This window comes from Phycisphaerae bacterium (assembly GCA_019636475.1).
Classification (GTDB): Bacteria; Planctomycetota; Phycisphaerae; order UBA1845; family UTPLA1; genus JADJRI01.
Map to the genome: position 1 here is coordinate 173,015 of JAHBXN010000003.1, position 331,964 is coordinate 504,978.

General features: G+C 58.9%; 265 protein-coding genes and 3 tRNA genes (1 of these 268 cut by a window edge). 130 read left to right on the forward strand and 138 right to left on the reverse strand.

Features of this window, described 5'->3' with window-relative positions; all coding sequences use genetic code 11:
* On the reverse strand, window positions 1–321 hold the start of the coding sequence (locus tag KF841_06260; GenBank protein MBX3394953.1) for a PQQ-binding-like beta-propeller repeat protein. The gene continues 894 nt to the left of window position 1, outside the view; only the first 321 of its 1,215 coding nucleotides appear in the window; the start codon lies at window positions 319–321; the stop codon falls past the left edge of the window.
* A 290-nt stretch (window positions 322–611) separates the two neighbouring features.
* Here KF841_06260 and KF841_06265 point away from each other — a divergent pair, with 290 nt between their 5' ends.
* From KF841_06265 to KF841_06285, 5 genes are all read left to right on the forward strand, one after another.
* The gene (locus KF841_06265; GenBank protein MBX3394954.1) at window positions 612–1,334 is read left to right on the forward strand and encodes a class II aldolase/adducin family protein; all 723 of its coding nucleotides are present in this window, start codon (window positions 612–614) and stop codon (window positions 1,332–1,334) included.
* Between the two features lie 538 nt (window positions 1,335–1,872).
* Complete coding sequence (locus KF841_06270) at window positions 1,873–2,301, forward strand: hypothetical protein (GenBank protein MBX3394955.1); 429 nt, start codon at window positions 1,873–1,875, stop codon at window positions 2,299–2,301.
* Entirely contained in the window at window positions 2,298–3,155 is an 858-nt protein-coding gene (locus KF841_06275) for a site-specific DNA-methyltransferase (protein MBX3394956.1), read from the forward strand. Before KF841_06270 ends, KF841_06275 begins: the two co-directional genes overlap by 4 nt.
* 107 nt (window positions 3,156–3,262) lie before the next feature.
* Window positions 3,263–4,762, forward strand: a complete 1,500-nt coding sequence (locus KF841_06280) for a carboxypeptidase M32 (GenBank protein ID MBX3394957.1) — start codon at window positions 3,263–3,265, stop codon at window positions 4,760–4,762.
* Window positions 4,759–5,649 carry a deoxyribonuclease IV gene (locus KF841_06285; protein MBX3394958.1) on the forward strand — a complete coding sequence of 297 codons (891 nt, stop codon included), beginning with the start codon at window positions 4,759–4,761 and terminating at the stop codon, window positions 5,647–5,649. The genes KF841_06280 and KF841_06285 overlap by 4 nt, the downstream gene beginning before the upstream one ends.
* 38 nt (window positions 5,650–5,687) lie before the next feature.
* Here KF841_06285 and KF841_06290 read toward each other — a convergent pair whose 3' ends face one another.
* The 3 genes from KF841_06290 to KF841_06300 all read right to left on the reverse strand — a co-directional run bounded on the left by KF841_06290 (window position 5,688) and on the right by KF841_06300 (window position 8,993).
* On the reverse strand, window positions 5,688–6,518 hold the full coding sequence (locus KF841_06290) for a methyltransferase domain-containing protein (protein MBX3394959.1): 831 nt from the start codon (window positions 6,516–6,518) through the stop codon (window positions 5,688–5,690).
* Window positions 6,519–6,522: 4 nt separating this feature from the next.
* On the reverse strand, window positions 6,523–8,025 hold the full coding sequence (locus KF841_06295; protein MBX3394960.1) for an AMP-binding protein: 1,503 nt from the start codon (window positions 8,023–8,025) through the stop codon (window positions 6,523–6,525).
* 107 nt (window positions 8,026–8,132) lie between these two features.
* Complete coding sequence (locus tag KF841_06300) at window positions 8,133–8,993, reverse strand: class D beta-lactamase (protein ID MBX3394961.1); 861 nt, start codon at window positions 8,991–8,993, stop codon at window positions 8,133–8,135.
* A gap of 186 nt (window positions 8,994–9,179) precedes the next feature.
* Here KF841_06300 and KF841_06305 point away from each other — a divergent pair, with 186 nt between their 5' ends.
* Entirely contained in the window at window positions 9,180–9,518 is a 339-nt protein-coding gene (locus tag KF841_06305) for a hypothetical protein (protein MBX3394962.1), read from the forward strand.
* Window positions 9,519–9,638: 120 nt separating this feature from the next.
* Here KF841_06305 and KF841_06310 read toward each other — a convergent pair whose 3' ends face one another.
* The 5 genes from KF841_06310 to KF841_06330 form a co-directional block, all read right to left on the reverse strand.
* Entirely contained in the window at window positions 9,639–10,952 is a 1,314-nt protein-coding gene (locus tag KF841_06310; GenBank protein MBX3394963.1) for a hypothetical protein, read from the reverse strand.
* Window positions 10,953–11,255: 303 nt separating this feature from the next.
* Complete coding sequence (locus KF841_06315) at window positions 11,256–12,911, reverse strand: NAD+ synthase (protein ID MBX3394964.1); 1,656 nt, start codon at window positions 12,909–12,911, stop codon at window positions 11,256–11,258.
* Window positions 12,912–13,012: 101 nt separating this feature from the next.
* Entirely contained in the window at window positions 13,013–13,888 is an 876-nt protein-coding gene (locus KF841_06320) for an ABC transporter permease (GenBank protein ID MBX3394965.1), read from the reverse strand.
* A 90-nt stretch (window positions 13,889–13,978) separates the two neighbouring features.
* Window positions 13,979–14,791 carry a TatD family hydrolase gene (locus KF841_06325; protein ID MBX3394966.1) on the reverse strand — a complete coding sequence of 271 codons (813 nt, stop codon included), beginning with the start codon at window positions 14,789–14,791 and terminating at the stop codon, window positions 13,979–13,981.
* Between the two features lie 52 nt (window positions 14,792–14,843).
* Window positions 14,844–15,101: a hypothetical protein gene (locus tag KF841_06330; GenBank protein MBX3394967.1), complete on the reverse strand. Its 258-nt coding sequence runs from the start codon at window positions 15,099–15,101 to the stop codon at window positions 14,844–14,846.
* 263 nt (window positions 15,102–15,364) lie between these two features.
* Here KF841_06330 and KF841_06335 point away from each other — a divergent pair, with 263 nt between their 5' ends.
* From KF841_06335 to KF841_06345, 3 genes are all read left to right on the forward strand, one after another.
* On the forward strand, window positions 15,365–16,732 hold the full coding sequence (locus tag KF841_06335; GenBank protein ID MBX3394968.1) for a cystathionine beta-synthase: 1,368 nt from the start codon (window positions 15,365–15,367) through the stop codon (window positions 16,730–16,732).
* Window positions 16,733–17,320: 588 nt separating this feature from the next.
* Entirely contained in the window at window positions 17,321–18,334 is a 1,014-nt protein-coding gene (locus tag KF841_06340; GenBank protein ID MBX3394969.1) for a glycosyltransferase family 2 protein, read from the forward strand.
* A gap of 247 nt (window positions 18,335–18,581) precedes the next feature.
* Window positions 18,582–18,902, forward strand: a complete 321-nt coding sequence (locus KF841_06345; protein ID MBX3394970.1) for an RNA-binding protein — start codon at window positions 18,582–18,584, stop codon at window positions 18,900–18,902.
* A 183-nt stretch (window positions 18,903–19,085) separates the two neighbouring features.
* On the opposite strand, the gene KF841_06350 is transcribed toward KF841_06345, so the two are convergent.
* Together KF841_06350 and KF841_06355 are read right to left on the reverse strand one after the other, a co-directional pair.
* Window positions 19,086–19,568, reverse strand: coding sequence for a hypothetical protein (locus tag KF841_06350; protein ID MBX3394971.1), 483 nt, complete (start codon window positions 19,566–19,568; stop codon window positions 19,086–19,088).
* Window positions 19,569–19,585: 17 nt separating this feature from the next.
* A complete protein-coding gene (locus KF841_06355; GenBank protein MBX3394972.1) occupies window positions 19,586–20,182 on the reverse strand; it encodes an RNA polymerase sigma factor in 597 nt (198 codons plus the stop codon).
* Between the two features lie 346 nt (window positions 20,183–20,528).
* On the opposite strand from KF841_06355, the gene KF841_06360 reads away from it, so the two are divergent.
* The 6 genes from KF841_06360 (at window position 20,529) to KF841_06385 (ending at window position 29,579) form a co-directional block, all read left to right on the forward strand.
* On the forward strand, window positions 20,529–21,665 hold the full coding sequence (locus KF841_06360; protein ID MBX3394973.1) for a Re/Si-specific NAD(P)(+) transhydrogenase subunit alpha: 1,137 nt from the start codon (window positions 20,529–20,531) through the stop codon (window positions 21,663–21,665).
* Between the two features lie 110 nt (window positions 21,666–21,775).
* Window positions 21,776–22,051, forward strand: coding sequence for an NAD(P) transhydrogenase subunit alpha (locus tag KF841_06365; protein ID MBX3394974.1), 276 nt, complete (start codon window positions 21,776–21,778; stop codon window positions 22,049–22,051).
* Window positions 22,052–22,054: 3 nt separating this feature from the next.
* Window positions 22,055–23,476 (forward strand): NAD(P)(+) transhydrogenase (Re/Si-specific) subunit beta, encoded by a 1,422-nt coding sequence (locus KF841_06370; protein ID MBX3394975.1) that lies wholly within the window; start codon window positions 22,055–22,057, stop codon window positions 23,474–23,476.
* 261 nt (window positions 23,477–23,737) lie between these two features.
* Window positions 23,738–23,929: a hypothetical protein gene (locus KF841_06375; GenBank protein MBX3394976.1), complete on the forward strand. Its 192-nt coding sequence runs from the start codon at window positions 23,738–23,740 to the stop codon at window positions 23,927–23,929.
* A 267-nt stretch (window positions 23,930–24,196) separates the two neighbouring features.
* Complete coding sequence (gene aspS / locus KF841_06380; protein MBX3394977.1) at window positions 24,197–26,011, forward strand: aspartate--tRNA ligase; 1,815 nt, start codon at window positions 24,197–24,199, stop codon at window positions 26,009–26,011.
* Between the two features lie 229 nt (window positions 26,012–26,240).
* Window positions 26,241–29,579, forward strand: a complete 3,339-nt coding sequence (locus KF841_06385; GenBank protein MBX3394978.1) for a hypothetical protein — start codon at window positions 26,241–26,243, stop codon at window positions 29,577–29,579.
* Window positions 29,580–29,657: 78 nt separating this feature from the next.
* Here the strand turns inward: KF841_06385 and KF841_06390 are convergent, their stop codons facing one another.
* The 5 genes from KF841_06390 to KF841_06410 form a co-directional block, all read right to left on the reverse strand.
* Window positions 29,658–30,731: a PAS domain S-box protein gene (locus tag KF841_06390; GenBank protein ID MBX3394979.1), complete on the reverse strand. Its 1,074-nt coding sequence runs from the start codon at window positions 30,729–30,731 to the stop codon at window positions 29,658–29,660.
* A gap of 29 nt (window positions 30,732–30,760) precedes the next feature.
* The gene (locus tag KF841_06395) at window positions 30,761–31,648 is read right to left on the reverse strand and encodes a hypothetical protein (GenBank protein MBX3394980.1); all 888 of its coding nucleotides are present in this window, start codon (window positions 31,646–31,648) and stop codon (window positions 30,761–30,763) included.
* Window positions 31,649–31,834: 186 nt separating this feature from the next.
* The gene (locus tag KF841_06400; protein ID MBX3394981.1) at window positions 31,835–32,965 is read right to left on the reverse strand and encodes an aminotransferase class I/II-fold pyridoxal phosphate-dependent enzyme; all 1,131 of its coding nucleotides are present in this window, start codon (window positions 32,963–32,965) and stop codon (window positions 31,835–31,837) included.
* 63 nt (window positions 32,966–33,028) lie between these two features.
* Entirely contained in the window at window positions 33,029–33,253 is a 225-nt protein-coding gene (locus KF841_06405; GenBank protein ID MBX3394982.1) for a small basic protein, read from the reverse strand.
* Between the two features lie 5 nt (window positions 33,254–33,258).
* Window positions 33,259–34,398: a hypothetical protein gene (locus KF841_06410; GenBank protein ID MBX3394983.1), complete on the reverse strand. Its 1,140-nt coding sequence runs from the start codon at window positions 34,396–34,398 to the stop codon at window positions 33,259–33,261.
* Window positions 34,399–34,798: 400 nt separating this feature from the next.
* Between KF841_06410 and KF841_06415 the strand changes: the two genes are divergently transcribed.
* Window positions 34,799–35,035, forward strand: a complete 237-nt coding sequence (locus KF841_06415; protein ID MBX3394984.1) for a hypothetical protein — start codon at window positions 34,799–34,801, stop codon at window positions 35,033–35,035.
* A 104-nt stretch (window positions 35,036–35,139) separates the two neighbouring features.
* On the opposite strand, the gene KF841_06420 is transcribed toward KF841_06415, so the two are convergent.
* The 6 genes from KF841_06420 to KF841_06445 all read right to left on the reverse strand — a co-directional run bounded on the left by KF841_06420 (window position 35,140) and on the right by KF841_06445 (window position 40,335).
* The gene (locus KF841_06420; protein ID MBX3394985.1) at window positions 35,140–35,481 is read right to left on the reverse strand and encodes a redoxin domain-containing protein; all 342 of its coding nucleotides are present in this window, start codon (window positions 35,479–35,481) and stop codon (window positions 35,140–35,142) included.
* A 9-nt stretch (window positions 35,482–35,490) separates the two neighbouring features.
* Window positions 35,491–35,640, reverse strand: a complete 150-nt coding sequence (locus tag KF841_06425; protein ID MBX3394986.1) for a redoxin domain-containing protein — start codon at window positions 35,638–35,640, stop codon at window positions 35,491–35,493.
* 316 nt (window positions 35,641–35,956) lie between these two features.
* On the reverse strand, window positions 35,957–37,804 hold the full coding sequence (locus KF841_06430; GenBank protein MBX3394987.1) for a hypothetical protein: 1,848 nt from the start codon (window positions 37,802–37,804) through the stop codon (window positions 35,957–35,959).
* A 61-nt stretch (window positions 37,805–37,865) separates the two neighbouring features.
* On the reverse strand, window positions 37,866–38,027 hold the full coding sequence (locus KF841_06435) for a hypothetical protein (protein MBX3394988.1): 162 nt from the start codon (window positions 38,025–38,027) through the stop codon (window positions 37,866–37,868).
* A gap of 67 nt (window positions 38,028–38,094) precedes the next feature.
* Complete coding sequence (locus KF841_06440; GenBank protein ID MBX3394989.1) at window positions 38,095–38,688, reverse strand: hypothetical protein; 594 nt, start codon at window positions 38,686–38,688, stop codon at window positions 38,095–38,097.
* Window positions 38,689–38,787: 99 nt separating this feature from the next.
* Complete coding sequence (locus KF841_06445; GenBank protein MBX3394990.1) at window positions 38,788–40,335, reverse strand: hypothetical protein; 1,548 nt, start codon at window positions 40,333–40,335, stop codon at window positions 38,788–38,790.
* Between the two features lie 342 nt (window positions 40,336–40,677).
* Here KF841_06445 and KF841_06450 point away from each other — a divergent pair, with 342 nt between their 5' ends.
* Together KF841_06450 and KF841_06455 are read left to right on the forward strand one after the other, a co-directional pair.
* Window positions 40,678–41,223, forward strand: a complete 546-nt coding sequence (locus KF841_06450; GenBank protein ID MBX3394991.1) for a hypothetical protein — start codon at window positions 40,678–40,680, stop codon at window positions 41,221–41,223.
* A gap of 43 nt (window positions 41,224–41,266) precedes the next feature.
* Window positions 41,267–44,635, forward strand: a complete 3,369-nt coding sequence (locus KF841_06455) for a VCBS repeat-containing protein (GenBank protein MBX3394992.1) — start codon at window positions 41,267–41,269, stop codon at window positions 44,633–44,635.
* Window positions 44,636–44,677: 42 nt separating this feature from the next.
* Here KF841_06455 and KF841_06460 read toward each other — a convergent pair whose 3' ends face one another.
* The 4 genes from KF841_06460 to KF841_06475 all read right to left on the reverse strand — a co-directional run bounded on the left by KF841_06460 (window position 44,678) and on the right by KF841_06475 (window position 50,829).
* Window positions 44,678–45,607 carry a sigma-70 family RNA polymerase sigma factor gene (locus KF841_06460; GenBank protein MBX3394993.1) on the reverse strand — a complete coding sequence of 310 codons (930 nt, stop codon included), beginning with the start codon at window positions 45,605–45,607 and terminating at the stop codon, window positions 44,678–44,680.
* A gap of 86 nt (window positions 45,608–45,693) precedes the next feature.
* Window positions 45,694–46,137, reverse strand: a complete 444-nt coding sequence (locus KF841_06465) for a hypothetical protein (GenBank protein ID MBX3394994.1) — start codon at window positions 46,135–46,137, stop codon at window positions 45,694–45,696.
* Between the two features lie 119 nt (window positions 46,138–46,256).
* Window positions 46,257–49,043: a serine/threonine protein kinase gene (locus tag KF841_06470; protein MBX3394995.1), complete on the reverse strand. Its 2,787-nt coding sequence runs from the start codon at window positions 49,041–49,043 to the stop codon at window positions 46,257–46,259.
* 97 nt (window positions 49,044–49,140) lie between these two features.
* Window positions 49,141–50,829: a hypothetical protein gene (locus KF841_06475; GenBank protein ID MBX3394996.1), complete on the reverse strand. Its 1,689-nt coding sequence runs from the start codon at window positions 50,827–50,829 to the stop codon at window positions 49,141–49,143.
* Window positions 50,830–51,316: 487 nt separating this feature from the next.
* Here KF841_06475 and KF841_06480 point away from each other — a divergent pair, with 487 nt between their 5' ends.
* Together KF841_06480 and KF841_06485 are read left to right on the forward strand one after the other, a co-directional pair.
* On the forward strand, window positions 51,317–51,739 hold the full coding sequence (locus tag KF841_06480) for a hypothetical protein (protein ID MBX3394997.1): 423 nt from the start codon (window positions 51,317–51,319) through the stop codon (window positions 51,737–51,739).
* A 438-nt stretch (window positions 51,740–52,177) separates the two neighbouring features.
* Window positions 52,178–53,602 carry an amidophosphoribosyltransferase gene (locus KF841_06485; protein MBX3394998.1) on the forward strand — a complete coding sequence of 475 codons (1,425 nt, stop codon included), beginning with the start codon at window positions 52,178–52,180 and terminating at the stop codon, window positions 53,600–53,602.
* Between the two features lie 28 nt (window positions 53,603–53,630).
* Here the strand turns inward: KF841_06485 and rnr are convergent, their stop codons facing one another.
* The gene (rnr, locus tag KF841_06490) at window positions 53,631–55,985 is read right to left on the reverse strand and encodes a ribonuclease R (protein ID MBX3394999.1); all 2,355 of its coding nucleotides are present in this window, start codon (window positions 55,983–55,985) and stop codon (window positions 53,631–53,633) included.
* 147 nt (window positions 55,986–56,132) lie between these two features.
* On the opposite strand from rnr, the gene KF841_06495 reads away from it, so the two are divergent.
* On the forward strand, window positions 56,133–56,501 hold the full coding sequence (locus KF841_06495; protein ID MBX3395000.1) for a YlbF family regulator: 369 nt from the start codon (window positions 56,133–56,135) through the stop codon (window positions 56,499–56,501).
* Here the strand turns inward: KF841_06495 and KF841_06500 are convergent.
* Window positions 56,405–57,640 carry a glycosyltransferase gene (locus tag KF841_06500; GenBank protein ID MBX3395001.1) on the reverse strand — a complete coding sequence of 412 codons (1,236 nt, stop codon included), beginning with the start codon at window positions 57,638–57,640 and terminating at the stop codon, window positions 56,405–56,407. The genes KF841_06495 and KF841_06500 overlap by 97 nt on opposite strands.
* Window positions 57,633–59,105 (reverse strand): glycosyltransferase, encoded by a 1,473-nt coding sequence (locus KF841_06505; protein MBX3395002.1) that lies wholly within the window; start codon window positions 59,103–59,105, stop codon window positions 57,633–57,635. Before KF841_06505 ends, KF841_06500 begins: the two co-directional genes overlap by 8 nt.
* 203 nt (window positions 59,106–59,308) lie before the next feature.
* Between KF841_06505 and KF841_06510 the strand changes: the two genes are divergently transcribed.
* The gene (locus KF841_06510) at window positions 59,309–60,091 is read left to right on the forward strand and encodes a lipoate--protein ligase family protein (protein MBX3395003.1); all 783 of its coding nucleotides are present in this window, start codon (window positions 59,309–59,311) and stop codon (window positions 60,089–60,091) included.
* A gap of 49 nt (window positions 60,092–60,140) precedes the next feature.
* Here the strand turns inward: KF841_06510 and KF841_06515 are convergent, their stop codons facing one another.
* From KF841_06515 to KF841_06535, 5 genes are all read right to left on the reverse strand, one after another.
* On the reverse strand, window positions 60,141–60,581 hold the full coding sequence (locus tag KF841_06515; GenBank protein MBX3395004.1) for a hypothetical protein: 441 nt from the start codon (window positions 60,579–60,581) through the stop codon (window positions 60,141–60,143).
* A gap of 46 nt (window positions 60,582–60,627) precedes the next feature.
* Window positions 60,628–61,710 (reverse strand): complex I NDUFA9 subunit family protein, encoded by a 1,083-nt coding sequence (locus tag KF841_06520; GenBank protein MBX3395005.1) that lies wholly within the window; start codon window positions 61,708–61,710, stop codon window positions 60,628–60,630.
* A 223-nt stretch (window positions 61,711–61,933) separates the two neighbouring features.
* Complete coding sequence (locus KF841_06525; protein ID MBX3395006.1) at window positions 61,934–63,256, reverse strand: hypothetical protein; 1,323 nt, start codon at window positions 63,254–63,256, stop codon at window positions 61,934–61,936.
* Window positions 63,256–64,143 (reverse strand): ATP-binding cassette domain-containing protein, encoded by an 888-nt coding sequence (locus tag KF841_06530; protein ID MBX3395007.1) that lies wholly within the window; start codon window positions 64,141–64,143, stop codon window positions 63,256–63,258. Before KF841_06530 ends, KF841_06525 begins: the two co-directional genes overlap by 1 nt.
* 342 nt (window positions 64,144–64,485) lie before the next feature.
* Window positions 64,486–66,177: a hypothetical protein gene (locus tag KF841_06535; protein ID MBX3395008.1), complete on the reverse strand. Its 1,692-nt coding sequence runs from the start codon at window positions 66,175–66,177 to the stop codon at window positions 64,486–64,488.
* Between the two features lie 374 nt (window positions 66,178–66,551).
* On the opposite strand from KF841_06535, the gene polA reads away from it, so the two are divergent.
* Window positions 66,552–69,491: a DNA polymerase I gene (gene polA / locus KF841_06540; protein ID MBX3395009.1), complete on the forward strand. Its 2,940-nt coding sequence runs from the start codon at window positions 66,552–66,554 to the stop codon at window positions 69,489–69,491.
* A 49-nt stretch (window positions 69,492–69,540) separates the two neighbouring features.
* Here the strand turns inward: polA and KF841_06545 are convergent, their stop codons facing one another.
* From KF841_06545 to rsmA, 6 genes are all read right to left on the reverse strand, one after another.
* Entirely contained in the window at window positions 69,541–70,596 is a 1,056-nt protein-coding gene (locus tag KF841_06545; protein ID MBX3395010.1) for a hypothetical protein, read from the reverse strand.
* Between the two features lie 169 nt (window positions 70,597–70,765).
* Window positions 70,766–71,557 carry a tetratricopeptide repeat protein gene (locus KF841_06550; protein ID MBX3395011.1) on the reverse strand — a complete coding sequence of 264 codons (792 nt, stop codon included), beginning with the start codon at window positions 71,555–71,557 and terminating at the stop codon, window positions 70,766–70,768.
* Between the two features lie 2 nt (window positions 71,558–71,559).
* Window positions 71,560–72,099 carry a hypothetical protein gene (locus KF841_06555; protein MBX3395012.1) on the reverse strand — a complete coding sequence of 180 codons (540 nt, stop codon included), beginning with the start codon at window positions 72,097–72,099 and terminating at the stop codon, window positions 71,560–71,562.
* A gap of 237 nt (window positions 72,100–72,336) precedes the next feature.
* Window positions 72,337–73,770, reverse strand: a complete 1,434-nt coding sequence (locus tag KF841_06560; protein MBX3395013.1) for a tRNA modification GTPase — start codon at window positions 73,768–73,770, stop codon at window positions 72,337–72,339.
* 26 nt (window positions 73,771–73,796) lie between these two features.
* Window positions 73,797–74,267: an acyl-CoA thioesterase gene (locus KF841_06565; GenBank protein ID MBX3395014.1), complete on the reverse strand. Its 471-nt coding sequence runs from the start codon at window positions 74,265–74,267 to the stop codon at window positions 73,797–73,799.
* Window positions 74,268–74,423: 156 nt separating this feature from the next.
* The gene (gene rsmA, locus KF841_06570) at window positions 74,424–75,311 is read right to left on the reverse strand and encodes a ribosomal RNA small subunit methyltransferase A (GenBank protein MBX3395015.1); all 888 of its coding nucleotides are present in this window, start codon (window positions 75,309–75,311) and stop codon (window positions 74,424–74,426) included.
* Window positions 75,312–75,427: 116 nt separating this feature from the next.
* Here rsmA and KF841_06575 point away from each other — a divergent pair, with 116 nt between their 5' ends.
* The 4 genes from KF841_06575 to KF841_06590 all read left to right on the forward strand — a co-directional run bounded on the left by KF841_06575 (window position 75,428) and on the right by KF841_06590 (window position 77,702).
* Window positions 75,428–75,904 (forward strand): hypothetical protein, encoded by a 477-nt coding sequence (locus KF841_06575; protein MBX3395016.1) that lies wholly within the window; start codon window positions 75,428–75,430, stop codon window positions 75,902–75,904.
* On the forward strand, window positions 75,901–76,320 hold the full coding sequence (locus KF841_06580) for a hypothetical protein (protein ID MBX3395017.1): 420 nt from the start codon (window positions 75,901–75,903) through the stop codon (window positions 76,318–76,320). Before KF841_06575 ends, KF841_06580 begins: the two co-directional genes overlap by 4 nt.
* Before the next feature lie 68 nt (window positions 76,321–76,388).
* Complete coding sequence (locus tag KF841_06585) at window positions 76,389–76,721, forward strand: STAS domain-containing protein (GenBank protein ID MBX3395018.1); 333 nt, start codon at window positions 76,389–76,391, stop codon at window positions 76,719–76,721.
* 72 nt (window positions 76,722–76,793) lie between these two features.
* Window positions 76,794–77,702, forward strand: coding sequence for an alpha/beta hydrolase (locus KF841_06590; GenBank protein MBX3395019.1), 909 nt, complete (start codon window positions 76,794–76,796; stop codon window positions 77,700–77,702).
* Between the two features lie 33 nt (window positions 77,703–77,735).
* Here KF841_06590 and KF841_06595 read toward each other — a convergent pair whose 3' ends face one another.
* A complete protein-coding gene (locus tag KF841_06595) occupies window positions 77,736–78,206 on the reverse strand; it encodes a universal stress protein (GenBank protein ID MBX3395020.1) in 471 nt (156 codons plus the stop codon).
* A 184-nt stretch (window positions 78,207–78,390) separates the two neighbouring features.
* On the opposite strand from KF841_06595, the gene lipA reads away from it, so the two are divergent.
* From lipA to KF841_06615, 4 genes are all read left to right on the forward strand, one after another.
* A complete protein-coding gene (gene lipA, locus KF841_06600; GenBank protein MBX3395021.1) occupies window positions 78,391–79,296 on the forward strand; it encodes a lipoyl synthase in 906 nt (301 codons plus the stop codon).
* A 1-nt stretch (window position 79,297) separates the two neighbouring features.
* Window positions 79,298–79,999 carry a dTMP kinase gene (gene tmk / locus KF841_06605; GenBank protein ID MBX3395022.1) on the forward strand — a complete coding sequence of 234 codons (702 nt, stop codon included), beginning with the start codon at window positions 79,298–79,300 and terminating at the stop codon, window positions 79,997–79,999.
* Window positions 79,947–81,140, forward strand: a complete 1,194-nt coding sequence (locus KF841_06610) for a DNA polymerase III subunit (protein ID MBX3395023.1) — start codon at window positions 79,947–79,949, stop codon at window positions 81,138–81,140. The genes tmk and KF841_06610 overlap by 53 nt, the downstream gene beginning before the upstream one ends.
* A 386-nt stretch (window positions 81,141–81,526) precedes the next feature.
* Complete coding sequence (locus KF841_06615) at window positions 81,527–82,144, forward strand: DUF3179 domain-containing protein (protein MBX3395024.1); 618 nt, start codon at window positions 81,527–81,529, stop codon at window positions 82,142–82,144.
* Window positions 82,145–82,256: 112 nt separating this feature from the next.
* Here KF841_06615 and KF841_06620 read toward each other — a convergent pair whose 3' ends face one another.
* Entirely contained in the window at window positions 82,257–82,706 is a 450-nt protein-coding gene (locus KF841_06620; GenBank protein MBX3395025.1) for a DUF4215 domain-containing protein, read from the reverse strand.
* A gap of 3,784 nt (window positions 82,707–86,490) precedes the next feature.
* On the opposite strand from KF841_06620, the gene KF841_06625 reads away from it, so the two are divergent.
* The 5 genes from KF841_06625 to KF841_06645 all read left to right on the forward strand — a co-directional run bounded on the left by KF841_06625 (window position 86,491) and on the right by KF841_06645 (window position 91,522).
* Window positions 86,491–87,405, forward strand: coding sequence for an amidohydrolase (locus tag KF841_06625; GenBank protein MBX3395026.1), 915 nt, complete (start codon window positions 86,491–86,493; stop codon window positions 87,403–87,405).
* A 102-nt stretch (window positions 87,406–87,507) separates the two neighbouring features.
* Complete coding sequence (locus KF841_06630; GenBank protein MBX3395027.1) at window positions 87,508–88,179, forward strand: hypothetical protein; 672 nt, start codon at window positions 87,508–87,510, stop codon at window positions 88,177–88,179.
* A gap of 35 nt (window positions 88,180–88,214) precedes the next feature.
* A complete protein-coding gene (locus tag KF841_06635; protein MBX3395028.1) occupies window positions 88,215–88,712 on the forward strand; it encodes an HIT domain-containing protein in 498 nt (165 codons plus the stop codon).
* Between the two features lie 14 nt (window positions 88,713–88,726).
* The gene (locus tag KF841_06640; protein MBX3395029.1) at window positions 88,727–89,893 is read left to right on the forward strand and encodes a deoxyguanosinetriphosphate triphosphohydrolase; all 1,167 of its coding nucleotides are present in this window, start codon (window positions 88,727–88,729) and stop codon (window positions 89,891–89,893) included.
* A gap of 132 nt (window positions 89,894–90,025) precedes the next feature.
* The gene (locus KF841_06645) at window positions 90,026–91,522 is read left to right on the forward strand and encodes an excinuclease ABC subunit UvrC (GenBank protein MBX3395030.1); all 1,497 of its coding nucleotides are present in this window, start codon (window positions 90,026–90,028) and stop codon (window positions 91,520–91,522) included.
* Between the two features lie 99 nt (window positions 91,523–91,621).
* Here KF841_06645 and KF841_06650 read toward each other — a convergent pair whose 3' ends face one another.
* The 5 genes from KF841_06650 to KF841_06670 all read right to left on the reverse strand — a co-directional run bounded on the left by KF841_06650 (window position 91,622) and on the right by KF841_06670 (window position 98,631).
* Entirely contained in the window at window positions 91,622–92,572 is a 951-nt protein-coding gene (locus tag KF841_06650; GenBank protein ID MBX3395031.1) for a ribose-phosphate diphosphokinase, read from the reverse strand.
* A 134-nt stretch (window positions 92,573–92,706) separates the two neighbouring features.
* The gene (locus KF841_06655; GenBank protein ID MBX3395032.1) at window positions 92,707–93,894 is read right to left on the reverse strand and encodes an aminotransferase class I/II-fold pyridoxal phosphate-dependent enzyme; all 1,188 of its coding nucleotides are present in this window, start codon (window positions 93,892–93,894) and stop codon (window positions 92,707–92,709) included.
* Between the two features lie 91 nt (window positions 93,895–93,985).
* Window positions 93,986–95,008: an NAD-dependent epimerase/dehydratase family protein gene (locus KF841_06660; protein MBX3395033.1), complete on the reverse strand. Its 1,023-nt coding sequence runs from the start codon at window positions 95,006–95,008 to the stop codon at window positions 93,986–93,988.
* 44 nt (window positions 95,009–95,052) lie between these two features.
* Window positions 95,053–96,153, reverse strand: a complete 1,101-nt coding sequence (locus KF841_06665) for a hypothetical protein (protein ID MBX3395034.1) — start codon at window positions 96,151–96,153, stop codon at window positions 95,053–95,055.
* Window positions 96,154–96,966: 813 nt separating this feature from the next.
* Window positions 96,967–98,631 carry a Zn-dependent hydrolase gene (locus KF841_06670; GenBank protein MBX3395035.1) on the reverse strand — a complete coding sequence of 555 codons (1,665 nt, stop codon included), beginning with the start codon at window positions 98,629–98,631 and terminating at the stop codon, window positions 96,967–96,969.
* Between the two features lie 246 nt (window positions 98,632–98,877).
* Between KF841_06670 and KF841_06675 the strand changes: the two genes are divergently transcribed.
* From KF841_06675 to KF841_06720, 10 genes are all read left to right on the forward strand, one after another.
* Window positions 98,878–100,239, forward strand: coding sequence for a PQQ-binding-like beta-propeller repeat protein (locus KF841_06675; GenBank protein MBX3395036.1), 1,362 nt, complete (start codon window positions 98,878–98,880; stop codon window positions 100,237–100,239).
* Between the two features lie 292 nt (window positions 100,240–100,531).
* Entirely contained in the window at window positions 100,532–101,332 is an 801-nt protein-coding gene (gene tpiA / locus KF841_06680) for a triose-phosphate isomerase (protein ID MBX3395037.1), read from the forward strand.
* A 96-nt stretch (window positions 101,333–101,428) separates the two neighbouring features.
* Window positions 101,429–101,857: a preprotein translocase subunit SecG gene (gene secG / locus KF841_06685; GenBank protein ID MBX3395038.1), complete on the forward strand. Its 429-nt coding sequence runs from the start codon at window positions 101,429–101,431 to the stop codon at window positions 101,855–101,857.
* 38 nt (window positions 101,858–101,895) lie between these two features.
* Window positions 101,896–102,786 (forward strand): YicC family protein, encoded by an 891-nt coding sequence (locus tag KF841_06690; protein MBX3395039.1) that lies wholly within the window; start codon window positions 101,896–101,898, stop codon window positions 102,784–102,786.
* 59 nt (window positions 102,787–102,845) lie between these two features.
* Window positions 102,846–103,430 carry a guanylate kinase gene (gene gmk, locus KF841_06695; GenBank protein ID MBX3395040.1) on the forward strand — a complete coding sequence of 195 codons (585 nt, stop codon included), beginning with the start codon at window positions 102,846–102,848 and terminating at the stop codon, window positions 103,428–103,430.
* A gap of 62 nt (window positions 103,431–103,492) precedes the next feature.
* Window positions 103,493–103,711, forward strand: coding sequence for a DNA-directed RNA polymerase subunit omega (rpoZ, locus tag KF841_06700; GenBank protein MBX3395041.1), 219 nt, complete (start codon window positions 103,493–103,495; stop codon window positions 103,709–103,711).
* Window positions 103,704–104,315, forward strand: a complete 612-nt coding sequence (locus KF841_06705) for a phosphopantothenoylcysteine decarboxylase (GenBank protein ID MBX3395042.1) — start codon at window positions 103,704–103,706, stop codon at window positions 104,313–104,315. The genes rpoZ and KF841_06705 overlap by 8 nt, the downstream gene beginning before the upstream one ends.
* 2 nt (window positions 104,316–104,317) lie before the next feature.
* A complete protein-coding gene (locus tag KF841_06710; protein MBX3395043.1) occupies window positions 104,318–104,983 on the forward strand; it encodes a phosphopantothenoylcysteine decarboxylase in 666 nt (221 codons plus the stop codon).
* Window positions 104,984–105,272: 289 nt separating this feature from the next.
* Complete coding sequence (locus KF841_06715; protein MBX3395044.1) at window positions 105,273–106,064, forward strand: PEP-CTERM sorting domain-containing protein; 792 nt, start codon at window positions 105,273–105,275, stop codon at window positions 106,062–106,064.
* Between the two features lie 206 nt (window positions 106,065–106,270).
* Window positions 106,271–108,445: a tetratricopeptide repeat protein gene (locus tag KF841_06720; GenBank protein MBX3395045.1), complete on the forward strand. Its 2,175-nt coding sequence runs from the start codon at window positions 106,271–106,273 to the stop codon at window positions 108,443–108,445.
* Here KF841_06720 and KF841_06725 read toward each other — a convergent pair.
* The 3 genes from KF841_06725 to KF841_06735 all read right to left on the reverse strand — a co-directional run bounded on the left by KF841_06725 (window position 108,432) and on the right by KF841_06735 (window position 110,776).
* Window positions 108,432–109,016 carry an O-acetyl-ADP-ribose deacetylase gene (locus KF841_06725; GenBank protein MBX3395046.1) on the reverse strand — a complete coding sequence of 195 codons (585 nt, stop codon included), beginning with the start codon at window positions 109,014–109,016 and terminating at the stop codon, window positions 108,432–108,434. The genes KF841_06720 and KF841_06725 overlap by 14 nt on opposite strands.
* An 18-nt stretch (window positions 109,017–109,034) precedes the next feature.
* Window positions 109,035–110,054 (reverse strand): hypothetical protein, encoded by a 1,020-nt coding sequence (locus tag KF841_06730; protein ID MBX3395047.1) that lies wholly within the window; start codon window positions 110,052–110,054, stop codon window positions 109,035–109,037.
* Window positions 110,055–110,128: 74 nt separating this feature from the next.
* Window positions 110,129–110,776, reverse strand: a complete 648-nt coding sequence (locus KF841_06735; GenBank protein MBX3395048.1) for a sigma-70 family RNA polymerase sigma factor — start codon at window positions 110,774–110,776, stop codon at window positions 110,129–110,131.
* Window positions 110,777–111,074: 298 nt separating this feature from the next.
* Here KF841_06735 and KF841_06740 point away from each other — a divergent pair, with 298 nt between their 5' ends.
* A complete protein-coding gene (locus KF841_06740; GenBank protein ID MBX3395049.1) occupies window positions 111,075–112,577 on the forward strand; it encodes a sigma 54-interacting transcriptional regulator in 1,503 nt (500 codons plus the stop codon).
* 33 nt (window positions 112,578–112,610) lie between these two features.
* Here KF841_06740 and KF841_06745 read toward each other — a convergent pair whose 3' ends face one another.
* From KF841_06745 to KF841_06755, 3 genes are read right to left on the reverse strand one after another with little or no spacing between them, the layout of a single operon-like run.
* Window positions 112,611–114,350 (reverse strand): hypothetical protein, encoded by a 1,740-nt coding sequence (locus KF841_06745; GenBank protein MBX3395050.1) that lies wholly within the window; start codon window positions 114,348–114,350, stop codon window positions 112,611–112,613.
* On the reverse strand, window positions 114,350–115,108 hold the full coding sequence (locus KF841_06750) for an ABC transporter ATP-binding protein (protein MBX3395051.1): 759 nt from the start codon (window positions 115,106–115,108) through the stop codon (window positions 114,350–114,352). Before KF841_06750 ends, KF841_06745 begins: the two co-directional genes overlap by 1 nt.
* 21 nt (window positions 115,109–115,129) lie before the next feature.
* A complete protein-coding gene (locus KF841_06755; GenBank protein MBX3395052.1) occupies window positions 115,130–115,975 on the reverse strand; it encodes a hypothetical protein in 846 nt (281 codons plus the stop codon).
* Between the two features lie 198 nt (window positions 115,976–116,173).
* Here KF841_06755 and KF841_06760 point away from each other — a divergent pair, with 198 nt between their 5' ends.
* Complete coding sequence (locus tag KF841_06760) at window positions 116,174–116,902, forward strand: hypothetical protein (protein MBX3395053.1); 729 nt, start codon at window positions 116,174–116,176, stop codon at window positions 116,900–116,902.
* On the opposite strand, the gene KF841_06765 is transcribed toward KF841_06760, so the two are convergent.
* A complete protein-coding gene (locus KF841_06765; protein ID MBX3395054.1) occupies window positions 116,899–117,369 on the reverse strand; it encodes a hypothetical protein in 471 nt (156 codons plus the stop codon). The genes KF841_06760 and KF841_06765 overlap by 4 nt on opposite strands.
* A 271-nt stretch (window positions 117,370–117,640) precedes the next feature.
* Here KF841_06765 and KF841_06770 point away from each other — a divergent pair, with 271 nt between their 5' ends.
* Both KF841_06770 and amrA read left to right on the forward strand, forming a co-directional pair.
* Complete coding sequence (locus KF841_06770; protein MBX3395055.1) at window positions 117,641–118,342, forward strand: tetratricopeptide repeat protein; 702 nt, start codon at window positions 117,641–117,643, stop codon at window positions 118,340–118,342.
* Between the two features lie 29 nt (window positions 118,343–118,371).
* Complete coding sequence (gene amrA, locus KF841_06775) at window positions 118,372–118,977, forward strand: AmmeMemoRadiSam system protein A (protein MBX3395056.1); 606 nt, start codon at window positions 118,372–118,374, stop codon at window positions 118,975–118,977.
* A gap of 43 nt (window positions 118,978–119,020) precedes the next feature.
* Here the strand turns inward: amrA and KF841_06780 are convergent, their stop codons facing one another.
* From KF841_06780 to KF841_06840, 13 genes are all read right to left on the reverse strand, one after another.
* Window positions 119,021–120,172 carry a trypsin-like peptidase domain-containing protein gene (locus KF841_06780; protein ID MBX3395057.1) on the reverse strand — a complete coding sequence of 384 codons (1,152 nt, stop codon included), beginning with the start codon at window positions 120,170–120,172 and terminating at the stop codon, window positions 119,021–119,023.
* On the reverse strand, window positions 120,169–121,230 hold the full coding sequence (locus tag KF841_06785; protein ID MBX3395058.1) for a serine protease: 1,062 nt from the start codon (window positions 121,228–121,230) through the stop codon (window positions 120,169–120,171). The genes KF841_06780 and KF841_06785 overlap by 4 nt, the downstream gene beginning before the upstream one ends.
* Window positions 121,227–122,933 (reverse strand): trypsin-like peptidase domain-containing protein, encoded by a 1,707-nt coding sequence (locus tag KF841_06790; GenBank protein MBX3395059.1) that lies wholly within the window; start codon window positions 122,931–122,933, stop codon window positions 121,227–121,229. Before KF841_06790 ends, KF841_06785 begins: the two co-directional genes overlap by 4 nt.
* Before the next feature lie 59 nt (window positions 122,934–122,992).
* Window positions 122,993–124,351: an NPCBM/NEW2 domain-containing protein gene (locus tag KF841_06795; GenBank protein ID MBX3395060.1), complete on the reverse strand. Its 1,359-nt coding sequence runs from the start codon at window positions 124,349–124,351 to the stop codon at window positions 122,993–122,995.
* On the reverse strand, window positions 124,348–125,442 hold the full coding sequence (locus KF841_06800) for a hypothetical protein (protein MBX3395061.1): 1,095 nt from the start codon (window positions 125,440–125,442) through the stop codon (window positions 124,348–124,350). The genes KF841_06795 and KF841_06800 overlap by 4 nt, the downstream gene beginning before the upstream one ends.
* Before the next feature lie 24 nt (window positions 125,443–125,466).
* A complete protein-coding gene (locus KF841_06805) occupies window positions 125,467–127,437 on the reverse strand; it encodes a hypothetical protein (protein MBX3395062.1) in 1,971 nt (656 codons plus the stop codon).
* An 86-nt stretch (window positions 127,438–127,523) separates the two neighbouring features.
* On the reverse strand, window positions 127,524–129,788 hold the full coding sequence (locus KF841_06810) for a hypothetical protein (GenBank protein MBX3395063.1): 2,265 nt from the start codon (window positions 129,786–129,788) through the stop codon (window positions 127,524–127,526).
* Between the two features lie 87 nt (window positions 129,789–129,875).
* The gene (locus KF841_06815; protein MBX3395064.1) at window positions 129,876–132,410 is read right to left on the reverse strand and encodes a hypothetical protein; all 2,535 of its coding nucleotides are present in this window, start codon (window positions 132,408–132,410) and stop codon (window positions 129,876–129,878) included.
* A gap of 62 nt (window positions 132,411–132,472) precedes the next feature.
* Window positions 132,473–134,839 carry a BatA domain-containing protein gene (locus tag KF841_06820; protein MBX3395065.1) on the reverse strand — a complete coding sequence of 789 codons (2,367 nt, stop codon included), beginning with the start codon at window positions 134,837–134,839 and terminating at the stop codon, window positions 132,473–132,475.
* A 103-nt stretch (window positions 134,840–134,942) separates the two neighbouring features.
* The gene (locus tag KF841_06825) at window positions 134,943–135,872 is read right to left on the reverse strand and encodes a DUF58 domain-containing protein (GenBank protein ID MBX3395066.1); all 930 of its coding nucleotides are present in this window, start codon (window positions 135,870–135,872) and stop codon (window positions 134,943–134,945) included.
* A 102-nt stretch (window positions 135,873–135,974) separates the two neighbouring features.
* On the reverse strand, window positions 135,975–137,036 hold the full coding sequence (locus KF841_06830; GenBank protein MBX3395067.1) for a MoxR family ATPase: 1,062 nt from the start codon (window positions 137,034–137,036) through the stop codon (window positions 135,975–135,977).
* Window positions 137,037–137,184: 148 nt separating this feature from the next.
* Window positions 137,185–138,261, reverse strand: coding sequence for a terpene cyclase/mutase family protein (locus KF841_06835; GenBank protein ID MBX3395068.1), 1,077 nt, complete (start codon window positions 138,259–138,261; stop codon window positions 137,185–137,187).
* A complete protein-coding gene (locus tag KF841_06840) occupies window positions 138,258–142,955 on the reverse strand; it encodes a PQQ-binding-like beta-propeller repeat protein (protein ID MBX3395069.1) in 4,698 nt (1,565 codons plus the stop codon). Before KF841_06840 ends, KF841_06835 begins: the two co-directional genes overlap by 4 nt.
* Window positions 142,956–143,372: 417 nt before the next feature.
* Here KF841_06840 and KF841_06845 point away from each other — a divergent pair, with 417 nt between their 5' ends.
* Together KF841_06845 and KF841_06850 are read left to right on the forward strand one after the other, a co-directional pair.
* Entirely contained in the window at window positions 143,373–144,239 is an 867-nt protein-coding gene (locus tag KF841_06845) for a hypothetical protein (protein ID MBX3395070.1), read from the forward strand.
* Between the two features lie 143 nt (window positions 144,240–144,382).
* The gene (locus KF841_06850; protein MBX3395071.1) at window positions 144,383–146,959 is read left to right on the forward strand and encodes a ComEC/Rec2 family competence protein; all 2,577 of its coding nucleotides are present in this window, start codon (window positions 144,383–144,385) and stop codon (window positions 146,957–146,959) included.
* 6 nt (window positions 146,960–146,965) lie between these two features.
* Here KF841_06850 and KF841_06855 read toward each other — a convergent pair whose 3' ends face one another.
* Window positions 146,966–148,426 (reverse strand): MFS transporter, encoded by a 1,461-nt coding sequence (locus tag KF841_06855; GenBank protein MBX3395072.1) that lies wholly within the window; start codon window positions 148,424–148,426, stop codon window positions 146,966–146,968.
* Between the two features lie 319 nt (window positions 148,427–148,745).
* On the opposite strand from KF841_06855, the gene sucD reads away from it, so the two are divergent.
* From sucD to KF841_06870, 3 genes are all read left to right on the forward strand, one after another.
* Window positions 148,746–149,639: a succinate--CoA ligase subunit alpha gene (sucD, locus tag KF841_06860; protein MBX3395073.1), complete on the forward strand. Its 894-nt coding sequence runs from the start codon at window positions 148,746–148,748 to the stop codon at window positions 149,637–149,639.
* 126 nt (window positions 149,640–149,765) lie between these two features.
* Window positions 149,766–151,916 carry a cation-translocating P-type ATPase gene (locus KF841_06865; protein ID MBX3395074.1) on the forward strand — a complete coding sequence of 717 codons (2,151 nt, stop codon included), beginning with the start codon at window positions 149,766–149,768 and terminating at the stop codon, window positions 151,914–151,916.
* Window positions 151,913–152,635, forward strand: a complete 723-nt coding sequence (locus tag KF841_06870; protein ID MBX3395075.1) for a sulfite exporter TauE/SafE family protein — start codon at window positions 151,913–151,915, stop codon at window positions 152,633–152,635. The genes KF841_06865 and KF841_06870 overlap by 4 nt, the downstream gene beginning before the upstream one ends.
* 90 nt (window positions 152,636–152,725) lie before the next feature.
* Here the strand turns inward: KF841_06870 and KF841_06875 are convergent, their stop codons facing one another.
* The 7 genes from KF841_06875 to alr all read right to left on the reverse strand — a co-directional run bounded on the left by KF841_06875 (window position 152,726) and on the right by alr (window position 160,252).
* Window positions 152,726–153,811 (reverse strand): TlpA family protein disulfide reductase, encoded by a 1,086-nt coding sequence (locus tag KF841_06875; protein ID MBX3395076.1) that lies wholly within the window; start codon window positions 153,809–153,811, stop codon window positions 152,726–152,728.
* Window positions 153,812–153,934: 123 nt separating this feature from the next.
* Entirely contained in the window at window positions 153,935–156,973 is a 3,039-nt protein-coding gene (locus tag KF841_06880; protein MBX3395077.1) for a protein kinase, read from the reverse strand.
* 6 nt (window positions 156,974–156,979) lie between these two features.
* Window positions 156,980–157,564, reverse strand: a complete 585-nt coding sequence (locus KF841_06885) for a sigma-70 family RNA polymerase sigma factor (protein ID MBX3395078.1) — start codon at window positions 157,562–157,564, stop codon at window positions 156,980–156,982.
* 279 nt (window positions 157,565–157,843) lie between these two features.
* A complete protein-coding gene (locus KF841_06890) occupies window positions 157,844–158,071 on the reverse strand; it encodes a hypothetical protein (GenBank protein MBX3395079.1) in 228 nt (75 codons plus the stop codon).
* Between the two features lie 12 nt (window positions 158,072–158,083).
* Window positions 158,084–158,275 (reverse strand): hypothetical protein, encoded by a 192-nt coding sequence (locus KF841_06895; protein ID MBX3395080.1) that lies wholly within the window; start codon window positions 158,273–158,275, stop codon window positions 158,084–158,086.
* Between the two features lie 195 nt (window positions 158,276–158,470).
* Complete coding sequence (locus KF841_06900) at window positions 158,471–158,731, reverse strand: hypothetical protein (GenBank protein MBX3395081.1); 261 nt, start codon at window positions 158,729–158,731, stop codon at window positions 158,471–158,473.
* 300 nt (window positions 158,732–159,031) lie between these two features.
* The gene (gene alr / locus KF841_06905; GenBank protein MBX3395082.1) at window positions 159,032–160,252 is read right to left on the reverse strand and encodes an alanine racemase; all 1,221 of its coding nucleotides are present in this window, start codon (window positions 160,250–160,252) and stop codon (window positions 159,032–159,034) included.
* A gap of 276 nt (window positions 160,253–160,528) precedes the next feature.
* Here alr and KF841_06910 point away from each other — a divergent pair, with 276 nt between their 5' ends.
* On the forward strand, window positions 160,529–162,820 hold the full coding sequence (locus KF841_06910) for a DPP IV N-terminal domain-containing protein (protein ID MBX3395083.1): 2,292 nt from the start codon (window positions 160,529–160,531) through the stop codon (window positions 162,818–162,820).
* A gap of 15 nt (window positions 162,821–162,835) precedes the next feature.
* Here KF841_06910 and KF841_06915 read toward each other — a convergent pair whose 3' ends face one another.
* Complete coding sequence (locus KF841_06915; protein MBX3395084.1) at window positions 162,836–163,891, reverse strand: NAD-binding protein; 1,056 nt, start codon at window positions 163,889–163,891, stop codon at window positions 162,836–162,838.
* A 193-nt stretch (window positions 163,892–164,084) separates the two neighbouring features.
* Here KF841_06915 and KF841_06920 point away from each other — a divergent pair, with 193 nt between their 5' ends.
* The 3 genes from KF841_06920 to KF841_06930 all read left to right on the forward strand — a co-directional run bounded on the left by KF841_06920 (window position 164,085) and on the right by KF841_06930 (window position 167,290).
* Window positions 164,085–164,819 (forward strand): RluA family pseudouridine synthase, encoded by a 735-nt coding sequence (locus tag KF841_06920; GenBank protein ID MBX3395085.1) that lies wholly within the window; start codon window positions 164,085–164,087, stop codon window positions 164,817–164,819.
* Window positions 164,820–165,264: 445 nt separating this feature from the next.
* Entirely contained in the window at window positions 165,265–165,858 is a 594-nt protein-coding gene (locus tag KF841_06925; protein ID MBX3395086.1) for a hypothetical protein, read from the forward strand.
* A gap of 172 nt (window positions 165,859–166,030) precedes the next feature.
* Window positions 166,031–167,290, forward strand: coding sequence for a hypothetical protein (locus KF841_06930; GenBank protein ID MBX3395087.1), 1,260 nt, complete (start codon window positions 166,031–166,033; stop codon window positions 167,288–167,290).
* A gap of 117 nt (window positions 167,291–167,407) precedes the next feature.
* Here the strand turns inward: KF841_06930 and KF841_06935 are convergent, their stop codons facing one another.
* From KF841_06935 to KF841_06950, 4 genes are all read right to left on the reverse strand, one after another.
* A complete protein-coding gene (locus tag KF841_06935) occupies window positions 167,408–167,815 on the reverse strand; it encodes a PilZ domain-containing protein (protein MBX3395088.1) in 408 nt (135 codons plus the stop codon).
* Window positions 167,816–168,010: 195 nt separating this feature from the next.
* Complete coding sequence (ccsA, locus tag KF841_06940) at window positions 168,011–170,164, reverse strand: cytochrome c biogenesis protein CcsA (GenBank protein ID MBX3395089.1); 2,154 nt, start codon at window positions 170,162–170,164, stop codon at window positions 168,011–168,013.
* A gap of 58 nt (window positions 170,165–170,222) precedes the next feature.
* A complete protein-coding gene (locus KF841_06945; GenBank protein ID MBX3395090.1) occupies window positions 170,223–172,505 on the reverse strand; it encodes a hypothetical protein in 2,283 nt (760 codons plus the stop codon).
* A 302-nt stretch (window positions 172,506–172,807) separates the two neighbouring features.
* The gene (locus tag KF841_06950) at window positions 172,808–173,527 is read right to left on the reverse strand and encodes a redox-sensing transcriptional repressor Rex (protein ID MBX3395091.1); all 720 of its coding nucleotides are present in this window, start codon (window positions 173,525–173,527) and stop codon (window positions 172,808–172,810) included.
* Between the two features lie 262 nt (window positions 173,528–173,789).
* Between KF841_06950 and KF841_06955 the strand changes: the two genes are divergently transcribed.
* From KF841_06955 to KF841_06970, 4 genes are all read left to right on the forward strand, one after another.
* Window positions 173,790–174,821, forward strand: coding sequence for a hypothetical protein (locus KF841_06955; protein MBX3395092.1), 1,032 nt, complete (start codon window positions 173,790–173,792; stop codon window positions 174,819–174,821).
* Between the two features lie 443 nt (window positions 174,822–175,264).
* Window positions 175,265–177,031, forward strand: a complete 1,767-nt coding sequence (locus KF841_06960; GenBank protein MBX3395093.1) for a hypothetical protein — start codon at window positions 175,265–175,267, stop codon at window positions 177,029–177,031.
* A gap of 302 nt (window positions 177,032–177,333) precedes the next feature.
* The gene (locus KF841_06965) at window positions 177,334–177,900 is read left to right on the forward strand and encodes a DUF2617 family protein (GenBank protein MBX3395094.1); all 567 of its coding nucleotides are present in this window, start codon (window positions 177,334–177,336) and stop codon (window positions 177,898–177,900) included.
* 166 nt (window positions 177,901–178,066) lie between these two features.
* Entirely contained in the window at window positions 178,067–178,936 is an 870-nt protein-coding gene (locus KF841_06970; GenBank protein MBX3395095.1) for a hypothetical protein, read from the forward strand.
* Between the two features lie 469 nt (window positions 178,937–179,405).
* On the opposite strand, the gene KF841_06975 is transcribed toward KF841_06970, so the two are convergent.
* Window positions 179,406–179,936: a phosphatidylglycerophosphatase A gene (locus tag KF841_06975; protein MBX3395096.1), complete on the reverse strand. Its 531-nt coding sequence runs from the start codon at window positions 179,934–179,936 to the stop codon at window positions 179,406–179,408.
* A gap of 90 nt (window positions 179,937–180,026) precedes the next feature.
* Window positions 180,027–180,956 (reverse strand): S-methyl-5'-thioadenosine phosphorylase, encoded by a 930-nt coding sequence (gene mtnP, locus KF841_06980; GenBank protein MBX3395097.1) that lies wholly within the window; start codon window positions 180,954–180,956, stop codon window positions 180,027–180,029.
* 91 nt (window positions 180,957–181,047) lie between these two features.
* On the opposite strand from mtnP, the gene KF841_06985 reads away from it, so the two are divergent.
* Genes KF841_06985 through nth form a run of 5 tightly spaced genes read left to right on the forward strand, consistent with a single transcriptional unit; the run spans window position 181,048 to window position 184,100 of the window.
* Window positions 181,048–182,094, forward strand: coding sequence for a phosphotransferase (locus tag KF841_06985; GenBank protein ID MBX3395098.1), 1,047 nt, complete (start codon window positions 181,048–181,050; stop codon window positions 182,092–182,094).
* Window positions 182,091–182,360 carry a MoaD/ThiS family protein gene (locus KF841_06990; protein MBX3395099.1) on the forward strand — a complete coding sequence of 90 codons (270 nt, stop codon included), beginning with the start codon at window positions 182,091–182,093 and terminating at the stop codon, window positions 182,358–182,360. Before KF841_06985 ends, KF841_06990 begins: the two co-directional genes overlap by 4 nt.
* Window positions 182,361–182,362: 2 nt before the next feature.
* Window positions 182,363–182,782: a molybdenum cofactor biosynthesis protein MoaE gene (locus tag KF841_06995; GenBank protein ID MBX3395100.1), complete on the forward strand. Its 420-nt coding sequence runs from the start codon at window positions 182,363–182,365 to the stop codon at window positions 182,780–182,782.
* The gene (locus KF841_07000; GenBank protein MBX3395101.1) at window positions 182,764–183,288 is read left to right on the forward strand and encodes a DUF4149 domain-containing protein; all 525 of its coding nucleotides are present in this window, start codon (window positions 182,764–182,766) and stop codon (window positions 183,286–183,288) included. Before KF841_06995 ends, KF841_07000 begins: the two co-directional genes overlap by 19 nt.
* A gap of 20 nt (window positions 183,289–183,308) precedes the next feature.
* Window positions 183,309–184,100 carry an endonuclease III gene (gene nth, locus KF841_07005; protein ID MBX3395102.1) on the forward strand — a complete coding sequence of 264 codons (792 nt, stop codon included), beginning with the start codon at window positions 183,309–183,311 and terminating at the stop codon, window positions 184,098–184,100.
* A gap of 6 nt (window positions 184,101–184,106) precedes the next feature.
* Here nth and KF841_07010 read toward each other — a convergent pair whose 3' ends face one another.
* Window positions 184,107–184,991: a prepilin-type N-terminal cleavage/methylation domain-containing protein gene (locus tag KF841_07010; protein MBX3395103.1), complete on the reverse strand. Its 885-nt coding sequence runs from the start codon at window positions 184,989–184,991 to the stop codon at window positions 184,107–184,109.
* 142 nt (window positions 184,992–185,133) lie between these two features.
* Complete coding sequence (locus KF841_07015; GenBank protein ID MBX3395104.1) at window positions 185,134–187,572, reverse strand: S8 family serine peptidase; 2,439 nt, start codon at window positions 187,570–187,572, stop codon at window positions 185,134–185,136.
* Between the two features lie 370 nt (window positions 187,573–187,942).
* Here KF841_07015 and KF841_07020 point away from each other — a divergent pair, with 370 nt between their 5' ends.
* Window positions 187,943–188,329: a hypothetical protein gene (locus KF841_07020; protein ID MBX3395105.1), complete on the forward strand. Its 387-nt coding sequence runs from the start codon at window positions 187,943–187,945 to the stop codon at window positions 188,327–188,329.
* A gap of 54 nt (window positions 188,330–188,383) precedes the next feature.
* Here KF841_07020 and KF841_07025 read toward each other — a convergent pair whose 3' ends face one another.
* Window positions 188,384–190,108: a hypothetical protein gene (locus KF841_07025; protein MBX3395106.1), complete on the reverse strand. Its 1,725-nt coding sequence runs from the start codon at window positions 190,106–190,108 to the stop codon at window positions 188,384–188,386.
* Window positions 190,109–190,212: 104 nt separating this feature from the next.
* The gene (locus KF841_07030; protein MBX3395107.1) at window positions 190,213–191,343 is read right to left on the reverse strand and encodes a N(4)-(beta-N-acetylglucosaminyl)-L-asparaginase; all 1,131 of its coding nucleotides are present in this window, start codon (window positions 191,341–191,343) and stop codon (window positions 190,213–190,215) included.
* A gap of 332 nt (window positions 191,344–191,675) precedes the next feature.
* On the opposite strand from KF841_07030, the gene KF841_07035 reads away from it, so the two are divergent.
* The 3 genes from KF841_07035 to KF841_07045 all read left to right on the forward strand — a co-directional run bounded on the left by KF841_07035 (window position 191,676) and on the right by KF841_07045 (window position 194,377).
* A complete protein-coding gene (locus tag KF841_07035; protein MBX3395108.1) occupies window positions 191,676–192,293 on the forward strand; it encodes a sigma-70 family RNA polymerase sigma factor in 618 nt (205 codons plus the stop codon).
* A complete protein-coding gene (locus KF841_07040; GenBank protein ID MBX3395109.1) occupies window positions 192,290–192,958 on the forward strand; it encodes a hypothetical protein in 669 nt (222 codons plus the stop codon). The genes KF841_07035 and KF841_07040 overlap by 4 nt, the downstream gene beginning before the upstream one ends.
* Window positions 192,959–193,237: 279 nt before the next feature.
* Window positions 193,238–194,377, forward strand: a complete 1,140-nt coding sequence (locus KF841_07045; protein ID MBX3395110.1) for a hypothetical protein — start codon at window positions 193,238–193,240, stop codon at window positions 194,375–194,377.
* 11 nt (window positions 194,378–194,388) lie between these two features.
* Here the strand turns inward: KF841_07045 and KF841_07050 are convergent, their stop codons facing one another.
* Both KF841_07050 and KF841_07055 read right to left on the reverse strand, forming a co-directional pair.
* The gene (locus KF841_07050) at window positions 194,389–194,667 is read right to left on the reverse strand and encodes a hypothetical protein (protein MBX3395111.1); all 279 of its coding nucleotides are present in this window, start codon (window positions 194,665–194,667) and stop codon (window positions 194,389–194,391) included.
* Between the two features lie 146 nt (window positions 194,668–194,813).
* Complete coding sequence (locus KF841_07055; GenBank protein MBX3395112.1) at window positions 194,814–194,969, reverse strand: hypothetical protein; 156 nt, start codon at window positions 194,967–194,969, stop codon at window positions 194,814–194,816.
* A 567-nt stretch (window positions 194,970–195,536) separates the two neighbouring features.
* Here KF841_07055 and KF841_07060 point away from each other — a divergent pair.
* From KF841_07060 to KF841_07120, 13 genes are all read left to right on the forward strand, one after another.
* A complete protein-coding gene (locus tag KF841_07060) occupies window positions 195,537–196,466 on the forward strand; it encodes a glycosyltransferase (GenBank protein ID MBX3395113.1) in 930 nt (309 codons plus the stop codon).
* Window positions 196,467–196,679: 213 nt separating this feature from the next.
* Complete coding sequence (locus KF841_07065; protein ID MBX3395114.1) at window positions 196,680–197,744, forward strand: VWA domain-containing protein; 1,065 nt, start codon at window positions 196,680–196,682, stop codon at window positions 197,742–197,744.
* A complete protein-coding gene (locus KF841_07070; GenBank protein MBX3395115.1) occupies window positions 197,741–198,925 on the forward strand; it encodes a tetratricopeptide repeat protein in 1,185 nt (394 codons plus the stop codon). The genes KF841_07065 and KF841_07070 overlap by 4 nt, the downstream gene beginning before the upstream one ends.
* A gap of 96 nt (window positions 198,926–199,021) precedes the next feature.
* Window positions 199,022–200,800, forward strand: a complete 1,779-nt coding sequence (locus tag KF841_07075; GenBank protein MBX3395116.1) for a BatD family protein — start codon at window positions 199,022–199,024, stop codon at window positions 200,798–200,800.
* Window positions 200,797–201,648, forward strand: coding sequence for a tetratricopeptide repeat protein (locus tag KF841_07080; GenBank protein MBX3395117.1), 852 nt, complete (start codon window positions 200,797–200,799; stop codon window positions 201,646–201,648). The genes KF841_07075 and KF841_07080 overlap by 4 nt, the downstream gene beginning before the upstream one ends.
* A gap of 141 nt (window positions 201,649–201,789) precedes the next feature.
* The gene (locus KF841_07085) at window positions 201,790–202,437 is read left to right on the forward strand and encodes a chromophore lyase CpcT/CpeT (protein MBX3395118.1); all 648 of its coding nucleotides are present in this window, start codon (window positions 201,790–201,792) and stop codon (window positions 202,435–202,437) included.
* A 255-nt stretch (window positions 202,438–202,692) separates the two neighbouring features.
* Window positions 202,693–204,180 (forward strand): catalase, encoded by a 1,488-nt coding sequence (locus tag KF841_07090; GenBank protein MBX3395119.1) that lies wholly within the window; start codon window positions 202,693–202,695, stop codon window positions 204,178–204,180.
* Window positions 204,181–204,457: 277 nt separating this feature from the next.
* Window positions 204,458–205,030 carry a hypothetical protein gene (locus KF841_07095; GenBank protein ID MBX3395120.1) on the forward strand — a complete coding sequence of 191 codons (573 nt, stop codon included), beginning with the start codon at window positions 204,458–204,460 and terminating at the stop codon, window positions 205,028–205,030.
* 306 nt (window positions 205,031–205,336) lie between these two features.
* Window positions 205,337–206,305 (forward strand): ATP-binding cassette domain-containing protein, encoded by a 969-nt coding sequence (locus tag KF841_07100; GenBank protein ID MBX3395121.1) that lies wholly within the window; start codon window positions 205,337–205,339, stop codon window positions 206,303–206,305.
* Window positions 206,302–207,021 (forward strand): ABC transporter permease subunit, encoded by a 720-nt coding sequence (locus KF841_07105; protein ID MBX3395122.1) that lies wholly within the window; start codon window positions 206,302–206,304, stop codon window positions 207,019–207,021. Before KF841_07100 ends, KF841_07105 begins: the two co-directional genes overlap by 4 nt.
* Window positions 207,012–209,705, forward strand: a complete 2,694-nt coding sequence (locus tag KF841_07110; GenBank protein MBX3395123.1) for a hypothetical protein — start codon at window positions 207,012–207,014, stop codon at window positions 209,703–209,705. Before KF841_07105 ends, KF841_07110 begins: the two co-directional genes overlap by 10 nt.
* A 180-nt stretch (window positions 209,706–209,885) precedes the next feature.
* On the forward strand, window positions 209,886–212,150 hold the full coding sequence (locus tag KF841_07115) for a DUF4340 domain-containing protein (GenBank protein MBX3395124.1): 2,265 nt from the start codon (window positions 209,886–209,888) through the stop codon (window positions 212,148–212,150).
* Window positions 212,151–212,182: 32 nt separating this feature from the next.
* Window positions 212,183–212,962 (forward strand): hypothetical protein, encoded by a 780-nt coding sequence (locus KF841_07120; protein MBX3395125.1) that lies wholly within the window; start codon window positions 212,183–212,185, stop codon window positions 212,960–212,962.
* 29 nt (window positions 212,963–212,991) lie between these two features.
* Here the strand turns inward: KF841_07120 and KF841_07125 are convergent, their stop codons facing one another.
* Window positions 212,992–213,552, reverse strand: a complete 561-nt coding sequence (locus tag KF841_07125) for a polymer-forming cytoskeletal protein (protein ID MBX3395126.1) — start codon at window positions 213,550–213,552, stop codon at window positions 212,992–212,994.
* 498 nt (window positions 213,553–214,050) lie between these two features.
* On the opposite strand from KF841_07125, the gene KF841_07130 reads away from it, so the two are divergent.
* Window positions 214,051–215,649, forward strand: coding sequence for a bifunctional folylpolyglutamate synthase/dihydrofolate synthase (locus KF841_07130; GenBank protein MBX3395127.1), 1,599 nt, complete (start codon window positions 214,051–214,053; stop codon window positions 215,647–215,649).
* On the opposite strand, the gene KF841_07135 is transcribed toward KF841_07130, so the two are convergent.
* Window positions 215,558–216,196, reverse strand: a complete 639-nt coding sequence (locus KF841_07135) for a hypothetical protein (protein ID MBX3395128.1) — start codon at window positions 216,194–216,196, stop codon at window positions 215,558–215,560. The genes KF841_07130 and KF841_07135 overlap by 92 nt on opposite strands.
* Window positions 216,197–216,319: 123 nt before the next feature.
* Complete coding sequence (locus KF841_07140) at window positions 216,320–217,429, reverse strand: PilT/PilU family type 4a pilus ATPase (protein ID MBX3395129.1); 1,110 nt, start codon at window positions 217,427–217,429, stop codon at window positions 216,320–216,322.
* Between the two features lie 285 nt (window positions 217,430–217,714).
* Between KF841_07140 and KF841_07145 the strand changes: the two genes are divergently transcribed.
* The 3 genes from KF841_07145 (at window position 217,715) to KF841_07155 (ending at window position 220,642) form a co-directional block, all read left to right on the forward strand.
* Window positions 217,715–218,659: a histone deacetylase gene (locus tag KF841_07145; GenBank protein MBX3395130.1), complete on the forward strand. Its 945-nt coding sequence runs from the start codon at window positions 217,715–217,717 to the stop codon at window positions 218,657–218,659.
* Between the two features lie 108 nt (window positions 218,660–218,767).
* The gene (locus KF841_07150; protein ID MBX3395131.1) at window positions 218,768–219,985 is read left to right on the forward strand and encodes a hypothetical protein; all 1,218 of its coding nucleotides are present in this window, start codon (window positions 218,768–218,770) and stop codon (window positions 219,983–219,985) included.
* Window positions 219,986–220,300: 315 nt separating this feature from the next.
* Window positions 220,301–220,642, forward strand: coding sequence for a hypothetical protein (locus KF841_07155; GenBank protein MBX3395132.1), 342 nt, complete (start codon window positions 220,301–220,303; stop codon window positions 220,640–220,642).
* A 56-nt stretch (window positions 220,643–220,698) separates the two neighbouring features.
* Here the strand turns inward: KF841_07155 and argF are convergent, their stop codons facing one another.
* The 3 genes from argF to rocD all read right to left on the reverse strand — a co-directional run bounded on the left by argF (window position 220,699) and on the right by rocD (window position 224,731).
* A complete protein-coding gene (argF, locus tag KF841_07160; GenBank protein ID MBX3395133.1) occupies window positions 220,699–221,634 on the reverse strand; it encodes an ornithine carbamoyltransferase in 936 nt (311 codons plus the stop codon).
* 165 nt (window positions 221,635–221,799) lie between these two features.
* Window positions 221,800–223,131, reverse strand: coding sequence for a GTPase (locus KF841_07165; protein ID MBX3395134.1), 1,332 nt, complete (start codon window positions 223,129–223,131; stop codon window positions 221,800–221,802).
* Between the two features lie 361 nt (window positions 223,132–223,492).
* On the reverse strand, window positions 223,493–224,731 hold the full coding sequence (gene rocD / locus KF841_07170; protein ID MBX3395135.1) for an ornithine--oxo-acid transaminase: 1,239 nt from the start codon (window positions 224,729–224,731) through the stop codon (window positions 223,493–223,495).
* Between the two features lie 189 nt (window positions 224,732–224,920).
* On the opposite strand from rocD, the gene KF841_07175 reads away from it, so the two are divergent.
* The 4 genes from KF841_07175 to KF841_07190 all read left to right on the forward strand — a co-directional run bounded on the left by KF841_07175 (window position 224,921) and on the right by KF841_07190 (window position 228,194).
* Window positions 224,921–224,994: transfer RNA gene (locus KF841_07175), tRNA-Arg, on the forward strand.
* A gap of 61 nt (window positions 224,995–225,055) precedes the next feature.
* Window positions 225,056–225,418: an STAS domain-containing protein gene (locus tag KF841_07180; GenBank protein ID MBX3395136.1), complete on the forward strand. Its 363-nt coding sequence runs from the start codon at window positions 225,056–225,058 to the stop codon at window positions 225,416–225,418.
* A 326-nt stretch (window positions 225,419–225,744) separates the two neighbouring features.
* A complete protein-coding gene (locus KF841_07185; GenBank protein ID MBX3395137.1) occupies window positions 225,745–225,888 on the forward strand; it encodes a hypothetical protein in 144 nt (47 codons plus the stop codon).
* Between the two features lie 326 nt (window positions 225,889–226,214).
* The gene (locus KF841_07190; GenBank protein ID MBX3395138.1) at window positions 226,215–228,194 is read left to right on the forward strand and encodes a thrombospondin type 3 repeat-containing protein; all 1,980 of its coding nucleotides are present in this window, start codon (window positions 226,215–226,217) and stop codon (window positions 228,192–228,194) included.
* A gap of 55 nt (window positions 228,195–228,249) precedes the next feature.
* Here KF841_07190 and KF841_07195 read toward each other — a convergent pair whose 3' ends face one another.
* The 4 genes from KF841_07195 to KF841_07210 all read right to left on the reverse strand — a co-directional run bounded on the left by KF841_07195 (window position 228,250) and on the right by KF841_07210 (window position 233,380).
* Complete coding sequence (locus tag KF841_07195; GenBank protein MBX3395139.1) at window positions 228,250–229,608, reverse strand: aminotransferase class V-fold PLP-dependent enzyme; 1,359 nt, start codon at window positions 229,606–229,608, stop codon at window positions 228,250–228,252.
* Window positions 229,609–229,681: 73 nt separating this feature from the next.
* Window positions 229,682–231,124, reverse strand: a complete 1,443-nt coding sequence (locus KF841_07200; GenBank protein ID MBX3395140.1) for a glycosyltransferase — start codon at window positions 231,122–231,124, stop codon at window positions 229,682–229,684.
* Between the two features lies 1 nt (window position 231,125).
* A complete protein-coding gene (locus KF841_07205) occupies window positions 231,126–232,661 on the reverse strand; it encodes an oligosaccharide flippase family protein (protein ID MBX3395141.1) in 1,536 nt (511 codons plus the stop codon).
* Window positions 232,662–232,900: 239 nt separating this feature from the next.
* Window positions 232,901–233,380, reverse strand: coding sequence for an N-acetylmuramoyl-L-alanine amidase (locus KF841_07210; GenBank protein ID MBX3395142.1), 480 nt, complete (start codon window positions 233,378–233,380; stop codon window positions 232,901–232,903).
* Between the two features lie 609 nt (window positions 233,381–233,989).
* Between KF841_07210 and KF841_07215 the strand changes: the two genes are divergently transcribed.
* On the forward strand, window positions 233,990–234,520 hold the full coding sequence (locus KF841_07215; protein ID MBX3395143.1) for a hypothetical protein: 531 nt from the start codon (window positions 233,990–233,992) through the stop codon (window positions 234,518–234,520).
* A 16-nt stretch (window positions 234,521–234,536) separates the two neighbouring features.
* Window positions 234,537–235,859 (forward strand): DUF1573 domain-containing protein, encoded by a 1,323-nt coding sequence (locus KF841_07220; GenBank protein ID MBX3395144.1) that lies wholly within the window; start codon window positions 234,537–234,539, stop codon window positions 235,857–235,859.
* 75 nt (window positions 235,860–235,934) lie between these two features.
* Here KF841_07220 and KF841_07225 read toward each other — a convergent pair whose 3' ends face one another.
* From KF841_07225 to KF841_07255, 7 genes are all read right to left on the reverse strand, one after another.
* Window positions 235,935–238,820 (reverse strand): SUMF1/EgtB/PvdO family nonheme iron enzyme, encoded by a 2,886-nt coding sequence (locus KF841_07225; GenBank protein MBX3395145.1) that lies wholly within the window; start codon window positions 238,818–238,820, stop codon window positions 235,935–235,937.
* A 62-nt stretch (window positions 238,821–238,882) separates the two neighbouring features.
* The gene (locus KF841_07230; protein MBX3395146.1) at window positions 238,883–239,518 is read right to left on the reverse strand and encodes a sigma-70 family RNA polymerase sigma factor; all 636 of its coding nucleotides are present in this window, start codon (window positions 239,516–239,518) and stop codon (window positions 238,883–238,885) included.
* A 252-nt stretch (window positions 239,519–239,770) separates the two neighbouring features.
* Window positions 239,771–241,450, reverse strand: coding sequence for a peptidylprolyl isomerase (locus tag KF841_07235; GenBank protein MBX3395147.1), 1,680 nt, complete (start codon window positions 241,448–241,450; stop codon window positions 239,771–239,773).
* A gap of 538 nt (window positions 241,451–241,988) precedes the next feature.
* Window positions 241,989–242,741 carry a PilZ domain-containing protein gene (locus KF841_07240; protein MBX3395148.1) on the reverse strand — a complete coding sequence of 251 codons (753 nt, stop codon included), beginning with the start codon at window positions 242,739–242,741 and terminating at the stop codon, window positions 241,989–241,991.
* Window positions 242,742–242,743: 2 nt separating this feature from the next.
* Entirely contained in the window at window positions 242,744–243,448 is a 705-nt protein-coding gene (locus KF841_07245; protein MBX3395149.1) for a PilZ domain-containing protein, read from the reverse strand.
* A gap of 128 nt (window positions 243,449–243,576) precedes the next feature.
* Window positions 243,577–244,896 (reverse strand): GTPase HflX, encoded by a 1,320-nt coding sequence (hflX, locus tag KF841_07250; GenBank protein ID MBX3395150.1) that lies wholly within the window; start codon window positions 244,894–244,896, stop codon window positions 243,577–243,579.
* 692 nt (window positions 244,897–245,588) lie between these two features.
* Window positions 245,589–246,566, reverse strand: a complete 978-nt coding sequence (locus KF841_07255; GenBank protein MBX3395151.1) for a 23S rRNA (adenine(2503)-C(2))-methyltransferase RlmN — start codon at window positions 246,564–246,566, stop codon at window positions 245,589–245,591.
* Between the two features lie 496 nt (window positions 246,567–247,062).
* Between KF841_07255 and KF841_07260 the strand changes: the two genes are divergently transcribed.
* The 4 genes from KF841_07260 (at window position 247,063) to KF841_07275 (ending at window position 249,664) form a co-directional block, all read left to right on the forward strand.
* Window positions 247,063–247,136, forward strand: a tRNA-Cys gene (locus KF841_07260).
* Between the two features lie 209 nt (window positions 247,137–247,345).
* Window positions 247,346–247,786: a BlaI/MecI/CopY family transcriptional regulator gene (locus KF841_07265; GenBank protein ID MBX3395152.1), complete on the forward strand. Its 441-nt coding sequence runs from the start codon at window positions 247,346–247,348 to the stop codon at window positions 247,784–247,786.
* A 112-nt stretch (window positions 247,787–247,898) separates the two neighbouring features.
* On the forward strand, window positions 247,899–248,606 hold the full coding sequence (locus KF841_07270) for a class I SAM-dependent methyltransferase (GenBank protein MBX3395153.1): 708 nt from the start codon (window positions 247,899–247,901) through the stop codon (window positions 248,604–248,606).
* Window positions 248,607–248,773: 167 nt separating this feature from the next.
* Entirely contained in the window at window positions 248,774–249,664 is an 891-nt protein-coding gene (locus tag KF841_07275; GenBank protein ID MBX3395154.1) for a hypothetical protein, read from the forward strand.
* 4 nt (window positions 249,665–249,668) lie between these two features.
* Here the strand turns inward: KF841_07275 and KF841_07280 are convergent, their stop codons facing one another.
* Together KF841_07280 and KF841_07285 are read right to left on the reverse strand one after the other, a co-directional pair.
* Window positions 249,669–252,218 carry a serine/threonine protein kinase gene (locus KF841_07280; protein ID MBX3395155.1) on the reverse strand — a complete coding sequence of 850 codons (2,550 nt, stop codon included), beginning with the start codon at window positions 252,216–252,218 and terminating at the stop codon, window positions 249,669–249,671.
* Window positions 252,219–252,322: 104 nt separating this feature from the next.
* Complete coding sequence (locus KF841_07285) at window positions 252,323–252,889, reverse strand: sigma-70 family RNA polymerase sigma factor (GenBank protein MBX3395156.1); 567 nt, start codon at window positions 252,887–252,889, stop codon at window positions 252,323–252,325.
* 297 nt (window positions 252,890–253,186) lie between these two features.
* Between KF841_07285 and KF841_07290 the strand changes: the two genes are divergently transcribed.
* Together KF841_07290 and KF841_07295 are read left to right on the forward strand one after the other, a co-directional pair.
* A complete protein-coding gene (locus KF841_07290) occupies window positions 253,187–253,804 on the forward strand; it encodes a hypothetical protein (protein MBX3395157.1) in 618 nt (205 codons plus the stop codon).
* Between the two features lie 174 nt (window positions 253,805–253,978).
* The gene (locus KF841_07295; protein MBX3395158.1) at window positions 253,979–256,513 is read left to right on the forward strand and encodes a choice-of-anchor D domain-containing protein; all 2,535 of its coding nucleotides are present in this window, start codon (window positions 253,979–253,981) and stop codon (window positions 256,511–256,513) included.
* 218 nt (window positions 256,514–256,731) lie between these two features.
* Here the strand turns inward: KF841_07295 and rpsD are convergent, their stop codons facing one another.
* From rpsD to KF841_07320, 5 genes are all read right to left on the reverse strand, one after another.
* Window positions 256,732–257,343, reverse strand: coding sequence for a 30S ribosomal protein S4 (rpsD, locus tag KF841_07300; protein MBX3395159.1), 612 nt, complete (start codon window positions 257,341–257,343; stop codon window positions 256,732–256,734).
* A 295-nt stretch (window positions 257,344–257,638) separates the two neighbouring features.
* Window positions 257,639–259,204: a tRNA (N6-isopentenyl adenosine(37)-C2)-methylthiotransferase MiaB gene (miaB, locus tag KF841_07305; GenBank protein MBX3395160.1), complete on the reverse strand. Its 1,566-nt coding sequence runs from the start codon at window positions 259,202–259,204 to the stop codon at window positions 257,639–257,641.
* On the reverse strand, window positions 259,201–259,728 hold the full coding sequence (locus KF841_07310; protein MBX3395161.1) for a hypothetical protein: 528 nt from the start codon (window positions 259,726–259,728) through the stop codon (window positions 259,201–259,203). The genes miaB and KF841_07310 overlap by 4 nt, the downstream gene beginning before the upstream one ends.
* Before the next feature lie 174 nt (window positions 259,729–259,902).
* Window positions 259,903–260,124 (reverse strand): NifU family protein, encoded by a 222-nt coding sequence (locus tag KF841_07315; protein ID MBX3395162.1) that lies wholly within the window; start codon window positions 260,122–260,124, stop codon window positions 259,903–259,905.
* Window positions 260,125–260,245: 121 nt separating this feature from the next.
* Window positions 260,246–260,653 carry a protease complex subunit PrcB family protein gene (locus KF841_07320; protein MBX3395163.1) on the reverse strand — a complete coding sequence of 136 codons (408 nt, stop codon included), beginning with the start codon at window positions 260,651–260,653 and terminating at the stop codon, window positions 260,246–260,248.
* A 467-nt stretch (window positions 260,654–261,120) separates the two neighbouring features.
* Here KF841_07320 and KF841_07325 point away from each other — a divergent pair, with 467 nt between their 5' ends.
* The 6 genes from KF841_07325 to purN all read left to right on the forward strand — a co-directional run bounded on the left by KF841_07325 (window position 261,121) and on the right by purN (window position 269,383).
* Window positions 261,121–262,629 carry an MATE family efflux transporter gene (locus KF841_07325; protein ID MBX3395164.1) on the forward strand — a complete coding sequence of 503 codons (1,509 nt, stop codon included), beginning with the start codon at window positions 261,121–261,123 and terminating at the stop codon, window positions 262,627–262,629.
* Window positions 262,626–263,177, forward strand: a complete 552-nt coding sequence (locus KF841_07330; protein MBX3395165.1) for a GNAT family N-acetyltransferase — start codon at window positions 262,626–262,628, stop codon at window positions 263,175–263,177. Before KF841_07325 ends, KF841_07330 begins: the two co-directional genes overlap by 4 nt.
* 54 nt (window positions 263,178–263,231) lie before the next feature.
* Window positions 263,232–266,774, forward strand: a complete 3,543-nt coding sequence (locus KF841_07335) for an isoleucine--tRNA ligase (GenBank protein MBX3395166.1) — start codon at window positions 263,232–263,234, stop codon at window positions 266,772–266,774.
* Window positions 266,775–266,904: 130 nt separating this feature from the next.
* Complete coding sequence (locus tag KF841_07340; protein MBX3395167.1) at window positions 266,905–267,726, forward strand: class I SAM-dependent methyltransferase; 822 nt, start codon at window positions 266,905–266,907, stop codon at window positions 267,724–267,726.
* A gap of 116 nt (window positions 267,727–267,842) precedes the next feature.
* On the forward strand, window positions 267,843–268,733 hold the full coding sequence (locus KF841_07345; protein ID MBX3395168.1) for an alpha/beta hydrolase: 891 nt from the start codon (window positions 267,843–267,845) through the stop codon (window positions 268,731–268,733).
* Window positions 268,730–269,383: a phosphoribosylglycinamide formyltransferase gene (gene purN / locus KF841_07350; GenBank protein ID MBX3395169.1), complete on the forward strand. Its 654-nt coding sequence runs from the start codon at window positions 268,730–268,732 to the stop codon at window positions 269,381–269,383. The genes KF841_07345 and purN overlap by 4 nt, the downstream gene beginning before the upstream one ends.
* Window positions 269,384–269,394: 11 nt before the next feature.
* Here the strand turns inward: purN and KF841_07355 are convergent, their stop codons facing one another.
* From KF841_07355 to KF841_07370, 4 genes are all read right to left on the reverse strand, one after another.
* Window positions 269,395–270,192: an alpha/beta hydrolase gene (locus tag KF841_07355; GenBank protein MBX3395170.1), complete on the reverse strand. Its 798-nt coding sequence runs from the start codon at window positions 270,190–270,192 to the stop codon at window positions 269,395–269,397.
* A 103-nt stretch (window positions 270,193–270,295) separates the two neighbouring features.
* On the reverse strand, window positions 270,296–270,688 hold the full coding sequence (gene rpsI, locus KF841_07360) for a 30S ribosomal protein S9 (protein ID MBX3395171.1): 393 nt from the start codon (window positions 270,686–270,688) through the stop codon (window positions 270,296–270,298).
* Window positions 270,689–270,869: 181 nt separating this feature from the next.
* Window positions 270,870–271,322 (reverse strand): 50S ribosomal protein L13, encoded by a 453-nt coding sequence (rplM, locus tag KF841_07365; GenBank protein MBX3395172.1) that lies wholly within the window; start codon window positions 271,320–271,322, stop codon window positions 270,870–270,872.
* 302 nt (window positions 271,323–271,624) lie between these two features.
* Window positions 271,625–272,140 (reverse strand): SRPBCC family protein, encoded by a 516-nt coding sequence (locus KF841_07370; protein ID MBX3395173.1) that lies wholly within the window; start codon window positions 272,138–272,140, stop codon window positions 271,625–271,627.
* Window positions 272,141–272,481: 341 nt separating this feature from the next.
* On the opposite strand from KF841_07370, the gene KF841_07375 reads away from it, so the two are divergent.
* The gene (locus KF841_07375) at window positions 272,482–273,903 is read left to right on the forward strand and encodes a deoxyribodipyrimidine photo-lyase (protein MBX3395174.1); all 1,422 of its coding nucleotides are present in this window, start codon (window positions 272,482–272,484) and stop codon (window positions 273,901–273,903) included.
* Between the two features lie 153 nt (window positions 273,904–274,056).
* Here the strand turns inward: KF841_07375 and KF841_07380 are convergent, their stop codons facing one another.
* The 5 genes from KF841_07380 to KF841_07400 all read right to left on the reverse strand — a co-directional run bounded on the left by KF841_07380 (window position 274,057) and on the right by KF841_07400 (window position 283,215).
* A complete protein-coding gene (locus tag KF841_07380) occupies window positions 274,057–274,719 on the reverse strand; it encodes a PEP-CTERM sorting domain-containing protein (GenBank protein MBX3395175.1) in 663 nt (220 codons plus the stop codon).
* Between the two features lie 312 nt (window positions 274,720–275,031).
* Window positions 275,032–278,787 carry an efflux RND transporter permease subunit gene (locus tag KF841_07385; protein MBX3395176.1) on the reverse strand — a complete coding sequence of 1,252 codons (3,756 nt, stop codon included), beginning with the start codon at window positions 278,785–278,787 and terminating at the stop codon, window positions 275,032–275,034.
* A gap of 17 nt (window positions 278,788–278,804) precedes the next feature.
* Complete coding sequence (locus tag KF841_07390; GenBank protein ID MBX3395177.1) at window positions 278,805–280,907, reverse strand: efflux RND transporter periplasmic adaptor subunit; 2,103 nt, start codon at window positions 280,905–280,907, stop codon at window positions 278,805–278,807.
* On the reverse strand, window positions 280,894–282,501 hold the full coding sequence (locus KF841_07395; protein ID MBX3395178.1) for a TolC family protein: 1,608 nt from the start codon (window positions 282,499–282,501) through the stop codon (window positions 280,894–280,896). Before KF841_07395 ends, KF841_07390 begins: the two co-directional genes overlap by 14 nt.
* A gap of 300 nt (window positions 282,502–282,801) precedes the next feature.
* A complete protein-coding gene (locus KF841_07400; protein ID MBX3395179.1) occupies window positions 282,802–283,215 on the reverse strand; it encodes a hypothetical protein in 414 nt (137 codons plus the stop codon).
* 202 nt (window positions 283,216–283,417) lie between these two features.
* Here KF841_07400 and KF841_07405 point away from each other — a divergent pair.
* From KF841_07405 to KF841_07420, 4 genes are all read left to right on the forward strand, one after another.
* Window positions 283,418–283,500, forward strand: a tRNA-Tyr gene (locus tag KF841_07405).
* Between the two features lie 64 nt (window positions 283,501–283,564).
* Window positions 283,565–284,176: a CDP-diacylglycerol--glycerol-3-phosphate 3-phosphatidyltransferase gene (pgsA, locus tag KF841_07410; GenBank protein ID MBX3395180.1), complete on the forward strand. Its 612-nt coding sequence runs from the start codon at window positions 283,565–283,567 to the stop codon at window positions 284,174–284,176.
* Complete coding sequence (locus KF841_07415) at window positions 284,169–284,975, forward strand: undecaprenyl-diphosphate phosphatase (GenBank protein MBX3395181.1); 807 nt, start codon at window positions 284,169–284,171, stop codon at window positions 284,973–284,975. The genes pgsA and KF841_07415 overlap by 8 nt, the downstream gene beginning before the upstream one ends.
* A gap of 265 nt (window positions 284,976–285,240) precedes the next feature.
* Entirely contained in the window at window positions 285,241–285,573 is a 333-nt protein-coding gene (locus KF841_07420) for a hypothetical protein (GenBank protein MBX3395182.1), read from the forward strand.
* 569 nt (window positions 285,574–286,142) lie between these two features.
* Here KF841_07420 and KF841_07425 read toward each other — a convergent pair.
* Entirely contained in the window at window positions 286,143–287,741 is a 1,599-nt protein-coding gene (locus KF841_07425) for a hypothetical protein (GenBank protein ID MBX3395183.1), read from the reverse strand.
* A gap of 202 nt (window positions 287,742–287,943) precedes the next feature.
* On the opposite strand from KF841_07425, the gene KF841_07430 reads away from it, so the two are divergent.
* The 3 genes from KF841_07430 to KF841_07440 all read left to right on the forward strand — a co-directional run bounded on the left by KF841_07430 (window position 287,944) and on the right by KF841_07440 (window position 293,253).
* Complete coding sequence (locus KF841_07430; protein MBX3395184.1) at window positions 287,944–289,353, forward strand: magnesium chelatase; 1,410 nt, start codon at window positions 287,944–287,946, stop codon at window positions 289,351–289,353.
* A 386-nt stretch (window positions 289,354–289,739) separates the two neighbouring features.
* The gene (locus KF841_07435; GenBank protein ID MBX3395185.1) at window positions 289,740–292,925 is read left to right on the forward strand and encodes a hypothetical protein; all 3,186 of its coding nucleotides are present in this window, start codon (window positions 289,740–289,742) and stop codon (window positions 292,923–292,925) included.
* 163 nt (window positions 292,926–293,088) lie between these two features.
* Window positions 293,089–293,253 (forward strand): hypothetical protein, encoded by a 165-nt coding sequence (locus tag KF841_07440; protein ID MBX3395186.1) that lies wholly within the window; start codon window positions 293,089–293,091, stop codon window positions 293,251–293,253.
* 59 nt (window positions 293,254–293,312) lie between these two features.
* Here KF841_07440 and KF841_07445 read toward each other — a convergent pair whose 3' ends face one another.
* Complete coding sequence (locus tag KF841_07445) at window positions 293,313–293,777, reverse strand: prepilin-type N-terminal cleavage/methylation domain-containing protein (protein MBX3395187.1); 465 nt, start codon at window positions 293,775–293,777, stop codon at window positions 293,313–293,315.
* The gene (locus KF841_07450; GenBank protein MBX3395188.1) at window positions 293,774–294,487 is read right to left on the reverse strand and encodes a hypothetical protein; all 714 of its coding nucleotides are present in this window, start codon (window positions 294,485–294,487) and stop codon (window positions 293,774–293,776) included. Before KF841_07450 ends, KF841_07445 begins: the two co-directional genes overlap by 4 nt.
* Before the next feature lie 382 nt (window positions 294,488–294,869).
* On the opposite strand from KF841_07450, the gene KF841_07455 reads away from it, so the two are divergent.
* On the forward strand, window positions 294,870–296,285 hold the full coding sequence (locus KF841_07455; protein MBX3395189.1) for a class II fumarate hydratase: 1,416 nt from the start codon (window positions 294,870–294,872) through the stop codon (window positions 296,283–296,285).
* Between the two features lie 91 nt (window positions 296,286–296,376).
* On the opposite strand, the gene fliM is transcribed toward KF841_07455, so the two are convergent.
* Window positions 296,377–297,387: a flagellar motor switch protein FliM gene (fliM, locus tag KF841_07460; protein MBX3395190.1), complete on the reverse strand. Its 1,011-nt coding sequence runs from the start codon at window positions 297,385–297,387 to the stop codon at window positions 296,377–296,379.
* A 281-nt stretch (window positions 297,388–297,668) separates the two neighbouring features.
* On the opposite strand from fliM, the gene KF841_07465 reads away from it, so the two are divergent.
* The 3 genes from KF841_07465 to KF841_07475 all read left to right on the forward strand — a co-directional run bounded on the left by KF841_07465 (window position 297,669) and on the right by KF841_07475 (window position 299,761).
* Window positions 297,669–298,304 (forward strand): hypothetical protein, encoded by a 636-nt coding sequence (locus KF841_07465; protein MBX3395191.1) that lies wholly within the window; start codon window positions 297,669–297,671, stop codon window positions 298,302–298,304.
* Window positions 298,305–298,426: 122 nt separating this feature from the next.
* On the forward strand, window positions 298,427–299,023 hold the full coding sequence (locus KF841_07470) for a hypothetical protein (protein ID MBX3395192.1): 597 nt from the start codon (window positions 298,427–298,429) through the stop codon (window positions 299,021–299,023).
* Window positions 299,024–299,122: 99 nt separating this feature from the next.
* Window positions 299,123–299,761 carry a hypothetical protein gene (locus tag KF841_07475; GenBank protein ID MBX3395193.1) on the forward strand — a complete coding sequence of 213 codons (639 nt, stop codon included), beginning with the start codon at window positions 299,123–299,125 and terminating at the stop codon, window positions 299,759–299,761.
* A 38-nt stretch (window positions 299,762–299,799) separates the two neighbouring features.
* Here the strand turns inward: KF841_07475 and KF841_07480 are convergent, their stop codons facing one another.
* The 4 genes from KF841_07480 to KF841_07495 form a co-directional block, all read right to left on the reverse strand.
* Complete coding sequence (locus KF841_07480; GenBank protein MBX3395194.1) at window positions 299,800–300,726, reverse strand: choice-of-anchor M domain-containing protein; 927 nt, start codon at window positions 300,724–300,726, stop codon at window positions 299,800–299,802.
* 255 nt (window positions 300,727–300,981) lie between these two features.
* Entirely contained in the window at window positions 300,982–301,716 is a 735-nt protein-coding gene (locus KF841_07485; GenBank protein MBX3395195.1) for a choice-of-anchor M domain-containing protein, read from the reverse strand.
* Between the two features lie 179 nt (window positions 301,717–301,895).
* Complete coding sequence (locus KF841_07490; GenBank protein MBX3395196.1) at window positions 301,896–302,603, reverse strand: type II secretion system protein; 708 nt, start codon at window positions 302,601–302,603, stop codon at window positions 301,896–301,898.
* Window positions 302,604–302,833: 230 nt separating this feature from the next.
* Window positions 302,834–303,124 (reverse strand): hypothetical protein, encoded by a 291-nt coding sequence (locus KF841_07495; protein MBX3395197.1) that lies wholly within the window; start codon window positions 303,122–303,124, stop codon window positions 302,834–302,836.
* A gap of 127 nt (window positions 303,125–303,251) precedes the next feature.
* Between KF841_07495 and KF841_07500 the strand changes: the two genes are divergently transcribed.
* The 6 genes from KF841_07500 to KF841_07525 all read left to right on the forward strand — a co-directional run bounded on the left by KF841_07500 (window position 303,252) and on the right by KF841_07525 (window position 313,496).
* A complete protein-coding gene (locus KF841_07500; GenBank protein ID MBX3395198.1) occupies window positions 303,252–304,145 on the forward strand; it encodes a hypothetical protein in 894 nt (297 codons plus the stop codon).
* Between the two features lie 224 nt (window positions 304,146–304,369).
* Window positions 304,370–306,523, forward strand: coding sequence for an alginate lyase family protein (locus KF841_07505; protein MBX3395199.1), 2,154 nt, complete (start codon window positions 304,370–304,372; stop codon window positions 306,521–306,523).
* A 57-nt stretch (window positions 306,524–306,580) separates the two neighbouring features.
* The gene (locus KF841_07510; protein ID MBX3395200.1) at window positions 306,581–307,612 is read left to right on the forward strand and encodes an NDP-sugar synthase; all 1,032 of its coding nucleotides are present in this window, start codon (window positions 306,581–306,583) and stop codon (window positions 307,610–307,612) included.
* Between the two features lie 81 nt (window positions 307,613–307,693).
* Window positions 307,694–309,985, forward strand: a complete 2,292-nt coding sequence (locus KF841_07515; GenBank protein ID MBX3395201.1) for an AAA family ATPase — start codon at window positions 307,694–307,696, stop codon at window positions 309,983–309,985.
* 117 nt (window positions 309,986–310,102) lie between these two features.
* A complete protein-coding gene (locus KF841_07520; GenBank protein MBX3395202.1) occupies window positions 310,103–312,022 on the forward strand; it encodes a sugar transferase in 1,920 nt (639 codons plus the stop codon).
* Between the two features lie 211 nt (window positions 312,023–312,233).
* Window positions 312,234–313,496 (forward strand): MFS transporter, encoded by a 1,263-nt coding sequence (locus KF841_07525; protein ID MBX3395203.1) that lies wholly within the window; start codon window positions 312,234–312,236, stop codon window positions 313,494–313,496.
* Between the two features lie 88 nt (window positions 313,497–313,584).
* Here the strand turns inward: KF841_07525 and KF841_07530 are convergent, their stop codons facing one another.
* From KF841_07530 to KF841_07565, 8 genes are all read right to left on the reverse strand, one after another.
* Window positions 313,585–314,607, reverse strand: a complete 1,023-nt coding sequence (locus KF841_07530; protein MBX3395204.1) for a chemotaxis response regulator protein-glutamate methylesterase — start codon at window positions 314,605–314,607, stop codon at window positions 313,585–313,587.
* Window positions 314,608–314,763: 156 nt separating this feature from the next.
* Window positions 314,764–315,129 carry a response regulator gene (locus tag KF841_07535; protein ID MBX3395205.1) on the reverse strand — a complete coding sequence of 122 codons (366 nt, stop codon included), beginning with the start codon at window positions 315,127–315,129 and terminating at the stop codon, window positions 314,764–314,766.
* 26 nt (window positions 315,130–315,155) lie between these two features.
* Entirely contained in the window at window positions 315,156–315,632 is a 477-nt protein-coding gene (locus KF841_07540; protein ID MBX3395206.1) for a chemotaxis protein CheD, read from the reverse strand.
* Between the two features lie 28 nt (window positions 315,633–315,660).
* Window positions 315,661–316,857: a chemotaxis protein CheC gene (locus KF841_07545; GenBank protein MBX3395207.1), complete on the reverse strand. Its 1,197-nt coding sequence runs from the start codon at window positions 316,855–316,857 to the stop codon at window positions 315,661–315,663.
* A complete protein-coding gene (locus KF841_07550) occupies window positions 316,841–320,071 on the reverse strand; it encodes a chemotaxis protein CheA (GenBank protein ID MBX3395208.1) in 3,231 nt (1,076 codons plus the stop codon). Before KF841_07550 ends, KF841_07545 begins: the two co-directional genes overlap by 17 nt.
* On the reverse strand, window positions 320,068–320,940 hold the full coding sequence (locus KF841_07555; GenBank protein MBX3395209.1) for a protein-glutamate O-methyltransferase CheR: 873 nt from the start codon (window positions 320,938–320,940) through the stop codon (window positions 320,068–320,070). Before KF841_07555 ends, KF841_07550 begins: the two co-directional genes overlap by 4 nt.
* A 136-nt stretch (window positions 320,941–321,076) precedes the next feature.
* Window positions 321,077–323,314, reverse strand: coding sequence for a PAS domain-containing protein (locus KF841_07560; GenBank protein MBX3395210.1), 2,238 nt, complete (start codon window positions 323,312–323,314; stop codon window positions 321,077–321,079).
* Between the two features lie 83 nt (window positions 323,315–323,397).
* Window positions 323,398–323,979 (reverse strand): chemotaxis protein CheW, encoded by a 582-nt coding sequence (locus tag KF841_07565; protein MBX3395211.1) that lies wholly within the window; start codon window positions 323,977–323,979, stop codon window positions 323,398–323,400.
* A 576-nt stretch (window positions 323,980–324,555) separates the two neighbouring features.
* Between KF841_07565 and KF841_07570 the strand changes: the two genes are divergently transcribed.
* From KF841_07570 to KF841_07590, 5 genes are all read left to right on the forward strand, one after another.
* Window positions 324,556–325,218, forward strand: coding sequence for an OmpH family outer membrane protein (locus tag KF841_07570; protein ID MBX3395212.1), 663 nt, complete (start codon window positions 324,556–324,558; stop codon window positions 325,216–325,218).
* 19 nt (window positions 325,219–325,237) lie between these two features.
* On the forward strand, window positions 325,238–326,293 hold the full coding sequence (lpxD, locus tag KF841_07575) for a UDP-3-O-(3-hydroxymyristoyl)glucosamine N-acyltransferase (protein ID MBX3395213.1): 1,056 nt from the start codon (window positions 325,238–325,240) through the stop codon (window positions 326,291–326,293).
* The gene (gene lpxC / locus KF841_07580; GenBank protein ID MBX3395214.1) at window positions 326,271–327,584 is read left to right on the forward strand and encodes a UDP-3-O-[3-hydroxymyristoyl] N-acetylglucosamine deacetylase; all 1,314 of its coding nucleotides are present in this window, start codon (window positions 326,271–326,273) and stop codon (window positions 327,582–327,584) included. Before lpxD ends, lpxC begins: the two co-directional genes overlap by 23 nt.
* 89 nt (window positions 327,585–327,673) lie before the next feature.
* Window positions 327,674–328,657 carry an acyl-ACP--UDP-N-acetylglucosamine O-acyltransferase gene (gene lpxA / locus KF841_07585; protein MBX3395215.1) on the forward strand — a complete coding sequence of 328 codons (984 nt, stop codon included), beginning with the start codon at window positions 327,674–327,676 and terminating at the stop codon, window positions 328,655–328,657.
* Window positions 328,654–329,664, forward strand: a complete 1,011-nt coding sequence (locus KF841_07590) for a Gfo/Idh/MocA family oxidoreductase (GenBank protein MBX3395216.1) — start codon at window positions 328,654–328,656, stop codon at window positions 329,662–329,664. The genes lpxA and KF841_07590 overlap by 4 nt, the downstream gene beginning before the upstream one ends.
* A gap of 107 nt (window positions 329,665–329,771) precedes the next feature.
* Here KF841_07590 and KF841_07595 read toward each other — a convergent pair whose 3' ends face one another.
* Complete coding sequence (locus KF841_07595) at window positions 329,772–331,232, reverse strand: hypothetical protein (GenBank protein ID MBX3395217.1); 1,461 nt, start codon at window positions 331,230–331,232, stop codon at window positions 329,772–329,774.
* Window positions 331,233–331,964: the final 732 nt, after the last annotated feature.

Below are 331,964 nucleotides of genomic sequence, written 5' to 3' on the forward strand. Positions count from 1 at the left end.
CGCGCCGTCGCCCCACTCATTTCGGAAGATGTCCTCAATGACCGATTTCCATGCGACTTCGCCATCCGCTGTTCGCAGGCAGTAGAGCACCTGCATGGGTTCCGGCTTGCCGCGCTCACTGGTTTCCATGGCGACACCGCAGGTGAACAATCGGTCACCGACGACGGTCAGACCACTGTAGGCCGATCCCAGATTTCGTTCCCATCGTTGAGGTCGTTCGCCCGTCCAGCTTCGAGCAAACTTCGTCTCTGCGCTCGATCCGTCATATCGGGGGCCGCGCCAGTTCGGCCAATCCTCCGCGTGCAGAGTTGAAGTCGACATCACCACCAATCCGGTGGCATACCAAGAAACCAGCGTAAGGGCTGCCACGGACACCCTCGACCCACGAAGCGGTTTTCTGTTCATGAAATTCACTCCAGCTATCGTTGCCCCGGACTTGAATTCAACGCGGACGAATGCCTGCCAACACGCAATGCTAGCTCTGCCGGCGCAGCTCGGCAAACGCATCGCCGAATGGGTGGGCGGCGGAGCGAATCTCGATCAATGGTCCGCCCGGCAGAGTCACCTTTCGACGACGAACGAGATCCGATATCCTCTATCCTGTGGGTACCATGAACGCAGGAGAATGGCAGATTAGGCGCGACATCTGTGATGTCGGGCGTCGAATGCACCAGGCCGGACTTGTCGCGGGCACGGACGGCAACATCTCCGCGCGGCTCGGACTCGAACGCATTCTGATTACGCCGAGCGGCTCGTGCCTGGGTCGCCTTGAGCCCGATCAGATTGCCTCGATCAATCTCCGTGGAGATCCCCTTCCCGGCTCAACTGCACCATCAAGTGAACGCTGGATGCATCTCTGCGCGTACGAGCGACGCCCGGAAATCCACGCCGCGATTCACGCCCATCCTCCCACAGCCATCGCACTCACGCTCGCCGGCATGACCATCGACCCCTGCGCGCTGCCCGAAATTATCATCGCTTTCGGCCGTGTTCCGACCACGGCCTATGCGACGCCCGCCACGCGCGACGGCGCGCTTGTCGTCGCCGAATGGGTCGATCGGTTCGACGCTCTGATCCTCGATCGCCACGGATCGTTCACAATCGGCAAGTCGCTCTTTGATGCTTTATATAAACTGGAGAAGCTCGAACATGGTGCACATGTCCTTTACATGGCGCATCAGATGGGTGGCGTGCGCGGACTACCCCCGGATGAAGTGGCAAAGCTCGCCTCGCTTCGGGAGCAATTCGGATTCGCCCGCTCCGATGTCGTGACTCAATGCCGCGAACCCGACACCATCGTACCGCGAGTCACGCGGGGCCCTGACAATTATTGACCGGCTTGCGTGTCAGGATCGCGACATTTAGACGATTGGGCCCAGTTGCCCCCGAGTTTCCGTTTGAAGCGCTTTACTAAGTATTGACCCGCGCGGCCCAAATTTCCAATCATTCGACAGACTTAATTTCTACCCCCGACGCGATTGTCCTGCTAGAATCTTGTTGTCAATGCATGCGGTCGATCGGATTGCGAACGGCCAGGACCGACTCTTATACGATCTACCGGGTATCGGGCCACCAACATTGACAAAGGAGCGCCCCATGATGAATCATCAGGCTGAAGTAGTGCGTTCGCTCGAACAACTGGCGGCCGATGCCTGCGACGGAGTTTTTCTGGTCGATCAGCGCGGCGTTTATGCCTACTTCAATCAGGCCTGTGAACGCATTACTGGATATTCCAGCGAAGACATTGTCGGTAGCAAGTGTCAATGCGGCGAACTCACCGAATGCCGCGATCGGCACGGACGCTCTTTGTCTGGTGTTCTCTGTCCCACTCGCCTGATCTTTGATGGACAACGGCATTCGATGCAGCAGAAAATGTCGCTGACGCGCAAGGACTCGCGAATTATCTGGGTGGAGACTATTTACACGGCCGTGAAAAACCACGCCAACCAGACCCAGCTGGTCATTGGCGTCGTCCGTCAATTGACCGGAGCGGAGTCAATCGCCGCGGCCAGCGGAGTGGATTGGCCACCGGCTCAACAACACGAGGGCGCTCCAGGAGATCCATCCCCCATCCCCGGCAATGAATTGATTGAGTTTACGGCCGACGATTCAACCGCAGCGTCAGCGCGCTCACTCCGTCTCGACCAGCAGTTGGAGCGATTTGAGCGAAACGTGATCGTTCGCGCACTCGCATCCGCGGGCGGACAGCGAAATCGAGCGGCGGAATTGATGGGCATTTCCAGAAGCCGCCTGTACCGACGCATGGAGGCGCTGGGCATCAAGCCCGATGAACTGCCTTGAGCGCTTCCGCAAAGCAACCGGCATTCAACGGTGTTTATTGCGCAGAGGCCACGGCCTTCGCCGGCCTGCTGCCGAACGCATCCGTCGATTTGATTTATCTCGATCCTCCGTTCGCCACACAGACGACGCGCACATCCCGAAAATCAGGGGAACGATACGACGACCGCTGGACAGGCGGAGTCAAACAGTTTCTCGCATTCATGTTGCCATGTCTGGATGAGTGCCGACGCATTCTGTCGCCGAAGGGCACCCTCTACCTGCATCTCGATTACCGCGCCGCATCATATGCCCGCGTGCTGCTCGATACGCTCTTCGGAGAACGCTGCTTTCTCAACGAAGTCATCTGGCAGTACCGAACAGGAGGCGTTTCGCGAAGCTGGTTCGGCCGAAAGCATGATACCATCCTGGTGTACGCCAAGCGGATCGGCCATCACACTTTCAATGTCCTTCGCGAAGGTGTCTATCGCACTGATGGCCTGAATCACGACGAGAACGGCAAGCCCTACAAGAATACGAAACGCGGCCGATTGTACTTTAATGTCAATGGACCGGCACTGACGGACGTCTGGGACATTCCATTCCTGTCGACGGTCGCGTCAGAGCGTGTCGGCTGGCCGACGCAAAAGCCGCTGGCTCTGCTCGATCGGATTATCCGCGCGAGTTCAAACCCCGGCGATGTAATCGCGGATTTCTTCTGCGGCAGCGGAACGACCCTGGTCGCTGCAAAACAGCTCGGACGTCGTTGGATAGGATGCGATGCAGAGTCCCGCGCGGTCCGGCTCGCAAAGCAACGACTATCAAGAACGCGCAGCCCGGACGATCTCGCCATTTCCGCACCGAAGCCTTCCCGCTAGGATGTCCAATACGTGCTGAATAAGGCGTCGCTCGATCTGCCCTGCTACGTTCCGGGCCGGATCTGAACGGAACGCTTCAATTACGCCGGAATTCTGAGGGCATGGACATGTCAACGCCATACCACGAGTTTGCCGACTATATCCGCGAAATAGGAATGCTCGAATCCACAACCTCAGTGCTGGACTGGGATGCCGAAGTCAACATGCCTGAAGGCGGGCTTACTCAAAGGGCCGATCAACTTTCACTCCTTGCGGCGATCGCACACGAACGCCGAATCAGTCCGCGCGTCGGGGACTGGCTCACCCGCTTGGAGGGCGTGGCCGCCGACGAAGCGCAGGAAACCAATGTCCGCGAAGTTCGCCGCATGTACGATCGCGCAGTCAAGATTCCCACCGAATTGGTTCAGCGCATCGCCCGTGTCTCCGCTCTGGCCAAGGAATCATGGGCCTCTGCTCGCAAGGAATCCGCATTTGCAAAGTTTATCCCCCATCTGACCGAACTACTCGACCTCAAGCGGCAGGTCGCCGATTGCGTCGGCTACAATGGCGAACGATACGACGCGCTGCTTGACGAATTTGAGCCGGGCGCGACTGCTGCAGAAATCAGCCGACTCTTCGAGAGCTTGCGAGGACCGCTTTCGGAGTTCGTCAGGCAATTGGCCGATGCGCCGAGAAAGCCGGACGCGAGCATCCTTTCGCGTGATTATCCGGTCGAACGACAGAGGCTCTGGACGCGTCAGTGCGCCATGACGGTCGGCTTCGACTTTAAGCGCGGGCGTATCGACGAATCGACTCATCCCTTCTGTTCCGGCTTCAACCCCGGCGATGTCCGGCTCACGACGCGCTACTACAAAGACTTCCTTCCCGCCTCGATGTTCGGAACCCTGCACGAGGCGGGGCACGGCCTATACGAACAGGGGCTGCCGATCGAGCATGTTTTCACTCCGCGAGGGCAGGCAGCCAGCCTCGGAATTCACGAATCGCAATCAAGGATGTGGGAGAACATGGTTGGCCGGAGCCGCGCGTTCTGGGAGAGATTTTACGAACAATGTCGTTCGGTGTTTCACGAAGCCCTCGCCGAAGTGACGCTCGACATGTTCCACGCCGCAATCAATACGGTGTCTCCCTCACTTATCCGCGTCGAAGCCGATGAGGTGACATACAATCTTCACATCATTCTGAGGTTCGAAATCGAACGCGACCTGCTGCAAAAACGCCTCGACGTCGCGGACTTGCCGGACGCATGGAACGCAAAAATTGAGCAAATGCTCGGTGTAAGGCCCTCCAGCGATGCCGAAGGCTGCCTTCAGGACATTCATTGGTCGATGGCCGCGTTCGGATACTTCCCGACCTATGCACTGGGAAATCTCTATGCCGCACAGTTCTACGCGGCGGCCCTGCGAGAGATGCCCGATCTTGAGAACCAGTTCCGTCGCGGCGAATTTGCGGGCCTCCTCGGATGGCTGCGGAAGAACATTCACGAACACGGAATGCGGTTTCGCCCGGCGCAGCTGGTTGAACGGGTCACAGGCTCGCCATTGTCCATCGCACCATTCCTGAAATACATCCGCGAGAAATTCTCGCCAATATACGGATTGTCTTCGTGACGCAGAAATTTGGTTCACACGTCTCGGCCGCAGGCGGACTGCAGAACGCATTCACGGAAGCGGTGCGTGTCGGCTGTGACTGCCTCCAGATCTTTGTCAAGAATCAGCGTCAGTGGGCCGCCCCACCGCTGAACGAGGAGCAGATTGCAAACTATCGTCGCGCCGAGCGCGATTCGCGACTCGGACCGGTATTCGCCCATGCCACCTACCTTCTGAATCTGGCGACCCCCGATGAAACGCTTCGGACAAAAAGCGTCGCGGCGCTCGTTGACGAACTTCAACGGTGCGAATCGCTCGGCCTGCAAGGACTTGTCGTGCATCCGGGCGCGCATGTCGGCACCGGAGAAGTCGCGGGCATCGCCGCCATCGCCCGATCGCTGAACGAGGTTCATAAGCGTACCAGCGGTTTCAAATGCCCCGTCCTGCTGGAGACGACGGCGGGACAAGGCACGACGCTCGGAAATACGATCGAGCAGATCGCCGCAATGCTTGGTGGCGTCGACGCGACGGATCGATTGGGAGTGTGCCTCGACACCTGCCATCTCTTCGCCGCGGGATATGATCTGACTGATCCGCATGCGTGTGCGGCCCTCGTAGACAGGATCGATTCGTTAATCGGTGTCGATCGCGTCCTGTGCATTCACACGAACGATTCGAAAGGCAAACTGGGCAGCCGGCTCGATCGTCACGAGCACATCGGAAAAGGCCTGATTGGAAAACGCGGATTTGCGAATCTGCTGAATGATGCGAGATTAACGCATGTACCGCGAATCCTGGAAACACCCAAAGGCGAGGACGAACGAGGACGTGATTGGGATCGCGTGAATCTCGGGGTGCTGCGACGGATCACGGGAACGACGCGAGGTGCAGCCGGCACAAGTCAATAGCCGCCCCTCCGCGGCAATCGTCAACCACCTGTGGCCGGTCATGTCGCCGTCAGTTCTAGCCCGCAAACCGCTATCTGATAAAACGGCGTCCGCGGCATGCGAGATCTCCGAATCGCCCCAAGAAACATTCGCCACGTCATATGCCAGGGAAGCAATTTCGGGAATTCTCGCTGAAGAAACTCGGTCGTCAGCAGTCCGGGCGCTTGCAGCTTTTCCGCAAGCGGCAGGAGTTCGCCGACGGGCACCCCTCGAAAATTATCCGAGAGCGCTCGAAGAAGGCCTTCAGCCCTGGTCGGCTCAATATCTGTTCGGCCGTCCGGCGAAATATCGAAAGTGACAATGCATCGCCCGCCTGGCCGCAGGACACGTCTGAATTCTCGCACGATCTCTGGATAATCGGCGGTATGCTCAAGCACTGACATGCAGAACACCGCATCAAATCGTTGATCTTCATACGGCAGTCGCCGCAAATCCGCGGATGTGAAGGCAACCTTCGGCATTTGGCAGAATTGATTGATCCGATCGAATACAGCCGGCAGATTCGGATCGGCGTCGCAGGCTTCGACGGCGAAAGAGGGATTCATTCGCGCCGCAAAAAACGGAATACATGTCATCCCGCTTCCGGCGTCAAGCAAACGAACCGGTCGATCGCCTTCAAGCGCGGTCAGCCGCTCGATGAGGAATGGATACTCCCATCGCCGCATTCCATGATCAAGCGGATCGTATCGAAAATAGGTCGCGCTCGAGCCGAGCCGCCGGCCGTGCAGCGAGCTGAATTCTGCGGAGAATGCTCGCAATTTGCCGAGCAATTCACTGCAAGCCGTGGCCCGCCATTGTTCGATTGTCGCCAGACCCGGCCGCGTCAGCATGTGTTCATGTTCCGGAGGGAATGAGTTCAGCGAGTTTTCGCTTCAGTATCTTGCCTGTCGGTCCGCGCGGCAGGTCCCTGGCGATGATCACCTTCCGCGGAATCTTGAACCCGGCGATCTTGTCGCGACAGAATTCCCGCAATTCGATCTCATTCGCCGAAGCTGTTTCATGCAGAATCACAAACGCGACAACAACTTCACCACGGGACGCATCCTTCTGTCCAACCACTGCCGCCTCGCTTACGGAGGAATGCTGCTCGAGCGCGGATTCGATCTCGCGCGGGTACACATTCTCCCCCCCCACGATGATCATCTCCTTCTTGCGACCCGTAATGCGGATGAATCCGTCAGCGTCCACCGTACCCATGTCGCCTGATTTATACCATCCGTCACTTGTCAGCACCGCCGCCGTCTCCGCAGGGTTTTTGTAGTACCCCCGCATGATATTCGGGCCCTTCACCCACAGCTCGCCGATCTCACCTGGAGCGACTTGTCTGCACTCTTCATCAAATGCCGCGACCGTGACCCCGGGAATTGACTGCCCAACGGTGCCGACCTTGTGCGCCCAGGGAACATTGAGGCTCACGACCGGCGAAGCTTCACTCATGCCGTAGCCCTGGAGTATCTCCAACCCGAATCGAGACCTGAACGCGTGATACACCGCATCAGGAAGCGCCTCGCCGCCGGCGATTGCGAACTGAATCGATTTGAAATCGGCAGGCCCCCCCGTCTTGCTGCGCAAGAGCGCCGCGTACATGCTGGCAACCAGCATCGTCACGCTGATCTCCCGTTCACGGATTGTATCGATCACGGAATTCGGCTGGAAACGCGGCAGATAATGAACCGAAGCACCAAGCCTGATCGGGACCAGGAGCATGGCAGTTAACCCAAAGCTGTGAAACAACGGCACCAATCCGAGAAAACGATGCTCTGACTTCAGGCGTGCCCGCTCGATGCACGAATCGATGTTTGATCGCAGGTTGGCATACGTCTGGCAAACGCCCTTCGGCTTGCCCGATGTGCCCGAAGTGTACAACAGTACTGCGGTATCGTCCGGATTGACGTCCGGCGGTTGTGGAAGCGCCGCGGCCGAACCTGAAGCCTGCGCGGTGGCCAGCGCAGAAACTTCCTCCTTCAAGGGCAGATCTTCGACATAAATGACTTTGCAGGACAACGATCCGGCAAGTTCGCGGAAGAACTTCGTGCTGAACACGACATCCAGCTCAGCGTCGGCCACGATGGCTTTCACCTCGGCCGGCTGAAGCATGAAATTCAGCGGTACGACGGTCTTTCCGGCCCATAAGGCGCCATACACGGTCGCCGCACAAACCGTCGTCGATGGCAGCATGATGCCAACGTTCGGCCTTTCAGTGGATTCCGCAACATGCCGGCGCATCACGAGCGAAAGGCCCAGCAACTCGCGATAGGTCAGCGATTGGGATGGATCGGCTACGGCCGGACGGTCACCGCGAAGGGCAACAGATTCGAGCAGTGTTTCAACAAGCATGGCGCACCTCCGACCCCATCGCGTCACATCGTACGGAGTTCGCCGACATCCTATCTAACAAGGCAATAACCGTCCATGTCAGGACCGTGCGCAGATCCTCCGGTGCGTCATTCGAATGAACCGCTGAACTCAATGAGACCCAGGTCGCGCAGAATGTCCGCGGTAATGCCTCTCGCTTTTAGCCCCATGGCATCGTCGCCCGAGATATTTGTCGCAAACACATAGTTGCGGTCGCCCCGCCGAACGTGCCCAACGTACCAGCCGAGAATTGTCTTGTCCGACTTGCCTGCACCTCCTCCGGTTCCGGTCTTCCCACTCAGAATCCAGTCGTCGCTTTGGCGATATTCAAAGAGCCGCTTGACTGTCTGCACTGTCTTCGTCCCGAACGACAACTCGTTCCTGTAAAGCCGCTCCAGAAAGCGAAGCTGCTCATTTGCCGATATTTCGAGGGAAGACTGAATCCAGAATTTCGTCAGGCCGCCGCTCTGGTCGCGATTGCCGTACTCACATTCATCGAGGTACTTCTGCATTCTTTCCTCACCGATCGCTTCAACCACCCGTTGGAAGTACCACACCACTGAATCGCGAATCGCAGTGGCGAGCGTCTGATCCGCCTCACAGACCTTGCGGCTCTGGGGCGTGCCGTCCCATTTCATCGCGTGCTCAGGCCCCGTCAGCACGCCGGTCTCCAACCCTATGAGAGAAGTCATGATCTTGAACGTCGAGCAGGGTGCGAAACGCCTGGCACACCGATCGTCGTTGTATCGGAGCGTCCACTCGTCATCGAGGCTCTTCAGAACAAAGCATCCCTCAAAGCGCCCGAAATGCGACTTGAAGTCGATCCGCCGCAGTCCGGCCACCGCCGCACGCTCCACAGACGGGTCGGGAGTAACCGTCGGCGGCTTCGAATCCATGGCCAGAACACAAACAGATGAAGTAATTGCGGAAAATACGAACCAGATCTTCATAACAAGGACTCCTTTCGAGATTCTCACCGGCGCATCCGGTCGCCGGGGTCCTTCTCAATACGACACGCGATTCACGAGGTTCGATCAAAGTTAGGCGCAAAGCCCGACCGATGCTAACATGCGCCTGGTCAGTCGTCGCAATTCGAGTTGCGGACACCCGCGACGACGACAACAGGAGAACCAATTATGCTGATTCAACACCCACCAATGATTCGGCCGATTGCATTGATCTGCTTGACGGCCACCCTGCTGATCGGATGCGATTCGAAAAAAAGCGAACCCGTGCCCGCTTCCCCGGAATCCGCGTCCGCCGTTGCGGTGGTATTGGCAAAAGCCGATGCCGTGGACGGAAAAACGGACAAAATCATCACGCGCTGCGCCGGATGCGCGCTCGGCATGGACGGTAAGCAGGATCACGAGCTGGTCGTCGGTGAATACAGGATGCACTTCTGCAACGCCGGCTGCAAGGATCGATTCGCCCGCAATCCGGACAAGGAAATACTTGCCCTTAAGATCCCTGACTGACCCACTCGCAACGGTTTCCGTCTTTCCGGCATAAACAAACGCGCGAGCGGAGTAATCCGCTCGCGCGCCAGGGTCTTCGGTTTTTCAACCGATCTGAACGGTATCCAGTGCTTCAACGGCTCACGGAGGCGGCAGTTCGGCGTATCCGACCGTCACGGCGCTGATCACGGCGTCCGGATCCACCGGTATCAGAAATGCGACAAGGTTGTTGCTGCACGAGACACCCGCTGCCCGAATCACGTTGAACGGATCCGACGAATCCGCCACGGGAATAAAGTCTCCGCCATCTTCGCTCAGGTACAGACGCTCCTGGGTATTCACATCCACGATCGTCTCGCCCGCCACAAAGATCCACCGGCCATTCGGAGAGATGTCGGCCGTCGCGCCGAAGCCCCATCGCCCGTCGCTGGCATTTTCGCCGTTGACGAACAAACCGGTGGGATCAATCAGCGAAGAAATGTCACTGGTGTCACCGGCAAGGCATCGGTTGAGCACCGAAATGTTGCTGCCGTCATCCGCGGTCTGCTTCGCAAAATAGGCAAACCGGCTCTCCTCGAAAAAGAGGCCCCGGCCGGCGCGGCCCGGGTTGCGGGTCGGCTGGCTGAACGTGCCGCCGACGAGGTCCAGAAGGGTGAAGCTCTCGTTGTCGTCGAAGAAGGCAACTGTGGCCCCTTCGATCTGAACATCGTTGTCCCCGGTGCCTCCGTTGAGCGACGATCTTGTGAACTCATCAGGCGCGTTGCCCGGGTTATCCATGTCGTAGACATAGAAAGTGTCGTTCGTCCGAACGACGATCCGCCGTCCCGCCGCATCAACGTCGATCGCACTGGGGTTGCTCGTTCCCGGATTGTTGGAGAATGGAGTAATGACGAAGTTATTAATGTCAGAGATGTCCACCATCTTCACTCGCAATCCGGCACCATTCTGTGTCGTCACGGTTGAATTTACGGTCGCGACCACGTTTCCTTCCGCTGCCCACAGATTCGGCCCGCCGGAGCCTCCCATGTTAATCGACGCGGCAGGCATCGCGGCCACCTGCTCGGTCTCAGTGTCAAAAACATAGAGCGAGCCGCTGGTACGATCACGGACAACCAGCTTCTTTCCAGCGAATTCGAATGCCGAAGTATCATTGTCCATCCCGGAAGGTGCCGGCACATCCATCGGCTGAGTCTCCCCGGCGCGCAGCCATGCAAGCGTCGCATTTCCGTTGGCATTGAACGCCAGAACGCCGTCACCCACCGCCGGCCCGCGCTGCGTGGTCGAGGGTGTTGTGAGCTTGACGATATTGAGTATTACACGCGAATCATTGTTGTTGTTATTATTGTTGTTGTTATTGGAGTTGCCGTTGTTGTTATTATTGTTGTTGTTCGGGCACTCTGCGCCGACACAACTGATTAGGATAACGCTCGTCAGCAATGCGATTTGACGCTTCATGGTTGAATTCCTCCTCTGAGTCCAGGTGAACTGAGACCATTGGTAATGGCAAACTTGCCACCACTCTCCAGTTCGGTAGGTTAGACAATCTATGACAGATGGGCAACACTCGGGCTATCGCTACCCTCCGTGTCGCAAAAGACGGTCCCACAATTTTATTCATGTGAGTGCCTGCAACAGGAATCGGAACCGGTCATCCAAACGCCACCGGCACGACACGCGTGTCGCCTGCGCGCAAAATGCGCACGATGCCCTCGGCCACGGCAGCCCCAATTTTGCCCTGGAAACGATTTATCCAAGTTGCTATATGAGCTTTGCTGCAATCGGCATGCGACGTCCCGCCCCAAACGCCCGACTCGTAACCTTCAACCCGGTCGCAAGTTGTTGGCGCTTGTATTCATTTCGCGCAACCAATCGTAGTACATAAGTCACAACAGACTCGTCAATGCCCGAAGCGACAATTTCCGCTCCAGATCGATCCAACTCCACATGGGCATGCAGAATTGAATCGAGCAGATCATAGGGCGGCAGAGAGTCCTGATCGGTCTGATCCGGCCGCAATTCCGCGGATGGCGGCTTCGTAATCGACGAGCGAGGAATGATGTCGCGCCCCGCCCGCGTGTTCGCATGGTTCGCGAGTTGGTACACCATCGTCTTCGGCACATCAGAGAGTGCGGCCAGTCCCCCACACATATCGCCATAGAGCGTGCAGTAGCCCACCGCGATCTCACTCTTGTTGCCGGTCGTAAGCAGCAGCCACTCAAATTTATTCGACAGTGCCATGAGAATCGCGCCACGAATTCTCGCCTGCACATTTTCTTCTGCGGTGTCAGGCTTCCGCCCCACGAACAATCGCACAAGCTGCTCATCAAACATGTCGTGGATTCGCCCGATCGGAACGATGCGAAAATCGATAGCCAGATTCGCAGCAAGGTCTTCCGAGTCCTTCACGCTGTGTTCGCTGCTGTAACGCGACGGCATGGCAACGCCATGCACGCAACCAGAGCCCAGCGCCTCCGTCGCAATCGCCGCCGTGACCGCCGAATCGATGCCGCCTGAAAGCCCGATCACCACCTCGCGAAATCCGCATTTCCTGACGTAGTCACGGGTTCCCAATACCAGTGCATCCCAAACCGACGCGATCGGATCGGGATAGGGCTCGATTCGATTCAACTCCGGACGGGCGATATCAACAAACAACAGATCCTCGGCGAAAGCCCTGGCTCGCGCGATCAGTTTCCCCGTGCCGTCAAATGCCATGCTCGCACCGTCGAACACCAGTTCGTCGTTGCCACCCACCTGCGCCGCCAGCAGCAGTGGCAATCCCTTGGCACGCGCATGCCCGGCCATCAAGTGTTCACGAAACTTCTGCTTATTCACCACATAAGGCGATGCAGATGCGTTCAGGATCAGGTCAATCCCGCGCCCAGCAAATTCATCCACCGGAGCGCGCCGGTACAGTGACCGACCGAAAAGATCAGATCCCGTCCAGAGATCTTCGCATATCGTAATGCCCGCCAGCACCGCACCATCCCTGCCGCGCAGCTCGGCGATACCAGCATGGTCTGATGGCTCGAAATAGCGGTGTTCGTCAAACACGTCGTACGTCGGCAGAAGCGACTTATGAAACCGTCCGATCACCGCGCCGTCGCGCAGTTGCCACAGGGAGTTACAGATCGGCCGGCCGATGCGAGATTCACTCCGATCGACACACCCCACAAAAACGTCGATACACGCTCCGATCTCTGAGGCAATCGCGTGCACTGCCGCGATGCCGGCATCGATGAAACTCTCCTTCAATAGGAGGTCCTTCGGCGGATAGCCGCAGATCGACAACTCAGGAAACAGGACAGCCGTGGCGCCGCCCGACTGCGCCTGGCGCACGAAATCGAGAATCTTGCGGGAGTTGCCGGCGAGGTCGCCAACCAGCGGATTGATCTGTGCAAGCGCGACGATCATGCGTCGGCATTATAGGGTCGGCGACGATTACGAGAAATCCGCGTCAGCACAGGTCCACACTTCGCGGGTCAATCTTCCCGGGAAGAGCGGCGCCCGAAGCGTCAGATCCCGAATGCGTAGAACAGCGCGGTGAATATCACATCGGCCGTGATCAACGCGACGATCGACTTGACAACCGTGTTCGTCGTCGCCTGCCCGACACCTGCCGCGCCGCCTCGCACGTTCAATCCCTCATGACAGGCGATCAGCGCGATCATCGCGCCAAATACGCCCGCCTTGAAGATCCCGCCCAGAAAATCCCTCGGCAGCACCGCGGCCCGGGTGTAGCTGATGTACTGGTCCGCGGACAAATCAAGGATGAAAACCGACGTCAGGAATCCGCCCAGCACGCCGATGACATCCGCCAATACCGTGAGCAGCGTCAGCATGATGACCGTCGCCAGAAATCTTGGCACGACAAGAAACCGAATTGGATTCAACGCCGTCGCACGCAGCGCCTTGATTTCCTCGCCTTCAACCATCGTCCCCAACTCAGCCGCGATGCTTGCACCGGCAAACCCTGAAAGCACGATGCCCGCGAGCAGCGGGCCCAATTCTCGGAACATCGCCACCGCGACGATATCCGCGACGCGCTCCAACTGACCATACCATTTCAATGTCGGCGCCATCTGAAGACACAGGATGATCCCGATGAATATCTCAACCAGAAAAATAATTGGGATGCTCTTGATGCCGACCCGCACCATTTGAGTGTAGATATGGTCCAGTCCGATCCGCGCGTCACGGCGGAACACCATGCGGTGGATCCACGCCAGCGTGCTGCCGCAAAGCGCAGTCGCTCCCCCGATAAATGCAACGACATCGATTGTCTTTTTGATCTGACTGTCGGTCAATCCACCGACATACTCCACCGCGCGCACGATCGGTCCGGGTTCAGTCGAGTTTTCCGCGGTCGGATTGGAAGGCCGATCACTCATTGGAAAACGCGGATTGTCGATCCGGACTCCGCGAATGTCCAGCATCCTCGCCTGTCGGAAAACCACCCGGCCAAGAGGATGAACCGTCGATCACCGCCGGGGTGCCCATGAGAATCTTCGACATTGCCGAAAGAATTTCAGCGGATTCTCGTAAACCACACGGGCAATCTCGGCTTCGGCGTGCCCGCGAAGACGCATCTCCAGCATGAACGCAGGCACCGCCATCGGATTGGACGGTCCCCAGTCGCCGGCCGAATTGACCATGACTCGCTCGGTGCCATACCGCTCAACCATGTCGGCCGCGCGCTGCGGCGTACACTTCGTCACCGGATACAGCGTCATGCCGCACCAGAACCCTGCGTCCAGAATATGTTTGATCGTGTGCTCCTCGGCATGATCAACCAGCACGCGCTCCGGACGCAGCCGCGACTCATTTCTGAGCATGTCGAGGATCATCCGAGTCCCCTTGTACTTGTCTTCTAGATGCGGCGTATGAATCAGAACCAGCTCATCGCGAACAGCGGCCAGTTCGAGATGCTCGGCGAAGATTGTTGCCTCATTCCGCGTGTTCTTGTTCAGTCCGATTTCGCCGATGCCCAGTACGTTGGGCCGCTCCAGGTAGTCCGGAATCATCGCGATCACTTCTCGCGAGAGTGACACGTTCTCCGCTTCCTTCGCGTTGATGCACAACCAGCAGAAATGCTGAATACCATATTGTGCGGCCCGCTTCGGTTCATGCTCCGTCAGTTGCCGAAAGTAATCCCGGAAAGCCAGGGAACTTCCCCGATCGAATCCAGCCCAGAATGCGGGTTCGCTCACTGCAACGCACCCGGCATGCGCAAGCCGTTCGTAATCATCGGTGAGCCGGGAAATCATGTGAATGTGCGGATCGATGTAGTTCATTTGAAATCGTCGGCTTGGGATTCGAGCGACACGATCGAGATCAGCAGGTCGCCTATTTCTCCTGCCAGGACGGATCGTAAGCCTGCGAGAACAACTGCTGCACCTGCTCCGCCCGGTCACGGTCGGTCGGCCCCGAATCGACCAGCAAACTCAGGGCCTCGCGAATTCGGCGGTATCGAGGATCCGAAACCGCCGCTGCGGCATTTTCCCCTCTTGCGATTCGGTCCAGATTGGCCGCAATTTCGAGCAGCTTGCACCGGGTCTCCAGGAAGGTTCGATCCAGTGCCGTGGATGCAGTGAGTGGTTTCAAGGCCGGAGCCTCCTTCGGAGCATTCATTCGATGACCAGCGTCCATTATTCCGATTCGCGCCTCCCGTTGCAAACATGCCTGCCCGGCTGCTGCATACAGATCGCCATGCCGCTTGACATCACCCGCCGCACGCCGCTAGTTTCAGATATCGCACAGCGCGAAAAAACGCCCTTCGCGAGAAGGATTTCGCGCTGGTTCGCCGAACCCCTCATCTCGGCGATCAAAACCGGACCATTCTCCGCAAATTCCAAGGTCGCCCCATCATGGACATCCGCAACAGCATTCTCGAGTGCATCGGGAAGACCCCGCTCATCAGGCTGAATCGAGTTTCCAATGGCCTCAGGTGCACACTCGCAGCCAAGGTCGAGTACTTCAACCCGGGGGGATCCGTAAAGGATCGGCCGGCCATGCGCATGATCGAAGAGGCCGAAAAGGCCGGTTTGCTCAAACCCGGAGGAACGATTATCGAGCCGACGAGCGGGAATACCGGCACGGGCCTCGCCATGGCGGCCGCCGTCAAGGGCTATCGGTGCATACTGGTCATGCCTGATAAGATGGCTCCCGAAAAGTTTGCACTCCTGCGTGCCTATGGTGCCGAAACCGTGACAGTGCCGACGGTCGGAGCGAACAATCCGGAAAGCTACTATAACGTCGCGAACCGGCTCACCGCCGAAATCCCAGGTGCGTTTCAGCCGAATCAGTTCGAAAATCCCAATAATCCGGCCGCACATTATTACTCGACCGGCCCCGAAATCTGGGAGCAGACCGACGGCCGGCTCGATTACTTCGTCGCCGGCATCGGAACCGGCGGCACCATCAGCGGAACCGCGAAGTACCTCAAGGAGAAAAACCCGAATATCAAGATCATCGGCGCTGACCCGGAGGGATCCATCTACACGCCGGGTGCCATGCCCAAGTCATACAAGGTCGAGGGAATCGGCGAGGATTTCGTCCCGCGTACCGTCGACCTTAAGATCGTCGATCAGGTGATCCCAGTCAGCGACAGGGATTCATTCACCATGGCGCGGAGACTCGCAAGGGAGGAAGGAATCCTGGTCGGCGGCTCGTGCGGAACGGCGGTTTGCGCCGCCTTGAGAGTCGCCGAGGATCTGCCCGCCGACAAGCTCGTCGTCGTGCTCTTGCCCGATACCGGTCGCGCCTACTTGAGCAAGATTTACAACGACGAATGGATGCAGCAGTTCGGATTTCTTGATGTGCCGGGCCGTGGAATGAGCATCGGCGATGTGCTCGATTCCAAAGGGGAAACCGACGCCATTCTCACGGTCGATCGCCGGGACACCGTCCGCAAGGCGATTGACCTCATGCGTCGGAACGGAATCTCGCAGGTGCCTGTGTCCGATCGCGATGGGAACATCGTGGGCTCGATGCAGGAAGTGACCGCCATGCAGCTTGTCTTCGACCACGTCGATATCGCGCACAAGCAGGTCGGCGACGTCATGGGATCCCCGTTCCCCAAAATGGAACGATTCGCCGAAGTCGACAGGGGATTCAAGGCGCTTTCGCTCGGCGCCTCGGCGATCATCGTGACCGACCATGGCAAGCCCGTAGGCGTGCTGACCAAATCGGACTTCATTACTTACCTCAGTGCAATGCTCCCGTCGGGAGAGTAGCAAACGTTGAGCTTTGGTAAATTCCGAAATCGATCCTGCCAAAGTGGCTGATTCATCGCGCATTTTGGCGTCGTTCGTCCCGAGCCGAGTCAATCGCCGCGATCGAAGGGATGGCGACCACCCTGTGAATTCCATCGCCCGCCGATTTTTCTTCTCAGTCGCTGCGCGCGCCGGATCGCTCGCTACCTGTCGTGAAGAAACACCTTAGAAAAATCCAGAAGCGCATAAGTGATACATGCGGGTTGTGAATTGCTTCCGCAGCTGATTTTTTGTTGAACTCGCGCGATTTCTTATTATCTTGCAGGTCTTCCGGCGCAGAAGCACGGCCCGGTTGCGGCGAATTCAACTCGACTCGAGAGATTTGTGGTTCACCACAACTGCGGAACCGTGGCAACAGATTGAGTTTGCGACCCGCTCGATTGAAGATGGATCTTCAAGAGAGCGGGTCGCAACGTTTTGGGTCCTCCGCCGCCGGTCCAAAGTACTTCTGGATTCCATTGCACACCCCCTTCAAAACTCCAGCCTCGCAACGTGGAATGCCGATGCATCCCGTAACAACGGCGCATCCATGTGACACCCAGTGAATCCATGAGTCACCACACCGCGATAGCACAGGTTACGCCCGGCGATTGCGATGCCGGCGCCGAACGACCGACAGTCTCCGTCATCATCCCGACCTACAACTCCGCCGCGACGCTGCCGGATGCAATCGAATCGGTCCTGAACCAGACCTATGCCCCGGATGAAATCATCATTGTGGATGACGGCAGCACTGACGACACACAGGGCGTCTGCCGACGCTTCCCTGAATCCGTTCGCTGCATTCGGCAGGAGAACGCCGGCGCTTCGGTCGCCCGAAATAGCGGCGCTGCGGCTTCGTGTGGCGATCTGCTTGCGTTTCTCGATGCCGACGATGTCTGGGAGCCTCAAAAGCTGGAACTGCAAGTAACGGCGATGCTCCAGAATCCGGAAGCGACATTCGTCCTGTCCGCCGTGCTGTCGTGGTCGCGGAGAGAGAACCAATACTACAAATACGAATGGACCGGAAGCCTCGACCCCCGAACGCTTCGACGCGAACTCCTCGTCCGTAACATCTTCACCGGTCTGTGCTCTTCAATCCTCATTAGACGCGACGCCTTCGAGGCCATCGCCGGATTTGCTCCGGGAAAGCTCTCGGAGGATCGGCGGCTCGCAATCGACCTGCTGGCTCGTTTTCAGGGTTTGATTCTGCCGCACGCACTCGTGCGCCAGCGCCCCGGTCCTGCCAGTTTTGGCAATCCCGAGACCATGCGGCAGGCGATGATCGAGTTCATAAACGACTATCTGGCGCTATTTCACGAACTCGATCGTTCCGGCCGCCTGCTTCGACGGGCCCGCGCTCGCGTCCATGAACGGGCCGGTATGCATTATCTTGAGAAAGGCAATCGGCTGGCTGCCGCCGCCGATTTGGCCCGGGCAGCCGCAATTTGGCCTTTCATGGCGAATCCATGGCGTTTCTTCGCGAATGCGTGCATGGGCAGATTGAATCGCTTCGATCGTGCAGCGAAGCCACCGTCCACCCCGATCGCTGCCGGCATACCGACAGGCGTTTCGGGGGCGTAAACGGCACCTCATTTGCGCGGCCCCCATTTATAGCTCCGATTCACACTTGTATTCAGGGCCGGATGTGCTACGATTACTCCGTTGGTTGGATCTGACGATGCGGTATCTAGGCCTGCGGTTTGATTTTTCTGCCTGCCCTTCTTGCCTTTCTCGCCTGCTCCTTCCGCCGGGCCAATGTCGGCCCCTTTCGATGACTCGGGAAAGCGAAGTCCGCGTCAAAGCATCCTTTTGAAGGAGCAGTATGAACATGTCCAAGAAACTTTACGTCGGCAATCTGCCCTATTCGGTCACCGGATCGGATATCGAGCGCCTTTTCTCCGAGCATGGCAGCGTCGCCTCGGCCACGGTCATTACCGACCGTGACACCGGCCGCAGCAAGGGCTTCGGCTTTGTCGAGATGAATTCCGACGCCGAAGCAGATGCCGCCATTGCGGCGCTGAATGGCAAGGACCATGACGGCCGCGCCCTGACCGTTAACGAAGCCAAGCCGATGAAGCCGCGAACTGGCGGCGGTGGCGGCGGTCGAGGCGGCTACGGTGGTGGAAGCCGTGGCGGACGTGGCTGGTAAATCCCCCAACGATGGGGTGATTCCAAATCACAACTGGCACTGAAAAACAGGGGTTTCGAAGCTGGAAAACAAGGCTTCGAAACCCCTGATTATTTCAGGCGAGGTAAAAAAGCGTGAGGCCGAGGTGGCGTTCCGGTAAACACCAACCCGGCCTCACGTTGCAAGAGATAATGGGGCTGTTTGTTAGCTGCCCTCCAGCATACATCGCGTGAGTTGATCTGCCATGAGCAACAATTGTCGCTCCGCATCCGGATCTCCCGCGACCTGTTGGCGACGATCCGCGAACGCTTGAATGTCCAGGCCATCAACCCGACCATCACCGTTAAAGTCGCACTCAACCACCGCGCTTGCGGAGGAGACTGCGGCATTATCAGCGAGGAGTTCCGGCTCCTGCGATCGGATTTCGACGGGGACATTTACATGCGATACGGAATTCGAACGCCCGGAGAAAAGGTTCGGACCCACGAATAAGACGGCGACCGCGGCTGCCGCGGCCAGTGGACTTCCCAGCCAGATCCATTGGTGACGTCGATGTCCGCCGCTCTGAGCGACGGGCACTTTCGCCTTCCAAGGGAACCGGTTCGTTTGATCGTCAAAAACGCCACTTTCATGGGCTTCGCCGAGCAAGACGAGCAGGCTGTCCAAGTTATCTTTCCGAGAGTCCATCACTGATTCTCCGAAAGCTATTGAACTTCATCACCCGCCTGCGCAGAAAAAATCTCAGAAAATTCGATTTTCTTTGCCCGGAGACACCGCCGGAGTTGCTCGGTGATGCGGGGTATCTGGACCTCGCGAAGCGTGGCCTCCGGAATCTTAACTTCTTGTGCCACCTGTCTTAATGTCAAATTTTGAAAATAGCGCAGCCGTACGATTCGGGCAGATTCCGCATCCAAGCCGCCGACGCAATCCTTCAGTGCGGCAAGAACTTCGGCCTCATGCGCAATCTCCTCGGGGCTGTTGCGGTCCACTTTATCGGAGCCAACGCCCTCGCCGGCGTGACCAATTGACCTATGCGAATCCCGGCAGAATTCGCGGTACACATTCCTGAGAATTCCGGCCATCCAGACGAGAAACGGTTTATCCGGCGCGTAACCCGACCGTTGCCTGAACGCCCGACACCAGGCTTCGTTGGCCAGGTCGTCGATCCAGTCCGCTCGATGGGTAATTCGAAATGCCACGAGCCGTACCTGCGTGGCGAAATGATCGTATGCCCGCTCGAAAGCGCGCTCATCGCCCGAGGCAATCTGGCGCTGCAATTCCTGTTCAGATTGTTTGACCATCGGCTCTCTGACTGGAATCAACCTTGATCAACCCCGGAATTCGCTCTCCGCCGGTCCAAGAAGCAAAACTGAGTTCGGCCTGCCCGCCGAAACGACCCGTTCCACTCGCCGGAAACATTCCTCGTGATTTTACGCAGGTTTTGAGATCAAACTACTGCCATTCTCCGGCCGATGCAGTGGTGTCCGGCCGACCAACACGTTCCTCGGCTTGGCGAGGCAGGGATTATCGCTACACTTGGTCGTTGAATATCGGTCGTCGATCCGACATGGATCGCATGAATGACCGGACGGCGTCAGCCGCGCACACTGCGCATGACGCGATTTCCGGCGTCCTGAAGGGGAGATCATGAAAGTTGCCGCACCCAAAGCGGTGGTCGCCGGCGAGCGGCGAGTCGCAATTATTCCTGAAACCTGTTTGAGGCTGAAGAAGGCAGGCCTCGAATTCATCGTCGAGACCGGTGCGGGGGTCGAATCCGGGTTCGCCGATTCCGCCTACGCCGAAGCGGGCGCGACGATCGCTCCCGATGCGGCGAGCCTCTACGCGACCGCGGAAGTCATTGCCTTTCCCAATGCCCCGACGCCGGAACAGCTCGGCATGATGCGCCGAGGAACCATCGTGCTGGGGGTGCTGAACCCGCTCACTCATCACGATCTCGTACGACAACTCGCGGAGGCGGGTGTCATTTCGATTGCACTCGACCTCATGCCGCGAATCACTCGGGCTCAGAAGATGGACGTCCTGTCCTCCATGAGCACCATCACCGGCTACAAGTCGGTGCTGATGGCGGCTGCCGCCCTACCTCGCATGTTTCCCCTGCTGATGACCGCGGCTGGAACCCTTACGCCGGCCAAGGTGCTGATTCTCGGAGCGGGCGTCGCTGGATTGCAGGCGATCGCGACAGCCAAGCGCCTGGGCGCCGTGGTCGAAGCATTCGACGTTCGGCCCGTTGTGAAGGAGCAGGTCGAGAGCCTGGGCGCGAAATTCGTGGAGGTACCGGTCGAAGCGAAAGACGCGCAGGACGCAGGCGGATACGCGAAAGAAATGTCGGAGGACTACAAGCGCAAGCAGATGGAACTGGTCGCGAAGCACGCGGCCGCCTCCGATGTGGTCATTTCGACAGCGCTGATTCCCGGCCGGCGCGCCCCCATCCTGATTACGGCCGAAACGGTTCGCGCGATGCATGCCGGCTCGGTTGTTGTTGATCTTGCATCGGAGGCCGGCGGCAATTGTGAATTGACGCGGCATGGCGAAACCGTGAATGAGGGTGGCGTGCTCATCATGGGACCGGCGAATCTGTCTTCGTCCATTCCCTTCCACGCCAGCCAGATGTTTTCGCGCAATGTCGGGGCGTTTCTTCAGGATCTGACACGCGACGGCGTGGTCACGCTCAATCCCGAAGACGAATGCGTAAGCGGCACACTGATCACCAGGGACGGCCAGATCGTCCACCAGCGCGTGAGAGATTCGATGGGCGTCGCGTGATAAGCCAGCCCATCGAGAGTTCAACGGGGAGCATCCATCCAATGACATCGAACTTGCTTGCAATACTGGCGTCCACCGGCGAATCACTCTCGGCGTCATCGCCCGGCGTGATGTTCGTCGCGGCCATCACGGTGTTCACCCTTTCGACATTTGTCGGATTTGAGGTCATCACCAAAGTGCCGCCGACACTGCACACGCCGCTGATGTCTGGGTCGAATGCCATATCGGGCATCACCATCATCGGCGCGATCCTGGTCGCCGGGCTCAAGCTCAAGTGGTACACGAGCGTATTCGGTGTGCTGGCCATCGCGCTCGCCATGATCAACGTCGTCGGCGGTTTTCTTGTGACCCATCGCATGCTCGGCATGTTCAAGCGGAAGGGCTGATATTTGTCCCCGGCAATTTCAAATTTTGCATACCTCGTCGGCTCAGTGATGTTTATTCTCGCGCTTAAGCGATTGAGCCATCCGCGAACGGCTGTCAGAGGCAACCTCATCGGCGCCCTGGGAATGCTTTTCGCGATCATCGTCACCATCAAGATCGCAATCGACGATCCGGACATCGCCGGTACCGGCTACTGGCTGATCGGCATCGGATTATTTGTCGGTTCGGTCATCGGCGCCTTGTTTGCGATTCGCGTTCCCATGACCGGAATGCCGCAAATGGTCGGCCTGTTGAACGGATTTGGCGGCGGTGCATCCTTTTTTGTCGCGGCCGCGGAGCTGGTGTCCAAAACGAACGAACCGAATTGGGCGGCGCAGGCCGATATTCGGTTCTTCATGGGGGCCACGTTTGTCGCCGGTCTTATCGGCATGCTGACCCTTCTGGGCAGTCTCGTCGCCGCAGGGAAGCTCCAGGACATCAAGTGGGTTCCGAATGGCGACATTCTTCCCATGCAGCGCGTCGTCAATGGCCTGACATTCTTGCTGTGTGTATTTGCCGTCGTCTTTGCCGTGTACGATCCGACGAAATACTGGCTGTTTGTGCCTCTCACGGTGCTTGCAGCCGCTCTGGGTGTGATGGTCACCTGTCCGATCGGCGGAGCGGATATGCCTGTTGTTATCTGCCTCCTGAACTCCTACTCGGGCATGGCGGCTGCCGCGACGGGATTCGTCACGCAGAACGACGGCCTCATCATCGCCGGCTCGCTAGTTGGTTCCTCGGGCATCATTCTTTGCATGATTATGTGCAAGGCGATGAACCGATCACTCACGAACGTGCTTTTCGGCAAGCTCGGAACATCGCAGTCCGCGGGCAAAGGTGATGATATTTATGCCGGCAAGATCAAGGCGGCGTCGGCTGAAGAGATCGCAATGCTCTTCGATTCGGCACGGCGCGTCGTCATTGTTCCGGGCTACGGGCTTGCGGTCTCTCAAGCACAACATGCCGTACGGGATCTTGCAGGCACACTCGAAGCCAAGGGCGTCGAAGTCGAATATGGCATCCATCCGGTGGCCGGTCGGATGCCGGGCCACATGAACGTGCTCCTGGCAGAGGCCAACATTCCATACGAGAAAGTTCGCGAAATGGACGACATCAACTCGACCTTCGAGCAGACTGATGTTGCCATCGTCATCGGCGCGAACGACGTCGTAAATCCGGCGGCCAGAACGGACCCCAAGTCTCCGATCGCGGGCATGCCTATTCTGGATGTGGACAAGGCCCGCACGGTGGTCGTGGTCAAACGAAGCCTCAGCCCAGGATTCGCCGGAATTCCAAACCCACTCTTTGCCGCGGACAACACGTTGATGTATTTCGCCGACGGCAAGAAAGCGATTCTTGACCTCGTCGCGGCGATCAAGGCCGGCTGAGTCGTTTGGCGCGATTTCAGGATGCAAGATCTCCCGAGGAGGTTCCATCCGCTTCAACTGGTGTGGAGCCACCACTGGTTGCGGATTTTCCGTCAATCGCACCCCTATGATTTTCAGGATGGCACGACAATTGCTGCGCATCAATTCGGGACTTCGGCGTGAATCCGGTTTGGCGCGAGGGTCCTTTGACGGTGTTCAGTCAAAGCCGCGCGAGATAGCCGGTCGATCGCAGATTTGTTCTGCCGATGGATGAGGTGCATCATGATCCTTGAATTGAACGATCACGAACGGCAAATCCTCACAACTTTGATCGCTTCGGAACTCCATGAGTTGCCTACCGAAATTCGTCATACCGACGAGCGCGACTATCGCGAGATGCTGAAGGACCGCAAGTCTGTGCTCCAATCGATCCAGCAACGACTCGGAGTGACCGCAGACCAGGCTACCGCCTGACGCACGATTGCATGCGTCCGCAACGGCGGCTACAAGCCATCAGATGATCCTGGCCTTGTGCGCCAGTCGGTGACTGCGATGGGTACCCCTCCTTAGACTGAAGCGCGTGATCGCCGCAGCCCATCATCCAACCCTTCTGCTATTCCGGCCTCGCTGGCATCGTCGGTTCCAGGTGCGTATCATCCCGCTCCGTAATGTCGTGCCGTCAAACAACCGATAAGATCGGCTGGTAACCTGGACTACACCCTCCATCGGAGACTTTGAACCGTGTCCCTCCCGTACAACAAACGCACAAACGACTGCGGCTCGCTCAGAGCCGAAGACATCGGCAAGGCGGTCATACTCTCCGGCTGGGTTGACAATTTCCGCGACCTCGGCGGGATGGTGTTCATTGATCTTCGGGACCGTGGCGGCATCACCCAGTTGCGGTTCGATCCTAATACCGACCCGGTCGCGCACGGCGTGGCCAGAACGCTGCGCAGCGAGTACGTCATCTGCATCCGCGGTGAAGTGGTGAGCCGTGGCGACAAGATCAATCCGAAACTGCCGACCGGGGAGATCGAGATCGTCGTTCACGAGATCGATCTTCTTTCAAAGAGCGAAACGCCTCCGTTTGAAATCTCCGACGAAACCGAAACAAACGAGGATCTGCGGCTGAAGCACCGGGTGCTGGATATTCGCCGTCCGCGGATGAAAAACGCGCTGATGCTTCGCCATCAGATCACGCGGACGATTCGCGAGTATTTTGACCGACATGGATTTCTCGACATTGAGACGCCCATTCTGACGAAGTCGACGCCGGAAGGCGCCCGCGACTATCTCGTGCCGTCCCGCATTCACCACGGCTGCTTCTTCGCGTTGCCTCAATCACCACAGATATTCAAACAATTGCTGATGATCGGCGGACTTGACCGGTACATGCAGGTGGCTCGATGTTTTCGCGATGAAGACCTGCGTGCGGACCGACAGCCAGAGTTCACCCAGATCGACATTGAGATGGCATTTGTTCAGGCCGAAGACGTCATGCACCATGTGGAGCACTGCATCGCCGAAGTGGCCAAAGTCGCGCGAGGGCTCGATGTGCCGCTGCCGATGCCTCGCATCAGCTACGCCGAGGCGATGCTTAAATATGGCAAGGACGCGCCCGACATGCGGTATGAAATGGTCATCAAGGACATCACCGAGATTGCCGGACGCGTGGATTTCGGCGTCTTCAAGGATGCGATCGCCAAGGGTGGCGTCGTTCGGTGCATCGTCGTCGATGGCGGCGGCGACATGACCCGCAAGGAGATTGACGGTCTTGTCGAGGAGATCAAGGGAATCGGCGCAGGCGGGCTGCCGCTGGTCAAGCTGGCGGAGGAAGGCGGCAAGATCGTCTTCCAGACGGGCATCTCGAAGTTCTTTACTGAGCCGTCGATTGTGGCGGCGGTTTGTGAGCAAATTGGCGCGAAGGCCGGCGACCTGGTGTTCTTTTCAGCGGATCATGCCGACAACGTGTGCAAGTATCTGGGATGGCTTCGAGCCACCGTGGCAGAGCGTCGCGGCCTGATTCCAAAAGACAAATGGGCATTCTGCTGGGTGGTCGACTTCCCCGCCTTCGGTTTTGACGCCGAAACGAAATCGGTTTTCCCGATGCATCACCCGTTTACAAGTCCGAAGGACGAAGACCTTCATCTGCTTCGGCTCGGCACGGGCGAGATCCCGCCGAAGGAGGATCTGCTTCAGATTCGCGCCAAGGCGTATGACGTCGTGCTGAATGGAATTGAACTTGGCGGCGGGTCAATCAGAATTCACCGAAATGATGTGCAGTCGAAGATTTTTCAATTGCTCGGGCTGACGCCAGAGGATGCCAAGAAGAAGTTTGCGTTCCTGCTGGACGCGCTTCGATTCGGCGCGCCGCCCCACGGCGGCCTGGCGCTGGGGCTGGACCGTATCGTCATGCTCTTCGGCGGCTACGCTTCGATTCGCGATGTGATCGCGTTTCCGAAGAACGCCCGGGCGACCTGCCCCCTGTCGGATGCGCCCGGTGAAGTGGCGGCGGAACAACTCCGCGAACTCGGTATCTCAATTGTCGGAAATTAGCGATTTAGTCGGCGGCGCGTGTCTTCGGCACGAATCGGCGAATTCCAAACGGGTCATCGAAGGCTAGCCTGAAGCCGACCCATTCACACAGACGATAAAACGGCGTTGTCATGGGTGAATCCTCGCCCCGAGCAGCCGCGTCCTGGTATAATTGCGCGCAAGGGCGGGACAAACGGGCCTCGAAAAGCAAATCGAATCATGGATTGCCCGACTGAAACGGAGCAGTGTCATGCGAGCGACCGGCAAGAGTTGCACACTTTACTCCTCAATGGGTGCGATGCTTGTGTTTTCAATCGTTTCGGGCCATGCCCGCGCGGACACCGGAAATCTGCAACTGTTTCATCACGAGGCCGGCAATGGCTCGAAAATTGGGTTCGCATCGACCGAACTGGGCGAATGGACGGCGGGTTCTGACCTCGCCGAGGCTTCTCGCATTGTCCGGGTTGACGATGCCGCAATCTCGGCACTTCGATCGGGCAAAGCCACTTCCGTTCTTCTGGCGCTGACCGATGACATTCGCGCCACCGGTACGGTGGATCGCTTCTTCGAAGCGCCGGAGGGAGACTTCTGTGCGGCAGGCCGCATCGACGGTGATTCCGCCAGTTGGGTGATTCTTGTGTTGCACGACGGCGTGCTGGCCGGATCCGTGGGCTCGCCAGGAATCGGAATCCATGAAATCAAGCCACTGCGTCCGGGGTGGGTAGCGATACGAAAAGTCGATCAGGATTCGCAACGTGGCCGCGCGTGCGCTGCGACGAACCTGCCTGCCGAATCGCCTGGAACCGCGCGCGGCGCCAGCTCCATCTGCCCATTGCAAGGCTCGCCGCTCGCCGGATTCGTCGCCGACGATGGATCGACGATTGACATCATGTTTGTCTACACGGCCGGCGCGCTGGCCTCGGCAGGGTCGCAGACGAACCTGATCGCGGAAATCAGCGCTGCGGTGACCTACGCCAACAATGCCTATGTAAACAGCGGAATCGGTACGGAGCTACGCCTGGTACATGTCGCTCCTGTTTCGTATGAGGAAGAGGTCAATGCCGTCACAAATTTGAATCGGCTTGTTGAGATGTCCGACGGATTTTTGGATTCGGTTCACGCTGATCGGGATGTCCACGGAGCCGATCTAGTGTGCCTGGTCGTGAACAACACAATGGACTCCGGCGGTGTGGCCTATCAGTTATACGAATTCAGCCCGATCGACGATGGTCGATACGGATTCAGCGTCGTCCGTGAAGACAACCTGCTCTTCGAGACACTTGCACACGAAGTCGGCCACAACTTCGGATGCCAGCACGACCGGTGTAATCCGCAAGGCACACCGTTCTTCGAATTCGGCTACGGCTATCGGCAGCCCTGCCCCGGGCCGCCGCCCACGCCCTGTTCCACCCCATGGCCTTGCGTGCCAAGCAAAGACATCATGAGCTATCCACCGGGAATGACCGTTCCCTACTTTTCGACGCCGAGTGTTCTTGTCGGTGGACTTCCCATCGGGGGTACTGATGAACTCGGCGGATGGTGTGACAACGCTGAGGCACACAATGGAACGGCTTTCACCGTTGCAAACTTTCGACCGAGCACGGTCACTCCGACGCCCCCGTCGCGTCTGTATGTCAATCAGGCTGCCGCAGGAACCGGAGACGGCACGACATGGAACAACGCCATAACGGACCTGCAGGATGCAATCGGACTGGCGGCGCGAGCCCGGGGTGCCGTGACTGAAATCTGGGTGGCTGAAGGAGTCTATCGACCTGATCGCGGCAGCGGAGATCGATACGCGACATTTCGGGCAATCAACGGCGTCGCCATCTATGGCGGGTTCGGCGGTGGAGAATTGACGCTTGAAGAACGAGACACCGCGGCACATCCAACGATCATGAGCGGAGACATCGGTTCTGAGTTTGACATCGAGGACAATAGCTATCACGTTTTGATCGCCAGCGACCGCGACCAAACGGCCGTGATCGACGGCTTCTCGATCGTCGGAGGAAACGCCGACGGGCCGTACTGGCCGTTGAATGCCGGCGGCGGGCTGCTGAGTCAATGCAGCGCGATGGTGGTTCGAGACTGTCGCATTACCGAAAACTTCAGCAGCCTGATCGGAGGCGGCGTTTATACCGAGGAATCGACTGAATTGTTCGAAGATTGCGTGATCTCGACCAATATTTCTCAGAATGGTGGCGGCGTGGAGACCAGCTCGAGCTCGCCGAGTTTTCGCAATACCGAATTTCACGCCAATCTGGCGGAGTTCGTCGGCGGCGGCGCCAATTGCAACGGCGGCGCGCCGATATTCGAATCCTGCCGGTTCCTGGATAATGCCACGCTGTCGCAGTTCGGATTCTTTGGCGCAATCCGATCCACCAGCGGGGCAGATCCGTTGGTGACGGACTGCGTCTTTATGGGAAATTCGGCCTATGCCGTGGCTGCCGTCGGCGTCGATTACGGCGGACACATTGTCATCCTGGATTCGGAATTCACTCAGAACTTCGCCGACTTCTCCGGTTCGATTGAGCTGTTCGAGGAATCCGCGGTAATCTCGCGATGCAAGTTTGTCGCCAACCATGCCGGAGCCGAGGAGGGTTCTGGCCACGGTGGCGCAATCACACTTATCAACGGCGCATCGGCCGAACTGACTGACTGTGAGTTCGTCGGCAATTCCGCCGACTTTGGCGGCGGCGCGATCGCCTGTTTCAACAGCGATCTGGCGACCGAGCGATGTGTATTTGTCGGAAACGAAGCATGGTACGGCGGAGCGATCTGGAGTGATCTGGGTGCAACTCGGAACACCAACGCGCGAATGCATGGCAATCATGCGACCTACGGCGGCGGCGCCGTTCACGCAAGCGGTGGCGGAACCCACGACTTCGTCAATTGCATCCTAACCGGGAACCAGGCACCGGCCGGCTGGGGTGGCGCATTTTTCAATTACTCGGGAGCCAATGTTCTGATCGATCACTGCACGATCGCATCCAACAGTGCTCCGACCGGAGAAGGCGGCGGTGTTCACAGCGATGGAAATACGACACGCCTGACGCACTCGATCGTCTGGGGTAACACGGCATTCGGCGGAATGAATCAGAGTGCGCAGGTGGCTGGTTTCGGTGACCCAATCTACCTGATCGACTATTGCGATATCCAGAACTGGGATGGCTCGCTCGGCGGATTCGGCAACTTCGGGCTGAATCCTTTTATGACGGACGTTGATGGCGCTGACAATATCATCGGCACCCCGGATGACGACGTTCGGCTGCTACCCGGATCGCCCTGTATTGATGCAGGCGATGTGTCGTATGTTGCGCCGGACACCGGCATGTTCGACATCGATGGGGAACCGCGCATCATGGGTTGTCGCGTCGATATCGGAGCCGATGAGTTCACTGGAGGAGAGCGAAATTCGGGAGATATGAACGCCGACGCTGTTGTTAATCTGTCAGATATTCCGCTGTTTGTGGGCGTCCTTTTGAACGGAGGCACACCAACTGAAGCCTGTATTGCGGACATGAACAACAACGGGACGGTCAACGGCGCGGACATCGAGCTTTTCGTATTCGCGTTGCTGTCCCCTTGAGCCTGGCGAGACACAGGGGTGAACATTCCCGGCGGATCCTTCATCGACGCCCATGCACCGTTCAGATAACGTCATAATTCATGTCGGCTTCCGGCGCGCCAGCGGAAGGCGGATGATGACTTCCGTGCCTTCGCCGATTTTTGAATTGAGCCGAATCGTGCCGCCCATTTCCCCTACCATTCCGTGAACGGCCGCGAGTCCCAGCCCGATGTTCTCCATGCCATTACTCGCGAACTCACCCTTTGTCGTGAAGAAGGGCTCGAAAAGATGCTCCTTCAAGTCGTCGGGTATGCCGCAACCTGTGTCGCGCAGACGGATCACGGCTGCGTCATCATCCTTCCTGAACTGGATGCTGAGCCTTCCGTGCGGAGACATCGCTTCGATTGAGTTCTGAGCAAGACTCTCCAGAACGGCGAGCAAACGTGGAGCCTCGTACGGATCGGATTCGACCGGCTCGATGTCGACATCCAGTTCCATTTGCGCGGCGGCAAGTCTTGGGCGGACTTTCCGGACAAAGTCATCAAGCACCGAATTCAGTTCCTTCCACTCCACTATCTCGTTCTCGGATTCCGCGAAGGCCGCCAGTTGATTCGTGATTCGGGTCGCGCGGCCGATCGACTGGGCGAGGAGTCGAAGCGTCTTTCTTAATTCGCGCGGGCTGTCGCTGCCGAGCACATAGTCGATACTCGTGAGCATTCCGCCAAGGATATTGTTGAAATGGTGCGCGATGCCTCCGGCGACGCGGCCCAGAGCGTCCATGCGACGAGATTGTGACAACTCCCGCGAAAGGCGTTTTCGCTCAGTGATGTCGCGCATGCCGGCGGACGCGCCAATGCATTCGCCCGAGTCGTTCATGATCGGTGAAACAATCAGAACCAGCGTAACCTTTTCCCCATCGGGCCTGGGATATTTGACTTCCATGTCGCCAGGCTGGCCTGTGGTCATGGCATTCTCGAACAGCTTCCGCGCCTCGTCGCGATCTGCCGGGCTGAGAATCTCGACGAACGGGCGACCGGCCAGTTCGTCGCGCGATCGACCGAAGTAGCGCGTCGCCTGGTCGTTGGAGAATCGAATTCGCTGGTCGCGATCGACCGCGATGCAAATGAAGCCGAGCCCTTCGAAGAGTCGCCTGAAGAATGCGTCGTCGGACATCTTAAACTCGCTGTGAGGCGAAGACGGTCCTACGGCGATCCCCGTGCCGAAATCGGATTCTCGGCAAATCGCACGATCGGACTGATTACATAGATTCTATCGCGGTCATTGCCCCGAGACTGCGGCCCCTCCGCCGCATGCTCAGTGAAAAAGACCGTCCCGAGGACAGGCCGCAATCGATCGCGATCGGCTCCGCCGATGACGAGAAAACCACCCTCGGGAATCTGGGCTCCGATTCGCATGTCGGTAAAGGTTTGCTTGCGTTCTTCCGGCACTTCAATCAGTTCACCATCGGGGCGCCGAACCCATTTCGTCGACAGCGGCGGTTCTTCAATCTCGGGCACGACCTCAATCCAGATATCCTTCAGATTGCTGGAACGGATATCGAATTTCACGATCAGACGGGCGACAGCGCCGATCAGATCGGATCCGTGCAATGCGCCACGCCGATCAAAGTGAAACACCGTCGAGAGCGGACCGATGGAACCGAGTTCCACCACGATTGGCTTATCCACATCGGGCGTTACCTCATCCATCTTCAACTTCACGCCGTCAATCGAATCCAGATATTCCATCAGCGCCGGTCTGTCAGAATCCCGGCCGACGGCTGCATGGAAGCCGTTCGAACGCTGCCGAAGTGCGCCCCCTGCGTCCGCGGTGGGAGTTGACGCGATTGACCAGAGTTTGGACTGATTGCCGAATGTGCCGAGTGGAGCTGTAACAAGATGCACCCGAAAATGCACGGCCAAGCGCTGCATAGGCCGACTGAAGATGGCACGCGGCCCTTCGTCGGCATTAACCGCGAGCCGGGGCGGAGCCTTGAGAATTCCCTCATCGTCGGGCGCCGGTTCGCCTGGTTTCCCCGATGTCCGGTCGACGGAAGGCGCCGTGCCATGCGGCGGGCACCCGAAGTTCATCGAAAAAATCGCGAAAAGCGCCACCGTGATACGCGCCCAAGCCGGTCGATTCGGCAATTTCAAGAGGTATCTGCCAGAAAGTGACGCCAGGATGTTCATCGGTTCGCGTTTCGCCTCACCGTTGACTCTATCGCGCAGTGCATCATCAGACTCTATTAATCGAGGGTCATGTGGTCAAATCAGTGACTAGCGCCTCTCGGCTCGAGCGATCTCACAGAGTTTTTCGCATCCCCGACGGAGCATTTCATCCGTGGTCGCATAACTGATGCGGAAGTGGGTGTCGCGACGCGAGAAGACCGACCCGGGAATCACGAGTACTTCCCGCTCGGCCGCAATCTCGCAGAATTCGGTGGCCGAACGAAACTGAGATGGGACTTCGGCAAATACGTAGAAACCACCGCCCGGTCTTACGAAGCGGAAAGCCGGAGAAAGTAGCTCGCACACCAGATCGCGTTTTCGGGCGTAATCCCGCCGATGCTGTGACACATCCGCTTTTAATGCCGCGAGCGTTGCGTACTGAGCAATGGACGGCGCACAAACAAAGGTGTACTGCTGGAACTTCATCATTTCTTGGATGATTTGCGCAGGCCCGGCCGCGAAGCCCATCCGCCAGCCGGTGACTCCGTAAGTCTTGCCGAAGCCTCGAAGTGCAAGCGTGTGTTCAGGCGCCAAGGTCAACGGACACGGGCTGGGGGCGTCGTAGCATAGTCGGTCGTAAATCTCGTCGGAGATCAGGAGGAGTCCATGCCTCTTTGCAATGGATGCGGCTGCAGTCATCTCATCGGGGGTCATCACCCGGCCAGTCGGGTTCCCTGGCGAGTTGACCATCAGCACCTTGGTGCGCGGCGTGATGGCGGCCTCGACCGCAGCGGCATCGAATCGAAAGTCGGGGTACGAAGAGATCGTGACCGGCTTTCCGCCGACCATGTTCACGAGATGGACATAGGAGACGAAGTACGGATCGAGGAAAACCACTTCGTCGCCGGGCCCCACTGTCGCCAGCAGGGCAAGCGTCAGCCCACCGGACACGCCGGATGTCACAAGCACGGTCGGCTCGTGGCCGTCAAACTCCTTGCGGAGTTGAGCAACGATCTGTTCGCGCAGCTCCGGAAGCCCCGCGTTGGGTGTATAGCGATTGTGACCGGCACGGACCGCATCGATGGCGGCCTGTTTCATTTCGTCCGGCGCGTCGTAATCCGGCTGACCGATTGAAAGGTCGCAGGGATTCTTCATTCGAGCGGCAAGTTCAAAGAACCGCCGAATGCCCGAAAATTCAACCTTCCCAGTCCGATCAGCGAGTATACGTGCGTAATCCATGTCGTCCCTTCATGATGGACGGCGCGACACGGTGATATCGAGCGATTCGATCAGGCGAATGGCCTACTTCTTGGCAGGCGCCGCTTCACCCTCGGCTGGAGCAGCCTTCTTCGACTTGCCGCCGACGCTGACCTTCCGGTTGCCAACCTTCGGCAGACCGATCGGACGCGACTTGGTCGCCTCGAATTTCTCCTCGTCCATGAGCTTCTGAATCCGCTCGGCACGATTCAGCACGTTTCGGTGCCGAACGAGCGAGCTTCGGGCCTTGAGGGAGCGATCCATTGACATCAAAACTACTCCTTGAATACGACCGGGCGACCCTTCATCGCATTGCCATGACTGACGAAGAAGCAATCCTTAAACTGATAGCGGCCGCCGCCCCTGAAATACTCCTGACCGACTTTCTCTATCTGGCGAAGGAACGCTTCGCGATCCGCGCGTGTGTCCTTCGACATTCTGAATCCAGCCGCTGAATACAGGATAAATCCTCGCGGCAATTCCCTGGCGAATGTTTCGAATCCTCGGGCTCTCAGGAAGCGTCTGACATCTTCCAACTCGGCCCGAAGGTCTTCGCCGCTCTTGTCCGCCGAAATCTGGAACCACTCAATCTGAACATAGTTCAGCTTCTTCTGATCGGGCGAATCGTCTGTCGCTGGCGGATCGATTCGCACGGCCTGATTCGCAACGATGTTGTTTTTCGTCACCGAGGCCGGCGGCGTGAGCAATTCATCCAGATCCTTCACGGCGGCACGCCCCGCCTTCGGTGCCACAGCACTTTGCTTCGCCGCACCGGACGACTTGCCCGGCTTGTTCTGCGGTGAATCCGAAGTGAGCGCTTCGAGATTCTTGATCGCCGCAACGGTCGTCATCTCGCCGGGATTCGACTCACTGCCGAGGCGACGCCCCACTGAAAATGCGACAATCACCAGGCCGCAGACTGTTCCGGCAATTACCATGCAGGTCGCCGTATTCAGCGAAAAGCCAAATCGCCCTCCGGATCCCACAGCGATGATCGGTCGAAGCGGCTCAGTACCGCCGCCGTCAACACCTTCGTCCTTCCCGGCCGCCATTTTCGCGGCAAGCTTCGCAGCCGCCTGCTCCGCAGCCAACCGGGCCTTCTGTTCACGCGCCGCAGCTCGCTCGGCCTCTTTCGCGGCCTTGCGCTCCATTTTCGCCATCCGCCGCGCCTGCTTCTCCTGCAAGGCGCGGGCGTCGGCATCCGCTCGGGCTCGCGCCTCTGCCTCCGCCAACGCACGGCGGCGGGCGAGCTCGGCGGCAGCCTCCTCCTCCGTAAGTGCCTGCGCCACCAACTGTTGAGGCGGAGGCGAACTCTTCGGCTTTGCCCGCAGGAACGGAACCCGTAATTTCGGGACGGCCTGCTGGCTCTGAGGGGCCTTATTAATGACCTCAAAAAGGCACGGTCGATTCTTCATCGTAACATCCCTGGAGACCTTTACGCTGCGATCTCCTTTTCGCAGGTATGGCGGAACAAAAAGTGGCCCGCCTTCGCTGTTACGCTCGGCACTGCCCCCCCGTTTGCCGAATTATTAAGTTTACCGGAAACGCGGAAAGATGCAATGCAGCTTCAGCCGACGCACGGAAAGGAGCGAACATTGCGCCTCCCCCGGGCCTGACACCGCGTTTCATAAGCGACAAGCCAACTGAGCCTCCCAGCAGTCTGTGCGGCGAAGCTGAAATAATGCAAGGAGTGAATGCAATATCTGCTTGCAAACGCTGCCTCTCTAAAAATTGCCGAGCAGGCGTGAGAGTGCCAAAGCGCGTGCGTTAAAGTCCTCGGGTGGTGTGGGCTTTGACCATTAAAGGAGACTTCAAATGGAAGCATTGCTTGCACCCGATTCGTCGCAAATCCTGCTTGACCTCCCTGCAGATTACTCGCATGAAGTAGAAGTTCCTCGCGTCCGAGAACTTGCGGCGCCGGTCGACAAGAAGGGATTCCTCTCTGTTCACTGGGAGCTCAAGATTCTCTTCTGGGGCCTCGCGTTGATCGCCCTGGCCTATCCCGTGACCTACGGAATCACCTACGCAATCGCGGCATACTGGCCGGTCTGAGTTGCACGATCAGCCGTGCCAGTCGGGCTTAGCCGCCTTCCCCCTCGGGCCTTTGTTTCGGGGGCTTGGCACGCCTGAGCGTTCAATGGGGCCCGGTTGGCGGATCATTCCGCACGAAGAAGCTTCACGACTTCCGCGTCGACGACAGAGGCATCAACGCGATCCTGAACTCGGGGCGCGATCCACTTCCACGCGATTTTTCCGCTGCGATTCAGTAGGAAATTCGCGGGCAGCGCGATGTCAGTTTTCCTCATGGGCTCGTGGAATAACAGACCATATGCCGAGATCGTTACGAGCTTCTCGTCGCTGAGAATGTTGAATGGAAGCTTGTTCTTTTCCTTCACGCGCCGACAATCCGCGATTTTGTCAGCGCAGATTGCTATTACCGCACCTCCCTTTTCCGCAAGCCTTTTGTGAATATCTCCGAGACCTCGGAGCTCAACGATGCAGAACGGTCACCAGAAGCCCCGATAGAAAACAAGCAGCACCGGGCCCTTGCCCCGGTAATCAGCGAGCGAGACCTGACGCCCGTCCTGATCGGGAAGCGTGAAATCGGGCACCTCCTCACCGACAGCCCACGCACGAGACGGCGGAGGCAATCGCATCAGCACAAATATCGAACCAAGGAACCCGACGGTGATCAGTGCGGAAAAGGCGACCGCGGCGACCACACCTCTGGTTCGACTCATCCGCAGCGCATGAATGGTCATGGCCATGCCGATTAATACGCCGGCTATGTTCGGAATCGCATACATGCGAATCCATGCTGATTCCATAAAAAAGAAATATGCCACACCGGAGACCAGCGTCACGAGCGATCCCAACAGCGCGAATCGCCCGGCACGTCTGCGGCTGATCGATGGTTGGACGGGATTAGCGTCTGATTCGGGCATCATCCCCTAATTCTAGTCGCGTCTCGGGCTATGGCGAGGACCGGTTTTCGTCAGGCAAACGGTCTTGCGAAGCGGCCAACGCTTCGTTGAGACGAACGCCCCAGTGGTGCTGCTCTTGGATCATTCGGGTCGTGCGATCGCGAGTGTCCGCAAAATGAGAAGGTGAATCTCCGAATTTCTTAAGCAGATTCACGAAGTCCCCCCGTGTTGTGTAGGTAGCCAGATCGTCACGTGGAGAAAGCAGGTCATCAAGCTGGGTTTCACGGCCGATGCCTGGGTGAACCCGGGCAACGCCGAGCAAGCCGGCATTAAGGGCATCCAGAAACTTGCAGAGCAATTCGCTGCCGGTGTTGATCATGACGATTGCGCCGAATTCGCTTAGTGTCTGCGACGTGGCATCCAATGACCAGTTCGGTACCACCCTTACCGGTGCATCGCTCCCGCTGGATGTCGTCGACTCGGCCGACCAGCCCACTCCCGACACGGCAAACTCAACCTTTGCCTCCCGAAGTGCGTCGAGATAGCCCCGGCGCACCCACTCCGGACCAATGACTTTCCGAATGCGATCCGCGATCCCGCGTTTGACTTCATCGCTGTCGAGTCTGATCTGCAGCGCCAGCTGTGCGCGTTCGAGAATCGAGTCTGCCAAGCCGTCGTGGTAGGCATCCACGCTCTCCCGGATCAGCCGGGCAGCGGCTTCCCAGAGTCGGACATGGGAGGCCAGATGTAGTCCGACAGTCGAGGGCTCGACATCATGGCGGTCCGCGAGAATCAGTATTTTTGCAGAACCTGACGCAGTCCTTGAACCGGGCAATGCAGCAGACCGAAACACTCTGAAGCGATGGGCGGTTCCTTCACGATTCGCGTCCGTGAGGTGCCGCTGAACTGTGGCGCTGGCGGAGTGAAGCAATAGTGGGATGTCGTCCGAAAGCGATTCGAGTGATTCAGCGGTCGGCGCGAACGATCGGCTGCCGATGACCACGGTCCTGCTCCGGGGTAATGCAAATGGCAACGTATCCGGCAGGGTGTCAATCAGGACGATGTGATCCGGCGCGAAGGAAGCGAGTTGCGCGGCAGCAAAGGCCGGGTTGGCTGACATCGGCGAATCCAAGGCGATGCACTCGCAACGCAACTTGGCTTGTTTCGCGCCGGCCTCAATCCGCCTGCACAGCCGATGTGTACGCGCATCCAGGCTTGTCGATACGATGGCGACGGCCACGGTCCGCGGCTCCGAGGCAATTGAAGTTGGCGATCTGTGAGTATCAGTCAATCTTCGGCGACGAGTGACATCGAGTTGGAGCGAACCGAGTTGTTCGCTTACATGGGCGATCGTCGACTTGTCAAACCACGGCCACGAAAGGATGCGAGACGGGATCAGGTATCCCGCATGTTCCACAAGATCGTCTCCGCAGTTCTTCCAGGCATTTGCCCCGACAAAAATGCGAAGGCGCCGGCTTGTAAGATACTTCGAAAAATCATGGAGCATTAGTGCGGCCGCGACCGCCCATGGATCGGGATCAACGACGAACACCGCTTGGTGCGGCGCAATTCGCTCGAGCAGAAGTCGAACGTCGATGCCGTGGCCAAGCGTGTAGAACAGGATATTGCCGCTGCCGGGCTGGAACGAATCGACAATCGCCTCCGCGCGAAGCGACGGCGTGGTCGTTCGACCGAGCCATTGGACTTGGTCATCCACGGATCGCCAACGGAAAGTCGGCGTCCCGTCCCGGCCGATCGTCCGGGAGAATTCTCTGGGCGGCTTTCCCTGAGCGATCATGTCCGCCGTGAAGGGGAGGGCAGCGCGCAGCGCCGCAAGGTTTTCGGCGAACACCGATTCCTGGCCGAATTGCATATCGATCGCGTCGGTCGGTTTCATCGGCTTCGCGGGGGCGGATTTGATTTCGGCAGGCGCGGCAAACGCCAGGAGCCTGCGTCAATTATCGAAAAGAGACGAACCAACGCTCAAATGATAGCGCGGCAAGCAAGAGTACAAATGCGGCATAAATGGATGCAACAGTGATGAGCCGACGCTTGCTGATTTTGGGAGCGTACTCCTTTTCCCAGGCCCGATCGCCCGCGTCCTGATTCGGTTGCGTCATTGAAACCTCCATGAACCGCCTGCTGTCGCCGCAGCGTCATCCTCTGTTGATTCAATTGGCCGCAGGGTCATTCGTCGCTGCCCGGAAGCGCGATGCGATAGGCTTTTTTGAAGGCCGCTTCGAAATCAAATACGTTCTGAAAGTCTTCGATGCGATCCTCAGGCTGCTTCTGCAGCAGATTATTCTCGACGAGGGCAAACACCATGCGGCCGAAATCAAGTGTCCGGAAGATGCCCCAGCTGTTGAGCACTGCCGGCGCCATCGCCCCCCACTTCTCGAGTGCGAGGTCGCGAAGTCCCCAGCACAGCTCGGACCCTTCAACGTGCCGATTCAGCTTCTGCCGGAATTCTTCGGCTCCGCCCACGCTTTCAATGACGCTGACGACGGCCTGCGGAAGGCGATTCTCATCCAGAAGCGCTTCGAGGTCGTCCGGGTCGATTTCATTTTCGCGAATCCATCGGGCAACGTTTTCTACGGATTGGTTCGTCGGACCGTGGATTTTGCGGACGGTGTAGTCCAATCCCTCGGTGAGGAATTCGAACGCATCGACGGCGTATCGCCCCAGTTCGTTTGCGATCTCGACAATGGACTTTCGAGGATCGTCGGGCATCGTCAGAACTATTTCGATCTTCGTTTCGGCATGGATTTTTCGTTTCGCCATAGCTGGGAGCACATTCTAGCGGAAACGCCCCCCCACAGTCACGCCATGGGGCGGACAAAACACGCAGACAAGCCAAGCGGGCAGAGTCGATGACCAGGCTCAGCCCGTCGGTCCGGCGCCGGGTTCGCCACCCCCACCGCCGGATGGGCCGCCGCCCGATCCGCCGTCTCGACGACCTCGCCGCCTTCGTCCGCGACGGCGACGGCGACGCTGCTCCTCCGAGCCGCCCTGGCCAGCGTCGTCAGCTCCTTGAACATCCGGCCCTCGCATCGGCCCAGATCGACGCCCCGAATCCGCGCGGCCCTGGACCGCTGGGCCGTGTTCGCCTTGATCGTCGCTCCCCAGGTCAACAGCTGACTCATCTTCAAGGGGTCCGTCCAGTAATCCGCTCGCAAAGCCCGGTGAATGTTCGATCGACTCGTCAACGTTATTCTGCGTCGAAGCACCCTGCTCGCCATGGCCGATCGGCTCAGCCTGGGATTCTTCGGCTTCGGCGCGCCGGCCGGACGCCATTCCACGATCAATCGATGGTTGAGAACCGCGGTCGACGGATCGATCAGCCGAGGGGCGATTGTCGCCGCGTCGAGCGGATGGACGGCCGCGGCGATCATTCGAATCTCGCGAGGATCGCTGGTCGCGCGAGGGCATCGGCCCCTCCATCGGCCTTTCCAGCTTGGGTAACCCGCGCTCAATCACGTCCTCGATCGCGATGGTCTCCCATTCCTCGGTCCCGTCGTAAATTACGGAGAGTAACTGCGTGAGGATCTGCCGATTGCGGACCGTCGCGATCCCCTTGGCGGTTCGTATGCGCGAGCCCACGCGAGGCAGCTTTCGATTCAGTTCCTCATACCCCTCGTGTTCGTAGCGGAGGCAGCATCGCAGGCGGCCACAGCGTCCGGAGACCTTGGAAGGATCAAGAGTCGCCTTTTGCAGTTTGGCCATTTTCATGTTGACCTGCCGCAGCTTCTTGAGGAAGTTCTTGCAGCAACACTCTCGGCCGCATATTTCGTAATCGGCGACCAACCTCGCCTCGTCCCGGGCGCCGACCTGATGCATCTCAATTCGCGTGTGATATTCCTGAGCGAGCACCCGAACCAACTCACGAAAATCGATCCGATCCTCGGACATGAAGTGGAAGATGATCCGCTCGCCACCGAGCAGATGCTCGCAAGTGACGAACTTCATCGGCAATTGCTGCTCCGCAGCCAGCTTCCTGGCAAACAGCAACTTCTGCGCGGCCGCCATATTGAGATGGACCTGGTCATCGAGGTCGGCCGGCGCGGCAGCGCGGAGGATGCGGCCGGCTTTGAGCTGCATAAACTCCGGCCCGCTCTGCCGGACATAGTCCATGATCTGCTTGCGATTCACGGACTTGTCGCAGCCGGAGCAGGTGAGGCTGACCTGTTCGCCTAGTTCAATGCCGCGATTCGTGTGAATGACGACCTTGCCGCCGCAGGTGAACTTCATCCCCGGCGAATATCTGAATTCGCCGATGTAGCGCATGTATCCATAGCGAACAGCGCACGTTGGGTAGATCTTCTCCAGGCCGTTCCCACACTTGGCGTCAGGATTGCACCCGCCAAGCTGGAAACCGTCGCCCCGGTGCGTTCCGGCCTTATGGTCCAGAACGATGAGCGGGTTTTCCATGTCGATTCCAATCGATCTATATCATGGCCGGGCCGGATCGGCGGCCTCGCAGCCTCGGCTTGGTGGCTGCTTAGAAACGGCCGGCATCGATCGGCATCGACGGCCCGAAGCCGCGAGCGATCACGAACGGATGGCCCGGATTCGAAAAGGAGATTGGCCTTCTGAGCGGCACCCTCTCAAAGTCCGGGTTACAATTCCGATCAACGAGCAGTGTACCATAATCCTCGGTTCGCGGGTAACCCGAAAGGCCGGGATGTGGGTCTCGATTTTTCTTGACGGCGCGAATGTCCCGAACCGGTGCAGGTCAGTCACGATTGCCGGAGTGCTTTCGAATTGGATTCCATGATTGCGATCGGATCGCTGAACCGATTTCTTCGTCTGGGAGGCGGACCGGTTCCGCTTGGCGTGATCGTATCTCTGCTGCTCGGCGGACTTGTTCTGATTCTCGTGCTTCGCGCCGTGGTGAAGCGCGTTCGACGCCGATTGCCCCGGGACATCAAGCGACCCGCGTGCTACGAACGGCTTGCACATTATTCACCCGGAGGTCAATGCCCGTGCGGGCGAACTCACGAGGGCGTTCCAAGAGAGTACGCCTCGTGCTGCCGAACCTCGGACATTGCAGAACTACAGAAGCAGTTGGAATCGGCAGCATGGCAAACCTGGTCCCATCAGTCATTTGCCGGCCGTCGCTGGTCGCGTCCGCTCCAGGATCGCATTCGCGAGTACCCACTGCCGAAGACTTCGCTGCCGGCCTGGGTGCTCAGTCCGGAGCAGTTTGAATTCCCGATCGATGAATCAGTTCAGCGTCGCTGGAAGCCGTTTGTGCGCGGTCATCCAACTCATCCGCGGCCACTCAATGACGGCTCGGATGAGGGCGCCATTCTGTAATCGGCTGTCTGTCGGGCGCGAAACAAAACACGCAAAGGCGAATATGAAACAACCAGAGTGCATCGCAATCACCATGCTCATTCTTCTCGCCGCGTCAGTCGTCGATACCCCGGCATTGGCCGACGACGCCGAGTTCGTCCTTTTGATGAACCGCGGCAAAGCGCTGATCGAGAATCGCGACTCGGTCAAAGCCGTCGAAACCATCGAGGCCGCCCTGAGGCTGTGCCCGGATTCGGCCGTGGCGCTTCGCAATCTGGCCCGCGCGGCCTTGATCGCGGGTCTACATGAGAAAGCCATATCGGCACTGACCGAAGCGGCGAAAATTGATCCGATGTCGTCCTCAACGCCATATCTGCATGGTCTGGTGCTGGCGCGCGATAGTCGATTCGAGGATGCGGTGCCGTTCTTCGAGGCGGCGACAAAGCTCGACGCAGTCACTCCCGCAGTCCGTTTTCAACTCGCTTTGGCCTATCAGGCGACCGGTCGAGACGACGCGGCCGGCGTGCAATTTCGCGAGACCGTCCGACTGGATCCGATGCACGCGGCGGCATGGTTCAAACTCGCAGCATATGCCCGTCAGGCAGGCGAGGTGGAAGAGGCCCGGCGATGCACGCTTGAATTCACACGTCTGAGGAAGTTGTTCGGCGATCAATCACGAAATGCCGAATCTCTCGAGTCCTGCATCCACACACGGCCGGAAGCAATCATCAACACGTTAGCGTCAGTTAGTGCCAGGCGGACGACAACCCAACCCGCAACGTCCAGTCCCAACGATCCGGATGCCGCCTCGGCCGCGCCGATCAAAGTAAGATTCGTTGACGCCACTTCGACCGCATTTTCCGGACAGAATCAGAAATTCGCGTCGATGGCCATACTCGATACCGACGATGCGGGTCGCCCCGGTGTTGCGATGGTGACGGACCAGGGCGGGATCAGAATTGCCCGATGGAGTAAATCCGCCGGGTTCGAACTGCAATCCGTGGATTTGACCTTGGATGATTTGAAGGGCGTGAAGGCGGTGGTCGTTGGCGATTATCATAATGATGTTCCGAAGGGCGAGAAATACGACGCCCGATCGCATGCGCGAAACGATCTCCTTCTGATTCATGGCGATGGACTGACACTACTCAGGCAATCCGGCCGTGGAACATTCGTCGATGTGACAGATAGATCAGGCCTGCGCGGCGTACGGGCAGAAAGCGCCGTATGGGCGGACATCGATCACGATGGCGATCTGGATCTTGTTCTGGCCTGCCGAGACGGCGCGAGAATCTTCCAGAACAATGGTAACGAGACCTTCAAGGACGTCTCCGGCGAGGTGGGGATGCCGCAGATCGAGGATTGCGAACGCGCTGCCGCGGTTGATCTTGATCGCAACGACGCAATCGATCTCATCCTGATACGCGGCCATCAGCCTACCGTCGTGATTGAGAATCGTCGCGCCGGGCAATTCGCGCGAATGGTGGAGCCGCCGGGACCCTGGCCAGCGGCCAATCGGATTCTGGCGGATGACCTGAATCTTGACGGAAACATTGATATCGTACTGTTGGGAGCAGATCGAGCAGAAATCATCGACTGGGGAACGCCGGCTCGTGGGCGCCTGGATTATGCCGGCTTTGATGCCTGCGATACCGCACTCGTGGATTGGGACAATGACGGTCAGATCGACATTGTGATTTCCGGAAAATCAGAAGGTGAAGGCGCGGCCATTCGAGGTTGGAGAAACGATGGGAATGGTGGATTCTCCCAGGCGCCCGCAGGTTTTTTCAATATTGGGACGCAACAAGGTCACATCTCGCAGATCCTGTCCGGCGATTTCGACGGCGACGGTGACACGGACTTGCTCGCGTTGACCCGGGACGGCTCACCGATTTTCCTTCGCAACGATGGCGGGAATGCCAATCGACAGATCAAGGTACGGCTTCTCGCGCAGAAGACGAATCCCTCCGGATTCGGAACCCATGTCGAAGTTCGCGTCGGCCGCTTCTTCACGTCGCGCGAAGTCACGTCGCCGGCCATTGAGATCGGAGTAGGGGCACGCGATCGACTCGACCTGATTCAAACAATCTGGACCAACGGCGTGGTCGATAATCAACTGGACATACAAACCGCCTCGGCCCCATTCGTGATTCTTGAGAAGAATGTGGCGACGGGTTCCTGCCCGTTTCTATACGCGTGGGATGGCGCCGGGTTTCGCTTCGTGACGGATATCCTCGGCAATGCGCCGATCGGCCTTCCGCTGACCCGACAAATGCTCCTGCCTGCCGATCCCGAGGAAATTGTCCTGATCGGCAACGACGAGTCACTTCGAGCCACAAACAATCGCTTCGTGCTCGAAATCACGAGCGAATTTCTGGAAGTCCTGTACATGGACGATGTGGAGCTGCTGGCCGTCGATCATCCGCCGGGCGCGGAGGTCCACTCAACCGACAAGATCATGATTCCACCGTTTCCGCCGTCGGAGATTCGCCTGCTCCAACACCGACGATCGCCCATACTGGCGATGGGTGACGACGGTATCGATCGGACTCAGGCAATGGAAGAGATCGACGGCCGGTTCGCACCGCCGGGCGCGCTATTGCCGCCGCCCTATCGCGGCATGTGTCGTCCGCTGGTTCTGACGCTGGATTTTGGCGAACCTATCGACGCATCTGGAAGCATCGTTCTCGCTCTCACTGGTTGGCTCCAGTATGGACAAGGCAGCACAAACATCGCTCTGTCGCAGAACCCCGATGCATTGGTGTCGATGCCGAAACTGGAAGTCGAAATGCCCGACGGTGGGTGGAGGGTTGTCGATGTCGATGTCGGCATGCCGGCCGGCAAGACAAAGACGATACTTGTCGACCTGGATGGCAAGGTTCCGCCGGCATTTCGCCGGCTGAGGCTGACGAATACGTTTGAAATTCGCTGGGACCGGCTCGCGCTCTTCGAGAGCGTGCCGCTTTCCCGCAATGTGGTTCGCTCTTCAAGGCCGGATTCGGCTCAACTGCGGTGGCGCGGATTTTCCGATCTTCGAGCGCGGGCCCAGGACCATCCGACCACACCGGATTATGACCAGGTGTCCCCCGTTCCAATGTGGCGATCGAACATGTACGGATGGTGCACGCGATACGGCGACGTGCTCGAGCTAGTATCTGCTCGCGATGGCGCTCTCGTGCTGGCCAACGGCGGGGACGCACTGCGACTGGAATTTGATGCCGACGACTTCGCACCCGTTGCTCCCGGCATGACACGCACCTACTTCTTACGATCGTACGGCTGGGAGAAAGATGGCGACCACAACGTCGTCGGTGGTGATTCGATCGATCCGCTTCCGCCTGGTGCAAGGCAAGGCGACTGGATTCTTAAGTACAACACGCGATGGTCGGCAGGTGACCGATATCGGCGTTCCGGCGAACACAGTGCGAACTGACGGCTCTCCGAAAGGTTGATACAGCACTTCGCAAAGCCGGTATCAGCCGCTGTGATGCGAAAGAAATCCGACGCTCGATTGAAAGAGCCGCTCGGATAGGTCGGTCTGGGCAAGCCGTTCGCTTTCAACAGAAAGGTCGGTCAGATTGGCACGGCACATCAGACACTGGATCGTATCGAGATGAAAGACGGTATAAGACAACCACGGCTCCTCCAGTACACCGAGCAGGTATGAGCCGATCGTACTGCGCTTCAGGCAACTCAGCCGACGGCTACGCCACACGCGGGCGATGGTCGCCTCACTTGACAGCGCGTCCACATCAATCAACTCACGATCCACGGGAGCCAACTCCTCGAAGAACTCCCGCAAGCGGCCTAGTGCCCTGAACTTGACACCCGCGACGGCCTTCTCGTCGCGGCCCAGCCGTTCACCCGCCTCCTTGTTTCGAAGTCCGACGTAAAAAAGCAACTCGACGACTTCAAGATCGTCCAGCTTGCCACGGTCCCGAAGCTCTTCGATGAGTCGGCGAAGTATGCGAGCGAGTACTTCCCCCTGCTGACGCTCGCGTTCCGCAGCCAGCGCCACACTGCTCGGCGTTTCACCGCCCACCGGATCAGGCGGGGCCGCGTCGTCATCGATGTCGAATCCCGCCGTCAGTTCCTGGGACCGTTCTTTGCGGGAGAGCAGTTCACCGATCTTGTAGCGGAGAATGGCGTAGAGATAAGTTTCAAGCGATCGGCTCTCATCAAAATGCGGCAGGCTCGTGACAAAACCGAGCAAGGTTTCCTGCAGGGCGTCTTCGGCCTCGCCGGGATTTCGGAGCCGCGAGCGGGCAAACGCCAGTAGGCGGCCCTGGTAGCGCTCGATGAGTTGATGCCAGGCACGCTGATCGCCATTGCGAATCGCAACGACGAGGAACTTGTCTGCGTCGTCCGTCTGACTCAAGGTGCCCGTCCCATCCAATGTGGACAATGCAACGATCGATGGCAGCGTGTGTCCAATCGCTTGTCGTGTCCACCTGTCGAAACGCGCCGGCCGCTGCTTCGATCAATCACTTGTCAGAGCGGACCCAGATTCCAGAGCACGAGACAAAGGCCGACAAACGTCGCCGCGCTTCCAACGCGGACCGGAAAAGTATACCGGCCGAATCGTTCGGCGTCGAGAAAGATCGCCGTGAGCAACATCAATCCGAGTGTGACGCCGCCGCCGAGAATTGCTGATTTAACCGGCCGTGTGGTCTTTTCGTCTTGGTAGGACGATCCCGAAGATCGAGAAACCGATTGGGCACTTTCGCGCGCATGTAATGCGTTCTTGAAATGGATTTCCGGAACCTCGGGAACAGGCACTTCCGCCCCCTGGTCCGAATGCACTTCCGGCAAATCGGAACAATCCAGCGGCGGCGGAGGCTTGGGTGACGGTGGAGCAACTTGATACGAGACGGCCGTCATCGGCTGAACCCGGTGGAAACGTTGGGACGACGCGAGCATCGCGATAGCTGCCACGATGGATATCGCAATGAAGGCGGATAATCCTGAGCGGCGCGGTCGGCGCGTCGGGATCAGCCAAAAGGCAGCGATCACGGCGATCAGAACCAGAAGCCAAGCCCCCACACTCGGAGCATTCATACGACGATCTCCCGTTCCTGATCCGCCGGCGCACCGGCGATGAGGGCCTGTAATTCGCCTAATTGCTCATCGAGTTTTCGGAGCATCGAGCGGTCCGGCTTGTGGAACGGCGCATCGATGTCCAGCATGCAATTGACCCAGTAACCTTCCTGACCGTTCTCTGTGGCCACGAGATTGATTTCGGTCTTCCATTTACGCACGTCGGACTGCCAGAATCGCGCAATCCATTCGCCCCGAGTCAGTCGCCATAGCAATTCGCCAGGATGATCGACGCGATATCCGTTGAGAAACGCATACTGCTCAAGCGACCGACGCAGGCCCGAAAGCGATTCGGCGCGGAACGACCGGCGCAACGGCAATTCGACGGGCGTGCTTACCGGAGGCTTCGGCTTGCGCGCCCTCCGCTTCAGGACTGTGGCGGCGATATGCAGTCCGAGTCCGATGAAGCCCAGCGGGATCATCGTCGCCGGAAATGCTGATTCCCAGTCGCGTTTGGGAACGGTCGCCAGTAACGTCGGAATAAGGAGAATCGCGATGCCCCATGTGACAAAGCCGGCCCATCGAAATTTTCGGGCTCGATTCAAGAGTCTGGCGGCCTCCCCATCATTCGTCGGGCCGCTCTCACTCGCTTCACGCAGAAAAGACGGCATGGGCACGGGAATCACCCAGACGATTAATGACATGATCGCGCCAACCAGGATCCCGATAATCAGGCCGAAGAATTCCTCATTGGTCAGGCGCAATTGACCTGAGGCGATTCCGCACCCGGCAGCGATGGCGACTCCGGCAAAACTGATTCCTTTACGAAAGATGCCTCGCCAAAGGCCTTTTTTGAATCGTGGCACGGCGCAGGAGATGGCGAAGAGCATGAAGATCGATTGAACCACGCCGCCGATGAGCGTACCGGTGAACTCGTCCCTTCCGAGATTCAGTAAGGGCAATGCAATGAAACAAATGGTCGCTCCAAGCCCAAGCACCCCTGCCGCGACGAACCAGAGTGCGCGAGACGCTGGATGGCGCTCGGGGAGTGACGTGCGAAAACCCGACTTCTTAATTGCCTGATTGGTCGATCGCTCCCGTCCCGACCCTGCTGAGCCATCCCGAGAAATACCGACAGCGGCTCCGTTCACAATTTCGGCTGACGCTTGCCTGATTTGGCCGTCGAACGATGCGTCGCTTCGGTTCTTCCCCGTCCCGGCGTCGCTGGAGCGATTCGGTGCGATCGGCCACAACGCGCCCAGGGCCTGAATGCCAAGTGACGCGCCTGCGAGAATGGCAATCATGCAAACCAGATCGGCCTCGGAAATGAACCAGGCGATGACTCCGAATGCGGCGGCCGACATGGCGGAACCCGCGGAGATTGTCCCACGTCGGCCCTCGTCCAGACGGCCGCGCCAATCGACAAACACGAACGACGCAGCAAGCGGAAGACCCAGGCTTCCAACTTTCGGCAGCCCCCAACCCATCTCGACTGCCAGCCAATTGACAATGTAAGTGAGTGCAATTCCAAGCACTACGAGCGCAAGCTTCGCGTTCCAGTTATGGCGATTCCCTTCGGACCGGCGCATCCACGATTGCCACAGAAACACCGAAGTCAGGAAGGCAACGCCATGAAGGAACATCGCAAGCCAGAATTCGAAATCCCCGTGATTCATCACGGTCGCCGCACCGGCCGCGGCCGAGCATGCAACGACTGACATGACCGCGTTGATGGGATTTGACGGTCCCGGCCATAGGCCAAGGCCTCTGGTTGCGACTGCTGGAGCAGCCGGGATGGCGGGATGAGATTCGATCCGACCCTCCATGCGATTACCCAGGGGGGCGGCGATAATCGGGGGCGGCGCGAATTGACCAATGTTGCTGCTGCCGGTACCGATCGCGTGGCCTCCGCCGGCCGGCAGGGTCTCATTCATGGACCGCGCGATCTTTCGCGCAGCGCGGCTGGCCAGCGTCGAAATACTGGCCGGCTCAAAAGCGCCAACGGATCGACTGAGGTCTTCCGCATCGAACAGATCCGTCATCATCTCATTCACAGTCTGATAGCGGTCGTTCGGATCCTTCGCGAGAGCCTTGCGTATGACATGCGGAAAGGGCGCAGGAAGTTCATCCACTTCAGGCTGGGCGGTTAGATGCTTCATCAGCACCTCACCCATGCTCGAACCACTGAACGGAACTCGCCCCAGGAGCATCTCATAGAGGATCACGCCCAGGGCGTAGATGTCGATCGTGCGGTCGTAGTTGCCGCTGCCGACTTCCGGAGCCATGTAATGGACGGTGCCGACGCTGACGGTCTGACCGCTATGCTGGCTCGCGGCCATCATCTTCGACAGACCGTAGTCGCCGATTTTGACATAGCCGTCTTCATAAAAAATGTTACCGGGTTTCAGATCGCGATGAACGATGCCACGGTCATGAAGATAGGCCAGGCCCTTTGCGATCTCCCGGGTGAAGTAAGCGGCCTTCTGCGTACCAAGTCCGCGCGGCTCTTCGTTCATGAGGTCGCGAAGCGAGGCTCCGTTGACAAACTCCATGATGACGAAGAATTCGCCGGCGACACTTTGCTTGATATCGTGCAATGCAACAAGGTACGGGCTCTTGAGATTGAGGCAGTGCGTGGCGCCACGGAGTTCGACCTGTGGGTTCTCTCGCAGGTACTTCAGCGCGACTTCCTTGCCGCCATCGGAAAGTGCGTAATACACCTCGCCAAATCCACCGCGCCCCACCCCGCGTTGGATCGTGTATCCCGGCAACGGCCGATCACCTTGATTGAATCGAAAGCTCATTTTCAACCGCCTCGTTGCACAAGTCGGGCCTGTGCACCGCAAAACCACCCTGCCCACACGCTCAAGCTGCGCACAAATCGGATCGCGATCAAACATCTCAACCCGGCACCCGGCCAATGTCTGACGGTCCAGCAACCGGCGTGGCGGTGAATCTCAAATTGCCGAACTGCATCGGCGCACCGAGTTCCACTGGCATCGCGTCGCTCGACGACCCCACTGTCTTCAAGTACATGCGTCCGCCCCGTTCCATGAAAACCAGATCCGCGCCGCCGCCGTTGACGCTGACGTGACACTCTCTCGTACCACCGATCAGGACAGGGCCGCTCCAGAGAATCACTTTCCGGCTGTCATTCTCCATTCGTACGCCCTCTCCCAATTCCAGAGTGGCTGCGCTGCTCTTGAGGCTGGGCCGCTGAAACTTCAATCGCACGCGCTTACCCAGTCTCACTCGGTCGCCTGGCTGAAGCAACGCATGATCGACATGGGCGCCGCCCAGTTCCACTCCGCCCTGCGAGACGACAAAATAATCTTCGCCTGCGCGAACGATTTCCGCGTGGCGCTCAGGCAGATCGCTGATCAACTGGACATCCGCGGTCGCGCCTGTACCACCGCGGCCGATGCTCACCCGATCCCCTCGAACCAGCAGATAACTGCCCACGCCATCAATGCGGAGCAGGATGCGCCGAGGCAATCCGGGCGTTTCAGGCGGCGCAAACAGACGCTCTTCCCGGCCCATGCGTGCGACGGCACCTGGTGCCGCCGTTGCGATCGGTGGCGGCCGGACGCCGTTTCGATCGACGGCCGGCAGTGTTTCAAATAATGGCTGCCCCTTCGGTCCTTGCACAGCGGTCGACATCAGCGGCGAGCGCTGTTCATTACACACCGAAAGCAGCGGACCAAGTGGTCCTTCCATGATTGCCTCGGATGCTGCCTCCATTGCATCGACCGACTGACGAGCCTCGCCAATCCAGGTCGCACTCGGATTCAGCTTGGCGATTCGCCCGAGCAGCACGCTCGCCGCGGAATAGTCGTGGCGCGCGAGCGCCGTAGCCGCATCCGTCGCGTGCCGAACCTGATCCTCGATATCCAACCGATCCGCGCGACGATCCCCAAAACCGTCGAGCGCCGCAAGCGATTGTTTAGCGCGATCCAGACGGCCGTTCTCAAAATCCGCCTTCGCTCGTTCGATTAAGGAATCCACCAGACGATTCTCCGCATCTGTTAATCCATCCAAACCCTTGTGGAGCTTTCTGACCTCTCGAATTCGAATGGCAGCTGTTTGATAATCTTCTCGATCGAATGCGACCATAGCGGCGGAAAGCGCTGCTTCGGCCTGTCGCGTTTGCCGCTCGATCGAGTCGGCAATCAAGCCGCCGCGCGGATCAACGACACCGACTCGCTCCAGTGCCTCGGCTGCGCCGACAAGGCTACCCGCATCCGCACGACGCCTGGCCTCATCCAGAGCGGCATCGCGCTGAGCGATCTCGAGGCAGTCAGCCCGCTGAGCTGCAATCGCCCGCCTCTGCCACTCAATAACCTTTTCGACTAGCCGCCCGCAGCGGCCTGCACGTGCAAAATCATCGATCGCTTCGACGAACTGGCGATTTAGCAACCGCTCCTGCCCGCGAGCGAGGTATTTCTCCGCCAGAATTTCCCGGAGCCGAGCCACTCGCTCATTCTTCGCCAAGTCCGAAGATGTGACGATCTCCAGTGCAGCCTCAAGGTTTCCGGCCGCAATGGCTTCCTCGGCTGATTTGATCCGAACTGTCGCAAGCCGACCAAACATCACGAACTCCCGCCCGATTTCGGACCTCGATGAACCAAATGACCCATTGAGCTTGAAAGCACGGTTCCACCGGCCAACCGTCGTTTCAATTCGAGGTGGCATCACGTCGAAACGCGGCTGGACTTTCCTCTAATCTCTTCGATTATAACCATTTATGAAGCATGGTTGTACTTAAAACGGCGTTTGACTGGCCAACCGCAACGTGCGGTTTCGTATTGATATTCCGAAACGGAACCACATTATTTTGAGGCGCCCGGCTGGCTTCGCAAAATTACTCCGTTTCGACGCTAACCTCGCGAATTTCAGCCCTGTCTATAACCAGTGCCGAGCGGGCAGCGCGGGCGATTCGAAAGTCTCAAGCCCTTGCCTCGGTAAACGACGTACACAAACGCGATTCACCCAACACCAACTGATGCTGGTGCTGAAGTCCGGTGAGTCGCGCGACGAAGATTAACGCCGAACGTCGGCTAATGCTGGAGAAACGGCAATGATCACTCGATTTCGATTTTCCTGTATGGCAGCAACAGCCATCTTTATTGCCACAATCTTCTCGGCCGTCGGCTGCGACGGCAGACCCGGCCGCGGCGGCTACAGCTACTCCGGATTGGGGTTCAATTTTTTCCCTTCATTCAACGGCTGGAGCGACGGATACTATGAGGAATCGTGGTTTGAAGAAGGGAATTGGTTTGACGGGGGCTGGTGGTATGACGACGGCGGTTGGTTCGACGATGGCGGTTGGTACGACGACGGCGGTTGGTATGACGATGGCGGTTGGTATGACGATGGCGGTTGGTATGACGATGGCGGCTGGTATGACGATGGCGGCTGGTATGACGATGGCGGCTGGTATGACGATGGCGGTTGGTACGACGACGGCGGCTGGTATGACGACTGGGAAGATTGGTGGTGATCGAACGCGGTTCAGTATGACCGGAACACCGTTTCGCGACGAGATCTGAGTAACGACCGTCGGCACATCTCATTCCCCCAAGAGCCGCGAAGCGCGGCATTCCGACAACCCGGCGGTCTAGCCGATCACCGCACTCACCCAACGAGTGCGGTGATTGTTTCAAAGGTCCTTCAATCCGCTGAGACCCACGGGAAATACAAGACCACGTCGACAAGTTTGCGTGCCCGGTTGCACATCACCCCATTTACCTCGAAACCTTGCGGATATGCAGAATTCCGCCTATGCTCAGTCCTTTAGGAGCCGCGATTCGTGACGCGCTTCGAAAATTCGCAATCCATCGCACTTCCGGTTCTGCCATCGATTCGCGCCGCATTGACTTCGCCTCAGATTCTGACGGCTATCGCCGATCACGAACCTGAATCCCCCTCACACGATCATCTGACCGCTCGCGACAATCGCATCAAAGAGTACTGCGGCCTATTCGGCGTGTGGGGGCGTGCCGATGCCGCCGAACTAACCTACCTTGGAATCTACGCCCAGCAGCACCGAGGCCAGGAAGCGGCGGGAATCTGCAGCGTACGAGAGGGGCGAATCGAACGGCACGCGGGCCTGGGTCTCGTCACTCAGGCATTCAGCAGTGCGACTCTCGAGCAGGTGCGTGGCAAAGCCTCCATCGGTCATGTTCGGTACTCAACCACCGGCTCGTGCAGCGAGATAAACTGCCAGCCTCTGCTCGTGAACTATTCACGCGGTCAGGTCGCGGTGGCACACAACGGTAACTTAGTCAACGCCCTCACACTGCGGCGCGATTACGAATCGCGGGGCGCGATCTTCCAGACATCAAGCGACACGGAAGTCATCCTGCACCTCCTGGCTAGCCCGAAGTTCGACGACACGGCCGATCCGCTGGCAGCCGTGCTTCGCGAACTGCGCGGTGCCTACTCCCTGCTTTTCATGCTTCCCGACCGGATCGAGGCGGCTCGCGACCCGCAAGGATTGCGACCGCTCTGTATCGGCCGGCTGGACGATGGCGCGTACTGCGTCGCCAGCGAAACGTGCGCCCTGGACCTTGTCGGGGCGGATCATGTCCGCGATGTTCTGCCGGGCGAGATCGTCACGCTGTCGGACGAGGGCATATCATCGCGCATGTTTGCGGAGCCTCAAGAGATCCGCCCGGCCCACTGCATCTTCGAGCATGTCTATTTCGCGGATCCATCGAGCCGCGTGTTCAATCAGAATGTGCATTTGTTCCGCGTGGCGTCCGGCCGTCGGCTCGCTCGTGAAGCGCCGGCCGAAGCCGATCTGGTTATTCCCGTTCCGAACGCCGCCCGGTGTGCGGCGATGGGATACAGCGAAGTCATCGGGATCCCGCGCGGTCGCGGATTCACGACCAACCACTACATGGGTCGCAGTTTCATCATGCCAACCCAGCGGCAGCGGGATCTCGCCGTCCGCGTAAAACTGAACGTGATTCGCGAGGCCGTGCAAGGCAAACGACTAATCGTCGTCGAGGATTCAGTCGTCCGCGGAACAACAACTCGCGGAAAGATGAACGCGCTTCGAAAAGCCGGCGCGAAGGAAATTCACCTGCGCGTCGCAAGCCCGCCGATTCGACACCCCTGCTACTATGGCATCGACTTTCCCAGCCAGCGGGAGTTGATCGCCACCGGCCGCAGCATTGAGGACATACAAGCTTTTCTCGAAGTGGATTCCCTCGCCTATCTCTCGATTGAAGGCCTGCTCGAGTGCGCGTCACAGTCCGCGTCGAGCTACTGCACGGCATGCTTCTCCGGTCGCTACCCGGTCCCGATCGAAACGCCACTCAACAAGTTGGACCTGGAGCTGCCCGCGTCCAGCAGATGAATTTCCTCACAGCGCCGTGCCAGAACACTCATCGCCTTCGTCCGGATTTGCCTTTTCGATGCGATTTCGGGCCTGTCTTACGCTGGGATCCTCCGGCCGACCTTCCGCGACTCTGTTGGCCTCGGGTGCGGTTGCTCCGCGGCGCAGCGGCGGCTGCATGTCGCCGCTTTGGGGATGCGGGGTTGACATCAGGAAGACCGAGGCTGAGTTGTCGCCGCGACAGATCGACCTCAGCGATCACAACACTGAGCCGCGTACCAAGCGTGAATGTCTTCCCATTCCGCTGCCCCCGTATTCGCGCTGTGCCGATGTCCACATCCCACCAATCGTCCCCGAGATCCTCAATCCGGATCAAGCCATCAATCAGATACTTCGGGTGCTGCACGAACAAGCCGAACTGTGTCACACCCGTGACCACGCCTTCGAACCCTTCGCCCACCTGCTTCGCGAGCAACGAAAGAACCTTGAGCGTCTTGAGTTCCCGCTCAGCGCTCTCGGCACGGCGGGCAAGGAATGACATTCGCCGGCCAAGCTCGGTGAGTTCATCCTGCGGCACGAACGCGGCCGGTCGACGATGCCCTCGTTTGCGGACAATCGGCAGTTGCCCATCGAAAGAAAGATCAAGCAGGCGATGAACCATCAGGTCGGGATAACGCCGAATCGGGCTCGTGAAGTGCGCGTAGTCATCGCTGGCAAGTGCGAAGTGTCCGATCTGCTTCGGCGAGTACTCCGCGGATTGCATGGACTTCAGAACGGCGAGATTGACGGCGCGACCCTCCGGCTTTCCGCGTAGCTTATCGAGTGCTACTTGCAAATCACTGGGTTGAATCTGTTTAGGCAGCTTCAGTCCCACTGCTCGCATGAATTTCGCCATGCCGAGGACCGATTCCTTCTCCGGAGGTGGATGAATACGACGCAGAAACGGGACATCAAGACTCGATAGCCGCCGTGCGACGGCTTCGTTGGCTTCAACCATGAACATTTCAATGATCGTGTGACTGAAGCTCGTGTCCTCAGGGCGCGCATCGATCACGCGGCCATCCGGATCGTAGACCAGGTCCACCGCCGGCAGTTCCAGAACGATCATGCCATCGCTGATTCGGCGTTCGCGAATCGCGCGGGCGACTTGATCCATCCGCAGAACCAGCTCGACGATCGACTTGGAAACGCCCTCCGTCCGCCCATCGATGATCTCCTGCGCGGCGCCGTAGGTGAGTCGGCGTGACGATCGAATCAGCGTGTTCGCAAACCTGGAACTGACGACCCGGCCTTGCCTGTCATATCGAATGAACGCGCTTTTGCAGAGTCGCGGCTCATTCTCCTGCAGGCTGCACAATCCGTTCGACAAAATTTCGGGGAGCATCGGAATAACCCGGCCGGGCAGGTAAATACTCGTGCCGCGTCGCACCGCTTCCTTATCCAGTTCGGAATCGATTCTCACAAAATGGCTGACGTCCGCGATGTGAACACCGACTTCCCATGCCGCCGGGCCATGAGGACGATTCGAAACATGCCACTGTCGATCACCATCCCTTGAACGTTCCGCGACAGGCGTCAGCGAAATGGCATCATCGAAATCCCGGGCATCGTCTGGATCGATGGTTACGATCGTCAGGCCGCTGAGGTCTTCGCGTTGTCGGACAGCCTCCTCCGGATCAAAGCCTTGCGCCAGTCTTCGTGTCTCGTCGAGGACCTCTTCCGGGAATGCATCCGGCAGTTGATATTGTTCGATAATGCCGGCGAGGTCGACGCCTGGATCACCGCGCCGGCCCAGCCGCTCGACGATCACTCCCCGCGCCGGTCGCCCCTCGCGCGGGTATTCAACCAGTTCCACGACGACCTGGTCACCCGACCGCGCGCCCTTGGCATGCGGATCGCCAATCAGGATCGGGCTGTGCAATGTGTTGCCGTCGGATTGGACGTACCAGGTCGAGGCTTCGAGGGTCAGTGCACCGACGAACCGGCTGTTGCCGCGCTCAACAACCTTCAGAATTCGGCCGCCGAAGACTTGCTTGCCGTCACGCTTGCCACGCTTCAGAACGGAACAAATGACTCGATCGCCGGTCAGCGCGTCACCGGACTCGCCTTGTGGGATGTATAGATCCCCGTGTTCAGTCGCTTCATCCGGGACGACGAAGCCAAACCCTCGCGGATTGGCGCGGTACACCCCCACGACCTGCGACGATGCCTGTCCCAGCATGACCGCGTTGTTTGCGCCGATGATCACGCGGCCAAGCCGGCGTAGCGCGTCAACCGCATCGCGAAACTCGCCCATCTCTGCGTCAGCGACGCTCATCACCCGGGCGAGCTTGTGGGCACGCACGGGCCGGTAATCCGAGCGCCCCATGAATTCGATGATGCGGTCGGAAAATCGTTTGGCCATAAGCCTTCCTGCACTTGCCGATTCGCGGAATAACGACGACGATGACCCCGGTTCGCGTGCGATGACGCGCGATCCAAGGGCCGCTCCGCCGCACGAGCGAACGGGGCGGCGGCCCGATAGCCGATCGCTCACGAAAGGATTGAATACATGGATGACATCATCGCCGACGCGACGGCCTTGGGCAAGAAGATGGCTGCGCATCCTCGAATGAAAGCCTACATGGTCGCGGCACAGGCCGTGAACGGCAATCAGGAAGCCCAGGACATCCTGATGGGCTACCAGAAAGCCATCGAAAAAATCCAACAACTGGAGGCCGCCGGCAAACCGATCGAGGTTGCCGACAAGCGCGCGATCAGCGACTGGGAATCGAAGGTTGCCAACAATGATCTCCTGAAGCGAATGATGACCGCGCAGGCAGACTACCTGGAGCTCATGCACCGCATCAACGCGGCCATCGATGCCGGCGCGGGCGCCGAATCGAGCGGGAGTGCCAAGGGCGTGGTCCAGACCGCCTGACCGACGGCCGCCCCCACGTGGTCCGAAAGTTCATGGACTTTGGCCCGCCATGTTTCGCGCTGCATGGCCGTCCGGCTGCGCGCCGCGAATGCCTCTCCACGCCTGGCAAGTGCCCGCTCACACGCCGCGAGAAATTCCGGCATGCCTTCCGCGATCTCGACGAATTCTCGGTAGGCCGCGACCTCAGGCATGGGAGTCGAAACCACGGGCAATCCCGCACAGAGATACTCGCGCAGCTTGATCGGATTCACCGCCTGGGTGAGTTTGTTTACGCGAAACGGAATCAGCGCGACGTCGAACCCAGCAGCATATTTCGGCAAATCCGAATACGGCCGGCGCCCGAGTCGATGAACATTGGGCAGGTTGAGCGCCGTTGCGTCGCACGCCACTTCTCCAATGAGCACAAATGTCCAATCCGGTCTTGCAGCCGCGACGGCGCCGACCAATTCCGCGTCGAACCATTCCTGCATCAATCCCCAGAAACCAATGATCGGGCGCGGCAGGCGGATGACATCCGATGGAACTGATTCAATTTCCCGTGCCTTCACAAAATGGTCGTAGTCCACGCCATGCGAGACAGTCACGGTCCGTCGCTTCGGATGCGACTTTTCCTCGTACAGAATTCGGGAGGTCGTCACCACAAGGTCCGCTCGGCCCATCAGCTGCTGCTCGGCACGGAGCACGTGTTCGCGGTCGTATCCGTCAAACTCGCTGAAGGCGTCGACGCAGTAGTATACAACACACTCCTCACCGAATTGGCCGCACAAGTAATCTACATCGGGCGCGAATGACCAGAGCTGAATCGGCTGCGGCGGGAGTTCCCTCAGCACACGACGAATTCGCCACGTGAGCAAACGCCGATTGACGGACCGCGCCAGCTGGCTGCCCGGCAACGGAACGACCAGAGGCGTGATGACGGTCATTCGATCGTCCACGCGTTGAGGGCCCTTTATGGCCTGGCGCAGCTTACGGACGATCGCACCGGCGTCGGCACAGTTTGCGCGCGGCCGCCGCGACGCATGATAGTTAACCCAGATGACGTGATTGCGCTCTGAAAGAATGCGCATGACGTGGTGTTTGCTGGTGGGGTCGTAGGCCCAGTTGCTCGCGATGCAGATGATATTTCGACCCTCAATCATGCGCTATTGCTCCCGAGGTTTGCCGAACCGGATGGGGCCCGCGCTGCAAGCCGGCGTTGTAATCGATCACGCACGCCGCCATTGGCGGCCGATCCTTCGATGGCGAAAACGATTCGACCGGCAACCGACGCACACCGTATTGTTCTCCGCTTCGCTCCCGGTTGCCATCGACGCCGACCGTCGTGCGCCCTGTCACGTCGTCAATGGCTTCCGCGCACTGGCGACCGACGACTTTCCAGTCGCGCTCTCCCCCCGCCGAAGCGATAGCCCGTCGATTCCATGATCGAGTCAGCGATCGGACAACGGCATCGACAAGTGCCTGCCGATCGTCAAGCGGAACGAGCATTCCCATGTCCGGGTCGGAGACAAGCTCTCGATTGCCCCCGACATCCGTTGCCACCACGGGGCAACCACAAGCCAGCGATTCAGCAATCGCATTGCACCAGCCTTCTGACTCCGAGGTGAGCGCAAACAGATCGGCCGCATTAAGCATGCAGGCTATCTGCATCGGCGGCGCACCATTGAGCAGCCTGATGCAGCCACCGCCGCGCGATGAAATCGATTTGTTCACGCGAGCGATCCGGCGACGAAGCTCCTTCGAATAGGCCGGCTCACCCGATTCGTCACCGACGAGGATCAATCGAATGTCGCCAACTCGCGCACGCACCTCCGGCCAGATATCCACCAATCGATGAAAGCCCTTAAGCCGCTGAATGTGTCCGACCGCTACGACATACCGGGCATGCGAATCCCACCCGAGCAACGACCGCGACGCAGCATCATGGCCGCTCACGTTCGCGATCGGGGCCGAGCGATTGAAAATCGTCCGATCGATGCCGTTCGGAATGACACGAATCCTGCGCGACGTTCCGGCGATTCGCGCCGCCAGATCGGCCAATGACTGTGAGACAGCAATCAGCCCCGACGCATCGCGAAGCATCTCCGCTACGCGTCGGCGAATCTTCGAATGCCGCGCGGCACTGACCAGCTTGCCCCGCAGCGTGCAGAGAAACGGGATTCGATTCTCCCTTGCGACAATCCAGGCGCCCACCGCGTCAGGCCACTCGAAATGGGCATCAATCGCCACGATCGAATGGGACGCGCGGATCGCCCGGATCACAGGCCGAAGCGCCCGCGCGAAGTAATCAGCATCCCGGTGCTTGAATACGCCCGGGAGATAGAACATCGAGGGACGAAGGACGTCCGGAGCTTTCGAAGGCCGTCCGATGGAACGCGCGGTTGAAAACTCGCGGCCGTCGAGCGGCCGCAGTAACGGAAACCAAGGACGCGGCGCAACCACCATCACTGGACGAATTGCATGGAGCGCGGCAAGCCGTCGCGCCACAAAAATGCCGCGATTGGGATGCGCGATCGAGGGATAGACAGTTGTCGTCGATACGATAATGCCCTGCGGTCTCCTCCCGCCGACATTCCACTTCTCGTCAATCGGGTTCGATTCCAACATCGCGCTTCCTGACGGCCCCCGGACCCGCCGGGATGGGTATTCACAGTGCGTTCGACGCGCTTCCCTGATTGAATATCGGCAAAAAGTGCCATCGCCGGCACTTGGCCGACCAGCCAGATTCGTTCGCACTCATCGAGTCGCCCAGTTGCATCTCGATGCGAAAATCTGGCATCCTCGAAGTTCAAACGCTAGCATCTGGGACGATGGATACATGCCGTCTGCTCATCGATCAGCCGCTCGTCGGGTCCGTCAACATGGCTCGGGACGAGGCCCTCCTGCACGCCTGTCAGGACATCACCTTCGAGCCGGTTCTGCGGTTTTACGCGTGGAATCCACCAACGATCTCACTGGGGTACTTTCAGGAAATTAAGGAGTTTGAGGCGATAGGTGGTCCAGCCGGCGAGTTGGATGTGGTTCGTAGAACGACCGGCGGCGGCGCCATTCTGCATGACCTTGAAGTGACATATTCGCTGATTCTGCCGATCGATCACGCACTGGTACACGGCCGCCCGAATCAACTCTATACGCTCTCACACGAAGCGATCATTCAGGCAATCGGTGGTGGAGTTGCTCGCCTATTCGGCTGCGGCCAGACGGGTTGCGGGGAATCGCCCCAGCGGGGTCCGTTTTTCTGCTTCTCGCGCCGCCACGGCCTCGACGTCGTGCTTGACGACAAGAAGTCCGAATCGGGTGCTTCCAAGATCGCGGGGTCCGCTCAGCGTCGCACCCGACAGGCGATTTTGCAGCATGGATCAATCATGCTGGACAGCCGGTTTGCGCAACAGAATGTCGCGACATGGCGTATGATCGACCCTGATATTTCGCACGACAGCGCCGTTTCGCGACTGGTGAGTGCGTTTGGGGAATCATTGAAAATGCAGCTGCGCTTATCCGCATGGAGGCCTGAGGAACTGGAGAATTCCAAGCAGTATGAGTCGATTTACTCCAGCGAAGAATGGACGCGGCACCGCATGCGCCCGAAGTAGCCGCGTTCCAGTCATGAGATGCAAATTTTGCGCCAAGTGAAGCCGGTTGCTACTTCATATCCTTCAAAATGCCACCAATTGCCACGATTATCGCGATCATCGACACATTGGCGGTGAGCCAAACCGCGCGCTTCTGCCTCATGCCATCAAACGCCCTGGCCTTGCCGGTAAGCGCGCTGGCAATGAAAAAGACCGCGAGTGCAAGGAGAATTTTGCAGCCCATCAGGCCATGATACAGCCCCTGACCCTTGTGAAGCGGCATTTTCACGAAGACATAGTTATAAACTCCGGAGATGATCAGCGCGCCGATTCCGGCCGAGATCAGCTTCGCAAATTTCGGGCGAATCGCCTCATGAAATGTCGCCCGCATATCATCGGAAACGAGCTTCAATGCCGGTAGCAGAGCCGCCAGCGCAAAAATGGCCGCTCCGCCTGCGACGATCGCGCCCATCACATGCAGCCAACGCATGAAGTGGTCCAACAGGTTCATATGCAATAATCCGAATACATGTCGCCCTCGGGTTTCGTCGCGCCAATTAGTCTATCTGGGCCGCATACGCAGCCAATTCCGAGCGGAAATCTCGCATACGAATTCCAAATGCCTGCTCAACCGGCGTGATATCGCACACGGAGTCTTCCTGCGACATCTGCACCTGACCCACATTAAAGCGCAACATTTTCGGAAGCAGCGGCGTCTTCATGATCGTGCTCGCGACGAGATTGGCCACCGACACGGGCAGCCCAACCATCGGCTTCCATGCCTTTGCGCCGGGGATCAGTTCGCGGCAGTCTCGATAAAGCTCTTTCCATGAAAGGGCGTTCGCCCCGCCCAACTCATAGGACTTCCCAATGGTTTCGGGTTTCGACAAGGCCGCGACAAAACAATGCGCCACATCCTTCACCGAGACGGGCTGCAGCCTGTTTTGTCCGTCTCCGAAATATGGAATAACCGGAAAGGGGCTTGGGATGAATCCCAGCGCGGGAACCATGGCATCACAGACAAACACCTTCATCATCCGCATGAACTCGCCGCCCGGCCCATGAATCAGGCTGGGGCGAAAGATCGTCCAATCCAGCCCGCTTTTTCGAACGATGTTCTCGGCGGCCCACTTCGTCTTGTGGTAAGTGCTGACGGCATCGGGTCGCACGCCCAATGCCGACATGTGGACATATCGTCTAACGCCGGCGGCGCAAGTTGCTTCCACCACGCGCTGCGTGCCTTCGGTATGAATTCGCGAAAACGTCTGCCCTCGCAGTCGGTCCTCGGTGATGATCCCGACAAGATGAATCACCGCATCGGCACCGGCCACACCGGCGGACAACGCCGCTGCATCGAACAGGTCGCCGTTCACAGTTTCGATTCGGTCAACGGATATATCCCGCAGACCGCCGACAAACCGTTGCCGATCACGCAACAGGCACACGGCCTTATGACCTCGAGACACCAATTCACGCACGATGGCAGATCCGACAAATCCCGATGCGCCGGTCACGAACACGCGGGTAGGGAACGGGGCCGAAGATGCCTGTCCCGCGGTAGAGGTCGTCTCCGCGGGCGCGGAATCATTCTGTTTCGATGGATCGGACGCCATGGATTGGGTGGGTTGGTTTTCGCTCATGGGTTGGTGTCGACTCGTCACGGCATGTCGATACCCGCGATCGACTGATGCCGTCACCGATCAATTCGAGCAATCGGATGATAGCCAGCGACCCTTGCCGCGTAAACGGAGAGAATCCGTCCGGGATCACTTTCATCTTCAACGAAAAGTCGGAACGGATGCGACAGCGTGACTCGGAAAAGGGCCGCGTTCAAGCTTGAAGTGGGCAGCGCGACGACATGCGTCAACCACCCCGGCCGCCAAGCTGCTTCCAGACTTCCGCCTCCGCTCGATCATAAATTTCCGCCGATTCCTTCAGGTCCGCCTGAATTCGGGCGAGGTCAGGATCGTCAAGCGGAATCTGCCCATTGTGGAGCTCCGCGAGAGCTCGAAGCTGGGCTGTTGCGCCGTCGATTCTTGAAGCAGCCTCCGAAAAGCTCCGTGCAGCATCAAAGAGTGACTGCTGCCGCAGTTCCGCAAGCGAGGGCGGGTTAAACAGTTTCCACGGATTTCGAAGGACGTACTTCAGTCCGGTTTTGATATGATCGGAAGATTCCTTAAGGTTGATCAACGTGCGATTCAGGTTCTCTCGATTCAGCACCATCACGTCGCGCGTCGCCTTTGTGACGGTATTAATGTCCATCACGGACGCGTTGATAAGCTCGCTGGTCTGCTTCAGATGCGCCATGAGGCTGGAGGGGAGCTCCGGATCCGTCTCCGCCCGAAAATGATCGGACATGGTCTCGACATTTGCCAGCGTCTTGGTAATCGGCTCCTCGCCGCTGGCAAGGATTCGCTTGATTACGGTCAGGCCGTCATTGATGCCGTCCATGGCCATATGCAGCTTGGCCAGCGTCACGTTCGGCCGGGACGGATCGAACTCGCGCCGGAGCGAGCCGGTCATTTCCGCGATGTTGTCAGCGACGAGGTGCAGTTTCGACAAAACGGTCGCCCGTTCAGAGACGGTCAGCTCGTTCGCAAGCGAAGCGGTCATCGAGTTGATGTCGGCCAGAGATTGATGCAGCTTGGCAATAAGCGATGTGGCCGCCTCCGGATCGAGTTGCATCTTCAACTGACCTAGCAGACTGGCCGGATTCGTTGAGTCGAATTCGCTTTGAACGGATGCCAGTAATGCGGCGAACCCTCCCGGCTCGGCGCCTGCGATGAATTCGCCTTCGAAGAGTTTGTCAGACCTGCCAAGATCGATCTTCACGATCCCGTCGCCGCCAAGCGGCGGTCCTTCCGCGAATGCGGAGCAGTCAGCACGAAGCCGGATGTCAGCGCGAAGGCTGATTTTCGCCTCGACGAAGTAGGTCGGCTTCGATTCATCGCTCCCGGGATCGCGAACGAGCGATGTCGCATCGACGCGACCCACCTTCTGACCACCGACCAACACAAAAGACCCGGGTGCCAGACTTGGCATGATCGTCGTCGGCTCAAACCGGACGAAAATCGTGGACATCCGTCCGCTGACGCCCTTGCTGACAAGAATCAGCACGACGACCGCAACGACCACGACAATAATCGTGAAAACTCCGAGCTTGAATGCGTTTCGTTCTTTTGCCATCAGTAGTTCGACTCGGGTGAAAGAACCAGCAGCTTTTCAAATTCCGTCATGCCGTCAGAGTCGGTCAGCGGTCCGGTCGTGCGGCCGTTCAGAAATTGATTCATCAGCCGATCGGCGTCATTCGTCAGGTTCTCGTACGACGTATCGCGAAGCACTTCGAATTCGTGACGCGATCCGATCTTGAGGACACGGCCTTTCTCCAGCATGACCATCCGGTCCGCGATTCGGAAGGCCGAATCCATCTCGTGCGTCACCACGATGCTCGTTACGTTCAACTTTTTCGACAGGTCCATGATCAAATCGTCTATTGCCGCGCTCGTGACTGGATCGAGTCCGGCCGACGGTTCATCGTAGAAAAGTATCTCCGGATCCAGCACCGTGGCCCGCGCGAGGCCAGCACGTTTCTTCTGGCCGCCCGAGAGTTGCGACGGCAGTTTGTCCCGATGCGGCAGCATGTGAACCTGCTGCAACTTAAGTGTCACGACAATGTCAATGATTGACGGATCGACATAGCTGTGCTCGCGGAGCGGGAGCGCGACGTTCTCAGCCAGCGTCATGGAGTTGAAGAGCGCCCCGCTCTGAAAGAGGATGCCGAATCGTTTGCGAATTTCGTTCAGGCCGGATTCGTCCATGCCAACGATATTACGGGGCGCGGACATGTCCCTCGTCCTGAAATGAATGCTGCCATGTGTGACGTCATATTCGCCGATCAGACAGTTCAGCAGAGTGCTCTTACCGCATCCGCTACCGCCCATGATGACGATCGTCTCACCGCGATGAATGTCGAATGTGATCCGATCGAGCACAATGACTTCGTCGCCGTCGTTACTGGTGAACGACTTGCGCAAGTCCTGGATCGAAATGACTACGTCACGCTTTTCGGACACCAATCAAGACCTGCAGTATTTTGGCGGCCAACCGAACTCGAGCGTCCGATCGTCAACCGAGACCGGACTCGACCGGCATAAACGAACGCGCCGACCGGAATCGGAATGATTCTAATTCGGACGATGAATGTTTGAAAGCGGGCCGCGTCCGGCACTTGTTCCAGGGAAATATGGACGAGTCTGGTTGGAATGAAGGCGAGATCGCACCGACTTCAGGGAACCTGCGATCGCCTCGATGTGAAGAAAACTGTCATTGGGGATCGACGGCCGACAGCTGCGCAGCGAACCGCGCAGGCGTTCGAGACGACTGGACCCGAAATCGATACCGGCGGCTACAGATACTCAGCCTTGCAGTCGGCGGATATCGCTCAGTTTCCCTTCGATGCCGATGAAGTTGTAGAACTGCTCCTGCGTCAGCACCGGAACCGAGAAGTATGTGGCGCGGCGCCGCGCGTCGCGGAACCGTTCAGCCTCATTTGCATACCTGCGCTTCAGGACCGGAATCGTCGGATCGACTTCGGGCTTTCGTTGGATGCCGGCTGGGCCATCCTGCATGGCGCCGATCCCGCCATTACCACCATCGGCATCGTCATCGTCTGACGTGTCCTCGTCATCGGACGAGTCATCGTCGTCATCGGAATCGGCCTCGTCGCTAGAATCTTCGTCATCGCTGGTTCCGACGGCCTCTTCGGCGGTTTCTTCGTCTCCGCTCTCGTCCGCGGTCGCAGCGGCCGGCGTTGAAGCCGCCGCCTCCGTCGGAACGACATCCTCGCCGCGCGGCGGCGTTCCGACGACAAGATAGTCTGTGGCCGCTGTCACCTCATCAGTGACGACGCCGCCCCAGCGCTCAATCAGGGCAATCACCTGTTCGCGGCCGCGTACATCCGGCTCGCCATCGAAGTCGGTATCAAATTCACCGACGACGACGAATCGTTGCTTCTTGTTTCGGTTCTTGCTGATCACGATGTTATTGACCGAATCCCCTTCGAGAATCGGATCGTCCGGCGACGCCGGCGACACCACCCGGCACTCGGCTGTTCGGGCATCGACGCTCCGAACTTCCAGGCTGGCCTTTCCTCGGCCGCTGGCTGGCACACGCTCATCAGAGGAATACACGCTGAAGGTCATTCCGAGTGCGACATTGTCGTCGCGACCAAGATTGATGTAGCAGAGTGAATCGCCCGGGAGAATTCGAAGCACTTTCCCCAGCGGCTTGCGGGCCACAGCCAGCGGCTCCGCATTTGTCGGCACGTTTCCGCGATACTCCTTGATTGCGCCGGCCTGGGCCAGAAGCATCTCGTCCTGCTCCTTGAGTGTCGCGGCGATTTGCCGTTTCTGGCGGGCGTGCGTCACCTTAGCATCTTCAAGTTCGCTTCGAGTCGCTTCGACCTTACTTGCAAGCGCGCGGACCTCGGCGCCCTTGACTTCCTCGAAGTCGCTCTTCGCTCGCTGAAGTTCCTCCACCTGCGCGGTCAGCTTCGCCAACCGGTCGTCAAACGTGTCGCGAAGCTGCTTGATCTGTTCCTGAGCCTCGGCCAACGACTTGAGGGCCTTCTCGCTGGATTTGTCAGCCTGAATCCTGGCATCGCGCTCCGAGCTGTACTGTTCGTACAGTTTCTCAATCAACGCCACGGCCCCGCTCGACGCGGCCAGGCTCGCGGCGTTGTCGTCAGTCCGGTCACCCGCAATCCGGGCGATGGCGGCGTCCAACTTGGCGAGTGCGGTCTGCGCCGAATCGTTCTGGTCGCCGGTGATCCGCCCCATCAACGCCTTCCCGGAGCGCATGATCTCCCCGACGAGCGTCTTGTTCTGGCCGGCCTGAACATTTGGGAACAGCCGTTTGATTTCGTTCTCATCGTTGCCGCGGGCGATCTTGTTTCGTGCTGCGGTTGCAGATGCCGCATCGGCGCGCAACTGTTCCTGCAAGTTCACGAGCCAGATCAGCACGCCGGCAAGAATGAGGGCGACGACGATCGATACGACCATTCCGATCATGGTCCCGTTGGAACCACGCTGAGGCGCGACACCTGCCATGAGAGTTACCCTCTTGAATTCAACGTATGCACCGGCGTACCGGCGTCTGGTGTTAGGTCAGCCCCCCGATTGTGTGCTGAACCGCGAATCCCCTCTTGTCAGTCAACTGGACTTCGTTCCGGGCGGGTGCGGCCCCATTGGGTGGGCAGGCCGCGAGTCGGAGGGCCGAAGTTTCATCTAAGTATCTGCAAATCAAGGCCGAATGTCAACGTTCGCGGCATCTTCCGTTTCCTGGGATTGCGGGCGAACATCTCGATTCTCGGTCCCGCATCGATCGAACCGACCGACCCGGCTTACCAGACTGACCAACCGAACCCGGAGGCCCGGTTGACACCTTGCTCCTGCCCGCCGAAAACACCTTCAAGGCGGAACACATGCCCCACAAAACGCTCTATCTCATAGACGGACATGCCCAGATTTATCGCGCCTACTACGCGCCGTTCGGGAATCTGACGTCACCCCGGGGCGAGCCAACTCGGGCCGTCCATGTCTTCACGCAGATGCTGCTGAATCTGCTCAGAGACCGGAAACCCGATCACCTCGCGATGATCATGGATGTGGATGATCGGACGGTCTTTCGCGTTCAGATCGATCCGGAATACAAGGCCAATCGCGACAAATCGCCTGAAGATCTCGGTCCACAGATTGATCGAATCGTCTCAATCGTTTCCGCAATGAAGATTCCGATTCTGCGTCTAAGCGGCTTTGAAGCGGACGATATCATTGCGACGCTTTGCCATCGGTTCGCGCGCGATCCGCTCGATGTATACCTCGTGAGCCGAGACAAGGATCTCGACCAGCTATTGACGGACCGGGTTCGAATGTACGACCCGGGAAAGGACGTCGTGATCGACGCCGCTTCGATGACGACCGATAAAGGATATCCGCCAGGACTGGCAGTCGAAGCTCAGATGCTCATTGGCGATAGCGCGGATAATGTCAAAGGCGTCCCGGGCGTTGGACCCAAGAAAGCAGCTCAACTCTTGTCGCAATACGGCTCGGTAGCCGCCATTATCGAAAACGCCGAACAACTGACGCCGAAGCTCCGCGAGAACATGCTCGCATTTCGTGATCGGATGGACGCCGTCCGCCAGCTTGTCACGTTGCGCCGTGATGTCCCGATTGATCTCACGCTTGAAAGCGCGGACGTGTCTCGCTTTACGCCCGCCGCAGCTGGACCGATTCTCGCGGAGCTGGGTCTGAACCGATTACTGGACCGCATCGCCGGCGCATCGCCCGATTCCGGATCGCGCGATTCGGCCGCTCCGCCTGCCATGGGCGCTCTGGACGCTCGACGCAACGTACAGATGGCGTCGAAACAGGACACACTCTTCAGTTCATCAGAGACGACCGCGCCGGACGAAGCGGCTCAGGACGAGTACAACCACGCATCAAGCGATGATGAGGCCACACATGCGAAGTTGACTGCTGAGTCGACGTTTGCCGACGGCCTGTTCGGCCCGGACACCGGTGGTGATCTCATCTCGCCGCTTCAGGGTACAGACAATCCCGCTTATCGTCTGATCGATACCGAGGCCGCATTGACGGATTTGGCCACAACACTCGCCAAACAATCGGCTTTCGCATTCGACACTGAAACGACAGGTCTCGTGCCCGTCGATTCCGATTTGTGCGGCATCAGCATCGCGTATGAATTCGGATCCGCCTATTACATCGCGGTTCGGGGCGTTGGCCCGCTCGTCACCGAAGAGGCTGTTCGAACGCACCTAGGTCCAATTTTTGCCGATGAGCGCATTCGCAAGTGCGGGCAGAATTTGAAGTACGACTTGAACATACTTGCCGGAATCGGCATCGTCGTGCGGGGTGTTGACTTTGATTCGATGATCGCCAGTTTCGTGCTCGATCCGCTTCGACGTTCGCACGGCATCGACGGCCTCGCGATGGAATTACTCCACTTCCGAAAAATCCCCACTCAGGCGTTGATCGGCAAGGGCAAGGACCAGATCACATTTGCCCAGGTTCCGACGGATCGAACTTCTCAGTATGCATGTGAAGATGCGGACATTGCGTGGCGACTGCGACAGTCCCTCGAAAAACAAATGACCGATCCGGAAATTCGGGCTTTGTTTCACGACCTGGAAATGCCGCTCGTCGAAGTCCTCATGCGGATGGAACGCCATGGCATCGCCGTCGATCGAAACCTGCTCTTGCAGCTCAGCGGCGAGATGACCGAGAGATTGGCACGGCTTGAAGTGCAGATCCACGAGCAGGCGAAACGACCATTTAATATCAACTCCACCAAACAACTCGCGGAGGTTCTCTTCGACGAACTTGGCTTGCGCGTCGTCAAACGAACCCGCACGTCCCGATCCACTGACGCCGAAGTTCTCGAAACGCTCGCCAACGAAACCGAACAGCCGATCCTTCGGCTGCTGCTCGAACACCGCGAACTGTCCAAGCTGAAGGGCACATACGTCGATTCCCTGCCCGACATGATCAGTCGGCGCACGGGGCGGATTCATCCGAGTTTCCATCAGGCCGGCGCCGTCACCGGACGGCTCTCGTGCAGCGATCCGAACCTTCAGAACATCCCAATTCGCACCGAGGAAGGCGCCAAAATTCGGCGCGCGTTCGTCCCCGGCAACCGCGACCACGTCCTCATCAAGGCCGACTATTCCCAGATCGAGTTGCGCGTGCTGGCCCATTTCAGCGGGGATGAGAACCTGCGCGACGCCTTCCTTCACGACCGCGACATTCACGCCTTTGTCGCCGCCCAACTCAACGACATCCCGATTGAGGACGTTTCAAAAGAGCAGCGGTCACGTGCAAAAACCGTCAACTTCGGAATCGTTTACGGCCAATCCGCATTCGGACTTGCCCGACAGACCGGCATGTCGCAGGCTGATGCCCGGCAGTTCATTGATCGCTATTTTGCCCGTTATCCTCGAATCCGGGGCTTCCTCGATCAATGCGTCGAACACGCTCGTCGGCATGGCTATGTCAAAACAATCCTTGGCCGGCGAAGGCCGATAGCCGATATTTCATCGCGCAACCAGGCCGCACGAAACGCGGCCGAACGTTTGGCAGTTAACACGGTCGTGCAGGGATCCGCGGCCGATCTGATCAAACGCGCCATGATTAATCTCGATCGGCGAATCGAAACCGAACGGCGTCCGATGCGGATGCTGCTCCAGGTACATGACGAATTGGTGTTCGAAGTCCCGCGGGAGCGCGCGGCCGAAGAGGCTCGGGTGATTGTAAAGGAAATGTCCGAGGCACTGACACTCAACGTGCCCATAAGGGTCGATGTCGCGGTGGGAGAAAACTGGCTCGATATGACTTCCGTCATGTGATCGGCGTTTCATCGCCATACAAGGCGACTGTCGCCGTCCGCGACGCCGCTCATCTCGCCCAGCGGCGCAGCTGCGACATGTCGTACGTCTGTCCTTCGACGGAGATTGACCCGCCCTGCATGACCGGGAACCATGGCGAACCATCCGCGCCGCGCAGCACATGAAACGTCTGCGCGGGAACTCCGCCGCGACCCAGGAGCACGCAAACTGCGCCTTCGCGATCTGTCGCAATATCCAGAACCATCAGAGGCTGGCTGCAGCGAGAAGGCGGGAGAAACATGTCGCCCGCTGCAAGAATCGGTTCATCAAGCGGACGGCTGTCATCCAGCAGACTTAGCGACGATGTGTACTGGAACAGCGTTTCCAGATACGCGCAGAAGTTCGCTCTCGTGTCGTCCACCTGCCCCGAACCCGTGAATGTCACATTGCGCCCGTCGATAACCGGCCGAATGCCGGCCGCCCACGGACGCCACGCCACGAAGTGCCCGCTGGTCAGGTGAAATCCGAGCGACGCACCTCGCTCCGTCATGGACCATTCATACTCCGCACGAAGGCGAATCATCATGTTCGCCCCGGCGAGCAAGCGACCGCTGCGCGGCTGCAAGGCCAGAGTCACGGCGATTCGTCCATCCTCCGCGGGATAGACCACTTTGCCGTTGGATGTCGTCACAGGCGTTCCGATTGGCGCAATAGGAAGATGTCGCAGCCACGATGCGAAACCGCCTTCGCATGATTTCACCCGCGAGAAGCCGGGCGGCACTGCAATATACTCGGACAGCGGCACAAAATCGGCCACTTGTGATTTCGACAACCAGGCGTAGTGTTTCGCACGATCCACCGATCGAAGCGTGACGGCACTAGCGGCGACAGCTTTCATGCCGATCGGTTTCGGATTTGCCGCAGGCGCGAGCACCTGGCTCGCGGAAGCAAGCAGCACGGTCGCACACATAACGGCGCCAGCGCCGCGAAATGAACAACCTGCAACGGCCGGTACGATCGAACTCAATCGCTCCCGGGCTGTAATCAGCAGCGGCAGGACAAAAAATCGCCACAGTCCGGCCGCGAAATGATACGTGAATCGCGAAGCGAGTTGGATCTGTTTCATGGGAACTGACGCGTGCGCACGGATTCCCTTCCGGACACTGAATGCCCGGACGTGCCATTAATGAGGCACCGATGGAATCATCTGCAATGGACTTCGGCGAGAGTCTTATATCGACAGAATTGTCGCGGCTGGAAGAGCAATCAGAAATCGCGAGCGTGGTTTCCGGACGTCAAGGTTCTACGGCGGCATCTTCACCGGCACGATCATTCTCTTCCGCCAGGTTGATCCTGACAAAGTTCGGCCCGCGTTTCTCATCGGCCAGCGCTGCAATTCGATCGAGATGATCCTGAGCTGCCGTGAATTTCGGGTTGATCTTGATGCTGCGACGGAGCGCATCCTCCGCTTCGGAATACTGTTCACGCTCCGTGCAGATCACCGCAACGTTGTAATATGCCACTTCAACAGGGACAACCTGCGTGAATTCCTTCACGGATTCGTCAATGCGATCGGTCCGGGCCAGCACGATGGCCAGATTCATCCGCGCACGCTCAAAAGTCGGCGTGATTGCAAGGGCGTTGCGGAACTCACTTTCGGCAGCCTGCACCTTGTCTTGCAGCAGATAGCAGTAACCGAGATTGTTGTGAAGCATGGCGGATTCGGGTGCGATCCGAACCCCCTGTTTGAAGTGATTCTCGGCTTCGGTGTACCGCTCCAGCCTTTGATAGACAATGCCGAGACGGTTATGGGCTTCGATCAGCCTGGGATTATTATTCAGCGCCCGCTCGTATTGCTTAATCGCGCCGGCAATATCATTCTGCTGTTCCAGCATACGCCCGGACGCAAGATGCGTGCCGGCCGAGATGCGCGGCGCAGGCGCATCCTTTACTTCCTTACCAGGCGGAGGAGACTTGTCCGCATCGTCCCACGACGCGGCCTTGACGTGCCGGGAGTCATCTTTCAGACATCCAAACGAGGCGGCGTATGCCACCAGCAGCGTTGCAGCTACGGGGTATTTGCTCACGATCAGTTTCCTCCGCCACCACCCATGCCACCACCGGCGTTGGTGAGGTTGTACGCGCGCCCGCGCTGCTCAGGCTGCTTCGCGACGCCCTGGCCCGCGGCAGCTTCGGCCGCGGTCATACCGCGTCCGCCGGCCATACCCAACTCCACCTTGATCTCGTTCTTTCCGGGGGTGGCGTGTGCCAAGAATTCCCGCGCCATCGCCAGTCTGGCTTCGAGCAACTCCGAGTTCTGGAGGTTTGTGTCGTAATGAAGGACTCCGCCGGTAGAGGCGAGCAATTCCGCATAGCGTTCAAGGCGCACTTCACCCGTGCCCGAAAGATGCGGCGAATGGGGAATGAAATGAATGTCCGCGATGCTCATGTCAGACATCATTCCCTGGTCGTTGTGATTGGCAAAGTACTCCGCGAGGGCCGGCTGCGGCGGAGAATCCTCGGTCTGCGGCCCGTTCATTGATACTGTTTCCGTGTCCTGATTGCAGGCTGACCCAAACGCCAGGAACATGACGCTGGCCGCAAGGGTGAGTTTGCCTCTGATATCCATCGTGCGGACTCCTCTATCAAGAATCCCGACTCGACGCGCTCGCCACGATCGCCGCGCGAAACGACTGTTACAACGCCCGACTCCGCATCAACACATTCCGGGTGCAGAGTCTCCCATCCCGTTATCGGCAGCGGCGCCTTCCGGCAAACAAGGAACCCGAACAATCAGTCCGATCGCGCAGGAATTGCACGCAACGAGCCATCGGAACCGACGAATTTATGAAAGATGGTTAGTGGGTCATTTCCCGACGCAAAAACGCGAAAAAATGCGGCCGAGCATGTCCTCGGTTTGATCCTTCCCAACCAGCGTGCCCAGCTCGTCCGCCGCGATCCGAAGTTCCGTGGCGATCAGGTCCGCGTCGGACAATCGGTTTGCTTGAATCTTTGCCAAACCAACGGCGCGTTCAAGTGCATCGACGGCCCGCTCCAGCGACTCCCGATGTTCGGCCATCAGAGCAATGGCCGAGTCTCGACGGTCCTCCGACCGACCTTCGATAGCCACCTTGATCTGCTCCTTGAGTTCGTCGACGCCGTCGCCAGTCAATGCGCTGACAGGTAACAATCCGCGGCCCGCTTGCGTGCAACGCCGTAGCGCCGACATCCCGCGCTCATCCAACAGATCGACTTTGTTCGCCACGCGCAGACGTGGTATGGCCGGATTCGGCAAATGACAATCCTCGGTCGTCGGATCGCCGCCGATTGAATCCATACCAATTGCCCCCTGAACTACGCTTGCGTCAACGACTTCGACTATCAGATCGGCGCCCTCGACGGCATCAAGGGCAACTCGTTGAGCTTGCGCATCAAGCGCGTCAACCGGTGCGCCGTGGCCGGCGATATCAACCAAAAGGCACTCCAGACCCCCGAGCGACATCGGCGACGATACGGCATCCCGAGTTGTTCCTGGGATCGGAGCGCAGATTGACCGTTCCGTACCCGTCAACCGATTCAGAAGACTGGACTTCCCCGCGTTCGGCCGCCCCGTTAGTACGACGCTGGGCAGCCTGCCCCAGCGTTCCGCCCGTTCGCCGGCAGCGATGGTTGACGAGAGCATCCGGTAAAGGCGCGACAATCGCTCAGCGAGTTCGCTCGCAGAGATAAATTCGATCGGCTCATCGGCAAAATCCATCGCCCCTTCCACAAGCGAGAGCAAATCCGCCAACTCGTCGCGCGCTTCGATCGCTCGGCGGGAAAGCGCACCATGAAGCAACTGCTCCGCGGCGGCGAGCTGCGCATCGGATCGCGCGGCGATCATTCCGGCAACTGCATGAACCTGCGACAAATCCAGCTTGCCCGCGAAAAACGCCCTCGCCGTGAATTCACCCGGCTCTGCAAGGCGAGCACCGCTCTCAAAGGCACCGACGACCATCAGACCCAGTACGACAGGTGAGCCGACGCAGTGAATTTCGACAATGTTTTGCCCCGTATAGCTTCGAGGCGATCGAAACAGAAATGCCATCGCAGGCAGGCTGCCATGTTCAATGTGTAAGTTTCCGAAGACAGCAGCCGGCCGCTCGGATGACTCTATTACGGCCGACAGCGATTCGTGGTTATCAGGGTGGAAAAAGCAATCAGCGATGCTCGCGCTGTCCGGACCGGAGAGCCGCACGATCCCGCGCAGACAACTCCCGGGGGGTGAACTGACGGCGACAATCGTGTCTTCGAGATTCATGATTGGCGCGACCGTGGGAGCACGGCTCACCGACTGCCCAGATGCCGACGCTCCTCTTCGATGGTCTGGGTCCAGCGACGCTGCGAAGCCTGACTTCCGTTCTCGATTACCGGCAAGCCGTGGGCTTGAGCCCGCCCTTTCTCATCCACCGTGCAAAAGAGAAACGTACCGGTCGCGACGATTGTCGGTGCATGCTTCGGCTGAAGAGTCGTCGCATCAACGCGAACACCAATCGTTGAGTCGCCCACATAATCCAACGTGCCGGTCAAACGGACTATATCTCCGACTCGAGCCGGCGAACGCATCGACAGACTGCGAATTGACATGAATACCAGCGCGCGCGGCTCGTCGAAGCAGTTTTCCGCGCAGACATAAGCCGCCTGCACGCACCATTCAACACAACGGCCGGCGTAAAGAGTCTGATGGTGGTTCAGATCTTCGCTCTTGACGAGTTGAAGTGTGCTGATCGTCCGCCCGCCGTCGGCCTGGGATGACATTGACCGTTCCTGATGAATCTCTGACTCCGCGTGAGCGAGGCCGGACAAGTTAAAGCAGTGCGGTCGCCGACACCTCGCGAGCCCGCGTCTTGCCTGCGGTCGCCACGAACCGGCGACCATCGTGGATTCGGATTATATCGACCCGGAATTGGACCGTCACCGGCTCAAACTGAACAGAGCTGCCCACTCCGCGACGCCCATCTCTTCCGGGCGGACGTTATGAGCGATGCCCAGTTGATCGAGCGCCGGAAGCACCTTGTCCGCAATCGAAAGGTGCCGGGCGGTATGCGCCACCGTTTTCCGCCTGTAGTTGAAAAAAAGGTGGACAAATTCGGCGAACCCGGCCGTGTCATTAGCCTGGGATTCTTCGCGAGGGCGAACATCAAGCCGCACCATGCTAGATTCCACTTTCGGCGCGGGCCAGAACGCCCGGGCCGGAAGTTTGCAGATGCGATGACCGACGGCAAGTAGCTGGGTAACGATGCTCACGGGACCGTAGTCCTTGGTACAGGGTTTCGCGAGGAAACGGTCCGCAACTTCGGTCTGCACGGTGAAGCACATTCGCTCGAAGGGCAGATTCGAAAGCAGCAGATTCATTACCAACGGCGTCGCAATGTCATACGGAAGGTTTGCAACCAGCTTCAACTTTCCGCCCGACGCCACGTGCGCCTGCATCAGCGCGTCCACGAGCGACGGCGAAACCGATCGCTTGCCCTCCAGTGCATCCACCAAGAGAAACGTGATCCGTTCGCAATCCGATAAACGTTCTTGAGCGATTTCCAAGACGTCCGGATCGACCTCGACAGTTACGACATTCGCACCGGTCGCGGCCACCAGTCCGGTGAGGCTCCCCGTGCCTGTGCCGACCTCCAGCACGCAATCCGTCGATTGCAGATCGGCCGACAACAGTAGCTTGTGCATGAGGTTGCGATCGATAAGAAAGCACTGACCGAAGCGCTTTTTGGGATGTCCGCCGTGCGCATCGAGCAGCGCTCGAATCTCGGACTGCGTCTGGAATGCCGTTTCAAGCTGACGAGGGTCCAACGTGCACGCTCCAATTCAGAAACCGAATTATAATAGATCGAACTGTCCTGCCGAGATGAAATGATCGGAGACATCTGGAACCATGCGTCGAGTGCGTCAACTTGTGGAGCCGCATCATGAAGTCAAATGAAGTGCTCAGGGAAGCCGCGGAAATCGTCGGTGTCAAAGCCCTCGCCAGCGAGTTGAAACTCAGCCCGGCGCTGATTTACAAATGGTGCCAGGAAGCCGATCCGAGCGACCCCGACCTCAGTGGAGCACGCAATCCGCTGGACCGCCTCAAAGAAATTGTCGACCTTACCGGGCATACCGCGGTGGTGAGTTGGCTTTGCCACGAAGCAGGCGGTTTCTTCGTGCACAATCCGGAGGCAAACTGCAAGAACATCGACCACGACCTGCTACAATCCACCCGTCGATTGGTGCGAGCGTTCAGCGAGTTGCTGAACCAAGTCAGTGACGCCGTCGCCGACGATGGCGCGATCGAACCGACCGAAGCCGATAGAATTCGAATTGAATGGGAGCGGTTGAAGACGACCGCTGAGACTTTCGTGGTCGCTTGTGAGCGCGGAATCTATCGCCAGCATGGACGAAAATGATTCAACCTCCACAAATTCATCCGCTGAATTCGCGGAGCCGCGATCGGGATTCGGACCTGCGGCCGCGATTGTTTCGATCGCGACGTCATTTCGTCATCGCCATCGTCTGTGCGCTTGTCTCCGGCCTGGCATGCGGAGAGCGCAACAATCGCAACGAAAGTTCACCCAGTATGTTCGTCTCCGGCCCTGAATTTAATCGGGGGCGAAATGACGGCCGACGCGATGCGAAATGGTCGTTGACCGACAAAAACGCATCATGGCTGTGGACCTGGATGGCGGACCAGCAATACCGCCAGGGCTACAAGGTCGGCTGGACTGAAGGTCGCGCCGAGGTTAAGTTCAATGAGGAGCAGAAGCGCGCAAAGCACGACACAAAAAGTGAAGACAGCGGTCCGCCAGCGAGCGGCGGCCTCTAATGCCCAGGCCCCCAATACCCCCCACCGGCAACCGCGACGACAGAGATGTCCGAGGGATCTCACAGCCTATGTCCACGCCCCACTCACGGATCGGTGATTGTTGGCTCTTTGAGCCGATTGGAACTATCGACCATGATTCGCCGCTCGCCGAAGAAATCGGCCGACTGCTTGACGAAGGACGCCCTCGTATCGTGCTCGATCTGTCGAGCGTTCAGATGATCACGTCGGCGGGACTGGGACTACTGGTTCAATTGACGGCTCGAGCCAACTCGCAGGGTGCCCGATTCGTGCTCACCTCACCATCGCCCTTCGTGCAGGGCGTGCTTCAGATAACACGGCTCATCCGATTCTTCGAGATTCACCCGTCGCGGGCGGACGCGATGTCGGCCGTCAACGCATGAGCGGCAGCCAGCGTGCAGCCCATTCCGACATCGACGATTGCATGCCGAGCCTCCCCGCCGAAGGAAATTCCAATGAAACACTCCAGCTTGGTTATCATCGGGTTCGTCTGCCTGATGATTTTGTCGTATTCCACGGGCTGCGCGCGTGAGCCCGTCCGCGCCTTCGACGTGGACTGGCGCAACAATGTCGAGTACCTGAATCGCGACAACGCGGCGCCACTCAGGATGGATATCGCGATGCCCCGGGGCAGTTCGAAGCCGGCTCCTGCGGTCGTCTGGATTCACGGCGGTGCATGGGCTTACGGTTCAAAAAACTTCATGCGGCCGCTGACCAAATTCACGGCATCGCTTGGATACGTTTCTGCAACTGTGCAGTACCGTCTCGTAAATAAGAAAACGGGCGTTCGATTTCCAGATCCCGTGCAGGATGTCGCGGCCGCCGTCCGATTTCTTCGAAAGAACGCGGCAGAGTACGGAATCGACCCGGATCGCATCGCGATCGGCGGCGAATCGGCTGGTGGTCATCTTGCGCTGATGGCCGGGTTGTGCCGCGATCAGGCGATCATCGGCACGGAACCTTACCCGGATGTTTCGTCGAATGTCTCGGGCATCATCAACCTGTACGGACCGACGGATCTTCGATTGCTACTGACCGGAGCCTGGTGGGTGAAAATCGTCGCGCGTGACCTCGTCGGCTGCGAGATCGGCGAGGATCCATCAAAGTGGGACGCCGCATCGCCAATCACTCATGTGCGCGAGGACGGCCCGCCCATTCTCACGCTTCATGGCACGCTTGATAGCGTCGTTCCCTATTCGCAGGCGAAATCACTTGTGAGTGCATGCAATGAGAAACACGCTCGCCACACGCTCGGCCGCGTACCCATTTCCGAGCATGCCTGGGTCGCAATTCCACGCGGCACCGTAAACACCAGCACCCTGCCGATCATCGCCAATTTCCTGGGACAGATATTCGGATTGTGAAAAAACCGGATGCAGCTCGGTTTAGGGAGACTATCAAGGCATGACGAATTCGTGTTCCGGGTGCCGAATCGTCAGCACCGGACAAGGTGCCTTCCGCACAATTTTCTCGGCGACCGATCCGAGCAGGACGTGATGAAGCCCGCTCCGGCCATGCGTGCCGATGACGATTAAATCGATCGTTTTCTCCCTCGCATACCGGATGATCTCCATGAACGGGCGGCCAGACAGCACTTCCGTCACCATCGGCGCCTTCAGATCGGCCAGTTGTGCCTGAACGAATCTCTGCATCTCCGATTCGGCGATCTCCATCAGTTCATTGATGGACGGGCCGATCGGAACGGTATTCGGCGCGACTGCGGTCCAGTAGATCGACGCTTCATCCACGATGTGCAGGACATGCAGTTCCGCCTTGAAACTCTCGGCGAACGACCGTGCATACTTCAACGCCTGAAGCGACAAATCAGAAAAATCGGTCGGAAACAGCACGCGGGTCAGCGAAATCATGGCCAGCCTCCTTCGACGCAGCAGCCGATTCCCTCTCCCCCGTTGTAACTTACGCTATTCGCACGAACTGGTAAACGGAATATAATACCGGCATCCAGGATGGCTCCGGCTGCATCGCCGATCATGTCGGCTTTTGGGGCGGAAGCCGATCAGTTTCCACCAGTGCACGCGCGGATCCCGACACATGCAGCTCAATGTCATCGAAAATCCCGAATACCCTGCACGCCGACTACCGCCATGGCTGAAACGGCCGTTGCCGACCGGCGATGTCCTGCTTAACACGCGCCGGATTGTGGAACGGAGTCGAGTCGCCACTGTCTGCGAAGAGGCACGCTGCCCGAACCTGTCTGAATGCTGGTCGCATCGCCATGCAACTTTCATGATTCTGGGCGATCTGTGTACCCGGCGATGCCATTTCTGCTCGGTCGCGACGGCGAAACCTCTGCCTCCCGAAGCTGACGAGCCCGAACGTCTCGCCACCGCGGTTGCCGAATTGGGCCTGAAGCATGTGGTGATTACCGCCGTGGCCCGTGACGACCTCGACGATGAAGGCGCAGGGCACTTCGCAGAGTGCATCCGCGCCATTCGACGAACTTCACCGGGCTGCGCAATCGAGATTCTGCCCGCCGATTTCCACGCGCGCGACGACTGCCTCCAAACGGTCTGCAATGCTGGGCCGGATATTTATAATCACAACCAGGAAACAGTCGAGCGACTGTCGCCAGCCATTCGACCGGCCGCGCGATATCGGCGCACTCTCGACGTGCTGCGAAAGGCAAAAGAAATCCTTCCCCATGTCTTCACAAAAAGCGGCCTGATGGTGGGTCTCGGCGAAACGCGGGATGAGCTACACCAGGCAATGCGCGATCTGCGAGCCGTCGATGTCGATATTCTCACGGTTGGGCAGTATCTTCGGCCCTCTGTGAAACACGCGCCGGTCATCCGCTATTACCCACCCGATGAGTTCGACGAGATCGCCGCAGAAGCGCGGGACATCGGATTCAAGGCCGTTGCGTCTGGACCGTTCGTTCGCTCCAGCTACAATGCAGCCGAGGTTTACGAAGCCATTAATCAACGACGAGGACGATAGCTTGTCCACCAAGACCGCGTATGAACGACTTCGCGGAAGGTTTCTCGTACTAGACGGCGTAGACGGGGCCGGTAAGGGCGCACAACTCGAACGAATTCAGGCGGGTCTGGAAGCGGCCGGCGTCGATTTCATCCGCACGCGCGATCCGGGCGGCACCGTGATCGGTGATCGCATAAGACACGTCCTTCTCGATTACGATCTTTCCGAAATGGACATCCATTGCGAGACGCTGCTGTTCATGGCGTCGCGCGCGCAGCTGGTGCGAGATGTCATTAGTCCGGCACTGGCCGAAGGTGTTACCGTGCTCGGCGATCGCTATGTGTCCGCCACATGCGCCTATCAGGGTGCCGCCGGCTACGACCCGAGGCGCGTCGTCGAACTGGCCCGGTTTGCCATCGACGATGTCTGGCCGCACCTCACGATCATTCTGGACATGCCGCCGGATGAGGCATTCAAACGCACGAATCGCAAGTCTCCGGCCCAGCGAAAATCAGTCGCCGGACGCGGTCAGACGATGCTCTTTCACGATGTGCATACCGACGCAATGGAAGCCAGACCGATTGAATTCCACGAGCGCGTGCGATCGCTCTTCATCGAACTGCCCGCGATATACCCCGCGCCGGTCGTTGTTGTCGACGGCGTCGGCACGGTTGACGAAGTTCACAACCGGATTCTGGGTGCTCTCACGAATGCAGCTCTCTGACGTCCTCCATCAAAACGCCGCGCACGGCCGGATTCAAAGGGCCATGTCCGCCCGGCGCATGCCCCATGCCTATCTTTTCACGGGTCCCGAAGGCATCGGCAAGGAAATGTTGGCTGTCCGCCTTGCGACTGTGCTGCTGTGCGAATCGCCTCGTCGGATTGAACCACCCGCCTCACTCGCCTTGCCGGATCTCAATTCATGGCAGGATGCCTGCGGTCGATGCGTCGACTGCGAGTTGATGCAGGCCGGCAATCACCCTGATTTCCATCGCATCCATCGAACGCTCAACAGGCTGCATCCGGATCGAGAGGTTCAGAAACGCAAGGCGACCGAACTGGGAATCGACGTCATCCGCCACTTTCTCATCGACAAGGCCGGACTCAGTCCCAGCCGCGGCCGAGCCAAAATATTCGTCATCGTGGACGGCGATCGACTCAACGCAAACTCGCAGAACGCGATGCTGAAGACGCTTGAGGAACCGCCCGAACACAGCTACATCATTCTCCTCTCGACCTCCGGCGATCTTCTCCTGGACACGACACGCTCGAGATGCCACCAGATCGGCTTCAGGAATCTGCCCACGCAATTTGTTCGCGAGTTTCTGATGACCGAACACGGTGCGGACGCCGCAACGGCCAACTTCCTGGCCGAGCTCTCACAAGGCAGTCCCGGCCGCGCATCACAGCTGTTGAATCTGGGAATCGCCGAACATGTGGAGCCGGTGGTCGCCGCCATGGCAAATGCTCCGGGCGATCCGCTCGCGTTCGCATCGTTCCTGGTTGATCTTTCAAAGAAGCTCGCTGTCGCTTTTCGTTTGCTCGGCAAAGATGACGACGTCGACGACGATGAAACAGCCGACCTCAATACCAGCAGGCTCGGGCAGACATACACGCTGGCGATCGTTGGGTGCTTGCTGCGGGATGTCCAGCGAATGGCAATGGGTGTTGCGGCGGCCTCCCTGCCCGGGTCCGCCACGCTTCGATCCATTGCCTCCCACCGCGATCCCCGCTCAATTCGAACGGCGATTCAGGCCGTCGCATCGGCCGAGTCTCAGATTCATCGCAATGCACAGGCGCAGTTGGTCTTCGATGTCGCATCACTCGCCACGGCGGATGCACTCGGCCCACCGGTTGGCGTCTGACCTCCCGCGGCAATCTGAATTCGGGAACTCTGCACTTTCCAAATCCGGCTGAATTCTACTGGGGATTGATTATCATGGAGGGGGAGTAGCCTATGCCGGAGCCAGGTCAAGAACTCTCTGCCTCGCTTTCGTTCGACCTTTCACGCGCGTCACTGTTTAATCATGATGTCTTTCGGCCGTTCCGCGTAAGCAGTTATCAGCCACTAAGTGATGCCATCACGACCCGGTTGCTGACACCGGATACGCCGGTACTTGTGTCAGAGATCTCTCCAACTCCCGTCGCGTTAATCACGACACAGATGGCATACCACCACGTCGCACAAGGAGAAATCGCCGGCCACCCCTGGCTGGTGTCTTTCTGAGTGGTTTGCAATTCCGGGGTCAGTATGATCCCTCTCATTGACGGCCGAATTCATCACTTCGGGCATCGTGGACTTTACAATGGTCTCTCAATTCTGGGGGACCATCGCACCGGGTCCTACTGGGATCATATCACCGGCGAGTGCGTCCACGGGCCGCTTCAAGGACATCGGATGCAGACCGGCCCGCTGATACACACCACCGCCGGACGAGCAGTCGACGACAATTACAAAACAGTGCTTGCCGTCTCGCGGCCCGGACTATTCGGGCGATGCATGGGTCGAATTGCTGAATGGACGAGGCTCACTCGCCGAGGCTTTCTGCCGCCAGGCTTCCGCCGGACGATGGGGCCGGTCGATGCGCGTCTACCTGAAATGCAACTCGGACTGGGAGTCTGGACTGATCGCGTCCAACGCTTCTATCCAATCGAAGACATTGCGTCGCATCCGGATGGAGCATTAGCCGATTTCGTGGACCCTCATGATATCATCGTTGGAATAGACCTTCGCACACGCATCCCCTATGCGGAGTACGCGAATCATCGAACCGACTCCACCGGACCTCGACGACGACCGATGCAACTCATGACCCGCTGGTACGGCTTCTGCCTTACATTTCCGGATTGCGAAATTTACCGGCGGTGAGTTCAGGATGCGGAGTTCGCGCCTGTTCCCATGAAGGCCGTTCAAAGCAGCGGGGGCGAGTGCCAATTGCACCCGCCCCCGTGAGTCAATTCAATTGGCTGTCGGTTCGAGCCTACTCGAGCCGGCAGTTCTGATCACAACCGTCGCCGGCAGCCTGATTGCCGTCGTCGCACTGCTCACCCGGTTCGACGATTCCGTTTCCGCAAACGGCCTGCGGGCACGGCTGCTTGTCCAGAATCGCGTGAACGAAGAACGGGATATCGCTCAAGCCCGGACCATCGCCGTCAAAGTCAACGCACGCGCAATTGATCTGCGGATCCGGATTGGGAACACCCAGCAGGCAATTGACGAACGCCTGGATGTCCTTTCCGTTCAGCACGCCATCTGCAAAAACATCGCCGGGGCAATAGCAAACCGCTTCGCACACGCAGCAGAGATTGATCGTGCCGTCCGAAAGAACCGTTCGGACCTCGCGGCAGACTGTGCCAGGCGGGCAGACGCCCTTACACGATGGACCATTGCCCGTCGCCATCCGGATCGTACCTGTCGTTGAGCCGGACATTCCCGCGAGCGGGCCGCCCGGAGCGCCGACGAAGTCGATTCGGTACGTGATGTCGAAGAAGCTGTCCACCGCCCAGTTGCCACCAGGCAACTGTGTCAGCGTCGTATGACCCGGGCTTGGCAGACCGAAGTCCGTCCCGCCGACCACGCGGAGCAGGTCGAAGTCCGGATCACCCGTGATCTGACCGAACATCCGGAACATGTCCGTATCAAACGACTGGACCGGATCGCCTGGCGAGCGTGGCGCGGTATGCGCTTCGCACGAGAGCGGAATCGAGATCGGTCGGCTGAAGGTGGACAATGCGCCCGTCCCTTGTGCCTGGAACTGGATGTCGGAGTTGAAGCAGTCCTTCTGACCGCCGAGACTGCCGCCCGCCACTTCGCAAATGTTCGGTGGAATCAGTTGCGAGCATACCGTCGGCGTGCCTGCGTTCTCGTTGCAGATGAAGTTCGTGTGGATCGGAGCCAGTTGAATCGACGTGCCCGGCGGCAGACCATCCAGAATCATGTGGACATCGCTCGGGCTGAGATAGGCGCATCCGGCCGGGGGCAGCACGACTGTGCCTCCCGCGTCTGCAACGACGCACGGATTTCCGCCGCCACGCGGATCGGCTCCGTCACCCGGGTTCCCGTCGCCGCTTCCACCACCAGCGAGCTGAACGCGACAAGAGTCATCACGTCGGCACTCACAACTGGTCACGGTCGTCTGACCTGTGGCAGGGTCGAAATTAACGCATGTCGGAACGCAAGCATGACCCGGCACGTCGCAAGGAGCCGGATTGCAGCCTTGGCCGTCAGGCCTCGGACCGCATTCGGGGACCGGACAGGTCGTGGTCGCACAAGTCGTTCCGGGGCCTTGAGGAATGCCGCCGAACTCAACATGGCAACTGAGCGGATCGAGATCCAGACAGGTGCCATTGGGCAGACAGCATGCCTGTGCAAACGATTCGCACTCGCAGCAGACATTGATCGAACCGTCGGCCAGAACCGTCCGCACTTCGCGGCAGACGGTACCCGGCGGGCAGGAGCCCTGGCAGGCCGGTCCGCCACCCGTCGCCATCCGGATCGTACCCGTCGTTGAGCCGGACATTCCCGCGAGCGGGCCACCCGGAGCGCCGACGAAGTCGATTCGGTACGTGATGTCGAAGAAGCTGTCCACCGCCCAGTTGCCGCCCGGCAACTGTGTCAGCGTCGTATGACCCGGGCTTGGCAGACCGAAATCCGTTCCGCCGACCACGCGGAGCAGGGTGAAGTCCGGATCACCCGTGATCTGACCGAACATCCGGAACATCGTCGTATCAAACGACTGAATCGGATCACCCGGTGTTCGGGGCGCCGTGTGGGTCTCGAAGCTCAACGGAATGGTCACGCCACGGTTGAAGCCCGCCAGCGCGCCAGTGCCGTTCAGCGTGCCGTGCAGATTGGAATCCGAGCACTCCTGCTCACCACCCAGCGTACCGCCCGGCTGATCGCAATCGACGCCCGGGAATGGAGGCGGGAACGAGCACACACCGGCGGGTTGATCGCCGCGACAGATGAAGTCGGTGTGAATCGGGGCAAACTGAATCGTGGTGCCCGGCGGTAGACCGTCCAGAATCATGTGGACATCGCTCGGGCTCAGGTAGGCGCATCCGGCCGGGGGCAGCGTGACCGTGCCGCCGCCGTTATCCGGCACGACACAGGGATTGCCGCCGCCGCGTGGATCCGCGCCGTCACCGCCGCCCGGTGTGCCGCCCTGAATCACGGCATGGCACTCAGGCAGATATCGGCACTCGCAGGCGATGACCGTCGACTGGCCGGTCGTCGGGTCAAATCGAATGCAACTAGGCTGGCACTCCTGTCCGGCGAGGGGGCAGCTAGTCTGCGCGCAGCCCGTTCCATTTGGAAGAGGAGCACATCCTCCGCCACCGCATGTCACGGTCGCACAACTGGTTCCCGGGCCTTGCGGCACTCCGCCACCCAGGTCGCACTCCCAGACTTCCAGATCGGCGCATCCCCCGGTCGGAAGGCAGCAGGCCTGCAACAAAGGAAAACAGTTTACATTCTGGCAGGTGCTGCCGGGGCCACCGGGAATACCTCCCTGAAGCTGGCAATCGGCAACGGGAACATTCTCAACGCACGCGCCGGACGGCAGACAGCATGCCTGGTTGACGTTAATCAGACAGTCAACCGTCAGGCAGCTCGAACCCGGCGCCTGGGCCGTGCCGCCAATCGACGCACATTCGGTGGTGCTCGACACATTAACGCACATGCCATTGGGCAGGCAGCAGGCCAGGCCGGTTCCCGGAGGAAGTCCCGCCACCATGTGAATCGTGCCCGTGGTACTGCCCGACATTCCGGCCAGCGGACCGCCCGGCGAACCGATGAAGTCGATGCGATAGGTGATGTCGAAGAAGCTGTCGACCGCCCAGTTGCCGCCCGGCAACTGCGTTAAGGTGGTGTGACCCGGGCTGGGCAGTCCGAAGCCAGAGCCGGCCGTGATCCGAAGCAGATCGAAATCAGGATCACCGGGAGGCAACTGGCCCTGCATGAAAAACATGTCCGTGTCAAACGACTGCACCGGCTGACCCGGCGTTCGCGGCTGAGTGCGGACCTGACACTGGATCGGCATGGTCACCGGGCGAGAGAAACCGGCGAGAACGCCGGTCCCGTTCGCCACGAATTCACCCGTCGACTGGAAGCAGTCCACGTTGCCGCCGCCAGGAGCCGGGCCCTCGCAGACGCCGGGGGGCGGACAGAACGGGAATCCCTGCGAGCCGCCCTCGCAGATGAAGTTTCTGTGGATGGGAGCGAATTCGATCGTCGTTCCGGGCGGAAGGCCGTCGATGATCGCATGAACCTCAGAGGGTGAAAGATACGCGCATCCCGCCGGAGGCAGCGTCACGGTGCCTCCGCCATTATCGGGAACGACGCACTGCCCCGAAGTTGTCGAGGAAATGCCGAGCAAGACCGACACGCTACAAATACACAGCCAGTTACCTGCAACGAAACGCAATCTCAACGACATAAATAATGCTCCCGATTTACTGTTCCCACCCTATCCAAAGGATTGGCTATCGATCTCACCGCGATGAAGACGTTCCACGCCGGTCATGCGGCTAGTCATACGGATTCGATGCGCGATTCTGCGCGCGGTCTGGAGGGATGAAGTCGCGTTTGCACTTTGAATCGTTCGGCGAATTGTGGAGAGGCCGCTCCGATGAGCGCGGCATCTCCGCCACGCCATTTGATGGGGAAGCGCGCAAGAACGACGCGCGTCTATCGACCGAATTGCCGGCATTCTTCCCACCCAAACACCGATTACGCAACTAGAGCTCGGCCAACGTTTCGCCGTCGACCACCCTATCCCATGACTGCGTTCGGCACTTGCAAACCCACATGGCCCGACAACTTCGATCAATAGCTTGTGCACCCTATCCGCACAATCCACCGATCCTGTGAGCTGCATTAACCCGAAAAAGACCCGAACAGGTCATTTCCGATAAATGCGAGAGTAACAAGATGGCCAGCCCGTCGTCAATGAGAAACTCAAACTGATTACCCTTCCGTATTGCTCACTGTTCCGTAACAAGCGCTTGTTCTGATTCATCAACCCGATCCCTTCAACAGCGTGTCAACTCCGGTTCTGGGTTACGAGATGCGTCAAAAACGGCATGAAAACACGTCGTCTTGACCGACTGAATCAATGTCGACTAACTTTGTCGGGGCGAGTGGCGAGCCTGAAGTATCGATGGAACCCGATACAAGGGCCTTCCGGTGCTGCTTGGCTTCTTGGAACCGACGAAGTGATTGTCGATTGTCATACCCATATCTGGGAATCCGCCGAGCAGGTTGGCACCGCTTCCCTAGGCGTATCCCAGCGGGCGGGCCACGGCTCCGAGCACAGCGGAAATGGGTGTCCGGACGCTTCGGTCGAGCATCATCGCAGGGCAACCGAGCCGGTTGATAAGACCTTCGTGATCGGCTTCAAGAGTCGCTATCTTGGCGTGTCGGTTTCGAGTGAATTCATCTTCAACTATGTCCGGCAATCACCGGATCGACTGATCGGCGTGGCCGGAATCGATCCGACGAACGTGGATGAAGCGCTCGACGAATTGCAGCAGGCCCACGCCGAATACGGCATGAAGGCGATCGCCGTCTCGCCCGCAGCGCAGGACTTTCATCCCTCCGACAGTCGCGCGATGCAGGTTTTTTCCGAAGCGGCCCGCCTCCGGAAACCGGTTCTATTCCAACAGGGAATTCACTTCAATTGCGCCGCAAAGATGGAATTCGCGCGACCGTCGCTCCTCGACGAAGTTGCCCGCGATCTGCCGCAGTTACGCATGGTGATCGCGCACATGGGGTATCCATGGATCGACGAGTGCGTCGTCCTTCTTGGTAAACATCCCAACGTTTATGCCGACATCGCGTCGCTGATTCAGCGTCCCTGGCAGGCTTATAACGCGCTGCTGGCGGCGTATCAGTACGGCGTGATCGACAAACTTCTGTTCGGAAGCGATTTTCCGTTCGCCACGCCGACCAAGGCGATTGAGTCGCTCTACCGCATCAACCACCTTGTCACCGGCACGAATCTTCCGACGATTCCGCGTCAGTCGCTCGTGTCCATCGTCGAACGCGACGCGCTTTCGATTCTCGGAATTGAACCGACCGGGTTCGTGTCGGCCAAATCAAGCCACGCGATCCTCGATCAGGAGCCCTGATCCCCGATGTCGAGCTCACCCCGGCGACAATCAACCGGGCGTCCATGGCGATGTGAGGCCTCGCGCATCCGGCACGCCTTGGCAGCCGCGGCGGCTGTGGTGATGTCATGTGCGTGTCATCAGGAGACGACCCGAATCGAACTCGTCTCGTTTCGCGATGCCCAGAAAAACGACACATTCACGGAAACCTTTCCGCGTGGTTATTTTCGGATGAACAGCGAGCAAAGCATCGAGATCGTTCTCGAACTTGAGCCGCGCATACTCGAAGTTCCGCACCTTGAGAAACAACGCGCATCCCGGCCGTCGAACGTCGATTCGTCCGACGGCGTTGACGGCATGGATCAAACGCCTGACGCCGACCCGGAACCATTGAATGATCTGGTCTGGACTTCGCAGCTTCTGCATATCCAACTTTTGTGGCATGCCCTACCCGGCAAGTCGTACGCGGAAAGCACGCAAACCAACGCCGCCATCACCTATTGTCTGGTCAACGGTGACAACGCGATCAGCTACGAAGGCGCCGGGTTCGTGTTCTTCAAACTCTCCCGCGACGGCGAGAAAATCTCCGGACGGATCGAGTCCGCATCGCTTCGCCCGACGCGATTCGGTCGCGATCCGATTGACCTCTTCGGCCCCTGCCGGATTACCGGTGAGTTTCACGCCTCGGTCGGCCACCGCGAAGTGGCATCGGTGCGTCAGCGATTGAGAAGACTGCTCGGCAAGCCGGCGGCGGGAGGCCGGCCTTCGACGGACAGACGAGGCAACAGACCGTGAGTGACTTCAGCAAGAACGTCTGGGCGCCGTGGCGAATGGAGTACATTCATTCGTTGCCGGGTATTGAGTCGCCCGCGGCGACCGCGCGAGAGGGGTGCTTCCTGTGCGACTACGCTGCCCAGCCCGAGCAGGACGCCGCCAATCTCGTCGTCGGACGGCGTGACTCGGCCTTAGTCGTCCTGAATCGGTACCCCTACACCAATGGACATCTGCTGATTGCGCTCAATGAACACAAAGCCGACCTCGCGGAGCTCAGCGATAGCCAGATGCTGGCAGTCTGGGGCCTGACGCGGGATGCGAAGCTGCTGCTTACCGAACTATTGCGGCCGGATGGCTTCAACATCGGCATCAACTTCGGCCGCTGTGCAGGCGCCGGCCTGCCGGGGCATCTTCATATTCATGTCGTGCCCCGTTGGAACGGTGATACCAACTTCATGGCGGTCGTCGGCGATGTTCGCGTCATTCCACAGGCCCTGGCGCAGGTTTGCGATCAACTTCGATTGATCGCGCCAAGATTCAATATCGGAACCTGATACAATCCACCGCCATGGCTGCCACCGCGCCGCGACAATCACCGCTCGCTGATTTCGCCGTTCATGACGATTCGTCGCGCGGCCGGGTTCACCCTCGCCCCGATGCAGCCGACGAACGCCCGTTTGACCTGGATCGCCACCGCATCATCAGTTGCATGGCCTTTCGCCGGCTGATGTACAAGACGCAGGTTTTCATCACGGGTCAAACGGATCACTTCCGGACTCGACTCAGCCACACGCTCGAAGTCATGGCGCAGGCGGAGCGACTCGCTCGATTGATCGGCGTCAATGATCGGCTCGCCGGCGCGGTCGCATTGGCTCACGACCTTGGACACTCGCCATTCGGACACGCGGGCGAGAAGGCGCTTTCCCAGTTGATGAAAGGTCACGGCGGATTCGAGCACAACGTCCAGTCATTGCGGGTCGTTGATTATCTCGAGCATCCCTACCCCGGATTTCGGGGGTTGAATCTTTCCTTTGAACTGCGGGAATCGCTTATCAAGCACCAGACTCGATTCGACCACCCGAGCGCGGCAGGATCGAAGGACAACCAAATCGCCGCACTCTTCGAAGTCGGGCCACGCTGTCCGATCGAAGGTCAGATTGCGAATGTCGCGGACCTGGTCGCTTACACCCTGCACGATATCGAGGACAGCCTCGGGCAAGGAATACTTACTGAGACCACCCTGATGGGAAGCCGCCTTTGGAGGGAAGCGGCTGAGCCGATTCGGGCCGCCTACCCCGACAAGAATATTCACGCCCTCCGTCGCCCGATCATTGACCGGCTGGCGTCGCGCCTGAACGAAGACGCCGATTGCAACACGCGGGAGCAGATCAAGGTGGCGCGGATTCGGAGCATCGAAGATGTGCGACGCCACCATTGCGATGTCGTGGGGTTTTCGAGCGCGATGCAGAAGGGCGTGGACGAGTTGCAGAAGATTCTCATGGAGTCCGTCTATCGACATCATCGCGTCGTCCGAATGGATTTGAAGGCCAAGCGACTGATTGCCGAATTATTTGAGGCATATCTCAACGAGCCGAAGCTGTTGCCGTCGAGATTCCGAAGCCGAATACCCGATCAGACGGCGCACCGAGTGATCTGCGATTACATTGCCGGCATGACGGACCGCTTCTGCCAGCGCGAGCATCAGCGTCTGTTCGCGCCTTTCCACTTTGACTAGGATCCGGGGCCCATCGAGGATTCAGCACGTGATGAGCCCCTCACCAAAGGCAAGTGTCACGCCTACAATTCCCGCACGAGCATGACGAATCCTCGCCTTGAATCCGAACGCATCGGGTCGCTTCGCACCCGGATTGCGCATTTGCCGAAAGCACCGGGCGTCTATCTCATGAAGGATGCCAAGGGTCGCGTTCTCTATGTCGGGAAAGCAAAGGACCTCCGATCGCGGGTCGGATCCTATTTTCAGAATTCCGCGGACCTGCTTCGATCGCGCGGCCCTGAAATTGCGAAAATGGCCGGCCTGGTGTGCGACTTTGACTTCCTTCTGTGCGATACGGAGGTTGACGCGCTCCTGCAGGAAAACCGGCTCATCAAGGACATCCAGCCGCCCTACAACGAACTGCTGAAGGATGACAAGACATTCCCGTATCTGGAGATCACGACCGGCGATGACTTTCCCGCCGTGTTCATCACGCGCACGCCGCGCCGCAAAGGAACGAAACTCTACGGCCCTTTCACGAGCGTGAACGACCTTCGCGATGCGATCAACGCGTTGCAGAAGGTATTCAAGTTCCGGACGTGCGAGCTGGAAATTCGCGATGACGACGACACCCGCCGTTTCTTCCGGCCCTGCCTCCTTTACCCGATCAAACAGTGCACGGCACCCTGCGGTGACCGCATCAGCCGGGAGGCGTATCGAGCGGACATCGAACGATTCAAGCGATTCCTGGGTTCCAAGCAGAGCGTCGTCATTCGCGAAATGCAGCGCGACATGGAGACCGCCGCCGCGGAGTTGAACTTCGAGGAAGCCGCGAAACTACGCGATCGGATCCGCGCGATACAAAAACTGCGATTGTCGGGGGATGCTCGAGTCGATGTGCAGCCCGAGTCGTTCTATGTCGATTCAACAGAGGGTCTCGCCCGCCTCGGAAAAATCCTCGAACTGGAGCACACGCCGCGCATCATCGAAGGCATCGATATCGCCAATCTGCAGGGCGAGGAAACCGTCGGCGCGCTGGTCTGCTTCATTGATGGCAAGCCGTTCAAGGGAGGCTATCGCCGATTTCAGATCAAGAGCGTCGAGGGGATTGACGATTACGCCAGCATCCGGGAAGTCGTTCGGCGACGATATCGTCGAGCGGCCGAAGGGGAAGAGTTGTATCCGGATGTCGTTCTGATCGATGGTGGACTCGGGCAGCTTCACTCAGCATTGGAGGCGTGCGAAGAGGCGTTCGTCAAGCCGCCGATGGTGATTTCGCTGGCCAAGCGCGAGGAGGAAATCTTCATTCAATCGCGGAAGCAGCCGATCCGGCTGCCCCGGAACGACGCCGCCCTGCGACTTCTTCAACAGGTGCGCGACGAATCTCACCGGTTCGCACAGCATTATCATCATATCCTGCGGACGAAGCGACAGTTTGATGAGGATATCAAGCTCGGTAAGCGCCCGCCGAAAAAAAACCGCGTCGCTCGCGACGGATCCAAGGCCCGCAAGCGATCGGAACGAAAACGGCTGCGCGAACAGCGCGCTGATCGAGATGTGAATCGAACGCCGCTTGATATCATCCGCCCTTCGCCGCCTATCGACCCATTTCCGCCAGACGATATTCAGACTCATCCCCCGATCGACTGATCCGCTTTTCTCTGCACAATCGCAAGCGATCGACACGCAACGTCCGCAGCGCCGGCCGGAGACCGCGTTCGAGGCCAAACGCGGGGAATCAACCGGCTCCTACTGCTCGAACAGTTTCGACACGCTTGTCTGTTTGTGAATGTTGTTGATTGCCTGGGCGAAGAGTCTGGCGGTAGAAACGACCCGCAGTTTCCGAGGCGGCGGTTCGAAGCGGTATTCGATGGTGTCGGTCACGATCATCTGCTTGATCGGACTCGAGTCGATTCTTGCGGCCGAGCCGGGCGTCAGCACGCCATGCGCAACTGCGGCATAGACATCCTTGGCATTCTCTTCCTTGAGTTTCTGAGCGGTGGCGATCAAGGTGCCGCCCGTGATCGTGAAATCGTCAACAATCAGGGCATTGCGGCCGCTGACGTGGCCGATGATTCGCTTGACGACGGCTCTCTCGCGATGGTCGTCGCGTGTCTTTTCGGCGATGACGGTCTTTGCACCGAGCGCCCGGGCGTAGGCGTTGGCCATCTGCGCCGCGCCGACATCCGGAGCGACGACAACCCAGTCCTTCGTGACTTTGCGCCGGAAGTAGGAGGCAATAACGGGCAACGCGAAGAGGTGATCGACCGGCACCCGGAAGAAGCCCTGAATCTGCGGCGCGTGAAGGTCCATCGTCACAATGCGATCGACCCCGGCCGCCTCAAGACAATCAGCAACGACACGCGCTCGAATCGATACACGGGGTTCATCTTTCTTATCGCCCTTGCCGTAGCTGAAGAATGGAATCACAGCCGTGACATTGCGAGCCGATGCGCGCTTGAATGCGTCGGCATAAAAGAGAATCTCCGTGAAGTGATCATTCACCGGATAGGAGAGGGATTGCACAAAGAAAACATCTCGGCCGCGAACATTCTCGAGCACGCGGACGAAGGTATTTCCCTCTGAGAAATGCTTTGCTTCGCATTTACCGGATCGGACGCGCAGATGTCGACAAATGGCTTCGGTGAACTTTCGACTGCCGGAGCCCGGGAAGATCAGGAGTTTTGCACGTTCGCTCATGGCTGTGTTTCGGGTAGTTCGGTTTGAAAGTCTCAAAGGCGTTTTACGGGTCGCGAGGATCCGATCCGGCGACGGCAGTCCTCGTTCATTTGTGTGGCGTTTGCGGCCAGATCACACCTGCGAGTCCCAGTTCATCAAAGCTTCGCGAACGCTCCCAACGCACGATCGAGATGCGCCTGTTCGTGCGCCGCCGAGATTTGCACGCGCAATCGAGCGGTGCCCTCCGGGACGACAGGGTACCCGAATCCGATCACGAAGACGCCCAGCTCAAGCAGCCGTTTGCTTGCGGCGATGGCCTTGGCGGTCTCACCGAGAATGATTGGTGTGATCGCACTGGGCCCTTCGATCGCTTCGAATCCAAGCTTCTTCAGGCCGCCGCGAATATACCGCACGTTCGCCCTCAATCTCTCGACGCGCGTCGGATCGCGCAGCACGATGTCAATCGCCCGGGCTGCGGCTCCGGCTGTCGCAGGAGGCAGCGCATTGGAGAAAAGTTGCGGACGGGACTTCTGCACCATCAGGTCGATCAGGTTTTTTCGGGAACCGATGTAACCACCCGCCGCGCCGCCGAGCGCCTTGCCAAGCGTGCCGGTCATTACGTCGATTTTTCCGAATAGACCGTAGTGTTCAGCCACTCCCTTTCCCGTGGGACCGCATACGCCGACGCCGTGCGAGTCATCCACGACGAGGATCGCACCGTGTTCGCGGCAAAGCCGATGGATGACGTCGAGCCTGGCGATGTCGCCCTCCATGCTGAACACACCGTCAGTCACGACAATCTTGTTCCGTATGGCCGAATGCTCTTTCAACAACGCCTCAAGTCCGGCCATATCGCTATGCTTGTACACCTTTGACTGCGAAGACTTATTGATCTGTCTGCCGAGGCGAATGGCATCAATAATCGAGGCGTGATTAAGTTCGTCGCTGATGACGATTACGGAATCCCCGCCGGCCGCCATCAGTGTGGGCAACACCGCCTCGTTGGCATTCCAGCATGAAACATAGGTCGTGGCGTCCTCCGTCCCGGAGAGTTCTGCAATTCTCCGCTCCAGATCGCGATGATATTCAAACGTGCCACAGATGAATCGCACGGACCCGGTCCCAGCCCCCCACTTCTCCTGAGCCTCGACGCCGGCAGCGACGACCTCTGGATCGTTGGCAAGGCCGAGATAGTCATTCGAGCACATTACCACCACTTCGCCGACGCCTTCGATCTGCGACACCGGTCCCATGGGTCGGGTGAGGTACTTGAGCTGTTTGTATTGCCCGGCCTTGCGAAGGCCGTCGAGTTCGTGATCGATTGATTGCCAGACCTGGGACATGCTTGTTTCCGGATTACAGGTGTCGAGTTCCGATTCACAGATTCATTGAGCAAGTCAACGTGTCAGACGTATCTTGTCGAGGCTGGGAAATTCATGGCGTCCGGTATCTCCGCGTGATCTGCGGGATGAGATATTCATTGAACGCGCGGTCGACGTCGTACTCATTTCTCCATCCCCAGTCATGGCGCGCCGCTGAATCATCCACATCCGCCGGCCATGTATCAACTATCCGCGCCCGTGCCAAGTGGGGCTCAAAGGTGATTCGGGCATTGGGAAACGCACTCAGCACTTTGTCGCGAAGTTGAGCCGCGCTCAGCGAGAAGGCCCCGACATTATAAACGCGCTGGGTCAACCGGTCGGCAGGCGCCTCGGCCACCTCGATCAGCGAGCGGATTGCATCGGGCATCACCATGAACGGCAGCCGTGCGGTCGGCGGAACGAAGCAGGCATACGGCAGACCTTGAGCCGCCGCGTGAATCATCTCGGCCGCATAATCGCTCGTGCCGCCGGTCGGCAGCGTGCTGGCGCTGATCAATCCCGGAAATCGCAACGATCGAAAGTCGATTCGGCGATCATCCGTCTCGGCGGCGAGCTGTCGATAATGCAGTGAGTAATATCGCCCGAGCATCTCGCAATACGCCTTATTGCATCCGTACATCGTCGTCGGAAAGTTCCAGTCAGACTCCTTGACCCGGCCCGCGCGTTCCTTCGTTTGAATATCCGGCAAGCCGTATATCGCGATCGAGCTTGGGAAGGCGAATGTAACGGAATGGCCGTGCCAGCGCGTCTGCTCATGAGCGAGCTTCAGCAGATTCAGCGTGCCCTCGACATTGACGCGGTGTGCCGTGTCCGGCGTATATTCCGCGCGGGTACTCAGCAGTGCCGCCAGGTGATAAATGGAGTGAATCTCGAATTCGCTGACGAGCCGCTGTAGCAGATTTTCATCGAGGATGTCGCCGACAATTGATGCACTGCATTGCTGACCTAATTCGGCCGGCAAAGGCTTGATATCTAGGGCAATGATTTGCGAATGATCTCGCTTGGCAAACTGTTCAATCAGCCCGAAGCCGACTTCGCCTCCGGCACCCGTGATCAAGACCGCTGGCTTTCGCAATGAAATCTCTCCCGCCGACGAAAAAGCCGGCGATGCTGAAGCACTTAATTGGACTCGGCCGTTCTATCGCGCTGCGCCGCCCTGTTTCGCTGTTCGACGGAGGCGACGGCCTCGATGCGGCTGCACATTTCGCTGAAAATCCTGTCGGCTTCCTTTGTCAGTGTTCGAAGCGCCTTCGCTCTCGAAGCTTCGTCCGGGATGGACTCGGCCTTCTCTATGTCCGCATGTTTCGCCTCAAGCGCACGCTGCGCCCGCGATTGGCAGCTTTCGAATATCGACTCCGCGACGGACCGCTGGTCATCCGTGAGTTCATACCGGGCGATCATCGATTCCAGACGCGACTTCCACTGATCGATCGGCGGCGCAGGTTCCAACGGCGCGGAAGATGCCGATATCTCCGGCGCGGAGGGCGGCGGCGGTTTCTTCATTACCGGCGAATCTTCTGCTGCTCGGGGATCAGGCTTCAATTTGTTGGACGCAGGATAGGCTTCGGCGCCACTCGATCGTGCCTCTTTTGTGGCATTGGCTCGAAGTGTATCCGCCGCTGCGGTGGAAGCGCGTGCCGGAAAGACCACTTCACCGCTGCCGACCCTCACGGGCTCGACAAGAAGCCGATCAAGCCGGGCGATATCAACCGGCCCAACCCCGAGCTTGTCAGCGTGGCGATTCTGTATCATCTTCCGCCCCAATTCGACCATGTCGGGGGAAAGGATGCTTTCGGTGTACCTGGCCGTGTTCGCAAGACTAAGCGGCGCCTTGGAGTAGATGTCGTAAATCTGCTCCTGCATCCGGCGAGCAACTTCGTCCCGCGTGGCGTCCGAAATGTCCCGCATCTTCGTAATGAGCGACGTGAGTGCGACCTCGCGGCGGCGGAGCGTCAATTCGCGCTCCGCCATGTAGCTTTGATGAGCGGCAGCCTGCGATTCCATCCACGCTTCAACATTGCTCGCCTGTCCGCCATCCAAGGCATAGAGATCCTTCACAAAAGCCAGCCGGGCCGATTTGAAGCGCCTCAGAGCTTCAGCCTTTCGCTGTGCATCAGTGGGTGTTGCGCCGGCCGGGCCTGAATCAGCGGCCAAAGGTGTGGCGACGGCCCCCAGCACCATCAAAAATGCGATATATGCTGATAGGTAATACCTGCTCATGAGCGACCTCTTCTATCCAAATTCAGGCAGATTTCCCGTGCGGCGAATCGGCGATTTCGATCTTATTCTCCGGCCGGTCCTTATTAGCGTCAACCGTGCCAAGCCGGGGGGCGCACAACCTTGGTCAACAAGTGTAAAGGTGGCGACAAACCGGCGAACTATCGCAGCGTCCGCAAACGTTTCCAACAAATTGCGAAAACTCGCAATCGGCCGTTCACCTTTGATAGGATGGAGCGAGTCGGCCTCATGCGTCCCTGTAGGCCGCTCGACCGACGAACCTTCCACGTTACCTCACCGTTACACGGGGAAGTTAGCCGATGGTCTCCGCCATTCGACCGATCTCCGTTTCGCCGATTCGCGCGTGGGCGTACACGGCTTGTGTGCCACGCATAAGGCACTGCCGCCTCATGGCCGGCAACGGTTCTGCGGCGAGAGGCTGCACCATTGATCGCGTTGAATTCGAATGCCAGAACGTCAGCTTCGGCTTCCCGAACTGTGGGATTTCAATCTCTGAATGCGTTCCACCGGCGGTGTTCTTCGCGCTCCGTGCGCTCAAACTTGCCGCGCAGGCTGCCTTGCATTCTTCATACGCTTCAGCGGACGAAACGTCTGCCGACACACCCAAACGCTTGTGGCCGTTTCGAACAGCCATCGAACGACCAGATGTTCTAGATCCACCCGCCGTGAAGGACATCGAAATCGAGATTCAACCGGCGCAACGCGGGCTGGACCTGTTTTCCTGAATGCCGCCGCAGTCTCACCCGGGCCGCAGTCTCGCCCGGACCGCCAACCCACAAGGCCATCCACCGCGAACTACTTCAAGACCTGCATTCCCTGTTCGAACACCACATCAACCGGAATTCCCGCTTTCGACAACCGATCGAGATCACTCTGCAGGGCCGGCCTGATCATGCCCATGTCATCCATCAGCTTTTTTACGCCATCGTAGTCACCATCGCCCTGAAGCGTGAGAATCCGTTTTGAAAGCGCGTTCATTGCATTCTGCATTCGATCGAAATCAACGCGATATTTGCCGGTCTTCGCGTCGCGCGAGAACGCCCCTTCCAGTTCAAAGAAATTGAACCGGATCATGTTTGCCCGTCCGTGCGCGCTGGCGGCTCCGAATCGCACCGATCGGAAGATGCCGGCGAGGAACGTGACGTAGTTATCCATGAGCGTGCCGTCAGTGATTTCCTTCTGCTCAAACAGTCGCGTGACCATGTACAAACCGAGGATGTCCGCTTTTCCCTCCTCGAGTGCCGAGCCGAGTTCCTTCAGGGCATCCCGAACCGTACCCTTGCCGTCGACCGTATTCTTGATTCCCAGCCCGTGCGCGACTTCATGGAACATAACGTTGCCAAAGAAGGCATCGAATGTGATGTGCTTCTGCTGTTCATCCACGATCAACTCACGCGCAATCGGCACGAGAATCTTGTCGAATTTGGCGCGCATCGCGTTTTTCAGCTGGAGACGCCGTGTGCCCTTGCGGAGCTGGACCTCTTCGTCGTTGGGCAGATTGATGGCGATGGTTTTTGAACCCGCGTTGCAATCTCCGGCGTAATAAATCACGTCATAGGCGTTAAGGTCGGAGTCCGTTCCCGGCATTTCCTTCTTGTACTTCTCGTCGACCGGCAGTCCTCGCTGGAGGTCGGGCAGGAGCCTGGCGTATTTTGCAAGGCGCGCGCTCCACTGCTTGTCCTTGACCAATACGTATGCTTCGAAGGCCGCCTTGTAGTTAAACAACGCGTCCTCATACACCTCGATCGGACCGATCACAATGTCGACCGTGTTGTTCTTCATGTCCAGCCATGCCATATCGCTGGCACGATACTGGCTGCTCATCAATGCCACCGCCCGGGAGAGCAGGTATTCCCGTAAATCGGAATCCTCCGCCAGTTCGGCCGCTTCCTTCAGCTTCAGGGCCGCACCGCGGACGATGTCCTCATAGAACTCGTGATAATCGACGGCAATGAGTTTACGATCCTTGTCGCGCCGGATGACGGTGTATTCATTTTTGAAGCGGGCGGCATCGGACGGATGTTCCACCAGATGCCTCTCAAATTCCTCCCTGGACATGTCGGTTGGATAAAATGTCGCACCCAATGGCTTGTCACCGTAACCTTCAACAAACGGCTTGTTGCCATCGAGCCGGTCCCAGGGGCCGTAGTTGATCTCAGCATAGCGCCGCAGCGCTGGTGACTTGATTGACCCGAGCAACTCTCCCTTGTCGCCATACGCCTGACGCCAGAAACCGGCATCCATGTATTGTGCCGCCTCAATCAGCAACGGAATCATCTTCTGTTCTTTCGGAGACAGCACGGACAAATCCGTCGTCAGCCTGACTGTTGCATACTTTGCTTCCATGCGATCCCCTTCGTCGGCCCATGCCATGCCTGAGTCGCCTGCCGCGCCGGCAAAAATGGCCGTACATGCCACAACGCGCATCGCGGCCAGTCCGAACCTCGTCAACTTGTTCATGATGGAATCTCCCTGGATTCTACATTGACCGGAAATTGTAGACTGCCTGACAAACCCCATGATAGTATGCAGCAAAAGCCGGGCAATGCCCATCGGATCGTCGGTCGACGGTGGTCGCAGGCGATCCATCGTAGATCCGAATCAGCCTGCGGGGCCGCACCGCCTGAATTGAAAAGGTTAACTCTCGATCTGAATTGTGAATAATGCGTTGACTGCCGTCTGTGGTGCCATCGACCGGAGATTTACATGAGCACAATCGTTCGCGTGATGATGGCGGTTATATCGATCGGATCACCGGCACTCGCCGACGAGAAAATGGTCATCCCCCGATGGCCGCAGTTTCGCGGAGAAGCCGCCCGCGGAATCGCCGACGAAATTCCGGCGCCGATTGACTGGAATGTTGATGACGGAACGCGAATTCGCTGGAAGACGCCAATTCCGGGACTCGGATACTCATCGCCGGTCATCTGGGGCGATCGGCTCTTCATCACAACGGCCGTGAACACGAAGGATGATCGCCCCGAAGTGAAGGTAGGACTCTACGGCAATATCGAATCAATTGATGAACCGGAAGAACACAGCTTTCGAGTGCTCTGTCTCGATCGTGGCACCGGACGTATTCTCTGGGACCAGGAAGCCTGCAGAGCAATCCCGCGCGTGAAGCGCCATCGAAAAAGCAGTCATGCCAATTCAACACCCGCGACGGATGGCACACACCTTCTCGCATTCTTCGGAAGCGAAGGCATGTACTGTTACAACATGGAAGGCAAGCTCCTGTGGAAGAAGGATTTCGGCCTGCTGGATTCCGGCTACTTCGCCGTGCCTGATGCGCAGTGGGGATTCGGAAGCTCCCCTGTCATCCACGATGGGCGAGTGATTATTCAATGCGACGTTCAGCAGAATTCCTTTCTGGCGGCCTTTGATGTCCGGACCGGCGCGGAATTGTGGCGCTCGCAGCGAAAGGACGTCCCTACATGGAGCACACCCACCGTCTACGTCGGCGAACCGCGATCGCAGGTCGTCGTGAACGGGTTGAAACACATCGGCGGCTATGATCTGGCTACCGGCAAGGAAATCTGGCGATTGCGGGGAGGCGGTGACATCCCTGTGCCCACACCCGTCGTTGCCGGAGAACTTATATACATCACCAACGCACACGGATCCATGGCCCCGATCTACGCCATCAAAACCGGCGCCAAAGGCCGCATTAAGCTGAATTCCACAGAGGCAACCCATCCGCAGGTTGCGTGGTGGAACGATCGGGGCGGCAACTATATGCAGACGCCGATCGTCTATCGCCGCCTGCTCTATTGCTGCCGCGACAACGGAGTCCTTTCTTGTTTTGACGCGGTTACGGGCGAGACCAAGTATCGGGAACGTCTCGTGAGCGGCACAGGCTTCACAGCGTCCGGTGTCGCCTCCGCAGGTAGGCTCTACTTCACGAGCGAGGAAGGCGAGGTGTTTGTCGTTCGCGCCGGACCGGAGTTTGAACGACTCGCCATGAATAACCTGAACGAGGTCTGCATGGCGACGCCGGCAGTCGTCGATGGCCATCTTTATTTCCGAACGGTCGGCCACGTGATCGCGGTCGGCGGTGAAAATAGGTGAACTGCCGAACCGCAAAGATTTAGGGAAGGGCCGGCAACATATTCGTATCTTATTGAGCAGTATCATGTTAGATGCATGGGCGACGGGATTTGATTGCGCAACCCTCCGAGTGAACTTGTGCCTCGGTCTATTTGTATTTGCGGCATAACGACCGATGCCCTGCTTGTCGGCGGCAGCCACGGTCGGTTCCGCGCAAGTCCTTGACAGTGCAATAGCTATCAGTTCTCATACAGGGCTTGACCAAGTTGGCAGTTTTCGGGTGGAAGCGCGCGCTTTGCGAGGTTTCACGTCCATGAAACGGCGACCATTTGTCGCAGGAAACTGGAAGATGAATCTCGATCTTGCCTCGGCAAGATCGCTCGTGCAGGAACTCTGCGCCCGCCTCGGCAGCCAGTCACTGATCGATCTCGCAATCTTTCCTGCCTCAGCCTATTTGTTCCCGATGGCGAAGGCCGTTGCCGGATCGCCACTGGCGCTTGGCGCGCAGAATTGTCACCACGAAACGTCGGGCGCGTTCACTGGCGAAATTTCGCCGGCGATGGTCAAGGAAACCGGCTGCAAATACGTCATCCTCGGGCACAGTGAACGACGGCACACCATCGGCCCGAAGGATGCTGATGGGCGTGTGCATGGCGAAACCGACGAAATGATCGCGCTGAAGGCGCGTGCAGTAATTGCGGCGGACCTGACCCCGATTGTCTGCATCGGTGAAACGCTCGCCGAGCGCGACTCCGGCAAGACGGAGTCCGTGCTGACTCGGCAGGTTCATGGCAGCCTGTCGGGAATCGCTTCGGCGGCTGTGACCTCTCTGGTCATTGCGTACGAACCGGTGTGGGCCATCGGCACCGGGCGTAATGCGACGCCTGAACAGGCCCAGGAGGCGCATTCCCACATTCGATCGGTCCTTGCCGAGAAATTTGGCGGAGCAACGGCCTCTCAGATCAGAATTCAGTACGGCGGCAGCGTAAAGCCCGACAATGCCGCGGAATTAATGGCATGCCCAGATGTGGACGGCGCGCTCGTCGGCGGTGCGAGTCTCAAGGCGGCAGATTTTGCGGCGATAATCGACGCGGCCATCGCCGCTAAGACCTGAATGATCGGAGCATGATGGTTCATCCGCGCGAGCCGGCGAAAACGACGTTCGGCCGAGCGGTAATTGATGAACTTGGCGAAAATGAGGATGGAATTCATGTTGGCATTTGGATATCTCGGCTTCTTCGTGAGCATGGCGATTGTCGGTGTTTCGCTGCTGCTCATCGGCTTGATTCTGCTTCAGAAGAACCGCGGCGCCGGACTTTCCGGCGCTTTCGGCGGCGTTGGCGGACACTCCGCATTCGGCACCAAAACGGGCGACTTCCTCACCTGGGTGACCGTCGGACTGGTGAGCGTTTTTCTGCTGCTCAATATCGCGGGAAACTTTATCTTCGCGCCGGAGAAACTGGCCAAGGTGCAGCCCGCGCCCGCGAAGACGGAATCGACCGATCTCGGCGGTGCGGCTGATCTTCCGATCAGTCCCGCATCGCAGTCGCCGGTCGCAGCACCCGTTTCCGACACGCCGACGTCTCCGCCAGCCAATTCGACACCCGCGAATTCCGGCACGACTGAGCCGGGCAACTGACACACAGCGACTCAGCGGATTGGTCGAGGACGCGGCGAATGATTCAGAGCATGACCGGTTATGGCGAGGTACGATGGTCCGCCGATGGTGTCACATACCGGGTCGAAATTCGCTGCGTGAACAATCGTTACTTCAAAGCCTCGATCAAGCTTCCGGAGCCATTTGGCCGCTATGAGGCGGATATCGACCGCTTGCTGCGTGAGCGCCTCGGCCGCGGAAGCATCACGTTTTCGCTGCGTATCGCCGATGAATCGCCCTCTTCGGCCTGCCGGATCAATACGGACGTACTCGACGATTACGTTCGGCAATTGACGGAAGTGGGCAAAAGGTATGGCTTGGCTCGCATTGACTTTTCGCGACTGCTCGACGCGCCTGGAATCATGCAGGTTGCGGACATTGATGACGAACGACTGGCATCACAGTTCAAGATTGTGCAAACGCTTGCTGATCGCGCGATCAACGGCGTGATCGGAATGCGAAAAGCCGAAGGCGAGGCGATGCTGCGTGACCTTCGCGAACACATCGGGGAAATTCGTTCGAGGCTTGAAGAGGTTCGCCGTCGATCGCCGTCCGTCGTGCTTGAGTATCAAAAGCGGCTCCAGTCGCGGGTGCAGCAGCTGCTTGACGGAATGGAGGGTCTCAATGTCCAGCTGCACGAGGATGCGCTGGCCCGGGAGGTTGCCATTTTTGCGGAGCGATGCGACGTGAACGAAGAGGTGTCTCGACTCTCGAGCCATCTCGATCAGTTTGACACGTTATGCGAAGCCCCCGAGGAGGCCGGACGAAAGATGGACTTTTTATCGCAGGAGATGCTTCGCGAAGCGAATACCATAGGCAGCAAGTCGAACGACGCAGAGCTTTCAAAGCACGTCGTGGCGATCAAGGCCAGTGTCGATCGGATCAAGGAGCAGGTACAGAACGTGGCTTGAGAGCGATGACGGATCGATATCAAACTGCTTAGGAAGCGGGCAGGAGGCCGGCGAGCGTCATGACATCGGCGGGAATGGAGCGACAGGGCAAGGTCATCGTGGTGAGTGGTCCCAGCGGCGTCGGCAAATCCACGATCTGCCACCGGCTGTGCGACGAGTTGCCCGCGGAGTTCAGCGTATCCGTGACGACCCGCACGCCGCGCCCCGGAGAACAGCACGATCGGGATTATCGCTATGTATCGCCGGAAGAATTTCAACAGCTGCGGAACGCCGGAGAATTGCTTGAATTCGCCGAGGTATACGGTCATTACTACGGCACGCCGCTCGCTGCGGTGCGGGAGGCTGTGTCGGCAGGACGCGCCATTATCCTCGAAATTGATATCAACGGCTGCATTCAGGTTCGCCGGAAAATGCCCGATGCCGTGTGCTTCTTCATCCTCCCACCCAATCCGGAGGAGCAGGCTCGTCGGATCATCGGCCGCAACACCGACCCTGAGGATGTGATACGCCGCCGGCTCGAGAAGGCGGATGGCGAAATTCGCTACGCCAACGAGGCCGGATGCTATGATTACTTCGTCGTGAATGATCAGATCGACGACACCCTGGCGCGCATCAAATCGCTCATCGCCGCGAAAGCCGGTTGAGGAGCGCTGACGACTATATACAAAAGAGGTACAGCGTAACCTGAATTTTGAGGTAGACCCGAATGATCGAAGAACTCAAGAATGACGACTTGATTAACCGCATCGGCGGCCGGTTCAAATTCACCGCCATGATACAGAAGCGATGGCGAGAGCTGATGTTTGGGGCGCGCCCGATGATTGAACCCGGTCGGCTCTCCCCGCTGGAAATTGCCATCAAGGAAATCGCCGAAGGCAAGATCCAGGCCGAGGCCGGCGAATTCGACGGCCACCGCAATGTCTGACAGGAATCCGCCTTCTGAAGACTCGGCTCTCGACAATCTCTCGGGGTATGAGGTCGTCGTTGCGGTTTGCGGCGGCATCGCGGCATACAAGACGGCGATGCTGGTTTCACGGCTCGTTCAAAGGGGCGCAGGTGTTTCGGTCGCAATGACGACGGCGGCAACGAAGTTCATCACTCCGCTGACATTTCAGTCGCTTACCGCGCGCCAGGTCTTCACGAGTCCTTGGGAAGCTCAGAATTACCACGATCCTCAGCACCTTCGGCTCACCGAAGCCGCGGATCTCTTCATCATCGCGCCGGCGACCGCCAACATGATCGGCAAGATAGCGTGTGGAATTGCCGACGACCTGATCTCAACTATGGTCATGTCGACGGATTGTCCCGTGCTGCTGGCCCCGGCGATGAATACGCGGATGTGGGAGAATCCGATCGTCAAACGTAACCTTCAGGCGCTTCGCGACCTGGGCTATCACGAAGCGCCGCCGGGAGAAGGCTGGCTCGCGTGCAGAACCATCGGCGCGGGCCGGATGTCGGAGCCGGGCGTCATTTTGGAATGCGCTGCCCGCCTGCTCACCGCCAAACCGCCGCGCTCGCGAATCGCCTGAGTATGTCGCCGAAGCCGCTGCACATTCTCATAACCGCCGGACCCACGCGCGAATATCTCGATTCAGTTCGTTATATATCGAACCCATCGTCCGGAAAGATGGGATTCGCCATCGCGGCCGTAGCGGCACGTCGCGGCCACCATGTCACTCTGGTCTCCGGGCCCATGGAACTGAAACCACCCGCGAGCGTGAATACAGTTCGAGTCGAGACCGCCGCAGAGATGCTGGCAGCCGCCAGACGTGCGTTCCGCTGCGCGGATGCGGCAGTCTTCTGCGCCGCCGTGTGCGACTATCGACCGCTCAATCGCGCGCGACGCAAGCTGCCAAAATCCCAAGCCGCACTGACCTTGAAACTCACGCCGACCCCCGACATCGCGGCGACACTCGGCCGCGTCAAAGGTCGGCGCATCTCAATCGCTTTCGCGCTCGAGGATCACGACGGCCGACGAAAAGCCGAAGCAAAAATGATCGCGAAACACGCGGACGCCATCGTCCTGAATGGCCCAATCAACATCGGATCGGACCGAGCGACCGTCGAGATATTGCGACACGGCGGCGACTGGACGGCACTCCCTTCGGCGACAAAACCACTTATCGCAAAAAGACTTATAGAATTAGTAGAGCAAATCGCCGGGGAATGTGGGCGGGCTGCCCCGTCGCGACGATGACGGCGATTCTTCGAAACGCGCTAAGGGAAACTCACAAAAGGATCATCGAAAAGCATGCCGAAGATCGTTGTAAATCCGGAGCGGGTTGTTTAGTATAAGACTTCAGGAGGTGGAAGAGGGCACACGCCTTCGAGCGTCCCTTTTTCACATGGCAATTCGAATGTGTCATCGTGATGATCACGGCATGGTCGTGACGCATCGATAGCATCGTGTCGGACGAATTGCTCGGCCAACCCAGTCAGGACGACTCAAGGCACCGAGTGATTCCGAGGAGAAAAGGAGCAATATAATGAAGAAGGCAGGATTTCTGGCGTTGGCGTTGGCAGTGATCTGCGCAAACGCCGTGACGGCGCGGGCCTCGATTCTGGTTAACGAGAATTTCAACCGGGACGACGGTGATCTGGTTGGAACCAATCCGACGCCAGGCCCCGGCGGCACATGGGCAGCTCACAGCGGCGCAAACGGACCGGTCCAGATTAACGGCAATTCGATCCAGATTGTGCAGGCTGCTTCTGGCACTGCCGCTCAGGATGTCAACGTGCCGGCTGGTGGTCCGATGGTCGCGGGCGATCGATGGTACGCATCCTTCGATGTCGTCGTTGAGCAGCCTGGCGCATCTCTGACCAGCGTCTATTTCGCGCACTTCCTTCAGGGTACTTCAAATTTCACTTCGCGACTGTGGGTGACTGCCGGTTCGCAGAGCGGCTTCAGATTCGCGCTCAGCAACGACAGCAGCATTACCAACGCTAACGGCGAAGTTTTCTCCGGCGATCTGGTGCTCGGTCAGAGCTACCGCGTCGTTGTGTCATATGACTTCACAGGTCAGAACGGCAGCCTGTGGATCGATCAGGCGCTCGAATCCGGCACTTCAATCAGTGCAACGGATCCCGGCTTCAGCAATGGCGTGACTGCCTTTGCATTCCGGCAGGGAAGCCCGAGCGGCTCGCTCTCGACGACTCAGACCATCGACAACCTTTGCGTGGCGACCACCTACAACGAGGCATACAACTGCGTTCCGGAGCCCGGAACGATCGGCCTCGTGGGCTTGGCCGCGATGGCGTTGATCCGCCGCCGACGCTGATTCCTGATTCGATACGGAATTGTTGAAATCACGGGCCGTGAGTACGATGGGTGCTCACGGCCCGTTCCATTTTCCAGCGAGCTGCTTTTGTTCACACGGTGCCGCGTACTCAACCCGGCAACTCGTCAAAAACGAAGTCCACAACAAGTCGTGGGCTGCTCGAACGTCGAAGCGGCCTGGGGCGATTTGGTGGAGGAGGGAAAACTATGGCACCGGCATTTGCAGACGCTCCACGGTCTCGTCGAACGCGACAACAGGTATTCTGCGCGGTACTGCTCGTTCACTTGATTTTCCCCGGATTGATTCATGCCCAGACTTCCCAGCCAGCCGACGGTTCAATTGACCACGACGCGCTCGTAGCGCGGTCCAAACAGGATCCGCTGTACATCCCACCCCTGATCGGCCGAAGCGGCAAAAAACTCACGGAGCCGGAAACCGCTCGAATCGACGAATCCCGGCTGCAATTTGACGACGCGATGAAAGCGAGAAATCGCGGCGAATTTGCTGCAGGAATCGCCCCTGCAGAATCGGCCCACAAAACGCGTGAAGCCCTGCTCGGACCCAAACACCATCTTTCGATCTCCGCAAGCAATCTCCTGAAGTCCCTGCAATTCCGCTCCGTTCTGCCGAAGGAGAAGCAGGACGCCCTGCGTGCAGCCGACGCCGCGCTCGCCGATGCGGAGCGGCTCCAGGCGGCCGGGGACTATGCAAAGGCCGTGGCGGCAGCAAAGACGGCGCTACAAACGTATGAGGTGACGCTCGCTGAGTCAGACCCGGATCGTGGTCTGGCACTGGTGGCGATTGGTGCTGCACAGGTTGATCTGGGCTGGTTTGACGAAGCGGAACTCGCGCTGGGACGCGCGCAGTCAAACCTTGAATCCGAACTCGGGCCGGATCACCCGTTGCTCGCGCGCGTGCATGACCGTCTCGGGTGGTTGAAGATTTATCAGTCCGGCAACGAAGGATTCGTCGGGCCGAAGGCGCGCAGCGCCGTCGATCACTTTCGGAGGGCGATCCAGATTCTGCTGAAGTCAGTCGGCGAAACACTCGAGATGGCCGAATCGCTCGACAATCGCGGTACGATTCAAGTCTACCTCGGTAATGAAAAAGAAGCGCTCAACGACAAAATTCGAGCATACGTGATTCGCGAGACGCTGCAAGGTCCGAACGGCCGCGAGACCGGCGTCTCAGTCAGCAATCTGGCGTGGCTGTATGAAAGGCTTGGGCAGGATCGGTACGTCATCCCGTTTCGGCGCCACGCACTGGAGATCTTCAGCACGCAGTTGTCCGAGGAGCATCCGTTTACATTCATCGAAAAAGGGAATCTGGCTCGTGCGTATGTCAAAGCCGGAAAGCTCGATGACGGCATTCGATTGATCACCGAAATGCGTCAGCTGGATGCAAAGCAAAACGACCCGCTTGATATCGGTGCCGTGGATCGTACGGTGGAGTTGGCCGGCATGGTACTCCGAACCGGTCGCGGGAGCGACGCCATCAAGCTCCTGGACGAAGCAATGGGGCGATGTGAGCAGATCCGCGAGCGTGCGCGGAAACAGGATGCAACCAATATCCTCGCCCGGGTGTTCAAGCTCTGCCAGGCCAATCGTATGTTCGTCGACGGTGCTCGCTACTGCGCAAAACTCGTGGCATGGGATGACGAGGACCGAGAACGCACGGATACGCTCGAATTGGCCGGTCGGGCAGCATCATTGGGTGCGCTCCAGCTTCAGGCGGGCAAGACAGACGACGCCAAGCGAACGCTGACGAGCGCAATCAACCGAATCTCCAAGCTCACTTCCGATCGCAGCATCGAAATGGGGCCCCCTCTGCTGAACTTGGCATTTGCCTATTCAATTTCCGGTGAATTGGACAAAGCCGAAAAGAATTGCGAGAAAGTGCTGGCGCTGAGCGAGGAACTGTTCGGATCGGAGTCACTCGGCACGGCGCTGGCTATGATGTGGCTCGGACGCGTTCAAACGCTTCAGAAGCGGTATTCGGATGCAGAATTTCATCTGAGCGAATCCCAGAACATCTACTCGAAATACATTGACGACGATCCGACCGGCGTCATTCGCGTGCTCGTGGAGCGGGCGAAGTGCTCGGCCGCCCAAGGTCGGAATGATGAGGCTCTCGCCCTGCTGAAGGATGCGCTGACACAATGCCGGAAATGGGCGTCTGGCGATGTCGGCCCGTTTACGCGGGCAAATCAGCTTGAAATTCTGAAGTACCTGATCGAATATTCATCGGATTCGTCGTCCGCCGAGGTCAAATCCGAGCGTGATATGTGGATCGCGGACTTCCAGAAGATCTTCGCGGAGCTTGAACGGCTGAGAGCGCTTTCCACTGACGAACAGGAATGGCCCCGAATCATTGAGAAGTAAGTCTACCGCCTGCATTACCTATCAGTGACTCGCGCGTTTCATGAAACGCGTTCAATGCTGAATCGCCGAACAAAATGAATGTGATGCTTTCGATCAGCTGATTCGGTCCCCCGCCACCTCCTGCGATCTGCTCAGATAGAAAATCCGCAGCCGCCCCCAATGCGATCGGCGCCGCTTCACTGAGCGGATACCCGTACACGCCGCAACTGATTGCTGGGAAAGCGATGGTCCTCACGCTATTTGAGGCCGCAAGACGGAGAGATTCCATATGACACGATCGCAACTGCTCCGCTTCACCGTGCATCCCATCTTCATAAATCGGCCCCACGGTGTGAATGACGAACTTCGCAGGCAGATCGAAGCCGGGCGTGATGACAGCCGAGCCCGTCGGGCAACCGCCAAGCTTCCGACAAGCGGCAAGCAATCGAGGCCCGGCCGCGCGATGAATTGCACCATCTACACCGCCCCCGCCAAGCAGTGACGAATTGGCGGCATTGACTATCGCGTCACCATCAAATTCGGTGATGTCACCGAGCCGGATCGTAATTCGGGTCCAGACTCGCTCCGCCATCGATGGATCCCATGCGATTCAGGGCACGAGAAACGCATCCTCGATCGCCCGCGGACGTTCCTTGCCGGTGTATTCGTTCACGCCCTGGACGCGATAAATATCGTCGTTGAAGAGGCCACAATTCGGAGTATTGAAGAACTGAACCGAGACATTGGCTCGCAACACGTTCTGACCGGCGGTTCGGCCGTGGTTCATCGAATTCAGACGAATCGAATCCGCCGGCAGCAGCCGTCGGTTCTGGTCCACCAGCGGCGTCATGCAGGCGGCCATCGGCATGGCCGGGAGAAAATCACCGTGGGCAAACGGCTGGGTGGTGAAGTTGGTTGCGTAGCTGTTATTGCGTGGATCGAGAAAATCGTCGTAGTCCTCAAACGATGGGACGTTCATCGGTCGATCGCTCTCAACCCCGGCACACACGAAGGCTTCGGGTGGAACCAACTGTCCAAGAACGAGCCGATACAAATGTCGCGAGTTTCTGACGGGCTGCGCGGATTCCGATGCCGCCGCCCACCGAGCATCCGCCGGTATCGGGCCGGCGAAAGGCAGTGTGTTGTCGAACATCTGAGCGTAGCTTTCCGCACCGCCGCCGATCATCCGAAGGTTGTTTGCGCAAGCGACGCGCTGTGCCGTTTGTCGCGCCGTGTAGAATCCGGGAACGAGAATGCCCGCGAACATCACGATCGCAGCCGCAAGCCCCGTCAATTCGCGTATCGAAAACAGTGAGCTGCCTGACGAAGTCACCGCCTGACCGGGGGGAACCGCAAGCGCGTTTTTCGGAAACGGCAGCGTGGTCGCGCCAGCATTGCATGCATCATCAATGTTGCGAATCAGACGGTTAATCCAGTCGCCGTCGGGTGAATCGACTCGGTCCAGTTTCAGTGGTTCCAGCAGTCGTTCCAGGCGCGAGCAATCGGCCGAGAGCTGCGCCCTGCCGCCGCGACGGTCTTCAAAACCGCATCGCTCGTTCTCATCCATCAGTCCGAGGTGATAGCCGATTAGATCGGCCTGGTATTCAGAACTGTCTCGCTGATCGTTCATACACCCGCACACCCCACGTTTCACTGAAAAACTTCACTACTCACACATTCCCGACACGAACTTCATCGCGCCGGTCAATCCAGGTCCTTGTCCATCCCCTTCGTCCCGCACGATCGGATCTCAATTTCTCTCCGATACGCTGCCGCGAACGCAGTCACTGCCGCATGAAGCCGGCTTTTCACAGTGCCAAGCGGGATACCCAGCACTTCCGCGATTTCCTTGTACGGAAATCGCTGATAATACCCCAGTATCAGCACCTCGCGCAAATGAGTCGGCATCCTCGAAATCACCTCATTTACAATCGCCTTCTGCTCGTTCGCTTCGATGATCTCATCGGGCGAATCGGACGGATCCGATCGAAAATCGAGGTAGCTCACCTGTTCCGAATCACTCCCTTCCGCACTGATGGAGAGCGGAATCTCCCGTTTGCGGGCCCGGCCGCGAATCGTGTCTCGCGCCTTATTGGCCGCGATCGTAAACAACCAGGGCCGAAACCTGCGCTGCGGATCAAACCCGCTGGCGGACTGGTGAATCTGAATGAACGTCTCCTGGACAATGTCCTCCGCAACGGCACTATTCCGCACAAACCGGCTGACAAACTGGAGTAGTTCGTTGGCGTAGCGGCGGACAAGTACCGGGAACGCCGACTCGTCGCCAGCGAGGAAGCCCGCGAGCACTTGCTCATCGGGAATCTGGTCCTCGGAGCCGGATCTGTGTTCCACTCGTAACCTGCCGTTAATACGCCGCTTAGTTCCAGGGGGTTCAAGGAAAACACAAAGGAGAATGAAGCGATTTCACTCGCCGAGGCATCTGGAAAACGTTCCGCGACGCGATCGCTGGGCTAATTTACCCTTGACACCCCAATCGGTCAAAACTAATGTTGAGTAAAAGGGTTAGGATCGATCGTGTCGCACGTCAGACCGATATCCTCACCGCCGCTTCGGGTTCTCGGACGAGAAATTGGGAAAAGATTCCCAGTTTCTGCTTCTGACTCCAGCCCCGAGGGATCGAGAGCCTCCATTGCCCGACTACAGTTCGTACCGAGCGATTCCACCGCGTACCGCCACAGCGCTGGTCGAAGCGACTGCCGCCATCAATGCATCCCTGAATGTCGGCGATGTGCTGCAAGCCATCGCCCATTCTTCGGCAGCTGTGCTTCGGTCCGAAGCCTCCAGCGTCCTGATGCTGGACCAGCGCCGCAATAAGCTGGTCTTCATGGCTGCTGTCGGTGACCGAGGCCCGTCACTGATCGGCGAAGAATTCGATGCCAATCTCGGCATCGCGGGCCGCGTCGCGGCGACCGGCAAAGGCGTAATCGTCCCCGATGTCCACGAGCACAACGACTTTTTCCGGGGCATCGACGCCAAAAGCAGCTTCCAGACGCGCGGATTGATCGCTGCACCGCTCATCTGGAAGGGCGAAACGATCGGCGTCGTCGAGGTTCTTAACAAGATCGGCGGCGGATCCTACAACGACGACGACCTGACGCTGCTTCAGATCTTCGCAAATCTGGCTGCGGCCGGCGCCCATAACGCCGTTCAACACGATAACGTCGTTCGCGAGAACCGAGGATTGCGCGAGACGCTCCGCGTCAAACCGCCAATTATTGGAAATTCGCAGGCCCTGCGGCAGGTCATGGACATGGTCAATCGCGTCGCGGGCAGTAATGCCACCGTCCTGCTCCTCGGCGAAACCGGCACCGGCAAGGAAGTCACCGCGCGCTCCACCCACGCGGCCAGTCCGCGATCGGAGCGAGCTTTCATTGCCATTAACTGTGCCGCCCTGCCGGAAACCCTCCTGGAGAGCGAACTGTTCGGCCACGAAAAAGGCGCGTTCACCGGCGCCGTCGCGGAGAAGATGGGCCGGTTCGAAATGGCGGACGGCGGCACGCTCTTTCTTGATGAAATCGGCGACATTTCGCCGAGCACGCAAGTCAAGTTACTCCGCGTTTTACAGGAAAAGGAATTCGTCCGCGTCGGGGGCACGCGGACATTTGCGACGGATGTCCGCATCATCGCCGCGACCAATCGAGACCTGCGCGAGGCGATGGAGAAAGGCGAATTCCGCGAGGATCTCTATTATCGCCTGAACGTATTCCCGATTCATCTGCCGCCATTGCGCCAGCGCCGCGAGGACATTCCCGCGCTCGTGGAACATTTCATCAATATCTCCGCGACGGCGCTGGGATGCGGTCGACCGACGGTGAGCGACGAAGCCATGGCACACCTTGCCGGATACAGTTGGCCCGGCAATATCCGCGAGCTTCAGAATATCGTTGAACGCGCGGTTCTGCTCGCCGACGGCGGAACAATCAGCCTTGCGCACCTCCCACGCGAAGTGGTGGGCGAGGAGGCGCCCAAGGACGTCAAGTCCGAATCGTCACTCTGGGGATATGAAAAGGCGCTTATCATTAAAGCGCTGCGTGAGAACGGCTGGAACCAGTCGAAGGCCGCGCGAACACTCGGAATCAGCAGGGACAATCTTCGATATCGAGTAAAGAAGTACGAGATTGAGAAGAGTTAGACCATTTGCGCAGCCGACATCGCGAATGCGACCTCAGAACTCCTGGCGCTCGAAACTTCGCACCCCGATCCACATCGCCACAACAAACGTGATGAAGTTCAATAGAAGAACCGCTGCCGTACAGATGACTGACCGAGTGGTAGTCAGTACCATTTGCTCCGATTCGGCCATGTCCCAGCACGTGATTCCAAACAGCGCAACGCTGGTGGCCACCAGTCCCACCGAGGCGATGAGATTCACGGTTCCGCCCAGTCCGGAAGATATCCGCGCAGCACTCAATTCAGTGAAATTCGGCATTCTCGCTCCGAGCCCGATTGCCAGACCGCAAAGTCCGGCGCATGAGACCAGCGTGCACGCAGCCTGAATTGCCGCAAGCATCGGCGGCAGATTGAGTGCTCGAATCGACAACCATGTGACCGGCATCGCTGTTCCGGCAGTCACCGTCATCGCAAAATAGAATTTCGCCCACACCACGCTTCCCCGCTCTATCGGCCACAACGCGACGAGCCAGATTTGTCGGCCTTCCAGCGAAATGAGCGGGAAAACAAAACGGCTTGTAAACGTTGAGAGAATCAGCGTGATCGCGCCATAGTTGAGAAAACAGATCAGTGCCTGCCATCGTACGGTGAATCCTTCAGGCCGGCTTCGTGGCAAGTAGAACAGATACATCGAGAGCAGGCCGAAGAGAATCAGTAATTGTGACCATTGAACCGGATCGCGAAGGAAGTTACGCACGTCCTTAAGGATCAGCTCGCGTGACTTCGCCGGCAGGTAGAAAAAGGCCACTCGTGTCACGACGGCCGATGTCACAGCGGCGGCTGGACGCGGTCGATAAGGCGACGCATGCGCCCGGCCGATCGCCGGCAATAGCCGGGAAGCCACGAACAAATGGCCCCACCAGCTCAGGAACAATGCTGTTGAAATGGTCACGAGCAGGTAGAATGCGGCGTCCCACGGACGATCTGCAATTGACATGTCAATCGCCTTGGCCACCCAGCTCGACGGTAACAACGATCCCCTTAAATAACCCAGCTCGCTGAGCAGGTCATCCAGGAATCGCCGTGACGCGCCGTGAGCCGAGAAATTCCATAACCGCCCCCACCACAGCACGACAACCGTGACCACCACGACCGTGGCATAGGTCGCGACGCGCCGGGCCATCCGCGGCAGGTGAAGCGCCACGAACAACGCGACCGTCATTCCAATTGCGCCGGGAATCGGCACAAATCCGAGAAATGCAATCAGAAAAACCGGATAGAAATGCCAGGGTAGCCCCTGTACCTGCCCGATCGCCGCCATGAGCGGTAACCCAAGCAGCACGAGAGACCAACTCGAGAAGAAAATGGCTTCGGCGTACAGAATGGCGACGATATTGCGCGGAGCGTTGGGCGCGGCAAGCAAAAAAATCGCCTCCTCGCGACTGAAAAGCGCCCCATACATGAGTATGGCCGTTGAGAACGACAAAAGAATCAGCATCGAGAAGAAGAAGAGATGGAATACGATGGGCAACGCGATGATGGCCTCTTCCTCGAACTTGCGGATATAGATCAGGACATAATCAAATACGAGGTACAAACCCGCCCATATCGTCGCGATGAAGACGATCACCAGCACCAATTGCAGCGGGCTTTGATCCACCAGCTGCCGCAGGCGATTGCGCAGCAAGGTCAGCTTCAGATGCACGAGCAATCCCGCAGAGGGCGGCGCGGGATTACACGCTGGAACCGAGGCATCAACCGGTATCTGACTTGAGGTGAGCCGTGAACTGGTCATCAGGCGACCGCGACCTCCTGCCGCTCCGGTGGTTCCTGCGGATTCGTGAGATCGAGAAAAATGTCCTCCAGCCGCTGCTCGCTTGCAGCTTTTGCCTTCAACTCCGCCAGCGTGCCGCTGGCGACGATCCGTCCATGATGGATGATGCCAATTCGATCGGCGATGGCCTCGGCCACATCCAGCGTGTGGGTCGACATGAACACCGATCGGCCGTCATCCGCCCATTCGCGGAAGAGGTCCTTGACCGAACGCGCGGTGCGCGGATCCAATCCGACCATCGGCTCGTCGACCACCAACACTTCAGGCTGATGCAGCAATGCCGCGGCCAGCACGACGCGTTGTTTCATGCCGTGCGAGAAGCCTTCCGCAAGTTGATCCGCAAAAGAAGTGACCGACAACCGCGCCATGTACTCGTCAACCCGCGATCGAAGAATCTTCCGATCGATCGAGTACATCTGTCCGACGAAGGTAATGAACTCGCGCGCGGTCAGTTTCCCGTACAAAAAGGGCTGATCCGGCACGAACGACATGTGCGACTTGGCCTGCTGAGCTTCCTTCGACATCGGATGTCCGCAGACCGTTATGGAACCGCTGTCGGGAGAAAGCAGCCCGGTGATCATCTTGATGGTGGTGGTCTTGCCGGCGCCGTTCGGACCAAGAAAGGCGAACACCTCGCCGGCATTCACAGTCAGCGAAACGCCATCAACCGCTCGAAGTCGGCCGTAGCACTTTGTCACGTTGTCAACGATGACCGACATTCCGATCCATCCTGAGCGCGTTCACTCTTTTTCGGTCTGGCTGCTTCCGAAATTGCGCGAATCGCGCAGCTGCCTCACTTCCCGTTTTGCCTCGAGCCGGGCACGATCGCTGTATGGTTCGTCCGCGAGCATCCATTTCCCCAGCAGCGGCACTTGAACCTCCTGCAAGATGACTCGCCCCGAATCTGTCGCCCACGCCACTGTTCCATCCGTTTCGATTCGGAAACACTCGACGGCCATCCCGCCATGATCGATCGATTCCCTTGCCGTGACGCGAACAAGCCTTGTCGTGAACTCCACCGACGAGCGGCTCAATAGTGCAATCGGATCAAGCAATCGCAATCGCCACGTCTGCCCGATTCTCAGCCCCTGCAGGTGCGTGAACGGTCGCAGAGAATCGCCAAGATACTTCGACAAATCCGCGTCGATCGCCATCGACTGCTTGACCGTCCCGATCCGGGCTTCACAGGCGAATTGCTGACCGAATCGAACTCCCCGAACTCGCGCAGTCACGAGCGCCGTTTCCAGTCGGAACAGAAATTCCTCCAGATGCTGGCTGTGGTCGTAGCTCAGATCGCTTTCGACAAACAGCGGACCCGCGACCGGCAGCACGGCGGAAATTGCTCCGAGATCTAGTTGCGTGAGACTATGGACATTTACGTTCGTCCCGGTGTGAAATGTCGTAATCCAGGTCGTGCCCAATCGTCGGCCGGAACCGTTGGTCATCGCAACCTGGTAGGCACCGTCGGGAATCTGCTGTGACGGGGGATCCTGTGCTCGCCAATAGGGCACGATATCGCGTTGAAACAAGGCCACCATGCAGCCAAGCCATACGACCGTAATCAGAATTCCGATCGCTCGGGTCATGGCCCACATGCCCATTCAGAACTGGATCACCGCCAGATCCGGGTTCACCACTCAGAAGTTCGTGCCGTGCATCAGATTACGACTTCCTCTCCGGATTTTAGGTTCAATCGGCTTCACGGGTCAAACGGACGATGCGCGGCTTTGCTTGCATTTTCCACGAATTGATACGACCATCCTCCTCACGGAGAATCCGCGATCGTGAATTCAGCCACGACTTTTGCTCCCGCGCCTCGGCTCGCATCCCGGCATCGTCCGCGCAGGCTGGGACCACGAATCCTGTTGGTGGCCATCGGACTGTTCATTGTTGCTATCGTCTATTGCGGTTCCGCGCTCATAAAGACGCCCGGATGGTATCGGCCGCCGATGATTCCGCCGGAGTCTCAACAGAAGGTCCGCAACAGCCTGATCGCCGCGGAACAGGCATTCACGCGAAATGTCGCTGCCGGACATTCGTTTATTTACCACTTGTATCAGGAGGATCTGAATCGGTGGCTCGCAATGCGGCGCGAGATTTATCCGCGCGTGGATGAGTTATTTCCGCCCGGCGTCTCCGATCCATTCGTTGTGATTTCACCCGAAAGCGTCACGCTCGCAATTCGGTATCAGACAGCCTGGCATTCGACTGTCGTATCCATGGAGTTCGACGTCGTATTCCGTGATGATGCGATCGAACTGGCCGCCAAATCGGTGCGGTGCGGAAATCTTCGTCTGCCTAAGAATCTGGAAGCGTTGAAATTGGATCGGCGAATCGTTCTGGATCGAAACGGCGCGTGGCCTGGCAGCCCGCAAATGCAAGGCGACCTGCTGAGCGGACTGCGGCTGGATTCAAGGTCCCGCTGGAAAAATGGCGGCGTGGAGTACCGAGTCACCAACCTTTCCCTTCTGCCCGGCCGCATTGATTTCTCGATTGAACCGCTTGGCCGTTAGTCGGCAACCACACTGAGCACCCATTCGGCGTCTGAATCCGCTACATGCTCCAATTGAAATCGCCCATGAAGCCGCTGTCCGAAAAACCGTAGCAGAATGCAATCGCCGCTGACGAGCTTCTCAATCTCACATTGCCCCGAGTCATACCTCGTGACCGTTCCCCGATCGCCGCTAATCGGACCTTCGTAACTCAGGTAAACCGCGCGATGATCTGCAATCCGCTGGCAGGCGAGTGGTACGCCCCGTATCGAATCCGGCGGATCGGACATTTTCCATGTCGCGAGTCGTTCATCGGCGGAATCAACCACGGCCTCGCCGGGCCCGGATGGATCGCCCCGTCGCTCCTGATGCAGAGCAGCAGCCTGAATCATCAGGTCGTAATGGTCGCCACGGGGATCGCGATGGAACAGCAGCACGAACCGGCATGCCGTTCCGATCGATTCAGATCGTTGCGGAGGAGGCTTCATAGGAATTCCTGTCATTCGTCCCGACTGTGGCATCCTAGCGTTGATGCCACCTTGCCGGTACGCCGGGACCCGGCCGCGCGGGGAGGAGCGCATTCGGCGACTTGTGAATCACGCGATTCAGGATTAGCATTCCCTACGACCGTGGCAAGGATCAGATAGGACTCGTAATTCGATGGCGACCGAACTTGATTCGACGCTGCATCGCGACCGCCTCGCAACTGAACCGCGATGCCATTCGAGCGCATGCCGGGCGTCATCCATCGGCGGCAGCATGAACCGACATTCATTTCGCACCGTCGTACTCTCCTGCACGCTCGCAACTCTATGCCAATTCGCTGCGGGCTGCACCGAGCCCACCTTCGATCAGATGATTCGAGAGGGCGAACGAGAGCGCATGGATGGTAACTATGCCGAAGCCCTCGGCATGTTCCGAATGGCCTCCGAACGTGATGGCGAACGACCGGAGCCGTCTTTTCTGATCGGCAAATGTTATATGGGCATGGCCGACAAGCAGTTTCGCGAGGACGACCTCATCGGTGCCATTCGATATTGCGATCGCGCGATCGCTTCGTTTGATTCGGCCATTTCGGCATTTCCCGGCTACAGCAAAGCGGTTCAGGGCAAGGCCGACGCGCTCAAGCTGCGAGGAAAGCACCAGGCCGCCTATGACATCGCGCGGTGGGTTGCGGCACAGTCGGGGTACGAACCGAAGAAACTCATCATCGAGGCCCAGCAATACAGTTCGTCGGGTGATCTTGATAATGCCCAGCTCGCCCTCCAGAAGGCCGTCGCCGTCGATGAAAACAATCCGTTGCCTCATGCCGAGCTCGGACGCTTCTACATGCGGCTGGGTAATCGAGAGAAAGCGATCAACAGCCTCCGCCGCGCATACGACCTGAACCCCGGAATCCCCGGTGTTTTCGAGGCGCTGCTCGATCTGGGCGGAGTGACGCCCGAGATGAAGCGTTCCTGATTACGCGCGTCGCGCGGATCGCACCGAACATGTCAGAATGCCCTCAGCTCGATCAGCACGCCGGGCGAATGCTCCTGCGAATCGCTCGCCGCGAAATTGAAGCCGCGGTTCGCGGAATCTCCCACACCCTGGAGGATGCCGGTACGTCAGGAGAGGAGTCACCGAGTTCGCTCGCCGCATTCTGCCGGTGGGCCGCCGCAATTCCTCACGCAGGCGTCTTCGTCACGCTTCGAACCTTCGGACGGCTCCGCGGCTGCATCGGCACGTTTTCGGATGAGGCGGATCTCGTTTCAACCATCATCGAAATGGCGCGTGCATCGCTAAGCGATCCAAGATTCCACGCGATGCGAATCACCGAATCCGAATTGGCCGACCTTGGAATTGAAGTGTCTATTCTCTCACCGCGCACCCGGCTTACCGATCCGCTTCAGTTCGAGTTGGGTCGCGACGGCATCTACATAAAGTCCGGAAGCCGCGCCGGGTGCTTTCTGCCGGATGTCGCGACTGATGCCGGATGGAACCGTGAGCAGTTCCTGTCGGCGCTCTGCCGGGAAAAAGCGCACCTGTCGCCCGATGCATGGCGCGATCCCGACACAGAGGTCTACGCATTCACCGTCCGTAAGTTTAGAGAATGACGGACAGAAGGCCGCGAGTGCTTCACTTCAACCGGTGCGCAGGCTAATCAGCAACAGGCTGTGTGGTTGTATCATCCCCGGTGGACGACTCGCGAGCTTCCGTCGATTCTGCCTTCAGCGGTTTGCCGATGTCACTCGCCCGAGCCAGTGTGAGCTTCACGTCCATTGACCGCCAGCGACGTTTGATTGTAAGTCGAACGGACTCGCCGGCCGCCCTGTCGGACAAGCGACGCTGGAGTTCCGGCATGTCCCCGGTCGGCTGCCCATCCAGTGCAACAATCTTGTCACCGGCCTTAAGCTTGGCCCTGGAAGCCGGTGATCGCCTCGCGACTTCCTTGATCCTCACGCCCTTTGATTGGGGCAGCAGATTGTCCAGGAATGGAAACAGACTCGGCTCGTCCTCCTCCAGCGCAACGCCGATCTTGCCCGGCTCAATGGACTCGCCTGCCGCCAGCCGATCAAACACGAACTCGATGCGATCACGAAGTATCGCGAAGCCGATGCCACTGTCATTCCATTCGGCGCCTGCCAGCGCCCCCCCGAGACCTGCCATCGGCACAATGAGCCCGATGACACGACCGTCGATGTCGAGCAGCGGTCCGCCATAGTTCATCGGCGAGATCTTGGCATCCGTCTGGACGGCATTCCCATTTCGACGGCCCAGCGCGCTGATGATGCCGAGCGAGATCGACGGTCTCTCCCCGCCGAGGGCCCGACCACACGCAATGCCATATTGGCCGACACGAAGCTCGGCGCGTCCAGACCATTCAGCGGGTTTCAAACCGTCCGCGTCAACCTTCAACAGAGCGATCCGACGAATGTGATCACGCCCGAGCAGTTTTGCCACCATCCGACGACCGTCGTGCAGCGTCACGGTGATGATCGATGGATCTCTCGCAAAATTGAAGCTGCTGGAGAGGATGTAGCCGTCGCTTGACCAGATCAGCCCGGTCGACGGTCCATCTGCAAGACGGAACGACTCCTCCAGGATGCGCCCCGGTCCACCCTCGACGACAGGCTGTGCGCCGCCGATCGTCTCAATCATCACGATCGACGGTGCGACGCTCTCGACTGCCGCGCGAACCACCGCCGCGCGAGCCCGCTCCAGTTCGTACGGATCAGGACCGTCTTTTGCCCGCTCGTCAGAATTCAACAGAGCGATACAGACTAGGGCAACGCCAAGCGTTGGGGTCATTCTTTCGCTCCAACAACGAAGTCAATCCGCAACAACTGCGAGCCTCGCTTCACCACAATCTGCACGGGCTGTCCTGGCGTCAGACGCAATACGAGCGCATCAAAGTCCCCCGCATCCGCAATACGCTTTCCGTTGACCGAGAGAATCAAGTCATCCTTCTTGACGCCCGCCTCAGCCGCAGGCGAGCCGTCAGCAACCCGCTCCACATAAGCCGTCACCTGCCGAAATCCAAGTCTGGACAACTTGATTCCCAGGAACGGTTCTCGCCCGCCTTTGGGATCCATCGAGGGTAGCGTGGTGGGCTGCGCCGCATCGCCGCCGAGAAACGCGAGCAGTTCCTCCGAGGGCAGCGCATAGTTCAACCGCGTGTTGGTCGCCGAAGCCTCAACGATCACTCCGATCATACCGACGCATCGACCCTCAATGTCGAGCAGCGGGCCGCCAGGCGCGCCCGGGTTCGCCGTGATCGCATCGTACACAAGAACCGGTCCGCGATAGTCGAATTCTTGTGCCAGCCGGTTGGCATCAAGCGTCGTCCGCATCGAAAGGATGCCTCGCGTAACCGACACTGGCTCATTGCCGTCCGCAACCCTGAACCAGTTACCCATTGCAATGATGCTATCGCCCGGCTCGATCGTCGTGCTCGATTCCACCGATATAAAGGGAAGATTCTCCGCCTCGATCTTCAACTCGGCGAGTTGCCGACCTTCGTCCACTCGCTTGACGACAGCCTCAAAACGACGCCCATCCGAAAGCACCGCGCGAAGCGATTGGCCGGACAACAGAAGCGATTTGGTCGTCAGAATCCGGCCGTCCGACGAGATAAGAAAACCGGTGCCATAACCGTGAACTCGGCCGATCTTGCCGCCATAGAGCTTTACCACGGCGGATTCCGCAGCCCGAATCGCTTTCGCGGCCGTATTCGGCGCGATCGTCGGCAGAATGCCCGCCTGGGTTCGGTCCGCCACGACGGCAGCCAACGGCCGATCCATCATTCCGACGGCTAAACCCGCCAGCATCAGAACCCGCACGCGCGATTTGAAGTGTGTCCGGGTCATCCCTTCGGCACCACAAGATCGAATTCGTCGATCGAATAAAGGCGTTCATCCTGATACGTCATCCGGCGGTACGGCCATCGAATGCGGCCCACGCGGCGCCAGTCGTCGTAGCGATATTGCGCGCGCATGCCGGTCAGTGAATCCTTGAACTCCAGCCGGAGCAGTTCGCCTGTGTCATCGTCGAACGCAGCTTGATAGCTGATGCCCGACTCGATCGATTCCTCGATGACCACCGCAATGCGTCCATCGATTTCGTCGGCCGCGATCACCCTACACGCGCCGTCAGCCGACGGATCTTCTTCAGCCATCCACCGCCATCGAATTGCTCGTTCAATCTCAGCCGGGGTCATCGTTGCCGAGGGTGCCGAAACGCTGGCTCGAATTTCAGTATTTTCGAACGTCTTCACAGTCGGCATCCCACCATCGACAACCGCGCGACGACCGCTCATTTCGATCGCAGTGACTCTGTTTATTGATGCCAATCCACCCAAGGCCGTATGAAATCTGCTCCGAGCGCGGCGCACAGCCCGCCGGTTGGCAGAATCCATCAGCCGGTGCTTTTCAAACGGATTGCTCCCGCCGAAAAGCCCCGCTTCCCCCTGTGGCTGCTTCGGCAAAGGCAGATCCTCCAGACGGAACCGGATCGTCTGAATGACACCTTCGCGGCAATACGCCACATCGACCGGCCAGTTCGCCGGGAAAATCCCGAGATGCGAAATGAACTGATTGGTACTGGTGACCGGCCGGGACACAAAACTCACGATCTCGTCGCCGAGTCGAAGGCCGAGCTTGTAAGGCGGCGAATCCTCCAGGATTTGATTCACGACAACCTTTCGGCCCCGATCAAATACCGTGAAGCCGGCCGTCGCATGCTTCGCTGTGATGCCCGCGCGCAACATTGGGATGAAACGCTTGATCTGATTGATCGAAATTGCATACCCAACCCCAACGTTCACACGACTTCTTTCCTCGATGGAGACCCGGCCGTTGATTCCGACCAAGCGCCCCCCCAGGTCAAATAGTGGACCGCCTGAATTTCCCGGGTTGATGGAGGTATCGACTTGAATGCAATCGGTGTATCGAAGCGCGCGTCCCTGTTCACCGGCACCCGACTGATACCGATGAAGGCCGGCCACAATGCCGAGCGTCACTGTGGGTGCGTAGTCCTCCGCCAGTAGAAACGGATTGCCCATCGCCAGGGTGTAATCTCCGACTTGAAGTTGATCCGAATCCCCCAGCTCTGCGACCGCAAAGGGCTCGTCGCGAACCACCTTGAACATCGCAACATCACCGGTCACATCCACTCCGAGCACTTCAATCGGATAGATTCGCCCGTCGCTCAGGCCCGCATCGCCCACGCGATCTTCCAGCATGGATGCAATCACGTGAAAATTTGTCAGTCCGTAGCCTTCGGCATCGATGATCACGCCCGAGCCGCCGCCCGCCCGATTGCCTCGATTGAAAAGACATGCGACGGTCGGTTCGAGTCGATGAATCACTTCAATTCGTGCATGCTCATACGCCCTCACACGGGCCAGCGCGGCGGGATCAGCCGCCGTGCGCCCGACAGTGCCCAGATCGACCGATCCAACGGCATCTTCGCTGTCCGCCCACACCGAACCGCTTAAAATTGCCGTCGCCGCGCAGCCAATGAGCGTGATCAGCAGGGTTCGAGTCAACGGGCTGGCAGTTCCTTGTTTCATCGCTTCGTACTCTCTATACGAACCCGATCGCAACTCACCAGTTCATGTGGCATCTGCCGCTATTGTTTGCTCGCTCGTGATGGCCGCACGAGCATGGCATTGGCCCAGACCGCATGATCCGCCAGATCGAGGTTGTCTGCTTCCTCGCAGAGCAGGATCAGTGTCTTTGCGTCGGAAACATCCACTGAAATCAAGGCCGGCGCAGCCCCGCCACGCTGTACGCTCGATTCGAACAGGAGTTTGTCATCCGCGAACACCCGAAACACCACGCTCCCTGCATCGCCGGTCGAATCGTCGATCCCGACGACTGCGGAGAAACGTTCAAACTGACCATCAAGCTCAAACATCATGCGATTTTTCGCATGAACTCCGATCCCTTTGCCGTAGACCTTGCCGCCCAGCCGAATCGGCTTGCCTGTCACGGTCGCGTTCATTCGCGGCTTCCAATCGGCGCCGGGCATCGATTGCTGCTCAAATCGACTTGGCGTCAGATCCGAAAGGAACTTGACTCGATCGCTTTGAAGGTCGACGCTCCGAATGACGCGCCACGGAAACAGAGCGGTTCCGAAGACCGTGCAATCAAATGCCATGGCCTCGGCATCCGCAGAGACAATCCTACCGCTGAATCGACCGCCATCACTCGTGATGAGCGCTACCGGCGAAGGGGCCGGCGATGAGGCCGGCGCGCCGAATACGACGCCATAGGCCTGCCCAAAGTCGCCCGATCGAAGCTTGCCGGAGAAGGAGAACTCCCAGCCCGCGGCAGTCAGTTTCTCGAGCGAACCTTGCACCGCAACCGGCTTGCCGCCCTGAATCAAAACCAGCGTATCGCGTCCAGCCTGCCGGCTCCGCAGGCGTGCGGCGAAATCCTCTCGCATTTCAACGGCAGCATTCGAATCAAATACGATACCCGAGAGTGCCGCAAACGCGACATCTACAGGCCGTTCCAGTCCCAGATCAACTCGGACACAATTCAGCGAGTTCGGCGGTTCATGGGCTGGCGTGCCGCGAAAAAAGCCGCCGCTGCCCGAGTGGAATTCAAAACGAGTGGCGTCAGAAAGCGGGACCGTGCCTCTCGTCTCGCCGGACTCCGGTGCGATTCGCATCACGTCGGCCAGCGGGATTGATACCTCGCGCCCGTCCGCCTCCCCGGCAATGACCGAGTTGGAAATTCGCGAGAGCGTAAGGAGCATCTGATCGCCATCTACACGATGGATCCGAAGCTGACGACGAACCACCTCCGGCTGTACGCCCGGAGTTGCCCCGGTCGGACCATCGGCGCGGGCTCTGACAGCGCCCATGATTGCAAGCAGAACAACGGCCCAAAGCGGCACCGGCGCGCCCATGCGACCGCTGCTTCCGTCGCAGTGCACCGCGCGCTTTGACTGCGGCCTCACTTTGAACGAAGCACGAGTCAAGGTGACTCCTTTGAAAGCTCTCGATAGTACTGCTCCAGCAACTCGCGATACTGACTGGGAAACTGCTTTTGGAGCGTTTGTAGAATCTGCTCGCGCTCGCGCGGCGGCATTTTCCCCCACGTTTCGCCTGGTTTCGCGGTAGACGCGCGAAGCCGCGTCTCGCCCGGTGTCCCCGTCGGGAGTGTCGATTCCGTGGCGCCACCACCCGGATTCTTACCGCTTGATCGGCCACGGCCGCCGCGGCCCTCTCCCTCTCCGTTCTGGTTTGACTGCTCCTGCTGTTCAGCTTCCTCGATCAACGCCGCTAACAATTCGACGGCCTCATCCTGCCGATTGAGAGTCGTGTCATCGGTGTAGCCGGTCTTCAATTTGCGTTTCGCAAAGGTCAGCAGATCACGAACATCCCCAATCTGGCCCGGCGCACGTCGGGAAAGTTCCGTCATGATCTGCACGGCCGTTGTCCGCAGCCGCTCGGGAGCGTTCGGATAATTCTTCAGAAAATCCTCAAACGTCCCGTATGCGAGTTCATACTCCAGATTGTGAACCTGGCAATATCCGAGCATGAATCGGAAGTGATCAGATGCGGTCGTGTACTTCTCGATCGGCCGATGACGGTCGCGGACGTCACACAACATCGCCTCGCATCGATCGATCAGTTCGAGATCGATCAGCGCCGTTGCACCGAGGTTTGCGGATGCCGTCGCAAGGTACGGATCATCCGACTGCGCCAGCCGCTCGAAGACAACCGCCGCATCGTTCGACTTGTCCGCATCGAGCAGCGCGAGCCCCTCCTTGAATTCAGGCGACAGGACTGCATAAGCCAGATTGATGAAATCAACCAGCTCGCTCTCGGGCATTTTCTCACGCTGAGTTGTTACGAACCTCACGGCATCTGGCGAGAGCGTTGGGGCCGATGCGATGTATTTGAGGAATCCGGCGATGACTTCAGAGGCGGGCAACGGCGGCGGAGCGGCCTCGCCGATTCGCTTTGGCGGCGCCATCCAGTCATATCCCGGAACCGGCGGCAGCGGTTTCTTGGGTGGAAGCGCTGGCACTGAAGCAAATAGCCAGACTGCCATCACGGTCATCATCTTGCAGACCTCCGTCACCGACGCCTATTGTGCCCGGCGCAAGGATTCATGCATCGCCTTGGCCATGTCCGCCACCGATTGCTGCTTCTCAGCGAGCCGCCTCAGCCGCTTCGCAAGGTCGTCGGCGGGAATCTCGGACCGCTCGCGGTCGGCCTTCAGTTGTTGTGTCGCCCGGTTCACCCGAATCTGGCACGATCGCAATAGTTTCAATTCGGCCGAGCCGGGCAGCAGCGGCTGACTGCCGTCGCCGCTCTGACCGGAATCAGCCTGATCGGCAAGTTCCTCCTGCTTGCGTTCGATCGCTTCGATCATGTCACGCAGCATGGATTCGATGTCGGATTGTGTTATGCGAACGGATTCGCCCGCGTCGGCCGCCGCAAGCCGGTCGGCCACGTCCCGGGCATCGTCACGAATTTCTTCAATCATGGTTGGCAGGATCACTGTCGAACCGTCTTCCTTCAGGAGCAACAGCGTTTCTTCAGCTTGATCTCCAACCCACCGCTGCCGTTGTGATACATCCGCCAGTTCCAACTGGTCGGACCGCTTCCAGTTTGCCGCGCCGAGTTCGCCCAGCCGCGTCGTCACTTTGTTGCACTCCAGTTGACGGCTAAGCATCGCTCTGAACCGAGACTCCAGCGCCGCGAGCATCTCCTCCTGTTGCTCCTTGCGAAGCTGATCCATGCGATCTTCCAACTCCTCCTGAGCCTTCTTCAATTTCTCAACGGCCTTTTCCTGCTGTTCGATCGCCTTGTCGGCGTTCTTTTTCTCAAGCTGATCGGCCGCGTCGCGCTGAAACGGAACCGCCTGCTGCACATCCTGCTGCCCCGGCGTGGCTTCATTCTCTCCGCCGCCATTGTCCGAATCGCCCGATTCCCGTTCCGGTGATTCGCCGGACTCCCGGCCGTCCCGACCCTGCTGACCGGCTCCGCTTTCCGCGGCCGCGCCCTTGCCACTCATTTGTTCGCCGAGTTCGGCCGTCTTCTCGGCAGTCTGGCGCTGCTCTTCCGCCTGCTCCTCCAATTGCAGCTTCCGGCGAATCTGATCGGCTCGTTGTGTCAGTTCCTCTCGTGCCGCGTTCAATGCCTCTTCCGCTTTTGATTGGGACGCCTGCGCCTCCGTTCGCGAGTTGCCACGCATAGACTTTTCAGCGGATTCCATCGCGTCGGACGCCCGTCCAAGCGATTCCGCAGCTTTCGACGCTGATGGTTCGTTTGCCGGAAAATCGTTGGAAGAACTAGCGGATTCGCTGGTTTCCGTGTCTCCCGGACGGTCCGCGCCACTGCCGACGGAGTCCACTTCCGCCAAAGACGCAACTGCCTCCGCGACTGCCTCCGTCTCGCCACGAAGCCTGGCCTGCTCCATTGCCTCGGTCGCCAGATCGCCTTCGGCTGCGGTTCGCGCGCTCGAGTCGCGTTGTCTTTTCAGCAAGTCGTCAATGCGCTGAGCGGCCGCTTCCAGTGCTTCGGCTCGTCGCTGCGCCGCGCGGACTGATTCGGCCTTTTGAATCGCCTCTTCCTGTTCCTTGATCAGCGATTCCAGCGACCGCCGGATCGCCTCCACTCGCTCGATGTCATCCTTGCGTTCATCCAGTTGACTCGGCTCCTCAACCAGCTCTTTCAAGAGCGACTGAAGCTTTGATATGACCTCCTGTTGATCATTCGCGGCATCGGAAAGCTGGTTACTCTCGAGCTCTTTCACAATTTTCGCAATCGTGTCGCGAACCTGATCACCGCGCAGTCGACCGAGTCCGTCCAATAGGCGCGCGGCTTTATCCGGTTCGGACTTACGAAGTGCCTGGCTCAATTGGAACATCCGATCTTCAAGTCGAGTGACGCGGTCACGAACGAGCGACTGTCTCTCAGCGAGTGACCCGGCCACGGGTTGCGATGCCGGTGCATCATCTCCGGCCGCCGGCGAAATCGGAGCGGCCAGCACCGCGAAGACTATCAGCACTGACGACACGGCACACCCTGACCAGGACCGCACATCAGGCAACCATGCGTTGCTCCTTTGCGACCACCACTCGGCGCGCCTCAAGCGCTCCCCCTCCACCATCGTTTCGATGCCCCGCGAGATCATGTCTATTCCTTTCCGGCCGGCAGAGTGGTCGAATGCCCCTCGCCGCCGAATAGCCGCTCAATTTCCCGATCCAGCGTGAGCTTGGTGTCCTCGTTGACCTCTTGTTGCAGCCGCACGACTTCCCGCAGCAGTGCGATTGCCTCATTGTATCCTTCCCATTTCAACATGTCGGCCAAAATGGTGTACATGCTTCGAATGATCCGGGTTTGTGCCGCCTCCACCGCCCTGGATGTTTCATCATCAAACGCATCTCGAAGGCGCTCGAGTAGCTCGGCAGCCTCGCCAATTTCAGACGTCGCCAGCGATCGCAACGGCGCGAGCACGCCGTTTTGCAGTCGCCGGCGCACCTGCGGAGTCGCGAGGCCGTTGATATCCAACTCGTCAAATATCTGCTGAAACTGCCTCGCAACGGTGCGAACGCGGTTGATCTGCTGCCGCTGAGTTCTCGCCTCCTGGCCATATCGAAGCGAACGCTCCGCCGATAACGCATCGGCCCCCGCGACATCGCGCAGATCCATGACGCGCCGATTTAGCTGCTCCTGCGCCTTGATGATCTGCTCGAACTCACGGCGCCACTCATTCTCCCGGCGGCCTAATTCGGCCAGTAACTCCTCCGCCGTCACGACGCGCAGCGTATAACGGACCGATTCACCCAGATTCGCTGCTGCGGCCGGGTCGGTCGCGTCAGAATGTTCGCCCGGCGTGACTGTGGCATCACGGCTCGCGTCCGGATTGGCGACCGGCGTCGGTGGCTGATAATCGCGGCCCCGCGCATACAGTGTGATCTGATCGCCTGGCGACAATGTCAACGGCGCCAGCGGAAGTTCATGCCGCACTTCGTACCGCGTCTGCCGAGCCGTGAATCGGGGTAGCGACTCCGCCGTTTCAGAATTCGAGATGTCTTTTCCATTCGGTCGCACGACTTGAACAAGTTCCACTGACTCAATGCCGAGGTTGTCCTCGCACTCCACTCGAATCGGCAACTGTGCGCCACTCACGACCATCTCGCCGACCCCCGGCATCGTCATCCGCACTTTCGGAGGAGAATCTGCCGTCGGATTGATTGAGAAAGTCACGGGCGACCGATCGTCGAGACCATCCATATCCAGCAGATCGAAGTAATAGGTCGCGCGTCGCTCGGGCTCAAACCGCGCTTCAAGGCTTGTGCCTTCGGTCAGGTTCACCGTCGCCACCGGTTGATCATCCGAGCGGCTCTTCAATACCGCTCGCGCCAGCGGCTTGTTCGCTACGGCTTCAATCCGAACAGCCGACCCGCGCAGCACATCCGCGGTTGACTGGCTCGCTTCCAGAACAAAAGGCGCCTGCTCCGAATAGGCCGGCGGAACAATCTCGACGCGCGCCGAGCGAATCGAAGGTCGAATCACCGCATCAACCGTGTACCATTCTGTTCGATCATCGACTCCCCATTGATCGACTACAAACCGGAATCGCATCGCCTGAGTAAGCGAGCCGAAGTCAAGAATGAAACGGTCTTCACCCAGCCGGTCCATGTCCCGTTCGCTTCGAGCGCCGGACGCCAGTTCGAATTCGGCCAGCAGCCTGCTCGGCCGGCCTTCGAGTGCTCGCGCCACGATCCGCAACTCATCGCCGATGGGCCATCGAAGGTGCCCGCTTTCGGAAAACCCTTCCGCCACAATCCGTGTTGTCACCGGCCACGGCGTATCACGAAGAAGCCAGTTCCGTTGGAGATAGACCGACATCAAACCCGGCATCAGCGAGAACGCGGCCGTCGCCGCGAGGAGCGTCGCCATCGCCAGAGCCAAGCGCCGTCGAAACTGCGTCCGCTCTAGAATTTGATCGAAGCGAATACCCTCGAAGGTTGCGAGGCTTTCGCGAAACAGCTCTGCGACCAGCGCCGGTGAATTGCGATGGGGGTTGATCGCCGACCCCGTGGCGAACGCGACCGCCGAAACTATCCGATCCGCATAGGCCCTGTGCTTCCGTTCGACAACCGCCGCCACCTCATTGACATCGATCCTCCGCCGGAACGGTCGAATCACAAGCCGCCCGAATTGGTGGACCACGACCCCGAGCACGATGGCAAGAAGCGCCACTCTCGGACCAAACCCAAGCGCCAGAATTCGATCAAGGACAAACTGCACGGTGCATAGGGCGACGAGCCCGCCGAAACAGAGCGCCGCCCCCTCAAACAGCACACGCCGTCGAATCGCAGAGCCCAGCCGATCCAGCGGCGCGACGATCTTCCGTCGAACGTTCGTGCTCAGTTGTTCGAGGCTCTCATTCACGTCAATAATCGTCCCTTCAGGCTCAGCACGAGCCGCCCGACCGTCGCGAGCTGTCGAGCCGGCAATTCGCCGGGTAATCGCGCTGTCTCATAGCAAACGGGCTTTCTTTCGCAATGCCCACTCGACCAGCAGCAGACCGACCAGGACGGACATGACCGTCGAGTTATCCCACAACGGGCGCGGACGGCCGCGCACCGTGAATGTGCGGCCCATGTCCGGAAGCAGCTTTGGAAGCGAGCCTGTCTCGTCGACCTCGTAAAACCCGCTTCGCCCGCCGACCGCTGACACCAGTTCCTGTATCGCCGACCGATCTAACGCCGTTTCTCGCAATTCAATATCCGACGGCGACACGGTGATCTCACGTTCAATCGTCCGATCGGCGTCCGATGCAGCGCCCCCGATCGAGCCGGGCAGTTTTACCGCCAACCTGTGCATGCCCACTGAGTCCGCTGCGAAGCGGCCCTCGTAAAAGCCTTCGCGACCGACAATCGGTGATAGCTCGATTGTCCGAGACGTCAGCGATGAATCTGCCGCGCCATTCACTCTTTCCGATTCGGGTGTCGTCGTGCGGCTCGATGCGGCCGACACCTCCAACTCCAGCTCCGGCACGAGCAACGGCTTGAACTGCTCATCGAGCGCGCGGAGCGTTACCACGACGGTCTCGCCCTGCTCGAATTCCTCTTTCGTCGTCAGAAGCTGACCCCGGGCGCGCCCGCCGAGAAGTTTCCCTTCGACGAGAAATCGAAGCGTCTGAATCCAGAAACGGTTGAAATGCCGCTCGTTCGCACGGCGCCATCGCCACGTTGAATTGATGCCGAGCCATGCGGTCCGCCCCGTTCCGACATACTGCGTCGCGAACAACACATGCTGTCCAAAGGCGTTTGCCATGCGTGGATTTGAGTGTCTCATCAATACGCGGGCGACTGATTTTTCGCGTCGAACCGGATAATGCCAGTAGACTTGTCCCAGAGACGACCAGATCGATCGGGTTTCCAGCGGGCTGTCGGATTGCCGCAGGATCGGATCGCCGATCGCGTCGTCGGGGATCAGAATGGGCCAGGCTCGCGATTGATAATGCCCCAGTTCGTTGATGACCAGTTCCGCCTCTGGATCGACCGCTACCGGCAACGTCTCGATCAACGATCGGAGATTCTCATTCTTCAGAAACCGGCCAGTGAACTTGTTCCCCGCCGCATAAAGAAGGCCACCGCCATAATCCGAGACATAGGCCGCAACCAAACTGCCCCAGGTCGGTCCGAACTCCGTCGGATCGCAATCCATCATGATGATTGCATCGTAAAGATTCAGTTCCTCCGGCGTCTCCGGCAATTGAGTGATCACTGAATTGCCATCACGCACCGCCTTGGAATCTGCCGACTGAAGCCAGGACGACAAATTAACCGTTGGGTCCCGCTCAAACATGCGAGAAAGAAACCGGTAGTCATAGCTCGGCGAACCGGCGATAAGCAGCACGCGCATCTGGTCGTCGAGAATCCGAACCGCGGGTGAGAGTTCGCGCTCATTGTCGGACGTCACCGATTCGTACGCCAATGGTTCGATTCGGGCGATATAGCGCACCGTTCCGGGGTCCTTGACCTTTCGTTCAAAAACCGCCGGGGCGAACTTCCCGTCCGCGCCAGGCACGAGCGTCCGCGTTTCAACCAGTTCGCGGCTCTTGCCGTCCAGCTGCTCGAAGAGCTCCAGGCGAATTTGCTGATCATTCACGCCGCGCGCATCGACTCGCACCGTTACATCAAACGGATCGTTCTTGAACGCCGACCGCGCTGCCGCAATCTGCACTACCCGTGCATTGACCGGCTCCGCCGGATCGCCAATTCCCACCGCGTACAACGGAATATCGCGCCCGGCGAGAAATCGACCGACGTTGCCCGTCCACTCGCCGTGATTGAACCGGCCGTCCGTCAGGAGCACGATGCCCGCAATCGGCGCTCCCGCGCACGCATCGACCGCCCCGCGAATGGCTGCGCCGACGTCGGTCGCAGGTTCGGCCGCCGTCAGCTTCAATGCGCCGGAGGTCAGAGATTCACGCCGAGAACCGGCCGCTGCGTCTCCACCGTCGGGCTGAGCCGTCGCACGCCGAATCTCTCCGCGATAGGTCAGCGAATCTCCGAAGGAAAAGAGTTTGACCGAGTTTTCGGCGGCCAGCAGGCGCAACAGCCCCCGGCTGCCGCTCGTCAGAAGTCGCTCTCCGACCGCGCTTCTCAAAATCCCGTCGTCCGCGATCTCCCCGACCACTCGCACGACGCGACGGGCGTCAGCATCGTTTCGATACGAATCGTGCAGCGACATGCTTGCCGAGTCGTCGATCAGCACGATGGTCTGCGCATCGATTCGCCGATGTTCGTATCGAACGATGACCGGCTCGAGTCCGATTAACCCCAGCATCAGCAACACGATCACCCGCGCCGCCGCTAGACTCCAACGCATGCCCTTCGAGAGTGTCCCACGCGCTTCGCGCCGATACATCCACCAAACGGCGTAAATCGCAAGTGCCGAGAGGATTCCGCCGATAAGCAGCGCGTTGTCCGCTGACCATCGCGCCAGTTCAATGCGCGATTCAGAAGACACCGTCGAGACTTCCTGTGCGAACATCAATCCCATGAAACCAACTATTCCCTAAGCACGCCGGATCCCATCGTGAAACGCCCGTTGGATCAAGCGATTCAACCGCGCGTCCCGAACCACCACGCCAACCCCTGTTCGAACATCAACACAATTCCCGCCGCCAGCAACAGCGGCCACCAGTATTCGATCCGACTCGTGGCGGACTGACTTTCCAGTGCCGACAGGTCGCCCACATACTCAAACGGAAGCTCTTCAACCAGAGCGGACTGTAGCTCGGACCGGCTCGCCATGCCCAGATTCGATTCGGCGGGGTCCGGATTCACTGCCGCATAATGGATCGAAGCCGGGCCACTGCCGCTCGGCGTCAGCAGAATCCGACAAAGCCCAGGCTCGTCCGTTTCGCGAAACTCGAAATTACGTCCCGATCCGGCGCTCGTGGCCGTTAGCGTGACCGCGGGCCGCATCGGATAGCTCGGCGGCTCAAGAATTGAGCGATCCTCAAATCGCCCCGCGTCCAGCTCGAACGTTACCGGCTGCCCCACCGTAACCTGGCCGGCGGCCGTCGCCGTTTTTGCACAGTACTGAACAAGTTCCAACATCATCGGCAGATAGCTGAAATTCGAGGCCCAGTCATTCCAGTCCTGGTCAACCGTCGTCGCGATAAACACCGTGATTCCGCGACCAAGGCGCCGCTGGACGATCGCCGGCGACTCATCCGGATCACTGAATCGGGCCAGAACCCGAACCGGCGAAGCCGCACCGGCTCGATCAAGTGTGCCGTCATTGGCGGATTCCTCGGTCGCCGTTGCGGTCCCGTGGACAGGTTGGCTGCTCGGCGAAGTGTCTGATTCGTCGTTTGCCGCGCTCGACAGGAAGGCTCGCACCTTCACCTGTCGAAGCAATGATGCCAGCGGCCCGTCAAACGCCCGCAGCATTGGATTGTTGACGTTCCACCGTCCGAATGTCACCGGTTCGACACCTGCCGGAGCCTGCGTCGTATCGAGCAGCCTCACCGGCATCAACCCATCGCCACTGCGATATAGTGCGTCGTTGTAGTAATCGATATCAATCTGTGCGCCGCCGAATATCGCCAGCCCGCCGCCGCCGCGCACATATTCCTCCAGCATGCGCGCCGCGGATGGCGTCATCCTCGCGACATTGGCCAGCACGACGACGTGGTAGCGAGACAGATCGGCTGAGTCGAGTTCCGGCTCTTCGATGATGGTCAGGTCATTGCCGCTGGCCGCACGCCCCGCCGGGCGGAGCGCCGTCCGCAGAAGATAGACCTCGTCTCGAAAGCTGTCGCTGCTGGGCTCTCCGTTGACGATCAGAATCTGGATCGCCGGGAGCACTTCGAGCGCCACCGCCCGGCGATCGTCGATCCGAACACCGTTGCCGAATCGCTCGGCGCCAGCCAGCTCGACCTGAACGTAGTTCGCGCCATCGTTCGGAAACGTGACCTCAAAGGGTTCGCGCACCACCTGGCCGGCCGGCACGCGACCGACGATGACGGGCGGCAGCCGGCTGTCCGCAATCGAGATGTTTAACTCCACCTGCTCAATTGCGTCGGACGAATAGTTCGCGACAGCCGCCTCAAACCGCGTCGGCACGCCTGCCACCGTCTGGGGCCTGAGTGGCCTCAAATCCAGCAAGGCTGCGTTCTCCGCCGAGGCGTCGCCAACATTCACTAGAACGAGATTGATCGGGACGCCGCCACGTGACAGTGCCGTGAGCGGAGCAGTGATGTTTACAGGCTTGTCCTGGGCATCGTCCGGGGCCGGAGGCAGAATCCAGTCCACTCGCTGAAAATCGCTGATGACGTAGATGGCGTGATTCGCCTCGGTCGGCGTACGCGCGATCACATCCGCCACTGCCGCGAGCGCGACATCCATCTGCGACCGACGCGCCGAGGGTCGAGCGCCGTTCAGACGGTTTCGAAGCTGATCCAGCGAATCGTCGCTCAGGGACGCGAGCGCCACCAGAGGCTCGCGCGGAGCGCTCGTCAGATAGAGCGTCAGCGGATCCCGCGGCGATTCACTCGCAAACCACCTGGCAAGCTGCAATGCGGCATCACATGCCTGATCGAAGACTGCGCGGCTGTCCCCTGTCGAACTTCCCCTGGACTGATAGCCCATCGAGAAAGAGTCATCCACCACGATGATGCGCTCCGTACGACCGGACGCGCCAATCATCCCCGCGACAAACCCCGGCCGCACGAACGGACGCATCATCATGAAGGCGATCAGAAAAACGGCCAGGCAACGAAGCGCGAGCAACAGCCATTGCTCCAACCGGACCCGGCGACGATTCTGCCGCTCTGCGTCCAGCAGAAAATCCATCGCCGCCCAGCGAATCCGGCGAAACCGTCGCTTTGCAAGAATATGAATCAGGATGGGGCCGGCCACTGCACCGGCGCCGGCCGCCATCGTCGGATTCATCAGGAAGCTGGACAACCACCCAATCAAGGATCGCGCTCCTTCGCCATTTACGTTCTCTCCGGCAGGTCGATCGTGCCGGTCGAGTCATTGGACGCACTGATTTAAGCGCGTACCGTGTCGCGGCGCATTCTCAATTTTTCGTCTTCATCCGCTTCATCCGCGCCGCGAGGAATCCGCGCAGCGCCACATCCAGGGGATCCATCGTCGAGAGTTCCACGAATTCGATTCTGCTGTTCGTACAGCGTGACCGCAATCGTGAAATATGGGCATCAAGCGCCGACAAATAGCCGCGTCGAAGTGTCTGCGGATCGACGAGCGTATGCAGGTCGGGGGATTCAATGCCCTCGAACAGCGTGTTATCCTGAAAGGGAAACTCCCTTTCGTCATAATCGAGGACATGAAGGACCAGCACTTCATGATTTGCGAACCGAATGCGCTCCAGCGCCGACGCGATGTCCTCGGCATCAGCCAGAAGGTCGGAAATGACGATGACCAGACTTCGACGAGCCAGCTTTCCAGTGAGATCGGCGAACAGCCGTTTTCCGTTGGTCCCGTGCTCGAGCCGCGCACGGTCGATTTGATCGATCAACTCTCTGAGGTGCACCTGATTCGAAAGTGCCGGCATGTTGACACGTACTTCATCGTCAAACAGAACGAGTCCCGCGGCATCCTGCTGATGCACCATCAGGTATCCGAGCGAGGCCGCCAGCGTCGCGGCATACTCAAACTTGGTCATTCGGCCTTCCGACAGGTCCTGCTCCGGATAACGCATTGAAGCCGAGCAATCGAGCAGAAGGTGCGCGCGCAGGTTCGTTTCCTCTTCGTATTGCTTCACGAAGAACCGATCAGAGCGGCCGTACACGCGCCAGTCGAGATGCCGCAGGTCGTCGCCGGGAGAGTATTCCTTGTACTGCGCGAATTCGACTGAATAGCCCTGATACGGGCTGCGATGCATGCCGCTGATGAAACCTTCCACCACATGGCGCGCGCGAAGCTCCAGATCGCCGATCCTCGCAAGCACATCAGGTCGAAGGTATTTCAGGGCGGTCGTTTCGTTCATTGTCTCACTCGCGGCTTCAACGTCGTCTGCATCCCATGTCGAATCCGACTGAGGCATTCGCGCCCAAACGCGCCGATTCCCGTCAACTTGCTGGCGCGACGGTCAGCCCTGGATTGCCTCCTTGAGGCGGGCGTCCGCAAGAAGACCGCCCTCGTGCGGCTGAAAGGTCTCCAGCAGGTCCGTGACAAAACGATCCGTCGTGTACCCTTCCGCCTGAGCCGCAAAGTTCATCACGACGCGGTGCCGCAGCACCGGCGCGGCCAGCGCCCGGATATCCTCCATCGCCACATGATTCTGTCCGCGAAGCGCCGCCCGCGCCTTCGCGCCGACAATCAGAAACTGCACGGCTCGCGGCCCCGCGCCCCATGCAACACGTTCCTTCACCCCGCGCACGGCGAGCGCCTCGCCGGGCCGTGTCGCACGAACAAGATCCAGGGCATACTTGATCACGGCCGGCGCGGCGGGAATGCGCCGGACCACGGATTGAAGAGCCTGAATCTCCGCGCCGCTGATGATCGACTGCACGTCGGTGGTGTATTCACCCGATGTCTTCGTGGCGATCTCCAGTTCCTCCTCGTAGCTCGGATAGCCGATTTGCACCTTGAACATGAATCGATCCTGCTGCGCTTCCGGCAGCGGATAAGTGCCCTCCTGCTCAATCGGATTCTGTGTCGCCAGGACGTAGAACGGTGGTTTAAGCTCATGTCGCACGCCGCCCACGGTCACCTGTCTTTCCTGCATGCACTCGAGCATTGCGGCCTGAGTCTTCGGCGGCGTCCGATTGATTTCATCGGCCAGCACTACATTCGCGAACACCGGGCCCGGCAGAAATCGGAATACCCGACTACCGGTCGACTTGTCCTCAGTGATCACCTCCGTGCCCGTGATATCGCTCGGCATCAGGTCCGGCGTGAACTGGATTCGGTTGAACGAAAGCGAAAGGCAGCGCGCAAGACTGGATATCATCAGTGTCTTCGCCAATCCGGGAACGCCTTCAAGAATGCAGTGACCTCCGGCAAACAGCGCGACCAGCAGTTGCTCGACCACGTCATCCTGGCCGACGATCACCTTTCGCAGTTCCTCGCGAAGGCGTTTGTATGAATCCCGTAGCTTCTCGACCGCGGCGACGTCGTTGCTCCAGTCCGTTGAATTCGGTTCAGCCATGCCAGTCCTTCTTTCTATGGATGTATTCCATCGCTGCCGCATCCGCGCGCCGCCAATGAAAAATCTCTGAACAGCCATTTCGCATTGAAGCGTATGTCAGGAGGATCGCTGGACGCACGGTATTAACAGCAAGCCGATCTGCGGTGTTTCACCGCTGCATAATAGGTAGATTGTTGTAGGGGAGTTGCAGGATAATCAGTGCAATGGCCGTTCCATACACGGTCCCGACGGAATCACCATTCCACGATCCGTCGTCATCCTGGGTGGAAAGCAGAAAGTCCCTCATCTTCGGATAGTATTTGCTCCATTCCTTGTCTCCCGCAAGGTACATCACCTGCGACAGATAAAGGTGTGCATAAAAAAAGTGTCCCCACACGCCCTGTTGAGACTGGCCATAGCCGATCTCGCGTTTGCAGTAGCGAAGCGCCTTCAATGCCTTCGGATCGTCATAAAGCCCCGCATTGAACCAGCATGCGACCGCGGCGGCCGTGATCGGCGGACGCGAACCCACCATCCCGACGCGATACGCGATCCCGCCGTCCGGCTGGATGGACTTTTCGAGGTATTTCATCGCATTATTAATGACTTTCTTCGGCACTGCGACGCCCGCGTTTCGAGCGGCGCGAAGCGCCTGAACCTGCGTGACCGTCACACTGCCTTCGTCACCGCCCATGTCGGGTGTGTACAGCCAGCCGCCAAGCCTGCTTTGCGACCGGTCCGTCAGTTCCACGCCTTTCTGCAGGACACGGCGAATCCGCTCCATCCGCTCCGGATCCTCTTCGGTTCCCATTACTTCGGAAAGAAACAACATCCCAAATCCATGCCCGTACATCGATCGTGTTTCTTCATCATTGCCGGGACGACAGATCAGACCGTCGCGCTGAGCCGAATCGAGTACATAGGTGACGGCCTTTCTCAGATTCTTCGCATATTGGCCTTCGGTCGGAGTGCTTCCCGAAGCAAGAGTCGCCATGCCGGCAAGCGACGTCATCGTGACAGGATACGTACCCATCGTGCCGGAGTCTCGATATGATCCGTCGGAGCTTTGTCGCGAGGCAAGGTACTTCAGAGCCTTCTCGATCGCCTCTTCGGTCTTTTCCGTCACCATCGGGGGGCGTTGGGGCGGCATTTGAGCAATCGCCGTGACGCGCGTTCCCGTCAAAGCGACCAGCATCGCCGCCAGCCTCACGATGAAGATCCGCGTTCGCTTATGCCTCTCAGTCATTGATCTGCCCCATTCCGGGTTTCGTCCTTCGCCTTCGGAGCCATCATGCCGGCATCGCTCAGCACGAAAAATCCTTCCGGCGCGACACACACAATTCGATCATTCAACACAATGACATCAATCAAACGGCGAGAGGCATTCAACGGCGACGTGGCCGCCAGACGCTCGTCACCCAACTGGCCCTCCGCAAATTCGTACGGCCTGATTGACAACAGTCGCCCTGTTGATTTATCGATGAGCTCCAGTTTGGGAGGCAGCATCGGATCGAACTCCGGCACGAACCGCTGAATCCGACGACCACCGAGGTCCGGCGGCATCGCATTTCGGACAGCGGCGACGAAATGTGGCGATGCCCGCAACATCTGACGGCTGATCGTCGCAAGCGGCCCCAGGTCACGCCGCCAGGGCAATTCGGCCGGATCGAGCGGAAACGACTCGAGCACAAATTCCGGTGGGCTCTCATCCTTTCGGGTGAACAATACCAACCGGCCGCCACCCGAACCCTGAGTCGAAGCGTCAAGCACCGCGTCGATCGGCGGCATGGACAATCCGGCTGTCGACCAGCGACGGGCAATTTCGCCCGTTTCAACCCGCACGAGCGCGAAACCGGCCGTCCCATGCGAAACGCCCGCCCACTCGTGACCAAGTTCGAATACACCATTGATCATGTCGCCGAATTCGCGATCCGGCCAAACGCTCTTGCCGGTCTTTGAATCGACACCGATCAATCGGCTGCCAACGCTCCGCACCACGACATCACCAATAATCGCCAGATGGACATCCGACTCCGAGCTTTCAACACTCCCCGCATCAGCAGTATCTTCTCCCGGAACGAGTGAATACTCTGCCCGCACTCGGCCGCTCCCCAGATCGATCACAAACACCTTGATCGCATTTCGATCGACGGCAATCAGGGAGCCACCGTCGATTTTCATCGAGCGAAGCGAATGCCGGGGCCAGCTTCGCCGCCAGATCGGACCGTTGTCATCGCGAGCGTAGGCGGCGACGAGTGTATGCGGGTCGCTTGCGACGACCACGATGCCGTCCGCTCCGGCGACCGCCGGCGACGGAAGCCGTCCCATGCCCTGCTCGAGCGAAATCTGCGGCCACATGAACCGTCCGGAAGCCAGCCCCACCGCACACACCTGCACCGGCGTCGCGAGCACCGCAACTCTGCCGCAAATCGCAGCGTCGTAGGCATTGGCCTCACGCTGTTCAATCTGCGGCATCGAATCCTCAAGTGGACTTCGCTGCGAGCTCACCCAGCAGTCCGGCTGATCGACTTCCGCCTTCACATCCAACCCGCGAAGTTCGCCATTTAGTTGAATCGGAATCACCTCGTCGTCCGGATCATTCGGACGTTTCGGATCGTAGAAGGAAGCGCCGTCGCTTGTTTGGAGCCGGTTGGCCTCTGAGGAGATGACTTCGCGCAAGAGACCCAGGCGCGTCGCTTCCACCAGGATCCGCGGCATCGCTCGACCGTTCATCTCCACCGAATCCGGCAACGTCGATCGTATCTCGGCTGCCCAGTCGCTCACGCGAGTGCCTGCCGTCGTCCCCGTCAGTTGAGCCACCGCGGCAGGCAGAGTGTCGCTCCCGAATTCGCGCTCGAGCTCCGCCAGCTTCCGGCGCGCCGATGCGATGTCGGCCGGTAACGAATCGCCCGGGAAACGATAGGCCACGACGAGTCGAAGCAGCGGCTCCAACCGGTCTCGCCGCTCCGGAGCGCGGCGCAATGCGCGCTCGAGGAAAAAGATGCTGGTTTCGTTCTCACCGGATTCCATCGCCGCGTTGGCAATTTCGAGATCAATGTGCCAGCCTCTCGGAATGAACTCCAGCGCATCTGCCAACTGCACCAACCCCGACCGGCCGGATCCACGGCGAGCCGCCCGAATCGCATCATTGATGATTTTGTCCGCGTCCCGGCGTTCTTCGGCATTCATCGAGTTCCACAATCGGCGGAGCTGGTCGCTGAGAAGTACGACCGTCTTCACGCGGAGATTGGGTTCAATCGAAACAGGTTCGTTTCCGATGGATGCCAACTGAGTAAGTCCGAACTGAAAACCGTCCGCAAACCGACCGGCCTCTTCCATGTGCTCGCAGTATGCAATGCACGCGGAAACGCGATCGGATTTCCGCCGTGCCACCGAGACCGCCTGCTCCAGCAGCCCGGTTCGCTCCGCATCCGAAACGTCGGCAGACATCTTCAACAGGGTGCTCACACGCTGATGGGAAATTCGGTCGGCTAAAACATTTTCGGTTTGGGCCTGCTGTTCCCATTGCGAACCATCGGTCGCAGACTGCGGCGTTTGAGCGAGAACACGATCCGCGCGATCCAGGTAACCCATTGCGTCGGACCAGTTTCCCGCGATTGAGGCTAGCCACGACAGGCGAAGAATCGCGTCCATGTCGTTCGGGCTGCGCTCGAGTCGAGCCAGGGCCAATCGCCTCGTCTGCTCGGGATCGGGGAACTTCGCCAGCGTGTCCGCCGACACGCTATAGAGCGCGCCATCCATCGCGAACAGGTTTCCAAGTGCGACATCGGCCGCCGTCGGATCGCCGTCGGGAGCGCCTGTATCCGTCGAGAGCTTAAGCAGGCCCGCATTCGTCGGCACCATCACCTTCTGACCGCAAATGACCGCCCGTCCCGTGGGTTGAAATCTTGATGAACTCCACAACACGTCGCCGGTGCCTAACGACAGGGCCGCAACACGCGAGCCGCCGATGTAGACGCGCTCATCATCCGCACCGATTACATAACGATGACCCTCCCGCTCGTGACGCCAGATTTCGCGGCCATCCTCCAGGTCAAAAGCCCGCAGATAATCCGAATCCTGTGCGCCCAGAATCACGACGCCTCCGGCGATGACCGGCGGCGACGACAACCACTGGTCCGGCTGCGGAACGCCGACTCGATCATCCACCCACCATTGGCCGCCTCGGGCCTGCATATCGGCGAAGCGCTCGAAAGGGTCATATTTCGTCAGCCAGCGCAGGGAAAAATCGTAGGCATCCAATGCGACCAGCAGACCGGCGCCTGTCGGAATGTACAGAGTCCCGTCGTTCAGCGCCGGGGCGAGCACACCGTTCATCGGAAACAGACTGGCCCGGCCCGCCCCCAGCAGAACCTGGCGCACGAGCGTGCCATCCGGCGCCAGCACCGCCAGCATCAGATCGCCGACCTGCCGGTAGGGCACAACCAGATTTGAACCCACCGCAATCGGCGCGGCGCAGAACCGCGCTCCCCGAAGTTCGTCCGTGGTATCGCCGCCCCGGCCCCTGAACCACGTCGCCCTGCCGGTCGATGCCTCATAAGCACGGAGCGTATTGGGCAATGACAAGACTTCGTCACCCAGGTGCGCGTTCGGTGGCGCCGAACCCTCGTTCGTCGGATTCTGCTCTTCCGGCGGAGCCTCCTGTTCGATGACAAACACGAGACCAAACGCAGTTGATACCTCGCCCTGGTACTCGTGAAACAACGCCTGCGTCGTGCTCTGATCCAGGCGAGGGGACGATTCCTCTTCATCGATCATCTGAATCCGGCCACCGAGATTCACCATCATCCGATGCTCGGTGATGCGAGGATCACGCGACGAAATCTTGGGAAAGGACTGCCAGAGCAGGTCAAACGTCGCCAGATCCCGCGCCTGCAATCCCCCTGGACCGGTGACGAACAATCTCGTGCCGTCACTGACGGCCTGCCAGACCGGCGGCCTCGCTCGTTTTCGCGAGACTTCGGCGATCTTCCCGGGATTAATTCGATCAGCTCCCGGCAGCGCCGCCTTGAATTCCATTTCCCCGGAGACCATCGGATCGATCGCAGGTAGCCGCCCGCTCCACTCCGAAGGCCCAAGTCGGTACTGCCAGACTCCGACCGTTGACTCCGTCATGCCCTGTGGATCCGCGCCGAAATCCTCGAAGAATCGAAGGACGCGCTCAACCCGCGCTGGCCAATCGGGAGGGACGGTCGGATCCGCGCCATCGAGAAGGGATCGCATGGCCTGAATCGTATTGCTCGCGCGCGTCCGCTGTCCGGACAGGATGTATGCGACAGCCTGCTTGTAAAGCAGTTCCCATTTCGGGATTCGGCAATGCGGCAGCGATTCCATCCGTGCCAGCAATTGCAGCGCTTCGCGGGCCTCACGACGATCGAGCAGCCACGATGAGAGCAGATTCATGGCATCGGGACCGATCGTGGTCATCGCATATCGACGAGCGACCAGCCGCAGCGCATCGAAATCGTAGTTATCAGTTGCCTGCTGATAGAGTCGAGAAGCGTCATGATCGTACAAGACCCGGTACGCGGCCAACCCATCAGCCGGCCAACCCGCGATCTGCTGTTCCGCAAGCTGTCCGGCCGAGTAGTAATGTGCCCCGTCCAGCGACACGGTGCGGTCGCCGTGCTGCGCGACCACCCGCTCCAGCGTATCGGCGGCGAGTTTCCAATCGCCCTCGGCCGCCGCCTCCTTCGCGCGTTTCAACCATGACACGGCATCGACATCATTGGGAGGCTCGAGTCCCCAGCGGCGCGCGCCGACGAACTCGGAATTACCATTCGGTCCATTGACCTGAATCTGGACCTGTGCATGGGATGGAGCGCTGCGCGTCGCAAGCAATGCCATCAGAATCACGAAGGCGAGCATCTCTGCCCCATCGCTCGAACAATGCCGCGATCCTGTCAATCGAGCCTTCATCCAGATTCCCAGTTTCACACTCCGCGCCGGGATTCGCCCAACTCGCGACCTACACGATGTCCCCGCAGTATCCTAGCACGCAGATCGACCTGCACCAACGCTCGACCCAGTGCTTGACTCAGCCTTGCCTGGTACACCCGACTGCCATTGATCGCTTGCAGCCTTGTCGTTTCAACGAAGCCGTCCGGCGTTTCTTTCCATCGGTTCGACACAGACTCCGACCACCACAGCCGAACGGAGTCTTCCGAAACGAATCGGCGCGAATCAACGCTGGCGTCAATTCGTCCTTCCGGTTCCAATTGGCCGGCTGATTCGATCGTGACGCCGCCCAACTTTCGCGTCGGGGTCTGCAAATCGGGAGCGTGCCGAATATCCATTCTCCGCGAGTCTGCAATGCCGGATGACCGAATCCAATCCATGAATGATTCTTCCGCCACAAGGGCCGGCCTGACGGCCCGCCTTGCGGCCGCGGTTCGCTTTCTCCTGCCGATTCCATCCAGTAACAGGCGAACGGCGGAAGAGCCCGCTTCAGACATCATCCCGTTCCTCGTTCCGATCGGTCTGATCATCGGACTTGCGTGGGCGGCATCCTTCAGATTCTCCTGGTGGCTATTCGGTGAAACCGCAAGCATGCGGGTCGTGCCGAGTCTTGTCGTCATTCTTCTGGAATGTGTCTTCACCGGCCCGTTCCTCGCCCTTGGCCTTGCCAGAACCGCGCATATTCTGACCACCGACGATCCAAAGATCCCCTCGGCCGATCGACTCCAGCCGCTTTCACCGGTCGGCACGCTCGCGTTGTGCCTGGCCGTGCTCGCTCAATATGTACTCTTGCTCAGTGTCCAGCACCGAGAGGGCTGGTGGCCGGCCCCGGACGACTGGCGAAGCTACTTCAACTTCCTGTATCCACGCCCCATCTTCCGTCCGTTGCTTCTTGCTCCCATTTGGGGACGCTGGGGCATTCTGCTCGCCTCGACACTCGGGGGCACCGCACGAAATGCCGACACTCAGACGCAGGGACTCAACCAGTCCATGTCGCCGTCCCGCCTCTTCAAGCATTCGATACTTCCCGTTCTTTTGACGACCATCTATTGCAGTCGTTCCCAGAATTACTTGACGGGTGTCCTGATCGGGCTGATCGTATTCGCGGCGACTTATCTTGTGGCGGTCGCGATGGCCCGGCGTGGCGGCGGACACTCGCGCCACTCCCTGTTTGCAGCCGGGCAGATCGCACAACTCGCGTTTCTCATGATCTATCGGGCCTGTTGGCGTCTTATTGATGCATGACTGATGCGGCGGTACACGTTCGAGATCCAGAGTCGGACCCGGCGAGTAAACCCAAACTCCCGGCCGCGCAAGGATCGACGGTTCGACAAACGCCGCCCGCCCAATCAAATCGGCCGGTCCCGCTGATACCGATCGCTATCGGTTTGAGCATGGGAATCATCGGCGATCACCTGGTCCAGCCGCACTGGTCTGTTCCCGTCACGATCGCCCTCTTCGGACTGGCTGCCTGTCTACCGATTGGCACCCGTCGACGACTTTCCGACCGGCGACTTCGTGTCGCAATCGTTCTGCTGTCAATTGCAGCCGGCCTTGCCCGTCATGGCTCGACGCGACTGTTCCCGGACGATCATATTGCCCGATTCGCTCAGGCGGATTCGTCGATTGTGGTTCTAACAGGCCGGATTTCGTCACCACCGCAGATTATCACACCGCGAGCCGACATCCCGCGTGCGTACGCAACTCCTCCAAGAACAAAATTTCATCTTCACGTCTCAGCGATCGACGGCCGCGATGGACCGATTCCGGCAAGCGGAACCGTGATGGTCAGCATCAAAGAACCGGCGCCTGATTTGAGCGAACATGCGATCATTCGCGTTACGGGGTGGCTTTACAGAATTTCGCCGCCGCAGAACCCGGGCGCGTACAACTGGGCAGCGCACTATCGTCGCAATCAGATTCTCGTCGGTCTCACGACCGACCACGCAGACGCTGTCCAAGTCGTACAAACCCCGCCGTCCAGCGGATTCGGCCGAACGATCGTGAATGTTCGCGCCCGGCTTAGACAGTATCTCGTCGATGCAGCGTTCCCGGACGATGAGGAATCAGCCGGCGTGCTGGCGGCGATGGTGCTCGGCCGCCGAAGCGGTGTGTCCGACGCGATGAACGAGGCCTTTCGGCGAACCGGTAATGCCCACTTCCTCGCTGCGAGCGGAATGCATGTCGCCTGGCTCGCATTTGTCGGCTGGGGGATTGCGCGGCTGCTGGGCGTTCATTACCGCACCGCTGCCGCCGGCGTGGCAGTGCTGATTGTGTGCTTCGTTGTGCTGGCCGAACCGCAGCCGTCGATTCTGCGAGCCGGCATCGTCGGCATCGCGGCCTGCGTGTCGATATTCCTGCGAGGCAGACACAACTCATTGAATGCCCTGGCGTTCGCCGCGATTGTGCTCTTGATCATCGATCCCACGAACTGGTTTCGAACGGGATTCCAGTTCACCTTTCTCGCCACGCTGGGCCTGATTCACTTCTGTCCGATCGTGTCAAATGTAATCGCCGCGCAACTCGCTCGTCTCGGCCAAATACAGCTTGCGAGGCGATTCATCATCGCTGACTTGAAGAGATTCGTCGAAGTCGGTTCGATCGATCCGGCGGACCTAATTGTTTCCAAAGTGCAGCGACCGGTCGTTGTCGATCGATTCCTCACTCTGATGGCCCGGCTCCTAGCCGTTTCCGTATCAGAGTGGTTCCTGACGGCGCCGCTGGGTTGCTACTACTTCAACCACTTCGCGCCCTGGGGGGCAATCGGAACTTTCCTCGTCGCCCCCTTCGCGATGATCACCGCTTCGATCGGATTCATGACGATGATTGCAGGAACGCTGCTTCCCGTCACGTCCGCGATATTCGGACCGCTGCTCGGGCTCTCCTCGCATGTGATGATCGGGTTTGTGAATCTGCTTGCCGTGATTCCCGGTTCGCTGATCGACGGCCGCTCACCGGCGCTCTGGTGGGTGATTGCGTTCTACGCACTGATCGGCACGTGGATCTACGGGTCCCAGACCATTCGGGCGAGGTTTCGCGTTCCGCTTCGGATTGCGGCATTGACGGTGTTCATCTGGTGGCTTGTTTCACCGTATCTCGGTCCGCGCGGCGATGGCGCTTTGAGGATCTGGCATCTTGCCGTCGGAGATGGAACGGGCACGGTGATCGAACTGCCGAACGGCAAGACGATTATCTACGATTTCGGGACGCGCTCGGCCTTTGATGCCGGCGATGTGGCACTTGATTTTTTGCGTCAGCAAGGCATTCGCCGCATCGACGCCGCGATCATCTCACATGCGGACTTCGACCACTATGGCGCGATTGAGGCGATCTCTCAGAGTGTTCCAATTGATCGAATCATCCTGAATGATCAGTTTGATCGATTCGTTGAACCCAACTCCACCGCGGCCCAGTTCCTCGGCACGATGAGACGCGCAGGAATGCCCATCGAGATCATTTCAGGACAGACGTCGCTGAGTCTTTGTTCTGACGTGGACATTCGCACGATTTGGCCGCCGCCCGCGACGCAACATGCCAGCCCGACCGACAATGACTCATCAATCGTCCTGAGAATCGAATACCAAGGAAAATCCGTACTGCTTACCGGAGACATTGCCGAATTCGCAATCGGCGGGCTGCTGGCGCCGACGTCGCGAACGGCGAGCGACGCGGACAACGGAGACTGCCGGCTCGATGGCGCGGGGGCAACGGAAGCGATTTCTCTCCGCGCGGACGTTCTTTCGCTGCCGCATCACGGCAGCGTCGTTTCGAATACCCGGGCGTTCATCGATGCAGTGAATCCATCGATCTGCATCCGATCGACGGGGCAGAGGCGTCGCCTGACCACGAACGGAATCGAGACCATTGTCGGACCTGGCCGCCGCTATTTCAGCACGGCGGACGACGGCTGCATTCTTGTTGAGATCAAGAACGAAGAATTGAGCGCCCGTCGGGCGATGCCTTAGACGAACTCACGCGCCGCGCGTGCCGGAGTTTGAATGCTTGAGCCACAGATATGTCATCAATCCCGTACCGATCAGGCCGAATGGCAGCATTGACGCAAACCAGATGGTCACATCTATCTTCGATGCGCCGCCCGTCGCAGCCGATGCGGCGTGGGCCCCGTATTTGTCAAAGATGATGCCGAGCAAGCCACCGGAAAGAATTGCACCGTAGTATTGGAACGAGTCGATGATTCCCGCCGCGCAGCCTGCCATCTTCCGCCCACCGAGGTCCATCGCAGCGGCCGTGCCGAGAATCGAGTGCGTGGAATTGCACATCATGCTGATCAAGATGATCATGCTGACTGTCAGCCATGCAAAGAAATGTGACTGCGAACCGCTGGGCAGTAACATGACTATGACCGTGCACGCCGTTTGCGTGGCGTAGAGAATCGCTGCGACCGGCGCCCGCCTCCCCTTGAAGAGCAAATCCGAAATAAATCCAGACGACAGTGATCCGATGAACGCGGTGACCGGCAGCCCGACAAAAAAGGCCGTGTAGTACCAGGACGTACGATCCGCGTTCAACACGTCGGACATGTAAACGGACCACCAGGATTCAATACCGCGCCGCACAAAACCGGTGCAGAAATATGCGGCCGCAACGATCCAGACGACCGGATTTGATGCGATGATTCGAAATACATCGCGAAGCCGAACTTTTTCATCAGCCTGGCCATGCATCGTGTCCTCGTCACCATGATCGATCTGAAACCCCGCGTCTTCCGGGTTATTCTTAACCGCGAGGTTCATGAAAAAAACAATCACAAGCACCGCGATCGGCGGCAGGAAGAACATATAACGCCAATCCAGAGCGGGGATCGTGAGCGTAAAGAACAGCAACGGTACGGCCATCCCCTTAACCAGCGCGCCGCCCAGGGCGCCGGCTCCAATCGCACCAAGATTGATCATGGCTCCGAAGACACCGGCAAATGCGCCACGCTCCGCACGCTTGAACCAGGCCGTATTGATCTTGATGAAACCCGGCGCACCGAACGCCTGCATATAACCATCGGCGGATCGAATGAGAACAAGCACCGGCAGGAGCAAAGAGAAATTCCACCAAGTGGTCCAGCCGAACAGCAAGTTCAGGACAACCGTGCCGATCGCGCCCACGGTCATCGCCATCTTTCCGCCGATGCGATCGGTGAATAGCCCGTTAACCATCTGCCCGACCGCATAGGCCCCATCCCGACCGGAGTTAATCATGCCGTACTGGGCATTATTGAAGCCAAGCTCGGATTTCAACTCCGGGGCCACCGGACTCAGGTTGTATCGACACAGATAGTAGGAGGCGTAGGTCAGTCCCAGGAAGAACCAGTTCTGTCCGCGCCGTTTCCGATAGCCCGGCGGATGGCCCGATGATGAACGATCGGCCGCCGCGTTTTCGATCACTCCGGCGGATTCGCTTGGATTGTGATGAGCGCTCATGTACCGGCGGCTCCGAGTGGCGAAGACTTCAGCACGATTGGTGCAGCTCGCGGTGTGCGAACTCCACACTTCGATCGAAAGCGAGATGGTATAACGCCGACCGTGGGTCGCAGCAAATGTCGCTCTGCACGCCTACAGCCGTTGCAGGGCTTAACATTCGCCACAGGTCCAGATCCGGCCGACCACGGCGTTTACCACCGAACCGGCTTGGGTTAATATTCAAATCCACGGCAGGCAGCCCGCAAAGGCCGTCGGGAATTCGAGCGACGCCGAAGCGATGCCTTACGCAAATAAAACGATAATTTCACAGGAACCGCGCATGAGCATCCTTGTCGATAAGAACACCCGAGTCATCACGCACGGCCTCACCGGAAAAGCAGGCGCCTTTCACAGCAGGCAGTGCCTTGAATACGGCACCAAGGTTGTCGGCGGCGTGGTTCCCGGCAAGGGTGGAACGCGCAGCGAGCACGATCTGCCCGTATTTGATACGGTCGAGGCCGCCATCAAGGAGACGGGGGCAAACTGTTCTTTGATATTCGTCCCGGCGGCTTACGCGGCCGACAGTGCGATGGAAGCCGCGGCAGCGGGCATCAAGCTTCTTGTACTGATCACCGAAGGCGTCCCCACGCTCGACATGGTCAGGGCGAAGAAGTTCATCGAAGATTGCGGCAGCAAGCTTGTCGGGCCGAACTGTCCGGGTGTTATTACGCCGGGGCAGGCCAAGATCGGCATCATGCCCGGTTATATCCACCTGCCTGCCTCGCCCGGCTCCAAGAATGTCGGCATCATTTCACGCAGCGGAACGCTGACATACGAAGCCGTCTGGCAGTGCACGTCTCGAAAGATCGCTCAAACGACCTGCGTCGGCATCGGCGGTGATCCGGTCAAAGGTCTGAATTACATCGAACTGCTGACGATGTTCAACAACGATCCTGAGACACACGCCATCATTCTGATTGGGGAAATCGGCGGCAACGACGAGGAAAAAGCCGCTGAGTTCATCAAGGTGAATGTGAAGAAACCGGTCGTCGCATTTATCGCCGGCCGCACCGCCCCACCCGGGAAGCGAATGGGGCACGCCGGCGCAATTATCTCCGGCGGCGAGGGGACGGCGGAAAGCAAGATCGCCGCGCTCAAGGCGGCGAACATCCGCGTCGCCGAGTCTCCTGCGGAGATCGGTGCAAAGGCCGCTGAAGCACTCGGATTGTCTTAGGCCGCCATCCGTCCCGATCAATAAGCGCCATCGCGAACATTTCCACTGGCCCACCCGGCGGGTGAGCCGTGTCCGCGCTTCCAATGCACTTGGTCGACAAATCGCCTCGCCGATATATTGCCGTGAATGGAACCTTCGTCGCCGCACGGCGCCCAGTGCGACTACTGCCATCTGCCGATACGCTCCCCGGCGACTGCCGCCACCCAGCCGCTCTATTGCTGTTTTGGTTGCAGCTTTGCTGCGCGTATCACTCGTCAGCGCGGCGACCGTGGCGAGGCCGTCTGGATGCTGACCCGGCTCGGTTTCGCCGGCTTTCTATCGATGGCTGTCATGATGTTCAGTATTTTTCTTTACGGTCGCGAGATCTACGAGAAAGATGCCACGTCACCGCCGCTGTCGGCGCATCTGGCCGAGTTTTTTCGCTACTCCTCGCTGCTTTGCGCTACGCCCGTGCTGTTTCTCCTCGGAATCCCGATTCTGCAGAATGCCGCCGCACAATGGCGACGCCGGATTATTTCCACTGATGCACTCGTCGTGCTCGGCGTAGCATCCGCCTTTGCCTACTCATACGTGACCACGCTTCGAGACAATGGAAATACCTATTTCGAAACCGCCTGCATGATCCTCATGCTGGTCACGCTTGGTCGGTGGTTCGAGGCGGTTGGCAAGCTCCACGCCACCGAGCGCGTAAAATCACTGGAATCGCTTCTGCCGGACGATGTCCGCGTGCAAAGAGCAGATGGCGAGGCAATCATCCGCCGTGAACAACTCGTCGTGAACGATCTTGTGCTACTTCGCGCTGGTGAGCGAATTCCGGTCGACGGCACCATTGAGACCGGCCGTGCGAATGTGGACGAGCAGCTCGTCACCGGCGAATCCATGCCCGTGGTGCGACGAAAAGGCGACACGGTTCAAGCCGGCACCATGAACCTCGACGGCGACCTTGCGGTTCGCGCGCGAGCGGTGGGCGGCGAGACCACGCTCGCTCGGCTGACCGCCCTGCTCGAAGCATCCCGCGCTTCCAAGGGTCGCTACGAACGTATGGCGGACCGCGTCGCCACGATCTTCCTACCCGTCACAATCGTCCTCGCCACAATCGCGGCGGTTCTGGGATTTAACAGAGCGGGAGTCGATGAAGCGATCATGTCCGCGCTCTCGGTACTGTTGATCGCCTGCCCCTGCGGACTGGGCATCGCGACACCGATGGCCGTGTGGGTCGCCCTGGGGCGAGGCGCATCCTTCGGTGTGCTGTTTCGTTCCGGCGAATCGATTGAACAGCTTGCTCGCGTTCAGGCCCTATTCTTCGACAAAACTGGGACGCTCACGACGGGCCGTCCGCGTGTCGCCTCATTCACACCGATCTCAGACTCTGCGAACGCCGACGCGCTGGCAGGTGCCGCCGCGCTTGCGGCCTCTTCGACTCACGCGGCATCGCGCGGCATCCTTGAGTATGTCGGCAGCCATCGAGTGAATTCGCCTGCACCGACCGACACACGAACAATCCCTGGACGCGGCATCACGGGAATGAGATTTGACAGTCGCATCCTGCTCGGCAACGTCGCCATGATGCAGGAAACCGGCCTGGATTTCACCGACACGTTGCGCCATGCAGTCGATGCGGCGATGGATGCGGGACGCGGAGTGGTGTGCATCGGTTGGGAAGGCATGGTTCGCGGAGTCTTCTCGCTCGATGAAGATCTGCGGCCCGCCGCGAAAGTGGCGATTCAATCGCTACGAGAGATGGGCTGCCGCATTTCCGTATTGACCGGTGATCACGCTCGTCGCGGCGAAATGATCGCAAGGCGTCTCGACGTGGAAACCCACGCGGAACTTCGGCCGGAGGACAAGGTACATTGCATCCAGGCGGAACGAGCCAAAGGCCGATACACAGCCTTCGTCGGCGACGGGCTTAACGATGCCCCGGCGATGGCTGCCGCAGACGTCGGCATTGCGATGGGATGCGGCGCCGACGTCACACGTGAAGCCGCCTCCATTTGCCTGCTCGGCGATGATCATGCGACGCTCGCGCCGGTGCTGGCGCTCGCTCGGAAGACCGTCCGAACGATTCGCGTCAACCTCTTCTGGGCGTTTTTCTACAATGCATTCGGGTTGGCACTCGCCGTCTCCGGCCGGCTCAGTCCGGTCGTCGCCGCGGTCGCGATGGTCGCCAGCAGCCTCTTCGTCGTCGGTAATTCACTGCGATTAAACCAGGGGGACTCTTCCGCACCATCGGGTAAGCTCGCGCCGCTGGCCGCTACCGGAGGGACTCCGGCATGATCGAGTATGGCGCCGTCGTCGCGGGATCTTTCCTGGCATCCGCGCACTGTATCGGAATGTGCGGCGGGTTGGCCGTCGCGGTCGGCGCAACGCAGCGGAGCACATGGCCGCTCATTGAGCGACAGTTGATCTATACGGCGGGCCGCGTGTTCACCTACTCGTTTCTTGGCGCCGTCGGCGGTTTGGCCGGCCGGTCGCTTGCCCGCCTCGACACTACTTTCGTCTCAGTCCAGCAGGCGTTTTCGTTCATCGCCGGCGTCGCGATGGTATTCGTCGGGCTTTCGTCGCTCGGCTGGCTACCGACTCGGCGAATTGGCGGACTGAGCGTTCTTTCCAGTGCGTGGTCGAGCCTCTTTCAGCAATTTCTGAACGCACGAGGGCGCTTTGGCCACTTCATCGCGGGAATCGCCACGGGGTTTCTGCCGTGTGGCCTGGTTTATGCGTTTCTGGCGATGGCTGTCGCACGAGCTGATGCGATCAACGGTATGTTGTGGATGGCCGCGTTCGGAATCGGAACAGCGCCGGCCATGGTGACGATCGGCTGCGGTGGATCACTCCTCAGCCGCACCGCGCGCATCGGGATGCTTCGAACGGCGGGCTGCGCAATGATTCTCATGGGTGGCGTTTCGATCTATCGCGCGGTTCCCAAGGAGGCCCCGTGTTGCGAACCGAATCACTTTGACGCAGCGTCGCTCTCGGGTTCCACCGGCGGGAAATGATCCGAGCACTCTTCGTGAACGGCAGGAAGACGCGCGCGAAGTCGCAATTGCCGGGGGCGCTTCGTTACCAGCCGGCGGCGCCGCGCTGCATCAGTGGGCCGCGGACGCCGACTTGTGCGTGCCGCCTGCATCGGCTGCCGCTGACTTGAGCGCTCCGTCAATCATTGGCTTGAGAAACTCTCCGAGGTTTTGCCGATAGCCTTTTTGCTTGTGGATAATTTTCCCGTCCGGGCCGAGGACAAAGAGCGTCGGAAAGCTCGTGACACCGAACAGCCGCGCCGCATCGTCCTGTCCGAAATAAACGGGAAATGTGAATTTCCCCTGATCGATCACATTCTTCGCCTGGGCCATCGACTTGTCGCGCTCGCTGCAGTTTACGCCGATCACGTCCACAGCCTGGCCCTTGAACTCCTCGTGCAATTTCTGAATCTCCGGCATGGACTTCTTGCACCAGCCGCACCAACTCGCCCAGAAGCTCAGGACCACCACGCGGCCCTTCATGTCCGCCAACGAAACAACTTTGCCGTCGCCGGCCGTCAACCGGAATGCGGGGGCGTCTCCACCGGCGTCCGACACGACTGCCGCAACGCGCTGCCGCGGCGTCACAAACCCGGAATCGGCCGCTCGTTCGATCTGATCGAGCCGGGCGATTGAATCGACGCGAAATACAAACTCATCAGTCAATTTACTGATCGCGGAAGTCAGTTCCTTGTCCATTTTCGATTGTGGCGTCGACTTCAACGCCTGCCCATCCGTAGCATCTACGGACTTGGAATCAGTCGAATTCGACTTTGTTCCTATTGTCGCCCGGCGCTGCTTCGCACGGGAAACACAACTTTCGAGAATGGACTCAGCCACTCGCAGCTGGCCTTCATCGAATCCATATGCCGCCTTCGCGGCATCGAGGTATTTCGACCATGACGCTTCCGCCGGGATCGATTCATCCAGTTTGTACGGTTCCACCGAGCGAGTTTTCGACGCGCCGGACGATGCACTGAGCACCTTCGCGGCAACCGGGGGCCGGCCGGTTGACATCGCAGCGTCTTTCGTGGCCGCGACCGCATTCTCCTCGTCGGCGGCCATCACGGCCGAGAGCGGGGATGCGACGCCCCAGAGCAGGGCCGCGCCAATGACTGAGATCCTCAACACGCAATCAGGGAGTTGAATCCGATTCATTCGTCGGTCCTATCTGAAATCCGCCGCTGCCGGCCGCGCGGGCGATCTTGCGAATGTCCATGAGCCGCAAGCCGATGCGCAACACCCAATTCCGGCAACTGACAACGCCACTCTACCGCAATTCTATCGTCTGTCGCCCAATCCGGCTGCATGATGGCGTCTCGAATAGCAACCGAGCGCGCCCGGGCGAACACCCATCGCCATTCTAACGCTGATTCCACCATTCTCGGACTCGGGCAGCCGTCGCCGCCTGCTCCCACAAGCCCCAGGGGCTGATTTCTCCAACGCCTCGATCGCTGTCATTACATTGTCACATTCGGCCAGATCCGATCGACACTCATCGAAGACGTATAGTTCCTCGTCATCGAGGCTGCCCGATTTCCGGCAGGTTTCATACGCGTCGACCGCCAATTCCAGGAATTGTCGAGCCCGCTCCGCATGGTTGTGTCGATCCGCGACGAGAAGTTCCTGAAGGCCGGCCATCGCGAGATGTGCACGACCCAGCGACTGGTAGTTAATCGCACGATTTCTGAGGACCTTTGGATCATGCGGCGTCCGCTCGAGAAGCATGCCGGCCAACTCGTCCGCCCGATTAAGAGCCGCCAGGCATTCGTCAAACCGCCCAGCCACGCGAAGCGCTTCGCCGAAGTTTCCCAGCACCGAGGCAAGATCCAGCCAGGTCATCGCGCTGGCGGGATCCGCTTCATAGAGCGATTCTGCGATTGCAACGGCCTGCCCGAACAGTTCGAGCGATTTATCAAGCCGCTTGGACTCCTGATGAAAGATGGCCAGGCTCGCCAGCGAGACATACAGGTCACGCTGCGCTTGAGCATCACCGGGATCGGCCTCCGCGAATTCCACCGTGATCCGATGTGAGGCCTCAAAATGGCGCAGTGCCTCATCGGAATCACCCAGCACGAAAGTAATCTTGGCGAGGCCGTCATGCGCGATGCTGCAACCACGCTTGGCGCGGGCATTGTCGGGTTCGATTTCAAGAATCTCCTGATTGATATCCAGCACCTGTCGATATGCGGCCAGAGCCTCCTCCAGTTTTCCGGCTGCAATCTGTACGTCAGCGATTTTTTGAACAGCAACTGAGAAACTGTACTTGTGCGACAGGCGTGACGGCTCGGCCTTGCAAGCGCGCGAACACAAGTCCCGCGCTCGTTCAAGGGCTGACAGCGCCTCGGGTAGACGCCGCTGTCGCAGGTGCTGTTCGCCGATTCGGCTGTAGGATGTAGCCAGATCGTGCAAAGCGGTTGCATCGTCCGGGTGCCGCTCGAGAAGACTCTCGAACTCATCTCGAGACTTCAGATAGTGCGCGAATGCCTGTTCCGGCTCGCCGACCTGGGAATAGACGTCTCCTTCGCAGTTGATCAGTACCGCGCGGTTTCGCCGATCTTCGTCTTCGTTGCTCTGGTCATGCTTGAGAAGATCCTCCAGCAATTCGCGCCCGAGCCGGTAACTTTCCATGGCGCCAACCCGGTCGCCGATGTTCGCATAGCCTGCTCCGCTCTGGACATCGCCGACGCGTTTGTAGGCCACCGAAAGCTCGCGCAGGAGGCCTGCATCCGCAGATGCAGACTGACGCAGTCCGTCGAGATACTCCAACGCCTTTGTGACGAGTAACTGCCGGGCCGGCAGCGAGCCTGACAAATTCACAATCTTGTCGTGGAAGTCAAAAATAAATGCGTTGGCGAGGGAGCGAAGATCGTCAAACCGCTGTTTGGCCAGCGCTTCGGCCCGCAATGCCCGGTCGCGTTCCTGGCGGCTCCGCTCCTCAGCCTCCACTGCACGGTCACGCTGCCGCTGGGCGGCATCTGCTTCACGCTGTGCGTGCTCCCAGAGGTTTCGCACGTTGCCGTACATGAAAGTGAGCGCGACGACCGAGACCATGACGATCGCCACGATCGTTCCGCCGACTGCAACCGGCACCCTGTGACGGCGCACGGTCTTCTTCAGGACGTACCAGTTGCTGTCGCGCTTCGCATCGATGGGCTCGCCCGCGAGGTAGTGCCGAATATCCCGTGCCAGCTCACCGGCACTTTGATAACGCCGCTCCCGTTCCTTCGCGAGCGACTTCAGCAGAATCGTCTCAACCTCGTCGTCAATCGGGCAGATCTTGCTCTGGACCCGACCGACGGATGACATGATTCGCGAGACGCCTGAATGCGGATCCCACGCCTTCGTCGGCGACTGCGGCTCCGTGTGGGTGATGTTCCGAAGCACCTCGGCCATTTCCCCCTGCACCGCGTAGGGGTAGCGTCCGGTGAGCATCTCATAGATAATGACACCCAGCGCATACACATCCGTTCGGATATCGATCTCCTCGCTCTTGCCTCGGGCCTGCTCCGGCGACATGTACGGCAGCGTGCCGACCACCTGGCCCGACATCGACAACATCGGATCCACTTTGTCGACAACGGTCTTGGCCAACCCGAAATCCAGTATCTTTGGATTGCCTTCCGAATCCACCACGATGTTCCACGGCTTCAGATCGCGATGGATCACTCCGCGCTGGTGAGCGTAGTTCACCGCATCGCAGACGCGAATAAACAACTCCATCGCCTCGCGCAGTGAGAGCTTTCGATCTCGAACAAATTGTTCCAGACGGACGCCCGGTACGTAGTCCATGACGTAAAACTGTCGCCCGTCGGACGTCACGCCGGAGTCAAAAATCGCCACGATATTCGGGTGCTTGAGGCCGGCAATCAGGTCGATCTCACGCTCAAACCGCCGCTTCGCATTTCGCGATGCAAACGGTCCTTCAAGTAGCACCTTGATCGCCACCTTGCGCTTTGTTGACTGTTGAATCGCCTGGTAAACCACGCCCTGGCCACCATGATGAATCTCTCGGACGATCTCATAGCCGGGAAAAACGCTGCTCGGCGGCAAAGCCGGCTCCCGTCCGGCCGAGCCGCCTGAATCCGACCTGCCTGCAGCAGGCCGTTTCCCGGCGTGCAGGATATCCAGATCGGCTCCGGAGAGATTCAGGCCGCGAATATGCTGAATCAAGTCGTCCATGCGGTCGACTGCGCGTGCCGCAAGATCGGCACACTTCTGACACAAGGTGAGATGCGCCCGCATTCGGGATTCATCGTCGGGGCTTGCATCGCCCGCATGAAGCTGATCAAGTTCATCTCGGGTCAGGCAGTCGCTCATATTCGGTCATCCAGCCGATTCACCTTCGTCCGTCAGCTCGCGCATCTTTTCGCCAAGGCGCAGGGTGATGCGGTACTTTGCCTTATGCACCTGGTTCGCGTTCACATCCAGCAGCCTGCAGATCTCGTCAACCGGCATCTCATCGATCACATAAAGCTTGAACGCCCGGAATGTCTTTTCCTCGACTTCCTGTCGCACCTGATGCAGCGCATAGCGCAGATGCTCATCCATCCACACCTTGTCAAACAACTCCTCTGGCGAGCCGCCCTTATCTGACAGGACCTTGAACTCGACGCTGTCCGCCGCTCGTTCTCGCCGATCCCGAAAGAGATTCCGAATCCGATTGTTCACCAGCGTCTTGAGCCATCCCTTGAAACGCCCCCGCGTCTGGTCGTATTCGAACGTGCTGATGTGCTGGTGAACCGCAATCATACAATGCTGAACCACATCCTCCGCCTCGGTTGAATTCGCGCCCGACAGCGTCGCAAATCGACGCAGCATCGGCCGGTAAATCGTATCAAACTCCTGCCATGCCGAAGAATCCTGTCGATTGCGAATTCGAATCAGGAGACTTGCACGCGTGGTATTCATGCCCGACGCTCCCGTGATGGCGACATGCGGTCCCGATTGCCCGTTACCCTCGCATTGTAACAAACCGCCTGCCCTGATGTGGCGCGACGGCCGACGCCCTCCACGGTCAGACATCAGACGGTACCCGCTTCGGCCGAGATTCTGCCTCAGGTTTTGAGCTTTCGCGGGAGCAAGCCTGCTCCCCAATCGAATGAGATGCGAAGTTTGCGGCGCACACGCTGCGCATTTGTCTTTGCGGGGGATGCCCTCGACGATCCCAAATGGACGAGACCGTGTCCGTCAGAGTCCGAGCAAGTTCTGAACGATGATGGTAACCGTATTGATCAGGATCGAATTCACCAGCGACTGAAGCTCGAAATTAAGCCCGCCGATCAGATCGGGGAAACAGCCGGTCGCCTGGCATATCGGCAGAGCGGCCGCGAACGCTATGATCCGCCGCCTTCGCCCGGCGGAAGCAAGATACCGAAACCAACCGCACTTTCGCCGCAGCGTCTTGCCGTTTTTCATCGGTTCGTCCTGTCAAATCACGCCGAACAGCGTGTTGAAGATGATGGATGTGATCGTTTGAATCGCCACTGCCGCCGTGAGCACGATGTTCTCGGCGAACACTTGAGCAAATGCGTTGTTCGGAAGGCATCCGATCGACTGGTATAGCCCGAGGACGGGCAGGAGCTTCGCGGCCCGCAACAGCGTGCGACGATATTTGTACATTCCCAGGCTTCCTTAGCGGCGAGGTCTTAACACGGCGGTTCGGAAAATCGTCGCTCCCAAGCGCGTCCCGACCACCCAAGCTGACTCCGGCAATCTGCGGCGCCAAAAAACAACCACCGCGCAATAAAACAAGCCAGAAAGGCATCCGTCAATGCCCTTCCGGCCTGCGATAGTAACGACTTACGGCAGCACGGTCTACGCAAAGAATGCGTGCGTCACGTCGTGAATCACCTGTACGACCGGCTGGCTGGTGCTGCTTGCTTGCTGGAGCGACAGGAAGAATGCGTTCACGATCGAGGTGAGCAGCGTGGAAAACGAGGCCTGAAGGCCGCTCAGTACGGCCGTTCGCACCTCGGGGTCGCAACCGCCCAGATTGAACTGCAAAGCAAGCCCGCCCAACACGAACGGCGCCCAGCGTTTGGTGGTCAACATCCACGATCGACGACGCGGCTTCATAGTAATCTCCTTTTCGAGCCCGCGGGGGCCTGTCAAATTAAGTCGCCCTTCTTCGACGGGCGGCGGCGGATTTGGCTTACCGGGGTTATCCAAAGCCTACAATACGCACTGTTCAGGGGGACAGCCTGGCTTGCGGCACGGGCCTCGCACGGCCCCATAACCACAGCAGCGCCCCATGTTACACATCGGCTATGGGACAGTTGCATATTAGATTCAGAAGTCGATTCGCCTGTATCAGCCCCGCTTTCGAGAAAAACCGGCACGATCGCGCGCGGGAGCGAGAATTATCAGACCCGCCATTCACGAAACGAGACGCGCCGAACCGCCGACCGGCGGCGCATTTACGGATGACGGTATTGTCACCGGAGCGTGGACGCCGACGAGCGACGTGGTGGGAGTTCTCTCGACCCGTGAGCCGAGCAGGCAGGTCACTTCATAGGGAATTGTGTTCATTCGCTTCGCGATCCCGGCCACAGAGTTCGGTCGGCCAGGCTTGTCGTCGATTAAAGTAACCGGGGTACCAACGCCCATCGGAGGAAGGTCCGTCAGATCAACCGCGAATTGATCCATACTGACGCGCCCGACGACCGGTGCGTCACCGCCGGGCGTGCCGACGACCGCATTGTTGGAGAGCATGCGAATGAACCCGTCGAAATATCCTGCCGGAATGATCCCGATGCGCGTTGGTCGTTTTGTCGTGAAAGTCTGACCATATCCCACACAATGCCCCACGGGCAGTTCCTTGACCGAAGCAAGATGGGTCGTCAACCGCAGAACCGGCTTGAGATAGATCAGTTCTGCCATGTGTGAGGCCGGATAATACCCATAGAGGGCAAGCCCCGGGCGCACCATGTCGAGATGCGCGTCGGGCATGGCGATGGTCGCGGCGCTGTTCGAAATGTGCTTGATCACGCCGGGCGGCAGGTTGACCCGAATCGCCGTCAAAACGTGATTGAAGAGCGAAAGCTGTTTGCGTGCCAACTCGCGCTGCTTCATGTCAGCTGTCGCGAAGTGGGAATAGATACCGACAAACTGCAAACACCGGGCGACTCGAATGCTCCGCACCAACTCGCCGACTCGGTCCGGCATCACTCCCATACGGCCCATGCCGGTATCAACCTTCACGTGAACACGCACCCCCGTCGGCGGGTTGTGCTCGCGCAGGTGCCGGACTGTTTCCTCGTCAACAACCGTCAGCGTCAGGTCATGTTCGACGACCGCGTCGATCCGTTCCCGTCGCTCCTTCTCATCCGCGACGGCCAGCACATTTCCCAGCACCAGAATCGGCTTCACCCAGCCGACCGCTCTGAGTTCAATCGCCTCCGTCAAATTGGCGACCGCGCCGTAATCCGCACCTGCGGCATGAAGAGCCGGGGCGACGATTTTGAGCCCGTGGCCGTACGCATCCGCCTTCAGCGGCGCGCAGAGTTTGACGAGATGGGATCGACAGGCCTCTCTGAGCGATCGAAAGTTATGTACCAGGTTGTCGATGCTGATGTGAGCTACGAGATCCGATCTCATGGTCGTCTGCCTTCCGTGGACCAAGCGAGCATACCAGATCATCGGCGTATTCGACAATGACAGACGACTTGGCTGTGTTTTACATGCGACGGGATGAAGGCTATTGGTTTCATCGGACCAAATCTCGATCAGGCGACGGAGTGCCGTCCGCCGTTCCAAAGTGAGTCTGTGCGAAGCACTTGCGAGCGCCGGTTCGCTACGACCGGCATTTCCCTTAATCAGACCTGTGCGTCTATACTCCGCGGCCATTATCAATTTCAGTTCGGAGCTCTGATCGTGAAAACTCGACGCCCTCCTATTCGCTTCCTCTTTCGGATGCTCGGACTCCAGCTGCTGGTCGCGCTGTCGGCGCTTGGTGCATCGTGGGGCTGCTCTGCCGCCCGACCGGCCGGGGCTGATGCACCGATTGACACGAGCTTCCTCCTCGAACTGTCCGTCACGCGAAACTATTCGAATGGCCGGCCATCGCGAATATCCCTCACGCCGGACGGATCGGCGGTTCTGTTCCTGCGCAGCGGACCACGCGATGTCGTCCAGAGTCTTTATGAAATGGACGTAGCCACCCAGGAAGTGCGGTGCTTTCTTCGCGCGGAAGATCTGCTCGCCGGCAAACGAGAGGCACTCTCCGCCGAGGAACGTGCCGCACGCGAACGCAGCCGGGAGTCCCGACAGGGTCTGACATGGTACGAATTATCACAAGACGGCGCCAGCATACTCACCGGCCTGAGCGGCGATCTCTACGTCATTCGCCGCGCGGATGGACACATCACCAAGCTTGCCAGACTTGATCAACCCGCCCGCGACGCCCGCTTCTCACCCGATGGCCAGTTCGTCTCGTGTATTCGAGGATATGACCTTCATGTTATCAATCTGAAGACCAACGAAGACAGCGCGCTGACGACCGGAGGCACCCAGGACCGCGCGTTCGGCACCGCCGAGTTTGTGGCAGCTGAGGAAATGGACCGTCGGACCGGATACTGGTGGACAGGTGATTCCCGGCACCTTGCATACACCGAAGTCGATCAAACCCAGGTGCCGACTCGCTACATATTCAACCCAATCCACCCGAACGATCCAGCGCAGGGCTGGCGGTATCCGAACGCAGGCGCGAGCAACGCTCGTGTACGGCTGGGTATCGTAAGCGTCACCGGAGGCGATACCTCATGGGTGGAGTGGGACTCGGCGGCTTATCCTTATCTGGCGACCGTCCGAAGTGAGAAGGACATGCCGCTCACCATGTACGTTCAGACACGCGACCAAACCGAAGCGATATTGTATCGCATAGACGCCACAACCGGTGAGAAAAGCGAACTCCTTCGCGAACACGACGACGCGTGGATCAACATCGACCCATCGATGCCGAAGTGGATCGATGAAGGATCGAGATTCCTCTGGACCAGCGAGCGAACGGGGGAAACCCGCCTGGAACTTCGCGATGACGACGGACGCTTCGTCAATGCGTACGCCTTCGACGCCGCGCGTTTTGCCGGTGTCGTCTCGGTACAGCACGCTCGAAAGGAACTGGTCGCGCGCGTTGCGTCGCGACCGGGGCAGTCCCAACTTGTCCGCCTCCGAATCGACGGCAGCGGCGCGGTCCGAATCACCGAAGGTGTCGGTTCTCATGGCGGCACATTCTCCCGCGATGGAGATAACTGGGTGCATAGCGCTTCTCTGGTTGACGGCCGAGAGATACTCGCCGTTCGGAATCGCGGCGGCGAACACCTCGTGGACCTGCCGTCGGAGGCTCAGCAGCCGCCGTTCATGCCAAATGTGGAATGGACGCAGGTTCGATTCGAAGGTCGCGAGTTTGAGGCGGTCATTCAGCGGCCGCGAGATTTCAGGCCCGGCCGGAAGTATCCGGTCATCGAGTCCGTCTACGGAGGACCGGGGCATTCCGTCGTTTCGTCGGCGGCTCGAAGCTATTTGCGGAATCAATGGATGGCGGACCAGGGATTCATCGTCGTGCAGTGCGATACACGCGGCACACCCGGGCGCGATCGTGATTGGGAACGAACGATCAAAGGTGATGTGATTGACACGCCGCTACAAGAACACGCCGGGATCGTGACGGAACTCTGCCGGCGCTACGGTGAGATGGATGCCCGCCGCATCGGCATTTACGGATGGTCCTTTGGCGGCTATTTCTCGGCGATGGCCGTGCTCCGACAGCCAAGCGTTTATCATGCAGCAGTCGCGGGTGCGCCGGTGACGGACTGGATCGACTACGACACGCACTACACAGAGCGCTATCTTGGCGTTCCCCCGACCGCCGAAGACCTCTCGGCGGCGAATGGCGCGGAGGCGGCGGAGACGGTCGCCGAGGCGTATCGCCGCTGCGATGCAAACACCTACGCCGAACAGCTCACCCGCCCGCTTCTGCTGATCCACGGAACGACCGATGATAATGTGTACTTCCAGCACACACTGAAACTGCATGATGCGTTATTCCGCGCCGGCCGGCACCACGAGTTGCTCGTCCTGTCGGGCTTCACCCATATGGTGCCGGACCCGATTGTCACCACTCGGCTCAACGAACGCATCGTTCGATTCTTCAAAATGAACCTGTGATTCGAACAAGTCCAACTACCTGTTAGGGCCCAGTTTGCTCAGACCGGCAAGCGTATCAAGGGAACCCTGTAGCAGGATCGTATCACCGTCCTGAAGCATCGTATCCGGCCCGGGGAAAAGCCTTCGGACGCCGCGGCCGTGGCCAGGTGTCACCTCGATTACACTGCATGAGTACGCATCGAGCACGCCAGCGACGGTGCGATTGCAGAGCGGACCGCCGGATTTGACCTCCCACGACTGCGCTGCGACGAGTTGATCGCCCATCACGAAACTGTTGACGGTCCCCGGCGAAATCGCAGACATCGCGAACATCGGAGCGGAAATCGCCGACTGGGACATCGCTTCGTGTATGTTGAATCCATCCCTGACTTTGTCGGCCATATTCTGATCAAACATGCGCAGTACGACCCGAACTTCCGGATTTGCACGCCGTGCATCGAGTGCAATTTCGAGATTGGCCAGATCGTCGGTCGTCGCAAGCAGGATGCTCCGCGCGGCCTGTATGTTCGCGTCTTCCAGAATCGCCTCGCGTCGCGCATCGCCGATGAATAGCGGCGTACCGTCACGACGAACATCTTCAAGGAATTGATTGTCGGGCTGTCGTTCGATGACGACCACGCGCTGCCCCAGTTGCCGAAGCAGTTGATAGGTCTTGTAGCCGAGCCGTCCCAGTCCCACTAGTACGATATGGTTGCGATAGGCCGACGCCATCATGGAACACCATCCTCGCTCATTGCGCCTACGGTCGCGCAGCATCAGCGCGAAATCGACGATCCCTTCGATGATCAGCGTTAATCCCAGGACCGGAATTACAAAGAAAAGAAGCTGGAGCCACCCGGACTGCGGAAAATCCTCAGGCGGCTCGCCGAAGATCAGCAGCCAGGTGAAGTAAACCGCCTCCTGAGGCGTGTGCGACTTCTCCGGCTCAAGCTCAATGAATGCGATCGCTCCAAAGCTGAGGATGATGAGCATCAACCAGAGCCGAATACGAAAATGAGAAAACGCGACTCGGTAGAAACACCACTCACGCCAGAGCCGGGCTTTCCAACTTTCCTGATGACGCAGCGGCACGCTTGATCCTCAGCAGCGACAGCCGCCGATCGTCGTCTCGCACGTCGAGGGCGAGCGTCCGGCGAACCGCGACCTGGACATTGAGGCCGGGAAGTATAATCGAATCACCGAAATGGAGGATTCCCGAACCTTCGCTCGATACGCCCGGTCCTCGCGGATTGGCGGAAGGCCACGCGCGTGCTATCGTAGGTCTATGCAGGAACTCAGCGTCTCTCCCAACCCGGCGGTGCCTCACCGAATCGTCTTTCGCGACGAACATCTGCTTGTCGTTGAAAAGCCCTCGGGTGTTGTCACTCAACCCGGGAAAAAACATGAACACGATAGCCTGCTCAATGGACTGTTCGCACAGTTCGGTAACCGTCTTCAAAACCTGGGGGAATCGCGCGATTGGGGATTGCTGCATCGACTGGACAAAGACACTTCAGGGCTGGTCATCGTCGCACTGACCGTCCCGGCCTTCGAAAACCTGCTCGATCAATTCAAGCGAAGGCTAATCAAGAAACTCTATTGGGCAATCGTCCTTGGATCGCCCCGCCCCGCACAGGGTGTCATCCAGAAGCCTATTCGGGAGGCCGTCGGCCTGCGCAAGCGGGCTGTCATCGATCGAGACGGGGAGCAGGCGGTCACGGCTTACAAGGTGCTCGAGTCTGGCGAGGGCGTTTCTCTCATCGAAGCCCGCCCGAAGACCGGGCGCCTTCATCAGATTCGCGTCCACATGGCATCTCTGGGAAATCCCGTCCTGGGTGACCATGAATACAGCGCGCGCCTCAAGCTGCCAAACGTTCGGCGTCTCTGCCTGCATGCCGCCGCCCTGTCATTCCTGCACCCGGCCACTTCGCATCGCCAGATCGTGGAATCAGCGTGGCCGGTTGACCTCCACAAGACCCTTAAGCGGTTTGGACTGCATGAGCCGTCCTTACCGGGCTGAGGCAGGATGATTTGAACCCATCGCAAGCTGGCTCGGACCGCAACCACCGATCGACTCGACGCATAGTTTCACATGGCCGAAAGCGGACAGGATTCTATCGGAAACCTCTACGCCCCATCTGTTTAGAACAACTTCACCTCAACCGAACGACCGATATTCTTGAAACGCACGGGGTGAATTGATACTATGCTAGCCAGATGGGAAAGACCGCCATCGAGCCATTGCCGCCGATGGTCGATATCAACCCAGGCTGACGGGAATCCCGCCCGCAGAGGTCAGTGACCGCGACGATACTGATGCAGCCGGAACGAACCACGCCGATCGCCGAGGGGGCGAATTGGTCCGATCAATAAACATACAAGCTTCGCGTCCGATTTTACCGCACCTACCGCGCGCGCTGAAGATCGCGATCGCTTCGTTTTCGGTGCTCGCAAGCGCGGCCGCCATGGTCACCATCTCCCGCTCGCCCGGGCAAGGATGGCTGGCGTTTTTCGCGCTAATTCCGCTGCTCCAGATCGTTCGGATTGGCTCGATTAGATTCTCAACAGCCATGGGCGCGCTCTGGGGCGCGGGTCTGTTGGGCATGCTCGCACTGACTCAGTTTCCAGGGGTCCGGATTTCGGTCGAATCCTGCGGGCTGCTGATTATCGTGCCCACGGCCTTTGCCTTGTCGACATCATTAATCGTCAGGCGAATCGGATTCAACCCGTTCGTCATCGCGGTCGTTTGGACCCTGGTCGAACTTGCGCTTCGGCCGGTCGGACTTCCGCTCGGCTTGGCTGCCGGCGCGGTGGGTTCGGGTGCCCTGATGTCGTTGATTGGTGGGGCACTCGGTTACATTCTGGTTGCATTTCTGGTGATATGGGCCAACTCGGCCATTCTCTCGCTACTGAATCGCGTCTGCATCAGACTGCCGATGCCGATCGTGCAATTCGTCGTTCTTCCGACAATTCGAACCGCCGCGTATGAGCGGGCGGTCGCTCCCATCCGCAACGATTCAATCTGCATCGCACGGCCGCGCGCCCCGCCGATATCCTGAGCGGCTGTGTGTTTCCAAGCGGAGCACCGAACGAGTGCGTCGTAAGGACGGCGCCGTTCTCCCTCCAACAACCTGATCCCCATCGAATTGACAGGCCACGGCTGTTTCGCGCCTGGATCAGAAAACAAGTTCAATAGAACCGGATATTCATTTTAACTAGGAGACTTGATTCATGAACCTCAGAAAACTCTGTTACGCGGCCACCGTTATCGCCGCCAGCGTGTTCTCAGCAAATCCTTCACTCGCCAAGGCGCCGCTCGACGCATCGCTGTCGCCGGTCGCGCTTGACTCGGGCGCGATGAACAACACGCAGGCCGCCCCGCAAGTCGTCTGGGAAGACGTCGTCACATTCGGCGACGCCGCCTGGTGTTGGGTCGAACTGAGCGACGTGACTCTGCCCGCGGGCAGTCTTGTCCGCTTCACCGGCCTGCTCGATAACGAAACACAGACGCTTGACACAGCCCAGCTCGCCGATTGGAACTTCCGATCCGCTCGCTTCAACGGCGCTTCCGTCAAGATCGAGTTGATCGCCGGCCCCAATACCACCTCAAATCGCGTGAAGGTGACGCAGGCGATGGTCAGCAACCAGATTATTGATGATGGTTCCCCGCGTGCGATCTGCGGCGGTACCGACGATCGAATTCCGTCCGCCAACGGCGCAGTTGGCCGGTGGATCGCCAACACCGGACTTTGCACCGGCTGGATGATGGAACTGAATGCAGGCGGTCCCGATCGCTGCTTCTCAACAGCCGGACACTGCGCACAGGGTTTCACGTCGGGCTCGATGGAATTCAACGTGCCCAATTCGCTTGCAAATTGCAACACCGTGGCTCCGCCGGTCGCGGACCAGTTTCCGATTCTCGCCGCGAGCGTCATCTTTCAGAATACCGGCCCCGGCGCCGACTGGGCCGTCTATCGATGTGGAACAAATAACCTGGGTCAAACCGCCTTTCAGCGATACGGCGTCGCCATTCCGCTCGCCACCACCGGCATCACCAACGGCACGGCGGTTCGACACATTGGATATGGCGCCGACGGCGGAAACTCCTGCACCTGCGCGGGATCAAACGGGACAGCCAACGCCACACGACAGCAGTCTGACGGTGTCCTTTCCGGTGTGACGACGAACGACATCCAGCATAATTGCGATATCTGCGGCGGTGACTCCGGTGGCGTCGTGATTCGGATCTCCGACGGATTCGCAGTCGGAAACACCACCCACGATTTCGGCGCGAATTGCCCCGGCTCCAGCATCAACGGCGGCACGCGGATCACGCAGGCCAGTTGGACTTCCGCACGAGCGCAGTGTGCAGGAAGTCTGCCCGTGAACGATCAGGTTCCCGCGATGTCGACTGAGGGAATGCTTGTGTTGCTTGCTCTGATGGCCGTTGCGGGAGTGCTGGTTCTGCGCGGTCGACAGGCTGTGGCCTGAAAAACGCTCCGATTGATCTGTGCAGTTAAACCGAGACCCACTCAGGCGACTGAGTGGGTCTTTTTCTTTTACCGGGAAGCGGTCGCGGAGATGCAGGGATCTGCCACGATCGTGGATCTACAGTCCGACTGGCGACAACCGGAGCCGATCCGAGAATTGAATTCCCAGTCCGGTGCGGCCGGGTCTTCCGTCCGCGGCGCCGATGAATTCGACTCGGGTGACACGACCGCTGCACGTAGCGCGGCAGGATTCAGAAGAAACACCCTCGGCGGGCGGCAGCATCATTTCAATCTCAAGCGGATCACCCATGCGAAAGGCGTCGCCCTCCATTTCGACGAGAATCCCCGTCGAGCTGATGTTCCGCGAACAGGTGTGCAGGATGCGCGGCCGATCCTGGCCGAAACCGCGCAGTTCAACCGGGATTCGCATATCCATGCGCCGGGAAGTTCGGCGATCATGTCCAGCCGATATCTCGCGATGGGCCGTGGTCGATGACGTTTCGTCCGCCGTGAGTGAATCGTGCATGGTTCTTGCTTTCCGATGCGCTCGTTGAGGATGCACTTGCCGACCGCGCCTGATCGGCGGTTGTCGGTACTTCGATCAATGTCGGCTTATTCTGAATGCAAATTGAGTTATCGGAAATGTGTAACTGGAAATCGGCTGCGAAAGTGCGAACTTCGCGCCGCCACAAAACCACACACTCCGGAATGCCTCCGCGAGTCATGCGTAGCTATGCAGCCCGACGATGAAGAAATTCACGAAGCACCAGTTGAACGCCATCATCAGGCATCCTGCAACACTCAGCCACGCGGTCCACAGACCTCGATTCTTCGCGACGAATCGAACGTGCATGAGAATGGCGTAGATGATCCATGTGTTCAGGGCGAATACTTCCTTTGGATCCCATCCCCACGGACGCCCCCAGGAATAGTCCGCCCACACGGCACCGAGAATGATCCCGACGAACAGCATGATAAATACCATGTTGAGAATAATCAGGTGACTCCAATCGAAACGATGCAGCCAGTCCGGCAACGATGCCGATCCTTCGTCACCTGGGGCGGCCCCCGCCAGCACCGGCCGATCCGATCGTCGCAATCGATGGGAGTCCGCGACGTAACCGCCCGGCAGAATCGTCGAAGCATGCGCGGCGGTCGCCAGAATCGGTTGTCCGAGGGCTCGGGCCAGTCCACCAGCATTCGCCGCCACGGGCAAGCCGGCGCGCGCTCTTCGTACAATGCCGATCCAGTTCAGCAGCGCCCAGACCGATCCGGTACCAGCCAGCGAATAGCCCATTCCGACCGCAAATCCTGAATTCCCAATCGCCAGCGTGAGGCAAAGCACAAACAAATTCACCATTGAAGCGAGCCAGATCGCGCCGCTGTTGCGCCCGGTCCAGAGGAGCAGCACACCGGATGCGGCCGTCGCCCACCAAAAGTAATTTGCTGCGGTGACGTTCTTAACCAGCCCGCTGACGTGTTCGGCACCCTCCTGAAATACGAATCCTTCCAGAAGCCAGATCGCCACGCCGCCGAAAGCCGTGATCAGGCCGACCAAGGCGGACCCCCCGGGTGAAATGTGGTGGTAATACCCGAACAGATAAACGATGGCGATGATCGAAGCCAGGAATATGAGCGCATATGATGCGATGATCAGCACCGTGTGAATGCGCAGCATGACGTCATCCAGTATGCCCATGATCGTCGTGAGCGTTCCGCCACCGGGAATCACGTACCCACCCAGCACGAGCGCGAGAAAACCCGTGACGTGTGCGCCCAGCAGAAATACGCGCGTCTTGTACCTCCATTCCGCCAGCAGCGCCATTGCGATGCCGATCCAGGCCGACCCCACCACCGCTTCAAACATGTTGGCCACTGGAATGCGGCCGAGTATGTACCAGCGTAGACTGATGCCGTAAGCGTGGATCAGCATCGCGACGATCAGCAGAAGCATCGAGATGCGCCGCGGCGTGGGCCACTCCGTCACCAGCGCCCAGACGCCAAGAATCGCCCCCACAAGATAGAACCAGTACCCCCACGTTAGCTTACCAAGAGAATAATAACTTGCTTCGGCCGCTCGCTGAGAATGGCTTGGATACACGCCGGCTGCCGCCAGTGTCGGCAGCGTCCCAGCCAGATCGTCGAGGCTCTCCTGAACTTTTCCCGCATCAGCTGCGGTCCAGCCCTTCCAGAGATTCGCCCAGCTTCCCATGACCGCGACGGCCTGGGACTCCGGCACACCCGGCACACCGGACGCCTGCGCCGATCGAAGATTCGCTGGCAGGTTTCCACGAAGCGCCTCGGGAGTAAACCACGGATCATCCTTCGCGCCGCCCGGCGAGGGTACAATTCGAATCAATCGATCCAGCGCTTCAACAATGACCTGGGCATCCCGAACGCGACGCATGGCGGTCACCATCGTGTTCTTGGGCTCAAGTTCCGCAAGGCGCGTCTGAACAGTTCGATCCGCCAGTTCACGCGGTGTCATCAACCCTTTGTCCTGGATGCGCCGCCGGATCGACTCCGGAAAATGCGCCGACAAGTGGATCTGAACGCCCCGATCCTTGATGCGCACAATCGGCTCATCCAGATAGGCCGAACGATTGAACATCCATTCGAACAGGGATGCGAGTGGGCTAAGGCCCGGAAGATGTTCACGCCCCGTCATCGCCGTCATCGATTCACGAGCGAATGAATCAAGCGTCTTGTAGCGGCCGGCATCCTGAACGGCGATCAGACGGGCTTCGCTCCAGTTGATTCGTGAATCGAGATAGGCCGCTTTCTCCGATGCGGACAACGGCGTCTCAGCAGCCGACGCAATCGAAGCCAAGATCGCATTCACCAGCAGCACGACAGCAACGTTTCGAACGAGCATCTGACGATTCTCCGAGGTCGTTTTCGATCATTCGCATCCGGCCGCAGCCGTCAGGAGATCAAACAGACATTGTCTCTAATTCAGCGTCTTCGGTCACTTCCGAGGCAACCAGCGCCGATGCCCGTCTCGCGGCCGCCGCGCGTCGGCCGGACGCCGCGGCGCGTTTCAGCAGGACGGGCTTTACATAGAAAGCGAAAAGACATCCGAACGTAATCATGACACAACCCAGAACCATGGGAATGATTCCATTGCGATTCCCGACTCCCAGAATCGTGTAACCCCAGCCATCCTGGGATGCGCCGCTCTGGTAAAGTGTCCACTCCCCGGTGGACATGGTCTGATTCGTAAGCACCTCACCGGACTCGACCGGCTGCCCCGCGCGAACCACTTTGAAATCGCTGCGCCAGGATTCCACATTTTCGCGGCCGGGAAAGTGCTTCACGCTCAGCTTGCCGGGCACAAGCCGGGCATTCAGCGGCCGCTCGAGACGCGAGTACAGAACGCGCCATTTCCCTCCCGTGGGAGGCGCAACCTCGACGGGCCGTGCGGTCGGATCGTCAGGATACATGCTGAAAAGACTCCACCGGCTTTCGCTCCAGCCCGATGCCGCACCCCGGCCGACGAACTTTATGCGAATCGCCGAGACCGATCGCGCTGCAAGATTCGGCCGCCTCGATTCCGGCGGCACCAGCACCGGCTTCAAGAGTGTCTGTCCACTCTGGTACAGGCCCTCGATTGTCGTGGCGAGTTCGACGCCGAGCACGTTCAGCGACGACGGCTCACCGACCGTAAGGTCGTACTCGCGGATCTGACCATTGAAGTCGGCGACAAATGCCTTCGGAGAGACGCTTGGGCCCGCCGCAATGGTCACCCAACCGTCACCGCAAGCGCGATAACGAAGCACCAGGTTCGGATCGTACGGCGCGTCCCGGTGCCGCACGCCCTGCTCGTCGATGTCCTGCGACAACTCCGGGAATCGCTGAATCACCGTGCGGTTGTATTTCTTCTCGCCGTTCGTTACATCCACCGAAGCCATTGGTGACGACGCCCCCTCATAACCCGGCGTCATCATCGGCCAATCGGGCCGGAGTTCGCTGATCTTCAACTCGTACGGTGTACCCTCCACGGCAATCGTTTGACCGAGGCTGACCGCCAGCCGCATTTTCGCGGGAGGATCCTTCACCTCGATCTCTAGTTCGTGCGGACCCGCGCGGTCTTCGGCCATTGGCGCAAATTGATCGGCATTTTCCACCCATTTGAACTCGACCGGCACGCCAAGAAACGCGACCGACTGCGCGGGATTCATTGCAAATAGGCTCACGGCGCGTGATTCACTACCTAAGGCGAACCGCACCTTGATCGCCGGGTTCAACGGGCCGCTCCCCTCGCCGACATCCGCATCCAAACGCCCAACATACGGAACAAAGCCGGTGATCTCGATATCAAACGGCGCGTCCTTCGGTGAGATGCGGATCGGCAAACGCCAGGACTCGAAAATCGTCGTCGGGATGCTCAAGCCGGCGATCTCCATGTGAGGCGTGCTGCGCCTCGATGGAACAGGCCGGCTATCCGTATCAACGAGCGTGTCTCCTTCATCGAGATATCGCGCACTGTAGAGCGGCAAACCGTGAATTGCTTCAACCGCGCGGTCCCCGCCCTCCGCACGAGAGAGATACAGGGCGGGTACTTCGTCGTCATAGAATCGATCCGCGGGACCTGAGACGGTCAGCCGAAGTACCAGTCGGCCGTCGCCGATCATTTCAGCCGATTGGTTTGCGATGAGTTGAGCCACTTGCGGTTCACTGGTCGCGCCGACCTGATATCGCACGCCGGCCGATGTGATTTCGCCAAGTGCATTCCGTTCGACATTCTGTACTTCGGCCCGGACTTCGCCGCCGAATGCCGGCATGAAGGTCGACCACGCGCTGCCTTCCTCGGCCAGGAACTCCGCAATGGTTCGTTCGTTCATGCCCGACAGGCTGGAAAGCCGGATTCGCGGGGACTCCAGTTTGACGTCGCCTTCAACTTTCGTTCCGAAGTAGTAGATCGATCCTCCAACCAGCATGAGCAGTCCCAGATGCACCGTCAGCACGCCCGCATTCACGATTTTGAATGGGATGCGAACCAGCGTGGCGACGATCAGAACCACCGAAAACGCGATCATCAGACCGCTGAATAGCCAATGTCGGAAAACGTCCATTTCCGACAGTTCGACCGCGCCGCGTATCTGAGGCAGCGCCGAACCGACGGATGCATAAACGAGAATCAGCGCCAGCAAAATGATGCCGACTCGCACGCTGGACAGATACCGAATGATCGCATGACGCCGGGACTTGGACATTTGGCCGACTGCCCTCCGCTAAAAAACACCCGATGACGATCAAAGCCGCATCGGAAAACGGTTCAATGACGCCCAGTATGGCAAAAGGCCTGCCGATCGCGTCGCCCGGCCTCGGAATTGTCGAAAATGCCTTTAATTCACCGCCACCAAGCGAATGCTGGGAGCAGAATCTGCAAGCCTTCGCGTCTGATTTTCAACGACTCCCGGAGACATCCGCTCGATTGCGGAAAATTCAGCAGTGGTGCGCGCAGTTATTGCGGCAACGAAAGTTGCCGGATGATAGTGGCTGCGACAACGAGCGACTATATCTCGTGACTCATGTCGAGAATTCGATCACCGACGGACTGCCGCAATCCCACGCGAAACGACAACTGCTCCAGTTGGACAGCGAGATCGATCGTCGAGACGGCAACGTTGGACGCAAGATTGAGATTCACCGGCGCAAAATTGAAGAGGCCCTGAATTCCCGCTCGAACCAGAATGTCGGCAACCTCCTGCGCAGCCTCCGCCGGAACGGCGTTGATCGCGAGTCGGATATCCTTCTGACGAATGGCCTTCGTTACATCACTCAAAGGCTGGACGATCAGGTCGGCATTCGAAGAAATCGGTTTGCCAATTTTCTTCGGATCGACATCGAAGATCGCCACGAGCCTGAAGCCCTTCTTTGCAAAACCACGATATGCCGACAAGGCCGAACCGAGGTTCCCAGCACCGACCAGCAGCACGTTCCATGTTCGGTCCGTGCCGAGAATCCGCCGGATCGTGGTCGTCAGTTCAGCGACGTCGTATCCGACTCCGGGATGTCCGAATTGCCCGAAGTATGCAAGGTCCTTACGGATTTGCGTGTCTGTGACTTTCAATGCGGCGCCGAGTTGTTTCGAGGAGACGGTGTGCTGATCCGCTCGCCAAAGGCTTTCAAGCTGACGCAGGTAGAGGCTCAATCGCCGAACCGTCGGAAGCGGAATCGCGTTCGTGGCCCGAGACGGTTGAGCCTTCTTGGAATGACCTCGCTTTGGAGCCATCGGAATGCGGCTGATAATATCTGGCCCGCCGGTTCCCAACAAGGCGACCGGATTCTCACAGCGCGCACAACCCTCGATCCGGCAATGGATTTCGCGCGATGCCCTTGACACCATTCGGCATCACTTGCTACGGTTGACGGAAATGACAGCCCGACGTGAGGCCCACGGCCCGCGTGCGCACGCACGACAAGGCGGCCTGATCGCTCCATGAATGGCACGGGCGGGGGTGTCTTCCACTATTGCCAAGGACGTGAATCACCCAATGACTGGAAGCCGGACGCCGTATCTGCTTGTTGCGATGGTACTCGCGCTGTGCGCCGCGCCTCGCGCATCGCTTGCCAAAGATGAGTTGGATTCCATCGTTAAGAAGGACAAGTTGTCCGACGGCGACGTCGCCACGATCGATACCGTGGTTGAACAACGCGTCAGAAAACTCTCTGACGCAGCGAAGAATCCCAAGCAGCTCCGCGACGCGCGTGACGCGCTCATCGCGACCGCGACGGTCAAGCAAGCCACGCCGGCCGGGCTGGACGCCTATGCTGCGTCCTGCTCAAAATCGCTGATCGGGCCGGTGCTGAGTGAAAATCTGGCGGTTGGCCTCGAAGCCACTCGCGTACTTACCGAATTGTCCAACGCCCGCTGCATCGAAACGCTCACTTCGGCGCTCCGGTCGCCGCATGCCGCCGTGCGGTATCGAGCGGCCATCGGCATTCGCGATCTACATACGAAGATTGCCCCAAATCGTGCAGCCGCGAGACCGACGCTCAGCGCCCTGGGAAGTGCGGGGGCGCTCGAGGAGAACGAGTTGGTCCTTCGATCGATTTACGAAGCGATCGATTTCAAGAAATCGGCGTCCACCTTTCAATTCGGCGATGATTCTGCCGCCGCCCTTTCCGAGATTTTCACGGCTCGCCTTGCTGCACTTGATCGCGGAAGCCGCGATGAATCGAAAGACACCGCCGGACTCGAAGCCGCTGGAAGATGCTTTGCAGACGCAAATGATGCCCACAAGGCCGAGATCGTGGCTGCCCTCATTGCATTTCTGGGCAAGCAGGTTGACCGCTACTGCGCAGCGGATACCGCCCCCGAGTATGTTCCGTCCCTCCAGCCCGTCGCACGAACCACGGAGGGCTCCCTCAAGAATGCCCTTGATTCCGCGAGAGTTGCAGCGCCCGATTTCCCCGTTTCACGGAATATGGCTCAAAAAGTCACCGACGCCGCACGGAAGGCCACCCGAGATGGCCTCGAAGAGTGGCGATCCGCTGTGAACAAGTCGCCTTGGCCGGTTCGGTAGTCTTGTCCTGCCCCACTTGGATTTCAACGCGTCGGCATGCCCGGCTTAGGTTCGTTCTGACCGTGAGCCCCCCATGCGGAATTCGTTCACCCAGAGACGTCGGGAACCTGGGTTCCCATGGGATGGAAAGCCGCGCATCGCTGCACGCCGGGTACGCCGCTGCACCTGCGAGCTGATTCTTGGAAATCGGTCCCGTTCGGGTTCTGTCCACTCACGGCCGTCCCGCTAATATATCGCCTTGACCGTGACGAATCAGGCCCCGTTCCCCCACGCGATATCGAACGCCTGTGGGCGTTCGTCGCGATAGGCCGGGATGACCGGCCCAAGGGCGATGAACTCGAAACGAGACAGTTCATTACAGCATCGAGATGACACACATCGGTAAAACTCTCTTAGTAGCAACTGATTCCGTTCGATCGAGGTTCGGTCGAGTCGCGCCCGCAGTGCTTCTGCTTCTCGGAATTCATGCAGCAGCGGCTTCGGAGCGGGCAATTGAGCGGGTGCCGATGGACGCCGTGGGCGTTCTCACCTTCAAGAATCTCGAAGCCTCCGACGGCCGCCTGACCAAGCTTATTCAAACATTAAATCCGAGATTCGAGGGACTTCCGCTCGCGGATCTGGAGGCGACGCTTGGATTCGCCCCGGGAACGATCGACTTGTCCAAGCGACTCACATTGATCTTCCTGCACCCGGACGAAGTGACTGAGTTCACGCAAGGAACGGGGATCAACGATGTTGCGCCCTTTCCGGTGATTGCTTTCACGCCGAAACAGACGGACGGCTCTGCGGGCTTCGAGGATAGTCCGGATCGTCGCATCCGAAGCCGGCAAGGTACATGGTGTGAGTACTCCTATTTCGTCGATGACAACACTGTTTTCGTTTCCAATCGCCGTAGGGCGCTGAGAACCATACTCCGTACCGACAAGGCCCAGTCTCTCGCCGCCCAGCTAAACGTCGAAACGCGCGCCGTTTGGGATTCCTGCGATCTGGCCGCTCACATCCCAATGTCTCCATGGCGAAACCGGATAGCCCCCTATGTCGCGATGGCGGGCAACCTGATCAAACTGGGTGCAATGGCCCAACAGGTACCGGAACGCATGGACGAGTATCAGCGAATTCTGAATTGGCTCGTCGGCAGCTCAACCGACGTGATCAATCAGGTGTCGGCGACGACCATCGCCGTTCAACTCGATGGCGAGCACGTCCGACTGCACCATCTTCATGAATTCGATCGAAATCGCTGGTTCGCCGACTATCTGGCTAACGTCAGGCGCGGGGGCGGCCGGGCGTTCGCCGCCTTTCCCGATCGGCCGTTCCTGGTTGTGGGCTATTCGGACTGGCGTTGCCCACCGCAAGACTCGATGACCCATCGCGTGATGGAGCAGGTGGTCGAACTGCCAAGCGTTAAACGGCGATTCTCCGAAAAGACGCGATCGCAACTCCTCGAAGCCAGCCTTCAAAGCGTCGATCGCCTGAGTTTCGCAGAATTCATGGTTTGCAACACGTCACCGAGCCTCATGCCGTTTGAAATCTACGGCAGCTACCTCACGGCGAATCCGTCCGAGGCGATGGAGACCTATATCGCGCTCTACCAGCACTCGAACGAGTTACTCTCATTTGTGTCGGCCGGCGGACCGGGGTTTCCGGGCCAGTTTACCAGGATTCGAGTCAACGGAATCGACATCAGAGAGATGAAATTCGACGAGGCCGGCGCACCGGAGCATCTAATCCAGCAAGTCAAACAGGCCTACGGCGAATCCGTCGTTTTTCAACTGGCAACCGACGGCAAGGACCATTTGATCTATTCAATCGGCCGACCGGAGTCCGGCGTCCATAAACTAATCGAAGCCCGGTCCAGTGGGCGGTCCATCGAAAAGAACCCCCGGGTTGACGAGGTTCGGCGATTGCTTCCAGCGGATTCCAATGTGCTGATCATTACGGATTTGGGGCGTTTGATCGAAAGTGCGAGGACTTTCGTCGGGATGCCGCCCCACGCGGATATCGAAGCCTCCAGCAGGAAGGACGCCCCACCAACTGCGGACAAACACCCCAATTCACCGGAAACACCAGCCAGTCTGCTTGCCGGCTGGTCGTGCGCTGCCCGCAAAAACGTTCTATGCGGGCAGTTAGTGATCCGGGCGGACGCACTGTGCCGGATATTCGCCGGAAGCGCCTCGGCGCATGACAAGGCCCCTCTTCGCGCCCCCTGATTCGTCACCGACCCCAGCGGGAGTCGGCCGCTCCTCCGCCGTCCGCGCGTGGAATATCCGGAAAATGTGAAAGGCCGGATCGATGTCCTGTTTCGATGTCGAATCGTAATTACATGACCTATTTGATGTTATGTAGCACCAAACGGCGCATCGGTAGGCCGCTGTACATTGTGAAAATCGGAACAGATTATTTTGTTGAAGCGGCTGTATTGCCCCAGATATAATGATCCCGAAACGCTTCGGGAGCGTAGGATCTGAAGCGTCATGTGTCGCAACCCCTGCAATTGTAAAAGGATGCTGCCTTGGAGCTCGGCCTTACCAAACAACGAAGTTCAGACCTCAGTTTCTTTCTGTATCGCCGGGCGCTGCATCCGGAGCTTTTCCGTATCTATCTGGAGAAGCACATCGAGTACAGCAACTTTCAGGCGGATATCTGGATCGTGGGCCTCAACCACGTCGTCACGGTTCAGGCGAACAACGTCCTGGTGACGGAATTGACCGGCGTCCCCTGTGATTTACTCACGGATCGCAATCTGGTTACTCAGTTTCGCTTCCGCGGGGAGCGCGATTTCCAGTACCGCTTCAGCGAGGGGATGCGGTATATCTTCAGCAGCCAGGTCGAAGAAACGACTGAGCACATTTTCCGCACGACTTACCGTGATCTGTCAAACTACGCCCAGAAACGTGGCCTTTATGTCCCGTACGAGCAGTGGACGACCAACGGGCTTGTTCCGTTCTCGTACATCGACTACGAAACCCGGCAATACGAATTGCATGTGCATGCCTATCATGCATTCCCCGGCGAGTGGCGGTTCCTGCGGACCCAGTCGATTTTTGAAACTCGGCCGAACAGTCGGCCCGCCAAGTGATGCGGGCATCCACGAATCGCCTCAACCATGAATAAATCGCGCGGCTCCGGGGGTCATCGACGACTTCCGGAGCCGCGTCTCTTTCACATTGTCACAGCGGCCCCTAGTTGCGAGGATCAGACCTATGTCAGCCCAGTCTGGTCGCGTCCCGAAAACGATCAGGACGATGCTCCTACTTCTCACTATTGCAGTGACCACCCAACAAGCGATAGGCCAGCCCCGCGGCCGCGGCGGTACCCCACGTGACATCGGCCGGCCGGGCGAAAAGGACCCAACGGACGACGCGGAGCGCAACGCGAAGCTTCAGGCCAAAGCGCAGAAAATTTACGCCGAAGGCGAGGCCGCGCTGGCCAAGGACCGCATTCCGTATGCGAAGATGAAGTTCCGTTCAGTGGTCGAACTGGTCGGAGTGAGTGGGGTCGGAGAGTCCGCACTTTCGGCGCTGAAACAGATTCAGGCGCGAGGACAGGAAGCGCTGAATGATGCCCGAAGTCTGTACGAGAAGAAGGATTACGTCCTTGCGATCGAAAAGGCCCGATTCGTTCAACGGAACTATGCAAATATTCTTGGCGGCCTGAGCGTGGGAGGCGATGCGCCGAATCTCGCGACCCTCGCGGTCGACCTGATCAAGCAAATCGAGTCCGACCCGGCGGCCAAGCCCACGCTTCAAGAAGAACAGGCTCGCCCCCTTGCCAAACGGATTGAACGGTTCGAAAAGCAGGCTCGCACGGACAAGTCCCGGTTACTGGACGTGTACGATACATGCAGGAAACTGGCTTCCAAGTTTCCCGATTGTCCGACAGCAAAGACCTGCGTCGCGCGCTCCGAAACGCTTCGGAAGGACAAGAAAAACTGGAGTATCATCTCGCGCGAACGCGACCGGCGCGATGTTCTGTCACAACTCGGAAAGATCGAAGAACTTGAGAAGGCCGGTGAAGATGCAGCCGCCCGCAAAGCGCTGGATCGATTACTCATCAAACACCCGGGTAAGACTCGACAGGATTTGGAGAGGCTCTCAAGGACCAAGGTTGAATAGCGCTTTCATTTCGCATTACATGATTCCGCGACGCACCGTTTTCGATTGACTGCGCATTTCGTGAAAGTCAAGTCATTCCTGTTCGGATTGCGCGCAAAATCGAATAACTCCGAAACGAAGCGGCCGCTATTGTGCGCCGATGTTACGTACGGGCCGTTGCAATTCGTAATCGGGGATGCTAAGAATGAGTAGTTGGAAACGGTTGCTTCACTGCCATGCTCGAGACCGAGGGTGGCATTTCGTTGAACCGATGCTGTTTGAACCCCGGGGACTTCGCGGTGCATGTATGCCGGGCGTACTCCGATGCGATCGGAGAGGTCCAGCCGACCCGCACGGTTCCCACCTATCAAGCGAAGGGTTCAAAGGAATTTGCCTTCGAACGGCATTGCGGTGGTGATGCAAACCCTCCGGCACACGGCCCGCTCGCGCGCCAGCGCCTGCGGGCTTTTATTTTGGAACACGGACTCGATCAAAAAGACAGACTCGGAACCAGTGCGACTACCGCGTGCAGGATCGCGAGCGTGTACAGCCCCGCCACAACATCATCCAGCACGACTCCCCAGCCACCGGGCAGTTTTCGTTCGATCAGGTTGGCCGGCCAGACCTTTGCGATGTCGATCGCCCGCTCAATGAAAAACGCCGCAGTCACAAGTTGCCATTTCACCGGCAAACCAACCAGGGCGATGAGATACCCCGGAAGTTCGTCGATGACGTTTCGCTTGCTGTCTTTCTCATCGAGCACGCGGTCGGCATGTCCGGCGATCCAGATCGCGAAGAACGTAAAAGCCACGACAACGCCGACATATGCAGACGTGGAAAGTTGAAGCCAAAGAGTCAATCCGAGATAGAGCGGAACGCCGACCACCAATACAGCCACGGTCCCTGATGCGAACGGGACAAATCCGAGATATGCAAGCGAACCAATGAACAGCAGGGCGCGATCGCGGATGGTTCGCGGCGATGGATCCTGCGCTCCGGCATGGGACGATGGCTGAGTCATGGGTGATTCGATCACAGTTTGGGCCGGCCCTGGTTTCGCGACCGCATGGGCTGAATCCCTTCGCGGGTAAGAAGGGGGACGCACAACTCTCTACGAACAGAAGCGGCTCAGGATCGGCCAGAGCCTGGACCGGAGTGATGGATCGATGCCATCCGGTTTCGTCCAAATTGCCAGGTCGAGTGAACGACCGCAGGCACACGGCGCAAGCGGTTTCTCAACCATCGCCGACAGCGTCTTCTTGATCAACTCCACTGAATGCGCTGTCGCATCCTCAACGTTGCTGATGATCTCCTTCAAGAGCTCATTCGGCTTGACCGACGGATCATGCGGCCGCCAGCAGTCGTAATCGGTCGGTAAGGCAATGAGCACGTAGCACATCTCGGCCTCGCGTGCAAGCTTGGCCTCGGGCATGCAGGTCATGCCGATGAGGTCGCCTCCCCACGATCGGTGCATTCGACTTTCCGCGACCGTCGAGAAGGCCGGACCCTCCATGCAGACATAGGTGCCGCCATCGTGGGTGGTGGTGGCGATGTGTTTCGCGGCCTCAATAAAACGTTGCCGCAGCATGGGACAGAATGGATGCGAAAACTCGACGTGCGCGGCCAAGCCGGGCTGATCGAAAAACGTCGTGACGCGCCGGTTCGTTTTGTCGATAACCTGATCGGGTATGACCAGATCGCGCGGGCGTATCTCCTCTCGGAGGCTGCCCGTCGCACCGCTCGCAATGATGTGCGTCGCGCCGAGCTGTTTTAGCGCAAAGATGTTGGCCCGGTATGGAACGGCGGACGGCGGCAGCGTGTGATGCGGACCATGCCGAGGCAGAAAGATGACTTCGACGCCCTGCCAGCTTCCGCGCAGGATGGTCGAACTCGGCGGACCGAATGGCGTGTCGACCGCGACCTGCTCGCCATGGACTTCCTTCGCGAGGGCTTGGCCGAGTCCGGTGCCTCCGATCAATCCGATGACAGGCTTTGGGGCGCTCACGGGGTCTGCCTTCCTCCGGCTACGCGAATGAATCATTACTCGATGAGATCGAAGTCTATCAAGGGTAGCAGGGATTTCCAGTCGCCGGCCGTGCCCTGAGGACCGGTTCCTTCTACACTATTACGTCATGTCACGCCAGCGTGAGAAATTCCAGCCGGACGAACTGGCCGAGGTATTGAAGCACTACGAGATCGGGAAGTTCACGGAGGTGACCGAGTTCGCAAGAGGATCCCACGCCGCGCCCAAGTTGATCCTCACTACGGATCGAGGCAAGTTTCTTCTGAAGCGACGGCCTCAATCCGACATGGACCCTTTCCGAGTGGCGTTCTCGCATTCGCTGCAACGGTACCTTGTCTCGAAGAACTTTCCGCTTCCGCATCTGATCGGAACGCGTGATGAAAACAACTCGATGCTCAAATTGGATCGCCGCATCTACGAAATGTACGAGTTCATCGACGGCGAACATTACAATCAGAGCTGGATCGCCACATACGAAGCGGGCAAGACCCTCGCACTTTACCACAGCCTGGTTGAGCATTTTCATTCCGAGTTCGAGCCGCCCAAGGGCCACTTTCACGATTCAAAGATGGTATATGACTCCTTTCGCCAGATGGGCGAACTGATGATCCAGCGGCCTGCGCTGGCCGGTCGCGGGAGGGAGTTGATAGCGCTGCTGAAGGACCTGAAGCGGGCATATAACCGCGCAGCCCGCGCGGCGAACCGGCTGGGCGTCTCGAATTGGAAACCGCAGATCGTGCATTCGGATTGGCATCCGGGGAATCTCCTATTTCAGGGGGATCACGTTGTTGCGGTCATCGACCACGACTCGGCGCGCATTCGTCCGCGAGCCATGGACGTGGCCAACGGCTGTCTTCAATTTTCCATGGTCACGGGCGGGCGCGACTTATCGACGTGGGAAGCGCGGACGGATATCGTGCGTGCGAAGCGATTTCTTCGCGGCTACGACGAGACAAACGTGCTTTCGAAGGCGGAACTAAGCACGTTGCCCCATCTGATGCAGGAGGTGTTGATCGCGCAGGCGGTTCCGCCAATCCTCCGGACAGGAACGTTCGCGGGGCTGGAAGGCTTCGAATTCCTGAAAGTGGTTCTCGCGAAAATGGAGTGGCTGCGGGAAAACGATTCATTCATCGATCTCGATTCGGAAGACGCATGACACAACTCGAAGGACGACGAACAATTCGCGTGACGATCAGATTCTTCGGACCGGCTCGAGATTCGGCCGGTGCTGATTCGAACGATGTAACGATTGACGACGGGCAATGCGCCGGCGACCTTCTCGCGAAGCTCCAGGAGCAATATCCCGCGATCGCGGCGCTGGGAGGCGTCCGGCTCGCCGTGAATCGGAAATACGCGGCCGCGAACCAACGGCTGCAGGACGGCGACGAAATCGCGGTGATTCCGCCAGTGTCTGGAGGTTGACATTGGGATCCATTGTGCTGAATCAAAGTCCGATCGATCTCCGTGCGACCGTCGATGGCCTGTCCCGTGAGGGCACCGGCGCCGTGGCGACTTTCGAAGGAATCGTACGACCGGAGACTCGTAACGGCGTCGCGCTGGTCGCACTCTACTATCATGCTTACGAAGAGATGGCGGCGGAGCAGATGCAGAACATTCGAAGTCAGGCGTGCGCTCGCTTTGATATCGTCGATGCGTCGATTGTGCATCGGCTTGGCCATCTAAAAATTGGTGAAGCGTCCATCGTGGTGGCCGTTTCAGCAGCACACCGGGCACCTGCATTTGATGCCTGTCGTTGGATCGTTGACACAGTCAAATCCGACGTGCCGATCTGGAAGCAGGACCGATGGTCCGACGGAGCGAATTCATGGGTGGAACCGAACTAGCCAGGGGCATCATGCGCTCGTTTGCGACGACGGCCGCCGGCGCATGGCTCGGCGGAATGATTCTGATTGCGATCGTGGCACAGACGACATTCTCCGAGATGCGGGCGACGGGCGTTGAACAGCCCAATGCAATCGCCGGCCGCGTGATGGCGAAAAACTTCGTGCGATTTGACACCGTCCAGTGGGTGTTGGCCGGCACACTCGTTGTTGCCCAGATCGGCCGGATCGCCCTGGGAGAGCGGTCCGGTGTGGAGTGGCTGCGTATGGTCCTGTGCCTCGGCGCGACAGGCGTGCTGGCCTACGGCGCGCTGTATCTTACACCGCAAATCGTCAACATGCAGGCGACCGCGGCTGCGCCGGACCCCGATGCCGCCGTGAGATCTATTTTTGAATCCTTTCATCAGACGAGCGTCAGGCTCGCCAAATTGAATCTGGTGGTCGTGTTCGCGATCGTGCTGAGTCTATCCTGGAATGTCCGGCGCGCGCCGGCCGGAGACATGGCGTGATGCCGAAGCGAACTTTGTCCATGTCGAGGAAAAAGGCGCCGCGAAATCCGGAGCCTCCGAGATCCTCGCCTTCGTGCGATGTCAGCGCCATTCGCACGCGCGCCAATCGTGTGATTTCGCTGTTGAAGCCGCTTTATCCTCGTGCGCAGTGCGCCTTGACGCATGAGTCGCCGTTGCAACTTCTGATTGCGACGATCCTGTCGGCTCAATGCACGGATGATCGAGTCAACAAAGTGACACCCTCTTTGTTCGCCCGGTACCGCACGGCCGAGCAGTTTGCCGCGGCTGACACCTCCGAGTTGGAGTCGCTGATCCAATCTACGGGGTTTTTCCGCAACAAGGCCAGAAACATCATCGGCGCGGCGCGGGTTATCTGCGAGCAATTCGGGGGACATGTGCCGGACACGATGGACGCCCTGCTCAGGCTGCCGGGGGTCGCCCGCAAGACGGCCAACGTCGTGCTCGGCAGCGCTTTTGGAAAGAACGACGGCGTCGTTGTGGATACACACATCGGGCGACTTTCGCATCGTCTGGGGCTGACCTGGAGATCGAGGGACAGCAAGGACGCTGTGAGAATCGAACGGGATTTGATGGAAGTGGTACCTCAGGCGGAGTGGACCTACTTCGGACACGCAATGATCCTTCATGGCCGGCGCGTATGCCGTGCGAGAAAGCCGGCATGCGCGGATTGCGTGCTGAAGGACATCTGCCCTTCGGCGGACCTCGGCGAGTCCAAGCTCTCAGCGGCGGCAAACCGTCGACGCGCGAAAATTGCCTCGAAGGCCGGGCTGTCTAGTGGGCGACGCGCTTAATCGCAATCAGGGCAGGTCCTTGATCGGATTCTCCGGGTAGCAATCCATTCGCCACTGATCGCCGCGAAGCACCCAGTAGTTCGGATAATTCGATGACAGATTTGACTGGCCCTTCAAGTAGATGGTTGAAGCATGTCCATCCACGAATGTCACGTTGAATCGTTGCATCTTGGCGTGCCAGCCTTTGACGGAATAGGTCGGTGCATTCCACTTTGCGACCTCCGCCAGCGTTTCCTCCAGGATTACGGTTTCGGACGCGCTCGGAACGCGCGTCTTGGGCCTTAGGTAAGGCCCGTAGAAATACTGGCTGAATCCGGACCCGCCTAGAAAATCGATGTGGTTGTTCAGGCGGTAGCTCGTTCCTGCGAGATCGAAGATTTTCTTGTTGATATATGCCGGTTCGACAAAGAACGGCTCGAAGTCCACGGGAGCATCGGGCACGCCGTTGTCGCCCGGGCATTCATAAATCTGGAGCGACGCGCTCATGGCATTGCCGAAGATGTATTTATTGAGAATCCGATTCTCCTGCCGAAAATCCGGATCCCCCATGACATCCATTCCGGTCTTTCCGCCATATTCATACTCGCCGTCGTAGAGCCAATCGGTCTCGGCCTTGGGATGAACCGGCGAGGTATAGCCGCGTTCGTCGTCCATCGAGTAGGTTTCGAGGGCCTGGCCCAGCGCGCGCATGTTGGCAAGGCACCGCGTTCGAGTGCCTTCATTGCGACTTGAAGTGAGCGCGGGCAGCAGAATGGCCAGCAGGATCGCGATGATGCCGATGACAACCAGCAGTTCAATCAGCGTGAAGGCACGGCATCGCCGGGCAAAAAATGAACGGCTCTCCCGCGCGATCTGCGCAATTCGCGCGCGGCGTGTGCGACATGATTGCATGACCGACCACTCCACCGATTATCGATCCGGACGTGCCCGGGCCCGCACCGGCTGATCGACATCTCCGGTCATTATAACCGGATCTCTCCGCGCCGCTCGGAAATGTCGTGCCAGTGCAGGTCCAGTCCGATCGCCACGCCCGTCAAGGCGCGATCAGGAGATCGACGTAGGCGGCGATGTCCGCGTCATCGAGCGTGCCCAACGGGGCCGCCAGGTCGGCGCAGTCGCTGTAGTTCGGACTTTGGACGTGAGCATCCGTGAAACCTTGAAGGTCGCTTCCGTCGACGATTCCATCACCGTTGAAATCACCCAGGAGCGAAAGCGTGCCCGAATCACTGGCGCTGAGGGGACTACAACCAGCCGTATTGCACGCCTTGACCCAGTAGAAGTACGTGGAGCCGTAGATGGCGGTTGAATCGTCCATTGTCGTGCCGACAACACCGCTAGCGATCATCGCGGCTGTTCCCGGATTGTTTACCACGTTTCGCCAGATCTCGTAGTCATCAGCCCCCTCGGATGCGCTCCAGGTCACCTGAATAGACGCACATGATGCGCCATCCTGGGCTGCAACCCCCGTCGGAGCCGGCGGCGGAACGATCAACAGCGTCTCAAGGACATCGCCGGTCGCAATCAAGGCAAAGCCCTGAAGACCCTGGGCCACTGTCGTCGCCGAAACCCGAGCGGTCCACTGACCGACGGCAGGACCGTTGATATGCACCTGTTCCACGTTGTTCTTCGCATCTCGCGTGCCGCCGGGAATCGAGACGCCGCCGCTGAAGACGTTGCCGCGATAGGTCGTTGAAATTGGCGAAATGACTTGCAGATCAAGATCATTGACCGATGCATTGCCAGTGCCGGTGCTGGCAGAGGCCGGCGGCTCAGTCCAGACAAGCGTCACGCGGAGCTGCTCCGAGTTGGAATCAACCTGGAACGTGTATTCAAGCATCTGTCCGGTTGACAGGCCGCTGGCGTTGCGGACATCGTCCAGCACGAGGAGCTTACGGGTGTCGCCGGGGAAATACAGAGCGTTATCAAGCAGTACGCGGCCCCATCCTTCCTGATTGCTCGGGTAGCCGGCAATGCCGGTCATGTCGACCGACGTGTTGATGAGCGTCGCCTTGAGCAACGCTCCGGTCGGCGTAAACGTGTTGGCGGCCGTCGCGACGCCGGTCGGGTAATACCCTTCAGTGAAATACTGGCGGACCAGCGCGGCAGCGCCGGCGACCGCGGGTGATGCCATGGATGTGCCGGTCAAGTTGGTTGTACCGCAGCTTCCGGGTGTCGCAGAAGTCGTCAAGCATCCGGGGGCATAGACCTCCGGCTTGCGGCGGCCGTCCGCGGTGGGTCCCGTGCCGCCGGAACAGTGATTCGCCTGATTCGGCGTATCCTGCGACGCGCCCACCGCCAGGAGGTTCTTCGCATTTTCCGGATTCTTGAGGGAACTCAGATTGGTAACCGCGAGCATAACGATGTTGTCTTCCTGGGCGTAGACGAATGCATCGATCCCACGAGCAAGACCGTCGTAGCTGGTTGTGCCGTCGTTGCCCCAACTGTTCGTGTGCATCCGCGCGCCCTGATTCGCGTGTGTGGTGAGTGCGGTGTTGACGGACGACTCCGTCAGACTGGGAGTCAGGTTGAACGCGATATTCGCTTCATAGGCGACGCCGCGCGTGTTGTCGTTCACACCGGCGTTGCCGGCAGCAGTACAGGACACATGCGTGCCATGCTGGTTGTCGATGCCTTCCGACACGTTATAAAAGAGAATCTTGGTGCCGTTCAGCGAACAATGCTGACGGTCCGCCCGGCCGTCCAGCACGCCGATGATCTGCCCGGCGCCACGAATGCCGGCGTTGTAGACAGGCGTCACATTCAACAAATTGCTCTGGACGATCCAGCGATTCGAGCTGTTCCGCAGGGTGATTTCCGGGGCGGGCTCGATGTACTGCACCGACGCCAGATTCGCGATCGCGTCGACCTTGTCGCGGGGAATCTCCGCAACAATCTCGAACCAGTCGGCAAGAGGCTCTGCACGATGGATCATCGCGCCGTCGAGATTCTCCAGCGCTTCGAGCGCTTCGGTCGGATTCGCTCCGGCAAAGACCGTTACAGTCGTCGGCAGTCGATCGGCAATCGTGATCGCCTGCATTTCGGGTGTTGTGTAAACACGGGAATACAGCTCCGGATCGATTTTCCACTCCGGGCGGAACATGCCGACAAAACGGACATATCCGGTTGCACGCAAGTCATCCGCGGCGACTGTTCCGAGCCGAGCGACATAGGCATTCAGCGGGAGATAGTCGTAGAGCGCAACCCCCATCCCCTCTAGTTCGGCGCGGCGATCCGCGGTGATCGGGCCGTCGAGCATCAGGACATAGGCCTGTTCCGCGTCGAACACCGCGCCCGGATCGTCGAGGAGATTCAGCAAATCGTCCACTGCGACCGCGCCCGTGTTGAAGTAAACAATCCCCGGCTGAAGTTCGGCTTGTGCCCGATTGATTTCCTGCGCCGTTGCGGCGGCAGCGCCCGTTAGAATGGTAAAAGTAAAAATAGCCGCGACCCACCCACTCCCCTTGTTGGACATCCAATGCCTCCCTGTCTTGTCTTGATCGTCCCGAGGAATGAACGTCACGGGGGACGAACTAAATTAACCCAGAGCCGATATCAGTATAATCCGGACATCCCCGCGTGCATAACAAAAAGCCACTCGAAGCCCCAAAAACCGATTTCATGCCGCGTGGATGCACAAAAACCTTATAAACGGTCGTCTTGCGGCCGCTCCGCCTGCTAAATGGTAGAACGTCGATAAGCCGCGATTATTGCGGACCTGCGAACTCCATCCGTCGGGGAGTCGGCTCCAGGGTTGGTAAGTGCCGTCTAAGCATCAAGATCGACGTATAATCCGCCTGTGGCCCAAACTAAACCAGCCTCCCTGAAAACGAAAGTGTGCAGTCATGAGCAGATCCAGCCTTCTTGCTTCGCTTGTCGGCATCGCACTGGTCACCATCTCCGGCTGCGCGTCGGGCGACAAGATTATTACCAAAGAGGAAACGTACCCCGACGGCAGGCTGAAGAGCCGCGTCGAATACCGCATTCGCGACGGCAACGAAGTGCTGTGGGGCAAAGCGATCTACTACTTCGACAACGGCGCCGTCGAGCTTCAGTGCGAGTACGCGAACGGCAAGCGACATGGCAAATACGAGGCATTCCATCCCAACGGAAATCCGAAGGAGTCCGGCGAATTCGCCTTCGGCCTGCGCGAAGGCGAATGGACAGAGTGGGACATCGACGGCGGGATGAAGAAGAGAACCTACAAAGCCGGTGAGGAAGTGAAACAGTGAAACCGGCTTCTCAGCGATCAAACCGGGTGACCGGCCCATGCCGCACGTCGACGGCTAGCCGACGATAAACCGGCGGCGCTTCAGGTAATCCCAGACGACATATCGATCCAGATCGCGTCCCCCCACGAAGAAGACGCGACCGCTTGTGCTCTCCGCGAGTCGATTCGCGAATTTCACGTCCTCCTCCGACTGAGCCCAACCGGCCAGAAGGAAGACATTGATCGTGATGCCACTCTCGCGGCATAACAACCCCTCCCGAAGTGTTTCGGTCTCGGTCCGCGAATGCGGAGGATAGAGCAGATAGAGCCATTCGCCCTCGAAATGGGCGGTGGGGAGCCCGTCCGTGATGAGAATAATCTGCCGGTTGGGCGTGTCCTGAACCTGCAGGACCTGCCGGGCAAGCCGCAGACCGTGCTGAATGTTCGTGAAGTGCGGCGGGATATCGCGCTCCGAAATGTTCGGATCGCTCATATCAGCCTTCAATCGCACCCATGGGTCATGAACCGTCACAGGCCTTGGCAGCAGCAAGGGGACTTCGGAGATGTGCCGCCGCTTCGGCAGGGTGCAGATTTCAACAAAGTCTACAAAATCACCGGGATATTCGGACCGGATCAGGCCGTGCAACGCAAGCGCCATGCGTTTGACATTGACGTACTGACCATTCCATCGCATGGATCCGCTCATGTCCATGCAGAGAACCGTTGCGCACTTGGGCGTATTGCGCGTGACATGAATTTCCATGTCCTTGGACAGAATGCGCAGCGCGGCTCGGCCAGTGAGCGGGTCGCTCATGCTTTCTCGAATCTGAGCGTTAATGACCGTCTGCACGACATCCAGATTTGCAAGCGAATCACCGAATTCGTACGGCTTGGTCCGCTGGGTCTCAACGGCGCCATTGCCTGAAATCTCCACGCGGTGCCGTCCGAACTTCGCGGCTTGAAGATCCGAAAAGATATGATCGAGAAGCCTGCCCTGGAACAGTTTGAATGCCTTTGGTGAGATCGTGTACTTACCGCCCTCTTGCTGAAGGCCCTGCTGCCGTGCAAGATGCTCAAGGAGCGATTGCACCTGCTGCTGCAATTGCTGCATGTCCGAGATCCGTTTCTCATCGACGAATCGCGAAAGTTCATCCAGATCGATCAGGTACACCTTGGCATTCTTTGCGGCATCCTTGAGTTGTTCGATCAACCGATCGATCGTTTCCAGTTCTTCCTTGATCTCCAGCGCGGACTCCACGTCCAATTCGTTTCGGCCAGTGAACGCGTACCTGGCAGCGAGTTGCTCAATTTCGAAATAGTTCCCGAGGTGCCCCATCAATGACATCACCTGTCCCGCGAATTCACCGCGTTCGTCAAGGCGATACCAGAGTCGTTCAAGTTCGACGATCTGCCGCGAGCGAACCGCCGCATCAAACAACGGTTTCACCGCCTTCGGCGGCCTGGCGCGCCCGACCGCCTCGTGAAATGCCCGGTCGGCCGCACGCCGGGCGGCGATGGTTTCGTAGGATTCCAGAATCCGGCGTTTGCGTTCCTCAAGAATTGCAAGAAGCGACGCGATGCTCGGGCCCAGACCGGCAATCTGGGAAGGATCGATTTCGACAGCTTCGGCGAGTTGCTCCGACGTCAGGTCGGAAAGCGATCCATACTGGAGCAGATGATTAAATGCCGGCGTCACAAGGTCCGGCGCCCCGGCGGTCGGCATCGGAAACCGTTGTGGGTCATACCCAAGATAGGTATGGACAATGCCGCCCGGTGATGGAGACTCGCCGGTGTGAGCCAGCCGATTGTCCGGCTTGCCTTGATGGTCTCGTGTGGACATTCGGACAATTGTAGCACACAAGACGATCCCGCTTCCGGCGCAAGCGGTTTCGGGGCGGCAATCCGTCAGTCAACTTCCGTCCCATCCGATTCAAACAGGAATGCGCACGGCTCCACACGCGCGCCCTTCTCGTCATTGACCGCAAACTGGGCCCTCGGGCCGGACCACATCGACGCCGACCCGTAGCTACCGTCCTTCGCGACCGCATACAATCGCAGATTGAATGCGGGACGCCCCTGCTTGCCGCGAAGGCGCGGCTCAGTCCGATCGGCGATCCGTTTCATTACTTCCATGCACGCTTCGCCAGGACTCTTGCCGGACCGCATCAATTCGACCACCAGAAACGAGGAACAGTTCTGAAGATTGGCCTCGCCCCGACCAGTCGATCCGGCCGCGCCCACGTCGTTATCAACATAAAGCCCCGCACCGATTATGGGAGAATCACCGACCCGGCCGGGAATCTTGTATGACAGTCCACTGGTGGTCGTGACGCCCGCGATGTCCCCGTTGGAATTCACGGCGCAGCAATTGATAGTGCCGTAAGTATGACGCCATCGACGTCGACCCACCGCATGAGAACCGGTCTGGGTGTCTGACTCAGGAGAAAGCCAGTCGTCGTTGTCAGAATGGGATTCCCTCCACTTCAGCCACTCGCGGCGTGATTCCTCGGTAAGAAGGTCTTCCTCCTTGAATCCGTGAGCCCTGGCAAACCTTAAGGCGCCCTCGCCGACAATCAGCACATGATCCGTTCGAGTCATCACGAGCTTTGCGACTTTCGACGGATTACGGATTCCACGAAGCGCTGCGACCGCTCCGGCCTTGCGTGTCGGTCCGTGCATGACCGAGGAGTCCAACTCAACCACGCCATCTTCATTGGGCAAACCGCCCAGCCCCACCGAAGTGTCGTCGGGATCGTCTTCCACGATGTTGACCCCGGCGATCACCGCGTCCAAAGGATCCCCACCGGACTTTAGAATCGCCATCGCCTCTTCGATGCACGAAGCCGGGCGACCTTTCGGCCGATTGTGCCCGTTCATGCTCGAAATCACGATCGGTCGCGAGCCGCCTCTGTGAGACGCTGCGACAGCTGCCTGAGTCCCGGGTGTTGAATCCAGCGCAAGCAGCGACCCACCGGCAATCGCCGCGGCAGTCGTTTGAATGAACGTACGGCGATTGAGATCAGTTCGATCGGGCATAACGTTAAAACCTCATAGTTCAGCCCCGCGACGCGAGGCGGGAAGGCAACGCGTTTCGCGAATTCAGGCGGAATCGGGAATGACGACCGACAGGCGCCTGAACGCGCGCTTGACGGTTCGGCACCGTAATACGCGATTCATAGCAGAACATGACCGAGACGAACAGCCAGTGTTCCGCCACAATTTGACGAAACACGGTCCGGAAATTGCCGGACGCGGGCGATGGCTGTAAGATACGATCCCGTTGTGAGTTAGGCACAAAATGAGACCCGCGTCGGGTCGTCGTTCACCAAGTTTTACCTAACGGACGCCCACTTCATGTGTCCTGATCTATGAGCGAAGCGCCGTTGCAGTATGACGCAGAACGCCAGGAAGCTGCACAGCGCGACGCGGATGATGTCGCCAAAACGCTTTCGGGCGACCTGTCGGCCTACGACCGACTGATTGAGCGATATCAGCGCCGTGCGGTTGCGGTAAGTTACCGGCTGATCGGCAAAGTGGACGATGCAATGGACGTGGCGCAGGATGCATTCCTGCGAGCGTTCAAGTCGCTCGCCACGCTGGAACAGGCTGAACGGTTCGGCCCGTGGCTGATGCGAATTGTCAGCAATCTGTCGCTGAATTTTCGACGCTCGCGACGCCCGACCCTGTCGCTGTCAGCGGGCGACGACGAAGGTGCCCGGGAGGACCTCGATCTGGCAGGACGGCGCGGTACGCATGATCGCCCGGACGATGTGCTACAGACCAGCGAGTCAGAGTCCGCGATTACCAGAGCGATCGAGTCCCTTCCGGAGAAGCAGCGTCTGGCGTTGATTCTGTTTGCAATCGAGCAGGTGCCGCAGAAAGAAGTGGCGGAAATACTTGATTGCACGGTCGAGATGGTGAAATGGAACGTGTTTCAGGCACGTAAGACACTGAAGAAGCTATTGGCGGAGTTGATTGAGGAATGACTGATCCCCGCGAACATCTTGAGTTTCTCATCGCCCGCGCAACCGATGGCGACCTGACCGGCGAAGAGCGGGAGATCATTTCGAAGGCTGTCGCAAATGACACCGATCTCGCCGATGAGATTCGCCGGTACGAACGCGTGAACGCGGTGATCGCCAACTGGCGGACAGTTCCGCACGACATGGATTGGGCGGGCTTTCGGCGCTCGGTGTCGGACGCAGTCACCGACGATGCGATGGCGACCGTCGATGAAACGATTCGCGGCGTGGTGGGTTCGATGCCGCCCGTAGATTGGGATGCGTTCCGTTCGCGTGTTTCGTCGGCGGTTCGTGCCGAGGCTGTGCAAACGGGCCGGGCGGCTCCGTATCGCATGCAGGCATTTCGACACGCTCGCTGGCTGGCCCCCCTTGCAGCGGCGGCGGCCATTGCGATCGCGGTGTTTCGCGGAGGTTTCGATCCGCAAGGCGTTGTGCCGACGGGGGTCGATCGAGAACCGTCCCTGCTCGTTGTTTCGTTGGATGTACCGGAGTCCACCGGGAAAATCGCGGTGATGTTCGACGAATCGCCCGCGCCTGAAATGGTTGCCGAGATCGGCCCGTCGTCTGCCTTTGTTTCGACCGGCGGCGCCCTTGTGATTGAAGATGTCGACGACGGATACATGTTCTAGCGATTTAACGACTTGATGTGCGTCATCGGCGCGAGCGCCATGACAGCAGTGCTGCTTTACGGGTCAAATCGACCTGGATGCAGCTTGTGTGCGAATCGGAAGTTTTTGGTGACCTTAACGTCGGTGACCTGCGACGCTTGCGGTCCGGTCAACTTGAGTCGATGGAAGCCTCCAACGAGTTCCATTCCGGGCGCGCTCTATCCGAACGCGCTCGCCGGTCTCGTGCGCGGGGGCTGATTGCATTGGAATCGTGGGTATTTGATCATGCGAAGCGCCATAATGTCACACATGTTCCTACTGGCTTGTCTGTTCGCGTTTCAATCGACGGCTCGCGGTGAATCCGGCGGCGCGGACATTGCGAGAGCGCTGGATCAGACGCTGCCTCAGATCACAATCAGCGATCAGGAATTGCCGGATGCCCTCGACGCCCTGGGCAGGCAGGCGGCGATCACAATGACGCTGGATGAAAATTCGGCGGACCTGCTGCCGTGGGGACGCCGAACCCGATTGAAGACGCTGACGGTGCAGAACAAGTCGCTTCGTGAGGTGCTGCCGCAGATACTCGGCGTGCTTGGAATGGTCTATGAGATTCGCGAGAACGATCTGCTGGTCGTCGCCGGCGAGCCGCTCAAGCGGATCAATCGCCGTGCGACGTGGGACGACTTGAAGCTGCTTCGTGAGCTGAACGAGACGGAATTCTCCGTTGAGAATATGGAGAAGTTCAGGATTCAGTATCGAATCACCGCAAAGCTCGATGCCCCGGGACTGCTCAACGCGCAGCTGCTCAAGGCCGGACGCGGCAGCATCGCACAAAATCTGGAGACCGCGACCGGCGCGCTGGGCTGGGTCTGGTTTCCGAACGGCGATCACATCGCGATTCGTACGTCCGAGGCGCAGATCGCGAATCGACTCTCGCGGCGCATCACGGTGCGATATGCAAACGAACCGCTGACCAAGATTATCGTGGACCTTGGCGATCGAGCCGAGACGTTCATAAGTTTCGATCCCGGGCTGCTGCTCCGGCTTCCGCCCCGCGTCGCGCAGGGCACCACACTGAATCTGGAGCGGACGTCCATTCGGCAGGCGCTTGAATTGCTGGTGGCGGAGACCGGAATCAAGTACGAGATCCGCCGCACCGGCATTCATATCAGCGCGTCGGATACTGCCGCTGGAGCGGCACTGGGCGACAGCGCCTCGGCGGGTGAACCGGCCCGGCGGGCCGCCAGCTCGTATGTCGGGAAAATCTCGATTCCGAGCGGCGACGGCACCTATTCGTATGAATTTCTACTTCGGGCGGATGAATTGCCGGACGACATCCTGGAATATCGCCGTCAGCTGCTCGAGGCGTACATTCAGAAAATCCGGGCGGACATGGCGCCAGTCGAGGGCGACAACTCACCGGGCGGCGCCGGGGAATAGACGATAGTCCGTCAGGCAAGAACTCCGGCCAGACGAGATTCAACCTCTGCCGGTTCCATTCGCTCGCCGTTATTCAGTTCCCTGAGGATCTCAGCGAGCAGCCGCTTGCCCTCATCACGGGATAACTCCTTGATGAATCCATCGTAGAAGTGTTCACCTGCCATCGCGCGGTTTATCTCGCGTTCCTTGTTGTGCTCGTCCAGCTCGGTAAAGAATACGACCCTGAAACGGCGGTCGTAGTCCGCTTCCCGATAGATTTCAAACATGATCCGATCTGACGGCGAAGGCATGACTCTCCTCACATTGAGCGGCCCGGCGGACGGCCTGACGCTACGGATTCTATCCCAGCCCCCGCACGACTTGTAGATTGGACGCCGACTCGACCCACGCGATCACAAGTGAAACTTCCGAACGGGTTCCGCCTCGCGGTCGTCGGCTACTTTCCGGGGTTGCTCAGCAAAGTGATTCGCGTGTCTTGATCGAGGTTGAAATCCACCAACTCCCCGTCGTCGCGGCGGAGGCGGAGACGCGTGAGCCAGAGCTTGTCGCCTTTGCCGTGGGCAAACCAGCTCCCCGTCGGTCTGGCTTGCATGGATACGACCTCGCCTTCCGTAACAGCCGATTTCCAGTCACCCTCACGGGTGTGAATCGAATGTTGTATCCGGACGCGTTGTTTAGGCTGTAGTTGCAATCCAACCTCCCATTCCGCGATCGATCTGGCAGCCGGCGAGCGCCAAGGGTCGCGGGCAGCTTACCAAGAAAATCTTCGAACACCTTAGCAAGTCGCGCCAAACCGTCAAATTGCGTCGATTTCCGCCATGAGTCTTACCAAATCGAGCCGGATCGGTTCGACTCTCAAGAAAACCGGGGCACCGTTTACAGACAACGCGTTGGCCTCGATTCTGGATGTCCGGACTTGACCGAAGCGAACTATTCCTCTAAGAATCGATTGATCAGGCGGTGGAGATTTGCCGTTTGCGGACGCCCTTGACGGAACCTCGCCCTTCCTCACCGGAGCCCCGTCAGAGCCTCCGCGGCATTGGCCCGTTTTATCGAACGGGACCGTAGGGAAACGGTTCCGACGGGCGTGCCGGTCTTTTGCGGCGCAGGTTTGCCCGCGACAGGATGCGTTCGACCGCCGGTTCGAGCGCACATCGTAATGAAATACCCGACGGTCAGTGTCATTATTCCGACTTTCAATCGCCTTCGCTTCCTTCGCGAGGCGCTCGATTCCGTCTGCGCACAAACTGCGCCGCCGAATGAGATCATCGTCGTTGACGACGGTTCTCAGGAAGATATCGCCGGCGGCATCGCGGATCATCCGGCGCGAGCGCGCGTCATTCGGCAAGATCAGCAGGGTCCTGGCGCCGCCAGAAATCGTGGACTCAGCGAAGCGACGGGCGAATACATTGCATTCCTCGACAGCGATGATCTCTGGCTTCCATCGAAACTTGAAATCTATCTGGGCCGTATCGCCGCGTCGAAGGCGGATGCCGTCTATTACGGGCCCATGTCGCCGATCGACGCCGATGGACGACCGATGCAGGGGCGAACCAAGCCCTGTCATACCGGCAGCATCACGCGAGCGCTTTTTGACAGCAGCTTCGTGCATGTGCCGACGGTTGTTTGCAGTCGCGAGTTGTTAAACACCGTCGGGGGATTTAACGCGGCATTGCCGGTCTGCGAGGATTACGATCTTTGGCTACGCATGAGCACCCGGTTACCTTTCGAGCTGGTCAAACAGCCCTTGGCGCTTCGCCGGTTACATGACGCTCGTTTGAGCAAGGCGCGAATGGACCGCAATCTGCTTGTGAAATCTCGGGTATTGCGGGAATTCTACGAATTGTCGAAGAATCGCGGCATCCTCGAAGACGGCAGCGCGCGTGCCCGCCTCGCTAGGGTATTCCACGCTGCTTCACGCGCTGCCATGCGCGTCGGCCGATATCAGCAAGCCCTGAATCTCATTCGTCAAAGCCGCGAATACGGAAATACGAGGCTGCGAGCAGCCCCGATCGTCGTCGGCGCGACTGCGATGTCCTTCCTGCGTTCCGACAAGCCGGATATTCGACTGCAACCGACCAGTCATTGACTCGAAATCGCCTCTCAAATCGCAATCAGACGCTCGTTTCTCAAATGAAAATTCCGCTCGTCAGTCGAATCCGGGGTGTGAATTCCGTGGTTATGCCGCTTCCATCCCAGCAACCAATGCCTAAAATCGCGACGGGGTTTGGCGAAATTCGTCGTCATTCATTCCTAATGAAGGCTCAATAGGGCCCAAGCGACGCAGGGAATCAGATAAGCCGTGTCCGAGTCTCCAATTGCACCCTACCTGGCAAACAGCGGCGCCTGGCCTTGGCTCTCAGTCGCGGCCTTGGTTTGCGCCGTAATGATTTACGCAATTTCGGTTCGTCGCCGCGCGTTGGCAATTTTTGCGTCGATGCGGGTTCAGGGATTCCTTGTGCCCTTTGTCAGTTGGCCGCGGCAATATTTTCGGGTCGCGCTGGTCACATTGGCGGCGCTCGCCGTTTCATTGGCGTTGCTCGGTCCTCGATGGGGTGTTTACTACGAGGAAGCGCGAATGAAACAGCTCGATCTGATGATCTGTCTCGATGTTTCTCGCAGCATGCTCGCCGAGGACGCGGGCATGTCGAGGCTGAATCGAGCAAAAGATGATATCAATCGCCTGCTGGACCGCATGGCTGGGGCAAGCATCGGACTCGTGGCGTTCGCCGGCAAAGCTCAGCTGGTTTGCCCATTGACGGATGACTATGAGTTCTATCGATTGGAGTTGGAGGATGTCGGCCCGCACAGTGCGCCGCTCGGTGGAACCAACATCAGCGAAGCCCTAATTGCCGCGCGCCGTAGCTTCGGACCTCCGGCGGCCAGGGAACGAGCGATCGTGCTGATCACCGACGGCGAGGATCAGGGAGGCACCGCGACGGACGAAGCCCATGCTGCATTTAACGATCAAAACATTCGAGTCTTCGCAATCGGCATCGGCGACGACCGGGACGGCGCCTTCATTCCGATCGAAAACGACGGAATGCGCTCGCTGCTTTCCTATCAAGGCGAGCCTGTCCGAACGAAGCTCAATCCGGAAAAGCTTCATGCGATCGCCCGCGCCGGCGGAGGCGAATACCAACCGAGCGGGCAGGTGACATCGCGTGAACGCACACTCGAATGGATTTACCGCAATCGCCTGCTTCCGAGCCTGAAGGAAAATGAATCGGAGCAGCAATCCGAGAGACTGTACGATCGAGCGCATTGGTTCGCCATTGCGGCTCTTGCGCTGCTACTAATCGAGATGTTCATGGACGACCGGCGCAGCACGCCGCTGGAGACCGAAATCGGCGGGAGTCTGACATGATTCGAGGCGATTTCGCGATCATGGGTGACGAGATGACTGGCGGGCAGCAATTGCCCACTCATGCAGTCCGCCCGAAAAGAATGTTCCCTGGCGTCGCGGTCATGCTCATCGCCGCGATCTGCCTGGCGCCGAAATTCGCGATGGCTGAAACGCTTCCCCGTGAGGCGGCGAGACTGATCAACGAAGGCGCGGCGCTCCTGGCCGCTGACAAGCCTGACGAGGCGTTGAAGGTGTTTGACCACGCGGCGGATCTTGCTCCGCGCTCGGCCGAGATTGCATTTAATCGAGGCATCGCGCTCTATCGTCTGGGAGAATTTGATAAGGCCCAGATCGCGTTTCAGAACGCGATCCGATCGCAGCGCCCTGATCTGGCGGCCAAAGCAAAATACAACCGCGCCAGATCGCTCCAGGAAAACGCGATTCGCGATCGACTTGAGCCCGAACGCGCGCTGAAACAACTGCAGGAATCCATCAAGCTCTACGACGAATCCCTGGCACTGAACAAGGACGACGCGGACGCGCGGCAGAATCGTGATTCCGCTGATCGCATGGCTCAGTACTTTACCTGGCTTTTGGAGCAAATGAAGAAACAGCCCCCGCCATCGGAACAAAACCAGGGGGGCGACGAAAAGAACTCGGAGCAGAGCTCCAATCAGCAACAGAAAGGTTCACAATCGCCTTCGACCCAGCAGTCCGACGACGGAAAACAGCCGCCGTCCGAACAGAATCAGGAGGGCAACGAACAGAACTCGGAGCAGAACTCCGATCAGCAACAAGAAGGTTCACCCTCGACTTCATCTGATAATTCCGACAGCGGGAATCCGCCGAAAGACGGTGAAGAATCTCAGCCCGACGTCAAACAAAATGGCGAATCGACGCCGGAATCAAGCGAGTCGCCCAAGTCGAATGATGGACAAGAGGACGAAAAGACCGATCGCGAACAGTCCGAGTTGTCAGCGGGCGAGGAGGGTGCGGCATCGGAAACGACATCGCAGCCTGCGACCCAACCCACCACAATGCCCTCACAAAACGCAAGAGACGCATCCCAAAGCGACAGCTCTCAGGAACACGCGCTGCGACTTCTGCAGGAGATCCGCGATGCCGAACGCGAACGACGGAAGATGCAGAGGGAAGCGCAATTACGGCGGCAAGGCCGCATGAAGGTGGACAAGGACTGGTAGTCGCCAATGCGCTTGATACCAACAAAAACAATCCATACGCGTGATGTCACGATCGGTTCTCAAGGCCGTTGGAACCAGACCGGGATTTCGCGCGCCGTGGTACCGTTGATTGTCGCCGCTTTGGCAGTAGCGTTCATGGCGCCATCGGTCCATGCCGCGGAGATGACGGTCGGAGTATCCACGAACGAATGTTCGCTTGAAGAAACGATCACGATTCAGGTTTCGGTCATCAACCCAACCCAGGCATCCACGCCGATTCCCGACAACACACCGGACTTTCAGATTCGACTGTCACCCGGAATGGCGAACCCCGCGCGATCAAGCAACGTGACCATCATCAATGGCCAGATGGATTCGACGGTCACGTACTTGTACACCTTTGAGGCCCGACCGCTTCGCGCGGGTCGATTGATGCTGCCCTCCTTCAAGCTCAATGACGCCGGCACGACACTTCAGACCGAACCGATCGCGGTTTCGGTCACCAAGCGCGCGAGTAACGCGGCGGACGCTGTTTTCTGTAAGATCGTCGTCCCGCGGCCGACAGCCTACATCGGTGAACCGGTCAGCGTGAAGCTCGAAGTCTATGTGCGGCAGTATCAGCAGGAAGGGATACAGCCTTTCAATGCGCAGATGTCGTTAAATCTATCCCGATTCAATGTGTCGCGATTCGGGGTCTTCACCGATGCACTGTCGAACTCCCCGAACTATCGAACAGTCAAACTACGTGACGAGCGCGGCATCCTCACTGATCACTTCGTGTTCTCGTGGGAAACCACCATTTACCCAAGCAAGATCGGTCCATTCGATTTCGGAGACATATTGATCGGATGGTCTTATCCGACGTGGCTTCGGCGGGGATTCATGACCCTTGAACACGGACGGCCTGAGCGGCAGTTCCGCTTGCGGCCCACTATCCCGCCGTTCGAGATCAAGCCGCTACCCACAGATGGCCGCCCCGCCGACTTCAACGGTGCAATTGGACGATTCAATTTCACGACCACGGCCACGCCGGTCTCTGTTCCAGTCGGTGATCCGATTACCTTGACGATGACCGTTCGGGGCAGCGCCGCACTCGATCGAATCAGTCCCCCGCTGCTGGATCGAGTCGACGCGTTGACTGATCGATTCGAATTGTCCGGAGAAGCGCTGACCGGTGAGATGACACAGGCATCCAAGTCATTCATCCAGACAATTCGCGCGCTGCGGACAGGCGTCACGGAAATCCCATCGCTACCGTTCAGCTACTTTGATCCGGAATCCGGCGCCTACGGTACCGCCTGGAGCGCCGCGATCCCGATTTCGGTTCGGCCCGCGGAGCGCGTCGCAATGCCTGACGGCGCAGCCGGCGGTAGCGCGCCGACCATGACGCCACTCTCGGAAACCGCTTCCGGGCTGCGGGCAAACTACTCGAATCTTGATGGGCTGCTCGCTGACCAGTCCGGGCGCATCGGTGTCTTGCCGCTGGCGTTCGCCGCCGGAATGCCCGTGATCTACCTCGGGGCGCTCGTGATGGTTCGAAGATCGGATCGATATCGTTTGGATGCGGCGCTCGCACGACGTCGATCAGCACGCTCGAATGCATTCCGGTGTCTTGCGCGCGCTAAGAGCGATTCGAGTTCCGAGAAGGTCGCTCACGCTCTGATAAATTACATCGCTGATCGCATCAATCTTCCGGGCGCGGGATTAACACGCGTCGAGGCTGTCGATCAGCTCAAAACACGACTTGTCGAGAGCGAATTGATAACCGAAGCCGATCTTCTGCTTGAAGAACTGGAGATGATACGTTACGCAGGCGGGGTCACGAAGTCCGCGGCAAATGCCGCTGATCGGGCGCAACGCCTGATCGACGCACTGGAGAGAATTGATCTGACATGATACATCTTCTGGCCTGCGTCATCTCGTTTTTCGCATTTTTCGAGCCGGCGAAGCCGTCGGTCGGCGCGCCGGATTCAACGATTGCCGCCGTGGGACTGGATCGCCGCGCGATGCTCCAGGACGCATTGAGGATGTTCGATCAGGCACTCACCTTCAAGGATCCTCATGGCGAAGATGCACGGAAGCTGTTTCAAGCCGCGTTGAACAGCTTCCTCTCAGTCGAACAATCGGGCATCAGAAACGGTCGACTCTACTTCAACATCGCTAATACCTACATGCGACTGAACGATCTTGGACAAGCCATCGTTAACTATCGACGTGCGCTGCGGCTCGTGCCCGGCGACCCGGATGTTCGACGAAATCTTGCCTATGCTCGCAGCCTTTGCGAAGTACACATCGAGCCCCGTGCGACCACGGCGGTTCTTCAGACGCTGCTGTTCTGGCACCACGACACCTCACCGAAGGCGAGATCCAGTGTCGCATTTGCGGCATATACCCTTTTCTGGGTCTTGATGCTACTGATGCTGCGACCCCGCCGACGCGTGCCCGCGATGATCGCGACAACTGTCGTGATGGGACTGATCGCGGTCGCGGCGGGAATCAGTGCGGTCGTCGACGCGGGTGCCACGGGGCAGATGACGGAGGGCGTCGTGACGGCGAACGCCGCAACAATGCGCGCCGGCAACGGCGAAGCCTATGACCCGATGCTTGATCATCAGCTTCCGCCGGGAGTCGAGTTTCGAATTCTGGAGTCGCTCCCCAGCGGCACGGGCGAATACTGGCATCACGTCGAATTGCCGGACGGCAAGGACGGCTGGCTCCGCGCGGATCAGACTACCATAATCTAATCCGGCTCGATCACCTTGATCGATCGTTGCGGTCCGCCGGGTTGATGCAGCCCGAGGGACATCGACGTGTGCGTTGAAGAACGGCTTAAACGAGCCGGTGCCGCCAATTGAGCTGGAATCCGGTTGAATGTGCTCATTGGAATGACACTCGTCGGTCTGAATGCGGGCTGTAAATCCAAGCAGCGCGACTTCGATCTATTGAGCAAATGGATGACCGGCACTTGCTCAAGCTCCGAGCAGCATCAAGTCGATCCCGAGAACTACTTCGAAATCCGACTGCACATCTCGCGCATCTGGCCCGAACGACGCGATGGGCGATGGTTCTATGTCGAGCAGGCGATGACAGCAAGTGCCGATCGACCCTATCGACAGCGAATCTACAGACTCACCATGGGCAGGAATGCGACGTTTGAAAGCGATATCCACGAGTTGCCAGGCGATCCACTGCAATATGCCGGAGCGTGGCGCTCGCCGGCGCTGCTCGATGGGCTCTCCGTCGATGCCCCGATCCCGCGTCCGGGACGCAAAGTTGTCCTGAAGCGCACGCCCGAAGGTGCCTTCCGCGGAAGCACCATCGACGACGGATGCAAGTCTGATTTTCGCGGTGCCGCTTATGTCACCTCGAAGGCAGTCATCTTGGCGGACCGCCTGGTCGCCTGGGACCGCGGTTACGACGCCGAAGGCAAACAGACCTGGGCGCGACCCATGGTGGATACGTTTTCAAACGGCAGCCCGCCGCGAAATAGCCCAAGCGATCTCGAGAACCGGCAGACAAATCGGGGAACCTGACCGGTGAAGTCCGATTATCGCCGCTGACAGGCCCTCTGTCCTGCTCTCCAACTATGCGAGCGACCACGATGCCGCCGCCTATTCGCCAATCTATACTCCTCCAATAGGTTGCCAGTCCGTGACGATCGGCGTCTCAGACGACCTCTTCGCGGCACCTCGAATGCAACTCAGTCATAAGCGGACACGTCAGACGAACGGTCCTGGCACATACATTATTCATGTCGAACAGACCTGTAACTTTGGAGAATCTGAATCATGGCAAAGAAACCCCCAACCCTAACCACCAATGACGGCGCGCCGATCGGCGAGCAACAGGCGCTGACGGCCGGCCCGCGTGGGCCGTTGCTCATGCAGGATGTACAACTGCTCGAACAAATGCAGCATTTCAATCGCGAACGCATCCCCGAGCGCGTTGTGCACGCCAAAGGCTCCGGCGCATACGGAACCTTCACCGTCACCCACGACGTTACCAAATACACCAAAGCAGCGTTCCTGAACAAGGTGAACAAGAAAACGGAAATGTTCGCTCGATTCAGTACTGTCGCGGGCGAACGCGGCGCGGCCGACGCCGAACGCGACGTGCGAGGATTCGCGCTTAAGTTCTACACCGAGGAAGGCAATTGGGACATGACCGGCAACAACACGCCGGTGTTCTTCGTTCGCGATCCGTACAAGTTTCAGATGTTCATTCATACGCAAAAGCGGGACCCGAAGACCAACATGCGGTGCATGGATATGCAGTGGGACTTCTGGTCGCTGTGTCCGGAATCGCTGCATCAGGTAACGATTCTGTTCAGCGACCGCGGCATCCCCGCGGGATATCGATTCATGAACGGATACGGCAGCCATACCTATTCGCTCATCAACGGAAAGAACGAACGCATCTGGTGCAAGTTTCACTTCAAGTCCCAACAGGGCATCAAGAACTACATGGATGATGAGGCGGCGGCGATCATCGGTCACGACAGGGAATCCCACCAGCGCGATCTGTTCGAGGCCATTGAGCGCGGCGAATTTCCGAAATGGAAGATGTATATTCAAGTCATGACGCAGGGACAGGCCGAGAAGTTTCGCTGGAATCCGTTCGACCTGACCAAGGTCTGGCCGCACAGTGAATACCCGCTGATGGAGGTCGGTGTGTTCGAGCTGAACAGGAATCCGGAGAACTACTTTGCGGAGGTGGAACAGTCGGCATTCAATCCCAGCTCGCTCGTCCCAGGAATCGGCGCCAGCCCCGACAAGATGCTTCAGGCCCGGCTCATGAGCTATGCCGATACCCATCTTCACCGCATCGGAGTGAACTACCGTGAACTGCCGGTGAACAAGCCTCGCTGTCCCGTCAACAACTACATGCGTGACGGTGCCATGTCTTCGGCACAAAACTTTGGCGGGCGTCCGAATTACTGGCCGAACAGCCGAGAAGGCTCGCCGATGCCGAGCGCGCAATTCAAGGATCCTGCCTGGCAACTCGGTGAGGTTGTCGTCGATCGATTCGACTCGACGAAGGACCACGACGATTTCACTCAGGTCGGAAATCTGTATCGCCTGTTTGACGACGCCCATCGCGATCGCTTGACGACGCGCATCGCCGGCGTTCTGCGACAGGCCCGTCTGGAGGTACAGGAACGACAGCTTCCGCACTTCTTCGCGGCCGACCCGGACTACGGACGCCGTGTCGCGGAGAAACTGGGGCTGGCTGCGAAGAAGTACTCGGGCGCCCAACCGGCGGTGACAAGATCCTGATTCGCCAAGCGCAAAGTTACTATGAAGCCGGGTTCGTGAATCATCAACCGCGCTCATGCCATGTGTCCACGCTGCGATCAAACGAAGGCCTGCGGTTGGCGCGCCGCGGGCCTTCTTCCTGTCCGGTGACGAAGCGTTAAAAACGCCGAGTGGTGCCGCCGTTTCTTCATACGGACCGGTGGTATTCCATCAAGATGGGCCGTACAATACAGGTGTATTGGTCGTTGGTCGTTTACGCTGGTCGCTCGCCATCCCAAATCGGTCGAAGAGGTGCCCCTTGACGACTCAATCCACAACTGACGGAACCAATCAGCCTTCCATTCCCGATTCGAATAATCCTCGAGACCCCGTCGCACGATCCGTTCGCCCGCTGTCCGGCCCGTTTGGGCTGCTCATCTCGATCGCGTTACTCAGCAGCGCGGGCTATCTGGCCTGGCGCACTTTCTCGAATCCTCCGCAGGAAGCGCCCGACACGGTCCCCGTCATGTACATCTGCAGCGAGACGGGCAAGACCTTCGCGCATGTGCGCCGATCTGGCGAGCCATCGCCCGTTCTCTCACCCTTTTCGAAGAAGAACACCGGTTACCCTGCCGAAAAGTGCTATTGGACCAAGGACGGGAAGATAAAGGACACTCCGACCTACGTTCTCCTCAACGAACAGGCCGGTAAGCCGGGGCCGACCAAGTGCCCCGATTGCGGCCGCTTGGTCGTGCCACACAATCCGCGGCCGCGCCGCTCGGACGGGGGTAAAATCCTGGTCCCGAGTTCGAGTCCCGGCGACCGCGGGATGGAGAGCATTCCCGCCGACAGCTCCGAGGGCGCATCTCAGAACCCATCAAAACCTGAATAACCGCTAACCAGAACCGGATCGATCGACACCGCTGAGAGGATTTTCGCGGGAGATTCGTCTAATTCCAGCGGAGTCCCACGGGGGACTCCCCGCTATCTGCGAGCTTCGTCACGACTTCGTCACGAGGGTCAAGACAGGGTTGACGAACAATGCGGGTTGTATTAGATACTGCGAAGTTCGATTGTAAGTGTATTGCTGGCTACAGCTTGCGGTCCAAAACACGCCTCCGGGATGGGCCGGGTGACGGATTCGCCGTCATGACTGGGAACGCCATAGTACTTTGGAAGGCATTGTCGAGATTCGACCATGATCAAAGTGAAGAATCTCACCAAGATGTATGGTGACCGCCGGGCGGTCAACAACATTTCATTTCACATTGAAGAGGGCGAGATCGTCGGCTTCCTCGGGCCAAACGGCGCTGGGAAAACGACGACCCTGCGCATTCTGACGTGCTACATGCCGGCCACACACGGCACCGCGTCGGTCGCGGGATTCGATGTTTTCCGGAATTCGATGGAGGTCCGCCGTGTCATCGGCTATCTGCCCGAGAGCACGCCGCTCGATGTACAGATGCGCGTACGCGAATACCTTAACTTCCGCGGGAAGATTCGCGGAATGGACCGAGCCTCGCGCGACGCAGGCATTCGGCGGGTAGCGGACCTTTGCTGGCTTGGCGATTTTATCAATCGACCGATCCACCAGCTTTCGAAAGGCATGAAGCAGCGCGTGGGACTCGCCGACGCCCTGCTGCACGATCCGAAGGTGCTCATTCTGGACGAACCGACTGTCGGCCTCGACCCGACCCAGATCCGCGAGACGCGCAATCTGATTCACGAACTCGCCAAGCGGCATACCGTCCTGCTCTCGAGTCACATTCTCCCGGAAGTTGAAGCCACCTGCGAACGAACGATCATCATCGCAGGAGGCTCGATTGTCGCATCCGGCTCGCCCGAAGAACTGAAGGCCCGAATTCGGGAGGGATCGCGTCTGATTGCCGAAATTGCCGGGAGGCCCGACGAACTCGAGCCGGCGATCTCGAAAATTCGCGGCGTCAAGAAGGTGGACTGCACCACCGAGAATGCCTGGAGCCGGTTAATGGTGGAAACCAGCAAAGACGCCGACCCCCGTGAAGATATCTTCAAACTGGCGCGTGAGAAAAACTGGAGCCTCCGCGAGCTGCGCCTCGAGCAAGGCAGCCTCGAGGAATTCTTCGTACGAATCACGGCCGAACAAATGTCCAAGCAGCGTCCAAGCAATCGGGAGGTGCATGAATGATCGCTCGTGTGGTCGCACTGACCCAGCGAGAATTATCGGCGACATTTCTCTCGCCGGTTGCCTACATTGTCGCCACGGTCTTCCTCGTGGCTTCAGGCTACCTGTTCATGTCCAACACGCTGATCGACGGCGGCGAGGCTTCGATGCGTTTCATGCTCGACAGCATGGCCTGGCTGCTCATCTTCGCCATTCCCATGTTGACGATGCGACTCATCGCAGACGAATTCGCGACCGGCACGATTGAAACACTCATGACAGCGCCGATCAGCGACGTGGAAGTCGTACTCGGAAAGTTTCTCGGCGTATTTGCCTTCTATCTCACCCTGCTCGCGTCGACAGTCGTTCACGTCTGGTTGTTGTCACGTTACGGCCAGCAGGATGTCATCGCCCTGCTCTATGGCTATCTTGGCATGATCCTGCTGGGCGCGATGTACATTTCCGTCGGACTTCTGGCAAGTGCGGTGACCCGATACCAGCTTGTCGCCGCGATTGTCGGAACGGCCGTTTTAGCGCTGCTGACGATTCTGATTGACACCTTCGCGTCGCTGGAGGGCGGCCAGTGGAGGCTCGTACTGAGCCATGTGAACGTGCTGTTCCATTTCCAGAATTTCAGCAAAGGCATATTTGACACGAAGGATCTCGTGTTTTTCATCACTGGCACCGGGCTTTTCCTATTCCTCACGGTCAAGGTATTGGAGTCGCGTCGATGGCGGTGAATTCGAGCATAACCCCGAGTGAATCGGACAGGACGGGCCGGCCTCTGGCGATCGGCGCCAACGTCGCGCTGAGCGTGGTCCTAGCGGTCGCGCTGGTCGTCGTCCTGAACTGGCTGGCCACGATGCGGTCGGTTCGCAAGGACATTGCGACGATCGGAAACCTCGGCGTCAGCGAACGAACCAAGAAGATTGTCGCGGAAACACCGGGTGATATTTCCATTTCGGTCGTCTATGCGCCGGATCCGAGGAACAAAAGCCAGCAGAATTACATCGAACGCCTGATGGACTACTGCGGCGACCTGGCGTCGCTTTCTGATAAAATCAAGGTGACGCACGTCTCGTCAGCGCGACAGCGCGAGGAACTTGCCGCAAAACTCAACAAGACGCTGGGCGGTGAAGCCGATCAGCACAAGGCCGCTCTGGCCGACTTCAGGACTTTTCGCACACAACTTGAGGTCGAACTGGCCCGTATCGCGGCTCAGACGGATTCGATCCTCGGACAGGAAACCTGGCTCAGCGATTTCCCGCTCTTCGCACAGATCGTTCTGAACCTCCGCGATATTGCGAAGGACCTGGACGAAGCGGCTGTTGACATTGAAGCCCTCACGCCCGAAGGCGGAATTCCGAAATTCGCCGAAGCGACCGAGCGTGCCAAAACCGCTGTGACCGAAGTGCAGAAAACGCTTGAAGCCGTATCAAAGCTGTCGAATGAGCTGGCTCGCCTCGCCGACAACGTCGCGCGGGCGGATTCGGCCAGCGTGAAAATGCTCCGCGAAGCGGCAGACTCGGCAAAATCTCAGATCGATTCGCTCCGGCTGACCGTTGGCGCTCCGAACGATCCCTTTCCGGATGATGTCGGTGCGACACTTAAGCGCTATGCCGATGCCGGGCAGCAGGTCGGCGCAACGCTTGAAGGCATCGTAAAGAACATCGATGCCCTGGCCAAGCAGTTTCCGATGGTTCGGCAGCACAGCCGCTGGTCCGCCCGAGTCCAGAACGGGCCGATTGTCATGCAAATGGAAGTGGCCGACATTCTGTCCGACATTCGCGGCGGACTTTCGAAAACCCGGCTACAGCTTCTGGGAATCATCGACTCGAAGGACCCGGATCAGATGTCGCAGGCACTGAGAGTCATTCGATCCGAAACCGTTCGCCTCGACCAAAGCGCGTCGGCATGTCAGCGTCTCTTGACGGAACTGGCGGATCGGCTGGCGACGTTGGACGATGGGTCCGCCGAATTCCTGAGGGCCGCCCGCGACGGAGGGCTCTTCAAGGAACAGACAGAATTCGCCGCCAAGCTCGTTGAGAAACTATCGGCCCTGCCGGAACTGAAGCTGGGAAATGTCGCGGGCAAACTGGTCGAAGACAACAATGTAATCGTACAGGTCAATCAGAAGCTCCGCGTCCTTGAGTTTGACGCCGTGTGGCCCGCTCGCGAGACCATTCCAGGTTCCGGATCGGATGATCGCGACGTCGCGCGCACGTTCAACGGCGATGCGGCCGTCTCTTCGGCATTGCTGGCCTTGCGCACTGACAAGCCGATCGCGGCGGTGACATTCGTCTCCTTCGAGCCCCCTCCACCCCAGCAGCGGAATCCGTTCATGCCGCCACCTCCGCAAAGTGCGGTACCGACGGCCGAATTGAGTGAACTGCGTTCGCGGCTCGATGCCGCAAATTTCCGAATCTACGATTGGAATCTCGCCACGACACCGGAGCGACCGGAGATTGAAGCGGGCCTGAACGATCTGCTGATCGTCCTTCCGCCTGCGCCGCCTGCGATGCCCAATCCTTTCGCTCCTCAGACCGAAGAACCCCGATTTGGCGATGAGCAACTGGAACAGATTCGAAAGGCGCTTGACGCGGGTGCGCGGGCGCTGTTCGTCGGCGCATGGGAAGTCATTCCCGCGGGCATGTTCGAACGCAGCTACAAAACGCCGCAATTCGGATACAACCCGCTGCTGGAATCTGACTGGGGCATGACGCTGGACACCTCAAAGCGGATCCTGTCGATCGAGGTTGACAACCAGACGCCCGACGGCTTCTTCGTCGGAGTTCGAAAATTCAGCTACATGCCGATCACCGGCTTCACGGATCATCCCGTTGCCGCACCACAGATCGGCACGCGCTTCCTCGTGACCGATTGTGTCCGGATTGACCGCGCCAAGACGCCGCCCGCCGGTGTCAGGAGCGACGTGTTGATCGAGGTCCCGCGGCGAGAGGACTATATCGCGGTCTCGATCGAGCAACTCATCGATATCGTGAATCAGATCAATACGTCGCGCGACCGCGGTGTCGTGCGGATGTCGCAAGCCACCGAGCGTGGTCCGTTTGACCTGATGGTGGCCGCGACCCGCGCGGCCGCCGGCGAAAAACCCGAAAGCCGGGTCGCGCTGCTGGCCTTTGGTGCGAGCCTCCGCGATCGATATGTCAAATCGTCGATTCTGGCCGACACCGAACGCGCGAGGTTCGAGTCACCACCCAAGGAATCTCTCGACCTGGTGGTCAATACCATGTACTGGCTCAACGGCACCGAGAACTTCATCGGTCGCGGCCCTGTTCCTGTGCCGAGAATTCGTGCAATCTCGGAACAAGAACTGGCATTCGCTCGCGTATTCGTGTGGCTGATCTGGCCGGCAGTGGTATTCGCTTCCGGATTCGTCATCTGGATGTTCCGGCGGCGATGAAGGTCAAAAGTGGACGAACTGACGGAAACTGGAGGCGCAGGTGCGCTCGTCGTGATGGCGATGAAATCAATTGGAACATGTCGGCGCAGGAAGAACCGGTGAAGCGAAACGCGATACGGCCGCACGCCACTCGCCGCAATCACCGACAGATTCGCACCTGTCTGTTATGAAAGAAACGCGATGAATCCGAAAACGACAATCGTTCTTGTGATTGCATTGCTGCTCGCCGTTGTCGGCGTCTGGTTCAGCATGCCATCAAAGGAAGCGGTCGACGAAACATTGGATCTCTCGCCGAAGCCTCTCCTGGGCTTCGCGGTGGACGATGTGACCGGGTACGAGTTCAAGCAGGGTGATGAGCCGACATGCATCTTCGTTCGCGATGGCGAACGATGGCGCATGACCGCCCCCACGACCGCCGTCGCGGAGAATTTCACCATCAACGACGACCTCACGAAGATCGTGGGACTCAAGTATGAACAGGCGTACCAGGCATCTGACCCTGATCGACCCTCCGACGAAATTACCTCCCTTGTTCGGCCGCTCCGCGTCATCAAGCTCACGCGCAAGAACGGAAAGTCCGTGGTCGTGCGTGTCGGCGCCGCGCAGAAGCTTTCACGAAAAACCTACGCCCAGATCGAGGGCGACCAAACCATCTACGCCGTCACCGGTGATATCAACTCCGAACTCCGCCGAAAACTGTCGGACTACCGCGGTAAGCGCCTATCCGAATTCAAGATAGGAGACGCTGTTCGGATTGACATCAGCGGCTCGGAGAATTGCCGACTGGTGAAGGCGGATTCCGGTTGGATGCTCGAAGATCCCGTCCGGGCACGCGCGGATCTTCAATCCGTAAACAAGGTTCTTAATGCGATCGCCAACATGAACGCCCTGCAATTCGTCGAAGACCAGCCCCGATCGTTGAGGCCCTACGGCCTTGAAAGCCCACGACTGATCGTGCGCGTCACCACGGAACAGAAGACGCCAAAGCCCGCGCCGGAGTTTGAAGGGCCGACCACCCAGCCGATGCCGGTCGAGTATGATGTCGAGACCAGGGCGATTGAAGTCGCGTTCGGCGGCGCTGCCGAAAACCGCGTTTTCGCGAAGCTGAATGAGCCCGCGTCGAGTGCAGTTTTCCAGGTCAATGAGACCCTGCTCAAGGATGCCGGTCCGACCGCAAATGACCTTCGCGATAAACGACTTGCAATGGCGCAGTTCGACCGCGCGAGCACGATCAAGCTCACAATGGGCGGCGAATCCGTCCAATTGGTGCGTACGGGCGGCACGTGGACCATCGCAGGAGATGATGGTAATTCGGCGCCGGCTGAGTTCGCCGCAGTCGACGAGTTGATCAAGACGCTGCGTGATACCAGGGTGCTCGGCTTTGAGGCGACGGAATTGCCGGAATACGGGCTCGCGAATCCCAGCGTCACGATTGAACTCACAATCGAGGGAGATCTATCGCCAATCAGCCTGGCCCTGGGCAGCGAGACCCCAAGCAGAACCGGCGTCTATTTGAAGAATCTCACCGACCAGTTCATTGCAGTGATTCCGAGTGCGGCCGCCGAGAAACTGCGGCGGCGCCCCGTCACGTTTCGGACGCGGGAGATCATCTCGTTCGATTCGTCCAATGTCATTCGGCTGGATGTGATCCGCCCGAACGAAACGCTCATCGCGGAAAAGACGAACGGCACGTGGTCCCTGACCGCGCCGGTTTCGGGACGAGCCGAATTAGGCAACGTCACCAGAATCCTCGCCGATCTTTCCGCATTGCGCGGCCGTAGCGTCGTCGCGCTGGCGAACGAAGCGGCGAACTACGGGCTGACGGATACCGCAACGAAGGCCGTCATCCACCTTCAGCCGCCGACTCCATCGACCCAGCCGACCGACGCGCTGGAGCCACAGCCAATCGTCGAAACAGTTCGAGTCGCCCGTCATGCGGGTCTGATCTACGCCATGCGCGAAGGCGGCGCAACGATCTGCGAGATCGACGCACTGGTCGCCAACAACCTCGACGCGGAACTACTCGATACAAACGTTTTCGTGATCGAACCGGCGAAAATTCGGAAGCTTGCGTTCGAGGGTGGGGCGCCATTCACGTTTGAATTCAACGGAGACGCATGGAAACTGGTCGGCGAAGCTACGTTCGCCGTCGATGCGAACAAAGTGACCCCGGTCCTGGCGACGTTGCGCGACTTGAAAGCGAGCCGATACGTGAAGTACTCGGACGCCGAGCTTGCCCAGTACGGACTGGACGCGCCGGAACTGACGATTCGCGTCACGGACGACACCGATCATGTGTCGAACCTCATGATTTCACCGCGTGGCCCCGCCGATGGTGGCCGCTATGCGATGTCTTCTATCGCTCCCAATCGGGTCTTCGTGATTAATGCGGAAGATATCGCCAAATTGATAGTGAAAGTGACTGATTTCCAGCGAGCATCCTGAGCCTGGCCTCGGCCCGATACAAAAGGAACAACATGCACATCGAAAGCGGGCCCAAGACAGAGCGTCTTGTCCGGAACGGATTGTTTTTTCTGATGGTGGCGGGCTTCGGCGCGGCCTTTCTTTACGACGGATACAAAGGCTATGAAAAAGCCAACTTCGAAGAACACCTGAAGGCGATCGATCCGCAGGATCGCGACGCGGCATCCCGTGCCGTCGTCTATTCAAGGATCAATTCCAGCCGCGAAAAAGAGATCAGCCAGGAAATCACGACCATCACAAGCAAGCTGAGCGCATCCGCTCAGCGTGATGCAATGATCGCGGCGTTCGGAGGGCCGCCGTCCTTCGAATCATCCGATGAAATCTATTACTTCGGCCCGGACTATCGAATCAAATTCACTGTGCGAGGCGGCATGCTGTATGAGCCCGTCGGCAAGACCACCGGTCACAAAATGACCGATCTCATTTCGCAACGGATCATCGGGTGGGTGCTTGCGGCGGTCGGCGTCGTCACGAGCGTATTCCTGATTCGCATCATGCTTACACATTGCCGCGTTGATGACACCGGCATGACATACCGCTTCGTCGGTCATGTGAAATGGGAAGACATGAAATCGCTCGAGTCCACGCGATTTATCAAGAAAGGCTGGGTCGACCTTGTCTGGGCCGACGGCGGCGCGGAACGGCGCGTTCGTCTGGATGAATACCACCTCAAACGCTTTCCCGAAATCATCGCTGCAATTTGCAAAAAGAAGGGATTCGACGATCCCGTCGCCAAGGAACAGGCCATGAAGGCCGCAAAAGCGATTGAATAATCGGGCACGGTGGTAAGCGCCGCTGGAATTCAATCCAGTCGAATCGGCCTGATTTGCTGCGGAGCTCGGGGAAGCGCGGGCGCCCTTGAATGCGATCCGCCTGGCACCGCGGGCGCAGGCGGCAGGCTCCGCTCCGATACGGCGCCTTCGTGTGTTTCCGAGCCCGGCCTGGCAGGCGATGTCACTTTTGAACCGGCGCTGCGCTGGCCCGTTGGCGGCAGCATCTCGATCCGCCCTTGAATCACGCCGCCGTCGCGAACGACCAGTTTTCCGGCGCGAACATCTCCATAAATCCGCCCGGTCGAATCGACCTCCAGGCACTCATTCGCAAAAACCGAGCCGTTGACCTTTCCGCGAATCGTAACATTGTTGGCGGTGATCTCGACGTTTAACTGGGCCGGCGCCTCAACCAGAATATCTCCGCAGGTCGCGAGCGTCCGCCCGGGATGCGCACCGACAATTCGCAAACTCTCCAGCGTCGCCCTCTTTTGGCAGTGCGGGCAAAAGACGGATAAGGCCTTCGCCGCGACGCGCATCATTCCGCGACAGTGGCAGCAGCGGACAATCTTGGTTGTCGCGGGATCGCTCATCAGCTCCTCATGCGAGTGGGCAAAGTATTATCCCGATTTTCGCGCCGATTCCAACGGTACAATCATGGATCGGCCTGTAAATCTTCGCACCACGGATCGCGCGGCCGGCAGTGCCGGCGTCAAAACGAGGTCCCAACGAACCGAAACCGGGCATACCCGGATATGCTGGCGGAGGATTCCTCGAACTCGAAGGGGTCCAGGCTCGTTGTATAGGGAGGGATAAGTCAGATGATTCGAAGGATGTGCGGCGTCCTTTCCGCAATGTGGAACTCACCCTGTGAGAATGGTTCATATCGTGTGGGTAATTTGCGCAAAGTCTGTTCAAGCTTAATGAAACGACGCCGAGCGAGAGACCAGATTAGGTAAATGTTCGATTGCAGTGACGAGCAATTCACAACTCTAACTCTCGCCACCTTAGGGCGTTACGACGACCAAATCCGTCCAATCAGTGCGATTTCGTTGACAATCGCCGCCCCGCTCGTTTAGGATATTCTTCATATGGCAAAGTCAAGCTCACCCAGTTCGCGGACGGGACGCAAGTCCAAGAAGGTGGATGCACCCGCTCGAAAGGGACGATCCCCGAAAGCCAGTCAGCAAACCAGGGCCAATAAATTGCCCGCCAAATCTTCACGAACGCGGGCGCAGGCCGCCACGGTCCTGAAAGCGCCTCGCCCCAACCGAGCCGCCCTAAAGCGAGCCTCGTTGTGCGAAGCGGCGCTGGGCCTCAAGCCGATCAAGACCTACCAGTCTGCATTGGACTTCCTCGCGCTGCAGGTCAATTACGAGCGTCGGCCGCCGAAGCGGCAAGCGCGCGGCGCTTTCACGCTCGCCAGAATGAGCCGACTCCTGAAGGACCTTGGCCACCCTGAACAGAAATTCAAGAGTGTTCACATCGCCGGGACCAAAGGTAAAGGCTCGACGGCCGCAATGCTTTCTCAAATGCTGGCGAACAACGGCTTTAAGGTCGGCGTGTACACATCGCCACACATTGTGGATTTGCGCGAGCGCATCGCAATCAACGACGAACTGATCCCCAAGCAGACGCTGACCAAGCTGATCGCAAAAGTCGCGGAGATTTCGCGAGAATACCCGCAGAGCGATCGCCCCACTTTCTTCGAAATCCTGACCGCGATTGCATTTCTCCATTTTGCCGAGGAGCAGGTGGATGTCGCCGTACTCGAAGTCGGTCTTGGCGGGCGATTCGATGCGACGAATCTTGTCAAGCCCGAAGTGTGCGGCATTGTCAATATCAGTCTGGATCACATGGCGCAGCTGGGTGACACCGTCGAGCAGATCGCCGAAGAGAAGGCCGGCATTTTCAAGCCCGACATCCCCGTGGTTGCCGCGCCTCAGCCCTCCGGCGTGAAGAAGGTGCTTAAGCGCGTGGCGGAGCAGGTTGGTGCCAAGCTCTACTTTGCCGGCGATGAGATTCGGTTCAGCTACCGCTTTGAGGCGTCCCGTGGAGGGCCGCAGGCGCGCATTTGCGTGACCACACCGACCAGTCACTTCGATCATCTGCTTGTGCCCCTGGTGGGTGAACATCAGGCGATCAATTGCGGTGTGGCGCTCGGCATGCTCGATCAACTGAAGAACCGCGGCTTCAAAATCGACGATGAGCGTGCGATCAGCGGACTCTCGCGGGTCAGACTTCAGGGCCGCATGGAAATGCTCTGTGACCAGCCGCGCGTGCTTGGTGACGGCGCGCACAACGCCGCCAGCATTGAAGCATTGATGCGTGCCATCGGCCAGAATGTCCCGTACGACAGCATGGTCGTCATCTTCGGCTGTTGTTCAGACAAGGACATTGACGGCATGCTGCGCCAAATTCAGCTCGGCGCCGACAAGATCATCTTCACGCCGATCAAGTCGCCCCGCTCCGCGGACCCCGCTGATCTCGCTGCCAAGTTCGCGGAAGTGTCGGGTCGCATGGCACAGGTGTCGCAGAGTCTTGAGGAAGCGCTCGAAATTGCTGAGAAGGCCATCACCCGGGAAGACCTGATCTGCATTACCGGTTCGTTCTATCTCGTGAGTCAGGCGAAAGCGATTTTCGAAACTCATCCTCATCGCGCGATGTCCATGATTGTTCAGACTGCGTAGGCGGATTCGCGCGCATCTGTTCATTCGACACCCCGGCCAGCAGGAACATCACCGTCCACCCCAGGGCGCCCAATGCGCCAAGGGCGATACGCCCGAATGCCGGGGCAATAAAGATCGAAAATCCCAGATACACCCAGAAAACCAGGCCCATCGCCGCCGTCAGGATCATCGGCAGTCGGCCGGTTCGCAGGCGGTCGTGCTGCATTCCGAATCCGACTCCAATGAGCAGCAGGCCCCCCACAAATGTCGAGACGACGACGGCCGTGGCCCACAGGTCGGGCGCCGGCGCATTTCGAAGAGCCTCCGGCGAGACATCTGCCAGCTGCGTGACGGGCAGACGATCCTGCCAACAGTTCGCAGGCCACCAGCAGCACATCATCGATGCAAGAATGAATCCGACCGATTGATAAACGAAGCCCGTGGCATGGGCGAAAGCGCGTGGAGAAGGTGCAGGATTGTCGTCACGAGCCGGCTTGTGCGCGAACCCTTCGGCGCCGCCAGTGGGTGATACGCGAGAAGGATCATGATCGGCAGACGGGTCGGTCATTCTTCCCGGAAGATAACCGGGCTCGGTAGTCCTCGTCGACGGGCATAGGGCGAAATCATGCCGCCGAAATTCAGTCCCCTTCCGCAGCGACGCGGCCGCAATGGCCGGGCCGCCGCCGGCAGGCTACCTTACGCGATGGATCAGAGATTGCGCCGTGGTCTTGATGCCGCGTATTCGACTTGAGAGCGCTTCTCGGTTTGGTGCGTATTCCATCGCCGTGTCCATGCCAACCAGCTCGCGACGGACAATGTCCGCCAGCGACGTGGTAAATGACATCATCCCCTCGTTCTCGCTACCGTCAATGAGCGCGGGCAGGTCCTGATCCTGTTCCTTGCGGATCAGATCCTTGCAGGTTGCGTTGTTCAGAAGGACTTCGGTCGCCGGGATGCGTGCTCCATCCTCGGCACCGGGGAGCAAACGCTGCGCGCAAATGGCTCGCAGTGAATTCGACAACGAACTGCGGACAAACTCATGCTCCTGCCGCGGAAAAAACTCCAGAACGCGGGCGAATGCCTGCATCGCATCGGCCGTATGAAGGGTGCCGAAAACCAGGTGCCCCGTCTCCGCGGCCTGCAGCGCGGCCGTCATGGTGAACTTATCGCGCATCTCGCCGACAAAGATCACGTCAGGGTCTTGTCGAACAATGTACTTCAAACCCTCGCCATAGGTCGGAATGTCGATACCTATCTCTCGTTGCGAGATGATCGACTTCTTCGGCCTGAAGAGATACTCGATGGGATCCTCGATCGTGACAATATTCTCATGCCGCGTGGTGTTGATCTGTTCGATCATGGCGGCAAGCGTCGTGCTCTTCCCGGAGCCGGTCACTCCCGAAATTATGATAATGCCCTCGCCGGTCTCGGCGATGACTTTCTCGTAAATCGGCGGGAGGTGCAGCTGTTCATACGAGGGGATTGTCGGATTGACTCGGCGGATCGCGGCATTCATGACGCCACCGGCGCGAAAGATGTTTACGCGGAAACGCTCGCCTTCGGACAGGTGCGTCGCGAAGTCGAGATCGCCGTTTTCCTCGTAAAAAGCCCGCCGCGCCGCGGGAATGATCGGCTCAAGGCACTTTGCAATCTCCTCTCCGGACATCGCGGGCAGACTCACGCTTCTCAGGATTCCGCCCACTCGATAAACCGGCGGCAGCCCGGCTTTCAGATGCAGGTCGGACGCTCCATGCGTCTTCATCGCCGTCAAAAGCGCCGTCGCAGTGATCTTGTCTGACATGGCTCGCCTTTCCAAATCAACGTCACATTCGCGCACGCCCGAAGTGCGGGAGCATGATTCTTCTGCAATATCATGATACCCTATCGCCTTGGCAGCCGACAACGAAATCTCTCGAATCGGCCGCATATCGCAGCGATACCATTCAAGAGACTTCCGAGTATCGCAGGCTGACCGGCCCGGTAAGTGCGGATGGCCGATTCGACGTACGAGGCGTCACACGAGGGAGGTCTACGCGACATGTCCTCGGCATCCTCTTAGACTGGTGGGCGATTCGCGAGCGGCAAAATGGCAAGGACGTTCTATTACTGGGATACGACATGCCTTGAGCATGACACGGGGCGACACGTCGAGTGCATCGACCGCGCTCGACGCCTTGAGCCGAGCCTCCTTCAGCGCACCGTGCCGAAGCTCGATCCCCAGCCCATCATCGAACACGACGCTGTCGAGTGGATCTGCAAGCTGCACGTCAGAGACTACCACGACTGGGTTCGCCAGCGGTGCGAAACCCAGGCTGAACGGTCACTGCTTGACCACGGCGACACCGTTGTAAGCCCTCGCAGTTATGCGGCTGCCATCGCTGCCATCAACGCGGCACTGACTGCCGGCGATGCAGTCGCCTCCGGCCGGTCATCGAGCGCGTTCTGCGCGGTGCGGCCGCCGGGTCACCACGCCCTGCCGGATGAAGCGATGGGATTCTGCCTTTTCGGAACGATCTCGATTCTGGCTCGGTATCTGCAACTTCAGCACGGCGTGGGTCGCGTGGCAATCGTGGATTGGGATGTTCATCACGGCAACGGAACGCAGCATTTTTTCTACGAAGACCCGAGTGTGTTTTTTGTGTCACTGCATCAGCACCCGCTCTGGCCGGGTAGCGGCAGAGCCAGCGAGCGCGGCGACGGGCCCGGCGAGGGTTTTACGCTCAACGTACCGATTCCCCCTTTCTCGCCCGAGACGGAATACCTCTCAGCCTTCGAGACGAAGGTGCTTCCGGCCCTCGATGCATTCCAACCTGAGTTTCTGCTCATCTCGGCCGGTTTTGATGCACACGTCGCAGATCCGCTCGCCAGTCTGCAATTGACGGAGGCGAGCTTCGGACAGTTGACGCGATGGCTTCGGCAATTGGCCGGTCAACACTGCGGAGGGCGGATTATCAGTTGCCTCGAAGGCGGCTACGACCTCGATGCGCTGGAAGCCTCGGTTGCAGCACACGTTAGCGCACTGATGGAATGACCTGTGCCAGGCGCGCGACGGTGCGCGAAGCGGCATCTGGACCGAAACACACGCAGCCGCTATCATAACCCGCTATTCGACATACTCTTACGGAAGGCTGGTTGAAACGTGCAGTTCAGAATCGTCAACGAATATGATCCGCTCGAAGCCGTTCTGGTGCATCGCCCCGGGGCGGAAATTGACCGACTGACTCACGAAAACATGAAGCGCTACCTGTTTGAGGACATCCCCTTCCTGACAGGAATGCAGGAGGAACACGACGAATTCGTGGGCGAAATGCAGGATCGAGATATCAAAGTATGCTATCTCGAGAAGATGCTGCGCGACGTCCTGATCCAAGGTCCGGCCAAGGCGCGGCTGATCGAACAAGTCTGCATCAACAACCAGGCGCCGGCGATCGTGCCCGACCTTCTCGACGAACGCCGCGTTTCGAACGAAGCGCTCGTTCGCATTCTTTTTGCCGGACTGACCAACGGCGAGTACTACGAGTTGACCGGTCGACCGCCGCTCAAAGACGTGACGAAAAACATCTTCATACTGCCGCCGATTCCAAATTCCTACTTCTCACGCGATCCGGCCGTCGTCGTGGGTCGTTGCGCGATCAGTTGCAAAATGCACTATACCGAGCGCGTCCGCGAGACGATTCTTGTGCGTGCGGTGCTGGAAAACCACCCTGAGTTCGCCCACCACCAGATACTCTACGGTGCATCCACAAGCCCGATCGAGGATCGCCCGTTTACCATCGAGGGCGGAGATGTCATCGTCATCAATGAAGAATCCCTGCTCATCGGGGTAAGCGAGCGTACGCGGTCAGAGACGGTGAAAGTCTTCGCTCGCAAGGCGTTTTCGGGCGGTCAGATCCGGCGCGTCTATGAGATTCCCATCCCGTCCGAACGTTCATTTATGCATCTTGACACCGTCTTCACGATTGTGAATCGCGGCGTCGTCGTCTGGTATCCCGGCGTGATGGAGCGCATCTCACAAATCGAGAAGTTGACGACGGACGGAAGCGGCGGGCTTGTCAGCGTTCAGGAGACGCGAACCCTCAGCGCAATTCTCAGCGACGAATTCGGAACCGAGTTGAAGGTGATTCCATCCGGCGGCGGAGATGAGCACTTCGCCACGCGGGAACAACGTACGGACGGGACCAACATCCTCGCGATCGCACCCGGTGTCGCTTGCACCTACCGACGGAATCAACGCACCATCGCGGCAATGGAGAAAGCCGGCATCGAGTGTATTTCCATTCCCGGATCGGAACTGGTCCGCGGCCTCGGTGGACCGCGCTGCATGACCATGCCGCTTCGTCGCGGCGCTCGTGACTGAGATCGCGTCGCAGACTCGACCGGCCAGTACAGATCGTCCAGACGACCAAATCGCTCCAAACCGCACAAACGAGCGCCGGCGCGCCGGACGATTATCCGACGTCGGCTGACAGCCCCTGTCGCGTCTGCGTTTGCGCGCAGCGTCCTATCATACTCAGGGGCATTGAAATGAGGTGACCAGGCGCCATCCCGCGCGGCACCGGTGATGCCAATTTCTACTCGCAGCCAGTCAGTTCTTTTTCTTCACGGAGGCCGGCGGCGCGACCAGTCGCCGGATGCTCGACACGATCGCATGGATGCGAAAAGAGGCGCAGCCATGTATCGCCACGGAGTGACATCCCCGTCGCTTTATTTCGCCATCGTTTTGACGGCCGCGGCGTTGCTCATTGCGACGCTGGTTGGCTGTCGCTGCGAGGAGCGGTGGGAACCTGTCACCCTCGGTGCACCGGCGTTGCTGTTTGATGACCCGATGACTGTCCCGCTGGCATCGACGGAGATTGGCCGCAATCAGTGGCCCTCGGTCACGGGACCGCTCGAAAGCATCGAAGAGACCTACTACTACCAGTACACCCGTGATTATCAGGGCAACGCATTTCAAGAACGGAATGCCCCGATCCGTGTGTTCAGCACGGTTCGCCGAGGTTCACAAGTCCGCTGACATCACCGCCAATCGGCGGATAAATCATCACCAGAACGACCAATCAGGCGGCCGGATCAGGCCGCGCCGGCAAGCAGAAGCATGAGCGCCTTTTGCGCGTGCAGCCGGTTCTCTGCTTCATCGAAGATCGCAGCGTTCTTTGTGCGGGAAATGTCGTACGTGATCTCGTCGCCGTAGTGTGCCGGCAGACAGTGCAGCACGACGCAATCCGGATTTGCCATCTTGAGCACATTCATATTCAACTGATAGGGCACGAAATGGGCATGCCGTCGCTGTGCATCGGCCTCCTGGCCCATGCTGGCCCAGACGTCTGTGTAGAGCACGTCCGCGCCTTTCGCGCCGTCTTCGACACTGTGGGTCGTCCGGGCGCTACCGCCGGTCATGGCCGCGATGTCCGCGGCTTTCCTGACGACATCCGCATTCGGCTCAAAGTCCTTCGGCGTCACGATATTGACATGCATTCCCGCCAAGGCGCCGCCGAATAGGATTGAATGGGCCACATTGTTGCCGTCGCCAAGGTACGTGAACTTTAAACCCTTCAGCTTGCCCCGCCGCTCGGCAATGGTCTGAAGGTCGGCGAGAATCTGGCACGGGTGCGAAAAGTCCGACAGACCATTGATCACAGGCACGGTGGAATGTTTCGCAAGATCCTCGACGATGTCATGGCCGAAGGTTCGAGCCATGATCATGTTGCACATTCGCGAAAGGACAATCGCGATATCCTCGGTCGTCTCCCGCTTTCCGATGCTGATGTCGGATGGCCCAAGATAAATTGCATGGCCGCCCATCTGCGTCATGCCGGCTTCAAACGAAACGCGCGTTCTGAGCGATGGCTTCTGGAAGATCATGGCCAAGGTCTTCCCGGTCAGTCGGGTGGCATACTCCTCGGGGTGCTTTTTCACCTTCGCCGCTGTATCAAGAATCAGTTGCAATTCATCGGGGGAGAGATGGGCGAGCGAGACCAGGCTCCTGCCCTTGAGGGATTGACTCATGGAAAGTGGCTCCTGCCTGTTTCAATCAAAGCTGAACGCTCAATATCGCCAGCGACACGACGTCGTGAACATGGGGATGTCCATCGCGGGGTATGCTACGGGACGCTCGATAGAATTCAAGAATCGACGGCCGGTCACTTTCTGCTTGAGCAACGATCACGCGATTCATCTGAATCGCGGATTCGAGCGAATGATCTCCGTCAGCCGGTCAACGCCGGACCCGGCCAGTTCGTACTCAACGCGCACATGCGGCTTGTTGATCTGAATGAGCTTCCCAAGATCGATCGGTGTGCCGATTGCCACGATATCGCAGTCGGCCGCGCTTATGGTCGCTTCCAGATCGGCGATTTGTGCCGCACCGTATCCCATCGCCGGCAGAATCTCTTCCATATGAGGGTATTTCTCATACGTTGCCTTGATTGACCCCCTCGCCGACGGACGTGGATCAACGATGGCGGCGGCGCCGAATTCGCGGGCCGCCACATAAGCTGCGCCGTACCGCATCTCGCCGTGAGTCAACGTCGGTCCGTCTTCGACTACAAGGACACGACGCCCGCGAAGACGCTCACCATCCCGGCAGATGATCGCCGAATCCGCGCGAATCACGGTGGCTTTGGGGTTCATGGCGGCAGCGTTGAGTTCCACCGTCTTCACGTCTGACGGCCGCGCCGTGTTAACCTTGTTGATAACAATGACATCAGCCATCCGAAAATTGGTCTCCCCGGGATAGTAGCCGGCTTCGTGTCCGGGCCGGTGCGGATCGGTCACGGTAATGAGCAGATCTGACTTGAAGAACGGCGTGTCGTTGTTGCCGCCGTCCCACAGAATCACATCCGCCTCAGCCTCCGCAGCCGCAAGAATCCGGTGGTAATCCACTCCGGCAAAGAGGAGGTTCCCGTTTTGTATGTGGAGTTCATACTCCTCGCGTTCCTCAATGGTGCAATCGTATTTGTCCATGTCAGCAAGCGTGGCGAAGCGCTGGCACGCCTGCTTTGCCAGGTCGCCATAAGGCATTGGATGGCGTACAACGGCAATGCGCTTTCCGGCACTCTTCAGTGCCGAGGCTACGCAACGCGTCGTCTGGCTTTTTCCGCAGCCGGTGCGTACGGCGCAGACTGCAATGACCGGTTTCTTCGACGGCAACATTGTAGGCCGCGTGCCCAGCAGTTCGAAACTCGCGCCGGCGGCATTGATCCGAGATGCCATGTGCATCACATATGAATGCGGCACATCCGAATAGCTGAACACCGCAAGGTCGATACCGTGTCGGGTGATAAGCGATTCCAACTCGGCTTCAGGTCGAATCGCGATCCCATCGGGATAAAGCGGCCCCGCCAGCCCAGGCGGATAACGCCGATCCTCAATGTTCGGAATCTGCGTTGCGGTAAACGCAACCACCCGGAATCGGCTGTCATCGCGATAGCAGCAGTTGAAGTTGTGAAAATCTCGTCCGGCGGCCCCCAGGATCAGAACGGAAATCGGCTTGCGTTCGGCCATGTTGCGCTCCTTGAACGGCGTGTTCGGACACAACGAATTTGCGTAAATTCCCGTGCAAGTTGCGTGCGAAATGGGGCGAGAATTCCATTTGCCTCGCCTGAGTTTGTGTTGTATTTTCTAAATAGCCGAAGCGACACAGCCCGTGCCAAATACCCGGCCGTGCGACTGAGAAAGGCCGGGGGCGTCAGGCGAAGAGCACAGCTCTTCTGATCCGGCCTGCCGGAGCGCCAACGTTCGCAAGGGGCGTTCTCGCTTCGGCCTTTTTTTTTGCGCAACAAGTCCGGCGCTGCGCCGGGAGCCAGCGCCGCGCGGCCGCAATTCACGCATTTCGTATTAACCGCTGTAAGAAAGGGCGGATCTCTCACTGAGCCTGAGCGGAAAGCAAAACCGGCCCAATCCGCTCCATTGCCCAATCAATATCGCTCTGCTCAATGATGAGGGGCGGCGCGAATCGAATCACGTCCTCATGCGCATCCTTGCAAAGAATGCCGTCGGCCATGAACTTTTCGCAGAACCAGCGGGCCTTCGGGAAATTCGACTTGATCTGGACGCCGATCAGCAACCCACGCCCACGGACCTCGGCCACTGCCGGCGCGCCGACCGCCTGGAGCTTGCTCTTGAAATAGGTGCCCAGTTCCTTGGCCCTCTTCTCAAGCCCATCGTTCCTAATCATGTCGATCGCGACCCGGGCCACTGCGCAGGCGAGCGGATTTCCGCCAAAAGTGGAGCCATGATCGCCCGGTGAAAACACACTCATGATCTCGCGCGACGATACAACCGCCGAAATCGGCACAATGCCGCCGCCGAGCGCCTTACCGAGGCACATCGCATCCGGCCTCGCATCTGCACCGTCATGCTGCCAGGCGAAACGATCGCCAGTGCGGCACAAACCGGTCTGTATTTCGTCCGCGATGAAGAGAATGTTGTGCTTCGTGCAGATCTCTCGCACTTTCCTGATATAGCCATCAGGCGGCACAAGGATCCCGCTCTCGGCCTGAATCGGCTCGACAAGGAACGCAGCAGTGTGCTTGGTGATGGCTTTCTCAAGCGCAACGGCATCGCCAAACGGCACGAGCGGAAATCCCGGCGTGAATGGACCGAAGCCATCCCGATACTGTGCGTCCGTGCTGAAACTGACAATCGTCGTTGTGCGGCCGTGAAAGTTGCCTCGGGCGCAGATAATCTCCGCCTTATCGGCTTCGATTCCCCTTTTCTTGTAACCCCACTTGCGGGCCATCTTAACCGCAGTCTCAACAGCTTCGGCTCCGCTGTTCATCGGGAGCACCGCCTCGTAGCCGGTCAGTTCGCAAAGCTCCTTGCAGAATGGCCCGAGTTGGTCGTTGTGGAACGCCCGCGACGTCAAGGTGACCTTGTTCAGCTGCTTCGTGGCAGCCGCGATGAGTCGGTCGTTTGAGTAGCCGAAGTTGAGTGCGGAATACGCCGCGAGCATGTCGAGATACCTGTTCCCGTCGACGTCCGTCACCCAGCACCCTTCGCCGGACTCGACGATGATGGGAAGCGGGTGATAGTTGTGAGCGCTGTAAGCATCGACAACCTTGAGGTGTTCGCAGGTCTTTGAGTCTGTAGTTGCCGTCGACATGTCAGGTATCTCATTTCGGGTTAGGGTGTTTTTTGACAAAACATCGCGATCGCCGACTAGCCTGCCGAGGCGGCAGCCACGCCGACGCATTCAACGTCGCGGATATTACAGTACTGCAGCCCGTGGCGGCAAACCCCCGACTCGCTTGCCCACGCCCGGCCGCGCGTTACAATTCGACCGACGCCAGTGGTCCCCGTAGCTCAATTGGATAGAGTGTCGGCCTCCGAAGCCGAAGGTTACAGGTTCGACTCCTGTCGGGGACGTTTATTTTCCGGGCGCGGAACAGGAAAGGCCCGGGACCGGAGCCGCACGAGCAAATCTGACATGTCTGAGAACACACCGGTCACGCAGATTCTTCCGCACGACGATGTCCTGCTGATTCTGGTTACGCGCCGAATTCTTGACGACCTGTCAACCGAGGAACTTGTCGACACGGTCCATACTCAGGCCGGCAGCCGGCCGAGAGTGCCGATTGTCCTGGACATGAGTCGCGTGAAATTCGCTCCAAGTGTCGCGCTTGGTTCTCTGGTTCACCTTAGCAAGAGCTTTCGCCTGGAAGGCCGGCGCGTGGCGCTCATCGGTGTCGATCATCGCGTTCGCGGAACGATTCGCGTCACCCAGCTCGATAAGGTGCTTGAGATTCACGATACCGTGGCCCAGTTGCTTAGTTCACCGCCAAAGCAATAGCGACATCGCGTTGTCACAAAACGCAGGCCTGCGATCGGCCTCCGGGGGGCCGACTGAACCGCCTAAGCGATTGAGATTACACGTCAGAAAACTCCGGGTCTTCCCCTCCTCGCGCGTTCGATGGTGTGCGCGCCTGACAAACACTTCGCGGCGCTATACAGCCGGCGAATCAGCGTCCGATACTGCCCCGCATTACCGGCTGATTGATTGTGCCAAAGTCGATCCTCGCACGAAACTCCGGGGCATGCTGCGTAAGATCGAATGTGAGCGCGGCCTGCATGTGTGGACACAGGCCTTCGAGTGGCATGCAAAGTGAGATCGAGACCATGACCCAGTTCACGCTCGGTATTCTGGCATTCTTTGTCAATATCCTGTCACAGGCCGTCGGGTCGTTTTTTGAGTTCGTAATCAATCCCCTTCTTACATTCGCAGTTGACGGATTCATCAGTTCGGGCACCGGCACTCTTTGAAACGAATTCGCCGACCGATATTGAATGACGCGTCTGCCCCACCGGCTCCTTCCATCGGCAGGTCCACATAATTCCCGAAAATCCCCTCGACAGGGCTGAGGCACTGGCAAACCGCGCGTCCGCGAACCGGTTGCACTCTCTCTCACCCAAATCGTAGATTTTCAGCAGCGAACCCATCTTGAACGGTCGCGCGCCTCGGACGCCGACCCGCGGTTCCGCCATTGGCCAAATAGTTAGTTTCCGGTCGCATGAAGCCAGACATGCGACTCTCCGCTCGTACGTCCCTGCGGCGTGTCCGAGCACCCAGCGTTCCGAGGGGGCCTGCCGTGCGATCTCTCATTCTCATCACCGCCTGTCTACTGAGTTCATACGCGGCGACGACTCTCGCCGAGGAGTTTCCGAATCAACATCACCTGCCTTTCCGTACCGTGCAGCCATCCGGAGCGATCATCACGCTCACCTATCAGGGAGACGAGCACTTCAACTGGTACGAAGATCCGAATGGCTATACGGTCGTTGATTCGCGCGGCGCGTTTCGATATGCAACGCTCGACGCCGACGGCCTTCTCGCTCCCACCGAGCACCTCGTCGGTGAAGTCAATCCGATGGAAATCGGGCTTGTCCCGGCCATTTTGCCCTCGACCAAAGCCATTTCACGCCAGCGCGAGAAATCTCGCGAACGTCAGGCAGCACGCGGCGTCCCCTTGAATGATCGAATCCCCCAAGGCGCTACACTGATCGAAGGCTGCATCCTCTTGCCGCAGTCGGCCGCCAGCGAAAACGCCGAGGACCCCGGCGGCAATGTGCAGCGCGGCGTAAGCACGACCACGCGGCACTGGACCAACGGCGAAGTGTATTACACTTTCGATACGGCCGTCGGATCGACCGAGCGATCGGCCATGCTGGAAGCCATGCGATCCTGGGAGGCCGTCGCGGATATCCGATTCATTCAGCGTACGAATCAATCGAACTACATTTACATCTTCAGCGGCACAGGCAATTGGTCCTATGTCGGGATGATCGGCGGTCGCCAGGACCTGTCAATCTACAACTGGGACTACAAGTACATCATGATGCATGAACTGGCCCACGCGCTCGGCGTCTGGCACGAACAATCGCGCGCCGATCGTGATTCATATATTCAGGTCAACCTTGGAAACGTCCAATCGGGAATGGAAAGCAATTTTGACATTCAGAATGGCGCGCAACTGCATGGCGACTACAACTTCGACTCCATTATGCACTACGGACAATGCGCCTTCGCCAACTGCACCTGCTCCAGCAGTTGCCGAACCATCTCCTGCCTTCCGGCTTATTCAGAATGGCAGGCCCAGATCGGCCAAAAGACCCATCTCTCCGTCGGCGACGCTGAGAACATGGCCTTCCTTTACGGCAGCGCCGCCACTGTTTCCGGCATGGCGCAAATGACGAATCCCTCGACAGACGGCTCATTGATTACTGGCGGAAATATCACCTTTGAGTGGACGACAGGCTCGCTCGTTCAGGAATATCGACTCACCGTTGGCAGTTCAGCCGGAGGCACGAATTATCACAACATCACAGGGCAGATGACCAACGCAAGCGTCAGCGGATTGCCAATCGAAGGCGGAAACGTGTACGTTCGGCTGTATTCCAAGATTGATGGAACATGGTACTTCAACAGTTATATCTACATCACGGACCTGTGTCCGCTCGGGCCCGATGCCAACGACGCGGACGGCGACGGTGTGCCCGACGCATGTGACAAGTGCCCCGGATTCAATGACGCCATTGACTCAGACGGCGACAGCATCCCGGATGCCTGCGATCAATGTCCGGGCGAAGACGATCTCGCCGATCTTGATAACGACGGCATCCCGGACGCATGTGATATCTGCCCGCAAGGCGCGAACAACCTCGACGCAGATAATGACGGCATTCCCGATGCCTGCGATCCATGTCCGACGATCAACAATTCTCTTGATTCGGATAATGACGGCGTCACAAACTGTCTTGACGAATGTCCGAACGATCCGGACAAAACGCAGGAGGGAATCTGCGGGTGCGGCGTTGCGGACATCGACTCCGACGATGACGGCACGCCGGATTGCAACGACGGCTGCCCATTCGATTCAACAAAGCTGTCGCCCGGCGAAGATGGATGCAATGCGACCGAGCCGATCACCGGCGGCGGATTGCTCGGACAGGGTCCGGGCGGCGTTGCCGGCGGAGGCTTCTGCGGCGCCGGCGCATCCGCCGCGGCCATGCTTTCGGTGGGACTGTTGCTAATTCCGACCCGATCGACTCGACGAAGACGAGGCCGATGAACGCCGGAATAACTCGACGCGCCTGGACAGGCCGCCCGGTCGCGGCGACGGACAGTTAACCCTCGTTCGGAATGCCGTTCCTGATCACATCCCGCATGGCATCGACGAAGATGTCCAGCTCCGCGCGCGTCGTGTAGGTATTCGGCGTGACGCGAATTCCGGTGAAGTCCTCGTGGACGATCGGGGTCGTCAGAATCTTGTGCTTTTCCCAAAGGTGGGCGAAGAGCTTCTGCGAATCGATCCCTACGATCTCGACAGTCGCAATCGCGCAGGAGTGAGCGGGCGACAAATTCGTGTAAATTCGAATCCGATCTGAGCCCTTGAGCCGATCCACCCAGTAATCGCGAAGGAATCGCAGGCGGGCTTCCTTGCGCGCGGGACCGATTCCCTCGAAGAATGTCACTGCCTCCGCAATGGCCATACGCGGGGCGCTCGGATGCGTGCCGATTTCTTCAAACTTCCGAATGTCATCCGACTTTGGATCGGCCGGTGCCGTCAGCGGCCACAAGTCCTTGATCCGTTCGCGTCGGACATAAAGAAAGCCCGTCCCGATCGGCGCACTCAACCATTTATGCAGGCTGGTGGCATAGAAGTCCGCGCCAAGATCGCGGCCGTTGAAGACAAAATGTGCAAAGGCATGGGCGCCGTCCACAATTGCCAGGATGCCGCGCTCCCGAGCCAGCGCGCAGATGCGCTGAACGGGCAGAATCTCCCCAGTGACGTTGACGATATGCGACACAAGAATCACACGTGTACGGGAGGTGATGTGCTTCGCGAACAGGTCGACGATCGCATCGTCCGAATCAACCGGCACGGGGAGCTTTAGTTGAACAAGCCGGATGCGATCACGAAGTTCGCGCTGGCGAATGGTCTGAATCATGCGCGGATAGTCATGATTCGTCGTGAGAAACTCGTCGCCGGGCTTCATATCAATGCCGTTGAGACAGATCTGGAGGCTCTCGCTGGCGTTACGCGTAATGGCCATCTCACCCGGATCGCAGCCAAAAACGCGGGCCAGGCGGGTTCGGACCAGTTCGATCTGCGGATCCTGCATGGTCCAGAGCTGTCGCGGAGGACAGTTGTTCGTGATTGCCAATTGCCGTACGAGTGCGTCATGGACAAATCGAGGCGACGGAGCGACACCGCCATTGTTCAGATTAATCATCGAGCGGTCCACGTCGTACGCCTGTTCGATGTGGGACCAGTAGGATTCGCCCGCACCGCGCCCGCCTTCGCCCGGGCCGGCGACCGGAAAATCGTCTCCCGCCAGTTCGCGCGGCGTACGCCCTGCGGCGACGGCATTCGCACGGGCAAGACAATCAGGCCAATCGTCTCGAAGCGAGATGCCGACGAACGCAGTGGCCGCTGCGGCCGTTTGCTTCAAGAAATCACGACGCATTGGGGCGCGAGCCATGAAACGAACCTCCAATTGGTATCCTACGCGACGAACAGGGACCGCGGCAGAGCGAGCGAGTGCAATGATCGGATCACCGGCGGGGTTTGCTGGCCCGTTCCAACAGATCGGCCAATGCCCTCGCTTGAGACGATCGCATGAAAGGCGACAAATCGACGTCCGCCTCCGGCCGTAACGTTCCGGCGCGGTGTGAACGAACCAATTCAAGCAGGTTGGACTCGATGCCGGCGTGGTCATTGGGACTGACGATCCGGCCGAGTCTAAGCCGTCTCAGTAATGCCGAGACGGCGCCATCCGGCGTCAATGCGAAAATCGGCCTCCGAGCCGCGACATACTCGTATACCTTCGTCGCGATGCAATACTGATCCGAAATCTCGGATCCGATCAGCAGCAGAACATCACTGTTACACATGGTCCGCGTCACTTCATTTCGGGGTACCGGCGATGCCAACTCAACCATCCGGTCCAGCCGGTACTCGTCGACAGCCGCAGCGACGTAAGGCGGCGCGTGGCCGACTATTCGGATCCGCAGCGCGTTTTCGTCGATCCTGCCCTGATCGAGAAGCGAACGTATCGCCTGAAAGAGCGGAACCGGCGATCGGCTGGAGTAGATCGTTCCGAAATACGCCAGAACGACCGGCGCGGCTGGATCGGACGCAGCGCGGACATGGTCTGTCGGAGGTAACTCGCTGTCGTCGATGCCGTTGGGAATGACCACGAACTTGTCAGCCGGCAGATCCGTATTGCGATCAATCATGCGCTGACGTGCCTCATCGGTCGTGAGGACAACAAATCGTGCGGCGGCGATCGCGCGCCGCTCCCACCGCTCATGCATTCGACGATGCCGCGGTCCTGTCACATTCAGCTCGATGTTATCAAACCACGGATCGCGGAAATCAGCAATCCACGGCAGGCCGGTCAATAGATGCAGGTAGTATGCGGCGATATGAGTCGAATACGGCGGTGAACTGGAGTAGAGCACATCGCACTGACGAGCCGGGCGTCGCCCGCGCAGCACCGCCATCGGTATCCAAGGCCAGATATTATCCGGGATGTTTCGCAGAAAGGTGTACAGATTCGATTCTCTCGCCGCGCTCGCGAGACCGACGCCGCTGGGCGAAGTGTTCGACTCGACCAGCGGTCTTCGACGGCGAAACAGCCCGGCCAGTCGACGCACAAGCTTCAATACCGATCGAATACCGCTCGCCGGGGCAAGACATCGCGCGTAGTGAATCCGCAGCGTCGCCGGCAATTCCGAAATGAGCGATTGATCAACTGATTCCTGCGGCTCGCGCGGCGGGTAGGCCAGCACGTCGGCAGACCAGCCCAGCCGGTCCAGATACTTCACGAACTTCGTCGATCGAACGACACCCACCATCGAATGCGGGGGGAAAATCGCCGTGACCATGAAAATTCGACCGCGCGGCGAACCCGGCCGAATCGTTCGCTCCGGCTCGTGAAGGCTTCTGTCCGCAACGGCGGAACTCATTTCCAGTGGCGACGGCGAATTCGACAAATCAACCCTCCCGGTCTTCCGGCGGACGCCGCTTGAAACGCCCCACGATCAAGCGGATCGGGCTTAACGCCAGTCGGCGTTCATCATCGGTCAGGAACCGAGCGTACCACATCAGCGCCACCAGCAGGACTCCGAAGGCAACGCCTCGGATCGCCAGCTTAGCCGCCAGAACAAACGATGTCTTCGCGCCCTCCAGTTCCGGCGTCGGAATAAAGAGGCTGACACAGGCCGCGATCAGAGACAACGACAGAATACGAAGGAGTTCATCCCATCGCATGATATCTCGCGGCCGCATATTCGTGATGCGACAGACGCGCCGGAGCAACAACGCCGCCATCGCGAGCGTCGCCACAACCGTACCAATGCTCGGTGCAAGGAACGACAGCAGCGACCGCTGACCTGCGTAGATCAACAGCGTTGCAACGGCGGCATTCAGCATTAGACAATAGACCGAATAGAAGGCTATCGGCTTCGTATCACCCGCCGCGCGCATCAGCGTCGCATAGAGCGCGACGCGGATCGGCAGGAGCATAAGAAATATCACAAACGGCCATGCCGCCATGGCGTATTTCGGGCCATACAGCAGGACGATGAAGTCGCCCGGGATTGTCGCAAAGAACGCGAATGTCGGAATGATCACCATGCTGCATTTTCGAGCGGCTTCCTGCCAGATGAAGACGGCCTCTCGCAACTTCTGCTCGTGCATGAGCGAGACGAGATTCGGCATGATCGCGGCCGTCACGCTGCTCGTGACGATTCCAATGATCGGCAGCTCCATCGCGCCAACTGAGTAAATGCCGTAGATCACTTCATCACGGTAGTAGAGCGAGATAAGAAACTTGTCGAACTCGCGATTCAATACGCCAACGAGGCCGGTCATGAACAACGGCAGACAGTACCCCAGTTGGCCGCGGATCAGAACCCAGTCCGGCTTCAGCGGCGCCGGAAGAGTGAAGCGGAACATATCGGCGACGGCGATGAGCGTCGTGACCGCCCCTACGCCGACCATGGACCACGCCACGTTTTCAAGCGACGCCCCGAGCCCAAAGGCGATCAGCACCGCCAGAACCCGTCCGACCGTCGAGGCGAGACTGATTACCGAAGATCGAAGTGCTCGGTCGGTGCTCAACAGGTACGCCGGTACGAGTGCGAGTAGCCGTTCGGATAAAGGGAACAACGACAGGATTTTCACCGGCGCTGAGATTGCAGGATTCTGAAAGGATTCGGCGATCAGATCCGCCCCGAAAAACATGACCGCGGAACTGACTGCCGACACCACGAAGCTCAAGCCGACCGACTGCAAGAGAAGCAACCGGTGCCGGTCGGACCCTAGTTTCGGGACGTAGTAATAAAGACTGGCCTCAAACTGAATGGCGAGCAGAGCCGTGGCCGAAGAGAGCACCAGCATCATCTGCCGGTACGTTCCAAACAGAGTCTGGTCGATCATCCGCACGAGGCAGATGCTCAGCGCGATCGTAGAAGCCTGCGAAAGGCCCTGGCTGAACATGATAATGAAACTACGGGTGCGGATTCGCATGGTGTGATCGCAATGCTCCGACGCGCGGGAGGCGGGATCAGTAAACGAGCACCGATATTACAGCTTTACTCCCGGCGGTGCATTGTGAGTTCATCGGATGAAACAGGACGGGCTGGCGATCCCCCCGCTCGACAATTAGCGGACGAATGCCCAATTCAAAATCAGCACCCAGCCGAGCGCGATACGCGGCCCGCGGCCTCAATTTGGCAGAATTTCAATAGATGGGAAAGGCGCCGAGCTCAAGTGCGCCGCAGCCGCGAGGTCTCGACTTCGCCGCGATCGACAATTCCCTTTGCGGCATCGACGAATACCCGGTCGGCGGCGATGGCATGATCGGTACGGAGGCGCGAAATGAGCTGGCCCAGCGTGCGAGCCTGCAACTCCGTGACTCTGGCCTGTGCGTCCGGACAGGTCAGAAGAATATGAACCGTTTTCGGGGACGACTGTTCGTATTGCCCGGCCTTCCAGGCATAGCTCTGATAAAGCTGGCCCGCTTCATCGATCCGATAATGAAAAAAGCCTCGGGCTGCCGCACGACTCTCGGCGCGAACTGCGATCTGACTCCATTGGCGTCCCGATGCGGCCGTGCTTCGGAGCGGCGTGACCGGAGCAAACTGCCCGAGCCAGAACAGAAGCATGGTCCCGCCGGTCATTGCAAAGACGAGTACAGCCAAAGTCCGGTAGTGACGATATTTGTGTCGAACGGCATGAGCCGACATGTTGACCCGCCCGGAAAAGAGCCCCTCTCGGGTGCTCTCGCATTGAAGCTAACTCACACTAAAAACGTATCGGCGAAACACGCCGTTTCTGATCGCAATTTTCGGAAAAAAGTGCAGCGACGGGAATTCGCCGGGAGTCGTTGAATTTCCTTCGCCCTTCGAGACAAATCCCCGCATTCATCCAAGAGACTACGACTGAAACTCGCTCCGCGGACCCATCCGTAGCAGTCAGCGCGGCACCCACTCAATGCACAACCTGGGCCGCCGGATGGCCGAGCCATGAAACCCGATGCACAATCACGGTGAGACCCGGCCTTGCGGCGGAAAGTGTTAATTCGACTGCTGCGTATGCAGTCAAGCGCGATCGCCGTGCGGCGTGCGCGGGGGGAGTGAGGTCGATCCGTCAGATTTTGGTGTTCAGTGCCATCCATGGCTCGCGGCGATTATATCAGCGAATCCGCTGACTCCAAGTGAAAAATCGCCCATTTCACTCGCGCGCCGTAACGAGAATCAATGCGGCGCTGCTCGCCACAATTCGTGCGCTCGCATCGATGGGTCGAATCGAATAAACTGACGTTGAATGGATTCGGCGGAAGGAGGCAATTGAGAATGTCATTTGCAATCAAAAAGGCCACGATCTGGAAGATCGAAACGCCAAACACGCCGGGCGCGATGGCATCGACCCTCGGACCGCTCGCGGAAAGCGGCGTGAATCTCGATCTGGTCATGGGCTACACGAATGCGGAGAAGACGCTCGCCTCTGTCGAGGTCTATCCGATTGCCGGCGGCAAGTCTCAGACCTCGGCTCGAACCGCGGGGTTCTCCAAGGCGGACTTTCCATGTGTCGTCATCAGCGGAAAAAACCAGCCGGGAATCGGTCGCCGAATCGCCGCCGCACTGGCCGACGCCGGAGTCAGCATCAATTTCTTCGTGGCTCAGGCGGCCGGTCCCAACTATGTCGGATTGTTCAGCTTCGAAGCCCAGTCCGAGGCCGATCTGGCTGTCAGAATCCTGAACTCCGAGCTCAAGAAGCCGGAATCGAAAAGCGGCAGCCGTGGCCTGTCCGCGGGGTCTCGCAAGACCAACGGAGGCGGGAAACGCCTCCGCCGCGCAAACAGTCTAAATCAAAAGGGAAAGTGACAAACGAGGTTTTTTCATGAATTCCAAGCGGGTCATTATTGTCCTCCTGGCGGGGGGTTTTGCCATCTCCGCGTGCGATTCCAAATCGTCGGACAGCACACCCACCAAATCCAGCACCGGATCCAGCCCGACGGCGCAGCCCGCACCGAAAAACACCAGCCCCACATCAGCCGAGCCGGCCCCAGCAAACCCTCAGCCTGCTCAACCAACGACCGCGCAGCCCGCGAATCTCCCGCAGCCTGCGGCACAGTCCGGTCCCCGCGCGTCCACGCCGGAAACGCACTATGACTTCGGCATCGTGTGGACCGGGCGAACCATCATTCATCCTTTCAACATCCGGAATGACGGAGAACAGCCCCTCCGCCTGACCAAGCCCCACGCCTATTGCAGTTGTTCCACGGCCGATGCCTACTCCGAAGTGATCAACCCCGGCGAAGTCGGCCAGGTACAGTACCGGCTCAATCTCCTGAACAAATCCGGCCCGGTGAACGAATGGCTGGAGACTCAGACGAACGACCCCGCGCGGCCAGTTCTTCGATTCGAGATGACCGGTTTCGCCCGAGTGATCTGCGAACTCAAGGTCACCGAAGATATTCGGCTTCTGGATGGATCGATTCCCGTCGAGAAGGCATCCGAGGTGGAGAATGCTCGTGGTGACTTCGGCCGCGTAACGACGAACCAGAATCTCCGGCGCATCATCCGCATGACCAACGCCTCCGGCGTCCCGCTCCAGCTCGAACTTCAGCCCATCCGGGCCGCGTCGGTCAGCGGCGATGGCGCGACAGCCATGAGCGTTCAACCCATGTTCGACGCCGTCCTGAATCCGGTGGAGGAGGGGGAGGTCTACGATCTAACGGTCGTCGGCAAGCCGCCCTTCCATTTCGGATACAACACGACCTCGTTGCAGTTCAAAACCGGAATCGCCGACTATCCCGTCTATACCGTTAACGTCTATGCCTTTTGTCCGCCGAGATTGGAGATCTCTCCGACCAAGATCGTCTTCAACCAGCAGGCCAGCAACAGACAACGGAAGATCACGATTCGCAACAACGGAAACACACCCCTCAAGGTCACGAGCGTCGCAACGACCGACCCGCGCATCCGTGTGACGTTGTTGGCGCCTGATCCGACGAAACCCAATGAGCTCGAAGTCGAAGTGTTGATTCCAAACGATCCGAGCTATCTGCCGCCCACCTATGGCGAGATCATCCGAATCGAAACGACGGATGAAGAGCGCCCGGTAATTGATACCTATGTCCTGCCCGATCTGAGAGCGCCCGCGACCGATCGACCCGCGGACAAGCCGCTCCAGTTCACGCCGGGAACGATGCTCCAGTAACTCGCTCTCAAGGGTGGATCAATTCACGCGGTCCGGCGCCGGCATGTCATGCCGCACGGCTCAAGTCGCGGTTCGTCATCGGCGAGCAGCCTGCAGCGATCTCCAGATCGTATCACGCGCGAATTCCGAGAAGTGGACGGGCATTGCAGGGCGCACGCCGAGGTCATCCCTGCGAAACTCGGGAACGGCTCCCTGCCGGGCTGAAACCCTCGCCGTTCGGGCCGTATCGCGAAATCCACCGCCGCGAATCGCGCGATTCCCGCCCCATCCCATGCCGGATTGCCGCCGCCCGTCATAGTCCTCAAACCTTGACTCATAACTGCCGAACGCGTCGAAAGTCCATTCCGCGACGTTGCCAAGCACATCGTGCAGCCCATAGCCGTTCGGAGGATATTGCCCGATGCGAGACACCCGACCGAGGCTCACCACGCCGCTCGTCGTGCTGCGAGAGATGTTTCCGATTGCCGGCACGACCGCGCTTTCATCACCGGTCCACCACGGCGACCGCGTCCCGGCACGAGCGGCGAATTCCCATTGCGCTTCGGTCGGCAGCATCAGACCGGCGTCCCACAGCACGGACTCGCATTCATTCCACGAAATCTGTTCCGCCGGCCGGGGCGACCCGCCAACGGAGTCCGCATCCGAGACCATCGAACGCGAGTCAGCCGCCAACAGTAACGAGCGGTGCACGCTCGTCAGTCTGACCCACTGATCCACCGTCACCTCGTACTTCGAAATGAAATATGGCAGTAATCGAACGGTCTGCACGGGTGACTCATTCGCTTCAGCCATCGGGTCCCCAGATACCGAACCACCGAAGTGCGATGCGCCAGGTTCGTTTACCTCGGCTCCCGATCGACTCGCTCCCATTTCGAACTCGCCCCCGGGGATCAACACGAGAACAATCCCCGAATCCGGAGTGATCTGCAGACAGCCGTCCGGATTGCGAATCGGAATCTCGCCGGAGTAAAGGTGGCAAAACTCCCAAAGCCCGCTGCGCGGGTCGCGGCCGATCGGAACCAGCCCGATCTGAGTATCGAACCATGATCGATCGGCTCCGTCGAACGCCTCGGTAATCCTGGCATACTGCGGACATTCCGTCGGATTCGTGATGGATCGAATCGCCTCCTGCCAGTCGTCCCAATGTGCGCCAAGTGTCAATTCTTCGGCACACGCGGCGAATTCGTAGCGTTTCCTGACCAGCGTCGCCACGCCGATTGTGGGATTGAAGAATTCCTCGAGGCCGCTCTCCAGCAGGATCAGCGCGTCATGCTGCAACTGGTCCGCCATGTCTCGGAAAACGCAGACATGGCCGGTCGAAACCAGCTTCGACAACCGCGCCTCTTGTCGTTCGAGATCCGCGACGCGATCGCGAAGCGCACTGAGGGCGTCATTGCTGTCCGAATCGGACGCGGCCCGCCCCCCGGCCCGATCCACCAATTGAATCGCTCTCAGTTGTTCCTGCGCCGCGAATAGCTCACTTCGAAGTTCTCGCAACTCGCGGACATGCCGAAGAACAATGCGGTCGTAGTCCCGTTTCAGGTTGACGGACTCGGTGCGGTCATGAAGTCGTCGAAGTGCGATGCGGCACTTCTCCAGGAGCGTCTCATTTGTTCCGTCCGCCGACAGGGAACCGGACCCGCCGGACCTGGAATCGCGCTCGCCACGGCGGGCGGCGGATGAATCCGTCGGCCGCTGGCTATTGACGGAAATATAGAACCAGTTCGCGGGCGCAAGCGGCGCGGCTCGTGCCAGCCATCCCGACATCTTCGAGGCATTCTCCGGAATCGGCGGGCCGAGGTTTCCCGCCTCGGACGCCAATGACTCGAGCTGGCCCGCGCCGGCCAGCATGCGAATTTCCTCCACGCGTTGATAGTATTGTCGAAAACCCCATACCGCGGCGATCAATGCGACAAGCAGGATCGTGAAGACTGTCACCACTGACGCCACCAGCGCTCGATTTCGCCGCGTGAACTTCGCAATCCGGTAGAGCGCTCCGGGCGCACGCGCCCGAATCGGTTCGTTGTTCAGAAAACGCCGAATGTCCGCGGCAAATTCGGCGCAGGACTGGTATCGCCGTGCTCGATCCTTCTCAAGCGCTTTATGTATGATCGTTTCGATATCGCCGCGAAACTGGCGATTGACCAGACTCAGCCGCGTTGGTTCCTCTTCAACAATCGCTCGAAAGGCATCCGGAATGGAGCGTCGCGACAAATCGATCGGATCGCGCCCGGTCAGCATGCGATAGCCCAGCACCCCCAGGGCGTACACGTCCGATCGGGCGTCGAGCGATTCGATATTGCCGCGCACCTGCTCCGGGCTCATGTAGGCCGGCGTGCCGACCCACTTTCGGGCATCCGTTCGCATCGTCACCGCGGCAAGGTCCGAATCCGTGACCCGGGCAACGCCAAAGTCCAGCACTTTCGGCTGTCCGGTCGAATCGACGAGGATGTTGCTCGGCTTCAGATCGCGATGAATCACGTTGTTGAGATGGGCGTGCTCGACGCCGTCGCAGACTTTTGCAAGCAGTTCCAGCCGTGCATCAGGCGTCAGGACGTTCTCAACGCAGAAATCGGTCAGCGGTAGGCCGTCGACCAGTTCCATCGCGAAGAAAGGCTGCATGCCGGAATTGATCTCGGCGATGCCCGCTTCATAGATATGAGCGATGGCGATGTGATGAAGACGCCCGAGAACGAGCGCCTCCTTCTCGAATCGGCGCACCATGTCGGAGCTGATCAGACCCGACCGCAAAACCTTGAGCGCAACGATGCGCTGGGTGAGCGGCTGCTCCGCCTCGTAAACGAAACCCATGCCGCCGCGCCCCAGCTCACGAAGAATTCGGTATTCGCCGATGCGCTCGGGGGTCTTGACTGTGCGCGCATCGGCCGCCTCAACCTGCAGACGCGCCGCATCAATGAGAAGGTCGTCTGGATTGTTTGAGGGAACGTGCGGAGCCATCATTAAACACGTGCGGGATTATTTGTTTCCTTTCACCGCAGGAAGGGGCGATCCGGCGGCGGACGTCATCGATAGTACATGATTCGCGAATCCGAACCGAGACGTTCCCGCAATCGACTGACTGCCCGAATTCGCATCAAGTGGACTGCGCCCGGCGACTTGTTCATTCGGGTCGCGACTTCGGACACGCCCAGACCCTCCAGAAAAATCCAACGAATGATGTTGGACCAATCCGCCGGCAATGCGTTGATTTCGGCTTCAAGTATGTCGCGAAGCTCTTTGCCCATCGCGTGCCATGACGGCGACGCCATGCCGCCGGTCAGCAGATCATTAAGCCACGCAAGGTCGCCATCGGTGTCGGATGTGGACACCCGGTCGCCGGGCTGTGGCCGTTTGTCCCGCTCCAGCGATTGAATCGCATCGCGCAGGTTGTTTTCAGCGATTCGCCGCAGCCAGCTTCGAAAAGATCGGGAATCCCCTTTGAAATGAGAAATCTGCAGAAAAGCCTCCATGTAGGTGACCTGCATCACATCGTTCGGTTCGAGGACCGACTGCCACTTCGGGTTGATCTCCAGATGCTCCCGAATGGCCGGACCGTGGCGCCGCAGCAATTGCGCGATGGCGTCGCGATCGTCAGCCCGAGCGCGGAGCAATAGTTGTTCGTCGGAGGACTCAAACTCGCCGCCGGGCGACGTGGACATGCTTGACGACCGCCTTGTGAATCGATCAACGCTGGAATCCGTCCGCTCGATGCGCCGCGGCTCGCAGACATCCCCTGCAAGCCGCTCCGCGCAGCGCCCGGAAGCTCCGCGCCTCGTTCACATTGTATCATCGAACCAAACGTGTGAACGCGAATTCCGCCGTGGCCTGGATAAAGGTCATCTCCGGCGGGCACGAGTGAATTCGCCGTCTGCCGGTTCGCGCCCCGGGAACAGCGGCGAAATCGGCAGGATTCACTCTCGCTCGGCCCGGATAAGCAGGACATCCTGAACCGGCTGTTCTCCGTTCAGCGGGACGGCCGCGATGTCATCAACGACATCCATGCCTTCGATAACCCGGGCAAAGACGGTGAATCCGCCGTTCTGGTTGTCGAGGTTCTGGGAATTGTCTTTCAGATTGACGAAGAACTCGGATGTGGCCGAATTGGGATCGCCGCCAACTTTGGCCATGGCGACCGTGGCTCGCAGGTTGCTGCGCGTCGGGCTGAATTCATTGACGATCGGTGGCCGTCGGCCTTCGGGTCGTACCAGACCCGGAAGAAATCCACCACCCTGCACGACAAAATCAGGCACAACACGATGGAAAATCGTGCCGTCATAAAAGCCGTCAGTGACATACTGGAGAAAATTGCTGGTGGTAACAGGCGCATCATCCACCAATTCGAAGACAATGTCACCCAGCGACGTGGTCAAGCGGACAAGATTTGCCGTGACAACCCGGAATTCACCACTAAGAGAAGCCGTTCCGGTATCCGGATTCTCCACGATCACGTCATAATCACCCAGCGTGGCTCGGCTGAGATCAAAATCGACGGTCAACTGCTGGGATGAATCGCGGGTGACGTTGGTCGCGTCGATCCGAGTCGCGCCGCGCTGAAGCCGCGCCGTGGCTCCCTCGGCAAAATTCGCGCCCATCAATCGCAATCCATTCAAGTTCGTGCCCACTTCGCCGTATCGCTCTGAAATGGACGTCAATGCGATTTCATCGGAGGTGACCACGACCTGCACGAACACGAAATCCGACTGCCCCTGATCGTCGAAGACATCGAGGCGAACGAAGTACTCACCCGGTGCGGCAAACGTGTGCGAAACCTGGAGGCCGCCATCGGGTGATTTCACCCCGTCGCCAAAATCCCAATCGTATCGAACGATCTCGCCGTCGGGGTCGGTGCTCCGCGAGGCGTTGAACCGCACGAGAAGCGGGTTCACATCGTCGATTTCGAACCGGAATCGGGCCTCAGGCACGCCGTTAAGGAAAAGCGTCCGCTCCGTGAATGCCCTGCCGCCGCGATCGTCCTTGACTGTCAGCCGCACCGTGTACAGTCCGGCGCGTTCAAACGCATACTCGACATCTGAACCAATCGCCTGACCACCATCGCCAAAATCCCAGCGATATTCAACTATCGAGCCGTCAGGATCGCGGCTCCGCGAGGCGTCGAATCTGCGCGTGATGCCGAGAGCGGGCTCTGCCGGTGTGACCTCCTGGACCGAAAATGTCGGAACCGGCAACTGATTCGGGCTTAAAACCGTTACGGGCAATGCGCCCGTTGCGATCAACTCGGCCGGACGTTGACCGATGACGTCTGCCAGAGAGTACAGCCGTACCGTGACCGTGAAGGTGCCGCTGGCCGAATAGACGTGCGAAATTCGCTTCCCGCGCTCACGGTCAAGCCCGCGCTTGGCGGAGCCGTCGCCGAACTCCCAACTGATCTCGAAGGCATCCGGATAGGAGCGCAAATCGACTTCAAACGTGCGTTCCGCGGCATCTTCGCGCGGCGAGGATGCAATGATGGCCGGCGGCCCGCGCAGCGCATCGATCAACCGCAGGTTCGCACTGGAGTCGCAGGTTCCGCCCGTCATTCCAAGCGAACCCGTCGCGCAAGTCAGCAAGAAAAGCCAATGAAAACGCTTCATGACGAAGGTACCCCTCCACCGCCCCGTGCATTGCAAAATGGCTGGTCGCCGCAACTTGACGGCCCCCACCGCCCAGCGTGTCGAGCCGCAGCCCTTCCGATCATACGCCGACGTCATCGCGCTTTCAGCATTTCTTGCCGATAACCGGGAAAAGACTGCCGCTTCCGGCCAATGGGGGCGCGACAATCATTTTTCAGGCGGACTGGGCGGGACATCATCACGGAAGTTCGCAGCAGACTCGGGCTGAAATGACGGCATGCTCCGATAACCGATGGGCTGTACGGAATCACATGGACTCGTCGGACCGGGGTCTCAAGCGGCCCGATATTCGTGCCGATAGAAATGACCGAGGCTGTGGGTCTTCCGCCGATTGGCGGGACAGCCTGGCTTGGAGGGTCCGAGTAACGGCGAGCTCGGACCCTCTTTTTTTATGCGCGTGATTCCGGCCGATGAATGCCACAAATATGGCACATTTGCCGGTCTCTTACCTGGCGAATAGACGGCCAAGCCACATCAAGTTGGGCAGTGGATGCCGCGACTACCGCATCGCGCGAACACGTGCGACGAAGTCGGAGAGCTGCTGGATCGTCGCGCGGCCCGGCAATTCGTGCTCGATTCCCGCAAAATGGAAACCCAGGCCAAGCCGACGCTGCCCGTCCATCACACAATGCCGGTACATGCCGTCCAGCAACAGCGATTCGCCCGGACGTGTCGTGATTTCCACTCCGACGACTTCGCCTGAAGACAACCGTGGATTCTGATCGGCGCGTGTCTCAATCAGCACGCCGCCCATCGAAATGTTGGCGACCCGCCCCGAACAAACCGGCCACGCCACAGCGCCTTCCGTCGGTACGCCGCCCTCCCAGATCTTGGCGGCGACAAATGTGTTCTCAGGGACGATCACGCGCTGATAGGCGCGGCGTTGAATGGCCCGGACCTGACTGGGCAGTCTCAGAACGACGCCGACGTTCGTTCGACCGTCCGCGTTCTTCTCAGGCTGCGCGGTGACGACATGAGTGAGAAACAGGCACTTCTTGTGGCCGCGCCGAAATGAGACGCCGACCTGCTCACCCGTCCCGGGAAATCGGTTTTCACCAGATTCAGGGGCATCCTCTTCAATCACAACCTGGATTATTCCGTTGCCGGCGTCAAATCGACGAAAAACCGACCGCAGACTTACCCAACGGCCTTCCATCGCAAATGAGATATTCGCCTCAACCTGCTTCTCGACGGCCCAATTCAGAACGGCCGTCTGCGAGTCGGATTCGACTGGAGCTGTCACATGGGTCATGTTCATGCCTTTGCAATGAATTCGGCCGTACCAATTCCGTCGGCACCGAGTGCCCGACGCAGGTTCGCGATCTTTCGCGCGTCCTTCTCGCTACAGACAAACTGGAGTCCCAGTAAGGTGCATCCTTCACTACCCGGCATCATGTTCGAAACCGTGGCCGGAAGTTCGATGCGATCAATGCCGGGAAGTTCGAAGGATGTCATCAAACGCTCATGGCGATCAACGTTCATCGCCACCGCATCTTCGACCCGACAGGCGATCCCATCGGCGCTGATGTTAAGCAGTGCCGCCTGATACTGGTGCGTCCGGCCGTTGCGCGTCCATGACAACGACACCTTGGAGGACGGAGCCAGGCTCGCGCGGAAGAATCGTCTGCGTTCCATTACGACCAGTTCGCACGGTCGCTCAAAAGCCAGCGTTTGTGTTTCGCCCCAACGAGGCGAGCTCGTGATTCGTGTGCGAAACATGAATCGCCGCTCACCATAGATCTGGCCGTCGCAATGCGTGTCGATGACTCGGCGGAGATCAATCGCCGGTCGTCCGGTCACTTTCATCAGAATGGCCTGAGAGTCCCCGGCGATGACGAAACCGTTGATTGTTGCTCCGCGAAACTCCGGGGACTCGAGAATAACCGGAACCTGCTGCCGGACAGCCGATTCGAGTGCCTGAGCCGTGGCATCCTGATCAAGTTTGATGGCGTGACGCATCGAAGCGCTCCCGATCACCGCATCGGCGCGTGCGATCGCAATACAGGACAGCGGACCTTCCGCCCGGTGGAACCGCGAGCGTGGCCTTACATGAACTGTATGAAATCTCGGAGATTACGAGAGATTACTTAAGATACGACCCGCCCGCCCAGATTCACGACACGCGGAATCTCCTGCGTGGGAAGTCGCACGTCGAGCAGCATCATCTCATCGCTATAGGACGTGTGCAGAATGTGACCGTACTGGCTTACATAGGCCAGTAATCGACCGTTTGAACTGGAAGTCTCGATTTGAACTCGTGCGTATCGATGCCGCATGAGTTCGATAACACGCTCGGACAACCGGGGAATTCCCTGTCCAGTCTGCGCGGATATCTCGATCGCATCATCAAGCTCATTGCGGAGCAGATGGATCGACGAATCGTCTTGGAGCGCGTCGACCTTGTTGAGTACGTTGATTCTCGGAATATCGGAGCATCCAAGCTCCACCAGAACATGTTCAACCGCTCTGACCTGCCCTGCGGCGTCATGACTCGATGCGTCGATCACGTGCAGCAACAGATCAGAGTGAATTGCCTCCTCAAGCGTGGCCCGAAAGCTCGCCACGAGATGGTGTGGCAAATTCCGCACAAATCCCACCGTATCGGAAAGCAGCGAACTTTGCCCGCCGCCGAGGTCCCACCGACGGGTTTTTGTATCGAGAGTGGCGAACAGTTTGTCCTCGACGAGGGTATTCGCCCCCGTCAACGCATTCATCAGCGTGCTCTTGCCCGCGTTGGTGTAGCCGACAAGGCTGACCGTGAAATGGTCGCTTCGTGACCGAACCTCGCGCAGCTTGCGATTGTCGATCTGCTGAAGCTGCTCCCGCAGAAAGGTCACGCGCTTCTGGACAAGGCGACGGTCAATTTCGATCTGACGCTCACCAGGGCCGCGCGTACCGATTCCCCCGACCGCGCCGGCTCCCTGACCACCGCCGGCTCCTGCGATTCGCTCGAGGTGAGTCCACATGCCGCGCAGCCGCGGCGCGGTATACTCCAACTGGGCCAACTCAACCTGAAGCCTGGCGGCATGGGTGCGGGCCCGGCTGGCGAAAATATCGAGTATCAACTCAGTCCGATCGATGACCCGTCTCTTGGCAATTTTCTCAATCTCGCGGATTTGAGACGGAGCCAGGTCATTATCAAAGATGATGATATCGGCCGACTTGTCCGCAGCGTACAACGCCAGTTCCGCTGCCTTGCCGCTCCCGATGCATGTAGCGGGGCAGACGGTTGGCCGGCGCTGAACCATTCGACCGACAATCTCAGCGCCGGCGGCCGAGGCCAGGGCGGCAAGTTCAGACAGCGGATCGTATCGCGTCACGCCTCGATCTTGATCGGGAAGAATCAGTCCGACGAGTACGGCTTTTTCCGCAGCGACGCCGTTAGAGATACGTTTTACTTCTTTCAAGTGGCTCCTTGTCGATTCGGAACGCACTGCTCGTTTCTTATCCCGCTCACAGAACGCAGCAGAACGGCGGTGGCCGAACCTATCATTCTAGAAATCATTTGAAGCGACGGTCAAATTCTGTTTGCCACCGCAGTATGTCGCCCCCGCGGAGGAATCGAGCGATGCGGACGGATTCGACTTAATTTCCAACCGAATGATGCCGACTAGATTCCCGACGGACTTCGAAATCGAAGTATACCACAAGGCGGCCCCCATTCGGAAGATCGATCATGCTTGAGTTTCACGCAGCCAGCGATCGGGCAGCTCGATTTGCAATTGAAACCGGCAACATGCCGAACCTGTTCGTCATACACGCGCTTCAGCGATGCGAAGGCTACGAACCGTGCTTCGGTCGATCAGAGAGCCTCTGCCCTCGATCGCACTGTCGATGGTTCAGCAGTTGCATGTCACTGACCCAGTTCGATCCGGACGCGCGGTCCCGGCGGCTTCCGAACAATCTGATTTCCGAACCGGAGGAACGATCAGTTCCCCTCAGCGTTCTCGGACTGCCCCACCCGGCATACTCCGGTCGACCGCGGCCCGCGATCCCCGGCGCGACCCGATCGCCGACGGCGGATGCCGAGGAATCGAAACCTTCCGTTCGCCGACCGCCGACGAGAGGGCTCCCGAATCGTCGCTCCGTACCACGCAAATCAAAACCCCCGGTGGCCAATCCGTAACCCGGTCGCGGTGCCGATCCGAGTGGTCCCCTTTCCTGCGATTTCAGCCGTCCTCCGCCGCAACTCGGCGTTTCCAAGCTGACCACATGCCCCTGACGCGGCTCGCCCTTTCGTGTTTCGACGAAACGCGAGTTGTCCGGCATTCATCAGCGTCAACTGAAATGCGTCGACCGTCTCATCGTCGGGTGTCTCGAATGCCACGCCTTCGACCGCGTTCCAGGGAATGAGATTCACGCAAGTCGGCAGTCCGCTCAAATAGTGCGTTAACTCTCGAGCGTGCTCAATCTGATCATTCAATCCTTTGATCAATACATACTCGATCAGGACGTGGCCACCGGCGCGGACGGGATAATCGGCGATCGCCTTGCGAAGTTCCGCCATCGGCTCAAGTTGGTTAATGGGCATGATCTGCGAGCGAACGGCATCATTTGAAGCGTTCAGTGATACGGCCAATCCCAACCGCTTCCACCGCAACTGTGCCAATCGCCGGATTCCACTGCATTTTCCGACAGTCGAGACAGTGATTCGACGTCTGGCAATCGGATTATGGCGATCTGTGTGGAAAATTTCGATTGTTCGAATGACGTTGTCGAGATTGTCCATTGGCTCGCCCATGCCCATAAAGACCACATTCCGGATCGCAGCGTGCAGTTCCAGTCGGGCGGCCGTCGCCTGGTCAACTATTTCCTCGACCGTGAGATTTCGAATCAGCCCCATGCGGCCGGTCTGGCAGAATGTGCAAGCCCGGGCACAGCCAACCTGCGAACTTACACACAGTGTATTCCAAGTTTTGTCACGAGCGCCCATTGGAATGATGACGCTTTCGGTTTCATAGCCATCCGTTGTGCTCTGACAGAATTTTGTGGTTTGACCGTCGACAAGGACTTTAGTGACAGGCCGACGACCCGACGCCACAACCGGGACACTGGGATTGTGAAAGATGGATGACATTTTGGAGGATTCGAAATTGACCACTACGAGTTCGTCTACTAAGATACTCTCCGACGTCTCGGGCTGCGAGCCCGACGGCCGGACCGACTGGAAACCGACCCGACGGCGATGCGTCAAATGAAGAACTCCTGGCAAAATCGATTGACCCCTGCTCTTGCGTCTGCGATCCCGCCCGGATGCGTAATTCAACTAAGGGTGGCGATCAGGTCACCGCTTGGGAACTTCAGTTGTATGAGGTCCCGCCGCGGACTTTCGCATCCCTATCCCTAGACCTATAGAAGCTTGATCTGACTTGGGATGGCGCACGTTGCGGCGGCTGAGAAATTTTTCTCCGACATGGGCACGGGAACAAATGTAAATAACGCGACGTATCCGAAAACATGTTCCTTCAAGGATGCCTGTGCCCAAAGGCGGTCTCCATGTGCAGTCAATGCTTGACGAAAACACCACGAATCGTTAAAAGTGTTAGGTCGTTGAACGTTATTTCAACGTCGACGGCCGCGTACCCAAGTGGTTCAAGGGGACGGATTGCAAATCCGTTATTCGCCGGTTCGAATCCGGCCGCGGCCTTGAACCCCTTCTCTTCATCTTGGCTCGAATTGTGCCGGACTCGTCTGAGGCGATTCGCGGCTTCGTGGGCTTGTATTCTCAATCCTGATTATCGACACCGGAACTTTGCTAGCGGCGCTGAGGATTCCCTCCGGGAGCCAGACGCGATTTAGGTCTCTCGAATTCCCGTCCGGAACCGGCGGGGGCGAGCTTGATCGAGGATCTGTTCAATGCCTAGGAAGAATCATCCCGCCGGGCGGTCAGCTGATGTGAAGCTCACGCTGAACTCCATTCCAAATGCCGAGATGGACGTCCTGTCCTGTGTATGGCGCGAAGAACCGGTCACGGCCGCTCGCATCCGCGAAATGATGAAGAACCTGCGTCCGATGGCCCACGGTTCAGTCGTGACACTCCTGAATCGGCTGGTTAACAAGGGTCTTGTTTCCAAGGAGAAGGGAGCGGTTGGAAAGGCCTTCGTATTCAAATCCCGAACAAGCCCCGTCCATTTGCATCGACGCCTCGTTCGCGAGATGCTCGATCGCGTCTTCCAGGGTCGGGTCGTCGACATGGTGTCCACCATCCTTCAGGTTGCCAAGTCGATCGATTCTGAGTTGGTTGAACTGAAAAAACTGATTGGCAGTATGAGGCCTTCCAGGAAATCGCGTCGCTAGCCCGACCGGACAATTCAATTCATCTTGAAGATCGCGGAACGCCGGCCATGTCCGCCGATCCTTCGGGGGCTTCGGCTGGCAGAGTTTGCCCCCTCGAAGTATTCTTTCGTTCATGACAGCCGAGTTGCCTCCCATCACGCAAATGGGATCGCCGATTATCGTCCCCACACGCGAGGGCTATGACCGGTGGGCCGAATTCTACGACGTGGACGACAACCCCCTTGTCAAACTCGAGGAACCGGTGGTTCGACGGCTGCATGGGGATCCTCGCGGACTTGATGTGCTGGATGTCGGCTGCGGCACGGGTCGATGGGCGCACCAACTGGCGGATGCCGGGGCGAGCGTGACCGCCTTTGATTTCTCGCTCGGCATGCTCAGGAAGGCGCGAGAGAAATCGACTCGCCATCCAATCCGCTTTCTTGTTCACGACGTCGCTCACGATCTTCCGTTTGCTGACAATTCATTTGATCGCGTGAATTGCTGCCTGGTGATTGACCATGTCGCCGATCTGGAAAGACTGTTTCGGGAAATGGGCCGCGTATGCCGTTCAAGCGGCAGGATCATTGCATCAACGCTGCATCCAGCCATGATGCTCAAGGGCACCCAAGCGAGGTTTCGCGACCCGACAACCGGTCAGGAAACACGTCCGCGGAGTGAGCCGCATCACATCTCAGACTATGTCATGGCCATCATTCGTTCGGGCCTTGGACTTGCGCGCATGGAGGAACATGTGGCCGACGAGGCACTCACGGCACGATCGCCGCGCGCGGTGAAATACCTTGGCTGGCCGATGTTGCTGGTTTTCGAACTCCAGCCCTGATTGCAATGACCGATTGGAAGGTTCCAGCCAATTGAAATCGGACCATCGCGCGGAGTTCCGAACCTTGTCGGCCGCCCCGGTCGTCACGAACACCAGGTGTCTCGACTGTTCCATGGATCAGACTGCACATACAATCGACGCAACAAATGTGACATGAAAGAACGCGCATGATCGATCCGAACCACGTGATACTTCAATGTCCGAACGGGCACGAATTGCAGGCTGCAAGGACCGACCTTGATAAGAAACTGGAGTGTCCGGTTTGTAATGTCACCTTCCTGCCGGTTATTGAGGACACATCCCGATCCGGCGTCCCCGCTCCGCAGCCGCTTCCACTGCTTCCGCGGCCTGACCGACCGGCGTACACGAACTGGATGCTGGGGTTCTGGATCTGGGTGCCCTCATGGCTGACGTTTTTCGCCCTGCTGAGCGTGCTGTTTCCAAGTCTTGGCGCGTCGGGCGGTGTTTCCAAACTCCCGCCCTCGGTCTCGATGCTGCTCGGATCGGTGTCATGCCTTTGGCTCGTCTGCATTGCCGTGGTTATCGTGATGCAGTTGATGTGGATCTTCCGGGTACATGTCGACGCGGAGCGCTTTGGCTATCGCGTCGTCTCACCGGGCCTTGCGTTGGGGCTTTCGCTGATTCCGGTGGTCAATATCATCTGGACAGCGTATGCCTTGTTGCGCCTCGCGCGCTTCAGCGCGGAGGACTCCGGCAGTTTGCGGGGGGTGAAGTCCGGGGCGTCGATAAACTGGGCCCGCGTCAATCTAATTGCATCACTGCTGGTCCTCGCTACATTTTTGACTGCGACATACCTGCTGAATGCGACGATCGAGCAGGCGCGGCTTGAGGCGCTTCAGCAGGGCGTGCAGGACAATACGCCAGAAATGACCGCCAAGGTCAAGGAGCTGGCGGGATTCACGCCGGTGGTATTCCTTGCCCCGCTGCTCATCAGCTGCGCCGGAACCGTCGTCTATGCATTCGCTGTGAGGCGGGTTGAAGACGCACTCTACGAGCGATTGCGTGACCGCGACAGAAGCCCGCCTCCGCAGACGTGACGACTCAATGCCCGGCTTCGGATGTTCGCGGACGGGCCATCGACTCACGCACTTCGGTGGCATCCTGAAGCCGTCCGGCTTGTTCGTAGGCGACGCCGAGACGCTCTGCGGCGTCGTGCGTCTCGCGGGCTGAATCTCCACGAACGGCACGAAGCCGATCAAGGCTCGATTTCATAAGCTGGATTCCCAGATCAGATTCGCCATCCTCGAACAGCATCGCGCCAAGCGAACTTTGAAGCGAAGCAGTTCGCCAGTCGTCTGCGGCGTATCGTGCGTCGCCGATCGCCAATGCCTCGTCGAGTGCCGCCCTCGCCTCCTGCCGATTCCCCTCGATTCGCAGCAGTTCCGCAAGCAATCCGAGCGAGTCGGCCAGATCGCCCTGTCCGGCATCAAGCACCCCGCGATCCACCGCCTTTCGACGCAGTTGAAGCGCTTCGATGCAGGTCGTTTTCGCTTCAGACAGCCGACCCATCGCCTTCTGAGTCAGGGCAAGACTGTGCATCGCACGGGCGACAAAGAGATGCTCCTCGCCGAGGTTCTTGTCCTCTCGCAAAACCGAGATTGCCAATCGGAAGTATCGTGCTGCCTCGTCATACTCTTCAAGATCAAACAGCAGTTTGCCATAGTTGTTGTACGATTTCTGAACGTCCGGATGACCCTCTCCGAGCGCCTCGCGTCGCAGGCGTATGGCTTCAAGATAATAGGTCTTTGCGGATTCGTATTTTTTCCCCTGGCGAGCGAGTGCGCCAAGATTGTTGAATGTTTCCGCGGCGTTTCGTTTCGCATCGTTCACGGCCGCGATGGGCGTGTCCTCTCTGGAAAGCAGTTCGCTCAGGATGGACTCCCGCATGGAAAGCGCGTCGATGTAGCATGCACGCGCCGCATCCAGTTTGCCCTCGGTCTTCAGCACGAGACCAAGGTTATTCAGGTTGACTGCGATGTCCTCGTGAGGCGGCCGCTGGAGGTGTCTCGTAATCTCCAGTGCTGCTGAGAACAGTTTCCCGGCTTCGGAGACCTGACCGGCAAGAAAGCAGTTCTCCCCCAGATCGCGCAAAACCATCGCCGTGTCAGAATTGCGATCACCGCGCAATCGCCGGAAGATATCATTCGCCGCTCGCAAGTGCCGATCGGCCGCGGGGTAATCTCCGAATCCGCGAAACAGCTTTCCCAGCGTGTGATGCAGCGAGGCGGCGACGAGCGGCTCGTCAACCAGTTCGCGATCAACCATTCGCTGTGCTTCGCCCAGCGCCTCCAGCACCGTCACGTCGCGACGCCCTCGATTCCACGGATCAGATGTCTCGTAGAAGCGCGTCAGCACTTCATTCAGACGCCGAATGCGGCGAGCCTCTCGCACCGCGTCGCTCCACATCCAACCGGCCGCGGTGATCAGCGAAATTACAAGCGCCGAAGCCAATGCGAACGGCAGTCGATGACGAGCGACAAACTTCTGTAGCTGATAGCTCGCGCTGGCTGGGCGAGCGACAATCGTGTGGCCCGACAGAAACCGCCGGAGATCATCTGATAGAGCTGAAACGGCCGCATAACGCCGCGCAGGATCCTTCTCCAGCGCCTTCAAGAGAATGATCGAGACATCGCCGGGGATCGCGCCGTTTATTTTTTTCGGCGGAGCGGGCGCCTGTTCGCAAATCACCTTTATCGCTGAAAGCAATGATCGATTGCTCACGTCATATGGCAGCCGATCAAGCAGTATCTCATAAAGAATCACCCCCAACGCATAAACATCGGTACGCACGTCGATGGAATCGGTCAGCCCCTGTGCCTGCTCAGGGCTCATGTAGGGAACCGTGCCCAACAGGCGCCCGGTGCCGGTGTCCAGCGTCGCGATGCCGGCCTCGGGCCCGATCGCTCGGGCTAACCCGAAATCCAGAATTTTCGGCCGACCCTCAGGAGTGATCAGAATGTTGGAAGGCTTCAGATCGCGATGGATGATTCCCCGTTGATGCGCATACGCAATGGCATCGCAAATCGTGCAAAACAGGTCCAGACGGCGACGCAGTCCGGCGCGGGTGGAGACCCCGCCCGATCCCTCCACCCCGCCCGCACGCATGGCGGTCGAAAGCTCCACCCCCTCGACCAGTTCCATCGCATAAAAGCACTGTCCGTCCTCCGAGATTCCGGCTTCATAAATCGATGCGATCCCGGGATGATTCAGCCGCGCGAGCGTTTGCACTTCACGTTCGAACATCCGTACGCGCAATTCGTCGGCATGAACGCCGCCGAGGACAAGCTTCAGCGCGACACGTCGCGCGGGCTGACGTTGCTCCGCTTCGTAAACAACCCCCATTCCACCCTGGCCAATTCGCCGAATGATGCGATACGCGCCAATGAATTCCGGTTGTCGAATTTCGGTGGCGCGCCGCGGAGATAGGCCGATCTGGTCCAGTTCTCCAAGAATCTCTCGCATTTCGTCAATTTGCTCGCGGCAGGACGGGCATGAACTCACATGCGCCGCCACCTCGGAACGAACAGCATCGCTTTCGTTTTGTTCGTGGACAAATGCCCAGAGTCGATCATGTGACATGTCGCAGGACATGATTTCATCCTACGAAGGAAGCGCGGGACGGGAAAGCGCCGCGATCCGCGGGCCGCAAAGCACCAAACCCCAAAGCAATCGCACAAATGCTTCTGAAAATGCTCTCACTCGCTTGAACTGAAACGGGTATGCGACGCCAGCATCTGCCGAAGGTGCTCCGACGCCCGCACGAGCCGGCCCTTGATTGTCGCATCTGTCACACCGAGCGCCTCGGCCATCTCTTCGCGAGAGAGACCCTGAAAGTGCTTGAGAATCAACACTTCCCGATACTCCTCAGGCATCGCTCCGATAATCTGGCGGATCAATGCCGCACGTTCCTCCCTCGCAACGCGCGTGTGCGGTCCGGCGGTGTCGCGCGCCGCATCAAATCCGCTCTTAAGTGGTCGATTATGCGTCGGACTTCGCTGATGCCGGCGCAGGATGTCCAGGCATCGATTGCGGGCCACCTTGTAAAGCCAGGGCTTCACTGCACCGGTCGGCGGTTCTTCGGTTGATCCGAGCTTCGCGAAAGTGTCTTGCGCGACATCCTCGCCTAGCGCCTCATCGTCCAGATAAGCCGCGCAAAATCGACGGATCGCATCCCAGTACCGTTTCGTCAATTGTGACAAGGCGTCGGCGTCGCCACGATGCACGCCTGACACCAGCGCTTCATCTGTCGGGACTGATTCCATCTGCTTCGTCCAGAGCGAACACCGGCCCCCGGTTTCCGAGGACAACCCGCCCGAATCTTAATCCGTGATCCCACGCGATGCGGAGAAAAAAATCAAATTTCGCGGTCCAGACGGCCTGTCCGATCGTGAAAATTCCTGAGCAGTCCCGTACGACGTACCGAGATCCGAAGTGCATCGGTCCATCCGAACGTCGCTCAGGCGCGGGGCGAGCCTGTACTCCCCGCCGTGGTTGCATGTGGCCTCACTACAGCTTGCCGAAAACCATTCAGGAACGCAAACCCTTAAGGAGCCCAGATCATGATTCGAAAATTGACCAGTCACTGCATGATTATCGCCCTGTCGTTAATCCCCACGATGGGAGCTCAATGCGCCGGGACGGGCCCCGAAAACCTGGGACCGTTCGATCGAGGCACCGGTCCGACCGAATCGGAACTTCCATCCGACGGTCGAGTCGATAGCCCGGCGGACGGGCCCCAGGACGCTCCCCGCGACGGCGACGAAGAAAAGCCCGAAACAGTCGACCCACTGGAAAGCCAGACCCGGGAGTTCCTTAACGCAAAAGTCCTGACAGAGATCTCCACGTCAAGCAACTTTGATCCGGTCAGTGGTATCGCGTTTATTGATCATTTCCGCAGCGACCTCAAGTTGTGCTCGAACGGCCGGTTCTCGTATCTTGAAGTCAAGGAAACGACCATCGGATCGAACTTCTCGCGGAACGAATTTGCTGCGTTAGGAAAATGGAGCGTTCGGGTGGAGGCGAACCCCTCTCAGGTCCTGCTTGTCCTGAACGCGGAGCAGGTCTCCGAGGGCGAGTTGTTCGCGTCCGAATTGCGGATTGAGCAGAACGCGAACGGCGAGACGTTCCTTAACAATACCCGGACTTTTGTGACCGATGGGGACGACAATTGCGAATAATTTCATTCCAAAATGAGAATCCGCAGTCCATCGCGGCGGGAAGTTCGTGACAAGGTTGAGCGTTGGGTTGTTCGGTCGGTCGCGGGACCGGCAGATCTCTTAGCCCGAGCGTCTGCCATCCCGGACCGGCCGAAACCGAAAAGTTTCGACCGATTTTTAGAGGAGATCACGAATATGAACATGATCCGCCACTTCCGATCATTGAATTCAGTAGCCTGCCTGGCCGGTCTGGCACTGACCGCCCTGCTGCTTTCGTCCACTGCATTCGCATCAGACGGACGATTCGATGCCTCACAGGCAACTTTCCATTCATTGACTCGCGAGGAGATGATCGCAAAGAAGGTGGCTGAGGTCACACACGGCGGATCGTGGGCAGTCGCACAAGGTGTGGACCATCCGGACGGTCACGCAGGAGATCACCACGACGATTGCGGCCGCTGCGTCACGCTGTCCGGCATGAGCATACTCTTCGATCCTGCGGCGGATGAGGTCGGCGTCCTGTCCGTGCTTCAGCAACTCCCCGATGAACAGTTTGCCTCATTTCTCCCTCAGGGCAGTCGATGGACCGCCACGGCCACAGACGGTGCCGTCGCACAAGGCGAGCGATTGACTCTGACCTATAGCTTCGTGCCGGACGGCACACCGATCACAATCGCCGGCACGGTCGAGAGTGAGCCCAGCTCTCTTTTCACCCGATTCGATGCAAACTTCCCCGGAGGTCGAGTCGCGTGGAAAGCCAAGTTTGCACAGGCACTGAATCAATGGGGCGAAATTCTCAACATCACATACGTCGAAGTCGCCGACGACGGCGCTGCATTCCCGACAAGCGCTGGAGCGCTCGGCCTGAGAGGTGACATCCGCATCGCGATGAGGTCGCTGGGTGAGCCGCTCGCCGTTAACTTCTTTCCGCAGTTTGGCGGAGACATGGTCCTCGACAGCCTCGACATCGGGCAGTTCGTAAATCCGGTCAACGACTATCTCAACCTCCGCAACATCCTCACCCATGAACACGGTCATGGACTCGGGCTGAACCACGTCCTGCCGACCGACAGTACCAAATTGATGGAGCCATTTCTCTCCACGGCATATGACGGACCGCAGGAAGATGACATCCGTGGCGCACAGTCACTCTACGGCGACCGCTTCGAAGCGAACAACGTCATCGCAAATAATAGCTTCCTCGGCGGCCCGCTGACCTCTCCGACAAATGGCGCGCAAGTGCTGACCTTTGACAACATGGCCTTGGAACGCGCGGATTCCGCGGATTTCTACGGGTTCACCGCGTTCGCCGGCGTGCCGATCGCCATTCGTGTCGATCCGATCGGCACGACCTATCAATTCGCCCCGCAATCGAATCCAAACTTAACGACCACGGTTAACGCAAAGGCCGTTCGCAATCTCGGCCTGCGACTCTGGAGGCGCGTCTCCGCGCAAACCAACACCTTCCAGTTGTTGGCACAGATCGATTTTAATGGAGCCGGTGAGGCTGAATACCATCCGCCGATTCCTTACCAGACCGCCGGCTACATGGTCGCGGAGGTCTACTCAATCGACGGTTTCAGCGACTGCCAGCGATACTCAATTCGAATCAGTAACGCCGCGCTGACCCCACCTGTGGCGCCCGCTTCGATGAGCGTCTTCAACGTTGCCGCCGGCCAACAGATTTTTGACGGATCGACGCTTCAATTCGGCAATGCCAATACCGGTGCGAACGTGAATCGAACGCTGACGATCGTGAATGGCGGACCTGGCGCGCTCGATCTGGGCCAGCCAACCTTCGCAGGTCCGGGTGCGGCGGATTTCGCGTTTAACATGCTGACCAGCACGATCGCACCGGACGGAACGACGACTATCGTCGTCGTGTTCACGCCGTCCGTGGCGGGTCTGCGGCAGGCTGTCATGACCTTGCCGAATAACGATCCGAATCAGCCGAACTTCAGCTTCATCGTCAGCGGCACCGGTGTGGTTCAACTCATTCCCGAGATGGAAGTAAGCCTCGTGGGGGCGACGCTTGCCGAGAATGATCTCGTTGAGTTGGATGGTGCGGAAATCGGAACCGCAGCCACGATCAGCCTCGAATTGCTCAATACGGGTACCGCCACGCTGAATATCTCGAATATCGATTTCACCGGCAATCAGTCCGCCGAATATTCAGCAAGCTTCACACAGGCGACAATCGCACCCGGCGCGTCAACAACACTCAGCTTGACCTGCGTACCGGCGGACGAAGGCGATCGAATCACGCTAGCCCGCTTCTTCAGTAACGCTGTACCGAGCCCGTTCAGACTGGAACTGCGGACACAGGGCCTGGCCGTTGAACCACAAATCACTGACTGCAATGCCAACGGCATTGAGGACGCTCAGGACATCGAGTCCGGTGCGAGCATGGACTGTGATGCGAACGGCATCCCGGACGAATGCGAAATTGATTCAGACGGGGACGACGTCATTGATGCGTGCGATCTGTGCGCCGATGAGGACGATCGCATCGACTTGAATGGCAACGGCGTGCCCGACTGCACTGAGATCGTGAACGACAATCCGGACAACAACAACAACAACAATGGCGACAACGAGAATCAGAACGCAGGCGGCAACAACGGTCTGTGTGGAATGGGAGCGGGCACGTCGCTGCTCACCTTCATGCTGATGGCCTGCGGCGGAACAGTGTCACAGCGTCGCCGATACACCGCGAGACGGGTGAAATAATTGCCGACGCACACTCACGAATTCCATCAATCGGCCCAGACGGCCCCGTGCGATTCCGGTCGGACGGGGCCGTGGTCATTCAACGCCCGGCGTGCATAAGAAGGCGTGGACGCGCTGTAGGAACCCGGAGCCGCGGACTTGTATCGCACCGCGCGTGAAAAAGCCCGCGACGGTTCGGTCGCGGGCCTGATCACGATGTAGTCGCGTTGAATGAAAGCCTAGCGGCTGTAGTACTCGACGATCAGGTTGTAATCGACATCGAAGGGAATTCGGCTGTCTTCCAGCGCGGGCATTCGTGCAATGGTCGCTTCGAATTTCGCATCGTCGCGCTGAAGCCAATCGAGCTGAAGATGAAACTCCGCCGTCTCGCTGATTTGCTTGACGACGTTCAGGCTCTTCGGCCTCACGGCGATTCGCTGCCCGGGCTGCACAGCATAGGATGGAATGTTCACGCGCTGACCATCCACGGTGAAGTGCCCGTGTGAAACCATCTGCCGCGCCTGCCAGATCGTTCGCGCCCAGCCCAGACGCCTAATCACGTTATCGAGGCGGGTCTCCAGCATTTCGTGAAGGACAACGGGCGTGGTTCGCTTCGACTTGCTCGCTTCTTTCATGTAGCGGCGCATTTGTCCGTCGCGAACGTTGTAATAGCGAGCGAGCCGCTGCTTGGCAATGAGGCGCTCGCCGTAAAGGCTTTTGCGCCGACCGGCGCCCAGCCCATGCACGCCGGGCGGATTCTCGCGGCGAAGCCGCATGTGCTTGGGGGTTTCCGCGATCGGCACGCCGAGGGCGCGGGACAATCGAACTTTCGGACCGTGATACGTTCCCATTCTCCGTAGACTCCTGCTTGTCTTTCACACGCCGCAAATCTCAGGGAAGACACACCCTGCCGACAACCTCGTCGGACAATGCCGTTTGCGGCGGTTCCGCGCCGTCCAGATTTCAATCACAGGCCTGTGGCGTCGGCGCGGTCCGACAGGCCTGAAACGCGGTTCCCGGCCGGCAGCCGGAAACATTTGGGAGCCCCACAATATAAAGGTTACCTCCCCGCGGAGCAAGCCGATCAGCCTGCCGCCAATACTCGGCCCGCCGCCGACCACCCCACCAAACCCCCCGAAAGCGGTGTTAATTGAGGACATCAAGCGAAAGATTGCCGCGGGAGTGGTTTGATTGAACCATTGGGCTGCCGTTCGGCCTGCCGCCGTCAACTAGTTCGCCATGAAGCGTGTAGGGGGTCGCCGCGATGACCCGCACGTCCACCATTCGCCCGATCAATTCGCGCGACCCCGAAAAGACGACAATCTGGTCGCCGGAGGTTCGACCCACAAGCTGCAACGTGCCCGAGCCGGCGCGGGGCCGTTCATCGGCTGCGTCAACCTCGTCGCCGCGATCCTGTTCCGATTCCTGCCGTTTCATTTCGACCTTGCTCGGCCCTTCGACAAGCACTTCGGCCAAGAGACCCATCATCGCCTGATGATTCGCGACGTTGATCTGGGCCTGAAGCGCGAGCATGTCGTTGTTTCTTCGGCGCTTCTCTTCATCGGGGACGTCGTCGGTGAATCGCCCGTCCGCTGTCGTTCCCGGGCGAGGCGAGTATTTGAAGATAAAACAGTTTTTATAGCGAGCCTTCCGAAGCAGATCCATGCTCATCTGGAAATCTGATTCCGTCTCCCCGCAGAAGCCGACAATCATGTCCCCTGCGATCGAAATATCCGGCATGAGCTTCCGCGCCCGGTCGATCAGGCTCATGTACTGTTCAACGGTGTAGCCACGGTTCATCCGCTTTAGCACGTCGTTGCTGCCGCTTTGCGCCGGAACATGCAGGTACTTGCAGATTCGCTCGGACGCGGCCATGACCTCCAGCGACTCATCCGTGAAATCCCGCGGATAGCTTGTGACAAACCGCAGACGTGGCAGTTGCGGCACTTCGTCATGCACGCGCTTCAACAGTTGAGCAAAGGTGGTCCGCCCTCGCGGTCCTTCGCCGACATACTCGTAATGATTGACTGTCTGACCCAGGAGCGTCACCTCAACGACACCCGAATCCGCCAGGCGGCGCACTTCATCCACGATCTGGCCCGGCGGTCGATGCTGTTCCGGCCCGCGGGTATAGGGCACCACGCAAAACGTGCAATACTTGTTGCAACCGCGCGTGATGCGGACATACGCCTGATGGCGCCCGAAGACTTTCGGCGTATCCGGATGGGAGGACAGGCCGAACACGCGACCGGAATCGAGGGCTTCCAGGTCGTCATGACCACCGCCTGATCGAATCGGAGTCGACCGCTGTCGCAGACGCCCGGAAAGCGCGACGGCCGGGGATCGAGTCGCTTTAACGTCGTCAATCAGACCCGGAAGTCGGCCCAGCTCGGTCGGCCCGCAGAGAATGTCGACATGCGGCATTCTCGCAAGCAGGCCGTCGCCGTCCCGCTCAGCCATGCAGCCGATGACAGCGATAATCTGGTCGGCGCTCCGCTTTCGCGAACCCTTGAGTTGTCCCAGGCGGGAATACACTTTGTCTTCGGCATGCTGCCGGACGGAGCATGTGTTCAGCACGACAATGGATGCCGCATTCATGTCACCCGTGATTCGATAGCCCCGCGATAGAAGCGCACCGAGCGCAAGTTCGCTATCAAGGGCGTTCATCTGGCATCCCATCGTCTCAAGATAGACCGTTTCGCCGGAGCTCATGCTTTCTCGCCCGCGGCATCGAGCACTTCGATGCGCTTTTCCGATTTCCTTCGTATCGCGTCAGATGTCGTTCGGTGCTCAATGCACTCGCGGTGAAGTTCCCTCGCCTTGGCGGGGCGGCCGAGCTTCTCATACGCCCGGGCCGCGCGAAACAATGCTGCCCCCACCTGCTCGCTTTCAGGTGTCAGAATGACAATTCGCATCGAGATCAGGGCTGACTTCGTGTAACGCTTCCGAGCGAACTCCAGTTCCGATTCGACTATCCGCCAGTTGTCTTTTACACCGGTGCTTTGGGTCGACTTCATGGCCGCCCGGATCAGTGACTCGGCGGTGTCATAACGACCCTCGCGAATCGCCTGAACGGCCTCGCCGCGGCGCGATGCCGACGCCGCCGGACCGCCGGATTTGCTCACGTCGCCGCTGATTTTTCCCGGCTGATAGGCGCCAATCGAACCGGTCGGTTCACGGCCTGCAGCACGCGCATACTGCATGATCGCAATGCACACCGCAAAAGCCGACAGCAAAACAATCGCTCGAGCTCGCGAATCTCCATGCGATCGAAAATTTCGTATCATCCGGTCACGCACGCGGTAAGCCTCAAGCGGGAGGGGTTAGGAAGCTGAACTTTCGATGTCGAGCATCAAGCGGGCGCTGTTTTTCAATGTTTTTTGTCGCCACCGCCGTCGGGAGCGCGCGGATCAGACACAGACAACTTCTTTCACTTCAGGCACATTGTCGCGCAAAGACTGCTCCACGCCGAGCTTGAGGGTGACGGCGGCCGACGGGCAGCCGATGCACGCGCCGTGAAGCCGGACTTTGACCACGCCATCGACGCCAACGTCGATCAACTCGATGTCTCCACCATCACTCTGAACGGCCGGCCGAAGCTGGCGGATGATGTCCGTCACATCGGCCCTGATGTCGTCAATCGTTCGGGTGGTTTGTGACATCCGACACTCCTCGGCGGGACGGCCAATGACGCCCGCAGCCATTCAGCCAGAGTATAGCCGTGAAGAATGGCGCGTCGCAATCATCCGGGGATCAACGACCGAATCCCGGTTCACTTTGTGTCCATGTCCGCTGTCTCGCCGGCGGATTGCTGGAGAACCCGGCGACGTTCAGTTCACACTTCGGAACAACGGCGATGCAATAGGGACTTGAGGGAACAAGCGGGGCACCTTCCGGCGGCTGGACGACCGAGGACTCCACGCGGAGTTCGCCCCCCTCCCTGACGACCCGGTCAATTTTTACGCGGTATTGATCGGAAGGGACGCGACCGAGCGTTATCACAAGCATCATCTCGTGATCAAAGTCAATCGGAATCTGTTCGAGCGGAACCTTCGCGAGGGCCGCCGAGTCCCGAATGACAAGCCGCATCGCGCGGGTTTCATGCGAATGAACGCGGACCACCTCGCGGAGAATCGGCAGTTCCTCTCCATCCGAAGGCATCTCACTGATCCCGTCGGCGGACTCTATGCAACTCCAACCCAAGCAGAGCGACGCCACCAGGATGAGCGCGGCGTTTCGTCGCGAGGAACCCTCGCAACCCGCCAAGCCGAAGGACCGATTAGGCTGAGAACGCTTCCGCATGGGTTCAATGTTAGGCCGGACGCACCGATATTCAAAGGGGGGGCCGACCGCCGCCTTGACGTGAGCAACCACGGCCACTAATCTCCATGCATGGAGTTCCGTACATGAGCCAGTTCAAACCCAACTCTTTGAAGATTGTCGCGAGGACGGCGAGTGTCCTCGACAGCAATCCGACTGCGCGAGGGGTTTCCCTGGTTTAGTGTGTCACGGCGACCGACTTGAACACACCAGCCCCGGAAACCACGAGTTTCCGGGGTTTTTTTGTTTGATAGAAAATGAGAGCCAAGGCGGCCGGTCGCCGCCCACAGCACCAGAGTCATTCCCTAATGCAAGCTGCATCAACATCCAACGCACCGTTACTCGAGCCGACCCACAGTCGATCCGTGCTGGTCGCCGACATCCGCACGCTGCTGACACTCGCGATGCCGATCATTGGAATCACATTGTCACGCATGCTCATGGGCTTCGCGGACTTCTACCAGGTCTCGTTCCTCGGCACCGAGGCCACTGCCGCCATCAGTCCGGCCACGCTCTTTGTCTTCATGGCTCTGTGCCTCGGCATGGGCGTCGTTACCAGCGTTCAGACCTTTGCCTCTCAAGCGCTGGGTCGAGGTGAACCCCGCGAAGCGAGTGGCTATGCGTGGCAGACGATGTATATCGCCGTGTTCACGATCCCCATCGCATTCGCCATGACCCTGATTTCCGATGCGGTCTGGGCGGGAATCGACGCGCCAGCGGCGGTCCGCGCCATGGAGGCCGACTATTGCCGCGTCGCATTCTGGTCCGTGCCTTTCGGCGTGGCCTGCGCCGGCCTCGAAGGTTTTTTCAACGGCGTTCAGAAGCCGGGGGTGGCCCTGAAGGCCATCATCGCCGCTCTGATCACGAACGTGGTCGGGAACTACCTGCTCATCTTCGGGAAGTGCGGCTTTCCCGAACTGGGCATTACCGGGGCGGCGATTGCGACCATTTTCGGTTGGGTCGTTCGGCTCGTTGTACTCGGGTGGGTGTTCTTTTCTGCAGAATTCCGGGACCGGTTTGGAACACGAGCGAACCGCGGACTCGACGGAAATCGGCTGTTATCCACGCTGAAAATAGGCGGACCGACTGCGATTCAGTGGGTTCTGGACGTGGGGGCGTGGTTCCTGTTCCTTGCCGTCATCATGCAGGGCTTTGGCACCGCGACGCTGGCAGCATCCAACGTGGGCATCCAGTTCATGCATGTTGCGTTCATGCCGGCCATCGGCGTAGGCGTGGCATTGTGTACACTGGTGGGCCACGCAATCGGTGAAGGCAAGCCGGACGTCGCGATGCGAAAGACGAAGGCCGCATTGATCGTTACCGGCTCTTACATGGGGTTCATCGGCCTGTTCTTTCTGCTGATTCCCCGATTGCTGATGTCATTGGTGTCGGACGATCAGGCAGTGATCGACGCGGGGGTCGGGATACTGATCTGGGCCGCGCTGTTCCAGGTCTCCGACGCGTTGTGCATCGTCTATATCAACGCGCTTCGGGGTGCGGGCGATACGAAATGGCCCGCGGTGGTACTTGTTCTTCTTTGCTGGACCGTATTCATGGGCGGGGGCTACGGCATGGTCCGATTCGTCCCGCAAATGGGCTTACACGGTCCGTGGATGATCTGTACGCTCTACATTACGATTCTGGGCGTTGTTCTCTGGCGGCGATTTGCTCACGGAGCGTGGCGGCAGATCAGGCTGTTTGAGGCGAAGCCGGAAGCCTCTGGCGCCGTGGCTGCGTCGATCGAAGGTTCGAATTCCGAGGGAGGACTCGCCGCGATCGACGATCCCTTCGCGGGGAACATCGGAGTCCATTCGTGAACCGACGACAGGTCATTCAAACGCCCCGGCTGTCACTCGTTTGCGGTGACGTCGAAATGGCTCGCGCTGCCGCGGAAGGCGATCACGCCGCATTTGCCCTGGCGCTTGATGCTCATGTTCCGCCGGAGTGGCCGCCGGAGATCATGGCTGATGCTCAAGCACCGTTGGTCCGTCTGATCGACTCCGGAGGCAGTTCGATGAGCGGGCTGGCGTGGTATCTAGTTCTGCGCGAAAAGAAGTCGTTAATCGGCTTCGTCGGGTTCAAGGGCCCGCCGCGGGATGGCCGACTGGATATTGGATATGCAATCCTGGACGCGCACCACGGGAAGGGCTATGCAGCCGAAGCAGTTCGAGCCCTGACGCACTGGGCGTTTCTCGATCGCCGGGTCCAGCGAATCGTGGCGGAGACTCTTCCGCACCTGACGGCGTCGATTCGGGTTATCGAGAAGTGCGGCTATTCGCTTGCTGCGGCCTCCACGATCGGACATGACGGCGAAGCATGCGTGGTTCAGTATGAGATGACGAGAGAGCGACTATTTGGAGCGTAGCATATCCAACGTCGAATCGTGGTATCTATCACAAGGCGGAATCGAAGACTTCAAATGTTCAAAGAACTCCCCTCCAGCATCGACTTTCCGGCGAATGAGAAGGACATCCTACGCTTTTGGGATGAGCACAGCATCTATCAGAAATCGCTCGACGCGCGGAAGGGTGGCAAGCCTTTCGTCTTCTTCGAAGGCCCCCCCACCGCCAACGGCCTGCCCCACCCCGGCCACTGCCTGACGCGGGCGATGAAGGACCTGTTCCCTCGCTACAAGACCATGACGGGGCATTACTGTCTTCGCAAGGGCGGCTGGGACACGCACGGTCTGCCTGTCGAGGTCGAGGTCTGCAAGGAACTTGGCATTCACAGCAAAGAGGAAATCGAGGCCTACGGGGTCGAGCCCTTTAATCGCAAGTGTCTTGAAAGCGTGTTTCGCTATACCAGGGAATGGGAAACTCTGACCCGCCGACTCGGCTTCTGGGTCAACCTGGAAGAGGCCTACGTCACCTATCATAAGAGCTACGTTGAAAGCGTCTGGTGGAGCCTTAAGCAGCTCTTCGATGCCGGCCTGCTCTATCAGGGGCACAAAATCGTCTGGTGGTGGGCGCAAGGTGGCACGGCGCTGTCATCGGGCGAGGTCGGCCAGGGCTATCGCGAAGTCGATGATCCAAGCGTCTATGTCCGATTTCCCATCGTCATCGACGAGCATGCGAGGGCCGTACTTTCCGAATCGTCCTCCGGCCTCGGAGCGGAGAGGCTGAACGCATCGTTTCTGGTCTGGACGACGACGCCCTGGACGCTGCCGTCCAACAGCTTTGCAGCCGTCCACCGGGATTTTGACTACGCGGTGGTCCACGATGAGGAGACCGGCGAGCGTCTGATCTTCGCCTCGGCCTTGGTGGATCAGATCGCCAAGAAGGCCAAGAAGAAATGCTGGAAGGTTGAGCGGACCGTCAAGGGATCCGAACTGGTCGGGCTGAGCTATCGCCCGCCGTTCGACTATTACCGCAAACGCCCCGCCAGCGACTTGATCCCGGGCGCTGAGGCCGGTGTGCCGCTCGGGGACTATCGTGCGGCCTTGACTGACAGCGCCGTCGGCGACGGTCGGACTCCGCAGCCGTACGTTCTCTGGCGCGTGGTTCATGCGGATTTCGTCACGCTTGATTCGGGGACCGGTCTTGTTCACGAGGCGCCGGCCTTCGGCGAAGTGGACTTCGATCTGCTGCAGCAGGAGCGGAAACGCTTTCGGCAGCCGGACTCCATTCCCCTGCTCTGTGCCGTCGCGCCGAACGGCAAATTCACCGCAGATGCGCCTGCCTATGAAGGTCGCTGGGTCAAGGACTGCGACAAGGACATCATCCGTGAGTTGAAGGAGAAGAGGGCGTACAGTGCAGCGGTCGACATCGCGACGCTGCTGCACCAGGAGCAATATCGCCACGACTACCCCTTCTGCTGGCGAGCCGAACAGGACCCGCTCATTCAGTATCCTCGCAAGAGTTGGTTCATTCGCACAACGCAGTTCAAAAACGACATGCTTGAGAACAACGAGCACATCAACTGGCTGCCCGACCATATCAAGGGCGGCCGTTTTGGGAAATTCCTCGAAAGCAACGTCGACTGGTCGCTCTCGCGCGAGCGATACTGGGGGACACCTCTGCCGATCTGGCAGTGCCGCGTCTGTGGCATGATGGAGGCCGTTGAGTCGTACGACGCGCTAATGTCCAAGCCCGGTGTTGCCGGACAGGAAGTCTGGGAACGCGCGAAGCGGGTTGAACCGACACTCTCCGATCATCTAAAGGTGCATAAGCCTTACATTGACGCGCTGACATACGCGTGCCCGGCTTGCGGCACCCGTGATTCTGACGAGGCGACCGAGCCGGCCCGCATGCACCGCGTGCCGGAAGTGATCGACTGCTGGTATGACTCGGGCGCGATGCCCTTTGCACAATGGGGATTCCCGCACGCGGCCGGCAGCGTGCAGCGACTCTGCGAGCAATTCCCCGCGGACTTCATCTCGGAAGCGCTGGATCAGACGCGGGGATGGTTTTACTCATTGACGGCCATCAGCGTGCTCTTGTTTGGTCAGAATGGAGTCGCCCGCGGCACCCTCGCCAACATCGATCCGACAGCCGGCGCTGATGCCGTGCCGTATCCTCACCCGTTCCAGAACTGCATCGTCCTCGGCCTGCTGCTGGGCGAAGACGGCCTGAAGATGTCGAAGAGCAAGAAGAACTACAAGGAGCCGACCTACATCTTCGATCACGAAGGCGCGGACGCCATGCGTTGGCTTTTCTTTTCAGGCCAGACGCCGTGGACCAGCATCCGGTTTCAGGAATCCGCTATCGCCGAAGGGCAACGTGAGTTCATCATTCGACTCTACAACTGCTACAGTTTCCTCGTGATTTACGCGAACATCGACAAGTGGACGCCGGCGGACCGACGCGCCGACGATGGCGCGGCCACGCTTAACCCGCTGGATCGCTGGATCCGCAGCGAACTCGCCAGTACGGCCATTCGCGTCTATGACTGCATGGAATCCTACGACAACTTCAATGCGGCCCGCACACTCAGCGCATTCGTCGATGCGCTGTCGAACTGGTACGTCCGACGCAGTCGTGATCGATTCTGGAAAAGCGAAATGGATTCGGACAAGCGTGCTGCATATGAGACGCTGCACCACTGCCTGGTTTCGACGGCCAAGCTCATCGCCCCGTTCACACCATTCATCGCCGAGTCCATGTACCAGAACCTTGTGCGATCCCACGATCAGGCGGCGCCGATCAGCGTGCACCTGTGCGACTATCCGGTCACGGCAGATACGAGGGAGTCCGTCGAGAAGGTGGTTGATGTCCGCCTGAACGAGGAGATCGAATGGGTCCGACAGCTAGTGTCGTGCGGCCGCGCGGCACGCTCCGCGGCGAAGCTGCGTGTGCGTCAACCGCTCGGATCGATCGAATTGTTTCACCGCCAGGCCGAGGTGATCAGGCGTTATGAGGAGATCATCCGCGACGAGCTGAACGTGAAGCGTATCGAATTTGTCACGCATGCCGAGATCGACAAGTGCGTTCACTACGAGGTCAAGCCGAATTTTCAGATCATCGGACCCAAGCATGGACCGCTCGCGCCGAAGATCAAGGCCGCATTGGCAAAGCACCCGACGCCCTATGAGATCGTCCGGCAGATTGAAGCGGAAGGTTCATACCATATGAACATCGACGGGCAGGATGTTGAACTGACGCCGGATGTTCTGTTCATCGAACTCCACGCACGGGACGGCTATGCAGCGGAGCGCATTCCCGGATGCGGCATCATCGTTCTCGACACGCATATCACGACAGAGCTGCGCGACGAGGGTTACGTCCGAGATCTGGTCAACCAGATTCAGCAGGCCCGCAAGGGCCTTGATCTGCGCTATGAGCAGCGGATCCAACTGGCCATCGTCGGCGACGGGGAAGTCAGCCGCATCGTTCATGCGCACGCGGCGTATATCACCGCCGAGACGCTTGCGGACTCGATTGTGGATCAACGTCTTACAGGTGTCGAACCCGTGACAGTTGACCTCGACGGCCGCACTGCCGAGATTTACGTGAAGCCAGTTTAAGTGTTGAACCACAGCGGGAGGCCTGTGCGTCGTCGGTGGCAACTTGGTCCATTCACAAGTTGCATCGTCGACGCCAGATTCCTGATGAGGATGATCCTAAGTAGACCTTCAACCCCCACGAGAGCGCGGAATGCCCAAATCGAAAAAAACCCCCAGACCACAGTACACTGCTCGAACGGCTGATAAGCAGATACTCTACCAAAATTCAGTGCAATCGCCCGAGGCAGAGGTTTCGTTTTGTAGGCGCGTTTACAAGAAACGATACGGCGTGGAACCAACGCATTTCCGGGAAGACTTCTGCGGAACCTTTCTGATCAGTTGTGACTGGGTCAAGCGTGGATCGGGCAACCACGCATGGGGCATCGATCTGTGCAGCGACACGATCGACTGGGGTCGCAGGAACAATCTGGTCAGGCTGAAACCCGGACAGCGGGAGCGCGTCCATCTGCTCAACCGGAATGTGCTGGATGTGGTCGATCCGAAGATGCATGTCATCGGCGCGTTCAATTTCAGCTACTTCATCTTCAAAAAGCGCGACGAACTCGTTTCCTATTTCTCAAGAGTTCGAAAGTCGCTCCACAGAAACGGGCTGTTTGTCACTGATGCTTATGGCGGTTTCGACGCACAGAAGCCGATGCAGGAAAGGCGAAAGTGCGGCGGCTTCACCTATGTATGGGATCAGGCACTCTATGATCCGATTACCGATGATACGCTGTGCCATATTCATTTCGAATTTCCCGACGGCACGAAGTTGCGCAAGGCATTTACCTACGATTGGCGATTGTGGACGCTCGGCGGAATACGTGATGCCATGCTCAGCGCGGGTTTTCGTGAGACTGAAGTCTACTGGGAAGGTACATTGGAGAACGGAGAAGGGGACGGAGTTTTCCGCAAGACGATTAAGACTCAGAACTGCGCGGCATGGACGGCCTATGTGCTCGGTTATCCGTGAAGATGCGTTCGACATGATGACTCAGGGCGCCGACGATAGCCCGCGATGTATCATCGGCGCGTGAGCGGGAATGCGATCGTGTTGCACACGCTGCAATCGCCACCCATAATGATTTCATGGGTGACGCAGACGTGAAATTCGCCGAGGGCGCGGCACAAGCGTCCAAGCCAACAAGGCGCCAGCGCGTGATCAAGTTCGCAAAACGACTCGCGGTTCTTTATTTATGCTGGTGCCTTCTGCTCATCGTGGGTCAGCGATGGCTGGTTTTCCCGGATTTCGCATCGCCTGAGCCGAGCGTCGAAGAGAAGTATGACAACTCCACGGTGGTGCTCAATCGCGACCTTGGCGACGGCGATCAGGTCGTAGCCTGGTTTGTTCCATGCCCTGCCGCGAGAAAAGGAATCGCCTCGCCACTCGTGGTTTATTTTCATGGCAACGCTGAAATCATTGATAGCCAAAGATTTGCGATCGAGCTTTACCGAGCGATAGGATGCTCCGTCCTGCTGCCGGAGTATCGCGGCTACGGACGGTCGGCCGGTCAGCCCAGCGAGGCGGCCATCGTCGACGATGCAGTCTTTTTCGTGAATGAGGCACTCAAGCGTCCGGAAGTTGATCCGAAGCGGGTTGTTTATCACGGACGTTCGCTGGGAGGCGGTGTCGCGGTTCAGACTGCCGCTCGCTTAAAGCCTCGTGCGTTGATCCTCGGCTCGACGTTTACCAGCCTTCGTCCATTCGCAAGACGCTATCTGGCACCGGCTTTTCTTTTGCGCAGTCCTTTTGACACTGACCAAGTACTTCCCATGTTTGATATTCCAATTCTGATTCATCACGGCACACGGGATAATATTGTTCCGGTCTGGCACGGCCGAGAGCTTCAGAGGATTGGCAGAGACGTCACGTACATCGAGTACGACTGCATGCACAACGATTTCCCGGGCGACGCGAACCTGGACCGCTACCCTCGCGAGATTGAGAAATTTCTCCAAAAGAACGGCATTATCCCATGAGCCGTCGTCAGCGAAGAAACGATTTGCGGCGCGGTCCCTTTCGGATCGCCGTGTTGATTTCCGGCAGCGGCACGGGCCTGCAGAACCTGATTGATCGTATCCGCGACGGAAGGCTTGCCGGCGTTGAAATACCGGTTGTGGTTTCATCGCGCTCAGATGTCGAAGGCGTGGCCCGCGCGGAGACGGCGGACCTGCCGGTCGATGTCATTCGGGTGAAGGACCACCCAGATATTGCCACGTTTTCCAATCATCTGACCTTGACGTTGGACGTGTATGACGTCGATCTGGTTGTGCAGGCCGGCTGGTTGTGCTATTGGATGGTGCCGGGGCGCTGGCTGGGGAAGGTAATCAATATTCATCCGTCCCTGCTGCCAAAATTTGGCGGCAAAGGATTTTATGGCCGGGCGGTTCATGAAGCGGTCCTGTCCGCCCACGAATCCGAATCCGGCTGCACGGTCCATTGGGTGAACAATGAATATGACGCCGGCGAAATCATCGCCCAGACGCGTTGCGCCGTCTCGCCCGACGATACGCCGGAAACGCTCGCTTCAAGGGTGTGTAAACTGGAGCATGAACTTCTGCCGCGAGTGATCGCTGACATCCGGGACGGAAAGGTGCCGCGTCCGCGTCAGCGCCGCGACCCGACCTAGCGGCTTCGGACCTAATCACCGGCCAAAGCCTCTTCAAAGAAACGCAGGACTCGACCGCGCGCCTCCTCGAAGCGGTCCAGCCACACCTGGTAGTGGTCCATGCCTTCGGCGATCCACAATTGCTTCGGCTCGGCGGCCGCCTCGAACAGCTCCCGCGCCATGCGCGCCGGTACGACGCGGTCCGCCGCCCCATGCATGATGAAGATCGGCGTCGGTGCAATGGCGGCGACATCATCGAGCGGATCGTGCTCGCCGCTGAGCACCAGTGGATACCACCAGCCGACAACCAGCGTCAGCGGGTGGGCCAGTACGTGATGCCTGGCGATATCTCGATAGCGCGTGAATGCACCGTCCACAACAAGTCCGCGTACGCGGCCCGGGTGACGAGCCGCGGTCACGATGGCCACGGCGCCACCGAGCGACTGACCCATCAGAAAAAGTCGTTCCGAATTCACTTCCGGGCGAGAAACCGCATAATCGATCGCCGCCTCGGCATCAAACACGGTCCCATTCCGCGTGACGGTACCGCTGCTTCGGCCATAGCCGCGATAGTCAAATACGAGCAGATGATATCCGGCGTCGGGCAGCCATCGCATGAATTCGAAATGACCGGTGATGTTGGCGGCGTTTCCGTGAAGATGCACGACGGTGCCTCGCGCGGGGCCACCACGAGCGGGTAGAAACCATCCGTGGAGCCGAACGCCGTCCGCCGCATCGAAGAAGACATCTTCGTATGCAAGATCGTGATCGGCCGGTGTGCCGCGAATTCTGGCATCGGGATAATAAAAGAGACGGTCACAGCCCCACATGGCGGTAATTCCCATCGCAAATAAAAGAAAACAGCCCGACGCATGAATGCATCGGGCTGTGATCGATGTACGAAGGTGCTGCCGCAACATACACTGCAGACAATCAGCGCTTGGAAAACTGGAAGCGCTTGCGGGCGCCCGGGCGTCCCGGCTTCTTGCGTTCGACTTCGCGCGGGTCGCGAGTGAGAAATCGGCCGTCCCGCAGCGAAGCGACAAATTCCGGATTGACCTTCAGGAGCGCTCGGGCAACACCAAGCATCACCGCGCCGGCCTGACCAGTTCCGCCGCCGCCGTGCACATTGGCGAATACGTCGTACTTGCCGAATGTCTTCGTCGCCTTCAGCGGTGCGACGATGTCCGCACGATCGCGAACAGAGAAGAAGAAGCCTTCAATCGGCTTGTCATTGATCACAAACTTGCCATCGCCCGGTCGGATCCGAACGCGGGCCACCGCCGTCTTGCGGCGACCGGTGCCCCAGAAATAGCCGTTCTTCATGACGCCAGCGGCCGGCTTTTCCGCCACGGCCGTCGCGCTTTCGCCGCCCGTCACATTCATTCCCGTCGCTTGGTCAGACACTTCGTGAAACTCCTGCAAGGATCTATTTATCCGAGACTCCGCTTTCGTGACTGGCCAAGCAGAGAGCATCGGCCCACCCCGCGCGTGAGTCGATTACCTGTTATTCGCCGTCATACACCAGCGGTTCGCACTTCTGTGCGGCATGCGGATGCTCCGGACCGGCATATACCTTCAACTTCGTGAGCAGCCGACGCCCCATCGCATTCTTGGGCAACATGCGTCGCACAGCCCACCACAGAATCCTCTCGGGATGCTTCGCCATCATGCTCTTGTACGGCGTGACGTTCAGACCGTCGGAGTAGTATGTATAGTTCACATACTTGTACTCCTCGTCCTTGCGGCCGGTCACGCGGATCTTCTCCGCGTTGGTGACCACCACAAAATCGCCCGTATCGACATGGGCGGTATAGGTCGGCTTGTGCTTGCCCATCAAGACGACGGCGATGCGCGCCGCGAGGCGACCGAGCACCTTTCCGTCGGCGTCGACGGAGTACCATTTTCTCTCAACTTCGTTGGGCTTCGCGAGATAGCACTTCTGCGTGACAAAGGACATGTTCAACTTCCAGCTAATCCACGGTTCGCAAACACTTACCAGAATCCCGCAGTATAGCCGGCTGCATCCCTGCGTCAAGGCCCGCCCGCACCCTGCCCAAGGCAGATGGAACCGTCCCCGTCACCCCTGCATTGTTTATCCGGGACGGCCCGTTCCCGTCCGCACGCCCAAGGCGACCAGTCCCTGATCCCGTCCAGAGCGCCCCGCGGGTGGATCAACGCCCTCCCCATCTCCCTGTCCGGACTGATATGCAACCCCCGGTGAACTCCCGGCGCCAAATCAACCGCCGACCCTGCCTAAACTCACGTCAAAACCCGTCTTAACGCATCCCGGCGGTATTGAAAAATCCGCCGAAGGTCCGGGGCCACGAAGAGTTGGTTTACCAATCGGCCGCCCGGCACCCGATAGGTCACCCGATCGCGAACGATGGTTCCACCCTCGGCCGCCTGAAACGTGTGCTCATGGCGCCACAGGCGGTACGGCCCCTTGCGCTGTTCGTCCACAAATCGGAACGGGGGTTCCCATGCCGTGATTTCCGAACGCCACCGCATGGGAAGGCCGCGAACCTTCAAGCGGTAATCGATCAACGTTCCCTCAGCCATTGGGATAGGTCGCGGAGTCAGCACTTCGAATCGCAGAAACGGCGGTGTGATCTGCTCGAGATTAAAAGCGTCGCCGAAGAAGTCAAAAACCCGATCGATCGCTTGGGGTACGTGAAGCTCGGCATCCAGTACAAAAGCGCCGACCGGGTCGGCGGCGTTTCTGATCGTGACCTCGTCCGACACGCTGATCAGCGTCGGCGATTTCTGATACGGCATGTCGCATCTTACAGGTCGAGCTACCATCAATTTGAACTCCCTATCAGCGGGACCCACGTTTCAATCCGGCTTCGACACTATCTGATTCTCCATCTCACCATTGGAGAAAGCGGCCTATTGCCGGTGCCGGAGATGATAGCGCGCCGCGGGCGCGACGGCGGATTGAAACAGCCTCTCAATTCGGTCGAAAACACAGAAATCGAATGGGCAGAGCCGCAATCAGCTCATTGCCTTCTCCGGAATTCCGGCGAACCGACGCATTCGTCCCCGTCAGGCCCCGTGCCGACTATGATTCACCGAAATCGAAAATTGAGAGAACCCTGACGAGAGCTCCGTAAATCATGTCAACCGGCTTAATGTGGTTCCGCCGCGATCTGCGGTTGCGCGACAACACGGCATTGCATCACGCCCTCGCAGCGTGCGAAAAAGTCTATTGCGTTTTCTGTTTCGACCGCGAAATCCTGGACCGCATCGAAGACAAGTCGGACCGTCGCGTCGATTTCATCCATCAGTGTGTTTCGGAACTGGACACCGAATTGAGCAAACTCGGTTCCAGTCTGATCGTTCGATACGCTCGCGCTTCCGAGGACATTCCGACACTTGCACGGACACTCAACGCGGATCGCGTCTATGCGAACCATGATTATGAGCCACGCCGAATCTCCCGCGACCAGGCGGTGGGCATGGCGCTTCAGCGCGACGGCCGAGAGTTGCTCACCTACAAGGACCATGTCGTGTTTGAGCGGAACGAGATTATCAACCAGTCCGGTCTGCCATTCAGGGTCTATACACCCTACAAGAAGGCGTGGCGTTCGGCTCTTCGCGACGAGCACATCGCCGAACGGGATTGTTCCCTGAAGAACGGGAAGTTCGCCAAACCTTTGCCGGCGTGGTCCCACGCATGGACTCTCGGCGATCTTGGGTTTTCCAAGTCCGATCTCACAGTTGCCGGCGGAATGTGCGCGGCCCGCGCGATGTTTGAGGAATTCCTGCAACGAATCGATCACTATCGCGACCTCCGCGACTTCCCGGCCGCCGATGGCGTTTCGCGACTGTCAGTGCATCTGCGTTTCGGAACGATCAGCATTCGTGAACTGGTCCGCGAGGCGATCAAACGCTCGTCCGCGGGTGCGGCGACCTGGGTTGACGAACTGATATGGCGCGAATTTTACAACATGATCCTGCACTTCTTTCCGCACACTCAGTCGCATGCGTTTCAGACCGATCTTGACGATCTTCCCTGGAGACGGGATCGCGAGCAATTCGGCGCATGGTGCGAAGGAAGAACGGGCTATCCGATTGTCGACGCTGCGATGCGCGAATTGAATGCGACGGGCTACATGCACAATCGCGCGCGGATGATCGTTGCATCATTCCTTACAAAAGACCTGCTCATTGATTGGTGCTGGGGCGAACGCTATTTCGCTCGGAAACTGCTTGACTACGATCTGTCACAGAATCTCGGCGGATGGCAATGGAGCGCGAGCATCGGCACGGACGCGCAGCCGTACTTTCGCGTATTCAACCCCGTTCTTCAATCGGAGCGATTCGACCCGGCCGGCGTCTATATCCGCCGGTTCGTGCCGGAGTTGCGGCACTACCCGAATCACGCGATTCATGAGCCATGGAAAACACCGCCGATCTCGCAAGCGCAGTTCAAGTGTGTGATTGGCCGCGACTACCCGGAGCCGATTGTAGATCACGACGAATCGCGGCGTGCGGCCGTGGAGATGTTTCGGGTCGCGCGAAGCCGATCGACATAGGTTTGGATGAGCGTTTGCGTTGACGTGTCGTGGTCTTACTCCGTGCTCACCAATCGGGCCATGGCGAATGTTCGGCCATAAAAAAGCGACCGCACAGTTGGTTGTGCGGTCGCCATGCTGCCAAATTACGCGTGTTTGATACAGTCGAGAGGCTTATGACGGAAGGCGTCGTCGTCGCATGACGAGTCCCCCGAATCCGATCGCCATCAATCCGAGGCTTGCCGGTTCAGGCACTTCATTGATGTAGAAATCATCCATGCCGAAACAATCGACATTGTTCATCACGGTGAAGACAACGCGGTCGACGGCATCGAAGGCGCTTCCGAGCGCAACCTGCGTCGCGGGAAAACCCCAATCCTCCGATGGAAGCAGCACGGGAGCTCCCGTGGGCACGTTTCCCACGAATCCCTGGACATACGCCAACTCATTCCCGCTCGCCGGCCCTCCGCCCAGGTCCGTGTTTGATGTCAAAGTGAAGTAGTTGAGATCGAACGTACCGGGAAGAATCTGGGTAATCTCCATGGAGGTCACGGTTCCGAAATTCCCAGTGGCCCAGTGTGCATGAATCACGTCGTTTCCGACACCGTAGTAGTTGCCAACGTTCGTCGAGAATCCCCCGGCCGAATTGGGCAGGAAATCAAACCGGTAGCCTCCCTCTTCGTAATAGTCGACATTATCCCAAACCACCGTGTTGTTGGTGGTCTCCGTTGATGAATCCAGTCGCGTGACGGTTCCACCGGTGAAGGTGACCAAAGTCGCCTGCGCTTGAACGGCCATGGCCGCCACAACGATTGACGAAGTTATGAACTTTCCCACGCTCGACATCTTCCCACCCTTTCGGAGGACGAGGCTTGTTGCGGGCAGAAACCGGCCAGAGTCCGACTGGCATCGGAACCGCCGCTTGCAAGCTCTTAATCAGATAAACTGAGAACAACCCCATCCCGAACTACACTGATCCCATAGCATATACACGGCGATTTTTTTCCGCAATGGATTTTACGAATTCCTGGCATCTAGAAAACCAGAGCGCGTTCGCCGTGCCGCGCCGGAGCATTCGGCACGCTTCGGGTGGTGTCCGCGGGCATCTCGCGGCCGGTCGCTTTGTCCGCGCCCGAAGGGGGCCGACGTCTATTCCGTCACGAAATGTCCTTCGCGTTTGCCGAGCCGCCAAAGGATTTCCTTGTACCAGCAGTAGCAGACGGGCAATACGAAGAGCGACAGGAGTTCGATCGACAAACCGCCGACTGCCGGCAGCGCGATCGGAATCATCATGTCCGCGCCACGGCCGTCGCTGGTGAGGATCGGCATGAGTGAAAGCACGGTCGTGGCCGAGGTCATCAGACAGGGTCGCACTCGTCGATTGCCGGCAGAGATGATATTGGCGCGGATGTCGGCGATCCCGCGTACGGGGGTTCGCTGAAACGCCTGACCGAGATAGGTCGCGAGCACGACGCCGTCATCCGTCGTCACGCTGAACAGCGCGATGAACCCGACCCAGACGGCCGCGCTGAGGTTGTATGTTCCGAAATGCAGCAGGTCTCGAACGTTGGTTTCGAAGACCTCGAAATTGCAAAACCACGGTTGGGCGACAAGCCAGAGTCCGATGAATCCGCCCGCCCAGGCGACAGGAATTCCAGTGAAGACGATCATCGAGACAAGCACCGAGCGAAATTCAAAGTATAGAAGGATAAAGAGCAGTCCGAGACTGATCGGCAGAATGACGCTCAGTTTCTTCTGGAAGCGCACCTGGTTTTCGTATGTCCCCGAAAAGCGATAGTGCACGCCTTCGGGCATGATGAGTCGCGGCAGATCGTCATCGACCGAAGCCATGATCCGCTCCTTCAGAGTGCGATCACAGGCCTCGACGACATCCACCTCGGCATAGCCGGGCAACTTGTCGAACAGCACATAGGACACAAGGAAGCCGTCTTCGCTCTTGATCTCCTGCGGCCCGCGGACGTACTGAATTTCGGCGAGTTGAGACAATGGCACCTGCGAGCCATCGGCTCCGGGAACGAGCACCCGCCCCATCGCCTCGATGTTGTCCCGAATCTCACGTTCGTAGCGCACGCGCACGGGGTAGCGCTCGCGGCCTTCCACCGTGGTTGTGGCGGTCATGCCGCCGAGTGCAATCTCGATGACATCCTGCGCGTCCCTGATTCTGACGCCATACCGCGCCGCCCTTTCGCGATCGATCTCGATCTCTAGAAACGGCTTACCGACGACTCGATCGGGAATGACGGTTGCGGGCGAAACACCCGGCACGGTCTTGATGATTTCCGCGATTTCGTAACCCGCTTGCTCGATGGCTTCAAGCGTGTGCCCAAAGACCTTGACGCCCATCGGAGCCCGCATGCCGGACTGAAGCATCACCAGCCTCGCCGCGATGGGCTGCAATTTCGGCGCACCAGTGACACCGGGAAAATCAGCGGCGTCCTGAATCTCTTTCCAGATGTCATCCGGCGACCTGATGTGGTCGCGCCATTGGCGAATTGGTTTGCCGTTTTCGCCGATGATCATTTCGCCGGTGATCGGATCGAGTTTGTATTCCGACTTATAAAGGACGATCGTCTCGATCATCGAAATCGGGGCGGGATCGATAGCCGTCTCGGCGCGTCCGATCTTTCCGACGACGCTTTCGACTTCAGGGATCATGCGAATGGCCTTGTCTTGTGCGGACACGGCGTCGATCGTTGCACCGACCCCGGCATGCGGCATGAGCGTCGGCATGTACAGGAAAGAACCCTCGTCGAGAGGCGGCATGAATTCTCGACCAAGTCCGGGGAACTCATGAACCCCGGACACCCAGAACTTTGAATACAACGATCGCTGCCGGCCTGCCGCCTCCGTGCCGGGTCGCGGCATCCACGAAAACACCCGTCCGAATCCGAGCCAGACGACCAGTCCGAAGATCACAATCGTCGCGGGCACGCAGAGGAACGCCGCTTTATGATCGAGGAACAGCCGCAGAAAGTATGGATACAAATCCACGAAAACCACCCGCACACTCGACCACGCTACGTTGATGCCGAGCACGACCACCAGATTACGGAACATGCCCGCCCCCGGCCCGAGCGGCTGCCAGTGTTCCGTCAGCAAAACAAGCACACCGCCAATGACCAGCAGGCCACCGACAGAGCGCACCCATTTCATCGCCGAGCGCGACGCGATTGAATCGATGATTGAATAGGCGCCATAGGCGGCGACGGCCATACCCGCCCAGTGCCATCCCAGAGTCATCATTGTGATGCCGCCGACCACAAACAGACTCGGCAACATCCATCGTCCCGGTCCACGCCCGCCTCCCAGCGGCGTGAATATCAGCTGCGCCATGGTCGGCAGAATGAAGATCGCGACAAGTAACGAGCCAAGAAGGGCAAAGGTCTTCGTATAGGCCAGAGGCTGAAACAGCTTGCCTTCCGGTCCTTCCAGGGCGAAGACAGGAAGGAATGCAATGATGGTCATCAGGATCGCAGTCGTGATGGCCGATCCGATCTCGCTCGTCGCCTCGTAGACAATGTCCCGTATTGGAATACGACCTCCCTTCTCCTCGAGATGACGCACAATATTCTCGGAGAGAATGATTCCCATGTCGTTCATGGTGCCGATTGCAATGGCAATGCCACCCAGGCTCATGAGATTCGAATCGACACCGAATGCCTTCATTAGAATGAAGCACATGGCAACGGTAAGCGGCAGCCCCAGCCCGATGACGGTGCAGCTTCGCAGATCGCGCAGGAACAGCATGACAACAAAAACGGTGACGAGCAGTTCCTCCCAGAGCGCGTCACGGAGCGTACCCAGCGTTTCGTTGATCAGATCAGTGCGATCGTAGAACGGCACGATCTTCACGGTGCTTGTTGTTCCGTCTGGAAGCGTCCGGGTCGGCAAAGCGCCGCTCTGTTCCAGTTCGGCGATTCGACGCTTCACGCTCTCAATAACCTTGAGCGGATTGGCGCCGTAACGCACGAGCACGACGCCGCCCACAGCCTCGACGCCCTCCTTATCCAGGACTCCGCGACGAAGGGCCGGGCCGATCTGCACACGTGCCACATTGCTGACATATATCGGCACACCGGCGGTCTGCCTGATCACGATCTCTTCGACATCCCTGGTGCTCTTGATGAAACCCTTGCCGCGGACGACATACTCGACGCCGTTCCATTCGATCGTACCCGCTCCCACGTCGATATTTGCCTGCGCAACCGATTCAAACACTTCCTGAAGCCGAACGCTGTGCGCCCTCATCGCGTCGGGATCCACATCAATCTGATATTCGCGGACATAGCCGCCGACGCTTGCGACCTCGCTGACACCGGGAACACCCTGAAGCGCGTAGCGAACCGTCCAGTCCTGAAGGCTCCTCAGTTCCATCAGGTCAAAACCGCCTCGAGACCCCTCCAAGGTATACCAGAAAACCTGTCCCAATCCGGTTGCATCCGGTCCCAGCGAAGGCGTCACGCCGGCCGGTAATCGCTGCTGAGCCACGTTCAACTTCTCGAGAACACGGGAACGGCACCAGTAGAAGTCATGCTGATCGTCAAAAATGACATATACAACTGAAAACCCGAACATCGAGAACGCGCGAATCGACTTGAAACCCGCCGTGCCCTGAAGCGTCGTCGTCAACGGATATGTGATCTGATCCTCCACGTCCTCCGGAGACCGGCCGGGCCAGTCCGTGAAGATCACCTGCTGGTTCTCGCCCAGATCGGGAAATGCGTCGACGGGAATCGGATCGCGCGGAACGATCTCACTGGTGACATTGAACGGCATCACCCTCCAGCCCCAGAACAGCGTGAACGCGAGCAACAGCAGCACGACCAGCTTGTTATGCAGGCAATAGTGAATAACCCGATCAACAAGGCCCATCGAGCGCGGCATGTTCGGCGATTCGTTTGTCACTGCCGCTTCTCCCTTCCGTCTCCCCCGATCTCGCCCTGAATGACGCCGCAGCGGAGCATCCGCGACCCGAAGTATGCGTTGTTAATGGTCGTGTCAGCCTGAAACCACTGCGCGCCCTTGTCGTCGAACGCCATGGGACAGAAGGCCCGGTAGATCGGCGTCGCCCGTGAATGACCGAACGTGCGGAGATACAATTCGATCGGCTCATTGACTTGGGGCAATCGCTCCCGAATTGCCGCGATTCCCGAATCGGCATCAAGTGTCGCGGCCTCGCCAATTGCCTTCATCAGCTCAGAAAAACGTGCCGCATCGGCAGGAGGCAATCCGAGTGCCCCTGTCGATTCATTATCCGTTCCAACGGATTTCCAGGCTTTTTCGGCTGATCCGCTGATCGCCGAGAGCGCCGCTCTCGCCCTCGCCACATCGTCTGCGGCGAGCGACTTCACAAGTTCGAGATATCCATCAATCACCGGGGCGGCGACGGCATGATAGGCCGCACCAGCCACTGCGCGCGAAACAACCGCCTTCGATAGTGCCGTTGTCGAGGCACCTCGTCCCATTGAATCGCCGCCGCTGGACCGGTTCCCAGCCTGCATCATGCTCGGCTTCGCATGAATCTGCATCGCCGAATCAATCTGGAGCGCGCCGCGCGTGACCACACGTTCGCCCTCGTTCAGCCCGGCCAATACCAGATACCAGTCACCCGCCCGCATCCCGAGCTGGACCTCGCGCCCCTCGAAGATCGGCCCGTCTTCCGTATCGTGCTCGACATAGACAACGGCACGCTCGCCGGTATGCAGCACGCTCGTCACCGGGATTGAAAGCACCTTCACCGACCCGGCCTGTGACGCGGCATATCCCAGCGACTCCGCCAGCACCAGCGCCATTCCGCACTGGTCGCACTTGCCCGGCCCGTCTCGGACAACCTCCAAATGCATGGGACAGACATATTTGCCGGCCAGTTCGTTTCCAAGCACATTCCCGCCTTCCCCCAGCTCCACATGCACCTTGGCCCGCACGAACATCCCCGGGCGCAACGACATATCGTCATTCGACACGTTCACACGCACCCTGACCGTCCGAGTCGAATCGGTTAACACCGGATCGATGAAGGAAATCGGCTCTTTCATGGATCGTCCCGCGAATGCCTCTGCTTCGAATTCGACCATCTGTCCATGCCGCAGGTATTGCACGTCGGATTCGTATGCGTCCAGCATCACCCACACGCGCGTCACATCAACCACTGTGAAGAGTCGCGTTCCCGTCTCGACATACATCCCCTGATATCCGAGCTTCTCCAGCACCCAGCCGGTCACCGGCGCATCGATCCGCATGTGATCGGAGGCCTTGCCATCGCGTTCCAGTCGCTGAATTTCATCGCTGGGAATGCCCCACAATTCCAGCTTTCGACGGGCGGCCTCAAGCACCGTGTCCGCGGGACGCGGCCCGGCAGGCAACTCGTCCGCTCCGCCCGCCGGCGACATGCGATCCCGGCCGCCGGCCTGTCTGACCCGGGCAAGCGCCAGCAGGTATTCCCGCTGCGCGACCAACAGTTCCGGACTGTACAATTCGGCGAGATGGTCGCCCTTGCGAACCAGTATGCCGGTGTAATCGACGAACAACCGATCGATTCGCCCCGCTACATAACTGCTGAGATAGGTCGCGCGAGTTTCATCGAGCGCCACCTTGCCCACCAGGCGAATCTCGTGCGTCAGTTCCCGCGCTTCCGCGGCGGTCGTTTCCACGCGTGCCAGAACCCGCGCCCGTTCCGAAAGCGACATGCGAGCGGCAGATGCATCGCCATCGTCGGACGTGACCGGCACCAGATCCATGAAGCAGATCGGACACTGACCGAACTGCGGAAGGCGAACGTTCGGATGCATCGAACAGGTCCAGATCGTTGGCTTCGATCCATCTGCGACAGCCTCGCCCCCAGCGTGACTCGCGCCGTCCGTTGACGAACATCGTCCAACCATGAAAGCCGTGGCAAGCAGGATCATGAGCGCGAGGCTCACCACCAATTGATTGCGCCGAACGGAATAAAGCATCCCAATCGGCCAGGAGCGCGGCCGCTCCGCGTCTCGGTTATTCGCCGTCATCTGTCACCTCGTTGTCTTCAACACGATCGCCACCGTCCGCCACGTTTGAACGCTCCCCCTGATCCATTCGTGCAATGCCCATGGCGCCACCGACCGCACGCTCAAGCTCGGCCTCGATCAAGAGGCAATCTCGAAGAAACTCGAGCATCTTCTGGCGCGTGGCGATCGCATCCTCCTGGGTTCGCAGATAGATCGTCAGATCGGTCTGCCCCGAAATATAGGATTCCCGCGCGAGTTCCAGATTCCGCTCCACTTCCGGCATGATGACATCACGGAACAACCGAAGCTGACCGTACGCATCGACCTGCCGAGCAAGCAACGTGCGGACGTCCTTGACGATTGACTGAAGCAGGTCATCGTAAGACGCCAGTCGCTGGCGATACTCATGAATCGCTCGAGCGGTCTGCGCCTGGCCCCAATCGAAGATCGGCAATTCGAATTCGATCATCGGCCCAAGAGTGTAGGTAACGTCGCGTGTCGGCCGAGGCATCGGCGCGATCTGCGAGACAGGCGGCCCCATCTGCTGCATTCCTCGACCGCCGTTCATCCCATTCGACAGACCTCTGACAAAGCCGCTCGCCGCAGCATCCGATGCCCGCGCTCGCAGGCTCGCGCCGCGCGTCCGTCCACGGGGTGACCGTTCGAAGGTGAACCCCAACGCCAGGTCAGGCCATCCCTCCCGCCGCGCGAGCTTGACCTTGCTCAGCGCGCTTTCCGCCACCCACTCCGCGCTCTTCAGGTCCAGACGCTGATCGGATGCCAGCAGCACAAGTTCCACTTCGTCACGGGGCGGTGGCGAGCGATCGGCGATTTCCTGGAGAGGTCGCACCGCCCATGAGACCGGTGCATCGGCCGCCCCCATCAGGGCAAGCAGTTGGTACTTCTTCTCCGCAAGTTCGGTCTGCATCGCGAGGCGCTCGGACTGCAATCGCTCCTCCCGAATGCGCGAAAGATTCACCTCGACCTGACTGGACTGCCCGGCCTGCGAGCGCGCCTGAATGATGCTGGTAGATTCCGACACGAGTTCGATATTCTCGCGAATCAACTCAATCGCCCGCTGGGCATACTGCACTTCCACATATGCCGTCTTCGCCGCCTTCACGGTGTCGACCGCGCGATCCGCTGAGCGGAGCACTGCCTCCTGCAGTGCCGCGGACGCCACTTTCCTCCGGACCGGGATCAACCAGAGATCTTGCAGCGGTTGCATCGGCAGCGCGCCGCCGCGGAGCATCACACGGCCGCCTCCTGACGGGAACATCATCATGAAGTTGAACACCGGATTCGACATGAGACCCGCCTGCACCAGTTCCGCGTCGGCCTGCCCGATGAATTCGAGGTCCGCGCGCAGCGCACGATTGTTGCGCAACGCCGTCGCGATCACGGTTTCCGGATCGAGCATTACCACTTGACGAAGACCATTCGCCGTCTCATCCCACGGCGATTCCCAATCCGGCACAATGCCGGTTCGCGATTCGACCCATTCGGCAGCCTTCTGGTATTGCGACGTGGTGTCTGGACCCTGACATCCGGCCGCGGAACAGAAGCACACCACGCCTGTCATCACCGGCCGGAAATTCCGAAGTCTGGAATTCATTTCCGTTGCTCCCTCGATGCCAGATATCTCTCCGACTGTAATCGCCCTCTTCCCTGCGAAGGCTCGCCTTCAGACTTATGTCGAATCCGACAGTCCACGCCTATTCCGGCGCATCGCACCGACCAGATGGCGCGGGTTACGTCGCACCAGCCACTCGAAACATTGGTCCGATTCATGCCGGAGCCGCTATCGGAAAATCGCGTCGGCGAATGCCGCGAGCGCGACCAACCGTGACGGACATGACCGCTCGCTCAGCAGACCTACGCGACGCGCGCGTTGTGGTCACGGCAGCAATTGCATTCAAATTGTCAGGAGAAAGGTATGAAGAAAGGCGATCGACTCAGGCGGCGGTTGGCCCTGACATGGAGCCGTGCAATCACTCAGCGCCGACGGCGGCACTACCGCGCGAAGTGACGCATGGAAACTGGCGACATCGAGAATCCGGACGGAGGTCGTCGAGTTCACCGGCGGCGGAATGGACGGCGAATCGCACGTGCAGACATTGAATCGAGTTTCGCCCGGCCGGTCCGCCTGATCCGATCGCCGGTTCCGGCTGTCCGCACTGCCGGGCGCAGGCTTGCAACCGCAGGCACATGACACATTCGTCGCGCAGCAGCAGCATGCCGTGGCCGCCTCCATCTTGGCCGATCGAGAGATGGGTGTGTTCGGCAGGACCGACACAAGAGCCAGGAGATGGGCGATCAGAATTCGCATCCCATTAGATTACCCAAATGACGGGCTGATTCAAAGGCTGAGATTGGTTCCATCCCGGCCCGGAACGATCAATTTCCGATGGGTTGACGCCGTGCAACCGCAGTGTATTCTTTCGAGTCTGCTTAGTGCGGAATGCAACGCACCAACGCACCGCCGAATGTAAGAGGCTAACCCCCATCGGCGAACGTATAAGAACTTGGCCGGGCGTGTGTCCGAGTGGCCAAAGGAGACGGGCTGTAAACCCGTTGGCTTACGCCTACGCTGGTTCGAATCCAGCCGCGCCCATGAAAGAAATACACGAATTTCCGGTGTCCCCCGCCGCGCGTTCTGCGGCGACGCCCATTCTCGCATGAGGATGAATCTCCCCAACCAGATTACGGTCGGCCGATTCTTCCTGGCGGTGATCGTCCTCATTCTGCTCGCCTCGTTTTCATGGGACCAGCGCGAATCGCAGCGATGGATGATTCATGCCGCATTCTGGCTGTTCATCGTCGCGGCGCTGTCCGACATCCTCGACGGGTATCTCGCCCGCCGGCAAAACCAGGTCACGGCTTTTGGCCGAATTCTCGACCCCTTCGCCGACAAGATGCTGGTCCTTGGCTCGTACATTCTTCTTCTCGGCAGCGGTTTTCGAGACGCTTCCGGTGCCATCGTTACGGGCCTTTCCGCGTGGATGGTTGTGATTGTGGTGGCACGCGAGCTGCTCGTTTCAGGACTTCGCGGATTCAGCGAGGCCAAGGGCAAGGCGTTCGGCGCGAATTGGTGGGGCAAGATCAAAATGCTGCTACAGAGCATCTGTCTGGGTTGGATCCTGCAAAGCATGAGCGGCCTGCGCGATTGCGGAGCATTCGTCTCGGCCCGCCCCTATGCGATCTACACGATGGTACTCTTCACGGCGCTCAGTGCCGTCAGCTATGTCCTTGCTTCGCGCGAAGCCCTGATGGAGCAGTCGCGTGACTGACCTGTTCAAGGCCGTAATTCTCGGCATCATCGAGGGCTTGACCGAGTTCGTTCCAGTGTCAAGTACGGGACACCTCGTGCTTGCCATGCCCTGGCTGGGCATCGACGAAAACGCACCACCCTGGAAGGCGTTCCTGTATTTCATTCAAATTGGTGCGATCCTTGCCGTACTCATCTACTTCGCCAGGCCCCTCGTTCGCGAGCTGCTTTCAAAGCCGAGTCGCGGCTGGACGTCGCACATGATGACCAAGATTGTCATCGGCGTCATTCCCGGCGGTCTGGCGGGCGTGCTGCTGAATGACTACATGGAGAACCTTTTGGAGTGGGAGGCGCCGGTGGCGGTCGCGCTGATCGTCGGAGGCGTCGCGATGTGGGGCATCGAATCACGGTTCCGCCGGGAAGAGGGGCCGACCGTGGAAACAATGACAATTCGCCAGGCGCTGTACGTCGGCCTCGCCCAGTGCGTCGCGATTGTCCCCGGCACCAGCCGATCCATGGCCACGATCATGGGCGGCTTGATCGTCGGGCTTCCGGCCGCCACGGCGGCGCAGTTTTCTTTCTATCTCGCGATCCCGATACTATTCGGAGCCGGGCTGCTCCGCGTCATCAAGCATCCGGAGGCGATCGTCGGCAATCATTTATATGTGATGCTCGTCGGGTTCTTCGTTTCATTCGTCGTGGCGTGGTTCGTGGTGGCGGGTTTCATGCGGTATATCCAGCGACGGAGTCTGAAGCCGTTTGCGATTTATCGCATCCTGCTTGGAGTCGCGGTGCTGGCCGTGTGGCTGATCAGCGGCTGAACGCCTCCCCCTGCCGGCAGCACCCTCCAACCTGCAAGTCGCAGTGACCCAAATCCAGAAAAAATCCAGATTCGTCAGTCCGCGGGCGCCGCCTCGTACGTGCTAAATGCGGGTAGTGTGAAATTTTTACGCACGAAGACTAACCTTTGGGGTGAGGCGAGGTCTATGGATAGGTCCGATCCGCGGGGATCGGCCCTCCGTTCGATGCGACGATCGGCACGCCGGAGGGTTCTCATTTCACAGTTCTGAACAAGGAGAAACGAACATGATCGCTGGCAAATGGAAACTGGCATTGGGAGTGGCGGCCGCCGTCCTCATGATGGCTGCTTTCAATCCCGCTGAGGCCCGGGCGGGAGATCATCACCGCCGAAGCCGCTCGTTCGGAGTGTATTACAACTCCGGGTATCGCGGTGACTGCGCGCCACGTGGCGGCTACTATCGCTCCGGCTACGTCAGTCGAAGCTACGGTGGCTTTGGTGGGTACTACGGCGGATACAGCTACCGGAGCTACGGCTACAGCTCATGTGGGCCGCGATACTACGCACCTCGGCCGATTTGCGCGCCGCGGATCGTCTATTCGCGCCCCGGCTGCTGGTAATTCGACAACCTTCAATCAGAAGCGATCAGATCGACCTTTGTTGAAAATCGGCGCGTCCGATGACTTTCAGTCATCGGTAGCTCCGATAAAAAGACTGGGCGAGCCGCCGAGACATTCGACGGCTCGCCCTTCTTGCATTATGGCATGCAGCATTTGGTACATGAAACAGCCCCGCCGACACCATGCCGGAGGGGCTGTTCCAATTCGCAATTCATGCCGCCTTTACAGGCCGAAGATCGCGAGAACCGCGTTAATCACTCCACTAACGACACCCCAGAGATCCCCAAAGATGCCCTGAAGTAACGCAATTAAGTCGCTGACTACCGGAATCATGCAAGTCTCCTCATTGAGCCCGGATCGCTGCAATGTTCCGACACATCGTCGGAAGCACAAATAGGGTTAACGGCAAAAATCATGCCAAAACCACAGTTGCGACTCCTATCGATGGCGAAGGCCTTATTATGGAAACCAATGGGTATTTCTACCCATACTACCGATACAAAATGACTGGTTAGCACCCAATCCACGGTCTCCTGGATCTGCAAACTCCAGAATTAACGATCCTTAATCTATTTTTGACAGATGATTGAGTACTCCGGACCGATCGCAATCGTGGTCATGTTAGCCGTCATCTCGAGATCTGGAATCAGGTCATTCGCGATAACTGCGTAATAATACCCGATTAAGAGCCGGCTGATATTCTGATCGGGTCCAAAGTCAATAATCCGGACATTATTCCGCCGGGAGAGGTACTTCCCACCCAGAAAGGTCAGCTTCAGGTTATATCCATTCCGGCAGATACACGCGACGTCCCGGCTTTCCGGTAGCTCAAGAGCCAACTGACTGGCAAATCGTGTAGCGTCGCTCATCCGCTTGCACGACTTTTGTTCCATGACGGGCATGGATGCGACGACCTGGGTCCATTCTGCAACGCAGAGAAGCAGGATTGCTGTCGCCGCACTTCGACCGACCCAGGCCCGTCGAGGCATGACCCGACTTAAGAGCGCAATTCCGAACCAGAGGATTACGCCCAGAATGATCGGCGTCAGCGGCACGAGCAATCGAACACCCTCGTCCCATGGCCAAAGTGAAAGCACCCCGAGTACTACCAGCAGGTACGCCTCGGTCGGACTTCGATACCGAAGCACCCGATACCCCGCCACCGCAATAACGATCAGCGCGACAAGGGCCGTGGTGATGCCGGCCCACGGCTTTTGAAATGCCCGCCAAAGAAGCTGATTGGGGATCACTGCACGTTTCAAATCGGCCAGTCGGTCGCCGCCGAATCGAATCAACCGCTGCCCCTGAAGCGTCAGACCGGTTGCAGTGGTCTGCTCCGCGGCGCGCGGTTGGAACCACATTCGACCGTAGCCATCCTGATCCGCGTATGCGCTCTGACGGATGTGCCACATTGCCGGCATCGACGACGCGGTGAGCAGAAAGATCAAAATCGCAATAAGTCGGTCCCGCTTTGGCAGCCTGAAGTTCGTCAATATCACGATCGCACCGATCGGCACGAGCGCCGCGCCGATCGTTCGCACCATCACGGCGACTCCCGCGAGCGCGCCACACACCGCGTGTGCGCGCCAGCGCGGCATCCGGGCTCGACCCATTCGGTCTATGAGGATCAGCACGCCCAGTTCGATTGGCAGAAACACCATCTCGGACAGGCAAGTTGCGGCCTGAAGGAGCATCGGCCCATTCAATGAAACGAGCAAGCCAACCAGCGATGCCGCGCGCCGGCCGAGCATGGGCGTCAGCAGCACCGCTGACAGTACCGACGTCGCGATGAAACAGATCGCAAGCAGCAAACGAATGGCTAACAAAGGTGGATCGCCAAAAAGGAGGAGCGGCGTCAGCAGAACCGGGAAACCCGGCGGCCGCATCAAGTAGGCATCGGGGAAACGCCCCGATTCATAGAGAGATCGGGCCGATGTGAGGTAATCGAAGCTATCCGGTGTAAGTGAACACCATCCGCCAAGGGTCGGCCAGATTGTGACAACCGACAACAGCATCGCCGGCAGCCATACAGGAATCCGATCGATCGTTGCGACGGCCGGCCGGAATGTGTCGCCGGCGGCTTCCGCGTGCCGCCCATTCGCGGCCGTGTGCCTCCTGGCGCCCGGCGTCGCGCCCTTTAGACTGATGACCGTCGCGTTTTCGTACAAATGAGCTCCGCATCCGGCGATCGTTTTCAGGCGACTTGAACGCTCGCCCACTCAGCCGCAGCCACCCTCATTCATCGGCAGACCAGCAGACCGTCTGATATGCCGACCCGGATGCTCTGCGTAATTTCCGGTCAGAGGACGGAGTCTAGCCCGTAATGGCGACTAGAATGATGCTCGAACATGGCAAGCGGAGAATTCATCGATGATTGATCATGCCCGGATTCAGACTCTAGGCCAGCTCAAAGCGGCCGGCTGGAAATCAAAGTCTGTCAAGCAAGAACTGCATGACAACCTGCTCCGCCTGCTTGCCGCTCGCGAAGACTTGTTTCCCGGCATCATCGGCTATTCGGACACGGTCATACCGGAGATCTGCATCGCCCTCCTCGCCAGGCACGACATGCTCTTTCTGGGTGAGAAAGGCCAAGCCAAAAGCCGCCTCATGCGCGGGCTGATCCGCCTGCTCGATCCATACATCCCCTATGTCGCTGGAAGCGAATTGCATGACGATCCGCTGCACCCGATGACCAGGCAAGCCAGGCGATTGATCGCCGCAGAGGGTGACGCAACGCCGATTGCGTGGTGGCCTCGGGAGGAGCGATACGCCGAACGACTGGCGCCCGGCACGAAGTTCGCCGACCTGATCGGGGAAATCGATCCCTCCAAGCTTGCGGCCGGCACCAGCATGAGCGCTGAGGACGCGCTCCATTTCGGCCTGATCCCGCGAATGCACCGCGGCATCTTTGCGATGAACGAGGTTCCCGAGCTGGACGAGCTCGTCCAGGTCGGCCTGTTCAATATCCTCGAAGAGCGCGATGTTCAGATTCGCGGCTACCCCGTCCGGTTTGACATCGACGTGGTGATTCTTTTTTCCGCGAACCCATCAACCTACAACCGCAGCGGAAAGGTCATTCCCCAGTTGAAGGACCGCATCGGTTCGTTAATTCGAACGCACTATCCGCGCGAGCGAGAGATTGGAATCGCGATCATGGAGCAAGAGGCCGGGTTGGAGACCGATAAGGGGAACTTCCCGGTTCGCGTGCCGCTCTTCATGAAGGAAATCTGCGAGCAGGTCACCATCGAAGCCCGCAAGAGCGATTTTGTCGATGCACAATCCGGCGTGAGCGCCCGGCTGAGCATTTCCAACTATCGAACCATGATCGCCAGTGCGCGGCGGCGCGCGGCCCTTCTTGGCGAGCCACTGGCCGTGCCGCGAATCTCCGATCTCGCACACATCGGTTCCTCGTCGCTTGGCAAATTGGAGCTAGACCTGATGAGCAGCCACCAGATGACGGAGTCACAGGTCATTGAGGCCGTGCAGGTCGCGGCGATTCGAAAGGTTTTCGACGAGTATTGCGACGAACACGGAATCGAGGAGATTTCTTCAATCTTCGGCAAGGGCGTTTCGATCGAAGTGGGTGACCTGCTTCCTTCGAGCGCGTACGCCGAGCGACTCAAGCGGGTGCCGCCGGCGTGGGACAAGGCGTTCGAGGTCAACAATTCCAGCGATCCGGCGATGCGTGCGAGTTGCGTCGAATTTATTCTCGCCGGACTGTTTGCTCATGAAAAAATCTCGCGATCCGCACGACATGGCCGAGTGACGTTCGAGACCTGATTCCTCAAAACGGTCCCGATCAATGCACATGTTCGTTCGCGCCACGCCCTGCTGCGTACGCAGCCACCCCGCGGCCGCAGGGAATCGCTTTGAATTCTCCAAGGATCGCCAGCACCGCCGCTTCGGGTTGGCAGGTGGGCCTGCCGGAAGATTCCGACAAAGAATATCCTTTTCAGTCAGACAAATCGCCAAGGAAGATTGCCCGCCAGAATCCTGTCCGTGGCAGAACGGCAGGTAAACGGTGAGGGCCTTGCCCGCTGACGGCCGCCAAATTGCCGAATTTCTCCCCCACGCCCGCGAGAATTTCCCCCCATTTATGCCGATAAAAGTCCAGTGCACCACTTACGTCGACATTCACCGGATTCATAATCCTCGGGGAAATTTCTATGAACTGGCTCGCCGTCACGTTCACGCTCCTTTTGCTAAATCAAGATCCCGTCGCGGCTGCTAAGCCGGCAGACGGAACGGAACAGAAAATAGTCAATTCCGCTGAGTCCGTGACGATTGAATTGCGCCCCGGTTCCAGCACTTCGACCGAAAGCGCTCCACGTTTCACGGCACGGTTTGCGCCGGAAACGCTGGCTGCCATCCTTGAGCAAACCGACGCTCCCCTCCCCGTCCGTCTCGGCAATGAGCGTGCGGCGATGCACGCGGCCGTGGAGAAGGTCAACATGACCGCTCTGCTCGATGAAATGCTCCCTTATCTCACCACCAACTTCGCGGACAAGTTCGTCCCGGACCGCGATGTGATCATCCGGGTGGTTCCCGAATCGCGGCAAATCGCGGTGGACGCGGCGGACCTGTTCGCCAAGCCGTACATCGGCCCGCAACATGAGGTGATCGGGTTTCTGGTACATGACGTCACCGAGGCTGAATATCGGGCCGCCGCGCTGCGGACGATTCATCGCGCCCGTCAGATTCTCGAAGGCGGCGATCCGGGGATGGATCGCACGACTCCGGAATACTGGAAGTGGCTTGCGGATCAGGAACTGAATCAGATCCGCGACGCTCGCAGACGCGGAGACCTCGCCGAAGTTGAGAAAAAGGAGATTCGCCAGCGCATCGCCAAATCACTGGGGCTGGCGGACGGAGGCGACCCCGCTACCGCGCCGAACTGGCTCAAGGAATCGCGTCGTTTCAGTTACATCATTCGCAACGGCGAATTCATCGAGCGGCTTCGCCCGCTGGTTCAGCGCATCAACCGCGAAATGGAAATCGCCGGATTCGCCGCGCCGGCCGGTCTCGATCGTTCGGGCATCTACTTCGATCCGGACATCGGGGATGTCGACATCGTGCTGCCTCGGGACATGCTGATCGAGTTCCTTTCCGCCGCTGATGAGTTTGAACGGCGCATGGCCGAAGACGCGATCATCAGCATCGAAGCGGTGCGATTGACGGACCGCGAGATCGTCGAAGGAGCGATCGCGTCGCGCGTGTCCGCCCAGGTTCAGGGCGTACACGACGCCAAGCGATTCAAGCGCAGTTCGGTCTTCCGGGAACTTGGGTTGAATTCGCTGCTCGCGGTCGCAAATCAGCAGTTGACGGTGCAGACGCTATCGGGGGTCGCGGCCGGCACGCTTCCGGCCGGCACGCCACCGATCACAATCGCACCGCCGACCTTGCCGCCGATTCGAGTCGGCACGGAGGTGACGACGCTTGGGAGTACCTTCTCCGTCGGCGCCGACGACGTATTTTTTGACGGGCGCGAGCAGGTCACGGGTTTCAGTTATATCGGTCCCGACGGAATCGCACACACGCTGACCACTGAAGTCGTGGACAGCATGCGGGAGTTGTGGGAACGAATCGAACGAAACCTGATTGTCCACAAGATCAAGAAGACCGGCACACTCACGGAGTTTTCCGTTCCGGTCGGACCAAACACCCGCACCTATAAGGGCATCGCGGCGCTGATTTCCCAGGAGAATCAGCAGCTCATCGTGGCGACCGGCACCGGCGCAATTAGTGAAATAAAAGCGACGGCCGGTACATGGCTTGTCGTCGAGGACTTCGTCATCGCCCCCATCCCCGGATCGTCCACGACGCTGACGCGCGAGGAAAAAGAAGAGTTCCGCCTGAAGGTGCTGCTTACCATGTTTCTGCGCGATCCGTTTGTCTCGCCGGACATCAAGCGCGATCTATTGAGCATGAGCTCGCGGACCGCATTGCAGGCACGGCTGGACGACCTGATCGAGGAGCGCGGCTCGAAGTTTCTGCGACCGAGCGATCCGCGTCGGACGTACGCCATCGTTTTCGCCGAACGCCTTCGCACGACGCTTGGCGACAAGGAATTCGAAAAGAAAGAGCAGAATTCCACAATTACGCTCACCTTCTTTTCGAGTCAGGGTAACATCGTCCAATCGCCCGGCACCACGCAGCTTGGCGATGCCAACGACCTGACATCATTCACGACGGTTCTCTCGCCCAACAATGTGACGCCCATTTCGTCCTTCTTCACCAAGTCAGGCAACGGCCTCGAGGGCAGTTCCATCCTCACCGATATGGAGCGGGGCGAACGGCAAAACAGCGAAAAAAGCATGACCCACCTGCTCATTCGCTCGCGGTTTCCGACGCGTGAACGCGAGTTGTCCGATCGCGTAGAGGGCCGAAACCTCGGATATTACGAGCTGCCGCTGCAGAAACGGCCGTCGTCCGATGTGGACGTCCCCTTCCTGTCCAGCTCTGAGCATCCATGCGAGCGGCTCGCCAAGCTGCGATTCGGGCTGAGCTTCCCGGTTCTCGATCCCACGCGGGTCAAGCGGCCGTTCAACCGGGTAAACCCCAATCGTTTTCCCGGGGACATTTCTCCCAAAGCCTGGGAAACGGCCACGACGCGAATGCTGATGAACCGTCGAATGATCGCCGACGCGGGCGGCGCGCGCAAGGGCCTTCAGACGGACTTTGTCAGCCGATTCGTCACTGAAGTTCGATCGCTGCTGGAGTACGACGAAGACTTCTTTCCAGCGCCGAGCGTTTCTTTGCGAAACATGGGTCACTGGAACGACGCCGATCGGATCATCACTGCACTGAACAACAGTCCCAGTCGATTTGCGCTGGATCAGCTCGTGAAGATTGTCGACGAACTTGGCGCGGAACTGATTCCTGACGAGTATGCGAACCAGTACCTGGCCTACTCGCCATCGGTCGGCTGGTTCCAACGCCGCAGACTATATCCCCTCACCGAGGAAATGATCTGGCACATCCGTCGCGACGCAGCCATTCACTTTCTGCGATTTCGCGAGGCCTACGGCGATTCATTCCTTGAGGCCGTCTCGACCATCCTCAAACTTGGCACATATCGCTCGACCGACAATCATATCCTGACGACCGGCCCCCTCCGCGGCTATCGCGACCTGGTGCTGTTCGATCAGAGCGGCAGCATTCACTCCGACCCCGAACTCTACAAAGCCGCGTACGACAGCTTCCTTTTCCTGAAGGACGGCGGATATGTCGGACGGATGTTTGAGAAGTCGCGGGTCGAGTTGGAGGATTTGCCGAAATCACATCGTGCGCTGATGTTCAGAGGCGAAGAGATTCTCTCCACCGTCGAGTACGATGCACATTACCATCGTTAGAAGTTGCGAAGAAGTCGTCTGCCGTGAGGCGGCTGACCACATCCTGAGTTGTTCACCACAGTGTCGTCGATTGAAAGATTGATCGGCGAAGGTTCAGGGACACCTGATGTAGGATTTGCTGGGACCGTCCAACTAAGTCGGTCCCGATTCTGGAGGCTGAAAAATGTTCTTGCCCGGATTTCTCCCCATCAACCTGCTGATCGATGGCCTGTTCGGCTCGGTACTGGGATTGCTGTTTATTCCGTCGCTGATCTCGTTTGGCGTGACATCGCTGATGAGCCTGTTTCAGATTTTCTTCCCGGCGGAGATGCCTGCCGTGACCGCCTGAGGCTCGGCAGCATCTTCCATATCGACGCGACGAGCGGCGAGTGTTTCGCTGACTGTGTGCTAGAACTGGCTTTCAAGCACACTCTTGGTCAGGGTATTGGCCCAGACCTCGCCGGTGTCGGGATTGTAGCACCAGCCGCCGTCAGAGCCGACGATTGTCCCGCTTGTCTCACCTGTCGCATCGACGACATTGTTCTTCGTTGCGCCGCCATCAAATGGATTGTCCGGCACACCGTCGCGCAGGATCGTTCCGGCCGTTTCCAGTTCGGTGATGGTTGGAAATCGCGCGACCGCCCCGCCGGCATCGGTGGTCGACCATGCGCGGAAATTCGCGATGCCGGCGCGCATCGCGCCGACCGCGCCTTTGCATGTGGATTTCATGGCGTCAATCTTGTAATCCAGGAACATGGGCACCGCGACGACCGACAGAATCCCGATGATGACAATCACCGTCACCAGTTCAATCAGCGTGAACGCGTGATTGCGCGTCCACGCCGGCCTGTGATGTCCACCCGGTTGCTTCATCGGTTTGCACCCTTCCTTGCTCGACGCGGCTCAGGCGATTTGACCAGAAACTCACCGGTCGAATTGCTCGGGTCTAGGTGCTCTCGGCTCCGTCGCATCGACCACGCCATGCGATTCGGACAATCCCCGGGCGGCGGCGCGAGGCCGACGTCGATTAAGCGATCCCGCGCCCACGTCGCGCAATTGCGACCGCCGCGCCAATCTCCAACTTGGTAAGGCATCCGGCTGTGTCGGCGGATCGAGCTTTCAAGCAGCCTCGCCGTGAGTGGGCAGACCCGATACGTCAGAACGTAATCGTAAGCGTGCGCAGAATCGTCGACCGCAATGCCTTGCGTTGGTGCCGAAAGCGGCCAGAGATAGTCCGACAGGCCGTGGTCATCGACATCCGTGCGGAAGCCAACACACGTCGCGCCGACGCACAGGAACGCGTGGCCGATGAAATTCACATCGTCCGTCTGCACTCGGAGTTCGACAGCCTCTAATTCGCAAGACGTGCATGATCGACCTGCGTCGTCGATAGCGATGCGATCATTGGGCATCGCCGCCGACTCAGTCGGCAAACCAACAAACCCGGACAGTTCATGGGCGGCAGCCGACGGTGGCGAGAAAATGCCCAGAAAGCCCTGCCACGCGGCGTAAGACGAAAAAGGGAGGACCGCCACAGAGATAGTCAGCATCCGAAACAGTCGATGCGCCCTCGTTCGAGCCATACTTGCACTCCAGCCCCGTGCATCGCTAGCCACACGAATCCGCCTGGCGATTTCGTCTCGTGGAGGTTTGATCCGGTCCAGGGCCCTGCGATCATTCAGGGCCCTCGACCGAGAAATCGGATTAACGGCTATTCTGTATTAATTCGAACCCGCAGGTTCCCAGAATATCCGCCCGCACGGCATTGTTTTTGCCGGAGAAGATATTGAATCGCCGCAAGGCGTTCATGGCGGTGCGCACAGGCGAATGGCACTCGATGGTCAAGCGGGCTCCGGCGCTTTATTCTCATGCCGTTCCCGGCGGCCGATGTTGATCCGGCGTGCGGCTGGCATGGCGATTCTGAAAGGCACCGGAAGAATCACAAAAAAACCGAGGACCGCAAAAATGGCGACTGAAACACGCATCGAAAAAGACTCCATGGGGCCGATGACCGTTCCTTCTTCCGCACTCTGGGGTGCTTCCACCCAGCGCGGCGTTGAGAATTTCCCGATTTCGGGCTATCGCTTCGGTCGCCGCTACATTCGAGCGCTCGGCATCATCAAACAGGCCGCCGCTGAAGCGAACGGCAGGCTCGGGATCGTTCCGAAGGAGAAGGTCGATCTGATCGTCAAGGCCGCCCAGGAGGTGGTTGACGGCAAGCTGGACGAGCAGTTCGTACTGGATATTTTTCAGACGGGCTCGGGAACGTCGACGAACATGAACGCGAATGAGGTGATTGCCAACCGCGCGATCCAAATGAGCGGCGGAGTCGTCGGTTCCAAAGACCCGATTCACCCGAACGACCACGTCAATCAGTGCCAAAGCTCAAATGACGTGATTCCGACGGCAATGCATGTCGCCGCGTGTGATGCCCTCAAATCCGAACTGATCCCGGCATTGACCGCGCTGGCAGCCCAGCTCGAAAGCAAGACCAAGGCGTTCGACCACATTGTCAAAATCGGACGGACGCATCTTCAGGATGCCACGCCAATTCGACTGGGGCAGGAATTCTCCGGCTACGCGGCTCAGGCAAGACTCAGCGTCGAACGGGCCCGACGCGCAATTCATGCACTGCGAGAGTTGCCGATCGGCGGTACGGCGGTCGGCACGGGCATCAACACGCATAAGGACTTCGCCCCGACAATCGTAAAGCTGATCTCCAGCAAAACAGGCATGGAGTTTGTGGAAGCGGCCAATCACTTCGAAGCGCAGCACGCGAAGGACGGATTCATCGAAGCCTCCGGGCTTGTTCGGACGATCGCCGTCAGCCTCGCAAAAATCGCCAATGACATCCGCTGGCTGGCCTCGGGCCCGCGATGCGGCATTGGCGAAATTCGAATTCCGGAGACGCAGCCAGGCAGTTCGATCATGCCCGGAAAGGTGAATCCCGTGATGTGCGAAATGGTCCTCCAGGCCGTTGCGCAAGTGATTGGTGCGGACGCGGCGGTCAATTTTGCCGGCGCGACGATGGGTAATTTTGATCTGCACGTCGGAATGCCGGTGATGGCGCATAACTTCCTCGAGACGGTGCGAATCCTGTCCAAGGCCGTCACGGTGTTTACCGATCGTTGCGTCGCTGGCATCGAGGCCGACATTCAACGTGCGGAACAACTGGTCGAGCAAAGCCTCGCGATGTGTACGTCGCTCGCGCCGGTGATCGGCTATGACCGCGCTGCGGGGATCGCGAAGAAGGCGTACGCGACCGGCAAGACGGTCCGCCAGGTCGCGATGGAGGAAAATGTGGTGCCTGAGTCCAAACTCAAGGAACTGCTTGATCCCCGCGCGATGACCGAACCTGGTGCAAGTGGCAAGGGCGACTGACTCCGGCCGGCGCCGGTCTCGCGATCTGACTGGGCCGGACCGGTCGCCGCGCGTGACCAGAACATTTCAGATGCTATGCGGGTTCGGCGGGTTATAGATTCTCGTCGGGCATTGCTCGGCGCGTGAGCTGCAATGCGCGATGCCCTCGGAGCTTTCCGATGCGGCCGGCGTATTTATTCCGACCTTCGACCTGGAGAATAAAATCCCGCGAAGCGAGCTTCTCGAGTTTTAGGATATCGCCGGGCGCAAGCGAAATGAGTTCCTGCACGGTGAGTTCGGTCGCACCGAGGTAGGCTCGGGCTTCGACACGGGCCTTTTTCAGGTTGTGTGCGACATGGTCTTCCTGAGCTTTGCTGCCAACCCTGTGTGAATAGGCCAGCCAGCTTTGAGCGCCGAGCTTCCCGACAACCGGCTCGATCACGTTGAAGGGAATGCAGATACTCATCGTGCCCGCCCTCGCCCCGATTTTTATTTCGAATCCAACCACCACCACCACTTCATTCGGAGCGACAATCTGCACGAGATGCGGATTGCTCTCGGTGCCGGTGACTGCAAACGTCACCTTGATCAGGTCGGTCCACGCCTCCGCCAGATTCGCGAGGGCCCGATTGATGATGCGGCTCATCAGCCGCATCTCGATCGCCGTGAGCGGTCGCTGCGGTATAAAAATCTCGGTGTTCGTGCCGCCGAGTAGGCGGTCGACGATCGGAAAGACGATCAGTGGGCTCAGTTCCAGGCAGAGCTGGCCGTCCAGGGGGTCGGCGGAAAGCAAAGTGAAACAGGTCGGACTGGGGAGTGAGTGAATAAATTCGCTGTAGGTGAGCTGCTCGGTCGTCGAGACGCGGGTTTCGACGATGGTCCTTAGAAAACCGGACAGCGACGCGCCGAAATTGCGTGCGAACGCCTCATGTATTGATTGAAGCGATCGCATCTGATCCTTGCTGACGCGCTCCGGACGCTTGAAATCGTAGAGCGCGACGTCCCGCGTCGTACTGGCAGCCGGCTGACGGGCGCTGACGACGCCCGTTTCGGCATCCACATCGCCTTCACCAACGGCATTGAGTAACGCATCGACTTCACTTTGATCGAGAATGTCGGCCATGCGATCCTTCGCGGCGCCTCAAAACCGCGCACAAATTGCGCGTCCTTAGCGCCAAGCGTGCCTGTTTATCGGACAAGCCGTAAGTCGCCCTTGAATCGCCGCTTAGGATGGCTCTGATTCGTCTCCGTCCCAATCGGAATTGGCCCTTCAACTTTGGGTGTCCGGCCGAAAATAATCAATTGACTCGCTCCAATATCTGATTGGGAATTTGAACGGTCGGTTTAATTTATGTCGCTGCCGGCGGGAGAAAAATCGACGACAGCAAATCGGGAGGCCGAATCATGTACCAGGATGGATCAACCATGGTGGTTAACAAGCGATTGTCGTTTCTCTCCGTGACGGTACTGAGCCTGTCGGCAATCCTGATCACGCTCATCGTCTCGGCGACCGGCCTTGCGGTGTATGGGCTGCGCGTTGTGGATAAGCGTGTGGATTCCGTCGCCGACGTGCTGGTGGAGGCGGTTCGGCAGCTTCCGGAATTCCAGAAGTCGCTTCCCCCCGCGCTGGCCGACACGCTCAACGATTCTCGACAACCGGCGTACGCAAGCAAGCTTGAGGTTTCCGTAAAGCTGCTCAATTCCGACTCACGCAGCGGCAATCAGAACGCGGTAGCCGAAGTGAAAAATCTCGGCGAATCGGTCGTCTCGCTTCTGAGCCTCCGATTGGTCGGATTGAATGAAGGCGACGAACCCATCCTCGAGCGAAATACCTGGGCCGCCACGCCGCTACAGTTGGAAGGAGAATGGCGCGGCCCCATCATGCCACACGAGACGCGACAGATTCCGATCCGCCTTTATTCGCAGCGAAACCTGTCGAAAATCACCCATGAGATCACCGATATCCGCGTTTGGCGCGGTCCACAGCCGGATTCATCCCTGAGCCGGACTGCTCCAAGTTCCGTCTCCGACGCGTCTTGACGCGATCGGCGATCGGTGGATACTGTCCAAATTGCTCCCTGATGGCGGGAATCGGAGTCGTGAACCGAGTCAACGATTCCCGTTCAGTTAGTTCAGTGAAGCAACTCGGACGGAACATGCCCTTGGAGCAAGCCCCTTCCTTCTCTCGAAGAGCCGTCACCAAAATGGAGGTCGTTGCGCTCGTCTGGGTGCTCGGTCTGGCCGCCTATTGTCTGGTCCCGGCGGTGGTTCGCAGCCGGATTGAGGCAAATCGCGCAGCCTGCCTTTCGAATCTAACTTCGATCGGGAAGGCGCTGTCATCCTACATGGAAAACAACGACGGACGCTGGCCGTTTGTCGCCAAGCTTCGGTCGGTGCGAGTCGGCGATCAGAGCCGCTGGAGCACGCTTCCCGCGGTTTTGTCGAAGGAACTGTCCGCTGATTCGCCGGTTTACCACTGCCCCGCAGACGCACGACGGAACTCGTCCGGCGGGAGTACACCGGGATTAAAGGGCAACTACTACTCAACGGAAGGCCTGAGCTATGAATGGTGGTGGGGAGAAGCTCGCGGAGGCCGCCGGATCGGCGAGGAGTCGATCTCGAAAGCCAGCGGCTTCGGATTCGGCCGTGCGGATCAACGCGTCTTATCGGATTTCGAGCCGTTCCACGACGGAGACGGCGGCGGCGCGATCAATTCACTTTATGCCGATTTCGTCGCACGGTCGTCGCGCGGCGGTTGACAGGCCCAAAGCCCGGCAAGACGTTCAGAGAGGGTGGAGGAGCCGGACGGGCGAGCGAGTCGCCGCCGGCTGTTCGAACCTGTTGGGAGTCTTTAGCAGATGATGACAGAAGATGTGAAAGCGAATATCAAGCGTCACCGCCCTGCCGCGCTATTGGGTGGGCTGGCGGGACTTCTTCTCGTGGGCGGTTGGTTTGGATATGAAATTGTGATGACGCCCGCGCAACCAACAGTGGCGTCCGCTTCGACCTCGGAAATCATTTCATTCATCATCAATCCGCGGGGACTGGGAAAGCTGGTGGATATCGAGCAAGCTCAATTTCTCGATCGATGGAAGGAACGAATCACCAAATCCGACGGCAAGGACGAGGTTCGTGATGCGCTTCGTTCTCTTACCGACGATGAACGCAAATCATTCACCGAGGTGATTTTCAAGCACTTAAAGCGTGTTTTCATGGATGAAGCGACCCAGTTTGCTTCACTTAAAACGCCCGCTGAAAAGAGTGAGTTTTGTCGCAAGCGTGTCGAGGAGTTCTCGTCGCAGCAGGCCTTCATGAAGGACCTCGCGGTGGTTTTCAAGGACGACTTTCCCGGGCCGGACAAGTTCCAGGAATGGGTCCTGCGCCATACCTCTCCAAGCGAAAGGCAGATCGGCGAGCCGTATGTTGAAGCCCTCAAGCGCGTCGCCTCGCAAATCAAGAAAGAAGCGCGCGCGACGACCACCGCAGCCAATGGTTGAGTGCAGCCCGCTTGAGACGGATCGAATGGGCTTCGCAGTCAGATCAGCAGATCAACAAACGCCTGAATATCAGCGCCGTCAATCGAGCCATCGGCGTTGACGTCGGCATTTTCGAGATTGCAATCCGAGTCGCCGCCAGACAAACCGTGCGGTGTCAGCAGCGCTTCGACAAATGCAGTCATATCGAGCAGATCGACCACGCAGTCGCACGCCACATCGCCTTTAATCGGGATGACAAATGTCGAGAGCCGGAAATCCACCTCGTAGAGCCCGGCGGCAGTGAATCCCCAATTCATGTGGGCGTGTGATCCGGCTGCCAGATGAATGGCGTCCTCCTCCGTGATGCCGCCATCGAAAGTCGAAACGAAGGCGCTGACCTGACCCGGGCCGGACGTCTGCCATACTGAGAACTGACCGCCGACAGGGCCTCGCACGGCCACGATTTCCATACGAATCCACTTGCCGGGAACATTCGCGCCGCCGCGCGGATCCTGCGGATTCCAGAGACAGATTCGGTCGCGATCGTCAAAAGACATTGACTCGGACGACATCCCCAGAAAAATGACACCGGCGGTCTGGCTCTGCGGCAGTATCCAGAACGTCTGATTCGGAACCGCGCCGATGAATTCAAATCCGGCGGGAATCGAGGGCAGCGAATAGCGCGCCGGGGGGCCGCCGTAAATTAGCGCATCCTCCAACGAGATTTGTCCAGAACTCGGCGAGACTTCGACACTCCAACTGCAAGCTTGATACGGCACATTCAGATCGGTGTGGCCGGTCGAGACGGCGACAGGATGATCGGGATTCGGCAGCGGCGTTTCAATTCCGAAGTAGACGGTTCTGACCGCACTCACGATGTAATCACAGTCCGGCTCGCCTGCGATCGCGATGCGGCCCGATGCCGCCGAGACGATGGTGAACGCCGCAAGAATTGCGGCACTGCGAAGCCTGTTTGGGCTGTCCATATTGAGATCCTTTTTTTCGCTTCGTCCCGCGCGGGGTGCGTTCTTCGCGACGCACGCTCGGGCCAAATACAGTCCTTCAATGGTGTGTTTTGTTCACGGCACTGCAATTCGCGAATCGCAACTCACTTCTGAATGGGAAGCGGCATTTGAAGCGATCGATCCCGCAGCGCACCCTCGCGCGCCAAGAGACCGCTCCTTTCCTATCACGTCTCGGCGCGCAAAGGCCGGAATGAATTCTGCGCCCGCCGATTCAGCTCACCTCACGCGGCGACGAAACACCGCCGTGATTGAAAGCATGAGGAGCACAGCGGTCGAAGGCTCCGGTATCACGTTGAAGTAGTAAGTTGCCGCTCCCATCACCAAGCCGTCCGACACATGCAAGCCAGAGGCCTCCCACGTGATGGCCCAGAGGCCCGGCTCGCTGAAGCCGAAATTCACGTGAATGTGTCCGGCCGCATGCAGTGTCAGCACATCTCCAAGGTCAATCCCGTCCGCGCTCGACATAAAGAAATTCGGTTGTCCGAAAAGATCGGTCTGGAAAACTGAAAATGTACCGAGACCGCTCGGTGACGTGACGCCGGTCAACCTCAGGTTGATCGAATCGCCGACGAACTCACCCGGCGCGATCTCCTCCGTGCCGATTCCCACGAAGGGAACGCCGACGACTTCGGTCTGTGGCAGCAACCAGAACGAGCTTCCCGCACCCACGCCGATCGGATTCCAACCCGAATCAACCGGCCGCGCGGTTAGCATCTGCTCTGGGACACGGATTCGGACACCGCCACTGTCGAATTCATCATCGATGTAGGTAACTCCGCCGATGACGGCGCCCTCGGAATGGATGTGCAGGTCCCATTCGCCGTCATGGTAGGCAATTCCGATGTCGCCGTGGCCGGAAGTCCACTCAGGCAGTCCGGCCTGAGCGACATGGGACCAGCTCGACAACGTTATGAGCACGGCCGGAACGGCCGACATGTGTTTTCGTTTCATGATTGAGCACCCTTATCAATTGTGACTCTCAATGTCAGCCGTCTTGCCGGCGGCGCCGGAGCGGAACGACGCGGGGAGATTTGCAACCTCAGCGCAGCATTACGGCGGAAAGGCCGCGACGCATCAGCATCCCCTGACGGCCCGTACCTATTACGACCCGATGCCATTATGGCGACAGTTCATCCGCCGAGCGGCCTCGCGAAGTCGATTCTCGCATCGGCCTTCTGCTTGAGCACGGTCGCGGCGATTGCCTCGACATGCGTATCGGCAAAGAGATAATTCGAAGACCCGCGTGTTCCATCCGGCGACGCAGCGCCAGATCGATAGCGATCCGGCTGGATGTCCTCCCGAATGTGACTCCAGGGATCTTCGGCGGCCTCGGCAAACCAACCACGCGAATGAGTGTGATCGGACGAGATGCTGACAGACAGGCTGTCCGCGGCGACGAACGTTGTGATCGTCGAGCTGGGACTTCGCAGTCTGTGGAGATTCGTGAAGCTCTCGAGCGCGTTACCGAATGGATCAACATGTTGCACCGCGATGTACTCGTTGAGGATGAAGCTTGAACTGTCATTCGCGAGCCGCTCTGATCGGTGCGGATCCATCGGGCACAAGCGAATCTCATCAACGTTTCCCACATAGGGCCTGAGTGTGTAAATCCACGACCGATTGAACGGGAGGCCGTGGGTCGTTTCGGGGAAGTACCCTTCGTTATCATCCGCATACATGTTGAGCGCCAAACCGATCTGCTCCATGTTTCGGGCGGCGGCCGTGCGATATCCTGCCACTCTTGCGGCACTGAGCGACGGCAAAAGGATCGCCAGCAAAATCGAGATGATGGCGATGACGACAAGCAATTCAATCAGAGTGAAACCTGTACGCTTCATTCGAGCGAACTTTCAATTTAGAGGGGTGATAGGTTATCCGGATCACTCGACGCGCGCCCGCCGTCATGGGCAGGCACGCAGCCACGATTCAGTGATCCACGGTCAGCCGGTCCGCAAAGCGAAATTGTGACCCGATGAATGCTCGGGGACAGCGGCGGACTAAGGCCGGCAGGCGGCGAAGCGCATGAATGCACCTAGCCGGAAGCGCCGATTTATGGTGAGAATCCGTCTTACAATGTGGGAGGTGCCCGTGGACCGCTTGGCGATCCGCGGCCGCAACGCCGCGGCTTAATAACCGCCTGGGCCGGCCGAATGTCGCGATGTGCATCACGAGAAAGGAATACAACAAGCGAGGAGACAATCACCGCCGCGGTGGTGACCTTGATGAAATGACAGGTCTGACAATCGTCTGAACCGGCGGCGTGATGCGCGTCGTGGGCATCGTGCAATGCCGAAGTCGCACCGGACGTAACGGCCAGAAGCACACCGGAAATGATAAATGTCAGCAGACGACGTGGCATGGTTTTACGCCGAATCCGCGAGACCTCGATGAATTTATCGGGATCAGGCGAGACGCATTCTATCCTGTCAAATTGTCGGAGTCAACCGACGCGTTCAGTGAATCCGGAAAATTCGCCGGATTGGCTGGTGCGATCACGCGACTGGCTGCTAGAGTTCGAAGCCATGTTCGAGACAAATCCCGCCCTGCCATTCGTCCTGGACGCCGTCGGTGTGTTTCCACCCAGCCATGTACATGTGACAACCGTCGACGAGCCTCGGCCAACGACTCCAGAGCTCGAGCGGCTCATTGCCGTTGAATGGGAAAGACGGATTCGCGAAGCGAAGGCGAACAACCGGCTTTTATTCAACGGTCCGATGCTTCGCTATGTGTCCCATGCGATGCGCCGTGAGGAAAGCGGCGAAGCGCATTTCGACCTGACCGTTGGTCCGACCTGTTATCGCGACTTTGTCGGTACCAACCTGTTCAACCATCACCGACTTCGCGAGTTCGGTTGGAGCCGCTTCTCCAATCCAATCGGAACGACGGCCACGATCATGACCGGCGACGATCTGATCTGCTATGGCGTGCGTTCGTCGCGCGTTTCGTATCACGCGTCGCATGTGCATACTTTTGGTGGGAGCTTTGAGCAACGCGACCGCCGACCTGACGGCACGGTCGATCCGTTTGGAAGCCTGACCCGCGAAATCACCGAGGAACTGGGTTTGGCCTCGGACGAACTGCACGACCTGGTCTGCGTCGGCCTATTACGAGACCGTGAGATTCATCAGCCAGAAATGCTCTTTGAAACCCGAGTGGCCTTGTCAGCCGAAGAACTGCGGACGCGCTGGGAATCGGCCGAGTCACGCGACGAACATGACGGTCTGGTAACTCTTCGGAACGCGCCGGAGGAGATTGTCCCGTTTATCCAGACCTGCGGACAGATTGCGCCGGTGGCGATCGGCGCATTGATGCTTCACGGCCGACTGTCATGGGGCCATGCGTGGTTCGACGAAGCGTCTCGTCGACTATGCGGACGATGAGCCGAGGCCAAGTGAATCGGGACTCGCTCGACGATGGAAGTCAGACTGTCCGCGCGCATATCATCGATGCTGAACCTGCATCAATCATGACTTTGTGACGGCACGGTACGAGTTTCCTGCAACCGACCATCCGAGCATCGTCAATTGCAAAACAAACCGCCCTCCCGGCGCCCGCCGGCGCTTATGAACGCGCGTTCATTCAGCGGAAGACGGCCCGGATATCAATGCAATCATTGAACTGGTACATTCGACGCCTTCAATCGATGACTCTCGCGGAGATGGTCTGGCGCGCGAGGGGACTGGCGCGCGGAGCAGCCGATCGCGCGATGTATCGACGCCGAATGCAACCGCTATCGATCGATCATTTCTGCGACCCGGTGCCCGGAAACAGTCTGCCTTACGGCGACTCGCGCGCCGTGGTTCCGACCGATCGAACGCCGCGCGAGGCCGCCGATCAGTCGCCGGGAACACCTGATTCACCTCATGCGCTGCGTGCCGATCCTGCTGGGTTGATTGAACGGGCGGAGGCAATTCTTCGGGGAGAAATCCATCTGCTGGGGATGTCGCCGACGCAGATTGGTGAGCGAATCGACTGGAATCGGGAGTATCGATCGGGCAAGGCGACGCCGACGGTTTTCGCCGCGGCGATCGACTACCGCGATTTTTCCGTGACGGGAGATTGTAAATGGGTCTGGGAACTGAGCCGGCATCATCATCTTGTGGTTCTGGGGCGCGCCTACGCGGCCAGCGGCGACCGTCGCTATGCCCTGGCAGTGGCATCTCAGCTTAAAAGCTGGCTGGACCAGTGCCCTTTCGGTTGTGGAATGAACTGGCGCAGCCCGCTCGAACTGGCGATTCGGCTGATCAACTGGGTGTGGGCAATCGAGCTAATTCGACCGGCAGAGGTAATTGATGCGACGCTGGGGCGGCAAATCAGCGAATCAGTTTATCGTCATCTCTGGGACGTCTCGCGGAAGTACTCGAGATTCTCATCGGCGAATAACCACCTGATCGGTGAAGCGGCAGGCGTATTTATCGGCGCGAGTTATTTCTCATGGCTCCGTGGCGCGGCGACGTGGCGCTCCGAGGCGCGGCAAATTCTGATTGGCGAAATGGCCAGTCAGACGCATGAGGACGGTGGCCATCGAGAACAGGCAACCGGTTATCAACTCTTCGTGATGCAATTCTTCACGCTGGCAGGCGTCGTGGGACGACGTACCGACGGAGCCTTTCCCGCGTCATACTGGAATCGGCTGGAGCGGATGTACGAGTTCATCGGATCATTACTTGAAGGTGGACCGATGCCACTCTGGGGAGATTGCGACGACGGCTATGTGCTCGATCTGGGTGAGGATCGCCATGATCCGAGGGAGTGGCTCGCGGTCGGGGCATCGATTTTCGATCGCGCCGATCTGGCAAGTGCGGCCGATCGCGCGACAGGCACCGTGAAAACTCTCCTTGGAGAATCCGCTGCGACGAGTGTGATTCGGATGGCCGAGTCTCATTCGAAAAGCGCCCAATCAAAGGCATTCACTCGAACCGGCATCTACCTGCTTCAACGCACACGGGATACAGCCGGGCCGGCATTGAGTCTCACATTTGATGCGGGGGAACTGGGCTTCGGGACCATCGCGGCCCACGGCCATGCCGATGCCCTGTCGTTCACGCTTCGCATCAATGGCGCCAATTTCGTGGTGGATCCCGGAACATTCGACTACTTCACGCATCCGGACTGGCGCAACCACTTCCGCGGCACAGCGGCCCATAACACAATTGAGATCGACGGCCAGAATCAGTCCGAACTTCTTGGATCGTTTCTCTGGGGCCGGCGAGCGACGACGAAACTGATCGATTGGTCGTCTGACAATTTGCGGACTGGCGTGGCGGCGGAGCACGACGGATACTGTCGATTGATGCATCCGGCGATCCATCGCCGAAGCGTTCGGCTCGACACTGAGAGTGCGTCGATTGAACTCGTTGACGAGATTATCGGGAACGACAGGCACCGGGTTCGTCAGTATTTTCATTTCGCGCCGGAGTGCCGGGTCTTCACAGTGAATCCGCACCTGATTCGCCTTGTTCGGCCCGAGGGTGAGTTGGATATCGCGCTTGATCCGGCGACGAGCGTTTCCCTGTTTGTGGGCGACCCACGCACAAAGCTTGGATTCGTGAGCCGGCGTTATCACGATCGTGCCGTGTCCACAACGCTGGTCGCCGGCTGCGAGAGCAATCGAGGCGTCCGCATAACAACGCGAATGTGGGCATACTGCCCGAATAGAGGACGATCAAGGATTTCCGACGGAGATCCCGAATACAATCGACATTACGGCTTTGAAGGAATTCAGGAACGATCGGCCTCGACGAAAATCACGCCGTGAGTCATGCGATGATCGCGGCAGATCAGGCCGCGACGCGGGGGATCCTGGGGGAGAAGCATGTCGTTCGGTGTACACGCCATCATCCTGGCGGGCGCCCACCAATGGCGTCCGTCGGTCTTCGAGCGTTGGCTCCCGCGCACGCTGGTTCCGATCGCCAATCGCCCGCTGATTGATTATCCGCTGTCGTGGCTGCGTTCAGCAGAACTCATGCACGTGCGAATCTGCGCGAACAGCGATACGCACTTCCTGAAGCAGCGATTGGGGCACGGCGCTTCGCACGAGATCGGAATCAGCTTCTACGAGGACCACCTGCCACGCGGCCCCGCCGGTTGCGCGGCCGATGCGGCGCGCGATATGGACGCCGACACGTTTGTCCTTGTGGATGGGACGATCATTCCACAATCAATTCATCTGCCGTCCGTTCTGGAGGATCATGCGTCCGCCGGCGCGGCTTTTACGATTGTCGCACATCAGACTCAGCAATCCACGAGGATGAGGCCGGCGCTTGTGCCGACAGGCGTCTATATCTGTTCACGCCGGGCGCTGCGGTTCATTTCAACAACGGGCTATCAGGACATCAAGGAAATGCTGCTTCCGCGCCTGCACGATGCGGGAGAAGCGATCGCGGTCCATACGGTGGACTCGATCGCGCCCCGTGTGAGCGGCGCGGCAACAAGCTTTGGAGCGACGGCGTTCGTGCTCTCCATGATGCTGGAATCACCGAATGAGATTAGCTGCTATGAGCGCCGGTCCGACGCACTCGTTCATGACACGGCGCGGATTGGCGACGGGGTTCACATGCTGGGCCCTGTCCTCATCGGAGCCGACACGGTGGTTGAGGATGGCGCGATGATCGTCGGCCCCACATCGATCGGCGAAGGATGTCGCATCAAGCGAGAATCCAAAATCTGCCGCAGCATTTTGTGGAACGCAGCGGCAGTCGGTGAATCGGCGTATGTGGATCATTCGATACTGACCTTCGGCTCGATTGTTCCCGCAGAGGCCAACATCACGCGCCAAATACATTATCGATCGAGATCAGCCGGCAATCTAATCCGGCGTGCATTCAGGCCTTCACGCATCGGCTGAGGCGTTGGCCCGGCTTTCGAAAGCGCAGTCCGACGCGTCGGCGTTATTTCAGAATTCGGGTCATGATGAGGGGATCCATTGATGGTGTCGAATTCAACCCAGCCTCAGGAGCAGGACAATGGTCGAAACGCCCACAACCGCATTGAAACCGGTACTTCGCACGGACCCGGATTTCGACGGACCGGCGAACTGAAACCAATCAGTGCAGTGGCGGAAAACGACCTCTTCCAGCAGCCCGTCGCTGACGGCCACTCCGACGACTGGCTCGCGGGACTGCACACGCTCTTGCGCTGGAAGGGCACGATCCTGAGTGTCTTTATCGTGGCGGCAATCGCGTCGCTGGCGATTATCCGGACCTCTATCGAACCGCAGTACGGATCGACTGCCGTGATTCGAATCGCGTCCAACATTCCGCGCGTGCTTTACAAGACCGAAGACAATGGGACGGTTCCACTGTTTCAATCCTACTTGAACACGCAAGTCTCAGTGATGCAAAGCCATGAGGTTCTTTCTCGCGTCATTGAGCGCGATGACGTGAAGGCAACGCACTGGTACCAGTCCGCCGTCGAGGGTGGTGCAAGTCCGACCCGGCTGATCGATCGCCTGAGCCGGCAATTGGCCGTGACGGTGCGCCGAGGTACCGAATTGGTCGATATGACGATCGAGACGGACGACCCGGACGAGTCGGCGGTGCTCGTCAATGCGGCCGCTGAATCATATTGCCGATACTGGGACGCGTTGCAGATCGAAAATGAACATCGCCGCCTTTCTGCACTTCGCAAGCAGCTGGATGATGTGCAGTCAGACATCAACACGCTGTTCGAGAAAAAGCACTCCCTGTCAGCGCGCATGGGCACTGAACTGCACCAGGAAGTCCGCACGCGCCTGTTGACAGAGCTGAATTCCAGGAAGGCGGCGCTTTCGCTGCTTCGACAGGAGCGCCGGGTTCGAGCCATGGACGCGGCCGGCTCGAACGTCAGCGCATCGGAGGCGGTGCCGGCCACGGCGGACTCGGCGCGGTTGGTGATTCAGGATGTGCTTGACGATATTCGACTGGACCGGGTTCCTCCTGAGGTCCAGGCGGATGCATCGTGGCTTCGCCACCAGGAGGAATTTGTCAGTGCCAAGAAGCGCCTCGATTTGATGCGCCGTCAGTTTGGTGAATCTCATCCGGCTTTGCAGTCCGCGATGGCTGATTTGGAACAGGCAAGACGGATGCTGCGGCTTACTGAGCAACGCATGGGATTGACCGCGTTGGATTCGACCGAAACCACGGGTTCGCCTGATCACCGCGAAGAAGTGCTTTCGAATTCCATCGCGGAGCTTGAGGCCCAACTGGCGTCAAGCGAGGCGCTTGCCCAGGAGATTGCGCGCACCGAGGAACAGTACGACGAAAGCAAAGCGATGCGGAAGGAGTTGATGGATCGACTGAATGCGCTGGAGACGGAGAGCAACGCGCCGGCGCGAGTCAGTATCCAATCAGCCGGAGTTGTTCGCGCGCAGCCATCGACGGACCGACGAATGCTGCTGTCCGCTTGCGCGCTTCTGGCGTCGGGACTCCTCGCGTTGGGCGTCGGCTATGTGCGCGGGCGGATTGATCCGAAGATCCATGAATTGAGTGACATCCAGTCCGACGCGACGATGGGAACTCCATTCCTCGGCCAGTTGCCTCATGCCCGCGACGTATTGAATCTGGGAGATGACACACTGCTCGGCCAGGCTGTGAATGAGAACATCCGCATCATTCGAACGATGCTCCTGCATCGACTCGGCGGGCACGGTGGCGCGGTGGCTGTGACCAGCCCCGAGGCGAATTCCGGAAAGACGACGATCGCCGTGATGCTTGCGCGAAGTCTGGCAGTGATCGGCCGACGCGTCCTTCTGGTTGACGTGGACCTGATCCATCCTTCCGTGACCCGGCACTTCGATGCAGCCCGCGGGCCGGGCCTTCGCTGTGTGCTGACCAATCGTGCTCGCGACGATGAGGCGATTATTTCAACGGATATCGCCGGCCTCGATGTGCTGCCCGTCGGAAAGCGCGTCGGCTCGGACGATAACGACGTTCTCGCGCAGGGCGGTTTCTCAGCAAGTTTGCAGCGATGGCGTTCGGCCTATGACATCGTACTGCTAGATAGTCCGCCTGTGCTCTCGATGGCAAACGCGCGCATTGCGGCCGCCAATTCAGATGGCGCGATCATGGTACTTCGTTCCTCCGGCTCCAATCGCGATGATGCGTTGGAAGCTTATGCGGGATTGTCTGCGGCCGGCGCAAGGTTGCTCGGTTCGGTGCTGGTCGGCGTTCACGGCGGGTCAGCGTATTACCCATACAATTACTGCCGTCAATATCTGGAAACCGAGGTGCTCCTGGCATGAGGGCGTTTCCTGGATTGATTCGAGGAGCCAAACGCACGCCACGTCGCCGCGCTGCCCGGTGAAATTCGAATTCGAATCGCAGGCGCGGCAACGATCAGAAATCCAAGGAGTCCGGCATTGCTGACTGTCACGATTATCACCGAGTCTCGACAGCCCGAAGCGGGCCCTGGCCGCGGGTCTGCGCAATCCATTCTGTCCCTTCCGCTCGGCACTGGCACCGTACTGAGCCGCCTTTGCGAACAGGTGACGCGGATAGGCTCACGAGATGTCTGGATCGTGAGTGATTCGTCTTCCGGCCTTTCAGAAATTGATCTTGAATCCGTCGAGTCGAAAACCGGCGTCAGCATTCGTCTGATGGGCCGCTATGAAGTTCCGCGCAGCCTGTTGTCACTCGAACCCTCTGACATGCTCCTCTTCATCGAGCCAAGCCACTGGCCGGCATGCGGCCATAATCTCACAGCGATCAGGAAGGAGGTCACGGGGTTGCCCGGTGCGATCCATTCCGTCGCGGTCGGTGCGGATCGAACCGACGCCTGCGAACGCGTCCTGTTCGACCACGCAGGACGCGTTCATCGAATTCGACGTCTGTACGCGGGCGTCACACAGACTCTCCGCTTGCGCGGCGTGGTCACCCACTCCATTCTTCCAGTGGCCGCGATGGAAGGCATCGAATTCACGTCGGTCAGCGATCTGCCTTCTCGACTGGCGGCAGCCGGAGTCGTCGCGCGCGATTTCGCTGTTGAAACCGATATCTTCGACCTGCGATTGCCGCGTGAGTATCTCGGCGTCTGTGAGGCGGAAACCTCTCGACTGATCGCCGGTCCTGTGCCTGCGGATTACTCACGCCTTCAGCCGGGAGTGATCGTCGGACGAGGCGCCATCGTGGATCCCAGCGCCACCCTTCACGGCCCGGTCATCATCCAAGGCGGATGCATGATCGAAAATAATGTCACAATCATCGGGCCGGCGGTGATCGGCGCGGGTGCACGACTCGCCCCCGGCGTGCATGTCGTCCAGGCAGTCGTTTGCCAGCAGGCTCAACTGGCGACCGGTTCAACCGCCCGACATTGCATCGTCGTCAACGAATTGCGGCATGACGGCCACGATCAAGACTCCCAACACTTCAACGCTTGCGGGTGGACCGCCGACGAAATTGAACGCGCGAACGCGGACGAATGGAGTGGCGATGGCCGGATGTTTGCGGGAAACGCGATGCAGACTCCGGAATCCGATTTCGACGATATGCCGACTGATGCCGTCGCGCCTGAGCTTTCCGAGACGGCCACGATCGGTCCCGTGGCTCATGCGTGTAAGCGCGCCGTGGACATTCTGCTTACGCTTGTCGCACTGCTGCTTGCCCTGCCGGTGATGCTGGTGGCGGCCGTGCTCGTAAAGCTGGATTCACGCGGACCGCTCATGTTCATCCATTATCGCGAAGGCCGATTCGGGCACCCTTTTCCCTGCCTGAAATTTCGAACCATGACAGCAGACGCACATGAACTTCAGCGCAAGCTGGCAAGCCAGAACATGCTTGACGGACCGCATTTCAAGATCACGAACGACCCCCGCGTGACGAGAATCGGCCGGGTCCTCCGGAAGTACAACATCGATGAGCTACCACAGCTATTCAATGTGCTGGCTGGGCATATGAGCCTGGTGGGGCCCCGTCCCTCGCCATTTCGAGAAAACCAGTATTGCGTGCCTTGGCGACGCGCCCGATTGTCGGTGCGGCCGGGCGTCACGGGAATCTGGCAGATCTGTCGCTCTGGACGCCATGAAGGCGACTTCCAGCAGTGGATTTATTACGACATGATCTATGTGCGTCGGATGACGCCGTGGCTCGATCTCAAGATCCTTGCGGCGACGGCCTATGCCCTTCTCACTTCGAACGAAGTGCCCGTCTCCTGGCTGGTTGCATCTCAGCACGCCGCGAGACAGAGGCCGATCGACACTTACCAGAACGATTCAGTTTTCGATCCGGATGAGCGGCCCGCCAGCCTCGAACCCGCCGAGGCGCTCCACTCCGCTGGAGTCTGAAGTCGCCCAATCCCGGGGCACCGGCTTTGCGATCGCCTCACCGACGGCCCGCTTCCCCGGCGAACTTCCGGAAAATGCGGGGTCGAGCGTCGTCCGGTTCGACAATTTCGACAACTCCTGCCGCAATCGCTCAGTCCCTTGCCGATACTACCTTATGTCCCATCCGGCTTTCGTCGGACTGGGGTGCCGACTAGGATATCGAGCGAACAAAATGTGCAGCAGCGCCAGCGACATCGTACCTCAATCAGCCTTGTCCTATGCCCGCGCGGGCCGCACGGAAAGCTATTCACTTCCGCGCGTGGTGTCGATTTCGGTCCTGACCTTTGGCTGCATGGTGCCCGTCACGATGCTCGTGGCAGGATTGAAGGAACTTGTCGGAGACCGCTTCGACGCGCATCCCTTCTGGTCTCACGCATTCATGTCGATCAACATGATCGGTGCGATCCTTGCTGGCCCGATCATCGGACTGCTGGCGGACAGCCGGTATCCAAGACGAGTGATTGCGACGCTAGCCCTCGGAACAGACGCAATCCTTCTCTCGTTGCTGTCATTCGCGCCAAACCTAACGATCTTCATGATCCTTCGCTTCGTCGAAGGGGCTGCTCACATCCTCGCGTTGAGCACGCTCATGGCACTGGCTTCGCGCTGGAGTGGGCCGCAGCGCCGCGGCCAGATGATGGGGATCGTCGGAGCATTCATGATGTTCGGGACCGCGTGCGGAACCCGATTGGGTGGCGTGGTGTGGATGCACCTGCACGAGTATACCTTCCACGTCGCTGCAATGATCTCCGCAACAATGGGATTTCTCGCATTCCTGATTGTCGCGGAGCCGCCGCGCGAACCGACCGATGTGAGGCGAACCGGACTATGCGGACTGATTCGCGAACAGCCCCGCTTGCTCGTCGCCTATCTGTACGCGTTCATCGATCGATTCTGCGTGGGTGTGGTCATCACCACGTTCGGCCTATTCCTGGCGGACGTCCACGGAATGGATCCGTCGGAGCGCAGCCGAACGCTGGTCAGATTTCTTCTGCCGTTTGCGGCGCTCGTCTATCCTGCGGGATGGCTCGTGGATCGCCTCGGCCGGGTGTGGACGATTTCGCTTGGCTCAATCGGATTTGGTATCCTTTTTTCGATGTATGGACTGGCCAGCCCGGCACAGCTTTCCGTGTTGATGATTCTATCGGGTGTATTGAGTGCCGTGATGTTTGCACCGAACCTGACGCTCTGTGCGGATCTCGCTCCGGCGCATCAGCGCGGATCAGCGTTCACCGGATTCAACGTCGCGGGTTCGCTCGGCTTTATCTTCGGCCCGTTGTCAGCCGGCACGATCTACTCGGTTGCCGCAAGTCTGACGACCCCGGCGGCGGCCTATGAAAGCACATTCTTTTTCACCGGCTCACTCGAAGTGCTTTGCGGACTTGTCACGTTGCCGCTGCTGTTGCGTTTGAAGCGTCAGGGAGTCACACGGTAGATCGGAGAGCGAAAACGGCGTCTCGCGTCATCCGCATTTCGCCGACCTGATCGGTCAGCTCCTGCGATCAATACGAGTCTTTGAAGACTCATCGCGCCAAACAGCTTACCCGTGCGGTGATCTCGCGAATGGCTGCAATCATGCCGTGCGGAATTTGTGGTAGCGGCAGCACATGATCGATGCAGCCAGTTTCGAATGCCGCCTTGGGCATGCCGAAAACGACGCTTGTTTCCTTGTCTTGTGCGATCGTGTGCGCGCCGACTCCCTTCAGGAGGCGCACTCCGACTGATCCGTCGCAGCCCATTCCAGTCATGACCACTCCGACAGCGTGATCCGCGACCGTCGCAGCGACCGATTCAAAAAGAACATCGACCGAGGGACGAAAACCGGACACCTTGGGTCCGTCGTCAAGCGTCGCGACGAGCCTGCTCCCCTGTCGCTTGATTCGCAGGTGCCGATCTCCTGGCGCGATCAGTGCGCAGCCGCATCGCAGTTCATCACCTTCAGCCGCCTCTTTCACATTCAGCTTGCTGCCCTCGGACAATCGCTGCGCGAAGGGTCCCGTGAATCCGGCGGGCATATGTTGTGTGATCACCAGGGGCGGAAACTCCTTCGGCAACGCGGGGATCATTTCGTGCAATGTCGCCGGACCGCCCGCACTGATCCCAATTGCAACCACGAGATCGCTCGGATAGCCCGCGACAGCCGGCGCGCCGACGATCGGATCACATTTCCGCCCGAGGCACGTACGATTGCTTGAGGCTGCCGAATTCACGGCGTCGATGACGCGCTGCCGGAATGATTCCAGCGTCGCGGACTTGTCTCCGAGCGGCTTGGCGACACACTCCACCGCACCGATACGTAGCGCATCAATCGTGGCTCTCGCTCCGGCCTGAGTCTTTGTGGAGACCATGACGACCGGCAACGGCGACTCAGCCATGATTCGCCGGAGCAGTTCAATGCCGTCCATTCCCGGCATTTCGACATCAAGAGTCACGACGTGCGGTTTGAGGTTTTTGATCTTCTCGTAGCCGTCGAGGCCGTTCATTGCCGTGCCGACAACTTCGATGTTGTCTGCATCGGTGAGCGCGCTTTTCAGCATGCTTCTCATGAACACGGAATCGTCAATGATAAGCACACGAGTGGACATGTCTGCCTGGCGGCCCGGAGGACGTAAAGGTTCTCTGCTCAGCGAGACGGGATGCTCGATCCTCACTCAACGGATTTCGTGCGTGTCATGTCGGCGAACTGAGTCGTTTCTTACGGGTCAGCCGGCGATCACGCGCGAAATTGCTTCCTGCACGCGATCTTTTTCAAATGGCTTTACAACATAATCGGCAGCGCCGTGCTTCAGCGCCTCCATCAGGGGCTGACGCTGGTCGATCGCCGAGATGATTACAACCTTGGCGGCCGGGTCGCTCGCCCGAATCTCCTTCAGCGCTTCGAGTCCGCCCTTCCTCGGCATGATCAGATCAAGAGTCACAAGATCGGGCTTGCTCGCAGCGTACTTCTCGCAGGCATCCTGACCATCCACTGCTTCGGCGACGATCTCGCAGCCGATCTCCGTGAGAATGCCTTTGATCATGTGCCGCATGAACGCTGCGTCATCCACAACCAGTACTTTCGTTGGCACCGAGTATCCTCCCAACGGCTTGAGATTCAGATGATCTCAGGCTCCGAACCGATGATCTGCACCTCAACCCGGCCGGTTGCCGGATCCAGTAGCATCTTCCGTCCTCTCGTCCCGCCGACCGCTTCCGCCGCCAGCCGAATGGAATGCCGCGAGAGCCGTTCCTTGACCGCGCGGATATTTTTTTCGCCGATGCCGTTGTCGACCTGGCTTCCGAACATAGATGCCCCACCGCTGATCTTCGCAACGAGCCGGCGTTTGTCACATCCGAAGCTGACGGCTTCGTCGAGCAGCCAATCAACGGCCGTATCTGCAAATTTGCCCCGATCGCCATGCCCGAGAAGCGAAGAAGGCAGCAGCACATGTGCCATGCCGCCGACTCTGGCAACGGGATCATAAACCGCAATCCCGACGCAGGAGCCGAGAACCGTTCGGACTGTTTCCGGCGCGGCGACGACCTTCAATCCTGCGATACCGATGGAATGGACCACGCTCTCGACCCTCAACCATCAATCGGACAATTCTGCCAACACCTCAACTTAATGACATTTCAATCAATCGAAGCGATGACGGCGTCGGCAGCAGATAGAACTCCCAGTCCAGCCACCGACCATCCACTGTGAAGGACGTCCGGGCCAAGAAAACCTCGTCGCTGACCTGTGCCTGTTCGACAATAACGGACTGCATGATCGGACCCAGCATGTCCTCATAGATCTGTGGTGGCTGCGGCTCGCTCGAAATCTCCAGCCATTTGGCCCAGCTATTAATGAACGAACTGCTGATGATATTGCCGGTTTCCTGAAGGCAGGAACGTCCCATCTCATCCAGCGTGCACGTCGTCCCCGGCGGCTGATGCATCAGAATATCGACGAGTTCGGAGGCTGTGGTGCGGGACATCACCATGAGCGAGTGACCGTGCAATTGGCTCGATAGCTCAAGATGCAGCGCGACCACGCTATCGGAGGCTCGATCCGGATCATATATCCGGCTCAGCGGGATGCGTTCAAAACCTTCAGTCGTCAGCTTGACTCCGCGGTGCAGCCACTTTGACATGGCCCGCGACGCGTCGAACGCTCCGTTGATTGCGATCGTGTGGAGCGCATTCTTGCGAAGTTCCTCTTCCGAGGAGCGACTCCGCATGATCTTCATCGACTCCGCCGATGGAAGGAACAGAAAGTACCACTCCATCTGACGTCCGTCCAGCTCAAACTCGGTTGTGGATACGAGCGCTTCATCACCGTTTGTGGCCTGGCCGATCAGAAGTGGTTCAATTACCGCGCATGCCAGATCGTGGACGACGGTGGGCGCGGCTGGAATGCAGCCGATACGCAGCCAGTTCGCAATGCAATTGGTAAACGAGCTTCCGACGATGTTACCGGTTTCCTGGATGCAGGATGCCTCAAGCTCGCCGATGGCTTTTGACGTTCCCTCGGAGGCGCCGATCATTAAATCGACAAGCCGAAGTGCTGCCATCTCTGGAAACACCAGCAAGACATCGCCCGTCAAATCACCCTCAAGGCGCAGATGCGCAGCCACGACCGCTGCATCGGGCGAACCGGCGCAGCCGGCGACATCGGCGATCGGCATCGTCGCGAAGCCGTCTGAAGTCAGGCGGACGCCGCGTTTGAACCACTTCGACAGGGCTCGCGATGCGTTGTATGCGCTGTTGATTGCGACGGTTCGCAGGGCGTCAGCGATTTCGGCTTGTTTCGATTCAAGCGCAACCGGCATGTTCGAGCTCCTGTTTCCGACTTAGAGATTGGGACCCGGACGAGGCAACGATCGGAGCGACGCCCGCTTCCGGTTGTCCTGCCGCCGCTAAAGCCGGCATGTGGGCACTTCGCGTCACGACCGACCCGTCCTCGCTCCACTCTCGATCCGGATTTTCGCCGGACTTGGAGACAAACATCGTCATCAGCGAGGCTGCATCGAGAATCAGTGAGACCGTGCCATCGCCCATGATCGATGCGCCCGTGACACCCGCGATGTTTCGGAAGTTTTCGGCGATGCTCTTGATCACCACGTCTTCCTGACCGATTAATTCGTCCACGACAAGGCCGATGGATTCGCCCTGCGACTTGATGATGACAAGCGTGATCTGCGGCTCACGACGGGCGACTGTCCGCATTTCGTTCGAGCCGACGCTGAATACTTCTTCGAACAGCGCAACCGGGATCACACGATCGCGTACACGCACCACGCGCTTTCGCTGGATCGACTGAAGCGACGATCTCGACACGGTAATGATCTCGGCCACGGAATCGAGCGGAATTGAATAAACGAACTCGCCGATCCGCGCGATCAATGCCGTCACGATGGCCAGCGTCAGCGGCAGCTTGATGGTGAATATGGTGCCCTGACCTTCGACCGTGTCGACCTCGACGGTACCGTTGATTGAGTCCAGCTTGCTGAGCACGATGTCCATGCCCATGCCACGGCCGCTCAGATCGGTGACCTTCTCCGCGGTCGAGAAGCCCGGCTTGAAAATATACTGTATGAGTTCCTTGTCCGGCATTCGCTCAACGTCAGATGCGGTCGCCAGGCCGCGTTCAAGAACCTTGCGCCGTATCCGATCAACATTGATCCCGCGACCGTCGTCCTTGATCTCAATGCAGATGTGCCGACCGCGATGGTAGGCATCGAGCGTCACCGTGGCGACCTCGGGCTTGCCGGCGCTGATTCGGTCTGCCGGCAGTTCGATGCCGTGATCGACGCTGTTTCGAATCATGTGGGTCAGCGGATCGCCCAGTTCATCGATCATTCGCTTGTCGAGTTCGGTGGATTCACCGCGAATCACGAGTTCGACGTTCTTTCCGGTCGACTTTGCGATGTCGCGAACGACTCGCTTAAACCGTTGAAAGAGCGGACCGACCGACACCATCCGGGTTTCCATGATGCGCTTCTGCATGCCGTCGGACACGCGCGTCAAGGCGTGGAGCGCTTCCGAGAAGTCGTTCATGGCCGTCCGGCCTTCGTGCATTCGCTGAATCGCGCTTCGCACCTGATCAAAATCGAGTGACACGTGAAGCAGTCCCTCGCGAATTTCGTCCAGCGTGCGGGCGTCGCGCGGTGTTGCCTTCGCCTGTCCGAGACCGGCCTCCAACTGCCCGAGTCGATCTCCGATGTCATCGATGAGGTAGTTCAGATTCTGCCCCTGGAAGATTGGATCCAGTCGCCCGTGAATCTGTGAGAGCCGTGCGCGATTGATGACAAGCTCCCCACCCAGGTTCATCAGTTGATCCAGGCGCTCAAGGTCTACCCGAATCGTCTCACCCACTTTGGCAGGCGTCTTGACGCCGCCTGTTTCCGTCGGCGGCTTCGCGGACGAATCTTCACCGGCGCCTGTCGCCCTCGCCGTCGCGCCGGTTGCGCGGGCGACGGGCCGGTTCGAATTTACCAGGTCCGGCGAGGCCGCACTGACCGGCGCGGTGGATTTCGTCTCAGCCTGCGGAACAGCACTCTTCTGATTGTCGGCCGATTCCTGACAGGATTGTGCACCTTGCGACTGAACCTCACCTTCGCGAACGACTGTCACGGACTGAGCGTGATAGGCTTCGATGCATCGCTTGAGCTCTTGAGACGGCATGGACGTGCGGACGGTAAACGTGATGCGATCCAGAGTCTGGGTGCCGTCAAGGCTCTCTACATCAGGCGAGGTCGCAAGCACATCTCCGACTTCTCGCAGCTTGTTATGAATCAGGTACGACTGAATCTCGCTCTCGACAAAATCGCTTGGAAACACCACGGTGACGACGGCGGTGAACTCATCGCCAGTCGCATCGTCTTGGATTTCTCCTACCGTAGGCTCGACGATTTCCGGTGAGCAGGCTCTGTCAACATCTCCTGACGGCGTTACGATGTCGTCGCCGGCTGCCGACGCCGACTCGGCCGTTGGCAACTGGTCGCACATCTGGATTTCAGCGCACGTCGCGTCGGGCTCGCATGACCGTTCAAGCCAACGATCAAATACTCCCACGGTGCCATCGACCGTCAGTTCCGAGAAACAGTCCTGCTTCATCAACAGGATGTCTGCGCGGACTCGATCAACCGCGCCGAAGACCGCCTGCATCAGCGGTTCGTCCAGGATCAAGGCGCCCTTGCGAACCTGGTCCAGCACCGACTCCATATCATGAGTCAGATGGTACAGCGCCATGCAACCGGCAGCGCCGGCCGCGCCCTTGATGTTGTGAGCGCATCGAAAGACGTCGTTGATCGCGTCGAGATCTCCACTCGACGTCTCAAGTGTCAAGAGGCGCTCGTTCAACTCATCGAGCGTCTCAAGCGTCGTTTCGATGAACAGCTGCGCCAATTCAGAATTTTCGAAGACCATGCTTCCTGCGCTGATTGCTTCCGTCGGCAGAGCGGCCGGGGTCGATGCCATGACAGGCGTCGATCGCGTCGGGGCGGCACGCTTGCCCGCGGACTCGACAGTCCCGATCCGGGCAGCGGAGGTTGAGGCGGACTGCGGCTCAGGATCGACCAATGCATCGGACGCGATACGAGGCTTGGAATCGACGGGAGAGTTGAGGATTGCATCGAGACGGCTGAGCGAAACTTCAATCGCAACCGGCACCGACCCGGAATCAGAGAGTTCCTTGATGAGCGCCTTGAGCGTGTCGAATACACCGAAGAGTGTCTCAATCGTAACCGAATCCAGTTCGCGTTTGGCCATGCGAACATGATCGAAGAGCGTTTCCATTCGATGGGTCAGCTCTCGAATCTTGTCGAAGCCCATCGCTGCCGCCAGTCCCTTGAGGCTGTGGGCGGCACGAAACATTTCGTTCATTCGCGCCTGATCCGAGGGCTCGCTCATTGAGATGTGACTGGTCTTGGTTTTCTCCTCGAATTCGAGGAGGCCCGCGTCCAGCATCTCGAGGTATTCCGGCGCTTCGTCGAGAAACCCGGCCATCAACTCATCTGATATTTCGGGGACGTAGTCGCTCACGCGTTCACCAGATTCATTCTCGTTTGTGCGCCGGACTGGCCGGCGGCCGGTCGCCAATAGGTGCCGGGCCGCAGGTAATCCAGCGTCATGTATTGGTTGAGTTCCGGAATGGTCCGTATGGGATCGACGTCACCAATGATCAGGTAGCCTCCAGGGGCCACCGCGTCGATTACATTGCGAAGCACGGTTTTCTTCATTTCAAGATCGAAGTACATCAGCACGTTGCGCAGGAAGACAAGATCGAACCTGGCGCCGGGAAAACGATCTCGCAGGTTGTGAAACTGAAATTTGACGAGGCTCTTGAGCTCGTCGCGCACCTGATATCCGCCGGATGTTCGATCAAACCACCTTTTCACCCGGTCCGGTGTCGTGCGCGAAACCGCGTAGTCGGTGTACAGACCTTCCCGCGCCTGATCGAGCACGTTTTTGCTGATATCGCTGCCGATGATGCTGATTCGCCATGAATCGAAATCCGGCAGATTTTCGCGAAACATGATCGCGGTCGTGTACGCTTCGGCCCCGGTGCTGCTGGCCGCGCTCCATACTCGAATGGAACGCTCTCCCTCCGATTTTTGCCGGACGAAGGACGGGATCAATTCATCCTTCATGCTTCGCCACAGCGCATCATTGCGAAAGAAGTAGGTTTCGTTTGTCGTGACCGCGGAGAGGAAGTGGGCCTCCTCCTGTTCGAAACCCTTGCGCGACTGAATCAGTCGGAAGTAGTCGTCGAAGGACTCCAGGTTCAGCGCTCGAAGGCGCTTCCGGAGACGATTGCTCAACAGACTGAGCTTGCTCTCTTCAAGATGGATTCCGGTGTGACCATAGATCACTTTCGCGAACCGCTTGAATTCTTCTTCTGTCAACTTCACGAGGTCCACTTGGATTCTCACCTCTGCCGGATATTTCTTCGCCGACAACGGTTGCTCGGGCGCATCCGGTCGCCGCCGCATTCAGTACGACGGCGACCGGTGCGGGATTCCGTTCAGTCAATTACCAACTCTTGCCTTACCGCGCGCCGGCCGGCGCGGGCTGACGAACGCCCTTGACCTTGGAAGAGTTGGTGGACGGACCCGGCGCGGGCTTTTTCGAACCGGTCGTCGAACCGACATTGAATGCGCCAACCAGTTCCTTCAATTGCAGGGCCTGTCCGGACAATTCCTCGGACGAGCCCGCCATTTCCTCGGCGGCGGACGCATTGTTTTCTGTCACCGACGCAACGTTCTCAATGGCAACCTTCACTTCGTTGGCGGTCGACGCTTGCTCGCCCGTGGCATTGGCAATCTGAGCGATGCCGTTGGCTGTCTCGGCGACACCTTCAATGATCTTCTTGAGCGCCTCGCCGGTCTGTTCGCTGAGCGACGCGCCCTCTTTCACGCGCTGAGTCGATTCCTTGATGAGTGTCGTGATTTCCTTTGCGGCCTGACTCGACCGTTCCGCCAGCTTTCGCACTTCATCGGCAACGACCGCAAAACCCAGGCCATGCTCGCCGGCGCGGGCAGCTTCGATTGCCGCGTTGAGAGCAAGGAGGTTGGTCTGTGCGGCAATCTCGCTGATGACACCGATGATCTCTGCAATCTGCTCGGCGGACTTGTCGATCAGCTTCATGGCCTCGATGTTTTTCTGAACCGCCGCGCCCCCGTCTTCCGCACGCGTGCTCGTCTGCTTTGCGACGTCGTTGGCGTTTTTCGCGTTATCGGCGACGGTCTGGATCATCTTGTTCAGCGCCTGGATCGATGCTGACATCTGCTCAACATTCGCCGACTGGGTCTGCGCTCCATCGGACAACGAGGTCGAGCCTTCGGCCACGACACGAGCGCCTTCCGTGAATTGCTCCGCTGATTCGGCGATCTGAACGATGATGTCGCGCAGTGAGCTGATCATGCGCTGCAGGCCTTCACCGAGCTGGCCGACCGGATCCTCGCCGGAGACGGTGATCTCGGTGGTCAGATCGCCGGCAGCCGCCGACTGAACGCTGGTGAGGAGTTCGTCGACTTTCGCCCGCAGTTCCATGGCATTTCGTTCGTTCTCCTCAGTCAGGCGCTTCTGCTCGGCTTCCATTGCCAATTTGGCTGTGATGTTCTCCCATGTGACCATGGGGCCAAGGTAATCGCCGTTTGCGTTGTAAATCGCGCTCACAAGCAGATCGAGTTTCTGTTCGCCGAGAGAAATTACTGCGCGATGAGGGAAAGCCTTGGGATTGGACAGGATGTTTCGCTGATGCGCGGGATTCTTGTGGAAGACGTCGACGTTCGCTCCGACGATCTTGTCAATCGGAATCGGCAGCAGGTGCTTGATCGGCTCGAGCGCCTTGACCGTCGCCGGATTAACATAGGTGATGGTGAGATCCTTGTCGGCCAGCATGATATTAATCGGCGCGTTGGTAATCATCGCGGCCATCTTCTGGGCCTCGAATTCCGACAGCTTCTTGGAGGTCACGTCCATCGCATACTTCACGACTTTGCAGACCTTGCCGTTCTGGTCGAAGATGGGGTTGTAGGATGCCTGGATCCATACGACCTTGCCGCCCTTGCCGAGGCGCTTGAAATCGCCTGAGAAATACTTGCCACGAGCAAGCGTCGGCCAGAACTCGGCATACTCCGCGCTGCCGGCATAAGTCGGCTCAACGAACATCCGGTGGTGCTTGCCCTTGATCTCGTCCAGCGAGTATCCGAGCGTCTTCAGGAAATTCTCATTGGCGGTAATAATTGTGCCATCGAGTTCGAATTCGATGATGGCCTGCGTCAGATCCAGGGCTTTCATCTGACTCGAGTAATCGTTGAACTTCTCCTTGAGTCCGAAATCCTCCGTGGCGTCTTCCCAGGTCACGACGTAGCCGGCAACCTCGCCGGATTCATCGCGGAACACGTTGGTCTCGAGCGATAGCGTGGTGGCGCCCAGCTTGACGTCGGTCTTGACGGGAAAACCGCGGGGATTCGAGAGCTGCTTCTGGTATTCTCTGGCTCGGTCGCCGTGCAGGCGATCGAGTGAGGCGCCGATGATCTCGGTCACAGACAAACCGAGTTCCTTCTCGAAGGTTTCTTCGATGCTGCGGAACGAGGATTCCGACCGCTCGTTCATGTAGATCAGCTTTCGATCGGCGTCGGCCACGAGCACATTGGCGCCGAGGCCGTCCACCACCGCTTGAATGCGCGTGAAGGCGGTCGACATGTCGCCGCATCCCGTCACGAAACCTGAAAACCGATTCTTGATCCCGCCCGTTGTCTTGCTCTTATCAGATGCCATGTTGACGCCTCGTTTATTCGTGCCCGTGTTGAACAATCGACTATTCATGAACAACCCGACCGAGTCGGGCTGAAACCCGCCTGTTACTGACCCGCTTTGCCGGCCGCCTTATCAATCTGAGCATCGTCTTCGCGCGTCAGGATCGCGTGAATGTCGAGAAGAATCAGCAGCTTGGATTCGAACTTGATTAATCCCTTGATGTAAGCGTGATCGATGCCCGCAATACTCGACGGAGCCGGCTCGAGCTGCTCCGCCCCGATCCGCAGCACCTCGTTGACGGCATCGACGACGATCCCCATCGTCTTGTCTCCGACGTTGACCACGATGATTCGGGTGTGTTCATCGGATTGACCGCGCGGCAGACCGAATCGGGTCCGAAGGTCTACGATCGGAATCACGTGACCGCGCAGATTGATGAGCCCGCGAATATAGTCCGGCACCTCGGGCATCTTGGTGATGTGGCCGAGCAGGATGATCTCCTGCACGCGCATGATGTCCACCCCGTACTCTTCGTTGCCAATCCTGAAACCGACGATCTGCGTGGTTCCTGCCCCGTTCCCATTGGAGGCGTTCGCGGACGAGCCGGAAATCGCCGCATCCGTCGGTCCGATGGATTTGTCTGATTGAGGTACTTTCTGCTTCGGTTCGGCCAGTGCGGTTGACATGCTGACGGCTCCTGCGATGAACGCCAACGAATCACTTCCGGGCCGATCCAGTGTCGATCGACCACGGCTGTTCATCGCTTCATCGTTTCACGGACCGCCGCGCTTTATAACGAAACATGGAATAGTTCATTATTTGGCGATTGCGGATTTAGACTCAGTGCGTTGAGTCAATCGTTGTTGATTCAAGTCCAATGAAACAGGAATCGGGACCAGGTAATTTCTGCCGCCCAGACGACACGCGTCCGTCGTTTGCCAAGAATCGGACCGCCCGTCGCGCCGGTGCGGCAAAGTAAGAACATCGTCGAAGCTCAAGCGTGCCTATCAAGCGGCGTCCCGCGATCAATTCCGCCCTGCGACAGTCGGATAACATCGCGTGCTTGAGCCCATATCGCCTTGATCCCCCACCCAAGCTGTCGTCCGATTTGATTAGCCTGAGGCACATCGACTCAAGCCATCGATTTCCCGGCTGGAATTCCGCCGTTCGCCGTTGCGCTTGCTTTCAGCGCGGGCCGCATCAGAATAGGGAAATATCCTCTGATTACAGAGGCGTCATGAACGCTTGTCAGGAGCACAAAGATGTCGAAATCGAATTCCACGGCCTTGTTTGTGGTGATCGTCTTGACCGGGGTGTCCGCATGGGCCGCCCAAACCCTTGGCGGACCGGAGGATCAGCCATCTGCCGCAACAACCGCCGGTCCGGTCGCGATCGTTGACTTCGTTCGCATCTTTAACGAATGCGAGCAGATCCGAGACCTGAACGAAGTCCTTCGAAAACAGGAGGTAGACGTTCAGACCGAGGCCAAAACACGGCAAAAGGTCATCGAGGATAAGCAAATAGAGTTAAGCGCCTTCCAGCCCGGCACGCCAGACTTTCATCAGCGGCGCCGGGACCTGATCCGGCTCGGCACGGAGGCGAATGTCTGGCTGAAAGTGAAAGAGCAGGACCTCGAAGCCCAGAAGTTCGATTGGACAAAAATCGTGTATGAAAAGGCGTCGAAAATCGTCGGACAGATTGCCAATGAGCGCGGCCACTCCGTCGTTCTCCAGTACAAGGCGTTCAGCCCCGACGACACCGATCAGTCGCTCGCTTCAATCCGTCGAATGATCCAGGAGCGGGCGGTTGTCCACGCCGACCCCAATATCGACATCACGAATGAGGTGATCCGGCGTATCAACGAGGCGTACCGTGCCGCCGGCGGCAAGAAGCAACTGTCGCCTCCCAGCGAATCCGGGAACTAGGAAGGAACTTCAAACCACGATGATAGAACAACGATCGTTCACGATCGCCGAACTCGCGTCCCTTTGCGGAGCGACGCTCGCAGGTGCCGGCGACTATGGCCATAACCGAATTTCGCGGGTGGCGACATTGTCGCAAGCGGATGAAACCTGCGTGACGTGGATCGCGAACGCGAAGTATGCGACGCAACTGGCAACTACACGCGCCGGTGCGGTCATCGGCCCGGCCGAGTTGGTCGCCGCGCATCCGCGGGGCATGATCGTTCAGGATGCCGATGCCGCCGTGGCTGACGTGCTTGAGGCATTCTATGTCGAACTCGATGCGCCATCAGAAGGCGTTCATCCGACCGCGATTGTTCATTCGTCCGCCACCATCGGCGAACGTGCGCGAATCGGTGCGTACGCGGTGATCGGTCCGTATACCAGAATCGGCGCGAGGGTGACGATCTACAATGGCGTGAGCCTTGGCCGTCATGTCACCGTCGGCGAAGACAGCGTGATACACGCCCGATGTGTCATCTACGATTCCTGCACCCTCGGCCGCAGGGTGATAATCCACGCCGGAACCGTGATCGGCGCCGATGGCTTCGGGTACATATTTCGTGGTGGACAACACCGAAAACTGAAGCATATTGGGACGGTCGAAATCAACGACGATGTGGAGATCGGGGCCAATTGCTGCGTGGATCGCGGCAAGCTCGGACCCACGCGCATCGGCCGTGGGTGCAAGATTGATAACCTCGTTCAGATCGCTCATAATGTCCAACTGGGTCCGTTGAGCATTCTGGTCGCCCAGTGTGGGATCGCCGGCAGCGCGCAAACCGGTACGGGTGTGGTGATCGGCGGCCAGGCGGGAATTCGAGACGGCATCACACTCGGGGATCGAGCGCAGATCGCGGCGAGAACCGGAGTCATGGCGGACGTGGATAGCGGTCAGACGGTACTTGGAAATCCGGCTCAGGAGCACCGTGCCGCATTGCGGGAAATCGCTGCTGCCCGAGAGCTGCCGCAGCTCCTCAAACGAGTTGCGGCACTCGAAAAACGAGTGAAGGAACTTGACGGCGCAACAAACGATTGATTCCCATGCCGAAGTCCGCGGGCGCGGGCTTTTCACCGGTGAGGATGTGGTTGTCCGCTTCAAGCCGGCGGCACCCGATTCCGGCGTCACTTTCGTGCGCCTCGATGGCGCCGCCTCCGCCCGAATCAAGGCGCATGTTTCAAATGTCACCAAACGCGCTCGTCGCACAGCCCTCCGCAACGGAACGCTCGCCGTCGAAACCGTCGAGCATTGTCTGGCCGCACTGCATGGCATGGGCATCGACAATGTTGACGTGGAGATGCAAGGCGGCGAATTACCCGGCGGCGACGGCAGCAGCCTCTCATTCGTCAATGCGATAGAGTCTGCCGGAATCAGAACGCAGGAAACGCCTCGCCGCCCGATTCGAATCAACGACACAATCCGCGTTTCTGAAGGCGACGCCGAACTAATCGCGGTGCCGACCGAGTCAGATTCCCTCGACATCCTCTACGACCTCGATTACGGGCCTGAGTCTTCCATTCCACGGCAGTTTCTGGCGGTCCGGGTTACCCACGATTCCTTCTGCAAGGAGATCGCGCCCGCGCGAACGTTTCTGCTCGAAGAAGAAGCCCGTCAGTTTCAGGCGGCCGGCCTCGGAAAGCACCTCACCTATGCCGATGTCGTCGTCATCGGGCCGCAGGGCGTCATCGGAAATCAGTTTCGTTTCCCGGACGAATGTGTTCGCCACAAGATTCTTGACCTCATCGGGGACATTTACCTGGCCGGAAGACCGCTCTACGGCAAGATCATCGCCACCCGCAGCGGCCATTCCCTGAACCACGAGCTGGTCCGCAAGCTCCTGGAGGCCGTTGAACGAAGAAACCGGAACGAACGAATCGGCTCCAAAGCCGCGATTGATTCGACGCAACTCCATCGGATACTGCCGCACCGGTTCCCGTTCCTGCTGATCGACCGCGTCCTCGAAATCCATGGGGACCGCCGGGCGGTCGGAATCAAGAACGTTTCCATCAACGAGCCGTTTTTTCAGGGCCATTTCCCGGCCCAGCCGATCATGCCGGGCGTGTTAATAATCGAGGCCATGGCCCAACTGGCCGGCATTCTGCTTTCCCAAAAGCTGGAGCACGCCGGAAAAATCGCGGTTTTGCTCTCCATGGACCATGTCAAATTCCGCAGGCAGGTCGTTCCGGGAGACCGCTTGGTTTTGGAAGTGGAAACGCTTAGAGTCAAGGCCCGGACGGGGCATGTCCGAGCCGAGGCGACTGTCGAGGGTTCCCTCGTCGCCCAGGCTGAGATAAAGTTTATGCTTGTTGATGCGGAGACGGGTGCGTAAGCCAATCGCGCTTTAGACAGGGTGTGCCGTGATCGGCACGCCGGCCCTGCGCGGCCATTGTCCAGTTCGCGATCGTTAAGAAATGTTGAATGAGCAAGATCGCCCCAACTGCCACCATTGATCCCCGTGCCGAAGTTGCTTCGGACGTCGAGATCGGCCCGGGTTGCTACGTGGGTCCGAAGGTCCGCCTCGGGCCGGGTAATCGGCTCCTTGCCAGCGTCACGATTCTCGGAAAGACGAGGATCGGCGCCGGCAATACGTTCTATCCCCAGTCCGTCATCGGTGCCGCCCCGCAGGACCTCAAATATGACGGCGCTGATACCGAGCTGATCATTGGCGATAACAACATCTTTCGAGAATCCGTCACCGCCCACACCGGCACCGAAGTCGGCGGTGGCGTCACTCGGATCGGAAACGGCAACCAGTTCCAAGTTGGCTCGCACCTGGCTCACGACGTCGTCGTCGGCGACAACTGCATTCTGTCAAACCTTGTGCAGATCGCCGGGCACGTCCACATTGAGGACCGCGTCGTAATCAGCGGACTCGTCGGCGTCCAACAGTTCGTCACGCTTGGCCGCAACTGCTTCATCACGGGCGCAGCTCGCTGCACCGCGGACACGCCGCCTTATGTGATTTACGGCTATGACGGAATCATCCAGGGCGTGAATGTCAAGGGACTCGCCCGCTGGGGATTCCCGGAGGCATCCGTACAGCAGCTCCGCGAATTGACCAAGATTCTGTATCCGCGAAAAAGCCAGATTCCGAACGAATTCAGGGCCAGAAGCCTGTACGGTCTATTCCCCTGGCGCCGCAAGGAGAGTGACGTCGCCGCGACACTGGCTAAGCGCCTCCGCGAAGCGGAAGCTCGCAAGTTCAGTGACGAGCACTGCCGCTATATGCTCGAGTTCCTTGATCGTTCCATTCACAAAGGTGTACACGGCCGGTATCTGGAGTCCCTTCGACGCGACGGAACCCAGCCCAAGCCGCGATTTTACCAGCGTGATGAAAAAAACGCCGTCGTCAATGACCTCAATCCCGCCGATCTCGGCGTGATGCGGAGCGATCCCGCGTGAGTTCAAATCCACTGCGCGTCGCCGTCGTCGGCGTCGGCCACATGGGCCGCCACCACGCGCGAATCTACTCCGAACTGCCTCAGGCCGAGCTCATCGCCATTGTCGACCACGACCTTGATCGCGCCGGCAAGTGCGCGGCAGAGTATCGCACCCAGCCAATCCGCTCCATCGACGAACTGCCCGATGTCGTCCAGGCAGTCAGTCTGGCGGTCCCGACGATTCACCACCGCCGACTTACGGAACAACTTTTGAATCGCGGTATCGCCGTGCTTTGCGAAAAGCCCATCGCCCCAACGGTCGAAGATGCCGAGGCCATGCTGAATTGCTCGCGTCGCACCGGTTCTCTCCTCACCGTCGGTCATACGGAACGGTTCAATCCCGTCGTGCGCGCCCTGTCGCGACTTGATATCTTGCCCAAGTACATTGAAACCACCCGGATCAGCCCTTTTCGCTTTCGCTCGGCCGATATCGGCGTCGTATCGGACATGATGATTCACGATATCGACATCGTTCTGCATCTCGTCAAATCGCCACCCGCACGCATCGATGCCGTTGGTGTGAATGTGCTCGCCGGGCACGAAGACGTCGCCAACGCTCGCGTTGTTTTCGGCAACGGGGCGGTTGCAAACCTCGCTGCCTCACGATTGGCACTCAAGACCGATCGCCGCCTTCGCGTCTTCAGTGAGACGGCCTATCTCTCGGTGGACTATCAGCGCAAAACGGGAATTGTCATAAAGCGAGATGCGAACCTCGATATTCTCGCGCTGGCAAAAGACAAGGATGTGGACGATCTTTCCCAAATGGCCAACATCGACTTCGGCGAACTGGTCAAGGTCGAGCCGCTCCTGGTCGATGATGTCGAGCCGCTCCGGGCCGAGTTGGAGGCCTTTCTTCACTGCGTCGCGACCGGCGTCCCGCCGATCGTCACCGCCGAGGACGGGGTCGCGGCGGTCAAGCTCGCCACCGACATCGTGACAGCAATTCAGACGCACAAATGGGAAGGCTGACGACGGCCGGGTGATCTGCCACCCGCCGCAATCGATTGTGCACGGGACAAGCTGACGATCTCGGGCATCGATTCGATCCTGTTTGAATGGTTGAATCACCGGGGTCGTTACTTGCCAGCCCCGGACAATGCCGCCTCTCCGGCATCACTCTTCTGTTGTTTCGTCGTCAGCAGGCCGTTGAGTCGGATCTTCAGCGTTTGAAAAATCTTGTCCAGTTCCCGCTCGTAACGATCTCCGGGGTTTGCCGCAGTGGCTGTCTCATGCGGGGAGGAGGTTTCGACGGCAGATTCTTCGTCCCTTCGCCGCAGGATTAGGTTGGCGCTTTTACGGCAGTCCTTCAGAATGGCCATTGCGGACTCAATCTGGGAGTCCTTCAGCCGAGCCGCGGCCGTTCCACCACCTACGGCAATAGCGTCATGCGAGTGGCGAATAATCCATCGCCGGACGTAGGCCTCCCACATATCTGGCATGTGCGATACATTCTTTAAGCCAAATGTCTCGTCGTCGGCACTCCACCAACGGGGATATTCACCGTTTCCGAATACCCGCGCGCGCTCCATGAAGTCTGCGAGTTCTCCAGCATCGAATTGATTATGGTAAACCTCGGCCCATTCAGCCCCCGACACCACCGTCCCGCCCCCAATGTACCGACCCATCGCGAGAGGGCCCGCACTCGGATCATGATGGATCCTATCGACGGCGGGAAGCCCCGGTGGAACACCGAGAATATCCGGCCCCAATTCTGAAGGATGTTCCTTGCGATCGAACTCCACTCTGTTGAACACGATTGTTTCGCCACCACCCTTGGCAAATTCAGTTACACAGCGTACCGGCCACCAGCGTCCATTGACGCGCTTATGCTCGGCTTCAAGGTGTTCATGAAGCTCGCGTGAGCCGTCGCGCCCCCGCACAAAGGTCTTGATATCCACAATCGCATGGTCTCTAGCCGGATCTATGCGCCATGCAACAACTGGAAACGAAGACTTCGAATCAGGTTCAGCCTTGATGGAGCCCACGACTTCGACGATGCCGTCCACGTTTCTCTCAGACCACTGGTAGTTTCGTCCCTGCAAGTCCGCAAGCCATTGCGACGGCGATTTCTCAGAATAGGCCCGTGTCCACAAGCCGGCGCATCTGGGATCAAGCAGCATATTCGGCCCCGGCCCAATAATGTCATCTGGGTACTTGAATTTCCGGCGACCGATCAAGGTCGTGCCGCCATCCTGGATGCCCCATTCGTCTTGGCCACCATTTACCCTCACGATTCGCATCGGCGAGCAGGTAAACCGCACACCGAAGCGAGGTCCCGCATTGTAATCAGGATACGCGACGATTCCATCTTCATCACCGTGGTCAACCCAGAAGACGGTGTCACCGGCAAATCGAGCCTCGTAGCGACGCTTCGCAATGCGACGCCCACCAGCAACCTCGGCCTGATACTCATAATCGAAGTACGCGGTTGTGAAATCCATGCGACGACTATAAGCACGTGCTAACGACTCTGGCACAACGTCAACCGGACCTGCAGCCGATATCACAGCGACCAGGAAGCATAGTTCAAGAAACATAAGAAGTTCTCCCAGGCACAATCAATGGAAAAACGAAAATTGCCGGTACTCTGAAACACTGCCCCGCACGAGCGGCAATTCAATCCACTTCTGTTCAACACACTAATTCTGCCAAATGCAACACTCGCGAGTCGTGCTCTGCCAACTATCGACTACACAAGTACTCACTTTTTGTGGGAAGCAGTTCATTCCCGGTTCCCCGCCGCACTCCTGTTCGGCCGAAGCCGTCAGACAATCGTAAACATAGCAACAATCTTCGGTACAAGGTTCGTAACAGAAGTAACAAGGGGTTTCGGGTCCACAATACGGAGGATTGGGAGACTCCACGCCAGTGTTCAGCACGGTAAATGCCGGCACCACCATATAGTAGCCACTGGCGCATTTGTCATCACTTTCGCACTTACACTTTACTTGGGGCAGTACCGCCACTGGGAGGTCGCACGAATCAAAATCCATGATCGGATTCGACAGACAACGCTGTCCAGTCAGACAGCTACTTGGTGGACACGCCTTCAGGTTACTGTGGATCGACGCCATCCCCACCAACAAAATTACTGCTGCGACTGCTACGCAACGTTTCGCCGCCATTTGAGTTCCTCCATTTAATGTTGACCATGAGCTTCCTACCATCCCAAGACAAAAATCCTCAGGACACGTGAGGCGTATTGGTAACTATCAAATAGCGTCGGCTGGGTTGAATACTGCGTTTTCAGCCGAATTCTAGCACGATAT

Excerpts from the sequence above, each read along its gene's own strand:
- KF841_06790 (MBX3395059.1), bottom strand. The coding sequence starts at position 122,933 with ATGAAACAAGGAACTGCCAGCCCGTTGACTCGAACCCTGCTGATCACG.
- KF841_07325 (MBX3395164.1), top strand. The coding sequence starts at position 261,121 with ATGCAAGCTGCATCAACATCCAACGCACCGTTACTCGAGCCGACCCAC.
- KF841_07265 (MBX3395152.1), top strand. The coding sequence starts at position 247,346 with ATGCCTAGGAAGAATCATCCCGCCGGGCGGTCAGCTGATGTGAAGCTC.
- KF841_06730 (MBX3395047.1), bottom strand. The coding sequence starts at position 110,054 with ATGAACGATCAGCGAGACAGTTCTGAATACCAGGCCGATCTAATCGGC.
- KF841_06590 (MBX3395019.1), top strand. The coding sequence starts at position 76,794 with ATGAAACACTCCAGCTTGGTTATCATCGGGTTCGTCTGCCTGATGATT.
- KF841_06830 (MBX3395067.1), bottom strand. The coding sequence starts at position 137,036 with ATGGCTGAACCGAATTCAACGGACTGGAGCAACGACGTCGCCGCGGTC.
- KF841_07210 (MBX3395142.1), bottom strand. The coding sequence starts at position 233,380 with ATGTCGGCTCATGCCGTTCGACACAAATATCGTCACTACCGGACTTTG.
- KF841_06975 (MBX3395096.1), bottom strand. The coding sequence starts at position 179,936 with ATGACTCAGCCATCGTCCCATGCCGGAGCGCAGGATCCATCGCCGCGA.
- KF841_07515 (MBX3395201.1), top strand. The coding sequence starts at position 307,694 with ATGGTGTCGAATTCAACCCAGCCTCAGGAGCAGGACAATGGTCGAAAC.
- KF841_06480 (MBX3394997.1), top strand. The coding sequence starts at position 51,317 with ATGATCACTCGATTTCGATTTTCCTGTATGGCAGCAACAGCCATCTTT.
- KF841_06350 (MBX3394971.1), bottom strand. The coding sequence starts at position 19,568 with ATGGACTCTCGGAAAGATAACTTGGACAGCCTGCTCGTCTTGCTCGGC.
- KF841_07480 (MBX3395194.1), bottom strand. The coding sequence starts at position 300,726 with ATGGACAGCCCAAACAGGCTTCGCAGTGCCGCAATTCTTGCGGCGTTC.
- KF841_07035 (MBX3395108.1), top strand. The coding sequence starts at position 191,676 with ATGAGCGAAGCGCCGTTGCAGTATGACGCAGAACGCCAGGAAGCTGCA.
- rnr (MBX3394999.1), bottom strand. The coding sequence starts at position 55,985 with ATGGCCAAACGATTTTCCGACCGCATCATCGAATTCATGGGGCGCTCG.
- KF841_07290 (MBX3395157.1), top strand. The coding sequence starts at position 253,187 with ATGATTCGAAAATTGACCAGTCACTGCATGATTATCGCCCTGTCGTTA.
- KF841_06525 (MBX3395006.1), bottom strand. The coding sequence starts at position 63,256 with ATGGCAAAAGAACGAAACGCATTCAAGCTCGGAGTTTTCACGATTATT.
- KF841_07355 (MBX3395170.1), bottom strand. The coding sequence starts at position 270,192 with ATGTGGGGCTGTGACCGTCTCTTTTATTATCCCGATGCCAGAATTCGC.
- KF841_07185 (MBX3395137.1), top strand. The coding sequence starts at position 225,745 with ATGACCCAGTTCACGCTCGGTATTCTGGCATTCTTTGTCAATATCCTG.
- KF841_07020 (MBX3395105.1), top strand. The coding sequence starts at position 187,943 with ATGAGCAGATCCAGCCTTCTTGCTTCGCTTGTCGGCATCGCACTGGTC.
- KF841_07015 (MBX3395104.1), bottom strand. The coding sequence starts at position 187,572 with ATGTCCAACAAGGGGAGTGGGTGGGTCGCGGCTATTTTTACTTTTACC.
- KF841_06405 (MBX3394982.1), bottom strand. The coding sequence starts at position 33,253 with ATGTCAATGGATCGCTCCCTCAAGGCCCGAAGCTCGCTCGTTCGGCAC.
- KF841_06560 (MBX3395013.1), bottom strand. The coding sequence starts at position 73,770 with ATGAATCTCGAAGACACGATTGTCGCCGTCAGTTCACCCCCCGGGAGT.
- KF841_07115 (MBX3395124.1), top strand. The coding sequence starts at position 209,886 with ATGAATCCGAAAACGACAATCGTTCTTGTGATTGCATTGCTGCTCGCC.
- rocD (MBX3395135.1), bottom strand. The coding sequence starts at position 224,731 with ATGTCGACGGCAACTACAGACTCAAAGACCTGCGAACACCTCAAGGTT.
- KF841_07570 (MBX3395212.1), top strand. The coding sequence starts at position 324,556 with ATGTCGAAATCGAATTCCACGGCCTTGTTTGTGGTGATCGTCTTGACC.
- KF841_07105 (MBX3395122.1), top strand. The coding sequence starts at position 206,302 with ATGATCGCTCGTGTGGTCGCACTGACCCAGCGAGAATTATCGGCGACA.
- KF841_07345 (MBX3395168.1), top strand. The coding sequence starts at position 267,843 with ATGGGTGACGCAGACGTGAAATTCGCCGAGGGCGCGGCACAAGCGTCC.
- KF841_07270 (MBX3395153.1), top strand. The coding sequence starts at position 247,899 with ATGACAGCCGAGTTGCCTCCCATCACGCAAATGGGATCGCCGATTATC.
- KF841_07090 (MBX3395119.1), top strand. The coding sequence starts at position 202,693 with ATGGCAAAGAAACCCCCAACCCTAACCACCAATGACGGCGCGCCGATC.
- KF841_06575 (MBX3395016.1), top strand. The coding sequence starts at position 75,428 with ATGAAGTCAAATGAAGTGCTCAGGGAAGCCGCGGAAATCGTCGGTGTC.
- KF841_06615 (MBX3395024.1), top strand. The coding sequence starts at position 81,527 with ATGATCCCTCTCATTGACGGCCGAATTCATCACTTCGGGCATCGTGGA.
- KF841_06620 (MBX3395025.1), bottom strand. The coding sequence starts at position 82,706 with ATGTCCGGCTCAACGACAGGTACGATCCGGATGGCGACGGGCAATGGT.
- secG (MBX3395038.1), top strand. The coding sequence starts at position 101,429 with ATGTTGGCATTTGGATATCTCGGCTTCTTCGTGAGCATGGCGATTGTC.
- KF841_06595 (MBX3395020.1), bottom strand. The coding sequence starts at position 78,206 with ATGATTTCGCTGACCCGCGTGCTGTTTCCGACCGATTTTTCTGATTTG.
- KF841_07335 (MBX3395166.1), top strand. The coding sequence starts at position 263,232 with ATGTTCAAAGAACTCCCCTCCAGCATCGACTTTCCGGCGAATGAGAAG.
- KF841_07385 (MBX3395176.1), bottom strand. The coding sequence starts at position 278,787 with ATGCCGCGCTCGATGGGCCTTGTTGATCGGGTTATTCACTATTGCCTG.
- KF841_07080 (MBX3395117.1), top strand. The coding sequence starts at position 200,797 with ATGATACATCTTCTGGCCTGCGTCATCTCGTTTTTCGCATTTTTCGAG.
- KF841_07165 (MBX3395134.1), bottom strand. The coding sequence starts at position 223,131 with ATGGCCGAACGCAAGCCGATTTCCGTTCTGATCCTGGGGGCCGCCGGA.
- KF841_06445 (MBX3394990.1), bottom strand. The coding sequence starts at position 40,335 with ATGGAAAACCCGCTCATCGTTCTGGACCATAAGGCCGGAACGCACCGG.
- KF841_07430 (MBX3395184.1), top strand. The coding sequence starts at position 287,944 with ATGATTGATCATGCCCGGATTCAGACTCTAGGCCAGCTCAAAGCGGCC.
- KF841_06890 (MBX3395079.1), bottom strand. The coding sequence starts at position 158,071 with ATGAAAAACGGCAAGACGCTGCGGCGAAAGTGCGGTTGGTTTCGGTAT.
- KF841_07145 (MBX3395130.1), top strand. The coding sequence starts at position 217,715 with ATGGCAAGGACGTTCTATTACTGGGATACGACATGCCTTGAGCATGAC.
- KF841_07180 (MBX3395136.1), top strand. The coding sequence starts at position 225,056 with ATGTCTGAGAACACACCGGTCACGCAGATTCTTCCGCACGACGATGTC.
- KF841_07235 (MBX3395147.1), bottom strand. The coding sequence starts at position 241,450 with ATGAAGCGTTTTCATTGGCTTTTCTTGCTGACTTGCGCGACGGGTTCG.
- KF841_06555 (MBX3395012.1), bottom strand. The coding sequence starts at position 72,099 with ATGGATATCAGAGGCAAACTCACCCTTGCGGCCAGCGTCATGTTCCTG.
- KF841_07440 (MBX3395186.1), top strand. The coding sequence starts at position 293,089 with ATGTTCTTGCCCGGATTTCTCCCCATCAACCTGCTGATCGATGGCCTG.
- KF841_06900 (MBX3395081.1), bottom strand. The coding sequence starts at position 158,731 with ATGAAGCCGCGTCGTCGATCGTGGATGTTGACCACCAAACGCTGGGCG.
- KF841_06640 (MBX3395029.1), top strand. The coding sequence starts at position 88,727 with ATGGCTGCCACCGCGCCGCGACAATCACCGCTCGCTGATTTCGCCGTT.
- KF841_06395 (MBX3394980.1), bottom strand. The coding sequence starts at position 31,648 with ATGAACTTCGGGTGCCCGCCGCATGGCACGGCGCCTTCCGTCGACCGG.
- KF841_06505 (MBX3395002.1), bottom strand. The coding sequence starts at position 59,105 with ATGTTGGAATCGAACCCGATTGACGAGAAGTGGAATGTCGGCGGGAGG.
- KF841_06355 (MBX3394972.1), bottom strand. The coding sequence starts at position 20,182 with ATGGTCAAACAATCTGAACAGGAATTGCAGCGCCAGATTGCCTCGGGC.
- KF841_07205 (MBX3395141.1), bottom strand. The coding sequence starts at position 232,661 with ATGCGAATCCGCACCCGTAGTTTCATTATCATGTTCAGCCAGGGCCTT.
- KF841_06885 (MBX3395078.1), bottom strand. The coding sequence starts at position 157,564 with ATGAATACCACGCGTGCAAGTCTCCTGATTCGAATTCGCAATCGACAG.
- KF841_07135 (MBX3395128.1), bottom strand. The coding sequence starts at position 216,196 with ATGACCGACCCGTCTGCCGATCATGATCCTTCTCGCGTATCACCCACT.
- KF841_07030 (MBX3395107.1), bottom strand. The coding sequence starts at position 191,343 with ATGCCCGATCGAACTGATCTCAATCGCCGTACGTTCATTCAAACGACT.
- KF841_07280 (MBX3395155.1), bottom strand. The coding sequence starts at position 252,218 with ATGTCCTGCGACATGTCACATGATCGACTCTGGGCATTTGTCCACGAA.
- KF841_06515 (MBX3395004.1), bottom strand. The coding sequence starts at position 60,581 with ATGAACCTGTTGGACCACTTCATGCGTTGGCTGCATGTGATGGGCGCG.
- KF841_06690 (MBX3395039.1), top strand. The coding sequence starts at position 101,896 with ATGATTCAGAGCATGACCGGTTATGGCGAGGTACGATGGTCCGCCGAT.
- KF841_07395 (MBX3395178.1), bottom strand. The coding sequence starts at position 282,501 with ATGAATTCCAGACTTCGGAATTTCCGGCCGGTGATGACAGGCGTGGTG.
- KF841_06670 (MBX3395035.1), bottom strand. The coding sequence starts at position 98,631 with ATGAACAAGTTGACGAGGTTCGGACTGGCCGCGATGCGCGTTGTGGCA.
- KF841_06750 (MBX3395051.1), bottom strand. The coding sequence starts at position 115,108 with ATGTCGGTCATCGTTGACAACGTGACAAAGTGCTACGGCCGACTTCGA.
- KF841_06710 (MBX3395043.1), top strand. The coding sequence starts at position 104,318 with ATGTCGCCGAAGCCGCTGCACATTCTCATAACCGCCGGACCCACGCGC.
- KF841_07255 (MBX3395151.1), bottom strand. The coding sequence starts at position 246,566 with ATGTCATCCATCTTTCACAATCCCAGTGTCCCGGTTGTGGCGTCGGGT.
- KF841_06375 (MBX3394976.1), top strand. The coding sequence starts at position 23,738 with ATGATCCTTGAATTGAACGATCACGAACGGCAAATCCTCACAACTTTG.
- KF841_06705 (MBX3395042.1), top strand. The coding sequence starts at position 103,704 with ATGTCTGACAGGAATCCGCCTTCTGAAGACTCGGCTCTCGACAATCTC.
- KF841_06630 (MBX3395027.1), top strand. The coding sequence starts at position 87,508 with ATGTCATGTGCGTGTCATCAGGAGACGACCCGAATCGAACTCGTCTCG.
- KF841_07450 (MBX3395188.1), bottom strand. The coding sequence starts at position 294,487 with ATGGCTCGAACGAGGGCGCATCGACTGTTTCGGATGCTGACTATCTCT.
- KF841_06360 (MBX3394973.1), top strand. The coding sequence starts at position 20,529 with ATGAAAGTTGCCGCACCCAAAGCGGTGGTCGCCGGCGAGCGGCGAGTC.
- lpxA (MBX3395215.1), top strand. The coding sequence starts at position 327,674 with ATGAGCAAGATCGCCCCAACTGCCACCATTGATCCCCGTGCCGAAGTT.
- KF841_06865 (MBX3395074.1), top strand. The coding sequence starts at position 149,766 with ATGGAACCTTCGTCGCCGCACGGCGCCCAGTGCGACTACTGCCATCTG.
- KF841_06855 (MBX3395072.1), bottom strand. The coding sequence starts at position 148,426 with ATGAGCGCTCATCACAATCCAAGCGAATCCGCCGGAGTGATCGAAAAC.
- KF841_07475 (MBX3395193.1), top strand. The coding sequence starts at position 299,123 with ATGATGACAGAAGATGTGAAAGCGAATATCAAGCGTCACCGCCCTGCC.
- KF841_07445 (MBX3395187.1), bottom strand. The coding sequence starts at position 293,777 with ATGAAGCAACCGGGTGGACATCACAGGCCGGCGTGGACGCGCAATCAC.
- KF841_06935 (MBX3395088.1), bottom strand. The coding sequence starts at position 167,815 with ATGCACGATTCACTCACGGCGGACGAAACGTCATCGACCACGGCCCAT.
- KF841_07215 (MBX3395143.1), top strand. The coding sequence starts at position 233,990 with ATGTCATTTGCAATCAAAAAGGCCACGATCTGGAAGATCGAAACGCCA.
- tpiA (MBX3395037.1), top strand. The coding sequence starts at position 100,532 with ATGAAACGGCGACCATTTGTCGCAGGAAACTGGAAGATGAATCTCGAT.
- KF841_06920 (MBX3395085.1), top strand. The coding sequence starts at position 164,085 with ATGCAGGAACTCAGCGTCTCTCCCAACCCGGCGGTGCCTCACCGAATC.
- KF841_06365 (MBX3394974.1), top strand. The coding sequence starts at position 21,776 with ATGTTCGTCGCGGCCATCACGGTGTTCACCCTTTCGACATTTGTCGGA.
- KF841_06440 (MBX3394989.1), bottom strand. The coding sequence starts at position 38,688 with ATGGCGAAACGAAAAATCCATGCCGAAACGAAGATCGAAATAGTTCTG.
- KF841_07560 (MBX3395210.1), bottom strand. The coding sequence starts at position 323,314 with ATGGCATCTGATAAGAGCAAGACAACGGGCGGGATCAAGAATCGGTTT.
- KF841_07000 (MBX3395101.1), top strand. The coding sequence starts at position 182,764 with ATGGGTGGAACCGAACTAGCCAGGGGCATCATGCGCTCGTTTGCGACG.
- KF841_07400 (MBX3395179.1), bottom strand. The coding sequence starts at position 283,215 with ATGCGAATTCTGATCGCCCATCTCCTGGCTCTTGTGTCGGTCCTGCCG.
- KF841_07435 (MBX3395185.1), top strand. The coding sequence starts at position 289,740 with ATGAACTGGCTCGCCGTCACGTTCACGCTCCTTTTGCTAAATCAAGAT.
- KF841_07390 (MBX3395177.1), bottom strand. The coding sequence starts at position 280,907 with ATGACGGCGAATAACCGAGACGCGGAGCGGCCGCGCTCCTGGCCGATT.
- KF841_06650 (MBX3395031.1), bottom strand. The coding sequence starts at position 92,572 with ATGAGCGAACGTGCAAAACTCCTGATCTTCCCGGGCTCCGGCAGTCGA.
- KF841_07085 (MBX3395118.1), top strand. The coding sequence starts at position 201,790 with ATGACACTCGTCGGTCTGAATGCGGGCTGTAAATCCAAGCAGCGCGAC.
- KF841_07130 (MBX3395127.1), top strand. The coding sequence starts at position 214,051 with ATGGCAAAGTCAAGCTCACCCAGTTCGCGGACGGGACGCAAGTCCAAG.
- KF841_07110 (MBX3395123.1), top strand. The coding sequence starts at position 207,012 with ATGGCGGTGAATTCGAGCATAACCCCGAGTGAATCGGACAGGACGGGC.
- KF841_07230 (MBX3395146.1), bottom strand. The coding sequence starts at position 239,518 with ATGTCCACGTCGCCCGGCGGCGAGTTTGAGTCCTCCGACGAACAACTA.
- KF841_06725 (MBX3395046.1), bottom strand. The coding sequence starts at position 109,016 with ATGGCGGAGCGAGTCTGGACCCGAATTACGATCCGGCTCGGTGACATC.
- KF841_06500 (MBX3395001.1), bottom strand. The coding sequence starts at position 57,640 with ATGATTGAGGGTCGAAATATCATCTGCATCGCGAGCAACTGGGCCTAC.
- KF841_06755 (MBX3395052.1), bottom strand. The coding sequence starts at position 115,975 with ATGACCCGAGCGATCGGAATTCTGATTACGGTCGTATGGCTTGGCTGC.
- KF841_06290 (MBX3394959.1), bottom strand. The coding sequence starts at position 6,518 with ATGCTGACGCGGCCGGGTCTGGCGACAATCGAACAATGGCGGGCCACG.
- sucD (MBX3395073.1), top strand. The coding sequence starts at position 148,746 with ATGAGCATCCTTGTCGATAAGAACACCCGAGTCATCACGCACGGCCTC.
- KF841_07510 (MBX3395200.1), top strand. The coding sequence starts at position 306,581 with ATGTCGTTCGGTGTACACGCCATCATCCTGGCGGGCGCCCACCAATGG.
- KF841_06320 (MBX3394965.1), bottom strand. The coding sequence starts at position 13,888 with ATGAGTGATCGGCCTTCCAATCCGACCGCGGAAAACTCGACTGAACCC.
- KF841_07040 (MBX3395109.1), top strand. The coding sequence starts at position 192,290 with ATGACTGATCCCCGCGAACATCTTGAGTTTCTCATCGCCCGCGCAACC.
- KF841_06880 (MBX3395077.1), bottom strand. The coding sequence starts at position 156,973 with ATGAGCGACTGCCTGACCCGAGATGAACTTGATCAGCTTCATGCGGGC.
- argF (MBX3395133.1), bottom strand. The coding sequence starts at position 221,634 with ATGAGTCAATCCCTCAAGGGCAGGAGCCTGGTCTCGCTCGCCCATCTC.
- lipA (MBX3395021.1), top strand. The coding sequence starts at position 78,391 with ATGCAGCTCAATGTCATCGAAAATCCCGAATACCCTGCACGCCGACTA.
- KF841_07505 (MBX3395199.1), top strand. The coding sequence starts at position 304,370 with ATGCAATCATTGAACTGGTACATTCGACGCCTTCAATCGATGACTCTC.
- KF841_06450 (MBX3394991.1), top strand. The coding sequence starts at position 40,678 with ATGATTGCGATCGGATCGCTGAACCGATTTCTTCGTCTGGGAGGCGGA.
- KF841_07455 (MBX3395189.1), top strand. The coding sequence starts at position 294,870 with ATGGCGACTGAAACACGCATCGAAAAAGACTCCATGGGGCCGATGACC.
- KF841_07225 (MBX3395145.1), bottom strand. The coding sequence starts at position 238,820 with ATGATGGCTCCGCACGTTCCCTCAAACAATCCAGACGACCTTCTCATT.
- KF841_06545 (MBX3395010.1), bottom strand. The coding sequence starts at position 70,596 with ATGAAACAGATCCAACTCGCTTCGCGATTCACGTATCATTTCGCGGCC.
- KF841_06745 (MBX3395050.1), bottom strand. The coding sequence starts at position 114,350 with ATGACCAGTTCACGGCTCACCTCAAGTCAGATACCGGTTGATGCCTCG.
- KF841_07320 (MBX3395163.1), bottom strand. The coding sequence starts at position 260,653 with ATGCCTTCGGATGGAGAGGAACTGCCGATTCTCCGCGAGGTGGTCCGC.
- KF841_06785 (MBX3395058.1), bottom strand. The coding sequence starts at position 121,230 with ATGACCCGGACACACTTCAAATCGCGCGTGCGGGTTCTGATGCTGGCG.
- KF841_06410 (MBX3394983.1), bottom strand. The coding sequence starts at position 34,398 with ATGAAGAATCGACCGTGCCTTTTTGAGGTCATTAATAAGGCCCCTCAG.
- KF841_07295 (MBX3395158.1), top strand. The coding sequence starts at position 253,979 with ATGAACATGATCCGCCACTTCCGATCATTGAATTCAGTAGCCTGCCTG.
- KF841_07055 (MBX3395112.1), bottom strand. The coding sequence starts at position 194,969 with ATGCAAGCCAGACCGACGGGGAGCTGGTTTGCCCACGGCAAAGGCGAC.
- KF841_07140 (MBX3395129.1), bottom strand. The coding sequence starts at position 217,429 with ATGTCAGACAAGATCACTGCGACGGCGCTTTTGACGGCGATGAAGACG.
- KF841_06325 (MBX3394966.1), bottom strand. The coding sequence starts at position 14,791 with ATGAACTACATCGATCCGCACATTCACATGATTTCCCGGCTCACCGAT.
- KF841_07195 (MBX3395139.1), bottom strand. The coding sequence starts at position 229,608 with ATGGCTCGCGCCCCAATGCGTCGTGATTTCTTGAAGCAAACGGCCGCA.
- KF841_06415 (MBX3394984.1), top strand. The coding sequence starts at position 34,799 with ATGGAAGCATTGCTTGCACCCGATTCGTCGCAAATCCTGCTTGACCTC.
- KF841_06780 (MBX3395057.1), bottom strand. The coding sequence starts at position 120,172 with ATGACCCCAACGCTTGGCGTTGCCCTAGTCTGTATCGCTCTGTTGAAT.
- gmk (MBX3395040.1), top strand. The coding sequence starts at position 102,846 with ATGACATCGGCGGGAATGGAGCGACAGGGCAAGGTCATCGTGGTGAGT.
- KF841_06845 (MBX3395070.1), top strand. The coding sequence starts at position 143,373 with ATGAATGATTCTTCCGCCACAAGGGCCGGCCTGACGGCCCGCCTTGCG.
- KF841_06425 (MBX3394986.1), bottom strand. The coding sequence starts at position 35,640 with ATGCGATTGCCTCCGCCGTCTCGTGCGTGGGCTGTCGGTGAGGAGGTG.
- KF841_06310 (MBX3394963.1), bottom strand. The coding sequence starts at position 10,952 with ATGAAGCGTCAAATCGCATTGCTGACGAGCGTTATCCTAATCAGTTGT.
- KF841_06840 (MBX3395069.1), bottom strand. The coding sequence starts at position 142,955 with ATGAAGGCTCGATTGACAGGATCGCGGCATTGTTCGAGCGATGGGGCA.
- KF841_06945 (MBX3395090.1), bottom strand. The coding sequence starts at position 172,505 with ATGTCCAAGTCCCGGCGTCATGCGATCATTCGGTATCTGTCCAGCGTG.
- KF841_07060 (MBX3395113.1), top strand. The coding sequence starts at position 195,537 with ATGAAATACCCGACGGTCAGTGTCATTATTCCGACTTTCAATCGCCTT.
- KF841_06990 (MBX3395099.1), top strand. The coding sequence starts at position 182,091 with ATGACACAACTCGAAGGACGACGAACAATTCGCGTGACGATCAGATTC.
- KF841_07595 (MBX3395217.1), bottom strand. The coding sequence starts at position 331,232 with ATGTTTCTTGAACTATGCTTCCTGGTCGCTGTGATATCGGCTGCAGGT.
- KF841_06800 (MBX3395061.1), bottom strand. The coding sequence starts at position 125,442 with ATGATGACCGTGATGGCAGTCTGGCTATTTGCTTCAGTGCCAGCGCTT.
- KF841_06985 (MBX3395098.1), top strand. The coding sequence starts at position 181,048 with ATGTCACGCCAGCGTGAGAAATTCCAGCCGGACGAACTGGCCGAGGTA.
- miaB (MBX3395160.1), bottom strand. The coding sequence starts at position 259,204 with ATGAGCTCCGGCGAAACGGTCTATCTTGAGACGATGGGATGCCAGATG.
- ccsA (MBX3395089.1), bottom strand. The coding sequence starts at position 170,164 with ATGCTCGTTCGAAACGTTGCTGTCGTGCTGCTGGTGAATGCGATCTTG.
- KF841_06930 (MBX3395087.1), top strand. The coding sequence starts at position 166,031 with ATGAACCTCAGAAAACTCTGTTACGCGGCCACCGTTATCGCCGCCAGC.
- KF841_06925 (MBX3395086.1), top strand. The coding sequence starts at position 165,265 with ATGGTCACCATCTCCCGCTCGCCCGGGCAAGGATGGCTGGCGTTTTTC.
- KF841_06265 (MBX3394954.1), top strand. The coding sequence starts at position 612 with ATGAACGCAGGAGAATGGCAGATTAGGCGCGACATCTGTGATGTCGGG.
- KF841_06510 (MBX3395003.1), top strand. The coding sequence starts at position 59,309 with ATGGATACATGCCGTCTGCTCATCGATCAGCCGCTCGTCGGGTCCGTC.
- KF841_07370 (MBX3395173.1), bottom strand. The coding sequence starts at position 272,140 with ATGCCGTATCAGAAATCGCCGACGCTGATCAGCGTGTCGGACGAGGTC.
- KF841_06715 (MBX3395044.1), top strand. The coding sequence starts at position 105,273 with ATGAAGAAGGCAGGATTTCTGGCGTTGGCGTTGGCAGTGATCTGCGCA.
- KF841_06300 (MBX3394961.1), bottom strand. The coding sequence starts at position 8,993 with ATGAAGATCTGGTTCGTATTTTCCGCAATTACTTCATCTGTTTGTGTT.
- KF841_06585 (MBX3395018.1), top strand. The coding sequence starts at position 76,389 with ATGTCCACGCCCCACTCACGGATCGGTGATTGTTGGCTCTTTGAGCCG.
- KF841_06815 (MBX3395064.1), bottom strand. The coding sequence starts at position 132,410 with ATGGGATTGATGTTCGCACAGGAAGTCTCGACGGTGTCTTCTGAATCG.
- KF841_06455 (MBX3394992.1), top strand. The coding sequence starts at position 41,267 with ATGAAACAACCAGAGTGCATCGCAATCACCATGCTCATTCTTCTCGCC.
- rpoZ (MBX3395041.1), top strand. The coding sequence starts at position 103,493 with ATGATCGAAGAACTCAAGAATGACGACTTGATTAACCGCATCGGCGGC.
- fliM (MBX3395190.1), bottom strand. The coding sequence starts at position 297,387 with ATGGCCGACATTCTCGATCAAAGTGAAGTCGATGCGTTACTCAATGCC.
- KF841_07155 (MBX3395132.1), top strand. The coding sequence starts at position 220,301 with ATGTATCGCCACGGAGTGACATCCCCGTCGCTTTATTTCGCCATCGTT.
- KF841_06765 (MBX3395054.1), bottom strand. The coding sequence starts at position 117,369 with ATGAAGCCTCCTCCGCAACGATCTGAATCGATCGGAACGGCATGCCGG.
- KF841_07525 (MBX3395203.1), top strand. The coding sequence starts at position 312,234 with ATGTGCAGCAGCGCCAGCGACATCGTACCTCAATCAGCCTTGTCCTAT.
- KF841_07220 (MBX3395144.1), top strand. The coding sequence starts at position 234,537 with ATGAATTCCAAGCGGGTCATTATTGTCCTCCTGGCGGGGGGTTTTGCC.
- rpsI (MBX3395171.1), bottom strand. The coding sequence starts at position 270,688 with ATGAAGAACGGCTATTTCTGGGGCACCGGTCGCCGCAAGACGGCGGTG.
- KF841_06400 (MBX3394981.1), bottom strand. The coding sequence starts at position 32,965 with ATGGATTACGCACGTATACTCGCTGATCGGACTGGGAAGGTTGAATTT.
- KF841_06950 (MBX3395091.1), bottom strand. The coding sequence starts at position 173,527 with ATGGCTCCAAAGCGAGGTCATTCCAAGAAGGCTCAACCGTCTCGGGCC.
- KF841_06895 (MBX3395080.1), bottom strand. The coding sequence starts at position 158,275 with ATGTACAAATATCGTCGCACGCTGTTGCGGGCCGCGAAGCTCCTGCCC.
- KF841_07420 (MBX3395182.1), top strand. The coding sequence starts at position 285,241 with ATGATCGCTGGCAAATGGAAACTGGCATTGGGAGTGGCGGCCGCCGTC.
- KF841_06340 (MBX3394969.1), top strand. The coding sequence starts at position 17,321 with ATGAGTCACCACACCGCGATAGCACAGGTTACGCCCGGCGATTGCGAT.
- KF841_06295 (MBX3394960.1), bottom strand. The coding sequence starts at position 8,025 with ATGCTTGTTGAAACACTGCTCGAATCTGTTGCCCTTCGCGGTGACCGT.
- KF841_06495 (MBX3395000.1), top strand. The coding sequence starts at position 56,133 with ATGGATGACATCATCGCCGACGCGACGGCCTTGGGCAAGAAGATGGCT.
- KF841_06345 (MBX3394970.1), top strand. The coding sequence starts at position 18,582 with ATGTCCAAGAAACTTTACGTCGGCAATCTGCCCTATTCGGTCACCGGA.
- KF841_07565 (MBX3395211.1), bottom strand. The coding sequence starts at position 323,979 with ATGTCAACCGCACTGGCCGAACCGAAGCAGAAAGTACCTCAATCAGAC.
- amrA (MBX3395056.1), top strand. The coding sequence starts at position 118,372 with ATGTCAGAATGCCCTCAGCTCGATCAGCACGCCGGGCGAATGCTCCTG.
- KF841_06665 (MBX3395034.1), bottom strand. The coding sequence starts at position 96,153 with ATGAGCAGGTATTACCTATCAGCATATATCGCATTTTTGATGGTGCTG.
- purN (MBX3395169.1), top strand. The coding sequence starts at position 268,730 with ATGAGCCGTCGTCAGCGAAGAAACGATTTGCGGCGCGGTCCCTTTCGG.
- KF841_06580 (MBX3395017.1), top strand. The coding sequence starts at position 75,901 with ATGATTCAACCTCCACAAATTCATCCGCTGAATTCGCGGAGCCGCGAT.
- KF841_06825 (MBX3395066.1), bottom strand. The coding sequence starts at position 135,872 with ATGAACGAAACGACCGCCCTGAAATACCTTCGACCTGATGTGCTTGCG.
- KF841_07340 (MBX3395167.1), top strand. The coding sequence starts at position 266,905 with ATGCCCAAATCGAAAAAAACCCCCAGACCACAGTACACTGCTCGAACG.
- KF841_07045 (MBX3395110.1), top strand. The coding sequence starts at position 193,238 with ATGTCACACATGTTCCTACTGGCTTGTCTGTTCGCGTTTCAATCGACG.
- KF841_06835 (MBX3395068.1), bottom strand. The coding sequence starts at position 138,261 with ATGACTGAGAGGCATAAGCGAACGCGGATCTTCATCGTGAGGCTGGCG.
- KF841_06470 (MBX3394995.1), bottom strand. The coding sequence starts at position 49,043 with ATGAGCTTTCGATTCAATCAAGGTGATCGGCCGTTGCCGGGATACACG.
- pgsA (MBX3395180.1), top strand. The coding sequence starts at position 283,565 with ATGAGGATGAATCTCCCCAACCAGATTACGGTCGGCCGATTCTTCCTG.
- KF841_07125 (MBX3395126.1), bottom strand. The coding sequence starts at position 213,552 with ATGAGCGATCCCGCGACAACCAAGATTGTCCGCTGCTGCCACTGTCGC.
- alr (MBX3395082.1), bottom strand. The coding sequence starts at position 160,252 with ATGAGATCGGATCTCGTAGCTCACATCAGCATCGACAACCTGGTACAT.
- KF841_06655 (MBX3395032.1), bottom strand. The coding sequence starts at position 93,894 with ATGTCCCAGGTCTGGCAATCAATCGATCACGAACTCGACGGCCTTCGC.
- KF841_06270 (MBX3394955.1), top strand. The coding sequence starts at position 1,873 with ATGTCGCTGACGCGCAAGGACTCGCGAATTATCTGGGTGGAGACTATT.
- KF841_07490 (MBX3395196.1), bottom strand. The coding sequence starts at position 302,603 with ATGAAGCGTACAGGTTTCACTCTGATTGAATTGCTTGTCGTCATCGCC.
- KF841_07375 (MBX3395174.1), top strand. The coding sequence starts at position 272,482 with ATGTCAACCGGCTTAATGTGGTTCCGCCGCGATCTGCGGTTGCGCGAC.
- KF841_07530 (MBX3395204.1), bottom strand. The coding sequence starts at position 314,607 with ATGAGAAGCATGCTGAAAAGCGCGCTCACCGATGCAGACAACATCGAA.
- KF841_07285 (MBX3395156.1), bottom strand. The coding sequence starts at position 252,889 with ATGGAATCAGTCCCGACAGATGAAGCGCTGGTGTCAGGCGTGCATCGT.
- KF841_06675 (MBX3395036.1), top strand. The coding sequence starts at position 98,878 with ATGAGCACAATCGTTCGCGTGATGATGGCGGTTATATCGATCGGATCA.
- mtnP (MBX3395097.1), bottom strand. The coding sequence starts at position 180,956 with ATGATTCATTCGCGTAGCCGGAGGAAGGCAGACCCCGTGAGCGCCCCA.
- KF841_06970 (MBX3395095.1), top strand. The coding sequence starts at position 178,067 with ATGCTCCTACTTCTCACTATTGCAGTGACCACCCAACAAGCGATAGGC.
- KF841_06565 (MBX3395014.1), bottom strand. The coding sequence starts at position 74,267 with ATGTCATCCCAGGCCGACGGCGGGCGGACGATCAGCACACTTCAACTC.
- KF841_07240 (MBX3395148.1), bottom strand. The coding sequence starts at position 242,741 with ATGACCCATGTGACAGCTCCAGTCGAATCCGACTCGCAGACGGCCGTT.
- KF841_07070 (MBX3395115.1), top strand. The coding sequence starts at position 197,741 with ATGATTCGAGGCGATTTCGCGATCATGGGTGACGAGATGACTGGCGGG.
- KF841_07120 (MBX3395125.1), top strand. The coding sequence starts at position 212,183 with ATGCACATCGAAAGCGGGCCCAAGACAGAGCGTCTTGTCCGGAACGGA.
- KF841_06430 (MBX3394987.1), bottom strand. The coding sequence starts at position 37,804 with ATGAAACCGACCGACGCGATCGATATGCAATTCGGCCAGGAATCGGTG.
- KF841_07465 (MBX3395191.1), top strand. The coding sequence starts at position 297,669 with ATGTACCAGGATGGATCAACCATGGTGGTTAACAAGCGATTGTCGTTT.
- KF841_06870 (MBX3395075.1), top strand. The coding sequence starts at position 151,913 with ATGATCGAGTATGGCGCCGTCGTCGCGGGATCTTTCCTGGCATCCGCG.
- KF841_06635 (MBX3395028.1), top strand. The coding sequence starts at position 88,215 with ATGGAGTACATTCATTCGTTGCCGGGTATTGAGTCGCCCGCGGCGACC.
- nth (MBX3395102.1), top strand. The coding sequence starts at position 183,309 with ATGTCGAGGAAAAAGGCGCCGCGAAATCCGGAGCCTCCGAGATCCTCG.
- KF841_07545 (MBX3395207.1), bottom strand. The coding sequence starts at position 316,857 with ATGCCGGTTGCGCTTGAATCGAAACAAGCCGAAATCGCTGACGCCCTG.
- polA (MBX3395009.1), top strand. The coding sequence starts at position 66,552 with ATGCCCCACAAAACGCTCTATCTCATAGACGGACATGCCCAGATTTAT.
- KF841_06390 (MBX3394979.1), bottom strand. The coding sequence starts at position 30,731 with ATGTCCGACGACGCATTCTTCAGGCGACTCTTCGAAGGGCTCGGCTTC.
- KF841_06280 (MBX3394957.1), top strand. The coding sequence starts at position 3,263 with ATGTCAACGCCATACCACGAGTTTGCCGACTATATCCGCGAAATAGGA.
- KF841_06955 (MBX3395092.1), top strand. The coding sequence starts at position 173,790 with ATGACTGGAAGCCGGACGCCGTATCTGCTTGTTGCGATGGTACTCGCG.
- KF841_07275 (MBX3395154.1), top strand. The coding sequence starts at position 248,774 with ATGATCGATCCGAACCACGTGATACTTCAATGTCCGAACGGGCACGAA.
- KF841_07245 (MBX3395149.1), bottom strand. The coding sequence starts at position 243,448 with ATGCGTCACGCCATCAAACTTGATCAGGATGCCACGGCTCAGGCACTC.
- KF841_06520 (MBX3395005.1), bottom strand. The coding sequence starts at position 61,710 with ATGAGCGAAAACCAACCCACCCAATCCATGGCGTCCGATCCATCGAAA.
- KF841_06875 (MBX3395076.1), bottom strand. The coding sequence starts at position 153,811 with ATGAATCGGATTCAACTCCCTGATTGCGTGTTGAGGATCTCAGTCATT.
- KF841_07050 (MBX3395111.1), bottom strand. The coding sequence starts at position 194,667 with ATGCCTTCGCCGTCAGATCGGATCATGTTTGAAATCTATCGGGAAGCG.
- KF841_06475 (MBX3394996.1), bottom strand. The coding sequence starts at position 50,829 with ATGTTTGGTCGGCTTGCGACAGTTCGGATCAAATCAGCCGAGGAAGCC.
- KF841_06720 (MBX3395045.1), top strand. The coding sequence starts at position 106,271 with ATGGCACCGGCATTTGCAGACGCTCCACGGTCTCGTCGAACGCGACAA.
- KF841_06535 (MBX3395008.1), bottom strand. The coding sequence starts at position 66,177 with ATGGCAGGTGTCGCGCCTCAGCGTGGTTCCAACGGGACCATGATCGGA.
- KF841_06305 (MBX3394962.1), top strand. The coding sequence starts at position 9,180 with ATGCTGATTCAACACCCACCAATGATTCGGCCGATTGCATTGATCTGC.
- KF841_06770 (MBX3395055.1), top strand. The coding sequence starts at position 117,641 with ATGAACCGACATTCATTTCGCACCGTCGTACTCTCCTGCACGCTCGCA.
- KF841_06385 (MBX3394978.1), top strand. The coding sequence starts at position 26,241 with ATGCGAGCGACCGGCAAGAGTTGCACACTTTACTCCTCAATGGGTGCG.
- KF841_07010 (MBX3395103.1), bottom strand. The coding sequence starts at position 184,991 with ATGCAATCATGTCGCACACGCCGCGCGCGAATTGCGCAGATCGCGCGG.
- lpxD (MBX3395213.1), top strand. The coding sequence starts at position 325,238 with ATGATAGAACAACGATCGTTCACGATCGCCGAACTCGCGTCCCTTTGC.
- rplM (MBX3395172.1), bottom strand. The coding sequence starts at position 271,322 with ATGTCCTTTGTCACGCAGAAGTGCTATCTCGCGAAGCCCAACGAAGTT.
- KF841_06315 (MBX3394964.1), bottom strand. The coding sequence starts at position 12,911 with ATGATCGTCGCGCTTGCACAGATCAATCCGCTGGTTGGCGACCTCGCC.
- KF841_07100 (MBX3395121.1), top strand. The coding sequence starts at position 205,337 with ATGATCAAAGTGAAGAATCTCACCAAGATGTATGGTGACCGCCGGGCG.
- KF841_07495 (MBX3395197.1), bottom strand. The coding sequence starts at position 303,124 with ATGCCACGTCGTCTGCTGACATTTATCATTTCCGGTGTGCTTCTGGCC.
- KF841_06435 (MBX3394988.1), bottom strand. The coding sequence starts at position 38,027 with ATGACGCAACCGAATCAGGACGCGGGCGATCGGGCCTGGGAAAAGGAG.
- KF841_07485 (MBX3395195.1), bottom strand. The coding sequence starts at position 301,716 with ATGAAACGAAAACACATGTCGGCCGTTCCGGCCGTGCTCATAACGTTG.
- rpsD (MBX3395159.1), bottom strand. The coding sequence starts at position 257,343 with ATGGGAACGTATCACGGTCCGAAAGTTCGATTGTCCCGCGCCCTCGGC.
- KF841_06335 (MBX3394968.1), top strand. The coding sequence starts at position 15,365 with ATGGACATCCGCAACAGCATTCTCGAGTGCATCGGGAAGACCCCGCTC.